Source organism: Micromonospora sp. FIMYZ51 (genome assembly GCF_038246755.1).
In the GTDB taxonomy this organism is placed as follows: domain Bacteria; phylum Actinomycetota; class Actinomycetes; order Mycobacteriales; family Micromonosporaceae; genus Micromonospora.
On sequence record NZ_CP134706.1, the window covers coordinates 2,493,498 to 2,954,870 of the forward strand.

Consider the following 461,373-nt stretch of genomic DNA (forward strand, 5'->3'; position numbering starts at 1 on the left):
GCGACCCGCCCGGCGCCCGCCCCGACCTACGCGGAGGCCGTGGCATGACAGGTTCCTTCGACAGCATCGAGCAGGCGCTGGCGGACATCGCCGCCGGCCGGCCGGTGATCGTGGTCGACGACGCGGACCGGGAGAACGAAGGCGATCTGATCTTCGCCGCCGAGCTGGCCACGCCGGAGCTGCTGGCCTTCACCGTGCGGCACACCTCGGGCTTCATCTGCGTGCCGCTGCCCGAGGCCGAGTGTGACCGGCTCGACCTGCCGCCCATGCACCACACCAACCAGGACCGCCGGCAGACCGCGTACACGGTGACCGTGGACGCGCGGGAGGGGGTGAGCACCGGCATCTCCGCCGCCGACCGGGCGCACACCATCCGGCTGCTCGCCGATCCGGTCACCGGGCCGGTCGACCTGGCCCGCCCCGGGCACGTGGTGCCGCTGCGCGCCCGTTCGGGCGGGGTGCTGCGGCGGCCCGGGCACACCGAGGCGGCCGTCGACCTGACCCGGCTGGCCGGGCTGCGGCCGGCCGGCGTGCTCTGCGAGCTGGTGAACGACGACGGCACCATGATGCGGCTGCCGGACCTGGAGAAGTTCCGCGCGGAGCATTCGCTGACCCTGATCACCATCGCCGACCTGATCGCCTACCGGCGGCGTACCGAGAAGCAGGTCGAGCAGGTCGCCGACGCCCGCATGCCCACCGAGCACGGGGTGTTCCGGGCGTTGGGCTACCGCAGCGAGTTCGACTCGGCCGAGCACGTGGCGCTGGTGATGGGTGAGCTGGGCGACGGCCGCGACGTGCTGGTACGGGTGCACTCGGAGTGCCTGACCGGGGACGTCTTCGCCTCGGTGCGGTGCGACTGCGGCCCGCAGCTCAACGCGGCGCTGGAGCGGGTGGCCCGGGAGGGCCGGGGCGTGGTGCTCTACGTACGCGGGCACGAGGGGCGGGGCATCGGGCTGCTGCACAAGCTGCGCGCGTACCAGTTGCAGGACCAGGGCCGCGACACCGTCGACGCCAACCTCGACCTCGGCCTGCCGGCCGACGCGCGCGACTACGGCACCGGCGCGCAGATCCTCTACGACCTGGGGGTGCGCTCGATGCGGCTGCTGACCAACAATCCGGCCAAGCGGGCCGGGTTGGAGGGCTACGGGCTCACCATCACCGGCCGGGAGGGCCTGCCGGTACGCCCACACCCGGAGAACATGCGCTATCTGCGTACCAAGCGGGACCGGATGGGGCACCTGTTGGATCAACTGGACGAGACGACCGAGGCCCCGATGGGTCGTCCCGTCCCCGGCGACGAGATCGGAGCATAGGCGATGGCGGGTTTCGGTGAGCCGGGCACGGCCCCGGTCGACGCGGCCGGGATGACCGTGGGTGTGGTCGCGGCGCGCTGGCACGGCGAGCTGACCGACCACATGCTGGATCGGGCGGTGGCCGCCGCGCAGGCGTGCGGCGCGCGGACCGTGGTGGCCCGGGTGGCCGGTTCGGTCGAGCTGCCCGTGGTGGCGCAGGCCCTGGCCCGCCGCTGCGACGTGGTGGTCGCGCTCGGCGTGGTGATCCGTGGCGCGACCGCGCACTTCGACTACGTCTGCCGCTCGGTCACCGACGGCCTGACCCGCATCGCCCTCGACGAGGGCAAACCGGTGGCCCACGGGGTGCTCACCGTCGACACCATCGAGCAGGCGCGCGACCGTGCCGGCCTGCCCGACTCCAGCGAGGACAAGGGCTGGGCCGCCACCGTCGCCGCCCTGGACGCCGCCCTGGCCATCCGGCAGGTCGCCACCTCCGCCAACCAGCGTGTGGGCTTCGGCGCCTGACGCGGCCTCGGCTAGGACGTAGGTGGAGGGGTGGTGGTCGAGGCTGTCGCTACAGTTCTTTGATCTTGTCGAGGAAGGCGGCCCAACTGTCGCTGCGGGCGAACCAGGGCGGCGCGAGCTGCCCCAGTTCCACGATCTTCTCCGCGATGGCGGCGCTGTCTGCCTCCGTGTATGTCTGGAATGACGGCCGTGCCCCCACAGGGGTGACCGGCTTCTTGAGTTCTTCCTTGGCGTTGCGAATCTTGCCGATGTCGCGTCCGGCGAACTGGTCCGGCCTACGCCAAGTCGGCCGGACTGCTGCGACGGCATCAGGGAACAGGAACCACCATGTCTCCATCTCCCAGGCCGGCACGACGGCGAGCACTGGCCACCGTAGCGATCGGTAGCTGTTCTCGATCTTTGTGATCAGGGCCTCGTGCGCCGGTTCCACCTCGTCGGCGTCCTCGTGCATGAGTACCGCGCGGATGCGGGTCGTCACGTCAACGGCGCGCAGAAGGGCACCAACTTTGGTCGCTTGAGTCGGTAGCCGCTGTGGCGGTATGTTGCGGACCAACGCCATGGGCTTGCGGAGCGGTTTCAACGCTCCACGAGGGATGTCTGGACGCAGCGCGGCAACCAGCGTCTGGATAGCTTTCCGGTCATTGTCGTCTTCGCCGAGGATCACCACGATTGGGCGTTGCTCTCCGCGTCTGCCCGTCATTCCGGGCAACCTCCAAGGGCACCGGAGAACCAGAGTTCGCCCAGCCCGAGTTCGCCGTGAAGCTCCCGCTCCATTGCCTTGACGGTCGCTGGGGCGATAGCGGGTATCCGGGACGCTGCGTCTTCACCTCGTTCGCACACGATGAGTTCGTCAGGCGTGAGTCGGTTCACCAGGGCGGGGGAATGGGTGGCGATGAGAAATTGGGTGCGGCCAGACGCCTCCCGCAACAGCTCGACGAGCCGGTCGAGAATGTGCGGATGCAGGCCATGGTCGATCTCTTCGATGCAGGTCAACCGGGGTGGAGACGGATCGTAGAGGAGCGCGAGGAGCGCGAGCGCGCGGATCGAGCCGTACGACGCCTCCTGCAACGTGGTCGCCCCGACCAAGCCCTGTTCGACAAGCGTCAGTACAGTGCCCTCGCCGGCCCCGCCGATTGCGGTGAACTCCAGACGTTCCAGACCGGGGATGAACCGGCGCGCGTCGCGCTGTAACGCGTCGAACCGGTCGGCGTGCGAGTGGGCGAGTGGGCGAGGAACGCGAGAAACGCGGCGAGGTTGCTGCCGTCATTGCGCAGGCGTTCGCTTGTCGGCTCGTGCGAGGGCCGGCGTGCGGCGGGCACGTCTACGTCGAATACCCGGAAGCTGGCGAAAAGGTTCGCCAGCGCTTCGACCTGCTCGCCCCCGTCCTCGGGGCTCAGCTTCGGCAGGGTCGACAGGCCGAGGGAGCCTTCCCGCAAGCTTGCGGTGTCCTGCCCGCCCTCTGGCTTGTGGAAGGTGATCTGTCCGCCCTTGACGGTGATCCGACGGCCCGGGCCGGCGGTCCTCTTGAAGGCGAAGCTCTCCGCCCGACTCAGGAAATACCGCTCCTTCTCACTGCGCCCTGAACTCATCCTGCGTGAGGAGAACTCCAAGGTGTAGGTGTCGGTGGCACTTGGCGAGCTGTTCCTCGTCACGGCGGCCTCGACCTCGATGCTGACCGGCGTCCTGGCGCCCTTGGTCCCCCGGAACGCCACCCGGTCGAAGCCTGCGCGACGATCGAGCGCCGGGGCGAGGTCATCGCGGGTGGCGTCACCCAGAAACGCGATCACGTCGAGAAAGTTGGATTTGCCCGCGCCGTTGGGGCCGACGAGAACGTTCACGGCATTGAGATGCACCTCGACATCGCGCAGACTCCGGTAGTTGAGAACCTTCAACCGGAGCAGATACGGGGGACGTCGGACAGCCACGGCCGAAGCGTACCTGGTTGATCAGCCTCGGGAAGTGCGGCGCGCGACCCCCGGAAGCATCCTCAGCCTCGGGTTCCGCATCGGCCTGCCTTGATCTGGTTCTGGCTCGGCAGCCGCCGGTCAGAGGCGGCCGGCTTCGAGGAGGCGGGATAGGAATTGGCGGGTGCGGGGGTGGGTGGGGGTGCTGAAGAGGTGGGCTGGGGGAGCGGATTCGATTACCTGGCCGGCGTCCAGGAAGTAGATCTGGTCGGCGACGTCGCGGGCGAAGCTCATCTCGTGGGTGGCCAGGAGCATCGTCATGCCGTCGTCCTTGAGGTCGCGGATCATGGTGAGGACCTCGCCGACCAGTTCCGGGTCCAGCGCCGAGGTGACCTCGTCGAGCAGCAGCAGGCGGGGGGAGTTCGCCAGCGCCCGGACGATCGCCACCCGCTGCTGCTGGCCGCCGGAGAGCCGGTCCGGGTAGGCGTCCGCCTTCGCGGCCAACCCGACCCGGTCGAGCAGTTCCCGGGCCTGCGCCTCGGCCTCGGCCTTGGCGCGTCGGTGCACCCGGCGCGGGGCGAGGGTGATGTTGTCCAGCACGCTCAGATGCGGGAAGAGGTTGTACGACTGGAAGACCATCCCGATCCGGCGGCGTACCGTGTCGGGGTCGACGCCGGGCGCGGAGATCTCCTCGCCGTCCAGCTCGATCGTCCCGTCGTGCAGTTCCTCAAGCAGGTTGACGCAACGCAGCAGGGTCGACTTGCCGGAGCCGGAGGCCCCGATCAGCGCCACCACCTGGTGTTCGGCCACGGTCAGGTCGAGTGAGTCGAGGACGACCTGACCGCCGAACTGCTTGCGCAGCCCGCGACAACGCAGCACCGCGTCCATGATCAGCCTCCGGACTGGCGTCGGGCCGCCCGCAGCGTCACCCGGTCGGTGACCGCGATCAGCGGGATGGCGAGCAGGACGAAGAGCACCCCGGCCACGATGTACGGCGTGTAGTTGAACGTCTGTGCGGTGGCGATCTGCGCCGCCCGGACCGCGTCGATCGGCCCGGCCAGGGCCACCAGGCCGACGTCCTTCTGCAACGCCACGATGTCGTTGAGCAGCGGCGGGGCCACCCGGCGGACGGCCTGCGGCAGCACCACGTGCCGCATGGTCTGCCGGTAGGTCAGCCCCAGCGACCGGGCCGCCGCGAGCTGGCTGGGGTGTACCGCCTCGATACCGGCGCGGAACACCTCGGCGAGGTAGCCGCTGTAGGTGAGCACCAGCGCCGCCCCGCCCAGCACCAGCACCGAGGGCATGCCCTGTAACCGCAGGCCGGGGGCGCCGAGGGTGAGCACGTAGAGCACGATGATCAGCGGCAGACCCCGGAAGACGTACGTGTAGCTGGTGGCCAGGGCCCGGATCGGGAAGAAGACCGGCCCGCGCAGCGTACGCAGGATCGCGATCAGCAGGCCGAGCAGCAGTGCGGCGATGGCGCAGCAGACCAGCAACCGGACGTTGAGCCAGAGCCCGGTCAGCACCTGGGGCAGCGCCTCCCGGGCGATCTGCGGGTCGAGGAAGGTCTGGCGTACCCGCTGCCAGCCCGGCGCCCCGGTCACCGCGATCGCCAGCAGCGTGCCGAGCGCCGCCGTGGAGGCGGCGGCGACCAGCACGCTCAGCACGCTCTGCCGGCGACGGTACGCGTCCCTCGCCCGCTGGGCGGGCGAGGGATCGTGGTGCAGGGTCGTGCTCACGTGAGTTCAGGGGCTCCGGCGGTCTGGGTGAGCCACTGCTGCTCCAGCTGCTTGAACGTCCCGTCCGCGAAGAGCTGCCCCACCGCCCCGCTGACGCAGCCGGTGAGCGGCGAGTCCTTGTCCAGCAGCAGGCCGAACGCCTCCGGCGCGCCCACCTGGGGCAGCTGCCCGACGATCACCGCGTCGTCGATCTCGGCGGAGGTGATGTAGAAGGCGGTGGGCAGGTCCACCACCAGACCGTCGAGCTGGCCGTTTTGCAGGGCCTTCTTGGCGTCGTCGTTGCTGTTGTAGACCTGCGCCTTGACCGTCGGCTTGATCAGGTTGGTGATCGCCTGGTAGCTGGTCGTGCCGACCTGGGCACCGAGTTTGGCGTTCTTCAGGTCGGCAAGCGTGGTCTTGCCGGCGATCTTGGAGGACTTCAGCGCGATGACCGTCTGCCGCACCAGGTAGTACGGCGCGGAGAAGTCGACCGCCTGCTTGCGCTCCTCGGTGATGGAGAACTGGTTGATGTCGAAGTCGAACTCCTTCGGTCCGGGCGCGATGGCGGCGTCGAACCTGACCCGGGTCCAGACGACCTCGTCGCGGGTGTAGCCGAGCTTCTCGGCCACCGCGTAGGCGACCGCGGACTCGAAGCCCTTGCCGTTGTCGGGTTTGTCGTCGACGAACCACGGCTGGTACGCCGGCTCGTCGGTGGCGATGGTGAGCTTGCCCGGTGTCCGGGTGGGCAGGCTCTCCTTGGCGCAGACCGACACGGTGGGCATCGGCGCGGGGGTGGCCTGCGGGGCGCAGGCGGCGACGGCGAGCAGGACCGTCCCGGCGGTGGCGAGGGTGCGGATTCGTGAGGTGCTGACCATGGCGGACAGCGTACGGCCAGCATCGGCGGACGTCGAAGAGGTGTCCCACCATGTCAGTAGGGAATGCCGGTCCCGGCCACCGGTCACCGCCGGACCCGGTGCGTGCCGCGACCGAGGGCGACTGCGAGAATGCGTCTCCGTGAAGACGTTCGAGGAGTTGTTCGCCGAGCTGCAGGCCAAGGCCGCCGCCGGCACCCCCGGCTCGGGCACGGTCGCCGCGCTGGAGAAGGGGGTGCACTTCATCGGCAAGAAGGTGGTCGAGGAGGCTGCCGAGTCGTGGATGGCCGCCGAGCACGAGGGGCCCGAGCGCACCGCCGAGGAGATCTCCCAGCTGCTCTACCAGGTCCAGGTGCTGATGCTCGCAAGCGGCCTCGAGCTGAAGGACGTCTACCGACATCTCTGAGTGCCCCGCCGTCGAGCTGAGAAACCGATCGAAGGAGCACTCCGTCATGCTGCGTGTCGCCGTACCCAACAAGGGCGCCCTGGCCTCCTCGGCCGCCGAGATGCTGCGCGAGGCGGGCTACCGCCAGCGCACCGACCCGAAGGACCTGGTCTGCCGGGACGAGGCCAACGACCTCGAATTCTTCTACCTGCGGCCGAAGGACATCGCCACCTACGTCGGCTCCGGTGACCTGGACGTCGGCATCACCGGCCGGGACCTGCTGATCGACTCCGGGGCGCCGGCCGAGGAGGTGGTAGACCTAAACTTCGGCCGGGCCACCTTCCGCTTCGCCGCCCGCCCGGACGACGTCGACGACGTCCGGCAGCTGGGCGGGCACCGGATCGCCACCGCGTACCCGGGGCTGGTCGAGCGGTACCTGGCCGAGCTGGATGTCAAGGCGGAGGTGATCCGCCTCGACGGCGCGGTGGAGAACGCCATCCGGCTCGGCGTGGCCGACGTGGTCGCCGACGTGGTCGAGACCGGTGCCACCCTGCGCCAGGCCGGTCTGGTGGTCTTCGGCGAGCCGCTGCTGCGCTCGTCGGCGGTGCTGGTCCGGCGTACCGGCGCGCAGCCCCACCCGCAGGCGGAGCAGCTGCTGCGCCGGCTGCACGGGGTGCTGGTGGCCCGCCGGTACGTGATGCTCGCCTACGACGTGCCGGCCGGTCTGCTGGATCGGGCCAGCTCGCTGACCCCCGGCATCGAGTCGCCGACGGTCTCCCCGCTGCACCGCGAGGGTTGGGTGGCGGTGCAGGCGATGGTGCTCCGCGACGACGTGCACCGGATCATGGACGAGCTCTACGAGCTGGGCGCGCGGGCGATCCTGGTCACGAACATCCACGCCTGCCGGCTGTGAGGCCGCAGCCGGCGGCGGTCGCGCTCACCCTGGTCGCCCTCGGTGGTGCCGCCTCGGCGGCGCAGGCCGCGGTAAACGCCGAACTCGGGCAGCAGGTCGGTCACGCCACCCTGGGCGCGGTGGTCAACAACCTCGGCGGGACCCTGCTGGTCCTGCTCGGGCTGTTGGTGCTGCCGTCGATGCGGTCCGGGCTGGCCGCCCTGCGCCGGGCCCGGCTGCCGTGGTGGTCGTACCTGGGCGGGTTGGGTGGGGCGGCGATCGTGCTGCTCGCCGCGTACGCCGTTCCGGTGGTCGGGGTCGCGGTCTTCACCATCGCCCAGGTCGCCGGCAACGGCCTGGGCGGGTTGGCGTCGGACCGGGCGGGTCTCGCCCCGGTGGGCCGGCTGCCGCTGAGCCTGCCCCGGGTGACCGGGGCGCTGCTCGGCATCGCCGCGGTGGGCCTGGCCCAGCTCGGCCAGCCCGTCGGGGACCTGGCGGTCGGCGTGCTCCTGCTGGTGGTGGCCGGCGGGGTCGGGGTGGCGGTGCAGGCCGCGCTCAACGGCCGGATCTCCGCCGCCAGTTCGGCCGCCGCCGGGGTCGCGGTCAACTTCGCCGTCGCTACGCCTGTGGTGCTGCTCGTCGCGGCGTTGGCCGGCGCCTTCACCGGCCCGCCGGTGAGCTGGCCGACCGGTTGGCACCTGTACCTCGGCGGGGCGCTCGGCGTCGGCATCGTCGCCAGCCTGGTGGTGGGGGTACGCGCGGCAGGTGTGCTGCGTACCGGCCTTGCCCTGGTCGGCGGGCAGCTCGCCGGGGCGCTGCTGCTGGACGTGCTGCTGCCGCAGGGTCCGGGCGTCCGGCTGCCGGTGCTGTTCGGCGCGTTGCTGACGCTGCTCGCGGTGCTGGTCGCCGGCCGCCGCCCACGATCGGCCCGGTCGGGCGCCGACCCGCGTGTGGCGGCGGCGGATGCGCCGGCCGGGGATGAGAGACTGGTGCCATGAGCGAGCGGCAGGAGGCAGCGCGGCACCCCGACGGCCCGGCGGACGGCACCGACGTGGTGCGGCTGCGGCCCCGGCGCATCCGGCTGGTCTGCTGGAGCTCGGCGGTCGTGGTGGTGGTGCTGTTCAGCGTGATCGCCACCACGCTCACCGGTCCCACCGGCAACGGCTACGGCACGTTCCAGCGCGGCGACCAGTTCGCCATGATCGGGCTGGGCGTCCTGTTCGCCCTCGGTGCCCTGCTCTTCACCCGGCCCCGGGTCGAGGCGGACGCCCGGGGCATCCGGGTCCGCAACATCATCGGCTCGTACGAGCTGCCCTGGGAGGTCGTCCGGGGGGTCCGGTTCGACCGGGGCGCGCCGTGGGCCGCCCTGGAGCTGTACGACGACGACCTGCTGCCGATGGTGGCCCTCCAGGCGGCCGACAAGCAGCTCGCCGTCGACGGGGTGCGCGCCCTGCGCCGGCTGCACCAGACGCACCTGGCCACGCTCGCCGAGCGCGCCGCGCGCCGCTGACCCGCGCCCCGGTTTGGGGCGCGACTCACCGAGGGTGTAGTGTTGTCGAGTCGACCAGGCTGTCCGCATGCGCGGGCGGCCATGAAAGTGGAGCGCCTGCTCCCACCCGAGTCGCCGCCTTCGGTGGCCGGGTCCGGTCCCCGGTTCCGGGCACGTCCCGGTTCCGGATGCGCGATCATGTGATCGTGCCGACCGGTCGAGCAGGCCCTGGCATGCGCCGGGGCCTTCTGCTTTCCGGGCTGGTTCCCACCGGGGGCCGCGCGGGTCGGCCACGCATGAAGAACCGACTCGAGGAGGCCCCATCAGCGTCGAACCACGCGTGAACGAGCAGATCCGGGCACGTGAGGTCCGACTGGTCGGCCCCGAGGGTGAGCAGGTGGGCATCGTCCCACTGGAGCGCGCCCTTCAGCTGGCCGCGGACGTCGATCTGGACCTGGTCGAGGTTGCGCCGATGGCGCGCCCGCCGGTGTGCAAGCTCATGGACTTCGGCAAGTTCAAGTACGAGAGCGCACTGAAGGCGCGCGAAGCGCGGCGTAACCAGCAGCAGACCGTCATCAAGGAAATGAAGCTCCGGCCGAAGATCGATCCGCACGACTACGAGACCAAGAAGGGTCACGTGGTGCGGTTCCTGAAGGCCGGCGACAAGGTCAAGGTGACGATCATGTTCCGCGGTCGCGAACAGAGCCGTCCGGAGCTGGGTTACCGGCTCCTGCGCCGGCTCGAGTCGGAGATCACGGAACTGGGATACGTCGAGTCCGCTCCGAAGCAGGACGGCCGAAACATGATCATGGTTCTCGCTCCGCATCGGGCCGTGAAAGCCTCTGCGGTCGCCGCCACGGCGTCCCGAGGTGGACCCCGGGAGCGGACCGCGGAGGAGCAGCCCGCCACCGCGGCGGCCGGCGAGCCCGCGGCGGCCGGTGAGAGCGCAGCAGCCGGCGAGTCCGGCACGACCGCTGACACCAGCGGCCAGTAACAGGGGAGAAGACGTTCCACATGCCGAAGATGAAGAGCCACACGGGTACGGGCAAGCGGGTCCGGGTCACCGGCAAGGGCAAGCTCATGAAGGAGCAGGCCAACAAGCGCCACCTCCTGGAGAAGAAGTCCTCCACCCGCACCCGCCGGCTGACGGGCGTGGTCGAGGTCGCCAAGGCCGACGTCAAGCGCATCAAGAAGCTGCTCGGCCGCTGACGCGCGCCACCTGAGCCCAAGAAGGAGTTGAGATGGCACGCGTCAAGCGGGCTGTGAACGCCCAGAAGAAGCGCCGTACCCTGCTGGAGACCGCGAGCGGTTACCGCGGCCAGCGCTCCCGGCTGTACCGCAAGGCCAAGGAGCAGGTGCTGCACTCGATGCAGTACGCCTACCGGGACCGTCGCGACCGCAAGGGCGACTTCCGGCAGTTGTGGATCCAGCGGATCAACGCGGGTGCCCGCGCCAACGGGATGACCTACAACCGCCTGATCCAGGGCATGCGCCTGGCCGGCATCGAGGTCGACCGCAAGATCCTGGCCGACCTGGCCGTCAACGACGCCGCCGCGTTCGCGGCGATCGTCGAGCTGGCCCGGGCCGCGGTCCAGGCCGAGGGCACCGGCGGCGCGGCGGCCCAGGCCGCCTGATCCCCGCACAACGCGCCGAGGCGTCCCTCCTGAGACGGGGGACGCCTCGCGCTGTGTGGTGAGGACACCATGCCCTTCACACCGCGTACGCCCCGGGTGGTCGCCGCCCGCCGCCTGCACCGTCGGCGCGAGCGCGACGCCACCGGCCGGTTCCTGGCCGAGGGACCGCAGGCGGTCCGCGAGGCGCTGACCCGCCCGGACACCGTGGTCGAACTCTTCGGCACCCCCGAGGCCCTGGACCGGTACGCCGACCTGGCGGCAGCCGCCGCCGGTGCCGACGTACCCGTCTCCGAGGTGACCGACGAGGCGCTCGCGGCCCTCGCCGAGACCGTCGCCCCGCAGGGTCTGGTCGCCGTCTGCCGGCACCTCGACGTGCCCCTGGCCGCCGCGTTGGCCCGCGCCCCACGGCTGGTCGCCGTGCTGGCCGGGATTCGGGACCCGGGCAACGCCGGCACCGTGCTGCGCACCGCGGACGCGGCCGGCGCCGCCGTGGTGGTCTTCGCCGGGGAGGCGGTCGACCCGTACAACGGCAAGTGCGTACGCTCCTCGGCTGGCAGCCTGTTCCACGTCGACGTGGTCCGTGAGCGCGAGCCGGCGGCCGTGGTGGCCGCCGTGCGTGCCGCGGGCCTGGCCGTGCTCGCCGCCACCGGGTACGGCGAGGACGACCTCGACGACCTGGCCGACGCCGGCCGGCTCGCCACGCCCACCGCCTGGCTGTTCGGCTCGGAGGCGCACGGCCTTCCCGACAACCTGGTCAAGGCTGCGGACCACCGGGTCCGGGTGCCGTTGCACGGGCGGGCCGAGAGCCTGAACCTGGCTGCGGCTGCCGCCGTCTGCCTGTACGCTTCAGCGAGAGCGCAGCGCTGACCTGAGGTCAGGCGCAGAGCACTGAGGAGAACGGCCCCCATGGTGAACGCAGTACGGCGTTCGTTTAGCCAGCCCGCCGGTGTCGGCGGGCGGCGGGACTGACCTGCTCTCCGCACAACTCCCACCGGCGGGCTGCGGCACAGCCGCGCGTCCGTAGACTCGCTTCGCCGCCCGAGAGGGCTGGCGCCGCCGTGAGGGAGTGCCCGTACGCCATGAGCTACCGCAACGATCCGTACGACCCGAAGCAGGTCGCCCTGCTCGACCCGGCCGCCCTGGCCGAGGCCGTGACCGAGGCCGAGAAGGCGTTCGCCGCCGCCGGTGACCCCGACGCGCTTACCGCGGTGCGTCCGGCGCACCTCGGCGACCGGGCCCCGGTCGCGCTGGCCCGCCGGGAGATCGGCGCGCTGCCGCCGGCCGCCAAGGCCGACGCCGGCAAGCGGGTAAACGAGGCCCGCCGCGCCATCGAGCAGGCGTACGCCGCCCGTGCCGAGGTCCTGGAGCGCGAGCAGGCCGAGCGGGTGCTGGTGGAGGAGCGCGTCGACGTGACGCTGCCCTACGACCGGCGACCGCGCGGCGCCCGGCACCCGATCACGGTGCTGATGGAGCAGATCAGCGACCTGTTCATCGGGATGGGTTACGAGGTGGCCGAGGGGCCCGAGGTCGAACTGGAGTGGACCAACTTCGACGCGCTGAACATCCCGCCGGACCACCCGGCGCGCGGGCTGATGGACACCTTCCACATCGCGCCCGAGGAGTCGGGGCTGGTGCTGCGTACCCACACCTCGCCGGTGCAGGCACGCACCATGCTGGCCCGCAAGCCGCCGATCTACGTGGTGGTGCCGGGGCGGGTCTACCGCACCGACGAGTTGGACGCCACCCACGCGCCGGTCTTCCACCAGGTCGAAGGGCTGGTGGTGGACCGGGGCATCACGATGGCGCACCTGCGCGGCACGCTTGACCACTTCGCGCGGGCGATGTTCGGCGAGGGCGCGCGGACCCGCTTCCGGCCGCACTACTTCCCCTTCACCGAGCCGTCGGCCGAGTTCGACGTCTGGTTCCCGGAGCACCGCGACGGGCCGCGCTGGGTGGAGTGGGGCGGCTGCGGCATGGTGAACCCGCGGGTGCTGCGCGCCTGCGGCATCGACCCGGAGGTCTACTCCGGCTTCGCCTTCGGTATGGGCATCGACCGGACGGTGATGTTCCGGCACGGGGTCAGCGACATGCGCGACATGGCCGAGGGGGACGTGCGGTTCACCCGCGCGTTCGGGGCCGGGGTGTAGGGCGACGGGTACGAGTCACGGAGACGGTGGATCAAAGTCATGCGAGTTTCTCTCAGTTGGCTGCGGGAGTACGTGGACATCCCGGCCAACCTGCCCGTCAACGAGTTGGAGCGGGCCCTGGTCGACCTCGGCATCGAGGTGGAGTCCATCGTGGACCTGTCCGGTACGGTCACCGGGCAGCTGGTGGTCGGCGAGGTCCTGGAGATCGAGGAGCTGACCGGCTTCAAGAAGCCGATCCGGTTCTGCCGGGTGAACGTCGGGTCCGCAAACGGCACCGGCGCGCCGCAGGAGATCGTCTGCGGGGCGCGCAACTTCGCCCCCGGTGACCGGGTCGTGGTGATCCTGCCCGGCGGGGTGCTGCCGGGCGGCTTCGCCATCGGTGCACGCAAGACGTACGGACGCAACTCCCACGGCATGATCTGCTCGGTCAAGGAGTTGGGGCTGGGCGACGACCACTCCGGCATCCTGGTGCTGCCCGAGCACGTGGTCGCCGAGCCCGGCACCGACGCGCGTCCGGTGGTCGGGCTCGACGACATCATCGTCGAGGTGGAGATCACCCCGGACCGGGGCTACCAGATGTCGCTGCGCGGGCTGGCCCGCGAACTGGCGCACGCCTTCGGCGTCGACTACGCCGACCGGGGCCGGCTGCCCGCGACGCCCGGCACCGCCGAGCCGGCGTACCCGGTCGAGGTGCGCGACCCGGTCGGCTGCGACCGGTTCGCCGCCCGGATGGTGCGCGGCGTCGACCCGACGGCGCAGACTCCGGACTGGATGCAGCGGCGACTCACCATCGCCGGCATCCGCAGCATCTCGTTGCCCGTCGACATCACCAACTACGTGATGCTCGAACTCGGGCAGCCGATGCACGCGTTCGACGCCGACCGGATCAACGGTTCGCTTGTGGTGCGTCGGGCGGTGCCGGGGGAGAAGCTGACCACGCTCGACGGGGTGACCCGCGCGCTGGCCCCGGAGGACATGGTCATCTGCGACGCCGGCCTGCCCAACCCGCTGGCGGGTGAGGGCGACGGCACGCCGATCTCGCTCGCCGCCGTGATGGGCGGCGAGACCAGCGAGGTGCTGCCGAGCACCGTCAACGTGCTCTTCGAGGCCGCGCACTGGGACCCGGCGATGGTCGGGCGTACCGCGCGCCGACACAAGCTGTTCAGCGAGGCGGCGAAGCGCTGGGAGCGGGGCGTCGACCCGGCCCTGCCGCTGGTCGCTCTGGACCGGGCGGTCGGGCTGCTCACCGCGTACGCGGGCGGCACCGTCGGCGACGAGGTGCTGGACATCGACCACGTCGTGCCGCGTACCCCGATCGTGCTGCCGGCCGACCTGCCCAGCCGGCGGGTCGGCGTGGACTACCCGCCGGCCCGGGTGGTCGCCCTGCTGGAGCAGGTCGGCTGCACCGTGGCGCGGGGCACCGACCGGCTGACCGAGGATCCGGGCGAGGTGGCGGTGGCCGCCGGCGGTGGCGAGACGCTAAGCGTCACGCCGCCGACCTGGCGTCCCGACCTGACCGAGCCGGCCGACCTGGTCGAGGAGGTGGCCCGCCTCGACGGGTACGACCAGGTGCCGTCGCTGCTGCCGACCGCGCCGCCGGGCCGGGGCCTGACCTGGCGGCAGCGGCGCAACCGGGCGGTGTCCCGGTCGCTTGCCGAGCGGGGCTACGTCGAGGTCCTGGCCCACCCGTTCGTCTCCGCCAAGCTGGCCGACCAGTTCGGTCTGCCCGCCGACGACCCGCGCCGGCAGGCGGTGCGGCTGGCCAACCCGCTGTCCGAGGAGGAGCCGCTGCTACGCACCACGCTGCTCGGCCCGCTGCTCGGCATCGTCCGACGCAACCTCGGTCGAGGGCTGCGCGACCTGGCCCTCTACGAGATCGGCGCGGTCTTCCGGCCGCGTCCCGGCGCCGGCCGCCCGCCGGCCATGGGAGTCGACCGGCGACCCACCGACGCCGAGTTCGCCGCCGCCGACGCGGTGGTCCCGCACCAGCCCCGGCACGTCGCCGTCGTGCTGACCGGCGATGCCGAGCCGGCCGGTTGGTGGGGCGCCGGGCGGCCGGCCGGCTGGGCGGACGCCGTCGAGGCGGGCCGGGACGTCCTCGCCGCCGCCGGGGTGCCGGCCGAGCGGGTTGAGGTGCGCGCCGCAGAGTACGCCCCCTGGCATCCCGGTCGCTGCGCCGAACTGCTTGTCGACGGTGCGGTGGTCGGCCACGCCGGTGAGCTGCACCCGGCGGTGCTGGCGACGCTGGAACTGCCCCGCCGGACCAGCGCGATGGAGCTGGACCTGGACGCCCTGCCGGAGCTCACGGTGGTCCCGGCGCCCACGGTCTCCGGCTTCCCGCCGGCCCTGATCGACGTGGCACTGGTGGTGGACGACACCGTACCCGCCCAGCAGGTGCAGCAGGCCCTCACCGAGGGCGCCGGCGAACTCCTCGAATCGGTACGCCTGTTCGACGTGTACGCCTCCGAGCAGCTGGGCGCCGGCCGCAAGTCACTGGCGTACAAGTTGGCGTTCCGGGCCCCGGACCGCACCCTCACCGTCGAGGAGGCCGTCGCCGCCCGCGACGCCGCAGTGGCCCGCGCCGCCGACCGCGTCGGCGCCACCCTCCGCGGCACCTGAGATGTAAGGAAGGGGCCCTTCCTAACGCCTCGTGCATAGGAAGGGCCCCTTTCTAACACTCCTGCCACGGGTGCCGTCCGCAGAAGGAGCCGAGCTGATGGCGAAGGTCGTCGATGCCGTCATCGACACCGACAACGGTCTGTTCCTGGTCCGGGACGTCAGCGCCGACAGTCGGGAAGCGCTCGCGGCGGCCTTCCGGGCGCGTCGCATTCCCGGCAGCCGTCGCGGGCGGCTCTGCGTCGCGGTCGGTGGCATTCTCGTCGTCCGTGGTGCTCATCAACTGACCCGGCCCCGGGTACGGATCGAGGTTCTGGCCACCTCCGGGCCGGAAGAGCCACCGTGGCACTGGGAGGAGGAGGCCACGATGGAACTGGCCACCGGTCGGCTCGTGGTGGCGGCGGATCCGAGTTTCCCGCTCGATCTGCCGACGGTTGATCTGCCCGCCGGGCCGGGCCGCTACCGGGTGGCGCTCGGTCATCAGGGGCGGACCCGGTTACAGCAGGAGGCGGCTCGGGTCGAGGCGGAGACCCAGGCCGCCACCGCCGACGAGACCCACGCCGGATGGCTCAGTCTCGACGGCATCGAGGAATATCTGATCCGATTCTGGCCCGACCATCGTTGAGTGACCGACCTCGGTAACGAGGTTTGCAGGGGCTCAACGGACTCCGAATGAGGCTTGTTATTTCCATACGGTCGGCTGTATGACCTTGCATCGTGAGCATGGCTACTGCTAGCCTTCGTTGCATAGTCATGCGGAGGTGGGTATGGGAATTCAGGCTGCGGTCGCGGGTGCGAGCGGCTACGCCGGGGGCGAGTTGCTTCGTCTGCTCGCCCAGCATCCCGAGTTCGACCTGGTCACCGCCACCGCACACAGTCAGGCCGGGCAGCCGGTCGGTGCCGTCCACCCGCAGCTGACCGGGCTGGACCTGACCTTCGCCGAGACGGTGCCGGACGTGTTGGCCGACGCCGACCTGGTCTTCCTCGCCCTGCCGCACGGCGAGTCCGCAGCCCTGGCCGCACAGTTGCCCGCCGGGGTCCGGATCGTCGACCTCGGCGCGGACCACCGGCTCGTCGACGCCGACGCCTGGACCAGCTACTACGGCGGCCCGCACGCCGGCGCGTGGACCTACGGGCTACCCGAGCTGCCCGGCCAGCGGGAGCGGATCGCCGCCGCGACCCGGGTGGCCAACACCGGCTGCTACGCCGCGACGATCACGCTGGCGCTGGCCCCGCTGATCGCCGCCGGGGTGGCCCAGCCCGCCGACGTGGTGGTGGTCGCCGCCTCCGGCACCTCGGGCGCGGGCCGCGCCGCCAAGCCGCACCTGCTGGGCAGCGAGGTGATGGGCGACCTGTCGCCCTACAAGGTCGGCGCCCACCAGCACGTACCCGAGATCAAGCAGGCGACCGGCGCCACCGGCCTCTCCCTCACCCCGGTGCTCGCGCCGATGCCGCGCGGCATCCTGGCCACCGTGACCGCGCTGCCGGCCGCCGGGAACGCCGCCGGCTCCGACCCACGGGCGGTGCTGGCGCAGGCGTACGCGGACGACCCGTTCGTGCACCTGCTGCCCGAGGGACGCTGGCCGCACACCGCCGCCACCCTCGGCGGCAACTCCTGCCACCTGCAAGCCACCGTCGACGTCGACTCCGGGCGGCTGATCGTGGTCGCCGCCCTGGACAACCTCGGCAAGGGTGCTGCCGGGCAGGCGGTGCAGAACGCCAACCTGATGTTCGGCCTGCCCGAGACCACGGGCCTGTCCACCTGGGGAGTCGCCCCGTGAGCGTGAGGAACGCAGCGCAGCGGAGTCCCGCAGTCGCGAACGAAAGGCAGGCCCCGTGAGCGTGAGGAACGCAGCGCAGCGGAGTCCCGCAGTCGCGAACGAAAGGCAGGTCCCGTGAGCGTCACCACACCACGCGGGTTCCGGGCGGCCGGCGTGGCCGCCGGGCTCAAGAGCAGCGGAGGGCTCGACGTGGCCCTCGTCGTCAACGACGGCCCGGACGCCGGGGTCGCCGGGGTCTTCACCAGCAACCGGGTCAAGGCCGCACCCGTGCTCTGGAGCGAGCAGGTGGTCCGGGGTGGCCTGGTCCGGGCGGTGGTGCTCAACTCCGGTGGGGCGAACGCCTGCACCGGCCCGGCCGGCTTCCAGGACACCCACGCCACCGCCGAGCACACCGCCGCCGTACTCACCTCGACCGGTCCGGATCAGATCGGCGCGGGCGAGGTGGCGATCTGCTCCACCGGCCTGATCGGTGAACGGCTGCCGATGGACAAGCTGCTGCCGGGGGTGGACGCCGCCGGCCGGGCGCTGGCAACCGACGGTGGCGACGCCGCCGCTGAGGCGATCATGACCACGGACACCCGGCCGAAGACCACGGTCGTGTCCGGTGACGGCTGGACCGTCGGCGGCATGGCCAAGGGCGCCGGCATGCTGGCCCCGGGCATGGCCACCATGCTCTGCGTACTCACCACCGACGCGGTGGCCGGTCGGGAGACGCTCGACGCCGCGCTGCGGGCCGCCACCCGGGTCACCTTCGACCGGGTCGACTCCGACGGCTGCATGTCCACGAACGACACGGTGCTGCTGCTGGCCAGCGGTGCCTCCGGCGTCGAGCCGAGCGCGGCGGAGTTGACCGCCGCGGTCACCGCCGCCTGCCACGACCTGGCTCAGCAGTTGCTGGCCGACGCCGAGGGGGCCACCAAGGAGGTCGCCATCGAGGTGGTCGGCGCGGCAAGCGAGGACGAGGCGGTCGAGGTGGGTCGGGCGGTGGCCCGCAACAACCTGGTGAAGACCGCGCTGTTCGGCAACGACCCGAACTGGGGGCGGATCCTCGCCGCCGTCGGCACCACCGCCGCCGCCTTCGACCCGGACGAGGTGGACGTGGCGGTCAACGGGATCTGGGTCTGCCGCTGCGGTGCCGCCGCCGAGGACCGCTCGAAGGTGGACCTCACCGGGCGGGCCGTCACCATCCGGATCGACCTGCACGCCGGCCCCGCCACGGCGACGGTGTGGACAAACGATCTGTCCCACGCCTACGTGCACGAGAACTCGGCGTACTCGACATGAATCTCTCCTCCGACCTCACCCACGCCCAGGCCAAGGCCGCCACGCTTATCGAGGCGCTGCCCTGGCTGGCCCGCTTCGCCGGGGCCACCGTCGTGGTCAAGTACGGCGGCAACGCCATGGTCGATCCCGAACTGCAACGGGCCTTCGCCGCCGACATGGTGTTCCTGCGCTACGCCGGCCTCAAGCCGGTGGTGGTGCACGGTGGCGGTCCGCAGATTTCCAAGATGCTCGGTCGGCTCGGCATCGACAGCGAGTTCCGGGGCGGCCTGCGGGTGACCACGCCGGAGGCGATGGACGTGGTCCGGATGGTGCTCGTCGGTCAGGTCGGCCGGGAACTGGTCGGGCTGATCAACGCGCACGGCCCGTACGCGGTCGGCCTCTCCGGTGAGGACGCCGGACTCTTCACCGCCGTGCGCCGACCCGCGTACGTCGATGGGGAACCGGTCGACGTCGGGCAGGTCGGCGACGTCGAGTCGGTGGACGTCTCGGCGGTGGCTGACCTGATCACCGCCGGCCGGATTCCGGTGATCTCCACCGTGGCGCCGGACGTGGACGGGGTGCTGCACAACCTCAACGCCGACACCGCCGCCGCCGCGCTCGCCGTGGCCCTGCGCGCCCGCAAGCTGGTCGTCCTCACCGACGTGCCCGGCCTCTACGCCAACTGGCCGGACACGTCCAGCCTGATCAGCGAGATCAGCACCGACGACCTGGCGAAGCTGCTGCCGACGCTGGAATCGGGCATGGTGCCCAAGATGGAGGCCTGCCTGCGGGCCGTCAGCGGGGGAGTGCCCGCCGCGCACGTGGTCGACGGCCGGGTCGCCCACTCCACCCTGCTGGAAGTGTTCACCTCGGAAGGCTTCGGAACCATGGTGATCCCCTCATGACGCTGGTGAGCCGCTGGCGGCAGTCGATGATGGACAACTACGGCACACCGCCGCTCGCGCTGGTCTCCGGCTCCGGCGCCGTCGTGGTCGACGAGACCGGCCGGGAGTACGTCGACCTGCTCGGTGGCATCGCGGTGAACGCCCTCGGGCACGCCCACCCGGCCGTGGTGGCCGCGGTCTCCAAGCAGGTCGCCACCCTCGGGCACGTGTCCAACCTGTTCGTCGCCGAACCGCCGGTGGCCCTGGCGGAGCTGCTGCTGGCGCTCGCCGGTCGGCCGGGGCGGGTCTTCTTCGCCAACTCGGGCGCGGAGGCCAACGAGGCGGCGTTCAAGCTGTCCCGCCGGACCGGGCGGACCCATGTGGTCGCCACCGTCGGCGGTTTCCACGGTCGCACCATGGGTGCCCTGGCGTTGACCGGCCAGCCGACCAAGGCCGACCCGTTCCGCCCGCTGCCCGGCGAGGTCGACCACATCCCGTTCGGTGACGTGGCCGCCCTGGAGGCGGCGGTCACCGACGCCACGGCCATGGTGATCCTGGAGCCGATCCAGGGCGAGAACGGCGTGGTCGTCCCGCCGGCCGGCTATCTTGCCGCCGCGCGGCGGATCACTGCCCGGCACGGTGCGCTGCTGGTGCTCGACGAGGTGCAGACCGGGATCGGCCGTACCGGGCACTGGTTCGCCCACCAGGCCGAGGGGGTGGAACCGGATGTGGTGACCCTGGCCAAGGGGCTCGGTGGCGGGCTGCCCATCGGCGCGACCCTCGCCTTCGGTCCGGCCGCCGAGTTGCTGGCTCCCGGTTCGCACGGCAGCACCTTCGGCGGTAACCCGGTCAGCTGCGCCGCCGCCCTGGCGGTGATCTCCACGATTGCGCACGAGGGCCTGCTCGACCACGTCAAGCGGGTCGGTGAGCGGTTGCGTCGCGGGATCGAGGCGCTCGGCCACCCGCTTGTCGACGGCGTCCGGGGTGCCGGGCTGCTGCTCGGCGTGGCCCTCACCGCGCCGGTGTCGGTCGCCGCCGCCGAGGCGCTGCGTTCGGCCGGCTTCCTGGTCAATCCCGTCCAGCCGGACGTGCTCCGCCTCGCCCCGCCGCTGATCCTCACCGCCGCCCAGGCCGACGCCTTCCTCGCCGCCCTGCCCGCCGCGCTTTCGGCGGCGGATCCCGGTACGGATGCCGGGGTGCCGTCGCCCACCACGAGCCCGACCGAGAGCACGGAGGCTTCCGCATGACCCGGCACTTCCTGCGGGACGACGATCTCTCGCCGGACGAACAGGCGAGCGTGCTCGACCTGGCGGCGCGGATGAAGGCCGACCGGTACGGGCACCGACCGCTTGCCGGTCCCCGCTCGGTGGCGGTCCTCTTCGACAAGCAGAGCCTGCGGACCCGGATCTCGTTCGACGTGGGCATCGCCGAACTCGGTGGCCATCCGCTGGTGGTGGACACCCAGGTCACCCACTTCGGGCGGGGCGAGAGCCTCGGCGACGCCGGTCGGGTGCTGTCCCGCTACGTGGCCGCGATCGTGCTGCGTACCCATGGCGACGACCGGATCGCGGAGGTGGCGGCCGGGGCCACCGTGCCGGTGGTGAACGCGCTTACCGACGGTTTCCACCCCTGCCAGTTGCTGGCCGACCTGCTCACCGTGCGGGAGTGGTGCGGTGGCACCGCCGGCCGGAGCCTGGCGTACGTCGGCGACGCGGCGAACAACATGGCCCACTCGTACCTGCTGGCCGGGGCGACCGCCGGCATGCACGTGCGGATCGCCGGACCGACCGGCTTCCAGCCCGCCGCCGACGTGGTGGCCCGGGCCGAGGAGATCGCCGCCGTGACCGGCGGGTCGGTACGGGTGCTCACCGATCCGGTCGCCGCGGTCCGGGACGTCGACGTGGTCGCCACCGACACCTGGACCTCGATGGGCCAGGAGAGCGACGGGCTGGACCGGATCACCCCGTTCCTGCCGTACCAGGTCAACAAGGCGCTGCTCGGGCACGCCGCGCCGGAGGCGATCGTGCTGCACTGCCTGCCGGCGCACCGCGGCGAGGAGATCACCGACGAGATGCTCGACGGCCCGCGCAGCGCCGTGTTCGACCAGGCGGAGAATCGGTTGCACGCCCAGAAGGCGCTGCTGACGTTCCTGCTCACGCAGACGGCGTGAGCAGGAGCGCCGCCGTCGCGACCGAGGAGGTTCGGTGACCGCACCGTTGACCCGTGCTGCCCGCCACGCCCGCATCGTCGAGCTGATCCGCGACCATGAGATCCGCTCGCAGACCGAGCTGGCCGAGTTGCTCGGCGACGAGGGTGTGCAGGTCACTCAGGCCACCCTCTCCCGGGACCTGAAGGAACTCGGCGCGGTCACCGCCCGGGGCGGGGACGGTCGGGCCGTCTACGTCATCCCGGAGGACGGCCACCGCCCGCTGCGCGACGCCGAGGCGGCACCGGCGCGCCTCGTGCGGCTGCTGCGGGAGCTGCTCAACGAGGTCGACTCCAGCGGCAACATCGCGGTGCTGCGCACCCCGCCCGGTGCGGCCCAGTACCTGGCCAGCGCGTTGGACCGGGCGGGCCTGACGGAGGTCGTCGGCACCATCGCCGGCGACGACACCATCCTCGTCGTGGCGCGCGAGCCCGACGGCGGGGCGGCACTCGGCGAACGGCTCGCCCGCTGGGCCCGCCGGGACGACAACACTGAAGGGGACAACACACCTTGACGGAGCAGTTGGAGTGCGTACCGGACGCCCGGCTGGATGGGGTGCGGCCTTGACCACCAGAATTGGCGGGGTGGATGACAAGAGCCTGACCGAGAACAGCGCCCCTGCGAACCGGACGAGCCTGTGGGGTGGCCGGTTCGCCGGTGGCCCGTCGGAGGCGCTCGCGCGGCTGTCGGTGAGCGTCCAGTTCGACTGGCGACTGGCCCCGTACGACATCGCCGGTTCCCGGGCGCACGCCCGGGTGCTGGCCGGCGCCGGGCTGCTCGACCCGGAGGAACTGGGCCGCATCCTCGCCGCCCTGGACGACCTGGAGGCGGCCTGCGCCTCCGGGGCGTTCCGCCCGACGGTCGACGACGAGGACGTGCACACCGCCCTGGAACGCGGGCTGCTGGAGCGGCTCGGCAGCCTCGGCGGCAAGCTGCGTGCCGGTCGCTCCCGCAACGACCAGGTCGCCACCGATCTGCGGCTCTATCTGCGCGACCACGCCCGGGGCGTGGCCGCGCGGCTGGTGGAGCTGGCCGACGCGCTGGTGGAGCAGGCCGAGCGGCACGTGGAGACCGCCGCGCCGGGCATGACCCACCTCCAGCACGCCCAGCCGGTCACCTTCGGCCACTGGCTGCTGGCCCACGTGCAGCCGCTGCTGCGCGACCTGGAGCGGCTGCGCGACTGGGACCACCGGGCGGCGGTCAGCCCGCTCGGTGCCGGGGCGCTGGCCGGGTCGGGCCTGCCGCTGGATCCGGTGGCGGTCTCCAAGGAGTTGGGCTTCCGTACCTCCTTCGCCAACTCGATGGACGCGGTCGCCGACCGGGACTTCGTCGCCGAGTTCCTCTTCACCACCGCGATGATCGGGGTGCACCTGTCCCGCCTCGGCGAGGAGGTGGTGCTCTGGACGTCGCAGGAGTTCGGCTGGGTCGAGCTGGACGACGCCTTCGCCACCGGTTCGTCGATCATGCCGCAGAAGAAGAACGCGGACATCGCCGAGCTGGCCCGGGGCAAGTCCGGCCGGCTCGTCGGTGGGCTGGTCGCCGTGCTGACCATGCTCAAGGGCCTGCCGATGACGTACGACCGGGACATGCAGGAGGACAAGGAGCCGGCCTTCGACGCGGTCGACACCCTGGAGCTGCTGCTGCCGGCTCTGGCCGGGATGATCTCCACCATGACGGTACGGGTCGACCGGCTGGTCGCCGCCGCTCCGGTGGGCTTCTCGCTGGCTACCGAGGTGGCTGACTGGCTGGTCCGTAAGGGTGTGCCGTTCCGGGACGCGCACGAGATCACCGGCAAGCTGGTGGCGCTCTGCGCGGCCCGGGACTGCGCCCTCGACGAGGTTTCCGACGCCGACCTGGCCACCATCAGCGAACACCTCGACCCCTCCGTACGGGACGTGTTGTCGGTTCGCTCGGCTCTGGCGGCCCGGATCACTCCGGGCTCGACCGGTCCCGGTCCGGTCGCCGACCAGCTCGCCGCCGCCGCCGACCAGCTGGTGGGCTGGCGGGAGTGGGCTGCGGAGCAGGTCGTTCCGCGCTGAGCACGGTGGACGGGTGGACCGGTCGCTCGGTTCACCCGGTGACCCGGCTGGTCTCCTCGGTCCGGGCGGCCAGCCGGTCGTAGCGTTGCCGGGCGGCCTGGGCGCTGCCCAGGCCGAGACCCTGGCCGATCGCCTGCCAGGTCAGTCCGCGACTGCGGGCGAGGTTGAGCAGCCCCACCTCCATGGTGTCGATTTCGGCGCGCAGGTGCGGGAAGAGGGCGAGCGCGGCGAGCAGGTCGGCCTCGTCGACCGGTTCCTCGCCGGGCGTGGGTTCGACGGCACCGGCGGCCAGGGCCAGGAGTACGGCGATCGCCTCGTACGGGTCGGCGGCGTACGGATTGGTGTGTCGGCGGCGCTGCGTCTCGGTGGCGGCGTGTCGGTCGGTGAGCCGGTGGAGTGCGGCGTAGGTGCGGTGGGCGCGACCCGCCTCGGCGGACGCGACTGATTCGGTGGACATGACCCCAGTCCAGCACTTCAACGAAACGTTGTCAACGATATGTTGAGATGCGGTTGCTGGCCCACCGCCCGACCCGCCCGACGACGGTGGCGTACCCGATGCCGACGGCCAGCGAGGCGACCAGCGCCAGCAGCGGCAGGTCGCGCAGGTGCGGGTAGACCTGCCAGTGGGTGAGGTAGATGTAGAGCGAGCTGGCGGCCAACAGCCCGGCGATCCGGTTGACCCCCCGGAGGCTGGGCACCGTGGGCAGCCAGACCAACAGGGCGAAGCCGGCCACGATCAGCGCCTCCCGGGCCGGCTGGCCGAAGAAGCCGGGCACGATCAGCGCCGCCGCCGCGCTGACCAGCAGCCGCTGCCCGACACCATCGGCCCGGGCGGCGGCCCAACCGAGGGTGAACAGCCAGCCGGCGACCAGCGCGGCCGGCAGGTCGTAGCGGGCGTCCAGGCCGAACACGTCGTACCGGCCGAGCAGGCCGAGCGCGGTCAACCCCAACGGCAGCGCGAACGGATACCGGCGCTCCAGCCGGTCGACCCGGCGCAGGGCGAGCAGCGCCGCCAGCCCCACCAGCAGGTACACCACCGCCTCGACGAACCAGAAGTGCCACCCGCTGCCCGCCTCGTCCGGCCCGACGATGCTGTGCACCAGCAGCAGGGTGCTGGCCCGGTACTGGTCGCTCACCAGCATCACCGCGCCGATCCAGGCCATCGTCGGCAGCACGATCCGGGCCAGACCCGCGCCGATCTGCCGCAGCCGGTCGCGTCGCCCGGCGCTGGTGAGCTGGAACCGGGCGAAGTTGAATCCGGCCACCGCGAGCAGCAGATGTGCGCCGCCGGTGACGGTGAACAGCGAGATGTGCGAGCCGACGATCAGCACGATGGCCGCCGCGCGCAGCGCCACGCTGGTCTCCAGCGATCGCCGTCGGGTGCCGGGTCGCTGTGGGGTGTCGGGTCGCTGTGGGGCGCGCAGCGCCGCGATCGGCCGGGTGTGCCAGTTCGGCGGCAGGTGGCCCAGTTCCTGCTCCAGCCGCACCGACATCTCCACGTACGACAGCGAGTCGCCGCCCAGGTCGACGAAGCTCAACTCGGGGCGTACGTCGTCGCGGTCGAGCACCTGCGCGTACAGCCGGCACAGCTCGTCGGTCGAGGCGGTACCAGCCGGACCGCTGGCGGCGTGCGCCGACCTGGTCACCCCGTCGGCGGCGGACCGGGCCGGCTCGGCGGCGGCAAGTGCGCGCAGCCGGGCCAGGTCGGGCTTACCGTTGCCGAGGCGCGGCAGCTCGGCCAGGACCAGCACCCGTACGGCGCGCGGCGGCAACCCCACCGCATCGACGACCAGCCGGCGTACGCGGCGGCCGTCCGCGTCACCCGGCACCGCCACGACCAGTTCGTCGTCGGCGCCGACGCAGGTGGCGGCCACCCCGTGCCGGGACAGCAGCGCCTCGACCTGGTCCGGGTCCACCCGCAGCCCGAGGATCTTGGCGAACCGACTGCGCCGACCGACGATCTCGTACAGTCCCGTCGGGGTGCGCCGGGCCAGGTCACCGGTGTGCAGCTCGGTGACGGTGCGCCCGAGCGCCAGGTCGGCCGGGCGCTCGGCGTAGCCGAGCATGACGTTGCGGCCCGCGTACACCAGCTCACCCACCTGCGGGTCCGGGTGGTCGGGCACCGGCGCGAGCCGGAACGCGCCGCCGGGCACCGGCACGCCGATCGCCGCCGGGTGCTCGGCCGCGAGGTCCGGCGGCAGGTACGCCATCCGCGCGGTCGCCTCCGTCTGCCCGTACATCACGAAGAGGTCCCAGCCGCCGCGCCGGCCCAACTCGGCGTAGCGGCGCACCCGCTCGGGAGCGAGTCGCCCGCCGGCCTGGGTGACATACCGCAGATGGGGCAGCTCCAGCTCGGCGAAGCCGACCCGGTCCAGCAGGTCGAAGGTGTACGGCACACCGGCCAGGCTGGTGCCCCGGGCGGCCCGGAACAGCTCCCAGAAGCATTCGTCGGCGACGGATAGGTCGGTCAGCACCAGCGCCGCGCCCCGGGTCAAATGGCTGTGCACCACCGACAGTCCGTAGCAGTAGTGCAGCGGCAGCGAGGTGACCGCCCGGTCGCTGTCCCGGATGCCCAGGTACCGTGCGATCGACTCGGCGTTGGCGGTGAGATTGTCGTGGGAGAGCCGGACCAGCTTCGGCGAGCCGGTGGAGCCCGAGGTGCTCAACAGCAGCGCCAGTTCGGGATGCAGCTGGTGCGCGCTGCCAACCCGGCGTTCCTGGACCGTCCAGCCGGCGTCCGGCCCGAGCACCACGTCCGGGTCGTACGCCCGCACCAGCTCCGGCAGCGCGGGCCCGTCGGGCACCAACAGCACCGGATGCCCACCGTGCAGCGCAGCCAGGTACGCCACCAGCGCCTCGACGCTGTTCGCGCCGACCACCAGCACCAGCCGGCGTACGCTGCCGAGCCGTTCGGCTCCCTCGACGACCCGGCGGGCGAGATCGACGTAGCTGATCTCGCCGGCCGTGGTGACGACGGCGGTCCGGTCGCCGTGGCTGGCGAGGTCGCGCACGAACGGCACCGCCCGCCGGGCCGGAACCAGGGAGGGAGCGACAGTCACGCAGGAACTCTAAGGTAAGGCTGCCCTAATTCCTAGGCCGACGGCTCGGGACCACACCCGCCATCAGCAAACCCAACTCGGATGATCATCAAGTGCGGATCGGGTCAAATGCGGGCGCGGTAGCCGCTGATGGCGTCGGTGCACTTGCCGAGCAGGCAGGGCGAATCGAGAACGAGGTTTCGTGCCGTGGTGAGGCTGTCGTCCAGGGCGCGCACCACATCCGGTCGTCCTCCGGCCAGCACCGCGTTGAGTTCGTTCTGGCTCGCCCACATCGTCCGATATAGCTCGGTGAGCTGGCGTGACGCTCGGTTGAGTTGAGCCATCACGTTGTCCAGCCCGCCAATCACCTGCCCGGCAATGCTGGCCGAACTGCCCCGCGCCGGGATGCGGCCGGTGCTGCCGCTGGACCGTCTCGCCCTGGGAGACGCGCCCGCCAACGCGGCAGATCTTTTCTGGTCGCTCCGTTCGCGGAAGTGGTCGATGCCCGCGACGACGAACGCCTTCCCTTGTGACCCGACCATGCCGCCGATGATCGCTCCGCCGACGGAGGTGATGGCAGGCGATAGGGGCAACCCGTACTTGGCGCTGCCGAGGCCGACCAACGCGCCGACGCCCGCGCCGCCCAACTCGACCAGCTTCCCGAGCGCTTCCTTGGCGCTTTCATACTTGAACCGCCGCGCGAACGGCCGTTCCTTCTTCTGCTCCCTACGCCGCTTGCGTCCGTACCTCATGTCGCCACGACAGGGTCCAAGAACGCGCAGCCGGTGGTGATCATTATGGGCAGGTTCAAGGCAGTGTCCCGGGCGACCTCGCCGGGAGTCAGACCGAGCAGTTCTTCGCCCTCCTCCTGCTCCTCGGACTCATCGGCGTAGAAGACACATGCCTCCCAGATATTCGAATGCAGGAACGCGAAGGCCCACTGCGAGTAAACCTGGACCGGTACCGCGACCTTGGGTTGGCCGGCGTGGCCGATGCGGTGGAGATGGGGCTCCTCGGGAGTGGAGCCAAGGCCCTCGCCGAGGGGAAGGAGTTTGTGGCGGCGGAAGATGAGTTCGAGGTCGCCATCGGTGTCGAACTCGACCAGGAGGCCACGGGCGATCAGGCTGTCGACCAGCCGGGCGGCTTGGGGCTCCGGGTTCGGGGCGGTTTCCAGCAGCCGGATCAGGGACTCACGGTTGACTCCGAGTTTCGCGTGGCGCTCGGCGTCCACGAAGGCCGCTGCCCAGACCGCCGCCTCGGTTTCGGTCAGCTCAACCAGGTCGTCGCCGAGGTGAACTTCGTAGCATTCGGGGATCGGGTCCGGCGGGCGGACATAGCGGTAGCGCGGACCCATGGACAGACCGACCGGGACGATGACGCGTGGCATGGGAACCTCTCGGGTGTCAGAAGCCGGCGGCGTATCGCCTGGTCGTGTCGACCGCGCCCAGCGCGAGCTGTGATGCTTCGTCCAGCTTGGCCTTGACCTGTTCGATCTGGCTGATCGCCTGGCCGACGGCTGGATGGTTGGTGCCAGCGGTGACCGCCTGCAACAGCGCGAGGCTCTGCTCCAACGAGTCGTGCACCGCGCGAAGCTGGACGACGCTCTGCTGAGTCTGTTGGCCGAAGCGGTTGATGCCGGCCTTGATCTCCTCGATCGACGCCACCGCGACACTCCTCCCGTGTGGGCATCGAAACATGTCTGACCGTACCGGGTTATGTACGTTCCGTCAGCAATCGGTCGCCCATCGGTCAACGGAAGGCGCTGGCCGCGAGAAGATCTCAGTCGTGAGTGCGGCGCGATGGGCTGTTCCGTCTTGAGTGCATTCTGAAACTGAAGTTTCTGGGTGAAATTAAGCGCTCTCGACTGGTTGAGGCGCGGGGCCGCTGGCCGACTGGCGACCTGATGCACCCCTTCGCTTATTGCCGACCGCTGTTAGCTGTCGAAGATCCTCTGCTTAATACCCATCACGAAGGTGGCCCAGGACGCCGGGCTGAACGTCAGGAGCGGACCAGCGGGGTCCTTGCTGTCTCGCAGCCCGACGACACCGGGCAGGTTGTCCGCCACCTCGACGCAGTTGCCGCCGTTGTTGCTGCGGCCGGACTTCCGCCAGACGGCACCGGTCAAGTCAGACACGGGAGTGCTCCTCTGCAACTTGGTGAATAAGACTCTTGGATTTTGCTTCGCTCAGGGCCCGACTCGCCATGTCGGCCCAGATCGAGTTGTATGCGGCTGTCTCGTGAGGCTTGTCGAGGTAGATGGCTCCTGTCGCGGCTTCGAGATATGCCACGGGCGGCTCGACCTCTTGGCCGTGAGCGTCCTGCGGGAATTCCAGGAGTGAGAAGGCTCCCGACATCGCGCCCGCGTGTAGCCCGGCGGAAAAACTTAGAACTTGGACGGTCACGTTCGGTAGCTCCGCAGCCTTCGCGATCTGGTGAAGCTGCTCGACCATGAGCGTCGCGTTGCCCACCGGGCGGCGCAACACAGCCTCGTTGATAATTACGCTGAGTTGCGGAGGAGAGAAGCGCGTGAGGAGGGTTTGCCGCTCGACGCGGAGTTGGATAGCGCGTTGCTGCTCTTGATCATCGGCAGCATCAACCGCGCCGCCCGGCATCTTGAAGACCTGTTCGGCGTAGGCGCGGGTCTGGAGTAGGCCGGGTACCAGTTCGGCCTCGTACTGGCGGATGCGGGATGCCGCTGCTTCAAGACCGATGTAGAGCTGGAACCAGCGTGGCAGGCCAGCGCCGATGTAGTCGTGCCACCAGTTTTTGTTCTCCCGGGTCGTCGCGGTCAGGGCGAGCAGTAGCTCCCGGTCGTCGTCGGAGGCACCGTACAGGTCGAGCATCTGCTGTACGTCTGCCTGGCGGAAGCGAACGTGTTCGGCACCGTTCTCGATCCGATGCAGCGTGGCGCGTGCTCGATCCAGCCGCTCCGCAGCCTGTTCCATGGTGAGGCCCGCTGCCTTACGTAGGGACTCGAACTTGCGCCCGATCTGCCGCCGCAGCATCGTCGATCCCGTTACTGATTGTGACACTACCCGTCCTCCGCTGCTGGGATGGTTCGACGTCCGTCCGTTCAATTGAAACTGTCGAGTGTCTCAGAATCAATAGACACGTCACGCCTGGTAAATCCGGATAGCAAGGTCAAAATCTGTGGATCGCTATTGCAACATTGCAATAGCGCTCGTTCGGTGCTTCACTCTCCACACGGCCACTGTGGAAGTGCTGGTCAGGGGCCGTGTCTGCCCTGGTGCCGTACTGCGATGAAGGGCTGCGGTGGCAGGTGCGTGGTGGGTCCGTCGGTGCGCGGCGGGCCGATGGACCCGCCGTTTCACATCGCCCACGCTGACGAGAGCGAGGTCTGTCATGCGCATCCCTTTCCGGCGGCGAGCCGGGCGGTACGACGCCCGGCACACCAGGCAGACCGCAGAGCACACCAGGCAGACCGCCGAGCACACCGGGCACGCAGCAGGGCACAGACACGCTGCGGAGTGCACCGAGCAACGCGGCGAGAGCTACGGACTCGGCACCTGTTACCGGGCGGCGAGTTATCGGCCGTGGCAGGTGCGGGATCGGCGGTTCCGGTTGGGTCGGCGCGGCTACGACCCGGCGGAGGTGACCGAGTTTCTTGGTCGGGTGGCCGACGACCTGGAGGCGGCGTACCGGCAGGTGGCCGAGTCGCAGCGGGAGGCGGCGCGGGTCCGGGACGCGTTGCGGCGGTGGCAGTCCGAGTGGGGGCAGGCGCGGCCGGGCGGCGCGAACCAGCGCCCGACGTATTGCCGCCAACCGGTGGAGCAGCGGCCGGCGAATCAGGGGGCCTGGCGGTGAGCGAACGCTACGTGGTGCACCTGCCGGTGGAGGCGGCCGATCTGGTGGCGGCGCAGCGGCTGGCTCGGGTGTTGGCTCGCTGGGCGCGGGCGTTGCCGCAGCTCGACCCGGGGGAGATCACCGTGTCGGCCGAGGACGAGCAGGGCGTACGGCATCGGGTTTTCTGCGATCTTCTGTTGCCCGGTGGCGGGCGGTGCCTGTTGCGGGCCGACCACGACGGTGATTGTGCCCGGCGGTTGGGCGGGCGGTCATGAACACCGTGGCCTGCGCCGACTGCGGTGGGCTGGGCTTTCGGGTGCGGCGGTGCGAGTGCACCCGGGGTGGCGACCGGCTGATCGTGGCGGGCGGCGAGTACCGCGACGAGGCGTACGCGGATTGTCGGCTCTGTGCCGGCGACGGCAGCGTGGCCGAGGCGTGTCACCGGTGCGGGAGCGGTGGGCGGCGACGGGCACAGCTGGTGGTGACGGTGGTCAACCTGGACACCGGGGCGGCGGTGTCGCGCCGACTGATGCCCGGCCGGCTCGACCCGCCACCGGGCCGGGAGCGGGTCGGCCGGGCGGAAGAGCTGGTCGGCGGGCTCTGCGCGGCCGTCGGGGTACGCGGATTGCGGCCACGGTGGGGGTGGCGCTCGTTGGACGACACGCTGTACTGGCTGCCGCCGCAGTGGCGGCCGGAGCTGCCCGAGTCGCAGCGCTTGTTGCTGGAAGCCGAGGCGCTCGCCCGGCACGACTACGACCCGTGGTGGGTCTTCGTCGGGCGGAGCAGCGCGACACCGCCGCCGCCCGATCCGGCGGCCGAGCTGTCCCGGCTCTGCGCGCTGGCCGACCTGCTCCAGCTTGACCTGGTGGTGGAGGCACGCCGCCGCAACTACCACGAGGTGGTCTGGGACATCCGGTACGAGTTGCCCGGCAGCCCGGTGCCGCTGGACCCGCAGGTGCACGCGCAGGCCCGCGACCTGCCCTCGGCGGTCGCCGACACGAGCTTGCGGTCCGCGATGTGTGGGTTGGACGAGCGGGGGCGGCACGCGCCCCTCCACACCGTGCGGGCAATGCCGACTGTCGACGTACCAAAGGTCATGGATCTTGATCGGCTCGGCCGGGCGGTGCTCGCGGAGCTGGCCGGGGACGCGCCCGGCGCGCAGGCGATCTGGCGGGACGGCCGCTGGTGGCACACCGCGTTGCACCCGACCGGCAGCGTCGAGACGCTGCACGAGCGGGAGACCGGACAGATCGTCCGGTACGTTGCGGAGTCGCTGCGGCGAGCCACCGAACCACCCGACCCGGGCTGGTGGGGGGAGCCGATTCCGCACCGGCCCTGCCCGGACTGCCGGCCCGGCAGCCGGCTGCGCCGCTGCGACTGCCGGCTCGGCCGTCCCGGACCGGATCCACAGTGCCCGGACTGCTCCGGTGCCGGCCTGGCCCCCTCGGTGGGCTGCTGCCGGACCTGCCGGGACAGCGGCCGGATCCCGGCCGCGGTGGCGGTGACCGTGACCGACAGGCGTCGGGTGAGCCACGAAACCTGGCGGCCCGTCGCGGACGAGCCCGCCCCGGTGGTCGCCCAGCAGCCCAACGGCGCGCCGGTGCATCAGCTCGGACCGCACCGGCGGCTGGCCCGCCACGCCGCCGCTTTCGGGGTACGCCCGGCCGACCTGACCCGCCTCGATACGGACTGGCCGGTCGAGCAGGACCTGCTCGACGGGATCGTGACGGTTTATGAGCCCGGCGTCGACCCGGTGCGTCAGCACGTCGAGCAACTCGCCGCCCGGCTGCCCGGGGCACGGTTGTTGGTGCTCGCCGCCGCGCCGGACGCGCCACCCCTGACCGACCTGCTGCGGCTCGCCCACGCCCTCGACCTGACCGCCGTACTGACCTACTGCGATCACCGGCTCGACGCGGGCGACCCGCTGAAGATCCAGGGGGAGCGGTGGGGCATCCGGCTCGCGGCGCGGGACGCCGAGATCGGGGCGGAGCTGCCGCTGCACGCCAGCGTCGAACTGGCCGTCGCACGGTGTGTCGAGTTCCTGGACAATCACCTGCTCGCCACCGTGCCCCGGGAACCGGACCGCCCGGTGCCCGCCCCGCAGGCCGTCTCGTCCCCGCCGGTGCCGGACCCGATCGGGTTGATCCGCCGGGTCGGCCAGCACCACGCCGGAGCGCCGGTGGCGGCGTCGTTCGACCGGATCGGCTGCCGCCTCTGGCTGGCGCAGGAGGGCGGCCTCCGGCCGCTCGCGCAAGCGGCCACGCTCGGCGATGCCGTCGCCGCCCTGCGGCTGTGACCCGCCCGTCGAGCAAGAGTCAGGTCTTCCGACCGGCTGGTGCCGGATACGCCCCGTGGCCGTACCCGGCACCAGCACCAGCAGGAGAACCGGTCCGGCTACGGGCGAAGCCGGTTGGCGAAGACGTACGCCGCCAGGGCCTCGCCCGAGGCGACACCGGCATCGGCGTCGAATCGGAAGTGCACCCCGAGGTAGATCCGGCTCACCGCGTTCTCCGTGGCGGCCTGGCTGAAGCTGGTGAAGCTCCGGGTGACCCCCGAGGCGTACGGGTCATCGGTGGTGAGGGTGAAGGCCAGGTTGTCGGTGCCGAAGTAGCGTCGCATGATGCCCGCCCACGCTCCGGCGAAGGTGGCGTGCCCGGAGGCGTACGCCGGGAACGGCGGCGAGAAGCTGACCCCGGCGTGGTCCTTGGACAGCGGTCGCCAGTTGGGGTCGGCGACGGTTTCCGAACGTCCGTCCTCGTGGGCGCGCTGGATCGCGGTCTCCGGTCGCCACAGGTCGATGCTGGTCAGGAACTTTCCGTCCCGGGCCACGATGCCGGCGTCGGCGAGGGCGAGCCCCACCAGTGCGTAGAGCCGGACGTTCTCCATGATGGTCAGGCCACGCTGCACCGACAGGATCGTGGTGTGGTCCAGCAACTGCCCCGGCGGCTTGTACGTGCCGTCCAGGTCGTTGGCCCAGAAATGGGCGATCTGGGTCTGCGTGGCGGTCCGGGTGGTCGAGTTCGCCGCGCCCAGCTGCCGCACCTCGTTGAGCTGGTTGCCGTACTCCGGCTTGCTGAGCAGATCCGCGTACGAGGTGGCGGCCAGCGGCGGCGGCGGGCGGAACTGACTGCCCGAGGTCATCGTGAACGGCGTGACCAGACCCCAGTTCGGGGCCAGCGCCGGCCGGGAGTCCGTCGGCCGCCACGCGCCGGGAACGTTTTCCGACTGGTACGGCGCGTTGTTTGCGGAACCGTCGTTGCTCCGGGCGGAGATCATGGCGTCGGCCGCCTGCGCGCCGATCGAGGCACCCCGGTCGAGTTGCAGCTGGCTGGTGCCGGTCGGTAGCTGGGCGGTGGCGTGGGTCAGGTTCGCGGTGAAGCTACGGCCCGGGAACGCCGCCACCAGCGCGCTGTACGCCGCCTTGTTGATCGCCGCTTCCAGCGACGGGGCGACGCTGTCCGCCGTGACCGGCACCCGGACCAGGTACGGCTGGCTGGTCGGCACCACCGAGGTGGCCGCGTCGTAGATCGCGCCGTGCATCATCGCGCCGGCTCGGCCGAGCACGGTCGGACCGGCCGCGGTGCCGGTCGCGGCGCGATAGGCGTCGAGCAGGACGCCGTTCCAGTAGCGCACCGGATCGAACGGGGCCTCGGTCAGCTCGACAAGCGAGACGTTGTCGAGCCAGGCGGTGAAGGCGGGACCGCCGCCGAAGTGGAACATCACCTGCCCGTCGCTGGCGGCAAGCGGCGAGGTGAAGGTGAAGGAGAAGTGCTGCGGGCTGGTGGTGAGGTTGATGCTGCGACTGAACGGCGCGGTGTGCGGGGCGGCCTCCCGCTGCACGACCGCCTGGACGGCCCGTGCGGTACTGGCCGAGGCGTCGAACGCGATCCGGTAGGAGCGACCGGCCCGCAGCGTCAGGCCGCTCTGGCCGACGAGGTCCTCCCACGGCTGGGCGGTGCCGCCGCCCACCCCGACCCGGAGCCGTTGGCCGTCCACGCTCAGCTGGGTCGCGGTGTTGCTCCGCCACCACGATGCGGTGCTGCTGCTGAAGGTGCCGTTGTCGACCAACTCCGTCTCGATCAGGGAGACGTTGTCCAGGCAGACGGTCACCGCCTGCGGCCGACCGCCGAGCTGAAAGACCACCTGCCCGCTGGCGGTACCGATCGACGAGGTGAACGGGATCGAGATCCGACGCAGGCCGGCGTTGGCCTGGACGCCCTGGTCCACGGCGGCCGTCTGGGGGGCGGCTTCGAGCTGCACCCGGGCCCGGATGTTCACCGATGCGTTCGCCGAGACGTCGAAGGAGAGCGCGTACGCCTTCCCCTGGGTCAGGGTGATGCCGCTCTGGCCGACCAGGGCGTCGTACACGTTTGTCGTTCCGCCGGCCACGTTGACGCAGAGTTGCCCGGCGACGACCTGAAGACTGGTGTGCTGGCTGTTCCACCAGGACGCCGAGCCGCTGCCGAAGCTGCCGTTGCTGATCAGCTCCGCCAGCGGCGCGGCAGCTGCCGGTTGGGCGGGTGCCGCCAGGGTGCTGCCCAGCACCGTGGCGAGCACGGTGCCGGTCAGCAGGCGGGCGTACCGTCTGAGCCGGGGGCCGGCGGGTGGCGATGTGGACGAGGACGAACGGACCACTGAGGACTCCAAGCGGGAAGGAATCGGCGATTGCCGACCTCAGCCTGGTCCGCGTCAATATCATCTCGATAGCGTTGCCATGACAGAGAGTGACTACCGGCTCGGGCTCGGGGCCGCAGCGTCCTCGACGAGCGAGAGGTCGGCCAGCATGACCTGGTAGGTGTCGGGGTGACCGCCCAGCTGGAAGGTGATCTCTGCGTGCTCGGTGCTCCGGTCGGCGACGAACGAGAACCGCTGGTGGCAGCGCACCAGATCGGTGTCGAGGTCACGCATCAGCAGCGCCGGATAGTCGGGTGGCAGATTCTCCTGCACGGTGACCCGGAGTTGGGTCGGTGCGCTGGTGAGCAGGTCGAACGAGAGCGTGTAGCTTCGTCCCTCGACCAGGTGGACACCCCGGTACATCAGGATCGCGTCCCACGGATTGGCCGTGCCGCCAAGCACCCGGGCCCAGAGCCGGTCGTTCTCGGCGGAGACGTCGACGGTCGCCGCGCTCAGGTCCCAGGGGCCGGCGGTGCCGGTGCCGAAGCTGCGGTCCTGGACAAGCTCGGTGCCGGCGGGACGAGGTGGGGCCGCCGCGCACTGCGTCGGGGACGTGGTGGCGGTAGCGCTTGGCGGCGTACCGAAGCCGAGACGGTCGGTCCGGTCCCCGGACGGCGACGGCTGGCCGTCGTACAGCATCCTGGTGCCGGCCATCCCGACGGCCCCGCCGATCAGGAAGAAGACAAGCGCCGTGGTGACGAGCAGCCGCCAGCGGCCGGTCGACGCCGGCGCCGCCGTTCCCGTCGATCGGCCCGGCTCGGCCGGTTCGGCCGAGCGGCCCCGCGCCGCCGGTTCGGCCGAGCGGCCCGGCACGGCGGGTCCGGCCGAGCGGTCGGGGTCCGGTGCCGACTCGTGCACGTCGGCGGTCGGGGCGGGGGCAGCACCGTCGTCGGCGCGCTCCGCACTGGGCGTCGGGGGATCGGCAAGCGTGCGCCACGCCTGCCGCCAACGCTCGACCTCGGTCTCGATCTCGTGTTCCCGGCGACGGCGGGCCCGCAGGCAGGCCCGCACGAACGACTCGACGAACTCCAGTCGAGGCAGCCGGGGCAGTCGCTTCCCGGCGAGCACCTCGTGGGTGGTGCTGCTCGGCAGGGCCTCCAACTGCCGACCGCCCGGCCCCAACCGGGTCCCGGCCAACTCCCGCAGCACGCGCAGCGAAGGCTGCCCCGCCCAGGCGCGCAGCCGGTTGAGTTGCGTCACCAACTGCGCCGCGTCGCCGGCAACCGCCGGGTCCGGCGGTCCGTCGCCCGGCTGGCGCGATCCGGTATCCATTCCCCCCGCCGAACCCACCCGCTGCCTCCAGTCACCTGCCGACGCCGTCCCAGTCGCCACCGTCAGTACCGGCGCACTCACTTTCTCCTGTGGACCATGATCTCAGTACCGGGATGTCCGGCATCGTCCGGCAACGCCGTACGCCGATGTCTGGAATCGTCCGGCTGCCGCCGGGAGCTTGCCGGACGAACAGGCCGGCTGCTTGCCTCACCAAAGTGGATTTCCGACTTCTCGGGCCGCTGGAGATCGGGTACGGCACCCGGTTGCTCACCCTGGGCGCGGCCAGGCAACGTGCCGTGCTCGCCGTCCTGCTGCTGTCCGCCAATCGAACCGTCAGCGTGGAGTCGCTGGCCGACCGAATCTGGGGGCATGAGCGGCCCGCCAGTGCCCGCCGGACGATCCGGACCTACATCTCACGGATCAGGCAGATACTGCCCGAACCCGTGTTGCAGACCAATTCCACCGGCTACCTGCTGCGGATCCCACCTGCCGCGCTCGACCTGCACCGCTTCGAGCAGGGCACCGCCTACGCCCGGGCCCGGTTGGCCACCGATCCGGCCGCGGCGGCGACCGCCCTGCGCGCGGCGCTCGCCCTGTGGCGCGGCCCGGCCCTGGCCGATCTCGGTCCCGCCATGATCCGCGACACCGAAGGACCCCGGCTGCGGGAGCTCAGACTAGCCGCGATCGAGGACCGGATCGACGCCGAACTACGCCTCGGTCACCACGCCCGGCTCATCGGTGAGCTGCTCAGCCTGGCCGCGCACCATCCGCTGCGGGAGCGCCTGGTCGGCCAGTTGATGGTCGCGCTGGACCGGTCCGGTCAGCGGGCGGACGCGCTTGCCGTCTACCGGCGTACCCGCGATCGGCTGGTGGAGGAGTTGGGGGTGGAGCCGGGCCCCGCACTCCGGCAGGTGCACCGCCAGGTGCTGACGGACCAGGCGCACCTACGGACGGTCCTGCGCACACGTACCAGCGCTCCGGTGGTGGTGCGGGCCGGTTAGGCGCCCCGGATCACATCGCCGCGTCGGGCCGGTTAGGCGACCCGGATCACATCGCCGCGTCGGGCCGGTCGGCGTTGCGGGTCGAGGTGGCACGCGGTTACCTGGACGGATGGACCACCCCTGGCTGCACGCGCCCGCCGCCGACGTCGCCGAGACCGCACGTGGCCTGCTCGGCTGGGAACTCTCGGCCGGTGGCGTGCGGATCCGGCTCACCGAGGTCGAGGCGTACGCCGGGACCGGTGCGGACCCGGCCTCGCACGCCCACCGTGGTCCGACGCCCCGCACCCGGGTGATGTTCGGGCCGGCGGGGTACGCCTACACGTACTTCGTGTTCGGGATGCACTGGTGTCTGAACGTCGTCTGCGGCCGGGACGGGGAGGCGGCGGCGGTCCTGCTGCGCGCCGGTGAGGTGGTCGATGGGGTGGATCTGGCCCGTAAGCGGCGCGGCGAGGTGGCCGACCGGGAGCTGGCCCGGGGGCCGGCCCGGCTGGTGGTGGCGCTGGGCATCGACGCGACGGCGAACGGCACCTCGATGCTCGACGGGACCGGACCGTTGCTGCTGACGCCGCCGTCGCGCCCGGTGGCACCGTCGGCCGTCTCCGCCGGCCCGCGCGTCGGGGTGGCCGCCGCGCACGACGTGCCCTGGCGTTTCTGGATCACCGGCGACCCGACCGTCAGCCCGTACCGCCGGCACGTGCCACGACGACGCAGCTGACCCGTCCGGCAATGTCTGCGTCAGGCGTGACGGGGGACACTGGGGCGAGACGGGCTCGCGGAATAGTTGACTCGTCAAATATGTTGTCGGGGACGCCGGGTGGCACCCCGCCCCGGTCGGACGACACGAGGAGCTGTCATGCAGTTCGGAGTCTTCACCGTCGGCGACGTCACGGTCGACCCGACAAACGGTCGTGAGCCGACCGAGGCGGAGCGGATCAAGGCGATGGTGACCATCGCGCTCAAGGCCGAGGAGGTCGGTCTCGACGTCTTCGCCACCGGCGAGCACCACAATCCGCCGTTCGTGCCGTCGTCGCCCACCACGATGCTGGGCTGGATCGCCGCCCGTACCGAGCGGCTGCTGCTCTCCACCGCGACCACGCTGATCACCACAAACGACCCGGTGAAGATCGCCGAGGACTACGCGATGTTGCAGCACCTCGCCGACGGCCGGGTGGACCTGATGATGGGGCGCGGCAACACCGGCCCGGTCTATCCCTGGTTCGGCCAGGACATCCGCAACGGCATCCCGCTCGCGATCGAGAACTACGACCTGTTGCGCCGGCTCTGGCGGGAGGACGTGGTCGACTGGTCCGGCCGGTTCCGTACCCCGTTGCAGTCGTTCACCTCGACGCCGCGCCCGCTCGACGGCGTACCGCCGTTCGTCTGGCACGGCTCGATCCGCAGCCCGGAGATCGCCGAGCAGGCCGCCTACTACGGCGACGGCTTCTTCGCCAACCACATCTTCTGGCCGGCGGAGCACACCCGGCGGATGGTGGGGCTCTACCGGCAGCGCTTCGAGCACTACGGCCACGGCTCCGCCGACCAGGCCATCGTCGGCCTCGGCGGCCAGGTGTTCATGCGCAGGAACTCCCAGGACGCGGTACGCGAGTTCCGGCCGTACTTCGACAACGCGCCGGTCTACGGGCACGGCCCGTCGCTTGAGGAGTTCACCGCGCAGACCCCGCTGACGGTGGGCAGCCCGCAGCAGGTCATCGACCGGACCCTCGGCTTCCGCGACTACGTCGGCGACTACCAGCGGCAGCTGTTCCTCATCGACCACGCCGGGCTGCCGCTGAAGACGGTGCTGGAGCAGCTGGACCTTCTCGGCGAGGAGGTCGTGCCGGTGCTGCGCAAGGAGTTCGACTCGCTGCGGCCGGCGCACGTACCGCTGGCGCCGACCCACGCCTCGCTGCGGGCCGCCGCCGAGCGCGCGGCAGCCGGCGACGAGACCCTCGCCGCTACCGGCGCGGAGGCCGACAAGTGACCGCACGCACCCTCGCCGTGGTGTCGGCGGGCCTCAGCCAGCCCTCGTCGACCCGGCTGCTCGCCGACCAGCTCGCCGCGGCCACCCGCGACGAGCTGGTCGGGCGCGGCGACCCGGTCGAGCTGCGCCCGGTCGACCTGCGTGAGTACGCCCACGACATCGTCAACCATCTGCTCACCGGCTTTCCGGCGGAGCCGCTGCGGCAGGCGCTGGAACAGGTCACCGGCGCCGACGGGCTGATCGCCGTAACCCCGATCTTCAACGCCTCGTACAACGGGCTGTTCAAGTCGTTCTTCGACCTGGTCGACGCCGAGGCGTTGGCCGGCCGGCCGGTGCTGATCGGGGCCACCGGCGGCACCGCCCGGCACTCCCTCGCCCTGGAACACGCGGTCCGTCCGATGTTCAGCTACCTGCGGGCGGTGGTCACCCCGACGGCGGTCTTCGCCGCGCCCGAGGACTGGTCCGGCCCTACGGCGGAGGGCGCGTTGCGGGCCCGGATCGGTCGGGCCGGTCGGGAACTGGCCGAGGAGATCCACCGGCGGCCCGCAGCGAGCGGGCCGGTCGATCCGTTCACCCTCACCACCGACTTCGAGCAGCTGCTGCGCGGCGGCGACGGCTGATTCGTTGCTGCGGGACCGGGGGATGCCCGCTACCCCGCCGGTGACCCCGGACGCTCGCCGCCCACATCCCGCCCGCCGCCCCACATCGGGGCGGCGGGCGATTTCTCAGGCCGCGTGCCCGTACGGGTGAGCGACGAGCACCGGGCAGCGGGCGTGGTGCACAAGGGCCTGACTTACCGACCCGAGCAGCAGCCCGGTGAACCCGCCCCGCCCTCGGGACCCGGCCACCACAAGCGCGGCCGACCCGGACGCCTCGATCAGCGCCTGGTCAGGTTTGGGGGCGGTGATCAGGCGTTCGGTCACGGTCAGCTCCGGGTGACTGCCCCGCGCGGCGGCTGCCGCCGTGGCCAGCAGGTCGGTGGCCGGCGCGTCCGCACCGGCGTCCCGCTCGTCGGCGATGTGCACCAGCACCAGCTCGGCACCGCGCCGGCTGGCCTCGTCCGCGCCGTACCCGACGGCGAGTTCGGCCGACTCCGAGCCGTCCACCCCGACCAGCACCGGCCCCTCGGTCGGGATCGGCCGGTCCGGCGGCCGGACCACAAGCACCGGGCAGTGGCCGTGCGCGGCGACCTGGGTGCCGACCGAGCCGAGCAGGAGTCCGGCGAAGCCGCCGAGGCCCCGGCTGCCCACCACGACCAGCTCCGCCCGCCGGGACTCCTCGACCAGGGTGGCGCCCGGGCCGCCGGCCACCTGCCGCACCTCGACGCTCAACCCCGGCCACCTGTCGACCAGCTCGGCGGCGGCCTGTTCGAGCATCTTGCGGCCGTCCTCCGAGGGTGCCGGCAACCCCACGTCGTACGGGTTGATCGGCACCCCGTAGCCGAGCGGATGCAGGTAGCCGTGCACCAGGTGCAGCGGACGGGACCGCCACACCGCCGCCTGCGCGGCGTGCTCGGCGGCGACCAGGCTCGGCGGCGACCCGTCCACGCCCACCACGACAGCTCGGTTCATCAGCCTTCTCCAGAGGTCGGTCAGGTCGTTGTCGACCGGTTGGTCATGATCCCTTGACCGTACGCGGCTTCCGCACGATCGCCACCGGCGACTCGGCGTGGTGCAGCACCGCGTGGCTGACCGAGCCGAGCAGCAGCCCGCCCAGCGCGCCCCGCCCGCGTGCGCCGACCACCACCAGTTGCGCGGTGCGGGACTGTTCCACAAGCGCCCCGCCGGGGGAGCCGCGGACCAGCCGCTGCCGCACGGTCACCTCCGGATAGCGCTCGGACCAGCCGGCCACCGATTCGGCGAGGACGCGCTCCTCCTGCTCCCGGAAGGCGTCCAGGTCGTAGACCAGCGGCAGGATGTCGCCGGGGCCGACCGGCGTCGGATACAGCCAGGCGTGCACCGCGATCAGCTCGGTGTCCCGCCGGGACGCCTCCGCGAACGCGAACGCCACCGCCTGTTCGGAGAGTTCCGAGCCGTCGACACCGACCACCACCGGACCGCTCGCCGGCACCTCGCCCCGGATCACCAGCACCGGGCAGTCGGCGTGCGCGCTCACCTGCACGGCGGTCGAGCCGAGCAGCAGTCCGGCGAAACCGCCGAGGCCCCGGCTGCCGAGCACCACCAACTCGGCGGCGCTGGACTCCGCGAGCAGGACCGCGCTCGCCGCGCCGGGGACCACCGCACCGTCCACGGTCACCTCCGGCGCCACCTTGTGGGCCTCGGCCACCGCCTCGTTGACGTGCTGCCACGCCTGGTTGCGCAGGCCGGCGTCGGCGGGCGCGCCGGGGGCCGGGCCGAGCGGCACCCGCATCAGCGGCCAGATGAACGCGTGCACGATCCGCAGCGGGCAGCCCCGCTCCGCGGCCTCGCGCGCGGCGGCTCGGACCGCCTGCAAGGCCACCTCGGAACCGTCCGTACCCACCACGACTGGGGCTGCCATGTTGCTGGTCATCGTCTCCTCCTCGTCCGTTGTCAGCCTGACTCACCGGGCGGTGTCACGGACCCGCACCGCCGTTTCCGGGCGCCGATCTGCCGGCTCAGCCACAGCACCAGACCCGGCAGGGTGCTCACCACGGCGCAGGCGAGCAGCTCCACCGCGCTGAGCGCCTCGGTGCCGAGCAACTCCCGCAGCGGCGGCACCAGCACCCCGGCTACCTGTAGCAGGGCGGAGGCGGCCACGGCCAGCGGCAACGCCGGATTGCTCCGCCGTGCGCCCGCCGGCCGGGGGGCCCGGACCGCCAGCGCCACCCCGAGTTGGGCGAGGCCCAGCACCACGAACACCACCGACTGCCAGGGCCGGTCCCACCGTGCGGCGAGTACGCCCGCGCCGAGCGTCACCGCCGAGATCAGCGCGCCGGTGACCAGGATCTGCCGGCCGAGCCCGGCGCCCAGCACCGACTCCCGGGGCGAGCGCGGTGCCCGGCGCAGTGTCCCGGGCTCGGCCGGCTCGGCACCCAGGGCGACTCCCGGCACGCCATGGGTGAGCAGGTTGATCCAGAGGATCTGTGCCGGCAGCAGCGGCACGGGCAGCCCGAACAGCGGCCCGAGCAGCATCACCGCGATCTCGGCCAGCCCGCCGGAGAGGGCGTAGCGCAGGAACCGGCGGATGTTGTCGTAGATCCGGCGTCCCTCGCCGATCGCGGTGGTCACGGTCGACAGTTCGTCGTCGACCAGGACCAGGTCGGCCGCCTGGCGGGCCACCTCGGTGCCGCCACCCATGGCCACGCCGATGTCGGCCCGCCGCAGCGCTGGCGCGTCGTTGACCCCGTCGCCGGTCATCGCCACCACGTGCCCCCGCGACTGCAACCCGGCGATGATGTCGAGCTTCTGCTCCGGCTGGGTACGCGCGAACACCCGCGCGGCCGGGGGCGCGTCGGCGGGATCGCCGGTGTCGCCGCGTACCACCGGATCGCCCTCGCGCCAGAGGCCGAGTCGACCGGCGATCGTCGCCGCGGTGGCCGGGTGGTCGCCGGTGACAAGCATCAGCTGAACCCCGGCGTCGGCGAGGCCGTCGGCGGTGTCCGGCGCACCGGCGCGCAGTGGGTCACCGACCGCGACCAGTCCCACCGGGCGCAGTCCCTGCGGTCGGGCGGGATCGGTGGGCGGGGTGTCGACCAGGGCCACCGCCAGTGCGAGCACCCGCAGCCCGTCGGCGGCCAGCCGGTGCGCGGCGGCGCTCAGCGTGGCCAACTCGTCGGCGGTGGCGTCGAGCAGGGGTGCGGTGAGCACGCTCTCCGGGGCACCCTTGCACACCACCAGGTAGCGGCCGTCACAGGAGCGGTGCACCGTGGTCATCCGGCGCAGCTGCTGATCGAAGGGGTGTTCGGCGATCCGGGGCCAGGCCCGGCGGGTCGCCTCGGGGTCCAGGGCGCATCGGGCGGCGAAGGCCACCAGCGCCGCCTCCAACGGATCACCGACGGCGCCCCATGCCGGCCGTTCGTCGTTCGGCGGGGCCAGGGTCGCGTCGTTGCACAGCAGCCCGGCTCGGGCCAGCTGGCGCAGCTCGTCCGGCGCGGTCACCTGGACGCCGTCCCGGTGCACCGCACCGTGCGGGGCGTACCCGCTGCCGGTGATCGTGAACTGGGCGTCGTCGGCGGTGACCGCCTGCTGTACGGCCATCCGACCCTCGGTGAGCGTGCCGGTCTTGTCCGAGGCGATCACGGTGACCGAGCCGAGCGTCTCCACCGCGTGCAACCGGCGGGGGATCGCCCGGGCGGCGGCCATCCGACGCGCGCCGAGCGCCAGGGCCAGCGTGACGACCGCGGGCAGCGACTCCGGCACGGCGGCCACCACCAGGCTCACCGCGGTGACCGCCATGTCCACCACCGGCCGCCCGCCGAGCACGCCGACGGCGAAAACCAGCCCGGAGAGGAGGACGGCGACCAGGCCGAGGATCCGGCCGAGGGAGTTGAGGCGGCGTTGCAGCGGCGTGGCGGCCGGTCGGGTGGTGGCCGCCAGGGTGGCGATCCGGCCCAGCGCGCTCGCCGGCCCGGTACGCAGCACCGTGCCGGCGCCCCGACCGGTGGTCACCACCGTGCCGGCGCTGGCGTCGTCGCCGACCGCGCGGTCCACCGAGACCGACTCGCCGGTCAGCGCCGACTCGTCCAGGGTCAGCCGGTTCGCGGCGTCGAGCAGCAGGTCGGCCGGCACCACGTCACCGGCCTCCAGCCGGACGTGGTCGCCCCGGACCAGTTCGGCGGCGGGCAGCACCTCGTCCTGACCGTCACGGACCACCCGGGCGGTCGGCGCGGCGAGCTGGTCGAGCGCGGCGATGGCCCGGTCGGCGCGTACCTCCTGAACCACCCCGATCGCGGTGTTGACCGCGACGACGAGCAGGATCACCGCCGTGTCCGGGTAGTCCCGCAGCGCGGTGGTGACCACCGCGGCGGCCAGCAGCAGGGCGACCAGGGGATCGGTGAGCTGCCGCAGGATCCGGCCGGCCAGGTGCCGGCGGGGCGGTGCGGCGGCGACGTTCGGCCCGTCGACGCGCAACCGCCGCGCCGCCTCGGCCGAACTGAGCCCGACGCCCTGTCCCGCCGTCTCGACGGCCTCCGTGCGTACGTTTCCGCCCGCGAACTGGACCTGTCCGGTCACCGGCCGCTCCACCCCGTCCGCCGGGCCGCCCCTACGGCACGCCCGCTGTCATCCCAAGCCTCGCCCGGGTCGACCGCGACCGGCAGGGGCGATCCGCCCACGTGACCCGGGACCAACGGCCCTGCCGTGATCTTCACGCCCTGCGGCCCCGGCAACCGGCGGCGGCCCCGCGGCCCCGGCAACCGGCAGTGGTCCCGCAGGCCCCGGCCCCGGCAACCGGCGGCGGCCCCGCCGGTCCCGGGGGACCGGCGGGGCACTCGGTGCACCCGTCACCCGTTGACCACCAGCCGTCGGGCCCGCAGCAGTCGGGCCCACCAGGGTCGGGGTGCTTGCGGAGCCGGTGCGCGCACGCCACGGAGGCTGACCCAGCCGCCCGGTCCCATGGTCAACGTGCCGATCGCGGGTGGCCGGCGTCGGCCCAGCACCGCGACGCCGACGGTGACCAACCCGGCGGCCAGCACCGCGGCCGTCGCGACGAGCAGCCGGTCCGGGTCGGGCAGCGGCCGGTACCGGACCTCCCCGTCGCTGGCCACGAAGACGCCGATCGGGCGTCCGTCGCGGGTCACCGGCACCAGCGCGGCGGGCGGCGTGCCGGGCAGCGGCAGCACCGGGCCGACCGGAGCCGGCGGTGCCTCGGCGACCGGCTGCGCCGGCTCGGGAGCCGGCCGCGCGGCCTCGGCGGACGGCCGGGGCGGGACCAGCGGCATCGGCCCGGTGGCGTTGAAGATCGCAGTCATCTCGGAACCTCCTATCGAGCGTCGGAGCCGGCGCAGGTGGGAACCACAGCGGCCCGGCCGGCGGCCAACCGGGCGATCGGCACCCGGTACGGCGAGCAGGAGACGTAGTCCAGTCCCGCCTCGGCGAAGAACTCCACCGACTCCGGGTCGCCGCCGTGTTCGCCGCAGACACCCACGGTCAGTTCCGGACGCGCGGCCCGGCCCTCGGTCACGGCCAGCCGGATCAACCGGCCCACCCCGGCGGTGTCGACGGTTTCGAACGGTGACGCCTCGACGATGCCCCGCTTCAGGTAGTCGCCGAGGAACGAGCCCTCCCCGTCGTCCCGGGAGAACGCCCAGGTGGTCTGGGTCAGGTCGTTGGTGCCGAGGGAGAAGAACTCGGCCTGGCGGGCGATCGGGCCGGCGGTCAGCGCCGCCCGGGGCGTCTCGACCATCGTGCCGATCGGGATCGGCGGGGCACCGGCGACGGTGGCCAGCACGTCAGCCACCTCGGCCCGTACCGCGGCCAGTTCCCGCACGTCGACGACGAGCGGCACCATGATCTCCGGGCGCGGGTCGCCGCCCTCGGCCACCCGCTGCGCCGCCGCCTCCGCGACGGCCCGGACCTGCATCGCGAACAGCCCCGGCACGACCAGACCCAACCGGACCCCGCGCAGGCCCAGCATCGGGTTGCTCTCCTGCATGCGGCGGACCGCGGCCAGCAGCACCGCGTCGCGGCCCGGGTCCTGCCCCAGCGCCTGGGCCCGAGCGACCCGCTCGGCCAGTTCGGGAAGCGCGGGCAGGAACTCGTGCAGCGGCGGATCGAGCAACCGGATGGTGACCGGCAGGCCGTCCATCGCGGCGAGAATCGCGACGAAGTCCGCCCGCTGCAACGGCAGCAGTTCGGCAAGCGCGGCGGCGGTCTCGTCCGGGCCGTCGGCCAGGATCAGCCGCTCGACCAGGGACCGCCGGGCACCGAGGAACATGTGCTCGGTACGGCACAGCCCGACGCCGGCGGCACCCAGCGCCCGGGCCCGCGTCGCGTCGGCGGGGGTGTCGGCGTTGGCGCGTACGCCCAGCCGCCGCACCGCGTCGGCGTGCCGCAGCAGCCGGTCCACGGCCGAGACCAGCCGGTCGGACTCCGGTGCCAGGTCACCGGCGAGGTAGCGGGTCACCGGGGAGGGCCGTACCGGAACCTCGCCGAGGTACACCTGGCCCGTGGTGCCGTCGATGGAGATCAGGTCGCCGGCCCGGACCGTTCGTTCGCCGACCCGGAACTCGCCGCGCTCCGGGTCGACCTCCAGCGCCTCCGCCCCGCACACGCAGGTGCGCCCCATGCCCCGGGCGACCACTGCGGCGTGTGAGGTCTTGCCGCCCCGGGCGGTGAGGATCCCGGCAGCGGCGATCATGCCCGGCAGGTCGTCCGGGTTGGTCTCGCGGCGCACCAGGATCACCGGCCCGTCCGCCGCCGTGGCGGCGGCGCTGTCGAAGACGACCCGACCGGCGGCTGCCCCGGGCGAGGCGCCGACCCCGGTGGCCAGCGGCTCCGGCGTGGCGTCCGGGTCGAAGGTGGGGAACATCAATTGGGCCAGTTGCGCCCCGGTGACCCGGGTCAACGCCTCGTCCCAGCTGATCAGACCCTCGTCGGCCAGCTGCGCGGCGATCACGAACGCCGCCGCCGGGGTGCGCTTGCCGACCCGGGTCTGCAACATCCACAACCGTCCCCGCTCGATGGTGAACTCCACGTCGCACAGGTCCCGGTAGTGCCGCTCAAGCGTCGTCATGATCCCGGTGAGCCGGCGGTAGCTGGCCGGATCGATGTGGGCCAGCTCGTCCAGCCCGACCGTGTTGCGGATCCCGGCCACCACATCCTCACCCTGGGCGTCCGGCAGGTAGTCGCCGTACACACCGGGAGCGCCGGTGGCCGGGTCGCGGGTGAACGCCACGCCGGTGCCCGAATCGGGGCCCAGGTTGCCGAAGACCATCGCCATCACGTTGACCGCGGTGCCCAGGTCGTCCGGGATGTGTTCGCGGTGCCGGTAGAGCACCGCGCGCTCGGCGTTCCACGACTCGAAGACCGCCCGGATCGCCAGGTACAGCTGCTCGTGCGGCGCCTGCGGGAAGTCATGACCGACCCGGTCGGCGAAGATCTTCTTGTACGTCTCGACAAGCCCGCTCAGCTGTTCCGCCGTCGGCCCGTCCGCACCGGCGGTGGCCCGCAACGCGGTCAGCTCCCGGTCGAACTCCTCGGCCGGTACGCCGTGCACCGTGCGGCCGAACATCTGGATCAACCGCCGGTACGAGTCCCAGGCGAACCGGTCGTCGCCACTGATCCGGGCCAGACCCGTCACGGTGGCGTCGTTGAGGCCGATGTCCAGGATCGTCTCCATCATCCCCGGCATCGAGTAGCGTCCGCCCGAGCGGACGGCCAGCAGCAGCGGCTCGACCGGGTCGCCAAGCCGCCGGCCCAGCCGCACCTCGATCTCCCTCAGGTGGGCGTTTACCTCGTCGAAGAGGCCCTCTGGCACACCCTCGCCGGCCAGGTAGGCCCGGCAGGCTTCCGTGCTGACGGTGAAGCCGGGCGGCACCGGCAAGCCGAGCCTGGTCATCTCGGCCAGATTGGCGCCCTTGCCGCCGAGCAGGTCGGCCAGGTCTCGGCCGCCCTCGATGAAGTCGTACACGTACCTGGTCATGGCCCGGCCTCCAATTCGCCGTAACTGCCTCTGACCTGTTGATAACAGCGCCGGGGACCACCGGGGCAGGGCCGAAGGCCGATCCGGCAGGGGCCACAGGTCCCCCGCCGGACGCGGCTGGTGGCGAGCACCGCTTCCGGTGGGTGGGGCCGGCGCTTGCGCACCTGGCCGCGTATGGTCGGCCGGTGCCCGACGACCTGCGCCTGCGTCCGGTCGGCGAAGACGACCTGGTGGAGTTCTTCGCCCAGCAACTCGATCCGGAGGCCAACCGGATGGCGGCCTTCGGCGCACCGGATCCGACCGACCGGCGGGCGTTCGCCGCACACTGGGTGCGCATCCTGACCGATCCGCGGATCGTGGCCCGGACCGTGACCGTGGACGACGAGGTGGTCGGGCACGTGCTGGCCTTTCCGGTGGGCGACCGGACCGAGGTCGGCTACTGGATCGACCGGTCCCGGTGGTCTCGCGGGTACGCCACCCGCGCGCTCGCCGCGCTGCTGCGCGAGGTCACCCACCGGCCGCTGTACGCCCGAACGGCTACCGACAACGCCGCCTCGCTGGCGGTGCTGCGCAAGTGCGGGTTCGTGGTGCGCGACACCGATCGGGCGTACGCCCCGGCTCGTGGCCACGACGTCGACGAGTACGTCCTGGAACTGCCCGACTGACCGGTCCGCCGGCCCGGTCGGTGGCCACCCGCCTCGCCGTTGACCAGGGCGGCGACTACCCTCGCGGGGTGAACTGGCTGGAACTTGTCGGCTGGGCCGGCTCGGCGCTGCTGGTCTGGTCCCTGCTACAGACGCGCATCCTGCGGCTGCGTGCCCTGAACCTGGTCGGCTGTCTCGTGCTGATCGGCTACAACGCGGCGGTGCAGGTGTGGCCCATGGTGGGGCTCAACGTGGTGCTCGCCGTGATCAACCTCTGGTATCTGCGGCGGTTGTTCACCACCCGGCACGACGAGCAGACCTACCAGGTGGTCGAGGTGGGCCCCGACGACGCGTTCCTGGCGCACACGCTGCGGGTGCACGCCGCCGACATCGCCCGGTTCAACCCGGGCTTCCGGCCCGGCCCGGTGCCGGGTCGGTCGGCCTACCTCGTGGTCCGCGCCGACGAGGTGGTCGGCGTGGTGCTGGCCCGGGACGCGGGTGCCGGCGTCGCGCAGATCGATCTCGACTACGTCACCCCGTCGTTCCGGGACTTCACCCCGGGTGAGTTCGTCTACCGGCGCAGCAGTCTGTTCACCGACCGTGGTTTCCGCCGGGTGGTCAGCCCGCCGGGCATGATCGCCCCGTACTACCACCGTCTCGGCTTCCGCCGCGAGGGCCACTCCTACGTCCTGGATCTGCCGAGCACCCCCCTCTCGCACACCAAACCCTGACCCCTCCGGGCCGGTGGCGTAGGTGCCCGTCGGGAGATGGTTCACGGACGGGGCGAATGGGCATAGGCACCGGCACGCCGGCGGGAGCCGCTGGCGGCGCCACCGGGCGCGGTCCAGCGAGAGGGAGAACCGGGCGTGCAGAGCTACTGGAGTCAGCTGGCCCTGGTCGGAGTCCTGATCGTGGTGAACGCGATTTTCGCGGGCAGCGAACTGGCGCTGGTGTCGCTGCGCGACAGCCAGGTGCAGCGACTGGAACGTACCGGCCGGGCCGGTCGGGTGCTGGCCCGGTTGGCCCGGGACCCGAACCGCTTCCTGGCCACCATCCAGATCGGCATCACCCTGGCCGGGTTCCTGGCCTCGGCGGCTGCTGCGGTGTCCCTGGCCCGGCCGCTGGTGCCGCTGCTTGAGGGCGTGTTCGGCCGGGCCGCCGAACCGGCGGCCATCGTGCTGGTCACGCTGGCGTTGACCTTCTTCACCCTGGTCTTCGGTGAGCTGGCGCCGAAACGGATCGCGATGCAGATCCCGGAACGTTGGGCGCTGCTGGTCGCGCGCCCACTGGACCTGCTCGCCGCGTTCACCCGCCCGGCGGTCTGGGCGTTGAGCGCCACAAGTGACCTGGTGGTGCGGATGGTGGGCCTGAACCCGAAGCCCGAGCGGGACGAGATCAGCCCCGACGAGCTGCGCGACATCGTCGCCGGCCACCACGGCTTCACCAAGGAGCAGCAGACCATCATCGCCGGTGCGGTGGAGATCGCCGAACGGAAGCTGCGCGCGGTGCTGGTGCCCCGGCTCCAGGTCTTCTGCCTGGACAGCGGCACCACCGCCGAGGCCGCCCGGCTGGTGCTGGCCGCCTCCGGGCACTCCCGCGCGCCGGTGGTCCGGCACGGGGGCCTGGACGAGGCGGTCGGCGTCATCCACCTGCGGGACCTGGTCGGCGTACGCGACGACCAGCCGGTCGACGAGTACGCCCGGCCGCCGATGCTGCTGCCGGACTCGGTGCCGGTGGTGGACGCGCTGCGCCAGTTCAAGGCGGAGCGTCAGCACATGGCCCTGGTGGTGGACGAGCGCGGCGCGGTCGACGGGATCGTCACCCTGGAGGACATCCTGGAGGAGATCGTCGGCGAGATCTACGACGAGACCGACCGGGACGTACGCGAGGTGCGCACCGAGCCGGACGGTTCGCTGCTGCTGCCCGGCACCTTCCCGATGCACGACCTGCCCGACATCGGTGTCGACCTGCCGGGGCGCCCGGAGGGCGACTACACCACGGTCGCCGGGCTGGTGCTGGCCGTGCTCGGCCGGATTCCCACGCTCGGCGAGCACGTCACCGTCGACGACTGGCGGCTGGAGGTCACCCACGCCGACGACCGGGCCATCTCCGGGATCCGGCTGCGCCGTGACGCCGAGCGGGCCGAGTCGGACGAGGATCCGGAAGCGACCTCGGCTGCGGACCGGGACCCGGCGGCGGGGCAGGATCCGGCGGAGGGTCAGCCCTCGCCGGCCACGCTCTCCTGACCCGGTGCGGGTGGCTCGGGCCCGGGCAGGCCGGGCAGCGGCGGTTCCAGCCGGACCCGGTGCATCGGCACCTGGATGGTGCTGCGGCCGAGCAGTCGGGCCGCCGCGCGGATCGCCCACGGGCCGGACGGGTGCCGTTCGGAGCCGATCAGCCGCCCGCTCAACCGGCCGTACCAGTGTCGGGTGACGACCAGGTCGGTAAGCCGCAGCGGTCCGCCGGGCGCACCGCGGACGACCAGGTCCACCACCCGACCCAGCCGTCGGCCCTGGTCGTCGTACGCGGTCCGGCCCAGCAGCTCACCCGCTCGCACGGCCGGCTCCCGGGATCCGGTCGATCAGGTGGTGGCGCAGCCAGTCCTCCACCGGTGAGGTGGGTAGTTCATCGGCCCGGATCCGCAGCCACACGGCACTGTCGACCCGGGCGACCAGCGAGTACGGGATGCGCAGCGGCGCCAGCGGCCGGTCCGTGACGAACCGTTCGGCGGTAAGTACCAGCATCCGGCCGAGCCGGCCGCCGACCCGCAGCCCGAGCGCGCCCGGACCGCTGAGCAGCGTCCGCAGGTACAAGTTGCCCTCCGCGTCCCGCGCGAACTCCACGTCGTCGACCTTGCCGATCAGCCGACCGTGCCGGTCGACGAGTTGCCGGTCGAGCAACTCGCGGCTCACCTCGATCCTCACTGTCCCATCCTGGTGCCGATGGCCAGCGGTACGGCGGCGATCGACGCCGCCAGGATGATCAGCAGCAGCGCGGCGGCAAGCGTGTTGAGCCAGCGCCCGTTGACCCGGTCGCCGAGGTACGTGCGGTCGTTGGCGACCACCAGGATCGGCAGGTACGTCAGGGGCAACGCCACCGCGCTGATGATCAGCATGTACTCGGTGAGCGCCACCGGGTCGATTGTGGTGAGCAGCAGGAGCACCCCGATCAGCACGCTGACCAGCAGCACGGTGTGAAACCGGGCCGCTTCACGGGGGCTGACCCGCTTGCCCCACTGCCAGCCGAAGTACTGCGCGGCGGTGTACGCGGCGGACAGCCCGGTCTCCAGCGCGGCGCCGAAGGTGACCGCGAAGAACGCCAGCGCCGCGATGGCCAGGCCGACTCCGCCGAAGGCCAGCACGACCGGATGGGCGACCTCCTCGAGACCGGTGACGGTCAGGCCGGCGGGGCCCAGCACCACTGTCGCGGTGGCGATCAGGGAGAGTGCGAGGAACCCGCCGATCGGGAACCCGACAAGCACGCTGAACCGGGCGTCGGCCAGGTCGGCCGCGCTCCAGCGTTCCTCCACGCCGCCGGAGGAGAAGAAGAAGACCTCGTACGGACTGACCGTGGAGGCGAACAGCGCCACCGCGACGAACCAGTACGCCCCCCAGCCCTGTCCGGCCTCGTCGATGGTGACCGCGCCCCGGCCGAGCGCCGCCCAGTCGGTCGGCAGCCAGAACAGCGCCACGGCGAAGACCACAAGCGTCAGACCGGCCAGCCCGAACACCCGCTCCATCACCGGGAACCGGATGCGCCACAGCACCAACCAGACCGCCGCCCCGGCGACCGGCACCCAGATCAGGTACGGCACTCCGCTGGCCAGCCGCAGCGCCAGCGCCACCCCGCCCAGTTCGGCGCCCAGGGTGACCACGGTGACCACGTACGACGCCATCAGGTTGAGCAGTGCCACCCGGGCGCCGAGCCGCTCCCGGATCAGGTCGAACACCGCCCGGCCGGTCACCGCCGCGATTCGTCCGGCCATCTCGGCGTACGCACAGATCGCCACCACGCCGAGCAGCAGCACCCAGCTGTGCGCCATGCCGAAGCGTGCGCCGGCCTGACTGGCGGCGACCAGGTCGCCGATGTCCACGAAACCGCCGACCGCGGAGAGGATCCCGAGCGTGGCGGCGAGGAGTTTCCTCATGTCGGCGTCGCGGACTCAATCATCGACCCGACCATATCGCTATCAAAGCCGCAATATGCCGCGAAATGCGCAGCCGTGAAGACCGCTCAGAGTGTCCTGGTCAGCCGACCGGGCTGGCGTCGGCCGGGCGGTCCGGTCGGACGCCGTCGGGGTCGTGTGGCGGGCGGGGCTCGTCGACCGGTGGCCAGCCGGCGACCCAGGTGCCGCGTTGCCGCCAGAGGTTCACCCAGTTCACTCCGCGCGCACGGTCGGTGCCGAGCAGCCGTTTGCCGACGGCCCGCAGCCCGACCCCGGCGACCAGCAGGCCGACCCCGAGCCGGGACCGCGCCGGTGACCAGTGCCGGCGCAGGTACGTCACCTTGCCGCGGAGGATCTTCAGCCGCTGCCCGTCGGAACTGGACGAGGCACCGCCGACATGGATCAGGGTCGCGCCGGGGTAGAGCACCGGCCGCGCGCCCAGTGCGCCAGCGCGGGTGCAGATGTCGATGTCGTCGCTGTAGAGGAACAACTGCGGATCGAAGCCACCGAGGCGGTTGAAGAGCGCGCGTTCGATGAGCAGGAAACAGCCGGAGACGGCCGGTACCTCCCGGACCGAGCGCCGGTCGTAGCCGGGCAGGTTCTCCGGGTTGGCCCAGTGGCGGCGGCGGAACACCGTCGAAAGGCCGGTGGCGAAGGTGAACTGGCTCCACAGGCTGGGCAGTCCCAGGCAGGAGTGCCCGTCGTCGGTGCCGTCGGCGTGCAGCGTCCGGCCGGTGTAGATGCGGTGCGCTGGTCGTTGCCGGGCGAATCGCATCAGGTCGGCGACCGGTTGACCGACGGGTACGGTGTCCGGGTTGATCAGCAGGAGGTAGTCGCTGTCCCCGGCGACCGCGCCCCGGTTCACGCCCCGCCCCCAGCCCACGTTCTCGGTCAGCCGGACCAGTCGCACCTCGGGAAACTGCTCGGCGATGGCGTCCGCCGAGCCGTCCTGTGAGGCGTTCTCGACCACCACGATGTCGAAGCGGACGTCCGGGGTCCGGCTGGCCAGGAGTTCGCGCAGGCAGCGCAGGGTCAGCTCGCGGGTGTTGTACGAGACGATCACGATGCAGACGTCGGGGCGGCTCATGGTTGTTCTCCTGGCGGCGTTGCCGGCCCGGTGGGGGCGGACGGTCGGTCGGATGTCGGCGGCAGGTCTGCGGCCGGCTCGGCGCTGCGGCGGCGCAGCCGGCGCAGCGCGATCACCGCCAGGAGTTCCAGCGCGAAGGGAACGTCGTGGAGCAGGTAACGGCGGGCCAGCCGGGCCGGCTCGTTGGCCAGGCGGTGCATCCATTCGAGTCCTGATTGCTGCATCCACAGCGGAGCCCGCCGATGGATGCCGGCCACGAAGCCGATGGCCGCGCCGCAGCCGAGGAACCAGGTGCCCGGCAGCAGGCCGCGCAGCCGGGCGATCACCCTTTCCTGCTTGGGAAAGCCGAGCCCGACATAGACGACGTCCGGCGCGGTGGCCACCACGCTGGCGCAGGCGGCCTCGAACTGGTCGGGGCGGGTGTCGAAGCCGAACGGCGGGCTGAGGTGTCCGGCGATGCGCAGTCCGGGAAACCGGGAGCGCATGGCCTGCTCCGCCCGGCTGGCGGTGCCCGGCGCGCCACCGAACAGGTAGATGGATCGGTTCTGCTCGGCCATCGCGGCGGTCAGGCTCCAGATCAGATCCGCACCGGGTACGCGCGCGGGTAGCGGATTTCCGGCCAGCTGGCTGGCCCAGATCAGGGGCTTGCCATCGGCCACCACCACGTTTGCTGATGCCACATGCGCGCGGGCTTCGTGATCCCGCCGGGTGCGGCGAAGAATATCCACGTTCGGGGTGACGATTTGCCCACCCCGGCCCGCGTTGATCTCGGCGATGACGTGCCGGATCACGTCCTTCTCGTGAAGAGGATCAAAGTCAATCCCGTACAGTTTTATCCGGTTTCCGGAAACGGAACCGTTCGCATCGGATGACACGAAACAGCATCCTAGCGAGGCCAAAGCTGCGACCACGTGGCAAGCGAATGTCGTGTTTCAGTCTCTGGGTCGTATCCTGGCCCTTTGGTCGGTTGATTGTCCACGGTGCGGACTGACACTATCGGCGAGTGCGAATAGATGTCATCATGCCGGCCTTCAATGAGGCCGCGGGGATCGCCGACACGCTGCGCCAACTGTCGAATTCTTCACATTCCAGCCATGATTTGAAGATCGTCGTCGTGGCCAATGGCTGCACCGATGACACCGCGGCGGTTGCTCGTTCATTCGGCGTACACGTGTTGGAAATACCGATCCCGTCCAAGACTGCCGCGCTGAATGCCGCTGAGCAGCTGGTCGACGGTGACGTGCGGATCTACACCGATGCCGATGTCCCGCTCACGGCGGAATTGTTACACGATCTCGCCGCCGCCGTCCGGCGTCCCGGGATCGCCGCAGCGGTGCCCCGGCCGGTGCTCGACACCTCGGGAAGCGCCTGGCCGGTCCGGGCGTACTACGCGGTGAACGCCCGGCTTCCGGTATTTCGTAACCGGTTGTTCGGCCGGGGAATCATCGCGCTCTCCGCCGAGGCGCGGTCGCGTTTCGCGCGCTTTCCCGACCTCATCGCGGACGACATGTTCCTGGACGCGGTCGTCGGCGCGCACGAGAAGGTGGAAATTGCGGCTTCGGTCCCGGTGCGGGTGCCACGCCGTACCGCGGACCTGGTCCGCCGGGTGGCCCGGGCGCGAGAGGGGAACGTGGAGTTCTGGCGCTTCCTGCGGGCCGCGTCACCGGAGTACGGCGTGGCCGCCGACCCGGTGCCCGGCCCGCGTTCCTGGTCCTGGCTGCGGCAGGTGCTGCTCCGGTCGCCCGGGCTGCTGCCCGCGGCGGTCTGCTACGTCGTGATCATCCTGCTCGCCGAGGCGAAGCGGCGCGCACCGGGCTGGAGCGCACGCTCCGGTTGGGGGCGACCGGAGTCGGTACGGGTGCGCCGGTAGCCCCGAGCCGCCCTCGTGTTTTCGCCGTCAAGGGAACGATACGGGTAAGCCGGAAATTCGTTAAGTACCGCTTAATTTCGCCGGACGAACATCTCGGCGGACCACCGGTCGTCGTTAGCCGTCATAAGCAATGACGAGCAAAACGCGGGCCGCCGCTCGCATTCGGCGGGCCCCGGCTCGACCGCGGCAGCACGCCGAGGGCACGTCGGCGGCGGCAGCGCATACCTGACCGGAAAGGCGCCATATCGTGGATAGCCCAGATCCCCCCGCTGCTGCTCCACTTCGCCTCGCGTACCCGTACCTCGCTTCGCCGGCCGGCCGCGCGCGGCGCGGCCGGTTCATCACCGCGGTCGCCGCCGCCGTGATCGTCGTGCTCGGGTCGGCGCTCGGCGCCTGGGGCACCGCTGCGGCGGCCACCACCTACTCGTTCTTCGGTGACGCGGACGTCTCCGGCGTGCCTACCGATCCGGACTCCACCCCGGTCGAGGTGGGGCTGCGTTTCACCTCGACCACCGACGGCACCCTGACCGCCGTCCGGTTCCTCAAGGCGGCGGGCTCCGGCAGCACCCACCCGGTGAGCGTGTGGACCGCAGGTCAGCGGCTGGCCACGGCGACCTCGACAAGCGAGACGAGTTCCGGCTGGCAGGAGGTGCGGCTGCCGACCCCGGTCGCGATCAAGGCCGGCGAGGTCTACGTCGCCTCCTATCACACGACGCGGTACCGGGTGTCGGAGGAATACTTCACCGACAAGATCAGCTCGGGCCCGCTGATGACCACCTCCGGTGCGGGTGTCTACACGTACGGCGAGTCGGGCTTTCCCACCGAGACGTACCGGGCGAGCAACTACTGGGTGGATGTGGTCTTCGCGCCCGCGCCGGTCGCCCCGACCACGGCACCCAGCACGCCCACGGCCACGGCCACCACGCCACCACCCACGGGCACGCCCGGGCCCACGCCCACGCTCACGCCCACGGCCACTTCGCCGGTCCGCCAGGCGCTGCACCTGCCCCGGGTCGCCTGGGAGGGCGGGCCGTCCTACTACGCGGACTTCCCGGTGGCCAACGCGGCCGGCTGGACCAACCACAACTTCTTCCCGGTCGCCGTGTGGTTCGAGTCGGTGCTCACCCAGCACGATGTCGATCTCGATCGCGAGGCCGGGCTGAACACCTATGTCGTCCTGACCTCGAACTCCGACCTGTCCCTGGTCCGGCGCAACGGCATGTTCGCCATCGTCGACCCCGAGGTGCCGGGCGAGGGCGCCGAGACGACGGCATGGGACATCATCGACGAGGCCGACATGTGGGCCGGGCCCGGCACCGGCACCTGGACCGGGAACTTTCCGGGTGAGGGGCAGATCTGTCACGGTGCCCAGCTCGACTGCGGCTTCGACGTGCTGCGCCGGCTCTCCGCCAAGCTGCCCAGCGGGGACGGTCGGATGCGGTACGCGAACTTCGGCAAGGGCGTGATGTTCTGGAACACCGACAGCGAGGCCAGCCACTTCGTCAACAGCTACACGTCGCTGTTCTCCAGTGACATCTACTGGTACACCGATCCGAACGTCTGCCTGTCCGCCTCCGAGGGGCCCAGCATCGGGGTCCCCGCGAGCACCTGCCGACGCGCCGCCAACTACGGCCTGACCATGCAGCGGATGCGCCAGGTCGACGCGATGGACGGCAAACGCCAGCCGATCTGGGCCTTCGTCGAGCTGGGCCATCCGTCCCAGGAGTCGTCGGCACCGACAATCACCGGGCCGCAGATCGCCGGCGCCGTGATCAACTCTCTGATCAACGAGGCCCGGGGCATCATCTACTTCAATCACAACTTCGGCGGACCGTGCATCACCCAGCATCTGCTGCGCGACGAGTGCGGGGCGGCGGTGCGGCCGACGGTCACCGAGTTGAACAAGCGGATCAAGAGCCTGGCGCCGGTGCTCAACACCCAGTCGTACGCCTGGACCTTCAACCACCGCCTCGACACCATGCTCAAGGAGTACGCCGGTTCGTACTACATCTTCGCGATGCCGGGCCGCAGCGGAGGCACCGGTACCCAGGGGCTCACCCTGCCGGTAGGCGTCACCGGAAACCAGGCGCAGGTGCTCTTCGAGAACCGGACGGTGCCGATCAGCGGGGGCATGATTCACGACCACTTCGCCACCGAGCACTCGTACCACATCTACAAGATCACGCCGACCAGCTGATCGGCCACCGCCCGAACAGTCCGGCGCCGCCCACGGGTGGCGCCGGACTGTCGCAATTTCGAAACCAGCTGGCAGTAATTGACTGTCGTATTCCTGACTGGCTGCGGTCCTGACCTCCGCTGAGATGGACGACGCGACCAATTGCCACTCCGGGCGTCCGCTAGCTTCTTGCACCAGGGGCATGCCGATTGGACACTGGGCTGGCGATACGCATGGGTGGCGTGAGTGGGTCACGTCCGGGAAAAACGTCGGCCCTCGTACCTGGGGCTGAGAGGGACGTAGTGGACTTCTGGGACCTGACCAAACTCCTGATCCGGCGGTGGTACATCGCCGGTCCGCTGCTGTTGCTGACGGTCGCCGCCACCGCTCTCGCCGCGGTCAAGATAGAACCCAATTACGTGGCGACCAGCTATGTCCAACTCGTGCCGCCCTCGGTCACCCCGAAGGAGGACGACCGCCGCACCCCGCGACCGCGCAACCCGTGGCTCGATCTCGGCCTCGCCTCGCTGGGCAAGGCGGCCATCCTCACCGTGCAGGACCAGAAGGTGGTGGAGGCGCTCAAGGAGGCCGGATACACCGACTCCTTCACCCTCACCCTGGACCAGGCGCTGCCGATCGTCAGCTTCGAGGTCATCGCGCCCACCAGGGACCAGGCGACGGCGACCACCCAGGAACTGGTCCGGCGCTTCGGCGAGAGCGTGACCGCCCTCCAGGCCGACTACGGTGCCGCCGCCGAGCAGACGATCACCACCCTCCGGTTGACCGTCGGGGAGAACGTCACCGAGTCGACCTCGAAGGTCAAGCGGGCGCTGGTCGCCATCGCCGGGCTGGGCGTACTGCTCACCACGGCGCTTACCGTGCTGTTGGACGCCATGATTCGGCGGCGGCGGGGGCGGCACGCGGCGGCCACCGGCGCGGGCCCCGGGCACGACTCGCCGCCCGCCGACCCGCCGGTGAACCAGCGCAGCGCCTGGGCCGACCGGAACAGCGCCCAGTCCGGCGTGGACGACCGTGCCGTGGCGCTCGAACCGGTTCCCGCCGACGCGACCGTCATCGTGCCGCGTACCGAGTGGCCGCCGCCGGGCACCGGCGGCAACCACCGTTGAGCATGTCGCTCCTGCATCCGGCGGATCTCGAGCCGGCAAGCGTCGCGAGGGGCGTGTACGCCTCCCGGCGCCGCTACGCCCGGGTGGACGCCGCCGTGCTGCTCAGCCTGATGCTCTGCCTGCTCATGCTGATCCCGGCGAAACTGATCGTGCCAAACATGACCGACCTGGGGCGGCCGGCGCTCATCATCGCGGTGTTGCTGTCGGCCTGGTGGGTCCTGGTGCGGTGCAGTCCACGACTGTCCATGGTGGGGCCTCAGCCGATGCGTTGGGTGGTGCTGCTCTACCTGCTCTGGGCGATCCTGTCCTACGCGGTGGGCTTCCTGCGCGGTCTGACCACGATGGAGGCCAACAGCGCTGACCGGGCGATGCTCTACGTCGCCGCGTTCGCCGGTGTGGTGCTTGTGGTCGCCGACGGGCTGCCGAACTGGGACCGGTTACGGCTGGTCTTCCGGGTGTTCGTCTGGTGTGCCGGGTTCATGGCCGTGGTCGGGCTGTTGCAATTCGTCCTCTGGACCGATGTCACCGTTTATCTGATGGTGCCCGGGCTTGAGCCGAAAGGCTTCGTACCCGGCTTCGAGATACGGGGTTCCGGCATCCGGGTGGCCAGCACCACTCTGCACTACATCGAATTCAGTTCGGTGATGGCGATGAGCCTGCCTTTTGCCATTCATTTCGCCCGCTTCGCCCCCGAGCGAAAGGACAGGCAGCGTTTCGTGATTCTCGCCCTGCTCATCGCGGCGGCGATTCCCACGACGGTTTCCCGGACCGGTTTCCTGGCGGCGGGCCTGATGCTGCTGGTCATGGTGCCGGTCTGGAATTGGCGGATGCGGTACAACATGGCAATGATCGGGGCCGGTCTGCTGGCCGCCCTGATGTTCCTCAAGCCCGGCCTCATCAACACGGTGATCGGGCTCTTCGCCGGCGCCTCCGAGGATCCGAGCGTGACCGCCCGCACCGATCGGTACGAGATGGTGCAGAGCTACTTCGTCGAGCGACCCTGGCTCGGCCGGGGGATCGGCACCTGGGTCTGGCCGCAGTATCAGTATCTCGACAACCAGTGGTTCGCGCAGGCGCTCGCCGGTGGCCTGGTCGGCGTGGCCGTGCTCGCCGCGCTGCACCTGGCCGCGATCGCGCTGGCCATTGTCGCGCTACGGCGAGCGACCCGGGCGGAGGACCGGCATCTCTGCGCGGCGCTCATCTCGACCCAGGTCGTCGCGGTAGCCGTCGGGTTCACGTTCGACTCGTTGAGCTTCACCACCTTCGCCACGCTGCTGCCGCTCATGATCGGCGCGACCGGTGCGGTGTGGCGTTTCACCCACCCGCGACGCACCGTCCGTACCTCAACCACCCGCTGGTTCGCGGCCTGATAGCCGACAGCCGGTAGCGGAATTACCGGTTGCGAAATGGTGGGATTGGTCCGAACAGGTGGGCTGATCATCGTTTTCCCGGCGGAACGATCCGTTTGGCGGAGTGGTCCGGTAGTTTGCATCTATACCGTCACTCCCAGTTAGCTGGGCTGAAAAATGCCTGGTCGTGGCTGGGGCGACGACGGGAGAAGTGAATCATGAGTGGGGGCCTGGGGAGGCGATTCCGTCGAATTGTGGCGGTATCTGCGACATGCGCCATTGTGGCTGCCGGATCTGTGGCGATCAGTGCGGTGTCGGCGGCCGAAGAAATCGATCCGTGCAATCCGGTGTTGAATCCGATCGTCTGCGAGAACAGCAAGGAGGGCACGCCCAGCGCGATGTGGGATGTTCCCTGGGGGGACGACGAGAGCATTCAGGGCTTCGCCACGGAGATGAGCGTCAACCTGGGGGAGCGGATCGACTTCAAGATCAAAACCGATGCGACGGACTACCGCATCGACATCTACCGGCTCGGCTATTACGGCGGCGCCGGAGCGCGCCGGATCGCCGAGCTCGCCCCACTGGTGCCGCTGCCGCAGGTGCAACCCGAGTGCGTCAGCGACCCGAGCACCAATCTCGTCGACTGCGGCAACTGGGCGGTGTCGGCGTTCTGGAACGTGCCCGCCACGGCGGTGTCCGGCGTCTACGTCGCCCGGCTGACCCGGACGGACACCGGGAGAGCCAGCCACATCACCTTCGTGATCCGCGACGACGCCAGCACCTCGGATCTGTTCTTCCAAACCTCCGACACCACCTGGCAGGCATACAACTCCTACGGCGGGGCCAACCTCTACCCGGGGCCCCTCGGGCGGGCCCACAAGATCAGCTACAACCGGCCGTTCGCCACCCGACGCGACGCCAGTCGCGACTTCCTGTTCAGCAACGAGTATCCGATGCTGCGCTTCCTGGAGCGCAACGGATACGACATCAGCTACACCACCGGCGTCGACTCCGACCGCCGTGGCGCATTGATCCGCAACCACAAGGTCTTCATCTCCACCGGCCACGACGAATACTGGTCCGGCGCCCAACGCGCGAACGTCGAGGCGGCCCGCGACGCCGGAGTCAGCCTCGCCTTCTTCAGCGGCAACGACGTCTACTGGCGCACCCGCTGGGAGCCGAGCGTGGACGGCTCCGACACCCCACACCGCACCCTGGTCTGTTACAAGGAGACCTGGGCCAACGAACGGATCGAGGACACCCCGCAGGAGTGGACCGGGACCTGGCGCGATCCACGGTTCAGCACCCCGACAAACGGTGGCGGCCGTCCGGAGAACGCACTTATCGGCACCGCGTACATGGCCAACTTCACCGACCTGCCGCTTCAGGTGCCGGCCGAGCAGGGCCAGTACCGGTTCTGGCGCAACGCCGGGCTGCCCACCACCGGAACCGCCACCCTGGCCCCGCACATCGTCGGCTACGAGTCGAACGAGGACCTCGACAACGGCTTCCGGCCGCCGGGCCTGATCCGCCTCTCCACCACCGTCGGACCGACCCCGGAGTACCTCCAGGACTTCGGCTCCGAAACGGCCGCCGGCACCACCACCCACCATGCGACGCTCTACCGTGCCCCGAGCGGAGCCCTGGTCTTCTCCGCCGGCACCATTCAGTGGGCCTGGGGCCTGGACACCTACCACGACGGGGTGCGGTCGCCGGTCAGCCGGCCGATGCAGCAGGCCACCGTGAACCTGTTCGGCGACATGGGGGTGCAGCCGGACACGCTGATGACCGACCTGGCACCCGCCACCTCCTCCACCGACACCGAGGCGCCCACGGTCGCCATCACCTCGCCGGCTGCGGTCACCACGGTCACCAACGGCAGCAAGGTCACCGTCCGCGGCACCGCCGCCGACACCGGCGGCGGCCGGGTCGCGGGCGTCGAGGTCTCCACCGACGGCGGCACCACGTGGCACCCGGCCACCGGCACCACCAACTGGGAGTACGAGTTCTACACCGCCGGCATCGGTGCCCAGGTGGTCCACGTCCGCGCGATCGACGACAGCGTCAACATCGGCAGCGCGTTGGAGAGCAGGCTGTTCAATCTCAGCGGACCGAGCACGCTGTTCGGCGCCCGGGTGCCGCAGACCGCCGCTGCCGACGACTCCACCTCAGTGGAACTGGGCATCCGGTTCCGGCCACAGGTGGACGGCCTGATCACCGGCATCCGCTTCTACAAGGGACCGGGCAACACCGGTACGCACACCGGCAGTCTCTGGACCGCGGGCGGCCGGCTGCTCGCGGGGGGCACCTTCACCGGCGAGACCAGCACCGGTTGGCAGACGCTTACCTTCAGCAGGCCGGCCGAGGTGTCCGCCGGCACCACCTACGTGGCCTCGTACCACGCGCCAAACGGGCACTACGCCGCCGACGAGTACTACCTCTCCCTGGCCGACCACCTCGCCGGGCCGCTGATCGCGCCGCACTCAAGGCTCGACGAGCCCAACGGCGTCTACAAGTACGGTGCCGGCTTCCCGGAGAGCCCGTCGAGTGCCACGAACTACTACGTGGACGTGCGGTTCGTGGCAAGCGAGGACGCGCCGCCCATGGTGGTCGCGACGACTCCGGTGGACAACGCGACAGGCGTACCGCTTGACTCGACGCTGTCGGTGGTCTTCTCCAAGGCGGTCGCGCCGTCGACAATCCAGTTCACCCTCCGCGACGCGGACGGTGATCCGGTGGCGGGCGACACGTCCTACCACTCGTCCACCAGGACGGCGACCTTCACTCCCACCGAGGAGTTGCAGTCGGCGCAGCGCTACACCGCAAGCGTGACCGCCGAGGACACCCGGGGCAACGCGTCCGACCCGCCGACCGAGTGGAGCTTCACCGTCGACCTCGACCCGTCGGTGGTGCGGCTCTTCGCGGCCGACGCGGTGCCGACGAACCCGGCGGTGTCCGACGGCGGCGGTGCGGTCGAACTGGGGGTCAAGTTCACTGCGGCGGTCAGCGGTACGGTGCTCGGGCTGCGCTTCTACCAGGGACCGGGCAACACCGGTGCACATACCGGAACCCTCTGGTCGACAAGCGGCGAACCACTGCGGCAGGTCACCTTCGGGCCGAAGTCCGGTCTCGGCTGGCAGACCGCCGCGTTCGCCGACCCGTACCCGGTCAGCGCCGGTACCACGTACGTCGTGTCGTACTTCGCGCCCAACGGCAACTACGCCTACGATCCGGGCTTCTTCGACACGCCCTGGACCAACGGGCTGCTCAGCGCGCCGAGCAACGGCAACGGGGTGTTCCGGTACGGATCGCCGGGCTTCCCCACGGACTGGTACCAGAACGCCAACTACTGGGTGGATCCGCTGTTCAAGCCCGGGGAGGGGCCCACCCCGTCCGCCCCGCCCAGCCCGACACCGTCGCGTACGCCGAGTCCGACGCCGTCCGCCACGCCGAGTCCGACACCGTCCGCCACGCCGTCCGCGACGCCGTTGGTCACGTCCAGCCCGACGTCGTCGGCCCCGCCGAGTCCGACAGCCAGTCCGACGCCGTCGACCACGCCGACTCCGACGCCGTCCGGCCCGGTCAGCCCACCGACCGGAGTCAATCTCTTCACCGGCTCGGGAGCACCGCAGGTGACGAGTTGGAACGACTCGGACGCCCTGGAGGTGGGCGTCGCCTTCCGCAGCGACGTCGCCGGCAAGGTGACCGGGGTCCGTTTCTGGCAGGGCAGCGGCAACACCGGGGTGCACACCGGTTCGCTCTGGTCCGCCAGCGGTGAGCGGCTGACCTCGGCGACCTTCGTGAACGAGACCGGATCCGGTTGGCAGAGCGTACGGTTCCCGGAACCCGTGCCGATCACGGCCGGTACCACGTACGTCGTGTCGTATCACACGACGACCGGGCGCTACGCGGTGAGCCTCGCCGCGTTCCAGTCGGCGGAGCTGGTGACCGGCCCACTGCGGGTGTCGGCCAACGGTGGCCGCTACCGGTACGGCCCGAGCGCGTTTCCGAACCGGAGCTCCCAGCACAACTACTGGGTCGACGTCTTCTTCCAGGCCAACGGACCCTGACCAGCGCCCTCGGCAGCGCGGCACGGTGCCGCCGTGCTGCCGAGGGCGGCAAGCGTCGTCAGTTACGACGAGGAGGGCGGCTTCGGCGGCCGGGTCAGGCGGAGCACACCCGAGGGCGGTAGCTTCGGTAGATGTCCGCGAGGTCGGCGCGCAGACCGTCCGGGTGGTATTCCGCGCGGATCCGGTCGGCGGCGGCTTGTCCCGCCGCCACCAGCGACGCCGGATCCTCCTCGTAACGGCGCAGCGCCTGCTCGACGGCGACCGCGAAGCCCAGCAGGTCACCCTCGGCGACGGGGGAGCAGTACCGGGGATCGAAGAAGTCCCGCCCGCCCAGCCCGGTGAAGCCGACGACGTACGCGCCGCTCGCCATCGCCTCGGCCGGCGGTAGGCCGAACCCCTCGCGTTCACTGAAGCTGAGGAAGATCGCGCATCCGCGCAGCGCCTCGGCGGTCTGCGCCTCGCTCATGCCGTCGATCGGCACGAGTTCCCAATCCGCCAGGACGCCGCGGGCCCGCAGGATGTGCAGCAACTGCTCCTGCTCGATGGCGCGACGGCGGGGCATGTGGCCGATCCGGCGGGGTGCCGGGCGGGCCGGCGGATGGAACACCTGGTCGTCGACCACCACCCGGGCCAGTCGTACGTCCAGGTCGGCGAAGGCGTGGCGCAGCAGTGCGACGTTGTCCCGGGAGACCGTCAGCAGCGCCTCGATGCCCGGACAGTCCCGGTACGGTGCACCGGCCGAGGTGCCGTCGAGCGACACCTCGTCGAAGGTGCGGTACGCGTTCTGATTGAAGATCAGCTTGCGGGCGGGTGCGGGCAGCCGGCCCAGTGCCGGACCGTAGAACTCGGGCACCACCAGGAGGTCGGCGGGACCGAGCGTGACCTGCCCGGCGGCGACCACCGGCGTGTCGTTGGCGAACCAGTCGACCCGGAAGTCCGCACGGGAGTGCAGCACCGCTGCGGCGGTGCCCGACTCGTTGAGCAGGTCCACGTGGCGGTAGAGGTTACGGATGCCGCCGCTGGGCCGGTTGTCGTCCGGGCTCAGGTAGTAGACGACCCCCTCCTCGGCGCGGCCGGCGTCGTAGCGCAGCGGTGGGGGCGTACGACGTCGAAGCGCCCGGACGTGGTCGAGCCGTCGGATCCGGTCCCGTGCCATCCGCTTCGTGCGACCGATCATGATGGATGCCCGTCCCCTCCGCAGTCCGCCCGAGCGCAGGTTCCCGCCCTCAGCGTGTCCCCGTGATCGCTCTGCGCAACTATTGTGGAGTCAGGGCGGCCAGACATCCCCCGTTGGTACTGCGCGTACTGTCGGGCAGCTGACGGTGCGGAGCTCCGGCGCCACCTACGGTTACGGTGCCGGAGGCAGCTTCCCCTCTTCGTCGTGGAGCGCGAGCTGCTGGGTCGACCTGGTGGTCGCTCCGAACTGCCCGTCGGCGTGCGTCCGTGGATCCGACCGACCGGCGGCAGTCCTGCCGAACAGCGCGAAGTGGGGGATGAGGTGCGACTGCTCGTCGGCCTGCACCATCTGGAGCTAGGGGGCAGTCAGCTCAACGCCCTGGATCTCGCGGTAAGCGTCCGGGACCAGGGCCACGAGGTGGTGATCTTCGGCAACTACCAGGACGAGCCCGGGCCGGTGGCGGAGCTTGCCCGGCAGGCGGGCCTACCGGTGATCGCCGTGCGGCACCGGGCCGAGCGGCTTGGCCGCACGATGCCGTTGCGGCCGGGACTGTCCCGGGCACTGAACCGGGCCGTCCGCGAGTTTCGGGCCGATCTCGTCCACGCCTACGAGTACTCGGTCGCCCTCGACGCCTTCTACGGCCCACACCTGCGGTTCGGCACTCCCGTGGTGACCACCGTGTACGGCATGCAGGTGCCGCGCTGGATGCCGCGCTACGGCAGTCTCATCGTCGGCACCGCACAGCTGGTGGCGGAGACCGCGGCCTTCCGTCCGCCACCGGCCCTTATCGAGCCACCGGTCAAGACCGACTTCGACGACCCGGCCGTGGTCGACGGTCAGCCGTTCCGGCAACAGCACGGCATCCGACCGGAAGACATCGTGATCGGTGTGGTCAGCCGCCTCGAACCGGAGATGAAGGCCGAAGGCGTGTTACGGGCCATCCGTGCCCTGCGGCTGCTCGACGACGACCGGCTCCGTCTCGTGGTGACAGGCGGCGGCCCCGCACTGCCCGACGTGGCGGCCGAAGCGGAACGTGCGAACAGCGCGCTGGGCCGCCCCGCGGTGGTGCTCACCGGCCCGATGGACGACCCACGCCCGGCGTACGCGGCGGCGGACATCGCGCTGGGCATGGGCGGGTCGGCACTGCGGGCGATGGCCTTCGGTCGCCCGCTCGTGGTGCTCGGCATCAACGGCTTCTCCCGGACCTGTGCCCCGGAGACGATCGACTACTTCCTGCGCTGGGGCTTCTACGGCATCGGCGAGGGCGACCTGGATCCGGCTCCGCTCGCCGCGCAGATCGCTGAGCTGGCCGGTGACCCGGGGCTGCGCGTCGAGCGTGGCGGCTGGGGGCGGCGACTCGTGCTGGGCCGGTTCAGCCTCAAGGCGGCCACCCAGACCCTCCAGGAGGTCTACACCGAGGCGCTGCGGCACCGTCCCGTCCCGGGTTTCCGGCTGCGGGAGGGGCTGCGGGTGGCTGGCCACAAGGCCACGGCCGATCTGCTGCCGGCCACCGCACGCCAACGGATCCGCCAGGTGCTCGGGTGAGCGTCGAGGAACGATCCGTCCCGCCGACCGAGCAACCCGCCCTCTTCGTCAAGGCGTCGCGGGCCCTGGGCTGGAGCATGGCGAGCACCATCATCAGCCGGCTGAGCACCCTGGCGATCGGCATCGCGCTGGCCCGCATCCTCGGCCCGGACGCCTTCGGCACGTACGCCGTGGCGATGGTGGCGCTGCTCGCGGTGCTGAGCTTCAACGAGCTGGGGGTGAGCCTGGCCATCGTCCGGTGGCCGGGCCCGCCCGCCGAGATCGCGCCGACCGTGGCGACCATCTCGCTGCTGTCAAGCGTCCTGATCTATGTCGGCTGTTTCCTGGGCGCACCTGTCTTCGCGACCGCCATGGGCGACCCGGCGGCGACCCCGGTGCTGCGCCTGATCACCGTGGCGGTCGTCGTGTCCGGCCTGGTGGCGACGCCGGTGGCGATGCTGCAACGCGAGTTTCGCCAGGGCCGCAAGATGATCGCCGAGCAGGTGGCCACCTGGGTGAGCGCGCTGACCTCCATCGGCTGCGCGCTCGGCGGGCTCGGCGCGATGAGCCTGGCGATCGGGCACGTCGCGGGCGTGCTCGCCGGTGCCGTGCTCTTCGTCGCGTTCGCGCCGCAGGCCGTCCGGTTGGGATTCGACCGGGCGAAGGCCGCCAAGCTGTTGCGCTTCGGCGTGCCGTTGGCGGGCTCCAGCATCGTGGTGTTCGCCGTCGGCAACATCGACAAACTGATCGTCGGCGCCGTGCTGGGACCGGTACCCCTCGGCGTCTACGTCCTGGCGGTCAACCTGTCGAACTGGCCGGTGTCGATCTTCTCGCAACCGGTCCGCGCGGTGGCGCCTGCCGCGTTGGCCCGGCTTCAGCACGATCCGGCGGCGATGCGGACCACCTTCCTCTCCACGGCCGGGCTGCTCGCCTCGGTGACCATGCCCGTGTGTGTGCTGCTGGCCGCCACCGCCGACCCGTTGATCCGGTTCGTCTACGGCACCGCCTGGCAGTCCGCCGCCGAGGTGCTTCCGTGGCTCGGCCTGCTGGCCATCCTGCGGATCCTCTTCGAACTCGTCTACGACTACTTCGTGGTGCTGGCCAACACCCGGGCGGTCTTCACCATCCAACTGGTCTGGTTGGCGGCGCTGGTACCGGCCGTCTACGGCGGTGCCTGGTTCGGTGCCGCGGCGGGTGCCGCCGCCGCCCAGTTCGCCGTGGCCGTGCTCGTGGTACTGCCGGTCTACCTGTACGAACTGAATCGGGTGGGCGTGCCGGTGGGCGCGTTCCTGGCGCGCCTGCTCCTGCCGGTCGCCGGCACCGTGGCGGTGGCGTTGGCCGCCTGGGCGGCGACCCGTACCGTCCCGGTCGACCTGCTGGCCCTGACGTTGGCGGGTACGGCCAGCATCATCGCGATCGGCGCGCTGGTCTACCGGCTGCGCAGCGCGCTTCGTGCGCTGCGTACCGTCGAGGGGATGGACTGAGGTCGGGTCCGGCCCACCCCGGCCGGACCGGTAGCCCTTCCGGACCGGGACCCCGGCCGGACCGGCAACCCGACACGCGCCGCTCAGTCGGCGGCGTGCTGCTCACCGGCGGCGAAACGGCCGGCGAGCGCGGCCCGGCGCAGCGGCAACGGGGTACCCGACTTCGCGGAGATCATCACCGCGATGTCGTCCGGCGCGACCTGGTCGAGCAGCTCGGCGAGGCCATGCTCGTCGAGCGCGACCTCCGCGGAGTAGCCCAGGCAGAGCATGTCGTCGGTGGCGTACGAGTTGGCCGGCGCACCCAGCACCTCGTCCACGAAGACCCCGTAGAGGATCTCCTCGGAGAAGTGCAGCTGTGCTCCGATCGCGGTGGCCCACGGCTGACCGCTCACCGCCTCCACCCGCCGCAGCAACTCCCGGACGATCTGCGGATCCCACGGTGCCGGCCAGCAGATGTAGTCGGTGAAGGGTGCGGAACCCGGCGGCAGGCCGAGCAGCTTCCGGGCGACCTGGTGCCAGAGCACGTGGCGCGGCAGCCGATCGTCGATCTCGCCTGGCTTGCGGTAGAACCGGGTGATGCCGTCGCGGCGGAACCGGTCGACCCCGAACGGGCGGACGAACTCGATGTCCGAGTCGACAAGCAGCACCACGTCGGCGTCCGATTCCGCCGCCGCGGCGAGCTTGACGATCTGCTGGACGATCCAACCCCGCAGCGGCGGAACCGGCCGGCGCAGGTTCACCCAGCCGTTCACCCCGGGCAACTGCCGGAAGGTGCGGGGCAGGAACTCGGCGACGGCGTGCACCTCGGCGCCGGCCAGCTGACCGAACCGGGCCAGGTCGCGCCGGGGCACGATGATCTGCTGGGTCACCGGCCCGACGCGCTGGGCCTGGATCGAACGGTGCAGGTCCGCGCAGAGTTCGAAGTCGGGTGCGTAGCTCGGGGTGATGATGGCGAGTCGCGGCATGCCAGATCCTCAGGTCGGTGGGCCGGGGCGGCGGCCGACCCGCCGTGGCCCCGATGGTCGGATGACACTCACCGGACGACCGCCGGTGACCAGGCGTCCGGAATCAGCAGTGCGGGCGCGCCTCGGCCGTCGGCCGGGACCGACCAGACATCGCTGGAGGCGGTACCGGGTCGGCCCCGGGGCAGCCCGTAGACGACGGTGTGGTCGTCCAGCCACTCCACCTGGTCGTCAACGCTGCGGGTCTCGGCGAGCCGGGTCTGCGTACCGCTGGCCAGGTCGTAGACCGCCAGCCGCCAGCGGCCCGCCGGCAGGTCGCCGCGTTCCTTGAAGGCGAGTCTGGTGCCGTCCGGCGACAGCGACGGGCATTCCACGTCCCGCCGCAGCGCGGTGACCCGACGCGCGGCGAGGCTCCCCTCGACCAGCCAGGTCCGGCCGCCGGACGCGGCGGTGGCGTAGAACCGGTCGTCGTCGGCGAAGGTGACCCCCCACAGGTTCTTGTCCACGGCGGTGAGCACCTTGCCGTCGACGACGAGGTCGAACCGCTCGATGTCCCCGACCACCTCGCCGTCGGCCCGGGTGACCACGGTCCGGGTGGAGAACTGTCCGGGGTTGGCGTAGGAGTCGCCGTGCACGAAGGTCGTGGTGGCGATGAGCGAGCCGTCGCGGGACAGCCGGGCCCGGCTCGGCAGGCCGACCACCGGCAGCTCACGCCGGGGCGTCCAGTCCGGGCCGAGCAGATGGGCCCGGGACGTGGTGACCAGCCCTCGGTCCGCCGCGACGCAGATCGCCGTGTCCCGGGTCGCGTACACCCGGTCGCAGGACGCCGGGGTGACCGCCCGTGGTGCGGTCGGCTCCGCCAGCGGGACCATCGCCACCCGACCGTAGTCGGCGCCCAGCGCCGTGGTGCGGAAGACCACGTGCGGCCCGGCCCGCACGGCGGCCAGGTCGGCGCGGGCCGGTGCGGCGGTCGCCGCCGCACCGACCGCCGGCTGCTGCTGACGGATCCGCCAGACGTAGCCGGTCGCGCCGGCGACGGCTGTCAGCAGCACCACCGTCAACACCACAAGCCTGGTACGGGGACTCAGTCCACTCATGCCGGTGCTCCCTGGGGCCGGGCCTCGCCGGCCGGCGTCGGTGCCGGCCGGTCGACGTTCCGCAGCAGCCACCCGGCGACCGGCACCGCGACGGCCAACAGGGCGGCGAAGAGCAGCAACGCGAACTGCGGCCCGTGCAGCGTCCACGCGAGGCCGAACAGCACGGAGGCGGCGAAGCGGGCCAGCACCACGGTGGTCTGGGCGGCGGCGATGCCGCTGCCCCGCGCTTCGGCCGCCACCAGCCGACTCACCAGCGCCGCGAGCACGCCGTCGGTGGCGGCGTAGAAGGCGCCGAGCAACAGCAGGACGGCCAGGGTGAATCCGACATTCCCGCTGGGCAGCGCCGCGAGCAGGTAACCGGCGAGCAGCGCCAGATGCCCGGCGACCAGGACCCGGCCCCGGCCGACCCGGTCGGCCAACCGGCCCACGGGCACCGCCAACACCAGATAGGCGACGTTCGTGCCGACGTAGAGCAGCGGGAAGTACCGGGCGGCCAGGTCGTCACGGCTGTGCAGGGCCAGGTAGAGGAAGCCGTCGCCGATTGTCAGTACGCCGAGCAGCGTGGCGGCGAGCAGCGGTCGCCGCAGTCGTCCGCCGGTCACCTCCCGGATCACCTGCCGGGCGCCGGGCCGGTCGGCGTGGGCCGAGGTGGGCAGGTCCGGCACGTAGAGCACCAGCACCGCCAGGCCGGCGACCGCGAAGGCGAAGGAGACCACGAAGATGGAGTCGTAGCTGCCGGGCACCAGCAGCAGCAGGCCGAAGGCGACGAGCGGGCCGAGGGCCGCCCCGGCGGTGTCCAGCGCCCGATGGAGGCCGAAGGCCCGCCCGAGCGCCTCGGGTGGCGACGCGGCGGCGATCAGGGCGTCCCGGGGCGCGGTACGCAGACCCTTGCCGAGCCGGTCGGCGGTGACCACCGCGGTGATGGCCGCGAAACTCGTGGCGGGCAGCATCGCCAGCCGGCTCAGCGCGGACGCGCCGTACCCGGCCACGGCGATCCACTTGGGATGCTGACCACGGTCGCCGAGGTAACCCCCGGCGATCCGTACCACCGCGCTGACCCCCTGGTAGAGCCCGTCGAGGACGCCGTACGCGATCGGGGCCAAACCGACCATCGCGGTCAGGTACAACGGCAGGACCGATGCCACCATCTCCGACGACACGTCGGTGAGCAGGCTGACCAGGCCGAGCAGCAGCACCGTCGCGGAGACGCGACGCACCGGGCCACCGGCCCCCCGGTGACCCGCGCCGCCCGGGCGGTCCCGCAGCGTCACGTACACGGCATCTCCAACTCCAGGCCCGCCTCCTGCGCCCACGGATCGGCGTTGCCGTCGACGGTCCGCCGACCGGTCGCCGTCGACCGGACGGTGGTGGACCTCAGTCGGCCAGCGCGCTCCGCAGTGCGGCCACGACCTGCTCCTGTTGGTCCGCGGTCAACTGCGGATAGATCGGCAGGGAGAGCAGTTCCGGTGCGATCCGCTCCGCGTGCGGAAAGGCACCCTCGGCCAAGCCGAGGCCGGCGAAGGCAGGCGTGCGGTGCACCGGCACCGGATAGTGGATCGCCGCGCCGACGCCGGCCGCGTGGAGCCGGTCCAGCACCCGGTCGCGGCGGTTCGGTGTGCCGTCACCGGGAACCCGGACGCAGTAGACGTGCCAGACGTGCTCGTTGCCGGGCAGCACGGTCGGGCGGTGCACCTCGACCGACTCCAACAGGGCGTGGTAGCGGGCCGCGGCGGCCCGCCGCAGCGCGTTCCAGCGGGCCAGGCGGGCCAGCTTGGCCCGCAACACCACGGCCTGTAGACCGTCCAGCCGGCTGTTCACACCGACCACGTCGTGCACGTACCTGCGCAGACCGCCATGGCTGCCGAGCCGGCGCACCGCCGTGGCGAGGTCGGCGTCGGCGGTCACCACCGCGCCGGCGTCGCCGTACGCCCCGAGGTTCTTGCCCGGGTAGAAGCTCGTCGCGGCGATGCCCTCGGCTCCGGCGCCCCGCCCGTGCCGGGTCGCGCCCTGACACTGCGCGGCGTCCTCGACGACGGCGATGTCCCGCCCGGCCAGACCGGCCCGCAGGCGCTCGACCGGCGCGAGTTGACCGTAGAGGTGCACCGGGACGATCGCCCGGGTGGCCGGCGTGATCGCCGCGAGCGCCGCGTCGACGTCGATCAGGTACGACTGCGGGTCGCAGTCGACAAGCACCGGCCGGGCACCGGCGCGGGCGACCGCCTCGGCGGTGGCGATGAAGGTGTTCGCCGGCAGGATCACCTCGGCACCGGGCCCGACCCCCGTGGCGCGCAGCGCCAGTTCGAGCGCATCGGTGCCGTTGGCCACCCCGACACAGTGCGGTACGCCGGTGAACGCGGCGTACTCCCGTTCGAAGGCGGTGGCCTCGGCCCCGCCGATGAAGGCGGTGTCGGCGATCACCCGCTTGAAGCCGGCCTCCACCTCCTCCGCGATCTCGGCGTGCGCGGCGGCGAGATCGACGAGCGGAATTCCTGGCATGATCAGCTCCCCACGGCCTCGGGCATGGTCCTTCGTCCGGCTCCGGCCGGCGGTGTCGGCGGCTCGACGCCACGCAGCCGGCGGGCCGGGTTGCCGGCCCAGACCTCGCCGGGCGGCACGTCGCGCAGCACCACCGCACCCATCCCGACCAGCGACCCTTCGCCGACCGTCACGCCCTCCCGGATCAGCGCGCCGGCACCCAGGTACGCCCCCGGGCGCAGCACGGTACCGCCGCCGAGGCGGGCTCCGGAGGCGATGGTGACGTGGTCGGACACCACTGCGTCGTGGGTGAGCACGGCGTGCGGCATCACCGCGACGTGCCCGCCGACGGTCACGTCTGCGGTGAGCACCACACCGGCGAGCAGCACCGTGCCGGGGCCGACCGAGCAGGCCGTGCCGAGGTGCGCGCCGGGATGGACGATCGTGGCGTACCGCTCGGCCGGCAGGGCGAGCCGGTGCACCACCCGCCGCCGGACCGTGTGATCGCGGGGGTTTCCGACGCAGACCACGATCGCCGGATCGCCCAGTTCCGCCAGCCGGTCGGTCCCGCCGAGGACGGGCAGGCCGACCCGCTCGGTGCCGTGCAGTCCCGGGTCGTCGTCGAGGAAGCCGAGCAGCCGCCAGCTCGGCCGCAGGTCGTTGACGGCGCGGACCGCAGCGACGGTTTCCCGTGCGAAGCCGCCCGCGCCGACGATGACCAGGCTGCGCATCAGGTGGCCAGCTTGCGGAGTACGGCGACGACGTGGTCCTGGTCGGCCTCGGTGAGCGCGTGGTGCAGCGGCAGGATCAGCGAGTTGCGGGTCAGCCGTTCGGTCACCGGCAGCGGCCCGGCGACGACATCCGCGTACGCCGGTTCCAGGTGGGCGGCCATGATGCCGCGCCGTGCCGAGACACCGGCGGCGGCCAGCTCGGTGAGCACCTCGTCGCGGCCCACGCCGTACTCCCGGTCGATCCGTACCCAGAACGACTGGAAGTTGGTCTCGCCGTGTGCGGGGTCGCGGACCGGCACCAGGCCGCCGATCGGCGCGAGCAGTTCGTGGTACCGCGCGGCGAGGGCCCGCCGGTGCTGCACCAACTCCGGCAGCCGGCCGAGTTGGACCAGCCCGATCGCCGCCTGGATGTCGGTCATCCGGTAGTTGAAGGCGGTCTCCAGGTACGACTCCAGCACCGGCGTGGCACTGGCGTGCCGGTCGGCCGCCGACACGTTCATCCCGTGTTCGCGCAGCCGGCGCAGCCGGGCGGCGTACTCCGGATCATCGGTGGTGACCATCCCGCCCTCACCGGTGGTGAGTAGCTTGCGGGGATGGAACGACCACGCCGCGATGGTGGCGCCGGAGCCGACCGGCAGGTCGTACGCGGTCGCGCCCGCGGCGCAGGCGGCGTCCTCGATCAGCGGCACCCCCCACCGGTCGGTGGCCGACCGCAGCGCGTCGACGTCGAACGGCACCCCACCCTGGTGCACCGCGATGACCGCCCGGGTCCGCGCGGTACGCACGGCGTCCACGGTCGCCACCGTGAGATTGCCGGTGGCGAGGTCGACATCGGCGAAGACCGGGGTCGCGCCGACGTAACGCACCGCGTTGGCGGTGGCGATGAAGGAGAACGACGGCACGATCACCTCGTCGCCCGGACCGACGTCCAGCACCACCAGGGCCAGATGCAGCGCGGTCGTGCAGGAGCTGACCGCCACCCCGTGCCCGGCACCGACGGACGCGGCGAAGACCTGCTCGAAGCGGGCCACCCGCGGACCCTGGGCGACCCAGCCGGAACGGACCGCCTCGGCGGCGGCCTGTGCCTCCTCCTCCCCGAGCCGGGGAATCATGACCGGGATCCGGTGCCCGCTCACCGCTCGGCCCGCCACCAGTCGACCAGACCCTGAAGCCCCGTGTGCAGGTCGATCTCGGCGCGGAAGCCGAGCTGCCGGTCGGCGGCGGTGACGTCGGCCAACCGGCGCGACACACCGTTCACCGCACGGGCCGGCCCGAACTCGGGTGCCAGGTCGCACTTCATGACGTCGCTGAGCGCCTGCGCCAACTCCCGCAGGCTGGTCTCGGTGCCGCTGGCGATGTTGAACACGTCGTCGGTCACGTCGGCCCGCGCGGCCAGGATGTTGGCCCGGGCGATGTCGGCGACGTGGACGAAGTCCATGGTCTGCTGCCCGTCGCCGAGGATCAGCGGCGGCCGGCCCGCCTCGATCCGTTCCATCCACCGGATCAACACCTCGGTGTAGAGCCCGTGGATGTCCATCCGTGGGCCGTACACGTTGAAGTAGCGCAGCGCGACGTAGTCCAGCCCGGACATGCTGTGGAAGCTGCGCGCCATGCCCTCGTTGAACGCCTTCGCCGCGCCGTAGAAGGTGTCGTTGTGGTAGGGGTGGTGCCGCTCGGTGGTCGGGAACTCGTCGGCGAGCCCGTACACGGAGGCCGACGAGGAGAGCACCACCTTGCGTACGCCGGCCGCGCTCGCCGCCTCCAGCACGTTGAACGTGCCGTCGACAAGCACCTCGTTGGCCAGTCGGGGTTCCTCGGCGCACTGGGTGATGCGAATGGCGGCGAGGTGGAAGACCAGATCCTTGCCCCGGGTCAGTTCGTGCACCAGCGCGGCGTCCCGGATGTCGCCCTCGACGAGCCGGACGCTGTCGTGCGGCAGAGCCCGGGCGAGGTTCTCCCGACGGCCCCGGACCAGGTTGTCCAGCACGACGATCTCGGCCGCACCGCCGTCGACGAGTTCGTCCACGACGTGAGAGCCGATCGTGCCCGCCCCACCGGTTACCAACGCACGCGCTCCGGCGATCTCCACCGCGCTCATGATCTGCTCCAATCCGTACCGCCCGGTATGTCGAGCCCGGTGTGGCTTGCGGTCACGACGTCGTCCAATCGGTGATTTCGACCAACCGTCCCCGGTCGGCGAGGCTGCGGGTGGCCGCCTCCAAGGTGGCGAGCACCCGCAGGCCGGACCGCCCGTCGGTGAGCGCCGGGGTGCCGGTGCGGATGGCCCGCGCGTACTCCTCCACCATGGTCCGCAGCGCCTCCCGTTCGGGCAGCGCCGGCGCGACCATGTCTCCGGAGCGATACGACACGAGCGCTTCCCGCCGCTGCTCGTCGCCGAGTTCCTCGGTCGCGGCCACGTCCACGCCCCGATCGAAGATGGAAAGGCGTTGGCTCGGATTGAGATCGTCCCAGAGCAGCGTGCGTTTCGAGCCACCAATGATCATCGTCCGTACTTTCACCGGAGACAGCCAGTTGACGTGAATGTGCGCGATCGCCCCGGTGTTCAAATGCAACGTGAGATAGGCGACGCAGGCCCGCCCCGCTCCGATGCGGTCCGCGCCGTGTGCGGCCACGGCGACCGGAGCCACCCCGGGCGGCAGGACAAAATCGAGAACCGACAGATCGTGCGGGGCAAGGTCCCACATCACGTCGATGTCGCGCTGCACCAGCCCCAAATTGATGCGTACGGAGTCCAGATACTGAAGTTCACCCAGCTCCCCGTTGTGCAGCAGGTCGCGGATACGCAACACCGCAGGGGTGTAGCAGTAGGTGTGGTCGCACATCAGCGACAACCCTCGGCGCTCCGCCTCGGCGACCAGGGCCCGCCCCTGCTCGGCACTGGCCGCGAGGGGCTTCTCCACCAGGACGTGCTTGCCGGCCCGCAGCGCCGCCATCGCCACCGTCAGGTGGGTGTCGGCGGGCGTCGCGATGGCCACCGCCTGCACCGCCTCGTCGGCGAGCACCGTGCCCAGGTCGTCGGTGGCGCGTACGGTCGAGTAATCGCCGAGCACCCGCTCGGCCCGCCGGACGTCGAGATCGCAGAGCCAATGTTGCCGGAATTCGACGGACGTTTGAAAATTGCGAACGAGATTGGGGCCCCAGTAGCCGGCGCCGACCACGGCGACGCCGATCGGATCATCGGTAGCAGCGTGAGATTGGTTCACGGAGGTCCGTTCGCTGGCAGGACGGGACGCCTGAGCCGTCGGCGGGCTCAAGGCCGGTCAGTCCGGCAAGCTATCGAGGTCGTGATTCGACACGCCAGTGCAGTGACGGAATTCCAACAGTGGCACCGGTCGCGGCCATTCGGATCGTCCGCAATTGGCGGGTGAAACCGAATTCCCCCGCCCTGAACCCATTCACGTGGACCGCACGAGACTGCCCACCACACGTGCGCGGAGCGCCGGCTGGGCGGGGGGTCCCGAGCGTCAGTCGCTCTCCGGATAGAGGTTCTGGAGGCGGACCTGACCCCGGGCGACCAGGCGGTCCTGGTCATCGGTGATCTCCACCTGCCAGAGCTGTTGGCTGCGACCACGATGTATCGGGGTGCCGACCGCGATCAGTTCGCCCTCGCGGACCGACCGCAGGAAATCGGTCTGGTTGGCCACCCCCACCACCCGGCCGCGCTCGCCCAGCCAGAAACCTGCGCCCAGGCTCGCCGCCGTCTCCACCACCGAGCAGTAGACCCCGCCGTGCTGGATGCCGTACGGCTGGTGCAGCTCCGGACGGACCCGCCAGCGGATCGTCACCCGGTCGCCGCTGATCTCGTCCAGCTCCAGCCCGAGCAGGGCGAAGAACCCACCCGACATCTCCGGCATCTCCACGACAACCTCCCTGATCTTGGCGTCGTCAGCCTAGTGGCGGTGTGCGGCGAGGAACCCGATAGGGCGGGACCCGGTTGATGGGGGAGAATCGGTACTCGTGACCGACCGCAACCTCCCGCCGACCGGGCGAAGTTCCCTCACCGCTGACCTGCAATGGCGTGGCCTGATTCAGGACTCCACGGACGCCGAGGAGCTGTCCGCGCTGCTCGACACGCCCGGAGCCGCCTTCTATGTGGGCTTCGATCCGACCGCGCCGAGCTTGCACGTCGGTCATCTCATGCAGGTCGCCACGGCCCGTCGCCTTCAGCTCGCCGGGCACCGTCCGCTGCTGCTGGTCGGTGGTGCGACGGGACAGATCGGTGATCCGAAGGAGAGCGCGGAGCGTGCCCTCAACGCGCCGGAGGTGGTCGCCGGCTGGGTCCAACGGATCCGCGACCAGCTCGCGCCGTTCGTGTCGTACTCCGGCGACAACGCCGCCGAGCTGGTGAACAACCTGGACTGGACCGGCGAGATGTCGGTGGTCGAGTTCCTCCGGGACGTGGGCAAGCACTTCCCGGTCAACCGGATGCTGGCCCGCGAGGTGGTCCGGGCCCGGCTGGAGAGCGGCATCAGCTTCACCGAGTTCAGCTACCAGCTCCTCCAGGCCAACGACTTCTTCGAGCTGCACCGGCGGTACGGCTGCCAGCTCCAGTTCGGCGGCTCGGACCAGTGGGGCAACATCACCGCTGGCGTCGACTACGTCCGTCGGCGCGGCTTCGGCCCGGTGCAGGCGTTCACCACTCCACTGGTCACCAAGTCGGACGGCTCGAAGTTCGGCAAGACCGAGGGCGGCGCCATCTGGCTCGACCCCGAGATGACCAGCCCGTACGCGTTCTACCAGTTCTGGGTGAACGTCGACGACCGGGACGTCAGCCGTTACCTGCGCTACTTCAGCTTCCGCTCCCGCGAAGAGCTGGAGGAACTGGAGAAGGCGACCGCGGAGCGGCCGGCGGCCCGGGCCGCGCAGCGCGCCCTCGCCGAGGAACTGACCACGCTGGTGCACGGCGAACGGGAGATGGCCCAGGTCGTCGCGGCGAGCCAGGCGCTCTTCGGCCGGGGCTCGCTCGCCGAGCTGTCCCCGGTGACGCTGCGCGCGGCGCTCACCGAGGCCGGCCTGGTGCACCTCGACGAGTTGCCGGACGTGGCCGGCCTGTTGAAGGAGTCCGGGCTGGTGTCGAGCATGAAGGAGGCTCGCCGGGTCATCACCGAAGGGGGCGCGTACGTCAACAACACGCGCGTCACCGAGGTCGACGCGGTGGTGTCGACCGCCGATCTGCTGCACGGCCGGTACCTGGTGCTGCGTCGCGGCAAGCGCTCCTTCGCCGGCGTAGAGCTGCGCGGATAGCCGAACCTCGACGGTGTGACGGGCGACGCGCCCGGCGGATTTGACGATCATCCCGCCGGGCGCGTAACTTTCTCTCTGCCAGCGCGGAACGGACGAACAGGGCGAAAGCCACGGGAGGCCGGAGCGCGGGAATGACCTCCGGGTCGGCGGGCTTGACACCCCATACGACCTGGTACGGGCGGTGCCCCGGATCTGTCGCGAGGCGGATTTGGCGAGGCGGAACCGACCGGGTAAGGTTGGCCGCTGGCGGGGAGCCGGGCGCGCTCACGGGAGACCGTAAGCGGCCGGTCCGCCAGAAACCACGACGCGAACGACGTGAGTCGATCGTGGTGTGGTGCCCGGAAATGGTGTGAAGCACGGCAAAGCGCGACAGAGCGGTTTGACACGGCGGAAACCACCGGGTAACGTAATAAAAGTGCCCGGCGCGAGAGCGGTGGGTGTGGGACATGAAGCCCCGGATGGGTGCCTGCTGGTTGGTGGGTGTTCTGATGGTGTGTGGTTGTTCTTTGAGAACTCAACAGGGTGCTTGATAAGCCAGTGCCAATTTGTTTGATTCCCCGTGCTGGTCGGACCTTTTGGGGTTTGGCTGGTTTTGGGATTCCTTTGGCAACATTATGTTGTCGGGATGGATTTTCCAAGTTTTTGTTGGAGAGTTTGATCCTGGCTCAGGACGAACGCTGGCGGCGTGCTTAACACATGCAAGTCGAGCGGAAAGGCCCTTCGGGGTACTCGAGCGGCGAACGGGTGAGTAACACGTGAGCAACCTGCCCTAGGCTTTGGGATAACCCCGGGAAACCGGGGCTAATACCGGATATGACCTGCTGTCGCATGATGGTGGGTGGAAAGTTTTTCGGCTTGGGATGGGCTCGCGGCCTATCAGCTTGTTGGTGGGGTGATGGCCTACCAAGGCGACGACGGGTAGCCGGCCTGAGAGGGCGACCGGCCACACTGGGACTGAGACACGGCCCAGACTCCTACGGGAGGCAGCAGTGGGGAATATTGCACAATGGGCGGAAGCCTGATGCAGCGACGCCGCGTGAGGGATGACGGCCTTCGGGTTGTAAACCTCTTTCAGCAGGGACGAAGCGCAAGTGACGGTACCTGCAGAAGAAGCGCCGGCCAACTACGTGCCAGCAGCCGCGGTAAGACGTAGGGCGCGAGCGTTGTCCGGATTTATTGGGCGTAAAGAGCTCGTAGGCGGCTTGTCGCGTCGACTGTGAAAACCCGTGGCTCAACTGCGGGCCTGCAGTCGATACGGGCAGGCTAGAGTTCGGTAGGGAGACTGGAATTCCTGGTGTAGCGGTGAAATGCGCAGATATCAGGAGGAACACCGGTGGCGAAGGCGGGTCTCTGGGCCGATACTGACGCTGAGGAGCGAAAGCGTGGGGAGCGAACAGGATTAGATACCCTGGTAGTCCACGCTGTAAACGTTGGGCGCTAGGTGTGGGGGGCCTCTCCGGTTCTCTGTGCCGCAGCTAACGCATTAAGCGCCCCGCCTGGGGAGTACGGCCGCAAGGCTAAAACTCAAAGGAATTGACGGGGGCCCGCACAAGCGGCGGAGCATGCGGATTAATTCGATGCAACGCGAAGAACCTTACCTGGGTTTGACATCGCCGGAAATCCTGCAGAGATGTGGGGTCCTTCGGGGCCGGTGACAGGTGGTGCATGGCTGTCGTCAGCTCGTGTCGTGAGATGTTGGGTTAAGTCCCGCAACGAGCGCAACCCTTGTTCGATGTTGCCAGCGCGTTATGGCGGGGACTCATCGAAGACTGCCGGGGTCAACTCGGAGGAAGGTGGGGATGACGTCAAGTCATCATGCCCCTTATGTCCAGGGCTTCACGCATGCTACAATGGCCGGTACAATGGGCTGCGATACCGTGAGGTGGAGCGAATCCCAAAAAGCCGGTCTCAGTTCGGATCGGGGTCTGCAACTCGACCCCGTGAAGTCGGAGTCGCTAGTAATCGCAGATCAGCAACGCTGCGGTGAATACGTTCCCGGGCCTTGTACACACCGCCCGTCACGTCACGAAAGTCGGCAACACCCGAAGCCGGTGGCCCAACCCTTGTGGAGGGAGCCGTCGAAGGTGGGGCTGGCGATTGGGACGAAGTCGTAACAAGGTAGCCGTACCGGAAGGTGCGGCTGGATCACCTCCTTTCTAAGGAGCACCATCCAGCGAAGGCTGGTATGGGGCCCGCGGCCCGCGGATGTCGGGTCGGGGTGCTCGATGGCGGAGACACTGGTGAGTTTTCATCGGCAACGGCCGACTTTCTTCTAGTACGGCCATCTCTTCGGGGGTGGTGGGGAACGGGGTTGGTTGGTGCGGCTGGTGGGGATGGATGGCACCCTGTTGGGTCCTGAAGGAACAACCGTGTGGTTGTCTTTCAGAGGCTGGTGCGGACGTTGGTTCGCCGGCTGCCAGGCACAGCTTGGCCTCGCATACCGGATGCTGCCTTGTGGGGTGGTGTTGCTGGTGTGGGGTGGTGGGTTGTGGGTTGGTTGTTTGTTGAGAATTGCACAGTGGACGCGAGCATCTTTGTGGTCAAGTTGTCAAGGGCGAACGGTGGATGCCTTGGCACCAGGAGCCGATGAAGGACGTGGGAGGCCGCGATAGGCCTGGGGGAGCTGTCAACCGAGCTGTGATCCCAGGGTGTCCGAATGGGGTAACCCGGCATCAGTCATGTGATGTCACCTGCACCTGAATTCATAGGGTGTGTGGAGGGAACGCGGGGAAGTGAAACATCTCAGTACCCGTAGGAAGAGAAAACAACATGTGATTCCGTGAGTAGTGGCGAGCGAAAGCGGATTGAGGCTAAACCGGTTGCGTGTGATACCTGTCAGGGGTTGCGTGGTCGGGGTTGTGGGACCTCATGTGGTGGGCTGACAACCACCAAAGGAGTTATAAAGCCAGTTGTTAGCTGAATGGTCTGGAAAGGCTGACCGTAGACGGTGATAGTCCGGTAGGTGAAAGCAGCTGGTCTTCTGTGGGTGTTCCCGAGTAGCGGCGGACTCCTGAAATCTGCCGTGAATCTGCCAGGACCACCTGGTAAGCCTAAATACTTCCTGGTGACCGATAGCGGACGAGTACCGTGAGGGAATGGTGAAAAGTACCCCGGGAGGGGAGTGAAATAGTACCTGAAACCGTTCGCCTACAATCCGTCGGAGCCTTGAGGGGTGACGGCGTGCCTTTTGAAGAATGAGCCTGCGAGTTAGTGGCATGTGGCGAGGTTAACCTGTGTGGGGGAGCCGTAGCGAAAGCGAGTCTGAAGAGGGCGTTTGAGTCGCATGTTCTAGACCCGAAGCGGAGTGATCTAGCCATGGGCAGGCTGAAGCGTGGGTAAGACCGCGTGGAGGGCCGAACCCACCAACGTTGAAAAGTTGGGGGATGACCTGTGGTTAGGGGTGAAAGGCCAATCAAACTCCGTGATAGCTGGTTCTCCCCGAAATGCATTTAGGTGCAGCGTCGTGTGTTTCTTGCCGGAGGTAGAGCACTGGATGGTCTAGGGGGCCTACAAGCTTACCGAAATCAGCCAAACTCCGAATGCCGGTAAGTGAGAGCGCGGCAGTGAGACTGCGGGGGATAAGCTTCGTAGTCGAGAGGGAAACAGCCCAGATCACCAGCTAAGGCCCCTAAGCGTGTGCTAAGTGGAAAAGGATGTGGGGTCGCATAGACAACCAGGAGGTTGGCTTAGAAGCAGCCATCCTTTAAAGAGTGCGTAATAGCTCACTGGTCAAGTGGTTCCGCGCCGACAATGTAGCGGGGCTCAAGCACACCGCCGAAGCTGTGGCACTCACACGTGTACTTCGCATCGTCTCTTCGGGGGTGGTGTGCAGGTGTGTGGGTGGGTAGGGGAGCGTCGTGCCGGGGGTGAAGCAGCGGGGTGACCCAGTTGTGGACGCGGCACGAGTGAGAATGCAGGCATGAGTAGCGAAAGAAGGGTGAGAAACCCTTCCGCCGGATGACCAAGGGTTCCAGGGCCAGGTTATTCCGCCCTGGGTGAGTCGGGGCCTAAGGCGAGGCCGAGAGGCGTAGTCGATGGATAACGGGTTGATATTCCCGTACCCGCGAAGGAGCGTCCCTGATGAACCTCGTTGTGCTAACCATCCGAACTCGGTGCGGTTTTCGGACCAATCTGGGGGAGCGTGGGAACCTGGCGGGTAGTAGTCAAGCGATGGGGTGACACAGGAAGGTAGCTGAGCCCGGCCGGTGGTTGTGCCGGGGTAAGCGTGTAGGCCGTGCTGTAGGCAAATCCGCAGTACATGTAGGCTGAGACGTGATGCCGAGCCGATTCAGGTGAAGTCAGTGATCCTATGCTGTCGAGAAAAGCCTCTAGCGAGTTCCGAGCGGCCCGTACCCCAAACCGACACAGGTGGTCAGGTAGAGAATACCGAGGCGATCGGGTGAACTGTGGTTAAGGAACTCGGCAAATTGCCCCCGTAACTTAGGGAGAAGGGGGGCCGGAGACGTGAAGCCCCGTGCGGGTGGAGCGTTGTATGGCCGCAGAGAGCAGGGGGAAGCGACTGTTTACTAAAAACACAGGTCCATGCGAAGAAGTAATTCGATGTATATGGACTGACGCCTGCCCGGTGCTGGAACGTTAAGGGGACCTGTTAGCTCTTCGGGGCGAAGCGGAGAACTTAAGCGCCAGTAAACGGCGGTGGTAACTATAACCATCCTAAGGTAGCGAAATTCCTTGTCGGGTAAGTTCCGACCTGCACGAATGGCGTAACGACTTCCCCACTGTCTCAACCACAGGCCCGGCGAAATTGCAGTACGAGTAAAGATGCTCGTTACGCGCGGCAGGACGGAAAGACCCCGGGACCTTTACTATAGCTTGACATTGGTATCCGAATTAGCTTGTGTAGGATAGGTGGGAGCCGGTGAAGTGCATACGCCAGTATGTGTGGAGGCAATCTTGAAATACCACTCTGGTTGATTTGGGTATCTAACTTCGGGCCGTGATCCGGTTCAGGGACAGTGTCTGGTGGGTAGTTTAACTGGGGCGGTTGCCTCCTAAAGGGTAACGGAGGCGCCCAAAGGTTCCCTCAGCCTGGTTGGCAATCAGGTGTTGAGTGTAAGTGCACAAGGGAGCTTGACTGTGAGACTGACGGGTCGAGCAGGGACGAAAGTCGGGACTAGTGATCCGGCACTTGCGTGTGGAAGCGGTGTCGCTCAACGGATAAAAGGTACCCCGGGGATAACAGGCTGATCTTCCCCAAGAGTCCATATCGACGGGATGGTTTGGCACCTCGATGTCGGCTCGTCGCATCCTGGGGCTGTAGCAGGTCCCAAGGGTTGGGCTGTTCGCCCATTAAAGCGGTACGCGAGCTGGGTTTAGAACGTCGTGAGACAGTTCGGTCCCTATCCGCCGTGCGCGTAGGATACTTGAGAAGGGCTGTCCCTAGTACGAGAGGACCGGGACGGACGAACCTCTGGTGTGCCAGTTGTCCCGCCAGGGGCACGGCTGGTTAGCTACGTTCGGAAGGGATAACCGCTGAAAGCATCTAAGCGGGAAGCTCGCTTCAAGATGAGGTATCCCATCACTCCTTTGGGGTGGGTAAGGCCCCCAGCTAGACGACTGGGTTGATAGGCCGGAAATGTAAGCCAGGTAACTGGTTCAGTTGACCGGTACTAATAGGCCGAGGACTTGCTCACGAAGATTCTGCTCGCGTCCACTGTGTAACTCACGACAAACAAACAGCCCCACCAGCGTGTTGGTGTGTTGGTGTTGTTTGATATGTTGATAGGGTTACGGCGGTTATGGCGGAGGGGAAACGCCCGGTTACATTCCGAACCCGGAAGCTAAGCCTTCCAGCGCCGATGGTACTGCACTCGGGAGGGTGTGGGAGAGTAGGACACCGCCGGACACACGTCACAGTCGAGGGCCGCCCGGAATCGGGTCGGCCCTCGACTGCGTTGCGCCGTTGAAACGGCGCACTTAGGAAGGATGTACCTGTGAGTTCAGGACCTCAGGGCGGAGACCGTCCCCGGGGACACGAGGGGCGGCCCGGCGGCGACCGCGACGCCGGCTCGCGTCGAAGCGACCGTCCGTCGTACCGCGACGACCGCGATCGGGAGCGTGGCTCTCGCGACCGCGGCTACGGCGCGGAGGGCCGTTGGTCCGGCGGAAGCCGCCGCGACGACGACCGTCGTGAAGGTGGTTTCCGTGGTGGGGATCGCCGTGAAGGTGGTTTCCGTGGTGGGGATCGCCGTGAGGGCGGTTTCCGGGACGGGGAGCGCCGCGAGGGTGGTTTCCGTGGTGGGGACCGTCGCGAGGGTGGTTTCCGTGGTGGGGATCGCCGTGAGGGTGGTTTCCGGGACGGGGAGCGCCGCGAGGGTGGTTTCCGTGGTGGGGACCGTCGTGAAGGTGGTTTCCGTGGTGGGGATCGCCGTGAGGGCGGCTTCCGGGACGGGGATCGCCGCGAGGGTGGTTTCCGTGGTGGGGATCGCCGTGAGGGTGGCTTCCGGGACGGTGACCGTCGCGAGGGTGGTTTCCGTGGTGGGGATCGCCGTGAGGGTGGTTTCCAGGGCGGGGAGCGCCGCGAGGGTGGTTTCCGTGGTGGGGACCGTCGCGAGGGTGGTTTCCGTGGTGGGGACCGTCGCGAGGGTGGTTTCCGTGGTGGGGATCGCCGTGAGGGTGGCTTCCGGGACGGTGACCGTCGCGAGGGTGGTTTCCGTGGTGGGGATCGCCGTGAGGGTGGCTTCCGGGACGGTGACCGTCGCGAGGGTGGTTTCCGTGGTGGGGATCGCCGTGAGGGTGGTTTCCAGGGCGGGGAGCGCCGCGAGGGTGGTTTCCGTGGTGGGGACCGTCGCGAGGGTGGTTTCCGTGGTGGGGACCGTCGCGAGGGTGGTTTCCGTGGTGGGGATCGCCGCGAGGGTGGCTTCCAGGGCAGGGACCGCCGTGAGAGTGGCTTCCGTGGTGGAGACCGCCGTGAGGGTGGTTTCCAGGGCGGGGAGCGCCGCGAGGGTGGTTTCCGTGGCGGTGATCGCCGTGAGGGTGGTTTCCAGGGCGGGGAGCGCCGCGAGGGTGGTTTCCAGGGCGGGGAGCGCCGCGAGGGTGGTTTCCGTGGTGGGGACCGTCGCGAGGGTGGTTTCCGTGGTGGGGACCGTCGCGAGGGTGGTTTCCGTGGTGGGGATCGCCGCGAGGGTGGCTTCCAGGGCAGGGACCGCCGTGAGAGTGGCTTCCGTGGTGGAGACCGCCGTGAGGGCGGTTTCCAGGGCGGGGAGCGCCGCGAGGGTGGTTTCCGTGGCGGTGATCGCCGTGAGGGTGGTTTCCAGGGCGGGGAGCGCCGTGAGGGTGGTTTCCGTGGCGGGGACCGCCGTGAAGGTGGCTACCATCGGCGGGACGACGAGCGGGGCGGCGACCGACGCGACCGTGGTTTCCGCGACGACCAGGATCGGGAGCGCCGCTCGGGACCGAGGGACGGCCGGGCCGATGAGGCCGCAGGCGCGGCTACGCCGGCCCCCGAACTGCCCGATGAGATCGTCGCGGCAGACCTGGACAAGGATGTCCGCGCCGAACTCCTGTCGCTGGCGAAGCCGGTCGCGGACACCATCGCTCGGCATCTCGTGGCGACCGGGCAGCTGATCGACGAGGCTCCCGCCGAGGCGCTCGCACACGCACTTGCCGCGCGCCGGCTTGCCGCGCGGATCGCGGCGGTCCGAGAGGCAGTTGGACTGGCCGCGTACCACGCGGGCGAGTGGCAGACCGCGATCGCGGAGCTGCGGACGTACCACCGGATGAGCGGTGTGCAGAGCCACCTGGCGGTCATCGCGGACTCGGAGCGGGCACTGGGCCGGCCCGAGCGGGCGATCGACCTGTTCCGGGGCGCGGATCGGGAGACGTTGGACCGGGCCGTCGCGATCGAGCTGCTGATCGTCGCTGCCGGCGCGCGGGGTGATCTGGGACAGCGGGACGCGGCCGTGGCCATGCTCCAGGTTCCCGAACTCACCACCGAGGCGACCGAGCCGTGGACCGCCCGGCTGCGGTACGCGTACGCCGACGCGCTGCTGGCCGTGGGGCGGCGTACGGAGGCCCGGGAATGGTTCTCCCGCGCGGCCGAGGTGGACGCCGACGCCGAGACGGACGCGGCGGAGCGGCTGCTGGAACTCGACGGAGTGGTCATCGAGGGCGACGAGGATGACGAGGTGGTCGAGGAGTTGACCGCCGGCCCGGGTACCCCGGGTGCCGTACCGGCCCAGCCGGACGCCGACCTCTCCGGCGACGTGACGACGGCCGACGAGCCGACCGAAACCGATGCGGCGGCAACGGCGCCGACCGGCAACGACGCGGCCGAGGACGACGCGGCCGAGGACGACGCGACCGAGGACGACGCGGCAACGCTGGCCGGGAACGACGCGACCGAGGGCGACACGGCACCGGCACCGACCGGGGACGAGACGACCGGAGACGCTGCGGCACCGGCGCTGGCCCGGGACGACGTGAGCACGGACAGCGTGCGCGGCGACGACGCGATCGAGGAGAAGCGGACCGAGGGGGACCCGGCCACGACCGCGACGCCGGACATCGCGGCAGTGCCGGAGCGCCCGGAGACGGCCGACGCGCAGGAGCCGGAGGCGCGGGGCTGATGACCGACACCGGGGAACGGCTGATCGATGACTACGCCCTGGTCGTGTTCGACCTGGACGGCGTGATCTACCTGATCGATCGGCCGATCCCCGGCGCGGTCGAGGCGGTGGTGCGGCTGCACGGCGAGGGGCGGGCCGTCGCGTACGCGACGAACAACGCCTCACGCCGGGCCAGCGAGGTCGCCGACCTGCTTACCGGGATGGGCGTACCGGCGCGACCGGAAGAGGTACTGACCAGCGCCGCCGCCGCCGCGCAGCTGTTGTCCGAACGACTGCCCACCGGGGTGCCGGTGCTGGTGATCGGCGCGGAAGCGCTGCGGTCCGAGGTCCGCGCGGTCGGGCTGAACCCGGTGACCCGGGCCGAGGATTCGCCGGTCGCGGTGATCCAGGGCTATGGCCCTCAGGTCGGCTGGGCCGACCTGGCCGAGGCTGCGGTGGCGGTACGCGCGGGCGCAGCCTGGATCGCCACCAACACCGACCGGACCCTGCCCAGCGCACGTGGTCCGCTGCCGGGCAACGGTGCGTTGGTCGCCGCACTGGCCACCGCGCTCGGCCGGGAACCGGACGAGGTGGTGGGCAAACCCGCACCGGAACTGTTCGCCACCGCCGCGCGGCGGGCGGGCGACGGCCGGACCCTGGTCGTCGGTGACCGTCTGGACACCGACATCGAGGGGGCCAACCGGGCCGGCCTGGACAGCCTGCTGGTGCTCACCGGGGTCAGCGACGTGCCGGAACTACTGGCCGCCCCGTCGCACCGTCGACCCACGCACGTCGCCCGGAACCTGGCCGGACTCTTCGACCCCGCCGAGGTGGTGCGGGTGCCGGCGGCCTCAGGAGACAGCGGCGGCTGGCACGTCGTCACCGGCGCGGACGGCTGGCAGCTCTCCGGGGCGGGACGCCCGTTGGACGCGCTGGCGGCGCTCTGCGCGGTGGCGTGGTGGCACCGCCCGACGGGACTGCCGACGGCGGCGTCCCCGGCCGCGGCACAGGCGCTGGAGGCGCTCGGGCTGCCGACCTGACACCCGACCGGGTGGGCTCAGAGCAGCTTGCGGAGCTTCATCAGATCGAACGGGTTGGCCTTGATCGACACCCGCCGGTTGGCGACCGCGCGGGTGACGTCCAGGTCACCGCGGACCAGGGCGACCAGATCGTCGCTGGTGGTGCTCAGAGCGATCTTCGCTTTCGGGTCGTCGCCGTCAGCCAGATCGATCAGCCGCCCGCCGGTGAGGCGGCCGTGAAAGGCCGTCTCCAGGTCGGTGACCCGGCAGGCGAGCGTGCGGTCCAGGTCGACCCGGTCGCGGACCGTTTCCGCGTTGCGTGCCAGCCGGTCGGCCAGATCCTGCAACGCCTGCCGGCACTCGTCCACCGTGGCCACCATCGCCTCCTCGCCAACACCACGTCATCCTCCGGCACCGTACCGCACAGGGTGCTTCCGGTGGCCCGGTAGCGTGACACCTGCACCAGCCGCCGGGCGAAAGGACTCAGGCATGCAGGACGCGTGGCGCGCCTACCTCGAACTGGCCATGGGCCTGACGGAGGCGCCCCGGAAGAAGGCGCAGGACGCGGTGCGTCGAGTGATGGGCTCGACCGGAGCGACGGCCGCCCAACTTCAGATGCTCGCTGAGGAACTGCGCTCCACCGGAGCGGCCAATCGAGAGGCGTTGACCAAACTGGTGCGGTTCGAGGTCGAGCGGACCCTCGGCGCGGTCGGCCTGGCCACCGCCGAGGAGGTCGCCGAGTTGGCGCGTCGGGTACGCGAGTTGGAACGCCAACTGGAGGCCGCTGCCGGGCCCAGCCGGGCCGGTGGTGCCGGGGCCGATGTGTCGTCGGTCGGTACGCCCGCGACGGCCGCTGCCGCCCCGCCACGTCCGACCGAATCGACCGCGCCCGCAGCGGAGCCGGCGAAGAAGGCCGTGGCCAAGAAGGCGGTCGCCAAGAAGACGGTGGCGAAGAAGGCGGTGGCCAAGAAGACGGTGGCGAAAAAGACGGTGGCGAAGAAGACGCCCGGGACGGTGGTCCGTACCACGGATGACGGCGCACGCCGACCGGAACCGCCGGCATGACCGCGCCTCGACCGGGCCTGCCGGGACCGCGGCCGGGCCTGCCGGGACCGCGACCGGGCCTGCCGGGCCCGCCGCCCGGCCGGTGGTCCGCGACCGCGAACGACGACGGTGGTCATCCGGCGGTGGACGCCGCGGTGCAGGCGATGGCGAACGCCGCCGCCCTGGCTCCAGCGGACCAGATCGCTCAGTACGAGGCCGCGTACCAGACGTTGCGGGAAACGCTCGCCAGCATCGATCAGGGCTGAGGGGGCCGCCCGAACATGGCACGTCGTAATCGGTTGGACGCCGAACTCGTCCGCCGTGGCCTGGCCCGTTCCCGCGAGCAGGCCGCCGCACTGGTGCAGGCCGGTCGGGTCCAGCTGCGTGGGGTGCCGGCCCGCAAGGTCGCGGCGATGGTGGACCCCGCCGACCCGCTGCTGGTCACCGGGGCCGACCCGACCTCCGAGTACGTCTCGCGGGGCGGTCACAAGCTGGCCGGTGCGCTCGCCGCGTTCGCTCCCCGTGGGTTGACGGCGGCCGGTCGGCGCTGCCTCGATGCCGGCGCGTCCACCGGCGGCTTCACCGACGTGCTGCTGCGCGCCGGCGCGGCCGAGGTGGTCGCGGTCGATGTCGGCTACGGACAGCTGGCCTGGTCGCTGCGTACCGACGAGCGGGTGCGGGTGTTCGAGCGGACAAACGTCCGGACGCTGACGCCCGAGGTGATCGACGGTCCGGTCGAGTTGACCGTCGCCGACCTGTCGTTCATCTCGCTGCGGTTGGTGTTGCCCGCGCTGGCCGCCTGCACCCGGACCGACGGCGACCTCGCGCTGATGGTCAAGCCGCAGTTCGAGGTGGGCAAGGAGCGGGTCGGGGCGGGCGGCGTGGTGCGTGAGCCGGCGCTGCGTGCAGAGGCGGTGCTCGATGTCGCGGCGGCGGCCACCACGCTGGGACTGGGGCTGATGGACTTGGCCGCGAGTCCGCTGCCGGGGCCGAGCGGCAACGTCGAGTTCTTCGTATGGTTACGCCGGGACGCGCCGCCGGCCGACCCGGAACGGGTCCGGGCCGTGGTGGCGGCCGGACCGCAGGGCCTGACGGCGTCCGGCGAGGCCCCGGACGAGGTGACGGAGGAGGTGGCCGGGTGACCGGAACCAGCGGGCAAGGTATCGCCACGGTGCGGGCGACACTCGGGCCGGCGACGAGCACGGGTCGCCCGGGCGGTTCGGCGGGCCGGACGGCCCGCGTCGGGCAGGTCGTGCAGTGAGCCGCAGTGCGCTGCTGGTGACCCACACCGGTCGTCGCCGCAGTACCGAACACGCCCGGACGGTGGCTGCCGATCTGATCGCCGCCGGTTTCGAGGTGCGCGTGGTGGCCGAGGAGGCCGAGGATCTCGACCTGCCGGGCGTGGTGCCGGTGACCGGTCCGGAGACCGCCGAGGGCGCGGAGATCGTCATCGCGCTCGGTGGCGACGGTACCTTCCTGCGCGCCGCCGAGTTGGCCCGGCCGGCGAAGGTGCCGCTGCTCGGGATCAACCTCGGCAAGGTCGGCTTCCTCGCCGAGGCGGAGATCGACGACCTCGACGTCGCGGTGCGGGACGTGGTGGCTCGCAACTACACCGTCAACGAACGGCTCACCCTCGACGTCACCGCTCAGTTCGACGGCGGACCGACGATCGAGTCGTGGGCGCTCAACGAGATAAGCGTGGAGAAGGGGGAGCGGGCCCAGATGCTGGAGCTGCTCGTCGACGTCGACGGGCGCCCGCTGTCCCGCTACGGCTGCGACGGAGTGGTCTGCGCCACCCCCACCGGCTCCACGGCGTACGCCTTCTCCGGTGGTGGTCCGGTGGTCTGGCCCGAGGTGGAGGCGTTGCTGTTGGTGCCGATCAGCGCGCACGCGCTGTTCAGCCGGCCGCTGGTGACCTCGCCCACCTCGACCTTCTCGATCACCGTCGACCCGTTCACCACCCTCGCCGTGCTCTCCTGCGACGGGCGGCGGGTGTACGACCTGCCGCCGGGGGCCCGGGTCACCGTGCGGCGGGGCACGCTGCCGGTGCGGATCGTCCGGTTGCAGGACCGGTCGTTCACCGACCGGCTGGTGGCCAAGTTCGGCCTGCCGGTGCAGGGCTGGCGGGGCAACCGGCGCTGACGGTGACCGGTGCGCGCGGCCGACGTCGACCAGGCGTGGCGTCGTGCCGGCTGGTCAAGTGTCGGGGCGCGCGTCTACTGTCGGTTGCTGTGCTGGAGGAGCTACGCATCACCGGGCTGGGCGTCATCGAGGACACGACGTTGCCGCTTACCGGCGGCATGAACGTCATCACCGGCGAAACCGGCGCCGGTAAGACCATGGTGGTGACCGGTTTGGGCCTGCTCTTCGGTGGCCGGGCCGACGCCGGGCGGGTACGTGCGGTGCCGGGCCGGGCCGTGGTCGAGGGGCGGCTCCGGTTGACCGGCCGGGTGGCCGAGACGGTGCACGCCCGGATCACCGACGCCGGTGGCGATCCCGACGAGGACGGCGCCGTCCTGCTGAGCCGTACGGTCACCGTGGAGGGTCGCTCCCGGGCGCATCTGGGCGGCCGGGCGATGCCCGTGGCGATGCTGGCTGAGGTGGGCGAGCAGGTGGTGGCCGTGCACGGCCAGTCCGACCAGCTGCGGCTGCTGCGCCCCGCCGAGCAGCGGGCCGCACTTGACCGGTTCGCCGGTCCGGAGCACGAGAAGCTGCTCGATGCCGTCCGCGAGGCGTACACGCAGTGGCGTCGGGTGGTCGACGACCTGGCCGACCGGCGGCGCAACGCGCGGGAACGGCACCAGGAGGCGGACCTGCTGCGGTTGGGTCTCGACGAGATCACCCGGGTCGACCCGCAGCCCGGTGAGGACGACGAGCTGAAGGCGGAGGCGCAGCGGCTGGAGCACGCCGAGGGGCTGCGTACCGCGGCGCAGCTGGCGCACCAGTGCGTGGCCGGCGGCCTGGAGGCGGCCGACGACACGCCGGACGCCTCGACGCTCGTCGGCACCGCCCGGCGGACGCTCGAGGCGCAGGCCGGCACGGATCCGGCCCTCGGTGAGCTGGCGGCCCGGCTGGAGGAGGCGGCCACCCTGGTCGCGGACGTCTCGGTGGAGCTGTCGACGTATCTGGCCGGGTTGGACGCCGACCCGGCCCGGTTGCAGACGGTCTACGAGCGTCGGGCCGCGCTGCGGGCGTTGACCCGCAAGTACGCCGACGACATCGACGGAGTGATCGCCTGGGCGGATCGGGCCAAGGCTCGGCTGTCCGAGCTGGACACCTCCGACGAATTCCTCGACGAGTTGGATCGCGAGGCGTCCCGGCTGGCCGGTGAGGTGGCCGAGCTGGCCGGTCGGCTGTCGGTGTCCCGGCAGGAGGCCGCCGGACGCTTCGCCGAGCAGGTCACCGTGGAGCTGGCCGGGCTGGCCATGCCGCACGCCCGCATCGAGGTGGCGGTGCTGCCCCGGCCGGCCGGGCGGGCCGAGCCGACGTTGCCGGTCAACGGGGTGGAGGTCGGGGTCGGGCCGGACGGCGGCGACGAGGTCGAGCTGCGTCTGCTGGCCCACCCGGGCGCGCCCGCGTTGCCGTTGCAGCGGGGTGCCTCCGGTGGCGAACTGTCCCGGGTGATGCTCGCGATCGAGGTCGTCTTCGCCGGTTCCGGCGGGCCGCCGACCCTGGTCTTCGACGAGGTCGACGCGGGTGTCGGCGGTCAGGCGGCGGTGGAGATCGGCCGGCGGCTGGCCCGGCTGGCCCGCAGTCACCAGGTGTTGGTGGTGACCCACCTGCCTCAGGTCGCGGCCTTCGCCAACCGGCACCTGGTGGTGGCCAAGGACACCGGCGGCGCGGTGACCACAAGCGGGGTCCGGGTGGTGGAGGACACCGAACGGGCCCGGGAACTGGCCCGGATGTTGGCAGGTTTGCCCGATTCGGATCTGGGTATCGCTCACGCGGAGGAGTTGCTGGCCGTGGCGGCCCGGGAAAGGCGGTCCTGAGACCGCGATTGTGAGCGGAGGCACACCGGCCTTCGCCGTCATGTGTTTCCCTGGTTAGGCGGCCCTGCTCAGGCATGTCGCGACAGATTCGCCTGCCCTACATGCCAGGATGGTCACGATGCGTCTACCCACGTTGCGCCGGATCCGAAACGCGGAACCGGGACGAATCCTCGGCACCGCGCGCCTCGACCGCCGGACGAAGCGCCTGGTCGGCCGGCTCCGTCCCGGCGACATCGCGGTGATCGACCATGTCGATCTGGACCGCGTCGCGGCCGACTCCCTGGTCGCCGTCGGTGTCGGCGCGGTGCTCAACGCCAAGCCGTCGGTCTCCGGCCGGTATCCGAACCTCGGCCCGGAGGTGCTGATCTCGGCGGGCATTCCGCTCCTGGACGACCTCGGGGAGGGCGTTTTCGAGCGCATCCGCGAAGGCGACACGGTGCGGATCGAGGGCAACACGGTCTACCTGGGTGACGAGCCGGTGGGGCACGGCAGCCTCCAGGACGCCGAGAGCGTGGCCAAGGCGATGACCGACGCCCGGGAGGGCCTGTCGGTGCAGTTGGAGGCGTTCGCCGCCAACACCATGGACTACCTCAAGCAGGAGCGTGACCTGCTGCTTGACGGCGTCGGTGTGCCGACGATCGCCACCGAGATCCAGGGCCGGCACTGCCTGATCGTCGTACGGGGTTATGACTACAAGGCCGACCTGGACGTGCTGCGCCCGTACATCCGGGAGTTCAAGCCGGTGCTGATCGGTGTCGACGGTGGCGCGGACGCGTTGGTCGAGGCGGGTTACACGCCGGATATGATCATCGGTGACATGGACTCGGTCACCGACGACGTGCTGCGTTGCGGTGCCGAGGTGATCGTCCACGCCTACCCGGACGGGCGGGCACCGGGGCTGCCCCGGGTCAACGCGTTGGGGGTGCCGGCGGTGACCTTCCCCGCCGCCGCCACCAGCGAGGACCTCGCCATGTTGCTGGCGGACGAGAAGGGCGCCTCCCTCATCGTGGCGGTGGGCACCCACGCCACCCTTGTCGAGTTCCTCGACAAGGGGCGCGGCGGCATGGCGTCGACGTTCCTCACCCGGCTCAAGGTCGGCGGCAAGCTGGTCGACGCCAAGGGCGTCAGCCGGCTCTACCGGCAGGGCATCTCGGGTTCCTCCCTGTTGCTGCTGGTGCTCTCGGCGGTCGCGGCCATGGCCTCGGCGGTGGCCGTCTCCACCGTCGGTAAGGCGTACCTGGGTGTGGTCTCCGAGTGGTGGGACAATTTTGTGTTCCAGCTCGGCCAGCTCTTCTAGCTCCCGACCGATCAAGAGGCTGTAGGCGTGATCAACTTCCGGTACCACGTGGTGTCCCTGACCGCGGTCTTCCTGGCGTTGGCGATCGGCCTGGTCGTCGGCACAGCCGCCCTCAACGGTCCGGTCGCGGATTCGCTCAAGGAGACCGTCAACTCGCTGCGCAAGGACAACCAGCAGATGCGCCAGGCGGTCCAGAACATGCAGCGGGAGCTGGAACTGGAGGAGGAGTTCGCGGCCGAGATGGCCCAGGTGATGCTGCCCGGCACGCTTAGCGGCAAGCGGGTGCTGGTGATCACCACGCCGACCGGTCGGGACCACGCCGAGGGCGTGCAGGAGATGCTCCGGCTGGCCGGTGCCGACCTCACCGGCCTGGTCGATCTACAGGACAAGTTCATCAACCCGGAGAACAACAACAACCTGCTGGAGTTGGCGGTGACGGCCGCCCGGCCGACCGGCGCGCCGACCTCCGGGCTGCCCGGCAACGGTCACGGCGTGGAGACCTCAAGTGCCCTGCTGGCGACCGTGCTGCTGGACCGGCCGGCCGGTGCGGAACCGGTGACCGAGGCCGACCGGCGGGCGGTGTTGGCCGCGTACAGCAACGCCAACTACCTGACCACGGCGGATCGGGTCACCGCGCCGGCCGAGGCCGTGGTGATCGTCAGCGGGCCGCCGTACGTGGACAAGGACTCCGCCAAGAAGGACGAGGCGGTGGTCAAGATCGCCGAGCAGTTCGACGGGACCGGGGCGATCGTGGTGGCCGGCAACGGTTCTGCCGGCGGCAACCTGGTGGCCTTCGTCCGGGGCGACGCCGTACTGGCCCAGAGCATCTCGACGATCGACAACGCCAACACGGTGCAGGGCCAACTGGTCACCACGCTGGCGCTTGTGCAGCAGCTCAACGAGCGCAAGGCCGGCCAGTACGGCGTGGGCGACAACGCCGGCTCACTGGTGCCTAAACTGCCCCAGTGAGCCACCGACGCGCCTGATGCGCCAGGTGGGCGATTCTGACGATGGCGGCCGGCGGGAGGGCCACACGTGAGCGGAGTGCCGGCATGAGCATGCTCGGTCGACTGGTGGTGGCGGGGATCGGGGCGGCTGCCGCCCGGTACACGCTGCGGCAGGTGCGTACGTCACCGGCCGGACCGGGGTTGGCACGTACCAATTTCCGTGGGCGTACGGTCACCCTGGCCGCCGGGCCGGCGCTCGCGCTGGGCGCCAGCGGCGCGGCGGCCGGTGGCGCGGCGAGCGTGCCCGCCGGAGCGGCGACGTTGGTGGCCGGGCTCGGTGCGGGTGCCGTCGGGCTCTACGACGACGTGGTCGGTGCCCGCCCGGAGCAGAAGGGCGACAAGGGCTTCGCCGGGCATCTGGCCGCGCTGCGGCAGGGACGGGTCACCGCCGGCCTGGTCAAAATCGTCGGGGTGGGTGCAGCCGGTCTGGGTGCCGCGACGCTGCTGGCCGGTGATGCGCGGGTGGCCGCGCACCCGGGCCGACGGCGGCAGGGCGCGTTCGGCCGGGGCGTCGACGTGCTGCTCGGCGCGGGCGTGGTGGCCGGCACCGCGAACCTGCTCAACCTGCTGGACCTGCGGCCGGGGCGGGCGCTGAAGTCCGGCGTGCTGCTCGGCGCGCCGCTGATCGGTGGTGGGCAGGGCGGGATCGCCGCCGGTGCGGTCGGTGCGGCGGCCGGGCTGCTCCCCGCCGACCTCGACGAGGACGTGATGCTCGGCGACAGCGGCGCGAACGCGCTCGGCGCGGTGCTCGGGGTGGCGTTGGCCGCCCGGACCGGCCCGCTCGGTCGGGCCGGTCTGCTCGCGGTGCTGGCCGGACTGACCGCAGCCAGCGAGAAGATCAGCTTCACCCGGGTCATCGCGAACACACCGGGGCTGCGTGAGCTCGACGCGCTGGGCCGTCGCGCCGACTGACGTGACCAGACCGGCACCCCTCGCCGGCGCCGGCCGGCTGGCCGGAGCAGCCGCGCTCATCGCCGTGCTCACCGTGCTCAGCCGGCTGGCCGGGTTCGGGCGTACCGCCGTCTTCACCTGGGTGGTGCAGGGCAGCGACCTGGGCGCGATGTACGTGCTGGCGAACACCATCCCGAACATCATCTTCGAGATCGTCGCCGGTGGGGCGTTGGCCAGCCTGGTCGTACCGCTGCTCGCCGGTGCGGTGGCGGCCGGTGACCGGCGGGCGGTGGCGGCCACCACGGGGGCGCTGCTCACCTGGACGGTGACCCTGCTGGTGCCGCTGGCGGTGCTGGTCGCGCTGGCCGCCGAACCGGTCATCGCGTTGATCGGCGACGGCCGGTCGCCGGAGGAGTTGGCGGCGGGGGCCCGGATGCTGCGGGTGTTCGCGCCGCAGTTGCCGCTGTACGGCATCGGCATCGTGTTGACCGGCGTGCTCCAGGCGCACCGCCGGTTCGCCTGGCCGGTGATCGCGCCGCTGCTGTCCAGCCTCACGGTGATCGTCGTCTATCTGGTGTTCGTGGCGGTTGCCGGCCCGGGAGCGAGCGTGGCGCAGGCGGGCCGGGGTGCGGAGTTGATCCTGTCGGCCGGCACCACGCTCGGTGTGGTGGTGCTCTCGCTGTCGCTGCTGATCCCGCTGCGCCGGTTGCGGTTGCGGCTGCGTCCCGGGTACGCCTTCCCGGCCGATGCCCGGGCCCGGGTGGGCGGGCTGGCGGTGGCCGGTGTGGTCACGGTGACCGCCCAGCAGGTGGCGTTGGCGGTGATCCTCCGCCAGTTGGCCAGCGGACCCACCGAGGCGCCGCAGGTGTTCAACCTCGCCCAGACCTTCTACCTGCTGCCGTGGGCGGTGTTGGCGGTGCCGCTGGCCACCGCCGCGTACCCGACCCTGGCGGCGGCGGCGACCGCCGGCGACGAGCGCACCTACCGGGAGACCCTGTCGGCGACGCTGCGCGGGGTGCTGCTGTTCAGTTGCCTCGGTGCGGCGGTGCTGATCGGCGCGGCCGGTCCGATCGGTTGGTTCTTCCCGCTCAACGCCGGGGCCACCGCCGCGGCCGTGGCCGGCTTCGCTCCCGGACTGCTCGGGTACGGTCTGTTCGCGGTGCTGTCCCGGGCCCTGTACGCGCGGGGCGCGACCCGGGTGGCCAGCCTCGCCATCTGCACCGGCTGGTTGGTGGTGCCGCTGGTCCTGGTGCCACTGTCGGCGCTGTTCCCGGTGGCCGACCGGGTGCTCGCCGTGGCGCTGGCAAACTCGGTGGGGATGCTCCTGCTCGGCGGGCTGTTGCTGCTCGCCGTGCGGCGGGCAGCCGGTGCGGCGGCGGTGGCCGGTGCGGTGCGGGCCGGCAGCGCGGGGGTGCTGGCCGGTGTGGTGGCGACCCTCGCCGCGCTGACGCTGCTCGGGCTCGTCGATGGCGGGGGCGCACCCCCGACGCGGTGGGTGGCGCTGGTGCAGGGCATGCTGTCCGGAGCCGTTGTCGGTCTCGTCTTCCTCGGCGTGCTCTGGCTGGTGGACCGGCAGGACGTACGTCCACTGCTGGCCGGGCTGCGGCGGCGCCTGAGCCGGGGCCGGACGCGGGGCGGGCAGCAGGGCGGCAACCCCCCGGAGCGGGGCGACGGGAAGGAGACGGTGTCCCGGTGAGCGCGAGGAGTGAGCTTGCGAGCCCCGCAGTCGCGAGCGGAGGGTTGGCCCGGTGAGCGCGAGGAGTGAGCTTGCGAGCCCCGCAGTCGCGAGCGGGAGGTTGGCTCGGTGAGCGCGGCGAGGGTGCCTGACCGGCGGGGTGTGGTGGTGCTGCTGCTGGCCTCCAGTACGGGCGGCGTGGGGCAGCACGTGCGGGCGTTGGCCCGTGGGCTGACCGCTGCCGGGGAGTCGGTGCTGGTCTGCGGGCCGGCGGCGACCCAGGACCAGTTCGATTTCGTCGCCACCGGTGCCCGGTTCGCGCCGGTGGAGATCCCGGCCACGCCCACGCCCGCCGATGCTCGGGCGGTGCTCGTCCTGCGCCGGCTGCTCGCCGCCGAGCAGGTCGGCGTGGTGCATGCGCACGGGCTGCGCGCCGGGCTGGTCGCCGTGCTCGCCCGGACCACCGCGCCGCTCGTGGTGACCTGGCACAACGCGGTGCTCGCCGGTGGTCTGCGGGGTGGGTTGTCCCGGCTGGTGGAGCGGGTGGTGGCCCGGGGCGCCCAGGTGACCCTCGGCGCCTCCGCCGACCTGGTCGAGCGGGCTGCCGCGCTGGGTGCCCGGGACGCCCGGCTCGCGCCGGTCGCCGCTCCGGAACTGCCCGCGCCGCGTCGGCGTCGGGCCGCCGTACGGGCCGAGTTCGCCGTCGCCGCCGACCAGCCGCTGGTGCTCTCGGTGGGTCGGCTGCATCCGCAGAAGCGGTACGACGTGCTGGTGGACGCCGCCGCCCGGTGGCGGGACCGCACTCCGCCGCCAGCGGTGGTGATCGCCGGCAGCGGCCCGGCCTATCTGCCGTTGGCGGCCCGGATCAGTGCCGCCCGCGCCCCGGTCACGCTGCTCGGGCACCGCACCGACGTGGCCGATCTGCTCGCCGGGGCGGACCTGGCCGTGGTGACAAGCGACTGGGAGGCCCGCCAGTTGTTCGCCCAGGAGGCGATGCGGGCCGGCGTACCGCTGGTGGCGACCGCGGTGGGTGGCCTGCCGGAACTGGTCGGCGACGCGGTGGTGCTGGTGCCGCCGGGGGACGTCGACGCGGTCGACACGGCGGTACGGGAGCTGCTCGACGACGAACAGCGCCGGGCCGACCTGGCGCGGCGTGCTGTGGCGCGGGCGGCGACCTGGCCCACCGAGGCGGAGACCCTCGCCCAGCTGCTCGCGCTCTACACCGAGTTGGCCCGGGGGCCGGCCGCGCCGGGCGCGGACGCCTCGTCGACGGGACGCCGCTGATGCTGCGCCGCGTCGCTCCGATCCTGCTCACCCTGCTCGTGGTGGTGCTCGGCATCACAGCGTTGGCGGCCCGTCCGCAGTCGCCGCCGCCGCGACCGAGCGCCGACTTCGTGGTGCTGGTCGGAGTGGCCGGGCTGCGCTGGGACGACGTGGATCCGCAGACCACTCCGACGCTGTGGCGGATGGCCCGGGCGGGTTCGATCGGATCGCTGTCGGTGCGGTCGGTGCACCGGCCCACCTGTCCGCTGGATGGCTGGCTCACTCTCGGCGCGGGCAGCTTCGCGGCGTGGGGCGGCAGCCGCCCGGACGGGCAGTGCCCGCCCGCCGAGGTGACGGTGGAGCGGCCGGACGGCATCGGGGCGTACCTGCCGGAGCAGGACAGCGTGGTCCTGCACAACCAGGACCGGTTGCCGTGGGGCACGGTGCCGGGTGCGCTGTCGGAGTCGGTGCGCTGTTCGGTGGCGGTCGGGCCGGGGGCGGCGGTGGCCGCGGCCCGCCCGTTCGGTCGGGTGGACCGGTATGAGCCGACCCTGCCCGAGGACCCGAGCGGGCTGCTCGGCTCCTGCGTACTGAGTATCGTCGATCTTGGCACCGTGGCGGGCACGGATCCGGCGGGGCGTGCGGAGGCCGCCCGCGCGGCCGACGCGCAGCTCGCCCGGGTGCTGGCGGGACGGCCGCCGCACTCGCTGGTGATCGTGGCGGGGGTCGCCGACACCGAGCGGCCGTCGCGGCTGCACGTGGCCATCGCCGACGGTCCGGGCTGGGAGGAGGGCTGGTTGACCTCGCCCAGCACCGCCCGCCGGGGCTACCTGCAACTTGTCGACCTCGCGCCGACCGCGCTGGCCGCGTTGGGCCGTCCGATGCCGGACCGGCCGTTTCTCGGCCGGCCCGCGGAGTCGGTGGGTGGCCGCCCGGCGGACCTGCCGACCGCGATCGCCGAGCCGGCCGACGCCGACCGGGAGGCCGCCGCGCAGCAGGAGGTGGCCGGTGGGTTCTTCACCTTGCTGGCCGTCGTGCAGGTGGTGCTTGCGATGGCGGTGTTGCCGCTGTTGCGCCGTGCCCGCCGGGTCGCCGGGCCGTACGGCCCGAAGCCGGTGTCCCCGCGGGTGGTGGCAACGGTGGAGGTGCTGCTCGTCGCCGCCGCCCTGGCGATGCCGGCGGCGCTGCTCGCCGAGGCCGCGCCGTGGTGGCGGTACGCGCATCCGGCGATCTCCTTCGCCGGACTGACCGGCGTGCTGGTGGCCGCCGCGACGCTGCTGGTGCGGCTGGCGCCGGGCTACCGGGACACCCTCGGTCCGCTCGGCGCGGTGGCCGGGCTGACCATGCTGGCCATCGGCCTGGACGTGGTCACCGGTGCGCGGCTGCAACTCAACGGCGTGGTCGGCTACTCGGCGCTGGAGGGCGGCCGGTACGCCGGGCTCGGCACCGTCGGTCTCGGGGTGTTCGTCGCCGCCGCGCTGCTGAGTGCGGGTTGGCTCGCCCAGCGGGTCCGTCGCGACTGGCGGCCGGTGGTCATGGTGACCCTGGGCGGGATCGCGGTGGTGGTGGTCGGCAGCCCGTACCTCGGTGCCGACTCGATCGGGGCGATCGCGTTGACCGCAGGGGTGAGCGTCGCCGCGGCGATCAGTGCCGGCGGCTGGCTGACCATGACCCGGTTGGCCTGGGCGGCGATGGCCGGACTCGCCGTGACGGTCGGGTTCGCGCTGCTGGACCTGGGCCGGGTGCCGGCCGAGCGGGGCAGCCTGGGCCGGTTCCTGGCGGCGCTGGGCGACGGCACCGGCGGGCTGACCGTGCAGCGGTCCGGCACGTCCAACTTCGAGACGCTTGTGAACAGTCCGCTGACCGTGCTGGCCCTGGCGGGCGCCCTGCTGGTCTGGTTCGCCCTGCTGCGGCCCTGGGGTGGGTTGATGCGGCTGTTCGGCATCTACCCGGCGATCCGGGCAGCGATGGCCGGCACCGGGGTGGCGGTGGTGATCGGCGGCGTGCTGGGCGGCGCGGCGCTGGATGTCGCCGGTGCGGCGGCGGCCGTGGTGGTGCCGATGGCGGCGCTGTCGGCGCTGCGGGTGCTCGACCACGCGGCGGATCGGACCCGCCCGGGGAGCCGGGCTGGTCCGAGGGCCCGGTCACTCGCCAGGACGGCGACGCCGGGCCGGGCGATGCCCGCCGGCCCGACGCCGATGCCGCCGACACTGACACTGACCGGCCCGGGGACGCCGCCACGAGTACGGCCGTCGACGCCGGGACGCCGACCGACGACGGTGCCGAGGTGCGGTCGCCCGGGGCGGGACCGGAGCCCGGCGGCGGGCGCGGTGCGGCGATGAGTTCGTCGGCCGAGGTCGCGACCGGGTGACCGGCGACGGGGACCTCGGGTGCGCCACCGGGGTCCCGTCGGCAAGGTGTTACCGTGGAATCCCGTGGATCGCGTGATCACTTCGCTGATCGGCTCGGCGGTCTGCATGACCGCGACGGACGACACGGGAGCAGGCCTTGGCCCCTACAGCACGGACGACCAGGCACATTTTCGTCACCGGGGGCGTCGCCTCCTCGCTGGGTAAGGGGCTGACCGCCTCCAGCCTCGGCAATCTGCTGACCGCCCGAGGGCTTCGGGTGGTGATGCAGAAGCTCGACCCGTACCTCAACGTCGACCCGGGCACCATGAACCCGTTCCAGCACGGCGAGGTCTTCGTCACCGAGGACGGCGCCGAGACCGACCTGGACGTCGGCCACTACGAGCGGTTCCTGGACCGGGCGCTCTCCGGCAAGGCGAACGTCACCACCGGCCAGATCTACTCCGACGTGATCGCCAAGGAGCGGCGCGGCGAGTACCTGGGCGACACCGTCCAGGTGATCCCGCACATCACCAACGAGATCAAGTCGCGGATCCGGGCGATGGCCGACCCCGACGACGACGGCCGTACCCCGGACGTGGTGATCACCGAGGTCGGCGGCACGGTCGGTGACATCGAGTCGCTGCCGTTCCTGGAGGCGATCCGGCAGGTCCGCCACGACCTGGGCAGGGACAACTGCTTCTACCTGCACGTCTCGTTGGTGCCGTACCTGGCGCCGTCGGGAGAGCTGAAGACCAAGCCGACCCAGCACTCGGTGGCGCAGCTGCGCAGCATCGGTATCCAGCCGGACGCCATCGTCTGCCGCTCCGACCGGGACATCCCGGACAAGCTCAAGCACAAGCTGTCGCTCTACTGCGACGTGGACGCCGAGGCGGTCATCGCCGCACCGGACGCGCCAAGCATCTACGACATTCCCCGGGTGCTGCACCGGGAGGGCCTCGACGCGTACGTGGTGCGCCGGCTCGGGCTCTCCTTCCGGGACGTGGACTGGGACGGCTGGGACGACCTGCTGGAGCGGGTGCACCAGCCGCAGCGCACGGTCACCGTCGCGGTGGTCGGCAAGTACGTCGACCTGCCGGACGCGTACCTGTCGGTAAGCGAGGCGATCCGGGCGGCCGGATTCGGCAACCGGGCCCGGGTGCAGCTGCGCTGGGTGCCCAGCGACGACTGCGTCACCCCGTCGGGCGCGGCGGCGGCGCTGGCCGGTGTCGACGGCATCGTCATCCCCGGCGGCTTCGGCGTGCGGGGCATCGAGGGCAAGATCGGCACCGCCCGGTACGCCCGGGAGAACGGCATCCCGCTGCTCGGGCTCTGCCTCGGCCTACAGTGCATGACCATCGAGGTGGCCCGGCACCTGGCCGGGCTGGACGGCGCCAACTCGCTGGAGTTCGACGCCGACGCCGTGCACCCGGTCATCGCCACCATGGCCGACCAGGAGGACATCGTCGCCGGACGGGGCGATCTGGGCGGCACCATGCGGCTGGGCGCGTACCCGGCGAGGCTCGTCGAGGGCTCGATCGTCGCCGAGGCGTACGGCAGCACCGAGGTCAGCGAGCGGCACCGGCACCGGTACGAGGTGAACAACGCCTACCGCGACCAGCTGACCAAGGCCGGGCTGCGGGTTTCCGGCACCTCGCCGGACGGCCGGCTGGTCGAGTTCGTCGAGTTGGACCGCGAGCTGCACCCGTTCTTCGTGGCCACCCAGGCGCACCCGGAACTCAAGAGCCGCCCGACCCGGCCGCATCCGCTCTTCGCGGCCTTCGTGCGCGCCGCCGTGGCGTACTCGCGCGCCGACCAGCTCCCGGTCGACTTGGACGGCGACGACGACGCGACGCAACGGGCCACCCGCAACGGTGCCGCGACGAAGGCGACCTCGGCGTCGTGAGCGCGGTCGAGCACCGCTACGAGGTGCGCTCCCGTGAGCTGCGCTACCGCGGCCGGATCTTCGAGGTGGTCACCGAGCAGGTGAGCATGCCGGGCGGCGGGACCGCGGCGCGGGACATCGTCCGGCATGTCGGCGCGGTGGCGGTGGTGGCGTTTGACGACGCCGGCCAGGTGGTGCTGATCCGGCAGTACCGGCAGCCGGTCGGCCGGCGCCTCTGGGAGTTGCCGGCCGGGCTGACCGACGTCGCCGGTGAGGATCCTGCGGTGACGGCGGCCCGCGAGCTGGCCGAGGAGGTCGACCTGACCGCCGGGCGGCTGGACATGCTTGTGGACCTGCACAGCTCGCCGGGGTTCACCGACGAACTGATCCGGGTGTTCCTCGCCCGTGACCTCGGCGAGGTGCCGGCGGACCAGCGGCACGACCGGCACGACGAGGAGGCCGACCTACAGATCGTCCGGATCGACCTGGACGAGGCGGTCGGCATGGTGCTGGCCGGCGAGATCACGAACGCGCCCTGCGTGGCCGGGCTGCTTGCCGCCGCCCGCGCCCGCGACGCCGGCTGGTCGGTGCTGCGTCGGCCGGACACCCCGGCACCGGGCTGAGCCGCGGACGTGACAAGGGGGCCGGGCGGTCGACCCGCCCGGCCCCCTGGTGATCGGTGTCGTCAGTCGCGAAGCGGACGGCCCTGCCCGTCGACACCGCCCTTCACCAGGATCAGGATGCCGTCGATGAGGCCCCAGATGCTGCCGATACCGCAGGTGACCAGGGTGACGATCAGCTGGATGACACCGGTCTTGGTGTCGCCCATGTAGAACCGGCCGACGCCGAAGCCGCCCAGCAGAATTTGCAGGACGCCCGCGACGACCTTGCTCTTGTCGGAAACGCCCTGGGGGTACCCGGGCTGGTAGGGAGGAGTGGTCATGAGGCGTCACAATAGTGATCCACTCTGCCGCTGTCGGCACCGGTATGGCTGAAGTGGCACGATGATGGGCGAACACTGTCCTGACGGCTGAGGCGACGTCCGACCGTCGGCTGGCGAGCACACCTGACACATCGTCAGCGGTCACGGCCACCGGGTGTCACAGTGCAGGCTCCGGTGCCGTACGGGCGCGCCTAAACTGCCGCCCTCGGGATCGGTTGACCGTGGTGGCAAAGGGGCCGCCACGGCACCGCGCAGTCGGGGAGAGCCTTCCCCGAAGAGAGGTGTCTGCATGGTGAAGGTCGGCATCCCACGCGAGGTCAAGAACCACGAATACCGTGTGGCGATCACGCCCGCGGGCGTCAACGAGTTCACCCGTGGCGGCCACCAGGTCTTCATCGAGGCCGGCGCCGGGATCGGGTCGAGCATCACCGACGAGGAGTTCGCCGCGGCCGGCGCCAAGATCCTGGCGACCGCCGACGAGGTGTGGGACGCCGCGGAACTGGTCCTCAAGGTCAAGGAGCCGGTCGCCGAGGAGTACCCCCGGATGCGCCCGGGGCAGGTGCTCTTCACCTATCTGCACCTGGCCGCGTCCGCCGACTGCACCCAGGCGCTGCTCGACCGCAAGGTCACCGCAATCGCGTACGAGACGGTCGAACTGCCCGACCGGTCGCTGCCGCTGCTCGCCCCCATGTCCGAGGTGGCCGGTCGGCTCGCGCCGCAGGTCGGCGCCTTCTATCTGATGCGTACCGGTGGCGGCCGGGGGGTGCTGCCGGGCGGCGTGTCCGGCGTGTACGCGGCCAAGACCGTCGTCATCGGGGCGGGCGTGTCCGGCATGAACGCCGCCGCGATCGCCCTCGGCCTGCAATCCGAGGTGCTGCTGCTGGACAAGGACGTGGCCCGGCTGCGGCAGGCCGACGCCATCTACCGGGGTCACCTACAGACCGTCGTCTCCAACGCGTACGAGATCGAGCGGGCGGTGCTCGACGCGGACCTGGTCATCGGCGCGGTGCTGGTGCCCGGCGCGAAGGCCCCGAAGCTGATCACCAACGAGTTGGTGTCCCGGATGAAGCCCGGCAGTGTGCTTGTCGACATCGCCATCGACCAGGGCGGGTGCTTCGAGGACTCGCGGCCCACCACGCACGCCGACCCGGTCTACCGGGTGCACGAGTCGATCTTCTACTGCGTGGCGAACATGCCCGGCGCGGTGCCGAACACCAGCACGTACGCGCTGACAAACGTCACCCTCCCGTACGCCCTTGAGTTGGCAAACCACGGCTGGCGCGAGGCGTCCCGCCGTGACCCGGCGCTGGCCCTGGGTCTGAACACCCACGACGGACACGTCGTCTACGGCCCGGTTGCCGAGGCGCACGACCTGCCCACCCTGCCGCTGACCGAGGTGCTGGCCTGACCGGCCGGCCACCGACCGCCGGAGCGGACGGGGCCGGCGCGGGGCACCAGCCCGCGCCGGCCCTGAGCCGTGCCGTGCGCGGCTACCTGGACCACCTCACCGTCGAACGTGGACTCGCCGCGAACACGCTCGCGTCGTACCGCCGGGACCTGGCGCGTTACCTCGCCTCGCTGGCCGCCGCCGGGGTGACCGATCTGGCGGCGGTCTCGACCGGGCAGATCGAGGAACACCTGGCCAGGTTGCGAGCCGGCGACGACGGGCACCCGCCGCTGGCGGCCTCCTCCGCGGCTCGGGCCGCCAGCGCGGTACGCGGCCTGCACCGGTTCGCGCTGCGCGAGGGCCTGGCCGGTGCCGACCCGAGCCGGGACGTGCGACCACCCGTGCCGCCGCGCCGGCTGCCCCGGGCGCTGCCGGTCGACGACGTGATCCGGCTGCTGGAGACCGCCGGTGCGGTGGCGACCGCCGGGGACACCGCACCGTTGGCGCTGCGCGACCGGGCACTGCTGGAATTCCTCTACGGCACCGGGGCGCGCATCTCCGAGGCGGTCGGCGCGGCCGTGGACGACCTGGATGTGGACGACGGGGTGGCGCTGCTGCGCGGCAAGGGCGGACGAAGTCGCCTGGTGCCGGTCGGTGGGCACGCGCTGCGGGCGCTGGCCGCGTACCTGGTGCGGGCCCGGCCCGGGCTGGCCGCCGCCGGCCGGGGCACCCCGGCGGTCTTCCTCAACGCCCGGGGCGGCCCGCTGACCCGGCAGGGCGCCTGGACCATCCTGCGCCGCGCGGCGCAACACGCCGGCCTGCCCGTGGACGGTCCGCAGGCGGTGTCGCCGCACACGCTGCGGCACTCGTACGCCACGCATCTGCTCGACGGTGGGGCGGACGTCCGGGTGGTGCAGGAGTTGCTGGGCCACGCCTCGGTCACCACCACCCAGGTCTACACTCTGGTCACCGTCGACCGGCTGCGGGAGGTCTACGCCACCGCCCATCCGCGCGCCCGCGACTGAGCGGCGCTCGGGCTGGCTCGGGGGCGTTTTCGGCGCCCAGGTGGGTGGCCCGTCCTGGTCGGCTCTGGGCAGCTCCGGGCCGGTGCCGCCGGCCGACACGCCGAGCGGGTGCCGAACGGCCTGCTGGCCGGTGGCGTACAGTCGGGATCGGCGCGGCCTCGCGGCGAGATGACCGGGGTGCGCAGCGGCGCCGCAAGGACGTCGGGCGGCTCCGACGCCGGATGGTCGTCGGGAGGGGGCAACGAGGACATGGCTGGCAACGGTGACCGTGCCGAGACCTGGACGTCGGAGCTCCGCGAGCAGCAGAACTCTCTCAACGCGGACCTGGGCCCGGCCGACCCGGCCGCCTACACGATGCGCAAGCCGATCCCCGAGCCGATGCCGACCGACCGGCACGGCCCGGCCCGGATCATCGCGATGGCCAACCAGAAGGGTGGGGTCGGCAAGACCACCACGACAATCAATCTCGGTGCCGCGCTTGCCGAGTACGGCCGCAAGGTGCTGCTCGTCGACTTCGACCCGCAGGGCGCGCTCTCGGTCGGGCTGGGCGTCAACCCGCACAACCTGGACCTGTCGGTCTACAACCTGCTGATGCAGGACGACGTCACCGCCGACGACGTGCTGATCAAGACCGACGTCGCCGGGCTGCACCTGCTGCCAGCCAACATCGATCTCTCCGCCGCCGAGATCCAGTTGGTCAACGAGGTGGCCCGGGAGATGGCCCTGGCCCGGGTGCTCAAGAGCGTCCGCAAGGAGTACGACTACATCCTGATCGACTGCCAGCCGTCGCTCGGCCTGCTGGCGATCAACGCGTTGACCGTGGCGCACGGCGTGCTCATCCCGCTGGAGTGCGAGTTCTTCAGCCTGCGCGGTGTGGCGCTGCTGCTGGACACCATCGACAAGGTACGCGAACGGCTCAACTTCGACCTGGAACTCGAAGGCATCCTCGCCACCATGTACGACAGCCGCACCACCCACTGCCGCCAGGTGCTCCAGCGGGTGGTGGAGGCGTTCGGCGACAAGGTCTACCAGACGGTGATCACCAAGACGGTGAAGTTCCCCGAGTCCACCGTCGCCGGCTCGCCGATCACCACGCTCGACCCAGCCTCCTCCGGTGCCCGCAACTACCGGCAGTTGGCCCGCGAGGTGATCGCGGCGCAGGCGGAGCGGTAGGCCGGTAACCCCAGGTGGCCAGGCCGTGGACTACGGTCGTCGGCGTGAGTGCGCCGCCCCTCGACCCGACCGCCGCGGCGGAACCCGCGTCCCCGGCGGTTGACCCCGAGGTCGACCCGGTCGCGTCCGGCGCCGCCACCGCGTCCGGCGATGAGTCGGCCGACGGTGGCAAGTTCACCGTCCGGCTGGCCAACTTCACCGGCCCCTTCGACCTGCTGCTGCAACTGATCGGCAAACACAAGCTCGACGTCACCGAGGTCGCCCTGCACCAGGTGACCGACGAGTTCATCGCCTACATCCGCGCGATGGGCGACGACTGGGACCTGGACGAGGCCAGCGAATTCCTGCTCATCGCCGCCACCCTGCTCGACCTGAAGGCGGCCCGGCTGCTGCCTGCCGCCGAGGTCGAGAACGAGGAGGACCTCGCCCTGCTGGAGGCGCGGGACCTGCTGTTCGCCCGACTGTTGCAGTACAAGGCGTACAAGGAGGCGGCGGCGCACATCGCCGCGCTGGAGGAGGTCGGCGGACGCCGCTACCCGCGCGCGGTGACCCTGGAGCCCCGCTACGCCGAGGCGCTGCCGGACCTGGTGCTCGGTATCGGCCCGCAGCGACTGCTCAAGCTGGCGGTGAAGGCGATGACGCCGAAGCCGGTGCCCGAGGTCTCCATCGCCCACGTGCACATGGTCCGGGTCAGCGTCCGGGAACACGCCGGGATCATCGCCGAGCGGCTGCGCCGGGCCGGCACCGCCACCTTCTCGCTGCTCTGCGCCGACTGCGAGGCCACCCTCGAGGTGGTCGCCCGCTTCCTCGCCCTGCTTGAGCTGTACCGGCAGGGTGTGGTGGCCTTCGTCCAGGAACAGGCGCTGGAGGAGCTGACCGTACGCTGGACCGGTCCCGCCGAGGGCGGCCCGGCCCTGACCGTCGACGAGTACGCCGGCACCCCCGCCGAGTCGGGCGAGGCCACCGGTTCCGGTGAGCCCGCCGAGTCGGGCGAGGCCACCGAGTCGGGCGAGGCCACCGGAACCGGTACGGGTGGTACGGCAATGACCGAGGAGCGAACCGGATGAGCAAAGAGGACCGCCCGGAGTCCCTGGCCGACCAGGCCGCCGCCTGGATCCCCCCGTGGCAGCGCCCCGCCCCACCCGCCGAAGCCGACGACGTACATCCCGGTGCGAAGGTGCCGGTTCAGGGGCGCGCTGAGACCGACATCTCCGACGCAGCCGGCCCCCAGGCAGCCGAGGCGGACGCCGAGCCGGTCGAGCCGGTGCCTGGGCAGGCGGCCGAGCCGGTCGAGGCGGCCCCTGCGCAGGCGGCAGAGGTGGTCGAGGTGGTGCCGGTCGAGCCGGTGCCTGGGCAGGCGGCCGAGCTGGTCGAGGCGGCCCCTGCGCAGGACGTCGAGCCGATCGCGGCGGTGCGGGCGGGTGCCGCCGACGGGCCGGCTCGCAAGTCGCGGGCGGGGCGGCCTCGGCCGGTGCCGGAGCCGACGCCGGTGCTCGACGACGCGGAGCTGCGGGGCGCGCTGGAGGCGATCCTGCTGGTGGTGGACGAGCCGGTCAGCGAGCTGACCCTGGCGCAGGTGCTCGACCAGCCCGCCGAGCGGGTCGGCCCGATGCTGGACGAGATCGCCGCCGGCTACGTCGCCGCCGGGCACGGGTTCGAGCTGCGTCGCGCGGCTGGCGGCTGGCGGCTCTACACCCGGCCGGAATACGCCAGCTACGTCGAACGGTTCGTGCTTGACGGGCAGTCGGTGCGGCTCACCCAGGCCGCGTTGGAAACCCTGGCGGTGGTGGCGTACAAGCAGCCGGTGACCCGGTCGCGGATCTCCGCCATCCGGGGTGTCAACTGCGACGGGGTTATCCGTACCCTGGTCTCCCGGGGCCTGATCGAGGAGTGCGGGACCGAGACCGACAGCGGTGCGTACCTGTACCGGACGAGCATCATGTTCCTGGAGAAGCTCGGCCTGAACAGCCTCGACGACCTGCCACCACTGGCCCCGTTCCTGCCCGACGACGTAGAAGAGCTCGCCGATGCCACGCGATAACCGCACCCCCTCCCCGGACGCCCCCGCCTACACCGGCCCCGAACGCCTACAGAAGGTGCTCGCCGCCGCCGGTGTTGGCTCCCGGCGGGCCTGCGAGGATCTGATCTTCCGTCGGCGGGTGACGGTCGACGGGCGGGTCGCGCAGCTCGGCGACAAGGTCGACCCGGCCACCGCGGTCATCCACGTCGACGGCGAGCGGCTGGTCGCCGACACCCGGCTGGTGTACCTGGCGATGAACAAGCCGCGTGGCGTGGTCTCCACGATGGCCGACGAGAAGGGCCGCACCGCGCTGGCCGACTTCATCGGCAACCGGGTCGAGCAGCGGGTCTACCACGTCGGGCGGCTCGATGCGGACAGCGAGGGCCTGCTGCTGCTCACCAACGACGGCACCCTGGCGCACCGGCTGATGCACCCGTCGTACGGGGTGCCGAAAACATACCTGTGCGAGGTGGCCGGGCCGATCCCGCGTAACCTCGGCAAGCGGCTGGCCGCCGGGGTGGAACTGGAGGACGGCCCGGTGACCGTCGACGCGTTCCGGGTGGTGGACACGCTTGGGCGTACCGCCCAGGTGGAGCTGACCCTGCACGAAGGGCGCAAACACATCGTACGGCGGCTGCTGGGCGAGGTCGGTCACCCGGTGAGTCGGCTGGTGCGTACCGCCATCGGGCCGATCCGGCTCGGCGACCTGCGCGCCGGGCGCACCCGGCGGCTGACCAACGCGGAGGTCGCCGCCCTGTTCAAGGCCGTGGGTGACTGACCGCGCAGTCGCGGGTACGGCTGAGGGTAGGCTCCCTGGCGGTCCCGGCGGGGCCGCACGACCGCGGCGCCGGGCATCATGGAACAGGTGGCAACCGCTCGCGTCCGCCGATGACGGCGAATCGTGAGGTACGGGCTGAGGAGGACAACGGTGGAGGAAAACGTACCGGCTGGGCGCTGCGTGGTCGCTGTGGACGGGCCGTCCGGTTCGGGTAAGTCCACCGTCTCCCGACGGCTCGCCGCGAGCCTGGGCGCCCGGTACCTGGACACCGGCGCGATGTACCGGGCGGTCACCTGGGCGGTGCTGCGCTCCGGCGTCGACCTGACCGACGCGGTGGCGGTGGCCAAGGTCGCCGGCGAGGTCGACCTGCGCATCGGCACCGACCCGGCCGGCTACGGCGTGACCGCCGACGGGGTGAACGTCGAGGCCGAGATCCGCGGGCCCGAGGTGACCGCCGCGGTCTCCGCCGTGGCCGCCGTGCCGGCGGTACGCGCACTGCTTGTCGCCCGCCAGCAGGAGATGATCGCGAACGCCGGCCGGATCGTGGTCGAGGGCCGCGACATCGGTTCCGTGGTGGCACCGGACGCCGACCTGAAGGTCTACCTCACCGCCTCGGCGGCGGCGCGCGCCGCACGCCGCAGCGCCGAGGACGCCTCCGACGTGGCGGCCACCGCCGCCGACCTGGCCCGGCGCGACCGGCTGGACTCGACCCGCAAGGCCGACCCGCTGGCCCAGGCGGCCGACGCCGTGGTGCTGGACACCACCGAGCTGGGCATCGACGAGGTCGTGGCCCGGCTGCGTGAGCTGCTCACCGATCGAGGAGTGGCGTGAGAAAGCGAATCATCAGACCCTTCAGCGTGGCGTCCCGCGCCGTCGGCGAGCGAAGCGGAGCGACGGCGTGAGCAACGACGACGGTTGGGTGGAGCTGCACGAACCGGACCTCGACACCGAGGAGCCGACCGGCCCGCAGCCGGTGGTGGCCGTGGTGGGTCGGCCGAACGTCGGCAAATCCACCCTGGTCAACCGGATCATCGGTCGCCGTCAGGCGGTCGTGGAGGACGTACCCGGGGTGACCCGGGACCGGATCCCGTACGACGCCCAGTGGGCGGGCCGGGCGTTCACCGTGGTGGACACCGGCGGTTGGGAGCCGGACGCGAAGGACCGGGCGGCGGCGATCGCGGCGCAGGCCGAAGCGGCCGTGAGCACCGCCGACGTGGTGATCTTCGTGGTCGACGCCACGGTCGGGGCCACCGACGTCGACGAGGCCGCGGTGAAGATGCTGCGCCGCAGCGCCAAGCCGGTGATCCTGGTGGCCAACAAGGCCGACAACACAAGCGTCGAACTGGAGGCCACCGCGCTGTGGTCGCTCGGCCTCGGCGAGCCGTACCCGGTCTCGGCGCTGCACGGCCGGGGCTCCGGTGACCTGCTCGACGTGATCCTGGCCGCACTGCCCGAGGCGCCGAAGGTGGCGGAGTACCGCCCGCGCGGCCCGCGCCGGGTGGCCCTGGTGGGCCGGCCGAACGTCGGCAAGTCCAGCCTGCTGAACCGTTTCTCGGGCGAGGAACGGGCGGTGGTCGACGCGGTCGCCGGCACCACCGTCGACCCGGTGGACAGCCTGGTCTCCATCGGCGGCGAAACCTGGCACCTGGTGGACACCGCCGGCCTGCGTAAGCGGGTGGGCAAGGCCAGCGGCACCGAGTACTACGCCAGCCTGCGTACCGCCTCGGCGATCGAGGCGGCCGAGGTGGCGGTGGTGCTGCTCGACGCCAGCGAGCCGATCAGCGAGCAGGACCAGCGGATCCTGTCCATGGTCACCGAGGCGGGCCGGGCGTTGGTGATCGTCTTCAACAAGTGGGACCTGGTCGACGCGGATCGCCGGTACTACCTGGACAAGGAGATCGATCGGGAACTGCGCCGCATCCCGTGGGCGATCCGGCTCAACCTGTCGGCGAAGACCGGTCGGGCGGTGGACAAGCTCGCCGCCGCTCTGCACCGGGCGCTGGACAGTTGGGAGACCCGGGTCCCCACCGCGCAGCTGAACGCCTGGCTCACCGCCCTGGTCCAGGCCACCCCGCACCCGGTACGCGGGGGACGGGCGCCCCGGATCCTGTTCGCCACCCAGGCGGGCGTGGCGCCGCCGCGCTTCGTGCTCTTCACCACCGGCCCGCTGGACGCCGGCTACCAGCGGTTCGTCGAGCGCAAGCTGCGCGAGGAGTTCGGCTTCGAGGGCACCCCGATCGAGATTTCGGTACGCCCGCGCAAGAAGCTCGGCCCCGGCGGCCGAGGCAAGGCGCACGGCTGACCCCAGCCCTGGTCCCAGGAGCGCCCAGGTGGCCACCACCACCTGGGCGCTCACCCCTTCACGCCACCCTCATCAAACCTATCCTCCTAGGACGCCCTGGCGGAGGTGGGGTGATCGACAGCTACGGCGGAGATGCTGCGGGGTCGCCGACGGTCGACCGCGGGGGTGGGGGCTGTGCGACGGATGGGAGAAGCTGCGCTAAGCTGTACCGGCTGTCGCGGGGAAGATCCGGTGGCGGCATCGGGACGTGGCGCAGTTTGGTAGCGCACTTGACTGGGGGTCAAGGGGTCGTCGGTTCAAATCCGGCCGTCCCGACAGCACGAAAAGAGGCCGTCAACCGGGGCAAAAGCCCTGGTCAACGGCCTCTAATTCGTACTGGGGTAGTAGGGGTTTTCTGATCTAGACGGCGCGTAGCTGGGGACCACCTGGGGACCGGCGAGCCTTCAAGTGGGCGCTGAGCGCCGTTCCTGCGTCGGTGATCGATTGCCGGTCAGGGTGTAGGTACCGCTGGGTTGTGGTGAGCGACCCGTGTCCGGCGATCTTCCGTAGGACGTGCACCGGCACGCCTGCGTCTGCCATCCACGTGAGGCCGGTGTGCCGCAGGTCGTGTCGGCGTAGGTGCTCGTATCCGAGCGTGGTGACCACCTCATCCCAATGCGTCGCGTCGCGCAGCACGGCGGTACTGATCCGGCCACCGCGTGGCCCGGTGAACAGCCGGGAATCGGGCTTGGACGCGGCGTCCAGGCGGTGAGCCACGATCGGCCGTACCTCTTCGATCAGCGGCACCGTGCGTGCGCGCTTTCCCTTGGTGCCCTTGTCGATCAGACCACCGGGACCGGGCGTGGTTTGGCGGCGTACCGTCCACATCCACGTTTCTCGGTCGATGTCCTCGGCGCGGACGCCGGAAACCTCGCCGATTCGCGCGGCGGTACAGGCGGCGAAAATCACCACGTCGGCCCATCCCGTGAAGTGATTCGCGGACCGGTTGACCAGCGCATCGGCGAGAGCGGTCAGCGTTTCCCAGTTGGGCAGTGCGAGTGAGCGAGGATCGTCCAACTCGTCTTCGGCCCGCTGGTATTCGCGCTGCCACCCGGTGACCTGTGCGGGATTCCGTTGGATGATGCCGTCGCGTACGGCCTGTTCCATCACGCGGACCAGCACGGCGAGGCTGTTCTTCACGGTGGATCGGCTGTACTCATCGGCGATCCAGGAGTGGACGGCCCGGTCTACCGCGCCATTGGTGATCATCCGAACGGGGATGTGACCGAGCGTCGGCACCACCCGCTTGCGCCACCCCGCCAGGTACGGATCAAGCGTTTTGCGTTCCAAGCCGCGTAGGGCCAGCGTCATCACGCTCTCGCCGTACTCGGCGAGTCGTTTGGTAGCGGCGACCGGGTCGACGCCGCCCTGTGCGGCGCTGACCATGCCGTCGAGCCAGGCTTGCGCCTCTTCCGGCGTGGCGACCGTTGTTGATTTAGACAGCCGGCGCTTGCTGGTCGGGTCGGTCCACCGCACCCGCGCCCGGTAGGGCCGGTCGCGGCCGGGCCGGTGCTCAACATCGGCGGCCAGGCGCACGCCGATCGGTGGTTGCTGCGGCGCGGCCATCAGGCCGCCTGCGGGTAGACGCGGCGGGCGGACAGCCACCGCTCTACATCGGCCGTCGCGTACTTCACCACCCGGTCAGAGATCTGGATGAACGGCGGACCCTGCAACGGTTGGAGAGTGCGCCACCGCCGGATGGTCGACGGGTCGACGTCGAGCAGTCCGGCTAGCTCCTCGGTGGACATGAACGGCTTGGGCGAGAGGCGGATGACGTTGTCTCCTTCCTGGCGGTCGGTCGCGTCTGCGGGCTGATTCTGCGGCACGAGTCGCACGGTGAGCGCCTTTCCGGGGTGGTTGGACTCTGTGGAATAGACAGGGAGGTATCGCCGCAGAACGGCGTAGAACGGCCCGCTGAGAGCGCCGTAGACGCAAGATTTCGGGTGTGCCGGTGTTGGGCGTAGGGCGGTTGCGTCTGTGTGGCTCTCAGCGGGCCGTTTCAGGGAGCCGGTGGCCGGTGGCCGGGCCGGGGTGGTCCGGTCAGGGTCGGCGGTGGGCGACGTGTCGCCGGGGGGTATGCGTACCATCCGTACCAAGCTCGTTTTGCCTGGTCAGGTGCGGTACGGATTGGTGTGCTGGTACGGATTGATGCGTACCAGGGGCGCGGCCGGGTGGGGTTGGTGGTACGGATCGATCCGTACCAGGGGGGTAATCCGTACCGGGGATGACCTGCGGAAACGAGGTTGGTACGGATGGGACGGATGGGGCGGGGCAGTACCGGTTCCACGCGTCGGTGAAGGCTTCTCGGGTGTAGCCCTTGGCCTGCCCGACGGGGAAGCGGATGGTGGTCGACGTGATGCCGAACTCGCGGAGCAGGTCGCCGAGTCGCTTGCCGGTGAGGCCGGTTGGCCCGAAGCCTGCCCAGGGTGCTTCGTCGTCGCCGTTGAGCGCGGTGAGTAGGTCGTGTGTGGATGCGGCGGGCGGGTCGCCGAGCACGGTGAATGCGGTGCGTACGTCGGCGAGTAGTCGTACGCGGGTGGAGACGTTGCCCGCTTCGTCGGCCTCAGCGGTCAGGGTGGTGACGGCGTGCCGGGCACGGGTCGGCCAGGTGCCACCGGCGAGGTCGGCAACGGCCACCAGGGGTTCCCAGGTGTCGGCGGCCCGGTCTTCGACCGGCATGGGCGGTTCCGCGGCTTCGAGGGTGGCGAGGTTCGCGCCGAGCCACACGGTGAGGCGTTGGGCGATGGCGCGTAGGGCGGGTCCGTCGCGGCGGTGCCGGTAGGGGGCAACCGTTTCGCCGGGGGCGCGGCGGCGCATGCGGACGACGATGGCGCGGTCTTCGATGGTGTCGGGCATCGCGCCGATGCCGGCCAGTGCCGCCATGGCGAAGGTCGGGATCTTCTCCAATCGCTGGGTTCCGGCGTCCCAGCGGATCGCGGGTCGGTTGCGCTGGTGGCCGGCGTTGAGCAGGCCGCGTAGGTCTTCGTTGGCGTCGGCGTTCTTCCCGCCGAAGATGGTGTCGGCTTCGTCGACGAGCAGGGTGGGCGGGTTGTCGGTGCCGATGGCCCGGTAGACGGCGGCCGGGGACGCGTTGACGGTGATCAGCGGGTTGTGGCAGCACCCTTCCACCACATCCAACAGCCGGGACTTGCCGCAGCGCTTCTCTGGTGCGCGGATGACGAGGCGGGGTGCGTGTGCCCATGCGGGTTGGGCGTGCGTCGCGGCGATCCACAGCGCCACGGCGTCGACCGCCTCAGCGGACGGCAGGATCACGTACCGGGTCAAGGCGGCATGGAGGGCGTCCAGGATTGCGGCGCCGTCGATTGGTTCGCTGGTGGTCATGCGGCGACTCCTTCGGCTCGGAAGCCACCACGGATGGCGGCGCGGATATCGCGGTCGGTTTGCTCGGCGCGGCGGCCCGCGTCGGTGAGGGCGGCGATGGCGTCGGCGTGGTCGATGGCTCCGGCGGTGACCATCCGGGCCACGCCCCGGGCGACGCCGTAGAGGGTGGTGCGGCGCACGCCTTCGGGGGCGGCGGTGACGCGGTCGAGTAGCACGGCCAAGAGGCGGTCGGGATGGGAGATGCCCCCCGCCTCACGCACGCGCATCGGGCCGGTCACGGTCGCCACGGGCGGTGCCGGCGGCGGTAGGCAGGCCGTCAGCAGGGCGGGGGGCATCTCCCCTACCTCCGTATCCCTGCCGGTCGCCCATTGGTACGGGCGTCCGGTACGCGGATGCACCGAGGGCGGCAGCACGACGTAGCCGCCATCGGCCTTCACGTCGACTCCGGGGCCGAGTCCCTGTCCCGGTTTTCCCTGGCTGCACGGCACCCTGTGGCCGGGATGTCGGTAGTACAGGTGCCATCCACCCGACCCGGTGACCACGTACGCGGTCGGCGGGAGAAGCCCTCGGTCGATCAGGTCGGTCATGGTGGTACGGCCACCGTGGGCCGGGTCGATGTCGACCACGACGGTTCCCGACGCGGCCCCGGTGCGCAGCGCTAGCTGCCCGGACGGGACGGCGGCCACGATCGCGGCCACCCGGTCCGGGTCGGTGCTGGCGGCGTAGAAGCCATGACAGGTCAGACACGAACAGGCTTCCTGGTCGTGGGTCGGGTCCTCGTCCGCCTTCGGGCAGGCGGGGCAGTTGGCCACGGGCCGTTTGGTCCGGCCGAGCATGAACACCGGCCACCCACGACCGGCGTAGGCCAACGCGGCGGTGACCAGCCGGGCAGGGTCGGGCATGAGGAAACTCCTTTCCGGTGCGGCGGTAAACGGCCGGCGTCGCGCGGACGCCGGCCACCGGGTAGTGAGGGCGCGGAGCGCGCCGATCAGTCATGCGGCCAGCAGCGGCGAGCCGGGACGCGGCGGCCGGGTCGGGCGGTGCTGGTGGCGTTCCTGTGCGCACGCGGCACAGTCGCGCCATTGCAGGTAGACCGGCCGTCCGCTACGGGTGTCGGTGCCGTCGATCTGCTGTCCGCAGATGTGCGGGTATGGCTCGTCGTCGGTCACCGGTCGGCCGAGCGCCGCGCTCGCGGCGAGCCACCGCGCCACCGGTTCACCACCTCGGCCGGGGCCGCGCGGCGATCGCGGCGCGAGTGACGGCCTGGCGCAGGTCGCCGAGCAACCCGACCAGCTGACGCCGCGCGGCCACCTCGGCGGGAGCGAGGGCGACCCGGACGCGTACCTCGGCGTGGTCGCGGCCGGCAGCGGTACGGACGCGGACCAGCACGGCCCGCGCACGGCCGGCGTCGACCACGATTTCCTCGGAGCGGTGTTCGCTGAGGTTGCAGCGGTGGTCCCGGCCGCACCAGTCGGTGTGACCGGTGGTCCGGCGGTTCATCGGTGCGCCTCAGCGCGTAGCCGGTGGAAGACGTTGTAGACGCGCCGTCCGGTGCGCAGCCTCATGCCCCGGTCGCAGCGGCGGCAGGCACGCGGCCGGCGCAGGAAACGGGTCGTGGTTTGACCGGTGCCGGCGCACCGTTGGCAGGTCTTGAACGGGCTGACCCAGCACAAGAGGCCGTAACCGAGCGTGATCAGTACGAGAGTGGTGGCGAGGGTGATAGCGGCGATGGTTAGGGGGTCCACGGCAGCCTCCTGGGCCGGTTTTTGAGTGTGTGAGGCTGTGAGCTGCTATCTGCAAGCGGGCAGCTCATGATTCGGATGGGGTGCTAGCAGGGCTGCAATCGATAGCAGGATGTGGTGCTATCGATTGCAGCCCTGGGCGGGTCAGTCGGCGGATCGCTTCCGGTCACGCTCCGCGATCGCGGCGAGCAGTTCGGTGTGGATGATGCCGCGCTTGGTGGTCTGCTCTCCGTCGATGCGCTTGCCTACGGCGGTGACCGTGATCGCCGGGTGCGGCTTGAGCGCTGTCGTCAGTTGCGCGGACTTCCACCCGCCGTAGACGTCGGGTCGTAGCTCGGCGAGCAGACCGCACAGGGTCTCGTTCCATGCCGACTTCTCATCACCCGGCCACACGCGGGCCAGGTCGCCGAGCACGTCGGCCACCGGGGCTACCTCGCGGGTCTGCTCCTCCGGCTTCGGCAGGGTGCCGGCCGTCTGTCGCAGCGCCACCGCGCGGGCGACGATGCGGCCGGCGGCGGTGGTGTCGACGTAGAACGACCGCACCGCCGATGCCTTCGGGCCGAAGCCGCGCAGGATGCCCCACCCGGCTTCGATGACCGGCTGAAACACCGTGGCCCGGTACCCGTTCTTGTACGCCGATGTCCCAAGGATCATGTCGTTCGCCGTCTGATCCGCCACCGACAGGCAGAACCGGGAGTTGACGTTGCGGGTGATGCCGGTCGGCAAGCTGTCCTTGTCCGGGATCTGCGTGCCGATCAGGATGATCACACCCAACGCACGGCCCAACTTGATGACCTTTTCCAAGAGTTCCCCGGCGTCCTTGCCGTACTTGCTGGTCATCAGCTCTTGCAGCTCATCGAACCACGCCACCAGCGGGTGAAGCCCCGAGCCCTTGAGCGACGCCAGTTCCGGGGTGACCTTGTTCTCCGGGGCCTTGCCCAACCTCGCGTAGTGCTCGATGCGCTTGGAGCGGCGGCGGCATTCCTCATACAGCCACTCGATGAACCCGAAGCACCGGGCGAGGGTGTCGTCATCGAAGCCGTTGCCGTACTCGGCCATGACCGGTTCCAGCACGGCGAAGTCCCCGACGCCCTTGAGTTCGTAGCCGCGAATCTCGGCGCGGGGGTCGAGGGCTGCGGCCAGGATGAGATCCCGCAATGCGAACGTCTTGCCGGACCCGGGCTGACCGCCGAACAGGAAGTTGCGGAACATCAGATCCACGCTCACCGTGTCCAGGCGGGGCGTGGTGGCGAACGGGAACGGCTTGAACACGTCCACCTTCACCCCGGCGTTGAGCAGCGGCCAGGCGGGTTGCTTCATCTGCGACGCCGGTTCGTACCCGACCCACAGCGCCAGACGGCCGGTGTGACCGGGGGCCGGTTCGGGCCACACCTGATCCAGCGGCAGCCGCATCGCCGACGCGAGCTTGCCGCGTCGGGCGACCACCTCGGCGGCTTCCACCCCGTAGGGCAAATCGACTACGGCCAGGTGGCCGGGGCCGTCGCGGTGGATGTCGACCGGGAAGCTGATGGCCTTCGGGTCCTTGGCCACCGCCGAATTGATCGCGGGCATCTGCAACGAGGTCAACGCCCGGCGCACCAGATCGGCGGTCAGCTTGCGGTAGCGGGTGCCCTCGGTCACCCGGTCTGTGATCGGCCGGTCCGCCGGGCGACCCCGGGTCGCCAGCCACGGCACCACCACCGCGCCAGCCACCGCCGACCACCACGACGGCCCGGCGGCGAGCACGATGACGCCGGTTCCGGTCCCTGCGGTTCCGGCCGCGAGAACCCACCACCGCCACACGCTCTGGCGCTGCCGGCGGGCGTCGAGCTTCAACCAGGTGTCGGCGTCACCCCGCGACGCGGCGGCCTGCCGCAGGTGCCAGTTTCCTTCCTCAGCGCTGGCCCACCGCAGCGCGTGGCCGATGCTGCGGACCGCGCCGATCGGTGCCCACGCCAGGGCCTTCACCGCGTACTTCGGCAACCGCACACCGTGATACGCGACCACATACCCGGCGTCCTTGCTCTGATGCTTCACAGCGGCGCGCAGGGCACGGCCGGAACGCGCCCAATCGGCCAGGATCGGCCGGCGCTGTTGCTGCCGGGCGACCACGTCGGCGGGGATGTCGTCGGCCATGTCGACCGGTCCGCCGACCCGCTCCGGTCCCGCGTCGACCGTCTCCGCGTCGTCGTCGGTGTCGGTGTCGGTGTCGGCCGGTGGGCGGGGGCGGGGAGCACGGCGGGCGCGGGCGTCGTCCAGGTCGACCACCTCGGCATCCGGCCCGGTGGCGTCGGTCAGGTCGGCTTCGGCAGCCTGCCAGTCGAAACGGTCATCGTCGTGAGGGGTCGGGCTAGCCACGGTGAACCTCCTTGCGGATGACGGCGATGGGGGCGCACAGGCGGCCGTAGGCGTCGATCTGCCACGCCGTTGTGCGGGTCAGGCCACGGGAAGCCAGGGCGGCGGCAACGGCGGTAAATTCGCGCTCGTCGGGTCGGTTGTAGTCCTCCATGCGGGTCGGGAGGTCAACCCACTCGGTGCCCTGGGTGTAGTGGATGAGCAGCAGGTAGCCGCCGCACGCGGCGGCGGTGATCGTGGCGCGCAGCGGCGTGCCGATCAGGAACGGGCGGCGGGGTCGCCAGCGGGCTACGGCGTTCCGCAGCGCTCGCAGAGGTGACAACATCAGGTTCTCTCCAGATGGTTGAGTGCCGGATGGGAGGGCCGGCGGCACAGCGAGGTTTCCTAGGCCCGTGTGCTGTGCCGCCGGGCGGAACTAGTCGTGCGATCGAACGAGGTGCGCCAGTGCGGCACCCATGCCGAGCACCGCGACCGGCAGGCAGGCGACGGCGGTGGTGATCCACCACGGGGCCGACTCGACACCGGCGGCGACCAGCAGGTGATAGGCGACCTGGCCGAGCGCGCCGATGAGCAGTGAGGCGATGGCCGACCACTTCGCGAACCGCCGAGCGCGCTCGGGTACGCGGCCGGACAGCCACACGTAGAGGGCGTATGCGCCGTAGGTTTCGACGCCGACGGGCAGGGTGATCGCGGTGTTGATGGCGAACCCGTCCGCGATGCCGGGTAGCGGGTGCACCACGCCGAACCCGGTGAGTCCGCCGAGTCCGACCCACCCGGACCAGATCGCGACGAACGCGGGCAGCGCCAGCAGGATGACCGGCCACACCACCGCCGACCGGACCGGCGCGGCCGGGGTGGGCGTGTCCGGGTGACCGACCGTGCCGACCTCGGCGACCGGCTCGGCCGGTGGGAGCTTCACCGGGTCGGCGGGCGGCGGCGTGTGCTCGGGCACGGTTGGTAGCGGGTCCGGGTCCGGGCCGATCGGCTCGGCGTAGTCCAACCGGGGAACGGCCGGCGTGCCGTTGTCGGTCTGCGGTGCCAGCAGGGCACCCCGGACGGCCATCGCCGAGCGAAGGGTTTCGGTGCGGGTCCGCTCGGCGTGCTCGGACTTGAGCCGGGCCAACAACTCATCGGCCTTCGGCGCACCGATGCGGAATTCCCGCATCAACCGGTTACGGGACGGGAACTCCTGCCCGTCGGGCAGGGGCAGGGCGCGGGCGGCCGGCAACAGGGCGTCGACGGGTTGCGGGTAGCGGGTGCCGTTGATGGTGGGGGCAGTCATGACGGGGTGTCCTCCCGGTCAGTGGTCGAGGATGTCGGCGAGTAGGGCGCGGTGGGCGGGGAACACCTGTCCGCCGTAGACCTCGGCGAGGTGGGCGGTGACGGTGGCGTAGTCGGCGGCGGGGATCCAGGCGGCGCGGCGGGCGTCGTCGCGGCCGGTCACCGGGGGCGGGGTGTTCCACCCTCGGCCGAGGTCGATGCGTACCGGGGTGGTGACCATCCACGACTCGTCGGAGGCGCGGGGGTCGGGTACGTAGCGGGCCGGCAGCGTCCTCACCCACGGGTCGGTGGGGTCGGCGGTCAGGCCGGTTTCCTCGGCCAGTTCCCGGAAGGCGGCGGCGGTGGGGTCTTCGCCGGGGTCGACGTAGCCGCCGGGCAGTGCCCATCCGTGGCCGTCGCCGCGTTCGATCAGCAACAGCCACCGTGTGTCCTCGGCGTCGGTGGCGGTGACGATGGCGTCGGCGCACTGCTGCTCGCCCCAGTGGCCGAGTTCGTTGCGTCCGTAGCGGATGCCGGTCGGCGCGTACGGGTTGACGGGCCGCCCGTCGACCAGCGGGAACGGGATCGCCGCAGCCGCGCGGCGTGCCGTCCAGTCGATGTCGGCGGGGTTCATGGTCGGGTCGGCCCACGGTGCTCCGGCGGCGATGCCGTCGAGTACGGATGGATGGGTGTAGGTGCGGGTCATGCGGCGGCCTCCTGGGGATAGGCGCAGTCGACGCACTCGCCGAGCGAGCGCGGGATGTAGTAGGGCCTGACCACTCCGCAGACACGGCAGGTCCGGCGGGCGGTCAGGGCGGCGGCGATGGCGCGGTGTTGGGCGGGGGTGGCGGTGCGCTTCGGCCGGGCCAGGTCGACCCGGTACAGGTAGGCGGTGCGGGTGCCACCGACGCCGCGCCAAAGGATCTGCGCGGCGATGGGTTGACCAGCGGGACGTAGGCCGGCGGCGCGTAGTTGGCGGCGGGTGGCGTAGCCCGGCGGTGCGCCGCGCCACCAGAACGTGGGGATGCCGTACTTCGTCCCGTCCGGGTCGTAGTAGGCGGCGCGGATGCGGGACATCAGGCCGCGCGGTGCGGGCCGGTGGTGCGGGTGGCCAGGTCGGCGGCGGCGCGGGTCACGCGGGACTCGGCCCGGCGGAGCCGACGCCAGTCCAGGGCGGACGGACCGCCGTGGTCCTCGGCGTAGATCAGGGTGATCTGCGCGTCCAACACGTCCAGCTCGGCGGCGATCAGCGGCCACTCGGTGTCGATCGCGGCCAGGTCGGCGGCGGTCGGCTCGGCGGTGACGGCAACGAGGTGCTTCCTCACGGGGAACCTCCGGTACAGGTCGAAACAGCGGGGGAACCCTCGGAACCAAGCCGGTGACGGCCACCGATCGGCAGTTGTCACCGGCCTGGTTCCGAGGTGGTGCAGCACGCGATATCCGCTTCGCTCGCCCTGCTCGCCCGGGACCTACCGGGGTCGACCAACCAGGTGGTTCAAGGCAGGGATGCCGCTCGGCGGCCTCACGCGTGCTCATTCCTGTCGCTGTGGAGTTCTCAATGAACGGCCTGATCCGGCGTCTCATGGGCGTGCGGCAACGGCGTGCCGTCGTTCCCCGAGCCATCCGGCCGGTACAACGTGGCGTTGTATTCGTGACGCTACAGCGCCACGTTGTATTCGTGCAAGCACCTGTACCGCGTAGGCTTGTACTGATGACTGACGCTGACCTGCCCGCCGACTGGTGGACGACAGACCACGTACGGACCTACCTGGCTTCGGTAGGTGCGCCGATCAGTCGCGCAACCTGGGCTTCCTACGTTTCACGCGGGCAGGCTCCCGCGCCTGACCGGATGTTCGGCCGGTCGCCTGCCTGGCAGCCCGAGACCATTCGGAAGTGGCAGGCCGAGAGGCCGCGTAAAGGCACCACCGGCTAGGTCGGATCATCTGGTGCCTCCTGTCCTCGGCTCCCGTCTGCGGCGGCACCTTGCTCGCCTGCCAATGAGACTGCCCGCCGAGTGGCGATTCGGGCAGGTCCTACGCACGGACACGAAGGACACGAGCTATGTCCACTGAGGTCCCACGGCAGTACAAACCCAATCTCGTGCTGGTCAACCGCCGCAAGGCGGCCGGCTGGGAGTCGCGCAAGCGCGCCGCGCGAGAGCTGCACCGCGTAGGCCAACAGCGCGGCATCCGGGAGACGCCCACGGTCGAAGCCATCGAAAAGGCGATGTACCGCCACGAGACCGGGCGGGTAGCGGTCACCGATCCGATCTACCGGCAGCTCTACTGCCTGGCGTACGACGCAAAGCCACACGACCTCTTCGGCGAGCTGACCGGCGGCGCTGAGGACCGGCCGCACTTTTCGGCACGATCCCACAAGTTCGTTACGGCGTTCGTCGGCGCTGAGGGGGCGGCCCGGTTGCGAGAGAGCGCCGGCTGCGCGCTGGCCGTGGGGGAGTGGCACACCTGCTACTCGGCTCCCGTCGAGCATCCGGAAGGCGACTGCACCCTGTACGTCTGGCCGTGCGGGTCGGCAATCTTTCACCTTGTCGAGCATGTCCAGTTGTCCACGATCGCGGCGCTTGCGGCTTGGCGGGAAGTGTCGTACGGGGACAACATCAAATGGGCTATCGATTACCTCGCGCCGATCGCGCCAGCCGAGGACGAGTCTGCGGTGTATGTCCTCGGCGTTCAGTGGGTTATTGAGCCAGCATGGCCGGCTGAACTGTTGGACGCCGCGCTACGCATCATGTCGACGCCAAAGGTGTTGCTGCACCGTGGCCGTGCCATGGACGACGAACACCTGGCGCATGCCGAACTAATCGAACAATCCTTGCTGACTGAAGCGTACGACCATGTAGGCATCGAATCATTCGGCGTGCGGGGAATCTCAGTCGGCTACGCCTCGTGGTCCGGAGTCGTGTACCACCCGATCTCAGCCGAGCGTTCCTTGACGGAAGCGGAATTGATTAGCTGCGAGCTTGCAATTCAAGCCATGTGGGCATATAGCGACGCGATCGCCCGTCAGGTAGAGCAGGGGCGAGATCCACAGGTGCCGCCGGAACATGGATGGCGCTACCTTCGGGGAGTTCGCTCCCGACTCACTGTCTCCCGCCTGCGGGAGACAGGACAGCATCAGGCAATGCGCCGGGCAATCCTGCGGACGTGCGACCTAATGCCAGCCCTAGACCAAGCCATCGAAACACTTCGTGATACGGATCGAGGTTGAGCCAATGACATCGGGCAGCCCGGTACTTGTCGTGACCGACATGCAAAACGGCTTCGTACGCGAACAGTCAGCGCACATCGTTCCCGTGGTTGTCGACCTGGTTCGCCGTTGGCAGGCAGCCGGCGGCGACACGATTTTCACCCGGTACCTGAACTACCCCGGTAGCCCGTTCGAGCGTTTCTTTGGTTGGCGACGGCTTCAGTCGTCACCCGACATCGATTTCGTGCCTGAACTGCAACCGTACGTAGATCAGGGCGTAACGCTTGACAAGACAATCTACAGCCCATTCACTCCGGAGGGCGTGGCTCTATTCAAGCAACGCGGATGGGAAGAGTTCTACTTCTGCGGGATCGCTACCGAGAGCTGCGTCTTGAAGGGGGCCGTGGACGCATTCGAGCACGACTTCACGCCGTGGCTAATCGCGGACGCGTCGGCGAGCCACGCGGGCACTGAGGCCCACGAGGCGGGCCTACTGGTCGCACGGCGTTTCATCGGTCCCGGCCAGGTAATCCGGCTAGCTGAAATTTCCTCCGCGCTCATCGGCCTGTCACGGTAGTCATCGCTGTCACCGAACCCGCCTCGAACTGCGGAAACGGCTAGAACTTCGGTGACACCCGTGACAGGACGCCGACGCGGGCAACAGTGTCTCTTGAGGCAGGTAAGGCGGCTGGTGCCGCTGCGGATTTCCTCGCCGGGCACCACAAGGGTTGCCAGGTGGACGGTCTACGACTGCCCGACGAGGACATGGCTCCTACGCGCCGGGAAACTTGCGTCTGACGCGAGGCGGAAGGAATCGGCGCCACTTAGGCAGAGGTACGCGTCTCGGCGTCCTCGGGAAACGGGGCAGTGGCCACGGCTGTACGACATTCTCTGCGACTCCAGCGTCTTCCCATGAGATTTTCCCAGATTCGAATCTGGCATCCGTGAAGTCGACTTTACCGCCGCGCAATTCGGCTCGGTAAAATGATAAACCCGCTCCACGAAACTCGGCGGACTCAAAGGAGATTTCGCCATCTGTCATGTCGAGGCCATCAAGTGAAATTAGTCCGGAGGCCAACTTGGCGCCCGCGAAGCTTATGCGCCCACCGTTCATGGTCGCCCCGATCCAAATCGGCCCCCCGAACGTGAGCCATGCCCCGTTGAAATCAGCGGAGCTGAAAGAGAGTGCGCCGTCATTCTTGAATTTGGCGTCGCCGAAGCTGATCATCCCTCCCGTAAACTTGGCGAATGTCATCGTCACGTAGCCGGCGCTGAACTCGGCACTTGTGAAGCTTACGTTGCCGCCACAGAAATCGGCGCCGTGGCTGTCTCCGTCCCCGAATGAAACGTGGGCGCCGGTGAAGTGCGTTCGATCAAAGTGAGTGTGCCCTTCAATGAAGCGAGCGCCGTCAAACGATACCCGCCCTGCCGTGAAGTAAGCACCGGTGAAAGAACCACCATCGAAGACGCAATCGGTGAAGTCCAGATCGAAGCCACACCAACTTGTCGATGAGGCTGGGTCGACTAGACGCTCGGCAATCGCTCGGATAATCGCATGCCTAACTTCGCGCTCGCCCGCCGGAGCGCCTTCCGGTTCATAGGGCATGCGCAGGTATGCGCAAAGGACATTCGATATGGTTAGGCGTTGCAATTCGTCATCGTCGGCCAGCTTGGTTAAGGCGTAGACGCCGGCTAGGCGAACTGCTGCTGATTCGTGGCCAAGCAGCGATGCTGCATCCTGGTAGCGCTTCGACAGAATCTCTGCATCAGCGCGTCGGCTGGCTGACTCCTCGATTCGTTGCTTTCGGTAGGAATAAATAATTGCAAAGACGCCCGCGAACAGGCCGACGGAGGTAACCGTACTCCGAACTAGGTCGAATAGGTCTGGTCTAGGAATGTCGCCCACGCGCGGTATCCATCCCAGGTTGCCCGCTCCGGAGAGACGGGCCAGACCCAGGAAGATAAGCCATGAGGCGAGAAATGCCGCCGCGAAAGCCAGAAAGAGGCTCAGCACAAACCTGGGCATCCTAGGGGCGTGCCGGCCGCCGCCTGCGGCCTCCTGCTCGAAAATGAGTCGCTTAACCCGCCTCAAGTTGTGCAGCCTTCCTGCTCTTGCCCACCGGGCCAGCCCGACACAAGCCGACAGCGGCGGGTGGCCTAAGTAGACGCAGGGTACCGCGAGCAACCAGTCGACCCTCTCGTCTCTTCCTGGGCCTGCTGTGCCCGATGCATGCCCGCTGGGTGGCGCGACGGCGGTCAGCGGCGGTCAGTTCCTAGTACGGCAGCCGCCGTTTGAGATCTTGCTGCTGAGGTGGGGTGGACGCGTGGCGGCCACCGCGTGATCGTCTGTACGTTGTGGACATAACTTCAGATCGGGCGGTGGCCGCAGGCCACAGCGTAGACCGTGTCGGGTGGGAGCGGGTCGTGGCCGGGGTGCTCGGCTGCTTCGCGGGCCGGTTCGGGCGGGTGGAGCCGCGTCGTGCGGCGGCGGCGTTCGTGACCGGTCTGCTGTCTGACCTTGAGGTCAAGACGTGTTGGCAGTTGGCGGAGCAGGCCGGACACGGCCGGCCGGATGCGATGCAGCGGCTGTTGTACCGGGCGGTGTGGGATGCCGACGCCGTGCGTGATGACCTTCGGGCTCTGGTCGCGGGCCGGTTCGGTGACCCGGACGCGGTCCTGATCCCGGATGAGACCGGTGATCTGAAGAAGGGCATGCACACCGTCGGGGTGCAGCGGCAGTACACGGGCACGGCCGGCCGGATCGAGAATAGCCAGGTTGGGGTGTTCCTGGCCTACGCCAGCAGGCACGGGCACACCCTGATCGACCGGCGGGTGTATCTGCCGGTGTCGTGGACCGACGACCGTGACCGCTGCGCCGCGGCGGGGTGCCTGACGAGGTCGGGTTCGCGACTCGGTGCGAGCTGGCCGCCGACATGATCACCGCAGCCCTCGACGCCGGTGTCCCGGCCGGGTGGGTCGCTGCGGACGAGGCCTACGGCAACAGCAGCGCCTTCCGTGCCGTGCTGCGCGAACGCCGGCTCGGCTATGTCCTGGCGGTGTCCCGCAGTCATCTGGTGCCGCTCGACGGCGGCAAGACCCGCGTCCGGGCCGACCGGGTGGCCGCCGACCTGCCCGCCACGGCGTGGCAACGCCGATCGGCTGGTGCCGGGTCCAAGGGCCCGCGCTTCTACGACTGGGCCTGGCTCGACGACGCGTGCACCGATGCCGACCCCGACGACGACGGCCGACACAGCCTGCTGATCCGCCGCAACACGACCACCGGCGAGCTGGCCTTCTACCGCTGCTGGACCCCCAAGCCCGCGACTCTCGTGCAGCTCGTGCGGGTCGCGGGCATCCGCTGGACCGTTGAGGAGAGCTTCCAGGCCGCCAAGGGCCAGGTCGGCCTGGACCAGCACCAGGTTCGCCGCTGGGACTCCTGGCACCGGTTCACCACCCTGGCCCTGGCCGCCCTCGCTGTCCTGGCGATCTGCGCCGCCGACGCCGCCGACAACCCGACCGACACCGGACTGATCAAGCTGACGGTCAACGAAATCCGCCGGCTGATCAATGCCTGCATCATCCGCCCGATCAGCGACCTCGCCCACCGCTTGCACTGGTCAGGCTGGCGGCGACGGCACCAAGCCCGAGCCCGACGAGCCCACTACACACACCGCCTCAACCTCGAACTTCAACCATGATCCCGAACGGCGGCTGCCGTACTAGGCGTGGCGACCAGCGTGGCGGCGCAGGTCAAGCCAGGTCACTGCCGAGCGGCTTCCGCCCGTGTCCACACTTTCTAAACCGTGGTGCGGCAGCCAAGCGCGCCAGCATTCGGGGGACCAGGTGGGGACCACTCGTTATGCGCGATCGTGGGCGGCATCCCGTCGACTGCACGGCCTGATCTTGGGAATAGCGTGCGTGACGTGTGTGGACGTGTGGCGAATCGTCCTGGGGGTCAAGGGGTCGTCGGTTCGAATCCGGCCGTCCCGACAGCGAGAGGGTTTCAGCAGGTCAGAGACTTGCGGGAGCCCTCATTTTATTGCTCGGCATGGATGCCTGGTCTAGCACGCCGCTGTTGGACTCCTTGACTCGGGCAGGTTGTCATGCCACTACTGGATCTTCAAAAACTCACCGTCGGACTGTCCCGGACCTGGGCCGGGTTCCTCCGCGACTGGGACCGGTCCCTGCGGGCGGGGAACTATCCGGAGACCACCCGCTACAACTATCTGCTCGCCGCCGCGCAGCTTGGCCGCTACCTGAGGGAGCAGTCGCCGGATCCGGACGCCGTGGACGCGGCCGAGGATCCGTGTGCGGTGACGCGGGCGCATGTCGAGGCGTTCCAAGGTTGGATGATCGAGACCAGGTCCGCGTCGACGGCGGTGAACAAGCACAAGGGGCTGCAGCAGTTCTTCAAGTGGCTGCTCCTCGACGAGGAGGCCATCGACCGCTCGCCGATGCAGCGGGTGCGGCAGCCGAAGACGCCCCGCAAGCTGATCCCGGTCATGCGCGACGAGGACACCAGCAAGCTTCTCGACGCCTGCAAGGGTAAAGGCTTCGCGAACCTGCGCGACGAGGCGTTGATCCGGCTGTACTGCAACACCGGCGCACGCCTGTCCGAGGTCGGCAATCTTCTGGTCGCTGATGTGGATCTGAACACGGAGTCGGTGCGTTTCCACGGCAAGGGTGCGAAGGATCGGCGGGTGCGGTTCGGGCCGAAGACGGCCCGGGCGTTGTCGCGGTATCTGCGGGCCCGGGACAAGCACAAGGGCGCTGCCCTGCCGAACTTGTGGCTGGCTGAACGAGGCACCGCAGCGTTGAGTCCGAACGGTATCAAGATCCTGCTCAAGCGGCTGGGGGCGGCGGCCGGGGTGGCGGACGTGCACGCCCACCGGTGGCGGCACAGCTTCGCCCACGAGTGGAAACGCGCCGGCGACGACACCGGGGACCTGATGCTGCTGCTCGGCTGGACCTCGGAGGACATGCCCCGCCACTACGGCGCCAGCGCCGCAGCCGAACGGGCACAGGAGACACAGGCGCGACTGGGTATCGGCGAGCGCGTGTAGGTCGGTCGGCTGGCGCGGTCACCCACGCGGGGCCGTGGGTGACCGTGCCGTCACCGGTAGGCTGCGTCGAGTTCTCGGATGGGGGCGGCGATGACGTGGTACGCGGTCGACGAGAGCCGTGGCGAGTTGATGGCGAGTTGGGAAACCGGCTACGGGGCTGTGGCGATTCGGGTCGCGACGCTGCCGGCGGGCGCGACGTCGAGGCAGCGGCTGGCGTTGGCGGCCGAGTTGTCGCGGTTGTCCGAAGCGCTGTGGCGCTGCTACACGCATCCGGCGAGCGCCGCTGACAGCCTGGAGCTCAACAGTGAGGGGTGGCGACGAGAGCGGACCCGCAACGAGTTCGCGTCGGTGACGTCGTATATCGGCAAGCCGAACCTGCCTGACGGCGATGGCATGCTGGCGGTCGCGTACGACCCTGTCGAGGAGTACGCCCACCGGGTGGGCCGTTGCCTGCATGCTGTCGGGGACACCGGTCTCACCGCAGCTGTCATCGCCGATGTGCAGGCCGAGATCGCCGCGGTGGAAGGCGCCGAACTGGGTGATCTGTCGGGGCGTTCGATCCAGGCTGTGCAACTCACCCGGCAAGACGCCTCGCCGGTCCAGGTCGCCGCCGCCAACCAGATCCTGACCGACAGCCCGCTCGGCGCGGGCGAGCTGTTTCTCAATCTCGATCCGACCTCGGCGTGCGTGGCGGCCGCACACTGGCTGCAGGCCGCCGCCGAGGTGACCTCGGAGCTGTCCGGCACCGCCGTGACCGAGATCGTGGTGGAAGCCGACGACATCGAGGCACTACCGCACGCGACGCCGACCGCGGTGCTGGAGCTGATGGAGATCGGTCTGTCGCCCACGCAGGTGGTGACCAGCATGATCCGGGACGCCATGGCGGTGGCCGAAGGCAAAGCGCCTGACATCGATGACCTACGGGACAAAATCGAAGAAGCGGATGAGAACGTGGAACGGTACGGGGCGGATGACCCCGAGGCGCACGTCGAGTTCACGTCGATCCGGTTGACCACTCTGGACCCGCGTCGTCCCGCCCGCGACATGCTCGAAGACCTTCTTGACGGAATACGCGGCTGCTGGCTCGTCTATCAGGAATACGCCGAGCGGCCTGCCGGCCCGCAGGACGACGTGTCCGATGACGAACTGGACGACGAGATCGACACCGCGTTCCGCAACGAAGTACGTGCCCGCGCATTCGCTGACCGGCACCGGCTCAACCTGGAAGACCGCGACCGATAAACCCCGGGCCGGCGCGCGTCAGAAGGACGTGCCCGCATGCTGGAAGGTAACCCCGACAACGCTGCGGGCTATCGCCCGGCCAGCCGGTGTTCGAGTCCCCCCTCGGACACAGATTTTCCGCATCGGTGCGCATTTTGAGTGCGCATGCGCTGATACTACAGCCGGCTGGCGGAGCGGCAGCGAGCGCGCCCGGCGGGTGTAAGCTTTGGCCGCCATTCGGCTGGCCGGCGGTGGGCAACTTGGCCTGCGCTTCGGTCGCAAACGTCGAGGCTCGTATCGATCCAAGCGGTTCGGCTTGCACAGGTTCGACTCCTAGGCAGGGGACGCAGAACACCCTGCCCTGATGGCAGTGACCGCGTTGTTCGGCAGGCACACAGCGTTGGTGCTGCTTGAGCTTCCCCCGGTAGCTCGGAGGCTTTCGATCATGCTCTGATGGAGCTGAAGGGAGTCATCCGTGGCAGCACCGAAGAAGTACCCCGATGAGCTGCGTGAACGTGCGGTGCGCTTGTATCGGGAGTCGGACCCGAAGCCCGTGATCCGCCAACTGGCCCGCCAGCTCGGTGTGCACCACGAAGCGTTGCGGAACTGGATCCGCCAGGACGAGGCCGACCGGGGTCAGAGTGACGACCGGCCGACGACCTCGGAGTTGGAGGAGTTGCGTCGGCTGCGGCGGGAGAACGCCGAGTTGAAGCGGGCGAATGAGATCCTGAAGGCCGCCTCGGCTTTTTTCGCCTCGGAACTCGACCCGACCCGGCGACGGTCGTGACGCTCGTCGACGAGCTGAAAGATCGCTTCGGGGTCGAGCCCGTCCTCCGGGTCCTCGGCGTCGCCGTCTCCACCTACTACGGCTGGCTCACCCAGGCCGCCAACCCGTCACCGCGGCGACGCGAGGACGCCGAGTTGGCCGCGGAGATCGCCGAGATCCACAACGTCTCCGGCGGCACCTACGGCAGTCCGAGAGTGCACGCCATGCTGCGCCGCCAAGGCCGGCACGTCGGTCGCAAGCGGGTCGAGCGGTTGATGCGTGACGCCGGCCTGCAAGGCGCGTTCCTGCGCAAGAAGTGGCGCATCCCGTCCACCCGGTCGAACCCGAAGGCGACACCCGCTCCGGACCTGGTCAACCGGCAGTTCACCACCCCGGCGCCGAACCGGTTGTGGGTCGCCGACGCCACCCGGATCCCCTGCGGGCAGGGCGTGTTCTGGCTAGCCGCCGTGCGGGATGTGTTCTCCAACCGTATCGTGGGCTGGCGGTGTTCCGACCGCTGCGACACCGACCTGATCCTCGGCGCTCTGGAATACGGCATCTGGTCGCGCGACGTCCGCGACGGCCAACTGATCCACCACTCGGACAGGGGATCGAACTACACGTCGTTCCGCTTCGCGCAACGCCTCGCGGACAACGGGATCCTGCCCTCGATGGGGTCCGTTGGAGACAGCTATGACAACGCCCTGATGGAGAACTTCTGGTCGACGTTGAAGATCGAACTGGTCTACCGCAACTCGTGGCGGAACCGCGACGAGGCCGAGAACGCCATCTTCAGCTACATAGACGGCTGGTACAACACCCGCCGCATTCAAAAAGACCTCGCCTGGCGATCCCCAGACGAGTACGAAACCGCCTGGCACGCCCACCAGGCCCGACAGGACCAGACCGCTACCGTTCAGCCTGAGCCCACCGGCGCCAGGTAACCAACCCTCCAGCGAACCGGGGGAACCTCACGTTCTGGTTCTACTGCCAAGCCCCGTACCGGCGCATCTGCCACGCGCCGACGGGTCAGACAAGGAGTGACCTGCCGCTATGGGTAAGGCAGAAGCAGGCTTACGGGTGCTGCCCTGCCGGTGCGGATGACAGCCAGCCCGGGTGAGGCCCCGAGACCACCGCAGGCTTCTAACGGCGACCAACGCAGCTCGCGACCATCGACAAGATCCCCACGTCGAGGGATTGGCTGGGCCAGCAATCCCTCACGCAGCGTCACCGACTTGGATCGCCATCAAGCCGAGGGGGCGGTCGTCGTGCGTAGGTCGAGATCGGCGAGGTGTGTACTTGCAGCTGTACCTACCTCGGTACTCGGACCTGTACGCCGACAGCACGTCGCGCATTTACTGCGGGCGGGGGAGTGTGTCGATTTCGACACACTCCCGATGGGCCATGTTCCAGCCCGACGGCGGCGTAGGGTCCGGCCGGAGGTGCTGATGAGTTTCCGGCTGGCGGCGTACGCCGTATGCATCGAGGACGGGCGGGTTCTACTCGCCCGCTGCGTTTCGCCGACCGGCGACACTAACTGGACCCTTCCAGGGGGCAAGGTGGAACACGCGGAGGATCCGTTCGATGCGGTGATCCGCGAGTTCGCCGAGGAGACCGGTTGCGATGGGTTGGTGGAACGGTTGCTGGGCGTGGACTCGAGGGTGGTTCCCGCCGCCGAGGCGCGACTGGGGATCGAGCGCCAAAATGTAGGCATTTTCTACAAAGTCCGCATCACCGGTGGCGCACTGCGCCCCGAGCCGAACGGTGCAACCGCCGAGGTGGTCTGGACCTCGATACCGAATGTGTCCCGTCTGCGCCGATCGTCGCTGGTCGACGTCGGGCTGACACTCGCGCGGACCCTCCCACCGACCGGCCACGTCGTTCCCGTCCCGATCGGTGGTCTGCTTGAGCATTGAAACCGCCGCAAGTGCATCTGCGTGGTCCTCGTACCTGGCCGGCAATCGGCGACCGCCCTTGCTGCTCCTTCTTGCCCGTGGCCCGCGTAATTGGCAGGCGGCGTTGATCTTCACTGGTCATACTGGTGCCCATGAAGCTTGCTGAGGCTCTTGCGCTGCGCGCGGATGCGGCGCGTCGCGCCGAACAACTCCGTGCCCGCATCGTGGCCAGCGCTCGATACCAGGAGGGCGAGACGCCTGCTGAGGACGCTGCGGCCCTCCTTGCCGAGGCGGGCGTGGTCCTCGGGGAACTGGAGTCGCTGATGCGACGAATCAATCGCACCAACGCCGCCACGCCGGTCGACGGTGGCACACTGACCGACGCGCTGGCACACCGCGACGTGCTTCGCGTGCAGCACAGCGTGGTCACCTCTGCCGCGGACGCCGCTGCCGGAGAGGGCCAGCGCGGGTTTCGGCAGTTGCGGTCGGAACTGAAGATGATCCCGGCCCTGCCGGTGGCGCAACTACGCAGCCGGGCCGACGACCTCGCCCGGCAACTTCGCGAGGTCGACACGGTGATCCAGCGGACGAACTGGGAGGTCGACCTGCTGGACTGAGAGGTTGCGGAGCAGGTAGCCGACGTGGAGGCGTGCACGAACCCGAGAGCCGGCGGGTATTCCGGTTCACTCCTGGCGCGCCGAGGGCAGGCGCAGGGGTTCGACTCCCCAGAACACATTGCAGGCCCAGCACAGCACACAGGTGACGGCGCACAGGGCACAGGGCACTACCAAGTGCAGATCCACGACGGCGAGGGTGGGACAGGGGCCTACCGCAACCCCTAGTACAGATCGTTCGCTACAACGCCCGATGTTCGCACTGATCTGCCGCAAGTCGCGCGGGGTCTGGTCGGGCGGCCGGAATCTGCCCGGTGAGGGACCAGCGTGCTGTCGAAGTTGGCCCAGGTGTGGCTCTGACGTCACGCTGCTGCGATCGGATATCCAATGGTGGCGATGTCCTCGTGCAGTCCGGCAACTGTTCCTTCCGGGTTCAATGCCTTCACAACGGCGTCAGTGAGCGGGCGGTGCGCGACGATGTGCTCGACCACCGTCCGGTCCACCTCGATCTCGTAGTAGTCCTCGGCGAACGTGACGTACTGGTCGGCGATGTCGTCGAGCAGGATTTCGAGTAGGCCAGAGCCGTCCGAGGCGTTGTCGTCGTACGGTCCGCGGAGCGCGGGGAAGGTGATGTCTTCGCCTGCGTACCAGCGGTCGTCACCGCAGAGCCGCCACAGTACGGCGGTGGCGAGGAACTGTCCCTCCTCGTCGCCGAACGCTGGTTCCTCGATCTGCGGACGGAACGCCGACGGAATGCCGTCGAGCAGTCCGGGCCACAGTTCGTGGTCCGGATCGCGGTAGGGCGTCATGGCCGACTCGTGGGCGAACACCCGGATGAACGCGCCGTGGGCGGTGAACACGACCGCCCACTCGTCGCCGCTGCCGTTGTTCATCAGTGCCGCTTCGTCGTCACCCCAGGCGAGGGTGTAGGCGTAGTAGGGCTCGCCACCGTTGACGATGCACTCCAGCACGGCAAGCGCCTTGCAGCGGTCTCGCAGTACGTCGATGGAAGGCAGCTTGGCGGCGATGTCATACACGGTCACCCGGAGAACCTATGCCGAAACAGCACCACACCCTCACGCACCTTCAGGGCGTCTCCGAAACCTCGGTGACAATGCACGCTCACGCGCTTGGCGTGCTGCGGCAAGTACGGGTCGCTGATGCCGATGACCGCTGATCGCCGATGAGCGGTACGGTTCGGGGGTGTCTGCCGGGGACGGCCGAGCGTTGATTTTTATCGACGTCGACGGTGTGCTCATTCCGCTGCGGGCCCGGCCAACCGCAGCCCCACTTCAGCGCAGGGGCCGCGCGGGTGATGGTGCCGACTGCTCCGGCAATCCTCTGCTGGATCGTCTCGAACCCGATGACGGTCGCGGGCTGCTCGCCTTGCCGGGCGTGCTGGTCTGGGCGAGTACGTGGATGGCTGAGGCGTAGGTGTCTTAGAGGAGGTCGTCCAGGCCGGCCTCGCGACCGTCTCTCACCGCCGTTGAACAGCAAGAACCCCGACCCCAAGATGCGACTTGCGACCGAGGTCAGCGCCGAGACGGCTTGCCTCGACTGCGCCTGCGATATGCCCGCTGAAGATTGGGACCGCTCTGGCTGCGGGCTCCCAGCGGCCTGTCATCGCCGCCTGAACAGGCATCCGGACCTACCGCCCGTGCGAGTGTGGCGGCCGTCGGACGGGGCGTTCGAGCCGGTCAGCTCAGGCGGGGCCGTCGAGATAGCCGACGTCGGTAGACCCCGACGCGATACCCCCAGTGCCGCAGGACCTGGGCGATCTTCGCGGCGCCGGTCGGGTTGGCGGAGTGGACGTTGATGACGCCGATGTCAAAGGGACGCTTGTCGAAGGCGGCCCGCTCCAGGACCTCTACGACCGGCCAGATCGTGTCGTCCCACCGAGATCGTGGTCCAGCCACAGCTCGTCCAAACGGCGGTCCCGGTACCGATCGAGAAGTTCAACTCCGGCGGCGCTGGTACGGGCCACCTGGGCACCATCCACGAACGAACGAAGGCCATCGACCAGGACGATCGTCCGGCGGGCATCCACGCGATGATGATGCCTGACAGCATCGTGATGCGACATCCGGATTCGGCCGATGTGCGCGCATTCGGTTCCGGTGAATCGGATGCATTCGTAGCGTCGTCCGGAGGCCCTACACTGCCGATCGTGGCGTTGACGGCGTACGAGCAGGGTCTGTTGGCTGTTGAGCGGCAGGAGTACGGGACGGCCCGGGAGCTGTTGGAGCTGGCTGGCGACGACCCTGACGCGTTGTTGCTGTCAGCTCAGCTTGCCGGAGAAGGGCTCGGCGGGCCGGTGGACACGGCCAGGAAGCTGTCGCTGTACGAGCGTGCCGCCGATCTGGGCAGCGCGGAGGCCGCATACAACCTCGGAGCGATCCACGCGAACGCGCGACGGTACGCGGTCGGGTTGACCTGGTACCGCCGCGCGGCGGATCTCGGCGATTCCGCGGCCTTTCGTATGGCCGGCATCATGTACGCCACCGGGCAGGGTGTCACGGCAGACGACGTCGAAGCGGAACGGCTGCTGCTGGCGGCCGCGGTGACCGACGCAGGTCAGGTCTCGTTCGACCTCGGCACGCTGTACGCCGGTCAGCGGCATGACCCGGTCCTGGCGGCGCAGTGGTTCCTGCGCGCGGTGAAGGAGGGGGACACAGGAGCGCAGCGGCAACTGGAGTTGCTCGTGCCGCGTCTGCGTGAGCTGTCGGCGGATCAGAGCCGTGCCCGGACGATGCTCGGCGTCATTCTTGCGTTTCACCTCGACGAGCAGGTCGCCGGTGCTGAGCTGCTGGAGGCCGCCGCCGCCGACGGTGACCCGGAGGCGCAGCGCTCGCTGGCGTTTCTGCTCGACGGCGGCGCCGACGGGCTGGACGACCCGACCCGGGCGATGGCGCTGTATCGGGCGGCGGCGCAGGCCGGCGACGGTTACGCGGCCTACAACCTCGGCGTCAAGGAAAGCGATCACCACGAGGCTGTGCGGTGGCTTCGGCGGGCAGCGGAAGCCGGAGTGCATGAGGCATATCCGCATCTTGCGAACCGCCTCAGCGAGCTTGATATCGATGACGAGGCGTTGCGGTGGTACGTCCGGGGCGCCGAGATCGGGCACCCGGGTTGCATGTTCGCGGCAGCGTGCTGGTATCGCGACGGCTTCGGTGGTCCCGTCGACCTCGTCCAGGCGCTGCGTTGGTACCTCGCCATGCTCAGCGCCAGCATTGGCGACGGCATCCATGAGGCACACAAGATCGTCCCGATGATGACGGACGACCAGATCCACGAGGCCGGTCGCCTCGCTGGACGAATATCGGAGGCCGACGTCTTCGTCGCTCGCCGGCACGCGGCTTGAATGCTGCCCGACGTACGGCCCGGCCCACCAGCGATCCTCACGACCGAATGCGCGCTCATGCCGCTGTCATCGGGTGCTGACCGCGCGGCAGGCACGGTCGGTGTGTGTCGGTCGAGGTGTGCTACCCGTCACGGTGTGCCGCCGGCCGGAATCGGTTGAGGGTCGTCGAGGTTCGCGCTGACATGACGACGATCGGACTCATCGGCAGTGGCAACATCGGAAGCACTGTAGCGCGGTTGGCGGTCGCCGCCGGTCATGACGTGGTGCTGAGCAACTCCCGTGGCCCGCAGACCCTCCAGGACCTGGTGTCCGAGCTTGGATCGAAGGCGCGCGGGGCGACCCCCGCGGAGGCAGCCGCGGTCGGTGACATCGTGGTGGTGACCGTGCCGCTGCGGGCGTACCGGGACGTCCCGGCGCAGCCCCTCGCTGGCAAGGTGGTCATCGACACCAACAACTACTACCCGGAACGCGACGGCGTCTTCGACGCGATCGAGGACGGCTCCACCACCACGGGTGAGCTGATGCAGAAGCAGCTTCCGGAATCCCGCGTGGTGAAGGGTTTCAACAACATCTGGTTCGAACACCTGCGGTCCCTGGCGCGACCGGCTGGCAGTCCGGACCGGTCTGCGCTGCCGATCGCCGGTGACGACGCGGCCGCCAAGCAGGCGGTCACCGAGCTGTTCGACAGCCTGGGCTTCGACACCGTGGACGCCGGCCCGCTCGCCGAAAACTGGCGCACTCAACGGGACACCCCGGTCTATGTGACTCCCTACGGCGCTTACGGGGTGCTTCCCGGTACGCCAGCAAGCGCGCAGGTCGTACGCGAGGCGCTTGCCGCGGCGAAGCCCACCACAGCCTGAAGCCTCCTGCCCGGCTGAGACCCGCTGCCGAGGCCATCGGCAGCGGGTCTCAGCGCTCTTGATCGCTGCATTCGGTGGATGGAGGGCGACCGGGCCGCAGCGCGGGAGCATTACCGGCCAGCGGTGTCGGTCACGCTTTGCCGGCCGGTGCAGCGGCTATCTGGAGTCGCGGGCCGCGTAGCCCCTATGAGCCTCTTCCAGATGACATCGCGCGGAGCTGTTACTGACCAGCGCAAGCCGCAGCCCATCGAGCTTCGAGGCATTCTGCGGCGAGACGTCTTCTCATACCCTCGTTCCGGGCGGGGAACAGCTTTCACCATGGTGGGCGACGCCATTGACCGGTACTGGCACCCGGCGTCCAAACTGCCCGGATGACGGGGGTCCGCCCTGCGCGGGCGGGCTCACCGCGACTTACCTCGACCCTCCGGTGTCATTTGCTGGTGCAGGCGCACAGTGTCCTTTCTATGCCGCCGAGCGCTCGCCCGTCAGCGTCCGGTCGGGCCGAAGAGCAGATGGCCGCGCCGTAGAGTCGAAGCAGCGCCGTGCGCGGGGCAACAGGAAGGCGTGGCCATGGCGTGGTTGGAAGGTTCGAGTCGCTCTTCGTCGGCGACCGGGCCGTTCGATCCGTGGCTGATGCCCCGGTTGGAGATGTCATGGCGGCCCAGCCTCACCCCGATCGACAATCCGGTCGCCAAGCTCGGTGGGCTGCCGGTCTGGTTAGACGAGCTGTTCTGGCCGGTATCCGCCCAATTCGGGTCACCGATGATCTTAATCGGGCGGTTCCCGCTGCCGGGCCCGAGCCTGCGGATGAGTTACCTGTTCATGACTCGAGGCGAAGAGTCCCTGGCGGGGGACGTTTGACGCCGAGGGGTGGGGCGACGACGATTACGCACTCAACTTCGGCGGCGGTTCCGGATACGCCTTTGTCAGTGCGGACCAGCGGGAAGGCTGCTTCTTCTGGGACTGTGTCTGAACGTCCGGCTCATGCCGCGTGGGGCGCGACTCGCTGGGTTCGTGCCGTGGTCCCGTCAGTCAGCGCAGTCGGCTTACGGGATCCCGCCGCTGTCGCTGGTAGCGCTGGCTTCGTAGGCCCGACTGCGCGGAGCCGGTCCGCCAATGGTCGATCCCGGCTCACTCCCCAGTGGGAGTCGAATCTCGCGCCTGAGCAGGATGCGTTCAGTTCGGGACGCATCAAACATGTGGGTATGTCTAGTCTTTCTCGGACACTGAAGATCGTCACGACCAGCGCAGCGCTGATGGTCACGATCGCTGTCGTACCCGCATCCGTCGCCGCGCGGCCCGCCGCGCCCACCGGGCCGGTCGACAGCGGACCGTCCGCCGATGGTCCTGCCGTCGGCGGACTGGATCGCGCCGAGTTGCGCGCCGCGCTCGCCGCGGTGCCCGAGGCCGGTGTCCCAGGCGTGCTGGCCGCCGTGCGCAGCGGCCAGCGTGACTGGCGCGACGCCGCCGGCCAGGCGTATCTGACCAGACCCCGACCGATGCAGCCACAGATGCGGCACCGAATCGGCAGCATCACCAAAACGTTCGTCGCCACCACCGTGCTGCAACTGGTTGACGAGAGCCGGCTGGGCCTCGACGACCCGATCGGGCGGTGGCTGCCTGACATCGTGCCGGGTGAGCTCGGCTCCCAGGTCACCGTCCGGATGCTGCTGAACCACACCAGCGGTATCGGCAACTACACCAACGCGATGATCGACTCGTACGCGGCGATCAGCCGGATGCAGGTCACCACGTACGCTCCAGCGGAACTGGTCGCCACGGGCCTGGCAATGCCGCCCACCAACGCCCCGGGCGCCAGGTTCAACTACTCGAACACCAACTACGTCCTGGCCGGACTGTTGATTGAAGCGGTCACCGGCAACAGCGCGACGGCGGAGATCCAGCAGCGCATCCTGCGGCCACTACGGCTCACTGGGACCTCCTTCCCCGGCAACGATCCCACGATCCGTGGCCCGCACAGTGGCGCCTACTTCGCCCTGTTCGGGACTCGCGACCTCAGCAAGTTCAACATGAGTTGGGCGTGGACGGCGGGCGAGATGATCGCCACCACGGCGGACCTGAACACGTTCTTCCGGGCACTGCTGCGCGGCGACCTGCTCAGCCCGGCCGCCCTCAACGAGATGCTCGACGCAGTACCGATGCTGCCGGACATGCCCGAAGCCGGCGGCTACGGTCTCGGCATCTACTCGCTGCCCACCCCGTGTGGCGTGTTCTGGGGCCACGACGGCGCGGTGATCGGTCACCTGACGATCTCGATGCACAGCCGAGACGGTGCTCGCCAAGTATCGTCCGGGATCAACATCAGCCACTACCAGGCCGGCCTGCCCGACCCGCACCCCATCGACATCGCCTGGCATACGTTCCTACACGCCGCGATGTGCCCGGCCAACGAGATGAGTAGCCACTCAACAGAGGCCGTGCCGCAGCTGCCCAGCGTGACCCGGATGCCCGGCAACGACGCGGCGGTGGCGGTGCCCTAGGGTCTGGGTCGACGTCCGCGCGGATGCAAGTAAAAAGGGGATGTGCAGGTCGAGCCGCCCGGCGGCGTGGCGGTCGAGCCAGCCGATCATGCGCTCGGACGGTCGCGGGGTGGACTGACGACGAACCTGCGCCTTGCCGGACCGCCGCCTGGACTCCGCCTCGGCTCGACCGAGGACTTCGACCCGGGCCCTAGCAGGCGAGCAGGGGCAGAAGCCGTTGTCGATCGTGCTGACCGCCGGGCAGCGCGGGGACTGTCCCAGTGCGTCGCGGTCACTCGCCACTGATTTCGCAGGTTCACCACGTTCATCCCGGCGACCGCCACAAAACCGTATGCCGCCGAGCGGGCGCGCTGAGGAGACCGACCCCTTGAGGAAGTCTTGCCGTAGACGGTCGACGGGAGAGCCGACTCTCAACGATTGGTCGCGACGATGGCGGTGACCAACAGCAGGACGCCGATCGTGATCTGCGTGCAGAGGGCACCGAAGAAGAGCTTCGGGTGGTTGACGAACAGGCGAAGTACGCGGAATGGCCCCGGCAGCGTTCTGCCTGCTCGTAGCCGGCGTTCGGCCCACAGCCGCAGGACGAGGTTTCCGAGGGCGAACGTAAGGCACAGAACTCCGAGGACCCCGAGCGGAGCCTGCGGTGATGCGTCTGCGGAGTTGCTAAGGCCAATGGGGAGCACAAACCGACGCTCGCACGGCGTTCGAGCCTTGTAAAGATCATCAGCGTGTCACCATCGCTTGTCGACTGGACGGCGGCATCCGTCGTGACGATCCATGCGGGATTGGCTGATCGGCTCGATCTGCCAACTCCGACGGTTTTGACCCCGCCGGGCGGGTGCCTGGCGGCGCGGGTGCTCCGGGGGAGCCTCGTTCTGGACGACCGTGTAGTCGGTGCCGACAACACCGAGGTACTCGGTGGCGCCGGTGACGGGGTTGCGGCGTACGGTCATGCGTTTGTCGTCGGCGGGGATCTGCACCTCGACGCCGTCGACGAGGTCGATGCCGACGGTGCGGATGGTGCGTACGCCCCAGTCACCGAGACGGGCGGCGGCCATGATCTCTTCGGCGCGCATGGTGTCCTGGGTGACGGTGGTGATGTTTCCAGGGTTGCCACGCGGATCTCGTCCGGGGTCATGGTGTGGCGTCCGGTGAGTCGGCGCAGGGTCGCTTCGGTGATCTGTTCGACGTGGGCAGCGAAAACGGGCCGAAGATCTCGGGTACGGGAGTGTTCCTGACCTGGGCGGACGCCGGGGAGGCCCAATCCCTGCTGGCTGCAAAGGTCGCAGCCTGTTGGATCGAGACGCTTTCGGTCGCCATGTAGGTAGCTGAGCAACCAGGATCTCCTCGGATCCGCTTCAGGCCGCCGTCAGCGTTCCGCCCCGTCAGGTGGCCGCCTTCGGGCGGGCTCGGCGTGGTGTCGGGCCCGCCCGGTTCAGTTTGTCGTGTGGGTCATGATTGTTATGCGAGGCGGGCGAGTCGGAATTGCTGGTTGGTCTGCCCGTGGCAGTCGTAGAGCTGGATTTGGGCGCCGTTGTTGGTGCTCCAGGCGTCGAGGCATCGTCCGGACTGGACGCCGCTGATGGTGCCGTTGGAATTGATGTTCCATTGTTGGTTGGTCTGGTTGTGGCAGCTGTAGATCTGGACTGCGGCGCCGTTGCCGGAACCTGCGGCGTCGAGGCACATGTTGCCGTAGACCTGTAGTTGTTTGTTGGCGGTGTAGGTCCATGCCTGGTTGGTCTGCTTGTTGCAGTCGTAGAGCTGGACCCGGGTGCCGTTGTTGCGGGAGGCGTTGGGTACGTCGATGCATCGGTTGGATTGAGTGCCGATGATTTCGCTGGCGGAGCCGGGTGGTGAGGTGGGTGGCGGTGTGGTCGGGTTGTTGGTGGGGGTCGGCGTCGGCGTACCAGTCGGCGGCGGAGTGGTAGGTGAGGTCGAGCGGTCCAAGCCGAAGAACTGGATGGCGACCCGCGCCATGCCGCTCGACGGCAGGCTGTGCCCGGCGCCCTGGATGGCGTATGCCTCGACCTGGGTGCCGAAGCGGCGGCGGTTCCAGTTGGGCTGCGGGGTGTCGGTGGACGTCGGGGTCTGGCTCAGCCCGTGCACGTTGGTCCACTGCTCGACCGACTCCTGCAACAGGGAGTAGGGCACGAGGGTGTCGTTGGTGCCGTGCCACAGTTGGATCGGCGGGCGAGGGCCCGTGTAGCCGGGGTACGCCGCCCGAACCAGGTCACCCCACTGCTGGGGAGTCCGGTTCATCGTGCCGTTGGTGCAGGATCCGCCGGGCGGGTAGGCGGCAGCGTTGGCGAAACAGTTGAAGGGCACGCCCATGAAGGATGCACCCGCCTTGAACAGGTCGGGGTAGACCGCGAGCATGTGCTGGGTCATCATGCCGCCGGACGAGCTGCCGGTGGCGTAGACCCGGTTGATGTCACCACCGTGCTGCGTCCGGGCGTAGTTCACCATCGACTCGATGGAGACCGGGTCGCTGCCGCCACCACGGCGCTTGGACGCGTCCGACCAGGTGTCGAAACACTTGCCGAACCCGGCCTCCTGCATGGCACTCGGGTAGATCACGATGAACCCGTACTGGTTCGACAGCGAGGCGAATTCGCTGCCCGAGTAGAAGCCCGGCCCCGATCCGCCGCAGCCGTGCATGGCTACCACTATCGCCGGATTGGCGGGCCGGTTGTCCGGCACGTATATGTGCATCCGCATGCCGCCCGGGTTGTTGCCGAAGTTGGTCACCTCGACCAGCGACGCGGCGGACGCCGGCGCAGACAGGGCGACAAAACCCACGGTGAGGAGCAGGAAGCTGGCCACTCCAGCCAGCGCTGCCCTGGTTCGTCTCATGACACCTCCATCGAAGAATGTTTATTTGAACATTAGACACTTCGATGTCGACCGTCAATGAAACACCTAACGTCCCCGTGGCGATCGGTTCCCGTACGACGAGCGCCGCACGCACGCCGCACGCGCGCCGCACGCGCGCCGGCCGGTGGCGGTTGCCAAGCGTCCGGTGGGTTCTGCGAGCGTGGTCATCGTTTGCCGGGCAGGCTGATCGTGAGGCCAGCGGTGCCCGGCGCCGGACCCCGCCCTACGGGCCGAGGCTCGGCGCCAGGCAGTCGCCGCGGCCCGCGCGAAGGCCGACCTATACGCCGAGGCCGCGAGCGTACGCATCGGCGCGGTCCTGCACAGCGAGGACATCGACCCGGAACAGCCGGGCGCTACCCGCTACCGAAGCCACGCCGAGGCCGCCGCGACGAGCGCCCAGGACCTCGCCCCGGGCCACGTCGTCGTGTCCGCCGCCGTGGTCCTTGGGCTACGCCGTAGCCCGATGACTGACCAACCACGCCAAGACGCACGCCTCAACATCATGTTCCCGCACATGCCGCCGGTCGTGCGTGCGCCGCGCGTCAGGATTCGGTCGTTCTTCACCTCGCCGTACGCGATGTGACTATCGCTAGTCCACTGATGGGAACTTCTCGATCAGGGCGAGGAAGCGGCGTAGTGCCGGGTTCGTGTTGTCCCGGGGCCAGGCAAGTGCGACGTCCACGGTGGGTGTCGGCGCGGTGAACCGACGCAGGCGTACCCCGCGCATCCGCAGTGCGCGGGCTCGGCCGGCCGGGACGGCCGCGACCACGTCTCCCTGCGCCACCGCCCGCAGTAGCTGTTCGTCGTCTGCTTCCTGTCGCACGAGTCGGAAGCCGCCGTGGGGCCAGACTTGGGCGATTGTCCGGTCGAACATGCCGGGGCCGTTCTCCCGTGGCCACATCACGACTGGTAGGTCGACCACTTCGGTTCGGCTGATCCGACGGCGTCCGGCGGCCAGGGGATGGCCTACGGGCAGGGCGAGCAGCAGTTCCTCGGTGTCGACTGTCTGCCAGGCCAGCGCGGGCTCGTCGATCGGCGGGCGGACGAACGCCGCGTCGAGCCGGCCGGTGAGCAGGCCGGCCACGTTCGGCGCGGTCCAGGCCGTCTCCGGGACCACCTCGACGTCGGGGTGGGCGGCCCGGAACCGGGTCACCAGGTCGTCGACCCGGCCGCCGCGCGCCGAACGGGTGTAGGCCAGCCGCAGCTGGCCACCCCGCCCGCGTACCAGGTTCCGAATGCGAGCGGTTGAGGCGTCCACGTCGGCGAGTAGTCGGGCGGTTTCGTCGGCGACCCGCGCCCCTACCTGCGTCAGGGTGCAGCCCCGGCTGGTGCGGTGCACGAGTGGCACGCCGAGCTGACGCTCCAGGGCGCGGATCTGCTGGCTGAGCGCGGGTTGGGCGATGCGCAGCCGGGCGGCGGCCCGGGTGAAGTGCAGTTCCTCGGCGAGCACCGCGAAGTATCGCAGTCGGCGCAGGTCCGACCAGGCGTACGGGGCCGACGCGTCGGACATGGACCCATCATAAGCGCCACTTATCGCTGGCCTTCGAATCCGTCTTGGACAACGGTTCGCCGGTACGACGACGATTCGAGGCCAGCGACACGAGTGACGGGAGCGGACGATGACGGCAGCGGCGGACGTGGTGGTGCTCGGCGGTGGGGTCATCGGCATGACGGCGGCGGTGACTCTTCAGCAGCGAGGGGCACGGGTAACCGTGCTGTTCGCCGACGACCCGGCGGACACGGTGTCCACGGTGGCCGCTGCGGTCTGGTACCCGACCCACACGGACGAGGACCGGCGGGTGTTGGATTGGGCGCGGCAGACGTACACGGAGCTGAGCCGCCAGGCGGCCGGCGGCGTGCCGGGGGTGGTCGACCGGCCGACCCGGATGCTGCTGCGCGACCCGTACGCCGGCCCGCCCTGGTGGGCACCGGCGTGTGCAGACCTGGTGGCGGGGTCGGCGGCGCCGCCGTACACGGCACAGCTGCGGTTCACCGCGCCGACGGTGGAGATGTCGCCGTACTTGGCCTGGCTTCGGCAGCGGTTGACGGCCGGTGGCGGGCGGCTGCTGCGCCGTCGGGTGCGATGGCTCGCCGACGCGTTCGACATCGCGCCGACGGTCGTCAACGCCACCGGGTTGGCCGCCGGCCGGCTCGCCGCCGACCCGGCCGTGTACCCGGTGCGCGGGCATCTGGTGCTGGTGGCGAATCCGGGCCTGACCGTCTCGGTACGCGACGAGGACCATCCGGCCGGGATCACGTACGTGCACCCGCGCCGACACGACGTTGTCCTCGGCGGCACGTACCAGCCGGGTGTGGGGCACACCGCGCCCGACCCGGACACCGCTGCGGCGATCCGGCGCCGGTGCGTCGACCTGGTACCAGAGCTGGCCGACGCGCCAGTGCTCGGCGAAAGGATCGGACTACGGCCGGCACGCTACGGCGGCCCCCGAGTCGAGCTCGACCCGTCGAGCCAATCCGGCCGCCGGCTCGTACATGCCTACGGCCACGGCGGAGCCGGCGTCACCCTGTCGTGGGGATGCGCCGCCGAGGTAGCGGACCTCGCCCTCAACGGCCGAGCGGGCACCACTGGACCCCGTCAAGCCCTCACCCGCCCGACACCTCCGCAGTGACCCACCACCCCGCCCATGGACAAGCGAAGCAACTCGACCGAGAGAACCCTCGATCGGAGTCCCGCTCGACTGAAGATCAGCCTTGCTCGACGGTCCTGAGCCAGGCGTTCGGGACCCGTCTTTGCGCGCGAGCCCTATCAGCGGCACGCACCTCCACGACCTGACGCGGCGCGCTCATGCCGACGAGAGTCCGTCGTCCGCACATGAACGTCGGAGCGTGCACGACTCGGCACACCTTCCGGCGACCCCGAACCGGCCCCGGAATCCTGCACCGACTGACCAGGCGGCGTCTGGCTATGCACTGAAGGGCCCGCAGCGCAGGGCCGAACCAGCGACTACGGTCCGCAGACCGTCAGCGGTCCGGGAAGCGAATCTCCTGCTGCGGTGCTACGCGGCGGCCCGCTGTGCCAGCCACCTGAGGATCGCCTGGTTTGTTTCTTCCGGCTTTTCCTGCTGAATCCAATGACCGCAATCCAGACTGACTACTTCCACATTGGGCACAAATTCTTTCAGTCTTTCAGACCTCGCCACCGGGTCGCGGTCGCCGTAGATCATGAGGGTGGGCTGTCGGATGATCGTGTCCACGTCCGCCAGCAGACGCCAATTGCGGTCCAGGTTTCGGTACCAGTTCAAACTGCCCGTGAAACCTGTTGATTCGAAGGCGGAGACGAAGACGGCCAGTTCGCTGTCGCTCATGATGGGCTCACCGACTGGGGTTTCCGCTCTGGCGAGGTTGATCAACGCGCAGCCCGGCTGCGGCTCCGCGAGGGGCACGTCCTTCCGGTACATGTTCCGCAGGAACTGGAACGTGTTCTCCTCGAACACGGCGTCCGCGACGCCCGGCTGCCGGTTGAAGTGGACGAAGTAGAAGTCGCTACCGAGCACATCCTCCATGAACTCGATCCAGGGCTTATCCCCGCGCTCGAGGTACGGCAGGCTCAGGTTGATCACCTTGCTGACCCGGTTCGGGTGCAACAGGGTCAGGCCCCAGACGACGGCTGCGCCCCAGTCATGACCAACGAAGGTGGCATCTACGTATCCGTAGTGATCGAGCAGTGCGACGAGGTCACCTGACAGGTGTGCGATGTCGTAGTCGGTGACTTCGGCCGGGCGGGACGAGTTGCCGTAACCCCGCTGGTTCGGGACGATGACGTGGTAGCCCGCTGCTGCGAGGGCGGGCATCTGATGGCGCCAGGAGAAGGCGTGCTCCGGCCATCCGTGGCAGAGCACGATGGGGTTCCCCGCGTTCTGCCGGCCGGCTTCGAAGACTTCGAGTTCCACACCGTTGACCGAAATGCGGGTGGGCTCGGGAAAATCAGTTGTCATGCCGGCATCCTGCCGACCCAAACCGGTCACCTCCTGACCGGTTTCTGTGGAAGTGTTGCCGGAGTGCGAGCCGACCGGTTGATGGCCATCCTCCTTCTGCTGCAACAGCGCGAGCAGGTGACCGCAGCGGAGGTTGCCCGGGAGTTGGAGATCTCCGAGCGCACCGCCCGTCGTGACCTCGACGCCCTGGGTATGGCCGGGGTCCCGGTGTACTCCATGCAGGGCCGAGGCGGCGGCTGGCGCCTCGTGGGCGGTGCCCGCACCGACCTGTCCGGGTTGACCGCGGGTGAGGCCCGCGCCCTTTTCCTGGTCGCTGGCCCGGTCTCGGCTGCGACGCCGGCTGTTAGAGCGGCGCTGCGCAAGCTCGTCCATGCCCTGCCGGAACCCTTCCGGGTGCAGGCCGAGGCGGCAGCGTCGTCGCTCGTCACGGACCCGCAGCAATGGGGGGCGAGCCGCGTCGAGCCCCGACCGCCTCGCTTCCTCGACGCGCTCCAGGACGCGGTGATCCGCGGTGTCCAGGTCCGGCTCGGCTACGTCGACCGCGACGGCACCGAAACCGAGCGGACCGTCCATCCGCTGGGCATCGTCGCCAAAGGCCCGTCGTGGTACCTCGTCGCCAACACCGAGGCCGGTCGGCGGACCTTCCGAATCGACCGCGTCTCGTCCGCCGACCCGACCTGCGACCCCGTGCACCGGCCGGAGGACTTCGACCTTGCCGAGGGCTGGCGCGCGATCGCCGACGAGGTCGAGCGCAAACGAATGCCCCTCGAGGTCCGGGCGGTGTGCGCGCCGCACGGGATAGGCGTGCTCCGGATGGGATTCGGCGGTCGGCTCGAAGTGGGAGGCTCCACGGCCGACGGCCGCATCGAGGTCGTGATCCGCGGCAACGACGAGTACAAACTCGCTGGCGAGCTTGCCGGGCTTGTCGAGTGGATCGAGGTGACCGGCCCTCCGGGCGTGCGAGACCACCTGGCCTCGATCGGCAACGCGCTCGTCGAGCGATACGGCTGAGACCGGCAGGAACGCGGCAGGACGAGAACCGAGGTCATCGGGCTCTACGGCACCGATGAACTCCGACTGATCACTGGCACTACGACGAGATGAGCCCCATCCATGCGGCCCAGATCCACAGCCTCGGTAGCGACGAGCTGCGAGCGAGGATACGGCTCGTCATCGACGCGGTACGGAGCAGCAGCCGTGGCAGCACCCCCAGCCTAGGGTGACGTCTACGCCCGAACAGGCTGCCAGTTGCTAACTGTCGAACCACACAATCAGCCGTACGTTGTCGCCGCCATGCCGCTCGGCGAGATCACGCATGGTGTCCAGCAGTGCCCGCAACTGCGGGTCGACGCGCAGAATGTCACTGTGGGAGAGGCGCTCCACCCGCCATAGCCGATCGCCGGCGCGCCATTCGGTTCCCTCCGGGTAGGCGCTGCCCCTGAAATCGGCATGCTCGCCGGCCACCGCGCGCCAGGCATGCCCATGACCGCTGGCCTTGCCAACGAGACGCGGCCCGTCGCTTGTCAACCTGTACTCGTGAATCGCCTTCACCCACGATGGTCCGGACGATGCCCAGCGCGGAGACCTCCCACAGCTCGGGCAGCGACGAGATCAGAGGGGGCGGTGTCTTCAGCGCGCCCACTCGGGGGCAGAAGCGGATGCCCCCGGAAGAGATGCAAAGTCCGTACGGGTGCTGGCCGGTCGTCCGCCGATGGCGATGATGCCCTCGACGGGAGGCTTGCGTGGCGGTCCACCGTGGCCCGTCTGAACACCTGACGCGCTATGCCGGATCATGGGAAGGGTGGCCGGGAAAGCGTTAGGTGACCAGCACGAGCCGCCCTTCGTGAAGCATCGTGGCCTGTTGTACGCGGTCGCGTACCGGGTGCTCGGCAGCGTCAAGGAAGCCGAAGACGTAGTGCAGGAGGCTTGGCTGCGGTGGAGTCGCGTCGAACCGGCCACGGTGGTGGACGCCGAAGCCTTTCTGGTTCGGGTGACCATCCGGCTGGCGATTGATCAACTGCGCAGCGCCCGTATGCGGCGCGAGTCGTACGTCGGACCGTGGCTGCCTGAGCCCATCCTCACCCGGCCGGACATCGCCGACGATGTGGTCCTTGCCGATTCTGTTTCCACTGCCCTGCTGCTCGTCCTGGAGACGTTGTCTCCGTTGGAACGCGCGGTGTTCGTGCTGAGCGAGGCGTTCGGGTACCCGTACGCCGAGATCGCGCAGTTCGTGGGGCGTGGGGAGCCGGCGGTACGGCAACTTGCGCACCGGGCTCGGAAGGCGGTCGAGAGCCGCCGGCGCCGATATGACAGCGATCCCGTGACCCGGCAGCAGGTGACCGAGCGCTTCCTGGCCGCCTGTGCCGGTGGTGACATCACCGCTCTGATCGAGGTTCTGGCACCGAACGTGACGATGGTCAGCGACGGCGGCGGCCTCACCGGTGCACCACGCAGGCCGATCCACGGTTCGGAGATCGTGGCCCGGGCCATCGTCGTGCTCTCCCGGCAACAGCCGGTGGGCTCGATGGCCCGGGTGCTCCACCTCAACGGTGGCCCCGGTGTCGTCGTCCGCTGTGACGGAACACCGGTGCTCGCGATGACCCTGCACATGGTGGAGGGTCTGGTTCAGACCATTCACGTCGTCAGCAACCCACAGAAGCTGACAGCCATAGCGATGTGACTTAGAACACTCAGCACCGTGTCACAAATTGGGGTCAGCGCCTCGTCCGTGAGCGACTCGTAGACCGCCGCTTTCATGGATATGGGAGACGCCGATGTTCGCCATCTATCTCACGGTGACCCTGGTCGCCTCAGCCCTCAACGGTTCGGCTGCCATCGCAAACGTGATCGGCCACGAATACCCGAAGGCGGAGGCGGACCGCAATCGGATACCCCGATCGTGGGTACGGCCATTGGGAATGCTCCTGGGCGCGGGCGCGCTCGGCTTGCTGGTTGGGTTCGTCGTGCCGGTCGTGGGTACGCTCGCGGCAGCCGGTTTGGTCTTGTACTTCCTCGGCGCGCTGGGCGCACATGTGCGGGCGGGTAATTTCCGACTCGGCGCCTGGGCACTGTTCTTCGGACTCGCTCTGGCCGCACTCACCGTTAACCTCGCCTACCACTCGGACGCTTGATGCAACTGTTGGGTGGGGGTCGGCGCTGGGTGTCGTCGGGTCTTCGCGGCCAATACTCCCGGCCCCTGCGGGATGAGGTTTTCGGCGGGGCAGCACCGATCACCAGGCGCAGGGTGTGTAGTCCTTGAGGAAGCAGCCGTACAGGTCTTCGCCCTGTTCGCCGCGGACGATGGGGTCGTAGACCCGGGCCGCGCCGTCGACCAGGTCCAGCGGGGCGTGGAAGCCGGCGTCCGCCAGCCGCATCTTCGTCGGGTGCGGCCGCTCGTCAGTGATCCAGCCGGTGTCGACGCTGGTCATCAGGATGCCGTCGGCCAGCATCTCCTGGGCGCTGGTGCGGGTCAGCATGTTCAGCGCGGCCTTGGCCATGTTGGTGTGCGGGTGTCCGGGTCCCTTGTAGCCGCGGGCGAACTGGCCCTCCATTGCCGACACGTTCACCACGTACTTGCGGCGGGCGGTGGCTGCGGCCATCGCCGGTCGCAGTCGGCTGACCAGCACGAACGGCGCGGTCACGTTGCACAGCTGCACTTCGAGCAGTTCGACCGGGTTCACCTCGTGCACCCGCTGCACCCAGCTGTTGACCGGGTCGAGGTCCGGAACCAGACCGCCGGCGTCGATGGCGCTGGCGGTCGCGATCCGTTCCGGCGAGGCGGAGCCGCTGGTCAGCGCCAGCGCGGTGAGCGCGTGCGGGGTGATGGTGGGCGAGTTCGGTGGGGCGATCAGGCTGCCCGCCGGGTCGCCAGGGCCGGCCGGTTTGGCGAACGTGATCATCTCCGGCAGCGGGCCGTCCGGCAGGGCCGCCGCCTCCGCGGCGACGAGTTGCGCGTACGCCGCAGGCGTGCGGCGGACGGTCTGCGCCGCGTTGTTGATCAGGATGTCGAGAGGTCCCTGGCTGCTGACCGAGTCAGCGAGGGCGATCACCTGGGCGGGGTCGCGCAGGTCGATCCCGACGATCCGTAGGCGGTGAAGCCACTGGCCGCTGTCGGGCATCGCGGCGAATCGGCGGACCGCGTCGTGGGGAAACCGGGTGGTCACCGTGGTGTGTGCGCCGTCGCGCAGCAGCCGCAGCGCGATGTACATGCCGATTTTCGCCCGGCCGCCGGTGAGCAGCGCGCGTCGGCCGGTCAGGTCGGTGCGGGCGTTGCGGCGCTCCCGGTTCAGTGCGGCGCAGGGCGGGCAGAGCTGATGGTAGAAGGCGTCCACATCGCGGTAGCGCTGCTTGCAGATGTAGCAGCCGCGTGGTTTGTGTAGGACGCCGGCCGTGGCACCTACGGTGGGGGAGACGAGCGGGTTGCCCTGGGTCTCATCGTCGATCCGGCCCGGGGCGCCGGTGGCGGTGGCCGCGGTCACCGCGCGGTCGGCCGCCGCGATGGCATCCCGGCGTTCCTCGCGTCGCCGCTGCTTGATCATTTTGTAGAGCTTGGCGGTGGCCCGCTGCACCCGTACCACGTCGGGGTGATCGGGGGGCAGGTCCTCCAACGCCTCGAAGACGCGGAGACAGGTCTCCAGCCGGGCCGGGTCAATGCGGTATTGACCGGGTTGCGTAGTTTTGTCCGCTGTCATGCCGTCGCTGTCTCGTCCCGTTCCCTGCGCCGGAGCTATCCGGCCCACCCCAAGTCCGACCCGGAACTGTACGCACCGCACGGCCTCCGACGCATCCCGCGCCTGTTCACCAGCCCGAAGACCCGTAGAGGTCACACCTCGACCAGGCATATGTGCCCTGTCCTGGACGATTCGCGGCGCGGTAGATTATGCGCCACTCGCAGTTGCGCATCGTCCGCCGGCGGTAACGATCCGCTGGCGGGGTGTCACGGGCCGGCCGCCTGCTGTGTGGCGAGGATCGCCTCCAGCGCTTCGCGCACGTACTCCCCCGATGGGCCGGGTGCGGCCATCGTCGTGCCACTGTTCAAGGGCGCTGAAGTAGACACCGAAGATGTAGGTGCGCGCCAGGACCCGGGCCGAGGCCGGCGCGTGCCCGCGGTCGGCCAGGGCCGCGGCGATGCGGTCGACCATGGCGTCCATCGTGGCGTAGACGGCTGCCCGGATTCGTCCACCTAAAGCGGCGCGCTGCTGCTCTCCCTGCTCCGGATCATCCGGCTATCGATGAAGATGCTGCTGTGGGCCGCGATCGGGTAGCTCTCGATGAGCCGCCGACGGGACCAGGTTCCTCGGTTGTCAGACGACCCGGCGGACGGCGGGGACGCTTGACGGATCGGCGCGGCCCTCGGGTACCGGTGCCCGATCGTGGGGCGTCTCCGCCGCGATCGGGCCGATCAGGTCGAGGCCGCACTGGGCGCGCAGTTGCTCGTCCCGGTCGCCGGTTTCGGTCGCGATCCGCAGCGCGGCGGTGTGCCGGGCGAGTGCGTCGTCCGGTCGGCCGGTGGCGTGCATGACCTCGCCGAGCGCGTTGAGGACGCTGGCCTCGCCGTACCGGTGCCCGGCGGCCCGGAACAGCGTCAACGCCTGGCCGAGATGGTCAACCGCTCGCCCGTACCAGCCGAGTCGGGCCTCGGCCTGACCGAGGTTGGCCAGCGCGATCGCCTCGCCGTAGCGGTGCCCGGCGGTCCGGAACAGCGTCAACGCCTGGCCGAGATGCTCAGCCGCCGAGGCGTACCGGGCCAGCCGGGTTTCGACATCGCCCAGGTTGGCCAGCGCGATCGCCTCACCCACCGGGTCGCCGAGCGCGCCGAAGAGGGTGTACGCCTGCCGGTGGTACTGCGCAGCCGATTCGTGCCGGCCCAGGCTCTCCTCCACACTGCCCAGATTGGTAAGCGCACCCGCCTCGCCGTACCGGTCTTCGATGGCCCGGAACAGCACGAGCGCCTGCCGCTGGTGCCGGGCGGCCGACTCGTGGCGCCCCAACCGGTCGTCGACGATGCCGAGGTTGGAGAGCGTACGGGCGGTGCCGTACGAGTCCTCGGTCAGCTTGTGCAGCGTGAGGGCCTGGCGCAGGTGGTCGGTCGCGCGCTCGTACCCGCCGAGCAGCCGGTGCACCGCCCCCAGGTTGGTCAGCGCGTGGGCCTGTCCGGGCAGGTCGTCGGCGATGCGGGCGGCGTGCAGCGCCCGGGCGTGGATGGTCAGTGCGTCCGAGTGGTGTCCGCTTTCGAGGTAGCGGTACAGGGTCGCGGCCAGCCGCACGGTGTGTGCCGGCCAGCCGTGGTCGGCCGCGTAGCCACTGACCGCGACGAGGGTGGGACGCTCGGCATCCAGCCATGCGCGGGCCAGGGCCGGTTCGGCGAACGCCGGCAGTGGTGCGCCGGCCGGCACCACGATCCGGGGGCGGTGGTGTCGCTCGGCGGGATACAGCATGTCCATCGCGATTGCGGCGGTGGCCAGATAGTAGTCGAGCAGCCGGGACAGCGCCTCGGTCTGGGCCGCCTCGGACTCCTCGGCCCGGGCCAGGTCGGCGGCGTAGGCACGCAGCAGTTCGTGCATCCCGTACCGGCGCAGGCCGAGATGCTGGACCAGGTGCGCGCGGGCGAGCTGGTCGAGCAGGTCGTCGGCCCGGTCGAGCGGCGCGCCGGTGAGGGCGGCCACCGCGTACGTCTCGATCTCCGGGCCGGGATGGCGGCCGAGCAGCCGGAAGGCGCGGGCAGTGTCGGCGGCCAGGTGCTGGTATGACCAGGAGAAGACGGCACCCACCGCGGCCCGAGGGTCGCCCCCGGCGTCCAGTAGGCGTAGCCGTCGCTGCCGGTCGCCCAACTCGGCAACGAGGTCGGTAAGCGCGATCGGATTGCGGCTGGCGGCCAGTTCGGCCGCCAGCCGCAGCGCCAGCGGCAGCTGGGCGCACAGCCCGGCCAGCGCGACGGCCGCTGCGGGCTGGGCGTCCGCCCGGGGCCCGATCAGTTCGTGCAGCAGCGTCACCGCGTCGGGCAGCGGCAGCGGATCCAGCACCAGCCGGCCGGCACCGTGCAGGGCGACCAGCCCGGCCAGGCTGTCCCGGCTGGTCACCACCACCGCACACGACGGCGTTCCGGGCAGCAGCGGACGGACCTGCTCGACCGAGGCCGCGTTGTCCAGGATCAGCAACATCCGCCGACCGCTGATCTCGGTCCGGTACCGGGCGGCCCGCTCGTCCGGGTCGAGCGGGACCGCCTCGCCGGTCACCCCGAGCGCGTTGAGGAACCGGGCCAGGACGTCGCCGGCGGTCACCGGGCGCTGCGGGTCGTAACCGCGCAGGTTGACGTAGAGCTGCCCGTCGGGGAAGAGCGGACGGTCCCGGTGCGCCCAGTGCACGGCGAGCGCCGTCTTGCCGGGGTCCGTTTTCTAGCACATAGTCGATGTATGGGCATGGTTGATCCTCCTGCTGTGGTAGCCGATCTTTACCTTCGCTTGTCTGACCTGCGGGTCGAGGACTTGAACAGCGATGGTGAGAGCAAGGGGCTCGTGGAGCACGAGCGGCTGTTGGTCGAGCGTGCGGGTCGTCTGGGGTGGGCGGTGGGTGAGGTGATCGTTGAGAACGACATGGTTAACGGCAAGCCGAAACCCGCGTCGGCGTTCAAGCGTAAGAAGGTGCGGTTGGCGGACGGGACGACGGTGTTGCGGGTGATCCGGCCGGGGTTCACTCGGTTGTTGGACCGGTTGCGGCATGGCCGGTCGCAGGCGGTGTTGGCGGTGGACCTGGACCGGACGGTGCGTGATCCCCGGGACTTGGAGGATCTGATCGACGTCGTTCAGGAGACGGGGGCCAACGCGCAGTCGCTGTCGGGTTCGTTGCGGTTCACCGATGGTGGGACGGACTCGGAGATCACTCTGGCGCGGGTGATGGTGACGATGGCGAACAAGGCCAGCCGGGACACCGCGCGTCGGGTGAGCGCGGCCCGCCTGCGGCAGGCGATCAACGGGGAGTGGGGTGGGGGGCGGCGGCCGTTCGGGTTCTGCGGCGGCCCGCCGCAGGTGGGCATCGGTGACCCGGCGGAGTATGTGTGCCGGTGGCACGGTGGCCGGGACTGCCTGGCGGGGATCACCCGGGTCGAGGCCGAGGCGGATGTGATCGCGGACTGCTCAGAGCGGTTGTTGGAGGGGGCCACGTTGCGGTCCCTCGCGGCCGAGTTGCGGGAGGGGGACGTGCCGACGGTGACGGGTGCGCCGTGGTCGGCGGAGGGATTGCGGGATATCCTGCTGCGTCCGCGAAACGCGGGGTTCATGGTGTACGACGGGAAGATCCTTCAGGGTGTGACGGCGCCGTGGAAGCCGATCATCGGCCCGGAGGTGTTCTTCGCCGTGCGCGACATGTTGACCGATCCGTCGCGGCGCAGCGGGCCCGGGGCGGCTCCGCGCTGGGTGGGCACGGGCATCTACCGGTGCGGGGTGTGCACACCACCCGGCACGGTGACGGGGCGGCCGGTGACGGTGCAGGTCACCCTCGGCGGGCGGGCGCCGCGCTACAAGTGCCGCCAGCACAACCACCTGACCCGTAACCAGGCGCATGTGGACGCGGCGGTGTTCGCGCACGTGGTGTACGCGTTGACGCACCCGCGCGCGTACGAGTTGCTGACCGACCCGGCCCCGGAGGTCGACGTGGAGGGGTTGCGGGCGCAGCGGGCGGCGATCGGGCAGCGGTTGAAGCGCATCCTCGCCGACGAGTTGCGGGGGTTGGAGACGCGGGAGTACGCGCGCGAGGCCCGGCGGGAGGCCGCCGCGATGATCGCCGAGATCGACGAGCAGTTACACGCGAACGTGGGCAGCGACCCGTTGGCGCCGTTGGTGAACGCCCCGGACCCGGTGAAGGCGTGGCGGGACGCGCCCCTGGCCGACAAGCGGGTCGTGATCGACCGGCTGATGACCGTCACGATCCTGCGCACCCAGCGCAAGGGACGCGGGTTCGACCCGGCCACGTTGCACATCGAACCCAAGCATACGCTCGGCACGCTGGCCCTCGCCTAGGAGACCCCTGAATAATGTGGCGTGCCGGTCCGCCGGGTCTGATCGGGTTTGATCGATAATTGGTGGGTGCAGGGTAGATCCGGTTCCGACCGCGAGTTGTGGGACACGGCGGCGCTGGTCGGGCATCTGTGCCGCCCGGGAGTGTGTACGCGTTCCTGGCCGAGCACCGTGGCGAGGTGTTCCCCGACGGGCTGTTCGCCGACTTGTTCCCCTCCGGGCGGGGGCCGGCCCTCGGTGCCCGGCGAGGTGATCGCGTCGGTGCTGCTGCTGCAGACGCTGCAGGACCTGTCCGACACCGAAGCGATGCAGGCGTTGCGCTGTGACCTGCGCTGGAAGGTGGCCTGTGGTCTGCCCATCGACCACGAGGGCTTCCATCCCACGACGTTGACAGTGTGGCGTAACCGGCTACGCGCCTCGGACCGCCCGGAACGGATCTTCGAAGCGGTCCGAGCGGTGATCGCCAGACCGGGGTGTTGAAGGATAAGACCCGCCGGGCGTTGGACTCGGTAGTACTGGATGACGCGGTGGCCACCCAGGACACCAGCACCCAGCTGATCGCGGCGGTGCGGCGGGTCCACCGCGAGATACCCGCCGCTACGGCGGTGATCGCGCAACACTGTCACGCCCACGACTGGGACGACCCCGGCAAGCCGAGGATCGCCTGGGACGACAAGACGGCCCGCGACGCCCTAAGGTCCTCACCAGACCGTCCGCCCCGTCCGCCCCGTCCGCGACGCCGATGGCCAGACTGGCGAGGCCCAACAGCCGAGTCGTTGCCGCCGCCCACGTACGCGCCCGGATCGCCGGCAACGTGCTGCCGTCGCCCCGGCGTATGCTCAACCATGCCTGTGGCTTTCGTTGTGATCAGTTTGCTTCGACAACGAGATGATCACCAGGAGCCACGCATCCTCACGCCAGGGTCCACGCCGGACGGAGCGACGGCCTCAGCCGACCCCTAACCTTCTGTGAGCCGGTATGTGTGGCCGGACGGGTTGCATCTTCGATATGCAGCGGGGTGATCTGGCGCGTCGTGTCAGGCATCGGGCATGACAACGATCCGGTTCTCCACCGACGTCACACCCGGTGTCGACCAGGCAACTCGGGCGGCTTCTTCGCGTTCACTCCAGGATCGGACAACGCCGGCTAGGACGACCTTGTCGCCTTCGATGGTCACGCTTAGCCGTTCGCCCGGTGTGTCTACGGCACGGATGAGAGCCTCCTCGATCCTGTTGCGTGCCGCCGCTACGTCCACCTTCAACCGGGGCCGGATTGAGATCTGATTCGTGACTCCCCGTACTCCCGACAGGCGCTGCACCGCCCGCTTTGCGGAGCGCCGCTGATACTCCCACTCGACCTCTCCGCTGAGCGTCACCCAACCCTTGGTGACGGTGACGTGGATGTTCTGGCTCGGCACCAGGGCGTCCCACTCCAAGGCCCGTGTCGCTGCCGCTGCCAGATCCGCGTCGTTGCGTTCCGCTGCGGTAGGCAGACGGACTTCGAGGTCGTTGGCGACCGCCTTCACGCCCCGCACTCGATGTGCCGCCTCCTCGGCCGCCCACTTCTTTACGTATGAATCCACCCATCCCGTCAGGGTTACCACACCGTCCTTGGCGGACACACCGATCTCGTTTGGTTGGACGCGGGGGTCCCAGTGCATCTCGGCCAGCACGTCCCTTTGGAGTTGTTCGTCGGTGCGGGCCGTGGTCGTGGTGGTCATCGCGATCCTTCCAAGAGATCCGTTGGTCAGCTTCACCTTAACCCCGGGCATGCACGTGGTGGAGGCATGTCGGGGACGTCGCGCTAACGAGTGAATCGGCGCAGTTGTGAGGGACAAGAATCTGAAGACCTGCTATGAGGTCTGGGGCCTCCGCGTGCGTCACCGGGTTGCGAACCCGCCGCCCAGATTGAATCCCGTTTTCGGCCGTCGTTGACACGTCGCACCTACGATATGGGCATGTCGCCGACGAGACAGGAGCTGACACGCGCGCGGGAGACGTTTTTCCGGTCGCTGTCGTCTCGTGCGGGGCACGTGCTTCCGGGCTGGGTCGCTGGTGTGGTGTTGATCAGTGTGGAGGACGGGGGCGGTGGGGAGTTCTGGCGTGTGGCGATGCGTGACCGGAACGTTGTCGTGGGCAAGGGCAGCGAGCCGGCCGATGCCACAGTCACGTTGTCGACTGGCCTGTTCCACGACCTGATCACGGGGAATGATCAGTTGATAGCCGCGATGCTGCGTAATGAGGCGGCGGTGATGGGGAAAGTTGCACTGTTGTTGGTTTTTCGGCGGTTCTTTCCCTCCGCGCCCGGGTCGGGTGATCCGAGGGACCGGGTCGATGGCTGCCGTTGGCGGGAGCGGATGGATGAGACCGTCGCCCGGAGCCGGCCGGCGGAGCGAGCATGAAACCGCTGGTCAACATTCTTGACGGCAACACGTTTTTGGTCAGCGACCGGCAGGGGGATGTTGATCCCTCGCCTGTTTTTCCCACAGGACTGTTCTCCTATGACACCCGCTTTTTGTCTACTTGGCTGTTGACCATCGACGGCGGTCGGCTTACCGCGTTGTCGGTGGATGACCTGCAGTATTTCGAGAGCCGGTTTTTCCTGGTGCCGGGTGAGCCGACCCATTACGTGGACACCGACATCTCGGTGATCCGTCACCGCACGATCGGTGGCAGCTTCGATGAGGATCTTGCGGTGCTCAACGAGGGAAATAAGTCAGCGAATCTGGTCGTCAGGGTCGAAATGGGCGCGGACTTCGCGGACCTGTTCGAGGTCAAGAACCCAACGCGGAAGGCGGCGCCGGTCACGGTCGCCGTCCGTGATGGCATGCTGTGTTTCACCTATCGTCGGGGCAACTTCGAACGGCAAACAGTGGTGTCCAGCAGCGTGGCCGGCGATGTCGATGAGCACGGCATGACCTTCCGGATTCAGGTTCCCGCACACGCCGAGTGGCGCACCCGGCTGCATGTGGCGACGAATATTCTGGGCGCACAGCAGCGCGACTTCCGGGACAGCCTGCGCCTGCACCGTCCCCGATCCGCGGCGCAGATCTCCGAGGAGTTGGCCGGATGGCTGGACAGGACGCCACGGCTAGTCAGCGACAGCGAGACGCTCACATCGACCTACCGGCGCAGCCTGACCGATCTTGCAGCGCTGCGGTACACCTCGGTCAGCACCGCCACTCACCTGGTCGCCGCTGGTCTGCCGTGGTTCATGACCCTGTTCGGCCGCGACAGCCTGTTCACCTGTCTGCAGTCTCTGCCCTTCCTGCCACATCTCACACCGCCGATCATCACCGCGCTGGCGCTGGCCCAAGGGTCTCGCTTCGATGACTTTCGCGATGAGGAGCCTGGCAAGATTTTGCACGAACTGCGCTACGGAGAATCAGCCGGCTTCGGGGAACAACCGCATTCTCCCTACTTCGGTTCCGCCGACTCAACCATGCTGTTCGTGATTCTTCTCGACGAGTACCACCGATGGACCGGCGACGACTCGCTTCCGAAACGGTTCGAGATGGAGGCCCGGGCCGCACTCGACTGGATCGACACCTACGGCGATCTGCTCGGCACCGGATATGTGTGGTACCAGACACGCAACCCCGAGACGGGATTGCAGAACCAGTGCTGGAAGGACTCGTGGGACTCGATCTCCTATGCCGACGGCCGGCTGCCCGGCTTTCCGAGAGCCACCTGCGAGTTGCAGGGCTACGCCTACGACGCGAAGAAGCGGGGCGCCCGGCTCGCTCGACTGCTGTGGGACGACCCGACCTACGCGCATCGGCTGGAGCAGGAGGCGGCCGATCTCAAGGACCGGTTCAACCGGGACTTCTGGGTCGGCGACGGCCGGTTCTACGCCTTGGCACTGGACGCCGAGGGCGGGCAGGTGGACGCCCTGTCATCCAACATCGGGCACCTGCTTTGGAGCGGCATTGTCGACCAACGGCGCGCCGCCGACGTCGTCGGCCACCTACTCGGAGCACGGCTCTTCTCCGGCTGGGGGATCCGCTCGCTCGCCACCGGAAACGGCCGCTACAACCCGCTGGGATATCACGTGGGGACGGTGTGGCCGTTCGACAACTCGATCATCGCCTGGGGCCTCTGGCGGTACGGGTTCCGGGAGGAAGCCAGCATCATCTGCAAAGCGCTGTTCGACGCCGCGCGATACTTCGACGGCCGCCTTCCAGAAGCATTCGCTGGATACGATCGGAAGCGAACAAAGTATCCCGTAGAATACCCAACGGCGTGCAGCCCACAGGCATGGTCCGCAGGAACGCCGCTGCTCCTAATCCGGGTGATGCTCGGACTGCAACCTCACGGCAACCACCTCGTCGTCGACCCCGCGCTTCCTGACAGCATCAGACGCATCGAACTACTAGACATTCCCGGCCGGTGGGGAGTCGTGGACGCCCTCGGCCGACGACGACCGGACACCAACCACAACGAACGAGACAGCGCCTCTCGCAGTTGATTGACTGACGAATCACTCAGAGTATCCGCCAAAGGATGGTGAACGGAATGAAGTCAGCCAACGAGGTATTCCTCTTTGAACTCGCGGCCATGCAGGACATTGAACGCGAAGCGCGTTCAATTCTGGGACTCCTCATCGGCGCCCGCGTCCACAACGACACACTCAAACGCATAATCGAGGACATGGCCAGCGCCAGCAACCAACACTCCGAAAGAATCGACAGCTGCCTGCGACACCTCGGCACAGCACCCCTGCAAACCCGATCCGCACCCATTCGTGGAGTTCAGGAAGACTTCCAAAGCTTTCTCAGCGCTTTCCACAATGACGCAGTCCGCGACCTGTTCGCCCTCAACACCGCTCAACGCATCACCAAACTCGCCATCGCCGGCTACGAACACCTCACCGACTGGGCGACCATCATCGGAGCCGTCACCTGCACGCAGTGCCTCCTCAAGAACCTCGTCGAAAAGACAGAGACCTCACAACAACTGAGAAAGCTCAACCAAACCCTCAGCGAACAGCTGCTCACCACCGCGGCGCCGGCAAAATCGTGAACGGGACCGTAAACTAATGGCCCCGACGGGATGGAGGCTATCAATCCCCTGAAAACGTGGAGTCTCGGCTATGCGGCTAAAGCCCCAGAGTTCGCGCCGTTAATCGCGCGCCGTCGGCGGCCGTCGCAGGCGGAGTGCTGGCGACGCCGGTTGTAAAAGTCGGTGATCCAGGGTGGCGATCTTGAGGCGTGCCCGACTCTTATCAAAAATTAGCCTCAGCCCTTCGTTAACGGCTGTCCCAGGGCTGGGCTGGAAACGCAGAAGTGCCTTCTGATCTGGGAAAATAGGGCTTGTCGAGAGTCCTGATCATCCCGCGTTACGGAAGGCACCTGCAGAGTAAAGGTGGTACCCCAACAAACACGGGCTCTGTCGCTGATCTTGTGACGGCAAGTAGCGAGCGCCAAGATCCTCTCGGTGCAGTCCACATTGCTCAAGGTCCTCCCGCATCTGTCTGGCGTCGTCATCGAGGCGATCGAGCGATCGGGGCTCAACGAAGTTGATGGGGGTCGGCTGACGTCTCGGGTTTGTCCAGGGTGGACCCTGGCGTGAGGGTGCCCGTGGCTCCTGGTTGATCATCTTGTTGTCGAAGCAAGGTTGATCACAACAGAAGAGCCACGGGCATGGTTGAGGATACGACCCGACTGCTGGGCCTTGCCGGTCTGGCCGTCGTCGGGGTCGCGGACGGGTCGGAGGGTCCGGTGGTGGACCTGGTCACCGCGGATGAGCGGGCACGGCGGTGTCCGGAGTGCGGGACACCGGCGCGCAGATCGAAGGGCCGGCGGGTCACCCGGCCTCGTGACCTGCCGATCGGTGGGCGGCGGTCGGCGCTGCGCTGGTGCAAGCGGCGCTGGCGATGTGACGAGTCAGCCTGCGGGCGGGGGTCGTTCACCGAGGCGGTGGCGGCCGTGCCGGCCCGTAAGCGGTTGACCGCCCGGTTGCGGGCGGCGGCTGGTGCGGCGGTCGCCGACGGCGGGCGCACGGTGGTGCAGTCGGCGCGGGATCATGACCTGTCCTGGCCGGTGGTCGCCGCCGCGTTCGCGTCGCATGCGGCTGCGGTGCTGCCGCAGCAGCCACAACCCGTCGAGGTGCTGGGCATCGACGAGATCCGCCGGGGACGACCGAAGTTCATGCTCGACGAGGCCACCGGCGGGTGGGAGAGCACCGTCGACCGCTGGCACGTCGGGTTCTGCGATCTGTCGGGCGGGCAAGGGCTGCTCGGTCAGGTCGAGGGCCGCACCGCCCAGGTCGTGGTCGACTGGCTCCTGGCACGTCCGCCGGCGTGGCGTGAGCAGGTGCGCTACGTCGCGATCGACATGTGCACGATCTTCAAGTCCGCCGTCGGGCAGGTGCTGCCTCACGCCCAGCTCGTCGTCGACCACTTCCACCTCGTGCAGTTGGCCAACGCCTGCGTCACCGAGGTCCGCCGCCGGGTCACCGTGCAGGTCCGTGGTCGGCGCGGACGCAAAGGCAACCGCGAGTGGGAGCTGCGTAACCGGCTGACCCGCAACGCCGCCCGGATGCGCGCCGAGCACGTCGACGACCTGCAAGCCGAACTCGCCGCGCTACCCGCACGCATCGGCGAGCCGATCCTGGCCGCGTGGAACGCCAAAGAAGACCTACTCGACCTGCTCGCGCTGGCCCGCACCAACCCGGACCGGGAACGCGTCGCCACACTGCTGGACCGCTTCTACCGCCGCTGCGCCAACGCTGATCTGCCCGAACTCGATCGTCTGGCCACCAGCGTGCAGACCTGGTGGCCCCAGATCCTCGCGTTCATCCGCACCGGGATCACCAACGCCGGCTCCGAGGGCACCAACCGAGTGATCAAGACCGCCGCCCGTGACGCCTACGGCTTCCGCAACCCCGTCAACCAGCGACTACGCACCCGCTGCGCCACCACCCGACGAACCCGAGGACACCTCGACCCCCGCTAACTTCGTTGAGCCGCGATCGGCCGCGATGATCGTGCTGAGGGCGCGGCCGAGGGCACATGGGAGTCGTTGTCCGCAGTGCAGCACGACCTCGGTGCGTACGCATGGCACGTATCGGCGTCGGCTTGCCGACGCCGCGCTCGGTGGCTGCACCGTGGCGATCGATCTGTTGGTCCGGCGCTTCAAATGCGTGTCTCAGGTGTGTCCGGCGGTGACGTTCGTCGAGCAGGTGTCAGGTCTGACCCAGCCGCACGGACGGCGGACGCCGGTGCTGCAGCAGCAGCTGGCGCAGGTCGCGGTCTCTCTCGCGGCCCGGCCAGCGGCTCGCCTCGCTCGACGGCTGGGGCTGCCGGTCGCCAAAGACACCCTGCTGCGGCTGGTGCGTGCGTTGCCGGAGCCGCCCGTCGGTGACGTGCGCGTCGTCGGTGTCGACGACTTCGCGCTGCGCCGGCGTCACATGTACGCCACGATCATCGTGGACCTGGAAACCCGTCGTCCGGTCGAGGTACTTGAGGGACGCGAAGCCGGGCCGGTCACGGCGTGGCTGGCAGAACACCCCGACATCGACGTGGTGTGCCGCGACCGCGGCCGGGCCTATGCCGAGGCCGCCCGAGCCGGTGCCCCGCAAGCAGTGCAGGTCGCCGACCGGTGGCACCTGTGGCACAACCTGTGCCAAGCGGTGGACAAAACCGTCGCCGCGCACCACGGCTGCATCAAGGCAGCCTTCACCCCGACGCAGCCACCGGCGCAGACTCCGGCGCCGCCACTACCAGACGCGCACCTTGATGTCCGGGGCCGACCCCGCGTCCTGGCGGCTCGAACCGCCGAGCGATACCAGGCGGTGCAGGAACTCGTGGCGGCCGGCCGTTCGCTGCGAGGCATCAGCCGCGACCTTCAACTGGACTACTACGCGGTACGTCGCTACGCCCGCGCCACGAGCCTCGACGAGCTCATCGCGCCAGCAGTCCATCGCCGCTCCGTACTCGATGCGTTCAAGCCCTACATCTACGAGCGGTTCACCGAAGGCCAGCGCAACGCCGTGCAGCTGTATCGAGAAGTCCGCCAGCAGGGCTACACCGGTAGCGCCAGTACCGTCAATCTCTACGTTCACCTGCTCAAACGCGGCGTGACCGCCCCACCTGCACCGCGTCCGATCCCGGCTCCCCGCTCCGCGGCGACCCTGCTGCTCACCCATCCCGACCGGCTACCACCCGAGCAGACCGGCAACCTGCACGATGTCCAAGCGGCATGCCCGCACCTGACCGCCGCCGGCCAGCATGTGCGCGCCTTCGCCAAGATGTTGACCAACCTCACCGGCCAACAACATCTATCCGAGTGGATCGACAGCCAGCGTTCGCGCCGACGACCTGCCCCACCTGCGGCAGTTCGCCGACGGACTCCGAACCGACTACGACGCCGTCCTCGCCGGCCTCTCCACACCGTGGAGTTCCGGCCAGGTCGAAGGACAGAACACCCGGGCCAAGCTGGCCAAACGCCTCGGCTACGGCCGCGCGAACTTCGACCTGCTCCGCAAACGGATCCTGCTTCAAGCGTGAGACATCGTCACAAGATCAGCGACAGAGCCTTCGGCTGTACGTAGCTCTGCGCTCCCGGCCGTACCCCCGACAGCGACCAGCAGTGACAGCTCACGGACCAACTACTCCCATGCGGCCGGTTCCAGCGGCACACGCGACTGCCCGCCGCGTGGCGGCTACAAGTTCGGCGGTGCCGAGTAGATCCGGTCCGTGTACTGGGCCACCTTGTGTTCCCCCAGGTGTGTGGCGAGGTCCGCCTCACTGATCATCCCGACTAGGCGGCGGTTCTCTATCACCGGCAGCCGCCGGATCTGGTGCTGCTCCATCAGCCGTAGCACCTCGTCCTCGGTGGCCTGGGCGTCGACCCAGACTGGCGTGCCCTGAGCTAGTTCACGTGCCGTGGTGGTACGCGGGTCGCCCCCCTCGGCGATGCACCGGATGACGATGTCCCGATCGGTGACGATGCCGTGCAGGCGCTGGTCGTTACCGCAGATCGGCAGAGATCCGACCCGCATGTCTCGCATCTTCCGCGCGGCCACCTCCAGAGTCTCGTCCTCGCCGATGCACTCCGCGCCGCGGTGCATGATGTCTCCGGCCTTGGCCATCTCTGTCCTCCTGGTCGCCGAACTTGGAGACTGTAAATGTCGGCGGCGCCGCGTAGCGCGCACCAGCGACGGCAGTTCATCCCCGTACCCGGGCCGATCAAACGGCCGGCTGCACATCACCGAGCTGGACAAGCCGCCCATTTTGCCTGCTGCGGTTCCTTTCGTAGCTGAGTGCAGGACGGGGGCACCCCCTTCTTCTGTATGGCTGGCACTCAGCCTGCTGGTGGCCGTTGTCGACGTCGGCCGAGCAGCGCGGCCACCGTGGCGCGTTGCGCGTCGCTCAGCGGCGGCCACCGGTCCACGTTCGCCCTCACGTGGGCCATCAGCGCCTCGTCGCGCAGTACGGCCCGCAGCGCCGCCAGTTCGGGGTCGTCGGTGTCGCGGGGCGCGGCGATGGCGGCGAGGCGTGCCCGCATCAGCGCCCGCACCTCCGGCGACCCAGTGGTGGGTTGCTCGGTGGCCGGTCGCGGGTGGTCGGTGTCTGTGGGTGGGGCGGGTCGGGGTGTGATCCGGGCTGTCGCCCGGATGCGGGGCGGGTGGGTGGCCGGCGGTAACGTTTCCCGTGCGTTGGGCTGGCCGGGCGGCTGGTGGGCGGGGGTGAGGTTCCGGCCCGACGCGGGTGCGCCAGGATCCGGTGACCGGTCGCCTGGTAGGCGACGGCGTGGGTTAGGTGTCGTCGGCTGGCTCGTGGCCATCGTCCTCCACAGTCACGGTCGCTCGGTTGCGGTCGTCTGCGGTCATCGCCTTGTCCTCTCTTGTCGTGGGTAGTGGCTGGTCTGCGGGCGGCCCGCCCGCGCTCCCGTCGCTTCTCGGTGCCGGTCGGCACGGCGGGGCTACGGAACGATGTGGCCCGGCGAGGGGCCGCCAGGCGGGTATGCAGCGGCGGCGTGTGAGTGCTGGCTCATCCGCGCCGAGCAGCGTTGCGGACGACGGGACGCCGGCCGCATAGACGCGGGGCGGGCGTCCACCGAGGCTGCCGCGCTGCGCCCCCACGGGCCGGCCTGGGGGCGCGGAGGCGGGTGTACATGGCGGTCAGCGGCTGTTGGTGGTGTCGGCGAGCAGCGCCGCGATGAGGTCGGTCAGCGGGGTGACGGTGTGGCGCTGGTCGTGGGGCAGGCGCATGGTGTGGTGGCAGCCGGGGCAGTCGCCGGTGTCGATGGCGGGGATGGTGAGCGCGCAGCGGGCGCAGGCGGTGAGGTGCTCGACGTCGAAGGCGGCGGCGAGCATCGCGCGGTCGGTGCGTTGGCGTTGCCACCAGGACAGGTGGGTCCACTCGGCGGTGACCTGCTGGTCGCGCCACTGCGGGTAGGTCGGTGCCGTGGCCTCGTCACGGTGGCCTGGTGGCTGCCAGTAGCGCCACACCTGCGCCTGCGCGGCGTCGCGGGTGGGGGCGTCGCCAAGCTGGTGGTGCTCGGCGGGGGTGAGTAGGCGCCGCCCGGCGAGGTGCGCGGCGGCGGCGTACCAGGCGGGCCGGTCCTCGCCGGTGGCGGCGAGGTGTGCGAGTTGGCGGACCTGGTGCGACCACGCCTGCTGGTGTAGGCGGGTGAGAGTGGCGCGTAGGGCGGGCGTGTCGCCGCTGGAGCGGGGGGTGCGCCGCCACCACTCGGCGAGGGCGTCCAGGGTCGGGTCGGCGTCGAGGTGGGGTGTGAACGCGTCGGCCGGATCGTGGTGGGTGTCGAGCAGGTAGCTGACAAGGTCGACGGCGGCCGGGCCGAATAGCGGGAGCAGGGGCCGCGGGTTGACGCGGAGGCGCCGCAGCGTCTCGTCGCGTTGCAGGCGGTCGGACTCGGCCTCTTGCCGCCGGTAGGCCGGCCGCGCGGCGGCGGCGGTGGTGGCGCGTTCGGTGCAGATCGCGGTCAGGGTGACCTCGGCGGCTTCCGGGTCGGTCAGCGTCCAGGCGTGCTCGGTGACCGCGCGGGCCGGATCGCGGACGAGGCCGGCCGCGGCGACGACGAGCCGCCCGTGCGCGGCGATCAGGTCGAAGTCGTCGACCAGCCGCCGCCCATAGCTGGGCAGGCTTTTCTCGCCGAGGTGGCGGGCGGCGTTGCGGGTGAAGGTGACCGCCCGATGCGCGGTCGTGGTGAGCAGCAGCAGCGGCGGGCAGTACGGGAACCGGCCCCGCCACGCCTCGTCGCGGGCGTAGGCCCGGTACCGGTCCAGCTTGCCCCGAAGCTGGGTCTGCGTCATCGAGGCCAGGTCGACCTCGATGAACGCCGCCACCTCCTGCCCGTCGTCCAGGACCGCCTCGTAGACGGCGTCCGGGGTGAGCCGCTTGACGCTCGTGCCGCCCCACTGGGAGGCCGAGCCTTCCCACTCCTGCCACCCGGCCCGGTCGGTGGCCCAGCCCGTCAACGTCAGACCGGCGGAGGGGCCGTGCTCGCGCAGGGCCAGCCACACCTCGGTGATGGTGGCCGCGTGGGCGCTGAACAGCGCCGACGGGCGGCGTCCGTCCGCCGGGGAGGTCCCGGTGACCAGGCGGGCTCCGGCGGGACGCAGCCACCAGTGGTGCGGCGCGCTGCCCCGCTGGCGGCCGGGCCGGTCGTAGTCCACCAGAGCGGCCGTGCGCAACTGCTCCAGCCGGTACAGCACCGTCCGCGCCGGAGTCGCCGTGGCACGGGCGAGCTGGTCGGTGGTCATCACCCGGTGATCATTCAGCAGCAGTAACAGGTGTTCACTGGGACCGCCGGAGGCCCGCAGCCGATCAGTCGTCTCGGACGGCATCAACACACTCCCTTCCGCGCAGTTACGCGGATATCCGCTTCCCCGGGGGAGAGAGGACATAGTCAGTCGCCGGTCTCCTCACCAGGCGAAACTCGGCATCGACCCGCCTCTTCACGGACTGTCAGGTTGCGGATCGGGTCCAGACCAATCCGCAAACCTCCCAGGCCCACAGCGACCTCTGTCAGCAGAGGCACGAGGACCTGTCAGCGCCTGACCCACCCTGACCGCCGAGCTGGTCAACCCCGCCTGACAGAGCCTCGCGTCTGTCAGGCGCAGGCAGAGCAGCGGTCGGGAAAAACTCGGACGGCTGTTACGGGGCGGCGGCTCCTCGGGTGCGGTATGGTCCGCGCATGATCAGCGGATAGGCTGATTACGGACAGCCGCCCGCCACGGCGGCGGCAGCGGCGAGCTGCGCCTGCACCGCCAGCCCGGACGCCTGAGCTGTCAGGTCCGCGACTGCGGCGGCGGCATGACCAGCGATGTGCCCGCGCTGCCCAACGCCAACGTTCCCGGCCAGCGCGGCCTCTGGCTCGCCCACCACCTCACCCGCGGCCTCACGCTGGACACCAGCCCGCACGGGCTGACCGCCACGGTCAGCGTTCCCCTCGGCCCACCGGACGCGCCATGAGCGGCCCCGCCGACATCTGGCGCTGGCACAGCCAACCCCAGCCGGACCGCACCGGTCACCCTCGCCGGGGAACTCGACCTCAGCAGCGTCGAGCAGTTGAGCGACCGGCTGACCGCCACCATCGCCGCCAACCCGATCGTCGACGTCGACCTGGCCGCCGTGACCTTCATCGACTCCACCGTCATCAGCGTGCTCGTCTCCGCTCACCACGCCGCCACCCTCGCCGGCGGCGCCCTGACCCTGCTGCACCCCACCGGCCAGGTTAAGCGCGTCCTCACCGTCACCGGCATCCTGCCGCTGCTCGGCCCCGACAACTGCGAGACGCGGGCCGAGGGAGCGCATCATGAGTGATACCAGCGCCGCACCGAACGCCTGGGACACTGCCAGGCCGTTCCCCGGACCACCGCCGGGCTTTTCCGATCGCCGCGACGCCATCGACACTGCTGATGGCCGGTTCTGGGAGCTGAGCGAATCTGGCTGGGACGCGATGCTCGGCTACCTCGCCGACCCCGCCACCCTGGCCCGGTGCGTCGAGACGCGGCACCATCAGGTCGAGGTGACGGTCATCGACAGCACGGGCGAGCGCACGTTCTTCGTGCCGCGCACCGCGGACGATCAACAGATCATCGACGAGGGAGCGAACTCGTATCTGCGGGACGTGGGGCTGCCGCAGCGGCCGACCGGCTACCGCTGGTTCCAACGCCTACCCGGCGACCTCACCGTCAAAGACATCGATGAAGCGGTCTACGAGGCGAGCCGGGAGCTGCCCCGCGACCATCACCCGGCCGAAGCGGTGCCCGCCATCCGCGCGGCCATGGAGAGGCTGTACCGGCGGTGAGTTGGCGACGGGGCGACGGCTGACCCGCTGCTGTGGGCGGCGGGTCCCGGAGGCACGTCGCCCCGTCACCACACCCCGAGCGGGCGGCAGGAACCGCCACCTGCCGAGCTGGCTCCCCTCGGGACGGATGATGGGAGCGGCGGGCGCTTTTGAGGAAGCCCCCGACCCTTCGGGGTGCCCGCCGCTCCGTCGTAGGTGACTGTATCGATTCCCGCTGGTCACGCCGCTGGTGTGAAGGCAGGTCACTAGTCCGGGTGAGGAGTGGGCTGCTCACCCGCTGCCAGCTACCGGCCGACCTCCGCCAACCGAAACAGACCCTCGGCCCCGGTCACGGCCCAGATCGCCTCAGCGGCGCTGGACGCGTCGAACAGCCGGTCGAGGGTCGCCGTGCCGACGGTCACCGGCAACGGCGCGGCAGCCACGCCACGACGCACCTCGATCTCCCGCTCCACGGTCGCACACAGCACCAGGACCGCGGCAACCGGGACACCTCGCGGGGCGCGCCGGTAGCCCCCCAGGAGGACGTCCGCCTCAGGCGGCGCGGCAAGCCCGGACAGCGCACCCGCTCCGGCGGTGTGCTCGACGTGCAGCACGAACCGCACGGCCCGCCCGCCCTCGATCCACACCCCGTACGCGCTCGGCCTCACCTCCGCCACGCCGTGCTCCCGCAGCCACACGGCGGCCTCCAGCGCCCGGCGCCACCGGAACAACTCACACCGCGGATCCTTGCTGGCATGGGCGGCCAGCCCGACGAAGAACTCGTTGACCACGAACTCGCCCCGACCGGGCCGGCCCAACGCCACCGGCACCGTCCGGCCCGCCTCGCGCAGCCGCGCGGTCAACGCCTCCGCCCCCGCCGCGCTCAACTCGTAGTACGCCACGTGGCGCGGGTCGTCGTCGTGGACGAACCGCCACACCAGCCCGGCCCGCGCCAGCGCGCCCAGGTGCCGCGCGGCGGCCGGACGGCTGCCGAACAGCAACGTCGTGACCTGACCGGTGTGCAGCACCCCGTGCTCGGCCAACACCGACAGCACGGCCCAATGCCGCGGCCCCAACCCATGCAGCTGAGCATCACCGGACCGCCGGGCCGGAGGCTGAAGCGAGTTCTCCTGCGGCCCGACCGCGTACCGCCGCGCCACTTGCCCGCCACCCCCTCCCGAAGGGCCGGCCTCCGAGTATGGTCGCCGGCCCAGCGGGGCTGCCACTTCCGAAACTTCCTACGCACTCCCTAATACTGATCAGAAAGCGCTTTCCCGGCCTCCGTTGTTCGGCAGATCCACCGAACGGCTGATGCATGAAAAGAACGAAACCGACTTATCGAGCCCGCAGCTGTTGGGCCCCATCAAGAGGGCGTCCCTGACGAGCGGGCTATCGCCATCCACTGAGGCGCAGCGGTGCGCCGGCGCGCCAGGCGGCTAGGCAGGCGGCGGTGTAGGGGTAGGTGTGGGACGGCAGCATGTCCGCCGGGAACCATTCGATCTTGGCGCACTTGTGCGGTTCGTTGTTGACTGGTTCGCCGTGGCGGGCGGGGTCGTGCGGGGCGGCGAAGACGAGGCCCACCCGCCCGGCTCCGGCGCTGTTGCGGTGGTGCACGGTGGCGACCATGCGTGGCTCGTCTCGGTCCAGTCGCACGCCGATCTCCTCGGCCGCTTCCCGGACGAGCGCGCTGATCGCGTCTTCGCCGAGTTCCAGCTTGCCGCTGGGCAGGTTCCACTGGCCGTCGGCGAATCCGGTGCCGTCCCGTAGCGCGAGCAGGACGTGATCGCCGTCGGTGAGGATGAGCAGCACGTCAACGGGGTGCGTGGGTGCCAGGGTCACGGAGGTCGAGGCTATCGCCGGTGGGGTTGAGCAGGGCGTCGACTCGCCGGGCGAGGTGGGCGACTCGTTCGGCCAGGTCCAGGCCGGGCGGCACGTCGTACAGCGGCACTCCGGTCTCGGCGCACGCCGCGCGGACCGCGGTCGCGGTTTCGTCTTGGAGGTGGGCGACCTTGGCGCGCATCGGGTCGGCCGGGTCGGTGTAGGCGTCGGGCAGGAAGAACACCGCGTCGTAGGTGCGCGGTGCCCATGCCCGGCAGAACGCGGCCATCGCCTGCAGCACGGCGGCCTCGTGGCTGCCGGGCGGCGCGGCGAGCACGAGGCGGGCGTAGGCGAGGACGTTGATCGCTGTCTTGTCGCAAATCAGCAGGTCGTGGTGGCGGGCGGCGCGCAGCGTGGTCGACAGTTGCGCCCCGAACAGGTCGACTTCGGTGGCGAGGTCGAAGGCACCCTTGCCATGGATCACGGTTTCCTCGATGAACGGGCTGGTGCGGGCCGGTTCCGGGGTGCACGCGACGAGCACCCCGCGCGCCCGGTAGTGGGCTGTCAGCGCGTGGACCAGGGTGGTTTTTCCGGCGGCGTGGGTGCCTTCGATGCCGACCACGACGCAGGTGCGGATCGTCACGACGCCTGCCTTTCTGGAAGTAGGGCCCGGAAGGTGGGGTGGTCCAGCCAGCCGAGTCGCCCGGCTAGCGCGGTTGCGACCATCGTGTTGACGTTGACCGGCTTGGGCCAGGTCAGCTCCCCGGCCGCGCGGAGGCCGACCAGTGCGGTGGACAGGCTGTGGCGCAGGTTGAGCACGGTGATCCGCTCCCGTGCTTCGACGTCTCGGTTGGTGAGCCAGTCGCGGTGCAGCGCGGTCATGGACTTGCGGGCGAGTTCGGGTTGGGTCACGTCGAGGTCGAGTTCGCCGCACACGTCGACCAGCCGGCGGGAGCGGCCGAACAGCACGTGGTCGGCGTCGAAGCGGGTGTCGAGCACCTGCCGCGCCGTGTCGGTGCGCCGGTCGTGCCACGCCTGCCGTGCCGCGAGGAGCGCGGCTGGGGGGCGGGGGCCGGCGTTGGCGGCCAGCACGGCGAGGTCGCTGCACAGTTGGTGACCGGTGATCAGGTCGGCGGCCTCGGTGGCGGCGGCGATGTCGGCCGCCGCTGCCGCGACGAGGTCGCCGCGTTCGGCGTCGCCGTCGAGATAGAGGCTCGTGTAGGCCACCGGCAGGCTGCCGGTGGCGAGGAGCAGCGGAGAACCGTCGCCGGTGGGCACGGTGAGCCACACGATCGAGTAGCAGAACGCCTGGTTGCCGTTCTTGATCCGGTAGTTCTTGCTCCACTCCACGTCGATCGAGGCGACGAGCCGGGTTCCGGGCAGCCGGGCTGGCACGCCACCTGGTCCGCCGAGATCGCTGATCACATGCACAACCGGTCCTCCGCCTGTCGTGGTTGTCCTTCCGGCGCCGGATGGTGCCGGTGACCGCCGCCCGCGCGTGCGGGCGGCGGCCACCGACGTTAGCGCCGTCTACGCCTCAGCGGAGGCAGGCGGTCGCCTGTTGGTGTCGTCCGGTGCGGTTGCCGTGCTAGCGGGACGGAGCACGTCCCAGGCGGCCTGGTCGATCGCGTCGGCGACGCGAAAGAGTCCCTCCCAGCGGTAGCGGCCGGCGTGGACGGCCGCCGTGAGGCCGATGGCCAGAGCGCGTGCCAGCACAGCGCGCGCCACCGTGGCGCTGCCCGTGGGGCTGTCCGGCATCGGGACGGGAAGGCGCGGTCGCCATGTCCAGCGCCGCCGCCGCCTCGTTCGCCTCGACTGCGGTGTCGATCATCAGGGCCAGCCCGCGCCCCTTGATCGACCGGTTGGCCCACGCCTCGGCCACTCCTGCCGCGCCGCGCAGCGGCACGGTGGACAGCAGCGTCATGCGGGCCAGGTCCTGACCGAGCGCGTGTCCGGCGAGGATGACGGCGTGCCGGCGGGCGCGGGTCAAAGCCCGGTCGGTCACTGCGAGCAGGTCCGGCGTCTCGGCCACGTGATCGAGCACCGTGGCGCGGAAGCCGATCTGCAGTGTGTCGCCGCTGATGTCGTACGCCGAGCCGTGCCGGCGCACCCGCAGGTAGACCGTCGCCGCCACGACCGGCACCTCCCGCAGGCCGGATGCCCCGTCGGCCCAGTCGATGGCGAACGCGGCGAGCATGTCCCAGGGCCGGCCGAACGGGCGTTGCTCGGCCCCGAACGGGGCTTCGGGCCATTGCAGGTTGGTGTAGTCACGCACGGGCGTGTCCGCCCGTCCCGGCGGCCGTGCTGGCGTTGGCGACGGTGCGGATGCTCTTGCCGAGGTACTTGGCGAAGTGGTTGCGCTTGAACCGGTACCGCTTCCAGATCTCCGTCACCGGCTCCTCCAGGAGGTTGCCCAGCGGTTCCAACAGGTCGGGCGCGTCGTATACCGGCCACGCCGACGCCTTGCCGGTCACCTCCACCAGGATCATGTGGCCCTCGGTCTCGGGCGTCCACGTCGTCATGCGCAGCGCTGGCCGCCAGTCGTGCACCGCCCGCGCCTCGATCAGCCGGTCGAACGTCTGCCCGGCCTCGTCCAGGCTGATGAACTCGTGTTCTTCCAGGTCGAGCGCGTTACCCTTGCGCAGCGGCAGGATCAGCTTGAGCTTGCCCGCCCCGATCACGTCGGCGATCTGGTACGTGAACGGCAGCGCGTGCAGCGTGGACCGGTACACCACCGCTGACAGCGACAGCGGCAGGCCGTGCTCCAGGAACGCCCGGATGCCGGACATCACCTCGTCGTAGTCGCCCCGGACCCGGTTGGTGGTGGCGCGCGGCCCCTCCAGGCCGACGTTGACGAACGCGACCTTGCCGACCATCGACTTCGCGTACTGCAAGCCGCGCGTGGCGTTGGTCGGGATGCCGAGGATGAAGTCCTGGCTGTACATGTCCACGATCTCGCCGAAGTCCCTGCGCAGCAACGGCTCCCCGCCGGACAGGAACACCCGACCCACACCGGCCAGATTGGTGCGGATCGTGTCCAACTCCGCCAACGTCGGGTCGGGAAGCTGCAACGTCTCCGAGCAGAACGAGCAGTCGAAGTTGCACCGCTTGGTGATCTGAAGGATGACCGACAGCGGCACCGTCGCCGTCTCGGCAACCTCCTCGATGCTCGCCGCGCCGGTCACGGCGAAATGGTGCCCGGCGGTGAACGTCACCGGCCCGGCCGCCTGCGGAGGCGACGCGGGAGGGACGGTTGGCATACCCAGCATGGTCATGGTCAATGTCTCCCTTGCACGGGTGGTCGGGACCGCGCCCAACCGGACCGCAAATGGCGTGAGTCGATCGACGAGTCAGTCACATCCGTTGCCGCCACCAGACATCCCGACTCCCGGAGGGCCGCGCTCCCGGGGCACCGGGCGTCCCAGCTCCCGGCTCATCGCCGACCCAGCGCCACCTCGCGCCGCCCCGGCCAGTGCCCAGGCGCGCTCATGCATCGCATCCGGGTGTCTGCCGTGGCGGATCATCAGTGCTCCCGCTCGTACAGCAAGTCCTCGGCGTCCAACGGCGCACTACGCCCGCCGACCGCATAGCCGCCGTACTCCGGTTGCGCCCGCCCCCGGTCCTGCTCGGTCGCCGGAATGGGATCGGGTTGCCGAGCCTGACCGGCTACCGGTCCGGCAGGTGCGGGGAGAGCGCGTCCGCTGCCATACCAGCGGGGGTCTTCCCCGGCCGCCGCGATGACCGTTGCGGCGAACGCCCGCACCGCGCACGGCGTCGGTCTGCCACACCTCGCGCACGCCTCAGCCGCGATGCCGTCGTGACGCTGGTACAGCTCCACAGCTGTTGCATGGGTCAGAGTGCCGCCCAAGGTCGGAATCGATCGATGCACCGCAGGCCCCCGTTTCTCTCGTCGCGGCCGCCGTCTCGCTGGGGTGTCAGGAGGCGGGGCGTGTCCGGTCCGCTTGGTGGATCGGGGTGACGGTGGACCTGCCTCTCGTGGCTCGGCCACCGTGCGCGCGAGTTGCGGAGTCGTCAGGACTGGTGAGGAGCAGCCGGAACCGGGCCTTGGAGCCGGTGTCGACGCGCGTGAGTGCCTGATCCAGCGCCGACTGCGCCGCGGGCCTCGGCGGTGCGGGCGCCCTCCGGTGCTCCCAGCGAGAGACGGTCGCCGTGGTCACGCCGAGGTGTTCGGCGAACGCGCGGACGCTCATCCGCAGCGCCTCGCGCAACGCGCGGACCTCCCGCCCGGTCCACCGGCCGACGACCATCGGCGTGCACCCGCACTCACCCGGACACTCCGCTTCCGCAGTGGGCACGGCCGGCGGCGCCGCGTGGTGCCGGCGTTGCCGTTCGCGGGCTTGTACTTCCTGGGCATGGAAGTCCCGCACGAGCGCGTCCACCTGATCGAACGCGGCCAACAGGGCTCCGTCCGCGCCGACCGCTGCGTCGGCGCCCTGCCAGAACCGGCGGGTGGTGCTCTCCCGGCCGATCTCGACGTTGCCGATCTGGCTGCGGGAGTAGCAGATGAGCTTGGCAAGCTCGACCTGCGTCATACCCGCGATGCCACGCCAGGCGGCCAAGTGCCGGCCGAGATCCTTGCGTGCCTCGGCCACCTGACCCGGGGTGATTCCACCCGCCGCGACGAGGCGGCGCGGCTTGCCCGGTACCTGCCGGGCCGGATGGTCCGGCCGCAAGAGCCGCGTACCCGCCACCGCTACCGCACCCACCGCTCAGCCAGCGAGTACACCCGCGCACCACCCGCAACCGCTGGGAAGTCGACCACGGCCGCGGTGAGGCTCGCCGGACCGGCGCCGGACGCGTCGATCAGCACCCGCACCCCACCGGCCAGCACCGCCACCCGGCCCGCCGCGCCGTCCTGGCACACCACCGTGACCGCCGTTCCCGCCTCCGCGCTCACGCCCACCCGCACCGCCGCCCCGGCGTCCGCGTCCGCCCCGGTGAATCCGACAAGCGCCTCGGCCGCCGGCGCGGCGGGCGGCGCAATGCCCACGCACGTCATCTTCGCGCCAGGCTCGGCCGGGCCAGCCTCGCCGGACGCGTCCGGTTCGACCGTCGGCGCGTCGCTGGCGTGCCCCTGGATGATGTAGAAGCCAAGTTCGGCATCGGTGTCCCGGCCGAGCACCGCACGCAACGCGGTGCGGGTGTGCGCCGCCGGCCATCGATGCTCGCCACGTTCAAGTTTGCCGATATAGCCCGCGCTGATGTTGAACACGCGTCCGGCGTGCTCGAACAGGTAGGCGGCAACCGCCTCCGCCAACTCTTGCCGCGACATCGGCCGACCCGACCCCGATGGGGACCGCCGCGCCCGCCGCGCGTTACGCAGCAGTTCGTTCGGCCCCGGTTGATACGCCACTGTGTACATCCGTCCCTGAAATGCGTAGTTGTCGTGGCAGGCACGGGCCAGGCGAGCGGTACACGCACTCCGCAGCGGTGCGCGGACCCCTCTCCTAGCCCCGCCCGGCGCGGAGTGCGTGGGTGTGCCAGGGTGAGGCACCCGGCGGGCCTGCTGGGTGTCGCCCGCCGGGGCGTCGTGTGTTCTCTAGGCCGGGTTAGGTTGTTAGGCGACCGGCTCGCCGGTGAGGATCACCGATTGGTCGTGGTCGAGCCAGATGTGGTGGCGTCCGTCGTCGTAGGCGGTCATTCCGAAGCGGCGGATGCTAGGAAGCTGCCAGCGGTTCCAGCGCTGCCAGGCGTCCTCGATGGCGGGCCACAGGGCGCGGGGTCCGCCGTAGGTGACGGTGGCCTTGTCGGTTCCGGGCCGGTACTGCACCCACGAGCAGTCGGTCTCGGTGTGCAGGAAGATGCCCTCGCCGCCATCTGGCAGGTTCTTGCTGATCGGGCCGAGACCGGGCACGGCCAGTTGCAGCAGGAACCGCAGCTCGCGCTCGTCGAACGCGTCGGTGGGAATGTCGCTGGTGGTCTGCGTCGGCTGGGTGAAGTCGAAGCTGGTGTCCGGGTCGGTGCCGTCGCGGAGCGGGTGGTCGGCGCGGGAGCGCAGCCACATGAAGTGGCCGGGGATGTCGTGGAAGCGGCCCCGCACCGAGCTGGGCGTGGTCTTGTCGGCGACCAGGAGCGCGGACGCGAGTTCGCCTCGCACGTCGGCGACGATGCGCCCGCCGTGCACGAGCTGGCTGATCCAGGCCGGTGGGATCGTGGCGACGGCGGCGGTGGCGATGATCCGGCTGTACGGCGCGCGGACCGGCACCCCGAGCGCCCCGTCCCCTGTGGCCAGGAACGGCCGGTGGCCGAGACCAGCCAGCCGCGCTCGGGCGGTCTCCACGAGCATCGTGTCGATGTCGATGCTGGTCACGTTCGCGTCGCCGAGGCGGTGGCACAGCAGGGCGGCGTTGAAGCCGGTTCCGGTGCCGATCTCCAGCACGCGCATTCCGCTATCGACGTCGAGCAGGGTGAGCATCTGCGCCATCAGGCTCGGGCGGGTCGAGGAACTGGTCGGCCAGCAGAAGCCGCCGCCCGGGTGTTCGGCGAACTGGGTGACCAGCGACTCATCGGCGTATACCGCCGCCAACCCTTCGGGCGTGTCGGCGCTGACCCGCTCGTTGTCGTCGTCGTAAAAGTGCGGCACGAACACGTGCCGGGGCGTCGCGGCGAACGCCTCCCGCCAGCCTGGAGCCAGCACACCCCGCCGGGTCAGCTCGGCAACCAGTGCGTTCGCGTGGTCCTGCCACATGCTCATGCGCGAGGTCCCTTCACCAGCAGATCGGCCAGTGCCGCAGCGATCGGCGCACCGGTCTCATGTTCCAGCCACAGCCACTGACCTGCCGGGTTGCATTCGAGCATGACCCAGCGGCCTTCGGGGGTGATAACGAAGTCGAACGCGCCGTAGCTCAACCCCAGCCGGTCCAGGAAGCGGCGCACGCCCGTTGCGACTGATTCCGGCACGTCGATGTGCTCGTAGGTGAGCGAGTCGTAGTCGGCCCGCCAGTCCACCCGTCCGGCCTGCGAGCGCGAGCGGATCGCGACCGCGATCGGCAGCGCGCCGACCACGGTCACCCGGGCCTCGAACGCCTTCGGCAGATACTCCTGCACCAGGTGCGCGGTCGCCGCGAACGCCTCAGCGGAGATGTCGGCGGGGTCGATGATCGTGGTGTAGGGCTTGGTCGCCTGGTGGCCGTCCTCGGTGAACACCAGGGACGACAGCGGCTTGCACACGACCTGCCCGCCGACCCGCTTGGCGAACGCGGCCACATCGGCGGCCACGTTGCTCAGCAGCGTGCGCGGCACCGCCAGCCCGCACCGGGCGGCCAGCGTCAGTTGCAGCGGCTTGTACTCGGCAGCGGCGGACTTGACCGGGTCGTTGACCCACAGCGCATCCAGGCTGGCCAAAAGCCCGCCGAGGCCGTGACGGGCCTCGACGGCCGCGAACACCTCATCGGCCGGTGACATCCCGGCAGGCAGCCGAAAGCTGGTTGGCCGCCAGTAGAACACCGAGCGCACCCGCTCCAGATCGAGCGTGTCCGCGGCGGTGCTCAACATGCCGGCCCAGCCGCCCTCCGCCGTGGTCGTCGCGGACAACCGCAGCTCCATCGGAAAGTCGCCGGTGTCGAGTCGCACGACCTTGCCTCCGGCGTGGGCCAACGCAGCCGCCACAGCGTCGGCTGTCGGGTCGTCGGCGCTGGTCAGGATCAGGATCGTGTCTTTGGTGTTCACGGCCGTCGCCCCGCTTCCTAGCTGTCCGAGCCGGTGTCGGTCTGGCTGTCGCGGGACACCTTGCCGTCCGAAGACGTCTCGGTCGCCATGGAAGTCCGTGGCGAGGTGGAGGTGGTGTTGTGCTTGCCCTGTAGCGGCATCGGCACAGCCAGACTCGCCGCATACGGCCGAAGCTCGCCCGGGATGTGGGCCATCGGGTAGGCCACGCCGCCGGGCTCACCCATCGGCAACAGCGCCGGGGGCGAGAACAGCGGAGCGACCACCCTGGGCAGGGTTGGGGTTCTCATCGCGGTGGTCCTTCCTGCCGCCACGTCGGCGGCATCGAACTAGGGGTTGTGGGTTGCCCGCGCGGTACGCAGCTCCGCGCGGGCAACCATCCGGCCGCCTTGGCGAGGCGTCAACGGCCGGAAGCCTCTCGATCGGCGGGAGCGCCGAACGCGTGAAACGGTGTGCGGTCGGCGGCCTTGAAGTCACCGTTGGGGCCGATCAGTTGCAGGGGCTGCCTGCGGGGAAGTTGCCGGTCGTGGCCGAACAGCGCGACGTGCGCCGTGTTGCGCTGGCTGCACGGCTCCAACTCGCCGCAGGCAAGGCACCGGCCGCCGCGATCGGAGCGCAGATGCGCAGCGATCACGCTGTGGGCCGCTTCCACTCCATGCAAGGCGCTGCCGTTCACCGACGCCCGCACGGTCGCCGTCGCCATCAAGATCCTCCTTCGCCATGCGGTGTCTGGGTTGATGCCCACCGAGACCGGATCTCGGCGACGGTGGCCCGGCCCTCGCCGGTCAACCGCACCGTCAGGGCTCGGGTGCGAGGCACGATCTCCATCAGGTGGTCGCCGAGCAGCAGGTGCACCGTCGTGCGCACCGCCTCCACCGATACGTCGGGCAGCAGCGCGGCGAGCTGGCTGACCGTCCAGTCCCGCCCCGGCTCAGCGAGCAGCGCGTCATAGATGCGCTGACGCGGAACGCTCGCGACGGTCAACACGTTGGCGCTCAAGGCTTTCACCGCCCATCACCCCCGTCCGCTGCGAGCACCCGTTGCGCCCAGCGAGCCTGCGGGCACGGGAACCACGCGAACCTGCACGACACCTCATGGCATCCCCAGCACAGCCCATCGGGCTCCGCCCGATGCACCAGCAGGATCGACCGCGCGTCGGCGATCTCGTCGGCGTACGCCTTATCAGCTTCGATGATCACGACCATGGGCCTGTCCTCGCATCCAGAGCGTCAATCTGGCTGGCGTTCCATCCGACGTTGACCGGCACGTCGAAGGCCCACCCGTAGGTAGCGCAGGGGGTACGCGCGTGACAGTTCAAGCAGCGGCTGCATTCCGGCCACTCGATCGGGCAATGGTTCGCACTGCCTGCGTCGCCCACCGAACGTTGGCGTCGACCGCGACCGCTCCATTCCCGGTGATCTCTGTCATCTCTTGTTCCCCCCTCTCACCGTGCGGGCACCTAGCCGGACGGAGGCTCTTGTCACGCCCGGCCAGGGCGACCACATTGGTTGCCGCCGATTCACGGCGTCGATCTATGTGACCTGACGTTATGGAGCCGTCGCGCACCGGAACTACTACATCGGTAGCAGTGTCCGTATCGTGATGGTCATGGAAGGTGGTGGATATGGATATTGAGCCGAGCCTCATTCGCGGCATCGGGGCGAACATCGCTGCTCACCGACGTGCCGCCGGGGTCACGCAGCAGGAACTCGCGTCACGGATCGGCAAGTCGGTCCAATGGGTGTCGGCTGTGGAGCAGGGCCGCAGACACGCGGAGCGGCTTACCGACCTGCTTCGGATCGCGCAGGTCGTGCAGTGCACGATCGAGGATCTGATCGGCCGCTCCGTGGACAACCTCGTGCCCGGACCTCGCCCCGCGGGCGAGGCGGTAGCCGCCGTCCGAGAAGCGATCATGCGGGCAGCGGTACCCGCCGCCTTCCCCCGAGTTGCCGAGCCCGTGCAAAACATCGGCGAACGGGTAACCGCGGCGTGGACGATCTGGCACAGCTCGCCGACCGCGCACACCATCCTGGGCGGCGTGCTGCCCGGCCTGATCGTCGACGCTGTCGCCGCCTACCGCGCCGCCGAGGACCGCCGCTCGGCCGCCCGCAACCTCGCTGGCACGTACCAGGTCGCCCGGCAGTGGCTACACCACATCCCAGACGGAGACCTCGCCTGGATCGCCGCCGACCGAGCCATGAACGCCGCACGCGAAGCCGACGATCCCCACTTGATCGCGATCGGGGCGTGGGCGCTGTCGGCGTCCTATCGCCGGGCCGGGCAACAAGACGAGGCAACCCGCCTGTGCCTCGCCGCCGGCGACGAACTGAGGGCGCACATTGATCAATCTGAGCCCGATCCGCAGCTGCTCGCCGACTACGGGATGCTTCACCTAGCCGCGTCCATCAGCGCCGCCCAATCCGACGACGACGGGCGCGCGTGGGCATTCCACCGAGTCGCCGAGGAAGCCGCCCGCGCGATCGGCCGTCACTACGATCCATGGACCGCCTTCGGTCCCGCCAACGTCGACATCCATGGCCTGGCCATCAGCGCCGAACTTGGTCGGGCGGATGACGTCGTCGAGTACTCCGCGCGTCTACACATCGATGACATACCAAGTGTCGAGCGTCGGGCCGCCGCGCTGATCAACACCGCTCGCGGCTTCGTCCGCCGAGGCGAGGACGAGTCAGCAATCCTCGTTCTGCTCGACGCGGAGAAGATCTCGCAGGAGGAGGTACGGGACTCGACACTGGTGCGCGAACTCCTGCGTGAACTGATCTTCCGGGACAGGGCGAGAGCACAGACACATGTGCGCGCACTCGCCCAACGAGTTGGCCTCATCCCAGCGAAATGAAACGATGACCTCGCATCCAGCCATCGGTGCCGGACGAGCGGCCGGTCAGGAGGCCAGCGATAACCGCCGGAGTCGCCGCCGCGACGTCGCCCGCAGCGATGGGGCCGCCCGCCGACGCCCGAGCACCGGCCCGCCCATGGACGAAGGCCGCCATCGCACCGGCATCCATCGCGTCGACGCCTTGTGCCATGAGCGCGCCAGCGATCCCGGCCAGCACGTCGCCCGTTCCCGCCGTCGCCAGCCACGACGGCCCGTCATTCTGACTCGATAGCCAGCCCTCTGGACTGGCAACCAGCGTGGTCGGTCCCTTCAGCAGGACCGTCGCGTCCACCTGCTTGGCCAGCAGCGTTGCGTAGAAGGCTGGCCGAGCCTCAACCTCGCTGCGCGGGACCGGCGTGCCCAACTGCCCGAGCATCCGCGAGACCTCGCCAGCGTGCGGAGTCAGCAGTACGGTGTCCGCCTCGGCGGCTCGAACTCCACCGGACCGCTGCCTGACACACGCCGTGAGTGCCCCCGCGTCCACGACGCAGGGAAGGCCAGATGCCAGCGCTTGATCGATCGCCTCGTCCTGGTCGGTGTCCGATTCGACACCCGAGCCCAACAGCCATGCCTGAACGCGGCCCTTGCCAGGCACCGCCTCCGGCACGGCGCGAAGCACGTGATCCGTCACGTGGCGCGGGCCGATGAACCTCACGATCCCGACGCCCGCCCGCTGCGCGCCCAGCACGGCGAGCACAGCCGCGCCGGGGTAGGCGTCCGAGCCCGCCACCACGCCGAGGACGCCCCGCGTGTACTTGTGACCGGCGTGGTTCGGCACCGGCCACCGCGCCGCCACACCGGCGTCGGTCAACCGGCGCACGTACGGCCGAGCCGGCAGACCCTCGTCAATGCCGACCGGCACGTGCACGAGCCGTCCAGCGACGTGGGCCGCTGGTGGCAGGAGGAGACAAGGCTTCAACGTGCCGAAGGACACGGTCACATCGGCGGCCAGACACTCCCCATGGATCTCGCCGGTGTCCGGGTCAAGACCGCTGGGCATGTCAACTGCGACGACCGTAGCTGCGCGTGGAACCGCCGCTGCCAGTCGCTTCGACACCCCGCTCAGGCCAGGTCGACCACTGATGCCGACAATCCCATCGAGCACGAGTTCTGCTCGTTCGAGCAGGCGGCTTATCCGGTCTTCACCTGCGGGTTCCCGTGCATCTATGACTCGGCCGCCAGCACCGACGAACGCTCGGAGACCACGCTCATAGGCGTGGCCTCCGACCATTGCGGCGGTGACCTGCGCACCGCCACGCTGAAGATGAGCACCGGCAAGAAGCGCGTCGCCTCCGTTGTTACCGCTACCAACCAACATCACGACACGGCGGCCGTAGACTCCACCGCTGCTCTCCCGCAGTATCCGGGCACACACCGAGTTGAGTGCCGCAGCGGCCCTGTCCATCAAGCCGCCCTCGGGCAGGCGAGCCAGGACCGGCAGCTCAGCGGCCCGGATGTCGTCAGCGCAAAAAGCCGCCAGAACCTCGTCCACAGAACGCATTTCGCAAGGGTTCCATACAGCGAGCGAGGCTCATCAATCGGCCAAGCTTGGTGCCGCGAACGCAGGCCGATGTACCGGAGCGGCACTGATCGGACTGCCAACCGGCCTGTGGAGAACACCGGTCTGCACGTTGTAGGCCGTCATGCCAGCCGAGAGGGCCGCCGTGACTCCCACTTCGGCGTCTTCGTACACCAAGCAGCGGGCCGGATCGGCACCGAGTCGCTGTGCCACCAGTAGGAAGATGTCCGGCTCAGGTTTACCTCTGCCCTGCGGAACATCGCTCCACGTCACGACGACATCGAACAGGGCATCAAGACCCGTGGCTTCCAGCCCTGCCCATACGGTATTCGTGGACGCGTTCGAGCCGATGCCAAGCCGCTGACCGCGACGCCGCGCAGCACGAGCCACCCGCGCGATCTCCTCAGCTACTTTCAGGTCAGGAGCAGCAGCCTGCACGTAAAAGCGACACCTGCCGATGATCTCGTCAATCGGCTCGGGCAGCGGCCCGAACTCCTGCTCCCACACGATCAGCATGTCCGGCGAGGCAATCGCCTGGCGCGGCCAGTACCAATCCGGGTCGAGCTTGACCCCCGCATCACCCATCGCACGAGCGAGGGCATCGAAGCAAACGTCGCGGGAGTCGACCAGGGTGCCATCCCAGTCGAAGATCAGGGCCTCGTAGGTCTTGCCGTCTGGAACGGCAGTGCGCGCGGTCACCGAACCAACGTACCTGGCGGCACAAAGGCTTCCGCGATGATGGGCAACACGACAACGGGGGTGCCACCGGATCTCGGTGGCACCCCCGTTGTCGTTCGGTTCCTATGCGCGATTCTCCGCGTTGGCGGGCGGACCCGTTGACGGCCACTGGGGCGCCTCTCGCTATCGACGCCTCACGGCCGACGCTACGCCACCACCTCCGACAGCGGTTCCGGCTCTTGCAGACGGGGCCGGACGGACGCCGGGCCGATGGTAGTCACGTCGTGCTCTGCCTTGAGGATCTTGAGTAGGAGTGACGCGCGTGCATTGGACACGCCGTGCCCGTCGTCGCGCATGGCGTCCGCGAGGTTGTCCCGCGACAGCGACCGGCCCTTGGTGGCGAGGCTCGCGCGGGCCGCCCGCGCCGCCGGTATCAGGTGCGCCACGGCGCGGATGCCGACCGACGCCGCCGCCCGCCCGCCCGGGTCGCCGATCCCGCCCGGAGCAGGCTGGCCCGCGCCGACCCGGGTGCCCCCGTTTGTCCCGGCGGCCCGGTCGGCCGGGGCGATCGCGGACGGCACCGGGCTGCTCGTCCGCTCGCCGGGGGCGGTCCCGGACGGTGTCGTCCCGTCCCGTCCGGCCTGCTGGACGGTCCCGGGGACGTCCGGGACGCTCCCGGCCGTCCGCTGATCGTCCCGGACGATCGTCCGCTGATCGTCTTTCGTGTGGTCGATCATGGCGAACAGAAGCTTGATCGAGACCAACATGGAGACCGCCGGCCACCCGGCTAGAGCCTTGCCGATCGGGTCCGCGCCGCCTACCGCGACGTTCGCGGCGAGGCTTGCGGCGGTGCCGACGATCAGCGCGATCCACGGAATCCAGCCGGTAGGCTGCCCGGCGCGACGCTGCGCGACGAGGTAAAGGCTGGCGACGATCTCCAGGCCGTCCACGCTGATCGGGAACGCCAGCGACTTCCAGCCGAGTTGACCATGTTCAAGGGCCAACTCCCGCATGTGCGCGAAACTGATGGCACCCGCGACAAAGGCGAGCCCGCCGACGAACAACGCAGTCAGGATCAACAACAGCTTGTCCGTACGGGTCCTCATCTGATCACCTCCTTCGCTTCCTCGCCGGCCGCGGTGAGCATGGCCAGCGCCGACAGCAAGGGCCGAGCGTCTTCGACGGCCATGGCCATCTCGGCATCGCCGACCCGGATACGCAGGTACGTCGAGCACGGCCACGGCGTTACCGCCTCGGTCAGCCACGCCTCACCGGCGCGGCCGGGCAGCCACATGGCACACGTCAGGTCGAAGCGGACGAGGGCGGAACGGTGCTCGCCGCCGACGCCGGGCCGATAGCCGTTCGCTTGGCTGGCTGGGTCGGCGATGCAACGGGACCGGTCACACCACGCCGGGTGCCGGCTGGCGCGGCCGGTTGGGGTCGGTTGTGGTTGGGGTTCGGTGTTTTCGTGAATGCCGGTCATGGCGTGAAGTCCTTTGCTGGCAAGCGGTTCGGGGTCGCCCACCGGGCGCGGTGCGCCGGGGCATCGAGAGGCTTGGCGGACGCGAGGCGCGCACCATCGGCCCGGCCCGCACGGCGGGCCAGGAAGGTCAAGGGGTTGCGGGGACCTGCGCACGGTCGATGCCGCCGGGGCCGTCACGGAGTCACGGAGTGCGCGGACCGCCCGGGGCGCCGGATCGGTCACGGCGCGGCCGGGTCGGTCGCCAATGCACGGGTGTCGATCAGCCCCGGCGCCGTACGCTAGCGGTGCGCCATGAGGCCCGGGAAGTCGGTGCCGGTCCCCGCCGTGCGGGTGGACTAGGATTCGCCTATCGGACCAACCGGTTCGATTCGGGCGGAAATTTGTGGGTTAGTTTCCGGGTTCGGGCTTGCCGACCCCGGCCATACCGGAGATCACGCAGATCTGGGTCGGCGTCCGGGCGTCCGGCGCGGTGAGCACGCGGTCGAGTTCGGTCAGTTCGGCGCCCCGGCCGACGAAGCCGGGTACGTCCGCCGGTAGCTGGTTGGGCACCGGCCGGGTCGGGTGGGCGGCCCGCACGGCTACCGCCGTCGGCTCGCTTTCGCCCCGGTCGCCGGGGGCCGGCGGATCGGGCGCCGGCGGTTCGTTGTTCAGCAGGGCGCGGTGCGCGGCGGCGAGTTCGGGACCGGGATCGACGCCGAGTTCGTCGACCAGCCGCCCGCGGATCGCGTGGTACGTGGCGAAGGCCCGCGCCTGCTGGCCCGCGGCCTGGTAGGCGCGGATCAGGCGAGCCTGCACCGCCTCGTCCAGCGGATGGTCGGCTGCCGCTTCCTCCAGGACCGGCAGTACGTCGACCGGAGCGCCGGCCGCGATCATCAGGTCGGCGTACCGGCGCAGTGCGGACCGCTGTTCGCCCAGCAGCCCGATCACCTTGGGATGGCTGGCCAGCGCCGGTATGTCGGCAAGCGGTGCCCCGCGCCAGAGCCGGAGCGCCTGCTGGAGCAGGCCCGATGCGGACTGCTGTGCACCACCGTGGACCAGGTCGTTCGCGGCGGCGGTCAACTCGCGGAAACGCTGTACGTCGATGTCGGCGACGCGCAGCGCGTAGCCGTCGCCGACGGAGGGAAGCAGGACGCTGCGACTGTGCGGAGGCCGTCCGGGTTCCAGGAGCCGGCGCAGGTGCTTCACGTGGGTCTGGATGATGTTGATGGCGCTGGGCGGTGGCTGGTGCCGCCAGAGCGTGTGCACGATCTCGGCCCTCGGCAGCGGCTGCGCCCCGGCGAGGGCGAGCAGCCCGAGCACGGCGCGTCGGCCGGTGGGCCCGAGATCGATTTCGGCGTCGTCACGCCATGCGCGTACGGCGCCGAGAACCTGGAGCCGCACGGTGCCGCCACCGGCCATGTCCGTCAATATTCCACACGACCACCAGGCCATCAAGAAGCGTGGATGTGCGCCACGGCCGGTGGCCCGGTCACCGCTGCAACGGTGACCGGGCCGTTTCCGCCAGAGGCTGAGCCGGCGGGAAGGGTGTGTTACCGCCGCCGGTCAGCCGACGCCGAAGTCCCACGAGTAGTAGTAGTTGCCGTAGTAGGTGATGGCACTCCACGGGTACCAGTTGGCGTAGCAGCCGTACCTGATGATGCACTGCTCAAGGTGCCGCTGCATGACCGAGGTGGCCTGGCTCGCCGGGGTGCCGCTGACGTGCGAGTCCAGGTTCCGGACGTAGATGGTCGGGTCGGCGTAGATCATCTGGTCGTACCGGAGCAGCCAGCGGGTGACGTTTGTGCCGTCCATGCAGGCCTCGGCGCGGTGGTTCCAGACGAACAGATCGAAGCCGAGAATGGTCTCGACGGTGACGGTCACCACGACCCAGCCGCACAGCTCGCTTGCCGCGTACGGGCCGACGACCTTCGCCCCGCTGCCGTTCTCGGCCAGGTTGGGGCTGAACCTCTTGGTGACGGTCGTACGGCTCGGGTCGGCGACCACCCGGGCGAGCTCGGGATGGCGCTTGATGAGCCTGATGTCCGCCGCCGAGTGCCGGTTGGCAGCGATCTTGGCGAGAGCCGTGGCGATGGCCGGATCAGCGCTGCTGGCCGACTTGGCGGTGGCCGGAGCCCCCACCAGCGCGGTCAGCAGCGCCACCACCGCCGCCACGAGCGTGACTCTTGGTCGGTACCTGGAGAACATCGTCCGTACCTCCTCCGGTGAACGTAAGGCGGACGTTAGGCAGCGCGGCTGGACCGCAGTTGGATCGGCGATGGATCGCGGTTGGATCGCGCGCCGCCAGCACCCCGGTCCGGATCCGGATCCGGGTCCGGGTCCGCGGACTGTGGACGCGCGGGAAGGTGCAGTGAACGCAGGAAACGAGCAGGAGGACGTCGACCACGTCCGCCGCCTCCCGCAGCGGAACTGCTGGTTTCTCAGGCGTCGGCAGGTAAGGTGCGCGGATCGACCTTCGCGACGATCAGCGCGGGCGCGCTCGACGCCTTCGCCGCGGCGAGCGCCGCATCGAATGCCGATGCGGTGTCGACCGAGTAGGCCGATCCCATTCCGACTGCCGTGGCGAAGCTGACGAAGTCCCATCGGTTGAGCACGACGTACGGCAGCGGCTGTACCCCGGACTGCTCGAAGTACCGCCGGCCCAGGATGAACTGCTCGTAGCCGTACAGGCCGTTGTCGATCACGATGACGACCGGGTCGATCCGGTACCGCACCATCGTGGACAGTGCCTGCGCCATCATGTGGAAGCCACCGTCGCCGCAGACGACCAGCGGCCGGCGGGGCGACCCGAACGATGCGCCGACCGAGGCGGCGACGGAGTGCCCGATCGACGCCCACACCGACCCGCACAGAAACCCGTCGCGACCCTTGACCGGCAGCCTGGCGGCGGAGAACACCCCGAGGAAGGTGTCCGGGACGACGAGCCAGGAATCGTCAAGTGCCACGCCGATACGCTCGAAGACCTGGCGATAGGTCAACCCTCCGGTGGCCGGAGCGGGCATCGTCGGTTGCACTCCGGCGGGTGCCGGCCTGGGCGGTGCCGTCGCGGCCTGAGTGACAAGCGCCGCCACGAGCGTGCGGAGTTCCGCCTGCTGCCTGACCCCACCCCTGATCCGCACTGTGCCGTCGTAGACGGAGACGATGTGCTCCCGGCGGCTGGCCAACAGCTGCGCGTACCCGTTGGGAAAGACGCAGCCGAGCGTCAGGAGCAGGTCCGCCTGCTCCACCGCCTCGCGCGCCGGGCCCGGACGCGGCGGGTCGTACACCCCGACCCAACCCTTGCCCTGCTCGGCGAGGACCGACTTCGCCAGGAGCGCGGTGGACCACCGTACGCCGAGCTTGGTGATCAGGTCGGCCACCTGGTCGGCGAGTCCGTACCGCTGGATCTCGGCGCCGACCAGGATGAGCGGTGAGCGCGCGGCGCGGATCAGCCCGATGATCGTGCCCGCGAGGCCCTGCTCGGTGCCGGCCGGGGGATCGGTGAGTCGCAGCGGTCCGGCCGGGCTCGCGCAGGCGCGATTCCACAGGTCCTTGCTGATCTCCAGGTAGGTGGGTCGCATCCGTCTGATGGCGGTCGCGATGGCGGTGTCCACGATCGTCGGCACCTCGGCGGTCGTGGCGGCCCGTTGCGCACTTGCGGTTACCAGTTTGTAGGCGCTCAGGTCGGTGTCGGGCCGACCGATGGAGTGCGAGAAGACGACGTCGAGGTCACTGAGGCCGGCCAGGTGGGATTCGGTCGGGCCACCGTTGATGACGACGATGGGACTGCGCTCGACGTACGCACCGGCGATGGCGTTGATCAGGCTCAGCGTGCCCACGCCGTAAGCGACGGAAACCGCGGCCAGACCCCTGGTACGGGCGTAGCCGTCAGCCGCGTAACCGGCCTCGAGATCGGTCGCGGTGACCACCGCGGTCATGCCAGCGGCGGGAGCGGCGTCGAACAGCGGCGCGCAGAACGCGGACGGAACCCCGAACAGCGTGTCGACGTGCTGTTCGCGCAACCGCGTCAGGATGTAGTCGACAACGGTGCAGGCCACCATCTCGCTCCTTGCCGCCGGATCGGATCAGGACATCGCCTGGGACTGCGGGCTCACCGCGTCGACCAGCGGCGCGTTGCGCGGGTGATGGATGTGGATCTCCGGCAGCGGCTTCGGCGCGGCCCGACCGAACAGCGAGGCGACGTGCTGCACCAGCCCGCTGCACACGGCGGGTCGGGTGTCTCGTCCGCGACGCCGTACTCGGTGGTGCCGCCGATGACCACGTGGTCGCTGCGGGGGAAGAGGTAGCCGTTCTGGCTGTACAGATAGTCCAGCGCCGGCTGTGCCGGGAGCATCGCGAGCTGCCCCTTGATCGGGCAGAGGAGGTCGTCGTTCCACAGGTCGCGCGCACCGAAGCCGGTGCAGTTGACGATGATGTTCTGGGGCACCGAGGTGAGCACCTCCTCCCGGCTGCGGAACCTCTTCCAGACGAAGCGGACCCCGCGGGCGAGTAGGTCCTCTTCCAGCCGCCGCAGGAAGGTCGGCGGCTCGACCAGCAGTGTCCGGTACCGGTAGCCGGCCTGGGTGTGGTGCTCGAACGGCATCCGGGGCAGGAACTCCCGGTGCACCAACCCGGCGGCGAGTTGCATCACCACCTCGAGATTCTCGGCCGGCCGGCCGGCGTAGTTGTCCCGTTCGTACACCCCGAAGCCATTACCGATGCTCTCGCTGAAGGTGCGGTGGGCGGTCCGCAGGATCTCGGCCAGCTCCCGTTCCTTGCCGGCGTAGTTGACGATCGACACAGCCCACTGGCCGCCGGCCTTGAACGATGTCGTCTCGGCCGGCTTTCGATCTGCGTAGATGGTCACCGTGAGGCCGAGGTCGAGCAACCGGGTTGCCGCCGTCAGGCCCATCACCCCGGCGCCCAGTACGGCCGCGTCACGTGTCGAGCCCGCGGCGACGCGCGCCCGGACGATCTCCCTCACCTTGGCGGCGCATCCCCAGCTCAACGTGATGCCGGCGCCGCCATGGCCGTAGTTGTGCACCACCAGCCTGCCCGCGGCATCCTCGGCGTCCAGCCGATAGGAGCCCCGCCGGTAGGGGCGTATCCCGGCGAGGCAGGCACCCGGCGCGCTCGGGACGAAGGTGAAGTCAGGGGTCGGCAGGTTGGCACCCGTCATCACGGCCACCCCTCCCGGGCTCACACCCCGCTGATTCAGCGACGACCGTGGCACCACGATCGCTAACCTCCCCAATATAGGACAGATCGGCAGAAATGCGGGCTGACATGCCGTCACTTGCGGGCCGGCAACAGGTTCGATGCACAATGGTCAGTGCACTGATCGCGCCGGAGCGACAACCGAATGTGATCCGCCGAGACCGATGGAGGCACGTCCATGGCGTTGACCCCGGCGGCCGGCGGTTGCGGCGATCCGCCCACGTCGTCCGGGCCGAGCCGGTCTCCGCGGCAGGTGAACACCGAGGTCGAGTGGGACGGGTTCGACCCGCAGGCCTATGTCCGGCACAACTACGCGGACCTGCGTCCCGACGACCGCGAGCTGCTCCGCCGGACCCGAGACTTCTTCGCCGCAGCGAAGCTGGCCGACGCGCGCTGTGTCGACGTCGGATCGGGTGCCAACCTCTATCCGGCCCTGACGCTCCTGCCGTTCGCGCACGCCATCGACCTGTGCGAATGGTCCATGTCGAACGTGCGCTGGCTGCGTACGCAGGTCGACGGCTACGACAAACTCTGGGACCCGTACTGGCAGGTCTGCGTCGAACATCCGGCGTACGCGGCGCTGCCCGATCCGCGACGGCGTCTGGCGCAGGTCGGCCGGGTCTGCCGGACCAGCGTCTTCGACCTGCCGGCGCACACCTGGGACGCGGGCACGATGTTCTTCGTGGCCTGCTCCATCTCGGCCGATCGGGCGGAGGCCGAACACGCTGTCGCCCGGTTCCTGCGGGCGCTGTGCCCCGGCGCACCCTTCGCCGTGGCCGTCATGCTCGGGTCCGCCGGCTACCGCGTCGGCCCGCGCTCCTTCCCGGCCGTGGCGCTGCATCGTGCCGAGGTGGTGGCTGGCATCGCGGCCGGCGCGGACGACGTGACGGTCCACGAGGAGCGCCCCCGACCGCCGTTGCGCGACGGATACCTGAGCATGCTGCTGGCCACCGGCCGCACCCGCGGCTAGTGCCGGTGCGTATCATGGTCGCCGCCGAGTGGACACCCCGGCCTGCCGGGGCGGGCACCCTGCACCACGTCCTGCGGCTCGCCGACATGCGGGAGGCGGCGCGTCTCCGGTGGCACTCGACCGGCCCGTTACCATGACACTGCACATCGGTGCCGGTAATCGTGGATCATCGTGCGCACGGCAACACCAGCGGTTCCGAGTCGGCGACTACATGCAGACGGCGGTGGATCATGCGGATACAACCGCGCCAGGAGATCCTCGACATCTGGCGGGCCACGGTGCGGAGCTGTTGGGATAAGGGCGAATGGCACTGGGGCGGCCGAAGCGGTAGCAATTCCATTAGTGATGCCGAGCAACTGCTGATCCTGCTCCTTCCCGCGGCGAAGATCCCCGTGCTGTCGCTCGACGACCCCGACCGCGCCGACGACGAGGTGGTCGAGGCGCTCGGCGCCATCGGCGGTGCGATCGAGATCCCTCGCCGGCTGGTCAGCATCATGATCGATTACTTCCGGCGGTACACCGCCGAGGACGGCACGCCCATCTTCGGCGGCGGCGGCTACCTCACCCCGATCGAGGGCGGCCCGGAGCTCACCGAGGAACAACGGTCCCTGGACATCGTCGACTCGTTCGCCGTCTCCGTCACCCTCACGCTGGCGACTATCGGTTTCGTCAAGGTCTACCGCAATGCCACCCAGCGGCGAGAATTGCTCGCGCAACTGGATGAGCTGGAGGCGATGGCCGGCATTCGACTCACCGCCGCCATGGTGGGCCTGCTGCGCAGCTTCAGTACCTTCGTCTTCACCTCCACCGACAAGTACGGCCGCCAGCTGTGTGACATGGTCAACCAGGACGAGTTACCGCGCCGGGAACTCGTCGCGGCGCTGCGCGAGCAGTTGCGGGAAACCATGGCCAGCCTGCGCAGCGTGATCATCGGGTCGGGCCGAGTCACCGAAGACCTCGACAACAGCGACATGCTCTTCGAATGCGGCTGGTCGTGGGGCGTCATCGCCGGCGCCGAGGAAGTCCCCACCAGCGAGCCGATCGGCCGGCAACGCGAAGGCTCGGCCGAGAACGCCCCCTACCTCTACTTCACGGTCATCGCGATGGACGCGATCGAAGACCTGAACTCGGAACGTACTCGCCTGCTCGGTCTGCTCAACGAGGAACAACAGCGACTGTCCCGGGCCCTGCAACTACGCTGGGAGCTGACCCGGACCTACTGGGCAACGGTGGCGACCTTCGGCAACCGGCGGCGATGGCCCATCGAGGACATCCCGTGGGGCACGACCGACGGCGACCGCACCGACTACTACACCCTCCAGACAACGTCGCTTGCAGTCAAAGGACTGCTCGCCGTCGGACGCGGTGGCGACGAGGAGCTCAGCCGCATCGCCGCGGTGCTTGTGGAGCTGGCCCAGCGGGCTCGCGTCACCCGACGCGCATCGCCCGGCGAGTCAGCGCTGCTCGTACACGCCCCCGGCAAGCGGGTCACCCTCAACGACGCCAAGTCCACGGCGATCATGACGTGGGTCGTGAACGAGTTCTCCACAGTGCTGCTCCAGCGGGCGATCACCGTCGCCGGGCTGCTGAGCAACGCCCGGCAGCGCAGCGAACTGCTGGAGTTGGCCGACGAGGTGTGGGAGCATCTGCTGCTGCGCCGCATTCCCGACGGCCGGCACCGAGGGCTGTGGGACCACGTCGGCGGTGCCTTCCCCGGGCTGGCCCCCAAACCAGACGCGCCGTCCTGGTACCTCACCGAGCGGGTGGTGCACGCGCTGGTAAACGCCGGTCAACTGCTCTGGGACCGGCCCTTCCCGCGCGCCGGCCGGCTCGTCGCCTACGCGCAGGACCTGATCGACGAGGCGGAATACCTGTTCGACCGCGAGCTGATGCGCGGCACGTTCGCCGGCGAGGCGATGCAACGCAGCATGCGCAGCATCCGGGCCAGCCTGCGCCGGGCGCAACTGCTTGTGGACGAACGTCCGGGTACGGCAGCCGCCCTGGCGAACACGCTGCTGCTGCTGCTCAACGACATCACCACCGGGCAGCAGAAAGCCAGCGAGGGGATCTGATGCTGGTCTTCGTCACGTCGCACAAGGGTGGCACCGGACGCTCGGTGACCGCCGCGAACATCGCCTACCGCAGCGCCCTGTCCGGCCGCCCCACCTGCTACCTGGACTACGACTTCGGCTCGCCGACCGCTGGCATCACGTTCCAGATCCCGGACGCCGTCAACGGGGTGGAGGGCGCCGGGCCCAACGGCGGCGGCTTGCACCGCTACCTGCGCGGCGAGATCCCCTTCCCCGAACAGCTGGATGTCTGGGGTAGCTCGGAACGGGCCAGCCTGCGCCAGCGACCCATCGGCTCGGGCCCGCTGGTGCTCCTACCCGGCCAGCGCAACGGTAGCGAGTTCGGCTTCACCAACGACATCGCCAAACGCTGCGCCGAACTCTTCCTACGGCTGGAAGAGGAGTTCGACCTGACCCTCGTGGACCTCAGCGCGGGCCGCTCGTACGCCAGTCAGATCGTGCTGGCCGCCACCGCGACCCCCACGCTGCGCAAAGTGACCGCGCGCTGGTTGGTCTTCCACCGCTGGACCCCCCAGCACGTCACCGCAGCGGCAGATCTCGCCTTCGAGGCGGGCGGCATCCTCGCCATGGGCAAGGAATACGGCCACGAGCCGGAGCGGCTGCGGGAGTCGCTGCGTTTCATCCGCACGGCGGTGATCGACTCCCGTGGCCCCGAGGTCGGCCACCTCGACCTCGCGCAGCAGGCATTCCTGCGCAAGTGCGACACCGAACTGTCGGAACTGGCCCGCCGCCGCGGCGTCGGGCGCACCACGCTGCTCGGCGCGGTGCCGCTGGACCCGCTGTTGCAGTGGCGGGAACAGCTCATCTCGGACCACGACGTACAAGCCAAAATCGCGAATGTGAAGACGGTGGACGCCATCGTGGATCTGACCGAAAAGCTCTTCGACGAGACCGCATGGGAAACCGTGTGATCGACGTGGATGTCAGGTTCCAGGAGGCAGCTGCGGTGCGTCGGACCGAGAGCGTGGCGTATTCACATCTGTCGGTCGAGTTGGGGCACTTCTACGCGGAGGACTTCGGCACCGGCTGCCAGGAGCTACGGCGCCGGTTCGCGCGCATCGCCGACTGGTCACCGGCGATCCCGGCCCTGGCCCGCCAGGGACTGCCGGCAGCCCGCCAGCCCCGGATCAGCACCTGCTTCATGGTGGACGACTACTTCCACCGGTTCGGCTCACCGCGCGAGGTGATCCCGCAGGTGCAGAGCGCTGCGGCGGAACTCGGCCTGGTGTTGGACTACGTGGCCCGGGAATCCAGCTTCGCCCGCCACGGCGGCGTCGAACTCGCCCAGATGGTGGTCGACACCCTCGTGGTCGAACCACCTCGGCACACCACCGGAAGCCGGCCCCCGCTCAGCGAATCCGGATGGCTGTCCAACGGCATGCGCTCGCCCGGGTACGTGGACGCGCCGGCGATGACCCTGCCACGTCCGTGGTCCCCGCCGGTGCAGTCCGGCGATCCCCGGCACTCCATCTTCGTCGACATAGAGCTGTGGTCCGACGAACCGAAGAACCGGGTGTGGGCGTGTGCGCTGCTCGCATCGGTCTGGCAGATGACCCGGCTGGGCGTGCTGCGACACCGCGGGCAGACCCTGATGCAACCGAGCCGGCTCACCGGGGAGCTACCCGCCGACTGGGACGAGTTACCGGCGGTCGTCCAGCTCAACCCGAGCGCCGCGCCGTTCTGCGCGTACCGCACACTGACCCTGATGGACACCCAGTACCTGCCGGTCGAGTTGGCGGTACGGACCATCCTCGGTCAGGTGGCGGTACCACCGGCGGTCGCGCAACAGGTCGCCCAGCGCGCCGATGGCGAGGGTCTGCACCTGCCCAGCGAACTCGTCGACCGGCTGAGTTACGTGTTCATCGGCGGGTGAAGGTGGTCAGCGCCCGCACGGCTGGTCGACCGACATCCGGCCCGCCAGGTCACGCAGCAGCGCCAGGTTGCCCACGCTGATCTGATCCCGGATCCAGTTCACCGACGAGTTCCACTGCCGGCTGAATCCGGGCACCTGCTCCAGCCGGTCCCAGATCGGCCGCAGTCGCGGGTTGACCCGCGCGCCCGGCAACCACAGATGCAGCAGGTGCTCCAGCACGGGACGCAACCGCTCGACGTGTTCCTGCCCGGTGCCCGACCGGGTGACGACGGCCTCCATCAGGGAGGAGAGCATGGTCAGCAGCCAGTCGTGCAACGCGAGATCCTCGCAGAGCCCGGCCACGGCCGTCGGCACGTCCTGCGGGGCGAGCACCAGTTCGACCGTACGCAGGGTCGGGGAGTCCACGGTGACGACGGCCGAGACCTCCCGGCCCGGGTGTTGGCCCACCTGCGCGGTCCAGCGCAGCCGGGTACGCGCCGCACGCAGCGGCGGACGCCGATCCAGCAGGTCGGACATCTGCACTCCGTCGAGCACCCGTCCGGTGATCGCCTCCAGGTTCAGCACGTCCGCGTCGTTGCCGTGCAGGAAACCCGCGGTCAGGTCGGCGCTGTTCAGCTTGCCGACCGTCTCCAGGACGCCCGGGTTGGCCAGATAGTGCGACCAGGGCTGGCGACGCTCGCCGGCGACGACCTGGATGACCGACGACGCCTGCACGATCCGGCCCCCGGTGATGATGGCCCGGGTGACCACCGCGCCCACCCCCCGTAGCTTCCGCCGCTTGGCGCTGGGCAGCCAGCAGTCCACACCGGTGCGCACGTCGGGGGAGACCGCATAGAGCGACGGACGGCGGGAGGTCAGCACGGCCTCGCCTTCGACCAGGCTCAGCACTTCCGAACTCTGCTCCTGGGCCAGCGCCGTGCTGTGCTGGAGCAGGTTGGTGTGCACCTCACCGACCGTGATCATGGCTTCCTCCGCATCGCCGTCCGCCCGCAATCATCCTGCGGAATGCGACCCCCGCTGACTTTCCTCGCCGTGACCCGCGCCGACACCGACCCTGGTGAGGCAACGGGACCCCGCGACAACGGGAATCGACCCTCGGGTCGGCATCTACCCTGGGGGCATCATAGGCCCGACATCGACGGGAATCCCATGGCGGCGCAGCGTCACCGGCCGCACGAGCGTGACGACGGCTGATATTTTCGATAGTGCGGTCGCCAGCTACCCCTGGAGTTACCGTTTATGAAGGTCTACATTTCGGCCACCCAAAAGGACCTGCTGGAATACCGCGCTGCCGTACACGCAGTGGCACGTCGTCTGGAGATCGAGGACGTCGCCATGGAAGCGTACGGTGCCGACGTCCGACCACCGCTCGACCGCTGCCTGGCCGACGTCCGCCGCTGCGACCTTTATATCGGGCTGTTCGCCTGGCGCTACGGCTTCCGCCCGCCCGGTCAGGAATCCTCCATCACCGAACTGGAGTACCGCGAGGCACTCGCGGCCGGGAAACCCTGCCTGGTCTTCCTCCTCGCCGAGGAGACCCCCTGGCCGGTCGACCAGGTCGACCGGGGCACCGACGGGGAACGGATCGTCGACCTGCGCCGGGAACTCAAGGAACGACACCTGTGTGCCTTCTTCACAAGCGTCGACGACCTCACCGCCAAGGTCACCGCAGCGCTTGCCGACGTACGCAGCGGACGTTCCCCCGCACGCGGACCCGCCGACCCGGACACCCACCTACCCGAAGCCGTACGCAGCAACTACTACAAACAACTGGCGCTCAGATACCACACCGTCCCGGTCGACGCGGTCTCACCACGCCCCACCATCGGCTACCTCACCGTCGGGCTGCCGAAAGTGTTCGTCGAGCCCCGGGTACACGAGGAGGCCCGCCCGGAGATGCCGCTCGCCTGGTGGCGGTGGGCCGGCACCACCCCGGACGGCGACACCGGCGGACTACCCGGTGTGGTGAACCCGGAAGAGCTCGAACGACTCTGGGAGGAGTACGCGGCCAAGGATGAGCTTTCCTTGTTCGACGTGGTCTGTGACCCGGGCCGCCGGACGATCGTCCTGCTCGGCGACCCCGGCTCCGGCAAGTCGGCGGCTGCCCGGTACCTGGCACTGGCCCTCTCCGGCGCCTGCGACGAACCGCGACTCGCGGCGCTGAACCAGCACCTGCCCGTACTCATCGAACTGCGCTCCTACGCCGCGCACCGTGGCGACGGGCGCTGCGACGGCCTACTCGACTACCTCGGCCACCGCCACCAACAGGGACTTACCGGAATCGACCAGGAGGTGCTGGAGTCGTACCTACGCCAGGGCGGCCAGGCCCTCTTTCTCTTCGACGGCCTGGACGAGGTGTTCGACCCGGTCCAGCGCGAAGAGGTGGCCGCGCAGATCGCCACCTTCGCCAACGAGTATCCGGGAGTGTTGTCGGTGGTCACCTCACGGGCGGCCGGCTACCAGCGACAGACCTTCGCCAACGCCGGGTTCGACCACTTCACCCTCGAAGACCTGGATGACGAACAGATCACCCAGTTCCTCGACAACTGGTACCGCTACGTGATGCCCACCCCGGCGGTCGAGGCACGACGGCAACGACGACAGCTCCTCGACACGCTGCGCAACTCCCGAGCCATGCACGAGATCGCCGGCAACCCCCTGCTGCTGATGCTCATGACGATCGTCGGCCGCAGCCACCCCCTGCCGCGCAATCGACGCCGCCTGTACGCGCATGTCACCGACGTTCTCATCTCCGAGTGGGACGTGACCAAACAACTGCGGGAAAGTCACGGCGACGTGCCCTCGCTGGACCTCCAGGCGAAGCGTGGCCTCCTGCGCCACCTGGCATTCCGCATGCAGTTCCGGGAATCGGGACCGGCCGGCAACTACATCGACTCCGACGAACTGGCCCGTATCTTCCGTGACCACCTCGTCGCGTTCTACGGTTTCGAGAACGAGCGGGCACTCGCCATGGCCTACTCGATGATCGACAAACTGCGCCAGCGAAGCTTCATCCTGGAACGGTACGGACTTCGACTGTTCGGGTTCGTGCACCGCGCGTTCCTGGAATTCTTCTGCGCCGAGGAGATCGTGGACAGGATCGAGAACAACCCCAGTGCCTGGGACCTCGACCGGCTCCGCGCCCTCTTCCGCGAACACTGGGCCGATCCGTCCTGGCGAGAGGTGCTCCGGCTGGTCGCCGGAGCGCTACCCGCCCGGATCGCCAACGACCTGATCACCCTGCTCGCCACCGAGACCACCCAACCCTGGCCGCCGCTGAACCTGACCGCCCCGCCCTGGAACCTCGTGCTGGCCGCGCAGTGCGTGGCCGAAACCCCACAGCCCGCCGAACTGACCGCCGCGGGCAACGCCGTGCTGCGCCAGGTCGTGCTGCTTGTCGAACACGGCATCTCCGCCGACGACCCCAACCTGGCGGAGCTCACCGAACAGGAACTGCTCTCCTCGGTCCGGGCACTCGGGCCGAACTGGCCCAGCCGGCAGACCTTCCTGAACTGGTACCGCCGTCGCGGCGTGCGGACCAGCTGGCGCTCCGGCTCCGCCTTCGCCACCCGGATCGCCGCAGCGCTGTCCACCGTCGAGGAACACCTGGAGGACCTGCTGGTCCGGGAACTCCAGCAGGGCCGCGAGCGGCAAGCCCACCTCACCCTGGTCGCCGGGCTCGCCGAAGCCGCCGGCCGGCTGGACGCCACCGACGGCGACCGTCGCCGCTACCGGGACATCCTGATCGCCCAGGCCCGAGCCGAGGTCTCCACCGCCGTCCGGCAGGCCGCCGTGCGGGCTCTGATCACCCACTTCGGCGCCGATCCCGACCTCACCGACGAGTTACGCGACCTCGCCGACTCGCCCGACCCCGCGGTCCGCGCGCTTGCCGTACAGTCGCTCGGCGGTCGCGGCGAACTCACCGACGACATCCGCCACGCCCTGCTCGGCGCCACCGAGGACACCGCCACCACCGTACGCCGAGCCGCCGTCGCCGTGCTCACCGCGCGCTGCACCGACCTGCCGGACGCGCCCGGCACCCTCCAGCGACTACTTGCCACCGACCCCGATCCGGCGGTCGTGCAGGACGCGCTGGCCGCCCTGCTGACGCTGCCCGAGCACGCCGAGACCGCCCGCAGCCGGGCGTTGCAGCGAATGACCGGCGACTCCCCGGACGAGGTGCGGCGCTGCCTGGTGACCAGACTGCTGCCGGGACCGGCTGGCCCGCAGGAGACCGAGCTGTTGCTGAAGTTGGCCAGCTCGGACGGCTCCGCCCGGCTACGCGCCACCGCCGTGCAGCGGCTGGCGCTCGTACCGGATCCGGACGGACGCTGCCGGGCCCGGCTGATCGACCAGCTCGAACAGGACGAGGATGCCGCCGTACGGGCTGCCGCCGTGACCGCGTTGCTCGACCGGGACAGCACCGACGACACCTGCTGGACCGTGGTGGCGCAGGCGGCTCGCGTCGACGAGGACGCCACGGTGCGTCTCGCCGCGGTACGCGCGCTGGCCGAGGCCCACTCGGACCCCCGCACCGGAGAACTGCTGCTGGACAGTGCCCGACGCGACCCGACCGCGAGCGTCCGGCTCACCGCCGTCGACCTGCTCACCGGCCGACAACTGTCCGGCCACGCCACCCGTGACCTGCTCATCAGCCGAGCCTTCGAAGAGCGGGATGCGCTCGTCCGGCTGCGGGTCACCCGCAGCCTGGCCCGGCTCGCCGACCCGCCCGACCCCGCCGTGCGGGAGTGCCTGGCCGAACAGGTCAGCCGGGATCCCGACCCGAACGTGCTGCGCGCGGCCGCCGACACGCTCGCCCGGCACGGCGAGGTCGAGGGCCTCGTGGAGACCCTGTGCCGGCGGGCCCGCCGGGACAGTTACGTCGGCATCCGGCTGGCGGCCGTGCGGACGCTCTGCCGGTACGGCAGCCCCGACGTGGTGACCGACGTGCTGCTGGAATGCGTCGAGTCGGACACCGACCCGACCGTGTTCGACGCCGCGGTCTGCTGCCTGACCGAGCGGGGGAGCGCCTCCATGGCGGTGACGCTGCGCCTGATGCGCCGCCTGGCCGACCAGGACCCGGCGATCCGCGCCCGCATCGCCGCCGCGCTCGGCGAGTACTTCGGTGCCGACCCCGAAGTCCAGGTGCTGCTCGTCGGGCTGGTCCGCGACGACCCGGCCCTGGAGGTCCGGCGCCGAGCGGTGGAACAACTCGGCGCGACCCTGGCCGGCCGGGCCGGGGTGCCGGAGCTGCTGCTGCGGCTGGTCGACGATGACGACTGGGAGATCCGCCGGACCGCGTTGCTCGCGCTGACCCGACACCACTACCGAGACACCCGGACTCGAGAGCTGCTCATCGGGCTCGTCCGCCAGGAGGACGACGGCATCGTCCGGCGGCTGGCCGGGCAGCTACTGGCCACGCTGCCCGACATCACGCCCGACGACTTCCCGTGATCGGCCCCGGTCAGGGCAGTATCCGGCAAGTGGTCACATGTCCTCGAGTTCCCGACCCTTGGTCTCCCGGACCATTCGGAGCACGAAGACCAGGGCCAGGGCGGCGCAGCCGGCGTACAACCCGTACGCGAAGGCCAGGCCGACATCGGCGAGCACCGGGAAGCTGGTGGAGACAAGCCAGTTCGCGACCCACTGGGCGGCGGCGGCCACCGCCAGGGCGGTGGCCCGGATCCGGTTGTTGAACATCTCGCCCAGCAGGACCCAGACCACCGGCCCCCAGCTCACCCCGAACGACACCACGTACAGGTTGGCCGCGACCAGCGCCACCTTGCCGATCACCGGTCCGAGCGTCACGTCGTCACCCGAGCCGGTGGCGGTGCTGAAGCACCAGGCCAGTGTCACCAGGGTGACAAGCATTCCGGTGGCGCCGGCCACCAGCAGGGGCTTGCGTCCGATCCGATCCACAAGCGCGATCGCCACGATCGTGGTGAGGATGTTGGTCACGCTGGTGATCACGGTGATCAGCAGCGCGTTCTCCTCCGTGAAACCGACCGAGCGCCACAACGTGGTGGAGTAGTAGAAGATCACGTTGATGCCGACGAACTGCTGGAAGACCGAGAGCAGCAGCCCGACCCAGACGATCGGCAACAACCCGAGGCGGGGACCGCGTAGGTCAGCGAGCCGGATCGCCTGCGTCCCCTCGCCCAACGACCGGGTGATCTCGCGGATCCGCTGGTCCACATCACCGCCGACGAACCGGCGCAGCACCTCGCGTGCTTCGGTCACCCGCTGTTTCTGCACCAGGTAACGCGGTGATTCCGGGATCCGGAGGGCGAGCACCCCGTACAGCAGCGCCGGCAGCAGCTCTACGGCGAACATCCACCGCCACGCCGTTCCGCCCCACGGCACCGACTCGCTGGCCCCACCGGCGGCGGCTGCCAGCACGTAGTTCACCAGCAACGCCACGAAGATGCCGGTGACGATGGCGAGCTGTTGCAGCGAGCCGAGCCGTCCGCGCAGGTGTGCTGGTGAGATCTCCGCGATGTACGCCGGGGCGATCACACTGGCGGCCCCGACGGCCAGACCCCCCAGGATCCGCCAGATGGTCAGGTCGATCGGCCCGACCGCGAGGGCGGATCCGATGGCGCTGGCCGCGAAGAGAACCGCCGCGATCAGCATGACCCGCAGCCGGCCGGTGCGGTTGGCGATGGGGCCGGCGAACCACGCGCCGACGGCACATCCCAGCAGGGCGGCGGAGACGACGAATCCCAGTAGCCCCGATGACATGTGGAACTCGGCCTGGATGGCGTCGACCGCACCGTTGATCACAGCGGTGTCGAAGCCGAAGAGGAACCCGCCCAACGCTGCGGCGGCGGTAACCAGAATCACCACACCGTGACCATTGCCCTGCGGCCCGGCGGTGGCGCTGCCGCCGGCTGGTGACTTGTCGTCGGCCTGCATGGGCTACCAGTGCCCCGCCGCGCGCGGTTCCACGCCTGAGTCGGCGAACCGGTCCGAACCGGTCCGAACCGGCGAGTCGGGCGGCGTGGCGGACCGAGCGGGCAGGCGGGCGGCGTGGCGGACCGGAGGAATGCGGGCGGCGTGGCGGACCGAGAGGGCAGGCGGGCGGCCTTGCCCAAATCATCTTAGTCGTTAAGATAATCGCATGGGCTCATCGACTGACTTCTCGGTGGCAATCGCCGGCGCCGGCCTCTCCGGCCTCTGCCTCGCCCAGTACCTGACGCGCGCCGGCATCGACGTGCACGTCTACGAGCGGGACCCGGGCCCCTTCGTCCGGCGGCAGGGCTACCGGATCATCCTCGACCGGTACGGGCTGACGGCGCTGCGCGAGAGCCTGCCCCGTCCGCTGTACCGCCTGGCGCTGGCCACCGGCGACGAACCGGGCGGGCGCCTGCGTTTCACCGACAACCGGCTGCGGGACGCATTCACCATCACCTTCAAGAACGAGCCGCACGCGACCCGCCAGGTCGACCGGCTGACCCTGCGGTCGATCCTGCAAACCGGGCTGACCGGGCGCATCCACTACGGCAAGGCCGCCGTCGCGGTGGACAGCGACGGCCCGGCCGGGCTGCGGCTGCGGTTCTCCGACGGCGGGGCCGCCACGGCAGGCGTCGTGGTGGCCGCGGACGGCGTCGGCTCGGCGCTGCGCACGCAGCTCATGCCGGACGCGGACCCGGCGAACACCCCGATGGCGGGCATCTACGGCCGAACGCCCCTGTGGCGCAACGGCGAGAGCATCATCCCGGACGTGCTGCGTACCAGCGGGGTCCTGGCCATCGCCGACCGGCCGGGCCGCGCCTTCTTCTTCACCTCCATGCGGTTCGGCGAGCGCCCGCGGGAGGCGTTCGCGCGTCTGGCCCCGGGCAGCTATGCGCCCACCGGCGACGACTACGTCATGTGGGGACTGCTGCTCCGGCAGGAGGAGGTGCCCATCGCCGTCCGTGGGGAGCTGCGGGCGCTGTGGCAACTGGCCGCCCGGCTGAGTGCCGACTTCCACCCGCTCATCCGGCGGCTGGTCGACACGGCCGAGCTGGACACCACGGTGCTCAACCTCTTCGCCAGCGGTCAGCGTCCGCACCGCTGGGCGGTGCCCCGGGCGACGATGATGGGCGACGCCGTGCACGTGATGCCGCCGTTCGGCGCGCACGGCGGCAACACCGCGCTCCGCGACGCCGCCCTGCTCGGCCAGAAACTGGTCGAGGCCCGGGCGAGCGGCACACCGGTGGAGGAGGCGATCGCCAGCTACCAGGACGAGATGGTGCCCTACGCCTTCCGCGCCGTCGACACCGCCGCCGGACTGATGCGCCGCCTCACCGGCAGCGCCGCTGCGCCGCACTGGGTGCTGACCCGTGTGCTACCTCGGCTGCACCGGGTCACCGTTCCGGAGGCATGATTGCGGTCATGTCCCAGGAGTCGGTCCGTGCGTCCGCGATCGCCGACCTGATGCGCGCCGGGCGGGAGACGTCGCGGTTGTCCATGATGTTCCGGTACGCCATCGCGGAGCGGCTGGGCCTCACCGTGAGCGATCTGGAGTGCCTGGACTACCTGGCAGACGTCGGATCCGCCACGGCGGGGCAGGTCGCCGAGCGGACCAACCTCACCACCGGGGCGGTGACCAGTATGCTCCGCCGGCTCCAACAGGCTGGCTACGTGACGGCCGAGCGCGATCCGGCGGACCGGCGGCGGGTGATCGTCACCCTGCGGCCGGAGCGGCTCGCCGAGCTGGCCCGACCGTACGAGCGGTTCGCCGAGCAGACCAAGCGGCTCATCGAGGGTTACCGCGTCGAGGAGGTCATGCTGCTGGTCCGGCATTTTGCCCACATGCAGGCGATGTACCTCGCCGAGTTGGACCGCCTTCGCAGCGGCGACACCGCGCCGCGCCCTACCTGAGGTGCCGTCGGGTGCGCCGCACGGCGCACATGTGGCAAGATCGATGCAGTGACGGCCTCCCTGTTCGCAGTCAGCGACCTGCACGTGTCGTACGCCGAGAACAGGCAGATCGTCGAAGGTCTGCAACCCGAGTCGGACCAGGACTGGCTCATCGTGGCCGGTGATGTCGGCGAGATCTTCGCTGACATCGAGGCGACCCTGCGGCAGTTGCGCGGCCGGTTCCACACCGTGATCTGGGCCCCGGGCAACCACGAGCTGTGGACGCACGCCTCCGACCCGATCCAACTGCGCGGTGTGGCGCGCTACGAGGCGCTGGTGCGCATGTGTCGCGACAACGGCGTGCTCACCCCGGAGGACGCGTACCCGGTGTGGCGCGGCACGGGCGGGCCGGTGACGGTGGCGCCGCTGTTCCAGCTCTACGACTACACGTTCCTCCTGCCCGGGTTGACCAAGGAGGAGTCGCTGCGGCGGGCGTACGAGGTCGGGGTGGTGTGCACCGACGAACTGCTGCTGCACCCCGACCCGTACCCGGACCGGGAGTCCTGGTGCCGGGCCCGGTTGGCGCAGACCGAGCGCCGCCTCGCCGCTGTCGACCCCACACTGCCCACGGTGCTGGTCAGCCACTGGCCGCTGGTCCGCGCGCCCACCGAGGTGATGTGGTATCCGGAGTTCGCGCAGTGGTGCGGCACGGTCGCCACCGCCGACTGGCACGTGCGCTTCCGCGCCGCCGTGGCCGTCTACGGACACCTGCACATCCCGCGCACCACTCACTACGACGGCGTGCGCTTCGAAGAGGTGTCGCTGGGCTATCCCCGGGAGTGGCGCCGGCGGGGCGGAACACCCCAGCCGATGCGGCGGATCTTCGCGCCGGCGCAGTGATCGCGCGACTGCTACCTGGTCGGGCAGGTCGCCCGGGACGATGGTGACGCTGGACCTGGCCGCCGCAGCTAGCGCGGAGCCATCCGCAGCGCGCCGTCGAGGCGGATCGTCTCGCCGTTGAGCATCGGGTTCTCGACGATGTGCGCGACAAGCGCGGCGAACTCCGCGGGGTCGCCGAGCCGGGCGGGATGCGGTACCTGCCGGCCGAGCGCCTCGATCGCCGACCGGGGCAGCGGATCGAACATCGGGGTGTGGAACAGCCCCGGCGCGACGGTGACGACGCGGATGCGCAGGGCCGCGAGGTCGCGGGCGATCGGCAGGGTCATGCCGATGACGCCGGCCTTGGACGCCGCGTACGCGGCCTGGCCGATCTGGCCGTCGAACGCCGCGACCGAGGCGGCGTTGACGATGACCCCGCGTTCCTCCCCGTCCGCGTCGGCCTGCGCGATGCGCGCTGCGGCCAGGCGGATGACGTTGAACGTGCCGATCAGGTTGACCTGCACGATCTGGGTGAAGGCGGCCAGCGGGAAGGGACCGTCCCGGCCGACGGTCTTGACGGCGTTGCCGGTGCCCGCGCAGTTCACCACGACCCGCAGCGTGCCCAGGCTTGCGGCCAACTCGATCGCGGCGGCGACGTCGTCCTCGCTTGTCACGTCGCCCTGGGCGAACGCGGCGCGCTCGCCCAGGGCTGTGGCGACCTCCTTGCCCTGCGCCGAACGGGCGAGCACGACCACGGACGCGCCCCGCTCGTGCAGCCTGCGCGCCGCCGCCAGGCCGAGGCCGGACGTGCCGCCGGTGACCAGCGCGACGCTTCCGTCGATCCGCACGTGTCGCTCCCGTTCTCTTCCGCTGCTGTTCGCCGAGGTGCTGGGGCGCGGTCCCCGACCAGGCCCGCGCCGGGGACGAGCGGGCTGACCGGCTCGACCGCGGCGCAGGCTCGATCGGTCACTTGCTGGCCGCGTACACCCAGGACAGTCCGTCCGGGGACGGGATCAGGCCGCCAGGGAACATCGGCGTCTCCTCCTCGGCGTCCTCACCGAGGATGGCCTGCATCTGAACCTTGGAACCCTCGACCATGGCGTCGCGTACGACCGACGATTGCAGCAGCGGCCCCCAGCCCTCGGCGCTGCTCTCGTCGATCTGGCTGACGGCGGCGGTGAAGTCCTCGGTGTTGCGGTGCAGCCGCTCGGCCACCGCGTCGGCGTCCGTGAGCGCGTGCTCCCCGGAGGAGACGCCGCCGACCAGGTCGACGAAGGACTCCAGCTCGGAGCGGCTGGCCCGGGTCACCTTCTTCGCCTCCCAGAAGTAGGAATCCTCGCTGCGGTGCATCTGGTAGAAGGACACCAGGAACTCGTAGAAGACGCTGTACTCCTTGCGGTAGCGCGTCTCGAACTCCTGCATCGCCGCCTTCTCGTCGACCAGCCCGGCCAGCGTGCTGTTGATCGACCGCGCGGCCAGCAGGCTGCTGTATGTGGCCAGGTGCACGCCCGAGGAGAACACCGGGTCGACGAAGCAGGCGGCGTCGCCGACGAGCACCAGGCCGGGCCGCCAGAACGTGGTCTGGTGGTAGGAGTAGTCCTTGCGGACGCGAATCTGCCCGTACTGGCCCTCGGTGACGCGGGTGGCGGGGGACAGGTAGTCGGAGATCATGGGGCACTCGTCGATAAGCGCCCGCAGCGCCTGCTCCGGGTGGCCCTGCACCTTCTCGGCCAACTCGCGGCGCACGACCGCGCCGACGCTGGTAAGCGTGTCACTGAGCGGGATGTACCAGAACCAGCCGCTGTCGAAGGCGACGCACAGGATGTTGAAGCGGTTCGGCTCCGGCAGGCGCTTACCGTTCTCGAAGTAGCCGAACAGGGCGAGGCTGCGGAAGAAGTCCGAATACTCGCGCTTGCCGCCGACGCGCTGGTGCAGCCGGCTCTTGTTGCCGGACGCGTCGACGACGAAGGTCGCCGCCACCTGGTGCTCGCGGCCCTGGTCGTCGGTGTACCGCACACCGGTGACCCGGTCGCCGTCCTCGATCAGGTCGACGACCGAGCAGCCTTCGCGCACCTGCGCGCCCTGGCGGCGGGCGTTGTCGAGCAGAATCTTGTCGAACTTGGAGCGCTCGACCTGGTAGGCCGTGGAGGTCGGGCCCGCCATCTTCGGCGAGACGGAGAACGAGAACGTCCACGGCTGCGGGCTGGCCCCCCAGCGGAACGTGCCACCGCGCTTGACCGGAAAACCGGCCTTGGCCAGCTCGTCGGCGGCACCGGACAGCCGGCAGATGCCGTGGATCGTCGATGGCAGCAGGGACTCCCCGATCTGGTACCTCGGGAAGAACTCCTTCTCCAGGACGAGCACCGAGTGGCCCTGCTTGGCCACTAGCGCGGCCAGCGTCGAGCCGGCGGGACCGCCGCCGACCACCACGACGTCGAATTCTTCGGAGTTGCCCACGCGCGTCCCTCTTGTCCTCTCGGAGATTGTCACCACGGCGCGATGGTGAAACAGCTATTCACCGAATGTCCATGGTGGACACAATGGTGCGCCGCAGCCGTGGAATTGCCTGCTGGCATGGCCGATCGACGCCATGCCGGCGTGGATCAGTGGCGTTGTCTCAAGCGCATCGCATACACCCGCAGGCGCCGGATCGGCCTTGCCTGGTCCGGCGTTTTCAGCAGGGCGAAGCGGATGCGGTTTCGGAAAGATGTCGCGACATGAACTGCGATGACATAGCCAACCCCCGTGTGACTGATTTGGCAGGCCGCGTGCATGCACGGAGGTTCTCGCCCCCGAAGACGCCACAGGCTACCGCGACTTTCAGTCGTGGTGCAAGGCGTCCGGAGCGCTGGGAAGCATCGATCATGGCCGGATTCCTGCACCTTTGAATCGGTCGGAGTCAACGAATGTAACGGCCATCGCGGGGACGGCGCTGGTCCTCTGCTGTCTGGTCGGCCGTCGGCAGCAGCTACCCGGCTGAGGTGGTGATTTTCGTCGTCAGCCAGCCCTTCCCAAGAGCTCGAAGGTCTGCAAGGCTCGGGTCTGAGCTAGACGCTCCGTCGTCATCGGACTGCCTTGCGTCAGGGTTGAGAGTCACGGTAGTCTATGGCGTCCACGGAGGGTGAGACCCTCCGTGCTGCACGCGGCACTGCCAATCAGTCACACGGGGGTTGACTATGTCATCGCAGTTCATGTCGCGACATCCAGCCGTCACCGCACTCATTCCATCTCGCTGAGGCCGTTTAGCCTCTCGGTCACGCATTGCCGCTGGTTGGCGGATGTCCACTTTGCGCTGAGCACGCACTCGACACTTGTCGACGAGGTGTGCTCGACGAATTTCTGAAGCAAATCCGTGCCGTGCCGCGCCCATTCGCGGCGGGGTAGTTCGGTGGCGTGCGAAGAATCGCCATTTCGCGATTCGACGCTGCCTATTGCCGACCGAAAATCGGGGGAATAAATGCTGACGGCCGGATCGTCGACGTTCCACGAGACCTTCACCGTCACCGCCGACAACCCGCTGCTGCGCGGCCACCTCGTGCGCGGTCGCGCCATCCTGCCTGGCGTCGGCTACGTGGACCTGGCGCTCCAGGTGCTCGCCCGGCACGGGTACCCGATGGCAGAGGTCGAGCTCCGCAACCTCACGATCCACGCGCCGCTGGTCGTCGAACCCGGCGAGCAGGTGCTCACCACCGTGGCGGGACGACCGGCGCCGGCCGGCGGGCTCCGCGTGGAGATCAGCAGCCGGCGTACGCCGGACGCAGCCGAGGTCACCCACGCCGTGACGGGCGTGCACCGGGTGCCGCGCGCGGACTTCGCCGAGCGGCTGGCGCTACCGCTCAGCCCCGCCGGCCGGCTGCTGCCGCTCGCCGACGTCTACGCCTGGTTCCGTGCGCGGGAGCTGGTCCACTCGGGCCTGATGAAGGCCGACGGCGTGGTGCACCACCGGGCCGACGATGCGGTTACCGAGCTGGAGCTGCCCGCAGCCCAGCAGGGCGGCCGGGCCGACTTCCTGTTCCACCCGGCGCTGTTCGAGGCGGGCCTGCTCGGCGGCGGCGTGGGCATCCACGTGCTCAACGAGCGGCACCAGGGCGATGAGCTGTACCTGCCGCTGGTGTTCGAGTCGTTCCGGGCGATCGCCCCGCTCGGGCAGCGCTGCTTCGTTCGGGTCCCGGCGGTCTCGGCGCGCCGGGACGAGGAGCTGTTCCGCCTCGCCGTGGAGTTCTACGACGCGGACGGTGTGAAGATCGCCGAGATCGGGCAGGTGGTGGCCAAGCGGGTGCGCGCGGAGGTCTCGCTGGACGGGCGCGAAGCGCGGGACCCGGTCCCTGCGGCGGCTACTCCGCGCCCGGCGGCCGGGTCGGCACAGGCGGCGGGCGCGGACGTGACTGCCCTGTTGCGGGAGCTGGTGGCGGCGCGCCTCGGGGTGCCCACCGCCGAGGTCGGCACGCACGTCGGCTACTACCAGCTCGGGCTGACCTCTGCCGGGCTGCTGGGCCTGGTGGCCGAGCTGGAGGACCGGCTGTCGCTGGAACTGTCACCGACCGTCGTCTTCGAGCACACCACAATCGCCGAGCTTGCGGCCTGGCTGCGCGACCGGCTCGCCCAGCCCCACCCGGCCGCGCCCGTCGTCACCACCAACGCTGCCTCGGCGGACGCGGCGGCCGCCGTACGCGCCGAGCTGAGCAGCGAGATCGCGTCGCTGCTGGACCTGCCCGTGGCCGAGGTCTCGCCGGACATCGAGTTGGTGGACCTCGGGCTCGACCTGGTCGGCCGATCCACGCTTGTGGAGCGCCTGAACGAGCGCTACGGCCTGGCGCTGACCCCGGCCGTGCTCCTCGCGCACCCGACCGTGCGCAGCCTGGCGGCGCACCTCGCCGCGCCTGCGGCGGAGCCCGTCGCGCCTGCGGCGGAGCCCGTCGCGCCCGGCGCGGAGTCGACGCCGTCCCGCCCGCACCCCATGCTGCACCGCCGCCTGCCCGACGACGGTGGCGTGGTGTTCAGCTCCGAACTGGACGGCAGTGAGCCTTACCTGCACGACCACCGGGTGCGCGGCGAGCGGGTGCTGCCCGCGGTCGCCCAGCTGGAGGCGGCGTGCGCGGCGGTGGCCGCCGCCCTCGACCCGCCGCCCGGACGGACGGTGCGGCTGCACGACGTCGTGTGGCTGCGCCCGGCGCGGGCCGGCGCGCACGGGCTGGAGCTGCGGGTGAGCGTGCGAGCAGCCGGTGCGGGTGCCGCGTTCGAGATCACCGGCCAGGGAGAACTCTGCTGCCAGGGCCGGGCGCGGCTGGTGGACGACGACGACCGCACGCTACCCGACCTCGCGGACGCCCGGGCGGGCTGCGCCGGGCCGTCGATCCCGGTGGCGCACGCCTACGACCTGTTCGCCGCCGCCGGGCTGGACCACGGCCCGGCACTGCGCGCCCTGACCGGCCTGCGTACCGGCATCGACGCGGCAGGTCATCCCCAGGTGCTGGCCGAACTGGGCCTGCCCGACGCCGCCGACCCGCCGGCCGGCTGGCTGCTGCATCCGGCCATCCTGGACGGCGCGCTGCAAGCCGTCGCGGGACTGCGGCTCGCCGCCGCGACGGGATCGGCGCGGCCCGCGCTGCCGTTCGCCGTCGCCCAGGTCGACGCGCGTGCCACCGCCCCGCCCCGGGCCCACGCCTGGGTCCGGTACCAACCGGGCAGCGGACCGGATGCGGCGCAGCCGATGCTTGACGTCACGGTCTTCGACGAGCAGGGCCGCGTCTGTGCCGACCTGGTCGGGCTGAGTGTCCGCGCCCTGCCGGACCCGCCAGCCGTGCCCGGACCCGAGCCGGTGGAGTCCGGGCAGATGGTCGAGCCCGCGCCGGCGGGGTCCGGGCAGATGGTCGAGCCCGCGCCGGCGGGGTCCGGGCTGGACATCGCCGTGATCGGGGTCAGCGGGCGCTACCCGGACGCCGCGGATCTGGACGAGTTCTGGGCGAACCTGCGCGGCGGCCGTGACTCCGTGCGCAGGGTGCCGGCCGGCCGCTGGGAGCACCCCCGGTGGGCCGACGCCGACGCGGACGGCTACTGGGGCGGCTTTCTCGACGGTATCGACCTGTTCGACCCGCTGTTCTTCCAGATCTCGCTGCGCGAGGCGGAGCACCTCGACCCGCACGAGCGCCTGTTCCTGGAGTGCGCCCACCACGTGCTGGAGGACGCCGGATACACCGCCGAGTTGCTCAACCGCACAAGCGGCCGGGTGGGCGTGTTCGCCGGGGTGATGTACCAGGACTACCAGCTCTACGGCGCCCAGGCACAGGAACGCGGCCAGGCGGTGGCGCTGTCGGGCAGCGCCTCCTCGGTGTCCAACCGGGTTTCCTACTGCTACGGCTTCACCGGGCCGAGCCTGAGCGTGGACACCATGTGCTCGTCCTCGCTGACCGCCATCCACCTGGCCTGTGAGGCGATCCGCAGCGGACAGTGCGGCGCGGCGATCGCGGGCGGCGTGAACCTGACCGCCCACCCGAACAAGTACCTGATGCTGGCCCAGCGCGGCTATCTGTCCAGCGACGGCCGCTGCCGCAGCTTCGGCGCTGGTGGTGACGGCTACGTGCCCGGCGAGGGCGTAGGCGCGGTGCTGCTCAAGCCGCTGGCCCAGGCGCTGGCGGACCGCGACCACATCCATGCCGTGATCAACGGAACAGCGGTGAACCATGGTGGCCGCACCAACGGTTACACCGTGCCCAGCCCGGTGGCGCAGAGCCGGGTCGTCGGCGAGGCTCTGGCCGCGTCCGGGGCGGATCCCCGCGCGCTGAGCTACCTGGAGGCGCACGGCACCGGCACCGCGTTGGGTGACCCGATCGAGATCGCCGGCCTGCTGCGCGCCTTCACGGACGCGGGCTGTGGCCCGGCGCACTGCGCGATCGGCTCGGTCAAGTCGAACATCGGGCACGCCGAGAGCGCGGCCGGGATCGCCGGGCTCACCAAGGTGCTGTTGCAGATGCGGCACCGTGAACTCGTCCCCAGCCTGCACGCGGACACGCTCAACCCGCACATCGACTTCACGGGGACCCCGCTGCGGGTCCAGCGCGACCTGGCCACGTGGCAGCCGCCCACCGTGCACGACGGCGGTCAGCGCCGCGCATTTCCCCGCGTTGCCGGGGTGTCCAGCTTCGGCGCGGGCGGCGCGAACGCACACGTCGTCCTCACCGAGCACATCCCGCCCGTCGCCGTGCCTCGGCCGGACGGCGGCCCCGCCGCGCTGCTGGTGCTCTCCGCGATGAGCGAGGCACAGTTGGTCGCGCAGGCCCGGCGGCTGTCGGCCCGCCTCGATCAGCTGACCGAGGCGGACCTGCCCGGCGTGGCCTGGACACTGCAAACGGGTCGCACCGTCCTGCCGGAGCGGCTGGCCTTCGCGGCGAACTCGCTCGCGCAGGTCCGCGCGCTGCTCGACGCGTTCGTCGCGCGGCCGACGTCGGCTGCGGGCTGGGTGCGGGGCACGGTGCTCCAGGAGGTCATCCAGGACGAGGTCGAGCTCGCCGCGGCTCTCGACGACTGGTCGCGCGACGGCACGGCCGCGCGGTTGCTGCGGTTGTGGGCTACCGGCACGGCGGTGCCGTGGGAGACGGTGTGGCAGGCGTACGCCGTCGGCGCGGGCGCGGCCACGTCGTTGCCTCGGCGGGTGCCGCTGCCCGGTTACCCGTTCGCCCGCGAGCGTTGCTGGATCGAGCTGGCCCCGGTGGAGGAGGCGGCTCCCGCCCGCGTCACACGGCAGTCTGACGCACACCCGGTCCCGCCGGAGGACGGGTTGGCGCTGCTGCGCCCGGTCTGGGTCGCCGACCCGCCGTCACCCGATCCTGCACTGCGCTTACCCGATCCTGCACTGCGCGTACCGGAGGGGGTTGCCGGGTACGTCGCACATCAGGTGGCGGTGGTCGGCACGCTCACGGCGGCCGACCGCGACAGCTTGCGCGCCGCGCTGCCACCGGGCACCGGCCTGCGCTTCGTCGACGTCGTCGACGGCCCGCTGGACCAGCAGTACCTCGCCGCCGCGCGTGCGGTGTTCACGCTGCTTCAGGAGGTGCTGCGACCAGGTCTGCCCGGGGTGGCACTGGTGCAGGTCGCGCTGGCCCAGCCCGCCGTCGACCCGGCACAGCGGGAACAGCTGGCCTGCCTGCGCGGGCTGACCGGCATGCTGCGCACGGCCGCGCTGGAGAACCCGGCACTGCGTACGCAGCTCGTGGACTGCCTCGACGGGGCGCCGGCCGACGTCGTCGCGGCCCGGCTGGTCGCCGAGGCGGGCGCCGACCCCGTGCCCGAGGTACGCCACCGCGACGGCCGCCGACACACCGCCGCGCTTGTGGAGGTCGGCGACGGCGAACCGGGCATGCCCTGGCGCGACGGCGGCGTGTACCTGATCAGCGGCGGCGGTGGCGCACTGGGCCGCCTCGTGGCGAGCGACATCGCCGCAGCCGTCAGGCACGCCACGATCGTCCTGGTGGGACGTTCCGCGCCGGGCGAGGAACTGCGGAGCACCCGGGCCGCGCTGCGCGCCGCGGGGCTGACCGTCGAACACCGGCGCGCCGACGTCGCCGACCGGGCCGCCGTCGGTCGGCTGCTGGCCGACGTCACCCGCGACCACGGTCCGCTTACCGGCATCGTGCACGCCGCAGGCGTCATCGACGACCGGCTGATCGTGGGCAAACCCGCGCAGGAGCTGCCGGTCGTCCTCGGGCCGAAGGTCGCCGGGCTGGTCAACCTGGACGAGCTGAGCCAGGACCAGCCGCTGGAGTTCCTCGTCTGCCTGTCCTCGATCAGCGGTGTCTTCGGCAACGTCGGACAGGCCGACTACGCCGCGGCCGGCGCGTTCCTGGACGCGTACGCGGTGCGCCGGAACCTGCTCGTCGCGGCCGGACGGCGCAGCGGCCGAACCGTGTCCGTCGGCTGGCCGCTGTGGGCCGACGGTGGCATGGGCGCGCACGAGGCAGTCGCGACCCGGCTGCGCGCTCTCGGCCTGGCCCCGCTGGACACCGCCCGCGGGCTGGCCGTGCTGCGGCGTGCGCTCACCGACCCGGGTGCGGCTGGGGACGGCAGCCTGGTCGTGCTCGCCGGCCGACCCGAGGCCGTTCGACGCATCGCCGACAGCTACCCCGCACCAGCCCCCACCCGCGCGGCGGCCCGGGACGGCACCGACGCGCGGGGCCACACCACGGACCGCCAGGACGCTGTCGCCGACCCCGACGGGGCGGCCGGGCCGGCGAGCGGCGGCCGGCCGATGGCGGAGCGAGCCCTCAGGCACCTGCGGCAGACCGTCGCCGGGATCCTCAAGCTCGCGCCGGAACGCCTGCACCCCGACGTTCAGTTGGAGCGCTACGGCATGGACTCCGTGCTCGCGGTCGCCGCGGTCACCGCGCTGGAGGAGACCTTCGGCCCGCTGCCCCGGACCCTGCTGCTCGAGCGGCCCACGCTGCAAGAACTGGCCGAGCACCTCGCCGCCGAGCATGCGGCGGCGCTGCGCGCCCTGCTCGGTGAACCCGCGCCCGCCGCGCCGCTGCCGCCTGCCGCCCCCGACGAGTCGCCCGTCGCCGCGTCCCCTGTCCCGGCCCAGCAGATCGCCACCGCACCGGAGCGCACGTTCCGGGCCGCCGAACGTAGAGGTGAGTTCATGGACGTCGCCGTCATCGGCATCGCCGGGCGTTACCCGCAGGCGCAGGACCTGGACACGTTCTGGGCCTGCCTGCGCGAGGGCCGCGACTGCGTCACCAAGCCGCCCGCCGACCGCTGGGGCGACGCGCCCGGCGATGGGGCCTGGGGCGGCTTCCTCGACGGCATCGACCGGTTCGACCGCGCGTTGTTCGGCATCGCGCCGCGCGAGGCGGCGGTGATGGACCCACAGCAGCGGCTGTTCCTGGAGACGGTCTGGGAGCTGTTCGAGGGTAGCGGCGTCACCCAGGACGTCATCGCGCGACGGTACGGCCGGCGCGTCGGCGTCTACGTCGGCGCGGCGTACCAGCTGTACCGGGCCGACGGCGACGATCCGGCGCTGGCGGCGCTCACCGCGACCGCCTCGTACAACGCCATCGCCAACCGGGTCTCGCACTTCTTCGGTCTGGAGGGGGCGAGCCTGGCCGTCGACAGCATGTGCACCTCCTCGGCGATGGCCATCCACCTGGCCTGCGCCGACCTGAACCGTGGCGAGAGCGAGCTGGCCGTGGCCGGCGGGGTCAACCTCGCGACCCACCCGGACAAGTTCCTCGCCCTGTCGCAGATGCAGCTGCTCGGCACCCACCCGGGCAGCCGCAGCTTCCGCGACGGCGACGGCTACCTGCCCGCAGAGGCCGTCGGGGCGGTCCTGCTCAAGCCGCTGGCGGCGGCCCTACGCGACGGCGACGAGGTGCACGCCGTCATCAAGGGCACCGCCTCGCTCCACAGCGGTCGCGCCGGCGGCTTCCTCGCGCCCAGCCGCCGAGCCCAGGTCACCGTGATGCGCAGGGCCCTGGAACAGGCCGGCACCGCCGCCGACTCGATCGGGTACGTGGAGTCGGCGGCAAACGGCACGGCGATGTCCGACGAGATCGAACTGAGCGCCCTGCGGGAGGTGTTCGCGGGCGTACCCGCCCCCGTGCTCGTCGGCTCCGTGAAGTCGAACATCGGGCACCCGGAGGCGGCCTCCGGCATCGCGCAGCTGACCAAGGTCGCCCTCCAACTGCGCCACGGCGAGCTGACTCCGCTCACCGACGTCGGCAAGCCCAACCCCAACGTGGACCTGCACGGCGGCCCGCTGGCGCTGTGCGAGCGGCTGACCCCGTGGGAACAGCGCACCGACGCGCAGGGGCGGCCGACCGTCCGCCGCGCCCTGATCAACTCGGTGGCGGCCGGCGGCAGCCACGTCAGCCTCGTGGTGGAAGCCCCGCCGCAGCGCCCGGTCGAGCCGCCGGAGCCGGACAACACCGGTCCGCAGTTGGTCGTGCTGTCGGCCGCCGATTCGGCGCGGCTGCGTACCGCGGTGCGCCGGCTGGACGAGTTCCTCGACCGCAACGACGCGGTCCAGCTCGCGGATGTCGCGTACACGCTGCAAGTGGGCCGCGAGGCGCTGGCCGAGCGATTCGCGGTGGTGGCCGGCGACGTCGCGGAACTGCGCGTGCGCCTCGCCCGCTACCTCGACCCGACCGGCGGTGTCGAGGCGGTGCCGGGGTACGCCGGCAGCATCACCGCCGCGCCGGCTCCGCTGCTCGGGGCGCTTGAGGGGGCCGGCGGCGAGGCGTTCCTGGCCGCCCTGGTCGCCGACGGGGACCTCGACCGACTCGCCGAGCTGTGGGTGTACGGGGTGCGCATCCCGTGGCGTGGGCTGCATCCGGGCCGCCGACGGCTGCTGCCACTGCCGGGCACCGTCTTCGACCGGGGCAGCTACTGGCTGGCGGGCATGACCCCGGCCACCCGGTCCGCTCCCGTGGCGGTCACGCCGAACGCACCGCCCGCGCCGGATGCCGTGGCGGTCACGCCGGACGCACCGCCCGCGCCGGATGCCGTGGCGGAGACCGTGCGGGAGGTCTGCGCGCAGGTGCTCGGCTTCCCGGCCGGCGAGGTCGGTCTGGATGACAGCTTCACCGCGCTTGGCGGCCACTCGCTGTTGGCGCACCGGTTCGCCGCGCTGCTGGCGGAGCGGGGCCTGCCCGGCGATCCGGCCGCGATCCTCGGGGCCCGCACCCTGGCAGCCGTCGCCGAGGCGGTGCGGCCCGTGACGACCCGCCCGGCGCCTGCCGACGGCCCGACGCGGCTCGCGGTCGTCATCGACGGGACAGACGCCCAGCCGGACGCCGGTGCCGACCGGCCGCCCGTGCCGGGCGGAATCCCCGCGGGCACCACCCGGATCACCCCCGACCTGCTCCCGCTGGTGACGCTCACCGAGCAGGAGATCGCGACGATCGTCGCCGCGGTGCCCGGCGGCGCGGCGAATGTTCAGGACGTGTACCCGCTCGCCCCGCTTCAGGAGGGCATGTACTTCCACCACCTCAAGGAGAGCGCGCACGACCCGTACGTCTCCTCCGGGCTGTTCTCCTTCGCCGACCGCGACCGGCTGGACAGCTTCGCGCGGGCACTGCAAGCGGTGATCGTCCGGCACGACGCGCTGCGCACCATCGTCCTGGCCGACGGGCTGAGCCGCCCGGTGCAGGCGGTGCTGCGGCAGGCGACGCTCGCCGTCGAGGAGATCGCGTTGCACGACGGTGATTCGGCCGCGCAGCAACTGGGTGAGCTGCTGCGCGACGCCCCGCGCATGCCGCTGGACCAGGCCCCGCTGGTGCGGCTGCGGGCCGGCCGGCATCCCGGCACGGGCGGGTGGTACGCGGCGCTGAGCCTGCACCACATCATCCACGACGCCGCCTCCCTCGGCCTGCTCCTCGACGAGATCGTCGCGTGCATGGAGGGTCGCGCCGAGGCCCTGCCGGCGCCGGTGCCCTACCGCGCTTTCATCGCCCACCCGCGCCCGGCCGAGCTCGATCCCGCCGCCTTCTTCGGGCCGATGCTTGCCGACGTCGACGAGCCCACGGTCGTCTTCGGCCTACCTGACGTGCACGGCGACGGGCAGGAGGTGCTCGAACTGCGCCGCCCGCTGGACGAGGCGCTGAGCCGGCGGGTAGCCGAGGTGGCGGCCCGGCTGCGTACCAGTCCGGCGACCCTGTTCCACGCCGGCTGGGCGCTGGCCGTCGCGTCCTGGTCCGATCGCGACGACGTCACGTTCGGCACCGTGCTGTCCGGCCGGACGCAGGGGCCCGCAGGCGTGGAGCGGATGGTCGGCAGCTTCATCAACACCCTGCCGATGCGCCTGGACCTCGCCGGACGCAGCGTACGGGAGCTGGTCGGCCGGGTGGAGGAACTGCTGCACGAACTGGTGCGCCACGAGCAGGTGGCGCTCACCGAGGCGCGGGCGCACTGCGGCCTGCCCGCCGACGCACCGCTGTTCAACGCGATCTTCAACTACCGCCGCATGCCCGCTGACGGCGCAACCGAGCGCCTGCTCGCGCGGGTGGGCGTCACGCCGCTCTCCGGCGTGGTGGAGCGCAGCAACTATCCGGTGACCGTCTCGGTCGACGACCTCGGCGACGGGTACGAGGTCGAGGCACTCGTCGACCGGGCGCAGGACGCAAACGTCGTCATCGACTGCCTGGAGGCCGCCGTGGCCGCCGTGGTGGCGGCGCTGTCGGAGCAGGACGGCGCAGCGCCGGCTCTTTCGCTGCCGGTGCTGCCGGCGGCGATGCAGCACCGCGAGGTCGCCACGTACGCCTGGGAGCCGGTGGCGATCGAGGAGGGCGTGGCCACCGCCGACGCACAGCGGATGCTGCCCGCCTGGTTCGAGGACGTGGCCCGCCAGGCACCGGAGATGGTGGCGGTGCGGTGCGCGGGCCGGGTCCTGACCTACGGCGAGCTGAACGCGCACGCCAACCGACTGGCGCGGCAGCTGCGGGAACTGGGGGTGGGCCGCGAGTCGCTGGTGGCGCTGTGCCTGCCCCGTAGCGAGTGGCTGGTGGTGAGCGCGCTGGCCGTGGTGAAGGCAGGCGGGGCGTACGTGCCGCTGGACCCGTCCGCGCCGGTGGAACGGCTGGGGCATGTGCTCGGCGACAGCGCGCCGCAGGTGCTGCTTGTGGACGGGGCGGCGCCCGCCGGGCTGGACACGGGCGCGGCGCTCGTGCTGGACGTGCCCGGCGACGCCGCGCGCCGGGGGTCGCTGAGCGCCGACGACCTGGACCCGGTGGCGGGGGCGAGCCCGTCGGATCTGGCGTACGTCATCTACACCTCCGGCTCGACCGGCAAGCCGAAGGGCGTGATGATCGAGCACCGGCACGTGGTCCGGTTCTTCCTCGCGGCGCAGGAGTGGTTCGACTACCGGCCGGGCGACGTGTGGACCCTGTTCCACTCGTTCGCCTTCGACTTCACCGTGTGGGAGATGTGGGGCGCGCTGCTGCATCGCGGCCACCTCGTGGTGGTCACCCAGGAGGTGGCCCGCAGCCCGCAGGACTTCTACCGGCTGCTCTGCGTCGAGGGCGTCACCGTGTTGGGACAGACGCCCACCGGGTTCGGCCAGCTGATCTCGGCGCAGGGCGAGGATCCGACCCCGCACCGGGTACGGACCGTGGTCCTCGGCGGCGAGGAACTGGATGCCTCGGCGCTGGGGCCGTGGTTCAAACGGCCGGTCAACGCCGGTACCCGGCTGGTGAACATGTGGGGCACCACGGAGACGACCGTGGTCACCACGTACCGGCAGGTCACCGAGCCCGACACCCGCCTCACCACCAGGCCCATCGGTGGCCCGATGCCGGGGCTGAGCGTGTACGTGCTGGACCGCCACCAGCGTCCGACGCCGACCGGTGCGGTGGGTGAGCTGGTCATCGGCGGCGAGGCGGTGGGCCGTGGCTACCTGAACCGGCCGGAGCTGACCGCGCAGCGGTTCCTCCACGACCCGTTCAGCAACGTGCCGGGTGCGCGCATGTACCGGACCGGGGACCTGGGGCGGCGACTGCCGGACGGTTCGCTGGAGTTCCTCGGGCGCAACGACGACCAGGTCAAGGTGCGCGGCTACCGGATCGAGCTGGGCGAGATCACCACCCGCCTCAATGAGCACCCGGCGGTCGCGGACGCCCGCGTGGTGGTGCGCGGGCAGGGCGACGACCGGCGTCTGGTCGGGTACCTCGTGCCGGCGGCGCGGTTGTCCGAGCCGGCCGAGCAGGCGCTGCGAACCGAGCTGGACGCGGCGCTGCGGGCCGTGCTCCCGCCGTACATGGTGCCCTCCGGCTACGTGCTGCTGGACCGGCTGCCACTTACCGGCAACGGCAAGCTCGACACCCGGGCGCTGCCCGCGCCAGCACTGCCGCAGCGGACCGAGGAGCAGGGCACGGCCCCGCGTACCGAGGCCGAACAGGTCGTTTCGGAGGTCTGGGCCGAGCTGCTGAACACCGACGCCGGTCAGCTCGGTGTGGAGAGCAACTTCTTCTCGCTGGGCGGCAACTCGCTGCTGGTCACCCGGATGATCAACATGATCAAGCGGCGGACCGGGGTGGAACTGCGGGTGCAGACCATCTTCGACGCGCGACAACTGGCCGATCTCGCCGCCGCGGTGGCACGGGACATGCCGGACACCAAGGCTGCCGTCCCGCTGAACCTCGACGCGATCAGCTCCAGCATCGACCTGATCGAGAACATGACCGACGCGGAGCTGGACGCCCTGGACACGGCAGACGCCGTCCGCGACGCCGAGCACCAGGCAGGGGGCCGACCTTGAGCACGCCGCACCAGCAGAGCAGGCAGGAGCTGGTCCGCAGGATCCAGTCCATGCCCGCCAAGCGACAGCGCGCCGTGATCGCGATGCTGCGCCAACAGGGCGTCGACCTGTCCGCGCTCGACATCATCCCGCGCCTGCCCCGGTCCGCGGAGCAGCCGCTGCCGCTGTCCTTCGCCCAGCAGCGGCTGTGGTTCCTCGCCCAGATCGAGGGGGCCAGCGCGACCTACAACGTGCCCATGGCGATGCGGCTGCACGGGCCGCTCGACCGGGACGCGCTGCGCCGCGCCCTCGCCGACCTGGTACGCCGCCACGAGGCGCTCCGCACGCGGTTCGAGGAGCGCGACGGCGTGCCGTACCAGTGCATCGACGACGGCGCGGGTTTCACCGTGCGCGAGCAGGACGTCGCCGACCCGGCCGACATCCCGCGGATCTGCCAGCGGGAGATGCTCACCCCCTTCGACCTGGCCCGCGACTGCCTGATCCGGGCGGTGCTGCTGCGTCGCAGCGACATCGAGCACGTGCTCATGGTGACGATGCACCACACCGTGGCGGACGGCTGGTCGGTCGGCGTGTTCTTCCGCGACGTCACCGCGCTCTACGAGGCCGGCCGACAGGGCCGCGAGGCGGCACTCGAACCGTTGCCGGTGCAGTACGCCGACTTCGCGCACTGGCAGCGCGCGTGGCTGGCGGGCGACGTGCAGGCACGCCAGGTGGCGTACTGGAAGGAGCAGCTCGCCGGCGTGGACGCGACGTTGACGCTGCCCGCCGACCGGCCCCGGCCGCCGGTGCGCGGCTACGACGGCACCCGGGAGTTCTTCCGTTGCCCGCCGAACCTGCTCGACCGGCTCCGGCGGATCAGCGACGAGCACGGCGTGACCCTCTACATGACCCTGCTGGCGGCGTACAGCGTCGTGCTGCACCGCTACACCCAGCAGACCGACATAGCCGTCGGCACCATCGTGGCCAACCGCAACCGGGCCGAGATCGAGGGGCTCATCGGGCTGTTCGCCAACACCCTGGTGATGCGCAACGACCTCTCCGGTGACCCGACCTTCGCCGAGCTGCTCGCCCGGGTGAAGCGGACCGTCCTGGCCGCCTTCGACCACCAGGACGTGCCGTTCGAGGCCGTGGTGGACGCCTTGCAGGTGGACCGCAGCCTGAGCCACTCACCGGTGTTCCAGACCGTGCTCGTGCTCCAGGAGGAGCAGGCACAGCCGCGACTGACCCTCGGCGGGTTCGAGGTGACCCCGGTCGACGTCGATTTCACCATCGCCAAGTTCGATCTCACCGTCGACCTGCGTGAGACGCCCGACGGCCTGGCCGGGGCGGTGGAGTACGACACCGCCCTCTACGACCCGGCGACGATCAAGCGTTTCGTGCGGCACTTCACCACGCTGCTGGCCGACATCGCCCGTACGCCGGAGAAGCGCGTCTCCCAACTCGACCTGATGGACGACGCCGAACGCGCGGACGTCACCGCCGGATGGGCGGCGTCCGTGCCGGCCGCACCGACCGGGCCCCGTCTGCACGAGTGGTTCGAGGACGTCGTGCGCCGTACGCCGGACGCGGTGGCCGTGCGGTGCGCCGACCGCGAGCTGACCTACCGGGAGCTGAACGCGCGGGCGAACCGGTTGGCGCGGTATCTGCGGGCGCAGGGCGTCGGCCGCGAGACACTTGTGGCGCTCTGCCTGCCTGCCAGCGAGTGGCTGGTGGTGTGCGCGCTCGCCGCGCTGAAGTCCGGTGGGGCGTACCTGCCGCTGGACCCGGCGGCGCCGGTGGCCCGGCTGGGGGAGGTGCTGTCCGACAGCAGACCGCGGGTGTTATTCGTCGACGGCGCGGTCCCCGAGGGGCTGGTCACCGGAAATGCCGTCGTGATCGACGTGCGGGCCCGCTGGGACTGGCTGCCCGCCGACGACCTCGTGCCGCAGCCTGGGGCCGGCCCGGCCGACCTGGCGTACGTGATCTACACGTCGGGTTCGACCGGCCGGCCGAAGGGCGTGCTTGTCGAACACCGCCAGGTCACCCGCCTGTTCACCGAGACCCGGGCGTACTTCGGGTTCGGGCCCGACGACGTGTGGACGTTGTTCCACTCGTTCGCCTTCGACTTCTCCGTCTGGGAGATGTGGGGCGCGCTGCTGCACGGCGGACGGCTGGTCGTGGTCGGGCGGGACACCGCCCGCAGCGCGCACGACTTCTACGCCCTGCTGTGCGCCGAGGGCGTCACCGTGCTCAACCAGACGCCTACCGCGTTCGGGCAGCTGATCGCCGCGCAGGGCGAGGACCCGGCCCCGCACCGGCTGCGGACCGTGGTGTTCGGCGGCGAGGCGTTGGACCCGGCGACGCTGCGACCGTGGTTCGCGCGCCCGGCAAACGCCGGCGTCGAGCTGGTCAACATGTACGGGATCACCGAGACGACCGTGCACGTCACCCACCGGGTGATCACGGAGGCCGACACCCGGCGCGGCGCCAGCCCGATCGGCGGACCGCTGCCCGACCTGGCCGTCTACCTGCTCGACCAGCACCGCCGGCCCGTGCCGACCGGTGCGGTGGGCGAGATGTACGTGGGCGGCCGGGGCGTGGCCCGCGGCTACCTGTACCGGCCCGAGCTGACCGCCGAACGGTTTCTGGACGACCCGTTCCGCGGCGAGTCGGGCGCACGCATGTACCGCACCGGAGACCTGGCCCGCCGGCTGGCAGACGGCTCGCTGGAGTTCCTCGGCCGCAACGACGACCAGGTCAAGGTGCGCGGCTACCGGATCGAGCTGGGCGAGATCATCGCCTGCCTCAACGAGCACCCCGGCGTGCGTACCTGTGCCGTCGTGGTCCGCGCCGATCGCCCCGGCAACCGTCAGCTGGTCGCATACGTCGTGCCCGTCGATGGCCAGCCGGAGCCGGAGCTACGCGCCGACCTCGACCAGTTGGCGCGCCGGACACTGCCCGAGTACATGCTGCCCAGCGCCTACCTGATGCTGCCCGATCTGCCCCTGACCACAAACGGCAAACTCGATCGCGCGGCGCTGCCCGCCCCCGGCATCGAGGACTACGCGGCCCGGGAGTCCGGCGGCCACGCCGCCCCCGCTGCGGGCACCGAACGGACCCTGGCCTCGATCTGGGCGGACCTGCTCGGCTTCGACACCGACCGGATCAGCCGGCACGACAACTTCTTCACCCTCGGCGGGCACTCGCTGCTCATCACCGTGCTCGTGGCGCGGCTGCGCGAGGTCGGCCTGCACCTGGCAGTGCGCGACGTGTTCCGCGACCCGACCCTGGCCGGCCTCGCGGCGTGCATCGACGCGGCCACCGGCCCGACCGACGGGGCCGGGCCGGTGCCGCCGAACCTCCTCCCTGCGGGGTGCGCACGGCTCACCCCGCAGCTGCTGCCCCTGGTCGGGCTGAGCCAGGAGCAACTGGACGCCGTCGCGGCCCGGGTACCCGGCGGTGCGGCAAACGTGCAGGACGTCTACCCGCTGGTTCCCTCGCAGGAGGGCATCCTCTTCCACCACCTGATGGACCCCGACAACGACCCGTACGTCATGTCGGTGGTGTTCACCGCCGCGGACGAGGCGGCGTGCACCGCGTTCACCGACGCCTTGCAGGCGGTGGTGGACCGGCACGACGTGATGCGTACCGCCGTGCTCACCGAGGGGCTGGCCGAGCCGGTGCAGGTGGTGTACCGCAACGCGACGCTGCCCGTGGAGCGCGTCGAGCTCGCTGTGCACGCGACGGCCGGCACCGACCGCGAGCAGCAGGCCCGTGCGCTGCTGGAGCGGCCCGCCGAGCTGCGTCCGGACCAGGCGCCGATGATGAAGGTCCGGGTCGCGGCGGACCCCGACTCGCCGCGCCGGTTCCTGCTTGTCAACTTCCACCACCTCATCGAGGACGCCACCTCGATGCGGCTGATCGTCGACGAGGCGGCGGCGCACATGGCCGGGCGCGCAGACCTGCTCGCCCCGCCCGCGCCGTACCGCGACTTCGTGGCGCACACCCTGCGCCAGTTGCGCACCGGCGACGCCGAGGAGTACTTCCGCCGGGTCCTCGGCGACGTCACCGAGCCGACGGTGCCGTTCGGACTCACCGACGTGCGCGGCGACGGCCGGCGTACCCGCAAGCCGCGTCGCGCCCTGTCCGCCGACCTCACCGGCCGGCTGCGGGCCGAGGCCGGGCGGCTCGGGTTGAGCCCGGCCTGGCTCTTCCATGCCGCCGCCGCCCGGGTCGTGGCCGCCGGCAGCGGGCGGGACGACGTCGTGTTCGGCACCGTCATGTCCGGGCGCATGCAGGAGGTGCCGGGCGTGGAGCGGATGCTCGGCAACTTCATCAACACCCTGCCGCTGCGGGTACGGCTGGCCGGGCGGACCGTCCGCGAGCTGGTCGACCAGGTGGCCGACGGGCTGCGCGAGCTGATCGCCCGGGAGCAGTCCTCGCTGAGCCTGGCCCAGCGGTGCAGCGGGCTGGACAGCGACACCCCGCTGTTCAGCGCCGCGATCAACTTCCGGCATTTCGAGCCTGCGGCGGACGGCGTCGCCGCACCGTCCCTGGAGGGCCAGGGCATTTCCTGGCTGGCCGTCCTGGACCGCACCAACTATCCGATGGGGATCTCGCTCGACGATCTCGGTGACGAGCTGTCGCTTACCGTCCAGATCGACGAGGGAATCGAACCGGAGCAGCTGCTGGCCTACGTGGAGACGGCGCTGGCGGGCATCGTCGACGCGCTCGCCGCCGACGACGGCCGCAGCACCCTGGCGCTTGATATCGACGTGCTGCCGGTGGCGCAGCGGGAGCGGTCGCTGGCCGTGGCCCGAGGCGCGAGCCCGCCCTACCCCGCCGACGCCGGACTCGCCGAGCTGTTCGAGGAGCAGGCGGCACGGCGACCGGGGGCGGTCGCGGTCCGCCACGGCGCGCAGCAGCTGACCTACGCGCAGCTCAACGCGCGGGCCAACCGGATCGCGCACCATCTGCGCGCCGCAGGCGTCGGCCCGGACGTCCTGGTCGGGCTGTGCGCCGACCGGTCCCCGGACCTGGTGGCCGGGCTGCTGGGCATCTTGAAGGCGGGCGGTGCGTACGTCCCGATCGACCCGGACTACCCCGAGCAGCGCATCCGCGCACTGCTCGAAGCGTCCGGAGTGCGCCTCGTACTGGGGCAGTCCCGCCTGCCGGATCCGCTGTTCGACCAGGTCGCCGAGGTGGTGCACCTGGACACCGGCGAGCGCGCCGGCGACCGGGCGCAGGTACTCGCCGGCCGGCCCGAGCACAATCCGTCCCGGACCGGGCTCACCCCGGACCATCTCGCCTACGCGATCTTCACCTCCGGCTCCACCGGGCGGCCCAAGGGCGTGCTTGTGACGCAGCGCGGCGTGGCCCGGCTGGTGCGCAACCCCGACTACTTCGCCGCCGACGAGGACACCGTGGTGCTGCACCACTCGTCCATCTCGTTCGACGCCGGCACCCAGGAGGTGCTCACTCCGCTGCTGTGCGGCGGGGTGCTGGTGCTGCACGACGGCGACGCCCGCGACCCCGGCCAGCTGCTGGACTGCGTGGCGCGTACCGGTGTCGGCACGATGCTGCTGTCGGCCGCGTTCCTGCCGGAGTTCGCCGAGGCGGCGTCCGGTCGCGAGCTGCCGCTGCGCTACCTGGCCGTGGTCGGTGACACGTTCTCGGCCCGCGACGTGCGCCGGCTCCAGCAGGATCATCCGTACCTGACCGTCGTGAACGGATACGGCCCGACCGAGAACAGCATCGCCTCCACGTACCACGAAATTCCGCGCGACCTCGCCGACGACGCCCGGGTGCCGATCGGCCGGCCGGTGCCGCACACCACCGCGTACGTGACCGACGAGCGGTTGCGGCTGGTGCCCGACGGCGTGATCGGCGAGCTCTGTCTGGGTGGTGCCGGGGTGGCCCGTGGCTACCTCGACGACCCGGAGCTGACCGCGGCGCGGTTCGTGCGCGACCCGTTCGGCGACGATCCGGCCGGGCGGCTCTACCGCAGTGGCGACCTGGTGCGCCGGCTCCCGGACGGGACGCTTGAGTTCCGTGGCCGCGTCGACGACCAGGTGAAGGTCCGCGGGTTCCGGGTCGAACCGGGCGAGATCGAGACGGTGTTGCAGGCGCACCCCGCGGTGCACAGCGCCGTGGTCGTGCCGCAGACCGCCGGGCAGTCGCGGTCGCTCAGCGCGTACGTGCGCCCCGCCGAGCAGTGGCTGGACCAGGCCGTCCAGCAGCAGTCCGGTGACCACCTCGGTCAGTGGGAGCGGTTGTTCGAGCAGCAGTACTCCCGCAGCGGCGGCGAGGACGTCCCCGACGATCTCGACCTGGCAGGCTGGGAGAGCAGCTACACCGGCGAGCCCGTCCCGGAGTCCGAAATGCGGGAGTGGATCGACGGGACCGTCGCGCGCATCCGCCGGCTGCGGCCCAAGCGCCTGTTGGAGATCGGCTGCGGTACCGGCCTGCTGCTGCTGCGCTACGCGCAGGACTGCGAGCGGGTGCACGGCGTCGACATCTCCGCCTCGGCGCTGGCCGCCGTACGCCGGGGCGTGCAACGGCGCGGCTGGTCGCACGTGACGCTGCGCGAGGGCGACGCCCGGTCCGTCGCCGAACTGGGCGAGGAGATCGGCCGGGCCGCGTTCGACCTGGTGGTGCTCAACTCCGTGGTGCAGTACTTTCCCGGCCGCCACTACCTGGACGAGGTCGTGGCGCGGATCCTGCCCCTGGTCGAGGAGGGCGGTCGCATCCTGCTGGGCGACGTCCGCAACCTGGACCTGTTCTCCGCGCACGTCTGCGCGGTGGAGCGTACCCGCGCCGGCGTGCCGACCACCGCCGGTGCGCTGGCCGCGCAGGTGCAGCGCCGCCGCCGGCAGGAGACCGAGCTGCTGGTCAGCCCCACCTACTTTGCCCGGCTGTCGGAGCGCTTCCCGGAGCTGGGCGGGGTCGACATCATGGTCAAGCGGGGCGTGGGCAGCAACGAGATGCTCGCCTACCGCTACGACGTGGTGCTGACCAAGGGTCCCGCTGCCCCGGTCGCCGATCACCCCTGGCATGACGCGGCGAACCCGGCCGAGCTGCGGGCCCTGCTCGATGCCGGCGCGCCGGACCGGTTCGGCGTCACCGGCCTGACCAACCCGCGCGTCGCCGCCGACGTGGCGGTCAGCGCCGCGCTGTCGCACTGGGCGCCGTCGCGTCAGGTGGAGCCGCCGGCCGGCGGAGTCCGCCTGTCGGCGCGGGCCCAGGAGGAGATTCGGGAGCTGGAGGCAGCGCTGCGGCACGCCGAGCAGTTGGGCTACGAGGTCGCGGCGACCTGGTCACAGGAGCGCCCGCAGGGGCTCGATCTTGTGCTGGGCCGGGGCGAGTTGCCCCGGGTCCGAGCCCGCTCGGCCTACCGCGCCTCGCGTCTGGCCAACGCGCCGCAGGTCGGTCGGCTGGGCGCGGCGCTGGTCCGCGAGTTGCGTGAGTACCTGTCGGCGCGGCTGCCCGAGCACCTGGTCCCCGGCGCGTTCGTGGTGCTTGAGGAGCTGCCGGTCACCGCGCACGGCAAGGTGGACAGGCGTGCGCTGCCCCCGCCGGACGAGGACGACACCGCCAAGGAGGTGTACGTCGCGCCGCGCACCGAAACCGAACAGACCCTGTGCCGCCTCATCGGCGGCGTACTCGGGCTCGACCGGGTCGGGTTGCAGGACAACTTCTTCAACCTGGGCGGGCACTCGCTGCTGGCCACCCGCCTCAACCTGCGGGTGAAGAAGGAGACCGGCGCGGACCTGTCGTTGCAGCTCATCCTCACCGCTGCCACGGTGGCGGAGCTGGCTGCGGCGCTGGACGAGGAACTGGGCCGGCTGCACCGGACGCCGGTCGACGCCGGCCCGCAGGAGCCGGTCGCGGATCTGGTCCCGGCCGAACCTGCGGGGGAGGGCGCGGTCGCGCCGCTGGCCACCGCCCAACAGGATCTGTGGTTCCTGCGTGCGCCCGCGCATCTGGCCACCGCGCACGCGAACGTCCAGCTGGCGTTGCGGCTGCGCGGTGACCTGGATCGGCGGGCCTGCGCCGAGGCGGTGCGGGCGGTGGTGCGGCGGCACGCGATCCTGCGCACCAGCTATCTGCCGCAGGACGGCACCGTCGTGCAGCAGATCAACGGTGCCGACGGCTTCGCGGTGCAGGTGCTCGACGTGCCGGCCGCCGACGGCGACGAGACGCTCACCGAGTGGCTGCGGGCGGAGCGGCTGCGTCCGTTCGCGCCGGAGGATCGGCACCTGCTCCGTGCTCACCTGCTGGCGCTCGCGCCGCAGGAGCACGTCCTGGTGCTGACCCGTCCCTGGGGCGTGTTCGACGGCTGGTCCACAAGCATCGTGCTGCGGGAGATCGCGGTCGCGTACGGCGAGTACCGGCAGGGCCGGGAACCGCGGTTCGCGCCGCTGCCCGTGCAGTACGCCGACTTCGCGCGTTGGCAACGCCGGCACCTCGCCGAGGCCGAGCTGGACCGCCAGCGTGCGTACTGGCACGCGCAGCTGACCGGGCTGCCCGCCTGCGTTTCGCTGCGCACCGACTACCCCCGCTGCCCGGTGAAGTCGTACCAGGGCGCGGCGGTGCAGGTGACGGTCCCGTCCGGACTGCTGGAGCGGCTACGCGAGGCCAGCGCCGAGCACGGCGTTTCGCTGTATCACACCCTGCTGGCGGCGTACGCGGTTCTGCTGGGTGGGCGCACCCGGGACCGGGAGCTGGCGATCGGCTCGCCGGTGAGCAACCGGCCCGCTGCCGAACTCGACGGCGTCGTCGGGTACTTCGTCAACGCGCTGGTGATGCGGCTGGACGTCAGCCCGCAGCGGCCGTTCACCGCGCTGCTGGCGCAGACCCGGGAGGTGATCGCGCAGGCGCAGGCGCACCGGGATCTGCCCTTCGCCGAGTTGGCCCGCACCCTCGCCCCGCAGGCCGACCCCGGCTGGTCCCCGGTGTTCCAGGTGATGTTCAACCTGGCGGCGATGGACGGCGGCGCGGAGCCGCCGCCCGACCCGGTCGGCCTGGGTGACCTGGCGGCGCAGCCGGTCGCGGTGGACCCGGGCACGGCGAAGTTCGACCTCAGCATGTCGCTGCGCGAGACCGACTCCGGGTTGGCGGGCCACCTGGAGTACAGCACCGACCTGTTCGCCAGGCGCACCGCCGACGGCCTGGCCCACGGCTACCAGCACCTGCTGGAGCGGATCGTCCAGCACCCGGACGCCGACCTGGCCACGCTGCGCGCCGGAATCGACGGTGCCACCGAAGGGGAGGACCGGTGAGTCATCTCATCGTCGCCGTCCTGGGCGATGTGGCCCTGGTCATCCTGGTGTCCTGGATGTTCGGCAGGGTGGCCCGCCGCCTGGGGCAGCCCACCGTGATCGGGCAGATCATCGCCGGCATCGCGCTGGGGCCCACCCTGCTGGGCCGCCTGCCCGGTGACCCGTCCGCGTTCCTGTTCCCGGCCGAGGCCCGGCCGTTCCTGACGGTGCTGTCGCAGATCGCGGTGGTGCTGTTCATGTTCGTGGCCGGCTACGAGATCGACTTCCGTACCTTCCGGGCCGGGCGTACCTCGATCAGCATCGCGGCGGCCGGGGTGGTGGTCCCGATGGTGCTCGCCCTGCTGGCCGTCCAGTTGGGCGGCAGGCTGTTCACCGCCGTCGACCCCGAGCACGCCGGTCATGGCTCGTTCGCGATGTTCCTGGCGGTCGCGGTGGCGATCACCGCGCTGCCGGTGCTGGCGGCCATCGTGCGTGAGCGCGGCATCGCCAACACGACCGCGGGTACGGTGTCGGTCGCGGCGGCCGGGTTCATGGACGTCACCGCGTGGGTGGTGCTGGCGGCGGTGCTCAGCGACGCCGGCCAGTCCACCCGCTGGCCCTGGCCGATCATGCTGGCGCTGCTGGCCGCGTTCACCGGGTTCCTGTTCGCGGTGGTCCGCCCGGTGCTGCGCTGGTGGCTGGCGCGCCCGGCGGCGCTGCTGGCCAATCCGGTGCCGGTCGCCGTGGTCATCGCCCTCGGCAGCGCCTGGGTCACCGAGTCGCTCGGGCTGCACGCGGTGTTCGGCGGTTTCCTCGCCGGGCTGGTCATGCCACGCCGCGAGGGCTCCCCGATCGGCGAGGTGCTGGCGCCGGTGCAGCAGACCGCGAGCCTGTTGCTGCCGCTGTTCTTCGTCACCACGGGGCTGTCCGTCGACATCGGCGTGCTGGGCGCGGACGGCTTCGCCGTGCTGGGCGTGATCATGGTGGTGGCGATCCTCGGCAAGATGGTGCCCGCGTACCTGGTGAGCCGCCTGCGTGGCCTGGACGCCCGACAGTCGTCGCTGATCGCGGTCCTGGTGAACACCCGCGGGCTCACCGAACTGATCGTGCTCGAGGTCGGCAGATCCGCGGGACTGATCGGCCCGGAACTCTATGCCGTCCTCGTCGTCATGGCGCTTGTCACCACGTTCATGACGGGTCCGCTGCTCCAGTTGGTCGACAGCCGGACCCCGACGCAGCGGCAGCCGCCCCCACCGGGGCGACCCGAGCGCACCGAAGTTCTCGCACGCCCAGCAGCGGCCGTCGCGGTCGGCGGCAACGAAGCGGAAGAGAGGTGAACGATGTCCCACGACGACACCGAATCCGAGGTCATCGATGAGGTCAACGCCATCCGGGAAAAGATCGCCGGATCGCGGGGATCCTTCCGCGACCAACACTTCCTGGACCAGCTTGCCCAGCAGATCGCGGACGCGCCGCACCTGGGCCGCCTGACGATCGCTCAGGCGTTGGTCGACGACCTGCGCGGCTACGCCGCCACGCCACGGCTCGCCGCGGTCAAGGAACACATAAACGAGGGGCGCGACCAGCGGATCTTCTCGCTGTTCGACGCGTCCTACTTCCCGTCGCTGTCACTTGACTACCTGACCTACGAGACGCTGCCGACGAACCCGCACCTGGCCACCCGCTACGCCAGCCCCACCATGCCGGTGAACATCACCTCCGGCTCGACGGGGTTCGACTCGCGCGTCGTGGTGGCGCTGTTCCCGGAGAACCACATCGACGGCATCCAGCAGGGCGATGACCTGATCTTCTACTTCATCAACAAGTTCGTCGAGCGGCACAACCGGATCACCCGCAAGATGATCGACGCGGTGATGGGCGAAGGCAGCTTCCCGCTGCTGCGCGGTGTCGACGACCGCACGGTCGAGCAGGCTTCCTCCTGGTGGGTACGCCTGCACGAGTACCACCACCGGCAGGGGGACATGCCGATCCCCGAGTACCTGCCGATCAAGAAGCTGAAGCCGCTGGCGGGCCTGGAGGAGCTGCGCGTCGACGTCTCGGCGATGCTGGTCTGCCTCGACGATCCGCACCTGCCCGCCGAGCAGGCGCGGCTGGCGTACGAGTACATCCTCGCCGAGCGGCTGCTGCGCTACGCGGTGGAGGGCATCCCGCGCCCCAACTACGACGCCGTCGCCTCGCAGCTGCTCTTCAACTACCTGTCCGGCCACGGCGGCATCGAGCTGCGCGGCGGCCTGATCCACGTCCATCCGCGGTTGCCCGCCGTGCTGGCGCAGTTCCTCGGTGAGATCGAGCGCATCGAGCAGCGGGTGCACACCAAACCGGCGGAGGAGGTGCAGCAGGACCTGTTCGCCTTCACCAACCAGTACACCGACTACGACCCGGACGCGAAGGACTACCGCCACATCCCGTTCTTCGCCGAGGTCAAGCAACGCCTGGGCGTCTGACCCGGCGTACCTCCACCTCGACGAGCCCGAGCCGGCCCGACCGGAGAGGAACTGACATGCCCGCGAGTCGTCCGAGCGAGCAGGCGATCGCCGTCGTCGGCATGTCCTGCCGCGTGCCGGGCGCCGACGACCTCGACGCCTTCTGGCGGCTGTTGCGCGACGGCGTCGACGCGATCGGCGACCTGCCGCCGGGCCGGTGGGACCTCGACGACACCGTCGAGGTCGCCGGGCTGCGCCGGGGCGGATTCCTGGCCGGGGTCGCCGACTTCGACCCCGGATTCTTCGGCATCTCGCCGCGCGAGGCCGTGGCCATGGACCCACGGCAGCGGCTGTCCCTGGAGTTGAGCTGGACCGCGCTGGAGCATGCCGGGGTGGCGCCGGCGGGACTGCGCGGCGGCTCGGCCGCGGTGTTCCTCGGTGCCGCAGGCGATGACTACGCCGCTCTCGTGCACCGGCACGGTGACGCCGCGGTGTCGCACCACTCGCTGACCGGGCTGAGTCGCGCCGTCATCGCCAACCGCGTCTCCTACCACCTCGGCCTGCGCGGACCCAGCCTCACCGTGGACGCGGCGCAGTCGTCCTCCCTGGTCGCCGTGCACCTGGCTGCGGAGAGCCTGCGGTCGGGCGCGGTTCGGCTGGCGCTTGCCGGCGGCGTACACCTGAATGTGACGCCGGACAGCACACTTGCCTTCGCCCGCGCCGGTGCGCTCTCCCCCGACGGCCGCTGTCACGTCTTCGACGCCCGCGCCAACGGCACCGTCCGGGGGGAGGGCGGCGGGGTGGTCGTGCTCAAGCGCCTGGCCGACGCCCTCGCGGACGGTGACCGGATCCACGGCGTCCTGCTCGGCAGTGCGGTAAACAACGACGGCGGCGGTGCCGGCCTCACCGTCCCCGACGGCGACGCGCAGCGCGAGCTGCTGCGCGATGCCTGCGCGCAGGCCGGGGTGGACCCGGCGCAGGTGAGCTACGTCGAGCTGCACGGCACCGGGACCAGGGCCGGGGACCCGGTTGAGGCGCAGGCGCTCGGCTCGGTGTTCGGTCTCGGCCGCCCCGAGGAGCAGCCTCTGCTGGTCGGCTCGGTGAAGACAAACATCGGGCACCTCGACGCCGCCGCCGGGGTGATCGGATTGATCAAGGTGCTTCTGTCGCTCGGCCACGGCGCCCTACCGGCGAGCCTGCACTACCGTGAGCCGAACCCGGCGATCCCGATGGACCGCCTGCGGCTGCGCGTCAACGACACGACCTCGCCGTGGCCGGACGGCCGCCGGCTGGCGGGCGTCAGCTCGTTCGGCGTGGGCGGCACGAACTGCCACGTGGTGGTCGGGGCGGCCCCGGCCGTGACCCGGCCGCACCTTGCCGGGCCCGCGAACGACGATCCGACCGCGCCGGTGCCGGTGCTGGTGTCGGGTCACACGCCGGCGGCGCTGCGGGCCCAAGCCGCGCGGCTGCGGGACTGGGTGGCCGCCGACAGCGGCCTGCGCCCGGCCGACGTCGGGTACGCGACGGTCACCACCCGTTCGGTGCTGGAGCACCGTGGCGTCGTGGTCGCCACGGAGCGCGCCGAGTTGCTGGCCGGTCTGGCCGCGCTCGCGGCGGGCGAGCCGTCGCCACACGTGGTCGAGGGTACGGCGGGCCCGGTCGGGGACGTGGTGTGGATGTTCCCCGGCCAGGGCCCGCAGTGGGCGGGGATGGCCCTGGCGTTGTGGGATTCCCTGCCGCTGTTCGCCGCGCCGATGGATGCGTGCGCCCGGCTGCTGGACGGGCTGGTCGACTGGTCGCTGCGCGAGGTGCTCGCCGACGAGGCCGCCCTGCGCCGCATGGACGTCATGCAGCCCGCGCTGTTCGCGGTGCAGGTCTGCCTGGCGCAGGTCTGGCGCGCCGTCGGCCTGCGGCCGGCGGCCGTGGTGGGCCACTCCCAGGGCGAGATGACGGCGGCCTGCGCGGCCGGCATCGTGTCCGTGGAAGACGCGCTGCGGTTCCTGGTCGAACGCAGCCGGGCCATCGTCGCGCGGCTGTCCGGCCACGGCGCGATGGCCCTGCTGGCGATGCCCGTGGCCGACGTCGACCAGACCCGGGTCGCGATCGGTGCGGTGAACGCCCCGAACGCGGTGGTGGTGTCCGGCGCGGTCGAGGCCGTCCGGGAGACGATTGCCGAACACGCGGCGCGCGGCGTGCGCACCCGCCTGGTCCCCATCGACTACGCCTCGCACTCGCCGCAGGTGGAGGTGATCCGCGACGAGGTGCTGCGCGCCGCAGCGAAGGTCACCACCCGCGACGGCGAGGCCGCCTTCTACTCCACCGTGACCGGCGGCCCGTTGCCCGCGCCCGCGCTGGACGCCGAGTACTGGTACCGCAACCTGCGGGAGCGGGTGCGGCTGGAGGAGGCCGTCCGCGCCCTGGCGGACGCCGGACACGGCGTGTTCGTCGAGGCCAGCCCGCACCCGGTGCTGACCGGGCCGGTGCGCGAGACGCTGGCCGGGGAGCGTGCCGTCGTACAGGGCACCCTGCGCCGTGGCGACGGCGGGCTGCGGCGGCTGCTGCTGTCCCTGGCGGAGCTGCACGTCCAGGGCGTCGCCGTGGACCTGCGGCCGATGTTCGATGGCACCGGCGCGCACGCCGTGCAGCTGCCCACCTACGCCTTCCAACGGCAGCCATACTGGATCTCCACCGATGCCGGTGCGCCGCGTCGCACGGCGGAACCGGCGGGGCCCGTCGGGCCACAGCCGGAGTCCGGTGCCGCCGCGCGCGACGGCGCGGCTCCCGCCGGTGCCGGGCAGTCGCCCCGGGACCTGCACGTCCTGGTACGCGCCCAAGCGGCGGCCGTGCTCGGGCACGGCGACCCGACCGCGATCACGGTCGACCGCACCTTCCAGGAGCTCGGCTTCGACTCGGTGACGTCAGTGGAGCTGAGCACGAGGCTCGGCCACGCGACAGGGCTGGAGCTGCCGGCCACCCTGCTCTACGACCACCCCACTCCCGCCGCCCTCGTCCGGCACCTCGACCGCGAGCTCACCGGGCAGGCCGAGCCGGTGCACCGGACCGATACCGGCCCCCGCGCCGACGACGACCCGATCGTGATCGTGGGCATGGCCTGTCGCTTCCCGGGCGGGGTGGCCTCGCCCGAGGACCTGTGGCGGGTGGTGCACGACGAGATCGACGCCATCGGCCCCTTCCCGGAGGACCGCGGCTGGAGCCTCGACCCGGCGGAGACCGGGCAGGTACGCAGCGGCGGCTTCCTCACCGGCGCGCTGGACTTCGACGCCGATCTCTTCCGGATCAGCCCGCGCGAGGCGCGCGCGATGGACCCGCAGCAGCGGCTCCTGCTGGAGGTTTCCTGGGAGGCGCTGGAACGGGCGGGAATCGCGCCGACGTCGCTGCGCGGCAGCCGGACCGCAGTCCACCTCGGTGTCATGCCCCAGGATTACGTCCCCCCGCTACACGAGGCGTCGGAGAGCTTCGCCGGGTACGCGCTGACCGGCGGATCGCCGAGTGTGGCGTCGGGTCGGGTGGCGTACACGCTTGGTCTGGAGGGGCCGGCGGTGACGGTGGATACGGCGTGTTCGTCGTCGTTGGTGGCGCTGCACCTGGCGGCGCAGTCGCTGCGGGCGGGTGAGTGCTCGTTGGCGCTTGCCGGCGGGGCCACGGTCATGTCGACCGCCGGGATGTTCGTGGAGTTTTCGCGGCAGGGTGGGTTGTCGGCCGATGGGCGGTGTAAGGCGTTTTCGGCGGGGGCGGATGGGACGGGTTGGGGTGAGGGTGTGGGGGTGGTGGTGTTGGAGCGGTTGTCGGATGCGGTGGCGGCGGGGCGTCGGGTGTTGGCGGTGTTGGCGGGTTCGGCGGTGAATTCGGATGGTGCGTCGAGTGGGTTGACGGCGCCGAGTGGTCCGTCGCAGCAGCGGGTGATTCGGGATGCGTTGTTCTCGGCGGGGGTGTCTGCGGTGGAGGTGGATGTGGTGGAGGCGCATGGGACGGGGACGGTGTTGGGGGATCCGATTGAGGCGCAGGCGTTGTTGGGGGTGTATGGGCGGGGGCGGTCGGAGCCGTTGTGGTTGGGGTCGTTGAAGTCGAATGTGGGGCATGCGCAGGCGGCGGCGGGTGTGGGTGGTGTGATCAAGATGGTGGAGGCGTTGCGGTGGGGGGTGTTGCCGGCGTCGTTGCATGTGGGTGAGCCGTCGGGGTTGGTGGATTGGTCGTCGGGTGGGGTGCGGTTGTTGTTGTCGCGGCGGTTGTGGCCGGTGGTGGGTCGGGTGCGGCGGGCGGGGGTGTCGGCGTTTGGGATCAGTGGGACGAACGCGCACGTGATCCTGGAGCAGGCACCGGAGGCGGACGGTGTGCCGGAGGTGGGCGGTGGGCCGGAGGTGGGCGGTGTGCCGGTGGTGGGGTCGGCGTCCGGTGGGGAGTTCGGGCCGGTGGCGGTGGTGGTGTCGGGGGCGTCTGAGGGGGCGTTGTGGGCGCAGGCGGGTCGGTTGCGGGAGTGGGTGGTGGCGGGTTCGGGTTTGCGGGTGGTGGATGTGGGTTGGTCGTCGGTGGTGTCGCGGTCGGTGTTGGGGCATCGGGGTGTGGTGGTGGCGGCTGGTCGGGATGAGTTGGTGGCGGGGTTGGGGGAGTTGTCGGTTGGGGTGGGGTCGCAGGGTGTGGTGGTGGGTGCGGATCGTGGTGTGGATGGTCGGGTGGTGTTCGTGTTTCCGGGTCAGGGTTCGCAGTGGGCGGGGATGGCGGTGGGCCTGCTGGACACCTCACCCGCCTTCGCGCAGTGCTTCGCCGAGTGCGCCACGGCCCTGACCGCGTTCGTGGACTGGGATCCGGAGGCGGTGCTGCGGCAGGCACCGGACGCGCCAGGTCTGGACCGGGTCGACGTGGTCCAGCCGGTCTCCTGGGCGGTGATGGTCTCCCTGGCGGCGCTGTGGCGGTGGTACGGCGTCGAGCCGGCGGCCGTCGTCGGGCACTCGCAGGGCGAGATCGCCGCCGCCTGCGTGGCCGGCGCGCTGTCCCTGGCCGACGCGGCGCGCGTGGTCGCGCTGCGGTCGCAGGCGATCGCGCGGAAGCTGGCCGGCGATGGCGGGATGATGTCGGTGGCGCTGCCCGCCGCGGACCTGACGCCCCGCCTGGCGGCCTGGTCGGGCCGGCTCGAGGTCGCGGCGTTGAACGGCCCGTCGGCCACCGTCGTCGCCGGGGAGCCGGCCGCCCTCGACGAACTGCTGGCCCAGTGCGAGGCCGAGCAGGTGCGGGCCCGCCGGATCCCGGTCGACTACGCCTCACACACCTCCCAGGTGGCCCGCATCGAGGACGACCTGGCCCGTGCGCTCGCGGACGTGCGTCCGGCGCCCGCACGGATGCCGTTCTTCTCCACCGTGGAGCGGAACTGGTGCAACGACGGGCAGCAGGACGCGGGCTACTGGTTCCGCAACCTGCGGCAGACCGTGCACTTCCACGCCGCCGTGGAGGCACTGGCTGAGCAGGGATACGACACGTTCCTGGAGGTCAGCTCGCACCCGGTGCTCACCATGAACGTCGAGGAGATCCTGGAGAGCCGGCCCGGGGCGCGACAGTCGCTTGTCGGCGCGACGCTGCGCCGCGACGAGGGCGGGCTGGACCGCTTCCTGGTCTCCGTGGCGCAGCTCTGGGTCGCCGGGCTCGCCGTCGACTGGACCAGGGCGTACGCCGGCACCGACGCGTCCCGCGTGGACCTGCCGACGTACGCCTTCCAGCGGCGGCGGCACTGGGTGCACCCCGGCGCGGACCGGCCGCTGCTCGGCTCGGCCGTGGAACTCGCCGACGGCGAGGGGCTCGTCTTCACCGAACGGATCTCGCTGCGGACCCGGCCCTGGCTGACCGACCACCGGGTGCTCGGCCAGGTGTTCGTGCCGGGCACCGCGCTGCTGGAGATGGCGTTGCGCGTCGGCGACGCCGTGGACGAGCTGACCCTGCACACCCCGCTGGTGCTGCCGGAACGTGGCGAGGTCGAGGTGCAGCTGTCGGCCTCCGCGCCGGACGAGTCCGGTCGGCGCGCGATCCGGATCCACAGCCGGGTGTGTGACGAGGCCGACCGCGGCTGGCAGCTGCACGCCACCGGGCAGGTCGCCCCGGGCGCACCGGCCGGTGCCGCGCTGGTGCTGCCGGAGTGGCCGCCGGCCACGGCGACACCGGTCGACCCCGTCGACTGGTACGAGGAGTTGGCCCGCCGGGGCCTGGACTACGGTCCGGCGTTCCGCAACCTGCGTGCCGTCTGGCGACACGGCGACGACCTGTTCGTCGAGGTCGCACTTACCGACGAGACCGGCCCGTTCCAGGTGCACCCGGCCCTGCTTGATGCGGTGCTCCACCCACTCGTGCAGGCGGCCGGCACCGGCCCGGTCGTGCCGTTCTCCTGGGCCGGCGTGCGACTGACCCGACCCGGGGCGGCACAGCTGCGCGTCCGGGTGAGCATGCGCGGCGAGCACCGGGCGGCGCTGCTCGCCGCCGACGCCGCCGGCGTCGAGGTGCTCTCGGTGGAGTCGCTGACCCTGCGTCCGCTGGACGCCCGCCGCACCGACCCCCGGCTGTTCCAGCTGGAGTGGCGGGAGGTCGATGGCACCGAGGTCGCGGCGGACGCACCGACCGAGGTCCTGCGGGTCGAGCCGAGCGCGGCGGAGGACCTGCCCGAGGCCGTCCACGCGACCGCAGCGGCCGTGCTGCGCGACGTGCGCAACTGGCTCGGCGGGAACGCCGACGGCCCGGGACGGCTGGTCGTCCAGACCCGACACGCCGTCGCGGTCACACCGGACGACGATGTCGACCTCGCCGCCGCCGCGATCTGGGGACTGGTACGCGCGGCGCAGACCGAACACCCCGGTCGCATCGTCCTGGTGGACCTCGACCACCACCACCCACCGGCGCTCGGGAACAACGTTTCGGTCGCGAGCGGACCGGACGGCCCGCCGACCGCCGCACCGCCGGTGTCCGGCGCGCTGAGTCGTGCCCTCGCCACCGGGGAGCCGCAACTCGCCCTGCGCCGCGGACGGCTGCTCGTTCCCCGGCTGGCCCGCGGCTCGGTTCCCGCGCCGCCACCCGAGGGGAGCATCGCCGGCCCGGACGAAACCGTGCTGATCACGGGCGGGACCGGCGGCCTCGGCGCGACCGTGGCACGGCACCTGGTGCACCGGCACGGCGTACGGAGTCTGCTGCTGCTCAGCCGCAGCGGACCGACCGCCGACGGGGTGGACAAGCTGGTGGCGGAGCTGACCGAGGCGGGAGCCCGGGTCACCGTGACCGCGTGCGACGTGACCGACCGCGCGGCCCTGGCCGCCGTCCTCGCCGCGGTTCCCGCCACCGCGCCACTGCGGGCCGTGGTGCACACCGCGGGCGTGCTGCGGGACGCCACGGTGCAGTCCCTGACCGCCGAGCAGCTGCATCCGGTACTCGCGACGAAGGTGGACGCGGCCTGGCACCTGCACGAGCTGACCGCGGAACGTGAGCTGTCGGCATTCGTGCTGTTCTCGTCGGTCTCGGCCACGATCGGGCTGGCCGGGCAGGCGAACTACGCGGCCGGCAACGCCTTCCTCGACGCGCTCGCTGCGCACCGGCACCGGCGAGGGCTGCCCGCGGTGGCGCTGGGCTGGGGGCTGTGGGAGCAGCGCACGGGCCTCACCGCGACGCTCGGCGCGGCCGACTTGCAGCGGATGCGGCGCAGCGGACTGCGACCGTTGGCGACGGACGACGCGCTGGCCCTGTTCGATCTCGTGACCGGCGCGGACCGGCCGCACCTGGTGCCCGCCTGGCTCGACCCGTCCGAGCTGCCCGGCGACGAAGCGCCGGCGCTGCTGCGTGGACTGGCCCGGCCCGGGGCCGCCCGCGCCGTCCCGGCGCGGGTGGACGCGCCTGCACTGCGAGACCGGCTACGGGTGATGGCCGAGCACGATCGGGAGCCAACGCTGCGACGTCTCGTCCAGGTCGAGATCGCGACGGTGCTGGGACGGTCCGGCCCCGGCGACGTACCGCCTGAGCGTGGCTTCACCGATCTGGGCTTCACCTCGCTTACCGCGCTGGAGCTGCGCGGACGGCTCGCCACACTCACCGGGCTCACCCTGCCCGCCACCGTGATCTTCGACCACCCGAGCACCGCCGCCATGGCCCGTTACCTGCTGGACCGTCTCGACCCGCGCCCGGCGCGAGGCGACACGCCGGACGTGCCGCCCGTGCTCGCCGAGCTGGACCGGCTGGCGGCGACAGTCACCGCCGTCGCCGACGACCGGCTGCGCCGGGACGTCACCGACCGGCTCTGGCAACTGCTCGCGACGCTGCCGCCCGCAGCCGCGGCGGAGCCGGTGTACGACCGCGAGGTCGCCGACGCGGGCGCGGACGAACTATTTGCCCTGATCGACGAAGAGCTGGGAAGGCCCTGACCATGAGCGACGGCAAGCTGCTCGACTACCTCAAGCGGGTCACCGCCGAGCTGCGCCAGACCCGCCGCAGGCTGGCGGAGCTGGAGCAGCGGGAGCAGCCGGCGAGCCGGGAGCCGCTGGCGATCGTGGGCATGGCGTGCCGGTTCCCGGGCGGGGTGACCTCGCCCGAGGAGCTGTTCCAGCTGACCCTCGACGAAGTCGACGCGGTGTCGGAGTTCCCGGTGAACCGGGGCTGGGACGTCGACGGGCTGTACCACCCCGACCCCGACCATCCCGGCACGAGCTACACCCGCCACGGCGGCTTCCTCCACGACGCGGCCGAGTTCGACGCCGACCTGTTCGGCATGTCGCCGCGCGAGGCCCTGACCACCGACCCGCAGCACCGCCTGCTGCTGCACGTGGGCTGGGAGGCGCTGGAACGCGCCGGCATCGCGCCGACGTCGCTGCGCGGCAGCCGGACCGGCGTCTTCACCGGCGTCATGTACAGCGACTACGGCACCGTGCTGGGCGAGGACACCGGTGCGTTCGAGGGGCACCTGTTCAACGGCAGCCTGCCGAGTGTGGCGTCGGGTCGGGTGGCGTACACGCTTGGTCTGGAGGGGCCGGCGGTGACGGTGGATACGGCGTGTTCGTCGTCGTTGGTGGCGCTGCACCTGGCGGCGCAGTCGCTGCGGGCGGGCGAGTGTTCGCTCGCCCTCGCCGGTGGCGTGGCAGTGATGGCCACGCCCCGCACCTTCGTGGAGTTTTCGCGGCAGGGTGGGTTGTCGGCCGATGGGCGGTGTAAGGCGTTTTCGGCGGGGGCGGATGGGACGGGTTGGGGTGAGGGTGTGGGGGTGGTGGTGTTGGAGCGGTTGTCGGATGCGGTGGCGGCGGGGCGTCGGGTGTTGGCGGTGTTGGCGGGTTCGGCGGTGAATTCGGATGGTGCGTCGAGTGGGTTGACGGCGCCGAGTGGTCCGTCGCAGCAGCGGGTGATTCGGGATGCGTTGTTCTCGGCGGGGGTGTCTGCGGTGGAGGTGGATGTGGTGGAGGCGCATGGGACGGGGACGGTGTTGGGGGATCCGATTGAGGCGCAGGCGTTGTTGGGGGTGTATGGGCGGGGGCGGTCGGAGCCGTTGTGGTTGGGGTCGTTGAAGTCGAATGTGGGGCATGCGCAGGCGGCGGCGGGTGTGGGTGGTGTGATCAAGATGGTGGAGGCGTTGCGGTGGGGGGTGTTGCCGGCGTCGTTGCATGTGGGTGAGCCGTCGGGGTTGGTGGATTGGTCGTCGGGTGGGGTGCGGTTGTTGTTGTCGCGGCGGTTGTGGCCGGTGGTGGGTCGGGTGCGGCGGGCGGGGGTGTCGGCGTTTGGGATCAGTGGGACGAACGCGCACGTGATCCTGGAGCAGGCACCGGAGGCGGACGGTGTGCCGGAGGTGGGCGGTGGGCCGGAGGTGGGCGGTGTGCCGGTGGTGGGGTCGGCGTCCGGTGGGGAGTTCGGGCCGGTGGCGGTGGTGGTGTCGGGGGCGTCTGAGGGGGCGTTGTGGGCGCAGGCGGGTCGGTTGCGGGAGTGGGTGGTGGCGGGTTCGGGTTTGCGGGTGGTGGATGTGGGTTGGTCGTCGGTGGTGTCGCGGTCGGTGTTGGGGCATCGGGGTGTGGTGGTGGCGGCTGGTCGGGATGAGTTGGTGGCGGGGTTGGGGGAGTTGTCGGTTGGGGTGGGGTCGCAGGGTGTGGTGGTGGGTGCGGATCGTGGTGTGGATGGTCGGGTGGTGTTCGTGTTTCCGGGTCAGGGTTCGCAGTGGGCGGGGATGGCGGTGGGCCTGCTGGACACCTCACCCGCCTTCGCCGCCCGGATGAACGAGTGTCAGCGCCTGCTGGACGGCCTGGTCGACTGGTCGCTGTCCGACGTGCTGACCGACGAGGCCGCGCTGGCCCGGGTGGACGTGGTGCAGCCCGCCCTCTGGGCGGTGATGGTCTCGCTGGCCGAGGCCTGGCGTGCCGTCGGTGTCGTGCCGTCCGCAGTCGTCGGGCACTCGCAGGGCGAGATCGCCGCCGCCTGCGTGGCCGGCGCGCTGTCCCTCGCCGACGGCGCGCTGATCTCGGTGCTGCGCAGCCGCTCGTTGACGGCGCTGGCTGGGCGTGGCGGGATGGTCTCGGTCGCGGCACCTGAGGACCGGGTGCGCGAGCGGATCGCGCCGTACGGCGACCGGATCTCGGTGGCGGCGGTCAGCGGACCGTCCTCGGTGGTCGTCTCCGGCGACCCGGACGCCCTCGACGACCTGGTCGCCAGGTGCGCGGCCGACGAGGTGCGGGCACGTCGGGTCCCGGTCGACTACGCCTCCCACTCCGCCCAGGTCGAAGGTCTGCGCGAGGAACTGCTGGAGTCGCTGGCCGGGGTACGACCGCAGCCCACCGAGGTCGCGTTCTACTCGACGGTGACCGCGGGCCGGCTCGACGGCGCGGAACTTGACGGCGCGTACTGGTACCACAACCTGCGCCGGCAGGTGCGGTTCGAGGAGACCGTCCGAGCCCTGTCCGCCGACGGCTACGGGGTGTTCGTGGAGGTCAGCCCGCATCCGCTGCTGACCATGGCGATCCAGGACACGGTGGACGACGCGGTGGTGGCCGAGACGCTGCGCCGCGACGAGAACGCCGCCCGGCGGTTCCTGCTCTCCATGGCGACACTGCACACTCAGGGCGTCGCCGTGGACTGGACCCGGACGTACGAGGGCACCGGCGCGCGTACGGTCGAGTTGCCGACGTACGCGTTCCAGACCGCGCCGTACTGGCTGCGTACGCCGAAGCCGCTGCTGGACGCCCCGGTGGAGCTGGTCGAGGGCGACCAGGCGGTGTTCCCGGGCCGGCTGTCGTTGCGTACGCATCCGTGGCTTGCCGACCACCGGGTGCGCGGTCAGGCGGTGGTGCCCGGCACGGCGCTGCTGGCGATGGCGCTGCGGGCCGGGCACGTCGTCGACGAGCTGACGCTGCAAGCACCCATGGTGCTTCCGGAGCAGGGCGACCTCGAAATCCAGCTGCTGGTGGGCCCGGCCGTCGACGGATACCGGCCGCTGCGGCTGCACTCCCGCGGCCCGGACGCCGACTGGCGGCTCCACGCGACCGGGGCCGTCGCCGCCGACCAGGTCCCGGCCGACGGGGACCTGGATCTCGCGGCCTGGCCGCCAGCGGGTGCCACCCGTGTCGACCTCTCCTCCTGGTACGACGACCTGGCCATCCAGGGCCTGGAGTACGGGCCCCGGTTCCGGGGCCTGCGGGCGCTGTGGCGGCGCGATGACGAGCTGTTCGCCGAGGTCTCGCTGCGCGAGCCGGAGCTCAGCGCGCTGCTGGATGCCACCCTGCACGCCTTGGATCTGAAGACCGAGCCCGCTCTGCCGTTCAGCTGGAGCGGGGTGCGGTGGACGCCGCCCGATCCGGACCTGGCGAGCGTACGCGCGACGATCACCCCGCGCGGCGACGGCGCGATCGGCCTGCGCGTCACCAACGGCACCGGTCACGCCCTGCTCACGGTGGACTCGCTGACCCTGCGCCCGCTCGACGCCCTGCTGAGCGGCTCGGGCCAGGGCGCGCTGTACGAGCTGGACTGGGTGCCCGTGCAGACCGACGCCCCACCGGCGGACAGCACGGCCGTGACCGTGCTGCACTGCCCGCTCACCGACGGCGAGCAGCCCGCCCGGATCCAGGCGGTGACCGCCGCCGTCCTCACCGACCTACAGACCTGGCTCGCCGGCGCGGGCGACGGCGACGCCCGCCTGGTGGTGGTGACGCGCGGCGCGGTGCCCGACGGCGGCGACGTCGATCCCGCCGCGGCTGCGGTCTGGGGACTTGTGCGCTCGGCCCAGACCGAGCATCCCGACCGGATCGTGCTCATCGACACCGACGACCCCGACGCTGTGGCGCAACTGCTCGCGACCGCGCTGGCCGCCGACGAACCGCAGCTGCTGGTGCGCGCCGGCCGGATCCGCGCGCCACGGCTGGTGCGAGCGCACACCTCGGGCTCGGCCCCGTTCCCGGCCGACGGCACCGTCCTGATCACGGGGGCCTCGGGGACGCTCGGCGCGCTCGTGGCCCGGCACCTGGTGGCCGCGCACGGCGTACGCGACCTCCTGCTGTTGAGCCGCCGGGGCGCGTCTGAGCTGGCCGAGGAGCTGACCGAGGCGGGCGCGCGTGCCGTGTCGGTGGCCTGCGACGTCGGCGACCGCGCCGCCCTGGCCGCGGTGCTGGCGGCGATCCCGGCGGACCGCCCGCTGCGCGCGGTCGTGCATGCGGCCGGCGTCCTCGATGACGGCGTGCTCGGCGAGCTGACTCCACAGCGTCTGGGTACGGTGCTGGCGGCCAAGGCCGACGCGGCCTGGCACCTGCATGAGCTGACCCGTGACCGGGATCTCGCCGCGTTCGTGCTGTTCTCCTCGGTCGCCGCCACGCTTGGCACGGCGGGGCAGGGCAACTACGCAGCCGCAAACGCCGTCCTCGACGCGCTGGCTCACCACCGACGTGGTCTGGGTCTGCCCGCCCTGTCATTGGGGTGGGGACTGTGGGCCGAGCCAAGTGCCCTCACCGGACGGCTCGACGAGACCGACCTGGCCCGGTTGGCCGAGGCCGGCGTGCTGCCGCTGGCCACCGGGGACGCGCTGGCGCTGCTGGACGCCGCGCTCGGCGCGGACCGGGCACACCTGCTGCCGCTGCGCCGCGACCGGGCGTCGGCCACGGCGTCACCGCTGCTGCGTGCGCCGGCCCCGGACCGGCCCCACCGCCGCAGCGCACCCGATCCGCGTCCAGCGACCGGAGGCGACGGCGGCGGGCTGCGGGACCTGCCTGCGGACGAGCGCGACCAGGTCGTCGGCGAGTTGGTGCTGCGGGAGACCGCGGCGGCGCTGGGGCGTTCCTCCACCGAGGACATCGACCCCGACCTCGGGTTCCTGCGCCTGGGCTTCACCTCGCTGGCCGCGCTCGAACTGCGCAACCGGCTCGCGGCACGCAGCCGGCTGCGGCTGCCCGCGACGATGGTGTTCGAGCACCGTACGCCGCGGGCGCTGGCCGCGTACCTGTCCGGCCGGCTCGCCGCCGAGGCGCCGTCGGTGGTGTCCGAGGCCGGCACGCCGGTCGAGGAGCCGGATGCCACCGACGACCGCATCGCGGTCATCGGAGTCGCCGGACGCTACCCGCTCGCCGGGACGGTCGGCGAGCTGTGGGACAACCTGGCCGCAGGGCGGCACTGCGTCCGCGAGGTGCCCGCCGACCGCTGGGACGCCGACGCGCACTACGACCCGGCCGGGACGCGCGCCCCGTACAGCAAGTGGGCTGGCTTCCTCGACGACGTCGACACGTTCGACTCGCTCTATTTCCGGGTCTCGCCGGCCGAGGCCGAGGCGATGGATCCGCAGGAGCGGCTGTTCCTGGAGACCGCGGCGGCGACGCTTGAGGACGCCGGCTACCGGGCTGCGGACCTGGCCGCGCCGGGGCCGGTCGGGGTGTTCGTCGGTGTGATGAACAGCGACTACGAGTGGATGAGCGGCGAGGCCGCCGCACGCGGCGTGGTGACGAACGCTCACTCGCGGCACTGGTCGATCGCAAACCGGGTGTCGTACTTCTTCGATTTCACCGGACCGAGCCTGGCCGTCGACACCGCCTGCTCGGCCTCGCTCACCGCAATCCACCTGGCCTGCCAGAGCATCCGCAGCGGCGAATGCGCGAGCGCCATCGCCGGTGGGGTCAACCTGATCCTGCACCCGAAACACCTGCGTGCGCTGACCGAGGCCGGCATGCTCTCCCGGGGCGACCGGATCAAGGCGTTCGGCGCGGACGCCGACGGCTTCGTCGACGGCGAGGGCGTGGGCGCAGTCCTGCTCAAGCCGCTGGCACGGGCCCTGGCCGACGGCGACCGGGTCCTCGGCGTCATTCGCGGCACGGCGGTCAACTCCGGCGGCAACAGCGGCGGCTACACCGTGCCCAGCTCGGCGGCGCAGAGCGACGTGATCCGGGCCGCGCTCGACCGGGGCGGGATCGCCGCGGACACGGTCGGCTACGTCGAGGCCCACGGCACGGGCACCCTGCTCGGGGACCCCATCGAGATCGCGGGGCTGGTCGCGGCGTTCGGTGGACCGATCGATCCGGCGCGGCGCGCCCAACTGCCGGCGGTGGCGATCGGCTCGGTGAAGACAAACATCGGCCACCTGGAGTCGGCGGCGGGCATCGCCGGGCTCACCAAGGTGCTGTTGCAGATGCGGCACCGCACGCTCGCGCCCTCGCTGCACGCGGCGCGGACCAACCCGGAGATCGACCTCAGCACCACCCGGTTCGCGGTGCAGCAGACGCGGGAACCCTGGCCGCGGCTGCGCGACGACGCGGGCGGTGAGCTGCCGTTGCGTGCCGTGGTCAGTTCGTTCGGGGCCGGCGGCGCCAACGCGTGTGTGGTGGTGGAGGAGCACGCCTCGCAAGACGCGCCGGTCGCGGCCGAGGATGGTGCCGAGCACCTGGTGGTGCTCTCCGCGCAGAGTGAGCAGCGGCTGCGGGCGTACGCCGCGAATCTGGCCGCCTTCCTGCGCCGGGGTGCCCCCACGGCGGCGGGCGCGGGTGACGACGTACGCACCCGCTGCCTACGGCTGGCCGCCGAGCTGGCCGGCGTCGCGCCGGAAACTCTCGACCTCACCGTCGACCTGGTGGACTGCGGCTTCGGTGTGGCCGAACGCGCGCACTACTTTGCCCTGCTCGCCGAGGAGCTGGGCAGCAAACTGCCGGTGGCGGCCACCACCGCGGAAACCCTGGACGGGGTGGTGCGTGCCCTCGCCAACATCGAGCCACCGGCGGCGCCGGCCACCGTGCGCGCCGACCTACGGCTCGCCGACATCGCGCATACGCTTCAGGTGGGCCGGGCCGTCCACGAGTTCCGCCTCGCCGTGCCCACCCGATCCGTCGCCGACGCGGCGCGGCTGCTGGCGGCGTACGCCGCCGGGGCGGCCGACGCGCGGGTCCGCACCGGCCGCGCCACCCACACCGTGGTCACGCTGCCGGCCGAGCAGGCCGACGCGCTGGGCCGGGCGCTGTCGGATCGCGATCTCGTCGCGGTCGCCGCGCACTGGGTCACCGGGGCGCACGTCGACTGGGCGCGACTCACCCCCGCCACCGCCCGCCGGATCGAGCTGCCCACGTACCCGTTCGGGCGCAAGCGCCACTGGATTCCCGCCGCGCCGTCACCGGTCGTGCCGGCCCCGGTTGCTGCCCCGGTCGTACCGGCCACGGTCGCTGCCCCGGTCGTGCCGGCCCCGGTCGCTGCCCGCGTGGTACCGACCAGGGTCACTGTTCCCGTCGTGCCGGCCACGGTTGCCACGCCGGACGTGCCGGCCGGTCTCGATCCCGCCGTGGCCCGGGTGCTGGCCGGGTTCGCAGAACTGGACGTCGTGTCGGTGTCCGGGGTGCTGCACGCCTACCGGCGGATGGGCGCGTTCCACCGCTACGGCGAGCGGCACGACAGCGACGAGCTGCGCCGCGAGCTGGGCATCCGGGACAAGTTCCAACGGCTGCACGAGGCGCTGCTGGGTCTGCTGGTCGGGGCCGGGTACCTCACCCGCGAGGGCAGTGAGGTCGTCACCACCACGACGGTGGACCTGGTGGACGCGGCAGACGACTGGGCGGAGGCGTTCGACCGGGTCGCGCAGGCGTATCCGGACGTCGCGCCGACGGCCGTGCTCAACCGCGAGTTCCTGCGGGCGTACCCGCAGCTGCTGCGCGGCGAACTGGTCGGCACCGAGGTGATGTTCCCGGGCACGTCGATGCGGCTGGTGGAGAAGCTCTACCGGGGCAACCCGCTCACCGACTTCTTCAACGACCAGGTGGCCGACGTGGTGCGCCGGTTCCTGGACAGTCGGCTGCCGCAGCTGCCGGCCGGCGCGCGGCTCGAGGTGGTGGAGCTGGGCGCGGGCACCGGCGCGACCACTGAGCCGGTGCTCGCCATGCTCGCCGCGTATCCGGGCCGCGTCGGCTACACGTTCACCGACATCTCGCCGCGCTTCCTCGAACACGGCCGGGAACGGTTCGCCACGCGGTACCCGTACGTCCGGTTCGCCCTGCTCAATCTGGAGCGCAATCCGACCGAGCAGGGCTTCGCCGACGGCACGGCCGACGTCGTGGTGGCCACAAACGTGGTGCACGCGACCCGCAACCTGCGCGCCACCCTGGGCAAGGCCCGGGCGCTGTTGCGGCCCGGCGGCCGGCTGGTACTCAACGAGCTCACCGCGATCCGGCCCTACCTGACCGTCGGCGGCGGGGTGATGGAGGGCTGGTGGGCGTTCCAGGACACCGAGCTGCGCATCCCGGCCTCGCCGCTGGTCGCCCCGGCGACCTGGCGCACGCTGCTGCGCGAGGCGGGCTTCACCGAGGTTGGCCTGCTCGGCGACGAGGCCGGCGACCTGGGCCAGCACGTCCTGGTAGCGCAGCGCGACGGCGCGCCGGGCGAGGGCGAGGCAGCCCGGCCGAGCGGCGCGCCCGCGCGGCGGCCGGCAGCACGGCCGTGGTGCCCACCCGCACCGCCGACGCCGCCGGGGAACGCCTGCGGGAGCTGCTGGAGCGGGTCCTGAAACTGGACGTGCGGATCGATCCGGAGCGTCCGCTTGCCGACTACGGCTTCGACTCGCTGAGCGGCATGAAGATCGTGGCCGCGGTCGAGGAGGCGTTCGGCGCCACCGTGCCGCTCGAGGAGTTCTTCGAACGTCCGACGTTGCGCGAGCTGACCACCCACCTGACGGCGCGCTGGCTGCCCGACGCCGCCCCGGCACCGGACCCGACCGCCACACCGCACGCGCGGGTCGCGGCCCGGGTGCTGCGTCCCCGCACCGATGCGACGCACTCCACCCACCCGCTCTCGCCCGGACAGCACGCACTGTGGGTGTTCGAGCAGATCGCGCCCGGAAACTACGCCTACAACCTGCCGGTGACGTTCTGGCTCGCGCCGGACGTCGACGTGCTCGCCCTGCGCGTCGTGTTGCAGGACCTGCTGGACCGGCACGAGGAACTGCGAGCGACGGTGCACAGCGGCGACGACGGCCCGTACGCGCGGATCGCGGCCGAGCCCGAGCTGCCGTTCCAGCAGGTGTACCTGACCTCGGCCGCCGACGACGACCTGCGCGATCGGGTTCGCGCCGACGCGCGGCGGCCGTTTGACCTGGCCCGGGGTCCGCTGCTGCGGGCCACCCTCTACACCCTCGGCGACGGCCGTCAGGCGCTGCTGCTGGCCGTGCACCACCTGGTGCTCGACGGCGTGTCCATCCCACTGCTGGTGCAGCAGGTCGAGCGCGGCTACCGCGCTGTCCGCGCCGGGGCCGAACTGCCCGCCGACCGGCCGGCCCGGACGTTCGCCGATTTCACGGCGTGGCAGCGTGAGCGGCTCGCCGGGCCGGAGGGGCAGCGGCTGCGCGCGTACTGGTTGGAGCGGCTGCACGGCCGGCAGACGACGGTGGCGCTGCCGCTGGACCGCCCGCGCCCGGCCGGGCCGCGGTTCGCGGGCGCGAGCCTGGAGGGCCGCCTCCCGGCGGCGGTGTCGGCACAGGCCCGGGCGCTGGCCCAGGCCGAACGGACGTCGCTGTCCAGTGTGCTGCTGGCCGCGTTCCTTGCGGTGCTGCACCGCTACAGCGACCAGGCAGACGTCGCCGTGGGTATGCCGACCGCTGGCCGGCCGTCCGGCTACGACGACGTGCTCGGCTACTTCATGAACATGGTCGTGCTGGCCGAGCGGGTCGACGGCCGGGAGGCGTACGCCGACCTGCTGCGCCGCGTCCATCGGACCGTGCTGGGCGCGTTGGACCACAGCGCGTACCCGCTGCTCAGTCTCGCCGAGGAGCTGCGGCGGGCGGACCCGGCGGCCCCGGCGACGCCGTTCAACGTGGCCTTCTACTTCCACAACTGGGCCCGCGACGTCAGCGCCGACGGCGTGCTGCGCGGCGCGCTCGACGGGGTGCACCAGGAGGGCGAGTTCGAGCTGACCCTCGACCTGGTCGACGAGCCCGAGGGTTGCCGGTACACGCTCAAGTACGACCCGGGCCTGTTCGACGCGGCCACGGTGCGTCGGCTCGGCGAGCACTACGGCACGCTGCTGGCCGCCGCCGTCGCCGCGCCCGGGACCGCCGTCGGTGACCTGGCGCTGCTGACCACGGCGGAGCGGGCACTGCTCGCCCCGCCCCCCGTGGTCGACTACCCGGCCGGCACGCTGGTCTGGGAGCTGGTGCGGGCGCAGGCCGAAGCCCATCCGGACGCGGTGGCGGTCAGCTGCGGCAGCACCGAGCTGACCTACGGCGAGCTGTGGGCACGGGTCGAGGTGCTGGCCGGGCGGCTGACCGCCGCAGGCGTCGGGCGGGGCCGCACCGTGGGCGTGCTGCTGCCGCGCACCGTGGACCTGCCGGTGGCGCTGCTGGCGGTGCAGGCGGCGGGTGGCGCGTACGTGCCACTGGACCCCTCGTACCCGGCGCAGCGGCTGGCGTACATGACGCAGGACGCCGGGCTGCACCTCGTCCTGACCCACTCCACGCTGCCCGGCGGGGACACCGCGCCGCCGCGGCTGCTCGTCGACCGGGCGGACGCGCTGCCCACCAGGCCGTCGCCCGGTCCCGCCGGTCCCGCAGACACCGCCTACGTCATCTACACCTCCGGCTCGACCGGCCAGCCCAAGGGCGTTGCCGTCCCGCACCGCGCGCTGACGAACTTCCTGTGCTCCATGGCGCGCGAACCCGGGTGCGGTCCGGCGGACACGCTGCTGGCCGTCACCACCGTCTGCTTTGACATCTCCGCGCTGGAGCTGTACCTGCCGCTGATCACCGGCGGTCGGGTGGAGATCGTGCCGACCGAGGTGGCTCGGGACGGGCTGCGGCTGCGCGACACCGTCGAGCGGCTGCGCCCGACGCTGATGCAGGCCACGCCCGCGACCTGGGGCATGCTGCTGGCCGGCGGTTGGTCGGGCGATCCCGCGCTGACGGTGCTGTGCGGCGGCGAGGCGCTGTCGGCGGAAACCGCGGCAGCGCTGCTGGCCGGCAACCGCGCGGTCTGGAACCTGTACGGCCCGACGGAGACCACGGTCTGGTCGGCGGCGAGCCGGCTCGTGCCCGGCGAGCGGATCACCATCGGCTCTCCGATCGCGAACACCACGCTCTACCTGCTGGACAGTGCGCGCCGGCCGGTGCCGACCATGGTCGCCGGAGAGCTGTACATCGGCGGGCACGGCGTGGCCGACGGTTACCTCAACCGCCCGGAGCTGACCGCCGAACGTTTCCTGCCCGACCCGTTCGTCGGCGGTGACGCCCGCATGTACCGCACCGGCGACCTGGCCCGCCGCCTGCCCGACGGCCGGATCGAGTACCTGGGGCGGATCGACTCGCAGGTGAAGGTACGCGGCTTCCGGGTGGAGCTGGAGGAGATCGAGGCGACGCTGCGGCGGATCGCCGGGGTGCGCCAGGCGGTGGTGGTGGCGCGCGGCCGGGACGGTGGCGACCGGACGCTGCTCGCCTGCTACGTGCTCGCCGACGGTGCCGCCGAACCGTCCCGGGAGCAGCTCGCCGCCTGGCTACCCGACCACATGGTCCCGGACACCCTGCTGCGGGTGACCACCCTGCCGCAGACTCTCAACGACAAGGTCGACCGCAGCGCGCTGGCCACCCTGCCGTTGGCCGACCTGCGCGCGGGCTTCGGCGCGACGGCGGCAGCCCGGCCGCTCGTCCCGGCCCGACCCGCGAGCCGGGTCGAGGCGCTGGTCGCCGACCTGGCCGGGATCGTCGGCCGGCTCGCGGGCGTACGCCCGGAGGACATCGGGGCGCACGCCCCGCTCGGCGACGCCGGCATGAACTCGGTGACCTTCACCGCGCTGAGCGTCGAGCTGCGCAAGGCGTACGGCATCGAGGTCTACCCGACGCTGTTCTACCGTCGCGGCACCCTGACCGCACTCGCCGAGCACCTGTGGGAGGAGTACCCGGCGGCGCTGTCGGCCCGGTTCGCAACGGTCGCGCCGCCGCCGGCCGCCGCGCCTGTCGCGCCGCAGCCCTCCGGCGGGCGGCCGGGCGGCGGGGACGTCGCCGTCATCGGCATGGCCGGGCGGTTGCCCGGCTCGGCCGACCTGGCGGAGTTCTGGGCGCACCTGCTTGCCGGCGACGATCTGGTCACGGAGGTGCCCGCGGACCGCTGGGACTGGCGGGAGCGGCCCGGCTCCCGCTCGCGCTGGGGCGGTTTCCTGTCCGGCGTCGACCGGTTCGACGCCGCGTTCTTCGGCATCTCGCCCCGGGAGGCCGAGCTGATGGACCCGCAGCAGCGACTGCTGCTGGAAGTGGTCTGGTCGGCGGTGGAGGACGCCGGCTACCGCCCGTCCGAGCTGGCCGGCCGACGTGTCGGGGTGTTCATCGGCGTCGCCAATGCCGATTACCTGGAGGCGCAGCGAGCGGCCGGACATCCCCCGCAGGGCCACACGGCCACCGGCGCGGCGCTGTCGATCATTCCGAACCGGGTGTCGTACCTGCTGGACCTGCGCGGTCCGAGTGTCGCGGTGGACACTGCCTGCTCGGGTTCGCTGATCGCGGTGCACCAGGCGCTCGCCGCGTTGCGGGACGGCAGCTGTGACCTGGCCATCGCGGGCGGCGTCAACCTGATCCTCTCGCCGACCGTGAACGACGTGCTCAGCCAGGGCGAGATGCTCAGCCCGCAGGGACGCTGCCGGGCCTTCGACAGTCGGGCCGACGGCTACGTCCGTGGCGAGGGCGTCGGCGTGGTGCTGCTGAAGCCCGGCGAGCAGGCGGCCCGCGACGGCGACGCCGTGCACGCGCTGATCAAGGGCGCCGCCGCCGGGCACGGCGGCCGGACCACCTCGCTTACCGCCCCGAATCCCGACGCCCAGGCCGATCTGCTTGTCGAGGCGTACCGCACGGCCGGCGTGCCGCCGGAGACGGTCGGCTACATCGAGGCGCACGGTACCGGCACGGCTCTCGGCGACCCGATCGAGACAACCGGGCTGAGCATCGCCTTCCGACGGCTCTACGCCGAGCAGGGAACCGGGCCGGGGCCGGGCTGCGTACTCGGCTCGGTGAAGAGCAACATCGGTCACCTGGAGGCCGCGGCGGGCATCGCCGGGCTGTTCAAGGCGGTGCTGGCCGTGCGGCACGGCACCATCCCCGCCAGCCTGCACGTACGCGAGCTGAACCCGTACCTGCAACTGGACGGCGGCCCGTTCGAGGTGGCCCGCCAGACGCGCGCCTGGCCCCGGCCACGGGACGCCGCCGGGGCCGAACTGCCGCGCCGCGCCGGGGTCAGCTCGTTCGGCTTCGGCGGGGCCAACGCACACGTGGTGCTGGAGGAGGCGCGCATGACCGAGACCCGTGGCGAGGACGACAGCGAGCAGCTGTTCGTGCTGTCCGCCCGCACCCCGCAGGCACTGCGCGACAGCGCCCGCCGGCTCGCCGACCACCTGGGCGCGCACGAGGTCGCGGCCGGTGACCTGGCGTACACCCTTCAGGTGGGCCGCGAGCCGATGGCGTACCGGCTCGCCGTGGTGGCGCGCGGCGTCGCCGGGCTACGCGCCGAGCTGACCGCGCACCTCGACGGTCGCCCGTCCCAGGTACGCACCGGGCAGGCGGGTCAGGACGCGCCGGCCAGCGCGCCGTCGCCTGACCTGGGCGCGCTGGGCCAACACTGGGTGGCCGGCGGCGAGGTCGACTGGGCGCACCTGCACCGGGGCGTCGCGCGGCGCAGGGTGCACCTGCCGACCTACCCGTTCGCCGGTGGCCGGCACTGGTTCGCCGCCGACCCGGCGGCGGCTCGGCTGCATCCGACCCTGCTGGACGCGGACGTGTCTACCCCCGACCGGCGTGCCTACGCCAAGACGCTCACCGGCCGCGAGTTCTTCCTGCGCGACCACGTCGTCGGCGGCACGATGGTGCTGCCCGGGATGGCGTACCTGGAGATGGGCCGACTGGCCGGGGAACTGGCCGGCGGCCGTCGGGTGCACGGCGTCGACGGCCTGGTCTGGGCGGCCCCGGTCCGGATGCCTGCCACCGGCGCACACCGGCTGCTGGTGGAGGTCACCGGGCACACCTTCGAGGTGCGCACCGACGGCGACGATCAGGTCACGCACGCCCGCGGCACGCTGGTCCGCGACGAGCCGCCGGGCCGTCCCGAACGGGTCGACCTGCTCGCGGTACGCGCCCGCTGCACCACCGTGCACCCCGGCGCGAGCTGCTACCAGACCTTCTCCGCGCTGGGCTTCGACTACGGCCCGGCCTTCCAGGTGCTGGAGGAGATCGCCGTGGGGGAGGGCGAGGCGCTGGCGACGCTGCGGCTGCCCGCCTCGCAAGCCGCCGATCGGGCCGGCTACGTGTTCCACCCGTCGCTGATGGACGCGGCCCTGCAAACGGCCGGCCGGCTCGCCGCCGGTGGGCAGGACCCGGCGGACCAGCCGGCATACCTGCCGTACGCGCTGGGCGCCGTGCGGATCTTCGGCGAGCTGCCGCAACGCCTGCACGCCCACGCCCGCCCCGCGGCCCGCCCGACCGCCGCCGGGACGCTGTGCTTCGATGTGGCGCTGCTTGACCCGTCCGGCGAGGTGCTGGTGACGATCGACGCGTTCACGCTGCGGGTCGCCGCCACGGCGGAGACTGCGGGGGACACGGTCGCCGCGTACGAGCCGTACTGGCAGCCCGCCCCAGCGGCCCCGCGCCCGCTGACCGGCGCGGCCATCGTCCTCGGCGCGGCTGACGAGGGCCGGGCCGTGACCGCCGCGCTGACCGCGGCGGGCCTGTCGGCGCGGCTCGTCGAACTCGACGACCGGTGCGACATCGAGGCGGCGGTCCGCGACGCGGGCAGCGGACCGGTGCAGGTGGTGCACCTGGCCCACCCGGACGCTTCACCCGCCGCCGCGCTGGAGCACGGCTTCCACACCGCAGTGACATTCCTGCAAACCTGGCAGCGCGGACCGGGCGGCGCGCTGCGCTACCTGTACGTGCACCGCGACCCGCCGGCCTCGCCCGCCCACCCGGCAATGGCGGCGTTCGCCCGCTCCGTGCGCCGGGAGCACCCCGCGCTCGACATCGGCACCCTCGCGGTGGCCGACGGCCCGCTGGCCGAGGCGGTCACCGCCGCGCTCGCCGCCGAGGGGGCAGCCGAGACCCGGGTCGGCGCGTCGGGCCGCGCCCGTCGGGCCTGGCGGCAGCTGACCCTGCCCGACGCCCGCGCGGGCGTGTTCCTGGGCGCGGGTGCGCATGTGATCACCGGTGGCGCCGGCGCGCTCGGCCTGTTGCTGGCCGAGCACATCACCGCAGTCCGGCGCGCCGCAGGCGTGACCGAGGGCGGGGTGGTGCTCGCCGCCCGCACCGCACCCGACCCGGCGACGCAGGCCCGCATCGACGCCGCCGGGGCACAGTTGATCCTCGCCGACGTCACCGACCCCGCCGCGGTACGGGCGCTGCTGACGCAGGCCCGCCACCGGCACGGCGCAATCCGCGGCGTGTTGCACGCGGCCGGCGTGCTGCGCGACGGCCTGCTGCACCGCAAGCAGCGGGCGGACGCGGAGGCCGTGCTGTCCGCCAAGGTGTTCGGCACGCTGCTGCTGGACGAGGCGACGGCGGACGACCCGCTCGACTACTTCGTGGCGTTCTCGTCGGCTGCCGCGGCGCTGGGCAACGCCGGGCAGACCGACTACGCGTTCGCCAACGCCTTCCTCGACCATTTCGCCGAGCAGCGGCATCAGCGCTGCCGGGAGGGCGTCCGGAGTGGACGAACCCTCGCTGCTGCCTGGCCGGTCTGGGCCGAGGGCGGCATGTCCGTCGATGCCGCAGGCCACGAGTACGCGGCCCGGATGGCGGGCCTGCGTCCGCTGCGTACCCGGCCGGCGCTCGACGCCCTGGAACGTGCGCTGGCCACCGCCGCGCCGCGGCTGCTGCTCGCCGCAGGTGACCCCGCGCGGCTGCTGGCCGCCCTCGACGGTGACGCGGTGCCGTCGCGGCCCGCGTCCGGCGTCACGGTACCGGCCCCCGACGTGGCCCGTGCCCAGGCCGAGGAACTGGTCCTCGGGATCATGGCGGAGGAGCTCAAACTGCCCGCTGCCGAGATCGCCGTCACCGAACCGTTCGACCACTACGGCGTCGACTCGCTGATCACCTTGAACGTCACTCGCCGGCTGGAGGAGAGCGTCGGCCCGCTGTCGAAGACGCTGCTGTTCGAGTACGTCACCGTCGGCGAGCTGGCCGACCACCTGGCGGCGGCGCACCCGGCCGCGTTCGCCACCGCCGCGCCACCGACCGCCACGCCGGTCCCGGCTGCGGTCACCGCCACCGCCGCGCCGCCGGCCGTCGGGTCGGTCCCGGCTGCGGTCACCGCCACCGCCGCGCCACCGACCGCCACGCGGGTCCCGGCTGCGGTCACCGCCGCCGCCGCGCCGCCGGCCGTCGGGGCGGCCCCGGCTGCCACCTCCGCCACCACGAGCACGGCCGGCGACATCGCGATCATCGGCGTCGCGGGCCGCTATCCGCAGGCCGACGACGTCGACGAGTTCTGGCGCAATCTGCGCGCCGGGCGGGACAGCATCGAAGAGGTGCCGGCCGACAGGTGGCGACACGAGCGGTTCTACGACGCGGACAAGTCCGCGTTCGGGCGCACCTACGGGCGGTGGGGCGGCTTCGTCCGCGACGTCGGACGCTTCGACCCGCTGTTCTTCCGGATGTCGCAGATCGAGGCCGAGCACACCGATCCGCAGGAGCGGGTGTTCCTGGAGACGGTCTGGCACCTGCTGGAGGACGCCGGCGTCGCCCCGGAGCGGATGCGCGGCTCCCGCACCGGTGTGTTCGTCGGCATGATGTACGGGCAGTACCAGCTCTACGGCGTCGGGGAGGCGCTGCGCGGCGAGGGTCTGCCGCCGCACTCCTCCTTCGCCTCGGTGGCCAACCGGGTCTCGTACTTCTTCGACTTCACCGGCCCCAGCGTGGCCGTGGACACCATGTGTTCCTCCGCGCTTGTCACCATCCACCAGGCGTGCCTGGCCATCCGGAACGGCGACTGCGACACGGCGGTGGCCGGCGGCGTCAACATCACCAGCCATCCGGCGAAGTACCTACAACTGGCCTGGCGTGGCTTCCTCTCCGAGGACGGCCGGTGCCGCAGTTTCGGCGCGGGCGGCACCGGCTATGTCCCGGCCGACGGCTCCGGCGCGGTCCTGCTCAAACGCCTTGACGCCGCATTGGCCGACGGCGACCGCATCCTCGCGGTGGTCAAGGCCTCCACCGTCAACCACGGCGGTGCGGGCCGCGGGTTCACCGTGCCCAACCCCAAGGCGCAGGGCGACCTGGTACGCGACGCGCTCGACCGCGCGGGGCTGCGCCCCGCCGACCTGGACTACATCGAGGCGCACGGCACCGGCACCGCGTTGGGCGATCCGGTCGAGATCACCGGGCTGCTGCGGGCCTTCCAGCACGACCCGTACGACCTGCCGGAACCGCTGCCGATCGGTTCGGTGAAGTCGAACATCGGGCATGCGGAGTCGGCGGCCGGCATCGCGGCCGTCACGAAGGTGCTGCTCCAACTGCGCCACGACGAGCTGGCTCCGTCGCTGCACGCCGATGAGCTCAACCCACACATCGACTTCGCGATGACGCCGCTGCGGGTGCAGCGCGAGGCCGCGCCCTGGCCGCGCCGACTCGGCCCCGACGGCGTGGCGCGCCCGCGCACCGCCGCGGTCAGCTCGTTCGGGGCGGGTGGCACCAACGCGCACCTCATCCTTCAGGAACACCTCGGCACGCCGACGCCCGCCGGCCCGGTCGGTCCGCAGCTGGCCGTGCTGTCCGCCCGCGACGGCGAGCGGCTGGCCAGGTACGCCCGCCGCGTCGCCGCGTACCTACGCGCCGAGGGCGCGGACCTGGCGCCGCACGAGGTGGCCTGGACGCTACAGACCGGACGCGAGGGCATGGCGCATCGGCTGGCGATCCGCTTCACCGACCTCGCGCAGTTGGCCGCCCGCCTGGACGAGCACGCCGCCGGGGGCACACCCGACGAGAGCTGGACCGGAATCGTCGACCCGCGCCGACCGTACCCGGCAGACGTGGCGGGGACCGAGCCCGCGGCCTACGCCGAGGCCTGGACCCGCGGCGGGATCGTCGACTGGTCCCGCCTGCACGCCGCGCGTCCGGGCCGGGTGCCGCTGCCCGGCTACCCCTTCGGCGGCGACCGGGTCTGGCTGGCCGCGGCCGACGCGGAGCTCGCCGCCCTGGACGCCGCTCCCGCCGCGCCCGGAGCATCTGCGCCGCCCGTCGCCCTCGCCGCATCTGCGCCGCCCGTCGCGCCGGCGGCACCCCGGCGCCCGTCGCGCCGGTGGCATCTGCGGCACCCCGGCGCCCGCAGCACCGGGCGTGACCGGCCGCGAGCTGCTGCTGGAGCGGTACTGGGTCCCCGCCGCGCCCGCCGACCGTCTCGCCCTGCCGGGCCGCGTCGCGGTGCTGGCCGCGCCCGGGACCGAGGAGCTGGCGGAACGGCTCGCGGCGGCGCTACCCGACGCCGAGGTGCTCGACCATGCGGCGCTCGAGGCGGACCTCACGGCTACGGGCGTCCGCTGGGACCGGTTCGACGCCGTGGTCGACCTGGCCGGCTGCGCCGGTACGCCCGCCGAGCGCCCCGCGCTGTTCAGCTGGCTGCGCTGGGTGCAGCGGGTGGTCGACCACAGCCCTGACCTGCGACTGCTGCTGATCTCCCGGGACACGCCGGCCGGCCTGGGCGGCGCGGCCCGGGTGGGCCTCTACCGGATGCTACAGAGCGAGTACCGTCACGTCGCTTCGCGGCACGTGCACACCGGCTCCGGATCGGACGAGCAGCTGTGTCGGTGGGCGGTCGACGAACTCGCCACCGGCACAGCGGCGGCCGAGGTCGCCTACCGCGACGGCGTACGCCATCTGGCGGGGCTGCGTGAGCTGGCCGCCGCCGGCTCGGGTCCGGCCCCGTTCCCGGACGGGCACGTGTTGTGGGTGACCGGCGGTACGCGCGGCCTCGGCCTGCTTACCGCGCGCCACTTCGTCGCCCGGCACGGGGTGCGCAAACTCGTCCTCACCGGACGCGAGCCGCTGCCGCCACGTACCGCGTGGGACGGACACATCGCCGCGGACACCCCGCTGGGCCGCCGGCTGCGTCCGCTGGCCGACCTGGCCGCCCAGGGCGTGGAGCTGCTGGTGCTGGCGCCGCCGCTGGACGACTCGGTGGCCCTGGCCGAGGCGCTGGCCGAGGTCCGGCGGACCCTCGGCCCGGTGGGTGGGGTGATCCACAGTGCCGGCGCGGTCGACGCCGACAATCCCGCCTTCGTCCGCAAGACGCCCGACGGCATGGCACGGGTGATCGACCCGAAGGTCTTCGGACTCGATGCCCTTGTCGCGTGCCTGCGGGACGAGCCGCTCGGGTTCTTCGTGCTGTACTCCTCCGTCGCGGCCACGGTACCCGCGCTCGCGGTCGGGCAGAGCGACTACGCCCTGGCCAACGCCTACCTGGACGCGGTCGCCGAGGCGCGCCCGTACGGCCTGCCGCTGATCAGCGTGCAGTGGCCGAGTTGGCGGGACACCGGCATGGGTGCGGTGCGCAGCGCCGCCTACCGGGCGTCCGGGCTGGACCTGCTGTCGGACGAGCAGGGGCTCGCCCTGCTCGATCGTGCCCTGGCCACGGACGCGCGGGTGGTGCTGCCCGTCGTGGTCGCGCCCGGCGTGCACTGGCGACCCGAACGGCTTACCGCCCGCCGCCTGGACGGCGACGGCGTACCGGCGGCTGGCCCGGCCGTGCCCGCGCCACCGGTCGGTCCGCAGCCGAGCAGGAACCAGGTTGTGCCCGCCGAACTGGCGCGGGCCCGGGCTGCGGCGACCTCCTGGCTGCTTGATCGGCTCGCGGCCGAGCTGCGCTTCGACCGGGCCCGGCTGACCGGTGACGTGCCGGTCCAGGACTTCGGCATCGACTCGATCCTCCTCACGCAGCTGGTGCAGGCCCTGGCCCGGCGGCTCGACACACAGCTCGACCCGTCGGCCCTGCTGGAGCACCCGACCGCGGACGAGTTCGCGGCGTACCTCGCTGCCGAGCATCCCGGCCCGCTCGTCACCGCCTTCGGCGGGCCCACCCCCGACGCCGACGCCAACGCCGACGCCAACGCCGACGCCGACGCCAACGCCGACGCCGACGCCAACGCCGACGGCGACGCCAACGCCGACGCCAACGCCGACGCCGACGCTGCGTTGGTACGGCAGGCGACGCGGCCGGACCCGGACGCCGCACCGCTGCCCCGGCCGGCGACCCGCACCGGTGCGGACCGTGCGGCGCGGACCGGTGACGAACTCGCGGTGGTCGGCCTGTCCTGCCGGTTTCCCGACGCCGGGTCGGCCGGCGAGTACTGGGAGCTGCTGCGGCAGGGCCGCAGCGCGCTGCGGCCGGTTGTCGGGCGGCACGGGCTGGCCGGCTACCACGCCGGGCTGCTGGAGCCGGAGCTCCGCTTCGACCCCGAGGCGTTCCTGCTGTCGGAGGCGGACGTCGCCGCCATGGACCCGCAGGCGCTGCTGCTGCTGGAGGAGGTCGACCGGGCCGTACGCGACGCCGGCTACCGGCCGACCGAACTCAAGGGTCGGCGGATCGGGGTGTACGTCGGCGGTCGCACCACAAGCACGCCCGAGGACACGCTGCTGGGGCAGGCGCGCAACCCGGTGATGGTCACCGGCCAGAACTACCTGGCCGCAAACCTCTCCCACTTCTTCGATTTCCGTGGCCCCAGCATCGTGGTCGACACGGCCTGCTCCTCGGCGCTGGTGGCGATGGACACCGCCGCACAGGCCCTGCGTGCCGGCAGCGTCGAAGCGGCGGTGGTCGCGGGGGTGAGCCTGCTCGTCGACGACCGGGCGCACCAGATCTTCGCCCAGCGCGGCCTGCTCAACCCCGGCCCGGAGTTCCACCTGTTCGACCGCCGGGCCGCCGGCCTGGTGCTGGGCGAGGGCGTCGGCGTCGTCGTGCTCAAGACCCTGGCCAGGGCCCAGGCCGACGGGGACCGGGTCCTCGCGGTGGTGAAGAGCCTCGCGATCAACAACGACGGGCGGACCGCGGGCCCGGCCGCGCCGAACCCGGCCGCGCAGCGGGAGGTGATGACCGAGGCGCTGGCCCGCAGCGGCCACCTCCCGCAGGATGTCGGCTGGGTGGAGGCCAACGGTTCCGGCAGTGTCGTCACCGACCTGCTCGAACTCAAGGCCGTGCAGGCGGTGTACGGCACCGATCCGGCGCGGCCGGTGGCGCTCGGCTCGGTGAAGCCGAACATCGGGCACCCGCTGGCCGCGGAGGGTATCGCCGCGTTCATCAAGGTGGTGCTGATGCTGCATCACCGGGAGCAGGTGCCGTTCCGGTCCGGGCAGCAGCCGCCGGCGCACTTCGACCTGGCCGCCTCGCCGCTGTACTTCCCCCGCGAGGCCGGGCCCTGGCCGGACCACGCGGGTGTGGCCGCGCTGAACTGTTTCGCCGACGGCGGCACGAACGCTCACGTGCTGCTCGCCATGGCACCGCAGACCCCGCACCGCACCCGGCAGCCGCTGCCGGAGGCCGCGCGCAACCGCCGGATGGTGATCCGGCGGACCGCCGAGCCCGCAGCCGTGGCCGGGGGGCTGTTCTGGGACGACTACCGATGACCGCGACGCGGCCCGTGGTGTTCCTGTTCTCCGGGCAGGGATCGCAGTACCACGGCATGGGTCGGGAGCTGTACGAGACCAACGAGGTGTTCCGCACGACGCTGCGCGGTTACGACGACGCGGTCGCCGAGGTGCTCGGTGAGTCCGTGCTGGCCCGGATCCTCGACCCGGCCCGGCCACGCCATCACCCGCTGCTGGACACCCGGATCACCCACCCGGGCATCGTCATGATCGAGCTGGCCCTGGCGGAGCTGCTGGCAGCGGAGGGCATCGTGCCCGACCACCTGCTCGGGTGCAGCCTGGGCGAGTACGCCGCAGCCGTCGTGGCGGGCACTCTCGCCCCGCTGGACTGCCTGCGCCTGCTGGCCCGCCAGGCCGAGGCGCTGCGCGCGGGCCCGCCCGGCGGCATGCTGGCCGTGCTGACCGGGATCGACGTGCTGGACCGCATACCGGCGCTGCGCGCCTGCGAAGTCGCCGCACGCAACTACCCGGCCAGCTTCGTGCTGGCCGGCCGCGCGGCGGACCTGGACCGCGCCGAGGCCGCGCTGCGGGCCGCCGACGTGCTGCACCTGCGGCTGCCGGTCGAGTACGCGTTCCACTCGCACCTGATGGATCCGGTCCTCGACCCGATGCGGGCGTCCTTCGCCGGGGTGACGCTGCTACCGCCGCGCCTGCCCTGGATCTCCTGTGTGGACGGACGCCCGGTGCGTGATCCGAATGCGGAGCATTTCACCCGCGTGGCCCGCCAGCCGATCGACTTCGAGCGGGCCATGACCGGGCTGCTCGACCACGGCGACCTGCTCTGTCTCGACCTCGGCCCGTCCGGCAGCCTGCACAACTTCGTCGGCCGGCTGCTGCCGCCGGGCAGCGGCACCCGGTCGCTGCCGCTGCTGAGCCAGTTCGAGCGGGACACCACCCTGCTCGACCGGGTCCGCGCGCAGGCGCCACGGACCACACAACGGAAGGGGCACGCTGTGAGCGGCATCCGCGCAACGAAGGTGTACGGCTTCCCCGGGCAAGGCTCGCAGCGGCGCGGCATGGGTCGAGAGCTTTTCGCCAGGTACCCCGCCGAGACCGCCATCGCCGACGAGGTGCTCGGCTACTCCATCGCGGAGCTGTGCGTGGAGAACCCGCAGCGCCGGCTCAGCCGTACCGAGTTCACCCAACCTGCCCTGTACGTGGTGGGCGCCCTGTCCTACCTGGACCGGATCGCGACCGACCCGCTGCCGCCGGACTACCTGGTCGGCCACAGCCTCGGCGAGTATGTGGCGTTGTTCGCCGCTGGCGTCTTCGACTTCGCGACCGGGCTGCGTCTGGTGCGGCGGCGCGGCGAGCTGATGTCCGCCGCCGGGGGCGGGGGCATGGCCGCGGTCGTCGGCGTGGCCGAGGCGACCGTGGCGCGTACGCTCGCCGAACCGGCGCATCAGGCCCTGGACCTGGCCAACTACAATGCGCCCGACCAGTTCGTGATCTCCGGCCCGGATGCGGCGATCGACGCGGCGTGCGCGGCCTTCGAGGCGGCCGGGGCCCGCACCGTGCGGCTCGCCGTCAGCGCGCCGCTGCATTCCCGCTACCTGCGCGATGTCGCCGAGCAGTTCGGGCACTTCCTGGACGGCTTCACTGCGCGTCCACCGTCGGTGCCCGTGCTGGCCAACATCGACGCCCAGCCCTACACCGTGGACACGGTGCGGGACCGGCTGGTCGCGCAGATCGCGGGTCCGGTCCGGTGGACCGAGACCGTCCGCACCCTGCTGCGTCACGGCGACGTCGAGTTCGTCGAACTCGGTCCCGGCCAGGTGCTTACCAAGCTGGTCAACCGCATCCGGGCAGCGGCTGATCCACTGCCGGCGACCGAGCCGTCCGGGGCCGTCCCGCCGGTGCCAAACGCGTCGGTGGCCGCCCCGCCGGAACTCACCGCCGCCGACCTCGGCGCCCGCAGCTTCCGGGAACGGTACGGCCTGCGGCTGGCCTACGTGGTCGGCTCGATGTACGCCGGTGTCTCCGGCCCCCGGCTGCTGCACGCCTCGGCCAAGGCCGGCCTGCTCAGCTTCCTGGGCGCCGCCGGGCTGGCCCCGGCGCACGTCGAGCGGCAGCTGCGCGAGCTGGAACTCGGCGGCGCGTACGGGGTGAACCTGCACCACCTGCCGGACGCGCCCCAACAGGAGGCCGCCCTGGTCGACCTGCTGCTGCGGCACGGGATCAAACTGGTGGAGGCGTCCGGGTTCCCGCTGGTCACCGAGGATCTGGTGCGATTCCGGCTGCGGGGTGGCCGGATCCTGGCGAAGGTGTCGCGTACCGATGTGGCCGCCGCCTTCCTGGCCCCGCCCCCGCCACGACTGGTCGCACGACTGGTCGCGGCAGGTGCGGTGACCTCGGCGGAGGCCGCCGCGGCGGCCTCGCGTCCGATGGCCGACGACCTGTGCGTCACGGCCGACGGCGGTTGGGTGTGCGACGACACGGACGCGCTGACGCTGCTCCCGGCGGTGATCCGGCTGCGCGACGCGGCAGCCCTGCCCGGTGCGCGGGTGCACGTCGGCTGCGCCGGCGGCATCGGCACCCCCGCCGCGGCTGCCGCAGCGTTCCTGCTCGGTGCGGATTTCGTGCTGACCGGCTCGGTGAACCAGTGCACGGTCGAGGCGGACACCAGCGACCGGGTGAAGGACCTGCTGGCCCGGGCCCGCGAGCACGACGTGGTCGCCGCGCCCTGGCTGGACCTGCTCGAACACGGGGTGCGGGCCCGCTACCTCAAACGCGGCCTGCTCTTTCCGGCCCGGGCGGGCCAGCTGTCCGACAGGTGGCGTGGGCAGGCCCCGGACGCCGCACTGGACGGGTCGACCCGCACCGAGCTTCTGGACCGCTATCTGGGTGGTGAGCAGGTCCCGGCCGCCGCCGCAGGCACCGACGGCCGGGCCGAAATCGCCGCGCTGGGTCGGGCGTACGCCGCGCGCGGCCGGCGTCTCGCGGCGACCGGCGACGAGGCGGCCACGGTCGACTACCTGGTCCACTGCGGACCGGCGATGGGCGCCTTCAACCAGATCGTGGCCGGCACCGACCTGCAACCGTGGCGGGCCCGCACGGTCGAGGCCGTCGCCGACACGCTCATGGACGGCGCGGCGGCGCACCTCACGGCCCGACTGCGGGCCCTGGCCGAGTCCCAGCGCAGCGACACCGAGTGACCCATCCCGAAGGAGACCGGCAAGCGATGACCACCGTGCCGCAGGACCCCCCGCTGTTCTTCTACCCGTTCACGCCGGAATTCATGGAGGATCCGTTCGCGCACTACGCGCAGCTGCGTCGCCATGCGCCGGTGCACGAGCACCCGGGCGGCTTCTGGATGCTCTCCCGCTACGACGACGTGTCGGCGCTGCTGCGGTCGGGGCTCTCCGTCGAGCAGCGCAAGGTCGGCCCCGGGCGCTTCCGCGACGCGTACGCCGAGGCGGGGGTGACCGATGCGCCCCGGCTGAAGGGCCTGGCCCTGCTCGACCGCGACCCACCGGACCACACCCGCCTGCGCAGGTTGGTCACCCAGGCGTTCACGCCGCGGGCGATCAACGCCCTCGAGCCGATGATTCGAGGACTTGTGAACGAGTCGCTCGACGACATCGCGGCGGCCGGCGGTGGTGACCTGGTCGAGGCACTGGCGTTCCCGCTGCCGTTCTCGGTGATCACCCGGATGCTGGGGATGCCGCCGATCGACACCGCGCACATGCGGATGCTCACCACCCTGCTCATGCGCTCGGTCGAGCTGACCACCGATCCGGAGGTGATGCGGGTCGTCGAGGCCGCCGACGCGGAGATCTTCGCGCTGGTCAGTGAGGCCGTCGCCGGCAAGCGGCAGAAGCCGGGCGACGATCTGCTCACCGCGCTCATCGCGGCCGAGGAGAGCGGCGACAAACTCACCCACGACGAGCTGGTCGCCCAGGTCACCATGCTCTACGTGGCGGGGTACGAGACAAGCGTGAACATGATCTCCGGGGGTGCCCTGGCGCTGCTGCGTAACCCGGACCAGATGGCTGTGCTGCGGGCCCGGCCCGAACTGGGCGCCAACGCGGTGGAGGAGACGCTGCGCTACGACCCGCCGGTGCACACCAGCCGGCGCGTGACGGTGGAGCCGTACCAGGTCGGCGGTTACGAGATCCCTGCCGGCTCGTTCATCCTGGCCAACCTGGCCGGCGCCAACCGCGACGAGGAGTTCTGGGGGCCGGACGCGGAACAGCTGAGGCTGGAGCGGGCGAACGCGCGCAAGCATCTCTCCTTCGGCGGCGGCATCCACCACTGCCTTGGCGCGACGCTGGCCCGGCTGGAAGGCCGGGTGGCGCTCGTCGAACTGGTGCGCCGCTTCCCCGGACTTGAGCTGTCCGGCAAGGTCGAATGGAACGGCCTGCGCAGCCTGCGTGGAGCGGCCCGACTCCCGGTGCGGGTGTGAGCAGATGAGCATGACGAACACGCAGACGGACCGGTGGCTGCGTACCTTCGGCGCACCGGTGCCCAGTGAATCGCCCGTCCGGCTGCTGTGCCTGCCGCACGCCGGTGGCAGCGCCAGCTTCTACGCGCCGCTGGCCGAGGCGCTGCGCGGACGGATGTCGGTCGCGGCACTTCAGTATCCGGGGCGGCAGGACCGATTCGGTGAGCCGTGCCCGGACTCGATCCAGGAGTTGGCCGACGCGGCTGTCGCGGCGCTCGGCGAGACGGTGCAACGGCCGTTCGCCCTGTTCGGCCACAGCATGGGCGGGGTGGTCGCGTACGAGATGGCTGCCCGGTTGCAGGCCGCCGGGCAGTCGCCGACGGCGCTGTTCGTGTCCGGCACGGCCGGCCCGCTGGCCTCGCGTGACATGGGCACCCACCTGCTGGCCGACGAGCCGTTCAGCAACGAACTGGTCCGCCTCGGGGCCACCGACCGGGAGCTGCTGACGGGGGAGATGCGCGATGTCGTACTGCCGATGATCCGGGCGGACTACCGGGCCATCGAGACGTATCGCTGCACCCGGCCGCACACGCTGGCCTGCCCGTTGACGGCGCTGGTGGGCAGGGACGATCCGTACGTCACCCGGCAGGAGGCCGCCCGCTGGCGGGTGCACACCACCGGCGGGTTCACCATGCGGGTCTTCCCTGGTGGACACTTCTACCTCCAGGAGCGGTTCGACCGGGTCGCCGCCGCGATCGGTGCGGAGATCGGGGCCAGCGCGTCGGCGGGGAGTTGACAAACGCCGGCAACCGGCGCGGCCGAGGAAGGCAATCTCGAAGAACCTTCTCCAGCCGGTGACCCCTAGTTTTGGCTTGAACGCGCTGGGTCAACGAGGAGGTCGGAAAGATGGCGGCTGCGCAGGGTTCCCGAGGCAGACTTATCGCGACACTCAACGCCCAGCACCACCGTACGGCGCTGGGTCTGTACCTCGTGCTGGTGGTGGCGCACTGGGCCGAACACCTCGTCCAGGCGTACCAGATCTGGGTGCTGGGGTGGGCGCGCCCACAGGCCCAGGGGCTGCTGGGGGCCCAGTTCCCGTGGCTGGTGACCTCGGAGTGGCTGCACTACGGGTACGCGCTGGTGATGCTCGTCGGCCTGATCCTGCTGCGACCTGGCTTCGTGGGGCGCGCCCGCCTCTGGTGGACCGTCGCCCTGGCGATCCAGTTCTGGCACCACATCGAACACCTGCTGCTGCTGCTTCAGGCACAGACCGGTCACTTCCTCTTCGGCGCCGCAGCCCCGACGAGTGTCCTTCAGGTGCTCTATCCGCGGGTGGAGCTGCATCTCTTCTACAACTCGGTGGTGTTCATCCCAATGGTGATCGCGATGTACCGGCACCTGCGGCCCAGTCCGGCCGAGGAGGCGGAGATGATTTGCCGGTGCGCTGGTGACGCAGGATCCGCGCGTCTTCAGGCGCCGGGGCGGGCGCGGCAGAGCGCATGATCCGTTGGCGGCGCCCGGCGTCCGTCATCGGCGGCACCGCGCTGGCGATCGTGCTGGTGTTCGCCGCTTCGGGCGCGCTCAGGGCCGACTCCGGCGAGGTGTCGACCGAGCCGGTCGACGGTGCAGTGCTGACGGTCGCGCCGTCGGCCGTCGTCCTCACCTTCGCGCAGCACCCCGAGGCGGCGGAGTCGCATGTGGTGGTCAGGGATGGGGCCGGTAGGTCAGTGACGACCACTGAGGAGCTGAGTGTCGCCGGCCGGACGGTCGTCCGGCCGGTGGTGATCTCGGACGCCGGGGACTACACGGCGGCGTACCACGTGCGGTTTGACGACGGTGGACAGGCCAGCGGAACGGTACGGTTCAGTGTCGGCACGGGGGTGCCACCGCGCGGTGCCGAAGCGGCTGCGGAGCGCATGGGGCAGGCCGCTGCGACGCACCAGCACGGCGTCGATCCGGTGGGCGCCACGCTGCTGGTGGTCGACGGCGCGGTGGTGCTGGTGGTCGTCCTGTTGCTGCTGCTGCGTCCGCGCCGTCGCGCAGCCGGTTCACCCGGTTCGTTGCCCGGTCAGTAGCAGGCGGGTGGTGGTACCCGGCGTGGCCGGCAGCCGCAGCAGCGCATCGAGCGCTGCCGTGCCGGGGCCGACCGGGACCGGCGCCATGCCCATCCGGCGGGCCGCGGCGACGGCGCCGGGTGTGCCATGGGCCATCCCCGCGCCGCTCCACAGGGACCATTCGGCCACCACCACCGCGGCCCGGGGCAGGTCGGCGGCGTGACGCTCGGCCGTCCGGCGCAGCAGCTCGTTGGCCAGCGCGTAGGCGCCGAGGCTGCGGTGCGGACGTTCGGCGGTGATCGAGCCGTACACCACGACCTGACGCAGCGCCGGTTGCGGCAGGGCCTCGATCACGTTGCGCAGCCCGTCCGATTTGACCCGCTGCAAGGTGTGCAGGGTGGATGGTGTCATCGCGGCCACCGGCCCGCCGCGCAACAGCCCCGCGCAGTGCACGAGCACGGTCGGCACCGCAGCGGTGACTCCGTCGAGTGCGCGGCGCAGCCGGGGGCCGTCCGTCACGTCGGCGCGGACCAGCGTGACCCCGCCGACGGCGAGGCGGGTGAGATGTCGTCGTGCCGCCGGGCCCAGTTCGCCCGGGTCGGCCGTGTCCACCAGGATCGGGTGCAGTCCGCGCCGGCAGGCCAACACGGCGGCGGCGCGCAGACCCAGACCGCCGAGCCCACCGGTGACGAGCACCGAGCCCGGATGCGACTCGACCTCCTCGGCGGGCAGCGCACACGTGCGCCACGCGGTGCTGGTGAACCGGCCGTGGTCGTCGACGTGCAGCTCCGCGTCGAGCGGGTCGCCCGCAGCCGCGGCCACCGCCGCCCGTACGGCTGCGGGGGAGCCACGGCCGGTCAGCTCCACCACGACGACGGACAACCGGGGATCCTCGACGGCCGCGGCCCGCAGGAGGCTGCCGCCGCCGGCACCCAGGTGCAGCAGCGCCAGCCGGCCGCCGTGGCTGCCGGCCCGGGTCACGGCGGTGAGCAGGCGGGCGTTGTCGGCCGGCCGGAACCGGCGGCCGAGCAGCACCGCCGTCGCGGCTGGCGCGGCGGAGTCCGACGTCGCGTGCAGGGCGGCGGCGGCCGGGTGTCCTGCCGGGCCGATCACGGTCCACCGGTACGGGCGGGTGGCGCGCGGCGCCGCCACTGGCACCTCGTGCGGTGCCCGCACCTCCAGCGCCCTCATCGGAGCACTGCGAGCAGCGTGGGAATGGCCTCGGCCTGGAAATCGACGTCCACGTCGAACTCGTTGATCATCCCTTCCAGCACCAGGAGCGACATCAGCGGGAAGACGAACTCCGGCGCTGCCGCGATGCCAGAGCGGCGTTGCAGGTCGAACAGCCGGGTGGCGAACGGCCCCAGCCGGAACTGCCCGGCGGTCCTGCGGTGGGTGCTCTCCACCAACTCGCGTACGCCGGACCGGAAGGCGGCCAGGTCACAGGAGGCGGGCACGTGTTCGGCACTGCGCAGCACCACCTCGGCGGCCTGCTCGCCGCGACCGAGCGACATGTTGAGGAAGAACTCGGCGAACAGCCGGCGCACCTGGGGGTCCAACTGGACCACGAAACCGGCGTCGAGCAGCACCACGTCGGCGTCGCTGAGGTACAGGTTGCCGGGGTGCATGTCGCAGTGCACCAGCCCGTCGACGAAGAGCATGCGGTACACACCCTGGAGGACCTGCCGGACGATCTGCCGGCGCTGCTCACGGGTCAGCTCGCCGGGCCGGAACCTGCGCAGGCCGGGTATCCACTCCATCACCAGCACGTCGTCGCGGCTCAGCTCGGGCAGCGGCGCGGGGATCCGGAACGACGACACGTCGGCCAGGTTGCGGCGCAGCGTGGCCAGTGCGACCGCCTCCTGGGCGAGGTCGAGTTGTTGCAGTACCGCGGCCGACACGTGGCGCACCATCCGGCACATCGGAACCCGGTGCAGCCCCGGCAGCCGTTGCGCCAGACGGGCTCCGGCGCCGAGCAGTTCGAAGTCGGTGCGCATCCGTGGACCGATGCCGGGTCGGCGGACCTTTACCGCGACCGGGGTGTCGTCGGGCAGCCAGGCCTGGTAGACCGATGCGATGCTGCCGCTGCCGGCGGGTTCCTCGGCGATGCGGGCGAACGGGCTGCCGCCCGGGTACGCGAGGGCCAGCGTGGTCCGCGCCGTGTGTGCCGACATCGGGGCCACCCGGTCGTGCAGTTGGCGCAACTGCTCGCGCCGCCGCTCGGAGAGCACGTCCGTGCGGGTGCTCAGCAGCTGACCACCCTTGACGAAGGTCGGGCCGAGCCGGGTGAGTAGTTCGATCAGGCCCGGCTCGCGGTGCGGTCGACGGGCCAGCCGGCGTCCGGTGGTGGCGACCAGGTGGCCGCCGGTGATGCCTGCCCAGGCGCCCGCGCGTAGCGCCATGGTGAGGCGCGACGAACGCGGGACGCGCTCCAGCGGTGGGACGGTCTGGATCATTGTCGGCACCTCCCAATCGCTATCGAAATATACAGCGCCCACCGGGAATGGAAAGGTGTGAGAAGTTGCCCGCTTTAGATTGACGTAGCGTCTGTTCCGTTGGTCCTCGTGGATCCGATGGAGGGAAGACGACATGGCGATCGACCTATGCAACAAGTCCCCCGTGTCCGCGAACGGTGAGGTCCGTTCGTGGGACCCGATGGCATCCCCACAGCCGGCGCTGCTCGAGGACCTCGGTGCTGAGCAGCGGGACGCGCTCAATTTCGCGTACCGCACCACGCTGAGCAACGTGGATCCCCGGCTCGTGGCGGGTGACCCGGCGGCCTGGGCGAGTGACTTCGGGTACGCCCTGAACCGGGTGGCGATCCGGCTCGACAACCGGACCAACGACGAGCTTCGGCACCAGGCGCTGCACCACCCCGACCCGGCGATGCGCGAGCAGGCGCTGTTCGAGTACGCCGACCGGGACCACGCGGACGCCATCGAGTTGCTCGAGCAGGCGGTTCGCCACGACACGAACCGCGAGGTCCGCTGGGACGCACTCTGGGCCATCGAGAAGCTGGGCGGTCCGGAGGCCATCGCGGTGCTGGGGAAGTTCCTCGACGACGCCGACCCGGAGATCGCCGAGTGGGCCAAGCTGTTCATCAGCGAGTTGCAGACCGGCGACCCCTCGTTCGACGGTCGCAACGCGCTCTACACCCCCGGACGCACGTTCGACGAGACGATCTACCTGTTGATCCACTGCGACCTGTACGTGCGGCTCGACGAGAGCAACACCCACTGGGGCAAGATCTCGCTGGCGCCGCAGGGGCTCGCCCGGATCTACGGCCAGGCCCACGCCTGCCCCAACGTGGCCACCCGCGAGCGCCAGTTGGTGATCGCCAAGACCATCTCCGGCCTGCACAAGGACGGCTCGCCGCACTGCGACAACTACCTGTTCCGAGGCTTCACCGACCGGACCCGCCGGGACCGCGGCAACTTCTTCTTCGAGTCGCTGGTGCCCCGGACGTTCTTCAAGTCCGGCCGGGCCGACGATCCGAGCCAGGGCACCCGCCAGGCGAACATCGGCTTCGCCCGGTACGGCACCTGGCACCTGGAGCCGAGGTTCCAGGTCCGCGAGGAGGCGGCGATCCGCTACGTGCGCGGTCGCTTCCAGGGCTGGGGACACGTCAACCTGTCCCGCATCGCCGGCCGGTCGCTGGAGGAGATTCTCACCCCCGGCAACGGCGTGCTGTCGACCCTGCACGACCCGGAGGTGGGCCCGATGACCAACGCGTTCATCCTCGGCACCTTCAAGGGCAAGCTGAACGACTGGGACGGCGACGGCCTCATCGACCTGAACTCGCGCGACGTCTACTCGACGGTCGACGGTGACATCGACTCCGACCAGGACGGAGTGGCCGACCGGCCCGGCCTGACCTGCTGCGACCACACCACCCTGATGCCCTGACGAACCTTCCCCGTCCGTTCGCCGGTGGTGACGACGCTTTATTTCTCGTTTCGAGCTGGGCGGCTCTGGCCGCGCCGATACCGCAGGAGGAAAACACCATGACGACTCCCACCACGAAGCCCTCCGTGATCTACGGTCGGCCGGTGACCACCGACGGCGTTCCGAACCGCTACGCCGGCACCCCGGTGCAGCCGTGGACCCCGCCGGTCCCGGGCATCGACAACCTCGGGATCACGTCCGTCGACACGTTCGCCGTACCCGGCGTCGGCGAGTACACCGTGCCGTTCGACGGCTACGTCCGGGTGGTTCGCTCGGAGCCCACCTCGGACGAGTGGGCGACGGCCGAGGTCTACACCAACCTCATCGAGATGAAGATGACCGGTTCGTGCGAGGAACTCGGTGAGATCACCGTGACGCTGAACCCGGACTGCCTGTCCACCGGCCAGATCCGTACCCCGTTCGACCCGTACGCCGGTGAGGGACCCGCAGCGAAGGCGTGCCGGATGGCGGTCGGGGCGATCTTCGACATGCCGAAGCTGGGCCTCAAGCTGATGAACAAGGAACCGATCATCCTGACCATCGACGACGTGCGGCAGATCCCGCCGGCCGGTTCCCCGGGCAAGGGCCAGATCTACCGCATGCTGCCGCTGCACGACACCCGGTACCCGGACAAGGAGCCGGTCGCGTACGTGACCAGCCTCAGGTTCACCATGGGCGGCTACCTCGCCAAGGACGCGATGTAGCAAGCGCACTGCGGGCCGGGACGATCCGTCGTCCCGGCCCGCACCGGCCCGGATACCCCGCTGCCGAGCACGAGATCGTCGGAGGTGTCGAGGTGGACGACGTTCAGCCGGTGGCCGCCGCCGACCCGGTCCGGGTCGACGTCGTGCTGTCGGCCACCGTGGCGCAGGTGTGGGTCGCGCTCACCGACGGGGCACGGCTGGCGGCGTGGTTCGGCACGCCGCGCGGGCCCTGGGTGCCCGGGTCGACCTGGCGTGTCGAGTTCGGCGACGGTGACTTCTTCCAGGTGACGCCGCGGCATGTGGTTCCCGACCGACGGATCGAGTTCGACTGGTCGTTTCTCGGCGTCGGTCCGGTGCAGCGGGTGGTCTGGGAGGTGACGCCGATCGCCGACCGGACCCGGGTCACGGTGCAGGACGCCGATCCCGCCCGGTCGCCGGCCGAGCTGCACCAGATGCGTGCCGGCTGGACGGACTTCCTCCAGCGGCTCTCCGGACATCTGCGTACCGGCCGGCCGACCCGGTACGACTGGCGGGAGGAGATCGACGGGGCCGTGGACATCGCGGCCGGCTGGGCGCCGCTGCACCTGGATGTGGTGTACCGGTGGCTGCCGGTCGCCAGCGACGGCTTCCGGCCGAGTTGGTTCTTCGTCATCGACGACGACGGCCCGCGCCGGTTCGAGGTGGTCAACTGGCGGCCGGATGGTGCGCGGATCGAGTTCGGGGTCCGGATCCCGGGCGCCGTGCGGACCACGGTCGCCGAGCTGTCCGTGGAAACCCTGGCCGACCGGCAACGCCTGCGGTTCAGCCATCGTGGCTGGCGCGGCCTCGGCCTGTCCGACGTGCGGGCCCGGGCGCTGCGCAGCCGGTTCGCCGCCACCTGGACCGAGGCGCTGGAGCAGGCCCGTCAGCTCGGTCGCAGCATCGTCGCGGAGCACTGATAACTCGTCGCGACCTGGCCGGCATGCAATACTCAAGCAATGGGCAGCTGCCGGATGATCGGACGCGGGTGACCATGGAGCGCAAGAAACGGAGTTACGACCAGCAGTGCGCCTTGGCGTACGCGCTGGACGTGGTGGGTGAGCGGTGGACGCTGCTCATCATTCGTGAACTCCTGCACGGACCCCGCCGTTACCGAGAGTTACTCGACGCGCTGCCTGGCATCGGCACCAACCTGCTGGCGGCCCGACTGGCCTCGCTCGTCGACGCCGGTGTGCTGGCACCCACCGAACCGCGCCGCCGCACCGGCGGATACATGCTGACCGACCTTGGGCGCTCCCTGCACGAACCAATTCTCGGGTTGTCCCGCTTCGGGATGGCCCACACGACGCTGCACGGGGCCCGTCCCGGTGCGACGGTCCGCGCCTCCTGGGCCGTGCTGGCGATCGAGGCCATGGTCGATGCTGAACGGGCGCCGGAGGTCGACGAGACCTACCAGTTCGAGGTGGACGCGGAAACGTTCCATGTGCAGGTGAGCGCCGGGCAGGTTGAGGTCCGGTCTGGTCCGGCGGTCGACCCGACGCTCACGGTACGGGCCGACGCGAACAGCTTCTTCCGGGTCGGCATGCGTCAGTTGGACCCGATCGAGGCCCTGGTCAGCGGTGCCGTGGCGGTGGAGGGCGTGCCGGCGGCCGTCACCCGCTGCCTGCGCCTGATCGGGCTGATGAACGACGTCGCCACGCCCGGACGCTCCGCCGCGCTCGGGCCAGCTACCGCCTGACCAGGGAAGACGGTGCGAGTCGGTCCGCGCAGAGGAGACCCGGATGAGTGAGACGTTCCACGGCACCCTGGTGTGCGAGCAGGTTGGCGCCTGGACGTACGTGACCGTGCCCGACGAGGTCGCCGCCCGGCTCGGCGACCGGGCCAGGGTTCCGGTGACCGGGCACGTCGAGGATGCCTCGTTCACGGGCTCGATGATGACCGGGCCGAACGGCGTGCGGTACATCGTGGTCAACAAGGCCGTCCGGGAGGCGGCCGGCGTCGCGGCGGGTGACACGGTACGGGTGACGCTCGCGCCGGACGCCGCGACCCGCACCGTCGAGGTGCCGGACGACCTCGCCGCCGCGTTGGCCGACGCCCCGGCGGCCGGTGAGTTCTTCGAGACGCTGTCGTACTCGCGTACCAAGGAGTACGTCAGCTGGATCACGGGCGCCAAGCGACCGGAGACCCGTGCCCGTCGGGTCGCCCAGGCGGTGGAACTCCTCGCGGCCGGTCGGGTGCTGAAGGGCTGACGGCAGCTTTCGACTCCGGTGCGGCGCTGCGCAAGTTGCGAGAAGCGCCCCCATCCGCAGGTCCCCTAGCATCGGCGGTACGACACGAGGCCGCGAACGGCGGCCGTGCACGGCGCATCGGGCTCATGCGGACGCGCCCCGGGGCGTCGACACCTGCGCGACGGACGAGGCGGCGATGCATGCTGCCCGTGATCCGACGCGCCCGGCTGACGGCAGCGACGACGCACACCAGGAGGCACAGTGTCTGTCGAATCGATCGAACGCAACGGGTCGCAGCCGACACCGGAAGCGCCCTGGCCGGACTTCGCCGAGTTGGAGCCACCACGCATCGTCGACGCCTTTCCGCCGCTGAACGCCGTGCAGGCACGCTCCATCGTGCAGGACCGCTGGGAGCGGTTGGTGGCCGTGACCGAGGTGCCGATGTCGATCGACCGGGTGTGGCAGGCCCTGACGACGCCCGACGAGATCCGCCACTGGCTGGCCCGGTGTCGCGGCTCGCTCACCGAGATCGACAGCGACGTGCTGCTCGACTTCGAGGACGGCGAGTTCTTCCACTGCCGGCCCGTCGTCGCCGAGGCACCGCAGAACGACCGTGCCGTGCTCAAGTACTTCTGGCGGTGGGTCGGGGTCGGACCCGCCACGCGGGTGATCTGGGAGCTGGACACGACGTCGTCCGGGGGCACGAAGATCACCGCCACCGAGGAGGCGCTGAACTCGCCGTCGGACTGGCGCAGTTGGAACGGCAACGGCTGGCCGGGCATCCTGGACCAGCTCGCCGGCTACCTGCGTACGGGCACGACCTGGCGGTGGCCGTGGCGGCGGATGGGCCCGTACGTGCAGATCGAACTGGAGGCGACGCCCTACGACGCGTGGGAACTGCTGAGCAAGACCGAGTCGCTGCGCTACTGGTTGCAGCGCCGGTTCGGCTCGTTCACCACCGGCGACAAGCTCACCCTGATCATGGGTGACGCCAGCGGTGTGGTGGAGATGACGGTGCACCGCCATGTGGAGCCGAACCAGCAGTTCCCGTCCTACCTGCCGTGGCTGGAGTTCGGACTGAAGCGGGCGTCCTGGCCGGTGGAGCTGAACGGCAAGCTCTACATCGAACCGGCAGGCGTCAACCGCAGTCTCTTCCAGATCTTCGTGGACAACTGGGAGAACCTCCCCACCGAGTTGCAGCGGGAGGAGCGGGAGATCATCTGTGGCTTCTTCCGCGACTCGATGGTCCGTGCGCAGAACCTGACCTCACCCCGGCCCACCCCCTCCCACCCGCACGGCTGGTCCTGACCCGCGCCGCCCGACAGGAGACGACTGCCATGACGCTTTCCGAGCGTGCCATGGAGGAGACCCCCGACGCCCTGATCCAACTGATGTCACCGGCCGCCGTCGAGGACCCGTACCCGATCTACGCGCGCCTGCGGGAGACGGCACCGGTCTACCCGAGCCAGTTCGGCGCGTACCTCGTCTCCCGGTACGCCGACGTGGAGTTCGTGTTGAAGCATCCGGACCTCTTCCCGGGCGCCCGCCCGGAGGCGATGGCCGAGATGTTTCCGCAGGCCGTCGAGCACGAGGCGTACGACGTGCTGGTCAGCTCGCTGGTCGGCAGCAATCCGCCGAAACACACCCGGCTGCGGCAGCTGATCGGGCGCGGCTTCACCAGCCGGCGGGTCGCCCACCTGCAAACGTCGATGGAGCTGTGGTCGGACCGGCTGCTGGCCGGCGTGACCGAGCGGCTGAACGACGGCGAGACGGTGGATCTGCACTCGACGGTGTCGGTGCCCATGCCGATGCACATGATCTCGGACCTCATCGGGATCCCGGAGCCCGACCGGGAGCGGCTGGCGGAGCAGGTGCCGGAGATGATGAACGTGGTCGATCCGGCGGCCACCCCCGACGCGGTGCGCCGCGCGGACGACGCGTTCCGCGAACTCGGCGAGTACTTCGACGTACTCATTGAGCAGCGACGTCGGGACCCCCGCGACGACCTGGTCTCCGCACTGGTGTCGGCGCGCGACGACGGCGAGGGCCGGCTCAACGACGCAGAACTGCGCAACCTGCTCTTCACGCTCTGGTCGGCCGGGTTCGAGACGACGGCGACGGCGATCGACAACGCCGTCCTGCTGCTGCTCGCCGATCCCGCGCGCGGTGCCTGGCTGGACAGCGAGGACGGCACCCGCAGGTTCGTCGAGGAGACGCTGCGCTACGAGCCGTCCGTGCAGGTGGCGCCCGGCCTGCGGTTCGCCGCCGAGCCGGTGGTGCTGGCTGACACGCCCATCCCGCAGGGCGCGCAGGTGCGGCTGTTGATCGGCGCGGCCAACCGGGATCCGGCCGCATATCCCGATCCTGACGTCTTCGACCCGAGGCGCTCCGGACCGGCGCCGCTGAGCTTCGGCGCGGGAATCCACTACTGCCTCGGCGCCGGCCTGGCCAAACTGGAGATCGGTGTGCTGCTGAACCGGCTGCACCGCACGATGCCCGGCCTGGTCCTGGCCGGGCCGCCGGTGCGGCGTCGCACGGTGCCGCTGCGCGACTTCGTCTCGGTGCCGGTAAAGCTCGCTCGATAGCGGTCCTCCGCTTGCCTGAAACGCCGATTCCACGCTGGATTATTGTGTAGCGAGTGGTAGGGTCATCGACATGGTTTATGCGATCAGGGCGCACAACCTCACCAAGAAACTAGGTAAAAAAGAGGTACTTCACGCCCTCTCCCTGGAAGCTCCGGCGGGGACGGTGGTCGGGCTGCTCGGTCCCAACGGCGCTGGTAAGACCACCACCGTCCGGATCCTGTCGACGCTGTTGCCGGCCGACTCCGGTCGAGTGGAGATCTGCGGCATCGACGCCTCCGCGCAGCCTGGCCGGATTCGCGGCCTGATCGGGCTGACCGGTCAGTTCGCCGCTGTCGACCAGGTGCTGACCGGCCGGGAGAACGTGGAGCTCGTTGCGCGCCTGTATCGCATCGGCCGCACCGAGGCGCGTCGACGCACCACCGAGGTGCTCGCCCGGTTCGGTCTGGACGAGGTCGCCGGCCGGCCGGTCAAGACCTACTCCGGGGGCATGCGGCGGCGACTCGACCTGGCGACCAGCATCCTCATGCGCCCGCAGGTGCTCTTCCTGGACGAGCCGACGACCGGCCTCGACCTGGAGTCGCGGCTCGGCCTCTGGGCCGAGATCGAGATGCTCGTCCGCGACGGCACCACCGTGCTGCTGACCACCCAGTACCTGGACGAGGCCGACCGGCTCGCCTCGTCGATCACGGTGCTGGACCACGGGCGGACGGTGGCCCAGGGCACCCCCACCGAGCTGAAGTCTCAGGTCGGTGGCGACCGGGTGGAGTTCGTGCTCGCCGACCCGGCCCAGATCGAGACGGCGGTCGCCACGCTGCGCACGGTGGGCGAGCGCGAACCGGTGGTCGACCGGTCGTTGGCGCAGGTCACCGTGCGCCTCGGCGGCGACATCGCCGCGGTGGCGGAGATGCTGCGCCGGCTGCGCGACGCCGATGTTCAGGTCGTGACGCACGTGGTGCGGCAGCCCACCCTGGACGACGTCTTCCTGGCGCTGACCGGCAGTCGGGCGGCGACCGCTGCGGAAGAGGAGCCCGCGCAGCGGAACGGACGGCGCACCGCCGGGATGGGAGCGGACAAGTGACGATCGACGAATCGCTGGCACGCCAGGACGTGCGCGGCCCGCAGGTCGGCCACGAGGCGGGCCCCCGCCGCGGCCCGGGCTGGTTCCTCAACGACGTGGCCCTGCTGACCGGGCGCAACCTCAAGCACATCCGCCGCCGGCCCGACCAGCTGATGGCCGCGATCCTTCAGCCGATGATGTTCTTCATCCTGTTCACGTACGTCTTCGGCGGCGCCATCTCGGTACCCGGCGGCGACTACAAGCAGTTCGTGCTGCCGGGCGTGTTCGGTCAGATCGTGGTCTTCGGTGGCATCGCGGGCATGTGTGTCGGCATCGCCGAGGACCTGCGCAACGGCATGATGGACCGGTTCCGCTCGCTGCCGATGAGCAGCAGCGCCGTGCTCCTCGGCCGGACCGTGGCCGAGCTGCTGCGCAACCTGGTCGCGCTGATCGTCACCGGCGCGGTGGGCTACGCGTTCGGTTTCCGCCTGCACGGCACGTTCCTGCAAACCCTGGCCGGCATCGGTGTGCTGCTGCTGTTCGGCTTCGCGCTCTGCTGGGTGCTGGCCATCGTGGGCATCACCGCCTCCAGCGCGGAAGGTGCCCAGACGACCGCGATGCCGTGGATGTTCCTGTTCGGATTTGTCAGCTCCGCCTTCGTGCCGTCCGAGTCGATGCCCGGCTGGTTGCGGCCCTTCAGCGACAACAGCCCGGTCACGTTGACCATCAACTCCGCCCGGGACTACTTCAACGGGGTGTCACCCGGTGGCGACGCCGCGGCCTCCGTGGTGTGGTCGATCGGGCTGCTGGTGGTGTTCGTGCCGATCGCCACGCTCCTGTTCCGCAAGGCATCGGCGAGAACCTGACGGCGAGGTACCGGTCGACGTCGGGCGCACACTGCGACGAGGAGGTACGGGCATGGAGGTGATCGGCGTCGGCTTCGGGCGTACCGGCACGGCCTCGCTCAAGCAGGCCCTGGACATCCTGGGTTACGGTCCGACCTACCACACCCGGGAGATCCTGAAGGACCCCGGGCGCCTGGCCGGCTGGCGGCGCGCCGTGGATGGCGAACCGGTGGACTGGAATGCCATCTTCGACGGTTACCGCTCCACGGTCGACTGGCCTGCGGCGGCGTTCTGGCGTGAACTCGTGGACCGCTATCCCGAGGCAAAAATCATTCTTACCGTACGCGATCCGGTGCAGTGGCACCGATCGTGCATGCGCACCATTTTCATGGCCTATCGGCAAGGCCGGGTGAGCCGCACGATGGTGGCCTTGATGCAGATTCCGCTGCGTCTCGCCGACCGTCGTCTTGCGGCCTTCAACCCCATTTTCGACGGCGTGTTCCGACGGCATTTCGGCGACGGGCCGATCCACGACGAGAAGTATGCCGTCGAGGTGTTCGAAAAGCACGTCCGGGACGTGATCGACACGGTCCCGGCGGAAAAACTCCTGGTTTACCGACCAGCGGAAGGATGGCCGACCTTGTGTAAATTCCTTGGGGTGGGCGTGCCCATCGTCGCCTTCCCACACGACAACGACCAACAGGCATTCCAGCAGCAGAGCCGCCTCCACGTGACCCGGGCCCTCGGCCGGGTGGTCACCGAGCCGGTGCGGCGGTTCGGCAACTGGGTTTCCCGACGCCGGGATCGGGACAAGGCGGCCGGTCAGCTTCGCTGACCGGCCGCGTCCGTCGGGCGGGCGCCCGCACAGCACCGACGGCGTCTCGGGTCGGTCCGCCCTGCCCTCGTCACGGTCATGGAGGCATCGCGGTGGACAAGGAACTCGAGGACTACGCCGACCGTGTCTGGCGCGGCGATGAGCAACTGTTCGCCTACTTCAAGGGCGAACTCCGCAAGGACGGGTTGCGCCGCATCGCCGACGGCGTGTGGATGTGGCCGGCGACCGGCAACGTGTACGTGTTCGAGACGGGTGACGGCCTGGCGCTGTTCGACACCGGTGATCGCAACACGGCACCGGGCCTGCACGCCGCGGTCCGGGCGCGGACCGCGGCACCGGTGGTGGCCGCCGTCTACTCGCACGGGCACATCGATCACGTGCTCGGCCTGTCACCCTTCGACGCGGAGGCGGCCGAGCGGGCCGATCCGGCCATCGTGGTCGTCGCGCACGAGGCGGTCTGCGATCGCTTCGCCCGATATCGGCTGACCGGTGGCTACAACGCCGTGGTCAACCAGCGGCAGTTCCGGGCACCCGGCATCACCTGGCCGACGACGTACCGCGAGCCCGATCGGACCTACCGTGACGAGATGACGCTGCGCGTCGGTGAGCTGACGATGGAGCTGCGGCACGGCCGTGGCGAGACGGACGACGCCACCATCGGCTGGATTCCGCAGCGCCGCATCCTGTGCTGCGGCGACTTCTACGCCTGGAACGCGCCAAACGCCGGCAACCCACAGAAGGTGCAGCGCTACGTCAGTGATTGGGCCACCGCACTGCGCGCGATGGCCGACCTCGGTGCCGAGGTGCTGCTCCCGGGACACGGCGTGCCGATCGTCGGTGCCGATCGCATCCGGGAGACCCTGCTCGGCTCTGCCACGGTACTGACCGTGCTGCACGACGGTGTCGTGGCGCGTATGAACGAGGGGCAGAGCCTCGATGAGATCCTGCACGCCGGCCTCGTCACCCAGGAGGTCGCCGAGCTGCTTGGACGCCCGTGGCTGCGCCCCAGCTATGACGATCCGGAGTTCATCATCCGCAACGTGTGGCGTAGGTACGGCGGTTGGTACGACGGTGATCCGTCCGCGTTGAAACCGGCGCCGCGCGCCGCCTTGGCGATCGAGTTGGCCGGGCTCGTCGGTGGCGCGCGGCGGCTGGCGGACCGAGCGGTCGAGCTGGCCGGGGCGGGGGACCTCGCCCTCGCCGGGCACCTGGTGGAGTGGGCGGCGTTGAGTTCGCCGGACGACCCTGATGTGCAGCGGATGCGTGCGCAGGTGTTCGGTGCCCTGGAAGCTGCGGCTCCGTCGCTGATGGCCCGGGGAATCTACGGGTGGGCGGTGGCGGAGTCCCAGGCCAGGGCCGACGGCTCCGATCCCTGGTCGACGATGCGCGGCGGGCGTTGGGCACCGTGACCCGCGCTTGCTGACCCGACTGCGGGGCGGTGGATACTTCACACCGCCCCGCTGTGCAGCACCGTCTGGGGTCAGCCGGCGGGCTCCTCGACGATCATGACGCCGTTGCCGTCCGGGTCCTCCATGGAGAAGAAGGCGCCCCAGGGTGCCTCGAACGGCGGCGAGGGCTCCAGGCCCTTCTCGGTCAGCTCGCCGTGCAACTCCTTGGCGTCGGTGCACGCGACGGAGATGTGCTGGGCGCCCGGGCGGAGGCCACCGACGCCCCAGGTGGCGAGGACGATGGTGGCGCCGCCGTTCGGCGCGGCGAGCTGGAGCCAGCGCAAACCTGGCTCCGGCGGCATTTCGTCGGGAGTCATCTCGTGGTCATTCGTGACCGTGAAGCCGAGCTTCTCGTAGAAATCCTTCGCCTTGTCCTGATCCGTGACCGGAATCGTGATCAGGGTGATGTGGCTGATTCCCATAAAGCCTCCCAACTGCGACACAACGGAAAATGCCCGCTCAGCATATCGGAGTTGGATCGCGCGCACACCGCGCCGCGCGTGATGGCCGATGAAACATCAGCTACTCAGTGGACGTCTGCCATTTCCCGGCGCAGCGTGTCGGCCGCGTTTCCGGTACGGATCTCGCACACCCGCACCAGCGTGTCGTACGCGACCAGGGCGCCGCGAACGGTCTCGTTGTAGAGATCCTGTGCGGCCACACCGAGATCACGCATCGGCTGCATGAACATCATGAAGAACGCGTTGAAGTCGTACCCGTTGAGGATCTCCTCGCCGAGCGGCTCCATCCGCTGGAGCAGTTGCACCCTGACCCGCAGCTTGCGCAGGCACGCGATGCGCGCCTGGGCCATGCCGGCGAATCCGCCCTCACCGAGCTGGACGAGCCGGTTCTCGTAGCACTCGTCGCGGCCCCTGGCCAGGGCGGTCGCGGCGTAGCCCTGAAGCTCCACGTACTCCGTGACCGCCCGGTCGATGCGCTCGACCGTGCCGTCGAGGGCCCGGAACGTCCGCGAGTAGGTTTTGAGCACGTTCGCCATCTGCGAGCTGACCGCCGCCCGGTCGAATGTGCCGTCGGGCCCGACCGCGCCGGCCGAGGCCTCCACGACATACCGCACCGTGTCGTCCAGGCTGGCCAGCGCGTCCATGCAGTCACGAACCGAGCGGAGCGTCTCGCCGGTCGCGACCGCGTCCGACACCAGCCCCTTGACGATGTCCGCGGTGTCGGCTGCGGCGTAGTTGGTGGGGGGACATTCGTTGTGCAGACCCAGCACGCCCACTGCATTCTCCCATCACGTGGTGATCGAGCTCTGAATCCGACCCTAGGCGCGCTTACCGGCCGGACGCTTCTCCTGTGTTGCGGGGCCACCCCCGGTGGCCGCATACCGCAAGGCGGGAGAAGTCCGGGGCCCGGTCGCTGCGGAAAGATCTTCGGCAGGACCCGTGGACACCTCACGAAAGGTGGCGCCATGGCCGGCGACCCGGCACCCGACGGAACCACCTCCACCAAGGATCTGGCCCAGGTCTTCGACCGCGCCGCACCCCGGTACGACCGCACCGGCGTGGCGTTCTTCGGGCCGATCGGCGAGCGTCTCGTACGTGGACTGAAGCTGAGCGAGGGCCAGTCCGTGCTTGATGTCGGCTGCGGGCAGGGCGCCTGCACCGTTCCGGCGGCGCGGGCCGTCGGACCGACGGGCTCGGTCGTCGGCCTCGACGTGGCACCGGCAATGGTCGACGGTGCCCGCGCCGAACTCGCCGAGGAGAAGCTGGACAACGCCTGGGTCACGGTGGGCGACGCGAGCGCACCACCGTATCCGCCGGCGAGCTTCGACGCGGTGGTCGCCGGTCTGATGGTCTTCATGCTGCCCGAGCCCGCGCAGGCGATCCGCAGGTACCGGACGTTGCTCCGTCCCCGGGGCATCCTGGCCATGAGCACGTTCGGCGTCGACGACCCGGCGTTCTTCCACGTCACCGACGCCGTTGTGCCGTTCGTCGAGGGCGGTATGCCGCCGGTGCCGGGCCGGACCGGGAATCCGCTGCGCAGCAAGGACGGCATCCGCGACCTGCTGGCCGACGCCGGCTTCAGCGAAGTGCGCATTGACGACGAGACGCTGGAGCTTGAGTTCCGGGACACCGCGCAGTGGTGGGACTGGCTGTGGCAGACGGCCGGGCGGATGGTGCTCGAACGGGTGCCGGAACAGCGGCTGGGTGACGCCCGGGCCGCCGCCGCCGCCCGGATGGAGGAGATTCGCGCCGATCGCGGCCGACTCCTCGTGCGCTGGAACGTCTGGTACACGTACGCCGTTGCGCGTTGAGACCGCGTCCTGCCGCTTACCGAAAGGAGTCGTCGTGGCCAGGTCAAGCCCACCCACCCTGTCCGGCCTGCCGGTACTGGGCAACGCCCTGTCCTTCATGCGCGATCCGGTGGCGCTGATCCGCGCCGGCCGGGCCGAGCTGGGACCGGTGTTCGCACTGAGGATGGGACCCAAACGCTCCGTCGTCGTGGTCGGTCCCGAGCAGAGCCGCGCCACGATCGCCCTGCCGGAGAGCACCCTACCGGTCACCCCCGTGTACCAGTGGGTGGTGCCCATGTTCGGTCGGGTGATGCAGGCCGCCGACCACGAGGACTACCGACGCCAACGGGCCGCGCTGGTACCGGCCCTCGCCGGTCGTCACCACGGTGACTACCTCGCCGCGATCACCGACGAGACGCGGTCCTGGCTCGGCTCGCTGGGCCACCGGGGCACCTTCGACGCGGCGGCCGACCTGGAGCGGCTGTCGATGAACATCGCGGTGCGGCTGTTTCTCGGCGCCCGCTTCCGGAATCAGCACGCGGCGCGCTTCCGGGAGTACTTCCTGGACATCGCGGCAGGCATGGAGTTCTTCCTGCCCCCGAACCTGCCGCTGCCGAGGCTTCGTCGGCGCGACCGCGCCCGCAAGGCGATGTTCGAGCTGGTGCGCCCGTATCTGGACGCGGTCCGCACGGACCCCGACCCGGACCGGCACGGTTTCCTCGCACACCTCGCCACGGCCGAGGAATCGTTCGACGACGAGACGGTCATCGGCCTCATCCTGATCCTGGTCTACGCGGCGTACGAGACGACCGCGGCACAGCTGGGCTGGTCACTGATCCTGCTGTTGCAGAACCCGAAGGCGACCGCGGAGATCGAGGTCGAGCTGGCCGCCCTGTCCGCTGACAGTCGTGAGTGGACCACCGGCGATTTGCACCGTCAGCGGCTGTTGTTCGAGGCGCTGCTGGAGGCGCAGCGACTGCGCCCGGTGACCACGATGCTCACCCGGCACACCGCCGTCCCCTACGAGGTGGGTGGGTACGAGGTCCCGGCGGGATGGCAGACCCTGTTCTGTCCGCCGGTGACCCACCGTGACCCGGACGTGTTTCCCGACCCGGACGCATTCGACCCGAGCCGGTTCGGTCCGGCTCGCGACTCGGCGGGCACCGCGGCGAGCAGCCTGCTGAACATGGGTGGTGGACTGCACGCCTGCCTCGGCGCCCGCTTCGCCGACCTGGAGATGAAAGCGGTGCTGGCGTTGCTGCTGGGCGGGTACGACCTGGAACTGGCGAACCCCGATCCGCCGCCGGCGCCCGGCCTGGGGGTGTCCCGGCCGCTGAGTCCATGCGAGATTCACTACCGGGCGCGAGGCTGATCGACCGGACCCCGCCGGACCGGGACGACCCGACGGCACCTGACCGGCGCCGGACGCGGACGACGCGACCGGTGGCGGCCGGCGTGGGTGAACCGTCCAGCTCGTCGTGGGCTCAGGCCGGCAACCGGTACCCCGGCCGGGCGCCTATCAGCAGCGGAAACGCGGTGAGTACCGGCGGGTCGGTGACGGCCGGTGGGCGCAGGGTGATGTCGTCCCGCAGTGAACCGGTGTCGCGCACCTGACCGGCGTGTACCGCGCCGGAACCGACGTAGAGACCGGCGGATCGCTCCTCGGTGAGAACGGCGCCGATCGTGGCGTCCGACCGGACACTGACGGCCAGCAGCGAAGTCAGCGCGGCGGTGCCGGCGGCTGGCTGGTCCGGCGCGGGCAGCGTGAAGGATCCCGTCGACGTGGCGACCGCGCAGGCCGACGGGGTCTGCTGCGGGATACCGACCGGGAACAGCGCGACGATCGTCGCGCCCGACGCGCCGTCCGGCCGCGGGCTCACCCGTCCGTGCAGGGTACGGCCGCTCACGTCCGGCATGCTGGTCAGCACCTCGCCGACCGGGAGGTCGGCAAGTGCGCGGGCGCAGGTGCGGAAGCGACCCGGCGACATGCCGACCAGCCGGGTGAACTGGGTGGTGAACGTGCCGAAGCTGGAATAGCCGACCGCGACGCTGATGTCGGTGGCGCTGGCGGAGGAGTGCAGCAGCAGGCGCTTGGCCTCCGCCATCCGCACCGCGGTCAGGAACCGCCCGGGCGTGACGGCGGTGAGCAGGCGGAAGACCCGGTGGAAGTGGAACGGGCTCATCAGCGAGGCGTGGGCGATGTCGTGCAGCCGGTGCGGCTCGTTGACCCGTAGCCGCATCGTGGTCACCGCGCGGGTGATGGCGGCGATATGGACCGAGGAGGTGGTGGAAGCTGCGGTGTCGGCGACAGGTGCGGGGAACGCAGGCATGGGCAACCCCCGTGTGCGCGATGTGTGGATCCGGCGGCCGGGAGGCGACTGGAGGTGGTGCGGGAGGGGGTGTCGCGGGGATGCACCGGACTCATCGATGCTATTAATTCATATAGCGACCCGCAAGTGTTGCCGGTCCCTCGGCGACAGATCGTTTCGTCTCGGCCAGTAACCATGACACGGAGCTTCCGTCCAGCCGCTGCGCCAACGCGGCTGCGGGTCCGGGGCGGTGCAGCAGCTCCAGACCCAGCGCGCGGACCAGGCGCAGCATCCGGTACCGCAGCCCCTGCTCGTCGTGCCGTACCGCGAGCAGCGACCTGTCCACCAGCCGGGCGAGCAGCGGTTGCAGCTCCCACAGGTCGTCATCGCCCAGCTCCCGGGCCACCCGTTGCGCCGATTCCGGATGGAACTCCCGACCCAGCGTGGCGACCAGGGCGAGACAGCGTTGCTCGGCGACAGTGAGCCCGTCCAGGCTGTGATTCAACGCCGCCCGCAGGGAGCGGTGGTGGGCCGGCTCGCCCCGCCGCGACGGGCTCAGCCCCCGCAGCGGGTCGCCGGCCTGTTCGACGAGATCGGCCAGGCCGGTGGTACGCAGGCAGGCCGCCGCCAGTTCGAGCGCGAGCGGAAGCCCGTCCAGGCGGCGGCACACCGTGGCCACCATCGCCGCGTTGTGCCGGTCCACCCTGAAGCAGGGCTGGGCCTGTGCCGCTCGGCGGGCGAACAGCCCCACCGCCGGGATGGCCAGCAGCTGGGCGGGTTCGATCGCCGCGTGCGCCTGGGAGGGCACCGGCAACGGGCCGATCACCCGTACCGCCTCGTAGGGCAGGCCGAGCAGCTCGCGTGAGGTGGTCACGACGCATACGCCCGGGCAGGACCGCAGCAGGCCGTCGACGAGGGCGACGCACGGTTCGAGCAGACGCTCGACGTTGTCCAGCACCAACAGCAACTGCCGGTCCGCCACGGTGTCGAACAGCCAGGACAGCTCCCGCGGATTGGCGTCCTGCGTCGGCGCGACGATGTTGCGTACGGCGCTCACCAGGTCCGTGTGGCGGTGCAGCCCGGACAGGTCGACCACCGCGACCCCGGCGGCGAACCGGTGCTGGACCGCCGCGCTGAGCGCTCTGGCCAGCGCGCTCTTGCCGACCCCGACCGGGCCGGTGAGGGTGACCAGCCGCTGTAGCGAGAGCAGCCCTTGCAGGTGTTCGAGTTCGACGTCGCGGCCCAGCAGGGGATCGACCGCCGGTCCCGGCCCCAGCCACCGGGTGCGGGCGGCGGGGGTGACGGGGGCGGGGCGGGTGACCGGGGCGGTGATGCCGTATTCGCCGATGAGCTGGTTGTACATCCGGCGCAGGTGCGCTGCCGGCTCCACGCCCAGCTCCCGACGTAGCCGGATCCGGACGGCCGCGTACTGCGACAGCGCGGCTGCGCCCTGCCCGTTCTGCCGCAGGGCCTCCAGGTGCAGCGACTGGACCGCCTCGTTCAGCGGCTCCAGCTCGGCGAGGCAGCCGGCCACCGGCAGGATGGTCGACGCATCCCGCTGGTCGAGGCCCGTCGCGACGTAGGCGGTGGCCGCGGCGATCCACTCCTGTCGCAGTAGTCCGGCGTCGTCGCGGGACGGTAGCAGGCGGTCCAGATGGGACAGCTCGGGCTTGGGCCACTGATGCATCGCCTCCCGAAGAATTTCGAACGCCCCTCGGCTGTCCCCGGCCTCGCTCCGGGCGTTGGCCCGTTCGACCAGCCGGCGGAACCGGGTGAGGTCGATGGCGTCATCCGGCGCCAGGAGCTGGTAGCCGCCGTCTGCCGAGGCGATGACGTTTGTGCGGTGTCGGCGCGGCGCATCCGGCTCCATGGCCTGCCGGAGGCGGGCGACGTACGTGTGTACCAGTCCCTGCACCCGGCCCGGCGGGCGGTCGCCCCACAGGGCGTCGGCTATCTCATCGGTGGGAACGACCTCGCCGTGCCGTAGGGCGAGCAGGGTGATGATCGCCTGTTGTTTGCGGGGACCCAGATCCACCTCCGTCGAGCCGTGAACTGCGCGAATAGCGCGGAGCACCTGGATCCTCATCGGAGTTGGGGTCTGCTTCACACGCCCCTCCGGGGTCGAAGACTCCGCACAGCTTAGGGGTGACCCATTGGAGCGTAAAGTCGCCGAACGGTCACTGTGCGAAGCTGACAGTACGTATATGGAATTCAAGTTCTGCTCAAGAGGGCGGGCGCAAACTGTGCGTTGTTGCGCAGTGATCTGAGTCGATCAAGTGGGGGATCATGACCACCTACGACTTTGCCCCCGGCCGCCCACTCAAACTGCGTGGTTGGCGGCGGCTGCTCTACCAATCCGATGAATTGGCCGATTTTGGTAACCGTGGCTTCCGGACCACACCTGTGGAACTGCGGCACCGACTCGAGACGGTCGCCCGCACATTTCTCGGCGGTTTCAATGCCGGACTCGCGACGCCGGGCACCGCCCCACCCCTCTTCACCGACCAGCCGGCACACCTGCGCGGCTTCGCCGTCGAGGGACTGGCCATGCAGGCCAGCCTGATGGACCTGCTGGTGCCGGGTCGCCGCCGGCTGCCCAGGGTCGTCGAAGCCCACGGCCCCCACCACACCCACCTGGTGCACGTCGGCGTCGGCTGGGCGCTGGCGAAGCTGCGCCGGCCCGGCTGGATCGGCCTGCACGGTCTGGACCCGTTGCTGCGCTGGCTCGCGCTCGACGGCTGGGGATTCGCCACCGGTTTCTTCGCCGACGCCCGCGGCCTCAGACAGCTCACCCTGCATCAGCGTCGCTGCTCAGACCGCTGTGCGATCCGGTACCAGGGCCTCGGCCGGAGCATGTGGTTCCGCGGCTGCGGCTCGCCCATAGCCGTCGCAGACCTGGTCGACGCGCTGCCCGCCTGGCATCACGGCGACGCCTGGAGTGGCGTCGGCCTGGCCGTCGGCTACGCCGGCGGAGCCGACGCCGACGCGCTGCGGGTGCTGCGCGAGCGCGCCGGTCGGCACTGCCCGGACCTCGGTCAGGGCGCCGCCTTCGCCGCCGCGGCGTGGCGGCGCAGCGGGGGGTCGCCGGCACCGCTCGCCGCGACCGTGCAGACCTTCGCGGGCACCGACGTCGACACCGCTGCGGATTGGACGGTCGAGGCGGAATCCGGACTGCGCGCCGGCCAGTGCGGCCCGGGGGAGTACCAGGTGTGGCGGCAACGGATCCGGGCCCGGGCCCAGCTCGCCGCAATCTGAGCGGCAACGCACCCATCGGAGGACAAACCGTGTCGCATCTCGTACGCAAGATCCTGGTGCCGTCTGTCGGCATCCTGCTGTGCGTCATCGCCGGCGTGGCGACCCGGCAGCCGCAGGCGTCCGGCGCGGAGCTCACCGCGCTGAGCGCCCGCTTCAGCTTCACTGCCCAGCCGCTGAACGCCACGGCGAGCACCCGCACCATGCGCCCGGTCCAGCCGGCGCTCGACCACATGGCCGCCTGGATCTCCGCAGTCGGCGCCTCGGTGGGGCTGGCCGACCTCGATGGTGACGGACTGCCAAACGACCGGTGCCTGGTCGACCCCCGCGACGACTCGGTCACCCTGGCGCCGCTGCCCGGCACCGGCGAACGGTACGCCCCGATCGCGCTCCTGCCCACCGGCGTCGGCTACGACGAGGCGACCACCGCGCCGATGGGCTGCCTGCCCGCCGACCTCAACGAGGACGGCGGCATCGACGTGCTCGTGTACTTCTGGGGCCGCCCCCCGCTGCTCTACCTGCGGACGGATCGGGGTGCCCCGGGTGCCGGCTCGTACCGGCCGGTCGACATTGCCGATCCCGGTGAGGTCTGGAACTCGACCACCGCCAACGTCGCCGACCTGGACGGCGACGGTCATCTCGATCTGCTGATCGGCAACTACTTCCCGGACGACGCCCGGGTCCTCGACCCGACCGCCGTCGACGACGACGCCATGCAGATGCAGGATTCGATGTCGCTTGGCCGCAACGGCGGAAACAACCGGCTGCTGCTCTACGAGAACGTCACGCGGCAGGCGGACGGCGTACCCGTGCCGACCTACCGGGACCGGTCCGACGTGTTCACGGTCAACCAGGCCCGCGCGTGGACGCTCGCCACGGGCGCCCAGGACCTGACCGGTGACGGCCTGCCGGAGTTGTACGTCGCCAACGACTTCGGCCCCGACAACCTGCTGGTCAACGAGTCGACCCCGGGACGGCCGAAGTTCCGCGAGGTCACCGGCGTACGCGATCCGCGCGCTCCCAAGTCCAAGGTGGTGGGTCACGACTCCTTCAAGGGCATGGGCGTCGCGTTCGACGACCTGAACGCCGACGGCCGACCCGACGTGCTGGTCAGCAACATCACCACCCCGTACGCCCTGCACGAGAGCAACTTCGCCTACCTCAGCACCGGGGCCGGGTTCACCGGTGACCGGGCGCCGTTCCGGGACCGCAGCGAGGAACTGGGGCTGTCCCGCAGCGGATGGGCGTGGGACATCAAATCCGGCGACTTCGACGCGGACGGAGCAGGTGAGGTGGTCCAGGCCGTCGGGTTCCTCTGGGGCGACACCCGGCGCTGGGCGGAGTTGCAGGAACTGGCGATGGCCAACGACGCGTTCCTGCGGCACCCGTGGGCGTGGCCCAAGTTCGGGCCGGGCGACGACCTGTCCGGCCACGAGCAGAACCCCTTCTACGTACGCGGCGGCGACGGCCGGTTCGTCGACATCGCCGAGCGGCTGGACTTCGCCAACAGCGGGGCCAGCCGTGGCATCGCGGTCGGGGACGTCGACCACGACGGGCGGCTGGATCTCGCAATCGCCAACCAGTGGGCGACGTCCCAGTACTTCCGCAACACTGGGCCCGTCCGGCGGCACCTCGGGCTGCGGCTCGTGATACCGGCGGTGAACGGCACCGACGCCACCCGAGCCGCGGTGGGTGCCGCCGTGGAGGTCCGCCGCTCCGACGGCACGACCCTGCGCAGCCAGCTCTACCCCGCCAACGGGCACACCGGGGTGAACGCCGACGAGCTGTACTTCGGCCTCGGCGACAGCACCTCCGCCGACGTTCGCATCACCTGGCGGGACGCCGACGGCCAGCACCAGATGCGGACCACCCTTGCCGCCGGCTGGCACACCGTCCGGCTGCGTCCCACCGCCTAGTCGAGGAGGCACCCATGACACCGAAAGACCCCCGAGTGACAGCGCTGCGCCGGTTCGCGCTGTCGATCACGGTATTCACCATCCTCGGCCATACCGTGCTGGGATTCGAGCAGTCGTGGCTCACCCCGTTGGTGGGCGTGGCCACCGCATGGGCGCTGGACCTGACGTTCGAGACCGTCGAGTCGCGGCTGCACGGCCGCGCACCCCGCTACCAGGGCTCGCTGGCGAACCTGGTCAACTTCCTGCTGCCGGCGCACATCGGCGGCCTGGCCTGCGCGATGCTGCTCTACGGCAACGAACGGCTCTGGCCCACCGTTTTCGCGGTGACCGTCGCGATGACCAGCAAGTACGTCTTCCGGGTCCGCTTCACCGCGGGCGGTGCCCCCAGGCACGTGCTCAATCCGAGCAACTTCGGCATCGCGGTGACGCTGTTGTGCTTCGGCTGGGTCGGCATCGCCCCGCCCTACCAGTTCACCGAGAACATCCAGGGTGTCTGGGACTGGGTGGTGCCCGGCGCCATTCTGGTCGCCGGCACCATGCTCAACGCCAAGCTGACCCGGCGCGGACCGCTGATCGTGGGTTGGGTGGGCGGCTTCGTCGCGCAGGCGCTGATCCGGGCGCTGGTCCTCGACCATTCGTTCGTCGCCGCCCTGCTGCCGATGACCGGAGTCGCGTTCATCCTGTTCACCAACTACATGATCACGGACCCGGGTACGACTCCGCACGCACCGCGCCGGCAGCTGGCCTTCGGTCTGTCCACCGCCGCGGTGTACGGGCTGCTGGTGTCGATGCACATCACGTTCGGCCTGTTCTTCGCGCTCAGCCTGGTCTGCGCGGCCCGCCTGCTCGTCATCGTGACCGCGCGGCGGCTGCGTGAGCGCTCCGCATCGCCATCCGCCCGACCGTCCGCGCCGACCCCCGACCCGGCTGCGGTGCCGGCCGGCGTGCACGCCTGAGGCGAGGAAGCGACATGGACGACAGCATCGTCGTGGCGGGCATGGCCTGCCGCTACCCGGACGCCGCGACACCCGGCCGGCTGTGGGACAGCGTGCTCACCCGACGGCGGTCGTTCCGCCCGATCCCGCCGGAGCGGCTGCCACTTGAGGACTACCACCGGCCGGACCGCGACGCCGTGGACCACACCTACGCCACCCGGGCCGCCGTGCTCACCGACTGGACGTTCGACCGGGCCCGGTTCCGGGTGCCCGGTGAGGTGTACCGCGCGGTCGACCTGACCCACTGGCTCGCGCTCGAAGTCGCCGCGGACGCGCTCACCGATGCCGGTTTCCCGCACGGCGCGGGACTGCCGAACGAACGGGTCGGCGTCGTGCTCGGCAACTCGATGACCGGCGAGTTCAGCCGGGCGAACGGACTGCGGCTGCGCTGGCCGTACGTCGAACGGGCGCTGGCCGAGGTGCTGGCCGGCACGCGACTGTCCGGTGTGGACCGCGCGGCGCTGCTCACCGCCGCCGAGGCCCGGTTCAAGGAGCCGTTTCCGGTGCCGGGCGAGGAGACGCTCGCCGGGGCGTTGTCCAACACCATCGCGGGGCGGATCTGCAACCACTTCGACTTCCGTGGCACCGGCTACACCGTGGACGGCGCGTGCGCCTCGTCGCTTGTCGCCGTGGCGTCGGCGGCTCGGCTGCTCACCGACGGTGACCTCGACGTCGTGCTGGCCGGTGGTGTCGACCTCAGCCTGGATCCGCTGGAACTGGTCGGCTTCGCCCGGGTGGGTGCGCTCGCCGAGGAGGACATGCGGATCTACGACGCCCGACCGACCGGCTTCCTTCCGGGCGAGGGCTGCGGGATCGTCGTGCTCTGCCGGGAGCGCTTCGCCGTCGAGCACGGGCTGCGGCCGTACGCCCGGCTCAGCGGGTGGGGCACCTCGTCCGACGGCGCGGGTGGCCTGACCCGACCGGAGGTGGCCGGACAACTGCTGGCGCTGCACCGCGCGTACCGCCGGGCCGGGATCAGCCCCGCCGAGATCGCCCTGGTCGAGGGGCACGGCACCGGCACGGCGGTGGGCGACCAGACCGAGCTGGCCGCCCTGTCGAGACTGCACGCGGAGGCCGGCCGCAGCGCTGCGGCGGTGCTCGGCAGCGTCAAGGCCAACATCGGGCACACCAAGGCGGCGGCCGGGGTCGCCGGTCTCATCAAGGCCGTGCTCGCGGTCCACCACCAGGTGATTCCTCCCACCACCGGGTGCGAGTCGCCACATCCGCTGGTGGCCGACCCGCACGCGCCGCTGCGGGTCACCACGGAACCGCTGCCCTGGCCGGGCGGCCAGCGGTACGCGTCGGTAAGCGCGATGGGCTTCGGCGGCATCAACGTCCACGTGGTCGTCGGTGGGACCGGGCCCACGATCCGCCGCACGGTGACCGAGCAGGAGCGTCAGGCGGCGGCCGAGCCCTTGTCGCACGAGGTGGTGGTGTGCGCGGCGGCGGACGCCAGCACCCTCGTCGAGCGACTCACCACCCTGGCCGACCTCGCCGACACCCTCTCCCGTGCCGACCTCACCGACCTCGCCGCGACGCTGGCCGTCAGCGAGGACGGGCAGGCCGCCGTACGCTTCGCCGCGGCGGTCGACGGACCAGCCGAGCTGGCGACGGCGGCTCGCCGCGCCGCCGCCGACCTCGCCGTCGGCCGGACGAGGCTGTTCGACCCGGCCGACGGAGTCTTCGTCGATGTCGGGCCGCCGGCCCGTCTCGGCTATCTCTTCTCCGGCCAGGCCGCGCCCGTCCGGTTCGACGCGGGCGTCCTGGGCCGGTTGCTGCCCGCGCCACCCGTCGGGTACGACGTCGACCTGGCCTCGAACGCCCCGGCGACCGGTGCCGTTGCCGACACCTCGGTCGCCCAACCGGCCATCCTGCGTGCCTCCCTGGCGGGTCTGGCCTGGCTGCGTACGCTCGGCGTGCGGGCGCACGCCGCGATCGGCCACAGCCTGGGCGAGATCACGGCGCTGAGCTGGGCGGGAGCGCTGTCCGAGCAGGATGCCGTGGCGCTGGTGCGGTGCCGTGGCGCGGCGATGAGCGGGTGCCCGAGCGCCGGCGGCATGGCCAGCATCGGCGCTCCCGTCGAGCGGGTGAGGGCACTGCTCGACGCCGGTGGCGCGGTGGTGTCCGGGGAGAACTCGGCGACTCAGACGACGGTGTCCGGACCGGCCGTCGACGTCGACCGGGTGCTGTCCGTGGCGCTTGCTGCCGGACTGCCCGCCACCCGGTTGGCCGTCTCCCACGCGTTCCACTCACCGCTCATGCGCGACGCCGTGCACCCGCTGCGGCGACAGCTGTCCGCGCTCGCCTGGGCGGGACTGCGACGTCCGGTGTGCTCCACCGTGACCGGCGACTGGCTACCCGACGACTTCGACCCGGTCGACCTGCTCACCCGGCAACTGACCGAGCCGGTTCGCTTCCGCACGGCGCTGCACGCCCTGCTGGAGCGCGTCGACCTGCTGGTCGAGGTGGGTCCGGGCGCGGTGCTTACCGGACTGGCCGCCGACACACCGGGCTGCCGGGTCGTCGCGATGGACGCGGGTGCGCAGAGCGCCCGCGGGCCGGCTGCGGTGACCGCGGCACTCTTCGCGTCCGGGGCGGCACCGGACGTGCGGGCCTGGTTCGCCCGGCGTACCACCCGCACCCTGTCGCCGCAGCGGCCACCGCAGTTCCTGGGTAACCCCTGTGAGCTGCCGCGGTCCACCGAGCCGCCGCGCCGCCGCAGCCAGCCGCCCGCGCCGGCACCGTCCACGGCGGCGGTACCCACGCCCATCGCCACCCCGGAAGCTGACCACGACCTGCTCGATACCGTGCTCGCCCGGGTCGCGGCAGCGCTCGAACTGGAACCGGCGGCACTCACCGGCAGCACCCGGCTGGTGGCCGACCTGCACCTCAGCTCGCTGCGGGTCAGCCAGATCGCCGCCGAGACGGCCACCGCACTGGGCCGGGTCGCCCCGGTCGCGCCGCCCGCGCTGGCCACCGCCACGCTCGCCGAGTTCGCCGCGATGCTGGATGGCCTCCCCGAGGCCGGCGACGCCGCGGACGAGCCGGTGGCCGGCGTCGCCTCCTGGGTACGGGCCTTCACCGATCGGCTCGTGGACGCCCCGGCGCCAGCGGTGCGCCCCGGCGCCCGACGCCGCTGGGCAATCGTCGGCGACCTCGCCGCGCACCCGCTCGCGGCCCCCCTGGAGGAGTCGTTCCCGGCAGCCGGAACCGCGCCACCCGACGGTCGGCTGCTGGTGCTACCGCCCGGTCCCGACGTGCCGGCCGCAGCCGTGGTCGATGCCCTGACCAGCACCGCCGAGGATGGCCTGCCGCTGGTCGTGGTGCACCACGGCGGCGTCGGCGCGGCCGTCGCCCGCAGCCTCGCCGTCGAACGCCCCGACCAGGACGTGCTTGTGGTCGAGACACCGGTGGACGCGGCCTGCGTGAAGGCGGCCGCCGAGGAAGCGGTCGACTGGACCGGCTTCACCGAGGTCGTCTACGGTGCCGACGGCACCCGGACCAGGCGGCTCGCCACGCCGGTCGCGCTGCCCGCCCGGCACGACGAGTCGATCCCACTCGCCGCCGGTGACGTGCTGCTGGTCAGCGGTGGAGCCAAGGGCATCGGGCTGGAGTGCGCGGTGGCGCTGGCCGAGGCCACCGGCGCGGTGGCTGTCCTGCTCGGCCGCAGCCCCGCCGACGATCCCGCCGTACGGGCTGCGCTCGACCGGATGACGGCCCTCGGTCGGGCCGCGCACTACCACCGGGTGGACGTCGCCGACCGCGACGCCGTGCACCGGACGGTGCGCGCCGTCGTCGCCGAGCACGGCCCGGTACGGGGATTTCTGCACGCCGCCGGCCACAACGAACCCCGGCGGATCGAGGAGATCACCACCGCCGGACTGCGCGCCACCCTGGCCCCGAAGTCGAGTTTCGACGACGTGCTGGCCGCCCTCGACCTCGCGGACCTGCGCTTCGCGGTCGGGTTCGGATCCGTCATCGGCCGCACCGGCCTACCCGGTCAGGCCGAGTACGCGATCGCCAACGAGTGGCTCGCCCGGCGAAGCGCGGAACTGGCCGTGGCACACCCCGGCGTCCACTGGCTGACGGTGCAGTGGTCGGCGTGGTCCGGCGTCGGCATGGGCGTGCGGCTCGGTGCCCTCGACGCGCTCGTCCGCGCCGGCACGGATCCGATAAGCGTGCCCGCCGGCACCGACATGCTGCTGCGCCTGCTCGCCCACCCCACGGCCACCGGCCCCGCCGTGCTCGTCGCCGGTCGGTTGCCGGCCAACCCGACCCTTCAGATGCGCGCGGGCGTGCGTCCGTCGTGGCGGTTCACCGAACGGTGGCTGGCGGACACCCCGGCGGTGGAGAACGTGGTCGAGTCCACCCTCTCCGTGGGCACCGATCCCTACCTGGACGATCACGTCATCGACGGGATTGCGGTGCTGCCCGCCGTGTTCGGCCTGGAGGCGATGGCACAGACGGCGGCCGCGCTGCGGCCGGCTCCGGACGTCCCGGTCCGGTTCACCGGCGTCCGCCTCGACCGGCCGATCACGGTGGGCGACCGGTCCGACATCCGGATCGCCGCGCTGGCCCACGAGGACGGGCGGGTGGAACTGGCACTGCGAGCCGACGAGACCGGATTCGCCGTGGACCACTTCCACGCCACGCTCGCCGCTGACCCGACCCCGGCCGCCGCGAGCCTGGTCGACCTGCCGGTGGGTGAACCGGTCGTGCCGGCGGCGTCGTTCTACCGGCGGCTCTACTTCCACGGACCACGCTTCCAACGGGTCCGCGGTTACCACGTGGTCAGCGCGTACGGCTGCGTGGCGAGCGTGACGGCGGACGCCGAGCCGTCCTGGTTCGGCGCATTCCACGATCCGAGGTTACGGCTCGGCGACCCGGGTGCCCGGGATGCCGTGCTGCACCTGCTCCAGGCGTGCGTACCTGACCGGCGGGTGTTGCCCGTCGCGGTCGAGGAGATCACCGTGTGGCACCGGCCGGTGGGCCGGTTGACCGTGACCGCCCGACAGCGCGCCGAGGACGGCGACCGGTTCGTGTACGACGTCGAGGTGGCCGACCGGGATGGTCGCCGGACCGAGCGCTGGACCGGGTTGGTCCTGCGGGCGGTCGGCCCGATCGAGTGGCCGGCCTGGCCGGTGGCGCTGCTGGGGCCGCAGCTGGCGCGCCGGCTGCGGGACCGTCACCCGGGCGTGGATCTGGCCGTGTCGCCTGGCCGCCGCGACGACCACGGGTCCTCGCTCCGGGCCGCGCACTGGCTTGGCGGCGGCCACCTCGACGGTGCGGCGCCGGGTGGACCGCGGCATGCGCCGGACGGGCGGATCGTCATCGGCGGCGACCGGGGTGCCTGTGCCAGCCACCTCGACGGCGACGTGCTGACCGTGGTCGCGCCCGGACCGGTCGCGGTGGACTGGGAACCGGTCGGTGAGCGGATGCCACCCCTGGACGAGCGGCACCGGGCGCTTGCCGACCGGATCGCCGCCGAACTGAACGAGGAGCCGGCCACCGCCGCGACCCGGGTATGGACCGGCGTGGAGGTCCTGCGCAAGCTGGGTCTGGGGCCGGCGGCACCGCTTGTGTTCGCCGGCTCGGCACCCGGTGGCGAGGTGCACCTCAGCAGCGGCGGCTACCCGCTCACCAGCGTCATCGTCGAGGTTGCCGACCGTACGCCGGCACGGCTCGCCGTCTGCCTGGGGACGCCGGCATGAGCTCGCGCGTCTACCGCTACCGGCACCGGGTCACCTTCGACGAGACAAACCTGGTGGGCAACGTCTACTTCGCCCACTACGCACACTGGCAGGGCCACTGCCGGGAGCACTTCCTCGCCGACCATGCGCCGGGCGTGCTGACCGGCCTGTCCACCGGGCTGGCACTGGTCACGGTGTCGCTGTCGATGGAGTTCTACGCGGAGTGCCACGCCCTGGACCTGGTCGACGTCGAGATGTCGCTTGTCGAACTCAGCGGCAACCGGATCACCATGGCGTTCGACTACCGACGGACCGGCCAGGGCGCCACGACCAGCGAACTCGTCGCGAGTGGCCGGCAGACGGTGGCGGTGATGTCCCGCGCCGACGGGCACCTGCGACCGGAGCCGGTCCCGGCGGACCTGGCCGCCGCGCTGGCGCCGTACGCATCACCCACCACCCACCGCCCGGCCGCCGCGCGACCCGCGCGGGCGGTTCGGTGACAACCGAGGAGGTCCCATGCCCATCGTCGCTCCCGACCCAGCCGTCCCGTTGGCCGTCCGGCCCGAGACCGACGAACGCCAGCCACGGTACGGTCGCCACGCGCTGGTCGCGGTCGCCGTCGGCATCCTGCTGGCCATCGCCTGGTCCTTCGAGTTCGTCGACGGCGTCATCGGTGACAACGTGGCGAACACGTTGCTCGGCCACGACGCGAAGCAGACAGCCATCGGCGGCACGGTGGCCGGACTGGCGTTCGCGTTCGTCTCCGGCCTGGCCGGCACGTTCACCGCCTGCAACATCGCGGTCTTCGGGTTGGCACCACAGGTGGCTCGCCAGTCGTCGACGCAGGGCCGCATCCGCGGGCAACTGTCCGCGCTGGGTTGGCTCACCACCGGACTGATGGTGGTGGCGGTCGGCTACGGTGCGCTCGGCGTGTGGTTCAGCGACAGCCTGCCGCAACTCTCCACCGACACGGTCGGCGACGTGCCGGTGCGCCTCATCCAGGCGTCCGTGGTGTTCGGGGTGGTCGGTCTCGCGTTCGTCTACCTGGGGTTGGCCGCGCTGGGCCTGGCACCCGATCCGTTCGCCCGGCGGCCCCGGACCCGTCTGCTGGTGATGGGCGCGCTGATCGGCGCGTTCCTGATCGGCCGCCCGTTTCCGCTGTTCCGCAAGCTGTTCGAGTACGCCGTGGCGGAGAACAACGCCGCGTACGGCGCCGCCGTCTTCGCGCTCCAGGCGATCGGCAACATCCTGATCATGGTGGTGGTCGTGGTGCTGCTCTCGGCGCTCAGCCGGGGCCGGTTGCTGCGGGTGCTCGCCGATGACCGGCGGTACGCCTGGGTGGCCGGCACGGCGCTTGTCGCCCTCGGCGTCTTCCTCGTCGTCTACTGGGACGTCCGGCTGCCCGCGATGTTCGGTTACGGCTGGTTCCCGACAGCACCCTGGAACTGAGCCGGGTAAGGCGGTTGACGCGACCCCGAGGGGAGGAGGGACATGACCGAGACCGACGACATCCAGCAGCCGGCCGACGCCGACCGACTGCGGGCGCTGCTGCGGCACCAGGCCAGCACCGTAACCGTCGTGACCGCCCCGGGCCCGCCGCTCGTCGGCTTCACCGCCACCTCCTTCACCTCGGTGTCGCTGCGGCCGCTCATCGTCTCGTTCTGCCAGAACCTGGCCTCGTCCAGCTGGCCCGTCGTCGCCCGCGCCCGCCACGTCGGGGTGCATCTGCTCCGCCCCGGGCAGCAGGAACTGGCCCGTACCTTCGCCACCAGCGGCATCGACCGGTTCGCCGCGCCCACGCGGTGGCGGACCGGACCGAAGGGGGTGCCGATCCTCGACGGCACGCTGGCCTGGCTGCTCTGCCGGGTGGTCGACCGGTTGGCTGTCGGCGACCACGCGATCGTGCTCGCCGAGCCGGAGCTGTTGTGGCACGCCGACGCGGGTACGCCACTGCTCTACCACCAGGGCCGGTACGCACACCTCGCCGAGCACGCCGGACGGCGCGTCGCTGCGTGACCGGGCCCGGCGGGTGGACGCCGGTAGCCGCCCGGGTCGCGCCGCCCGGCAGCCGACAGCGCCGCCCGGCAGCCGACAGCGGCGCCCGGCAGCCGACAGCGCCGCCGGTACCGGAAGCCACCTCGGCCGGGGGCGGGAGACGGTGGCGCGCCCGGGTACGGTTGTCGATGGTCGGCAGGCGCGGCCGTCGCCCGGGCGAAAACGATGGCCTGGGGCGACGGACCGGGGGAAGGAGCGGGTGTGGCGCGGCGCAGAGCCCTGGTGGTCCGAGGTGGCTGGGCGGGACACCGGCCGGTCGAGGCGACGGAGTTGTTCATCCCGTTCCTCGAACGCAGCGGATACGCGGTACGGGTGGAAGAGTCGACGGAGATCTACGCCGACGCCGCCGAACTGGCCGACACCGACCTCATCGTGCAGTGCATGACGATGTCGCAGATCACCGCGGAGCAGGCCGCGGGCCTGGCTGCGGCGGTCGTCGCCGGGACCGGGTTCACCGGCTGGCACGGCGGCATCGTCGACTCGTTCCGCGCCTGCGCGGAATACCTGCACCTGGTGGGTGGCCAGTTCGCCACCCACCCGGGGGTACAGCCGTGCGACCGGGTCGGCGGGGAGGAGGACAACTTCCTGCCCCACTCGATCACCATCACCGACCTCGGCCGGGAACATCCGATCACCGCCGGGATCGACGACTTCGACCTGGTCACCGAGCAGTACTGGGTGCTGCACGACGACCTGATCGAGGTGCTGGCCACCACCACCCATCCGACGCGGGCGTGGCACCCGTGGCACCGGCCGGTCACCTCGCCGGCGATCTGGACCCGAAACTGGGGTGCCGGGCGGATCGTCGTGACGACGCCGGGACACAGCCTCGACGTGCTGGAACACCCGTGCGTCCGGACCGTCATCGAGAGGGGAATGGTGTGGGCGACCCGCACGGCATCGGCATCGTAGGTCTCGGGTTCATCTCCCGCGCGTACCTGAACACGCTCGCCAACCATCCCACGGTGCGCGTCGTGGCGGTGGCCGACCTGAACGCGGCCCGGGCCCACGCTGCCGCCGCCACGATTCCCGGCGCCGAGGCGGTAAGCGTCGAGCGACTGCTTCACCACCCCGACGTGGCGACGGTGCTCAACCTCACGATCCCGGCGGCGCACGCCGAGATCTCGGGCGCGGCGATCGACGCCGGCCGCAACGTCTACGGCGAGAAGCCGCTCACCGTCACCCTCCCGGAAGGCGAGTCGATCATCGGCCGGGCGGCGTCGGCAGGCGTCCGGATCGGTTGCGCGCCGGACACCGTCCTGGGCACCGGTACGCAGACCGCCCGGGCGGCGATCGATAGTGGACTGATCGGCCGACCGCTTGCCGCATCGGCCGTCATGGTCACCCCGGGACACGAGCGCTGGCACCCCGACCCGGACTTCTACTACGCCCCGGGCGGCGGCCCACTGCTGGACATGGGGCCGTACTACATTTCGGCGCTGGTCCACCTGCTCGGGCCGGTCCGTGCGGTGATCGGGGCAGCCAGTCGGCTGCGGGAGGCCCGGGTGATCGGCTCGGGCCCCCGCCTCGGGCAGCGGATCCCGGTCGAGGTGCCGACCCACGTGACCGGCGTGCTGGAGCACACCGGCGGCGCCCTGACCACCCTCACGACCAGCTTCGACGGTGTCGCGACGACGGCCGCGCCGATCGAGGTGCAGGGGGAGGCGGGCACCCTCGCGGTACCCGATCCGAACAACTTCGACGGCGAGGTCCGCCATCTCGCGCTGGACGGCCCGGGCTGGCGCACCCTGCAACCGCAGGCCGGCTATGTCGCCGCCGCCCGGGGGATCGGCCTGATCGACCTGGTCCGGGCCGACGAGGCACGTCCGGCCCGGGCCAGCGGTGCGCTGGCGCTGCACGTGCTGGACATCATGACCGCCCTGCTCCGGTCGGCCGCCGAGGGTCGGCGGGTCGAGCTGACGACGACTGTCGAACGTCCCGCACCCGTTCCGCTCACCCCGGCGCAGGAGTGGTTGTCCGCCCTGCCGCCCGAGCCCCGAACGGCTCCGACTTCCTGAGCGCCCACCGCAGCCACGGCGTCGCCCCCGCTGCCCGCCACCGGAGCACCGCAACGGCCGGGCGTGGGCAAGCTGTCTCGTGCTTGACACATTGGCTGATTACGATGGTGTCCGGTGCTGCTCGGCGGCAGCTCGAGAGGGGAGGGACCGTGTACGCGGCCCACGAGAGGACGCCTCGCCCCAGAGCCGAGCGCACACCGGTGTCGAGCCGGCGGGAGGGGTCCGCAGCACCGGCCCACCCTGGGCGTGGTCCCGGTGCGGTGCTGGCGTTGCAGCGCACCGCCGGCAACCGTGCGGTCAGGCAACTGCTGGGTACGCCCGGCGCGGTGACGGTCCAGCGGGCGTCATTGAACATACGGCCCGACGGCACGATCAGTGGGGTCAGCCAGTTCCCTTCTCGGCCCCCCTCCAACCTGTCCAAGCAGGGCCAACACCTCACCGCGTACGTGGCGTTCGAGGACACCATCCTGTCGAATGTGCGTGACCGTACCCCTAGTGCGGCGGCGGAGCAGTTGATCTGGGTGGCGCGGCAGTTCCAGGCGCTGCCGTTCATGGAGACGGTGAATCAGTGGAACCGCCATGTGCACCAGTCCATCGAAGCCATCATCGCCACGTTGCGGGATGCGCTGGACCGGGACCCACCCGACGACAAGTTCCTGCGCTCGACGGTCGGTAGGCAGATCGACGAGCTGCTGCGGGAACGAAACCGGGTGCCGCACACGGCGATAAGCGAATCCGGCACGAAGGGGCACGGCGAGGCGGCGACGGCAGGTGGCCTGGAGGTGATGGAGACCGCCATCCGGACTCGCCGGGCCGGCGCGTACGGCGACGACGAGGCCACCCAGGCGGTCACCCAGATGTGGCAGCTGCTGGACTACGACCCGGCCGAGCCGTCGGCCGCCAGCCCGGAACTGCTGCTCATCCAACGTCGGGTGCTGACTCACGTGAGGTCCATGCGGCTGGCATACCCGCAGGTGTTCGCCTGGCTGACCGGGCTCGGTGCCGGCTACTGGCTGATGCCCTACCTCCGGGCCCACCAGGACAAGTTCAGCTCGCTGTCGAGGCTGTCCGCCCCGCGGCTGCTGGACGTCGAGACCTACGTCCACGCCAACCTCTAGTAATTAGCAGCCCGGGGCGATCAGGCGGATCTGCCCGCTCAGCGGGGCGGCAGCACCGCGATCCCCTGCATCTCGATGAGCAGGTGCGGGTGCGGCAGCTGGTGTACTGCCACGGTGGTCCGGGTCGGCCCGGTCTCGTCGAAGAACTCGGCGTACACGGCGTTGTAGCCACCGAAGTCGTTCATGTTGACCAGGTACGAGGTCACCTGCACCAGGTCGGACAGGTCCGCGCCGACCTCGCGCAGGATGTCGCGCATGTTCTCGATCACCGCGCGGGTCTGCACGGCGATGTCCAACGAGGTGGTGCCGAGGGGGTCCACCGTCGCGCCGGCGATCGTGTTGTCGGGGCGGCGGCTGCTCGTACCGGACACGAAGGCGAACCCGCCGACGACCTTGACGTGCGGGAACCGGCCGCGCGGCACGGCCTTGCCGGCGACCACCCGGGCCCCGCTCATGCCGAGGCCCGCAGCGACGCCGTGCCGAGCTGTTCGACAGTGACCCGTACCTGAGCGCCCGGCGTCAGTGGCACCGCGGCGGTTGCCGCGCCGGCCAGCAGCACCCAGCCGTCGCGCAGTTTCCCGGCGAGGCGGGCCGCCTCGGGCAGGGCGCGGCGCGGGTCACCGAGGATCGCGGCGGTCGAGCCGACCTGGGCGATCCGGCCGTCGACCTCCAGCAGCACGCCGAGGTTGTCCACGCCGTCGGGCACCGGCCGCCACGGCCCGACGACGAAGCCGGACGCGGAGGTGTTGTCGGCGATCACTTCCGGCAGGGTGAACCGGAAGTCGCGGTAGCGGGAGTCGATCAGCTCGATGGCGGGAGCGACGGCGGCGATCGCGCCGCCCTCGACGAGGAACGCCACCTCCGGCTCGACCTTGGGGTGGATGCGGTCGGCCAGGCTCACCGTGTCGCCGTCGGTCACCCGCATCGCGTCGGTGAGCCGGCCCCAGATCACCTCGTCGACGCCCATCTGGGCCATCTTCGCGCGGCTGGTCAGACCCAGCTTCAACCCGACCACCGTCTCGCCGCGCTGCTGCCGTCGCGCCACCAGGGCCTCCTGCACCAGGTACGCGGTGGCCACGTCGAGACCGACGTCGGCGCCGAAGGGCGCGAGCGCGGTGTGCGACACGGCGGCCTCGTCGAGGCGGTCGGCGAGGGTGTCGATCACTGCGGGTCCTTTCCGGCGTCCCGGACCAGGTCCAGCGCCACATCGACGATCATGTCCTCCTGTCCGCCCACCATCGCGCGGCGGCCCAACTCCAGCAGGATGGTGCGCACGTCCACGCCGTACCGTTCGGCGGCGTTCTCGGCGTGCCGCAGGAACGACGAGTAGACGCCGGCAAAGCCCAGCGACAGCGTCTCCCGGTCCACCCGCACCGGCCGGTCCTGCATCGGGCGGACCAGATCCTCGGCGGCGTCCATCAGCGCGAACACGTCACAGCCGTGCTGCCAGCCGTTCAACTCGGCCACCGCGACGAAGACCTCCAGCGGCGCGTTGCCCGCCCCGGCACCCATCCCGGCCAGCGAGGCGTCCACCCGGCGCACCCCGTGCTCGACCGCGACGAGGCTGTTGGCCACCCCGAGGGACAGGTTGTGGTGTGCGTGGATGCCGATCTCCGTGGTCGGATCGAGCACCTGCCGGTACGCGTCGACCCGCTGCGCCACGTCCGTCATGGTGAGCCGGCCACCGGAGTCGGTGATGTAGACGCAGTGCGCCCCGTACGACTCCATCAGCTTGGCCTGCTGTGCCAGGGCGACCGGATCGGCCATGTGCGACATCATCAGGAAGCCCGCGACGTCCATGCCGTTGGACCGGGCCCAGGAGATGTGCTGGGCGGCGATGTCCGCCTCGGTGCAGTGCGTCGCCACCCGGACGCTGCTGACGCCGAGATCCCGGGCGGCCTTCAGGTCGGCGATCGTGCCGATGCCCGGCAGCAGCAGCGTGGTCAGCTTCGCGCGGGTCAGCACCGACGCGGCGGCACTGATCCACTCGGCGTCGGTCGCGGCACCGTGGCCGTAGTTGACGCTGGATCCGGCGAGACCGTCGCCGTGCGCCACTTCGATCGCGGCCACCCCGGCGGCGTCCAGCGCCGCCGCGATCTCGGTGACCTGCCCGACGGTGTAGCGGTGCCCGATGGCGTGCATGCCGTCGCGCAGGGTGACGTCCTGGATGTAGAGATCGTTCACGACGAGACCATCCGTTCGGCCGTCCGCAGCGCGGCGCTGGTCATGATGTCGAGGTTGCCGGCGTATGCGGGCAGGTAGTGCCCGGCACCGGAAACCTCCAGGAACACCGAGACCTGTACGCCGGTGAAGTGTCCGCCGAGCGCCGGCACGTGCGTGTCCACGTCGGTGAACTGCACCTGCTGCTTGAGCCGGTAGCCGGGCACGTACTGCCGTACGGTGGCCACCATCGCCTCCACCGAGGCGGCGATGGCGGCCCGGTCGGCGTCCGGGTCGGGGCAGAGGCAGTAGACGGTGTCGCGCATCAACAGTGGTGGCTCCGCCGGATTCAGCACGATCACCGCCTTGCCGCGGGCCGCCCCGCCGACCACCTCGATGGCCCGGGCCGTGGTCTCGGTGAACTCGTCGATGTTGGCGCGGGTACCCGGTCCGGCCGAGCGGGAGGCGATCGAGGCGACGATCTCGCCGTACGCCACCGGGGCGACGGCGGCGACGGCGGCGACGATCGGCACCGTCGCCTGGCCGCCGCAGGTGACCATGTTGACGTTGCGCTCGCCCAGGTGGGCGTCGAGATTCACCGGCGGCACGACGTACGGGCCGATGGCGGCCGGGGTCAGGTCCACCACCTTGCTGCCGTGGGCGCGTAGCACCGCGTCGTTGTGCCGGTGCGCGCCCGCGCTGGTGGCGTCGAAGACGATCCCGACGTCGGCGAACTCCGGCATCGCGACGAGACCGTCGACACCCTGTGCGGTGGTGGCCACGCCGAGCCGCCGGGCCCGGGCCAGACCGTCGGAGTCCGGGTCGATGCCGGCCATCGCCACCATCCGCAGCGACTCCGACAGCCGCAATACTTTGATCATCAGGTCGGTGCCGATGTTGCCGGAACCGATCACCGCCACGCCGGTGCTCATGCGCCGCCTTTCGAGAAGCAGGCCCGGACACTGCCCAGGCCGGAGATGCGGGCCTCGTACGCAGCGCCCGGGGTGACCGTCACCATCGGTCCGAGCGCGCCGGACAACACCGTGTCCCCGGCGCGCAGCGGCCGACCGTTCGCGGCGAGCGTCCCCGCCAGCCAGGCGACCGCGTGCAGCGGGTTGCCCAGGCATGCCGCCCCGGCGCCGACCGAGACCGGCTCGCCGGCCTGCTCCAGCACGGCACCGCAGAGCCGCAGGTCGACGTCGTGCACCCGGCGCGGAGTGGTGCCGAGCACGTACCTGCCACTGGAGGCGTTGTCCGCCACCGTGTCCACGATGGAGATGTCCCAGCCGGCGATCCGCGAGTCGACGATCTCGATGGCCGGCAGCAGGTGATCGGTGGCCCGTACCACGTCGGCGACGGTGACCTGCTCGTCTGGCAGGTCGCGGCCGAGGACGAACGCGACCTCCGCCTCGACGCGCGGCTGCAACAGGCTGCCCCTGTCGATCTCGGCGCCGTCGGGTACGGCCATGTCGGCGAAGAGGACCCCGAAGTCGGGCTGGAACACGCCGAACGATTCCTGCACCGCCCGCGAGGTCAGGCCCACCTTCGCCCCGACCAGCCGGCGACCCTCGGCGAGCCAGGTGCTTACCTGTGCCTGCTGCACCGCGTACGCGGCGGCCACGTCGGCGGCCGGCAGCAGGTCGTCGCGCAGCGGCCGGCGGGCGATCCCGGTGGCGTACGCCTCCCGCAGCGCCGCGCCCGCACCGTCGATGTCGGCGTTCATCCGAGGTCCACGCAGACGTTCGTCAGTTCGGAGTAGAAGTGCAGCGAGTGGGTGCCGCCCTCGCGTCCCACACCGGACGCCTTCACCCCGCCGAACGGGGTACGCAGATCCCGCAGGAACCAGGTGTTCACCCAGACCAGGCCGGCGTCCAGCCGGGCCCCGGCCCGGTGCGCCCGGCCCACGTCGCGGGTCCACACGGTGGCGGCCAGACCGTACTCGCTGTCGTTGGCCAGCGCGAACGCCTCGTCCTCGTCGTCGAACGGCGCGAGGTGGCAGACCGGCCCGAAGATCTCCTCGCGCAGGGTGCGGGCCCGTTGCCCGAGTCCGGTCAGGACGGTGGGCTGCACGTACGCGCCGCCGTCGCGGGCGTCGCCGAAGACCGGTACCCCGCCGCCGGCCAGCACGGTGGCGCCCTCGGTGCGGGCCAGATCGTAGTGGCCGAGCACCTTCTCCCGGTGCTTGCCGGAGATCAGCGGCATGGTCATCGTCGCCGCCTCCGACGGCCAGCCGAAGGTCAACTCCTCGGCCCGCTTCGCCAACCGGGCCGCGAACTCGTCGAAGATCGGCCGCTGCACGTAGATCCGCTCGGTGCAGAGGCAGACCTGGCCGCCGTTTGTGAAGCTGGAGCGCACCGAGCCCTCGACGGCCGCGTCCAGGTCGGCGTCGGCGAAGACCAGCCCGGCGTTCTTGCCGCCCAGTTCGAACGACACGGCCTTCACGCCGTCGGCGGCGGCACGCATGATGGCCGAGCCGGTGGCGGACTCGCCGGTGAAGGTGATCGCGTCGACGCCGGGATGCCGGGTGAGGAACTCACCGGCGGAGCCCGGACCGAAGCCGTGTACCAGGTTGAACACCCCGTCGGGTACGCCGGCTGCGGCCATCACCTCGGCCAGCACGGTGGCCGACGAGCCAGTCTCCTCGCTGGGCTTGACCACCACCGCGTTGCCGCAGGCCAGGGCCGGGGCGACCTTCCAGGTGAGCAGCAGCAGCGGCAGGTTCCACGGCACGATGACCGCCACCACGCCGACCGGCTTGCGGACCGCGTAGTTCAGCGCCCGACCGCCGCTCGCGGTGACCGTGGTGAACGACTCCGTCGGCGTGGCCGTGATGATGTCGGCGAACGCCCGGAAGTTCGCCGCGCCGCGCGGGATGTCCAGGGTGCGGGCCTGGCTCACCGACTTGCCGGTGTCGGCGACCTCGGCGGCGACCAGGTCGTCGAAGCGGCGTTCCAACTCGTCGGCGACCCGGCGGAGCACGGCGGCCCGCTCGCCCTCGCCCATCGCACCCCACGGACCGCGCAGCGCGGCCCGGGCGGCGGCCACCGCAGCGTCCACCGTGGCCTCGTCGGCCTCGGCGACGTGCAGGATCGGCTCGCCGGTCACCGGCGACACCTTCGCGAACGAGGTGCCGCCGGTGACGAACTCACCGCCAACGTAGTTCGGTAGCAGCAGGTCGCCGCTGTGGCGGCCGTCGATCAGGCCGCTCGGCCAACGGGTGGTACGCCCGGATGTCATGGGCAGGGCCTCTCGGTGGCTATCGTTCGGATGTGGAGTCAGCGACGAGCGCGACGACGGCCGCGTCGGCTGTCGGCTCGCCGGTGGCCGCGGCGGCCGCCTCGTCGGTGGCGATCAGCACGACGGTGCCGACGCCCACGTTGAGCGGGTCGATCGCGACCAGGTCGGGTCCCTCGGCGCGGGGCCGGACCAGCACCAGCCGGCGACCCTGCAACGACGGCAGGATCTTGTCCGGCCAGACCTTGGCGACGACCTCACCGAGAATCATCAGCCGTCTCCCCGCAGGCTTGCCATCACCTCGCGGATCCGGGCGGCCTCCGGATCCTCAAGCAGCGCGGCGGTGGTCGGGTGCGGCTTGGGGTACACCTGCGAGCTGCGCAGCTCGCCGTGTTGCCGGATCGCGGCCTCGCCGGCGGCGACGGCCTGCCGGACGGCCGCCAGGGTGCCCTGCACGGCGGCGGCGAGGTAGCCGCTGGTCACCCGCTCCACGGCGATACAGCGGACGTCCGCAGTTTTGATCATGGCTTCGATCCCGGCGGACAGGGCCACCACGCCCCGGGTCTCGACGATGCCGATGGCGATGTCAGAAGGCATGCTTGTTCTCCTTACCGGGGTCAGTTGCCGACGAGGCGGGGGTCGACGGCGAGTGCCGACACCGCGTCACAGGGGCTGGCGAAGACGATGGAGCGCACCTTCCGGCTCTTGGCCTTGGCGGTCTCCTCGCCGATGTCGACGGCCTCCTCGACGGTGGCCAGGTCGCCGCGCAGCGCGACGGCGACGATGCCGCCGCCGAGGCGCACGACGCGGGTCACCTCGACCTCGGTGGCCTTCACCATCGCGTCGACCGCGTCGAAGATGGCGGTGTAGCCCTCGGCCTCGACGAAGCCGGCAGCCATGTTCCGCATGGGTTCTCCTTTTCCGATGATCAGGGCAGGTTCCAGGACAGGACGGCGCCGCCGGTGCCCCAGAGCGGTCCGTATGCGTGCAGGTGCGCCGGACCGGCGGTAGCCCCGGCACCGGCGGCGAACGCCAGGGCGCGGAACTGGCTGTCGGCCTGCGCCTGTCGGGCGAAGTCCTCGCGGATCTTCAGCACCTCGTCGACCTTGCCGGCGGTCAGCAGGTCCAGTACCCGCCGGTTCCAGCGGTCGTGCGCGGGGTCGCTGAGGTGGTCCTCGGCTGGCTCGATCCATTGCTGGATCAGGCCGGACGACATGCCGGTGACCACGACGACGGCGGCGCGTACGCCGGCTTCCCGGGCTGCGGCGGCGCCGGCCGCGCCGACGTCGGCGAGGGTGTCCGCACCGGCGTAGAGGTTGCACGACACCTGCGACCAGCGCAGCTCCCGGTCCGGGTCGAGCAGTGCCGAGGTGACGATCGTGCCGGTGTCGATCGGGAAGCCGTCGTAGCGGGTACGCCGGGCCTGCATGCCGCCCTTGTGCACCTGATCGGCCCAGCGTTCCGTGAACGACACGTCGAAGCGCAGGTCGTAGCGCAGCTCGCCGTAGTCGTAGGCGTACCAGTTCTCGTCCACGTGCTCGCCGCGCGGGTTCGGGTCGCACTGGAACTGGTGACCCAGGACGGTGAACCACTGCGTGGACAGCAGCAGCACCACGTCGGGCTTGAGCCGCCGCAGCCGATCGCCGACCTCGCGGGCGGCGTTGGCCAGGTCGGCCCAGCACGGCGCGGGTTTCTCGGCCAGCAGGTGCGGCATGCCGGGCAGCAGCGCCCCGGCCACGATGCCGGCGTCAGCCACGGTGTCCTCCTTCGGGCGTCCACTCGACGACCGCGTTGCCGGTGCCGATGATCGTTCCGTAGCCCAGCACGTCACCGGGCACCTGCGGCCAGCCCATCGCGGCAAGCAACCAGGTCAGACTGCCCGCCTTGGTCTCCGAGGCGGTCGCCTCGATGTGCTCGGTGATCAGCTCGCGCAGGGGTGCGGTCGGCCCCCGGCGGATCGCCTCCAGCAGCTTCATGTCCCAGCGGTACTGGTGGTTGTTGTACGGGTGCTCGCGCTCCATGTCCTCCGGCAGCTCCGGCTCCTCGTGCCAGTGCAGGTGCGACAGGGAGTTGGAGGCCAACAGCACGGCCCGGCGGCCGGTACGCTCGACGGCCCGGCGGGTCGCCTCGCCCAGCACCTCCATCTCCTCCAGCGACGCCTCGGAGTAGAAGTACGGGTTGTTGTTTGCCGACAGCGACACCACCGGGATGTCCCAGGCCGGGTTGACCAGGTGCAGGGCACCGATGGTGGCGTAGTCCACCCGTACCCGTGGATCACGCATCTTGCGGGTGACCAGGCCCAGGTCGCTGGCCTCGTCGGCGATGGCCTCGCCCAGCTCCACGTCGGTACGGAAGTCGTAGGAGTACCGGAACAGGTGCGGGAAGATCGGCTCGACGGAGACGCCACGCGGGTTGGGCACGCAGTTGACGTGGTGGCCGACCATCGTGATCCAGTGCGGGGCGTGCACGATCAGCACGTCCGGGCGGTGCACCTCGCGGATGCGCTTGCGCAGCCGCTCGTACGCCCACCGCAGCACCTCCCAGCCGCCTGTGGAACGCGGCTCGTTCTGCGGCGGGTTCTCCGCGTAGATCAGGTGCGGCGGGTGCGGGCTCAGCACCCCGGCGACGATGCCGGCGCGGGCCGGCGCCGCTTGCGGCGCTCGGTCGGCGGTGTCGATACGGCGGGCACCGCCCGAGCGGGCAGGTGCCACGGGCACTCGGAAGACTCTGCTCATGCCGGTCCCTCCCCGGTCGCGCCCCGGTCGGCCAGCACCCGCACGAACGTGCGCTCGTCGGGTTCGGCGCCGAGGATTTCCAGCCCGTCGTCGTCGAGGGCGAGTTGGTCGTCGGTCAGGTCGGGGTCGTGCCGGACCCAGGCCCGCAGCGGCGCGGGGTGCGGGCCGTGAACCTCCACGAGCGCACCCTCGGCCAGGCCGGCGTCGGGGCCCACGTAGGCGAGCCGCCGCCGGCCGCGCGTTCCGGCGTACGGTTGCCGGTCGTTCGTGGTGACCCGCAGCCAGCGTCGCTGTCCGCGCAGCTCCTGCCGGGCCGTCGCGGTGCCGGCGGGGTCGACCCGGCCGTCGGCGTCGAGCCGCAGGCCGTAGCGGCGTTCGGCCTCGGCGGCGTCGAGGTAGCCCTGCGCCACGTCGTCGGCGACGGCGGCGGGTTCCCGGTCGAGCGGGTCACCCCAACCGCCACCACCGGCGGACTCCATGACGAGCACGTCGCCGGCGCGCATCCCGAAGCCGGCGACCTTGCCGGGGGTCTCGAAGTCGACCCGCTCGCCGTCGGCGCGCAGCACGAACGTGACGGTGGGGGCGCCGGGGCCACCACGGTGCAGACCGTACGGCGGCACCGTGGTGCGGTCGGTCTGTACCGAGTAGGCGCCGGTGCTGGCCAGCAGCCGGGTTTCGCGTCGGCTGCCCAGCCCGCCACGGCGCGCCCCGTCGCCGCACGAGCCGAGCCGCAACTCGGAGGCGTCGACCTGGATGGGGATCTCGGTTTCCAACCGCTCGACGGACTGGATCGTGGAGATGTCGCCGAGGTCGACGGGGTTCATCGCGCTCGGACCGTCGGATTCGAGGAAGCCGCCGTTGCCACCCGCCGGGTAGTCGTAGTACAGGTAGGACCGGCCGGTGCGTTGGTCCACGCCGCCGATGAGGTTCTGGAAGGTGGTCCCGAATTGGTCGGCTGCGATGAGGTCGGGTGCCACCTGGCTCAACGTGGCCATGACCGCGGAGATGACCCGTTTGCGTACCTCGCTGTGCGCGTTGGCGGGGGCGGGGTAGGCGACATGCACGACGGTGCCGGGCTCGGTGTGCACCCGCAGCGGCCGGAAGGCGCCGTGGTTGACCAGGCCGCCGGGATCGAGCGCGCTCTTGACCGCGATGAAGACGCCGGCGACGGTCATCGCCCGCGAGGAGTTGACCACGGCGGCGACCTGGGTGGACGAGCCCCGGAAGTCGGCGTCGATCTCGTCGCCGTCGATGGTCAGTACGCAGCGCACGAGCGCGGGGTCGTACTGGCCGTCGGTGTAGAGGTCGAGGTAGTCCTCGTAGCGGTAGACGCCGTCGGGCAGTTCCCGGATGCGGTCACGCAGCCGCTGCTCGGTGCGGTCCATGTTGGCGGCCACGCTGTCGAGGAGCAGTTGCGCGCCGTAGCGGTCGACGAGTTCGCGCAGTCGCCGCTCGGCGGTGAAGCAGGCGGCGATGCAGCTCTCCAGGTCGCCGCGTCGCTCGTCGGCCATCCGCACGTTGGCGAAGAGGATGGCGTACGCGGCGGCGTTGGGGCGACCCTGCTCGATCAGTTTGATCGGCGGGATGCGCAGCCCCTCCTGGAGGATCTCGGTGGCCTGCCCGGAGACGCTGCCGGGGGTCATCCCGCCGATGTCGGCCCAGTGCATGCGTACGCAGGGGAAGAGGAACAGCTCGCCGTCGACGAAGACCGGAGTGATCAGCGTGACGTCGTTGAGGTGGCTGCCGCCCCGGTACGGATCGTTGACGATGTAGAGGTCGCCGGGGCGCATCTCGTCGGCGAAATCGGCGAAGATCTCGGCGACGGAGGCCGGCATGGCGATGACGTGTCCGGGCATGTCGCGGCCCTGGGCGACCATCTGACCCAACGGGTCGAACAACGCGCAGGAGAAGTCCTGTGCGTCGGCGATGACGGGGGAGTGCGCGGTGCGGAAGATCGTCTGGCGCATCTCGCGCACGATCGAGATCAGACCTTCGGTCACGATCTCGAGGTCGATCGGGTTCAACGTCTTGGTCATGCGACGCCTCATGGGTTCCGACTCGGGATGCCGAGTGGTTTGGCTTTGACCTCACGTGGACCACATTGTGGTCCGTGGTTTATATTATGAAACACTAGCAACCGAGAAGGTGGGAAGCAAGATGTCGCAGGTCGCAGGAGCGTCGCCAGCTGCGGAGGGGTCGAACGCCCGGGAGACGGGCACCCAGTCGCTCGACCGTGCACTCAACGTGCTGCTGGCCTTCCGTGGCGGTAGCGTCGAACGCAAGGTCAGCGACGTCAGCCGCGAACTGGGGCTGCACAAGTCGACCGCCAGTCGACTGTTCCGCGCGCTCGCCGACACCGGCTTCCTGCAACGCAACGACGAGACCGGCGCCTACCGGCTCGGCGTCACCGTCTTCGAGCTGGGCGCCCGCTTCCTCCAGGGGCTCGACATGCACGCCCTGGCCCGGCCGCTGCTGCACCAGCTCGCCCAGGACGAGGGGGAGTCGGTGAACCTCTCCATCCGCGACGAGCTGGATGCCCTGTCGATCTACATCGAGCACGGCACCCGCAACGTGCAGCTCGTCTCCCGCCTCGGTCGGCGCATCCCGCTGTGGTGCAGTGCCGCCGGCAAGGCCCTGCTGCTCGACCTCGACGACGAGCAGATCCGCGCGATGTTCGCCGACACCCAGTTCACGCCGCTGACCCGCAACACCATCACCGACCTGGACACGTTCGCCAAGCGGATGCACCAGGTCCGCGAGCAGGGGTGGGCGCTCAACGACGAAGAGAGCGAGGAAGGTCTGCGGGTCGTCGCCGCGCCGGTACGCGACCGGCTCGGCCACGTCACCGCCGCGATAAGCGTCTCCGGGCCGATCTTCCGCCTCGACGAGACCCGCATCGCCGAGCTGGCTGCCGCCGCCGTACGCACCGCGAACGAGCTGTCGCGTCAGATGGGTCATGGCGTGGGTGCGGTCTGGGGAGACTGACCGACTCAGAAGTGTTCCTGCACGGCGTCCGGGTGCACCCGCACGTGCAGCAGAGCGGGGCCGGTGACCGGCAGCACCGCGTCGAACGCGGCGTCGGCACCGGCCTCGTCCGTCACGGTCCAGGCCGGCACACCAAGCGCCCGCGCCACCGCGGCGAGGTCACGTTCGGGGAAGCGGGCCAGCGCCGGATCCACCCCACGCGGACGCAGCTTGCGTACCTCCGCGCCGTACGCCGCGTCGTCCAGGACGATAAGCAACACGGCGGCGCCCGTACGGGCCAACGTGTCCAGCTCACCGAGCCCGGTGAGCAGACTTCCGTCGCCCTCGAAGGCCACCACCGGCCGGTCCGGGCGGCCCACCGCGGCGCCCACCGCGAACGGCAGCCCGACGCCGATGCTGCCGAACTCCCACGGTGCGATCAGCGCCCGGTCCGTCGCGGGTGAATCCAACAGCAGGTTCGGCCAGCCGCCGAAGTGTCCCACCCCCACCACGGTGGTGCGGCGCTGCGGTAGCCGCCGGGCGCACACCCGCAGGAAAGCCCGCGGGTCGATCCGGTCCGCCGCCTGCACCGGGACCAGCTCGGCGAACGGGTCGGCCGCCGCCAGCTCCCGGGCCAGCTCCGCCGAACGCCACTGCGGGCGCGAGAGCACCGGTAGCGCCGCCGTGACCGCGGTCGCCACCACCGCCGCGTCGCCCACCACCGGCACGTCGACCGGCCAGCGGGCGCCCAGCGCCGCCGGGTCGGTGTCGACGCACACCACCTTGGCCTGGGCGAACAGCCGGCCGTGGTCGGCGGTCCACCGGTTCAGCCCGGCACCGAACGCCAGCACCAGATCCGCCTCGCCCAGCACCCGCCGGGTCAGCGGCCGGGCCAGACCACCCGCCACCCCCAGGCAGTACGGTTGATCGGCGAACAGGCCCGCACCCATCAGCGTGGTGGACAGCACCGCCCCACTGCGATCGGCAAGTTCCCGTACCGCCGCCGCGGCTGCCTCCGCACCCCGGCCGGCCAGCACCACCGGCCGCGCTGCCGCCTGGAGCAGCTCGGCGAGCATCGCCACGTCATCCGGGTGCGCCGTGGGCGGGCCGGGCGGGCGGGCAGCGACCACTGCGGCCGGTGGCGGCAGCTCCGGCGCGACGTCCTCGTCCTGAAGGTCCATCGGCACGTTCAACACCACCGGCCCACCCGTCGAGCGGGCCAGCCGGAATGCCGTGGCGACATCACGGGCCACGCCTGCGGCGCCGACCACCGGCACCATCTGGCCCGCCGTGGCCAGTGCGAACGGCTGCTGCGGGAAGTTCTGCACGTGCCCGGGATCACCGGGTGGGGTGTCGCCCGCGACCAGCACCAACGGGGTACGCGCCTGCCGGGCGATGGTCAACGCGGCACCGGCCACGGCCAACCCCGGCCCCTGGGTCACCGTGGCCACCGGGCAACGGCCGGTCGCGCGGGCGTACCCGTCGGCCATCATCACGGCGGCGTTCTCGTTGCGGGCCGCGACGAACCGCACGCCGTGCCGGGCCACCAGGTCGCTGACGAGGAACATGTTGGCGTCGCCGAGCAGGCCGAACACCGTGTCGACGCCGTGCGCGACAAGGGTGTCCGCCAGCAGCTGGTAAACCTTCACGATTTCCGGCCCTTCGGGTACGGGCCCGCCGGCCGCAACGCGACGCTCAGCGCACCCAGGTAGGAGTCGTGGGCGGTGGCCTCGAACCGGGGCCCGGCCAGGCGTGCCGCCCGCTTCGTCATGGACCGGCCCACCGGCGAGACCGCCAGCAGCCGCTCGACAATCGAGTCACACGCCGCGCCCAGCTCGTCCGCCGGCACCGCCGCCGTGACCAGGTCCAGCCGCACCATCTCGGCCGGGTCGATCCGATCGCCCAGCAGCAGCCAGCGCTTCGCCCGGTCCGCGCCCGCCAGGTCGGCCAGGATCGCCATGCCGCTCCAGGTCAGCGGGATGCCGAAGGTGACCTCAGGAAAGGTGAAGAAGCAGCGGTCCGCCGCCACCCGCAGGTCAGCGGCGAGCCCGAGCACCGCGCCGGAGCCGATCGCCGGGCCGTTGAACGCGGTCACCGTGGTCTGCTCCATCCGGTACCAACGCTCCACCAACTCGGCGGTACGGCGCTGCACGTGCATGGTGGTGGCCGCGTCCAGAGTGGCCAGCTCGTCCAGGTCGGTGCCGGCGCAGAACGCCGACCCGGCACCGGTGAGCACCAGCACCTCCACCTCGGGATCGCGGCCCACCTCGTGCAGCACGTCCTCGAACCGGGCCAGCATCGCCAGGTCGAAGCTGTTGCGTCGGTGCGGGCGGTTCAGCGTGATCCGGGCCAGCCGGCCGACCCGCTCCAGCAGCACGGACGAGGCGGCGGACGATTCGATGGTCATGGCGACTCCGAGGTGAGCAGGGCGCGGTCCACCAGGGCGGCGGCGTGCCCGACGTAGGACAGGGGATCCAGCAGTTCGGCGACGTCCTCACCGGACAGGGCGGCGGCGACCTGCGGGTCGGCGCGCAGCACGTCGGCGAACGGGCGGCCCTGCTCCAGGCTGTCGCGCACCACCCGCATCACCAGATGGTGCGCCTGCTCGCGGCCCAACGGGCCGGCCAGCCGCAGCATCACCGCCTCCGACAACACCAGCCCGCCGGTGAGGTCGAGGTTGGCGCGCATCCGGTCCGGATCCACCCCCAGGTCACCGAAGACCTCCACCAGACGTTCCAGGACGCCGCCGATGAGGATGAAACACTCCGGCAACAGCTTCCACAGCGTCATGCCGACGCCCATGTCCCGGTCGTCCTGCGCGACCATCGTCTGGAGGGCCAGCGGCACCTGCGCCCGCAGCGTGCCAGCCGCCGCGATCACCGCCTCGCAGCGGATCGGGTTGCGCTTGTGCGGCATGGTGCTGCTGCCCACCTGGGTCGCGCGCTGCGGCTCGTGGGCCTCACCAACCTCGGTGCGACCCAGGAAGTAGACCTCCCGGGCCAGCTTCTCGCCGCTTGCCGCCACCAGGCCGAGCACCATCAGACACTCGGCGAACCGGTCCGAGGTGGCGTGCCACGGGGTGTCCGCCACCGCAAGCCCCAACTCCTCGGCGACGGCCCGCTCCAGCGCGAACGCCTGCGGCCCGTACCCGGCCATCGTGCCGGCCGCCCCACCCATGCTGGTCACCAACAGCCGGGCGCGCATCTCCCGCAGCCGGGCGCGGTGGCGTTGCAGCTCGCTCTGCCACACCGCCAGGCGCAGCCCGAAGGTCGTCGGTAGCGCCTGCTGGCCGTGCGTACGTGCCGGCATCGGGGTGCTGCGGTGGCGCAGTGCCAGCCGGCGCAGCAGCCGTACCAGCTCGTCGAGCTGGCGTCCGACGATGTCCAGGCCGGCCCGAGCCCGCAGCACGAAGCCGGTGTCCATCACGTCCTGGGTGGTGGCGCCCAGGTGCACGTAGCGTCCCGCGTCACCCGGGCAGGCCGCGGTCAGGGCGCGCACCAACGGCACCAGCGGATGCACGGTGTCCTCGGCGTCGGTGACCAGGGCTGCGGTGTCCAGTTTCTCCAGCCGGGCCGTCGCCGAGATCGCCTCCGCCGCCGCCTGCGGGATGATCCCGAGCGACGCCTGCCCACGGGCCAGCGCGGCCTCCACGTCCAACCAGGACTGCATCAGCTGCCGGTCGTTGAACACCCCGCGCATCTCGGCGTTGCCGAAGAAGCTGGTGACGGTAAGCGAATCGAGGAAACACGACCCCAGCTGCATCAGTTATCCCCCTCGAAGAGCGTCAACGCGGCCCGCCGGTCGACCTTGCCGGACGGCAGCAGCGGCAGCTCGGCGACCGCGCGTACCCGGGTGGGCAGCTTGTGTCGGGCCAGTCGCCCGGCGATTGCGGCGACCACGCCGTCGGTGTCGAGTCGGGTGCCGGGCGCGGCGACCAGGAGGGCACCGACCTCCTCACCCCAGCGCGGCGACGGCACGCCGAGCACGCACGCCTGACCGACGGCGTCGTGTTCGAGCAGCGCGGCCTCCACCTCGGCCGGACTGACGTTCTCGCCGCCGCGGATGATGAGTTCCTTGACCCGGCCGGTGAGCGTGAACACCCGCTCGGCGCTGAGTGCGCCGAGGTCGCCGGTGCGGAGCCAGCCGTCGGCGGTCAGGGCGGCGGCGCTGGCGGCAGGGTCGTCCAGGTAACCGGAGGTCACCGACTCGCCGCGCACCAGCAGCTCTCCCGCCTCGCCGGGCGGTACGGGTTGCCGGGTGCCGGGCCGCACCACGGCCGCGTCGAGGCCGGGCACGATCCGGCCGACGGTCAGACCGGCCGGGGCGCAGCTGCCGTCACCCGGGTCGACGCTGATCGTGGGACCCGCCTCGGTCTGGCCGTAGACGACGGCCGCGCGCTCCAGGCCCAGTACGCGTACGGTGCGCTCGCGCAGCGCGGGCGGGCAGGGCGCGCCGCCGAGGAAGCCGACCCGCAGCGAGGAGACGTCCCAGCGGCCCGGCTCGGCCTCGACCCGGTCGGCGATCATCGTGGCCATCGTCGGGACGGCCTGCAACACGGTGCAGCGCTGCCGCTCGATCAGGTCCAGCACGGTCTCGGAACGGAACCGGCGGGTCGACACCCAGCGTGCCCCGGTGACCAGCGCCAGCACCGCGCCGCTGCTCAGCCCGGCGGCGTGTGCCAGCGGCAGCGGCGAGGCGAGCACGTCGCTCGGCCGCAGCCCGGCGGCCCGGGCCGTCCACTGCGCGTTGCGTACCAGGTTGCGGGCGGTGAGCGTCACCATCTTGGCCGGGCCGGTCGAGCCCGAGGTGAACTGGATGTTGAGCACGGCGTCGACGGCACCGGCCGGTGGCGGCGGCCGGTCCGTCCAGCCGGGCAACGCCGCCAGCGCGCCCCGGCCGCCGTCGGCACCGAGCGGGTGGATGCCGTCCGGCGCGTACCGCGAACCGGCGAGCGCGGCGGTCGCCTCCGCTGTCGCGTTCCGGTCGCGGATCCGGTCGGCCACGAACAACCGGCGGGGTCGGGCCCGGGCCACCGCCTCGGCCAGTTCCGCCCCGGTGAGGCCGGGATGCAGCGTGACCAGGGCCGCGCCGCGCCAGGCCGCCGCCGCGAGCAACGTCAGCCAGGCGAGGCTGTTCTCCGACCACACCGAGATCCGGTCACCGGGGCCGATTCCCTGGGCCGCCAGCACGGCCGCGCCCCGGCCCGCCAGCTCGGCGAACTCGGCGTACGTGACCGGGCGGTCCAGCTCCGCGAAGGCGTACAGCGGCCGGTCCGGGTCCCGGTCCGCGCCGTCGAGCAGGACGGCGTCGAGGGCGAGTGGCGCCATGGTCAGTCCCGGGTGAGCAGCAGGTTGCCGTGTTCGTCGGCCGCGCCGCTCCAGCCGGCCCCGACGACGGTGGTGCTGCCGTTCTCGCGTACCACGGCCGGACCGGTCACCCGGACCGTGGGCCCGAGGTCGGCCCGTCGCCACACGGCGGCGTCCACCCAGCCGTCCGGCCCGTACAGCCGGGTCCGGCCCGGCCGGGCCGCGTCGCCGGCCGGTGCGGCGAAGCGCACCACCGGGCTCGGCCCGAACGCGGTCAACCGGCAGTTGACGATTTCCGCCGGGTGGTCGGTGCGCACGTAGGCGTACCGCTCGGCGTACGCGTCGTGGAAGGCCGCGACCAGGTCCTCGGCCCTGGCGGGCAGTTCGTCCACCGCGACGGCCAGGTGGTGGCTCTGGCCGCGGAAGCGCATGCCCACCGTCAGCGCGAACGAGACCTGGTCCGCCTCGACGCCGTCCTCCGCCTTGAGCTGCGCCCGGGCGGCGTCCTGCAACTCGGCGACGACCGCCTGCGCCGCGGCCAGCCCGGATTCGTCGGCCGCCGCCAGGACGGTACGCACGTAGTCGTGCCGGGCGCGGGCCGTGACGAACCCCAGCGCGGAGAAGTTGCCCGGCACCGGCGGCACCAGCACCCGGCTGATGCCCAGCTCGTCGGCGAGCGCCGTGGCGTGCATCGGCCCGGCTCCGCCGAACGGCATCAGCACGAAGTCGCGCGGGTCGTGTCCGCGTGCGACGGAGATCTCCTTGATCGCGCTGGTCATCTTGGTGGTGGCCAGCCGCAGGATGCCGTGCGCCAACTCCATCTCGGCCAATCCGAGTTGCTCGGCGAGGGCAATCGTGGCCGCCTGCGCCGGCGCCGGGTCCAGCCGTACCTCGCCGCCCAGACTCTCCTGCGGGTCGAGGTGCCCGACCAGCAGGTGGGCGTCGGTGGTGGTCGGCTCGGTGCCGCCGCGACCGTAGCAGGCCGGGCCGGGCGTGGAGCCCGCGCTGCGGGGCCCGATCCGCAGCTCGCCGCCGAGATCGCGCCAGGCGATGGAACCGCCGCCCGCGCCGATCGTGTTGATCTCGACCTGGAACGTGCGGTTCGGATACCCGGCGATTGTCCCGTCGCTTGTCATCAGCGGCGCGCCGCCCTTGATCAGGCAGACGTCGGTGCTGGTGCCGCCGATGTCACAGGTGATCACGTTCGAGTATCCGGCCAGGCCGGCGACGTAGACGGCAGCCGCGACACCGCCGGCCGGGCCGGAGAGCGCCAGGTTGATCGGCAGGCGACTCGCCTCGTCGGTGGAGACGACGCCGCCGCTGCTGGTCATGATGGACAGCGGATGCAGGTAGCCGGCACCGGCCAGGGCGGCGCCGAGCCCGCGCAGGTAGTCGGCGACCGTGCCCCGCACGCTTGCGTTGAGCACCGTGGTGGCGAACCGCTCGTACTCGCCCTGCTCCGGCACGACGTCCGAGGAGATCGTGCAGACCAGGTTCGGGTAGCGCTCGGCGAGCCGCTGCGCCACGGCCCGCTCGTGAGCGGGGTTGCGGTACGAGTGCAGCAGGCAGACCGCGACGGCTGTCGGCCCGGCGGCGGCGACCCGCGCCAGCACCTCGTCGAGATGGTCGGTGTCGAGCGCTTCGATGACCGAGCCGTCGGCGGAGATCCGCTCCCGTAGCGTGTGCCGCAGTGCGCGGGGTACCAGCGAGGGGCGGGCCGCCTCCTTGACGCTGTAGAGCTGCGGCCGGTGCCCGAGGCCCATCTCCAGCACGTCCCGGAAGCCGGCGGTGGTGACCACGCTGACCTGGTCACCGGAGCCCTCCAGCAGGGCGTTCGTCACCCGGGTGGTGCCGTGCACGAAGCGGTCCACCGTATCCAGGCAGACGCCGAGCTTGGCCAGCCCTTCGAAGATCGCAGCCGCCGGATCGTGCGGGGTCGACAGGGTCTTTGCCTCGGCGAGCCGTGCGGTGGTCGGCTCGTAGACGATCACGTCGGTGAACGTGCCGCCGATGTCGACGCCGATGCAGAGCATGCGGGAGTGCCTTTCGTGGAAGGGGAGACCGACCGTCAGCCGGGGTGCCGTGGTGGCGTCAGAAGGTGACGCCGTAGCGGCGCAGGGTGGTCCGCGTGACGGTCCGCAAGATCCAGTCGAAGAGGTAGCCGAGCAGGCCGAGGGCGAGGATGCCGACGAAGACCCACTCGGTCTTGGCGTAGTTGCGCGCGGTCCAGATCAGCGAGCCCAGTCCGCTCTGCGCCGCGACGATCTCCGCCGAGACGATCGTCAGGAACGAGTTGCCCATGGCGAGTCGGGCGCCGGTGACGACGTGCGGCACCGTGGAGGGCAGCACCACCGACACCAGGCTGCGCAGCGGCGAGGCGCCCAGGGCACGGGCGGCCCGCAGTCGCAGCTCGTCGACGGCCAGCACCCCGGCAAGGGTGTTGAGCGCGACGATGAAGACGGTGGTGTAGAAGATCAGCGCGACCTTGGACGCCTCACCCGGACCGAGCCAGATGATCGCCAGCGTGACGAAGGCGATCGGTGGCACGAACCGGAAGAACTGGATGTACGGATCGAGCATCAGCCGCAGCCACGGGATGCAGCCCATGAGCAGCCCCACCGGCACCCCGATCACGACACCGAGCACCCAACCGGTCAGGATGCGGGTCGACGAGGCGGTGATCGAGTCCCACAGTGTGCCGTCGCGGACCAGGTCGACGGCGCCGTGCCAGGTAAGCATCGGCGAGGGCAGGAAGAAGGCGGTGTAGTTGCGGCTGACCAGGTCCCAGATGGCGATGCCGAGCGCCACGGAGAGCACCGACAGCCCGATCCGGGTCAGTCGGGGCCGGGCAGTCCGCCGCCGCGCCGGGCGGCGCGGCGCGACGGAGGTCGGTGCCGGTTCCGCGCGTACGTCGATGGTCATCGTCCCGCCCCTTCCTGGTCGCCGGCGGGCCGGCCGTCGTGCCCGTCGTCGAGCCCCTGGGCCCGCAGGGTCCGGGCCACCTCCTCGCCGATGTCCTCGCGCAGCTGCCGGAACAGGGCGGCGCTTGCCGAGTCGGTGAGGTCGCGCGGTCGGGGCAGGTCACACGAGTAGACGTTCTTGATGGCGGCGGCGGGACCGGCCGTCATGGTGACGATCCGGTCGCTGAGCAGGATCGCCTCGCCGATGTCGTGGGTGACGAACAGGATGGTGGCCCCGGTGTCGCGCCAGATCCGGTCCAACTCGACCTGCATGACCAGCCGGGTCTGTGCGTCCAGGGCCCCGAACGGCTCGTCCATCAGGACGACGGAGGGCTCGTTGGCGAGCACCCGGGCCAGCTGTGCCCGCTGCCGCATTCCGCCGGAGAGCTGGCTGGGGAACCGGTCCGCGCTGTGGCTGAGCCCGACCATCGCCAGGTACCGGTCCTCCACGGCGGTGCGTTGCGCCTTCGGCATGCGCCGCATCCGAGGGCCGAAGGTGACGTTCTGCCGGACGGTCAACCAGGGGAACAGCGCCTCGGCGCTCTGGAACACCACGCCACGCGACACGTCCGGGCCGGTGACCGGGGCGTTGCCGCAGGTGACCTCGCCGCCGGCCGGGGTGACGAACCCGGCGACCGCGTTGAGCAGCGTGGACTTGCCGCAACCGCTCGGCCCGAGCAGGCAGACGAACTCGCCCGCCGCGATGTCGAGCGTTGCCCCGCGCACCGCGTCGAAGTCGCCGAAGCGGATGTCGACGTCACGCAAAGAGACGGGGGCCCCGCCCCGGCCGGTCGAGGACGACCGGCCGGTCGGAGCTGCCGTACGGGTGCCGTCGGAGGTCACACCAGGCCCCTGATCATCACCGTCGCAGGGTCGGCCGCCTTCTCCACGATCTTGCTGTCCTGCTGGAACTTGGCGATCTCGCGGTAGCGCTCCAGGTCCTCGTCGGTGAAGTCGCGGACCTTGCACTCCACGCCCTCCAGCAGGGTCGCGGCCTCCGCGGCCGGAACCTTGATCGCCTTTTCGGTGACCGTGCCGGCCTTGGCGGGATCGGCGGTGAGCTGCTCGCACGCCTTGCCGATGGTCTCGACCACCTTCATGGCGGCGTCCTTGTTCGCCTCGTACCAGGCGCCGTCGACGCCGATCACGAGGTTGTAGACGTAGCCGATGTCGCCGCTGGTGAGCAGGATCTTGCCGCCGTTGGCCACACCGCGCGACGGCCACGGCTCCCACATGATGTAGCCGTCGACATCGCCGCGTTGCAGCAGCGCCGGCATCTCGGCCGGAGAGGCGTTGACGAACTCGACGGAGTCACGGCTGATGCCCTTGGCCGCGAGGACCTTGTTGGTGGCGAACTCGTTGACGGTGCCGGGTACGACGCCGTACTTCTTGATGTCGGCGACGTCCGCGATGCCGGCGCGGGCGACGAGCTTGATGAAGCTGGGGGACTGGGAGAAGACGGCCAGCCCCTTGATGTCGCCGCGGGTGGCCCGGTTGAGTAGGCTGGACTCGGTGCTGGCGGTGAACTGACCCTGCTTGGCCAGGATCGCGTCGAGGCCGCCGGTGCCCTCCTGGAACTGGGTCACCGTCACGTTGACCCCCGCCGAGGCGAACAGATTGTCCTGGTCGGCGAGGTAGATCGGCGAGTAGGCCGGGTCGACCCCTACCCCGAACGTGACGTTGGCGGACGGCGCGGCGGCGGAGCCACCGGAGCTGTCGGCCGTTTGGTTCTCCGCGCATGCGGCCCCGGCGACCGTAATCAGCAGAGCCGCGGCCGCTACCCGCAACGTGCGCATCTTCATGGCTACCTCAGTCCTTCGACTGGCTCATATAGTGGTCCGTGTTGCTTAATGTGGGACGGTACTGTGCTGCCAACCACAGCGTCAAGAGGTTCCCACCGCGCTGACCAGGACTTTGGTAGCGCCGACTCCGGAATGAGGTCCCATGGTCCTGGCTGCCGGCACCGAAGCCCCGGGCGATCGCCCCCGCCCCGCGTCGCTGCGCGGCTGGCGGAGCACCGTCGAGCGGCACTGGGACAGCAGGGACTCGCTGCTGTACGCCCTCGGCGTCGGTGCCGGACAGCACGACCCCACCGCCGAGCTGCGCTTCACCACCGAGAACTCCGCCGGCCACCCACCGGCGGTGCTGCCGACCTTCGCGGCCCTGCTCGCCGCCGACCCGCCCCCGCTCGGCGACCCGGCGACCGTGCGCCATGCCGAACAGTCCCTACGGCTGCACCGCGAACTGCCCGTCGCGGGCGCGGCGCGGACCACCGCCGCCGTCAGCGCCGTACACGACCAGGGCAGCGGTGCCCTGATCCGCGTGGTCTCCCGGATCCGCGACGAGCACGGTCGCCCGCTGGCCACCGCCACGGCGAGCTTCTTCGTCGTCGGTGCCGGCGGCTTCGGCGGCGATCGGGCACCCGCCTCGGCCTGGGCGGCCCCGGCCACCGCGCCCGACCACGAGATCCACTACGCGGTGCCCCGCGATCAGGCCCTGCTCTACCGGCTCAGCGGCGACCGCAGCCCCCTGCACAGCGACCCCACGGTCGCCGAACGCGCCGGGCTGCCGCAGCCGGTGCTGCACGGGCTCTGCACGTACGGGTACGCGGGACGAGCCCTGCTGCACACGGTCGCCGGATCGGACCCGGCCCGGCTGCGCCGCGTCGACGCGCGCTTCACCGCACCCGTGTATCCCGGCAATCCCCTGACGATCCGCATCTGGCGGCGTCGCCACGGCGCCGTCTTCCAGGCCGTGGACGGCACCGGTCGGGTCGTGTTGGACCGGGGCGCAGCCTGGGTGCGGTAGCGGACGGCGGCACCGGCCCGGCGCATGCCTGCCGGCCGGTACCGCCACCAGACGTTCCCGCCCGGAAGGGTCCGCCGGGCCCCGGTCAGCGCTGCGCTGGCTCGGCCCGGGGCGCGCGAGAGGTCATCCGCGCCGCAAGGCCGGCTCGGTGTCGGCGAGAAAGGCCGACAGCGTACGCGCCGGCCGGCCGGTGACGTGTGCGATGGTGTCGGTCACCTCGGCGAAACCGCCGGCGCGTACGCGTTCGAACGTCAGCACGGAGAGGTCCCGTTCGAAGCCTTCGGTGCCGGCCACCGCCTCGTCGATCGTGACGTCCCGGTGGACCACCCGACGGCCGGCCGCGGCGGAGAGCAGCTCTGCGGTACGCGGCAACGACAGGGCCTGCGGGCCGGCGATCTGGTACAGCGGTGCGCCGGTCTTGCCGCGGACCCCGGTCACCAGTACCCGCCTCGCGCCGGTTCCGGTCGAGTTCGTGCCCTGCATCCTGCACCTCATTTGCTTTAGTGGCTGAAGCTTCTGTGGCCACCTAAGCACCGATACCTGAGTCTGGTGGATCGCGTGGCCGACCCGGTCGACCGGCGGGTGAAGCGGGTGTCGGTCACCTCCGGCGGGTCGTGGTGTGCGCCGCGCCGTCCAGCGGGCCTTCGACTTCCCCTCCGCGCGACTCGGCCGGCTGACCGGGGCCGAGCGCCACCAGCTCGCCGACCTGCTGGCCAAGATGCTGGCGGCCACCCCGGGCGGCAACACCGACCGCTGACCCACCGGGTCGCCGGTCGAGGCCGCGATACCGCGAAGTGCCGTGGGGCCAGCCGGGCGGCCGGGTCGAGGTCAGCCGGTGGCCAGGCTGAGGTCAGGCGGTGCGGCGTGCGGCCCAGACGGTGCGCTTGGTGCGCACCGTGAGGTCGCTGCGGCGCAGGATGCTGTGCGGGCTGTCGGTGTCGAGCAGCCGGTCGAGCGCGGCAAGGTCCTCGGCGGCGAGGGCGTCGGCGACGCTGTGCCGGATGCGGTGCAGGCTGGCCAGCGCGTAGGCGCCGACGACCCGGTCGCCCGCCGCCTCGATGTGCACGGTCAGCAGCCGCTCGCCCTCGACGGTGAACCCGGCGGCGGTGAGCATCGGCCCCCAGTCGACACCCCGATGGGGTAGGTGCTCGGCGTGCCGGTGGTCGCTGACGGCGTGGCAGCGCTCTTCCAGGCCGGGCCGGTCGTCCGGGGCGGTCGCGGGGAGGAATCGCGGGAAGCCGGCCAGTTCCACGACCGCGCACAGGCCGCCCACGGGCAGCAGGTCGTGCACCGTGCGCAGGACCCGCTCGGGGTGGGCCAGGTGGTGCATCGAAGCGGACGCCCACACCAGATCCGGGGTGCCGAGGTCGGGCCAGTCGGGCTGGTCGAGGTTGGCCTGCACGGTCCGCACCCGTTCCGCCTCGCCCCGGGCGTACGCCTTTTCCCGCAGGCGCTCCAGGTGCCCGGCCGAGGAGTCCACCGCGATGACGTGCGCCTCGGGGAAGCGGTCCAGCAGGGCGAAGGTGCCCGCTCCGGTGCCGCTGCCCAGATCCACGATCCGTTCCGGGGGCGGATCCAGGGGCAGCCATGCCGTGATCTCGTTGAGGTGCGCGGCGAGGACTTCCGCGTCCAGGTCGAGGATTTCCGCCTGCCCGGCGTCGTGGCTGTCGCCGTGGTGGTGGGGTGCGTGGGTCATGCCGCGACGTTAGAACGATCATTCGACCGCGACCCAATCGCTTTCCGATTAGGCAACGCGATGGGCGACAGAGCTGCCTGACGCGCAAGAACGATCTTCGCGCGGTGTGCCCCGGCGGGTACGGGCGGCGGCGGCACGCCTTGCCATCACGGTGGCAGGTTCTCGCGCTCGCGCTGTTGGTGTCCCCGGCGGGCGTCCCGATCGAAGATGCCGAGGATCTCGCAGGGGCGGCCGTCGGCGCCGATGGCGTGCGGCAGCATGGTGGGGAACTCGGCGGCCTGGTTGGTCTCGAGCCGGAAGCGGCGATGGCCCAGCAGCAGAATCGCGGTGCCGGAGAGGACCACCAGCCATTCGCGCCCCGGGTGGGCGCGCATGCGCGCGGGGTTGTCCGGTGGCGGCTCGGTCATGCGCTGACGGACGACGGACATGCCCGGTTCGGCCTTGATCGGCCAGCGCATCAGCCCGTGCGCGCCATCGATCATCGGGCTGGTGACGATGTCGTCGGAGGCGGTCTCCACGAGCTGATCCAGGGTGGTGTCCAGGGCCCGCGCGAGGGTGACCAGCTGGTCCAGGGCGAGTCGGCGCTGGCCGTTCTCGATGCGGCTGAGCGAGGACTGGCTGAGCCGGGCACGGGTGGCCAGTTCGTCCAGGGACCAGCCCTGGGCGACCCGCAGCGCCCGGATCCGTTTGCGTACGAGGCTGTCCAGGTCGCCGTCATCTTGCGTCATAAGCAATATGTTATGCCCTTGATGCAACACGCGGTTAGCGTCCTGGGGCGTTGTCGCGACGCGGCAACCGGGCCCGCGTTCGGGCAGGCGAGGCATCAGAGAACAGTGCTCTCGCGTGCGAGCCGTGTTCGCCTGCGAGAGCACTGTTCGTCAAACGCGCGCCATGAATCGTCCGCCGAGCAGGCAGGCTGTCTTCCTAGGACGCTTTAGGAATGGTGGAGTAGGTCAGTCACCGCAGCCGAGGGCCCTGCTGGCGGCTGCCGCCGTGGTCAGCTCAACCTGAACGTCACGTCATCGACGTCGAAGGCGGTGACGCCGTTGCCGGCCGTCTCGCTGGCGAGGAAGCTGACCGTCGCCGTGCGCTCGGTCGCCGCCGTGCCGGTCGACATGCTGTACTGCCGCCACTGCGACCCGCCGTCGAAGGCCAGCGAGAACCTTGTCTTCGGCGGTATCCCGGTGACCGCCAGCCCGACGTTCAGGTAATCGCCGCGGCTGATCTCCGTGGTCAGGGTCCGGACCCAGAAGCGGACCGTCAGGTCGCAGTCGGCCGGCACCGTCACGGTGGTACGCAGCAGATCGGTGCGCGTCACGTCCAGCCCGGCGAAGGTGGCGTACGCGCGGCCCCGGTGTGCGGGCCGGGCCGCGTCGCCGAGCACGACCATGCGGGGGCCGGCGGTCCAGTCCGTGGTGCCACGCTCGAACCCGGGGTTCGCATGGATCTGTCCGGCGCAGGGCGCGTCGGTCGCCGGCCGAGGGTCGGGTGCGCTGCCGACGGTCAGGAGCAGCAGGGTCAGGGCCGAGACGGTGGTGGCGAATGCCTTCATCGATCCTCCCGTAGAAGTATTTAAATAGGACGATTTAAATTGACGATGCGGGACGGTCCGCGGCGCGTCAAGCTTGTTCCCAGCGTCGACTCATCAAGGAGGTCGACAAGGCCAGGGCCGCCGCTATTCATGCCTCGCAGGTGCGATCGGCAGGCGAAACCGAAAGACGTCATTCGTCCACGAATGCCGATCACGGCCAACTTGCCGGCCTGGCAGTTTCCGCATGGCTCAGCCCTCCTGCGTGACGAGCTGACGGCGCCCGAGCAGCGCCAACTGTTCGGCGATCCGCTCGGCACCCGGCTGTGGCATGTCGTGCACGATCCGGCTGCTCGTCACAGAAAATCACCTCGGATCGCATCGCCAGCGCCCGTGCGATCGCCACCCGCTGCTGCTGTCCACCGGACAACTCGGCCGGACGGTGGTGCAACCGATCGGCGAGCCCGACCCGATCGACCACCTGACCGAGCCACGCGAAATGCCCGGAGGTGAGCCGGTCCAGGCCGGCCGCGGTCTGCAACAGCGTGCTCTTGCCGGAGCCGGACGGGCCCATCATCGCCGTGCACGTGCCGCGGTGGACTCCACGTCGACGCCGGCGAGAGCGGTGACCGCCTATGGCCCGGTGCCGTAGGTGCGGGTGAGCTGTCCAACGCGGACCGCTGCATCGGCGGATTGTCCAACCCAGACGGACATAGGTGTCGCCTCTCCGTGAATGTCAGCACGTTGAGTGCACGGAAAAGCTATTGACGATATGGCCGACGAGCGATCTAGCGTACCGGCCACCCGTGGTACAGCAGGCTGTACCAAAGCTAACTGCGGTGCTGGGTGTCTTTCAGGTATCGCAGAACCGCTGTCACCCGCCGGTCGGCGCGGTCGTCGGGGGCGAGACCGAGCTTGGCGAAGATGTTGCGAATGTGCTTGTGCACAGCCCCGTCGGTGACGAAGAGCCGCTCGGCGATCGCCGTGTTGCCGAGACCCTCGGCCATCAGCGCGAGCACCTCGCGTTCGCGTACGCTGAGCAGGTTGAGCGTACTGTCGGGGCGGCTGCGGGCGAACAGTTGGCCGACCACCTCCGGGTCGATCGCCGTGCCGCCCTCGGCAACGCGGTGGAGCGCGCTGAGGAACTCCTCGACCCGACCGACCCGTTCCTTGAGCAGATAGCCGAGCCGTACCGCACCGCCGGCCAGCAGATCGGTGGCGAACGCCTGCTCGACGTAGGCCGAGAGGACCAGCACCGCGAGGTCGGGATGACGCCGTCTGGCCTCGACGGCGGCCACGATGCCCTCATCGGTGTGGGTGGGCGGCATCCGAACGTCGACGATCGCCACGTCCGGCCGGTGGATGTCCACAGCGGACAAAAAGGTGGCCGGTGAGTCGGTGGTGGCGACCACGTCGAGCGATTCGGCTCGCAGCAGCAGCGCCAGGCCCTCCCGCAGCAGAGCGTCGTCCTCAGCGATCACGATCCGCACGCCAACTCCACCAGTATCGTCGTCGGCCCACCGGGTGGGCTGGTCAGGGTGAACCGGCCGTCATGCGCCTCGACCCGGCGACGGATGCCGCGGATCCCCGAGCCGCGGCCCTCGTCGGCACCGCCGCGACCGTCGTCGGTGACCGACAGGTGCAGCCGGTCGGCGCTGCGCCGGACGCTGACGGTCGCGGTGCGGGCGCCGCTGTGCCGGGCGACGTTGGTAAGCGCCTCCGCCACCACGAAGTATGCCGTCGCCTCGACCGACGCGGCACATCTGCCCGGTACGTCGACCTGCACCGTGCACGGCACCCCGCAACCGGCGGCCAGACCGTGCAACGCACCGGCGAGCCCACGGTCGTCGAGCACCGGCGGCAGGATGCCGCGTACCACCGTGCGCAGTTCCGCAAGCGCGGACTCCGCAGCGTCCTGCGCCCGGTCGAGCACCTCCGCCGCTCGTGCCGGATCCCGCGCCAGCGCCCGCCGCGCGGCACCGAGCAGCACGGTCACCGCGACCAGCCGGTTCTGCGCGCCGTCGTGCAGGGAACGCTCGATGCGGCGCAACTCGACCGCGTGCGCGTCAAGCGCAGCCGCCCGGGTGGCGGTCAGTTCGGCGATCCGCAGGGACGTGTCGACGTCGGGTGGCGGTGCCAGCAACCGTCGTCCCGGCAGTGCCTGGAGCCGGGCCATTCTCGGGCCGAACGCCACGGCCAGGGCGAGCCAACCGACGCCCATCAGCGCGATCACGAGCGCGTCGGGTAGGCCGTCGATCCGCCAACTGACGAAGCCCGGGCCACCCGCCTCCGGTGGCAACAGCCAGAAGTACAACGGGAACAACAGGTTCTGCACGGCGGACAGCGGCAGGGACAGCCCGACCGTACCGAGGACGAGCCCCAAGGTGCCGTGGGTGGCCACGAACGCGCACTCGCGCCGGACCCACGGGTCGCGCAGCGCACTGCGCAGATCAGCGGGGACCGGGGGCGGCATGGTCAGCTCGAACCCCCACCGCGACAGCCGGGCCCGTTCCCGGTCGGCGGCCGACCGCACCGCCTTCAGCGCCGACGGAACCACCGCCAGGCCGATGCCGACCAGGCAGCCGAGCATCACCCCGACCGACAGCAGGAACGTCGCCAGCGCCAGGATCGACGTACCGAGGCCACCGACGAGGTGTTCAAGGGCGTCGACGGAGATCCGTACGCGGTCTCGAAGGTACTGCCGCACCGGGGGACTGCGATCCGATCCCGCCGGTCCGGCCACAGCGGAATTCCGAACCGAGCCCCCACCAGCCCCGCTGCCCGGCATGCGCACCTCCCGGCAGAGACGATAGGCGACGGCGGGCGGCTGCGGTCCACGGCGGCGCGAAAGGTACAGCCTGCTGTACCTGGATCGGCTCGCTGGCTGGATCGTCGGCCACCGGCCGGACGCATAGCGTTGCGGTCGTCACCAACCACACCCTGAGGGAGCAGTCATGGCCGACCGAGATCACACCGTCCCTGCTGAGAGCGCCGGTACGCCGGGCAGCGCGAACCGGGCCAGCCTGTTCCGCCCGCTGGTGTGGCTGCTACTGATCATCAGCGCTGTCACCAACGCCACCCTGTCGCTCGTCGGCGCGAACGTGTTCGTCGGCGCCGGCTTCGGGGTCGCCACGCTGGCCTGCGCGACCGTGCTCGTGGTGCATCACTACCGTCATCGCGGCGACGGGGTGCCGGGCGGTCGCGGGGCGGCGGCGTAGCGGGCGGGTACGGCGGTCACCCCGTGGTGACCGATGGTCCAGCGGCGGGTACGGCCGCCGCTCCGCCTGGTCCAGGTCGGGTACCGGCCGTGGTGTCACCGACTGGTCCAGGTCGGGTACCGGCCGTGGTGTCACCGACTGCCGGACGGGGTGCCGAGCGCGGCGAGCAGGTTCTCCACCGCCGCCTCCGAAGCCCGTCGGACGCTCTCGGTGGTGGCCGCCCCCAGGTGCGGCGTGGCCACCACCCGGGGGTGGCGCAGCAGGTCCGACGGCTCCGGCGGCTCCCGGTCGAAAGCGTCCACCGAGTAGAGCGCGAACCGGCCGGCGGTCAACTCCGCAAGCAGGGCCGTCTCGTCGACAAGCGTCGACCGCGCGGTGTTCAGCAGCACGGCGTCGTCGCGGAGCAGGGCGAGTTCGGCCCGGCCGAGCAGCGGTCCCGCCGGGCTCGGTGGCACGTGCAGCGACACCACCTCGCTGACGCGCAGCAGCTCCGCCAGCGGGAGCAGCGGCACGCCGTGACCGTCGGCGACGAACGGGTCGTGCGCCACCACCCGCATGCCCAGGCCCCGGGCCAGGTCCGCCAGGCGGCGCCCGATCGCACCGAAGCCGACCACGCCGAGGGTCCGGCCGGCCGCCTCCCGGCCGGCGTGGCGTCGCCACTGCCCGGCGCGCAGCGCGTCGGCGGCCTCGGGTAGGCCGCGCAACCCCATCAGGGCCAGGGCCAGGGCGAGTTCGGCCACCCCCTGGGCGTTTGCTCCCCGGGCGGTGAGCACCCTGATCCCGGCGGCCTCGGCGGCGGCGATGTCGATGGCGTCACTGCCCGCGCCGTTGCGGCTGATGGCCCGCAGGGCGTCGGCGTGCGCCAGCACGTCGGCACCGATCGGTTCCACCCCGGCGATCCATCCGACCACGCCCGGCAGCGCGCAGGTGAGTTCCTCGGTGGTCGGCTGCCGGCCGGGGGCGGGGGTGACCACGGTGTAGCCGGCCGCCCGGAGTTGGCGAAGCGCCGGTGCGTCGGCCACCGACATCGAGCGGGGCGTGACGAGCACTCGGGGCGAGGTCACGACAGCGCCGCCGTGGTCTGCGGGCCGAGCAGCCGCAGCAGCCGCTCGACCTCGGCGGCCATCGCGTCCCGGGCCGGTGCGACGTAGGCGCGGGCGTCCAGCAGTTGCGGGTCGGCGTCGAGCCGGTCGCGGATCTCGCGGGTGAAGACCTTGTTCAGGTGGGTGGCGATGTTGATCTTCGTCATGCCTCGGGTGACCACGGTACGCAGCGTGGCGTCGTCCACTCCGGAGGAGCCGTGCAGCACCAGCGGCACCGGAACCGCCTCGGCGAGGGCGGCGACCAAATCCAGGTCGATGACCGCGTCGCGGGAGGCCATCGCGTGCGCGGTGCCGACCGCCACGGCCAGCGAGTCCACCCCGGTGTCGGCGCAGAACTGGCGGGCCTGGGCGGGGTCGGTGCGTACCCCCGGGGCGTGCACCCCGTTCTTGCCACCGATCTCGCCCAGCTCGGCCTCGACGGCGACCCCGTGCGCGTGGCAGTAGGACACCACCTGCTGGGTCGTTGCCCGGTTCTCGTCGTCGGGCAGCCGGGAGCCGTCGAACATCACCGAGGTGAAGCCGAGGTCGACCGCCTGATGCACCAGGTCGACGCTTTCGGCGTGGTCGAGGTGCAGGACCACCGGCACGGTCGCCGACTCGGCCAGGGCGAGCGAGGCGAGTGCCAGCGGACGCAGCCCGCCGTGGTAGCGGACCGCGTTCTCGCTGATCTGCACCACAAGCGGCGCGCCGGCCGCCTCGGCGCCCGCCACCAGAGCCTCGGTGTGCTCCAGCAGGGTGGTGTTGAAGGCCCCGACGCCGTGCCGTGCGTGACGTGCGGCAGCGAGAATGGGTCGTGGATCGGCGAGGGGCATGGTGTACGTCTCCCTAGGGTGTTCGGTGCTGGTTGTGGTAACTGGTCGGGTCGATCGCGGCGTGCGCCCGGGTGGCCGCGCGGGCGGCGTCGAAGCGGGCCCGGGGCAGGGCGTACGCCTCGGCCAGCTCGGCTCGGGGCAGTACCCGCAGCGCCGAGCGCCGAGCGGTGTGCAGGGGTGCGCTGTCCGGCCAGGCGCCGACGCCCAACAGCGCCAGGGTGGCGGCGCCGAGAGCGGCACCGTGCTGCGCGTCGTCCGGGCGATGCACCGGCCGGCCGATCAGATCGGCCAGGACCTGCAACAGCAGCCCGGCCCGGGCCCCGCCGCCGGTGGCGCTGATCGGCGTACCGGTGGGTGCCGGGGCGAGCAACGCGGCGGCGGCGTCGGCCAGGCTGAAGCCGATCCCCTCGACAAGCGCGCGGGCCAGGTCGGCGGGGGTGTGCCCGAGGTCGAGCCCGAGGAACGCCCCGCGTACCGCCGGTCCGCCCTCCGCGACGGTGCCGCCGGCCAGGGTGGGTACGCAGGTCAGCCCGTTCGCGCCGACCGGTGCACCGGCAGCGGCGTCGAGCAACCCGTCGAGGTCGCCGTCGCGGCCGAGCAGGGTGGCCAGCCAGCTCAGGCTGCTGCCACCGCCGAAGGTGGACAGTGCCGAGACATAGAGGTCGGGCAGCACGTGGTCGAAGACGAACGGCCGGGTGACCGGGTCGAGCACCGGCTCGGTGCCGGCCACGGTCACCCAGTTCGAGGAACCGAGTGAGAGGTACGCCCCACCGGCGCGGTCCAGCCCGGCCCCGAGAGCCATACAGGAGTTGTCCACCCCACCGGCGACCACCGGTACGCCGGCCGGCAGCCCGGTGCGGGCTGCCGCCTCGGGCGTGACCCGCCCGATCACCGTGGTGGCCGGGACGACCTCCGGCCACCAGCCGGCCGGCAGGTCGAGTGCGGTAAGTACCTCGGGCAGCATCCGACGGTGGTGCAGGTCGTAGGCGCCGCTGCCGGAGGCGTAGCTGGCGTCGGTGACCTGAGCGCCGGTCAGCCGGGCGTTGATCCAGTCTTTGCTGCCCAGCACCCGGGTCGTCCGGGCGGCGATCTCGGGCTGCGCGGTACGCAGCCAGGCGGCCTTGAACACGGTGTACATGCCGCGGGGAAAACCGTTGCCGGTGCGGGTGTACCAGTGCGTCTCGTCGGCGGTGGCGAAGTGGTCGGCGGCGGCCTGTTCGCCGCGGGTGTCCGACCAGATCGGCACCGCGGCCAGCAGCGGCTCGCCGGCTGCGTCCACCGGCACCATGGCCAGGCTGTGCCCGGAGAGCCCGACCGCGACCACCCGATGCCGGCCGGCGTCGTCGGCCAGCAACTCGCGGGTGGAGGCGACGACCGCAGCCCACCAGTCGGCCGGACGCTGCTCGTGGCGACCCGGTGCCGGATAGGACGTCGGGTACGCGGTGAAGGCCGTCCGCACCACCTGGGCGTGCAGGTCGACCAGGGCGGCCTTGCAGCCGCCGGTGCCGAGGTCGAAAGCGAGCGCCACGTCGGTCATGACCGCCCCCGCCGGTTCGGGTCGAGGAGTTCGTGGTGCACCCCGGAGCGCATCCGCGACAGTCGGGTCTTCATGGTCCGGATGTCGGCCAGCGCCGACTCGCCCCGGTGCAGCAGCACCATGGTGGCCAGGGCGTCGATGACGACGAGTTGGGCCAACCGGGAGATGGTGGGGGTGTAGACGTCGGTGTTGTCCAGCGACTCCACCACAAGCGCGATGCTGCTCAGCTCGGCAAGCGGCGACGGGCCGCCGGTGATCCCGACGACGGTGGCGCCCCGTTCCCGGGCCACCCGCACGGTGTCCAGGATGGAGACGGTGCGGCCGGTGTTGGAGATGGCCACCAGCACCGTCGACGGGGTGCTCACCGACGCGGCGAGGAACTGTTGGTGGGTGTCGATCGGCGCCGAGCAGGCGGCCCCGAAGATCGGAAACTTCTGTTCGGCGTCCATCGCCACGATGCCGGAGGCGCCCAGGCCGATGAAGACGATCCGGTCGGCGGCGGCCAGCGCCTCCGCCGCCGCCTCCAGCGCGGCCAGGTCCAGGTGGCGTCGGACGTGGTCCAGCGAGGTGATCGAGTAGTCGAAGATCTTGCTGACCGTGGTGGCGGTGTCGTCCCGCGCCTCGATCACCGACTGGGTCGCCGGGATGCCGAGGGCGACGCTCTGCGCGAGCGCGATGCGGAAGTCGTGGAAGCCGTCACAGCCGATCGCGTTGGCGAACCGGACGATTGTGGGCTGGCTGACGCCGACCGTCTCGGCGAGTTCGGCCAGGGTCATCCGGACCACCGCGCGCGGGTCGGCAAGCACCACGTCGGCGACCTTCCGCTCGGAGCGGCGCAGGTTCTCCAGGTTGCTGCTGATCCGGGCCAGGACGGGTCCGTCGCTCATCGCCCACCTGCCCGCTCGTCGGTGCCGGCCAGGTCGAGGTCGCCGCCGTGCTCGGGTACGCGCACGGTCACCCCGCGCGCAGCGGCGGAAAGGTGGTCAAAGGTGCTCGGATCAACAGTGTTGAAGGCAAACATGCCCCAATGATGTGGGACGAGGGTGCGGATCCCGGTACGGGCACAGAGGTCGACGGCCTCGGCGAAGGTGAAGTTGCCGGGCACCCCGTTGGCCAGCCGGTAGGCGTCGCGGCCGTTGACCGGCAGCAGCGCCACGTCGATGTCGAGACCGCGCAGCCGGTCGACCTGACCGGGCCAGGGCGCGCAGTCGCCGGAGTGGTAGACCCGTACCCCGCCGGCCTCGATGACGTAGCCGAGGAAGTGATCGGCGCCGTCGGCGTCGTGCTGGCGCTGTTCGTGCGCTGCCGGCACGGCGGTGATCGTGAACGGGCCGTACCGGACCTGCTCGCCGTCGGCGAGCCCGTCGAGGCGGGACGGGGTCGCGCCGCTGCGGCGGGCGGCCTCGGCCAGCACCGGTCGGGGGCAGGCCAGTCGGAGCCGGGGCTGAGCGGCCAGCAGCGGGGTGAGGGTGTCCGGATCCATGTGGTCGGTGTGTGCGTGCGAGCAGAGCACCCCGGCCAGTGCCGGCAGCCCGGCCACCTCGACCGGGGCCGGACGCAACCGCAGGTGCGGGAAGACGGTGCCGGCGTACTTGACGGCCAGCGAGTCCGACAGGTACGGGTCGACGAGCAGGTGGGCGTCGGCGTCGGCCGCGGCCGGTGGGTCGTCGGGACCTGGCGTTCGGCCGGCCAGGGTGAGCCAGAAGCCGGCCTGACCCAGCCAGCGTGCCCGCAGGGTCATCGCACCCTCCGCGCCGCGTCGTCGAGCCGGTCGAAACCGGGCCCGGTGGTCGGCAGGCCCAGGTCGAACACCGCGTCGATGGCCCGGGTCCAGCCGTGCACGAAGTAGTGCCAACCGTCCCTGACGGTCAGCGCGTCGGTCTCGGCGCGGGCGCGTGCCTGGCGCAGGAAGTCCAGCTCGCCGCGGTAGTTGAACTCCCAGGCGTAGCCGCCGTGCGGGAAGCGGGCCGCGTCGCTCAGCGGCGAGCCGGGCCGGTCCTTGCCCATCCCGGTGGCGTTGACCACCAGGGCGCCCGGGGCCAGTTCGGCCAGGATCGCGTCGTGCACCTCGCCGGGGGCTAGGCGACGGGTCTGCCAGGTGATCGCCGGGTTGCCGGTGCCGACGCCGTCGGCGAGGGCGGCCAACCGGTCGGCGGCGATGTCGGTGACCACCACCCGGGCGGGTGCGGCGGCGCCGGCCCGGTGGGCGAAGTAGTCGCAGAGGGCCAACGCCGCCCCGCCGGCCCCCATCACCAGCACGTCGCGGCCGGCCAGGTCGGCGACGATCGCCTCCAGCGCGAGTCGGCTGGTGACGGTGTCCAGGGCCAGCCCGTCGATGCTGCCGTCCCGGGCCACCAGGGCACTTACCTCACGCAGCCGGGCGGCGTCGTCGTTGACCGTGCGTAGCAGGTCCTGGCAGGAGGTGTAGAGGTCGATCTTGTGGGTGGTGACCAACGCGCCTCGGGACAGCTCGTCGTCGCGCAGGTGCGCGACGACCCGCCGGTAGGTCTCCGGGTCGGCGCCGACCGGCACGTCGATGCCGACCAGGTCGACGTCGTCCAGGCCGAGCAGGGGACGCCAGGCGTCGAACACCCGGTGTACGGCCGAGGATCCGGTGCTGACCCCGATGAAGTACATGGTGGGTCGGCGCGCCGGGCGCAGCGTCTGCGGGGTCAGGGGATCGCTCACTGTCCGGCCCTCCCGGCCTCGCCGACCAGCCGTACGGCGTGCGCGGTGTTGATGCCGAACCGGGTGGCCCCGGCCGCGCGTAGCGCCTGGATCTGGGCCAGCGACCGGATGCCCCCGGACGCCTTGATCTCCCGGCCCGGACCGGCGACCTCGCGCAGTACCTGCACGTGCGCCTCGGTGGTGGCCACGCCCTGCCAGCCGGTGCCGGTCTTGAGTGACTCCGCCCCGGCGGCGATGGCGGCACCGGCGGCGGCCCGGAGCTGGTCGCCGTCGAGCAGCCCGACCTCCAGGATGACCTTCACCGGCACCCGCCCGTCGACCGCTTCGAGCACGGCGGCCACGTCCCGGGTGGCTTCGGTCAGCTCGCCGGAGCGGAGCAGGCCGATGTTCATCACCACGTCCATCTCCTGTACTCCGGCGTCGAGCAGCCAACGCGCCTCGGTCACCTTGACCGGGGTGGCCGTGCCACCGGAGGGGAAACCGACCGGGGAGCCGGCGTTGGTGGTCGATCCGGTCAACAGCTCGCGCAGCAGGGGCAGCCAGGAGGGGAGCACGTGGGCGGCGATGAAGTCGCCGGCCAGCGCGTGCCGGGCCAGCTCGTGCACGTCGGCCCGGCCGTGCTGGGCCTGTACGGCGCTGATGTCGACCATCCGGGCCAGCGCATGCCCGGTCAGCTCAGCGCGGGACATAGTCCTCGTTCTCCGTCAACCGCCAGCCGTCGCCGTCGGCGACCGCCCGGTGCCGCATCCCGCCCGCACGGGCGATGATGTCGTAGTCCTGCCCCGCGTCGGCCGGGTAGCAGAAGAGGGTGACCAGGTCGGTGTCACCGACGTTGACGCTGCGGTGGATGTGCACCGGCGGCACGTACGCGACGGTGCCCGGCCGCAGCTCGGTCACCACGGTCTGCCCGTCCAGCGTCTCCATCAGCATCAGCCCGTGCCCGGACAGGCAGTGGTAGATCTCGGTGCGGTCGTGCTGGGCGTGGATGTGGCCCCGGGTCATGTGGAACTCCGCGCCGACTCGACCGGGGGAGAGCGTCGAGATGCCGGTGATCAGGTCACCTGCTGCGGTCGAGGGGCGGAACTCGTCGACGTGGTAGATCACCCGGTCGGCCTCGGTGGCCAGCCGGGCGGCGAATGCCGCTTCGTCGGCGAAGAGACCGCCGAGGTCGGCCAGACGCTTCTCGTAGCGGCCGGTGCGGCCGGTCAGACCCGCGGGGGTGATGACCAGGCCCGGGCCTGGCAGCGGTTTCGTCACCGTGTCCTCCTCGCCGGAGGCGCCAGCCCGAAGTGGCGCGCCTTCCGGATTGCTTTGTAGCAAAGCTACAAGCTCTTGTCATCTCCTCGCAACGGGGGTGTCTACGGGATGTAGTAAACCTCCCATCCGAGCAGTAAGTGCCCACTATCTCCGGCGGCACCTACCGGGAATAAGGATTAAATGCCCTAAAACGGAGTAGCTCAGCTACCTATCAAGGGTCGCTCACGGGAATCCGTTGGAAACTTCCCGTTGACATTGTGCGGCCCGGATGTAGTGTTGCTCCCCAAAGCTGGGTGTGCTGATCACCAGAACGCACAGCGGATGTGGGAATCCACCGCGCTCGCCGGAAGGAGGCGTCGCATGGACCTTGCTAACCGACGCCTTGAGATCGCGGAACTGGTGCGCGCCACCGGTCGGGTCGACGCTGCCGCGCTGTCCGCGCGCTTCGCGGTCAACGCCGAAACCATCCGGCGTGACCTGCGGGCGCTGGAGAGCGCCGGTGAGCTGCGCCGGATCCACGGCGGCGCGGTCGCGCACGGCACCCTCGCCGTCGAGGACCGGGTCTCCGGCCGGCTCTCCCAGCGCCGCCCGGAGAAGCGGGCCATCGCCCGAGCGGCGCTGGCCGAGATCCCGCCGTTCGGTGCCGTCTTCATCGAGGCCGGCTCCACCACCGGTCACCTTGCCGGCCTGATCCCGGACCGGGGAGACCTGCTGATCGTCACGAACGCCCTGCAGATCGCCCTCGAACTCACCGACCGATCACGCTCCACCGTGATGACCATCGGCGGCCGGGTCCGCCCGGCCAGCTACGCCGAGGTCGACGCCTGGGCGCTGGCCCGCCTCGCCGACCTGCGCTTCGACGTCGCCTTCGTCGGCACCAACGCCATCGACCCCGGCTGGGGGCTCTCCACGCCGGACCCGGCCGAGGCGGCAGTCAAAGCGGCGGTGCTCGCCTCCGCGCAGAAGGCGGTGCTGATGGTCGATCACACCAAATTCGGCCTCCGGGCCGCCTGCCGATACGGCGCGGTCGACGACGTCGACCTCGTCGTCACCGACTCCGGCGTCGACGACGCAAGCCTGGCTGAACTGCGTACCCGTGGGGTCGCCGTCCGCCTCGCCGAGCCGCCCGCCGCCGACACCCGCACCACCCCCCGCTCCACCCCTCAGGAGGAACTGTGAAACACCGGACCCGTAGCAGAATGCTCGGCCGTAGCGTCGCTGCCCTGCTCGCTGTCACCCTCGCCACCGCGGCCTGCGGCGGTGGCGGTGACGACGCCGCCAGCGGCGAGCCGACCGACCCGATCGAGGGCCGCCCGGTCCCGACCGACCAGGCACCGGACGAGGAGGTCCGGATCGCGATGATCGGTTTCGCCAACAACCCGTACTGGGTCTCGGTCAAGAGCGGCGCCGACTACGCCAACCGGGTGCTTGCCGACCGCAAGGGCAAGGTCGACTGGATCGTCGCCGGCGACAACATCGACGTGCAGACCGTCTCCAGCGCCATCCGCGCTGCCGACGCGCAGGGCTACGACGGCGTGGGCTTCTTCATCGCCGGCGAGGGCAACTGCACCGACGTCAAGGCCCTGTCGGACAAGGGCATCCAGATGGGTGCCTACAACACGCTCTTCGAGTGCGTGGAGAGCTCCGGCGGCACCGTCGTCTACGCCCAGGAGCAGTACAAGGCCGGACAGCTCGCCGCCCAGGAAATGATCAAGGCGGCTGACGGCAAGGCCGGCAAGGTCGGCATCATCGTCAGCCAGTTCACCGCGCCCGGCTCCGAGCAGCGCCGGCAGGGCTTCGTCGACGGCCTCCAGGGCTCCTCGCTGACCCCGGTCAACCAGGGTGTCGAGGCCCGCGACTCCGCGTCGAACACCTTCGCCGCCGCGCAGAACTACCTCCAGTCCAACCCTGACCTGGTCGGCATCTACGCCACCGCCGGTGGTCCGTTCGGTGCGGCCCAGGCCGTCGCCGCAGCCAACAAGCAGGACACCGTCAAGGTCATCGGCTTCGACATCACCACGGAGAACATCGAGGCCATCAAGAACGGCTCGATGTACGGCGTGATCGGCCAGGACGCCTTCGGGCAGGGCTACAACGTGGCGATCCAGCTCTACAACGCCGCGGTGACCGGCGACAAGCCGAGCCCGGTGCTCCAGGAGGCCACCGCGCCGTTCGTGACCAACGAGAACCTCGCCGAGCACGACCCGGCGGGACTGCCCGTCGGTGCCCCCGGCGCCTCCTGATCGGGATTCCCTCATGACATCCACGTCCCCCGTGGGCGACGTCCGGTCGGCGGCCCTGGTGGCCGCCGGCCTGACGAAGTCCTTCGGTCCGGTCCGGGCACTACGCGACGTGTCGCTGGAGTTCCCGGCCGGCCAGGTGACCGGACTGCTCGGCGAGAACGGCGCCGGGAAGTCCACCCTGATCCGGCTCTGTAGCGGGCAGATGCAACCGGACAGCGGTCGACTCCTCCTCGACGGCCGGGAAGTCTCCTTCGGCTCGCCGTTGGAGGCGATCGGCGCCGGTGTCGTGGTGGTGAACCAGGAACCGCTGTTGATCGGCGAGCTGACCGTCGCCGACAACCTGTTCCTCTACGACCTCGGTGAGCGGCCCGCCTACCGCATCGCCCAGCGGGGACGCAACGTGCAGCGGGCCCGGGAACTGCTGGCCCGGCTCGGGATGGCCGACTACCTGCCCGACCCGTCGACCATCTGCCGGGACCTCTCGGCCGCCTCCCGGCAGATGGTCGACATCGTCCGGGCGCTGTCCCGGCAGCCGAAGGTGCTCTTCCTGGACGAGCCGAACTCCAGCCTCACCCATGAGGAGTCCGAGCGGCTGTTCGCGGTGATGGGTCGGCTGCGCGACGAGGGCGTGGCGGTGGTGCTGATCAGCCACCGACTCGCCGAGGTCTACTCGATCGTCGACAACGTGGTCGTGCTCCGCGACGGCACCTTCGTCGCGGCCGGCCCGCCCGCCGAGATCGACCAGCAGCGGGCGGTGGCCCTGATGGCCGGCGAACGCAAGAGCAAGGTCGTTTCCGAGGTGGTCGCCGACCGTGCCCCGGCACCCCGGCAGGCCGAGGTCGCCCTCGAACTGACCGGCCTGACCGGTGAGGGCTTCACCGACATCGGCTTCGCCGTCCGCAAGGGCGAGATCGTCGGGATGGCCGGGCTGGTGGGCGCGGGGCGTACCGAGATCGCCGAGGCGGTGATCGGGCTGCGTTCGATCAGCCGGGGCCAGATCACCCTCGGCGGTCGCCGGGTGTACATCGGCAACCCGGGCCGGGCCCAGCGCCTCGGCGTCGCCTACGTTGCCGAGGAACGACGCACCGAGGTCTTCCACGCCCAGGACGTCGGCTACAACCTCACCGTCCGGATCATGTCCAGCCTGGGTCGCCTCGGCTGGGTCTCCGCCCGCCGGGCCGGTGCCCGGGCCCGTGAACTGGCCCAGCGCTTCGGGGTCAAGGCCGCCTCCACCGAAGCGCCGATCACCTCCCTGTCCGGCGGCAACCAGCAGAAGGTGCTGCTGGCCCGGGCGCTGGCCGCCCGGCCCAGAGTCCTGATCCTCGACGAGCCGACCCGGGGCGTCGACGTCGGCACCAAGGCCGAGATCTACGCCACCCTCCGGGCCCTGGCGCACGACGAGGGCCTCGCCGTCTGGTTCATCTCCTCCGAGTTGGAGGAGGTCGTCGAGCTGGCCGACCGGGTCGTCGTGATCCGCAACGGTCGGTTGACCCTGGACGCCCCGAACACCGCCGGACCCACCCCTATCGTCGCCGCCGCCATGGGCGCTACCGAAGGAACAACAACATGATGGCCACAGTCGCACAGCGGCCGGAGCGCTCCTGGAAGGACGGCGCTCTGTCCCTGGTCAAACGGCAGGAAACCGGGCTGCTCGGCGTCATCATCGTGCTCGCCCTGCTGGTCAGCCTCGCCAACGAGAACTTCCTGCGCAAGGACAACCTCTACAACGTCCTGCAGACCGTCGTCGTGGTCGGCATCATCGCCGTCGGCCAGACCTTCGTACTCATCTCCAAGGAGATCGACCTCTCGGTCGGCTCGGTGCTGGCGCTCTCCGCGGTCAGCGCCGGCACGGCCTACGGCAACGGGGTCAACCCGTGGCTGGCGATGGTCATCGGCATCGGTGTGGGCGCGCTCTGCGGTTTCGCGGTCGGCAGCGTCGTCGTTCTCGGCCGGGTGAGTTCGTTCATCGTCACCCTCGGCATGCTCTCCATCGCACGAGGGCTCACCCAACTGCTCACCGGCGGGCTACCCCAGTCCATGCCGAGCGAGCTGTCCTTCATCGGGCAGGGCCGGGTCTTCGGCGGCATCCCGGTCAGCGTGATCATCTTCATGGTGCTTGTCGTGCTCGGTCAGCTCCTGCTCACCCGTACCGTCTTCGGCCTGCGGGTCACCGCGATCGGCGACAACGACGCCGCCGCGCGTACCGGCGGCATCCCGGTGGGCCGCACCCGGATCCTCACCTTCGTCCTGATCGGCACCCTGGCCGGCGTCGCCGGCATCGTCTTCGCCACCCAGGTCGGCGTGGCCGAGGCCCAGGCCGGCATGGGCTACGAACTGGACGTCATCGCCGCAGCGGTGATCGGCGGGGCCAGCCTCTCCGGTGGCCGGGGCTCGATCATCGGTGCCTTCCTCGGCGCCTGCCTGCTCGGCGTGCTGCGCAACGCGTTCATCCTGCTCGCCCTCTCGCCCTTCCTCCAGCAGCTCAGCATCGGTCTGGTCATCGTGCTGGCCGCCCTGTTCGACCAGTGGCGACAGGGCAACCTGCGGCACCTGAGCCCGGCCCGGCTGCGCCAGCGCCTCGTCGCCCGGCAGAAGGCCTGACCACCGGCCGCACCCCGCCCGGTATCCCACCTCATCGCCCCGTAAGGACCCACACCGTGAAACCACAGCCCTTCCGCCAGTACGACAAGCGTGTCGTCCGGGCCTTCGTCGAGGCCCGCCGGACGCACACCGCCACCGAGCCGCGCCTGAAGTTCGGCTGGAGCAACTGGGGCTTCGGCACCGAGGAACTGGCCGCGTCGGCGGCCCGACTGGAGCGCCACGGCGTGCGCTACATCGAGCTGCACGGCAACCTCTACTCGCCCGACCTCGGCTACCGCCCCGAGGAGACCCTTCGGGTGCTCGGCGACCACGGCATCACCGTCTCCGGCGTGTGCGGCATGGTGACCCCGGACCAGGAGTTCGCCCACAACCTGCCGCACGTACGGGCCAGGGCGATCGAGTACTTCCGCCGCCAGGCGCAGTTCACCCAGGCGGTCGGCGGCAGCTACCTGCTCTTCGGCGCCGCCTCGGTGGGTCGCCCCGGCGCGGTGGACTCCTTCGAGACGGCTCGTTCGGCCCAGACCATGCGGCTTGTCGCCGACGACTTCGCCGCCGCCGGGATCCGGGGCGCGGTGGAGCCGATCCGGCCCGAGGAGACAAGCATCGTGCACACCTTCGCCGAAGCGCTGCACCTGCTCGACCTGGTCGACCATCCGGCGATCGCGCACATCAACGGCGACCTCTACCACATGCTCAGCGGTGAACTGCACATCGGCGCCACCATCCTGGAGCACGGCCACCGGATGCTCAACCTGCACATGGCCGACACCAACCGGCGGGCCCTCGGGCACGGACTGCTCGACCTCGACGTGGTGATCATGGCCCTGTACGCCATCGGCTACCAGCGCGGCGACAACTACTGCTCGGCCGAGCCGCTCGGTGCCGGCGGCAACCCGTACGCGGCGATGAACCTGCCGCCGGAGCCGGAACGCCTCGACGAGCTGGTCGGCGTCACCGCCCGCACCTTCCGGGAACGGGAGGAAGAGGTGCTGGCCGCCAGCGACGAGGAGCTGTACGCGCTCTACCAGATCGACTCCGAGTAGCCCATGTCGTTCACCCTGCACGTGGTCTGCCCCAACCCGGCGCTGGACCGGCTCCAGGTGGTGGAGCACTTCCACCCCTTCGAGGTCAACCGGGTGATGGCGGTGCGTACCCTGCCCGGCGGGAAGGGCATGATCGTCGCTCGGGGTGCCCGCCGGCTCGGTGCCACGGTCACCGCGCACGGCTTCGTCGGCGGCGCCAGCGGCGAGGTGATCCGGCGGGGCTGCGCCGACCTCGGCGTCCGGGATCGACATGTCGAGATCACCGGCGAGACCCGGGTGACCCCGGTGGTGATCGAAAACAGCACCGGCCGTTCGACCGTGCTCAACGAACGCGGTCCGGAGGTCACCACGCCCGACACCGAGCAGCTGCTGGCCGGCCTGGCAACCGTCGTCGAGCCCGGTGACGTGGTGGTCAGCACCGGCAGCCTTCCGCCGGGCAGCGGTGCCGACCTGCACGCCCGGATCGCCCGGACGGCGCTGGCCAAGGGCGCGACGGTCCTGGTCGACGCGCACGGCGAGGCCCTGGCCCGGGTCCTGGCCGACCTGCGGGCCGAGCCAGCGACCGGGCGGTTCGTGGTCAAACCCAACGCCGACGAACTCGCCGGGGTGCTGGGGCATCCGCTGCCGGACCGCGCCGCCACCGGCGACGCGGTCCGGGCGCTGCACGCCGACACCGGCGCCACCCTGGTGGTGACCCTCGGCACCGACGGGGCGGTCTTTTTCGACGGCACGGTCGAGCTGGTGGCCGACACCCCGACGGTGGAGACGGTGAACGCCACCGGCTCCGGGGATTCGTTCCTAGCCGGCCTGGCGGTCGCCCTGGGCAGCGGCGAGCAGCCCGCCGCCGCGCTGACCCTGGCCGCCGCGATGGGTGCGGCGAACGCCGCCTCCCTCACCCCCGACATCGACCCTGAGCTGGTCACCCGGCTGCGGGAAGTGGTCACGGTCGAGCGGGTCGGTTCGGGGCCGGTGATGCCCCGGTGAGCCAGTTCATCGGCGTCGACATCGGCACCACCCGGACCAAGGTCGGCTGCTACGACACCGACACGGGCCGGCTGGTCGCCCTGCGGCACACCCCGACACCGACCGAGGCCGACCCGTGGGGTGGGCGACGGGACGCCGGGCAGGTCACCGGCACGGTCGACGCGCTGCTGCGCCAACTCCTGGCCGATCCCGCGGTGCGTCCCGCCGCGCTGGCGGGGGTGTCGGTCGGTTCGGTGGGCGAGGAGGTCGTACTCCTCTCCGGGGCCGGCCGGGTCACCGCGCCGGTGCTGGTGTGGCACGCCCGGCACGGCCGGTTGGCGCAGCAGACGGATCCGCTGGTCGGCCCGTGGGCGGGCATCGACGACACCTTCTCCGTCTGCAAGCTCCGCTGGTTGGCCCGGCACCTGCCGGAGACGGTCGCCGCCGCGCGGACCTTCACCTCGCTCGCCGACCATGTGGCCCGGGACCTGCTCGCGGACCCCGCCGCACCGGTCTTCCTCAACATCTCGCACGCATCCCGGACCGGGTTGCTGGACCTGCGGGCCGGCACCCTGCACGCCGGTGCCCTGCCTGAGTTGGGGCTGCCCGGCCTGGCCGCACCCGAGCTGGTCAGCAGCGCGACCGTGGTGGGGCGGACCTCGGGCGCCGGGGTGCTCCCCGCCGGGATCGCGGTGGTCACCGGCGGACACGACCACATGTGCGGCGCGTTCGGCAGCGGTGTGCGCCGCACCGGTGACGTCTACGTCTCGGCCGGCACCTCCGAGGCTCAGCTGCTGCTCCTGGAGCAGCTGCCGGAGAGCCTGGCCCCCGGTGTGGACGCGGGCGTGTTCGTCGCCGGTGGGCTGCGCTTCGTGCACCGGGCCACACCGTCGGGCCGGTACTACCGGGCCTGGCGGAACCTGCTCTACGCGGACGTCGACGACGCGACCATGTGGGACGAACTGGCCGGCGTCGCCGACGAGACCGGCCCGGCGGTGATCGACGCGGATCACCAGCGGGCCCAGCTCGCCGCGCTGCCCATGGAGATCACCCGGGCGCACGCCATGGCCAGTCTGCTCAAGGGCCTCGCGGTGGAGGCCGAGAAGACCACCGCCCGGTTGGGTCAGCTTGCCGGCACCGCGATCGCCGACGTCACCATCGGCGGCGTCGCTGCGGCCTGGCCGGCCTGGCGCCGGCTGCGGCAGGAGGCCACCAACCGTCGGCTGCGCTTCGTCGCCGAGCCGGAGCCGACCGTCCTCGGGGTGGCCGTCCTCGCGCAGCTCGGCACCACCGGCACCGCCGACCTGCCAGCCCACCTGATCACCGCCGACAACGAGGGGACGCTCGCAGATGAGCATCGCTGACCTGCTCGGCCGGCACCGGATCGTGCCGGTCGTGGTACTCGACGACGCCGCCCACGCCGAACCGCTCGCCGACGCGCTCGCCGGTGCCGGCCTGCCGGTCGCCGAGGTGACCTTCCGTACGCCGGCGGCGGCCGAGGCGATCGCCCGGATGGCCTCCCATGGCGCAGTGACGGTCGGCGCCGGCACGGTGACCACGGTCGCTCAGGTCGACGCGGCGGTCCGGGCCGGGGCCCGGTTCGTGGTCTCACCCGGATTCAGCGCGGCGGTGCTCCGCCGCTGCGCCGAGCACGGCGTCTTCGCCCTGCCCGGTGCGGTCACCGCCAGCGAGGTGATGGCCGCCCTGGACGAGGGCGTCAGGGTGGTGAAGTTCTTCCCCGCCGCCACCTCCGGTGGCCCCGCGGCGATCTCCGCGCTCGCCGCACCGTTCGGCCAGGTCCGGTTCGTGCCCACCGGGGGCATCGACGCGGCGTCGGCCGGCGACTACCTCGCCCTGCCGTCGGTGCTGGCCGTCGGGGGAAGCTGGATGGTTCCCCGGACCGCCGTCGCAGCCGGGGACTTCGCCCGGATCGCCGAGCTGACCGCCGCCACCGTGGCCGCCGTCGCCCGGCACTGACAATCCGACCCGGGGGAAGCCGCTTCGGCACCACGTCGGCGTTCCTGCGCTCACCCGACGTCACTGCTCGGCTGCCGGGACCGAGGGGTCGATCGGCGGGTCGACGGTCACCGCTGAGGCGGGCTGATTCCCGTCAAGGCAAGACGAACCAGCCGTTCCGCCTCGGCCGGGTTGGCTGATTCCGCGGTCAGTGCGATCGCGTTGACGAGGGTCACCAGGTCGGCCATCGCGACGTCGGAGCGGACGGAACCCTCGTCGGCGGCCCGGCGCCGAAGCGGTTCGCCCGCCGCCACCAGCATCGCGCAGCAGGACTCGTTCTCCTGCGGTGCCTTGAGCAGCGAGGTGACCAGGCCGCGGGTCGTGCTGCTGTACACCGCCAGCTCGCACAACCAGGTCGTCAGCGCCTGGCGGGCGTCCGGCCCGGCCAACAGCTCTCCGGCGCGGGCGCACAGTGCTTCGACCCGATCGTGAAAGACCGCCTCCATCAGCGCCCATCGGGACGGGAAGTGCCGGTGCAGGGTCGCCGAGCCCACGCCAGCGGCGCGGGCGATCTCCTCCAGCGAGGCGTACGCGCCGTCGCGGGCGACCGCCTCGCTGGCCGCCTTGACTATCAGGGTCCGGTTGCGTTGTGCGTCAGCTCTCATCGTCAGCCAGTTGGATAAATGGGGTGTCCCCCCATATCGTAGCCGGCAGAAAGTGGGGGACCACCCCACTTGTTCGAGGAGGAAACATGGCCGTCCTTGTCATCGGCGCTACCGGCAAGCAGGGCGGGGCGACCGCCCGGGCGCTGCTCAACCGGGGTGTCGGGGTACGCGCCCTGGTCCGCGACACCGGCACCGACGCCGCGCTGGCGCTGCGGGAGCGGGGAGCCGAACTGGTCCGGGGCGACCTGGACGACCCCGCCTCACTGCTCGCCGCAGCCACCGGAATGGACGGTGTCTTCTCCGTTCCGTTCCCCGACCTCGCCGACCTCGCGGGCGACGCCGAGCTACGCCGGGGCCGCAACGTCATCGAGGCCGTCCGCAAGGCCGGGGTGCCCCACCTGGTGCACAGCAGCGTCTCCGGTGCCGGCGACTTCCACCGCAACCAGCCCGGGTGGGCCGAGGGGCGCTGGGACCGACACTACTGGGAGAGCAAGGCCGGCATCGACGAACTGGTCCGCACCGCCGGCTTCGCGCACTGGACCATCCTCAAGCCCGCGACCTTCATGGAGAACCTGCTCGGCTGGTCCTACCTGTTCGGCGACTGGTCCAGCGGCACCTTCGTCACCGGCTTCGCGAAGGACACCCGGATCGCCTGGATCGCGGTCGACGACATCGGCGAAGCCGCCGCGACCGCCCTCACCAACCCGGGCAGACTCGACGGCATGGACGTGGAACTCGCCGGCGACCTGCGCACGATGACCGAAGTCGCCGCGATCCTCAGCGAGGTCACCGGCCGGACCATCACCGCTCCGATCCTCACTCTGCCGGAGGCGGTCGAACGCGGTGCGCCGCCGTTCATGGTCAACGCCGTCGAGCAGCTCAACGAGAATGGTTCCCCGGCGCGTCCAGAGATCCCCCATGCACTCGGCCTGCCCACCACCGACTTCCGCACCTGGGCCCGGCGAACGTTCGCCTGAGCCGCCAGCCGCCAGCCGCCAGCCGCTAGCCGCCACAGTTGCCCGGGCCGGCCGACCTGCGCCGGTCCGGGCAGGCCACCGGGTGGATGCTGGCCGCTGAGCCGCGCGGCACCGCCGCCACCACCCCGATCCGGTACGCGCGACCAGTCCATTTCGGATGCCGGTCAACCTCCGGCGCACCGGACCGGCCACCCGCGCGGGCACCTTTGTCGACTCCCGGCCAGGGGCCTCACCGGTCGCGCGTCTTGCGGTACGGTGACTTCGCTTTGCTGGCAGAGGCAATCGCCTACGCGATGTTCGATGTGACGGGGTCTGGGGACGGATGGAAGACGGCAGACGGAACGCACGCCTGTCCTTGGCCAGTCTCGATGTCCTCGGTCGCGACGAAGAGCTGAAGGCACAGGCCGAACAGGCGCTCCGCCGGGCGGAGACCGGTCGGCAGCCCGGCACCCATTCCGGCCAGGACCCCACGGGATCCGTCGTCGTGCTCGTCGACGGCGACGGTCGGGTTGAGCAGGTGACCGTCGCGCGAGAATGGCGCGCCCGGCTGGGGGTCAGTGGTGTCGCGGATGCCCTCTTCGCCGCGTACACGACGGCGGTGCAGGCGGTGGTCGAGGCGGCGGCGCTGGAGCAGTTGCGGTCCGCCTCCGGCGATCGCACGCACGTCGCACCGCAACCGGGCGGCGCGGGCGACGGTGACCTCGACGACGAGCTGTGGCTGCGCCAGACCTGGCAGGTGTTGCACCAGCTCGATGCCGACCTGGAACGGTTGGCCCGCCCGTTGCCGGTGGCGGCCGAGCAGGAAGTCACGAGCCCGTCCGGGTGCCTGACGCTTCGCCATCGTGGCGGCACCGTGACCGCCATCGTCGGCGACGTTCGTCGGATCGGCCAGCTCGATGCCGGTCAGCTCCGGCACGAAGCACATTCGCTGTTGCGGACGTACGCTCTGGTCCGTTCCCAGAATCGATCCTGAGGTGGTTGGCATGGAGGAAGTCACCGTCATCACCGAGGCCGTACGCGACGAAGGCGGCAAGTGGTTGAGATTGTCCGACCGGGTTGAGGCGGTCAAGACGGTGGCGGATCAGCTGCACCTCGACGCATCGGCGTTCTTCATCGGGGATGCGAACGTAGCCCTCCATTCTGCGGCGTACCGGGACTTCCACTCGTTCATGGTCGGCATCCTCGGTGGCGCGGTGACCGAGTTCGAGCAGATCGGTGCGGCGCTTCGGCAGATCGCCGACGAGTACGACCGCGCCGACGCGGTGATCTCCCTTGACCTCAACCAGATCTACACGGCCTGAGCGCGGAGGACGCGAGCACGTGCAACCAGGAATCAACCAACTCGAGTACGGCGAGCCGTTCAACAAGGCTTTCGACCAGATCCGCTCGGGCATCGACACCACTGTCGACACGTTCAACCAGCTGGTGGAGAAGGTGAACGGCTGGAAGTGGCTGCTGGGGCCGGCCGCACTGTGGTGGATCAAGAACAACCTGGACGACGTCCGGGGCGCGTTGAACAACGTTCTGGACCGGGTCGACCAGGCCCTGGAGCACCAACTTCCGGTGCTCTCGCTGATCAATATCAGTTTTCGCTGGGTCACCGATGTGAAGACCCCCGTCTCGGCGTTGTCGTTCGTGACCACCGAGCCGGACAACGAGAACCTCGCCAAGTGGAGCGGGGACGCGGCGAGCGCCTACCACGCCAAGGCGGGAAAGCAGCGAGCGGCGGTCGACGAGACCGTGGTCAAATCGGAGTTCATCAGCCAGTGGCTGTTCAAGATCGCCAAGGCGAACGTCGACTACGCGGTCGAACTGGCCAAGATCGTCACCGGGGTCACCGGCAAACTCGTACAGGCCGCCGCTGAGGCGACCACGGTGATCGACCTGCCCTGGGCCATCTCCACCCTCGCCAAGTCCATTGGCGACCTCGTCACCGCCGGGCTCAACACGCTGCTCACCATCGGACAGCGGTTCGTCGACGCGCTGGGCAACGTGCGGGACATCGCCACCCAGGTCGGGGACCACTCGAAACTGCCCGAAGGACAGTGGCCGCACGCCGTGCGGGGGTGAGGCGTCCGGCGCTCGCGCGGGGGTGAGTCGTCCGGCGGCCCAGCCGCCTCGTTGGCCGGCCGCCGCTTCTGCCGGGCAGGCGGGAAGTCCGTGGTTCAGGCCGTGGGCACCGCCGCCTGGGTCGCGGTGAGGATCTCCAGGGACATCGCGGCCAGCTTCGCCGTCGGCAGGTACGATTCGCCACCGACGGCGAGCCACACCTTCACCACCAGGTTGTCGGTGCGCGCATGCACCATGTACTCGGCGTACTTGAATCCCGGCGTGGACCGCTTGGTGAACGCCTCCGCCTCGTCACCCACACCGGCCACCGGGCCGGCCGGTGTCATGCCGGTCGCCTGCTGCGTGCCCTGGTAGAGCTGGCGGGCTTCGTCGACGGTGACGGGCGTCGACGCCTCGACCCGCAGGTTCGCCTGGTGGCCCGTCTCGGTGCGCATCTCGAACAGGCACGCCGCTGCGGGCCGTCCGGCCGGCGGCTTCGGGTCGGTCCGCGTCACCGTCAACGCCAGGTCCGCCAGAACCGCCAGGTCCGTACGCGCACACAGGTCCAACTCGGCGGCGGTGTAGGAACGGCCGACGGGGGAGGGGCTGGTGGTGCCCGGGACACCTGTCGACGTCTCAGCCGCAGTGGTGGGGGCGGCCAGGGGCGGGTCCGCGTCGCAGCCGCCGAGGGCGAGAAGAACGACTACCGCTGCGACCAGACCGCGACCATGCAACGAGTCAGGCACGACGTCGAAGGTACCCGCTTCCGGCGTCCGGGACCGTCCCGGCAACCGGGCTAAGGTGCCGGTGTGGCCAGCCGCGAGACACCCGAGCAGATCATGCGCACCCGTACGGTGACCGCCGAGGCGATCCTCGGCAACCGCGCGGATCTGCGCGGCTACCCCTATCGACTGCTCTGCGTAGTGGTCCAGCGCGGGATCGGCGGTGACCAGGTCACGCAGGCCGTTGCGGCTGCGGAGGTGCTGGAGGCGTACGGCTGGGAACTCGTCACCGTCTCCGAGTTCGCCAGCAGCAGGATCGTCTACGCCATCCTCCGCCGGCGATGACACCCGGCCCCGGACTCCTCCGCTCGGCGTAGCAGAGGCGGGAGACCGCCCGCAGTGCGCGGGCCGCCGCGTTCCAGAACCGCTCCGTCGGTGCGGTCGCGACACGTTAGCGCAGGTGAGGAGTCCGCCTCGGGCTTGAGTCGGAGTCGCACCTCAGGGCCGCACGCCCGGCCGAGAGGCAACAAATTCGATCACTGCGGGCCATTGACCCGGCAGACCCTCGACCCTAGTGTGTGCGCATGACAAACGCGGATCGCGAGGAGCAAACGCCGGCCGCCTTGGTGCGGCCGCCACGCCGGCTGTTGCAGTCCACGCTTCGCTGTCTCGACGTGCTCGACGCGCTGGCAGCGACCGACAAGCCGGTCGCGATCTCCGACCTCGCGCGTCGGCTGAACGTCCGGCGGGGCACGCTTCACCAGCAGTTGCGGACCCTGGTGTACGCGGGCTGGGCTCGGCAGACCCCGGATGCCCGCTACTACCTGTCGCTGCGCGCGGTCCACATCGGCAAGGTCGCGCTGGAGCAGGCTGGCCTTGCGGACCGGCTGTTGCCCCTGCTTGAGGAGTTGGCATTCCGCACCGGTGAGGCGCCGGCCATCGCGGTCCTGGACGTGGACAACGTCCTCATCGTGCAGCGCGTCGAGTCCCAGCAACTGGTTCGTGCGGACATCAAGGTGGGCACCCGCATGCCGTTGGTGGGATCAGCGGCCGGGATGGTCCTGCTGGCCTACGCCTCGCCGGACAAGCTCGCGCAGCTCGCCGAGCGCGGTGTGCGGATCCCGCCCGCCGATGTCCTGGCCGAGATCCGTGACCGTGGCTTCGCCGTCCAGCGTGACGGCTTCACCTCGGGACTGTCGGCAGCGGCGGTTCCGATCAACATGGGCGACGACGAGGAACTGCTCACCCTGTCCATGGCCGCACCCACCGAGCGCTTTGACGAAAAGCGCACCGTCGACCTGTTGCTCGACGCCGTCAAACGCTTCTACGCCGCCTGATTCGTCCAGCCTGCTCTCCGCGCCACCACACCCCTCTGGAGAGGTCGCCATGTCACGTCGACTCGCCATACTCGGAGGAGGCCGAATGATCGGACCTCCGCTCCTGGCCGCCGCAATCGAACGCGGCTGGAAAATTGCGCTGCTCAATCGCAACTCGCCTCCGCCGCCGTCGTTGCGTCACGCGATCGAACATGTTCAGGGCGACCGTTCCGACGAGGCCGTCGTCGGTCAACTCGCGGCGTTCGCTCCCGATGTCGTCATCGACCTGTCCTGCTACGAGCCCGAACACGTGGAGCTGTCGCTGGCGATGCTGGCTCCCGTTACCGACAGATACCTGCTGATGAGTAGCGGTGCCGTGTACGCACCCAGCGACCTGCTGCCCTGGAACGAGTCGTCGCCGGTCGGGCCCAACGAACTGTGGGGCAGCTACGGCGCGAAGAAACTCCAGAATGAGCGGATCGCCGCCGGCTTCGCGGCCACCACGACCGTGGTGGCGCTGCGGGCGCCGTACCTGGTCGGGCAGCCCGACTTCATGGGGCGGCTACAGTTCGTGGCCGACCGCATCGCGCACGACGGCATCGTCTACGTCACGGACAGCGGCAACGCTCCCGTCCACCTGGTGGCGCCTTCCGACGTGGCCGGCGCGCTGTTGCATCTGGCCGAGGCCGAGCCCGATTCGCCGGCACCCTCGGGGCTTTTCGCCTACAACATCGCCAACCGTCAGGCCGTCACGCTCGCTGGCCTCGTCCGGCTGCTGGCGGCGGCGATGGAACGTCCTGCACCGTCGGTGGTTCCCGTCCCACTGTCCACAGTCGGTCTTTCCGATCGACCGTTCTCCTGGACCGACATGGTCTTTCCCTTCGCGGACGAGCCGTTCCTGCTCGACGATGCCAAATTGCGCGCCAGTGGGTTCACCCCTGGCTATGACCTCGTCCGTCTCCTGTCCGACTTCGCCGACCGATACCAGGCCGCCGGTGGCCCGTTCGCACCCACCCGGTTCCCCGCTGAAAACGCCATCCGTCAACTGCCCAGCCACGCCTGAGGAGGCCGACCAGCAATGCTCAACGAATACTACATCTTCGATGCCGTCTGCCACGTCTACAACCTGGCCGATGACAATCTTTCCGACCACCGGACCGCCCACCTGGGGCGTAAGTCGATCACCGGTCTCGGTGACACCTGGCGGGCGCCGCAGAACCGCGACCTCTACCAGGATGGCTACGTCCGGAGTTTCACCACCGCCGACATGCACGAGATGATTTTCGAGCAGTCCGACACCGACATGGTGATGGCACAGGCGGTGCCGATCTTCGACTGGTTCCGCGACGGTTTCGCCCCGATCCAGGCCCAGTACGACTTCGCGGCCGCCTACCCGGACAAGGTGCTGTTCTGCGGTGGCGTCGACCCGGTCTACCACGGCGTCGACGGGGCGGTTCAGGAGATCCGCCGCCAGGCGAGTGAGATGGGCGCGCGTTCGTTCAAGTTCTACAACGCCCACCCCGGGGGCAAGAGCTGGCGCTGTGACGACAAGGAGATCGCGTACCCGATGTACGAGGCGATCCTCGACTCGGGGGTCAACGTCATCCAGTTCCACAAGGGTGTGCCGTTCGGGCCGATCTTCATCGAGGACTTCAAGCCGAACGATCTCCAGGGCGTCGCCTTCGACTTCCCGGACCTCAACATCGTCATCCACCACCTCGCCGAGCCGTACGTCGACGAGTGCATCTCGATCGCGGCCCGGTTCCCGAACGTCTACCTGGCGCTGTCCGGCACCGCCGGCAACTACCTGGTCGCTCCGCGCAAGTTCCAGCAGCAACTGGGCCAGCTGTTGCAGGAATGCGGCTCGGAGAAGCTGCTCTGGGGCTCGGAGGCCGCGCTCTACGGTCCGCCGCAGCCGTACCTCGACGCGCTGCTCGACCTCCAGATCCCGGAGGACCTCCAGGACGGCTGGGGCTACCCGGCCCTGACCGACGAGGACCGACACAACATTCTGGGCCGCAACTTCGCCCGACTGATGGGCGTCGACCTCGCCACCGCCCCGCGCAACGAGATCCACCGGCCATGAGCGACGCGCCAGCGGTCCGCGAGACATCGGAATCGAAGCTGCGCAGCACCGTCCTGGCACAGCTCGACTCGAAGATTCGGCCGCTGCTGCGACTGCACGGCGGTGACTGCGAGCTGGTCGGGATCGACGGTGGAACCGTACAGATTCGTTTCCTGATGGCATGCAGCGCGTGCAAGCTGCGGTCTCTGACGCTGTTGGCAGCGGTACGGCCACGGTTGCTCGCCATCGACGGCGTCACCGACATCAAGGCGATCGGGGTCGGTGTCTCCGCAGCCGCCACTCGGCGTGCCGACGCTGCCCTGCTGGGCCGGTCCCCGCGCGCACTTCACGTACTCGACCAATAGCCTTGAAGGAGACCCCTCAGATGAAGAAACCGTTTCGGCAATTGGTAGCTGTGTTCGGTGCGGTGTCGTTGCTCGCGGTGACCGCATGCAGCCGGGACACGGTCGACAGCCCCGGCGCCTCCGATGGCGCCAAAGAGATCGTCATTGGTCAGGTCAGCGGCTCGGCCGCCAACCCGGCCGTACAGGTCATGAACGACGCGATGACAGCCCGGGCCGAGGAGGCCGGCGTCAAGCTCCTGGTGGAGACCTCCGAGAACGTCGAGGAGCAGATCACCAAGGCGGAGGCGATGATCGCGCAGGGTGTGACCTACCTCGGGCTGCACCCCTGGGACGGCGCCGCCGTCACCCCGCTGATCAGGAGCGCGAGCCAACGAGGCGTCAAGGTCGTCATCCTGATCGACGGCGTCCCCGGAGTGGTGGAGGACGGCACCGCGCTGACCTTCATCTCCGGCAACGAACTCGCCGCCGCAGAGGAGATCGGCAAGGCTGTCGCGCAGCGGTACCCCGGCCCGACCGCAGGCGCGATCATCACCGGCACTCCGGGCAACCTGTCCGCGGACAACCGGACCAACGGCTTCAAGAACGGCATCAAGGATTCCCAGATCACCGTGGCGGCAGAGGCCACCGCGAACTGGGCCCGGGACCAGGCGCTGCGGGTGGCCGGCGACATGCTCACCGCCAACCCCGAGCTGCGCTTCATCTTCGCCAACAACGACGAGATGGCCTTCGGTGCCCGTGCGGCGATCATGGAGGCGGGCAAGAGTGACACCGTCGCCACGATCGGGTGGAACGGCACCTGCGCCGGCCTCGCCGCGTTGCTGAAGGGTGAATTCCTGTACGAGGCCGTGTTGCCCTTCGACGAGTTCGGCGCGGGTCTGATCGATGCGGCAGTCGACGACGCCGCCGGGCGGCCGGTCGAGAAATCGATCACGCCAGAGGTACCCATCCTCGACACCGAGCAGGCCAAGGCGATTCTCGACGGCAGCGCGCCCGGCTCGGACGCGTTGAAGGCCGCCCTCAAGGCGGCCAGCGAGAACGCGTGTAACTAGAGGTCGACGCGGCTGCTCGGCCCGCTGGGCAGCCGCGTCCGCCGCAGCCCTCGGCGTCCGTCCGGCCCTCGGCGCCGCAATTTGGCTAGGGACTAACAGGAGTACGCGATGAGTGTTCTACGCGCCGAAAACGTATCCAAGTCATTCTCGGGCGTGCAGGTGCTGCACGAGGTAAACCTGTCACTCGAGGCCGGTAAGGTGGTCGGACTGGTCGGTGAGAACGGCGCCGGAAAGAGCACTCTCATCAAGATCCTGTCCGGCCTCTACCGGCCGGACTCCGGTCGGTTGCTGCTGGACGGCGAGCCGATAGCAGACCACTGGAGCCACTCCGCCGCCCGCGCCGCCGGCATCTCCGTCATCCACCAGGAGTTGCTGCTGGTGCCGGAGCTCTCCGTTGCCGCGAACATCATGCTCGGCGATCCCGCACTGACGCCCCGTCGGGCCGGGCGGCTGCTGGGCGTCCGTGACGACCGCGCAAGCGAGCGGCGTGCCGAGGAACTGCTGGCCCAGATCGGCATCACCAACCTTGACGTCCGCCGGCCCGTCCGCGGCCTGCGGCCCAGCGACGCGCAGATGGTGCTGATCGCCCGCTCACTGCGCAACCGCGGCAAGGTGCTCATCCTGGACGAGCCGACCGCCGCGCTCGCCCCGGACGAGCGGACCGAGCTGTTCGCGCTGATCCGCCGGCTGCTGGCCGCCGGGACCGGCATCCTGCTGGTCTCGCACCACCTCAAGGAGGTCGAGGACCTCTCCGACGAGGTGACCGTGCTGCGTAACGGACGGGTGGTCGAGACCCTGTCGGGCGATGAGATCACCGTTCCCCGGATGGTGCACGCCATGCTCGACCGTGCCCTCGACGACCAGTTTCCCGAGGTGGAGCATCAGCCGAGCGACGAGGTTGTGCTCCAGGTCGACGGATTGACCCGGGAGCCCGTGCTCCGCGGCGTCGCCCTGACCGCGCGGCGCGGCGAGATCCTCGGCATCACCGGCCTGCTGGGTGCGGGGAAGACCGAGTTCGCTCGGGCCCTCGTCGGCCTCGACCCGGCCGACGGAGTGGTTCGAGTCGAGGGCAAGGACCTGGTCAAGCGTTCGCCGGGAGGTGCCATCCGCGACGGCGTTCTGCTGGTACCGGAGGAGCGCAAGGCGCAGGCCGTCTTCGCCGACCTGTCCGTCTACCGCAACGGCGTGGTGTCCAGGGTGGCCAAGGGTGCCCGCGCCCTCGGACCGAACGTGCTCTTTCCCGGCAGCGCGCCGCTGCGGAAGACCTTCCGCCGGCTGGTCGACACGCTCGGGGTGCGGTTCGCGACCGATCAGCAGCCGCTCAGCGGGCTCTCCGGTGGCAACCAGCAGAAGCTGGTCATCGGCCGTGCGCTGGCGTGTGACCCACGGGTGCTGATCCTTGACGAACCGACCCGGGGCGTGGACGTCGGAAGCAAGCGCGACATCTACAAGATCATTGCCGAGCAGGCGGCTGCCGGGCTCGCGGTGCTGCTGATCTCGTCGGACACGCGCGAGGTGCTCGGCCTCGCGCACCGGATTTTGGTGTTCCGAGACGGGGCCGTGGCCGCTGAGGTACTTCCCGATTCCGTGACCAATGAGGAGCTCACAGTGCTGCTCAGCCCCCATGCCTCGGTGGAGACCGAGGCTCGTTCCGCCTGAGGAGTGGACAGAGATGACCGCTATGATCAAGACCCCTGATCTGAGGCGCGCGGACGCCAGCGGCACGCGGACCGGCTCCCTGCTGCGGCGGCACGCGGAGACGCTTCGGCTACTGATACCGGTGGCCGCGCTCTGGGTCGTACTGTCGATCCTGACGCCGACGTTCCTCACCGCGCTCAACGTCACAAACATTCTGGTGAACGCGGTTCCCCTGGCGCTGGCCGCCGCCGGCCTCACCCTGGTGATCATTGCCGGTGATCTGGACCTGAGCGTCGGCTCGACCATTGCCCTGGTCAGCACCGCCTCGGCGACCCTCATGGTCACCTTCCACATTCCGTGGCCGCTGGCGCTGCTGGCCGGACTTGTGCTGGGGGCCGCGGTAGGTGCCTTCAACGGCCTGGTCTCCACCCGGCTGAACGTACCGTCCTTCATCTGCACGCTCGCGATGATGAGCGCCGTCCGCGGTCTGGCCCTGGTGATCAGTGACGGACGGGCCGTCACCGGTCTCCCCACGGGAGTGACCGACCTCGCCGCGACGCGGTTCATCGGCATACCCCTCGTGCTCTGGGTGCCGATCATCGTCATTCCGGCGCTGGGGCTGTTCCTGTCGCGCACCAGCGCCGGACTCAACATCTACGCGGTCGGCGGCAACCGCGAGGCCGCGCGGATCGCCGGCGTGCCGGTCCGGCGTACCCGCCTGCTCGTCCTCACCATCAGCGGCCTGATGGCCGGCTTCGCCGGGATCGTCAGCACCGCCCGGCTGGGGGTCGGCTCGCCGATCGTCGCGGAGGACCTCATCCTGGACGCCATCGCGGCCGTGGTCATCGGCGGCACGAGTCTGTTCGGCGGCATCGGTCGGATGGGCGGCACCGTCCTCGGCGTGCTCCTCATCGCGACCATCCGCAATGGGCTCGTCCTGATGAACGTCTCCGCGTTCTACCAGCGGATCGCCATCGGCGTGGTGATCCTGCTCGCGGCCATCGTCGACGGCCTCGGACGCAAGAATGACGACTAGCTCCGCCGACCCGCGAAGACGGCGGCTGTGCACCGGCCGCCTCGGCGCCCGCGACAACAGCATCACCCTTGACGCGGATGTACGGGTGCATCGGCGCGACGGCACCGCCCTGTCCGCCGACGTGTACCGCCCCAGCGGCCCGGGCAGACACCCGGTGCTGGTGATGCGTACGCCGTACGACAAGCGCGTGGCACAGTCCTACTGGTACGCCCCGCCGACCTGGTACGCCGCCCAGGGCTTCGCGGTCGTCGTCGAGGACGTGCGCGGCCGGCACCGCTCCGACGGGGAGTTCGTCCCGCTGGACAACGAGCGCGACGACGGGGTCGATCTGGTGCGCTGGGTGGTGGACCAGCCGTGGTCCGACGGATGGGTGGGGATGTATGGCTACTCCTACGGCGGGTTGCTCCAACTGCTGACGGCCGGCGCCGACGGGGAGGTGCCGATCGCGGCAGTCGTTCCCGCGCTGGCGCCACCGGGGCTCGGCGAGGGCTGCCTCCGAACGGGGGGCGTTGCAGCCGCCTCGTTCACCACGACCTGGGCCGTGCAACTCGACGCGCTGCGGATCAGCCGGGCCCTGCGTGAACCGTCGGCCGACCGGTTGACGGCACAGTCACTGCGCTGGTTGGTGCAGAACGTGCCCCTCGATCGGCTGCTCGACGGCGCCACCTCGGCATCCGCCGCCGGCTGGTTGCGCGAGTGGCTGACCGTCGGCTCGGACTCGGAGTACTGGCGACGGCCGTCGCACCGGGTCGCGTACGGCAACATCAAGGCGCCGGTACTGCACGTCGGCGGCCTCTACGACACCTTCCGGACCGGCACCTTCGGCCACTACACGAGCCTGGCCGAAGCGCGTCCGGACCACTCGGCGAACCGGTTGTTCGTCGGGCCGTGGACGCACCACCCGCTCCGCGCATCTGCCCCCGGTCTGTCCGCCGGCACGCCGCCAAGCATCGACGACGTACAGCTCGAATTCTTCCGGACCGTGCGGGAAGGTGGCGTGCCCGCCCGGCCGGCCGTCTCGGTCACGATCCTCAACAGCGGCGACACCTGGACGGCCCAGTCCTGGCCGCCCGCCGACGGCGTGCGACACCGGTGGCACCTGAGCAGCGGCGGCCGGGCCAACACCGCGACCGGCGACGGCATCCTGACCGAAGACCCGCCGCCGCCCGCACCCCCCGACCACCTCGTCTACGACCACGGCGATCCGGTTCCCGCAGCCGGCGGCGACGACTGCGGCGACCCGCTGCTCGCGGGCATGGGCGCGGCTGACCAGTGCGCTCCGGAACGCCGCAACGACGTACTCGTCTACACCTCGCGACCGGCCGCGGCGGAGCGCACATTCGTCGGCGAGGCGAACGTGGAGTTCTTCGCGGTGACCGACACCCGGCACAGCCAATGGCTGGTTCGGCTGTGTCTGGTGAACCAGGCCGGCCGCAGCGTCAACCTGGTCGAGCAGGTGACGCGGCACCGGGGCGAGCGGCCTGGTGAGCCGACCCGCGTCGCCATCGCGTTGGGACCGGCCGGGTTCCGGATCCATCCCGGTGAACGGCTGCGGCTGCACGTGACGCAGGGGGCAAGCCCCCGCTGGTCTCCCTTACGCGACCGGGACGGCCGCCCCGCCGTCACCCGGTCGCTCGTGCTGCACGACCCGGATCATCCGTCCGCGCTCGAACTGACTCGCGTGCCCTGAGGGCCACGCGCACCCACCCCATCGGACCACCGTCACCCAAGGAGGAAGAGCCGTGCCCGACTCGGCCGTACGTCACAGCAGTGGAACCTACCGCTACCTGCCCGCCATCGACCCCTATTCCTCGGGAGTGGCCGCCGAGCCCGGCTACGAGATCGTCGGGTGGCGCTTCGACACCCCCACACCCGTCGCTGATGCCTTCGTCCGGCTCGACCAGGAACTGGCGGCGGAGAACCTGCCAGCGGGCGCGCTGGCCGGGCTCGCCCTGCGGTCACCGGAGGCGTTCAGTTTCAACGGGTTCAACGAGTTCAACGTGCTCTACCGGCGGCTGCTCACCGAACGGCAGCTGCTGGAGGACGACGTCAACCCGCTCGCGCGGACAAACGTGGTGCCAGTGGCGGATGGTCCGGCCGAACCGGTCGTGCTCGCGGCGTACATCGTCCGCAAGAGCTCGGACGGCGGTGGCCGCGACTACGTCGTTGCCGGCAGCGGTGAGGTCGACGGACCGCTCGACCCCGAGTGCATCGTGGCGCGCGGCGACCTGAGCGCCGAGGGCCTGGCGCGCAAGGTGGCCTATGTCGTCGGTGAGATGCGGTCCAGGCTGGCCGCCCTCGGGCACCAGCCGGCAACGCCCAGCCTCGTGAACGTCTACACCGCGCACGAGATCCCGGGCCTGGCCAGGCAGTTGTCGGAGGGGCTGCCGGCGGTCCACCAGGCCGGCTATGTGCATTGGCTGACCCGGCCGCCGCTGGTCGAGGTCGAATTCGAGATGGACCTCAACCGGCTCAGTGGGTGGCGTGTGCTGTCCGCAGGTGCGTGACGGAGAGGAGCGGCAAACACATGGGTAACCGACTTGCGGGCAAGACCGCAATGGTCATCGGCGGCAGCTCCGGGATCGGCCGGGCCGTCGCCCAGGGCTTCGCGCAGCAGGGGGCCACGGTCGCCGTGGCCGACCTGCACGAGGAGCCGAGGGAGGGCGGCAGCCCCACGGCGGCGCTCATCGCGGAGCAGGGTGGTGCCGCATCGTTCGTTGCCTGCGACCTGATGGACGAGGACCGCACCGCCCGCGCCTTCGCGCAGGCCCTGGAGTTCCTGGGAAGTCTCGACATCATGTTTGTCTCCGCCGGGACCGTCGAGCCCTGCGGCGACACGAGGACGGTGTCGCTGGAGCACTTCGACCGGCATATGCGGCTCAATGTCCGGGGCACCTTCCTCGCCGTGCAGCATGCGCTGCGCGCGATGGTTCCCCAGCGCAACGGCAGCATCATCACCGTGGCGTCGAACTTCGGTCAGGTCGGCGTGGCCGAGATGGCGACGTACTGCGCGAGCAAGGCGGCGGTGATCGGGATGGTGCGGTCGGTGGCCGTCGAGGTCGGCAAACACAACGTCCGGGTCAACGCGCTGTGTCCGGGCGCGACCAAGACGCAGATCAACGTCGGGTACCGCGCCGACGATGCCACGCAGCGACTTTGGCAGCAGGAGACCCCGCTGCGCATGGCTGACGGCGAGTACGTCGCGGAGACCACCGACATGGCAGCCGCCGCGACGTACATGGCCAGCGACGAGTCCCGGTTCATGACGGGTAGCTGCCTGACGGTCGACGGGGGCTGGATCGCGCATTGAGTGCGCAGCCGTCTCCTGGCACATCGCTCCGGACCGGCGGGGGCGTGCGGCAACAGCTGTCCGCACCCGCCGCCCGGGCGATGGCTGCCTCCGCCGTGGCCACCGCGTTGGTCACGATGCCGGTCTTCCTCTTCGCCTCCCTCTCCGTGCCGATCCGAGCCGAGCTCGGCTTCGACGAGGTGCTGCACGGCGCGGCCGTGTCGTCGTTCTTCGGCGTTTCGGCCGCCGCCTCACCCAGCGGGGGATGGTTGGCGGATCGGCTCGGAGCCGGCGCGGCGGTGGCGACCGGTACCACGCTCACGGTGCTCGCCACGGCCGTGTTGGCCCTCGCGGCGGTGCGGCCATGGCATCTCGTGGTGCTGCTCGCCGCCGCCGGAGTGGCCAACGCGATCGCTCAGCCCGGCGCAAACGCGCTGCTGGCCCAGGCCGTTGCCACCCAACGACAGGGACTCGCGTTCGGCGTGAATCAGGTGTCCGCGCCGCTCGCCGCGCTCCTGGCTGGCGTGGCGATACCGACGGTGGCCGTCACCGTCGGGTGGCGCTGGGCGTTCACCGCACCGTTGGTGCTGGGGGTGGCGCTGCTGGCGATCTGGCCGCACCGTGGCGTACCGCCAGCCCGCACCGTCGCCACGGGGCTGAGCCTGCGGACCGCCCTCCGGCAGCGTGACCTGCTGCTGCTCACCGCGGCATCGGCCCTGGCCTCCGGCGGGGTCAATGCAATGATCGCGTTCTTCGTGACGGCCGCGGTCGACACCGGCCTGGCTCCGTCGGCCGCCGGATGGATCTTCGTAGTCGGCAGCGCCGCCGGCATCGCGACGCGCGTCGTCTACGGCTGGCGAGCGGATCGGCTGCCGAACCGAAACTACCTGCGCCGGGTATCGATGCTCATGATCGTCGGTGCGGTGGGGATAGCGGCCCTCGTCCCCGGGCAGCAGCTTCTGCTACCGGCCGCCGCCGTCGTCGCGTTCGGCGCCGGATGGGGTTGGAATGGCCTGTTCAACTACTCGGTGGTCAGCCGCTACCGGTCCAGCCCGGCAATCGCCCTCGGGGTGGCGACAAGTGGCGTCTTCATCGGCGGTGCGCTCGGCTCGTTGACCTTCGGCGCTCTGGCCGGACATTACGGCTTCGCGCTCGCCTGGGGGGTGGCCGCCGCCTGTCTGGTCACCGCCGGCCTGTTGATCCGGGTCGTCGCTCCGCCGCACGCCGACCCTGCCGGTGAACGCGCCGGATGACCAGGCAGGCAGCCGGCCGAGCAGGTCGGGTTCTCCGAATCCCGGCAACCACAACCGATGTCCAGTCCCGTTGGAAGGAAGAATGCCATGAAGATCATTCGTGTGGGCGAGCCCGGTCTGGAGCGTCCGGTCGTCGTCGACGACGCGGGCACCAGCTTCGACCTGACCACGCTCACCGCCGACATCGACGGCGCGTTCCTGGCCGCCGACGGCATCGCCACGATCCGACGCGCGCTGGCGGAGGGGCGGTTGCCCACCGTCGACGTCAGCGGCCTGAGGCAGGGCGCGCCGGTGGTTCGCCCACACGCCGTGTGGTGCATCGGAATGAACTACGCGGCGCACGCCGCCGAGTCGGGCGCCGAACCACCCACCGTCCCGGTGCTGTTCTTCAAGACCCCGAACACAGTCGTCGGACCGTACGACGACGTCCTGATCCCGCGCGGTGCCGAGAAGACCGACTGGGAGGTCGAGCTTGCCGTCGTGATCGGACGGCGGGCGCGCTACCTCGACTCGCCGGCCGACGCCGCCCGGCACATCGCCGGCTACACGATCTCCAACGACGTCTCCGAGCGGGCCTTCCAGCTGGAGAGTTCCGGCGGCCAGTGGTCGAAGGGCAAGTGCGCGGAGACCTTCAACCCGCTCGGTCCGGCGCTGGTGCCCGCCGACGAGTTGGACGCCGGAAACCTGCGGCTGTGGTCGCGGGTCAACGGCGAACCGCGGCAGGACTCCAGCACTGCCGACTTGATCTTTTCGGTCGACTATCTCGTCTGGCACCTGTCCCAGGTGGCGGTCCTGGAACCGGGCGACATCATCAACACCGGCACGCCGCAGGGTGTGGCGCTGTCCAAGCGCTTCCCGTACCTGCGTCCGGGTGATGTGGTGGAGCTGGGCATCGACGGCATCGGCAGCCAGCGCCAACGACTCCGGCCGGCCTGACCCGTCCCGAGCTTCCCGGACTTCCCCTGCCACCGAGGAGAATGGGCATGACCCTCGCCGAACCGACCCTGGCGGCACTGCGCGCACTCGGCGGTGACGTCCGCACCCGCGCGGTCGACCTGGCAGCGCTCGCCCACGATGCTTCGCACTACCTGCTGCGCCCCCAGGCGGTGGTGACCGCCCGGGACACCACCCACGTCGCCGATCTGCTGCGGGTGGCGGCCGGGCACGCGCTGTCGGTGGCGTTCCGTTCCGCCGGCACGAGCCTGTCCGGCCAGGCCGGAACCGACGGGCTTCTGGTGGACACGCGACGCCACTTTCGCCGGATCGAGGTGTTGGCCGACGGGGCCCGGGTACGCGCTCAGCCCGGTGCCACCGTACGGGCGGTGAACGCGCACCTGGCACCGCACGGGACCCGGATCGGTCCGGATCCGGCGAGCGAGGCGGCGTGCACGATCGGCGGTGTGGTCGCCAACAACTCCTCGGGCATGGCCTGCGGCACCCAGTTCAACGCGTACCGCACCGTCGCGGCGATGACGTTCGTCCTCCCGTCGGGCACCACCGTGGACACCGCAGCGGGCGATGCGGACGAGCAGCTGCGGGCGGGTGAGCCGGCACTGTATGCCGGGTTGGCCGCGTTGCGCGAGCGGGTCCGTGCTGATCCGACCTCGGTCGCCCGCATCCGCCAGCAGTTCGCCATGAAGAACACCATGGGGTACGCGCTCAACGCGTTCCTCGACTTCGACCGGCCGGTGGATATCCTCAGCCACCTGCTCATCGGTTCGGAGGGCACGCTCGGCTTCGTCGGCGAGGTGACCTTCCAGACCGTGCCGGTCCGCCCGTACGCGGCGACAGCTCTGCTGGTCTTCGACTCGATCGATCGGGCCACGGACGCGCTGCCCGCCCTGCTCGCGGCCGGAGCACACACCATCGAACTGCTCGACGCCGCCTCGCTCCGGGTGGTCCAGCACGACCGGCACGCCGGCCCGGAGCTGGCCGGACTGGCGGTGGCGAACCACACCGCGTTGCTTGTCGAACTCCAGGCGATGACCGCCGCCGAGCTCGACCACGAGCTGAGCCTGGCCCTGCCCACGCTCGACGCCCTGCCCCTGGCCACCGCTGCCACCTTCACCACCGACCCGCGCGCCCGCGCCGCCCTGTGGCAGCTGCGCAAGGGCCTCTACACCGCGGTCGCCGGTGCCCGGCCGGTCGGGACCACCGCACTGTTGGAGGACATCGTCGTCCCGCTCGACGTGCTCACCGCCGTGACGCGGCGGCTGACCGGGCTGTTCGCCACCCACGGGTACGACGGCGCGGTCATCTTCGGTCATGCCAAGGACGGCAACCTGCACTTCATGATCAATCCGCGCTTCGACGACCCCGACGAGGTGCGGCGCTACGACGCCTTCACGGAGGATCTGGTTGACCTCGTGCTCGGTGCTGGCGGGTCGTTGAAGGCCGAGCACGGGACGGGCCGGATCATGGCTCCGTACGTACGGCGTCAGTTCGGTGACGAGTTGTACGCGGTGATGCGCGAGGTCAAACGGCTCTGCGATCCGGCAGGCGTGCTGAACCCGGGCGTGGTGCTCTCCGACGATCCACGCATCCACCTCGCCCACCTGAAGACCACCCCGCCGGTGGATCCACTGCTCGACACGTGCGTCGAGTGTGGCTACTGCGAGCCGGTCTGCCCCTCCCGGGACGTCACCACCACCCCACGGCAGCGCATCGTGCTGCTGCGGGAGATAGCCCAGGCAGAGACCGAAGGCGACACCGCCCGCGCCCAGGAACTGCGGCACGACTTCGGGTACGAGGCCGTGGACACCTGCGCCGCCGACTCGATGTGTCTGGTTGCCTGCCCCGTCGCCATCGACACCGGTGCCGCCATGAAGGGCCTACGGGCCCGCCGCCTCGGCCCGGCCGCACAGCGCGGTGGCGCCGCCGTGGCCCGGCACTGGGCCGGCGCCGTGAGCGGCCTGAGGGGCGCGCTGCGCACCGCCGGTGCGCTACCGGACGGGCTGCTGTCGGTGGGGACCCGCACCGCGCGCCGGGTGCTGCCGACCGAATGGACCCCACACCTCGACGGTGACCTGCCCGGCCCCGGCCCCCGACGTTCCGCACCGGCCCGTCCGGCCGACGCGGTGGCCGTCTTCTTTCCGGCGTGTGTCGACTCGATCTTCGGCCCGGCCGACGGCGACGGCGTTTCCGCCGCCTTTTCGGCACTGTGCGAGCGGGCCGGGGTGCCGGTGGCCGTGCCCGCAGGCATCGCGGGCCTGTGCTGCGGGACGCCGTGGCGATCCAAGGGCCTCACCCGGGGATACGAGGAGATGGCAAGCCGTACGCTCACCGCGCTCTGGGACGCATCGGCTGGTGGCCGCCGGCCGGTGGTCTGCGCAGCCGCCTCCTGCGCGCACGGGCTGCACGAGATCGGCGACGCGCTCGACGGCGACGACCTGACCCGCTTCCGAGCACTGACCGTGCTCGACGCGGTCAGCTTCGTCCGCGCGCAGGTGCTGCCCCAGCTGACCGTGCGGCGACGGCTCGGCGCGGTGGTGGTGCACCCGACCTGTGCCAGCGAGCACCTCGACTCAACGGCCGACCTCCGTGCCGTGGCCGCCGCGTGTGCCGAGCAGGTCGTCGTCCCGAAGACCTGGGGCTGCTGCGGCTTCGCGGGGGACCGGGGGCTGCTGCATCCCGAACTTGCCGCCGGGGCCACCGCCGCGCAGGCGGCCGAGATCGCCGAGCGGCGGTACGACGCGTACGTCTCCAACAACCGCACCTGCGAGTTGGGCATGAGCCGGGCGACCGGCCGGACGTACCGGCACGTCCTTGAATTGCTTGAGGACGTGACCAGGTGAAGTCGCGCCGCGGCACGGAGCAGCGGCTCATCGGAAAGTGCGTCGGCTAGGGGCGCTTGTCGTAACTGTAGAAGCCGCGACCGCTCTTCTTGCCGAGAAAGCCGCTGTCGACCATGCGGGCCAGCAGCGGCGGCACGGCGTAACTGTGCTCCTTGGTCTCGATGTAGAGCGCGTCGGCGACCGCAGCGACGGTGTCCAGGCCGATCAGGTCGACAAGCGCCAGCGGACCCATCGGGTGGGCGCAACCGCGCGTCATCGCGGTGTCGATGTCGGCCGCGGTGGCGACACCGGACTCCAGCATCCGCACGGCGGAGAGCAGATACGGGATCAGCAACGCGTTCACCACGAAACCCGGCCGGTCCGGCGAGCGGATGACCTGTTTGCCGAGCGTACCGCCGACGAAAGCCTCCGCCGCGAGATACGCCTTCTCGTCGGTGCGTAACGACCCGATCAGCTCGACCAGTGGAAGCACCTGCACCGGGTTGAAGAAGTGGATACCTATCACCCGGTCGGCACGCGCAGTGGCCCGGCCGAGCCTGGCGATGGGTATGGAGGAGGTGTTGGAGGCAAGGATGGCCTCCGGGCTTTCCACCACCTTGTCCAGGGCGGCGAAGACGTCGAGCTTCTTCTGCTCGTTCTCGGGCACACTCTCGAGCACGAACTGACGGTCGGCCAGGTCCCCGAGGTCCGTGGTGAACCGGAGCCGGGTGAGCGCGAGGTCTCGCGCCTGCGCCGACAGCTTGCCCTTCTCCACCTGCCGGGCAAGGGAGCCGAAGAGGCGCCGCTGGCTGCGGGCGACCGAGTCCGCTGTGGGCGCGGCGACGACGACGTCCAGGCCGTTGACGATGCAGAGCTCGGCGAAGCCGGCGCCCATCGTGCCGCCGCCCACCACGCCGATGCGGGTGAAGTCGCTCATCACGCACCGTCCCCGACGGTCCCGGCCCAGCGGAGCAGGCAGGTGCCCACCGACATGCCGCCGCCGAATCCGGCCAGGAGCACCAGGTCACCGTCGCGGATCGCGCCCGAGCGGTTGGCGCTGTCGAGCGCCACCGGCACCGACGCGCTGCCGATGTTGCCGTACCACTCCAGCGTGCGATGGGTCTGGGCACCGGCGAGGCGGCACCGCTCGACCAGTTCCTGGAGCAGCACACCGTTCGCCTGGTGCGGAACGAAATGGCCCACCTCGCTGAGTTCGGTGCCGTTGCGCGCCAGCAACGCCGCCAACATCGGTGGCACGTGTTCCATGACGAAATCACGTACGTCGCGGCCGTTCATCTTGAAGAAGTGGCCACCGTTCGCGACCGTGTCGTACGAGGTCGGCTGCCGGCTGCCGCCGGCCTCCACCCGGATCAGCCCGGCGGCGTCGCCACGGCTGGCGAGGTCGATGTCGATGATCCCGCGGCCGGTGGGCACCGCGCCCAGCACCGCAGCGCCGGCGCCGTCGCCGAGCAGCACGGCGGTGGTGCGATCGTCGAAGTCGAGGATCCGTGAGTAGACGTCCGCGCCGATGACCAGCGCACGCGTGCCCGGGCGCAAGGCCATGAGGCCCTGCGCCAACGCCATGGCGTAGACGAAACCGGCGCAGACGACGTTCACGTCGAAGCAGGCCGCGCGGAACGCGCCCAGTTTCGCCTGCACCAGGCAGGCCGTCGGCGGCTGTGGGGAGTCGCCCGTCGAGGTGGAGACGATGATGTAGTCGATTTCTCCGGGTTGCAGATCGGCCGCCGCGAGCGCCTGCACGGCAGCGTGGCAGGCGAGATCCGAGGTCGCCTCCTCCGGGGCGGCATACCTGCGGCCACGGATCAAGGTCTTCCGCTCGATCCATTCGACCGTCGCGTTCGCCACACGTTCGGCGATCTCGTCGTTGGTGATCTCCGCCTTGGGCAGGTACGAACCCGTACCCAGGATTCCGATCGCCGCCTGTCCTGTCGTCATGTCAGCCCACCGGCACGCTCTCGAAGGACCGGAGCGGATTCAGCCGCTCCGCACCGATTTTTGCTCTCAGCTCGTGGTCGGTGACCCCGAGCCCTGGCGCAGGGGCCAGGCACAACATGCCGACCTTGCCGACGTGCTGGTTGGTCTGCACGAGGCGCGCGGCCTCACCGACCTCCGCGAGCGGATAGAGCGTCGACAGCGTCGGCATGATCTGTCCCAGGCCGAACAGTCGGTTGCACTCCCACTGCTCCTGGAGATTCGCCACGTGGCTGCCGATGACGCGTTTCAGCTTCATCCACAGGTAGCGATTGTCGAACTGATGGTGGTAGCCGGTGCTGGAGCCGCAGGTGACCACGGTGCCGCCGCGGCGTACCACGAAGACGGACACGCCGAAGGTGGCCCGTCCGACATGCTCGAACACGACGTGCGGGTCCTCACCGGTCTCCCGGCGTACGATCGCGCCGAGCCGCTTGCCGACCTCGATGACCTGGTCAGGGCCGATGTCGTGACCGTCGAGGCCGATCTCCTCGCGGTTGATCACCACGTCACAGCCCAGCTTGCGGAGCATCCGCTGCTTGCTCTCGGAGCCGACAACCCCGACCGGGATACCGCCGCCGTTCTTGACGAACTGGACGGCGTACGCACCGAGCCCGCCGGTCGCGCCCCAGACGAGAACGACGTCGCCCTGCTTGATCCGGGCACCCCGGTCGCTTACCAGCATCCGGTACGCAGTGCCTGCGCACAGGGTGTTCGCGGCGGCCTCCTCCCAGGTGAGGTGAGCCGGCTTCGGGATCAGCTGGCTGGCCCGGACCACGGCATAGTCGGCCAGCCCGCCGAAGTTCGTCTCGAACCCCCACGCCAGCTGCGACTCACCGAGCATCCCGTCGGCATGCGTGGCCGCTTCCTGATCGTCGACATAGGCCGGGCTCACCACCACGTGGTCACCGACGCGCCATCGCCGTACCCCGTGCCCGATCCGCACCACCACGCCCGCGCCGTCCGAGCCCACCACGTGCTGGGGGAGGTCATGCCGAGCCGCCCAGCCACCCTGCTTGGCGTACCGCTTGAGGAACCGGAACGTCGGAATGGGTTCGAACATCGCCGACCACACCGTGTTGTAGTTGATGGAACTGGCCATCATGGCCACCAGTACCTCGTCCGGCGCCAGCTCCGGCATCGGGACCGCCCCCACGTGCAGCGACTTGCGTACGTCCTTGTCCGCCGTGCCGCGGAACATGTCGACATCCTGGGCGCGGATGTGGGCACCCAAATACGTGGACGGGAGAGGCGTGCGCTCGAGTTCCTCGGGTGAGGCCCCGGAACGAACCGCGTCAGACAGCGAACTCATGGACACGCACACTCCCCGGTTACCAGGTGACGAAAATTTGGTGGATCTCCGGCAGCGGGCCCGGTTGCGGCGGACCCAGCTCGGCCGCGGGTACCGTGAGCCGTAGGCCGGGCAGCCGCCGGAACAGCGTCGAGTAGGCCACCTCCAGCTCCACCCGGGCGAGGTTGGCACCCAGACACTGGTGGATGCCGTGACCGAAGGCCAGGTGGTGCCGAGCCGAGCGGTGCAGATCGAGGGTGTCCGGATCCGGATACATGTCTTCGTCGCGGTTGGCCGCCGCGTTGGGCACGATGACGCCATCGCCCCGACGGATCAGGGTGCCACCGATCTCGACATCTTCGACGGCGACGCGGACGAGCAGGTCCAGCACGCTGAAGTAGCGCAACAACTCCTCCACCGCCCCGGACAGCCGCTCCGGCTCGGTCTTGATGATCTCGAGTTGGTCGGGTCGCTCCAGCAGTGCGGCAACGCCGATGTTGAGCATCGCCACCGTCGGGCCCTGCCCTGCCGCGAAGATGACGAAGGCCAGGTTCGCCAACTCGTCGCGGGTGATCTCGCCCGAGGCGACATGCCTGGCGATCATCCGGCTGAGTACGTTGTCCGCCGGCTCATGCTCCAGTTCGTCGATCACCTGCAAGAAGTACTTGTGCGTCGCCTGCATGTGGCTGGCGAGGTTCGCCTGCGCGAACGCGATGGGCGTCTCCCTCGGCCCGGGCGGCACGAAGTTCGTGGCGACGAACTCCTGCATGGCGCTGCTGGAGAAGCCGAGGAGGCGGCAGATGACCCGGTCGACGAGCGGCCCGGAGAAGGCCGCGACCATGTCCACCGGCTGCTGTCTGGTGAGCATGTCGTCGATCAACTCGTCCGCGATCCGTTGGATCTCCGGACGCAGCGCGTTCATCCGCCGCATGGTGAACTCGCCGATCACCGCCTTGCGTAACCGGGTGTGCAGCGGCGGGTCCATGGTGGCCAGGGTCGGCAGCGCCCGCGCCGCCTCCAGAAGCTCGGTGTAGAGCGGAAAGCCCGGTCGGGTCATGTCCGAGCTGAACCGGGTGTCCGAGAGCACCGCGACGGCCTGGTCGTGCCGGGTGATGACCCACACCTTGTCGCCGTTGTAGAGGCTCCGGCGTGCCGGGGCCCCGGTCGATCTCATGCTCGCGTACTCGGCGGGCGGCTGGAAAGGACACTTGCGCGGCCCGGGAAAGTGAGCTTCCTCCATGGTCACCATTTCGGTCACGGATACGGTTCCTTTCCGCAAGGCAGCCCAGATCGTTCCGGCCCGGATCATTGGCGGCCCGGATCCACGATGCGGCGACTGTTCGCGGTCGCCTATCCACGCCCTGCACTCAACCGAATGCGAGAATGAAGCTACCGATGCATCGCCCCCTGTCGCTACCCCTTAGCGCACCTAATTGTCAGGTCACAGGGGTGCCCGGTGCGGTGGCCGGCGACATACGGTGCAGCTCGCCACGCGGTCGCCGCAGCGGCACAGCCGAGGTTAGGGGTTGGCGAAGTCCCGACTGATCAGTACGGTTACGCCGTAGCAACAATGCCGAATTGTGCGATTCAAAAACGGCGATGTCAATCAAGACAAAGGTGAGGTGAGGGAGCCTATGAGTGTGGACGGCACGTGGCAGCTGGCGATCGACAGTCCGATAGGGCAACAGCCTGCCGTCGTCGAACTCAAGACCGACAACGGCGCGGTCACGGGGAGCATGAAGAACTCGCTGACCGGTGTGGTTACCGACATCAACGAGGGCACCGTGGTCGGCAACAAGATTGATTTTGCGGTTTCGGTAACCCAACCGTTCCCGCTGTCGATGAAGGTCTCGGCCACGTATGAGGGCAACTCCATGAGCGGCGAAGCGACGCTTCAGCCCTACGGCACATTCAAGCTCACCGGGGAACGCTCTGACGGACCCGACGCCTGAGCGGGGACCTCGCTTTTCCCGCTAGCTTGATCTTTAACCTGGGGTCGGCTTGTATCGACCCTGGCTGATCATGGCCGCAGCCCTTGGTTGATCATTCTTCTTGTCTAGGGAAGAAGATCAGGGCCAAGGGCTGCGGGATGATCAGTGTGCATGACACCGGGCGCTACCGGCGGCGAAGGCGGCACGCCGCAAGCGGGTTCAGGGCCGGTTCGTGCTCGGGCCGATGGTGCGGAGCGAACTCTCCTGCGACCCCAGCTTCGGCTCAGAAACTCTCCTGCGACCTCCAGCTTCGGCTCACCAGCGCAACCGCCGACGAATCGCAGCTGCTGAGCCCGGTTCAGCGGGCCATCGCGGTCGTGAGCACCCTCGAGATGGCGTCGATCGTGGCCGGGAGCTGGGACTCCAGGTAGAAGTGGCCGCCCGGGAAGATCTCCAGATCGAATGTGCTCGTGGTGTGCTCGCGCCAGGCTCGGGCCTCGTCGAGGCTGGTGCGCGGGTCGGCGTCGCCCACGAAGGCGGTGATCGGGCACGCCACCGAGGCGTTCGGTGCACACCGATACGTCTCGATCGCTCGGTAGTCGCCGCGGATCGCCGGCAGGATCATTTGCAGCAGCTCCTCGTCGCGGAGCAGCATCGAATCCGTGCCGCCGAGCCTGCGCATCTCCGCAACCAGCGCGCGGTCGTCCTGTTGGTGCACCCTGTCGTTCTTGTGCACCGACGGGGCGCGGCGACCGGAGACCAGCAGATGCTTGGCCGTCCGGCCGGCGTCGTCGAGGCGGCGCGCCAGCTCGAAGCCGACGGTGGCACCCATGCTGTGGCCGAAGAGGAAGATCGGCGCGTCGGGCAGCGGCTGGAGCGCCTCGAAGAGACGGTCGGCCAGCTCGCCGATGGAGTCGATGCCCGGCTCCGCCCGGCGGTCCTGGCGGCCGGGGTACTGCACGGCGAGCACGTCGACCGTCGAGGAAAGCTCCTTCGCGGCCGGGAAGAAGTAGCTCGCCGATCCGCCCGCATGCGGCAGGCAGAGCAGGACGGGCGCATCGACGGGCGCCGGGTGGTAACGCCGGATCCACAGACTGCCGTCGTCGTGACGGGTCATGCACCTCTCCAATCGGGTGTCGCTGAAACAGTTATCGAGAGTAGTGCGGCGGAGTTGGCGACGTAATATGTTGCGATCTGTATTTTCACCTTCTGGCGGATCGTGCGGTGGCCGGCCGTTCCTGGTTGGCGGTCCGTTGGCGGTCCCGGATTTGTGGCGCGACATTTCCGGCCGGTGGTCGCAGTAACCGTGGAAGTTACACTAGCTCTCCGCCGGCAACGCGGTCCACCCCTAACCCGACCTCCCCTACCTGGAACGCAGTCCGGCAAGGGCCCCTAACCCTATTGTCGCCACCTTGCCGGGCCTGGACCGCGCTCGTAGATTACAACCCAGGGCTGGACGATCTCGTGTGCCGCCAACTATTACAGTGGAGTTCGTATATGGCCAGTGAGGAATTGATCCGACCCGCCGAGGACGTCCTACCGCGGCCGGATGCGCCGGAGCGAATGCGGGATCTGGATTTCATGCTAGGTGAGTTTCGCGTCGAGTACACCAACCTCACGACGAATCCGCCGACGACCGGCACTGCGGAGTGGAGTGCTCAGGCGACGCACCGCGGCCACTTCGTCGAGATGTTGCAGAATCTGCCGGCGCACGACATCACCAGCCATTGGACCTTCGGCTTCAACCAGCGGGACAACCAGTTCTTCAGCCTGTACCGGGACGACTGGGGAAACTACGCCCAGGTCACCTCCCCAGGTTGGGAGGACGGGCACCTGCGCTTCACGGGCGAATGCTTCGGGTTCGGGATGTACATCGTCACGCAGGAAGACTTCGAGATCGTTGACGAGAACCATTACGTCAAGCGCAGCTTCGTGCGTAATGGTGAGGCGTGGCTCCCGGGCGACGTCATCAATTGTTACCGCATCTGACTCCTGTAGCGCCCACGCCGGTCACGCCATCCCTTCCCGGAGCAAGTGATCGAATGTTGCGGATGGTCCACGACCGCATTCCTCGGGAACAGAGGGAACGACATGCCGGGTGAGCTGGAACAACCTCTTGGTGCCGGGGCGCGGACCACCGACGAGATCGCGATCGTCGGTATTTCGTGCCGTTTGCCGGGCGCGGCCGGCCCGCGCGAGTTCACCGAACTCCTGCGTACGGGGACGGATGCGATCAGAGAGATCCCTGCCGACCGGCTGAGTGATCTCGGCGTGGGTGCCTCGCCCTCGCTCTCGGGCGGCTTCATCGACGGCGTGGACCAGTTCGACCCCGCATTCTTCGGCATCTCGCCGCGCGAGGCCGCCGAAATGGATCCCCAGCAGCGGCTCGCGCTCGAACTCGGCTGGGAGGCGTTCGAGGACGCCCGGATCGTGCCCGGTGGCCGCGCGGGCGTCTTCGTCGGCGCCATGGCCGATGACTACGCCGCGCTCGCGCACGCCCGAGGCGCCCTCGGCATCACGCCGCACACAGTCACCGGTCTGCACCGCGGCATGATCGCCAACCGAATCTCGTACGCCCTGCGGCTACGTGGCCCCAGCCTGACGGTCGACTGTGGCCAGTCCTCGTCGCTGGTCGCCGTCCACCTGGCCGCGGAGAGCATGCGGCGCGGCGAGTGTCGACTCGCACTCGCCGGCGGCGTCAACCTCAACCTCTCGCCCGACACCTTCCTCGCGCTCACCAAGTTCGGCGCGCTCTCGCCGGAGGGGCGCTGCTACACCTTTGACGCGCGGGCCGACGGATACGTCCGGGGCGAGGGCGGCGCGATCGTACTCCTGAAGTTCCTCGCCGACGCGATCGCCGACGGCAGCCGTATCTACTGCGTGCTCAAGGGCAGCGCGGTGAACAACGACGGCGGAGGGCCGGGCCTGACCGCACCCGACCGGGACGCGCAAGCGGAGGTGCTCCGCCTGGCCTACCGGAACGCCGGGATCGACCCTGCCCGCGTCGGTTACGTGGAGTTGCACGGCACCGGAACCGTGATCGGGGACCGGACCGAGGCGGCTGCGCTCGGCCAGGTGCTCGGTGCCGCCCGGTCCGCGGATGATCCGTTGGCCGTCGGATCCGTGAAGACGAACATCGGGCACCTTGAGGGCGCCGCCGGCATCGCCGGCCTCGTCAAGGCGGCGCTCTGCGTCCGCAACCGCGAGCTGGTGCCGAGTCTGAACTTCGAGGCGCCGAGCCCGGGTGTGCCGCTTGCGGAACTCAACCTCCGGATGCAACGGGAGTACCGCCGCATCGAGGCCGACGGCCGCCCGTTCGTTGCCGGTGTCAGTTCGTTCGGCATGGGCGGCACGAACTGCCATGTCGTGTTGGCCGAAGCTCCGGAGATCCCCACCACCAGCCACGATGCGGTGGAACTGCCGGTGGTGCCGTGGGTGGTGTCGGGTCATTCGGTGGGGGGTTTGCGGGGTCAGGCGGGTCGGTTGGTGGGGTTTGTGGGTTCGGGGTTGGGTGGTGTGTCGGTGGGGGATGTGGGTTTGTCGTTGGTGTCGTCGCGTGCGGGGTTGTCGCATCGGGCGGTGGTGGTGGGTGATTCGGTTGAGGCTTTGCGTGCGGGTTTGGTGGGTGTGGCGGGAGGTGTGGGTGGTGTGGGTGTGGTGGAGGGTGTGGTGGGTGGGGTGGGGCGTACGGCTTTTGTGTTTCCGGGTCAGGGTGGTCAGTGGGTGGGGATGGGGCGGGAGTTGTGGGAGTCGTGTGGGGTGTTTGGGGAGTGGATGGGGTGTGTGAGCGGGCGTTGGCGCCGTTTGTGGGGTGGTCGTTGCGGGAGGTGGTGTTTTCGGGGATGAGGAGTTGTGGTCGCGGGTGGATGTGGTGCAGCCGGTGTCGTGGGCGGTGATGGTGTCGTTGGCGGGGGTGTGGCGGTCGTTGGGTGTGGTGCCGGATGTGGTGGTGGGGCATTCGCAGGGGAGATTGCGGCGGCGGTGGTGGCGGGTGGGTTGTCGGTGGGTGAGGGTGCGCGGGTGGTGGCGTTGCGGTCGCGGGTGATTGGTGAGGTGTTGTCGGGTGGTGGGGGGATGGTGTGGGTGGGTGTGGGGGTGGGTGTGGTGGAGGGGTTGTTGGTGGAGGGGTTGTGGGTGGCGGCGGTGAATGGTCCGTCGTCGGTGGTGGTGTCGGGTGGGGTGGGGTTGTTGGAGGGTTTTGTGGTGCGGTGTGAGGGGTTGGGGGTGCGGGTGCGGTGGGTGCCGGTGGATTATGCGTCGCATTCGGGTGGGGTGGGTGTGGTGGAGGGTGAGGTGTTGCGGGTGTTGGAGGGGTTGTCGCCGGTGTCGGGTGGTGGGGTGGTGTTTGTGTCGTCGGTGGTGGGTCAGGTGGTGGATATGGGGGTGTTGGATGGTGGTTATTGGTTTGCGAATTTGCGGGAGCGGGTGCGTTTTCAGGAGGCGGTGGAGGTGGCGTTGGGGTTGGGGTGTGGGGTGTTTGTGGAGGTGGGTGGGCATCCGGTGTTGGGGGTGGGGGTGTCGGAGACGGCGGAGGTGTTGGGGGTTGATGTGGTGGTGTTGGGGTCGTTGCGGCGGGGTGAGGGTGGGTGGGGTCGGTTTGTGCGGTCGGTGGCGGAGGGGTGGGTTCGTGGTGTGGAGGTGGATTGGTCGGGGGTGTTTCCTGGGGCGCGGTTGGTGGATTTACCCACCTACGCCTTCCAACGCAGACGGTGCTGGTTGGCGCCCGTTGACGGTGCCTGCACGTCCGACTCAATTCCCGAGCTTCCCGCGTCGCCCTCGGTTCCGGTGGCGGACGACGAATCCTCCTTCGTGGATGACACCGATCGACCGGCCTTCGGGTATGGCAGCGACGGGCATCACTCGGTGCTCACGATGCTCCGCGCCGAATCGGCCACCGTCCTCGGTTACGAAAGCGTGGACGACGTACGGGCGGACCAGACGTTCAAAGAACTCGGGTTCGACTCGGCGCTGTTGCTCGACCTCCGCAACCGGCTGAACGTCGTCACCGGGTTGCGGCTGCCGACGGCCTTCCTCTTCGACCATCCGACACCCGCGACCGCCGCCGGCCGGGTGGAAAGGCTGCTTCGGGGCGAGTCGGACGAGGACGCCGCCGAGGGGCCGGACACCGGCGCCGACGACCCGGTGGTGATCGTCGGCATGGCCTGCCGTTTCCCGGGCGGCGTGCGCTCGCCGGAGGACCTGTGGCGGCTCGTCGAGGAGGAGCGCGAGGGCATCGGCGAACTCCCGGCAGATCGCGGCTGGGATCTCACCCGGCTGAGCGCCGCGCCCCAGAAGGGCGCGTTCCTGTATGACGCGGGTGAGTTCGATGCGGAGTTTTTTGGGATCAGTCCGCGTGAGGCGTTGGGGATGGATCCGCAGCAGCGTTTGTTGTTGGAGACGTCGTGGGAGGCGTTCGAGCGGGCCGGCATCGATCCGTCCACTTTGCGCGGCAGCCGTACCGGGGTGTTCATCGGCGCGATGGCCCAGGACTACGGAACGCCGCTGCATGAGTCGTCGGATGAGGTTCAGGGTTATTTGTTGACTGGGAAGTCGTCGAGTGTGGCGTCGGGTCGGGTTGCGTATGTGTTGGGTTTGGAGGGTCCGGCGGTGACGGTGGATACGGCGTGTTCGTCGTCGTTGGTGGCGTTGCATTTGGCGGTGGGGTCGGTTCGTGGTGGTGAGTGTTCGTTGGCGGTGGCTGGTGGGGTGACGGTGATGGCGTCGCCGGGGATTTTTATGGAGTTTTCGCGGCAGGGTGGGTTGGCGGCTGATGGTCGGTGTAAGTCGTTTGCGGGGGCGGCTGATGGGACTGGTTGGGGTGAGGGTGTTGGTGTGGTGGTGGTGGAGCGGTTGTCGGAGGCGGTTCGTCGTGGGCATCGGGTGTTGGCGGTGGTGCGGGGGTCGGCGGTTAATCAGGATGGTGCGTCGAATGGTTTGACGGCGCCGAGTGGTCGTTCTCAGCAGCGGGTGATTCGGCAGGCGTTGGCGGTTGCTGGGTTGGGTTCTGCTGATGTTGATGTGGTGGAGGCGCATGGTACGGGGACGCGGTTGGGGGATCCGATTGAGGCGGAGGCGTTGTTGGCGACGTATGGGCAGGGTCGGGGTGGGGTGCCGTTGTGGTTGGGGTCGTTGAAGTCGAATATTGGTCATTCGCAGGCGGCGGCGGGTGTTGCTGGTGTGATCAAGATGGTGATGGCGATGTGGGCGGGGGTGTTGCCGCGGACGTTGCATGTGGATGAGCCGACGCCGGTGGTGGATTGGTCGTCGGGGGATGTTCGGTTGTTGACCGAGGCGCGGCAGTGGTCGGTGGATGGTCGTCCACGTCGGGCGGGGGTGTCGTCGTTCGGTATCAGTGGGACGAACGCGCATGTGATTGTGGAGCAGCCGCCGGTTGTTGAGTCGGTTGCCGAGTCCCCCGCGCCGGTTCCTGGGCTGGTTTCCGGGTCCGGGTCGGAGTTTGTGGTGCCGTGGGTGGTGTCGGGTCATTCGGTGGGCGGGTTGGCTGGTCAGGCTGAGCGGTTGGCGGGTTTGGGTGAGGTGGATGCGGTGAGTGTGGGTCGGGCTTTGGTGTCGTCGCGTGCGGCGTTGTCGCATCGGGCGGTGGTGGTGGGTGATTCGGTTGAGGCTTTGCGTGCGGGTTTGGTTGATGTGGCGGGTGGTGGGGTGGGGTCGGGGTTTGTTTCTGGTGTGGTGGGTGGGGTGGGGCGTACGGCTTTTGTGTTTCCGGGTCAGGGTGGTCAGTGGGTGGGGATGGGGCGGGAGTTGTGGGAGTCGTGTGGGGTGTTTGGGGAGTGGATGGGGGTGTGTGAGCGGGCGTTGGCGCCGTTTGTGGGGTGGTCGTTGCGGGAGGTGGTGTTTTCGGGGGATGAGGAGTTGTGGTCGCGGGTGGATGTGGTGCAGCCGGTGTCGTGGGCGGTGATGGTGTCGTTGGCGGGGGTGTGGCGGTCGTTGGGTGTGGTGCCGGATGTGGTGGTGGGGCATTCGCAGGGGAGATTGCGGCGGCGGTGGTGGCGGGTGGGTTGTCGGTGGGTGAGGGTGCGCGGGTGGTGGCGTTGCGGTCGCGGGTGATTGGTGAGGTGTTGTCGGGTGGTGGGGGATGGTGTGGGTGGGTGTGGGGGTGGGTGTGGTGGAGGGGTTGTTGGTGGAGGGGTTGTGGGTGGCGGCGGTGAATGGTCCGTCGTCGGTGGTGGTGTCGGGTGGGGTGGGGTTGTTGGAGGGTTTTGTGGTGCGGTGTGAGGGGTTGGGGGTGCGGGTGCGGTGGGTGCCGGTGGATTATGCGTCGCATTCGGGTGGGGTGGGTGTGGTGGAGGGTGAGGTGTTGCGGGTGTTGGAGGGGTTGTCGCCGGTGTCGGGTGGTGGGGTGGTGTTTGTGTCGTCGGTGGTGGGTCAGGTGGTGGATATGGGGGTGTTGGATGGTGGTTATTGGTTTGCGAATTTGCGGGAGCGGGTGCGTTTTCAGGAGGCGGTGGAGGTGGCGTTGGGGTTGGGGTGTGGGGTGTTTGTGGAGGTGGGTGGGCACCCGGTCCTGGTGCCGGCAATAGAGGAAATCGTCGACGCCAATGGCCGCGACGCGGTCGCCCTCGGCACGCTACGCCGACACGAAGGCGGCCCACGACAAATGGTCACCGCGCTCGCCCAGGCTTACGTGAATGGCGTCGAGGTCGATTGGGCACGCCTGTTTCCGACACGCGACGCGCCGCCGGTGGACCTGCCGACCTATGCGTTCCAGCGCCAGCGCTACTGGCTGAATCCGCCGGCCCGGTCGGGCCGGGGCGACCGCGACGACAGCGAGTTCTGGAACCTGGTCGAGCAGGGCGAGCTGGCGCCACTGACCGACCTGCTGAGGATCGGCGACGAGACCGGGCAAACCTCGCTGGGCACCCTGCTGCCCGCGCTGTCGTCGTGGAGCCGGCGCGAACGGTCGAAGCGCGTGGCCGACACGTGGCGGTACCGGGTGGCATGGAGTCAGGTACCGGATGGCGAGCCGGCACCACCAGTCTCGGGCACCTGGTTGGTCGTGACCTCCGAGGAGGCCGCGCCCGAGTGGGCAGCGGCCCTGGTCGAGGCGCTGACCGCGGCTGGCGCCGAGGTCGTCCACCTCAGCGTCGCTGCCGACGACCGCCAGGAACTCGTGCGGTGTCTGGCCGACCTGCAAGCGGTCGCGGGAGTGCTGTCGCTGCTCGCCCTCGACGAGACGCCAGCGGCGGATCTCCCGACCATTCCCGCTGGCCTGGCCAGAACGGTGTTGCTGGCGCAGGCGCTCGGCGACGCCGACATCAGCGGCCGGTTGTGGTGTGTGACCCAGGAGGCGGTGGCGTCCGGGCCGGACGACCACGTCGCTGGGCTCGCGCAGTCCACGGTGTGGGGTCTCGGCCGGGTGGTCGGCCTCGAACATCCGGAGCGCTGGGGCGGCCTGATCGACCTGCCGGCGGTGGTGGACGAGGACGCGGTCCGCCGGCTGCTCGGCGTGCTCGCTGCCGACGACGAGGACCAGGTGGCAGTCCGCCCGGCAGGGGTGCTGGCACGCCGGCTGGTCCGTGCTTCGCTCGGCGACGGCGTACCGGCCAGGTCGTGGAAGCCTTCCGGAACGGTGCTGGTGACCGGCGGCACCGGTGCGGTGGGCAGTCATGTCGCGCGCTGGCTGGTGGATGCGGGTGCCGCGCACCTGGTGCTGGTCAGCCGCCGTGGTCCCGACTCCCCGGGCGGGCCAGAACTGGTGCGGGAGCTGACCGAACGCGGGGCCCGGGTCACCACGGCCGCTTGCGACGTCGCCGACGTCGACGCCCTCCGGGACCTGCTGGCCTCGCTGCCCGAAGACCCCCCGCTCACCGCCGTCGTCCACGCGGCTGGCGTCCTCGACGACGCGCTCCTCACCTCGGCCACGGCGGACCAGTTCGAGGCGGTGCTACGGCCGAAGGTCGACGCGGCGCGCAACCTGCACGAGCTCACCGTGAGTCACAATCTGGAGGCATTCGTCCTCTTCTCGTCGATCATGGGCGTGTGGGGCAACGCGGGGCAGGCAGCGTATGCGGCCGCCAACGCATTCCTCGACGCGCTCGCGGAGCAGCGACGCGCTCAGGGACTACCGGCCACCGCGGTGGCGTGGGGCCACTGGGCCGGTGGCGGCATGGTCGGTGCCGGCGAGGCGGACAGGCTGCGCCGCCAAGGGCTGGCAGCGATGGATCCCTCGTCCGCCTGCTCCGCACTTGAGGCCGCGCTCGCGCACGGCGACACTGCGGTGACCGTCGCCGACGTCGACTGGGGCCGATTCCTGCCGGAGTTCACGTCGGTCCGGCCCAGCCGCCTCTTCGACGAGTTGTCCGAGGCTGTTCCCCGCACCTCCGATGCGCACGACTCGTTGGCGCGGCGGCTTTCCGGGCTGTCGCCCGCTGAGCAGGATCGCGAGCTGCTGGAACTGGTCCGTGCGCACACCGCCGTGGTGCTGGGCCATGCGCGGCCGGCCGACGTGCTCACCACGCGGACCTTCAAGGACGCAGGACTCGACTCGCTTACCGCGGTCGAGTTGCGCAACCGGCTCAATGTGGCCACCGGCCTGCGCCTACCGGTCGGGCTGGTCTTCGAGCACCCGACGCCCAGCGCCGTGGCGGAGCGGCTGCGCGACGAACTGCTCGGCTCCGCCGCCGGCCCGGCGACCGAAGCGCCCGGCCCGGCACCGGACGACGACCCGGTGGTGATCGTCGGCATGGCCTGCCGTTTCCCGGGCGGTGTGCGCTCGCCGGAGGACCTGTGGCACCTGGTCGAGCAGGAGCTCGACGTCGTCTCCGATCTGCCGGACAACCGGGGCTGGGACGTCGAATCGCTGTACGACCCGCGTCCCGGGCAGCCGGGCAAGTCCTACACCCGCCAGGGCGGATTCCTGTATGACGCGGGTGAGTTCGATGCGGAGTTTTTTGGGATCAGTCCGCGTGAGGCGTTGGGGATGGATCCGCAGCAGCGTTTGTTGTTGGAGACGTCGTGGGAGGCGTTCGAGCGGGCCGGCATCGATCCGTCCGCTCTGCGGGGAAGCGACACCGGGGTGTTCATCGGTGCGGCTTATCAGGACTATGCGTCCCGACTGCATGAGTCGTCGGATGAGGTTCAGGGTTATTTGTTGACTGGGAAGTCGTCGAGTGTGGCGTCGGGTCGGGTTGCGTATGTGTTGGGTTTGGAGGGTCCGGCGGTGACGGTGGATACGGCGTGTTCGTCGTCGTTGGTGGCGTTGCATTTGGCGGTGGGGTCGGTTCGTGGTGGTGAGTGTTCGTTGGCGGTGGCTGGTGGGGTGACGGTGATGGCGTCGCCGGGGATTTTTATGGAGTTTTCGCGGCAGGGTGGGTTGGCGGCTGATGGTCGGTGTAAGTCGTTTGCGGGGGCGGCTGATGGGACTGGTTGGGGTGAGGGTGTTGGTGTGGTGGTGGTGGAGCGGTTGTCGGAGGCGGTTCGTCGTGGGCATCGGGTGTTGGCGGTGGTGCGGGGGTCGGCGGTTAATCAGGATGGTGCGTCGAATGGTTTGACGGCGCCGAGTGGTCGTTCTCAGCAGCGGGTGATTCGGCAGGCGTTGGCGGTTGCTGGGTTGGGTTCTGCTGATGTTGATGTGGTGGAGGCGCATGGTACGGGGACGCGGTTGGGGGATCCGATTGAGGCGGAGGCGTTGTTGGCGACGTATGGGCAGGGTCGGGGTGGGGTGCCGTTGTGGTTGGGGTCGTTGAAGTCGAATATTGGTCATTCGCAGGCGGCGGCGGGTGTTGCTGGTGTGATCAAGATGGTGATGGCGATGTGGGCGGGGGTGTTGCCGCGGACGTTGCATGTGGATGAGCCGACGCCGGTGGTGGATTGGTCGTCGGGGGATGTTCGGTTGTTGACCGAGGCGCGGCAGTGGTCGGTGGATGGTCGTCCACGTCGGGCGGGAGTCTCGGCCTTCGGCGTCAGCGGCACCAACGTTCACGTGATTGTCGAGCAGGGGCCATCCGAGCCCCCCGAGCCGGCTCCGGAAATCGTTGCGGGCCCGGTTCTCGTCAATCGGGACGTGTCGAGCACGGTGCCGTGGGTGGTGTCGGCGCGGAGTGTGCGGGGGTTGGCTGGTCAGGCTGAGCGGTTGGCGGGTCTGGGTGAGGTGGATGCGGTGAGTGTGGGTCGGGCTTTGGTGTCGTCGCGTGCGGCGTTGTCGCATCGGGCGGTGGTGGTGGGTGATTCGGTTGAGGCTTTGCGTGCGGGTTTGGTTGAAGTGGCGGGTGGTGGGGTGGGGTCGGGGTTCGTTTCTGGTGTGGTGGGTGGGGTGGGGCGTACGGCTTTTGTGTTTCCGGGTCAGGGTGGTCAGTGGGTGGGGATGGGGCGGGAGTTGTGGGAGTCGTGTGGGGTGTTTGGGGAGTGGATGGGGTGTGTGAGCGGGCGTTGGCGCCGTTTGTGGGGTGGTCGTTGCGGGAGGTGGTGTTTTCGGGGGATGAGGAGTTGTGGTCGCGGGTGGATGTGGTGCAGCCGGTGTCGTGGGCGGTGATGGTGTCGTTGGCGGGGGTGTGGCGGTCGTTGGGTGTGGTGCCGGATGTGGTGGTGGGGCATTCGCAGGGGAGATTGCGGCGGCGGTGGTGGCGGGTGGGTTGTCGGTGGGTGAGGGTGCGCGGGTGGTGGCGTTGCGGTCGCGGGTGATTGGTGAGGTGTTGTCGGGTGGTGGGGGATGGTGTGGGTGGGTGTGGGGGTGGGTGTGGTGGAGGGGTTGTTGGTGGAGGGGTTGTGGGTGGCGGCGGTGAATGGTCCGTCGTCGGTGGTGGTGTCGGGTGGGGTGGGGTTGTTGGAGGGTTTTGTGGTGCGGTGTGAGGGGTTGGGGGTGCGGGTGCGGTGGGTGCCGGTGGATTATGCGTCGCATTCGGGTGGGGTGGGTGTGGTGGAGGGTGAGGTGTTGCGGGTGTTGGAGGGGTTGTCGCCGGTGTCGGGTGGTGGGGTGGTGTTTGTGTCGTCGGTGGTGGGTCAGGTGGTGGATATGGGGGTGTTGGATGGTGGTTATTGGTTTGCGAATTTGCGGGAGCGGGTGCGTTTTCAGGAGGCGGTGGAGGTGGCGTTGGGGTTGGGGTGTGGGGTGTTTGTGGAGGTGGGTGGGCATCCGGTGTTGGGGGTGGGGGTGTCGGAGACGGCGGAGGTGTTGGGGGTTGATGTGGTGGTGTTGGGGTCGTTGCGGCGGGGTGAGGGTGGGTGGGGTCGGTTTGTGCGGTCGGTGGCGGAGGGGTGGGTTCGTGGTGTGGAGGTGGACTGGTCGGCGATGTTCGCCGGCGCCGCGACCAGCCGGGTCGACCTGCCGACCTACGCCTTCGACCGGCGGTGGTACTGGCTGAATACGTCGGGACTGAACGCCCCGGCCACCGCCGACACCATCGACGGGGAGTTCTGGGACCTCGTCGAGCGGGAAGACCTCGAGTCCCTGGCCAGTACCGAGATCGAGCGGACGTCGTTGAGCGCCGCCCTGCCCGTACTGACATCCTGGCGGCGCAAGCGCCGCGAGCGCGACACCGTCGACGGCTGGCGATACCGGGTGACCTGGCGGCTGCTCGCGGAGGACGACGCCGCCGCGCTCTCGGGCACGTGGCTCGTGGTCGTCCCCGCCAACGGCGCGGGCGGAAGCTGGGCCGAGGCGGCGACGACGGCCATCACCCGGCACGGCGCCAGCGCCGTGCGACTCACGTCGTCCGGTGCCGACCGGCACGAGATGGCGCGACGTCTCAGGGATGTGCCGCCGGTGGCGGGCGTGCTGTCGCTGCTCGCCCTCGACGAGACGCCAGCGGCGGATCTCCCCGCCATCCCCACCGGCCTGGCGGCGACGGTTTCGCTGATCCAGGCGCTCGGTGACGTCGGGGTGAGTGCGCCACTGTGGTGCCTCACTGAGGAAGCCGTGGCAGCAGTGCCGGGCGAGACCGTTGCGGGCGCGAGGCAATCGCTGGTGTGGGGCGTCGGCCGGGTGGCGGCCCTGGAACATCCGGAGCGCTGGGGCGGCCTGATCGACGTCTCGGGCGAGCCGGTGGAGGCGACGGCGGGCCAACTGGCCAAGGTGTTGGCGATCGGCACCGAGGACCAGACGGCGCTGCGTCCGTCCGGAATCCTGGTGCGTCGCCTGGTCCGCGCCGCCGACCAGGGCCCTGCCGGGCGGTCCTGGCGGCCCTCGGGCACGGTTCTGGTCACCGGTGGCACGGGCGCGATCGCCGGGCACGTAGCCCGGTGGCTCGCCCGCGCCGGCGCCGAGCACCTGTTACTGGTGAGTCGGCGCGGTCCTGCGGCACCCGGCGCGCCGGAGTTGGAGCGGGAACTGACCGAAGCGGGTGTCCGGGTCACCACGGCCGCCTGCGACATCACCGCGCCGGGTGTGCTCGACGACCTGCTGTCCAGCCTTGCGCCGGAGCATCCGTTGACCACCGTCGTGCACCTGGCCGGCCACACTCAGCTCACTAGCTTGGACGAACTTGAGCTGGGCGAGCTAGCCGCTACGGTCGGGGCCAAGGTGACCGGTGCGATCGAGCTCGACAAGATCGTTGACCGGTACCGTCCCGGCGCGGTCGTCTTCTTCTCCTCGGTCGCCGGGGTCTGGGGAAGCGGCATCCACGCCGCCTACGCCGCCGGCAACGCCTTCCTCGACTCGCTTGCCGCGCAGCGACGGGCGCGCGGCGTTCCCGCCACCGCGGTGGCGTGGGGCGTCTGGGGTGGGGCGAACCCTGGCGACGGCGCGAGCGTGCCCGAGGGAGTCGACGTCGACCGCCTGCAACGCCAGGGGCTGCCCCTGATCGATCCGGAGCTGGCGTGTGGCGCCCTGCAACGCGCGCTCGACCACGACGAGACTTTCCTCGCCGTCGCCGACGTCGACTGGTCGCGCTTCCTTCCGGTCTTCACCTCCACGCGGCCCAGCCCGTTCTTCAGCGAGCTGGTCGAGGCCCGACCCGACGCCGGCACCGAAGACGCCGACCCGACCGAGCCCGAGGCGAACCGCTGGGCCGCCCTACCACCCGCGGACCGGGAACGTGCCCTGGAGGACCTGGTCCGGGCCCATGTCGCCGCCGTTCTCGCCCACCGCACACCGGAGGCGATCACGCCGGATCGCGCGTTCAAGGAACTCGGCTTCGACTCGCTGACCGCCGTGGAACTGCGCAACCGGCTCAACGCGGCGACCGGCCTACGGCTACCGGCCACGCTGGTCTTCGACTATCCGACACTGGCTGCGCTTACCGGCCACCTGCGCGGCGAACTGCTGCCCGAGGCCAACCACGCGGCGCAGCCCCTGCTGGCACAGCTGGACGCCATCGAGGCGGGCATCGCCGAGCTGACGGCCGGCAGCGAAGTGCGCGATCAGCTGCTCAGCAGACTGCGCGAGATCGTCGCGAGCGGCGACGACCGGCCCGCCCACCAGGCCGGCACGAATCCGGCCGTGGAACTCGGTGCGGCGACCGACGACGAAATGTTCAGTTTCATCAGCAAGGAGTTTGGAATCTCACGACCCGGTGAGCGACCCTGACGTACTGCGGGAAGAGGCTGCCCGATGTCCAACGAGGAGACCCTGCGGTACTTCCTCAAGCAGGTCACCGCCGAGCTACAGGAAACCCGGCGGCTCCTGCACGAGCACCAGAGCCGTCAGTTCGAGCCGATCGCGATCGTCGGCATGGATTGCCGGTACCCGGGAGGCGCGGACTCTCCCGAGCGGATGTGGGCACTGCTCACCGAGGGACGCGACGCGGTGTCCGACCTTCCGGTCAACCGTGGCTGGGACCTGCCCGCGCTGATCGACGCCGACACCGGACGGCCCGGTACCTCGACCGCGCGGCAGGGCGGCTTCCTGCACGACGCCGACCTCTTCGACGCGGGCCTGTTCGGCATCAGCCCGCGCGAGGCGCTGGCCATGGACCCGCAGCAGCGGCTGCTGCTGGAAGGCGCCTGGAAGACGATCGAGCAGGCGGGCATCGACCCGGTGTCGTTACGGGGTACGCAGACCGGCGTCTACGTGGGTGTCACCAACCAGGACTACGGGCCGCGCCCGTACCAGGGATCCGAAGGTACGGCGGGACACCTGCTGATCGGGAACACCACGAGCGTGGCGTCCGGCCGGATCGCGTACGTCCTCGGGCTGGAGGGCCCCGCCGTCACCATCGACACCGCCTGCTCCTCCTCGCTGGTCGCCCTGCACACCGCGGCTCAGGCACTGCGCCAGGGCGAATGTGATCTCGCGCTGGCGGGCGGGGCGACGATCATGTCGTCCCCGAACATGCTTGTCGAGTTCAGCCGCCAGGGAGGTCTGGCCGGCGACGGCAGATGCAAGGCATTCGCCGCCACCGCCGACGGGATGGGCCCCGGCGAGGGTGTCGGCCTGCTCCTGCTGGAGCGGCTCTCCGACGCGCAACGCCGCGGCCACCGGGTGCTCGCGATGCTACGCGGCTCGGCCGTGAACTCCGACGGTGCGTCCAACGGCCTGACCGCGCCGAACGGACCCGCGCAGCAGCGGGTGATCCGGCAGGCGTTGACGAACGCGAAGCTTGAGGCGTCCGACGTGGATGTCGTCGAGGCGCACGGCACCGGCACGGCGTTGGGCGATCCCATCGAAGCACAGGCGTTGCTGGCGACGTACGGGAGACAGCGCGCGGAGCACCAGCCGCTCTGGCTGGGCTCGGTGAAGTCGAACATCGGCCACGCCCAGGCTGCGGCCGGGGTCGCTGGCGTGATCAAGATGATCCTGGCGATGCGCGCCGGCCTGCTGCCCCGGACGTTGCACGTCGACGAGCCGTCGCCCGAGGTGGACTGGTCCTCGGGGGCGGTGCGGCTGCTGACCGAGCCACGGCAGTGGCCGGTCACCGGCAGACCACGCCGGGCGGGTGTCTCCTCGTTCGGCATCAGCGGCACCAACGCCCATGTCATCGTCGAGCAGGCGCCCGAGGTCGAGGCCGACGGGCCGGGACCGGACGACGTCCGGCCGCTACCGGTGTGGCCCTGTGTCGTCTCGGCCCGGACCGCGGACGGCCTCGCCGCGCAGGCCGCACGGATCGCCGCGGACCTGGCCGAGCGTCCCGATGTTGCGGTGGCCGACGTCGGTTCGGCGCTGGCGACCGGCCGGGCCGTCCTGGAGCACCGCGTCGTGGTGCTGGCCGGCGAGCGGGAGGAACTGCGCGCCGGGTTGTCCGCCGTGGCCGAACGCCGCAGGCACCCGTCCGTCCGGCGTGGCGTGGCAACCGCCGGCCGGCTCGCCCTGCTCTTCACCGGTCAGGGCGCCCAGCGCGCGGGCATGGGTCGTCAGCTCTACGAGCTGTTTCCCGACTACGCTGACGCGTTCGACGCGGCCTGCGCCGAGCTGGACAAGCACCTCGACCGTGCGCTCAAGGATGTCGTCTTCGCCGCCGAGGGATCATCCGACACGTCGCTCATCGGGCAGACCGGTTACACCCAGCCGGCCCTGTTCGCCCAGGAGCTGGCCCTGTTCCGCCTGGTCGAATCCTGGGGCGTACGTCCGGACTTCCTCATCGGACACTCCATCGGCGAGCTGACGGCTGCCCACGTCGCCGGGGTGTGGACGCTTGCGGACGCCTGCCGGATCGTGGCGGCGCGTGGCCGGCTGATGCAGCAGCTGCCGACGGGCGGCGCCATGGTGGCGCTGCGCACCGGTGCGACAAGAGCCGAAGAGTTGCTGGCCGGAGTCGCGGGCCCGGTCGGTCTGGCAGCCGTCAACGGCCCCCGCTCGGTGGTGGTCTCCGGCTCCGACGCCGCCGTCGAGGAAATCTGCAAGCGGTGTGCGGCGGAGAACGTGAAGACCACCCGCCTGGTCGTCTCGCACGCGTTCCACTCCGCGCTGATGGAACCCATGCTCCAGGAGTTCGCCGCGGTGCTCGCGGACGTGTCGTTCTCGGCGCCGCGACTGCCGGTGGTCTCGAACGAGACCGGTCACCTCGCCGACGAGCACATCCGTACCCCCGAGTACTGGGTGCGGCAGGTGCGCGAGCCGGTGCGCTTCGCCGCCGGGGTCGCCACGTTGCGCGGCGCGGGTGTGACCAGATACCTGGAAATCGGGCCCGCCCCGGTACTTTCGGCGCTGGTCGGCGAGTGCCTCGACGACGACCGCGACCGGGTCACCGTCGCAGCCGCACTGCGCGACGACGAGGCCGAGGTCAACACGCTCCTGCTCGCGGTGGCGCGGATCTTCGCCGCCGGTGCGCCGGTCGACTGGCGGTCGGTGTACCGGTGGAGCGGTGCCCGAGAGGTGCAGTTGCCGACGTACGCCTTCCAGCGCGAGCGTTACTGGTTGGCCGCGGACGACGGACGGCAGGACTCGCTGCCGCCGGGTCTGGGCCACAGCGACCACCCCATGCTGCGTACGTGGATCGCCGCGGCCACGGGCGGTGACGTGCTCTGCACCGGGCGCCTCGCCCTGGGCACGCACCCGTGGCTCGCCGACCACGTCGTCCTGGGCAACGTCGTGGTGCCGGGCACGGCCTTCGTCGAGATGGCGTGCTGGGTCGGTGACCGTACGGGCTGCCCGGTGGTGCACGAGCTGAACCTGTACGCCCCGCTGCTGATCGACGGCGAAGCGGCCACCGTCCTACAGGTTCTTCTCGGGCCGGCCGACGACTCCGGCACTCGCCGGATCAGGTTCTACGCCCGCCCGGAGACCTCCGGCGAGGGCGCCTGGACGTGCCACGCGGAAGGAACACTCGGACCCGAGCGGGAAGCCGACGGCAGCGCCGCCAGGTTCGGCTCCTGGCCGCCCGAGCCGGCGGAGCCGGTGGACCTCGACGGCTTCTACGCCGACCTTGCGGACGCCGGCCTGCGTTACGGGCCGGCGTTCCAGGGCCTACGACGCGCCTGGCGCAGCGCCGACGAGATCTTCGCCGAGGTGGCCATTCCCGGCGCGGCGGCCCGCGAGGCCGCGCGATTCGGTGCCCACCCCGCGCTGCTTGATGCGGCCCTGCACGCGCTCGGGCCGCTCGCCTCGGCCGACGACCAGCCAGGCACCGCCTATCTGCCCTTCTCGTGGCGCGGAGTACAGCTGTACGGGACGGCCCCGCAGCAGCTGCGCGTCATGCTCCGGCGCAGCGGGAGCGAGGTGCGGGTGCTGGCGGTCGCACCCGACGGCAGCCCGGTGGCGCGCATCGACGCGCTCGCGCTGCGACCGGTCTCGGCGGGTCAGCTTCGGCCTGCCGCCGCGACGACCGATGATGCCCTGTTCCGCACCGACTGGGTACGGCTTGCCGACGACGCCGTCGGGCCCGACGCCCGGTACGCCTGCATCGGAGACGTTCCCGGCGGTGCGGCGCTCGGTGCGCGGTACGCCGATGTGCCGGCGCTGGCAGACGTCGCCGTGCCCGACGTGGTGCTGGCCGCCGCTCCGGCCGGTGCCGGCAGCGACGACGTCGCCGCCGCGACGCACGAGGCGGTCACCTGGGCGCTGCGGCTGTTGCAGCAGTGGCTGGGTGACGATCGCTTCGCGACCAGCCGGCTCGCGGTGCTCACCCGCAACGCCGGTGCGGTCACTGCCGGCGACCAGGTCGACCCGGCGCACGCCGCCGTGCACGGTCTCGTCCGCTCGGCGCAGTCGGAGAATCCGGGCCGGATCGTCCTGGTCGATCTCGGTGGCGGCGAGCCGCCGAGCGGCGTACTCGTCGACGCGGTGCACCGAGACGAGCCCGAGGTGGCGGTCCGCGACGGCCGCCTCTTCGCCCGCCGACTGGTCCGGGAGGAGCACACCGATCTGGCGTTGCCGGTCTCGTCGTCGTGGCAGCTGGGCAGCACCGGGCGGGGGACCCTGGCCAATCTGGCGCTGCTGCCGGTGACCGATGCGCAGCAGCCGCTCCGGCCGGGGCAACTGCGCATCGCGATGCGCGCGGCCGGCATGAACTTCCGGGACACGCTTATCGCGCTCGACATGTACCCGGGCGATGCGGACATGGGCATCGAGGGCGCGGGCGTGGTCGTCGAGGTGGCACCGGACGTCACCGACTTCGCCGTCGGTGACCGCGTGATGGGCATCATCCCGAACTCCTTCGGTCCGACCGCGGTCGCCGATCACCTGATGGTCGTCGGCCTGCCGCCGGGCTGGACGTTCGTGCAGGGCGCCTCGGCCACCGTCGCCTTCCTCACCGCGTACTACGGTCTGGTGGAGCGGGCCGGGCTCGGCGCGGGGCAGCGGGTGCTCGTGCACGCGGCGGCGGGCGGTGTCGGCACCGCCGCCGTCCAACTCGCCCGCTACCTCGGCGCAGAGGTCTTCGGTACGGCCAGCCCGCCGAAGTGGACGACCCTGCGGGGCAACGGACTCGACGACGCGCACATCGCGTCGTCGCGGACGCTGGAGTTCCGGGACACCATCCTCGCCGCCACCGGGGGCGGCGGCGTCGACGTGGTGCTGAACTCGCTCGCCGGTGAGTACATCGACGCGTCGCTGGACCTGCTTCCCGGTGGCGGCCACTTCATCGAGATCGGCAAGGCCGATGTGCGCGACGCCGACGAGGTGGCGCAGGCCCGACCGGGCGTACGCTATGCGGCCTTCGACCTCGCTGACCCGCCACCGGAGCGGGTGAGCGAGATGCTCCGCATTCTCGTCGGGCTCTTCGCCGACGGGTCGCTGACCCCACCTCCGGTGACCGTCTGGGACATTCGGCAGGCGCCGCGCGCCTTCCGCGCGTTGAGCCAGGCCCAGTTGACGGGTAAGGCGGTCCTCACGATCGGGCCGGCGTTCGAGGCCGACGACACGGTCCTCATCACCGGCGGCACCGGTGACCTCGGTCGCCTGTTCACCCGGCACCTCGCCGCCGAACACGGGCTGCGCCGCCTCGTGCTGGCCAGCCGCAGCGGCGAACGCTCCGCCGAGCTGGAACAGCTGACGCTGGAGCTGGCCGGCCTGGGTGTCGAGGTGCGCGTGGCCGCCTGCGACGTCGCGAACCGGCAGGCGCTCGCGGCGCTGCTGCGGGACATCTCGGCACGCGGGCGGCTCGCCGGCGTCGTGCACGCGGCGGGTGTCGTCGACGACGGCGTCATCGGCTCGTTGGACGAGGAGCGGCTGGCCGGGGTGCTCCGACCGAAGGTGGACGGTGCCTGGCACCTGCACCAGCTGACCGAGGGTCTCGACCTCGCGCTGTTCGCGCTCTTCTCCTCGGCCGCCGCCACGCTCGGCAGCCCGGGCCAGGGCAGCTACGCGGCCGCCAACGCGTTCCTCGACGGGCTCGCCGAGTTCCGCAGCGCGCACGGCCTGGCCGCCGTCTCGTTGGGCTGGGGCAGTTGGCAGCAGACCAACGGCCTGACCGCACGGCTGACCGACCACGACCGCGCCCGTGCCGCACGCGCCGGCGTGGTCCCGCTCAGCCCGGCGCAGGGCCTTGCGCTCTTCGACACCGCGTCGCGGACCGGCCGGGCCGCACCGATCGCGGCCCGCCTCGACCTGGCGGCGCTGCGGGCCCGATACGTCGACGAGCCGGTGCCGGCGCTGATGCGGACCCTGATCCGCAGCCGGCGTCCGGCCGCCGGCCAGCCGGGCCGAAACGGCTCGGAGATGCCCGACCGGCTCGCTGCGCTGGCCCCCGAGGAGCGTACGGAGCTGGTGCTCGACATGGTGCGGACGCAGACCGCAATCGTGCTGGGCCACACCTCCGCCGCCGCGATCGAGCCCGATCGGGCATTCAAGGATCTGGGCTTCGACTCACTGACCGCAGTGGAGCTGCGCAACTGCCTCCAGGACGAGGTCTCGCTGCCGTTGTCGGCGACCGTCGTCTTCGACCATCCGACGCCGATGGCGCTCACCGCGTACCTGGTGCGCCTCGCCGTGCCCGACGAACTGACGCCCGCACAGCTGGTGCTGCGCGACCTCGACCGGCTCGAAGCGACCGCCGAGACGATCGACCCCGACGACGACCGGCACGGCGAGATCACCAAGCGGCTGCGCCGGATGCTGCGTGCTCTCGACGGAAAGGGCCGGGCCGCGCCCGAGGGCGGCGTCGACGATGCCCTCACCGCCGCCAGCGCCGACGAGGTGCTCGCCTTCATCGACAGCGAGTTCGGCGACCTGCCATGACACAGCTACGGAGTTGATCGCAGTGGTGAATGACGAGAAGCTCGTCGACTACCTCAAGCGGGTCACCGCCGACCTGCACCGGGCTCGTCAGCGGCTGCACCAGCTCGAGTCGGCGGAGTCCGAGCCGGTCGCGATCGTGGCCATGGCCTGTCGCTATCCGGGCGGCGCAGCCACCCCCGAGGAGCTGTGGCAGCTCGTCCGCGCGGGCCGCGACGCCATCGGGGCGTTCCCCACCGACCGGGGCTGGCACGTCGACCGGCTACGCGGATTCCGGCGCGAGGGCGGCTTCCTCTACGACGCCGCCCGGTTCGATGCCGCGTTCTTCGGTATCTCGCCCCGCGAGGCGCTGGCCATGGATCCGCAGCAGCGGCTGCTGCTGGAGACGGCCTGGGAGGCGATCGAGCGGGCCAGGCTCGATCCGGCCGCGCTGCGCGGCACCGACAGCGGGGTCTTCGTCGGCCTGGCCGACCAGCGCTACGGCCCGCGCGACGACGAGGCGCTCCAGGAGGTGGAGGGCCACCTCATCACCGGCACCACCAGTAGCGTCGCCTCCGGCCGCCTGGCCTACCTGCTCGGGTTGGAGGGGCCTGCCCTCTCGGTCGACACGGCCTGTTCGTCGTCGCTTGTCGCGCTCCATCTCGGCGTACGATCGCTGCGCGCGGGTGAATGCTCGCTGGCGCTGGTCGGCGGCGCGGCCGTGATGGCGGTGCCGGACGTCTTCACCGAGATGGCGAACCAGGGCGGCATGGCCGGCGACGGCCGATGCAAGGCCTTCGGTGCGGCTGCCGACGGCACCGGTTGGGGTGAGGGCGTCGGCATGCTGCTGCTGCGCCGCCTCGCTGACGCCCGGCGCGACGGCAACCCGGTGCTCGCGGTGATCCGCGGCACCGCGATCAACTCCGACGGGGCCTCGAACGGCCTGACCGCCCCGAACGGGCCGGCGCAGGAACGCGTGATCCGGCAGGCCATCAAGGACGCCGGGCTCAGCGCCGGCCAGATCGACGCGGTCGAGGCGCACGGCACCGGCACGAAGCTCGGCGACCCGATCGAGGCGCAGGCGCTCATCGCCACCTACGGTGCACAGCGTGCCGCCGATCAGCCGCTCTGGCTCGGCTCGATCAAGTCGAACATCGGCCACACGCAGGCGGCGGCCGGCATCGCCGGCATCATCAAGATGGTCCACGCCATGCGCGAGGGCGTCCTGCCGCGCACCCTCTTCGCCGAGGAGCCCACGCCCCGGGTCGACTGGTCGGCGGGGACCGTGCGGCTGCTGACCGAGGAGCGGCAGTGGCCGCGTACCGGCCGGCCACGGCGGTCGGCCGTCTCGTCGTTCGGCATCAGTGGCACCAACGCCCACGTGATCCTCGAATCCGCCGACGAGCCGGCCACCGCGCCGGCCACCGCGCCGGCCACCGCGCCGGCCACTGCGCCGGCCACTGCGCCGGCCACCGCGCCGGCCACCGAACCGGCCACCGCGTCAGCCACTGCGCCGGCCACCGGGCCGGCCACCGCGTCGGCCACCGCGTCGGCCACCGCGTCGGCCACCGCGTCGGCCACCGGGCCGGCCACCGCGTCGGCCACCGCGTCGGCCACCGGGCCGGCGACCGGGCCGGAGACCGCGTCGGCCACCGCGTCGGCCACCGGGCCGGAGCGACCGGCGGGTCCGACGGCGCGCAACGAGCCGCCGGCCGGTCCGGTCGCGTGGTTGCTGTCGGCCTGGGCGAACCGGCGCTGCGCGCCCGGGCCAGGCAGCTTCGGCCGTTCGCGACCGGCGACGGCCCGGCGCTCTCGGAGGTCGCCGCCGCCCTGGCGGCCCGCACGCCGTTGCGCGACCGCGCCGTCGTCATCGGCGACGCGGCGAGCCTCGACGCCGGCCTGGCCGCCCTGGCGCGCGGCGCCGAGCACCCCGGCGTGGTCACCGGCACCGCCACCACCGGCAAACTGGCGTTCCTCTTCACCGGCCAGGGCGGGCAACGGGTCGGCATGGGCCGCGAGCTGTACCAGACCTACCCGGTCTACGCCGAGGCGTTCGACGAGGTGTGCGCCCGCGTCGACCCGCTCCTGGATCACCCGCTACCCGACGTCGTCTTCGGCGGACGATCCGGCGCGGACGGGCCGCTGGTCGACCAGATCAGCTACACCTACCCTGCGGTGTTCGCGCTGGAGGTCGCCCTCTTCCGCCTCTTCGAGCACTGGGGCGTACGGCCCGACTTCGTGCTGGGCCACTCGACCGGGGAACTGAGTGCGGCACACGCCGCCGGCATCGTCTCGCTTGACGACGCCTGCCTGCTGGTCGCGAGCCGAGGGCGGCTCATGCACGCGACCCCGCCGGGCGGGGCGATGATCGCCGTCGAGATCGCCGAGACAGAGCTGCCGGCGATCTTCGCCGAGGCGGGCGTCAACGGCCGGGTCAACGTCGGCGTCGTCAACGGACCCACGTCGGTGGTCATCTCCGGCGACGAGGAACCCGCGCTGCGGGTGGCGGAGCTCTGCGCGGCGCGCGGGCACCGCACCCGGTCGCTGCGGATCAGCCGCGCCTCGCACTCGGTGCGGATGGAGCCGATGCTGGACGCGTACCGCGAGGTGGTCGAGCGGGTGACCTTCCACCCCCCGGCGATCCCGCTGGTGAGCAACCTGACCGGCGAGGCGTTGACGGCCGAGGAGGTCGCCTCGGTCGACTACTGGGTGCAGCACGTACGCCAAACCGTGCGCTTCCACGACGACATGCGTTATCTGGCCGCCCAGGGTGTCACGGCGACCGTGGAACTCGGCCCCGACGGTGGGGTCACCGCCATGGTGCAGGACTACTACCGTGACCTGGTGCCGGCCGCGTCGCTCGGCGTCGCACTCCAGAAGAACCGCCCCGAGGCGCTCAGCGCCCTCACGGCTGCGGCCGAACTGCACGTACGTGCCGTGCCGGTGGACTGGCAGGCCGTCCTCGGCGGCCCGACCGACGTCCAGGTCGACCTGCCCACCTATCCGTTCCAGCGCGAACGGTTCTGGCTTCCCGCAAACCCGACGGCCGGACGGGCCGGTGGCGCGGCAGCCGATGCGGCCCCCACCGACCGGTGGCGTTACCAGATCGCCTGGGCACCGCTTGCCGACCTCACCCCGCAGCGGTCACCCGGCCACTGGCTGGTGATCGTGCCGGACGATACGGAAGATCCCACCGTCTCTGCCGTGCTGCGCGCCCTCGACCGGCACGGCGACACCACCGTGCTGCTGCCTGTGCCTGTGGGGCAGCTGCTCGACCGCGTCGAGGTGGCGCAACGCCTGCCGGCTGGTACGCCGCCGACCGGGGTGCTGTCGCTGCTGGCGCTCGCCGAACCGCCGGAGCCCCTGGCCGCGACGGTGGCCCTGCTGCAAGGTCTGGGCGACGCTGGCGTCCAGGCACCACTGTGGATCGTCACCCGGGAGGCGGTGACCGCGGACCGTACGGAGTCGCCCGACCCGGGCGCGGCGTCGCTGCTGTGGGGACTGGGCCGGGTTGCCGCCGGGCAGTTCCCCAGCCGGTGGGGCGGCCTGGTCGACGTGCCGGTCGAGGTCGACGAGCGGGTGGCCACGCTGCTCGCCGCCGCGATCGGCAACGCGGCCGGCGAGGACGAGCTGGCGATCCGGGGTGCCGGCATCTTCGCGCGCCGCCTCGCCCACCGTGCCGAACCGGCACCGGACGCCCCGCCGTGGACCGGCACGGGCACCACGCTTGTCACCGGCGACCTCGGTGGGATCACGCCCGAACTGGTGCGGTGGCTGGCTGCCGACGGCGCACGCCACGTGCTGCTGGCGCCGGGCGAAGATCTTGAACTCGACGGCGACTTCGAGGTGGCACGCTGGGACGCCACGGATCCCGACTCGCTGCGCGCCGTCCTCGCCGCGGTGCCGCCGCAGCGCCCGGTCACCGCGATCCTGCACATCGACGGCAACGTACCCGAGCCGAACGGCCCGACCCGTCTCGACCAGGCGGCACCGGCCGAACTCGGGTCCGCCGCGCGGGCCCGCATCGGCCTCGTCACCATGCTCGCCGACGCCGCGCTCACCCCGGACCTGGAGCGGCTCGTGCTCTTTTCGTCGCTGGCCGGCGTGTGGGGCGGCAGCGACGACATCCTGCACACCATCGCCCACGGCTACCTGGAGTCACTCGCCGGACGTGACCGGGCCGACGCGGTCGAGGTGAGCTGCATCGCCTGGAGCCACTGGTCCTCCGCCGACACCGGCGAGCCGACGTCGGCCGGTGCCGGCGACCTCGGACTGCGGCCGGTTCCGATCGTGCCCGCGCTCGCCTCGGCGGGACACCTGCTCGCCCACGGCGGGGCGTCGCTGCTGGCCGACATCGACTGGACCCGGTTCGGCCCGGCCTTCACCAGCCTGCGCGCCCGTCCGCTGATCGGCGACCTGGCGCAGGTCCGGTCGGCGCTCGCCGAGCAGCAGCGGCGGCAGCCGGCGCCAGCCGACGCCCGCGACGACCTTGTCTCGGGCGACGCCGCCGAGATCGACCACCGCCTGCTGGAACTCGCCCGGACCGGCACCGCAGTCGTGCTGGGACACCAGTCGGCCGACGCCATCCCCGCCGACCGGCCGTTCCAGGAGCTCGGACTGGATTCGCTGACGGCCGTACGGCTGCGCGACCGGCTGGCCGCCGGCACCGGTCTCCGGCTGCCGGCGACCCTGCTCTTCGACTACCCGACGGCGGAGGCGGTCGCGGCGTACCTGCGCACGCAGTTGCTCGGCGAGCGGGATACTGCCGTCGTGCCGGCGGCCAGGTCGTCCGCCGGGACGGACGACCCGGTCGTCATCGTCGGCATGGCGTGCCGGTACCCCGGCGGTATCGACGGTCCGGAGGAACTGTGGGACTTCGTCGTCGAAGGCCGCGACGGAGTCGCCCCCTTCCCCACCGACCGTGGCTGGGACTTCTCCGCGCTGCGTGCGGTCGACCTCGGCCCGCAAGGACGGCCGCTCGCGCTGGAAGGTGGCTTCCTGCCCGACGCCGCGAGCTTCGACGCCGCCTTCTTCGGCATCTCGCCGCGTGAGGCACTCTCGATGGACCCGCAGCAGCGCATCCTGCTGGAGGCGGCCTGGGAGGTGCTCGAACGGGCCGGTATCAACCCACGATCGTTGCGGGGCAGCCGCACCGGGGTCTTCGCCGGTGTCGCGGGCTCCGACTACGGCCGGGTGGTCGACGGTGTCCCCGAGGCCGACGGGTACGGCATGGTCGGCACCGCGGCGAGCGTGGCCTCCGGCCGGATCGCCTACTCGCTGGGCCTGGAGGGTCCCGCCGTGACCGTCGACACGGCCTGCTCGTCGTCGCTGGTCGCGCTGCACCTGGCGGCCCAGGCGCTGCGCAACGACGACTGTGACCTGGCGCTCGTCTCCGGCGTGTCGGTCATGTCCAGCCCCAGCGCCTTCGTCGACTTCGCCCAGCAGGGCGGCCTCGCCGCCGACGGTCGCTGCAAGGCTTTCGCCGCCGGGGCCGACGGCACGAACTGGGCCGAGGGCGTCGGCATCCTGCTGGTCGAGCGGCAGTCCGACGCCCGGCGCCACGGCCACGAGATCCTCGCCGTGCTCCGCGGCTCGGCGACCAACCAGGATGGCGCCTCCAACGGCCTCACCGCGCCGAACGGTCCGTCGCAGCAGCGGGTCATCCGGCAGGCGCTCGCCAACGCCGGTCTCGCCGCCGCCGAGGTGGACGTCGTGGAGGCGCACGGCACCGGAACCGCGCTCGGTGACCCGATCGAGGCGCAGGCGGTGCTGGCGACCTACGGGCAGGACCGCCCGGCCGAGCATCCGCTCTGGCTCGGCTCGTTCAAGTCGAACATCGGCCATTCCGGCGCCGCCGCCGGGGTGGGCGGTGTCATCAAGATGGTGCAGGCACTGCGTCACGGGCTGCTGCCGCGCACGCTGCACGTGGACGAGCCGACGCCGCGGGTGGACTGGTCGGCCGGCGCGGTGCGGCTGCTCACCGAGAACCGGCCATGGCCGCGGACGCAGACCCCGCGCCGGGCCGGGGTGTCCGCCTTCGGGGTCAGCGGGACCAACGCCCACGTCGTGATCGAGCAGGCACCGCAGGCCGATCGGGCACCTGCCGCTGAGCCGCCGGACGGCCTGGTCCGGCCGTGGATCGTCTGCGGACGTAGCCGGCAGGCGCTGCGCGAGCAGGCGGCGCGGCTGGCCGACTGGGCGGTCGGCGACGCGGCCGGCTCCGCCGCCGACGTCGGTCAGGCGCTGCTCGCGTCGCGCGCCGTCTTCGAGCACCGGGCCGTCGTGCTCGGCCATGACCGCGACGAACTCGCGGCCGGCCTGCGGGCGGTGGCGCAGGGACAACCGTTGTCCTCGGCGCTGACCGGGGAGGCCGGCCTCGCCGGACCCGGACCGGTCTGGGTGTTCCCCGGACAGGGCGGGCAGTGGGCGGGCATGGCGGCCGAACTGCTGGACACCTCGCCGGTCTTCGCCGCGCGCTGGGCGCAGTGCGAGCAGGCCCTGGCGCCGTACGTGGATTGGTCACTTACCGACGTCGCCCGCGACCCCGAGGGGGCCGAACTCGACCGGGTGGACGTGGTCCAGCCGGTGCTGTTCGCGATGATGGTCTCGCTCGCCGAACTCTGGCGGTCGTACGGCGTGCGGCCGGCCGCCGTGGTGGGCCACTCGCAGGGCGAGATCGCTGCGGCCTGCGTGGCCGGCGCGCTGTCGCTCGATGATGCCGCGCGGGTGGTGGCGTTGCGGGCGAAGGCCATCACCGTGCTGGCCGGCAGCGGCGGCATGGTCTCGCTCGCCGCCGCCCGGTCCGACGTCGAGCAGTGGCTCGAACGGTGGGACGGGGCCGTCGCCGTGGCGGCCGTGAACGGACCCTCCTCGGTCGTCGTCTCCGGCGGCCGGCCGGAACTGGAAGAGGTGATCGTCGAGGCCGAGGGGCGGGGCGTCCGGGCCCGCCGGATCGACGTGGACTACGCGTCGCACTCGCCCCAGGTGGAGCGGATCCGCGAGGAGATCCTGCGGGCGCTCGAACCGGTGCGGCCCGAGGCGAGCCGGGTGCCGTTCTTCTCGACGGTCTCCGCCGACCGGATCGACACGGCGGCCCTCGACGCCGACTACTGGTATCGCAACCTGCGGGAGCCGGTACGCCTCGAACCAGCGGTCACGCGCCTCGTCGAACAGGGTCATCGGGTCTTCGTCGAGGTGAGCCCGCACCCCGTGCTGCGGGTACCGATCGCCGAGACGGTCGAGCACCTCGACGTCGAGCCGGTGTACGCGGGCACCCTCCACCGCGGTGCGGGTGGCCTGGCGCGGATGCTCACGTCGGTCGCCGAACTCTTCGTCAACGGCGTCGACGTCGACTGGACGGCCGCCTTCGCGGGGCACCGCCCGACGCGGGTGCAACTGCCCACGTACGCCTTCCAGCGCCGCCGCTACTGGCCGCAGCGCGCGGCAGCGGCGGCGACCGGCGGCGACCCGGCGGACGATCGCTTCTGGCGCGCGGTCGAGGAGCAGGATCTCGACGGGGTGGCGCGCACGCTCGGTCTCTCCGGCGAGGAGCGGGTACCGGACGTGCTGTCCGCGCTCTCGGCCTGGCGTCGCGACCGGCGGGAGCGCGCCACCCTCGACTCGTGGCGCCACTACATCGACTGGCGGCGCCGGCCCGAGTCGCGCCCCGTCGCGCCGGCCGGCACCTGGCTGCTGGTGGTGCCGACGGAGCTGGCGCAGGACGAACTCGTGGCCGCTCTCCTCGACGCCCTGCCCGAGTGGGCCGGCGACGCGGTGACGCTCACCGTCGACGAGTCGGACATCGCCGAGGAGGGCCCGACCCTCAGTTCGGCGGGCCTCACCGCCCGGATCCGTGCGGCGGTGGACGGCATCGAGCCGGCCGGCGTGCTCTCGCTCACCGGCCTACCAACCGCCGCGCACCCGCGCCAACCGGGTACGCCGCTGGCGCTGGCGCTCACCCTCGTGCTGCTTCAGGCACTCGGCGAGGCAGACGTGGCGGCCCCGATGTGGTGCCTCACGCGCGGCGCGGTCGGCACCCCCGACGACGCCGGACCGGTCAACCCGGGACAGGCGGCCGTCTGGGCGGTCGGCCGGGTCGCCGCCCTGGAGCACCCCAGGCGCTGGGGCGGCCTGGTCGACCTGCCCGGGACGATCGACGCCCGGACCGCAGAGCGGCTGGTCGGGGTGCTGCTGAGCGACGACGGCGAGGACCAGGTGGCGCTGCGCCCCTCGGGTGTCTTCGGCCGCCGGCTCGTCCGTGCCACCGGCCCGCGCGGCGCGGGCGACGGTTGGCGGCCACGCGGAACCGTGCTGATCACCGGTGGTACCGGTGGCCTCGGTGGCCACGTCACCCGCTGGCTGGCCCGCGCGGGCGCGGAACACCTGGTGTTGCTGAGCCGCCGTGGCGAGGCGGCACCGGGCGCCGCCGAGCGGGTCGCCGAGCTGACCGAGCTGGGCGTACGGGTGAGCGTGTTCGCCTGCGACCTGGCGGACCGGGCCAGCGTCGAGGCGGTGGTCGCGCAGGTGCAACGCGGCGGGGAGCGAATCCGGGCGGTCATGCACGCGGCCGGCGACGGGGTGCTCGGACCGCTGGCGCAGACCAGCTTCGCCGACCTCGACGTCACCCTGGCGGCCAAGGTGGGTGGCATCGAGAACGTCGAGGCGGTCCTCGACCCGGAACAGCTCGACGCGGTGGTCTACTTCTCCTCCATCAGCGGCGTGTGGGGCGCCGGCGACCACGGTGTGTACGCCGCAGCCAACGCCGTACTCGACGCCCGCGCCCAGTGGCGCCGTGCGGCAGGTGTACCCACCCTGTCGGTGGCCTGGCCGCCGTGGGACGGCCCCGGCATGGCCGAGGACCCGATCCACGACACCCTGCCGCGGCGCGGGCTGAGCCTGGTCGACCCGCAGCTCGCCATCGCCGGGCTCGACCGGCTCCTCGCGGAGAACGAGACCTTCGTGATCCTCGCCGCCGTCAACTGGCCCCGGTTCGTTTCGCTCTTCGAGTCGGAGCGGCCCAGTCGCCTGCTCGACGAACTGCCCGAGGCGCGGGCGGAGCGTACGGCGCCGGCCGAGGACGAGCCGGCCGAATCCGCGCTGGCCACGCGGCTGGCCGCGCTTAACGACGCGGACCGCCTGCGTACCCTGCGCGACGTGGCGGCCGAACAGGTCGCCGCGGTCCTCGGCCACCAGGACACCGGCGCCGTCGACGGTGCACGCGCCTTCAAGGACCTCGGCTTCGACTCGCTCACCGCGGTCGAGCTGCGCAACCGGCTGAACACCGTGACCGGGCTGCGGTTGCCCGCCACGCTCGTCTTCGACCACCCCAACCTGACCGCCCTCGCCGGTTTCCTGGCGGGCCAGCTGGCCGCCGACCACGTGCCGGCGGCCACACCGGCGACCGTGATCCGCGTCGATCAGGATGAGCCCGTTGCGATCGTCGCGATGGCATGCCGCTATCCCGGCGGCGTCACCTCGCCGGAGGAGCTGTGGCGGGCGGTGAGCGAGGAGGCCGACCTTGTCACGCCGTTCCCCACCGACCGGGGCTGGCCGTTGGACCGGCTCATCGACCACGACCCGGACCGCGCCGACTCCAGCTACGTCGACCACGGAGGCTTCCTGGCCGACGCCGGCCACTTCGACGCCGAGTTCTTCGGCATCTCGCCCCGCGAGGCGCAGGCGATGGACCCGCACCAGCGGCTGCTGCTGGAGTCGTCCTGGGAGGCGCTTGAGCGGGCCGGCATCGCGCCGAGGTCGCTGCGCGGCAGCCGTACCGGCGTGTATGTCGGGGTGACCGACCAGGCGTACGGTACCCGGCTGCGCAACGCCGGTGGCGCCCTGGAGGGCTACCTGGTCACCGCCCCGCCGGCGGTCGTCTCGGGGCGGGTCGCCTACGCGCTGGGCCTGGAGGGGCCGGCGATGTCGGTCGACACGGCCTGTTCGTCGTCACTCGTGGCGGTGCACCTGGCGGCACAGGCGCTGCGCAACGGCGAGTGTGATCTCGCGCTGGCCAGCGGTGTCACGGTGATGGCCGACCCGACCACCTTCATCGCGTTCAGCCGCCAGCGTGGGCTGGCCCGGGACGGCCGCTGCAAGTCCTTCGCCGCCGCCGCCGACGGGTTCGCGCTTGCCGAGGGCGTCGGTGTCCTGCTCGTGGAGCGGCTCTCCGACGCCCGAGCCAACGGGCACCCCGTCCTGGCGGTGATCCGAGGCTCGGCGGTGAACTCCGACGGTGCCTCGAACGGCCTGACCGCCCCGAACGGACCCTCCCAGCAGCGGGTGATTCGGCAGGCGCTGGTGAACGCGGGCGTCGTTGCGGCCGAGGTGGATGTCGTGGAGGCGCACGGCACCGGCACGACGTTGGGCGATCCGATCGAGGCGCAGGCGTTGCTGGCGACCTACGGGCAGGACCGACCGGCGGATCGACCGTTGTGGCTCGGTTCCGTCAAGTCGAACATCGGGCACGCCCAGGCTGCGGCGGGTGTGGCGGGCATGATCAAGATGGTGATGGCGATGCGTGCGGGGGTGTTGCCGAAGACGCTGCACGTGGACGAGCCGACGCCGCAGGTGGACTGGTCGTCGGGCGCGGTGGAACTGCTGACCGAGGCGCGGGACTGGCCGAGCAACGGCCACCCGCGGCGGGCTGGCGTCTCCGCATTCGGCATCAGCGGCACCAACGCGCACGTCATCGTCGAGCAGGCACCGACCGACCAGCCGACCGTGGACGAGGAACCGCAGCCGCACGTCGAACGGCCGGCGGCTGTGGTGGTCTCCGGCCACGATGCGGCGGGACTGTGCGCCCAGGCGGCGCGGCTGGACGCCTGGCTCGCCGAGCGTCCGCAGGTACGCCCGCTGGACGTGGCCTGGTCCTCGATCGTCACCCGCGGCGTGCTGGACCGCTCCGCGGTGATCGTGGCGAACGACCGCGAGACGCTGCGGCGACGGCTTGCCGCCCTCGCCTCGGATGCCGACGCGACCGGCGTCGTCCGCCGTGGACCCGACGACGGACGCCTGGGCTTTCTCTTCTCCGGTCAGGGTTCGCAGCGACTGGGGATGGGCCGGGAGCTGTACTCGACCTTTCCCGTGTTCGCGCGCTCCTTCGACGAGGTGTGCGGCGAGTTCGACGCGGTGTTCGGCCGCCCGCTCAAGGAAGTGATCTGGGGGGACGACGGGGCCGACCTCCAACGCACCGAGTACGCCCAGCCGGCGCTCTTCGCCGTGGAGGTGGCGCTCTTGCGGCTGCTCGAATCGTGGGGGATCGGGCCCGACTTCGTCCTGGGTCACTCCGTGGGTGAACTGGTGGCGGCGTACGTGGCGGGCGTCTGGTCGCTCGCCGACGCCTGCCGGGTGGTCGCGGCGCGGGGGCACCTCATGCAGCAACTGCCGCCGGGCGGAGTGATGGTCGCGGTCGAAGTCTCCGAGGCAGAGGTCACCGAGTTGCTTGTGGACGGTGTCTCGGTGGCTGCGGTCAACGCCCCGTCGTCGGTGGTGCTCTCCGGTGTCGAGCGCGCGGTCTCGGAGGTGGTGGCGAAGGTCGAGCAACTCGGCCGCCGCAGCCGTCGCCTGGCGGTGTCGCACGCCTTCCACTCGGCCCTGATGGAGCCGATGCTCGCCGACTTCGCGCAGCTGCTGTCCCAGGTCGAGTTCCACCCACCGGCGCTGACCGTGGTGTCCAACCTGACCGGTCGGGTGGCCGGCGAAGAGCTGTGCACGCCGGACTACTGGGTACGCCAGGTGCGGGCAGCCGTACGATTCGCCGACTGCGTGACCACTGCGGTCGGGCGCGGCGCGGCGACCCTGGTGGAGCTGGGGCCCGGCGGCGTGCTTGCCGGGATGGCGACGGACTGCGTCGGCGACGCCGACGTGGCGGTCCTGGCGGCGGCGCGGCGCGACCGCGACGAGGCGGCGTCGGTGCTGGCGGCAGTCGCCGCGATGCACGCCCGGGGCGTGCCCGTCGAGTGGACGCAGGTCTTCGCCGGCACCGGTGCGCGTCGCGTCGACCTGCCCACCTACGCCTTCCAGCACCGGCACTACTGGCTGCCCGCGACACCGGCCACGGCTGACCTGTCGGCCGCCGGGATCGCCGGCACCGGCCATCCGCTGCTCACCGCCGGCGTGGACCTGCCGGAGCTGAACGGCCGCCTCTTCACCGGTCGGATCACCGCCGAGCAGGCGGCCCTGGCCGGCACCCTGCCGGAGCTGGTCCTCTGGGCCGGTGAGGCGACCGGCTGCGGCCAGGTGCGGGAACTCGAGATACGGCTACCGCTCGCCGCGCCGCCGGACACTGACCTTGAGGTACAGGTGGTGATCGGTGCCCCGGACGATGCCGGTAACCGCCCCTGCACCGTGCACTCCCGCCGCACCGGTTCCCCGGACGCGCCGTGGACCACAAACGCCGCCGGCACCGTGGCGGCGGCCGGCCCCGCAGCAGCCACCGAGCCAGGGCCCTGGCCGCCCACCGGCGCGGCGGAGCTCGGCGGGTACGGCGACGCCGTGCTGGCGGTGTGGCGGGTCGGCGACGACGTCGTGGCCGAGCTTGCCCTCGCCGCCGACCAGGAGCCCGAAGCCGACCGTTTCGCCCTGCATCCGGCGCTCGTCGATGGCGTGGCCTTGCTGGCCTGCGTGGCCGAGGGGCAGCCGGGCCGCGTTCCCGTTGCCTGGCGCGGCGTTTCCCGCCACGCCGCCGGGGCGACCGCCGTCCGGGCACGGCTTTCGGTGCCGCGACCGGGTGAGGTCGCCGTGGAGCTGAGCGATCCCTCCGGGGCCGCGGTCGCGTCGGCCTGGCTGAGCCTGGGGCCGGCGCCGGCCGCGCCGCTGGCCGGGCAGGCCGCGGTCGACAGCGACTCGCTCTACGAACTCACCTGGGTTCCCGCGCCCGAGCCGGCGACCACGGCTGATCCAATCGACGCGGCCGACCTGGTGGAGCTGGTCGATGCGTTCGCCGATGACGCACCCGCGCCCCGGCTGGTCATCGTCCCGGTCGGGTCGGCCCCGGGCGATCTGGTCGACGCCGTTCACGAGACCGTGCGGCAGACGCTCGCGACGGTCCAGCAGTTGCTCGCCGACGAGCGCCTCACCGAATCGCGGCTGGTCTTCGTCACCAGGGACGCGGTCGCGGCCGGCGAGCCGCAGCGCGTCGAGCCGGCCCAGGCCGCCGCGCGCGGCCTGCTGCTCTCGGCGCAGCTGGAACACCCCAACCGGTTCGTCCTGGTCGACATCGATGATCGGAACACCAGCGCGCAGCGGCTGGCCGCCGCGGTCACGATCTCGCTCGCGGCGGGGGAGCCGCAGGTGGCGGTACGCGCCGCGCGGGTGCTGCTACCGCGGCTGACCCGGGTGGCGGCGGCACAGCGGCCCACCGAGGCGCCGCTGGACGGTGCCGGCACAATCGTCGTGACCGGCGCCACCGGCGGCATCGGTCGCCATGTGACCCGGCACCTCGCCACCGCGCATGATGCCCGCCACCTGCTGCTGGTCAGCCGGCGCGGCGCGCAGGCGGCGGGCGCGACACAGCTGCGCGAGGAGTTGGCGGCCGGGGGCGTGGCGGTCACCTTCGCCGCCTGCGACCTGGCCGACCGCGACGCGCTCGCCGCCGTGCTGGCCGGTGTGCCGGCCGACCGTCCGGTGACGGCGGTGGTGCACGTGGCCGGCGTGACCGACGACGGCGTCGTCACCGCATTGACCCCGCCGCGGCTCGAATCGGTGCTGCGCGCCAAGGTGGACGCCGCGGTGCACCTGCACGAGCTGGCCGGTACGCAGGGTGCGCGGCTGGTGCTCTTCTCCTCGGCGGTGGGCACGTTGGGTGGCCCGGGACAGGCCAACTACGCCGCGGCGAACGCCTTCCTGGAGGCGTACGCCCGGCAGCTGCGGGCCGCCGGTCGCGCCGCCACCGCCATCGCCTGGGGACTCTGGGACACGGCGGCCGGCATGGCGGCCACCCTCAGCGAGGTGGATCTGCGGCGCACCGCGCAGGCGGGTGTGCTGCCGCTGAGCGCCGAGGAGGGCCTGGCGCTGCTCGACGCGGCCTGGTCGGGCGGCGCTGCGGCGCTTGTCGCGATGCGGCTCGACGCGGCGGTGCTGCGCGCCAACGCCGCTGCGGGAACGCTGCCGGCGGCGCTGCGCGGCCTCGTCCCTCGGCAGCTGCGCCGTGCCGTCGGCGGGCAGCCGGCGGCGGAGTCGTTCGCGCGCCAGTTCGCCGCCACGCCCGAGCCGGAGCGGGCCCGCACGCTGCTCCGGCTGGTGGGCGAGCGAGTAGCGGCGGTTCTCGACCTGCCCTCGCCCGAGGCACTCGACCCCAACCGCTCCTTCCGGGACATCGGGTTCGACTCGCTGACCGCCGTCGAGCTGCGCAACAGCCTCGTGGCCGCGACCGGGGTACAGCTCTCCGCAGCTGTCGTCTTCGACCACCCGACACTCACCGCGCTCGCCGGCCACATCGAGGGTCTGCTGCTGCGCGACGTCGCGACGGTACGACTGCCGCTGATGGCCCAGCTCGACCAGTTGGAGGCCGCGCTGGGCGAGTTGGCGCCGGGCGACGGTCTGCGCTCGCAGGCCGCCACCCGGCTGCGCAGCCTGGTGCTCGCCTGCGAGACGACCGGTGAGACCACCGGTGACGACGTGGCCAGCAAGCTCGACTCCGCGACCGACGACGAGATCTTCGAGTTCATCCGAACCGAGTTCGGACGGGACTGACAGCACCACGGCACCGGGACTGGCAGCACCCACGGCACCCGCCCCGCGCAGCCGCGGCACCACAGACAACCGGGAGTGACTGCGATGGACAACGAGAAGCAGCTTCGCGACTACCTCAAGTGGGTGGCGGCCGACCTGCACCGGACCCGCCAGCGGCTCGCGGAGCTGGAGGCGGCCAGGAGCGAGCCCATCGCCATCGTGGGCATGGCCTGCCGATACCCGGGGCAGGCGAACTCGCCGGAAGATCTCTGGCGGCTGGTCGCCGAGGAACGCGACGCCATCGGCGGGTTCCCCGACAACCGTGGCTGGGATCTGGACGCGCTCTACGACCCGGACCCCGACAAGCCGGGAACCTGCTATGTGCGCGAGGGTGGTTTCCTGCCCGACGTCGCCGACTTCGACGCGGCCTTCTTCGGCATCTCGCCCCGCGAGGCGCAGGCGATGGACCCGCAGCAGCGGCTGCTGTTGGAGACGTCGTGGGAGGCGCTCGAGCGGGCCGGCATCGACGCCGCCTCGCTTGGCGGCAGCCGCACCGGCGTCTACGTCGGACTGTCCCAACTGGACTATGCCACGCTGGTCGCCGAATCAGCGGAGGGCGTCGACGGGTACGCGGCCACGGGCCTGGCCAACAGCGTCCTGTCCGGCCGGCTCTCCTATGTCCTCGGCCTGGAGGGACCGGCCCTGACGGTCGACACGGCGTGCTCGTCGTCGCTTGTGGCGCTGCATCTGGCGGTTCAGGCGCTGCGCAACGGCGAATGCGACCTGGCGCTGGCGGGTGGTGCCACCGTCATGGCCACCCCGGCCGTGCTCGTCGCGGTCTCGCGGCAACGTGCGCTTTCCTCCACCGGCCGGTGCCGGGCCTTCGACGCGTCGGCCGACGGCACCGGCTGGGGCGAGGGTGCGGGCATCCTGCTCGTCGAGCGGTTGGCAGATGCACGCCGCAAGGGACATCCGGTGCTGGCGGTGATCCGGGGCACGGCGGTGAATCAGGACGGTGCCTCCAACGGCCTGACCGCGCCGAACGGACCCGCGCAGCAGCGGGCGATCCGTCAGGCGCTCGGCGACGCGCGGCTCTCGGCCGCCGACGTCCAGCTGGTCGAGGCGCACGGCACGGGAACCAGCCTCGGCGACCCGATCGAGGCGGACGCGTTGATCGCCACGTACGGCCAGGCCCGCACGGCACAGCGGCCGGTGTGGCTCGGGTCGTTGAAGTCGAACATCGGCCACACCCAGGCCGCGGCCGGCGTCGGCGGCGTGATCAAGATGGTGATGGCGATGCGCCACGGGCTCATGCCCAGGTCGCTGCACGTCAGTACGCCGACGCCGCACGTGGACTGGTCGGCCGGCACGGTCCGCCTGCTCACCGAGGCCCAGCCGTGGCCCGAGGTGGAACTGCGCCGGGCGGCCGTCTCGTCGTTCGGGGTGAGCGGCACCAACGCCCACGTCATCCTCGAGCAGGCACCCACCGAGGCGACGGAGCAGGCCGGGCCCGCCGAGCCGGCCGGTTCGCCCGAGGCAGCGGGCCGGGCCGGGACTGCCGAGGCGGCCGAGCAGGCCGCGCCGCTGCCGCTGCCGGTGCTGCCGCTGCTGCTGTCGGCCAAGAGCGAAGCGGCGCTACGGGCCCAGGCCGGCCGGCTCGCCACCTGGCTCCAGGAGCAGCCCGAGGCGCCGCTCGCCGACGTGGCCGCCACGCTTGCCACGCGCCGGTCGGCGCTTGAGCACCGGGCCGTGGTGCTGGGTGCGGACCGGGCGGAACTGGTGCCGAGGTTGCAGGGTCTGGCGGCCGACGAACCGGTAGCCGCTCCGGTCACCGGTGGTGGTGTGGTGTTTGTGTTTGGTGGTCAGGGTTCGCAGTGGGTGGGGATGGGTGGGGTGTTGTGGGAGTCGTCTGAGGTGTTTCGGGTGGCGGTGCGGGAGTGTGCGGTGGAGTTTGGGCGGTGGGTGGATTGGTCGGTGGTGGATGTGGTGCGGGGTGTGGGTGGGGTGGGTTTGGATCGGATTGATGTGGTGCAGCCGGTGTTGTTTTCGGTGATGGTGGGGGTGGCGGCGGTGTGGCGGTCGGTGGGGGTGGAGCCGGTGGGGGTGGTGGGGCATTCGCAGGGTGAGGTGGCGGCGGCGTTTGTGGCGGGGTGTGTGAGTTTGGCGGATGCGGTGCGGGTGGTGGTGGTGCGGTCGCGGGCGTGGTTGGGGTTGGCGGGGTTGGGGGCGATGGCGTCGGTGTCGTTGTCGCGGTCGGTGTTGGAGGGGCGGTTGGTGGGGTGGTCGGGGTTGTCGGTGGCGGCGGTGAATTCGCCGGTGGGGTGCACGGTGGCGGGTGAGGTGGGGTTGGTGCGGGAGTTTGTGGCGGGGTGTGTGGGTGATGGTGTGCGGGCTCGGGTGGTGGAGGGGCGAATGGTGCGGGTCATACGGGGGTGGTGGAGGTGGTGCGGGAGGAGTTGTTGGTGGGGTTGGGGTCGGTGTGTGGGCGGGTGGGGTCGGTGGCGTTTTTTCGTCGGTGACGGGGGTGTGGTGTCTGGGGTGGAGTTGGGGGCGGGGTATTGGTGGCGCAATGTGCGGGAGCCGGTGTTGTTTGAGGGTGCGGTGCGGGCGGCGTTGGGTGCGGGTGGGCGGGTGTTTGTGGAGGTGAGTCCGCATCCGGTGTTGGTGGGGTCGGTGCAGGAGGTGGTGGATGATGTGGGTGTTGATGCGGTGGTGGTGGGGTCGTTGCGGCGGGGTGAGGGTGGTTGGGGTCGGTTGGTGGAGTCGTTGGGGCGGGTGTGGGTGGGTGGTGTGGGTGTGGGTTGGGGTGGGTTGTTGGGTGTGGGTGGTCAGGTGGGTTTGCCGACGTATCCGTTCCAACGCCAGCGCTACTGGGCAACGGCCCGACCGCACCGGGGCGACGTGGGCTCCGTCGGCCTCGGCACGGTGGACCATCCGCTGCTCGGCGCGCTGGTGCCGATGGCGGACGACGACGGCGTGGTGCTTACCGGCCGGATCTCCCTGCGCAGTCATCCCTGGCTGGTCGACCACGCGGTCTCCGATGCAGCGGTCTTTCCCGGTACCGGCTTCGTCGAGTTGGCGGTGCTCGCCGGTGACCGGGCCGGCTGCGGGCGCATCGAGGAGCTCACTCTGCACGCGCCGTTGGTGGTTCCGGCGACCGGCGCCGTCGTGCTCCAGACCCGGGTCGGCGAGGCCGACGAGTCGGGCATCCGCGAGCTGACCATCTTCTCCCGGATCGAGGACGGCGTCGCCGGCTGGACGCGGCACGCCACCGGTGCACTGTCGGCGCGGAGCCTTCCGCCGGCGCTGGAACCGTCGGCCGAATGGCCGCCGGCCGGTGCCGAGCCGATCGACGTCGACGACGCGTACGCGCGGATGACCGCCGCCGGCTACCAGTACGGACCCGACTTCCGTGGGCTGGCAGCGCTGTGGCGCGGCGACAACGAGGTCTTCGCCGAGGTGCGGCTGCCCGACCGGCAGCAGGCCGAAGCGGGCCGTTACGAGCTGCATCCGGCCCTCTTCGACGCCGCCCTGCACTCGCTCTTCGCCCTCGGCGAAGGCACCGACGGCGTACGGTTGCCGTTCTCCTGGTCCGGCGTTGAGCTGCACGCCAGCGGTGCCACCCGGCTGCGGGTGCGGGCCGCGCTGCTGGCCGAGGAAACCGTACGTCTGGTCCTCGCCGACGACGACGGTGAGCTGGTCGCCTCGGTCGACTCCCTGGTCGTGCGTCCGCTGCGGGGCGGCGTCACGGCGTCCGGTCGCAACGACGCGCTGTTTCAGGTCCAGTGGCGGGCCGGCATCCTCGGCGCGGCACCGCCGCGCTGCGCCGTGCTCGGCACCGAAACCGGCGAGCTGGCCGCCGCGCTACCGGACGCGACCGTCGTCGACCAGCTCGCCGACCTCGCGGAGACCCCCGAGGTGCTGCTCTATCAGGTACCGGCCGAGCGCTCCGGTGCCGCGTGGTCGCCGGTGCTCGCCACGCTGGCCTTCCTCCAGGACTGGCTCGCCGAGCCGAGGCAGCCCGGCACCCGCCTGGTCGTGGTGACCCGTGGTGCGGTCGCCGCGCAGCCCGGCGACGATGTGACCGACCTCGGCGGCGCGGGCGTCTGGGGCCTGCTGCGCTCGGCGCAGAACGAGCACCCGGGCCGCTTCGGGTTGGTCGACCTGGACGGCCGGGACGAGTCGCTTGCGGTACTCGGTCAGGTCCTCGCCACCGGGGAGGACCAGGTCGCCGTCCGCTCCGGCACGGCCTGGCTGCCCCAGCTCAGCCGGTACGACAGCGCCGCGCTGCTTACGCCGCCGCAGACCGAGACCTGGCGGCTGGAAAGCGTGCGTCCCGGCACGATCGAGGGCCTGGAACTGGTTGCGTACCCGGAGGCGCTCGATCCGCTGGCACCGGGCGAGGTCCGGGTGGCGGTTCGCGCGATCGGCATGAACTTCAAGGACGTGGTCGTCGCCCTGGGCCTTGTTCCGGGGCTCACCGGACTGGGCGGTGAGATCTCCGGCGTCGTCACCGAGGTCGGTGCCGAGGTGACCGACCTGCGCGCCGGTGACCGGATCATGGGCATCTGCCCCGAGGTCTTCGGCCCGGTGGCGATCGCCGACGCGCGGCTGCTCGTACCGCTGCCCGAGGGCTGGACGTTCGAACAGGGGGCCGCCGCGCCGGTCGCGTTCCTCACCGCGTACTACGGTCTGGTCGACCTGGGTGGCCTGCGCGCGGGCGAATCGGTCCTGGTGCACGCCGCCGCCGGGGGCGTGGGCACGGCCGCCGTGCAGCTCGCGCGCCACCTCGGCGCCGAGGTCTTCGGTACGGCCAGCACCGGCAAGTGGCCCGCCCTGCGCGCGAACGGCCTGACCGACGAGCACATCGCGAACTCGCGCACGGTGGAGTTCGAGCAGCGCTTCCTGGCCGCGACCGGCGGTGCCGGCGTGGACGTCGTGCTCGACTGCCTGGCGGGCGAGTTCGTCGACGCCGGCCTGCGGTTGCTGCCTCGCGGCGGCCGTTTTCTGGAGATGGGTAAGACCGACAAGCGCGATCCCGAGGAGGTCGCGCGCCAGTACCCGGGCGTCGCGTACCGGGTGTACGACCTGATCGAGGCCGGTGCCGACCGCATCCACGAGATGCTGCTGACCCTCGCCGACCTGTTCCGGCGGGGCGTGCTGCGACCTCCGCCGGCCACCACCTGGGACATCCGGCGGGCCCGAGAGGCGTTCCGGGCGCTCAGCCAGGCCCGGCTGATCGGCAAGGCGGTGTTGACCGTGCCGCGCGAGCCCTGGTCCGCCGCAGGCACCGTCCTGATCACCGGCGGCACCGGCATGCTCGGCGGCCTGCTGGCCCGCCGGCTGGTCACCCGGCACGGCGTGCCGAGCCTGGTGCTGACCAGCCGCCGCGGCGCGGACGCGCCAGGGGTGCGGGAGTTGGTCGACGAGCTCACCGGGGCTGGGGCGCGGGTGACGGTCGCCGCCTGCGACGTGGCCGACCGGGCGGCGCTCGCCCGGGTCATCGAGGACATTCCGGCCGAGTATCCGTTGACCGGCGTCGTACACACCGCGGCGCTGCTCGACGACGGCCTGATCGAGTCCCTCACCCCCGAGCAGACCGAGCGGGTGCTGCGGCCGAAGGTCGACGGCGCGCTCAACCTGCACGAGCTGACCAGCCACCTCGACCTGTCGGCCTTCCTGCTCTTCTCGTCCCTCGCCGGCACGCTCGGCGGCCCGGGGCAGGGCAACTACGCCGCCGCCAACGCGATGCTCGACGGCCTCGCCCAGCACCGGCAGGCGCGCGGGCTGGCCGCCACCTCGCTCGCGTGGGGCTTCTGGGAACAGCGCAGCGAGCAGTCGGCCCGCATCGACGAGCGGGACATGCAGCGCTACAGCCGTGGCGGGGTGCTGCCGCTGGGCACGGAGGAGGGACTGGCACTGCTTGACGTCGCGAGCCAGGCCGCCGCCGCGACCCTGGTGCCGGCCAAGCTCGACCCGGCGGCGCTCGCCCGCGGCGGGGCCCGGGTGCCGGCGATAATGCGGGCGCTCGTGCCGGCACCCACCCGGCGCAGCGTGCGCGGCGGCGCGCCGGCCGAGGATGGCTCGCTCGCGCAGCGGCTCGCCGGCCGTACCGAGATCGAACGCCACCGGGCGCTGCTGCAACTGGTACGCGGCAATGCCGCGACCGTGCTCGGGCACGCTGACCCGGATGCCGTGCCGGTCGGGCAGCCCTTCCGCGAACTCGGCTTCGACTCGCTCACCGCGGTCGAGTTCCGCAACCGGTTGGCGCAGGCCAGCGGCATGCGGCTGCCCGCCACCCTGGTCTTCGACCACCCGACCCCGGAGGACCTCTGCCGCTTTCTCTACCAGGAGTTGTTCGGCGGGTCCGGCCCCGCGTCGCCGGCACCGGCGACTGTCACGCCGACCGCCGCCGAGGCCGACGACCAGCTGGCGATCGTCGGCATGGCGTGCCGGTTCCCCGGCGGCGTCGGCTCGCCCGAGGAACTCTGGGAACTCGTCATGGGGGAGCGGGACGCGGTCACCGGGTTCCCACCCGATCGCGGCTGGGCAGAGGCTGCTGACACTCCGCCGCGCCAGGGCGGCTTCCTCACCGGCGTAGCGGACTTCGACGCCGCATTCTTCGGTATCGCCCCACGCGAGGCGCTGACCATGGATCCCCAGCAGCGCCTGCTGCTCGAGGTCGCCTGGGAGGCGCTCGAACGGGCCGGTATCGACCCGACCTCGCTGCGCGGCAGCCGGACGGGCGTCTTCGTCGGCTCGGCCGCCTCCGGGTACACGTCGCTCTTTCCGCGCGGCTCGGAGAGCCTGGCCGGGTACGGCGTCACCGGCACGGCGACCAGCGTCGTGTCCGGCCGTGTCTCCTACGTGCTCGGTCTGGTGGGCCCCTCGGTCACCGTCGACACGGCCTGCTCGTCGTCGCTTGTCGCGCTGCACACGGCGGTGCACGCGCTGCGTGCCGGCGACTGCGACCTCGCCCTCGCGGGCGGCGTGGCGATCATGACCAGCCCGTTCCTCTTCGACGACTTCGAGCGGCAGGGCGGTCTCGCCGCCGACGGACGGTGCAAGGCGTTCGGCGCGGACGCCGACGGTACGGGCTGGGCCGAGGGCGTCGGGCTGCTTCTCGTCGAGCGTCTGGCGGACGCCCGGCGCAAGGGACATGAGGTGCTGGCCGTGCTGCGCGCATCGGCGATCAACTCCGATGGTGCCTCCAACGGGCTCACCGCGCCGAGCGGCCCCTCGCAGCAGCGGGTGATCACGCAGGCGCTCGCCGCCGCGGGCCTGTCGACCGCCGACGTGGACACGATCGAGGCGCACGGTACGGGCACCGTGCTCGGTGACCCGATCGAGGCGCAGGCGATCATCGCGACGTACGGGCAGGGCCGCCCTGCCGACGAGCCGATCTGGCTCGGCTCGCTCAAGTCGAACATCGGGCACGCGCAGGCCGCAGCCGGCGTCGGCGGCCTCATCAAGATGGTGCTCGCCCTGCGTAACGGAGTGCTGCCGCGGACGCTGCACGCGGACGAGCCGACCTCGCACGTCGACTGGACCGCCGGTGCCGTACGGCTGCTCGACCGGGCCCGCCCGTGGCCGGAGACCGGCCGGCCGCGCCGGGCCGCGGTGTCCTCCTTCGGCGTCAGCGGCACGAACGCCCACGTCATCCTCGAACAGGCACCGGCAGCGCCGGAGCCGGCAGTGGAAGCCGGCATCGGTACGCCGACAGCGGAAGCCGGCACCGGCACACCGGCGGTGGTGCCGTGGCTGCTCTCCGGACACGACGAGGCCGCGCTGCGGGCACAGGCCGTCCGGCTGCGGGAGCACCTGAGCCGACACCCCGAGCTGAGCATCCGCGACGTGGCCTACTCGACGGCCACCGGGCGGGCGGCGTTGGAGCAGCGTGCCGCGCTGGTCGTGCACGACCGCGACGAGGCACTCGCCGGGCTCGCCGCGTTCGGCTCCGGCGAGGTACCCCGGCACCTGGTCACCGGTACGGCGGTAAGCGGCACCCTCGGCGTGCTCTTCTCCGGCCAGGGTGCCCAGCGCCCCGGCATGGGCCACGAGCTTTACCAGGCATTTCCCGTCTTCGCGCAGGCATTCGACGCGACCTGCCGGCACCTTGACGAGCACGGCGAGTGGCGGCTGCGGGAGGTGGCCTTCGCGGCGGCCGGCACCGACGCGGCGCGGGCGCTGGACCAGACCCGACTCACCCAGCCCGCGCTCTTCGCCTACGAGGTCGCGCTCTACCGGCTGCTCGAGTCGTGGGGCGTACGCGCGGACTACCTGTTGGGCCACTCCCTCGGCGAGATCAGCGCCGCACACGTGGCCGGTGTGCTCTCCCTCGCCGACGCCTGCACGCTGGTCACCGCCCGCGCCCGGCTGATGCAGGAACTGCCCGACGGCGGCGCGATGCTGGCGGTCGCCGGTGCCGAGGCCGAGGTCGCGGCGGCCCTGGGCGAGGTGCTCGGCGAGCAGGCCGGGTCGGTCGGGATCGCGGCGGTGAACGGGCCGCAGGCGTTGGTCGTCTCCGGCCCGGCCGAGTCGCTGCGGCGGATGGCCGAGCACTTCACCGCCGCCGGCCGCCGGACCCGCTGGCTCAAGGTCAGCCATGCCTTCCACTCACCGCTGATGGAGCCGATGCTCGACGAGTTCGCGCGGGTGGTCGACGCGCTCTCGCTGGCCCCGCCCCGGATCCCGATCGTCTCCAACGTGACCGGCGCACTCCTTTCCGCCGACGAGGTTTGCGATCCGGCGTACTGGGTGCGGCACGTACGCCAGCCGGTGCGCTTCGCGGACGGCGTGGCGACCCTCACCGGGGAGGGCGTCAGCACGCTCCTCGAAGTGGGACCCGACCGCGTCCTCACCGCCCTGGCGCAGGACTGCGTCGACGCCCGCGACACCGCGTCCGGCGGCGCCACTGCCCGCCCGGCCTGCATCTGCACCTCCCGGGCGAAGCAGCCCGAGGTCGAGACCCTGGTCGGCGCGGTCGCGCAGGCACACGTGCACGGCGTGGCCATCGACTGGCCGGCCTGGTACGCCGGCAGCGGGGCACGTCGCGTTCCGCTGCCCACCTACCCGTTCCAGCGGTCGCGGTACTGGCCGGACGCATCGGTGGTCGGGCGGGCGGCGGCGCTACCGGCCGGACTGGGGGCGACCGGGCATCCGCTGCTCAGCGGCTGGGTGGCCTCGGCCTCCGGCAGCGAGGTGCTCTTCACCGGTGAGCTGTCCCAGGCCGGCCACCCCTGGCTGGCCCACCACGCCGTGGCCGACACCGTCCTCTTCCCCGGCACCGGCTTCGTGGAACTGGCGCTCTGGGCCGGTGGCCACCTCGGCTACCTGGCGCTCGACGAACTGGCGATCCAGAGCCCGTTGATGATCCCCGAGCGGGGCACCGTGCAGGTGCAGGTCGTCGTCGGAGCCGACGACGAGGGTCGTCGTCCGGTCACGGTCTTCTCCCGGACGGATGCCGCCGCGGACTGGTCCCGCAACGCCGAGGGACAGCTCACCGCAGAACCGGAGTCGCCACCCGCCGAGGACGTTCTGCCGCGCCCGTGGCCGCCGGTGGACGCCGAGCCGGTCGACCTCGACGGCTTCTACGAGGGCCTGGCCGAGTCCGGCTTCGACTACGGGCCGACCTTCCGGGGCCTGACGGCGGCGTGGCGGCGCGGCGACGAGGTCCTCGCGGAGGTGGCACTGCCCGACGAGACAATCGGCGAGGCGGCCGGGTACGCCATGCATCCGGCCCTGCTCGACGCCGCGCTGCACGCCCTGGCGTTCCGGACGTCCGAGACCTGGACGGGCGGGCCTCGGCTGCCGTTCCTGTGGCGACGGGTCACCCTCAGCCAGCGCGGCAGGGCCAACCTGCGGGTGCGCATCACCGATGCCGGATCGGACGCGGTGGCGATCACGATCGCCGACGACGCCGGGCAGCCGGTCGCCGCGGTCGACGCGTTGGTCGTCCGGGAGGCGTCGACCGCGCACCTGCGCCGGGCGGGTGGCCAGCCGGGCTCCCTCTACCGACTGGAATGGACGCCGTCGCCGGTGACCGGTAGCGGCGAGATCATCTCGCGGCGCTGGGCCGTGATCGGCGCGGACGACTCCGGGTACGGCGAATTGCCGCCGCAGCGGTACCCCGACCTGGCCGCGCTGCGCGCGGAGGTCGGTGCCACCGGCGTGGCGCCCGAGGTCGTCGTGTTGCCACTGACGTGTACCACAGGTGAGGACGCCGAAGCCGTGCACGCCGCCGTGCACCATGCCCTCGGCCTGGTTCGCGAATGGATCGACGACAAGCGCCTCACCGACGCGCGGCTGGTGCTCTGCGGCAGTGGCGCGGTGCAGGTGCGCGAGGACGAGGGCATCGGCGATCTCGCCGCCGCGACGGCCTGGGGCGTGGGCAGCTCCGCCCAGCTGGAGAATCCCGACCGGATCGTGCTCGTGGACCTCGACGACCCGGCCCCGGCCGGCGACGCCGTGCACCGCGCGCTCGCGCTCGCCGAAGCGGCGGCGGAGCCACAGATCGCGGTCCGGGACGGCAAACTGTTCGTACCCCGGTTGGTGGCGCTGCCCCGACGGCCGGCTGCCGCCGGGTGGCCGTCGGCCGGCACGGTGCTGGTGACCGGGGCGAGCGGCATGCTCGGCGGTCTCGTCGCCCGCCACCTGGTCGGCACCCACGGGGTACGGCGTCTGCTGCTCGCCAGCCGGCGCGGCGCGCAGGCACCCGGCGCGCGGGAGTTGCAGCGCGAACTGACCGAGGCCGGCGCCGAGGTGCGGCTCGCCGCGTGCGATGTCGCGGACCGCGCCGCGCTCGCCGCCCTGCTGGCCGAGATCCCCGAGGAACATCCGCTGACGGCGGTCGTGCACACGGCGGGCGTGGTGGAGGACGGGTTGATCGGGTCGCTCACCGCCGAGGGTGTCGACCGGGTGCTACGCGCCAAGGTGGACGCCGCGACGAACCTGCACGAGCTGACCGCCGGCTCCGACCTGGCGGCATTCGTCATGTATTCGTCGCTCTCCGGCACGACCGGCGGCGCCGGGCAGGCGAACTACGCCGCCGCGAACGCCTTCCTCGACGCGCTCAGCCGACGTCGGCGGGCTGGCGGGCTGCCGGCGGTGTCGATCGGCTGGGGTCCCTGGGCGGAGAGCGGCGGCATGGCCGCGCAGCTCGCGGGCTCGGACCTCAAGCGGATCGCGCGCTCGGGCCTGCTCCCGCTCGACCCGGCGCAGGGACTCGACCTGCTCGACGCGGCCGCAGGCGCCGGCGAGGCAGCGGTGGTGGCGTTCCGGTTCGACCCGGCGGCGGGCCGCGACGACCAGGCGGGGAACCTGCCGGGCGTGCTGCGCCACCTCGCCGAAGGCGGGCGACGGCGCCCGGCGCGGGCCAGCGCCACCACGGGTGGCCCGCTGCGCGACCGGCTGCGCAGGATGGCCGAGCCGGAGCGCGAGGCCGCGTTGGTGGACCTCGTACGTGCCGAGGCCGCCACCGCCGCCGGACTGCCCTCCACCCGGGCGGTGCCGGCGGGGAAGGCGTTCAAGAACCTCGGCTTCGATTCGCTGATGGCCGTGGACCTACGCAACCGGCTGAGCACGCTCACCGGGGTACGGCTGCCCGCGACGCTGGTGTTCGACTATCCGACGCCGCTGGCCCTCGCCGAACACCTGGGTACGCACTTCGAACCCGAGCCGGTCGGGCCCGCCCTACCGGCGCTGAAGGCGCTGCACAGCCTGGAGAACGCGGTACAGGCCGGACCACCCGCCAACGGCGAACGTGGCGCGATGGTGGCCCGGCTGAGGATCCTGTTGGCCAAACTCGAAGACGGTGACGCGGACGCCGGTGACGCGGAGTCCGACGATCGTGATCTCGCCTCGGCCAGCGCCGAAGAACTCGTCAGCCTGATCGGCGACGAGTTCGGCATTCACTGACGGCAATTCACTCGACTTTACCGGCCAGGCCGTGGCGGCCCGGCCGGTAAAGCGCCTGCGGCGCGCGACGCGCTAGGGGTCACCGCTCGGATAGGGGGACCTGCTCTGGGGGTTACCTGAGCACCCGACCGGCATAGCCTGCATTTGTGGGTCGCTCCGGCTACGTGTCCGGCCACGCGGCGACTCCACTGTGGACGACTAGCGATCATCTGGGCTCACGACTGGTCCGCACGGCGTGCGGAGATACGACCGGCCGACTGCACCACGACCTCCCGGTGAAGCGGAAAGGGAGAGCTGACAAATGGGTTCCTCGGTCGCAGAGGTGGTAGATGCGCTTCGCGCCTCGCTTCTGGAAAACGAACGCCTCCGGCAACAGAATCAACGGCTCAGCAGCGCCGCCACGGAACCACTGGCGATCGTGGGCATCGGCTGCCGCTACCCCGGGGGCGTACGCAACTGCGACGACCTGTGGCGGCTGGTCGCCGAGGGCCGCGACGCGATGTCGGAGTTCCCCACCGACCGGGGCTGGGAGAGCTTCCAGGTGCCGACCGCCCGGCAGGGCGGTTTCCTCTACGAGGCCGGCGACTTCGACCCGGCCTTCTTCAAGATCTCGCCACGCGAGGCGCTGACGATGGACCCGCAGCAGCGGTTGCTGCTGGAGACGTCGTGGGAGTCGCTCGAACACGCCGGCATCGACCCGTTGTCGCTGCGCGGCAGCCGTACCGGCGTCTTCATCGGCGGCTCCGCCCAGGAGTACGGCACCCTGCTGATGAACTCCGCAGATCCGTCGTCGGCGGCAGGCTACGCGCTTACCGGACTGCCCGGCGCGGTGCTCTCCGGCCGGGTGTCGTACGTGCTGGGTCTTGAGGGGCCGGCGGTCACGGTCGACACGGCGTGCTCGTCGTCGCTGGTGGCCCTGCACCTGGCCAGCCAGGCGCTGCGTACCGGCGAGTGTGACCTGGCCCTGGCCGGCGGTGTGCTGGTGCTGGGCACCCCGGCCATCTTCGCCGAGTTCGCGACCCAGGGCGGCTCGGCCGCCGACGGCCGGTGCAAGTCCTTCGCGGCCTCGGCCGACGGCACCGGATACGGCGAGGGCGTCGGCGTGGTCGTGCTGGAGCGCCTCTCGGACGCGCGCCGTAACGGTCACGAGGTGCTGGCGCTGGTCCGTGGCTCGGCGGTGAACCAGGACGGCGCCTCCAACGGTCTGACCGCCCCGAACGGACCCTCCCAGCAGCGGGTGATCCGGTCGGCGTTGACGAATGCCGGCGTCGCCGCCTCCGACGTGGACGTCGTGGAGGCGCACGGCACCGGCACCACGCTGGGCGACCCGATCGAGGCGCAGGCACTGCTCGACACGTACGGTCAGGAGCGTCCCGCCGGCCAGCCGCTCTGGCTGGGCTCGGTCAAGTCGAACTTCGGTCACACCCAGACCGCCGCCGGCATCGCCGGGGTGATCAAGATGGTGATGGCGCTGCGGGCCGGCGTACTGCCGAAGACCCTGCACGCCGAGGAGCCCACGCCGCATGTGGACTGGTCGTCGGGTGCGGTCGAACTGCTGACGCAGGCGCGGCGGTGGCCGGATCACGACCGCCCTCGGCGGGCGGGGGTGTCCTCGTTCGGCATCAGCGGCACCAACGCCCACGTCATCCTGGAGCAGGGGCCCGCCGACGAGCCGACCACCACCGACGCGCCGGGTCTGCCGGTGGTGCCCTGGGTGGTTTCGGGGCGGGGCGAGGCGGCCCTGGCCGAGCAGGCCGCCCGGCTGGCCGGGTACCTGGCGGACCGGACGGATGCCGCACCGGCCGACGTGGGTCTGTCGCTGGCACTGGGCCGTGCGGGCCTGGAGACCCGCGCGGTGGTGGTCGGGTCGAGCCTGCCGGAACTGCTGGCTGGTCTGCGGCAGGTCGGGGCCGGTACCAGCGTGGTCGCGGGCCGGTTGGGGGTCCTCTTCTCCGGGCAGGGGTCGCAGCGGCTCGGCATGGCCCGCGAACTGTATGCGGCGTACCCGACCTTCGCACGCGCCTTCGACGAGGTGTGCGGGGAGTTCGACCTCCCGCTCAAGGACGTGATGTGGGGCGAGGACGCCGCGCTGCTGGACCGCACCCAGTACGCCCAGCCGGCCCTGTTCGCGGTGGAGGTGGCCCTGTTCCGGCTGGTCGAGTCGTGGGGCCTGCGGCCCGACGTGCTGATCGGTCACTCGGTGGGCGAGTTGGCGGCGGCGTATGTGGCGGGCGTGTGGTCGCTGGCCGACGCCTGCCGGGTGGTGGCGGCCCGTGGCCGGTTGATGCAGCGGTTGCCGGCCGGCGGGGTGATGTGGTCGGTGGAGGTGTCGGAGGCGGAGATTCGGCAGCTGCTCGTCGACGGTGTGTCGGTGGCGGCGGTGAACGGCCCGTCGTCCGTGGTGATCTCCGGCGCGACGGAGCCGGTCGCCAGGGTGGTGGCGGCGTGTGAGGGCCGCCGCTGCAAGCAGCTCGCGGTGTCGCATGCGTTCCACTCGGTGCTGATGGAACCGATGCTTGCGGAGTTCGAGCAGCTGCTCACGAAGGTGGAGTTCCGCCGTCCGGCGCTGCCGGTGGTGTCGAACGTGTCGGGTCGGGTCGCCGCCGAGGAACTGATGACGCCGGGCTACTGGGTGAGCCAGGTGCGCGCCGCCGTACGGTTCGCCGACTGTGTGGCGACGGCCGTGGGCCGGGGCGTGTCCTCGCTTGTCGAGATCGGCCCTGGTGGGCTGGCGGGCCTGGCGGGCGCGTCGGTGGGCGACGCCGACGTGGCGGTGGTGGCGACCCTGCGCCGCGACCGCGGTGAGGCCGAGTCCGTGGTGTCCGCGATCGGCGCGTTGTGGGCTCGCGGCATCCCGGTCGACTGGGCGGCGTTCTTCGCCGGCTCAGGTGCCCGGCGGGTCAGGCTGCCGACGTACGCCTTCCAGCACACCCGCTACTGGGTGGAGGCCACATTCGACAAGGCGCCGGGCGAGCGCGTGCTCGACGGCGAGTTCTGGAGCGCGGTCGAGCGCGGCGACGCGGACGGCCTGCAAACCATTGTCGGCGCACCGGGTGCCTGGGACGAGGTGGTGCCGGCGCTGGCGCGTTGGCGACGGTCCCGCGTCGAACGCGGCCTGGTCGACTCCTGGCGCTACCGGCTGGTCAACCGCTCCGTCAGCGTCGGCTTCGGCGCCACGTTGTCGGGTACCTGGCTGGTGCTGCTGCCCGTCGCCGACCCCGTCGCGCACGCGGACGACGTGGTGGCGGCCCTGCGGGGTGCCGGCGCGGACGTGGTGACGCTTACCGTGGCGGATCGGGCGGCCCTCGCCGGGGCCGGTGAGGTGACGGGCGTGCTCTCGGTGGCGTCCGACGACCTGATGGCGTCGGTGGCGGTGGTGCAGGCCCTCGCGGAGGGCGGCGTGACCGCGCCGCTCTGGTTGCTGACCCGTGGTGCGGTCGGCCCGGACTCGGTCGTTGCGGAGCAGGCGCAGGTCTGGGCGCTCGGCCAGGTCGTCGGCCTGGAACGTCCCGGCACCTGGGGTGGCCTGATCGACCTGCCGGAGACCTGGGACGAGCGGATCGCCGCCGGTCTCGTCGGCGCGCTCGCCGATGGTGGCGGCGAGGACCAACTGGTGCTGCGCGCGTCGGGTGTCTTCGCGCGTCGGCTGGTGCGGGCCCCCTTGACCGGTACCGGTCGAGGGTGGTCGCCGCGCGGCACGGTGCTGGTGACCGGTGGCACCGGCGGTATCGGTGCCCAGGTGGCTCGTTGGTTGGTGGGCCTGGGCGCGGAGCATGTGGTGTTGACCAGCCGTCGGGGTCTGGCGGCCGAGGGCGCGCAACAGCTCAGGACGGAACTGGAAGCCAGCGGCGCGCGGGTGACCGTCGCGACCTGCGACGTGGCCGATCGCGACGCGCTGGCGCGGGTGCTGGCCGACGTGCCCACGCTCACGGCGGTCTTCCACGTGGCGGGCGTGGCGACCTTCGGTGACGTGCTCGGCCTCGACGAGGCGCAACTGGCCGAGGCCGCGCACGGCAAGGTGGCCGGTGCCCGGAACCTCGACGAGCTGACCGGTGACCTGGACGCCTTTGTGCTCTTCTCCTCGGGCGCGGCGGTCTGGGGCAGCGCCGGCAATGCCGCCTACGCGGCGGCCAACGCCTACCTCGACGCGCTGGCGCAGCGGCGCCGGGAACGCGGACTGACCGCGACCTCGGTGTCGTGGGGCAGTTGGGGCGGCGGCGGCATGGCCGAGGGCTTCTCGCCCGAGGAGATGTCCCGGCGCGGGCTGCGGCTGATGGAGCCCCGGCTCGCGCTCGACGTGCTGCACCAGGCGATCGACCACGACGAGACGCTGCTGACCGTCGTCGACATGGACTGGGAGAAGTTCACTCCCAGCTACACCATGGCCCGTCGTCGACCCCTCATCGAGGACATCCCCGAGGTCGCCCGGACGTTGAACGACACCACCGCAAGCGAGCGCGGCGACGATTCGGCCGCTGCCGCGCTGCGGCAGCGACTGGCGGGCCTGGCCGAACATTCGCAGCAGGCCGCCCTCCAGGACCTCGTGCGAACCGAGGCGGCATCGGTCCTCGGCCATGTTCGGGCCGACGAGATCGGCGGCCGGCTCTTCCAGGAACTCGGCTTCGACTCGCTTACCGCGATGGAGCTGCGCAACCGGCTGGCCGCCGCGACCGGCCTGCGGCTGCCCACCAGCATCGTCTTCGACTATCCGACGCCGGTGGCGCTCGCCGAGCTGCTGCGTACGGAACTCTTCGGCAGCGCCGCCGAGCCGGTCGCGGCGACCCTCGCCGTCCGCGAGGCCGCCGACGATCCGCTGGTCATCGTCGGCATGGCCTGCCGCTTTCCGGGCGGGGTCGGCTCGCCGGAGGAACTGTGGCAGCTGGTCTTCGAGGGGCGCGACGAGATCTCCGACTTCCCCGCCGACCGGGGTTGGGAGTCCTGGCAGGTGCCCGGCATCCGCCAGGGGGCCTTCATGTCCGGCGCGGGCGACTTCGACGCGGCTTTCTTCGGTATCTCGCCGCGGGAGGCCCTGGCGATGGATCCGCAGCAGCGGTTGTTGCTGGAATGTTCGTGGGAGGCGTTGGAACGGACTGGGGTGGATCCGCTGTCACTGCGCGGCAGCCGCACCGGCGTGTTCGTCGGCGGCGCCCCCCAAGAGTACGGAGCCCTGCTTGTCAATTCCGCCGAGGCGGCGAGTGGTTATGCGTTGACCGGTGCTTCCGGCAGTGTGATGTCGGGTCGGGTGGCGTACGTGTTGGGGCTTGAGGGTCCGGCGGTGACGGTGGACACGGCGTGTTCGTCGTCGTTGGTGGCGTTGCATCTGGCGGGTCAGGCGTTGCGTAACGGTGAGTGTGATCTTGCCCTGGCCGGCGGCGTGACGGTCATGTTCACGCCGAGCGGCTTCATGGAGTTCGACCGGCAGGGCGGGCTGGCCAGTGACGGCCGCTGCAAGTCCTTCTCGGCCGACGCCGACGGCACCGGCTGGTCGGAGGGGATCGGCCTGGTGGTGGTGGAGCGGCTCTCGGATGCCCGGCGCAACGGCCATCAGGTGCTGGCGGTGGTACGCGGCTCGGCGGTGAATTCCGATGGTGCGTCGAATGGGTTGACGGCGCCGAATGGTCCGTCGCAGCAGCGGGTGATTCGGCAGGCGTTGGCGGTGGCGGGGGTTTCTGCGGGTGAGGTGGATGTGGTGGAGGCGCATGGTACGGGGACGACGTTGGGTGATCCGATTGAGGCGCAGGCGTTGTTGGCGACGTATGGGCGGGAGCGTCCGGCCGACCGGCCGCTGTGGCTGGGCTCCATCAAGTCGAACATCGCGCACACCCAGTACGCGGCAGGTGTCGCGGGGCTGATCAAGATGGTGATGGCGATGCGGCACGGCCTCATGCCGCGCACGCTGCACGTCGAGGAACCGACGCCCGAGGTGGACTGGTCGACCGGTTGCGTCCGGCTGTTGACCGAGGCGCGCGAGTGGCCCGTCGGTGACAAGCCACGACTCGCCGGCATCTCCTCCTTCGGCATCAGCGGGACGAATGTCCACGTGATCATCGAGGAGCCGCCGGCTGAACTGGAGCCCGAGTTGGGGTCGGGTGGGGTGTTGCCGGTGTTGCCGGTGGTGCCGTGGGTGGTGTCGGGTCGTGGGGTGGGTGCGTTGCGGGATCAGGTGGATCGGCTTGTGGGGTTTGTGGGTGGTGGTTCTGGTGTGGGGGTGGTGGATGTGGGTGTGTCGTTGGCGGTGGGTCGGGCGGGGTTGGAGTCGCGGGCGGTGGTGGTGGGTGGGGATGTGGGGGAGTTGGTGGGGGTTTGGGGCGGGTGGAGTTGGGTGGGGTGGTGGGTGATGGTCGGGTGGGGTTTTGTTTTCGGGTCAGGGTTCTCAGCGGTTGGGTATGGGGCGTGAGTTGTATTCGTTGTTTCCGGTTTTTGCAAGGGTTTTTGATGAGGTGTGTGGTGAGTTTGATGTGTTGTTGGGGCGGTCGTTGAAGGAGGTGGTGTGGGGTGGTGATGTGGGGTTGTTGGAGCGTACGGAGTTTGCGCAGCCGGCGTTGTTTGCGGTGGAGGTGGCGTTGTTTCGGTTGGTGGAGTCGTGGGGTGTTCGGCCGGATGTGTTGGTGGGGCATTCGGTGGGGGAGTTGGTGGCGGCGTGTGTGGCGGGTGTGTGGTCGTTGGGGGATGCGTGTCGGGTGGTGGCGGCTCGGGGTCGGTTGATGCAGGGGTTGCCGGTGGGTGGGGGATGTGGTCGGTGGAGGTGTCGGAGGAGGAGATTGGGGGTTGCTTGTGGAGGGTGTGTCGGTGGCGGCGGTGAATGGTCCGTCGTCGGTGGTGATTTCGGGGGCGGTGGAGTTGGTGGAGCGGGTGGTGGCGGCGTGTGGGGGGCGGCGGTGTCGGCGGTTGGCGGTGTCGCATGGGTTTCATTCGGTGTTGATGGAGCCGATGCTTGCTGATTTTGAGCGGGTTTTGGTGGGGGTGGAGTTTTGTCGTCCGGTGTTGCCGGTGGTGTCGAATGTTTTTGGTCGGGTGGTGGGGGAGGAGTTGTTGTCGCCGGGTTATTGGGTGCGGCAGGTGCGGGAGGCGGTGCGGTTTGGTGATTGTGTGGATGTGGTGGTGGGTGGGGGTGTGGTGACGTTGTTGGAGGTGGGTCCGGGTGGGTTGGCGGGTTTGGTGGATCGGGTGGGGGTGGTGGTGTTGTCTGGTTTGCGTCGTGGTCGTGGTGAGTGTGAGTCGTTGGTGGGGGCGTTGGGTGGTTTGTGGGTGCGTGGGGTGTCGGTTGATTGGGGGGCGTTTTTTGCGGGTCGTGGTGGGCGGTGGGTGTCGTTGCCGACGTATGCGTTTCAGCATCGCCGCTACTGGATCGAGGCCACCATCGACAAGGCGGCCGGCGAGGGCGTGCTCGACGGCGAGTTCTGGACTGCGGTCGAGCGCGGCGACGCGGACGGTCTACAGGCGATGGTCGGCGCACCGGGTGCCTGGCCGGAGTTGCTGCCGGCACTGGCCCGCTGGCGTCGCTCCCGCGTCGAACGCGGGCTGGTCGACTCCTGGCGGTACCGGTTGGTCACCCGGCCCGTTCCGGTCGATGCCGACGCCAGGCTCGCCGGGACCTGGCTCACCCTGCTGCCCGCCGACGGCACACGGGTAGACGAGATCGTGGCGACTGTTCGTGGCGCCGGGGCCGACGTCGAAGCCGTGGTGGTGCAGCCCGGCACGGATCGTGCGGCGCTGGCCCAGCAGTTGGCCGAGGTCGGCGAGGTCACCGGGGTGCTGTCCGTCGCCGCCGGTGATCTCATGGCGACGGTGGTGGTGATGCAGGCCCTGGCGGATGCCGGGGTGACCGCACCGCTGTGGGTCCTGACCCGTGGCGCGACGGCCCCGGGCACGGTCGTCCCGGAACAGGCACAGGTCTGGGCGCTCAGCCAGGTCTTCGGGCTGGAGCGCCCGGCGACCTGGGGCGGCCTGATCGACCTGCCGCAGGAGTGGGACGAGCGGATCGCCGCAGGCATGGTCGGCGCTTTGGCCGCGCACAAGGGCGAGGACCAGCTCGTGGTCCGCCGGTCCGGGATCTCCGCCCGCCGGCTGGTACGCGCGCCGCTGGGCGCCACGGAAGGTCGTGGCTGGGCACCTCGCGGTACCGCCCTGGTCACCGGTGGTACCGGCGGCATCGGCGCACACGTGGCCCGCTGGCTCGCCGACCTCGGTGCCGAGAGCCTGGTGCTGACCAGCCGTCGCGGTCTTGCCGCCGAGGGTGCCCAGCAACTCAAGGACGAGCTCGAAGCGGCAGGTACCCGGGTCTGGGTGCGGGCGTGCGACGTGACCGACCGGGAGGCGCTCGCCGAACTACTGGCCGACGTCCCCGACCTCACCGCGGTATTCCACGCCGCTGGCGTGGCCAGCTACAGCGAGGTGCTGCACCTGGACGAGGCCCAGCTCGCCGCGGCGGCGGCCGGCAAGGTCGACGGTGCCCGGAACCTCGACGAGCTCACCGGAGACCTGGACGCCTTCGTCATGTTCTCCTCCGGCGCGGCGGTCTGGGGCAGCGGCGGCCACGGCGCGTACGCGGCGGCCAACGCGTACCTTGACGCACTGGCCCAGCAACGCCGTGCGCGCGGCCGGACCGCGACCTCGGTGTCCTGGGGCGGTTGGGCATCCGGCGGCATGCTCGACGACAACGAGGGTGCCGGGGACCAGCTGACCCGGCTCGGCCTGCGGCTGATGGAGCCGCGTCTCGCGCTCCAGGTGCTGCACCAGGCGATCGACCACGACGAGACGCTGCTGACCGTCGTCGACATGGACTGGGCACGCTTCGCGCCCAGCTACACCATGGCCCGCCGCCGCGCTCTCATCGAGGACATCCCCGAGGTCGCCCGGGTACTCGGCGAAGACGAGGATTCGGCGCTCCACGAGGCGGCGACCGACGAACTGCGTCAGCGCCTGGCCGACCGGTCGGCGGCGGAGCGGCACGCGGAGCTGCTCAGCCTGGTGCGCGGTGCGGCGGCCGAGGTGCTCGGGCACTCCTCAGTGGAGGAGATCGCGCCGACCAGGCCGTTCCAGGACTTCGGTTTCGACTCGCTCACCGCGATGGAGCTGCGTAACCGGCTCACCGCCGCGACCGGCCTGCGGCTGCCTGCCAGTGTCGTCTTCGACTACCCCAACCCGGAGAACCTGGCGGCGTACCTGCTCACCGAGCTTTTCGGCGCCGAAGCCGGCACCGACTCGCCGGTCGTGGCGGTCCGCGACGCGGCCGACGATCCACTCGTGATCGTCGGCATGGCCTGCCGCTACCCGGGCGGCGTGGTCACGCCCGAGGAACTGTGGCGCCTGGTCTCCGACGGCCGCGACGGCATCTCGGACGTGCCGACCGACCGTGGCTGGCAGGAGCAGGGCGTCGGCGGCGGGATGCAGGGTGGCTTCGTCTACTCGGCAGGCGACTTCGACCCCGGCTTCTTCGGTATCTCGCCCCGCGAGGCCCAGTCGATGGATCCACAGCAGCGGTTGTTGCTGGAATGTTCGTGGGAGGCGTTGGAGCGGGCCGGGGTGGATCCGCTGTCACTGCGCGGCAGCCGCACCGGCGTGTTCGTCGGCGGCACCTCCCAGGAGTACGGCTCGGTGCTCGCCGCCGCGCCGGAGGCCGCCGAAGGGTTCGCGCTGACCGGCTCCTCCGGCAGTGTGATGTCGGGTCGGGTGGCGTACGTGTTGGGCCTCGAAGGGCCGGCGGTGACGCTCGACACCGCCTGTTCGTCGTCGTTGGTGGCGTTGCATCTGGCGGGTCAGGCGTTGCGTAACGGTGAGTGTGATCTTGCTCTGGCCGGCGGTGTCACGGTGCTGGCGACCCCGGGAGTGTTCGCGGAGTTTGATCGGCAGGGTGGGTTGGCTCGTGATGGGCGGTGTAAGGCGTTTGCGGCGGCGGCGGATGGTACGGGTTGGGGTGAGGGTGTGGGTGTGGTGGTGGTGGAGCGGTTGTCGGATGCGCGGCGTAATGGTCATCAGGTGTGGGCGGTGGTGCGTGGGTCGGCGGTGAATTCGGATGGTGCGTCGAATGGGTTGACGGCGCCGAATGGTCCGTCGCAGCAGCGGGTGATTCGGCAGGCGTTGGCGGTGGCGGGGGTTTCTGCGGGTGAGGTGGATGTGGTGGAGGCGCATGGTACGGGGACGACGTTGGGTGATCCGATTGAGGCGCAGGCGTTGTTGGCGACGTATGGGCGGGGGCGTCCGGAGGGTCGGCCGCTGTGGTTGGGGTCGGTGAAGTCGAATATTGGTCATACGCAGGCGGCGGCGGGTGTGGCGGGGTTGATCAAGATGGTGTTGGCGATGCGGGCGGGGGTGTTGCCGAGGACGTTGCATGTGGATGAGCCGACGCCGCAGGTGGATTGGTCGTCGGGGGCGGTGGAGTTGTTGACGGAGGCGCGTCAGTGGCGGGTGGATGGTCGTCCGCGTCGGGCGGGTATTTCGTCGTTCGGGATCAGTGGCACCAATGCTCACGTGATCATCGAGGAGCCGCCGGCTGAACCGGAGCCCGACGACGAGAGCCGGTACGCCGACCCCACGGTGGTCGCGCCCTTGACCGGCGAGATCCCCGTACCGTGGCTGCTCTCGGGCGCCGACCGGGCCGGTCTGCGCGCCCAGGCGGAGCAGATCGCCGCGTTCGTCGACCGCCACCCGGAGCTACCGATTGCCGACGTGGGCCGGTCCCTCGCGTCGCGCTCCCGCCTGGCACACCGCGCGGTGGTCCTCGGCACCGACCGGCCGAGCCTGCACGACGGCCTGCGCAACCTCGCCATCACCGGTACCACAATGGCCGACCCCCGGGTGGCGTTCGTGTTTCCGGGTCAGGGTGCGCAGTGGGTGGGGATGGCGGTGTCGTTGTGGGAGTCGTCGTCGGTTTTCGGTGGGTCGATGGTGGCGTGTGAGCAGGCGTTGACGCCGTTTGTGGAGTGGTCGTTGCGGGAGGTGGTGTTTTCGGGGGATGAGCAGTTGTGGGAGCGGGTGGATGTGGTGCAGCCGGTGTTGTGGGCGGTGATGGTGTCGTTGGCGCAGTTGTGGCGTTCGTGTGGTGTGGTGCCGTCGGTGGTGGTGGGTCATTCGCAGGGTGAGATTGCGGCGGCGGTGGTGGCGGGTGGTTTGAGCCTGGCGGATGGGGCCCGCGTCGTGGCGCTGCGCTCGCGGGTGATCGGTGAGGTGTTGTCGGGTGCCGGCGGCATGGTGTCGGTGGCGCTTCCGGCGGATGAGGCGTCTCGTCTGGTGGCGGAGTTCGAGGGTGTCGGGGTGGCCGCGGTCAACGGCCCGGCTGCGGTGGTCGTCTCGGGTGCGGTGGCCGGGCTTGACGCGCTGCTGGCCCGCTGTGAGCGGGACGGGGTGCGTGCGCGGCGGGTCCCGGTGGACTACGCCTCGCACTCGGATCAGGTCGACGCGCTTGAGGAACAGCTGCTGGCGGCGCTGGCGGAGGTGACGCCGGGGCCGTCGCGGCTGCCGATGATCTCCTCGGTCACCGGCGAGCTGATCGACACGTCGACCATGGACGCCCGGTACTGGTTCACGAACCTGCGCGAGACCGTCCGCTTCGAGCCGGCCGTACGCGCGATGCTGGCATCCGGCTACCGGATCTTCGTTGAGGTGAGTCCGCACCCGGTGTTGGTTCCCGCCGTGCAGGAGTCGATTGACGCCACCCAGCTGGATGCGGTCGCGCTCGGCACGTTGCGCCGCGACGACGGCGGTCCGGGCCGGTTCCTGGCCTCGCTCGCCGAGGCATATGTGCGCGGGGCGACCGTCGACTGGTCGTTGTTCTTCGACGGTGCCCGCCGGGTGGACCTGCCGACATATGCATTCCAACGTCGACGGTTCTGGCTGCGGGGGCAGACGTCGGGGGCGGCCGGCGGGTCGCTCGACGGTGAGTTCTGGACCGCGGTGGAGCGCGGCGACGCCGATGGCCTGGAGACCGTGGTGGGCGCGGCGGGCCCCTGGGGCGAGGTGGTGCCGGCGCTGGCGCGGTGGCGGCGGTCCCGCGTCGAACGCGACCTCGTCGACTCCTGGCGCTACCGGCTGGTCAGCCGACCGGTCACGATGGGCGCCCGAAGCGCCCTGACCGGAACCTGGCTCGTGCTGCTGCCCGCCGAAGCCCGTGGCGTGCGCACCGGCGACGTGCTGGCGACGCTTCGCGCTGCTGGTGCAGATCCGCAAGTGTTTGTGGTGTCGGACCGGGGCACCCTGGCCGGCGAACTGGCGCAGGTGGGCGAGGTCGCCGGGGTGCTCACGCTGGCGACCGGCGACCTGATGGCGTCGGTGGTGGCGGTGCAGGCGCTTGCGGACGCGGACGTCACGGCACCGATGTGGCTGATCACCGAGGGCGCGGTGCCGCCCGGTGTGGTGGTACCGGAGCAGGCGCAGGTGTGGGCGTTCGGCCAGGTGGTGGGTCTGGAGCGGCCCAACACCTGGGGTGGCTTGGTCGATCTGCCGCCGACCTGGGACGACCAGGTGGGTGCCGCTCTGGTGAGCGTGCTGGCCGGCGGTGGCGACGGCGAGGATCAGCTGGTGCTGCGGCCATCGGGTGTGTTCGCGCGTCGCTTGGTGCGTGCTCGGCTCGACGGTGGCGGTCGGGGTTGGTCACCGCGCGGCACGATCCTGGTCACCGGTGGCACCGGTGGTGTCGGGGCGCATGTGGCGCGGTGGCTGGTGAGCTTGGGCGCGCCGGAGCTGGTCCTGACGAGCCGGCGGGGGTTGGCGGCGGAGGGTGCCCGGCAGCTCGTAGCGGAGCTGGAGGCCGCCGGGGCGCGGGTGACGGTCGCGGCCTGTGATGTGGCTGACCGGGACGCCCTGGCGCGGTTGTTGGCGCAGATTCCAGACCTGTCGGCGGTCTTCCACGCGGCTGGTACGACGGCGTTCCGCCAGGTGGTGGAGAGCACGGCGGAGGACTTTGCGGAGGTGCTGGCGGGCAAGGTGGCCGGTGCGCGCAATCTTGATGAGCTGGTCGGTGCGGTGGATGCCTTCGTGATGTTCTCCTCGGGGGCGGCGGTGTGGGGTAGTGCGGGTAACGGTGCCTATGCGGCGGCGAACGCGTTTCTCGACGGCCTGGCGCAGCAGCGTCGTGCGCGTGGTCTGACGGCGACGTCGGTGTCCTGGGGTGGTTGGCAGGACACCGGGATGGCCGGTGACCAGACCGGGCAGCTGTTGAGTCGGCTCGGTGTGCGGTTGATGCCACCGAGGCTCGCGCTTGCGGCCCTGTTCCAGGCGATCGACCATGATGAGACGCTGCTGACGGTTGTGGATATGGATTGGGAGCGTTTTGCTCCGGGTTACACAATGGCCCGCCGTCGAGCTCTGATCGAGGACATTCCCGAGGCCGCCCAGGCGATCAGTGGTGACCTCGCCGGGCAGACCCTCGACGAGACGGCCAGCGCCGAACTACGCCAGCGGCTGGTCGACGTCGATCCCGGCGGGCAGCACGCCATCCTGCTCGACCTCGTACGGGCCGAGGCGGCCACGGTGCTGGCGCACGACGACGCGCTCGCAATCGACGAACATCGCCCGTTCCAGGATCTGGGCTTCACCTCGCTGACCGCGGTGGAGTTCCGCAACCGGCTGCGGGCCGCGACCGGCCTGCGGCTGCCCGCCACCCTCGTCTTCGACCACCCCAGCCCCGGCGCCCTCGCTGTCGAGCTGCGTACGCAACTGCTCGGCGCCGGCTCCGCCGAGCTGGCGAACGCCGTCGACATCGGGCACGAGCTGGCCCGCATCGACCGCGCCATCCCGCTGGTCGACCTGGACACCCACGCCCGGGACGAGATCGTCGACCGGCTCCGCGAACTCATCAGCAAGCTCGGCGGCACCGCATCGATGGCCGACCTGAATTCCGCCTCCGACGACGAGATCTTCGACTTCATCGACCGCGACCTCGGTGTGTCCTGAACGCACCGCTGCGGTTCTGATCACTTGTATTGAAGTGAGGTAACCGATGGCAGAGGAAAAGCTCCGTACCTATCTGCGGCGGGTCACCGTGGAGCTGCAGCAGACCCGGCAGCAGCTACAGGACGTCCAGGACCGGGTACGAGAGCCCATCGCCATCGTCGGCATGGCCTGCCGGCTGCCCGGCGGATCGGACTCGCCCGAGCAGCTCTGGCAGCTCGTGGCGGGTGGCGTCGACGCGGTCGGGGCCTTCCCCACCGATCGCGGCTGGGACCTGGACTCGCTTTTCGACGCCGATCCGGACCAGCCGGGAAAGACGTACACGATGGAGGGTGCCTTCCTCGACGGTGCCGGCGACTTCGACGCCGGGCTCTTCGGTATCTCGCCCCGCGAGGCCGAGGCGATGGACCCACAGCAGCGCCTGCTGCTCGAGTGCTCCTGGGAGGCGCTTGAGCGCGCCGGCATCGCGCCCACCGCACTCAAGGGCAGCCGTACGGGCGTGTTCATCGGTGGCTGCGCGGTCGAGCACGCCGCGCTGCTGATGAGCTCACCGAGCAACCAGGGCTACGCGGCGACGGGCGGCTCGGGCAGTGTCCTCTCCGGCCGCGTCTCCTACGTGCTGGGTCTCGAAGGACCAGCGGTCACGGTCGACACCGCCTGCTCCTCCTCGCTTGTCGCGATCCACAACGCGATGCAGTCCCTGCGCCAGGGTGACTCCGCCCTGGCCATTGCCGGCGGCGTCGGAGTCCTCGCCACCCCCTCCGGCTTCGTCACCTTCGCGCGCCAACGTGGCCTGGCCGCCGACGGCCGCTGCAAGTCGTTCGCGGCCGCCGCGGACGGCATCGGCTGGGGCGAAGGCGCCGCCGTCATCGTCATGGAGCGGCTCTCCGACGCGCGCCGCAACGGGCACCCGGTGCTGGCCGTGATTCGGGGCAGCGCCATCAACCAGGACGGGGCCTCCAACGGGCTGAGCGCACCGAACGGCCCGTCGCAGCGACGGGTGATCCGGCAGGCCCTCGCCAACGCCGGGCTGCTCGCCTCCGAGGTCGACGTGGTGGAGGCGCACGGCACGGGCACGACGTTGGGCGACCCGATCGAGGCGCAGGCGTTGCTGGCGACCTACGGCCAGGAACGCGCCGGCGGCGAACCGCTCTGGCTCGGCTCGCTGAAGTCGAACATCGGCCACACCCAGTACCCGGCGGGTGCCGCAAGCGTGATCAAAATGGTGATGGCGATGCGCGCGGGCGTGTTGCCGAAGACGCTGCACGTGGACGAGCCGACGCCGCAGGTGGACTGGTCGTCGGGCGCGGTGGCGCTGCTGACCGAGGCGCGGGACTGGCCGGTGAACGGCCATCCGCGCCGCGCCGCGGTGTCCTCGTTCGGCATCAGCGGCACAAACGTGCACCTGATCCTCGAAGAGCCACCCGCCGAAGAGGGCGGGGAGGCGCCGCAAGGCCCCTCAGCCGCGCCGGTCTCGTCCCCGCTGCGACCCTGGCCGGTATCCGGCCGGAACGCCGCCGCGCTGCGCGGCCAGGCGAGTCGCCTCGCCACGTACGCCGAGCACACGCCCGACGTGTCGCCCGGCGACGTGGGGTACTCACTGGCGGTGACGCGGGCGGCCCTGGAACACCGGGCCGTGGTGATCGGCGAGCGACTGCCCGACTTCGTCGCCGGCCTCGCCGCCCTCGCGCAGGACACTCCCGCCGGTGCGGTGGTACGCGGTGTGGCGGACCTGGACGGCCGGGTGGCGTTCGTGTTTCCGGGTCAGGGTGCGCAGTGGGTGGGGATGGCGGTGTCGTTGTGGGAGTCGTCGTCGGTTTTCGGTGGGTCGATGGTGGCGTGTGAGCAGGCGTTGGCGCCGTTTGTGGAGTGGTCGTTGCGGGAGGTGGTGTTTTCGGGGGATGAGCAGTTGTGGGAGCGGGTGGATGTGGTGCAGCCGGTGTTGTGGGCGGTGATGGTGTCGTTGGCGCAGTTGTGGCGTTCGTGTGGTGTGGTGCCGTCGGTGGTGGTGGGTCATTCGCAGGGTGAGATTGCGGCGGCGGTGGTGGCGGGTGGTTTGAGCCTGGCGGATGGGGCCCGCGTCGTGGCGCTGCGCTCGCGCATGGTGCGGGAGCGGCTCGCGGGTGCCGGCGGCATGGTGTCGGTGGCGCTTCCGGCGACCGACGTGTCTCGCCTGGTGGCGGAGTTCGAGGGTGTCGGGGTGGCCGCGGTCAACGGCCCGGCTGCGGTGGTCGTCTCGGGCGCGAACGCGGCACTTGACGCGCTGCTGGCGCACTGCGAGCGCACCGGAGTGCGGGCCCGCCGGGTGGCCGTGGACTACGCGTCCCACTCGGATCAGGTCGCCGTGCTGGAGGCTCCGCTGCTGGCGGCGCTGGCGGAGGTGACGCCGGGGCCGTCGCGGCTGCCGATGATCTCCTCGGTCACCGGCGAGCTGATCGACACGTCGACCATGGACGCCCGGTACTGGTTCACGAACCTGCGCGAGACGGTCCGCTTCGACGATGCCGTCGGCGCGCTCGTCGACCAGGGCATCGGTGCCTTCATCGAGGTGAGCCCGCATCCGGTACTGACGCCCGCGGTGCAGGAGCGGATCGAGGAGTCCGGCCGGCCCGGCGTGGTGGTGGGCTCGCTGCGCCGCGACGACGGCGGCGTCGGTCGCTTCCTGACGTCGCTGGCCGAGGCGTACGTGCGGGGTGTCGCGGTCGACTGGCCCGTGCTCTTCGCCGGCGCCCGCCGGGTGGACCTGCCGACGTACGCGTTCCAGCGCCGGCGCTACTGGCTGAAGGTCGAGGACGCCCCCACGACCTCCGGCGGACCGGTCGACGGCGAGTTCTGGCAGGTGGTCGAGCGCGGCGACGTCTCCGGCCTGGAGACGATGGTCGGTGCCCCGGGCCCGTGGGACGAAGTGCTGCCGGCACTGTCCAACTGGCGGCGATCCCGCACGGAGCGCCAGCTGGTCGACTCCTGGCGCTACCGGGTGGTCAGCCGATCGGTCCCGGTGGCCGCACCGGGCGCGCTGACCGGAACCTGGCTCGTACTGCTCACCGCCGAGGATGGTGCGTTCACCGATGAGCTCGTAGCCCTCTTGTGCGCCGCGGGCGCCCAGGTGCGGGTGGTGACGGTGTCGGATCGGGTCGGCCTGGCTGATGAGTTGAGGGAGGTCGGTGACGTCGGCGGTGTGTTGGTGGTGGGGTTCGGTGGCGTGTTGAGGTCGGTGGCGGCGGTGCAGGGCCTGGCGGATGCCGGTGTGGCGGCGCCGCTGTGGATGGTGACCCGGGGTGCGGTGCAGCCGGGTGTGGTGCTGGCCGAGCAGGCGCAGGTGTGGGCGTTGGGCCAGGTGGTGGGCTTGGAGCGGCCAGCCGGTTGGGGTGGTCTGGTGGATCTGCCACCGGCGTGGGATGACGGGGTGGGTGCTGGGCTGGTCAGTGTGTTGTCGGGTGGCGGTGGTGGTGAGGATCAGTTGGTGCTGCGCGGCTCCGGCGTCTTCGCGCGTCGTCTGGTGCGGGCTCCGCTGGCCGGTGTGGGCCGGGGTTGGGCACCTCGTGGTGCGGTCCTGGTGACCGGTGGCACCGGCGGCATCGGAGCGCATGTGGCCCGATGGCTGGTGGGGTTGGGCGCGGAGCATGTGGTGCTGACGAGCCGGCGTGGGTTGGCTGCCGAAGGTGCGCGGGAGTTGCGGGAGGAGTTGGCGGGCCAAGGCGCCCGGGTGACCATTGCCGCCTGCGACGTGGCTGACCGGGACGCATTGGCGGAGCTGTTGGCGCAGCTTCCGGATCTGTCGGCGGTCTTCCACGCGGCTGGTACCACGGTGTTCCGGGAAGTGGTGGAGACCACGGCGGCGGACTTTGCCGGGGTGTTGGCGGGAAAGGTCGCCGGTGCGCGCAATCTGGATGAGTTGACCGGAGAACTGGACGCCTTTGTGCTGTTCTCCTCGGGCGCGGCGGTCTGGGGTAGTGCCGGTAGTGGTGCGTACGCGGCGGCGAACGCGTTTCTCGACGGCCTGGCGCAGCAGCGTCGTGCGCGTGGTCTGACGGCGACGTCGGTGTCCTGGGGTGGTTGGCAGGACACCGGGATGGCCGGTGACCGGGCTGGTGAGTTGTTGACCCGGCTGGGTGTGCGGTTGATGGCGCCCCGGCTTGCGCTTCAGGCTCTGTTCGAGGCGATCGATCACGATGAGACGTTGTTGACGGTTGCGGACATGGATTGGGAGCGTTTCGCTCCGGGTTACACAATGGCCCGCCGTCGAGCTCTGATCGAGAGCATTCCCGAGGCCGCCCAGGCGATCAGTGGTGACCTGTCCGGGCAGACCCTCGACGAGACGGCAAGCGTCGAACTACGCCAACGGCTCGCCGCGCTGAACGACGGGCAGCGAACCACGCAGCTGCTCAAACTCGTACGCGCCGAGGCGGCAGCGGTGCTGGCCCACGACGACGTCGACGAGATCGGCGCCTCCCGCCCCTTCCAGGACCTCGGGTTCACCTCGCTTACCGCGATGGAGCTGCGTAACCGGCTGCGGACCGCGACCGGCCTGCGGCTGCCCGCCACCCTCGTCTTCGACCACCCGACCCCGGCCGCCGTGGCCGACCTGCTCCGCGTGGAGCTCTTCGGCGGCACCGACGCGGCCACCGCAACGCCGGCGGCGCGCGAGGTCGCCGATGATCCGCTGGTGATCGTCGGCATGGCCTGTCGCTTCCCCGGCGGCGTGGCCTCGCCCGAGGACCTGTGGCGGGTGGTCGCCGAGGAACGCGACGAGATGACGGAGCTGCCGACCGACCGCGGTTGGCAGGCGCAGGGCATGCGGGCCCTGCTGCCGGACGGGTCGGCCACGACTCAGCAGGGCGCTTTCCTCGATACCGCGGGCGACTTCGACGCGGCTTTCTTCGGTATCTCGCCGCGGGAGGCCCTGGCGATGGATCCGCAGCAGCGGTTGTTGCTGGAGTGTTCGTGGGAGGCGTTGGAGCGGGCCGGGGTGGATCCGCTGTCGCTGCGCGGCAGCCGCACCGGCGTGTTCGTCGGCGGCACCCCGCAGGAGTACACCACCGTGCTGATGAACTCCTCGGAAGCGACCGGCGGTTATGCGTTGACCGGTGCTTCCGGCAGTGTGATGTCGGGTCGGGTGGCGTACGTGTTGGGGCTTGAGGGTCCGGCGGTGACGGTGGACACGGCGTGTTCGTCGTCGTTGGTGGCGTTGCATCTGGCGGGTCAGGCGTTGCGTAACGGTGAGTGTGATCTTGCCCTGGCCGGCGGTGTGGCGGTGATGGTGACGCCCGGCGCGTTCGCGGAGTTCGATCGGCAGGGTGGGTTGGCTCGTGATGGGCGGTGTAAGGCGTTTGCGGCGGCGGCGGATGGTACGGGTTGGGGTGAGGGTGTGGGTGTGGTGGTGGTGGAGCGGTTGTCGGATGCGCGGCGTAATGGTCATCAGGTGTGGGCGGTGGTGCGTGGGTCGGCGGTGAATTCGGATGGTGCGTCGAATGGGTTGACGGCGCCGAATGGTCCGTCGCAGCAGCGGGTGATTCGGCAGGCGTTGGCGGTGGCGGGGGTTTCTGCGGGTGAGGTGGATGTGGTGGAGGCGCATGGTACGGGGACGACGTTGGGTGATCCGATTGAGGCGCAGGCGTTGTTGGCGACGTATGGGCGGGGGCGTCCGGAGGGTCGGCCGCTGTGGTTGGGGTCGGTGAAGTCGAATATTGGTCATACGCAGGCGGCGGCGGGTGTGGCGGGGTTGATCAAGATGGTGTTGGCGATGCGGGCGGGGGTGTTGCCGAGGACGTTGCATGTGGATGAGCCGACGCCGCAGGTGGATTGGTCGTCGGGGGCGGTGGAGTTGTTGACGGAGGCGCGTCAGTGGCGGGTGGATGGTCGTCCGCGTCGGGCGGGTATTTCGTCGTTCGGGATCAGTGGCACCAATGCTCACGTGATCATCGAGGAGCCGCCGGCTGAACTGGAGCCCGAGTTGGGGTCGGGTGGGGTGTTGCCGGTGTTGCCGGTGGTGCCGTGGGTGGTGTCGGGTCGTGGGGTGGGTGCGTTGCGGGATCAGGTGGATCGGCTTGTGGGGTTTGTGGGTGGTGGTTCTGGTGTGGGGGTGGTGGATGTGGGTGTGTCGTTGGCGGTGGGTCGGGCGGGGTTGGAGTCGCGGGCGGTGGTGGTGGGTGGGGATGTGGGGGAGTTGGTGGGGGTTTGGGGCGGGTGGAGTTGGGTGGGGTGGTGGGTGATGGTCGGGTGGGGTTTTTGTTTTCGGGTCAGGGTTCTCAGCGGTTGGGTATGGGGCGTGAGTTGTATTCGTTGTTTCCGGTTTTTGCAAGGGTTTTTGATGAGGTGTGTGGTGAGTTTGATGTGTTGTTGGGGCGGTCGTTGAAGGAGGTGGTGTGGGGTGGTGATGTGGGGTTGTTGGAGCGTACGGAGTTTGCGCAGCCGGCGTTGTTTGCGGTGGAGGTGGCGTTGTTTCGGTTGGTGGAGTCGTGGGGTGTTCGGCCGGATGTGTTGGTGGGGCATTCGGTGGGGGAGTTGGTGGCGGCGTGTGTGGCGGGTGTGTGGTCGTTGGGGGATGCGTGTCGGGTGGTGGCGGCTCGGGGTCGGTTGATGCAGGGGTTGCCGGTGGGTGGGGGATGTGGTCGGTGGAGGTGTCGGAGGAGGAGATTGGGGGTTGCTTGTGGAGGGTGTGTCGGTGGCGGCGGTGAATGGTCCGTCGTCGGTGGTGATTTCGGGGGCGGTGGAGTTGGTGGAGCGGGTGGTGGCGGCGTGTGGGGGGCGGCGGTGTCGGCGGTTGGCGGTGTCGCATGGGTTTCATTCGGTGTTGATGGAGCCGATGCTTGCTGATTTTGAGCGGGTTTTGGTGGGGGTGGAGTTTTGTCGTCCGGTGTTGCCGGTGGTGTCGAATGTTTTTGGTCGGGTGGTGGGGGAGGAGTTGTTGTCGCCGGGTTATTGGGTGCGGCAGGTGCGGGAGGCGGTGCGGTTTGGTGATTGTGTGGATGTGGTGGTGGGTGGGGGTGTGGTGACGTTGTTGGAGGTGGGTCCGGGTGGGTTGGCGGGTTTGGTGGATCGGGTGGGGGTGGTGGTGTTGTCTGGTTTGCGTCGTGGTCGTGGTGAGTGTGAGTCGTTGGTGGGGGCGTTGGGTGGTTTGTGGGTGCGTGGGGTGTCGGTTGATTGGGGGGCGTTTTTTGCGGGTCGTGGTGGGCGGTGGGTGTCGTTGCCGACGTATGCGTTTCAGCATCGCCGCTACTGGATCGAAGCCACGACCGGCGGTGACCCCGCCGCGGTCGGCCTGATCGCGGCAGAGCATCCGCTGATCGGCGCGCTCGTTGCGCTGCCCGAGTCCAACGGCCTTGTCGCCACCGCCAGGCTCTCCCGCGCCACGTGCCCCTGGCTCGCCGAGCACGCGCTCAACGGCACGGCGCTGCTACCCGGTACCGCCTTCGTCGAGCTTGCTCTGCACGCCGGAGACCAGGTCGGTTGCGACGTCATCGAGGAGCTCACGCTCGAGGCGCCACTGCTGCTGCCCGGCCACGACGCGGTTGCCGTGCAGGTCTCGATCGGGGCCGCCGACGACAGCGGCCGTCGAACGGTGACCGTGTACGCGCGGCCGGAGCAGGCGGGCAGCGAGGCGGCCTGGACCCGGCACGCGAGCGGGATGCTCGCCGCCGAGGGCGCCCGGCCGCCCCAGGACGAGACAACCGAGTGGCCGCCCGTCGGGGCACGACCCGTACCCGTCGAGGACTTCTACGACCGGCTCGCCGAGGGCGGGTTCGAGTACGGGCCGACATTCCAGGGCCTGCACGCCGTGTGGCAGCGCGACGGCGAACTCTTCGCCGACGTCCGCCTGCCCGACGAGGCCGCGCCGGAAGCTGCCGGTTTCGCGCTGCACCCGGCGCTGCTCGACGCGGCGCTACAGCCGTTGGCGATGGGCATCCTCGGCGCCGACGACCCGACCCGCGAACCAACGACAGCGGGCCTCCCCTTCGCCTGGACGAACGTACGGCTCCACACCACCGGATCGACACAACTACGGGTGCACCTCACGCCGGTCAACCGTGCTGACGCCGCCATCCGGATCACCGACGGTACGGGCAGCCCGGTCGCGTCGATCGAGTCGTTGACGCTGCGTACGCCCGCCCCGGAGCAACTGGCCGCTGCGGCCGTCGCGGCCGAGGCGGACGAGAACCCGCTCTACCGGCTGGCCTGGACGGCACCGGCGAAAACCACGGGGGAGACCGTCACGCAGTGGTCTCAGCTGGGACTCGATCGTCTGGAGATCCGCCCGCGTCTGGTCGCCGCCGGTATCGCCGGCACGCCCTACCTCGACTGGCCGTCACTGATCGAGACGCTGCACGCCGGTTCGCCGCCGCCACCGGTGGTCGTGATGTTCTGCGTCTCCGATGCCGAGGAGGACACCGTCACGGCCACCCACGAGATGACCCGACAGGTGCTCCAGGTCGTGCAGCACTGGCTCGACGAGGCCCGGCTCGCCGACTCACGGTTGGTGCTGCTCACCCGCGGCGCCGTCTCGACCGGACCCGACGACCCGATCCGGGATCTGCCCGGCGCGGCGGTCTGGGGTCTGGTCCGCTCAGCCCAGTCCGAGAGCACCTCGCGGATCGTCCTAATCGACGTGGACGACGACGAGGCGTCGTACCAGTTGCTTCCGTCCGTCCTCGGCAGCGACGAGCCGCAGGTCGCGGTGCGCGCGGGAGCAGTCACCGTGCCCCGGCTGACCCGCCTCGACGCGCCCGAGGCCGGTGCGCGACCGCCGGCCTTCGACCCGTCCGGCACGGTCCTGGTGACCGGCGCGACAGGCGGGCTCGGTGCCCTGGTGACCCGCCACTTGGTCGTCGCCAATGGTGCCCGCCACCTGCTGCTGGCCAGCCGCCGTGGCGCCGACGCACCCGGCGCTGCCGGCCTCCTCGCCGAGCTCACCGAACTGGGCGCGCAGGTGAACTTCACGGCCTGCGACGTGGCCGACCGCGAGTCCGTACGGAACCTGCTCACCGCGATCCCTGCGGAGCGGCCGCTGACCGCGGTCGTGCACCTGGCGGGCGTCCTGGACGACGGCGTCCTCGCGTCGCTGACCCCGGCGCGTCTCGACGCGGTGCTGGCGGCGAAGGCCGACGCGGCGTGGCACCTCCACGAACTCACTGCGGAACTGGAGCTGTCGGCGTTCATCCTCTTCTCCTCGGCCGCCGGGGTGCTGGGCAGCCAGGGCCAGGCGAACTACGCCGCCGCAAACGCCTTCCTCGACGCCCTGGCCGGGTACCGCAGGGACCGGGGCCTGCCGGCACTCTCGCTCGCCTGGGGCTGGTGGGCCCAGCAGGGCGGCATGGCCGATGGCCTGGGCGACAACCAGCGGTCCCGGATGGCCCGCGGTGGACTGCTTCCGTTCACGGCCGAGCGGGGCCTCGCGGCCCTCGACGCCGCCCGCCTGGTGCCCGGTCCGGCCGCGCTGGTGCCGATCCGGCTCAACGTCGGTACGTCGCCAGCTCCGGCCGGCTTCACCGTGCCGGCCGTGCTGCGGGGCCTGGTCCGCCCCGCGGTCCGCCGGGCGGCCGGGCACTCCGGCCGGGTGGCGGAGGCCGCGTTGCGGGAGCGCCTCGCGGGCCTGGACCAGCAGGGCCGTGAGGCCATCCTGCTGGACCTGGTACGCACCGAGACCGCGCAGATCCTCGGCCACACCGACGCGGAACTCATCGAGCCGGATCGCGCCTTCGGTGAGCTGGGTTTCGACTCGCTGACCTCGATGGAGCTACGCAACCGGCTCAACACCGGCACGGGACTGCGGTTGGCCAGCACCGCCGTCTTCGATCACCCCACTCCGGCCGCGCTCGCCGGAGAACTTGCGGCGCAGCTCTCCACCGTGGCCGCTGCCGTGCCGGCGGCGCCGGCCGGGGAGCCGGCGGGCGAGACCTCGGAGGCGGCGGCCAACGCGGCCGTCATCAACGGCATCGAGGCGCTCTACCGTCGCTCCATCGAGCTGGGTCGGCTCGACATCGGCCACCACGTGCTGCGCGCCACCGTCGAACTGCGGTCCAGCTTCGCCACGGCCGACGAGGTGAAGAAGGGGCCCGAACTGGTACGGCTCACCGCCGGCTCCGAGCACCCGAGGCTCATCTGCTTCCCGTCCCAGTCGGTCTGGGCGAGCAATCAGGAGCTGATGAACCTGGCACTGCCGCTGCGCGGCATCCGTGACGTGTGGTCGCTGATGACACCCGGCTTCGTGGCCGGCGAGCAGGTCGCGGAGAGCATCGAGGCGCTTGCCGACTACTGCGCACAGCGGATCGTGCAGTCCGGCGACGCACCGTTCGTGCTCGTCGGTCGCTCCTCCGGCGGCCGGGTCGCGCACGAGGTCGCGGTGCGGCTGGAGCAGATGGACGTCCAGCCGTTGGGCCTCGTGCTGGTCGACAGCTACGTCTCCGGCGGTGGCCAGGTCGACTACATCCTGCCGGTGATGGAGAGCCGGGCCCTTGAGTTGGAGAAGGACTTCGGTCGGATGACCGGCACGCGGTTGACCGCGATGTCGGCCTACTTCGCGCTCTTCGAGGAGTGGGAGCCGGTCGAGATCAAGACGCCGACCCTGCTGGTACGGGCCTCGGAGTGCTTCGGCGTCGAACCCGACCAGGTGCCACCGGCGGAGGAGTGGCAGGCCAGTTGGCCACTGCCGCACGACGCAATCGATGTGCCCGGCAACCACTACAGCATGCTTGAGGAGTACGGATCGGTGACCGCCGCGGCGATTCACGACTGGCTCGTCCAGCACGGGTAGGGCCGCGATTCTTGATCTCGCTTAGCGTACGGCGGAATAGGGGAGTCAAGGGATAGGGGCCCACAGCCCAATGCTGGGGTTACGGCCCAACACGGCACGCCGATACCTTTCACGCAGACGCGCACCGTCGTAACCACCTAGGCGTGGAGGTTTGATTTCCGATGGCAGAAACCGGAACGGTGTCGGACTCCATCTCGCCGGAGCCGCTAACATCGCTGCTCGAGTGGTGCGAGGAAAAGCGCAATACCGAGCCGGTCAGCCCAGCGGAACTGCCGGGCACCTGGAACGTCTTCTCGTACGCCGACGTGGCGGCGGCCCTGACGGATCACGCGACATACTCCAGCGACTTTCGGCATCTCATCCCTTCGGACCCTGATCTGGAACTGCTCAGCAAGGGCATGTTCATCGCCCTGGATCCGCCCGAGCAGCGACGCCTGCGGACCCTTGCGAGCAAGGCGTTCACGCCTCGGCTGATCGCCGGTCTCGAGCCCCGGATCACCGCTGTCACGGCGGATCTGCTGGACGCGGTAAAGGGTAAAGACCGGTTCGACATGGTGGCGGATCTGGGCTACCCGCTGCCGGTGACGGTGATCGCCGAAATGCTCGGTCTGCCGGCCGATACGCGGGGTCAGTTCCTGCACTGGACGGAGACGATTCTCAACAACAACACCAAGGAGCGGTCGCTGCCCACCGAGGAGGAGACGGCGGAGTTCAAGCTCCTGGCGCGGGAGATGAACGCCTTCCTGCTCGACCAGATCGGACAGCGTCGTGCCCGGCCGGGTGAGGATCTGCTCACCAAGCTGGTCCAGGCGAGCGAGGACGGGGAGCGGCTCGATGACGCGGAGATCGTCGGATTCATTGCGCTGATGCTGGTCGCCGGTCACGTGACGACGACGGCTCTGCTCGGCAATACGGTGCTGTGTCTGGACCGCAACCCGCACCTGTGGGCCGAGCTGCGCGCCGATCGGGCGCTGGTGCCTGCGGCGATCGAGGAAGCCATGCGCATGCGGCCACCGACCGTGCGGGTGCCGCGCATCACCACCCGTGAGGTCGAGCTGGGTGGAACGGTCCTGCCGGCCGGGTCCGTGCTGACCCTGTGGTTCGTGTCGGCCAACCGGGACGCCGAGCAGTTCGCTGAGCCGGACGTGTTCGATGTGCACCGCAACCCCAACCGGCACGTCAGCTTCGGCCACGGCATCCATCACTGCCTCGGGGCCCCGCTGAGCCGGCTGGAATCCAGGATCGCGCTCAACATGATCCTGGACCGGTACCGCGAGGTGACCGTCGACTGGGCGGGAACCGACTTCTACCACCCCATGAGCCTGATCGGGCCGAAGAAGCTTCCGCTGGACGTAGCCGCATAGCACCCACACCCGCGCTGAGTGTGAGGAGAATCCGTGTTCGTTCAAGCTTCGAAGGCCGACGGGCTGCTGCGGACCGAGGACTCGCGGTCGGTGTGCCGGTTCACCGAGTCTTCCCTGGCCACCGCCCAACCAGCGTTGTCACCGGGGTTGCGCAGCTGGCTGGCCGGCCGTCGCCGGGCGGTGACCCACCAGGTGGAGAAGATTCCGCTCGCGGAGCTTCATGGTTGGCGGTTCGAGGAGGCCACCGGCAACCTGGTGCACCAGAGTGGCCGGTTCTTCGCCTTCGAGGGCCTGCACGTTCAGACCGATCGAGGGCCCGTGCCGCAGTGGTGGCAGCCGATCATCAACCAGCCGGAGATCGGGATCCTCGGCATTCTGGCCAAGGAGATCGACGGTGTCCTGCACTTCCTCATGCAGGCAAAGGCCGAGCCAGGCAATATCAACGGCCTACAGATCTCGCCTACGGTCCAGGCCACCCGCAGCAACTACAGTCGGGTGCACCGCGGCAGCCCGACCAAGTACCTGGAGTATTTCGTCGAGCGCGCCGCCAGCCGGGTTCTCGTGGACGTCCTGCAATCCGAGCAGGGCTCCTGGTTCCTCGGCAAGCGGAACCGCAACATGATCGTCGAGACCACCGATGACGTGCCCCCCGACGACGACTTCTACTGGTGCTCGTTGAGCGAGATCAAGGAGCTGCTCCGGTTCGACAACATGGTGAACATGGATGCGCGGACCGTCCTGTCCTGCATCCCGTTTGCCGGATCGCAGCCGATGAGCGCCCCGCGGGCCACCGGCGGGGACCACTTCTCGGCCGCGCTCGTCCGGTCGCTGTCGGCGGTACCCGGCTCGCTGAACTCCGCCACGGACGTGCTGAGCTGGTTCACCGAGGCGAAGACCCGGCACGGACTCACGGCCCGCCGGGTGCCGCTGCGGGGCCTGCCTCAGTGGCATCGTTCCGAGCACGAGATCGCCCACGAGAGCGGAAGGCACTTTCGGGTCGTCGCCGTCGACGTGACGGCGGACAACCGCGAGGTGGCCCGGTGGCGGCAACCGATGCTCGCGCCGTGCGGGCGGGGCGTGGTGGCGATCATCGCCAAGATCATCGACGGGGTTCTGCACTTCCTCGTCCAGGCGCGGATCCAGCACGGCCACCTCGACACCGTCGAGATCGGGCCGACGGTCCAGTGCATCCCGGACAGCTATACGGCATTCCCGCCCCAGCACCGGCCGACCTACCTGGACTACGTCCTGGGATCGACCGGTTCCAGCCGGATCCGATACGACCAGGTGCACTCCGAGGAGGGCGGGCGTTTCTACCACGCGGAGAACCGGTACATGGTCGTCGAGGCCGGCGACGACTTTCCGGTCCAGGTGCCGTCCCAGTTCTGCTGGGTGACGCTGCATCAGCTCATCCGGCTGCTGCGGCACAGTCACTACCTCAACGTGGAGGCACGCAGCGTGGTCAGCTGCGTGAACACCCTGTGGTGAGCGGCGGGCCGGCCGGGCGGCGGATCGGCCTGGGCGTGCTCGGCTGTGCCGACATCGCCTGGCGTCGGGTCCTGCCGGCGGTCGTCGCCGAACCCCGGCTGCGGCTGGTCGGAGTGGCGAGCCGAACCGCCGACCGGGCGCACGCCTTCGCCCACCGATTCGGCGGGGACGCGGTCGAGGGCTACGACCGCCTCCTCGACCGCGCTGACGTCGATGCCGTCTACATCCCGCTGCCGACGGCGCTGCATGGGCCGTGGGTGATGCGTGCCCTCGCGGCCGGCAAGCATGTCCTCGTCGAGAAGCCCTTCGCGGTCACCCGGGTGGAGGCAGAGCGGATGCTCGATCTCGCCCGGACCTCGGGGCTGCGGGTGATGGAGAACTTCATGTTCATCTATCACGGGCAGCATGCCGCCGTACGCCAACTCGTCGACGAGGGCGAAATCGGCGAGGTACGGACCTTCAGCGGGGCGTTCGGCTTCCCGCCGCTGCCCGACACGGACGTGCGATACCGGGCGGAACTTGGCGGCGGTGCCCTGCTGGACGTCGGCGTGTACCCGATCCGAGCGGCCCAGATGTTCCTCGGTCAGGGGTTGCGCCCGCGCGGCGCCGTGCTGCGCGTCGATCCACGCCACGGGGTGGACGTGCAGGGAAACGTACTCCTCCAGTCGCCGGACGGCGCTACCGCGGAGTTGTCCTTCGGCTTCGACCACTACTACCGATGCGACTACTCGCTCTGGGGCAGCAGAGGCCGGATCATCCTGGAGCGCGCATACACGCCGCCTGCCACCCGGCAACCCCTGCTCAGGCTGGAACAGCAAGACCGCGTGCAGGAGCTGCGCCTACCCCCGCAGGACCAGATCGCCACCGTGCTTGGCGAGTTCGCGGCTGCCGTACTTGACGACGCCGAGCCGCGGGAGACCCCCGCCGACATCCTCCGGCAGGCGACCTTGCTGGATCAGATCCGGGCCTGCGCCGAGGTGGACCGGTGACCGCACCGCTCGCGCTCGTGGTGGGCGGCTCCGGTTTCCTCGGGAAGCACATCTGTGCCGCGTTCACCGGTCACGGCTGGCAGGTGATCAGCGTCAGTCGCCGAGCCAGGGCCGTGCCGGGATGTACCTCGGTGGGGGTCCGCCCGCACGGTGCGTACGCGCAGTTCCAGGAGCTGATCGACGAGACCTCTCCGCAGGTCGTCGTCAACGCCGCCGGCGCGGTATGGCAACCCACCGAGAACGACCTCCAACTCGCCAACGTGGAATGCGCAGATGCCGTCACCCGTGCGGTGGCCGGCGGCCGGAAGCCCACCCGGCTCATCCACCTCGGCTCGTCGCTCGAGTACGCGCCACGGCCCCGGGGGCAACCGACACCCGAGTCGACCCCGACCACGCCGACAAGCGCGTACGGAAGGTCCAAGTTGGCCGGCTCCCGGCTGGTGCTCGCGGCGGCGCGCGGTCCGGGCATCGACGCGGTCGTCCTGCGGGTCTTCAACGCGATAGGGCCCGGGCAGCCGGCGTCGAGCATGCTGGGGCGGGCCGTGGCCGAACTCAAGCGGGCGCAGGCGCATGGCGTCCGGGCGCGGCTGGAGCTCACCCACCAGGAGCGCGACTTTGTCGACGTCCGTGACGTCGCCGAGGCAGTACGCCTGAGCGCGGTGGCCCGCGCGCCGGTGCTGCCTCCGGTGGTGAACATCGGCCGTGGCGAGGCCGCCACCACCGCGACGCTGCTCGGAGCACTTGTCAAGATCAGTGGCGTGCCGGCCGACGTCCGCATGGGCGGGTACCCGGATGGGCCGAGAGGCAATGCCCTCAGCTGGCAGCGGGCGGACATCAACCTCGCGGGCCGGGCGCTCGGGTGGCGTCCCCGCACGGCGTTGCCGACGACGCTGCACGACCTGTGGTGTTCGGCCCCCGGCCATCCGCACGATGACAGCGAGCCAACCGGAGAGCGGGCGAGTCAATGAACAGCGAACTCAAGGAAAGCATCCTCAAAAACGCCCGGTTGTACCACGCCGAGCGCGAAGCCGACGCCGCGTTCGTGCCCGGCGTCACCCCCATCCTGAGTTCAGGCGCGGTGCTCAGCGAGGACGATCGCGCCGCGCTGGTGGAGGCGGCGCTGGACCTGCGCATCGCCTCGGGGGTCTACGCCAACCGGTTCGAGCGGGCTTTCGCCAACTACTTCAAGCTGCGCAAGGCACGGCTCACCAACTCCGGCTCGTCGGCCAATCTGGTGGCCCTGTCGGCCCTCACCTCCCCACGGCTGCGTGATCGTCGCCTGCACCCGGGTGACGAGGTGATCACCGTCGCCGCCGGTTTTCCCACCACGGTCAATCCGATCGTGCAGAACGGTCTGGTCCCGGTCTTCGTCGACGTGGACCTGCGCACGTACAACACCACCGCGGACCGGGTGGCCGCCGCGATCGGTCCGCGGACCAAGGCGATCGCGATCGCCCACGCGCTGGGCAATCCGTTCGAGGTCGCCGAGGTCGCTGCGCTGGCGCGGGAGCACGGGCTGTGGTTCCTGGAGGACAACTGCGACGCCGTCGGCTCCTTCTACCAGGGACGGCTCACCGGCACGTTCGGCGACCTGAGCACGGTCAGCTTCTACCCGGCGCACCACCTGACCATGGGCGAAGGCGGGTGCGTGCTGACCAACAGCGTCGAACTGGCGAACGTGGTCGAGTCCTACCGCGACTGGGGACGGGACTGCTGGTGCGAGCCGGGGGAGGACGACCGGTGCCGGAAACGGTTCAACTGGGAGCTGGGCTCGCTGCCGCTCGGTTATGACCACAAGTACGTCTTCTCCCACGTCGGCTACAACCTGAAATCCACCGACCTCCAGGCCGCACTGGGCCTCAGCCAACTCGCCCGGATCGACGAGTTCGGTGCGGCCCGGCGCCGGAACTGGCAGCGACTGCGGGCAGCCCTGGACTCGACGCCGGGCCTGATCCTGCCCGAGCCGACGCCGGACAGCGACCCGAGCTGGTTCGGATTTGTGATCACGATCCGGCCGGATGCCCCGTTCACCCGCCGGGACCTCCAGCTTCACCTGGAACAACGGCGCATCGGCACCCGCCTGCTGTTCAGCGGAAACCTCACTCGGCACCCCGCGTACGAATCGGTGAACTACCGGATCAGCGGGGACCTTACCAACAGCGACACGATCACCGATCGTACGTTCTGGATTGGGGTGTATCCCGGAATCACCGAGGAAATGATCGATTACATGAGTCGGTCCATCGACGAGTTTGTCCGGTCCGCCAAGTGAATCCCTACGGAGGGAGAATGGTCTCGCCATGCGCGTCCTGATTGCCACCCATTCCGACAGATCGCATTTCTACAGCATGATTCCGTTGGCCTGGGCCCTGCGTACCGCCGGTCACGAGGTGCGGGTGGCCTCCCAGCCGGCGTTGACCGATGACATCACGCAGGCCGGCCTCACCGCCGTGCCGCTGGGCACGGACCACACCCTGCACGAACAGCTGCGGCAGATGAGCAAGGAGGACTGGTCGGGCGGCTTCTCCCATGGCGACGCGGCGGAGCCGCCGGCCACCTGGGAGGCGCAGGGAATGCTGTACCGCGCCTTCGTCGAGTTCTACATGAAGGGCGTCAACAACGACTCCTTCCTCGACGGACTGATCGCCTTCGCTGGTCACTTCAAGCCGGACCTGGTGATCTGGGAACCGTTCACGTTCGCCGGTCCGGTTGCCGCCCGCGTCGTCGGTGCCGCGCATGCTCGGCTGCTCTGGAGCCCCGACCTGTTCAGCGGGATGCGCGAGACCTTCCTGCGCCTGCGGGACGAACAACCCGCCGATCAGCGGGTGGACCCGTTGGCGGCGTGGCTGGGGCCGGTGCTGGCCCGGCACGGTCTCGAGTTCACCGAGGACACCGCGGTGGGGCAGTGGACCATCGACCCCACCCCGGAGAGCAGCCGGCCGCCCCTGGGGCACCGGATCGTGCCGGTGCAGTATGTGCCCTACAACGGCCCTGCGGTGGTGCCGGAGTGGCTCCACGCGCCGGCCGCCAAGCCCCGGGTCTGCCTGACCGGCGGCCTGACGCTGCGGGAGCAGATCGGGCGGGACCCGTTCTCGGTGGCACAGCTGGAGATGTTCGCCGACCTCGACATCGAGCTGGTGGCGACCCTGAAAGCGGACGCGGACGGCGCGCCGCCGGCGATCCCGGCGAACACTCGGCTGGTCGACTACGTGCCGATGCACGCATTGCTGCCCACCTGCGCGGCCATCGTGCACTACGGCGGTGGCGGGACCTGGAGCACCGCGGTCCGCGCCGGCGTGCCGCAACTACTGATCGCACGCAGCTGGGACGTCGTCTACAAGGCCAAACACCTGAAGGAGTACGGCGCCGGGCTGTTCGTCGACAGCGAGTCGCAACTGCGGGACGCGTTGGTGCGGTTGCTGGCGGAGCCGTCGTTCCAGGAATCGGCGAGCCGACTGCGGGACGAGGTGCTGAGCGATCCCACGCCCAACGAGCTCGTGCCGATCCTCGAGAAGCTGACCGCCGAACACCGGTAGCACCCGCCGCGCACGGAAATGGCTCCCGACGGGTCGGGAGCCATTTCGTCGTCGCCGCCTCAGAAGCTCGTGACGGCCTCGCCGGTTTCGGTGTCGACGATGCTGATCGCCTCGACCGGGCAGGATTCGGCCGCGTCGAGCAGCGTGTCGTCCGGTGCCACCTCGGACCGCAACGGGTGGGACCGCCCGTCGCTGCCCAGGGCGAAGTGCTCGGGCGCGCTTCCCACGCAGCAACCGGCGCCGGCACAGGTCTGAGCCACGTTGACCCGCCACGTCGTCATGGCGCTCACCACGTGATCGGCATGGACTCAAGCCCTCGGATCATCGACGAGGACTTGCGCCTGAGTTCGGATTCGGGCACGGCGAGCCGCACATCGGGCATCCGGCGGAACAGCGCGCTGAGCGTCTCCTGTAGCTCGACGCGGGCGAGTTGAGCACCCAGGCAGTGATGTATGCCGGCGCCGAAGCCGACCTGGGGGTTGTCGGCGCGGTCGAGGTTGAGCTGGTCCGGGTTGTCGAAGACGGCCGGGTCCCGGTTGGCGGCGGCGAGCGAGGGGATGACGATCGCACCGGCGGGGATGGTGACGCCGTTCACCTCGACCTCGGCCGTGGTGATCCGGGGCAGTCCGTCCCCGGTCGCGGTGATCGGGACGAAGCGCAGCAGTTCCTCGACCGCACGGGGAATCCCGTCCGGGTTCGCCCGCAACCGCGCGAACTCCTCGGGGAACCGCAGCAGCGTGAGCAGGAACATGTTGATCTGGTTAGCGGTCGTCTCGTGCCCAGCGCTGAGCAACCCGATGCCCAGCGCGATCAACTCTCGTTCCGAGAGCTTGTCCTCGTCATCCTTGGCCCGGATCAGTGCGCTCAGCAGATCATCTGCGGGGTTGTTGCGCTTGTCGACGATCAGCCGGCCGAGGTACGCGATGAGCGCGACCGCCGCCTCCTCCTTCTCCTTTGCTCGCGTCCAGTCACCGAGCAGGCCGTTGGACCATTTGTGGAACTCCCCCTGATCTGCGGCCGGCACGCCGAGCAGATCGCAGATCACCCGGACCGGCAGCGGCAGGGAGAAATTCTGCACCAGGTCGACGGGGCGGGGCAGCGACTCCATCCTGTCCAACAGCTCCGCGACCATTCGAGCGACCCGTGGACGCATTTCCTCGACCCGCCGCGCGGTGAATTCGCGGGAAACGAGCTTGCGCAGGCGGGTGTGCTGCGGAGGATCCGTCCCGATCAACGACTCGTTCGTGAGCTTCCCCAGCTCGGATTCGGACAGGGCCATCATGGCGGCGGCCACCCGACTGCTGAACCGCGGGTCGACCAGCACCTTGCGGACGTCGGCGTAACGGGTCACCAGCCAGGCGCTCGTGCCGTCGGGCAACGTGACTTCGGCGACCGACCGTTCTTCGCGGATGCGGCTGAGCTCCGGGGAAAGCTCGTAGACAGACGGGGGCTCCGGGAACGGAAACGGGATTGGTGAAAGGGTCTCGGCCATGAGCAACAACTCCGCCCGGTTGAGGATTGGCGACATGCCGAAGCATAGATAATTTCGAATAATACTGACGTTGGGCCCCTATTCTCGACCCCTAATTCGACACTAGATCTGTTCTTTCTTCGCCAGGGCGAGTTCGATCAGGGCCGCGGCGTCCATCGATTTGATCTCGTCGCTGCGGTCGTCGGAGGTGGGTGTCCCCGAGGCGCCGTCATCGGATTCGGTGCCGGTCAGGTCGAGCAGCGCGTCAAGCAGATTGGCCGCGCGCAGCCGGGCCAGGGGGATGCTGAGCAACGCCGCCCGGACCTGTGCCTCCTGCGGCTCGTGCTGCGCCGGTGGCGGGCCCTCGCCGTCGGGGCAGAGCTTCGCCAGGAGCAGCTCGGTCACGGCGCCGAGGCTGGGATAGTCGAAGACGAGCGTGACCGGCATCCGCAGCCCCGTCACGGCGTTGACCCGGTTGCGCAGCTCGACGGCGGTGAGCGAGTCGAAGCCGAGCTCGCGGAAGGGACGATCGGCCTCCAACTGGTCGGGTGAGGCGTGCCCGAGCACCGCGGCTACCTGGCCGCGTACGAGCGAGAGCAGCATGTCGTAGCGGTCGGCCCGGTTCATGCCCGCGAGTCGCTGCTTGAGTGCTCCGGCATCCTGGGCACCGGTCTGCGCGGCCCGCCGGGTCGCCGACCTGACCAGGCGCTGTAGCACCGGCGGCGGCGTGGCCTGGCTGCTCTGCGTGGTCAGGGCGGCACGGTTGAGGCGCATCGGAAAGAGCACCGCCTGCTTCGAGCGCCAGCCGACGTCGAACAGGGCGAGACCCTCGTCGACGGGCAGTGGGGCGACCCAGCGCAGCGAGGTCTGTGCCAGGTTCGCCTCGTTGAGCTGGCCGGCCATGCCGCTGCGGGCGGCCCAGAGGCCCCACGCCAGGGAGCTGGCGGGCAGCCCCTGACTGCGACGATACTGTGCCAGGGCGTCCAGGAAGGTGTTGGCACCGGCGTAGTTGCCCTGCCCGGTACCGCCCAGCGTGCCCGCCACCGAGGAGAAGAGTACGAACGCCGAGAGGTCGAGGTCCTTGGTGAGCCGGTGCAGGTGCAACGCCGCGTCCACCTTGGGCCGGAAGACCCGGTCAAGCTTCTCCGGGGTCAGCGACGCCAGCAACCCGTTGTCGACAGTTCCCGCGCAGTGCACGACCGCGGTCAGCGGATGCTCGGGGTCGATCGTGGCGAGCAACGCCGCCAGTGCCGCGCCGTCGGAGACGTCGCAGGCGGCGATGCGTGCGTTCCCGCCGAGGTCGTTCAGTTCGCGTTGGAACTCACCGGCGTCCTCGGCCTCGGGGCCGCGTCGGCTCACCAGCAGGAGCCGGCGCAGACCGTGCTTGCGGAGCAGGTGCGTGGCCACCATGCGTCCCAGGCCACCGGTCGCTCCGGTGATCAGCACGGTGCCCTCGGGATCCGCGGCGGCCAGGTCCGCCCCGGGCGCGTCGTCGCCGGGAGCCACGTCGGACACCCAGGTGAGGCGGGGGACCAGCGCCGCACCGGCGCGCAGCGCCAACTCACGCTCGCCGGTGGCGACGGCGGCCGACAGCGCCGCCCAGGACTCGTCGAGGTCGTCGAGGTCCAACAGGATGATCCGGTCCGGGTTCTCCGACTGGATCGAGCGGACCAGCCCCCACACGGCGGCTGCGGCCAGGCCGCAGACGGGTTCGTCGTCGCGGGTGGCCACCGCGTTGCGGGTCGCCACGACGAGGGGACGGTCGGTGAGACCTTCGTCCAGGGTGTCGCCGAGCCACGCGGTGGCCGCGTCGATGAGCTCGATGGCGGCGGTACGAGCCGCAGCGGCCACGGTCGCGGGGTCGTCCAGCTCGCCCGCCACCGTGGTCAGGTCGAGGACGACCGGGCCGGACAACTCGGCTGCGGCGAGGGCGCCGAGGTCACCGGGACTGATCACCGTCGGCGCGCCCACCCCGTGCTCGGCCGGCAGGGGCAGCGGCTGCCACTCCAGACCCAGCAACGAGCCGGGGGCGGCAGTGCCGCCCGCCGCGACCTCGTCGGCCGTGAAGGGACGCAGGTGCAGTGATTCGACCGAGATGACCGGAGCGCCCCCGGCATCAGCGGCCGTCAGCGAGATGGCGTTCGGGCCGGCGGGCGCGAGGCGGACCCGCAGCACCGACGCGGCGACCGCGTCGACGCAGACGCCGTTCCAGGCGAACGGCCGCCACAGGGTGCCGGGGGCCGAGGGAAGCAGGTGGCCCACGCCGATGGCCTGTATCGCAGCGTCGAGCAGTGCCGGGTGCAGCGCGTACTCGCTTGCCTGGTCCTGAAGGGCGGCAGGCAGCCGGACCTCGGCGTACACCTCGTCGCCGCGCTGCCAGGCGGCCTGTAGGCCGTGGAACGCCGGGCCGTAGTCGATCGCGGTCCCGGCCATCCGCTCGTAGATGTCGCCCACCTCGACCGGCGTGGCGCCCACTGGCGGCCACGCGCTGAGATCGGCCGGCTCCTGCTGCCGGGCGGAGTTGCTCAGCACGCCGTCACCGTGGCGCGTCCACGGCAGGTGGGACGGGTCGCTGGTGCTGCTCTCCGGCCGCGAGTGCAGGTGGAAGGCGCGCCGTCCCGACTCGTCGGGGGCGTCGACGGTCAGCTGCACCCGCACCGCGCCGGTCTCCGGCAGCAGCAGCGGAGTCTCCATCGTCAGCTCGTCGATGCGGTCACCGCCGACCCGGTCACCGGCGAGCACCGCCAACTCGACGAAGGCGGACCCGGGCAGGGGACAGGATCCCATGACCCGGTGATCGGCCAGCCAGGGATGACTGTGCAGGGAGAGCCGGCCGGTAAGCACCACGCCGTCGTCGTCCGCCATCGGTACCGCCGCACCCACGAAGGGGTGGTTGACCACATCGAGACCGACCGTGGAGACATCGCCAGCCAGCTGATGCGGTGGCAGCCAGTAGCGCTGGCGTTGGAACGGATACGTCGGCAAACCCACCTGACCACCCACACCCAACAACCCACCCCAACCCACACCCACACCACCCACCCACACCCGCCCCAACGACTCCACCAACCGACCCCAACCACCCTCACCCCGCCGCAACGACCCCACCACCACCGCATCAACACCCACATCATCCACCACCTCCTGCACCGACCCCACCAACACCGGATGCGGACTCACCTCCACAAACACCCGCCCACCCGCACCCAACGCCGCCCGCACCGCACCCTCAAACAACACCGGCTCCCGCACATTGCGCCACCAATACCCCGCCCCCAACTCCACCCCAGACACCACACCCCCGTCACCGACGAAAAAACGCCACCGACCCCACCCGCCCACACACCGACCCCAACCCCACCAACAACTCCTCCCGCACCACCTCCACCACCCCCGTATGACCCGCACCATTCGCCCCTCCACCACCCGAGCCCGCACACCATCACCCACACACCCCGCCACAAACTCCCGCACCAACCCCACCTCACCCGCCACCGTGCACCCCACCGGCGAATTCACCGCCGCCACCGACAACCCCGACCACCCCACCAACCGCCCCTCCAACACCGACCGCGACAACGACACCGACGCCATCGCCCCCAACCCCGCCAACCCCAACCACGCCCGCGACCGCACCACCACCACCCGCACCGCATCCGCCAAACTCACACACCCCGCCACAAACGCCGCCGCCACCTCACCCTGCGAATGCCCCACCACCCCCACCGGCTCCACCCCCACCGACCGCCACACCGCCGCCACCCCCACCATCACCGAAAACAACACCGGCTGCACCACATCAATCCGATCCAAACCCACCCCACCCACACCCCGCACCACATCCACCACCGACCAATCCACCCACCGCCCAAACTCCACCGCACACTCCCGCACCGCCACCCGAAACACCTCAGACGACTCCCACAACACCCCACCCATCCCCACCCACTGCGAACCCTGACCACCAAACACAAACACCACACCACCACTACCCGCGAGCGCACCGGCGGCCCTACCGTCGGCCAGGTCCCGCAAGCCGTCGAGCATCTCCGCGCGATCGGCGGCCGTCACCACGGCCCGATACTCCAACGGCGAACGCTCAGCGAGCGCTCGTCCGACGTCGAGCAGGGAATGCTCCTCGTGTGCCGCGGCGAACGTGTGCAGCTGAGCCGCGACCGCACGAAGTCCGGCCGCACTGCGCGCCGACAGGATCCACGGCGTCACCGGCAGGGCGGGGACGGCATCGGCACCGGGGACCTCGTCGGTGGCCCAGACCGGCGCCTCCTCGAGGATGACGTGTGCGTTGGTGCCACTGGCGCCGAACGACGAAACGCCGGCCCGACGTGGCCGGCCGTCGGCCGGCCAGTCGCGGCCCTCGCGCAGCAGTTCGACGGACCCGGCGGTCCAGTCCA

At 70.9% G+C, this 461,373-nt stretch carries 321 protein-coding genes, 1 tRNA gene, 3 rRNA genes and 11 pseudogenes (2 of these 336 running past the window's edge); 194 read left to right on the forward strand and 142 right to left on the reverse strand.

The window, feature by feature from the left end:
• The 3 genes in view from pnuC to ribH are tightly spaced (at most 3 nt apart) and all read left to right on the forward strand, a layout consistent with a single transcriptional unit that may run on beyond the window.
• Window positions 1-48 carry the final stretch of a nicotinamide riboside transporter PnuC gene (gene pnuC, locus QQG74_RS12130; protein WP_341720385.1) on the forward strand. The gene continues 645 nt to the left of window position 1, outside the view, so the window shows 48 of its 693 coding nt (coding positions 646-693); its start codon lies off the left edge, out of view; it ends in the stop codon at window positions 46-48.
• Window positions 45-1,313 (forward strand): bifunctional 3,4-dihydroxy-2-butanone-4-phosphate synthase/GTP cyclohydrolase II, encoded by a 1,269-nt coding sequence (locus tag QQG74_RS12135; RefSeq protein WP_341720386.1) that lies wholly within the window; start codon window positions 45-47, stop codon window positions 1,311-1,313. The genes pnuC and QQG74_RS12135 overlap by 4 nt, the downstream gene beginning before the upstream one ends.
• Window positions 1,314-1,316: 3 nt before the next feature.
• Window positions 1,317-1,817, forward strand: a complete 501-nt coding sequence (ribH, locus tag QQG74_RS12140; RefSeq protein ID WP_341720387.1) for a 6,7-dimethyl-8-ribityllumazine synthase — start codon at window positions 1,317-1,319, stop codon at window positions 1,815-1,817.
• A gap of 49 nt (window positions 1,818-1,866) precedes the next feature.
• Here ribH and QQG74_RS12145 read toward each other — a convergent pair whose 3' ends face one another.
• The 6 genes from QQG74_RS12145 to QQG74_RS12170 all read right to left on the reverse strand — a co-directional run bounded on the left by QQG74_RS12145 (window position 1,867) and on the right by QQG74_RS12170 (window position 6,314).
• A complete protein-coding gene (locus tag QQG74_RS12145) occupies window positions 1,867-2,484 on the reverse strand; it encodes a hypothetical protein (RefSeq protein WP_341720388.1) in 618 nt (205 codons plus the stop codon).
• 29 nt (window positions 2,485-2,513) lie between these two features.
• Window positions 2,514-2,984: an AAA family ATPase gene (locus QQG74_RS12150; RefSeq protein ID WP_341721217.1), complete on the reverse strand. Its 471-nt coding sequence runs from the start codon at window positions 2,982-2,984 to the stop codon at window positions 2,514-2,516.
• Entirely contained in the window at window positions 2,921-3,742 is an 822-nt protein-coding gene (locus tag QQG74_RS12155; protein WP_341720389.1) for an AAA family ATPase, read from the reverse strand. Before QQG74_RS12155 ends, QQG74_RS12150 begins: the two co-directional genes overlap by 64 nt.
• Before the next feature lie 120 nt (window positions 3,743-3,862).
• Complete coding sequence (locus QQG74_RS12160) at window positions 3,863-4,609, reverse strand: amino acid ABC transporter ATP-binding protein (RefSeq protein WP_341720390.1); 747 nt, start codon at window positions 4,607-4,609, stop codon at window positions 3,863-3,865.
• A 2-nt stretch (window positions 4,610-4,611) separates the two neighbouring features.
• Window positions 4,612-5,460: an amino acid ABC transporter permease gene (locus QQG74_RS12165; RefSeq protein ID WP_341720391.1), complete on the reverse strand. Its 849-nt coding sequence runs from the start codon at window positions 5,458-5,460 to the stop codon at window positions 4,612-4,614.
• Window positions 5,457-6,314, reverse strand: coding sequence for a transporter substrate-binding domain-containing protein (locus tag QQG74_RS12170; protein WP_341720392.1), 858 nt, complete (start codon window positions 6,312-6,314; stop codon window positions 5,457-5,459). The genes QQG74_RS12165 and QQG74_RS12170 overlap by 4 nt, the downstream gene beginning before the upstream one ends.
• Window positions 6,315-6,435: 121 nt before the next feature.
• On the opposite strand from QQG74_RS12170, the gene QQG74_RS12175 reads away from it, so the two are divergent.
• The 18 genes from QQG74_RS12175 (at window position 6,436) to argH (ending at window position 23,647) form a co-directional block, all read left to right on the forward strand.
• Complete coding sequence (locus QQG74_RS12175) at window positions 6,436-6,717, forward strand: phosphoribosyl-ATP diphosphatase (RefSeq protein ID WP_341721218.1); 282 nt, start codon at window positions 6,436-6,438, stop codon at window positions 6,715-6,717.
• 46 nt (window positions 6,718-6,763) lie between these two features.
• Complete coding sequence (gene hisG / locus QQG74_RS12180; protein ID WP_341720393.1) at window positions 6,764-7,609, forward strand: ATP phosphoribosyltransferase; 846 nt, start codon at window positions 6,764-6,766, stop codon at window positions 7,607-7,609.
• Entirely contained in the window at window positions 7,606-8,586 is a 981-nt protein-coding gene (locus tag QQG74_RS12185; RefSeq protein ID WP_341720394.1) for a DMT family transporter, read from the forward strand. The genes hisG and QQG74_RS12185 overlap by 4 nt, the downstream gene beginning before the upstream one ends.
• Complete coding sequence (locus QQG74_RS12190; RefSeq protein ID WP_341720395.1) at window positions 8,583-9,098, forward strand: PH domain-containing protein; 516 nt, start codon at window positions 8,583-8,585, stop codon at window positions 9,096-9,098. Before QQG74_RS12185 ends, QQG74_RS12190 begins: the two co-directional genes overlap by 4 nt.
• Window positions 9,099-9,417: 319 nt before the next feature.
• A complete protein-coding gene (gene infC, locus QQG74_RS12195) occupies window positions 9,418-10,071 on the forward strand; it encodes a translation initiation factor IF-3 (RefSeq protein WP_341720396.1) in 654 nt (217 codons plus the stop codon).
• 20 nt (window positions 10,072-10,091) lie between these two features.
• On the forward strand, window positions 10,092-10,286 hold the full coding sequence (gene rpmI, locus QQG74_RS12200) for a 50S ribosomal protein L35 (RefSeq protein ID WP_341720397.1): 195 nt from the start codon (window positions 10,092-10,094) through the stop codon (window positions 10,284-10,286).
• 32 nt (window positions 10,287-10,318) lie between these two features.
• Entirely contained in the window at window positions 10,319-10,711 is a 393-nt protein-coding gene (rplT, locus tag QQG74_RS12205) for a 50S ribosomal protein L20 (RefSeq protein ID WP_341720398.1), read from the forward strand.
• A 69-nt stretch (window positions 10,712-10,780) separates the two neighbouring features.
• Window positions 10,781-11,578 (forward strand): RNA methyltransferase, encoded by a 798-nt coding sequence (locus tag QQG74_RS12210; protein ID WP_341720399.1) that lies wholly within the window; start codon window positions 10,781-10,783, stop codon window positions 11,576-11,578.
• Between the two features lie 212 nt (window positions 11,579-11,790).
• Complete coding sequence (gene pheS / locus QQG74_RS12215; protein WP_341720400.1) at window positions 11,791-12,858, forward strand: phenylalanine--tRNA ligase subunit alpha; 1,068 nt, start codon at window positions 11,791-11,793, stop codon at window positions 12,856-12,858.
• A 39-nt stretch (window positions 12,859-12,897) separates the two neighbouring features.
• The gene (gene pheT, locus QQG74_RS12220) at window positions 12,898-15,477 is read left to right on the forward strand and encodes a phenylalanine--tRNA ligase subunit beta (RefSeq protein ID WP_341720401.1); all 2,580 of its coding nucleotides are present in this window, start codon (window positions 12,898-12,900) and stop codon (window positions 15,475-15,477) included.
• Window positions 15,478-15,574: 97 nt separating this feature from the next.
• A complete protein-coding gene (locus QQG74_RS12225; RefSeq protein WP_341720402.1) occupies window positions 15,575-16,099 on the forward strand; it encodes a hypothetical protein in 525 nt (174 codons plus the stop codon).
• A 142-nt stretch (window positions 16,100-16,241) separates the two neighbouring features.
• Window positions 16,242-17,255 carry an N-acetyl-gamma-glutamyl-phosphate reductase gene (argC, locus tag QQG74_RS12230; RefSeq protein ID WP_341720403.1) on the forward strand — a complete coding sequence of 338 codons (1,014 nt, stop codon included), beginning with the start codon at window positions 16,242-16,244 and terminating at the stop codon, window positions 17,253-17,255.
• Between the two features lie 114 nt (window positions 17,256-17,369).
• The gene (argJ, locus tag QQG74_RS12235; protein ID WP_341720404.1) at window positions 17,370-18,539 is read left to right on the forward strand and encodes a bifunctional glutamate N-acetyltransferase/amino-acid acetyltransferase ArgJ; all 1,170 of its coding nucleotides are present in this window, start codon (window positions 17,370-17,372) and stop codon (window positions 18,537-18,539) included.
• Window positions 18,536-19,423 (forward strand): acetylglutamate kinase, encoded by an 888-nt coding sequence (argB, locus tag QQG74_RS12240; RefSeq protein WP_341720405.1) that lies wholly within the window; start codon window positions 18,536-18,538, stop codon window positions 19,421-19,423. Before argJ ends, argB begins: the two co-directional genes overlap by 4 nt.
• Complete coding sequence (locus QQG74_RS12245; RefSeq protein ID WP_341720406.1) at window positions 19,420-20,649, forward strand: acetylornithine transaminase; 1,230 nt, start codon at window positions 19,420-19,422, stop codon at window positions 20,647-20,649. Before argB ends, QQG74_RS12245 begins: the two co-directional genes overlap by 4 nt.
• Window positions 20,646-21,572, forward strand: a complete 927-nt coding sequence (argF, locus tag QQG74_RS12250; protein WP_341720407.1) for an ornithine carbamoyltransferase — start codon at window positions 20,646-20,648, stop codon at window positions 21,570-21,572. The genes QQG74_RS12245 and argF overlap by 4 nt, the downstream gene beginning before the upstream one ends.
• A 34-nt stretch (window positions 21,573-21,606) precedes the next feature.
• A complete protein-coding gene (locus tag QQG74_RS12255; RefSeq protein WP_341720408.1) occupies window positions 21,607-22,122 on the forward strand; it encodes an arginine repressor in 516 nt (171 codons plus the stop codon).
• Window positions 22,123-22,183: 61 nt separating this feature from the next.
• Window positions 22,184-23,647 carry an argininosuccinate lyase gene (argH, locus tag QQG74_RS12260; RefSeq protein ID WP_341721219.1) on the forward strand — a complete coding sequence of 488 codons (1,464 nt, stop codon included), beginning with the start codon at window positions 22,184-22,186 and terminating at the stop codon, window positions 23,645-23,647.
• Between the two features lie 31 nt (window positions 23,648-23,678).
• On the opposite strand, the gene QQG74_RS12265 is transcribed toward argH, so the two are convergent.
• The 7 genes from QQG74_RS12265 to QQG74_RS12295 form a co-directional block, all read right to left on the reverse strand.
• On the reverse strand, window positions 23,679-24,104 hold the full coding sequence (locus QQG74_RS12265) for a DNA-binding protein (protein ID WP_341720409.1): 426 nt from the start codon (window positions 24,102-24,104) through the stop codon (window positions 23,679-23,681).
• A gap of 31 nt (window positions 24,105-24,135) precedes the next feature.
• Window positions 24,136-26,706, reverse strand: a complete 2,571-nt coding sequence (locus QQG74_RS12270; protein ID WP_341720410.1) for an AMP-binding protein — start codon at window positions 26,704-26,706, stop codon at window positions 24,136-24,138.
• Between the two features lie 104 nt (window positions 26,707-26,810).
• Window positions 26,811-27,437, reverse strand: a complete 627-nt coding sequence (locus tag QQG74_RS12275; protein ID WP_341720411.1) for a hypothetical protein — start codon at window positions 27,435-27,437, stop codon at window positions 26,811-26,813.
• A complete protein-coding gene (locus QQG74_RS12280) occupies window positions 27,434-28,072 on the reverse strand; it encodes a hypothetical protein (protein WP_341720412.1) in 639 nt (212 codons plus the stop codon). Before QQG74_RS12280 ends, QQG74_RS12275 begins: the two co-directional genes overlap by 4 nt.
• Window positions 28,073-28,088: 16 nt before the next feature.
• On the reverse strand, window positions 28,089-28,349 hold the full coding sequence (locus QQG74_RS12285; RefSeq protein ID WP_341720413.1) for a hypothetical protein: 261 nt from the start codon (window positions 28,347-28,349) through the stop codon (window positions 28,089-28,091).
• Between the two features lie 269 nt (window positions 28,350-28,618).
• A complete protein-coding gene (locus QQG74_RS12290; RefSeq protein ID WP_341720414.1) occupies window positions 28,619-28,819 on the reverse strand; it encodes a DUF397 domain-containing protein in 201 nt (66 codons plus the stop codon).
• Window positions 28,812-29,690, reverse strand: a complete 879-nt coding sequence (locus QQG74_RS12295) for a helix-turn-helix transcriptional regulator (RefSeq protein WP_341720415.1) — start codon at window positions 29,688-29,690, stop codon at window positions 28,812-28,814. The genes QQG74_RS12290 and QQG74_RS12295 overlap by 8 nt, the downstream gene beginning before the upstream one ends.
• 520 nt (window positions 29,691-30,210) lie before the next feature.
• On the opposite strand from QQG74_RS12295, the pseudogene QQG74_RS12300 reads away from it, so the two are divergent.
• The 3 genes and pseudogenes from QQG74_RS12300 to QQG74_RS12310 all read left to right on the forward strand — a co-directional run.
• Window positions 30,211-30,510 (forward strand): annotated as a pseudogene (locus QQG74_RS12300) (DivIVA domain-containing protein); the annotation flags it as partial.
• Window positions 30,507-30,764, forward strand: coding sequence for a hypothetical protein (locus tag QQG74_RS12305; protein WP_341720416.1), 258 nt, complete (start codon window positions 30,507-30,509; stop codon window positions 30,762-30,764). The pseudogene QQG74_RS12300 and the gene QQG74_RS12305, both read left to right, overlap by 4 nt.
• Window positions 30,761-32,785 carry a hypothetical protein gene (locus QQG74_RS12310; protein ID WP_341720417.1) on the forward strand — a complete coding sequence of 675 codons (2,025 nt, stop codon included), beginning with the start codon at window positions 30,761-30,763 and terminating at the stop codon, window positions 32,783-32,785. Before QQG74_RS12305 ends, QQG74_RS12310 begins: the two co-directional genes overlap by 4 nt.
• 98 nt (window positions 32,786-32,883) lie before the next feature.
• Here the strand turns inward: QQG74_RS12310 and QQG74_RS12315 are convergent, their stop codons facing one another.
• Both QQG74_RS12315 and QQG74_RS12320 read right to left on the reverse strand, forming a co-directional pair.
• Window positions 32,884-35,124 carry a carbohydrate binding domain-containing protein gene (locus QQG74_RS12315; RefSeq protein ID WP_341720418.1) on the reverse strand — a complete coding sequence of 747 codons (2,241 nt, stop codon included), beginning with the start codon at window positions 35,122-35,124 and terminating at the stop codon, window positions 32,884-32,886.
• A gap of 93 nt (window positions 35,125-35,217) precedes the next feature.
• Complete coding sequence (locus QQG74_RS12320; protein WP_341720419.1) at window positions 35,218-36,435, reverse strand: carbohydrate binding domain-containing protein; 1,218 nt, start codon at window positions 36,433-36,435, stop codon at window positions 35,218-35,220.
• Between the two features lie 215 nt (window positions 36,436-36,650).
• On the opposite strand from QQG74_RS12320, the gene QQG74_RS12325 reads away from it, so the two are divergent.
• The 4 genes from QQG74_RS12325 to QQG74_RS12340 all read left to right on the forward strand — a co-directional run bounded on the left by QQG74_RS12325 (window position 36,651) and on the right by QQG74_RS12340 (window position 40,037).
• Window positions 36,651-37,436, forward strand: coding sequence for an AfsR/SARP family transcriptional regulator (locus QQG74_RS12325; RefSeq protein ID WP_341720420.1), 786 nt, complete (start codon window positions 36,651-36,653; stop codon window positions 37,434-37,436).
• A 109-nt stretch (window positions 37,437-37,545) separates the two neighbouring features.
• Window positions 37,546-38,151, forward strand: coding sequence for a DNA-3-methyladenine glycosylase (locus tag QQG74_RS12330; RefSeq protein WP_341720421.1), 606 nt, complete (start codon window positions 37,546-37,548; stop codon window positions 38,149-38,151).
• A gap of 138 nt (window positions 38,152-38,289) precedes the next feature.
• Window positions 38,290-39,417, forward strand: coding sequence for an LLM class flavin-dependent oxidoreductase (locus tag QQG74_RS12335; RefSeq protein ID WP_341720422.1), 1,128 nt, complete (start codon window positions 38,290-38,292; stop codon window positions 39,415-39,417).
• Complete coding sequence (locus tag QQG74_RS12340) at window positions 39,414-40,037, forward strand: FMN reductase (protein ID WP_341720423.1); 624 nt, start codon at window positions 39,414-39,416, stop codon at window positions 40,035-40,037. Before QQG74_RS12335 ends, QQG74_RS12340 begins: the two co-directional genes overlap by 4 nt.
• Before the next feature lie 105 nt (window positions 40,038-40,142).
• Here QQG74_RS12340 and QQG74_RS12345 read toward each other — a convergent pair whose 3' ends face one another.
• The 5 genes from QQG74_RS12345 to ppdK all read right to left on the reverse strand — a co-directional run bounded on the left by QQG74_RS12345 (window position 40,143) and on the right by ppdK (window position 47,979).
• A complete protein-coding gene (locus QQG74_RS12345) occupies window positions 40,143-40,988 on the reverse strand; it encodes a universal stress protein (RefSeq protein ID WP_341720424.1) in 846 nt (281 codons plus the stop codon).
• A 43-nt stretch (window positions 40,989-41,031) separates the two neighbouring features.
• Entirely contained in the window at window positions 41,032-41,928 is an 897-nt protein-coding gene (locus tag QQG74_RS12350) for a universal stress protein (RefSeq protein WP_341720425.1), read from the reverse strand.
• A gap of 20 nt (window positions 41,929-41,948) precedes the next feature.
• Window positions 41,949-44,570 (reverse strand): cation-transporting P-type ATPase, encoded by a 2,622-nt coding sequence (locus tag QQG74_RS12355; protein ID WP_341720426.1) that lies wholly within the window; start codon window positions 44,568-44,570, stop codon window positions 41,949-41,951.
• A 269-nt stretch (window positions 44,571-44,839) separates the two neighbouring features.
• Complete coding sequence (locus QQG74_RS12360) at window positions 44,840-45,307, reverse strand: hypothetical protein (protein WP_341720427.1); 468 nt, start codon at window positions 45,305-45,307, stop codon at window positions 44,840-44,842.
• A gap of 11 nt (window positions 45,308-45,318) precedes the next feature.
• On the reverse strand, window positions 45,319-47,979 hold the full coding sequence (gene ppdK, locus QQG74_RS12365) for a pyruvate, phosphate dikinase (protein WP_341720428.1): 2,661 nt from the start codon (window positions 47,977-47,979) through the stop codon (window positions 45,319-45,321).
• A gap of 185 nt (window positions 47,980-48,164) precedes the next feature.
• Between ppdK and QQG74_RS12370 the strand changes: the two genes are divergently transcribed.
• The 3 genes from QQG74_RS12370 (at window position 48,165) to QQG74_RS12380 (ending at window position 50,869) form a co-directional block, all read left to right on the forward strand.
• Entirely contained in the window at window positions 48,165-48,644 is a 480-nt protein-coding gene (locus tag QQG74_RS12370) for a GNAT family N-acetyltransferase (RefSeq protein WP_341720429.1), read from the forward strand.
• 68 nt (window positions 48,645-48,712) lie between these two features.
• A complete protein-coding gene (locus QQG74_RS12375; RefSeq protein WP_341720430.1) occupies window positions 48,713-49,354 on the forward strand; it encodes a hypothetical protein in 642 nt (213 codons plus the stop codon).
• A gap of 135 nt (window positions 49,355-49,489) precedes the next feature.
• Complete coding sequence (locus QQG74_RS12380; RefSeq protein WP_341720431.1) at window positions 49,490-50,869, forward strand: hemolysin family protein; 1,380 nt, start codon at window positions 49,490-49,492, stop codon at window positions 50,867-50,869.
• On the opposite strand, the gene QQG74_RS12385 is transcribed toward QQG74_RS12380, so the two are convergent.
• From QQG74_RS12385 to QQG74_RS12405, 5 genes are all read right to left on the reverse strand, one after another.
• Window positions 50,842-51,180 (reverse strand): PRC-barrel domain-containing protein, encoded by a 339-nt coding sequence (locus tag QQG74_RS12385; RefSeq protein ID WP_341720432.1) that lies wholly within the window; start codon window positions 51,178-51,180, stop codon window positions 50,842-50,844. The genes QQG74_RS12380 and QQG74_RS12385 overlap by 28 nt on opposite strands.
• Window positions 51,167-51,547, reverse strand: a complete 381-nt coding sequence (locus tag QQG74_RS12390) for a hypothetical protein (protein WP_341720433.1) — start codon at window positions 51,545-51,547, stop codon at window positions 51,167-51,169. The genes QQG74_RS12385 and QQG74_RS12390 overlap by 14 nt, the downstream gene beginning before the upstream one ends.
• Window positions 51,544-52,770, reverse strand: a complete 1,227-nt coding sequence (locus tag QQG74_RS12395) for a divalent metal cation transporter (RefSeq protein ID WP_341720434.1) — start codon at window positions 52,768-52,770, stop codon at window positions 51,544-51,546. The genes QQG74_RS12390 and QQG74_RS12395 overlap by 4 nt, the downstream gene beginning before the upstream one ends.
• A 100-nt stretch (window positions 52,771-52,870) precedes the next feature.
• Window positions 52,871-53,875 (reverse strand): glycosyltransferase family 2 protein, encoded by a 1,005-nt coding sequence (locus tag QQG74_RS12400; RefSeq protein ID WP_341720435.1) that lies wholly within the window; start codon window positions 53,873-53,875, stop codon window positions 52,871-52,873.
• Entirely contained in the window at window positions 53,872-54,666 is a 795-nt protein-coding gene (locus QQG74_RS12405; protein WP_341720436.1) for a WecB/TagA/CpsF family glycosyltransferase, read from the reverse strand. Before QQG74_RS12405 ends, QQG74_RS12400 begins: the two co-directional genes overlap by 4 nt.
• 230 nt (window positions 54,667-54,896) lie before the next feature.
• On the opposite strand from QQG74_RS12405, the gene QQG74_RS12410 reads away from it, so the two are divergent.
• From QQG74_RS12410 to QQG74_RS12430, 5 genes are all read left to right on the forward strand, one after another.
• Entirely contained in the window at window positions 54,897-55,745 is an 849-nt protein-coding gene (locus tag QQG74_RS12410) for a glycosyltransferase (protein ID WP_341720437.1), read from the forward strand.
• Window positions 55,746-55,992: 247 nt separating this feature from the next.
• The gene (locus tag QQG74_RS12415) at window positions 55,993-57,942 is read left to right on the forward strand and encodes a DUF4082 domain-containing protein (protein WP_341720438.1); all 1,950 of its coding nucleotides are present in this window, start codon (window positions 55,993-55,995) and stop codon (window positions 57,940-57,942) included.
• Window positions 57,943-58,223: 281 nt separating this feature from the next.
• Window positions 58,224-59,048: a hypothetical protein gene (locus QQG74_RS12420; protein ID WP_341720439.1), complete on the forward strand. Its 825-nt coding sequence runs from the start codon at window positions 58,224-58,226 to the stop codon at window positions 59,046-59,048.
• Window positions 59,049-59,050: 2 nt separating this feature from the next.
• The gene (locus tag QQG74_RS12425; RefSeq protein ID WP_341720440.1) at window positions 59,051-60,418 is read left to right on the forward strand and encodes an O-antigen ligase family protein; all 1,368 of its coding nucleotides are present in this window, start codon (window positions 59,051-59,053) and stop codon (window positions 60,416-60,418) included.
• 275 nt (window positions 60,419-60,693) lie between these two features.
• Window positions 60,694-64,467 (forward strand): DUF4082 domain-containing protein, encoded by a 3,774-nt coding sequence (locus QQG74_RS12430; protein WP_341720441.1) that lies wholly within the window; start codon window positions 60,694-60,696, stop codon window positions 64,465-64,467.
• A 94-nt stretch (window positions 64,468-64,561) separates the two neighbouring features.
• On the opposite strand, the gene QQG74_RS12435 is transcribed toward QQG74_RS12430, so the two are convergent.
• Window positions 64,562-65,644, reverse strand: coding sequence for a glycosyltransferase (locus tag QQG74_RS12435; RefSeq protein ID WP_341720442.1), 1,083 nt, complete (start codon window positions 65,642-65,644; stop codon window positions 64,562-64,564).
• A 204-nt stretch (window positions 65,645-65,848) separates the two neighbouring features.
• Here QQG74_RS12435 and QQG74_RS12440 point away from each other — a divergent pair, with 204 nt between their 5' ends.
• Both QQG74_RS12440 and QQG74_RS12445 read left to right on the forward strand, forming a co-directional pair.
• Complete coding sequence (locus QQG74_RS12440) at window positions 65,849-67,189, forward strand: glycosyltransferase family 4 protein (RefSeq protein WP_341720443.1); 1,341 nt, start codon at window positions 65,849-65,851, stop codon at window positions 67,187-67,189.
• Window positions 67,186-68,652, forward strand: a complete 1,467-nt coding sequence (locus tag QQG74_RS12445; protein WP_341720444.1) for a lipopolysaccharide biosynthesis protein — start codon at window positions 67,186-67,188, stop codon at window positions 68,650-68,652. Before QQG74_RS12440 ends, QQG74_RS12445 begins: the two co-directional genes overlap by 4 nt.
• An 83-nt stretch (window positions 68,653-68,735) precedes the next feature.
• Here QQG74_RS12445 and QQG74_RS12450 read toward each other — a convergent pair whose 3' ends face one another.
• The 9 genes from QQG74_RS12450 to QQG74_RS12490 form a co-directional block, all read right to left on the reverse strand.
• Entirely contained in the window at window positions 68,736-69,617 is an 882-nt protein-coding gene (locus tag QQG74_RS12450) for a DUF6492 family protein (RefSeq protein ID WP_341720445.1), read from the reverse strand.
• A 68-nt stretch (window positions 69,618-69,685) separates the two neighbouring features.
• Window positions 69,686-70,711 carry a hypothetical protein gene (locus tag QQG74_RS12455; RefSeq protein WP_341720446.1) on the reverse strand — a complete coding sequence of 342 codons (1,026 nt, stop codon included), beginning with the start codon at window positions 70,709-70,711 and terminating at the stop codon, window positions 69,686-69,688.
• Window positions 70,708-71,988 (reverse strand): MFS transporter, encoded by a 1,281-nt coding sequence (locus QQG74_RS12460; RefSeq protein WP_341720447.1) that lies wholly within the window; start codon window positions 71,986-71,988, stop codon window positions 70,708-70,710. Before QQG74_RS12460 ends, QQG74_RS12455 begins: the two co-directional genes overlap by 4 nt.
• 97 nt (window positions 71,989-72,085) lie before the next feature.
• Window positions 72,086-73,207 (reverse strand): DegT/DnrJ/EryC1/StrS family aminotransferase, encoded by a 1,122-nt coding sequence (locus tag QQG74_RS12465; protein ID WP_341720448.1) that lies wholly within the window; start codon window positions 73,205-73,207, stop codon window positions 72,086-72,088.
• Window positions 73,208-73,209: 2 nt separating this feature from the next.
• Window positions 73,210-73,917, reverse strand: a complete 708-nt coding sequence (locus QQG74_RS12470; protein ID WP_341720449.1) for an acetyltransferase — start codon at window positions 73,915-73,917, stop codon at window positions 73,210-73,212.
• Window positions 73,917-75,029 carry a DegT/DnrJ/EryC1/StrS family aminotransferase gene (locus QQG74_RS12475; protein ID WP_341720450.1) on the reverse strand — a complete coding sequence of 371 codons (1,113 nt, stop codon included), beginning with the start codon at window positions 75,027-75,029 and terminating at the stop codon, window positions 73,917-73,919. The genes QQG74_RS12470 and QQG74_RS12475 overlap by 1 nt, the downstream gene beginning before the upstream one ends.
• Before the next feature lie 20 nt (window positions 75,030-75,049).
• Entirely contained in the window at window positions 75,050-76,015 is a 966-nt protein-coding gene (locus tag QQG74_RS12480) for an NAD-dependent epimerase/dehydratase family protein (RefSeq protein WP_341720451.1), read from the reverse strand.
• Between the two features lie 52 nt (window positions 76,016-76,067).
• Window positions 76,068-77,141: a Gfo/Idh/MocA family oxidoreductase gene (locus tag QQG74_RS12485; RefSeq protein ID WP_341720452.1), complete on the reverse strand. Its 1,074-nt coding sequence runs from the start codon at window positions 77,139-77,141 to the stop codon at window positions 76,068-76,070.
• Window positions 77,142-77,402: 261 nt separating this feature from the next.
• Window positions 77,403-77,798: a PaaI family thioesterase gene (locus QQG74_RS12490; RefSeq protein WP_341720453.1), complete on the reverse strand. Its 396-nt coding sequence runs from the start codon at window positions 77,796-77,798 to the stop codon at window positions 77,403-77,405.
• A 97-nt stretch (window positions 77,799-77,895) separates the two neighbouring features.
• Here QQG74_RS12490 and tyrS point away from each other — a divergent pair, with 97 nt between their 5' ends.
• From tyrS to rrf, 4 genes are all read left to right on the forward strand, one after another.
• Window positions 77,896-79,182: a tyrosine--tRNA ligase gene (gene tyrS / locus QQG74_RS12495; protein WP_341720454.1), complete on the forward strand. Its 1,287-nt coding sequence runs from the start codon at window positions 77,896-77,898 to the stop codon at window positions 79,180-79,182.
• 642 nt (window positions 79,183-79,824) lie between these two features.
• Window positions 79,825-81,338 (forward strand): 16S ribosomal RNA (locus QQG74_RS12500).
• Between the two features lie 382 nt (window positions 81,339-81,720).
• Window positions 81,721-84,836 (forward strand): 23S ribosomal RNA (locus QQG74_RS12505).
• Between the two features lie 95 nt (window positions 84,837-84,931).
• Window positions 84,932-85,048 (forward strand): 5S ribosomal RNA (rrf, locus tag QQG74_RS12510).
• The 16S, 23S and 5S rRNA genes sit together here, the layout of an rRNA operon.
• A gap of 94 nt (window positions 85,049-85,142) precedes the next feature.
• On the opposite strand, the gene QQG74_RS12515 is transcribed toward rrf, so the two are convergent.
• Window positions 85,143-86,747: a hypothetical protein gene (locus QQG74_RS12515; RefSeq protein ID WP_341721483.1), complete on the reverse strand. Its 1,605-nt coding sequence runs from the start codon at window positions 86,745-86,747 to the stop codon at window positions 85,143-85,145.
• On the opposite strand from QQG74_RS12515, the gene QQG74_RS12520 reads away from it, so the two are divergent.
• Both QQG74_RS12520 and QQG74_RS12525 read left to right on the forward strand, forming a co-directional pair.
• Window positions 86,736-87,770, forward strand: coding sequence for a Replicase polyprotein 1ab (locus tag QQG74_RS12520; protein WP_341721220.1), 1,035 nt, complete (start codon window positions 86,736-86,738; stop codon window positions 87,768-87,770). The genes QQG74_RS12515 and QQG74_RS12520 overlap by 12 nt on opposite strands.
• On the forward strand, window positions 87,770-88,789 hold the full coding sequence (locus QQG74_RS12525; RefSeq protein WP_341720455.1) for an HAD-IIA family hydrolase: 1,020 nt from the start codon (window positions 87,770-87,772) through the stop codon (window positions 88,787-88,789). Before QQG74_RS12520 ends, QQG74_RS12525 begins: the two co-directional genes overlap by 1 nt.
• A gap of 17 nt (window positions 88,790-88,806) precedes the next feature.
• On the opposite strand, the gene QQG74_RS12530 is transcribed toward QQG74_RS12525, so the two are convergent.
• Window positions 88,807-89,145, reverse strand: a complete 339-nt coding sequence (locus QQG74_RS12530) for an SCP2 sterol-binding domain-containing protein (RefSeq protein ID WP_341721221.1) — start codon at window positions 89,143-89,145, stop codon at window positions 88,807-88,809.
• A gap of 112 nt (window positions 89,146-89,257) precedes the next feature.
• On the opposite strand from QQG74_RS12530, the gene QQG74_RS12535 reads away from it, so the two are divergent.
• The 13 genes from QQG74_RS12535 (at window position 89,258) to QQG74_RS12595 (ending at window position 104,790) form a co-directional block, all read left to right on the forward strand.
• The gene (locus tag QQG74_RS12535; protein ID WP_341720456.1) at window positions 89,258-89,833 is read left to right on the forward strand and encodes a hypothetical protein; all 576 of its coding nucleotides are present in this window, start codon (window positions 89,258-89,260) and stop codon (window positions 89,831-89,833) included.
• Window positions 89,830-90,078 carry a hypothetical protein gene (locus tag QQG74_RS12540; protein WP_341720457.1) on the forward strand — a complete coding sequence of 83 codons (249 nt, stop codon included), beginning with the start codon at window positions 89,830-89,832 and terminating at the stop codon, window positions 90,076-90,078. The genes QQG74_RS12535 and QQG74_RS12540 overlap by 4 nt, the downstream gene beginning before the upstream one ends.
• Before the next feature lie 15 nt (window positions 90,079-90,093).
• Window positions 90,094-90,954 carry a TlyA family RNA methyltransferase gene (locus QQG74_RS12545; RefSeq protein WP_341720458.1) on the forward strand — a complete coding sequence of 287 codons (861 nt, stop codon included), beginning with the start codon at window positions 90,094-90,096 and terminating at the stop codon, window positions 90,952-90,954.
• A 115-nt stretch (window positions 90,955-91,069) separates the two neighbouring features.
• Complete coding sequence (locus QQG74_RS12550) at window positions 91,070-91,954, forward strand: NAD kinase (protein WP_341720459.1); 885 nt, start codon at window positions 91,070-91,072, stop codon at window positions 91,952-91,954.
• A gap of 89 nt (window positions 91,955-92,043) precedes the next feature.
• Entirely contained in the window at window positions 92,044-93,801 is a 1,758-nt protein-coding gene (gene recN / locus QQG74_RS12555) for a DNA repair protein RecN (protein WP_341720460.1), read from the forward strand.
• A gap of 118 nt (window positions 93,802-93,919) precedes the next feature.
• Window positions 93,920-95,098, forward strand: a complete 1,179-nt coding sequence (gene steA / locus QQG74_RS12560) for a putative cytokinetic ring protein SteA (protein ID WP_341720461.1) — start codon at window positions 93,920-93,922, stop codon at window positions 95,096-95,098.
• A gap of 27 nt (window positions 95,099-95,125) precedes the next feature.
• Window positions 95,126-96,067, forward strand: a complete 942-nt coding sequence (locus QQG74_RS12565; RefSeq protein WP_341720462.1) for a copper transporter — start codon at window positions 95,126-95,128, stop codon at window positions 96,065-96,067.
• Window positions 96,068-96,150: 83 nt separating this feature from the next.
• The gene (locus QQG74_RS12570; protein ID WP_341720463.1) at window positions 96,151-97,017 is read left to right on the forward strand and encodes a hypothetical protein; all 867 of its coding nucleotides are present in this window, start codon (window positions 96,151-96,153) and stop codon (window positions 97,015-97,017) included.
• 1 nt (window position 97,018) lies between these two features.
• Complete coding sequence (locus QQG74_RS12575) at window positions 97,019-98,692, forward strand: lipid II flippase MurJ (RefSeq protein ID WP_341721222.1); 1,674 nt, start codon at window positions 97,019-97,021, stop codon at window positions 98,690-98,692.
• Window positions 98,693-98,800: 108 nt separating this feature from the next.
• Window positions 98,801-99,955 carry a glycosyltransferase family 4 protein gene (locus QQG74_RS12580; protein ID WP_341720464.1) on the forward strand — a complete coding sequence of 385 codons (1,155 nt, stop codon included), beginning with the start codon at window positions 98,801-98,803 and terminating at the stop codon, window positions 99,953-99,955.
• Window positions 99,955-102,276, forward strand: a complete 2,322-nt coding sequence (locus tag QQG74_RS12585) for a hypothetical protein (protein ID WP_341720465.1) — start codon at window positions 99,955-99,957, stop codon at window positions 102,274-102,276. The genes QQG74_RS12580 and QQG74_RS12585 overlap by 1 nt, the downstream gene beginning before the upstream one ends.
• A 166-nt stretch (window positions 102,277-102,442) precedes the next feature.
• The gene (locus tag QQG74_RS12590; RefSeq protein WP_341720466.1) at window positions 102,443-104,188 is read left to right on the forward strand and encodes a CTP synthase; all 1,746 of its coding nucleotides are present in this window, start codon (window positions 102,443-102,445) and stop codon (window positions 104,186-104,188) included.
• Window positions 104,185-104,790 carry an NUDIX hydrolase gene (locus QQG74_RS12595; protein ID WP_341720467.1) on the forward strand — a complete coding sequence of 202 codons (606 nt, stop codon included), beginning with the start codon at window positions 104,185-104,187 and terminating at the stop codon, window positions 104,788-104,790. The genes QQG74_RS12590 and QQG74_RS12595 overlap by 4 nt, the downstream gene beginning before the upstream one ends.
• A 62-nt stretch (window positions 104,791-104,852) precedes the next feature.
• Here the strand turns inward: QQG74_RS12595 and QQG74_RS12600 are convergent, their stop codons facing one another.
• Entirely contained in the window at window positions 104,853-105,110 is a 258-nt protein-coding gene (locus QQG74_RS12600; RefSeq protein ID WP_341720468.1) for a TM2 domain-containing protein, read from the reverse strand.
• Between the two features lie 292 nt (window positions 105,111-105,402).
• On the opposite strand from QQG74_RS12600, the gene ald reads away from it, so the two are divergent.
• The 9 genes from ald to QQG74_RS12645 all read left to right on the forward strand — a co-directional run bounded on the left by ald (window position 105,403) and on the right by QQG74_RS12645 (window position 114,110).
• Complete coding sequence (ald, locus tag QQG74_RS12605; RefSeq protein ID WP_341721223.1) at window positions 105,403-106,518, forward strand: alanine dehydrogenase; 1,116 nt, start codon at window positions 105,403-105,405, stop codon at window positions 106,516-106,518.
• A complete protein-coding gene (locus tag QQG74_RS12610; RefSeq protein ID WP_341721224.1) occupies window positions 106,515-107,522 on the forward strand; it encodes a site-specific tyrosine recombinase XerD in 1,008 nt (335 codons plus the stop codon). The genes ald and QQG74_RS12610 overlap by 4 nt, the downstream gene beginning before the upstream one ends.
• Window positions 107,523-107,771: 249 nt before the next feature.
• Window positions 107,772-108,695 carry a ParA family protein gene (locus QQG74_RS12615; protein ID WP_341720469.1) on the forward strand — a complete coding sequence of 308 codons (924 nt, stop codon included), beginning with the start codon at window positions 107,772-107,774 and terminating at the stop codon, window positions 108,693-108,695.
• 44 nt (window positions 108,696-108,739) lie between these two features.
• Window positions 108,740-109,762, forward strand: a complete 1,023-nt coding sequence (locus tag QQG74_RS12620) for a ScpA family protein (RefSeq protein ID WP_341720470.1) — start codon at window positions 108,740-108,742, stop codon at window positions 109,760-109,762.
• On the forward strand, window positions 109,759-110,736 hold the full coding sequence (gene scpB / locus QQG74_RS12625) for an SMC-Scp complex subunit ScpB (RefSeq protein WP_341720471.1): 978 nt from the start codon (window positions 109,759-109,761) through the stop codon (window positions 110,734-110,736). The genes QQG74_RS12620 and scpB overlap by 4 nt, the downstream gene beginning before the upstream one ends.
• On the forward strand, window positions 110,723-111,493 hold the full coding sequence (locus tag QQG74_RS12630; protein ID WP_341720472.1) for a pseudouridine synthase: 771 nt from the start codon (window positions 110,723-110,725) through the stop codon (window positions 111,491-111,493). Before scpB ends, QQG74_RS12630 begins: the two co-directional genes overlap by 14 nt.
• Before the next feature lie 150 nt (window positions 111,494-111,643).
• Window positions 111,644-112,324 carry a (d)CMP kinase gene (gene cmk / locus QQG74_RS12635; protein ID WP_341720473.1) on the forward strand — a complete coding sequence of 227 codons (681 nt, stop codon included), beginning with the start codon at window positions 111,644-111,646 and terminating at the stop codon, window positions 112,322-112,324.
• Between the two features lie 67 nt (window positions 112,325-112,391).
• Window positions 112,392-113,795, forward strand: coding sequence for a ribosome biogenesis GTPase Der (gene der, locus QQG74_RS12640; protein ID WP_341720474.1), 1,404 nt, complete (start codon window positions 112,392-112,394; stop codon window positions 113,793-113,795).
• A gap of 241 nt (window positions 113,796-114,036) precedes the next feature.
• A tRNA-Pro gene (locus tag QQG74_RS12645) sits at window positions 114,037-114,110 on the forward strand.
• 84 nt (window positions 114,111-114,194) lie between these two features.
• Here QQG74_RS12645 and QQG74_RS12650 read toward each other — a convergent pair.
• From QQG74_RS12650 to QQG74_RS12710, 13 genes are all read right to left on the reverse strand, one after another.
• Complete coding sequence (locus tag QQG74_RS12650) at window positions 114,195-115,400, reverse strand: site-specific integrase (protein WP_341720475.1); 1,206 nt, start codon at window positions 115,398-115,400, stop codon at window positions 114,195-114,197.
• Complete coding sequence (locus tag QQG74_RS12655) at window positions 115,400-115,582, reverse strand: helix-turn-helix domain-containing protein (protein WP_341721225.1); 183 nt, start codon at window positions 115,580-115,582, stop codon at window positions 115,400-115,402. Before QQG74_RS12655 ends, QQG74_RS12650 begins: the two co-directional genes overlap by 1 nt.
• Window positions 115,583-115,874: 292 nt before the next feature.
• Window positions 115,875-117,176, reverse strand: coding sequence for a DUF3631 domain-containing protein (locus tag QQG74_RS12660; RefSeq protein ID WP_341720476.1), 1,302 nt, complete (start codon window positions 117,174-117,176; stop codon window positions 115,875-115,877).
• Window positions 117,173-118,078, reverse strand: a complete 906-nt coding sequence (locus tag QQG74_RS12665) for a bifunctional DNA primase/polymerase (RefSeq protein WP_341720477.1) — start codon at window positions 118,076-118,078, stop codon at window positions 117,173-117,175. Before QQG74_RS12665 ends, QQG74_RS12660 begins: the two co-directional genes overlap by 4 nt.
• 90 nt (window positions 118,079-118,168) lie before the next feature.
• The gene (locus tag QQG74_RS12670; protein ID WP_341720478.1) at window positions 118,169-118,387 is read right to left on the reverse strand and encodes a hypothetical protein; all 219 of its coding nucleotides are present in this window, start codon (window positions 118,385-118,387) and stop codon (window positions 118,169-118,171) included.
• A gap of 4 nt (window positions 118,388-118,391) precedes the next feature.
• Complete coding sequence (locus QQG74_RS12675; protein WP_341720479.1) at window positions 118,392-118,676, reverse strand: hypothetical protein; 285 nt, start codon at window positions 118,674-118,676, stop codon at window positions 118,392-118,394.
• Window positions 118,673-118,921 (reverse strand): hypothetical protein, encoded by a 249-nt coding sequence (locus QQG74_RS12680; RefSeq protein ID WP_341720480.1) that lies wholly within the window; start codon window positions 118,919-118,921, stop codon window positions 118,673-118,675. The genes QQG74_RS12675 and QQG74_RS12680 overlap by 4 nt, the downstream gene beginning before the upstream one ends.
• A gap of 141 nt (window positions 118,922-119,062) precedes the next feature.
• Window positions 119,063-121,276 carry a cell division protein FtsK gene (locus tag QQG74_RS12685; RefSeq protein WP_341720481.1) on the reverse strand — a complete coding sequence of 738 codons (2,214 nt, stop codon included), beginning with the start codon at window positions 121,274-121,276 and terminating at the stop codon, window positions 119,063-119,065.
• Window positions 121,269-121,598, reverse strand: coding sequence for a hypothetical protein (locus tag QQG74_RS12690; RefSeq protein ID WP_341720482.1), 330 nt, complete (start codon window positions 121,596-121,598; stop codon window positions 121,269-121,271). Before QQG74_RS12690 ends, QQG74_RS12685 begins: the two co-directional genes overlap by 8 nt.
• Before the next feature lie 90 nt (window positions 121,599-121,688).
• Complete coding sequence (locus tag QQG74_RS12695) at window positions 121,689-122,555, reverse strand: ABC transporter permease (RefSeq protein ID WP_341720483.1); 867 nt, start codon at window positions 122,553-122,555, stop codon at window positions 121,689-121,691.
• A gap of 18 nt (window positions 122,556-122,573) precedes the next feature.
• Complete coding sequence (locus tag QQG74_RS12700; protein WP_341720484.1) at window positions 122,574-123,239, reverse strand: NUDIX domain-containing protein; 666 nt, start codon at window positions 123,237-123,239, stop codon at window positions 122,574-122,576.
• Window positions 123,236-123,610, reverse strand: coding sequence for an RRQRL motif-containing zinc-binding protein (locus QQG74_RS12705; RefSeq protein WP_341720485.1), 375 nt, complete (start codon window positions 123,608-123,610; stop codon window positions 123,236-123,238). Before QQG74_RS12705 ends, QQG74_RS12700 begins: the two co-directional genes overlap by 4 nt.
• On the reverse strand, window positions 123,610-123,858 hold the full coding sequence (locus QQG74_RS12710) for a DUF6284 family protein (RefSeq protein ID WP_341720486.1): 249 nt from the start codon (window positions 123,856-123,858) through the stop codon (window positions 123,610-123,612). The genes QQG74_RS12705 and QQG74_RS12710 overlap by 1 nt, the downstream gene beginning before the upstream one ends.
• Before the next feature lie 736 nt (window positions 123,859-124,594).
• Here QQG74_RS12710 and QQG74_RS12715 point away from each other — a divergent pair.
• A complete protein-coding gene (locus tag QQG74_RS12715; RefSeq protein WP_341720487.1) occupies window positions 124,595-125,761 on the forward strand; it encodes a hypothetical protein in 1,167 nt (388 codons plus the stop codon).
• A 4-nt stretch (window positions 125,762-125,765) separates the two neighbouring features.
• On the forward strand, window positions 125,766-126,317 hold the full coding sequence (locus QQG74_RS12720; RefSeq protein ID WP_341720488.1) for a cysteine hydrolase: 552 nt from the start codon (window positions 125,766-125,768) through the stop codon (window positions 126,315-126,317).
• A 195-nt stretch (window positions 126,318-126,512) separates the two neighbouring features.
• On the opposite strand, the gene QQG74_RS12725 is transcribed toward QQG74_RS12720, so the two are convergent.
• Window positions 126,513-127,754, reverse strand: coding sequence for a hypothetical protein (locus QQG74_RS12725; RefSeq protein WP_341720489.1), 1,242 nt, complete (start codon window positions 127,752-127,754; stop codon window positions 126,513-126,515).
• Window positions 127,755-128,164: 410 nt separating this feature from the next.
• Here QQG74_RS12725 and QQG74_RS12730 point away from each other — a divergent pair.
• From QQG74_RS12730 to QQG74_RS12760, 7 genes and pseudogenes are all read left to right on the forward strand, one after another.
• Window positions 128,165-129,438, forward strand: a pseudogene (locus tag QQG74_RS12730) (IS701 family transposase).
• Window positions 129,439-129,843: 405 nt separating this feature from the next.
• Window positions 129,844-130,803: a tyrosine-type recombinase/integrase gene (locus QQG74_RS12735; protein WP_341720490.1), complete on the forward strand. Its 960-nt coding sequence runs from the start codon at window positions 129,844-129,846 to the stop codon at window positions 130,801-130,803.
• 78 nt (window positions 130,804-130,881) lie between these two features.
• The gene (locus QQG74_RS12740; RefSeq protein ID WP_341720491.1) at window positions 130,882-132,045 is read left to right on the forward strand and encodes a hypothetical protein; all 1,164 of its coding nucleotides are present in this window, start codon (window positions 130,882-130,884) and stop codon (window positions 132,043-132,045) included.
• A gap of 454 nt (window positions 132,046-132,499) precedes the next feature.
• The gene (locus QQG74_RS12745; protein ID WP_341720492.1) at window positions 132,500-132,811 is read left to right on the forward strand and encodes a transposase; all 312 of its coding nucleotides are present in this window, start codon (window positions 132,500-132,502) and stop codon (window positions 132,809-132,811) included.
• Entirely contained in the window at window positions 132,808-133,734 is a 927-nt protein-coding gene (locus QQG74_RS12750; RefSeq protein WP_341720493.1) for an IS3 family transposase, read from the forward strand. Before QQG74_RS12745 ends, QQG74_RS12750 begins: the two co-directional genes overlap by 4 nt.
• Before the next feature lie 504 nt (window positions 133,735-134,238).
• Window positions 134,239-134,706: an NUDIX domain-containing protein gene (locus QQG74_RS12755; protein WP_341720494.1), complete on the forward strand. Its 468-nt coding sequence runs from the start codon at window positions 134,239-134,241 to the stop codon at window positions 134,704-134,706.
• A gap of 131 nt (window positions 134,707-134,837) precedes the next feature.
• The gene (locus tag QQG74_RS12760) at window positions 134,838-135,302 is read left to right on the forward strand and encodes a DIP1984 family protein (RefSeq protein ID WP_341720495.1); all 465 of its coding nucleotides are present in this window, start codon (window positions 134,838-134,840) and stop codon (window positions 135,300-135,302) included.
• A 359-nt stretch (window positions 135,303-135,661) separates the two neighbouring features.
• Here QQG74_RS12760 and QQG74_RS12765 read toward each other — a convergent pair whose 3' ends face one another.
• Window positions 135,662-136,342 carry a hypothetical protein gene (locus QQG74_RS12765; RefSeq protein WP_341720496.1) on the reverse strand — a complete coding sequence of 227 codons (681 nt, stop codon included), beginning with the start codon at window positions 136,340-136,342 and terminating at the stop codon, window positions 135,662-135,664.
• A gap of 659 nt (window positions 136,343-137,001) precedes the next feature.
• Window positions 137,002-137,298, reverse strand: a pseudogene (locus tag QQG74_RS12770) (cyclic-phosphate processing receiver domain-containing protein).
• Here QQG74_RS12770 and QQG74_RS12775 point away from each other — a divergent pair.
• From QQG74_RS12775 to QQG74_RS12795, 5 genes and pseudogenes are all read left to right on the forward strand, one after another.
• Window positions 137,203-138,660, forward strand: a complete 1,458-nt coding sequence (locus QQG74_RS12775; protein WP_341720497.1) for a tetratricopeptide repeat protein — start codon at window positions 137,203-137,205, stop codon at window positions 138,658-138,660. The pseudogene QQG74_RS12770 and the gene QQG74_RS12775 sit on opposite strands and share 96 nt — an antisense overlap.
• Window positions 138,661-138,815: 155 nt before the next feature.
• Window positions 138,816-139,520 carry an NADPH-dependent F420 reductase gene (locus QQG74_RS12780; RefSeq protein ID WP_341720498.1) on the forward strand — a complete coding sequence of 235 codons (705 nt, stop codon included), beginning with the start codon at window positions 138,816-138,818 and terminating at the stop codon, window positions 139,518-139,520.
• Between the two features lie 570 nt (window positions 139,521-140,090).
• A complete protein-coding gene (locus QQG74_RS12785) occupies window positions 140,091-140,381 on the forward strand; it encodes a hypothetical protein (protein ID WP_341720499.1) in 291 nt (96 codons plus the stop codon).
• A gap of 515 nt (window positions 140,382-140,896) precedes the next feature.
• A complete protein-coding gene (locus QQG74_RS12790) occupies window positions 140,897-142,021 on the forward strand; it encodes a serine hydrolase domain-containing protein (protein WP_341721226.1) in 1,125 nt (374 codons plus the stop codon).
• A gap of 36 nt (window positions 142,022-142,057) precedes the next feature.
• A pseudogene (locus tag QQG74_RS12795) lies at window positions 142,058-142,259 on the forward strand (hypothetical protein); the annotation flags it as partial.
• A 493-nt stretch (window positions 142,260-142,752) separates the two neighbouring features.
• Here the strand turns inward: QQG74_RS12795 and QQG74_RS12800 are convergent.
• A complete protein-coding gene (locus QQG74_RS12800; protein WP_341720500.1) occupies window positions 142,753-143,097 on the reverse strand; it encodes a hypothetical protein in 345 nt (114 codons plus the stop codon).
• Window positions 143,098-143,162: 65 nt separating this feature from the next.
• Here QQG74_RS12800 and QQG74_RS12805 point away from each other — a divergent pair, with 65 nt between their 5' ends.
• Window positions 143,163-143,345 (forward strand): hypothetical protein, encoded by a 183-nt coding sequence (locus tag QQG74_RS12805; protein WP_341720501.1) that lies wholly within the window; start codon window positions 143,163-143,165, stop codon window positions 143,343-143,345.
• A gap of 137 nt (window positions 143,346-143,482) precedes the next feature.
• Here QQG74_RS12805 and QQG74_RS12810 read toward each other — a convergent pair whose 3' ends face one another.
• Window positions 143,483-144,874, reverse strand: a complete 1,392-nt coding sequence (locus QQG74_RS12810) for a PHB depolymerase family esterase (protein ID WP_341720502.1) — start codon at window positions 144,872-144,874, stop codon at window positions 143,483-143,485.
• A gap of 610 nt (window positions 144,875-145,484) precedes the next feature.
• Window positions 145,485-146,405, reverse strand: a complete 921-nt coding sequence (locus tag QQG74_RS12815; protein ID WP_341720503.1) for a LysR family transcriptional regulator — start codon at window positions 146,403-146,405, stop codon at window positions 145,485-145,487.
• A 109-nt stretch (window positions 146,406-146,514) separates the two neighbouring features.
• On the opposite strand from QQG74_RS12815, the gene QQG74_RS12820 reads away from it, so the two are divergent.
• A complete protein-coding gene (locus tag QQG74_RS12820) occupies window positions 146,515-147,525 on the forward strand; it encodes an FAD-dependent oxidoreductase (RefSeq protein WP_341720504.1) in 1,011 nt (336 codons plus the stop codon).
• A 387-nt stretch (window positions 147,526-147,912) separates the two neighbouring features.
• Here the strand turns inward: QQG74_RS12820 and QQG74_RS12825 are convergent, their stop codons facing one another.
• The gene (locus tag QQG74_RS12825) at window positions 147,913-148,956 is read right to left on the reverse strand and encodes an alpha/beta hydrolase (RefSeq protein ID WP_341720505.1); all 1,044 of its coding nucleotides are present in this window, start codon (window positions 148,954-148,956) and stop codon (window positions 147,913-147,915) included.
• Between QQG74_RS12825 and QQG74_RS12830 the strand changes: the two genes are divergently transcribed.
• Window positions 148,933-149,862 (forward strand): WYL domain-containing protein, encoded by a 930-nt coding sequence (locus tag QQG74_RS12830; protein ID WP_341720506.1) that lies wholly within the window; start codon window positions 148,933-148,935, stop codon window positions 149,860-149,862. The two genes, QQG74_RS12825 and QQG74_RS12830, sit on opposite strands and share 24 nt — an antisense overlap.
• Window positions 149,863-150,102: 240 nt before the next feature.
• On the opposite strand, the gene QQG74_RS12835 is transcribed toward QQG74_RS12830, so the two are convergent.
• Window positions 150,103-150,402 (reverse strand): hypothetical protein, encoded by a 300-nt coding sequence (locus tag QQG74_RS12835; RefSeq protein ID WP_341720507.1) that lies wholly within the window; start codon window positions 150,400-150,402, stop codon window positions 150,103-150,105.
• A gap of 241 nt (window positions 150,403-150,643) precedes the next feature.
• Here QQG74_RS12835 and QQG74_RS12840 point away from each other — a divergent pair, with 241 nt between their 5' ends.
• Together QQG74_RS12840 and QQG74_RS12845 are read left to right on the forward strand one after the other, a co-directional pair.
• Window positions 150,644-151,531, forward strand: a complete 888-nt coding sequence (locus QQG74_RS12840) for an RNA polymerase sigma-70 factor (protein WP_341720508.1) — start codon at window positions 150,644-150,646, stop codon at window positions 151,529-151,531.
• Window positions 151,532-151,625: 94 nt separating this feature from the next.
• Window positions 151,626-151,982, forward strand: a complete 357-nt coding sequence (locus QQG74_RS12845) for a DoxX family protein (RefSeq protein WP_341720509.1) — start codon at window positions 151,626-151,628, stop codon at window positions 151,980-151,982.
• Between the two features lie 99 nt (window positions 151,983-152,081).
• On the opposite strand, the gene QQG74_RS12850 is transcribed toward QQG74_RS12845, so the two are convergent.
• Both QQG74_RS12850 and QQG74_RS12855 read right to left on the reverse strand, forming a co-directional pair.
• A complete protein-coding gene (locus QQG74_RS12850) occupies window positions 152,082-153,542 on the reverse strand; it encodes an SDR family NAD(P)-dependent oxidoreductase (RefSeq protein ID WP_341720510.1) in 1,461 nt (486 codons plus the stop codon).
• A gap of 612 nt (window positions 153,543-154,154) precedes the next feature.
• The gene (locus QQG74_RS12855; protein WP_341720511.1) at window positions 154,155-156,215 is read right to left on the reverse strand and encodes a tetratricopeptide repeat protein; all 2,061 of its coding nucleotides are present in this window, start codon (window positions 156,213-156,215) and stop codon (window positions 154,155-154,157) included.
• Between the two features lie 120 nt (window positions 156,216-156,335).
• Here QQG74_RS12855 and QQG74_RS12860 point away from each other — a divergent pair, with 120 nt between their 5' ends.
• Complete coding sequence (locus QQG74_RS12860) at window positions 156,336-157,865, forward strand: recombinase family protein (protein ID WP_341720512.1); 1,530 nt, start codon at window positions 156,336-156,338, stop codon at window positions 157,863-157,865.
• A 66-nt stretch (window positions 157,866-157,931) separates the two neighbouring features.
• A pseudogene (locus QQG74_RS12865) lies at window positions 157,932-158,557 on the forward strand (transposase); the annotation flags it as partial.
• A gap of 341 nt (window positions 158,558-158,898) precedes the next feature.
• Here the strand turns inward: QQG74_RS12865 and QQG74_RS12870 are convergent.
• A complete protein-coding gene (locus QQG74_RS12870) occupies window positions 158,899-159,582 on the reverse strand; it encodes a BON domain-containing protein (RefSeq protein WP_104113980.1) in 684 nt (227 codons plus the stop codon).
• Between the two features lie 237 nt (window positions 159,583-159,819).
• Between QQG74_RS12870 and QQG74_RS12875 the strand changes: the two genes are divergently transcribed.
• From QQG74_RS12875 to QQG74_RS12900, 6 genes and pseudogenes are all read left to right on the forward strand, one after another.
• Window positions 159,820-160,263: an SCP2 sterol-binding domain-containing protein gene (locus tag QQG74_RS12875; RefSeq protein WP_341720513.1), complete on the forward strand. Its 444-nt coding sequence runs from the start codon at window positions 159,820-159,822 to the stop codon at window positions 160,261-160,263.
• The gene (locus QQG74_RS12880; RefSeq protein WP_341720514.1) at window positions 160,260-162,329 is read left to right on the forward strand and encodes a glycogen debranching N-terminal domain-containing protein; all 2,070 of its coding nucleotides are present in this window, start codon (window positions 160,260-160,262) and stop codon (window positions 162,327-162,329) included. Before QQG74_RS12875 ends, QQG74_RS12880 begins: the two co-directional genes overlap by 4 nt.
• Before the next feature lie 35 nt (window positions 162,330-162,364).
• Window positions 162,365-162,883, forward strand: coding sequence for a DUF892 family protein (locus QQG74_RS12885; protein ID WP_341720515.1), 519 nt, complete (start codon window positions 162,365-162,367; stop codon window positions 162,881-162,883).
• A 620-nt stretch (window positions 162,884-163,503) separates the two neighbouring features.
• Entirely contained in the window at window positions 163,504-164,817 is a 1,314-nt protein-coding gene (locus QQG74_RS12890; protein ID WP_341720516.1) for an ISL3 family transposase, read from the forward strand.
• Between the two features lie 25 nt (window positions 164,818-164,842).
• A pseudogene (locus QQG74_RS12895) lies at window positions 164,843-166,162 on the forward strand (ISL3 family transposase); the annotation flags it as partial.
• A gap of 28 nt (window positions 166,163-166,190) precedes the next feature.
• Window positions 166,191-166,370 (forward strand): annotated as a pseudogene (locus tag QQG74_RS12900) (transposase); the annotation flags it as partial.
• Window positions 166,371-166,525: 155 nt separating this feature from the next.
• Here QQG74_RS12900 and QQG74_RS12905 read toward each other — a convergent pair.
• The 3 genes from QQG74_RS12905 to QQG74_RS12915 form a co-directional block, all read right to left on the reverse strand.
• Window positions 166,526-166,954, reverse strand: a complete 429-nt coding sequence (locus QQG74_RS12905; RefSeq protein ID WP_104113986.1) for a CBS domain-containing protein — start codon at window positions 166,952-166,954, stop codon at window positions 166,526-166,528.
• 212 nt (window positions 166,955-167,166) lie between these two features.
• Complete coding sequence (locus tag QQG74_RS12910; protein ID WP_146074847.1) at window positions 167,167-167,370, reverse strand: hypothetical protein; 204 nt, start codon at window positions 167,368-167,370, stop codon at window positions 167,167-167,169.
• Between the two features lie 616 nt (window positions 167,371-167,986).
• Complete coding sequence (locus QQG74_RS12915) at window positions 167,987-169,675, reverse strand: replication-relaxation family protein (RefSeq protein ID WP_275937808.1); 1,689 nt, start codon at window positions 169,673-169,675, stop codon at window positions 167,987-167,989.
• A gap of 469 nt (window positions 169,676-170,144) precedes the next feature.
• Between QQG74_RS12915 and QQG74_RS12920 the strand changes: the two genes are divergently transcribed.
• From QQG74_RS12920 to QQG74_RS12930, 3 genes are all read left to right on the forward strand, one after another.
• Window positions 170,145-170,303: a hypothetical protein gene (locus QQG74_RS12920; protein WP_167435607.1), complete on the forward strand. Its 159-nt coding sequence runs from the start codon at window positions 170,145-170,147 to the stop codon at window positions 170,301-170,303.
• Between the two features lie 96 nt (window positions 170,304-170,399).
• Window positions 170,400-170,654, forward strand: a complete 255-nt coding sequence (locus QQG74_RS12925; RefSeq protein ID WP_341720517.1) for an STAS domain-containing protein — start codon at window positions 170,400-170,402, stop codon at window positions 170,652-170,654.
• Window positions 170,647-171,141, forward strand: coding sequence for a DUF5956 family protein (locus QQG74_RS12930; protein ID WP_341720518.1), 495 nt, complete (start codon window positions 170,647-170,649; stop codon window positions 171,139-171,141). Before QQG74_RS12925 ends, QQG74_RS12930 begins: the two co-directional genes overlap by 8 nt.
• Window positions 171,142-171,425: 284 nt before the next feature.
• Here the strand turns inward: QQG74_RS12930 and QQG74_RS12935 are convergent, their stop codons facing one another.
• The 14 genes from QQG74_RS12935 to QQG74_RS13000 form a co-directional block, all read right to left on the reverse strand.
• Complete coding sequence (locus QQG74_RS12935) at window positions 171,426-172,175, reverse strand: replication-relaxation family protein (RefSeq protein ID WP_341720519.1); 750 nt, start codon at window positions 172,173-172,175, stop codon at window positions 171,426-171,428.
• A 334-nt stretch (window positions 172,176-172,509) separates the two neighbouring features.
• Complete coding sequence (locus QQG74_RS12940) at window positions 172,510-172,959, reverse strand: NUDIX domain-containing protein (protein ID WP_208635297.1); 450 nt, start codon at window positions 172,957-172,959, stop codon at window positions 172,510-172,512.
• Window positions 172,931-173,581 carry an ATP-binding protein gene (locus QQG74_RS12945; protein ID WP_341720520.1) on the reverse strand — a complete coding sequence of 217 codons (651 nt, stop codon included), beginning with the start codon at window positions 173,579-173,581 and terminating at the stop codon, window positions 172,931-172,933. Before QQG74_RS12945 ends, QQG74_RS12940 begins: the two co-directional genes overlap by 29 nt.
• Window positions 173,578-174,369 (reverse strand): hypothetical protein, encoded by a 792-nt coding sequence (locus tag QQG74_RS12950; RefSeq protein ID WP_341720521.1) that lies wholly within the window; start codon window positions 174,367-174,369, stop codon window positions 173,578-173,580. The genes QQG74_RS12945 and QQG74_RS12950 overlap by 4 nt, the downstream gene beginning before the upstream one ends.
• 157 nt (window positions 174,370-174,526) lie before the next feature.
• Window positions 174,527-175,213, reverse strand: coding sequence for a hypothetical protein (locus QQG74_RS12955; protein WP_341720522.1), 687 nt, complete (start codon window positions 175,211-175,213; stop codon window positions 174,527-174,529).
• Window positions 175,206-176,198, reverse strand: coding sequence for a radical SAM protein (locus QQG74_RS12960; protein ID WP_208635296.1), 993 nt, complete (start codon window positions 176,196-176,198; stop codon window positions 175,206-175,208). Before QQG74_RS12960 ends, QQG74_RS12955 begins: the two co-directional genes overlap by 8 nt.
• A 675-nt stretch (window positions 176,199-176,873) precedes the next feature.
• On the reverse strand, window positions 176,874-177,650 hold the full coding sequence (locus tag QQG74_RS12965) for a helix-turn-helix domain-containing protein (protein ID WP_341720523.1): 777 nt from the start codon (window positions 177,648-177,650) through the stop codon (window positions 176,874-176,876).
• 2 nt (window positions 177,651-177,652) lie between these two features.
• Window positions 177,653-178,231, reverse strand: a complete 579-nt coding sequence (locus tag QQG74_RS12970; protein ID WP_341720524.1) for a hypothetical protein — start codon at window positions 178,229-178,231, stop codon at window positions 177,653-177,655.
• Between the two features lie 285 nt (window positions 178,232-178,516).
• Window positions 178,517-179,653 (reverse strand): methyltransferase domain-containing protein, encoded by a 1,137-nt coding sequence (locus QQG74_RS12975; protein WP_341720525.1) that lies wholly within the window; start codon window positions 179,651-179,653, stop codon window positions 178,517-178,519.
• Window positions 179,650-180,627, reverse strand: coding sequence for an ATP-grasp ribosomal peptide maturase (gene tgmB, locus QQG74_RS12980; protein WP_244206225.1), 978 nt, complete (start codon window positions 180,625-180,627; stop codon window positions 179,650-179,652). The genes QQG74_RS12975 and tgmB overlap by 4 nt, the downstream gene beginning before the upstream one ends.
• Before the next feature lie 17 nt (window positions 180,628-180,644).
• Complete coding sequence (locus QQG74_RS12985; protein ID WP_104114868.1) at window positions 180,645-180,914, reverse strand: hypothetical protein; 270 nt, start codon at window positions 180,912-180,914, stop codon at window positions 180,645-180,647.
• A gap of 110 nt (window positions 180,915-181,024) precedes the next feature.
• Window positions 181,025-181,327: a hypothetical protein gene (locus QQG74_RS12990; RefSeq protein WP_341720526.1), complete on the reverse strand. Its 303-nt coding sequence runs from the start codon at window positions 181,325-181,327 to the stop codon at window positions 181,025-181,027.
• The gene (locus tag QQG74_RS12995; protein WP_341720527.1) at window positions 181,327-181,632 is read right to left on the reverse strand and encodes a hypothetical protein; all 306 of its coding nucleotides are present in this window, start codon (window positions 181,630-181,632) and stop codon (window positions 181,327-181,329) included. The genes QQG74_RS12990 and QQG74_RS12995 overlap by 1 nt, the downstream gene beginning before the upstream one ends.
• Window positions 181,629-181,829: a hypothetical protein gene (locus QQG74_RS13000; RefSeq protein ID WP_341720528.1), complete on the reverse strand. Its 201-nt coding sequence runs from the start codon at window positions 181,827-181,829 to the stop codon at window positions 181,629-181,631. Before QQG74_RS13000 ends, QQG74_RS12995 begins: the two co-directional genes overlap by 4 nt.
• 419 nt (window positions 181,830-182,248) lie before the next feature.
• Here QQG74_RS13000 and QQG74_RS13005 point away from each other — a divergent pair, with 419 nt between their 5' ends.
• On the forward strand, window positions 182,249-183,478 hold the full coding sequence (locus QQG74_RS13005; protein ID WP_341720529.1) for a helix-turn-helix transcriptional regulator: 1,230 nt from the start codon (window positions 182,249-182,251) through the stop codon (window positions 183,476-183,478).
• On the opposite strand, the gene QQG74_RS13010 is transcribed toward QQG74_RS13005, so the two are convergent.
• From QQG74_RS13010 to QQG74_RS13045, 8 genes are all read right to left on the reverse strand, one after another.
• Entirely contained in the window at window positions 183,462-185,018 is a 1,557-nt protein-coding gene (locus QQG74_RS13010; RefSeq protein WP_104114864.1) for an NAD(P)H-hydrate dehydratase, read from the reverse strand. The two genes, QQG74_RS13005 and QQG74_RS13010, sit on opposite strands and share 17 nt — an antisense overlap.
• 33 nt (window positions 185,019-185,051) lie before the next feature.
• Window positions 185,052-185,735, reverse strand: a complete 684-nt coding sequence (locus QQG74_RS13015) for an HAD family phosphatase (protein ID WP_104114863.1) — start codon at window positions 185,733-185,735, stop codon at window positions 185,052-185,054.
• A 185-nt stretch (window positions 185,736-185,920) separates the two neighbouring features.
• Window positions 185,921-186,820 (reverse strand): DUF2637 domain-containing protein, encoded by a 900-nt coding sequence (locus QQG74_RS13020; protein ID WP_104114862.1) that lies wholly within the window; start codon window positions 186,818-186,820, stop codon window positions 185,921-185,923.
• Window positions 186,817-187,197 carry a hypothetical protein gene (locus QQG74_RS13025; protein WP_341720530.1) on the reverse strand — a complete coding sequence of 127 codons (381 nt, stop codon included), beginning with the start codon at window positions 187,195-187,197 and terminating at the stop codon, window positions 186,817-186,819. The genes QQG74_RS13020 and QQG74_RS13025 overlap by 4 nt, the downstream gene beginning before the upstream one ends.
• 387 nt (window positions 187,198-187,584) lie before the next feature.
• On the reverse strand, window positions 187,585-188,595 hold the full coding sequence (locus QQG74_RS13030) for an AfsR/SARP family transcriptional regulator (RefSeq protein WP_341721227.1): 1,011 nt from the start codon (window positions 188,593-188,595) through the stop codon (window positions 187,585-187,587).
• Window positions 188,596-188,739: 144 nt separating this feature from the next.
• Window positions 188,740-189,348 (reverse strand): hypothetical protein, encoded by a 609-nt coding sequence (locus QQG74_RS13035; protein WP_341720531.1) that lies wholly within the window; start codon window positions 189,346-189,348, stop codon window positions 188,740-188,742.
• Between the two features lie 266 nt (window positions 189,349-189,614).
• Complete coding sequence (locus tag QQG74_RS13040; protein ID WP_341720532.1) at window positions 189,615-191,234, reverse strand: thiamine pyrophosphate-binding protein; 1,620 nt, start codon at window positions 191,232-191,234, stop codon at window positions 189,615-189,617.
• Between the two features lie 50 nt (window positions 191,235-191,284).
• Window positions 191,285-192,499: an FAD-dependent oxidoreductase gene (locus QQG74_RS13045; RefSeq protein ID WP_341720534.1), complete on the reverse strand. Its 1,215-nt coding sequence runs from the start codon at window positions 192,497-192,499 to the stop codon at window positions 191,285-191,287.
• Between the two features lie 69 nt (window positions 192,500-192,568).
• Here QQG74_RS13045 and QQG74_RS13050 point away from each other — a divergent pair, with 69 nt between their 5' ends.
• The 4 genes from QQG74_RS13050 (at window position 192,569) to QQG74_RS13065 (ending at window position 197,323) form a co-directional block, all read left to right on the forward strand.
• Window positions 192,569-193,360, forward strand: coding sequence for an SCO2525 family SAM-dependent methyltransferase (locus QQG74_RS13050; RefSeq protein ID WP_341720535.1), 792 nt, complete (start codon window positions 192,569-192,571; stop codon window positions 193,358-193,360).
• Window positions 193,361-193,590: 230 nt separating this feature from the next.
• Window positions 193,591-195,432: an SCO2524 family protein gene (locus QQG74_RS13055; RefSeq protein WP_341720536.1), complete on the forward strand. Its 1,842-nt coding sequence runs from the start codon at window positions 193,591-193,593 to the stop codon at window positions 195,430-195,432.
• Window positions 195,432-196,361, forward strand: a complete 930-nt coding sequence (locus tag QQG74_RS13060; RefSeq protein WP_341720537.1) for an SCO2523 family variant P-loop protein — start codon at window positions 195,432-195,434, stop codon at window positions 196,359-196,361. The genes QQG74_RS13055 and QQG74_RS13060 overlap by 1 nt, the downstream gene beginning before the upstream one ends.
• The gene (locus QQG74_RS13065) at window positions 196,346-197,323 is read left to right on the forward strand and encodes an SCO2522 family protein (RefSeq protein WP_341720538.1); all 978 of its coding nucleotides are present in this window, start codon (window positions 196,346-196,348) and stop codon (window positions 197,321-197,323) included. Before QQG74_RS13060 ends, QQG74_RS13065 begins: the two co-directional genes overlap by 16 nt.
• Window positions 197,324-197,329: 6 nt before the next feature.
• Here QQG74_RS13065 and QQG74_RS13070 read toward each other — a convergent pair whose 3' ends face one another.
• Entirely contained in the window at window positions 197,330-198,286 is a 957-nt protein-coding gene (locus QQG74_RS13070; RefSeq protein ID WP_341720539.1) for an SCO2521 family protein, read from the reverse strand.
• Window positions 198,287-198,562: 276 nt separating this feature from the next.
• Between QQG74_RS13070 and QQG74_RS13075 the strand changes: the two genes are divergently transcribed.
• The gene (locus QQG74_RS13075; protein ID WP_341720540.1) at window positions 198,563-202,777 is read left to right on the forward strand and encodes a HEAT repeat domain-containing protein; all 4,215 of its coding nucleotides are present in this window, start codon (window positions 198,563-198,565) and stop codon (window positions 202,775-202,777) included.
• Between the two features lie 33 nt (window positions 202,778-202,810).
• Here QQG74_RS13075 and QQG74_RS13080 read toward each other — a convergent pair whose 3' ends face one another.
• On the reverse strand, window positions 202,811-204,238 hold the full coding sequence (locus tag QQG74_RS13080; protein ID WP_341720541.1) for a sugar porter family MFS transporter: 1,428 nt from the start codon (window positions 204,236-204,238) through the stop codon (window positions 202,811-202,813).
• Window positions 204,239-204,443: 205 nt separating this feature from the next.
• On the opposite strand from QQG74_RS13080, the gene QQG74_RS13085 reads away from it, so the two are divergent.
• From QQG74_RS13085 to QQG74_RS13095, 3 genes are read left to right on the forward strand one after another with little or no spacing between them, the layout of a single operon-like run.
• Window positions 204,444-205,691, forward strand: coding sequence for an NAD(P)/FAD-dependent oxidoreductase (locus QQG74_RS13085; RefSeq protein ID WP_341720542.1), 1,248 nt, complete (start codon window positions 204,444-204,446; stop codon window positions 205,689-205,691).
• 8 nt (window positions 205,692-205,699) lie between these two features.
• A complete protein-coding gene (locus tag QQG74_RS13090; protein ID WP_341720543.1) occupies window positions 205,700-206,188 on the forward strand; it encodes a MarR family transcriptional regulator in 489 nt (162 codons plus the stop codon).
• A 48-nt stretch (window positions 206,189-206,236) separates the two neighbouring features.
• Window positions 206,237-207,067 carry a metallophosphoesterase gene (locus QQG74_RS13095; protein ID WP_341720544.1) on the forward strand — a complete coding sequence of 277 codons (831 nt, stop codon included), beginning with the start codon at window positions 206,237-206,239 and terminating at the stop codon, window positions 207,065-207,067.
• Window positions 207,068-207,135: 68 nt separating this feature from the next.
• Here QQG74_RS13095 and QQG74_RS13100 read toward each other — a convergent pair whose 3' ends face one another.
• Complete coding sequence (locus QQG74_RS13100) at window positions 207,136-207,894, reverse strand: SDR family NAD(P)-dependent oxidoreductase (protein ID WP_341720545.1); 759 nt, start codon at window positions 207,892-207,894, stop codon at window positions 207,136-207,138.
• 118 nt (window positions 207,895-208,012) lie between these two features.
• Window positions 208,013-209,503: an FAD-dependent oxidoreductase gene (locus QQG74_RS13105; RefSeq protein ID WP_341720546.1), complete on the reverse strand. Its 1,491-nt coding sequence runs from the start codon at window positions 209,501-209,503 to the stop codon at window positions 208,013-208,015.
• A gap of 1,000 nt (window positions 209,504-210,503) precedes the next feature.
• Here QQG74_RS13105 and QQG74_RS13110 point away from each other — a divergent pair.
• From QQG74_RS13110 to QQG74_RS13170, 13 genes are all read left to right on the forward strand, one after another.
• The gene (locus QQG74_RS13110; RefSeq protein ID WP_341720547.1) at window positions 210,504-222,287 is read left to right on the forward strand and encodes an amino acid adenylation domain-containing protein; all 11,784 of its coding nucleotides are present in this window, start codon (window positions 210,504-210,506) and stop codon (window positions 222,285-222,287) included.
• A 50-nt stretch (window positions 222,288-222,337) separates the two neighbouring features.
• On the forward strand, window positions 222,338-231,547 hold the full coding sequence (locus QQG74_RS13115; protein ID WP_341720548.1) for an amino acid adenylation domain-containing protein: 9,210 nt from the start codon (window positions 222,338-222,340) through the stop codon (window positions 231,545-231,547).
• Window positions 231,544-232,863, forward strand: coding sequence for a cation:proton antiporter (locus QQG74_RS13120; protein ID WP_341720549.1), 1,320 nt, complete (start codon window positions 231,544-231,546; stop codon window positions 232,861-232,863). Before QQG74_RS13115 ends, QQG74_RS13120 begins: the two co-directional genes overlap by 4 nt.
• Before the next feature lie 3 nt (window positions 232,864-232,866).
• A complete protein-coding gene (locus QQG74_RS13125; protein ID WP_341720550.1) occupies window positions 232,867-233,991 on the forward strand; it encodes a DUF6421 family protein in 1,125 nt (374 codons plus the stop codon).
• 56 nt (window positions 233,992-234,047) lie between these two features.
• Entirely contained in the window at window positions 234,048-242,372 is an 8,325-nt protein-coding gene (locus tag QQG74_RS13130) for a type I polyketide synthase (protein ID WP_341720551.1), read from the forward strand.
• A 2-nt stretch (window positions 242,373-242,374) separates the two neighbouring features.
• Window positions 242,375-250,933, forward strand: coding sequence for an SDR family NAD(P)-dependent oxidoreductase (locus QQG74_RS13135; protein WP_341720552.1), 8,559 nt, complete (start codon window positions 242,375-242,377; stop codon window positions 250,931-250,933).
• Window positions 250,870-261,033 carry an amino acid adenylation domain-containing protein gene (locus QQG74_RS13140; RefSeq protein ID WP_341720553.1) on the forward strand — a complete coding sequence of 3,388 codons (10,164 nt, stop codon included), beginning with the start codon at window positions 250,870-250,872 and terminating at the stop codon, window positions 261,031-261,033. Before QQG74_RS13135 ends, QQG74_RS13140 begins: the two co-directional genes overlap by 64 nt.
• Window positions 261,034-261,106: 73 nt before the next feature.
• The gene (locus QQG74_RS13145; RefSeq protein WP_341721228.1) at window positions 261,107-263,995 is read left to right on the forward strand and encodes a type I polyketide synthase; all 2,889 of its coding nucleotides are present in this window, start codon (window positions 261,107-261,109) and stop codon (window positions 263,993-263,995) included.
• Complete coding sequence (gene fabD, locus QQG74_RS13150; RefSeq protein WP_341720554.1) at window positions 263,992-267,171, forward strand: ACP S-malonyltransferase; 3,180 nt, start codon at window positions 263,992-263,994, stop codon at window positions 267,169-267,171. Before QQG74_RS13145 ends, fabD begins: the two co-directional genes overlap by 4 nt.
• Before the next feature lie 26 nt (window positions 267,172-267,197).
• A complete protein-coding gene (locus QQG74_RS13155) occupies window positions 267,198-268,421 on the forward strand; it encodes a cytochrome P450 (protein WP_341720555.1) in 1,224 nt (407 codons plus the stop codon).
• Between the two features lie 10 nt (window positions 268,422-268,431).
• Window positions 268,432-269,196: an alpha/beta fold hydrolase gene (locus tag QQG74_RS13160; protein WP_341720556.1), complete on the forward strand. Its 765-nt coding sequence runs from the start codon at window positions 268,432-268,434 to the stop codon at window positions 269,194-269,196.
• A 110-nt stretch (window positions 269,197-269,306) separates the two neighbouring features.
• Window positions 269,307-269,903, forward strand: coding sequence for a hypothetical protein (locus tag QQG74_RS13165; protein WP_341720557.1), 597 nt, complete (start codon window positions 269,307-269,309; stop codon window positions 269,901-269,903).
• A complete protein-coding gene (locus tag QQG74_RS13170; protein ID WP_341720558.1) occupies window positions 269,900-270,475 on the forward strand; it encodes a copper resistance CopC family protein in 576 nt (191 codons plus the stop codon). Before QQG74_RS13165 ends, QQG74_RS13170 begins: the two co-directional genes overlap by 4 nt.
• On the opposite strand, the gene QQG74_RS13175 is transcribed toward QQG74_RS13170, so the two are convergent.
• On the reverse strand, window positions 270,449-271,645 hold the full coding sequence (locus QQG74_RS13175) for an SDR family NAD(P)-dependent oxidoreductase (protein WP_341720559.1): 1,197 nt from the start codon (window positions 271,643-271,645) through the stop codon (window positions 270,449-270,451). The two genes, QQG74_RS13170 and QQG74_RS13175, sit on opposite strands and share 27 nt — an antisense overlap.
• Window positions 271,642-272,910 (reverse strand): AarF/UbiB family protein, encoded by a 1,269-nt coding sequence (locus QQG74_RS13180; RefSeq protein ID WP_341720560.1) that lies wholly within the window; start codon window positions 272,908-272,910, stop codon window positions 271,642-271,644. Before QQG74_RS13180 ends, QQG74_RS13175 begins: the two co-directional genes overlap by 4 nt.
• A gap of 133 nt (window positions 272,911-273,043) precedes the next feature.
• Here QQG74_RS13180 and QQG74_RS13185 point away from each other — a divergent pair, with 133 nt between their 5' ends.
• The 11 genes from QQG74_RS13185 (at window position 273,044) to QQG74_RS13235 (ending at window position 284,041) form a co-directional block, all read left to right on the forward strand.
• Complete coding sequence (locus QQG74_RS13185) at window positions 273,044-274,360, forward strand: HEAT repeat domain-containing protein (protein ID WP_341720561.1); 1,317 nt, start codon at window positions 273,044-273,046, stop codon at window positions 274,358-274,360.
• Window positions 274,361-274,458: 98 nt separating this feature from the next.
• Window positions 274,459-275,103: a DUF6073 family protein gene (locus tag QQG74_RS13190; protein WP_341720562.1), complete on the forward strand. Its 645-nt coding sequence runs from the start codon at window positions 274,459-274,461 to the stop codon at window positions 275,101-275,103.
• 92 nt (window positions 275,104-275,195) lie between these two features.
• The gene (locus tag QQG74_RS13195) at window positions 275,196-276,041 is read left to right on the forward strand and encodes an SRPBCC domain-containing protein (RefSeq protein ID WP_341720563.1); all 846 of its coding nucleotides are present in this window, start codon (window positions 275,196-275,198) and stop codon (window positions 276,039-276,041) included.
• Between the two features lie 68 nt (window positions 276,042-276,109).
• Window positions 276,110-276,820: a winged helix-turn-helix transcriptional regulator gene (locus tag QQG74_RS13200; protein WP_341720564.1), complete on the forward strand. Its 711-nt coding sequence runs from the start codon at window positions 276,110-276,112 to the stop codon at window positions 276,818-276,820.
• A gap of 43 nt (window positions 276,821-276,863) precedes the next feature.
• Window positions 276,864-277,331: a YdeI/OmpD-associated family protein gene (locus tag QQG74_RS13205; RefSeq protein ID WP_341720565.1), complete on the forward strand. Its 468-nt coding sequence runs from the start codon at window positions 276,864-276,866 to the stop codon at window positions 277,329-277,331.
• Between the two features lie 240 nt (window positions 277,332-277,571).
• Window positions 277,572-278,618, forward strand: a complete 1,047-nt coding sequence (locus QQG74_RS13210) for an SRPBCC family protein (RefSeq protein ID WP_341720566.1) — start codon at window positions 277,572-277,574, stop codon at window positions 278,616-278,618.
• Between the two features lie 29 nt (window positions 278,619-278,647).
• Window positions 278,648-279,895: a cytochrome P450 gene (locus tag QQG74_RS13215; protein WP_341720567.1), complete on the forward strand. Its 1,248-nt coding sequence runs from the start codon at window positions 278,648-278,650 to the stop codon at window positions 279,893-279,895.
• A 70-nt stretch (window positions 279,896-279,965) separates the two neighbouring features.
• Complete coding sequence (locus QQG74_RS13220; protein ID WP_341720568.1) at window positions 279,966-280,973, forward strand: ATP-binding cassette domain-containing protein; 1,008 nt, start codon at window positions 279,966-279,968, stop codon at window positions 280,971-280,973.
• Window positions 280,970-281,818: an ABC transporter permease gene (locus QQG74_RS13225; RefSeq protein WP_341720569.1), complete on the forward strand. Its 849-nt coding sequence runs from the start codon at window positions 280,970-280,972 to the stop codon at window positions 281,816-281,818. The genes QQG74_RS13220 and QQG74_RS13225 overlap by 4 nt, the downstream gene beginning before the upstream one ends.
• 52 nt (window positions 281,819-281,870) lie before the next feature.
• Window positions 281,871-282,632 (forward strand): sulfotransferase family protein, encoded by a 762-nt coding sequence (locus QQG74_RS13230; RefSeq protein WP_341720570.1) that lies wholly within the window; start codon window positions 281,871-281,873, stop codon window positions 282,630-282,632.
• 92 nt (window positions 282,633-282,724) lie between these two features.
• On the forward strand, window positions 282,725-284,041 hold the full coding sequence (locus tag QQG74_RS13235; RefSeq protein ID WP_341720571.1) for an alkyl sulfatase dimerization domain-containing protein: 1,317 nt from the start codon (window positions 282,725-282,727) through the stop codon (window positions 284,039-284,041).
• Between the two features lie 71 nt (window positions 284,042-284,112).
• Here QQG74_RS13235 and QQG74_RS13240 read toward each other — a convergent pair whose 3' ends face one another.
• Window positions 284,113-284,502, reverse strand: coding sequence for a VOC family protein (locus tag QQG74_RS13240; RefSeq protein WP_341720572.1), 390 nt, complete (start codon window positions 284,500-284,502; stop codon window positions 284,113-284,115).
• 104 nt (window positions 284,503-284,606) lie between these two features.
• The gene (locus QQG74_RS13245; RefSeq protein ID WP_341720573.1) at window positions 284,607-285,317 is read right to left on the reverse strand and encodes a hypothetical protein; all 711 of its coding nucleotides are present in this window, start codon (window positions 285,315-285,317) and stop codon (window positions 284,607-284,609) included.
• 189 nt (window positions 285,318-285,506) lie between these two features.
• Here QQG74_RS13245 and QQG74_RS13250 point away from each other — a divergent pair, with 189 nt between their 5' ends.
• Window positions 285,507-286,352, forward strand: coding sequence for a methyltransferase domain-containing protein (locus tag QQG74_RS13250; protein ID WP_341720574.1), 846 nt, complete (start codon window positions 285,507-285,509; stop codon window positions 286,350-286,352).
• A gap of 34 nt (window positions 286,353-286,386) precedes the next feature.
• Window positions 286,387-287,703: a cytochrome P450 gene (locus tag QQG74_RS13255; RefSeq protein WP_341720575.1), complete on the forward strand. Its 1,317-nt coding sequence runs from the start codon at window positions 286,387-286,389 to the stop codon at window positions 287,701-287,703.
• A 112-nt stretch (window positions 287,704-287,815) separates the two neighbouring features.
• On the opposite strand, the gene QQG74_RS13260 is transcribed toward QQG74_RS13255, so the two are convergent.
• Window positions 287,816-288,661, reverse strand: coding sequence for a helix-turn-helix transcriptional regulator (locus tag QQG74_RS13260; RefSeq protein ID WP_341720576.1), 846 nt, complete (start codon window positions 288,659-288,661; stop codon window positions 287,816-287,818).
• 103 nt (window positions 288,662-288,764) lie between these two features.
• Window positions 288,765-290,675 carry a BTAD domain-containing putative transcriptional regulator gene (locus QQG74_RS13265; RefSeq protein ID WP_341720577.1) on the reverse strand — a complete coding sequence of 637 codons (1,911 nt, stop codon included), beginning with the start codon at window positions 290,673-290,675 and terminating at the stop codon, window positions 288,765-288,767.
• 251 nt (window positions 290,676-290,926) lie between these two features.
• Between QQG74_RS13265 and QQG74_RS13270 the strand changes: the two genes are divergently transcribed.
• From QQG74_RS13270 to QQG74_RS13315, 10 genes are all read left to right on the forward strand, one after another.
• Window positions 290,927-291,895 carry a DUF1702 family protein gene (locus QQG74_RS13270; RefSeq protein ID WP_341720578.1) on the forward strand — a complete coding sequence of 323 codons (969 nt, stop codon included), beginning with the start codon at window positions 290,927-290,929 and terminating at the stop codon, window positions 291,893-291,895.
• Window positions 291,896-291,924: 29 nt separating this feature from the next.
• Window positions 291,925-293,808 carry a CRTAC1 family protein gene (locus QQG74_RS13275; protein ID WP_341720579.1) on the forward strand — a complete coding sequence of 628 codons (1,884 nt, stop codon included), beginning with the start codon at window positions 291,925-291,927 and terminating at the stop codon, window positions 293,806-293,808.
• Between the two features lie 14 nt (window positions 293,809-293,822).
• Window positions 293,823-294,764: an enediyne biosynthesis protein UnbU gene (locus QQG74_RS13280; RefSeq protein ID WP_341720580.1), complete on the forward strand. Its 942-nt coding sequence runs from the start codon at window positions 293,823-293,825 to the stop codon at window positions 294,762-294,764.
• A 14-nt stretch (window positions 294,765-294,778) separates the two neighbouring features.
• Window positions 294,779-300,514 (forward strand): SDR family NAD(P)-dependent oxidoreductase, encoded by a 5,736-nt coding sequence (locus QQG74_RS13285; protein ID WP_341720581.1) that lies wholly within the window; start codon window positions 294,779-294,781, stop codon window positions 300,512-300,514.
• On the forward strand, window positions 300,511-300,993 hold the full coding sequence (locus QQG74_RS13290) for an acyl-CoA thioesterase (RefSeq protein WP_341720582.1): 483 nt from the start codon (window positions 300,511-300,513) through the stop codon (window positions 300,991-300,993). The genes QQG74_RS13285 and QQG74_RS13290 overlap by 4 nt, the downstream gene beginning before the upstream one ends.
• A 16-nt stretch (window positions 300,994-301,009) precedes the next feature.
• Window positions 301,010-301,942 (forward strand): hypothetical protein, encoded by a 933-nt coding sequence (locus tag QQG74_RS13295; protein WP_341720583.1) that lies wholly within the window; start codon window positions 301,010-301,012, stop codon window positions 301,940-301,942.
• A gap of 42 nt (window positions 301,943-301,984) precedes the next feature.
• Entirely contained in the window at window positions 301,985-302,509 is a 525-nt protein-coding gene (locus tag QQG74_RS13300) for a flavin reductase family protein (RefSeq protein WP_341720584.1), read from the forward strand.
• A 240-nt stretch (window positions 302,510-302,749) separates the two neighbouring features.
• Window positions 302,750-303,460 carry a ThuA domain-containing protein gene (locus tag QQG74_RS13305; RefSeq protein WP_341720585.1) on the forward strand — a complete coding sequence of 237 codons (711 nt, stop codon included), beginning with the start codon at window positions 302,750-302,752 and terminating at the stop codon, window positions 303,458-303,460.
• Entirely contained in the window at window positions 303,430-304,566 is a 1,137-nt protein-coding gene (locus QQG74_RS13310; RefSeq protein ID WP_341720586.1) for a Gfo/Idh/MocA family oxidoreductase, read from the forward strand. Before QQG74_RS13305 ends, QQG74_RS13310 begins: the two co-directional genes overlap by 31 nt.
• Before the next feature lie 200 nt (window positions 304,567-304,766).
• Window positions 304,767-305,684, forward strand: a complete 918-nt coding sequence (locus tag QQG74_RS13315) for a hypothetical protein (protein WP_341720587.1) — start codon at window positions 304,767-304,769, stop codon at window positions 305,682-305,684.
• 38 nt (window positions 305,685-305,722) lie between these two features.
• On the opposite strand, the gene QQG74_RS13320 is transcribed toward QQG74_RS13315, so the two are convergent.
• From QQG74_RS13320 to QQG74_RS13375, 12 genes are read right to left on the reverse strand one after another with little or no spacing between them, the layout of a single operon-like run.
• The gene (locus QQG74_RS13320; RefSeq protein ID WP_341720588.1) at window positions 305,723-306,139 is read right to left on the reverse strand and encodes a RidA family protein; all 417 of its coding nucleotides are present in this window, start codon (window positions 306,137-306,139) and stop codon (window positions 305,723-305,725) included.
• A complete protein-coding gene (locus QQG74_RS13325) occupies window positions 306,136-306,849 on the reverse strand; it encodes a fumarylacetoacetate hydrolase family protein (RefSeq protein ID WP_341720589.1) in 714 nt (237 codons plus the stop codon). The genes QQG74_RS13320 and QQG74_RS13325 overlap by 4 nt, the downstream gene beginning before the upstream one ends.
• Window positions 306,846-307,868, reverse strand: a complete 1,023-nt coding sequence (dmpG, locus tag QQG74_RS13330; protein ID WP_341720590.1) for a 4-hydroxy-2-oxovalerate aldolase — start codon at window positions 307,866-307,868, stop codon at window positions 306,846-306,848. The genes QQG74_RS13325 and dmpG overlap by 4 nt, the downstream gene beginning before the upstream one ends.
• The gene (locus QQG74_RS13335; RefSeq protein WP_341720591.1) at window positions 307,865-308,776 is read right to left on the reverse strand and encodes an acetaldehyde dehydrogenase (acetylating); all 912 of its coding nucleotides are present in this window, start codon (window positions 308,774-308,776) and stop codon (window positions 307,865-307,867) included. The genes dmpG and QQG74_RS13335 overlap by 4 nt, the downstream gene beginning before the upstream one ends.
• Entirely contained in the window at window positions 308,773-309,567 is a 795-nt protein-coding gene (locus tag QQG74_RS13340; RefSeq protein ID WP_341720592.1) for a fumarylacetoacetate hydrolase family protein, read from the reverse strand. Before QQG74_RS13340 ends, QQG74_RS13335 begins: the two co-directional genes overlap by 4 nt.
• Entirely contained in the window at window positions 309,564-311,081 is a 1,518-nt protein-coding gene (locus tag QQG74_RS13345) for a 2-hydroxymuconic semialdehyde dehydrogenase (RefSeq protein WP_341720593.1), read from the reverse strand. The genes QQG74_RS13340 and QQG74_RS13345 overlap by 4 nt, the downstream gene beginning before the upstream one ends.
• A gap of 19 nt (window positions 311,082-311,100) precedes the next feature.
• Window positions 311,101-311,349 carry a EutN/CcmL family microcompartment protein gene (locus tag QQG74_RS13350; RefSeq protein WP_341720594.1) on the reverse strand — a complete coding sequence of 83 codons (249 nt, stop codon included), beginning with the start codon at window positions 311,347-311,349 and terminating at the stop codon, window positions 311,101-311,103.
• Window positions 311,349-311,675 carry a BMC domain-containing protein gene (locus tag QQG74_RS13355; protein WP_013733319.1) on the reverse strand — a complete coding sequence of 109 codons (327 nt, stop codon included), beginning with the start codon at window positions 311,673-311,675 and terminating at the stop codon, window positions 311,349-311,351. The genes QQG74_RS13350 and QQG74_RS13355 overlap by 1 nt, the downstream gene beginning before the upstream one ends.
• 20 nt (window positions 311,676-311,695) lie before the next feature.
• A complete protein-coding gene (locus tag QQG74_RS13360) occupies window positions 311,696-311,986 on the reverse strand; it encodes a BMC domain-containing protein (protein ID WP_013733320.1) in 291 nt (96 codons plus the stop codon).
• 20 nt (window positions 311,987-312,006) lie between these two features.
• Window positions 312,007-312,834: a 2-amino-5-chlorophenol 1,6-dioxygenase subunit alpha gene (locus QQG74_RS13365; protein ID WP_341720595.1), complete on the reverse strand. Its 828-nt coding sequence runs from the start codon at window positions 312,832-312,834 to the stop codon at window positions 312,007-312,009.
• Entirely contained in the window at window positions 312,827-313,813 is a 987-nt protein-coding gene (locus tag QQG74_RS13370) for a tRNA U-34 5-methylaminomethyl-2-thiouridine biosynthesis protein (RefSeq protein ID WP_341720596.1), read from the reverse strand. Before QQG74_RS13370 ends, QQG74_RS13365 begins: the two co-directional genes overlap by 8 nt.
• On the reverse strand, window positions 313,810-315,849 hold the full coding sequence (locus QQG74_RS13375; RefSeq protein ID WP_341720597.1) for a hydantoinase B/oxoprolinase family protein: 2,040 nt from the start codon (window positions 315,847-315,849) through the stop codon (window positions 313,810-313,812). Before QQG74_RS13375 ends, QQG74_RS13370 begins: the two co-directional genes overlap by 4 nt.
• 121 nt (window positions 315,850-315,970) lie before the next feature.
• Between QQG74_RS13375 and QQG74_RS13380 the strand changes: the two genes are divergently transcribed.
• Window positions 315,971-316,798, forward strand: coding sequence for an IclR family transcriptional regulator (locus tag QQG74_RS13380; protein ID WP_341720598.1), 828 nt, complete (start codon window positions 315,971-315,973; stop codon window positions 316,796-316,798).
• 5 nt (window positions 316,799-316,803) lie between these two features.
• Here QQG74_RS13380 and QQG74_RS13385 read toward each other — a convergent pair whose 3' ends face one another.
• The 8 genes from QQG74_RS13385 to QQG74_RS13420 all read right to left on the reverse strand — a co-directional run bounded on the left by QQG74_RS13385 (window position 316,804) and on the right by QQG74_RS13420 (window position 326,845).
• The gene (locus QQG74_RS13385) at window positions 316,804-318,426 is read right to left on the reverse strand and encodes a thiamine pyrophosphate-binding protein (protein ID WP_341720599.1); all 1,623 of its coding nucleotides are present in this window, start codon (window positions 318,424-318,426) and stop codon (window positions 316,804-316,806) included.
• Window positions 318,423-319,184, reverse strand: coding sequence for an enoyl-CoA hydratase/isomerase family protein (locus QQG74_RS13390; RefSeq protein WP_341720600.1), 762 nt, complete (start codon window positions 319,182-319,184; stop codon window positions 318,423-318,425). Before QQG74_RS13390 ends, QQG74_RS13385 begins: the two co-directional genes overlap by 4 nt.
• Entirely contained in the window at window positions 319,181-320,539 is a 1,359-nt protein-coding gene (gene purB / locus QQG74_RS13395; RefSeq protein ID WP_341720601.1) for an adenylosuccinate lyase, read from the reverse strand. Before purB ends, QQG74_RS13390 begins: the two co-directional genes overlap by 4 nt.
• Window positions 320,539-322,104, reverse strand: coding sequence for a class I adenylate-forming enzyme family protein (locus tag QQG74_RS13400; RefSeq protein WP_341720602.1), 1,566 nt, complete (start codon window positions 322,102-322,104; stop codon window positions 320,539-320,541). The genes purB and QQG74_RS13400 overlap by 1 nt, the downstream gene beginning before the upstream one ends.
• A 2-nt stretch (window positions 322,105-322,106) precedes the next feature.
• Complete coding sequence (locus tag QQG74_RS13405; protein WP_341720603.1) at window positions 322,107-324,116, reverse strand: hydantoinase/oxoprolinase family protein; 2,010 nt, start codon at window positions 324,114-324,116, stop codon at window positions 322,107-322,109.
• Between the two features lie 58 nt (window positions 324,117-324,174).
• Window positions 324,175-325,005, reverse strand: coding sequence for an ABC transporter permease (locus QQG74_RS13410; protein ID WP_341720604.1), 831 nt, complete (start codon window positions 325,003-325,005; stop codon window positions 324,175-324,177).
• Window positions 325,002-325,808 (reverse strand): ABC transporter ATP-binding protein, encoded by an 807-nt coding sequence (locus QQG74_RS13415; protein WP_341720605.1) that lies wholly within the window; start codon window positions 325,806-325,808, stop codon window positions 325,002-325,004. Before QQG74_RS13415 ends, QQG74_RS13410 begins: the two co-directional genes overlap by 4 nt.
• A gap of 74 nt (window positions 325,809-325,882) precedes the next feature.
• Entirely contained in the window at window positions 325,883-326,845 is a 963-nt protein-coding gene (locus QQG74_RS13420) for an ABC transporter substrate-binding protein (protein WP_341720606.1), read from the reverse strand.
• A gap of 142 nt (window positions 326,846-326,987) precedes the next feature.
• Between QQG74_RS13420 and QQG74_RS13425 the strand changes: the two genes are divergently transcribed.
• Complete coding sequence (locus QQG74_RS13425; RefSeq protein ID WP_341720607.1) at window positions 326,988-327,851, forward strand: MaoC/PaaZ C-terminal domain-containing protein; 864 nt, start codon at window positions 326,988-326,990, stop codon at window positions 327,849-327,851.
• A 123-nt stretch (window positions 327,852-327,974) separates the two neighbouring features.
• Here the strand turns inward: QQG74_RS13425 and QQG74_RS13430 are convergent, their stop codons facing one another.
• Window positions 327,975-328,289, reverse strand: coding sequence for a hypothetical protein (locus QQG74_RS13430; RefSeq protein ID WP_341720608.1), 315 nt, complete (start codon window positions 328,287-328,289; stop codon window positions 327,975-327,977).
• Between the two features lie 181 nt (window positions 328,290-328,470).
• On the opposite strand from QQG74_RS13430, the gene QQG74_RS13435 reads away from it, so the two are divergent.
• Entirely contained in the window at window positions 328,471-328,608 is a 138-nt protein-coding gene (locus QQG74_RS13435; protein WP_341720609.1) for a hypothetical protein, read from the forward strand.
• A 93-nt stretch (window positions 328,609-328,701) separates the two neighbouring features.
• Here QQG74_RS13435 and QQG74_RS13440 read toward each other — a convergent pair whose 3' ends face one another.
• The 6 genes and pseudogenes from QQG74_RS13440 to QQG74_RS13465 form a co-directional block, all read right to left on the reverse strand.
• Window positions 328,702-329,547, reverse strand: a complete 846-nt coding sequence (locus QQG74_RS13440) for a class I SAM-dependent methyltransferase (RefSeq protein WP_341720610.1) — start codon at window positions 329,545-329,547, stop codon at window positions 328,702-328,704.
• A 146-nt stretch (window positions 329,548-329,693) separates the two neighbouring features.
• Entirely contained in the window at window positions 329,694-330,275 is a 582-nt protein-coding gene (locus tag QQG74_RS13445) for an XRE family transcriptional regulator (RefSeq protein ID WP_341720611.1), read from the reverse strand.
• A gap of 269 nt (window positions 330,276-330,544) precedes the next feature.
• Window positions 330,545-331,099, reverse strand: coding sequence for a hypothetical protein (locus QQG74_RS13450; protein WP_341720612.1), 555 nt, complete (start codon window positions 331,097-331,099; stop codon window positions 330,545-330,547).
• A 228-nt stretch (window positions 331,100-331,327) separates the two neighbouring features.
• Window positions 331,328-331,789, reverse strand: a pseudogene (locus tag QQG74_RS13455) (ATP-binding cassette domain-containing protein).
• 116 nt (window positions 331,790-331,905) lie between these two features.
• On the reverse strand, window positions 331,906-332,565 hold the full coding sequence (locus QQG74_RS13460; protein ID WP_341720613.1) for a response regulator transcription factor: 660 nt from the start codon (window positions 332,563-332,565) through the stop codon (window positions 331,906-331,908).
• The gene (locus tag QQG74_RS13465; protein WP_341720614.1) at window positions 332,553-333,782 is read right to left on the reverse strand and encodes a sensor histidine kinase; all 1,230 of its coding nucleotides are present in this window, start codon (window positions 333,780-333,782) and stop codon (window positions 332,553-332,555) included. Before QQG74_RS13465 ends, QQG74_RS13460 begins: the two co-directional genes overlap by 13 nt.
• A gap of 247 nt (window positions 333,783-334,029) precedes the next feature.
• Here QQG74_RS13465 and QQG74_RS13470 point away from each other — a divergent pair, with 247 nt between their 5' ends.
• On the forward strand, window positions 334,030-334,293 hold the full coding sequence (locus tag QQG74_RS13470) for a hypothetical protein (protein ID WP_341720615.1): 264 nt from the start codon (window positions 334,030-334,032) through the stop codon (window positions 334,291-334,293).
• Window positions 334,294-334,424: 131 nt separating this feature from the next.
• Here the strand turns inward: QQG74_RS13470 and QQG74_RS13475 are convergent, their stop codons facing one another.
• From QQG74_RS13475 to QQG74_RS13510, 8 genes are read right to left on the reverse strand one after another with little or no spacing between them, the layout of a single operon-like run.
• Window positions 334,425-335,357, reverse strand: coding sequence for an NAD(P)-dependent oxidoreductase (locus QQG74_RS13475; RefSeq protein WP_341720616.1), 933 nt, complete (start codon window positions 335,355-335,357; stop codon window positions 334,425-334,427).
• Window positions 335,354-336,208 carry a class II fructose-bisphosphate aldolase gene (locus tag QQG74_RS13480; protein ID WP_341720617.1) on the reverse strand — a complete coding sequence of 285 codons (855 nt, stop codon included), beginning with the start codon at window positions 336,206-336,208 and terminating at the stop codon, window positions 335,354-335,356. The genes QQG74_RS13475 and QQG74_RS13480 overlap by 4 nt, the downstream gene beginning before the upstream one ends.
• A 13-nt stretch (window positions 336,209-336,221) precedes the next feature.
• Window positions 336,222-337,745: an FGGY family carbohydrate kinase gene (locus QQG74_RS13485; RefSeq protein ID WP_341720618.1), complete on the reverse strand. Its 1,524-nt coding sequence runs from the start codon at window positions 337,743-337,745 to the stop codon at window positions 336,222-336,224.
• Window positions 337,742-338,632 carry an SIS domain-containing protein gene (locus QQG74_RS13490; protein WP_341720619.1) on the reverse strand — a complete coding sequence of 297 codons (891 nt, stop codon included), beginning with the start codon at window positions 338,630-338,632 and terminating at the stop codon, window positions 337,742-337,744. The genes QQG74_RS13485 and QQG74_RS13490 overlap by 4 nt, the downstream gene beginning before the upstream one ends.
• Window positions 338,629-339,486 carry an MBL fold metallo-hydrolase gene (locus QQG74_RS13495; RefSeq protein ID WP_341720620.1) on the reverse strand — a complete coding sequence of 286 codons (858 nt, stop codon included), beginning with the start codon at window positions 339,484-339,486 and terminating at the stop codon, window positions 338,629-338,631. The genes QQG74_RS13490 and QQG74_RS13495 overlap by 4 nt, the downstream gene beginning before the upstream one ends.
• On the reverse strand, window positions 339,483-340,433 hold the full coding sequence (locus QQG74_RS13500) for a hypothetical protein (RefSeq protein ID WP_341720621.1): 951 nt from the start codon (window positions 340,431-340,433) through the stop codon (window positions 339,483-339,485). Before QQG74_RS13500 ends, QQG74_RS13495 begins: the two co-directional genes overlap by 4 nt.
• Entirely contained in the window at window positions 340,430-341,122 is a 693-nt protein-coding gene (gene deoC, locus QQG74_RS13505) for a deoxyribose-phosphate aldolase (RefSeq protein ID WP_341720622.1), read from the reverse strand. Before deoC ends, QQG74_RS13500 begins: the two co-directional genes overlap by 4 nt.
• Complete coding sequence (locus QQG74_RS13510; protein ID WP_341720623.1) at window positions 341,109-341,690, reverse strand: glucose-6-phosphate isomerase family protein; 582 nt, start codon at window positions 341,688-341,690, stop codon at window positions 341,109-341,111. Before QQG74_RS13510 ends, deoC begins: the two co-directional genes overlap by 14 nt.
• A 360-nt stretch (window positions 341,691-342,050) precedes the next feature.
• On the opposite strand from QQG74_RS13510, the gene QQG74_RS13515 reads away from it, so the two are divergent.
• From QQG74_RS13515 to eda, 8 genes are read left to right on the forward strand one after another with little or no spacing between them, the layout of a single operon-like run.
• The gene (locus QQG74_RS13515; protein ID WP_341720624.1) at window positions 342,051-342,869 is read left to right on the forward strand and encodes a DeoR/GlpR family DNA-binding transcription regulator; all 819 of its coding nucleotides are present in this window, start codon (window positions 342,051-342,053) and stop codon (window positions 342,867-342,869) included.
• The gene (locus QQG74_RS13520) at window positions 342,866-343,933 is read left to right on the forward strand and encodes a sugar ABC transporter substrate-binding protein (RefSeq protein WP_341720625.1); all 1,068 of its coding nucleotides are present in this window, start codon (window positions 342,866-342,868) and stop codon (window positions 343,931-343,933) included. The genes QQG74_RS13515 and QQG74_RS13520 overlap by 4 nt, the downstream gene beginning before the upstream one ends.
• Window positions 343,934-343,946: 13 nt before the next feature.
• Entirely contained in the window at window positions 343,947-345,503 is a 1,557-nt protein-coding gene (locus tag QQG74_RS13525) for a sugar ABC transporter ATP-binding protein (protein WP_341720626.1), read from the forward strand.
• A complete protein-coding gene (locus tag QQG74_RS13530; RefSeq protein WP_341720627.1) occupies window positions 345,500-346,534 on the forward strand; it encodes an ABC transporter permease in 1,035 nt (344 codons plus the stop codon). The genes QQG74_RS13525 and QQG74_RS13530 overlap by 4 nt, the downstream gene beginning before the upstream one ends.
• Window positions 346,535-346,590: 56 nt before the next feature.
• The gene (locus QQG74_RS13535; protein ID WP_341720628.1) at window positions 346,591-347,577 is read left to right on the forward strand and encodes a sugar phosphate isomerase/epimerase family protein; all 987 of its coding nucleotides are present in this window, start codon (window positions 346,591-346,593) and stop codon (window positions 347,575-347,577) included.
• A 3-nt stretch (window positions 347,578-347,580) separates the two neighbouring features.
• Entirely contained in the window at window positions 347,581-348,561 is a 981-nt protein-coding gene (locus QQG74_RS13540; RefSeq protein ID WP_341720629.1) for a hexose kinase, read from the forward strand.
• Window positions 348,558-349,904, forward strand: a complete 1,347-nt coding sequence (locus tag QQG74_RS13545; RefSeq protein WP_341720630.1) for an FGGY family carbohydrate kinase — start codon at window positions 348,558-348,560, stop codon at window positions 349,902-349,904. Before QQG74_RS13540 ends, QQG74_RS13545 begins: the two co-directional genes overlap by 4 nt.
• On the forward strand, window positions 349,891-350,517 hold the full coding sequence (gene eda / locus QQG74_RS13550; protein ID WP_341720631.1) for a bifunctional 4-hydroxy-2-oxoglutarate aldolase/2-dehydro-3-deoxy-phosphogluconate aldolase: 627 nt from the start codon (window positions 349,891-349,893) through the stop codon (window positions 350,515-350,517). Before QQG74_RS13545 ends, eda begins: the two co-directional genes overlap by 14 nt.
• Window positions 350,518-350,624: 107 nt before the next feature.
• Here eda and QQG74_RS13555 read toward each other — a convergent pair whose 3' ends face one another.
• Window positions 350,625-351,161: a helix-turn-helix domain-containing protein gene (locus tag QQG74_RS13555; RefSeq protein ID WP_341720632.1), complete on the reverse strand. Its 537-nt coding sequence runs from the start codon at window positions 351,159-351,161 to the stop codon at window positions 350,625-350,627.
• A gap of 86 nt (window positions 351,162-351,247) precedes the next feature.
• Here QQG74_RS13555 and QQG74_RS13560 point away from each other — a divergent pair, with 86 nt between their 5' ends.
• The 4 genes from QQG74_RS13560 (at window position 351,248) to QQG74_RS13575 (ending at window position 354,208) form a co-directional block, all read left to right on the forward strand.
• A complete protein-coding gene (locus tag QQG74_RS13560; protein ID WP_341720633.1) occupies window positions 351,248-352,138 on the forward strand; it encodes an NmrA/HSCARG family protein in 891 nt (296 codons plus the stop codon).
• Window positions 352,139-352,493: 355 nt separating this feature from the next.
• Window positions 352,494-353,111: a hypothetical protein gene (locus tag QQG74_RS13565; RefSeq protein WP_341720634.1), complete on the forward strand. Its 618-nt coding sequence runs from the start codon at window positions 352,494-352,496 to the stop codon at window positions 353,109-353,111.
• Between the two features lie 10 nt (window positions 353,112-353,121).
• Window positions 353,122-353,439 (forward strand): hypothetical protein, encoded by a 318-nt coding sequence (locus tag QQG74_RS13570; protein WP_341720635.1) that lies wholly within the window; start codon window positions 353,122-353,124, stop codon window positions 353,437-353,439.
• A gap of 19 nt (window positions 353,440-353,458) precedes the next feature.
• Entirely contained in the window at window positions 353,459-354,208 is a 750-nt protein-coding gene (locus QQG74_RS13575) for a hypothetical protein (protein WP_341720636.1), read from the forward strand.
• A gap of 95 nt (window positions 354,209-354,303) precedes the next feature.
• Here the strand turns inward: QQG74_RS13575 and QQG74_RS13580 are convergent, their stop codons facing one another.
• Window positions 354,304-354,933, reverse strand: coding sequence for a hypothetical protein (locus QQG74_RS13580; RefSeq protein WP_341720637.1), 630 nt, complete (start codon window positions 354,931-354,933; stop codon window positions 354,304-354,306).
• 63 nt (window positions 354,934-354,996) lie between these two features.
• Between QQG74_RS13580 and QQG74_RS13585 the strand changes: the two genes are divergently transcribed.
• From QQG74_RS13585 to QQG74_RS13650, 14 genes are all read left to right on the forward strand, one after another.
• A complete protein-coding gene (locus tag QQG74_RS13585; protein ID WP_341720638.1) occupies window positions 354,997-355,254 on the forward strand; it encodes a transcriptional regulator in 258 nt (85 codons plus the stop codon).
• A 239-nt stretch (window positions 355,255-355,493) separates the two neighbouring features.
• Complete coding sequence (locus QQG74_RS13590) at window positions 355,494-356,246, forward strand: IclR family transcriptional regulator (protein ID WP_341720639.1); 753 nt, start codon at window positions 355,494-355,496, stop codon at window positions 356,244-356,246.
• A gap of 49 nt (window positions 356,247-356,295) precedes the next feature.
• Window positions 356,296-357,288 carry an NAD-dependent epimerase/dehydratase family protein gene (locus QQG74_RS13595; protein ID WP_341721229.1) on the forward strand — a complete coding sequence of 331 codons (993 nt, stop codon included), beginning with the start codon at window positions 356,296-356,298 and terminating at the stop codon, window positions 357,286-357,288.
• Between the two features lie 15 nt (window positions 357,289-357,303).
• Complete coding sequence (locus QQG74_RS13600) at window positions 357,304-358,311, forward strand: amidohydrolase family protein (protein ID WP_341720640.1); 1,008 nt, start codon at window positions 357,304-357,306, stop codon at window positions 358,309-358,311.
• On the forward strand, window positions 358,308-358,655 hold the full coding sequence (locus QQG74_RS13605) for a NifU family protein (RefSeq protein ID WP_341720641.1): 348 nt from the start codon (window positions 358,308-358,310) through the stop codon (window positions 358,653-358,655). Before QQG74_RS13600 ends, QQG74_RS13605 begins: the two co-directional genes overlap by 4 nt.
• Before the next feature lie 20 nt (window positions 358,656-358,675).
• A complete protein-coding gene (locus tag QQG74_RS13610) occupies window positions 358,676-359,704 on the forward strand; it encodes a sugar ABC transporter substrate-binding protein (protein ID WP_341720642.1) in 1,029 nt (342 codons plus the stop codon).
• 108 nt (window positions 359,705-359,812) lie between these two features.
• Entirely contained in the window at window positions 359,813-361,363 is a 1,551-nt protein-coding gene (locus QQG74_RS13615) for a sugar ABC transporter ATP-binding protein (RefSeq protein ID WP_341720643.1), read from the forward strand.
• Window positions 361,364-361,376: 13 nt separating this feature from the next.
• Window positions 361,377-362,378 (forward strand): ABC transporter permease, encoded by a 1,002-nt coding sequence (locus tag QQG74_RS13620; protein ID WP_341720644.1) that lies wholly within the window; start codon window positions 361,377-361,379, stop codon window positions 362,376-362,378.
• On the forward strand, window positions 362,368-364,068 hold the full coding sequence (locus tag QQG74_RS13625) for a CocE/NonD family hydrolase (protein ID WP_341720645.1): 1,701 nt from the start codon (window positions 362,368-362,370) through the stop codon (window positions 364,066-364,068). Before QQG74_RS13620 ends, QQG74_RS13625 begins: the two co-directional genes overlap by 11 nt.
• Before the next feature lie 52 nt (window positions 364,069-364,120).
• Window positions 364,121-364,885, forward strand: a complete 765-nt coding sequence (locus tag QQG74_RS13630; protein ID WP_341720646.1) for a hypothetical protein — start codon at window positions 364,121-364,123, stop codon at window positions 364,883-364,885.
• A 20-nt stretch (window positions 364,886-364,905) separates the two neighbouring features.
• On the forward strand, window positions 364,906-365,688 hold the full coding sequence (locus QQG74_RS13635) for an SDR family oxidoreductase (RefSeq protein WP_341720647.1): 783 nt from the start codon (window positions 364,906-364,908) through the stop codon (window positions 365,686-365,688).
• A gap of 44 nt (window positions 365,689-365,732) precedes the next feature.
• On the forward strand, window positions 365,733-366,920 hold the full coding sequence (locus QQG74_RS13640; RefSeq protein ID WP_341720648.1) for an MFS transporter: 1,188 nt from the start codon (window positions 365,733-365,735) through the stop codon (window positions 366,918-366,920).
• 87 nt (window positions 366,921-367,007) lie between these two features.
• On the forward strand, window positions 367,008-367,856 hold the full coding sequence (locus QQG74_RS13645; protein ID WP_341720649.1) for a fumarylacetoacetate hydrolase family protein: 849 nt from the start codon (window positions 367,008-367,010) through the stop codon (window positions 367,854-367,856).
• A 47-nt stretch (window positions 367,857-367,903) separates the two neighbouring features.
• Entirely contained in the window at window positions 367,904-370,714 is a 2,811-nt protein-coding gene (locus tag QQG74_RS13650) for an FAD-linked oxidase C-terminal domain-containing protein (protein WP_341720650.1), read from the forward strand.
• A gap of 46 nt (window positions 370,715-370,760) precedes the next feature.
• Here QQG74_RS13650 and QQG74_RS13655 read toward each other — a convergent pair whose 3' ends face one another.
• From QQG74_RS13655 to QQG74_RS13670, 4 genes are read right to left on the reverse strand one after another with little or no spacing between them, the layout of a single operon-like run.
• The gene (locus QQG74_RS13655; protein ID WP_341720651.1) at window positions 370,761-371,630 is read right to left on the reverse strand and encodes a 3-hydroxybutyryl-CoA dehydrogenase; all 870 of its coding nucleotides are present in this window, start codon (window positions 371,628-371,630) and stop codon (window positions 370,761-370,763) included.
• Window positions 371,630-372,649: a ketoacyl-ACP synthase III gene (locus QQG74_RS13660; protein WP_341720652.1), complete on the reverse strand. Its 1,020-nt coding sequence runs from the start codon at window positions 372,647-372,649 to the stop codon at window positions 371,630-371,632. The genes QQG74_RS13655 and QQG74_RS13660 overlap by 1 nt, the downstream gene beginning before the upstream one ends.
• A gap of 1 nt (window position 372,650) precedes the next feature.
• On the reverse strand, window positions 372,651-373,997 hold the full coding sequence (gene ccrA, locus QQG74_RS13665; protein ID WP_341720653.1) for a crotonyl-CoA carboxylase/reductase: 1,347 nt from the start codon (window positions 373,995-373,997) through the stop codon (window positions 372,651-372,653).
• A 19-nt stretch (window positions 373,998-374,016) separates the two neighbouring features.
• Window positions 374,017-375,150: a cytochrome P450 gene (locus tag QQG74_RS13670; protein ID WP_341720654.1), complete on the reverse strand. Its 1,134-nt coding sequence runs from the start codon at window positions 375,148-375,150 to the stop codon at window positions 374,017-374,019.
• A 466-nt stretch (window positions 375,151-375,616) separates the two neighbouring features.
• Here QQG74_RS13670 and QQG74_RS13675 point away from each other — a divergent pair, with 466 nt between their 5' ends.
• Window positions 375,617-375,928, forward strand: a complete 312-nt coding sequence (locus QQG74_RS13675) for a hypothetical protein (protein WP_341720655.1) — start codon at window positions 375,617-375,619, stop codon at window positions 375,926-375,928.
• Window positions 375,929-376,265: 337 nt separating this feature from the next.
• Here QQG74_RS13675 and QQG74_RS13680 read toward each other — a convergent pair whose 3' ends face one another.
• Window positions 376,266-377,024 (reverse strand): alpha/beta fold hydrolase, encoded by a 759-nt coding sequence (locus QQG74_RS13680; protein WP_341720656.1) that lies wholly within the window; start codon window positions 377,022-377,024, stop codon window positions 376,266-376,268.
• 380 nt (window positions 377,025-377,404) lie between these two features.
• On the opposite strand from QQG74_RS13680, the gene QQG74_RS13685 reads away from it, so the two are divergent.
• From QQG74_RS13685 to QQG74_RS13790, 22 genes and pseudogenes are all read left to right on the forward strand, one after another.
• Entirely contained in the window at window positions 377,405-377,896 is a 492-nt protein-coding gene (locus QQG74_RS13685) for a hypothetical protein (RefSeq protein WP_341720657.1), read from the forward strand.
• Between the two features lie 102 nt (window positions 377,897-377,998).
• A complete protein-coding gene (locus tag QQG74_RS13690) occupies window positions 377,999-379,753 on the forward strand; it encodes a beta-ketoacyl synthase N-terminal-like domain-containing protein (RefSeq protein WP_341720658.1) in 1,755 nt (584 codons plus the stop codon).
• Window positions 379,754-379,802: 49 nt separating this feature from the next.
• Window positions 379,803-380,914 (forward strand): annotated as a pseudogene (locus QQG74_RS13695) (acyltransferase domain-containing protein); the annotation flags it as partial.
• Window positions 380,915-381,064: 150 nt separating this feature from the next.
• A complete protein-coding gene (locus QQG74_RS13700; protein ID WP_341721230.1) occupies window positions 381,065-382,975 on the forward strand; it encodes a type I polyketide synthase in 1,911 nt (636 codons plus the stop codon).
• Window positions 382,976-383,003: 28 nt separating this feature from the next.
• Window positions 383,004-387,398 carry an SDR family NAD(P)-dependent oxidoreductase gene (locus QQG74_RS13705; protein WP_341720659.1) on the forward strand — a complete coding sequence of 1,465 codons (4,395 nt, stop codon included), beginning with the start codon at window positions 383,004-383,006 and terminating at the stop codon, window positions 387,396-387,398.
• Entirely contained in the window at window positions 387,332-387,547 is a 216-nt protein-coding gene (locus QQG74_RS13710) for an acyltransferase domain-containing protein (protein WP_341720660.1), read from the forward strand. Before QQG74_RS13705 ends, QQG74_RS13710 begins: the two co-directional genes overlap by 67 nt.
• A gap of 28 nt (window positions 387,548-387,575) precedes the next feature.
• On the forward strand, window positions 387,576-390,389 hold the full coding sequence (locus QQG74_RS13715; RefSeq protein ID WP_341720661.1) for an SDR family NAD(P)-dependent oxidoreductase: 2,814 nt from the start codon (window positions 387,576-387,578) through the stop codon (window positions 390,387-390,389).
• A gap of 24 nt (window positions 390,390-390,413) precedes the next feature.
• Window positions 390,414-396,914: a type I polyketide synthase gene (locus tag QQG74_RS13720; protein ID WP_341720662.1), complete on the forward strand. Its 6,501-nt coding sequence runs from the start codon at window positions 390,414-390,416 to the stop codon at window positions 396,912-396,914.
• Between the two features lie 22 nt (window positions 396,915-396,936).
• Window positions 396,937-398,283 (forward strand): annotated as a pseudogene (locus tag QQG74_RS13725) (beta-ketoacyl synthase N-terminal-like domain-containing protein); the annotation flags it as partial.
• A 332-nt stretch (window positions 398,284-398,615) separates the two neighbouring features.
• Complete coding sequence (locus QQG74_RS13730) at window positions 398,616-411,581, forward strand: type I polyketide synthase (RefSeq protein WP_341720663.1); 12,966 nt, start codon at window positions 398,616-398,618, stop codon at window positions 411,579-411,581.
• Window positions 411,582-411,665: 84 nt separating this feature from the next.
• Window positions 411,666-423,476, forward strand: a complete 11,811-nt coding sequence (locus QQG74_RS13735; protein WP_341720664.1) for an SDR family NAD(P)-dependent oxidoreductase — start codon at window positions 411,666-411,668, stop codon at window positions 423,474-423,476.
• A 301-nt stretch (window positions 423,477-423,777) separates the two neighbouring features.
• Window positions 423,778-429,873: a type I polyketide synthase gene (locus QQG74_RS13740; RefSeq protein WP_341720665.1), complete on the forward strand. Its 6,096-nt coding sequence runs from the start codon at window positions 423,778-423,780 to the stop codon at window positions 429,871-429,873.
• Window positions 429,863-430,147 (forward strand): annotated as a pseudogene (locus tag QQG74_RS13745) (acyltransferase domain-containing protein); the annotation flags it as partial. The gene QQG74_RS13740 and the pseudogene QQG74_RS13745, both read left to right, overlap by 11 nt.
• Window positions 430,148-430,199: 52 nt before the next feature.
• The gene (locus QQG74_RS13750) at window positions 430,200-437,366 is read left to right on the forward strand and encodes a type I polyketide synthase (protein ID WP_341720666.1); all 7,167 of its coding nucleotides are present in this window, start codon (window positions 430,200-430,202) and stop codon (window positions 437,364-437,366) included.
• Window positions 437,367-437,412: 46 nt separating this feature from the next.
• A complete protein-coding gene (locus QQG74_RS13755; RefSeq protein WP_341720667.1) occupies window positions 437,413-443,718 on the forward strand; it encodes a type I polyketide synthase in 6,306 nt (2,101 codons plus the stop codon).
• A 243-nt stretch (window positions 443,719-443,961) separates the two neighbouring features.
• On the forward strand, window positions 443,962-448,113 hold the full coding sequence (locus tag QQG74_RS13760; RefSeq protein ID WP_341720668.1) for an SDR family NAD(P)-dependent oxidoreductase: 4,152 nt from the start codon (window positions 443,962-443,964) through the stop codon (window positions 448,111-448,113).
• A 161-nt stretch (window positions 448,114-448,274) separates the two neighbouring features.
• Window positions 448,275-449,477, forward strand: a complete 1,203-nt coding sequence (locus QQG74_RS13765; RefSeq protein WP_341720669.1) for a cytochrome P450 — start codon at window positions 448,275-448,277, stop codon at window positions 449,475-449,477.
• Between the two features lie 33 nt (window positions 449,478-449,510).
• Window positions 449,511-450,965 carry an NDP-hexose 2,3-dehydratase family protein gene (locus QQG74_RS13770; protein WP_341720670.1) on the forward strand — a complete coding sequence of 485 codons (1,455 nt, stop codon included), beginning with the start codon at window positions 449,511-449,513 and terminating at the stop codon, window positions 450,963-450,965.
• Window positions 450,962-451,954 carry a Gfo/Idh/MocA family oxidoreductase gene (locus tag QQG74_RS13775; protein ID WP_341720671.1) on the forward strand — a complete coding sequence of 331 codons (993 nt, stop codon included), beginning with the start codon at window positions 450,962-450,964 and terminating at the stop codon, window positions 451,952-451,954. Before QQG74_RS13770 ends, QQG74_RS13775 begins: the two co-directional genes overlap by 4 nt.
• Window positions 451,951-452,922: an NAD(P)-dependent oxidoreductase gene (locus QQG74_RS13780; protein ID WP_341720672.1), complete on the forward strand. Its 972-nt coding sequence runs from the start codon at window positions 451,951-451,953 to the stop codon at window positions 452,920-452,922. Before QQG74_RS13775 ends, QQG74_RS13780 begins: the two co-directional genes overlap by 4 nt.
• Complete coding sequence (gene rfbH, locus QQG74_RS13785) at window positions 452,919-454,226, forward strand: lipopolysaccharide biosynthesis protein RfbH (RefSeq protein WP_341720673.1); 1,308 nt, start codon at window positions 452,919-452,921, stop codon at window positions 454,224-454,226. Before QQG74_RS13780 ends, rfbH begins: the two co-directional genes overlap by 4 nt.
• A gap of 28 nt (window positions 454,227-454,254) precedes the next feature.
• Window positions 454,255-455,490 carry an activator-dependent family glycosyltransferase gene (locus tag QQG74_RS13790; RefSeq protein ID WP_341720674.1) on the forward strand — a complete coding sequence of 412 codons (1,236 nt, stop codon included), beginning with the start codon at window positions 454,255-454,257 and terminating at the stop codon, window positions 455,488-455,490.
• 59 nt (window positions 455,491-455,549) lie between these two features.
• On the opposite strand, the gene QQG74_RS13795 is transcribed toward QQG74_RS13790, so the two are convergent.
• The 3 genes from QQG74_RS13795 to QQG74_RS13805 form a co-directional block, all read right to left on the reverse strand.
• Window positions 455,550-455,771, reverse strand: a complete 222-nt coding sequence (locus QQG74_RS13795; protein WP_341720675.1) for a ferredoxin — start codon at window positions 455,769-455,771, stop codon at window positions 455,550-455,552.
• Between the two features lie 5 nt (window positions 455,772-455,776).
• A complete protein-coding gene (locus QQG74_RS13800; RefSeq protein WP_341720676.1) occupies window positions 455,777-457,018 on the reverse strand; it encodes a cytochrome P450 in 1,242 nt (413 codons plus the stop codon).
• 66 nt (window positions 457,019-457,084) lie between these two features.
• Window positions 457,085-461,373: the 3' portion of a type I polyketide synthase gene (locus tag QQG74_RS13805; protein WP_341720677.1), read on the reverse strand. 1,246 nt of this gene lie beyond the right edge of the window; only the last 4,289 of its 5,535 coding nucleotides appear in the window; its start codon lies off the right edge, out of view; the stop codon is at window positions 457,085-457,087.

Coding starts and splice junctions, on each gene's coding strand:
- QQG74_RS12135 (WP_341720386.1), top strand. CDS start 45: ATGACAGGTTCCTTCGACAGCATCGAGCAGGCGCTGGCGGACATCGCC.
- ribH (WP_341720387.1), top strand. CDS start 1,317: ATGGCGGGTTTCGGTGAGCCGGGCACGGCCCCGGTCGACGCGGCCGGG.
- QQG74_RS12160 (WP_341720390.1), bottom strand. CDS start 4,609: ATGGACGCGGTGCTGCGTTGTCGCGGGCTGCGCAAGCAGTTCGGCGGT.
- QQG74_RS12170 (WP_341720392.1), bottom strand. CDS start 6,314: ATGGTCAGCACCTCACGAATCCGCACCCTCGCCACCGCCGGGACGGTC.
- hisG (WP_341720393.1), top strand. CDS start 6,764: ATGCTGCGTGTCGCCGTACCCAACAAGGGCGCCCTGGCCTCCTCGGCC.
- QQG74_RS12190 (WP_341720395.1), top strand. CDS start 8,583: ATGAGCGAGCGGCAGGAGGCAGCGCGGCACCCCGACGGCCCGGCGGAC.
- rpmI (WP_341720397.1), top strand. CDS start 10,092: ATGCCGAAGATGAAGAGCCACACGGGTACGGGCAAGCGGGTCCGGGTC.
- rplT (WP_341720398.1), top strand. CDS start 10,319: ATGGCACGCGTCAAGCGGGCTGTGAACGCCCAGAAGAAGCGCCGTACC.
- QQG74_RS12210 (WP_341720399.1), top strand. CDS start 10,781: ATGCCCTTCACACCGCGTACGCCCCGGGTGGTCGCCGCCCGCCGCCTG.
- pheS (WP_341720400.1), top strand. CDS start 11,791: ATGAGCTACCGCAACGATCCGTACGACCCGAAGCAGGTCGCCCTGCTC.
- pheT (WP_341720401.1), top strand. CDS start 12,898: ATGCGAGTTTCTCTCAGTTGGCTGCGGGAGTACGTGGACATCCCGGCC.
- QQG74_RS12225 (WP_341720402.1), top strand. CDS start 15,575: ATGGCGAAGGTCGTCGATGCCGTCATCGACACCGACAACGGTCTGTTC.
- argC (WP_341720403.1), top strand. CDS start 16,242: ATGGGAATTCAGGCTGCGGTCGCGGGTGCGAGCGGCTACGCCGGGGGC.
- argB (WP_341720405.1), top strand. CDS start 18,536: ATGAATCTCTCCTCCGACCTCACCCACGCCCAGGCCAAGGCCGCCACG.
- QQG74_RS12245 (WP_341720406.1), top strand. CDS start 19,420: ATGACGCTGGTGAGCCGCTGGCGGCAGTCGATGATGGACAACTACGGC.
- argF (WP_341720407.1), top strand. CDS start 20,646: ATGACCCGGCACTTCCTGCGGGACGACGATCTCTCGCCGGACGAACAG.
- QQG74_RS12265 (WP_341720409.1), bottom strand. CDS start 24,104: ATGTCCACCGAATCAGTCGCGTCCGCCGAGGCGGGTCGCGCCCACCGC.
- QQG74_RS12275 (WP_341720411.1), bottom strand. CDS start 27,437: ATGAGGTACGGACGCAAGCGGCGTAGGGAGCAGAAGAAGGAACGGCCG.
- QQG74_RS12280 (WP_341720412.1), bottom strand. CDS start 28,072: ATGCCACGCGTCATCGTCCCGGTCGGTCTGTCCATGGGTCCGCGCTAC.
- QQG74_RS12295 (WP_341720415.1), bottom strand. CDS start 29,690: ATGCTGCGGCGGCAGATCGGGCGCAAGTTCGAGTCCCTACGTAAGGCA.
- QQG74_RS12310 (WP_341720417.1), top strand. CDS start 30,761: ATGAACACCGTGGCCTGCGCCGACTGCGGTGGGCTGGGCTTTCGGGTG.
- QQG74_RS12320 (WP_341720419.1), bottom strand. CDS start 36,435: ATGGATACCGGATCGCGCCAGCCGGGCGACGGACCGCCGGACCCGGCG.
- QQG74_RS12330 (WP_341720421.1), top strand. CDS start 37,546: ATGGACCACCCCTGGCTGCACGCGCCCGCCGCCGACGTCGCCGAGACC.
- QQG74_RS12335 (WP_341720422.1), top strand. CDS start 38,290: ATGCAGTTCGGAGTCTTCACCGTCGGCGACGTCACGGTCGACCCGACA.
- QQG74_RS12345 (WP_341720424.1), bottom strand. CDS start 40,988: ATGAACCGAGCTGTCGTGGTGGGCGTGGACGGGTCGCCGCCGAGCCTG.
- QQG74_RS12350 (WP_341720425.1), bottom strand. CDS start 41,928: ATGACCAGCAACATGGCAGCCCCAGTCGTGGTGGGTACGGACGGTTCC.
- QQG74_RS12360 (WP_341720427.1), bottom strand. CDS start 45,307: ATGACTGCGATCTTCAACGCCACCGGGCCGATGCCGCTGGTCCCGCCC.
- ppdK (WP_341720428.1), bottom strand. CDS start 47,979: ATGACCAGGTACGTGTACGACTTCATCGAGGGCGGCCGAGACCTGGCC.
- QQG74_RS12395 (WP_341720434.1), bottom strand. CDS start 52,770: ATGAGGAAACTCCTCGCCGCCACGCTCGGGATCCTCTCCGCGGTCGGC.
- QQG74_RS12400 (WP_341720435.1), bottom strand. CDS start 53,875: ATGAGCCGCCCCGACGTCTGCATCGTGATCGTCTCGTACAACACCCGC.
- QQG74_RS12410 (WP_341720437.1), top strand. CDS start 54,897: ATGCCGGCCTTCAATGAGGCCGCGGGGATCGCCGACACGCTGCGCCAA.
- QQG74_RS12425 (WP_341720440.1), top strand. CDS start 59,051: ATGTCGCTCCTGCATCCGGCGGATCTCGAGCCGGCAAGCGTCGCGAGG.
- QQG74_RS12435 (WP_341720442.1), bottom strand. CDS start 65,644: ATGATCGGTCGCACGAAGCGGATGGCACGGGACCGGATCCGACGGCTC.
- QQG74_RS12450 (WP_341720445.1), bottom strand. CDS start 69,617: ATGCCGCGACTCGCCATCATCACCCCGAGCTACGCACCCGACTTCGAA.
- QQG74_RS12455 (WP_341720446.1), bottom strand. CDS start 70,711: ATGAGTGGACTGAGTCCCCGTACCAGGCTTGTGGTGTTGACGGTGGTG.
- QQG74_RS12465 (WP_341720448.1), bottom strand. CDS start 73,207: ATGCCAGGAATTCCGCTCGTCGATCTCGCCGCCGCGCACGCCGAGATC.
- QQG74_RS12470 (WP_341720449.1), bottom strand. CDS start 73,917: ATGCGCAGCCTGGTCATCGTCGGCGCGGGCGGCTTCGCACGGGAAACC.
- QQG74_RS12475 (WP_341720450.1), bottom strand. CDS start 75,029: ATGATTCCCCGGCTCGGGGAGGAGGAGGCACAGGCCGCCGCCGAGGCG.
- QQG74_RS12480 (WP_341720451.1), bottom strand. CDS start 76,015: ATGAGCGCGGTGGAGATCGCCGGAGCGCGTGCGTTGGTAACCGGTGGG.
- QQG74_RS12515 (WP_341721483.1), bottom strand. CDS start 86,747: ATGCCGAGCGATGGTGTCCGCGACCGGCTTCGCCAGCGACAGGAGTTC.
- QQG74_RS12525 (WP_341720455.1), top strand. CDS start 87,770: ATGACCGACACCGGGGAACGGCTGATCGATGACTACGCCCTGGTCGTG.
- QQG74_RS12535 (WP_341720456.1), top strand. CDS start 89,258: ATGCAGGACGCGTGGCGCGCCTACCTCGAACTGGCCATGGGCCTGACG.
- QQG74_RS12540 (WP_341720457.1), top strand. CDS start 89,830: ATGACCGCGCCTCGACCGGGCCTGCCGGGACCGCGGCCGGGCCTGCCG.
- QQG74_RS12545 (WP_341720458.1), top strand. CDS start 90,094: ATGGCACGTCGTAATCGGTTGGACGCCGAACTCGTCCGCCGTGGCCTG.
- steA (WP_341720461.1), top strand. CDS start 93,920: ATGCGTCTACCCACGTTGCGCCGGATCCGAAACGCGGAACCGGGACGA.
- QQG74_RS12570 (WP_341720463.1), top strand. CDS start 96,151: ATGAGCATGCTCGGTCGACTGGTGGTGGCGGGGATCGGGGCGGCTGCC.
- QQG74_RS12585 (WP_341720465.1), top strand. CDS start 99,955: ATGCTGCGCCGCGTCGCTCCGATCCTGCTCACCCTGCTCGTGGTGGTG.
- QQG74_RS12600 (WP_341720468.1), bottom strand. CDS start 105,110: ATGACCACTCCTCCCTACCAGCCCGGGTACCCCCAGGGCGTTTCCGAC.
- QQG74_RS12615 (WP_341720469.1), top strand. CDS start 107,772: ATGGCTGGCAACGGTGACCGTGCCGAGACCTGGACGTCGGAGCTCCGC.
- scpB (WP_341720471.1), top strand. CDS start 109,759: ATGAGCAAAGAGGACCGCCCGGAGTCCCTGGCCGACCAGGCCGCCGCC.
- QQG74_RS12630 (WP_341720472.1), top strand. CDS start 110,723: ATGCCACGCGATAACCGCACCCCCTCCCCGGACGCCCCCGCCTACACC.
- QQG74_RS12650 (WP_341720475.1), bottom strand. CDS start 115,400: ATGGCCGCGCCGCAGCAACCACCGATCGGCGTGCGCCTGGCCGCCGAT.
- QQG74_RS12655 (WP_341721225.1), bottom strand. CDS start 115,582: ATGTCCACCGAGGAGCTAGCCGGACTGCTCGACGTCGACCCGTCGACC.
- QQG74_RS12660 (WP_341720476.1), bottom strand. CDS start 117,176: ATGACCACCAGCGAACCAATCGACGGCGCCGCAATCCTGGACGCCCTC.
- QQG74_RS12665 (WP_341720477.1), bottom strand. CDS start 118,078: ATGCCCGACCCTGCCCGGCTGGTCACCGCCGCGTTGGCCTACGCCGGT.
- QQG74_RS12675 (WP_341720479.1), bottom strand. CDS start 118,676: ATGAACCGCCGGACCACCGGTCACACCGACTGGTGCGGCCGGGACCAC.
- QQG74_RS12690 (WP_341720482.1), bottom strand. CDS start 121,598: ATGTTGTCACCTCTGCGAGCGCTGCGGAACGCCGTAGCCCGCTGGCGA.
- QQG74_RS12695 (WP_341720483.1), bottom strand. CDS start 122,555: ATGACTGCCCCCACCATCAACGGCACCCGCTACCCGCAACCCGTCGAC.
- QQG74_RS12700 (WP_341720484.1), bottom strand. CDS start 123,239: ATGACCCGCACCTACACCCATCCATCCGTACTCGACGGCATCGCCGCC.
- QQG74_RS12705 (WP_341720485.1), bottom strand. CDS start 123,610: ATGTCCCGCATCCGCGCCGCCTACTACGACCCGGACGGGACGAAGTAC.
- QQG74_RS12715 (WP_341720487.1), top strand. CDS start 124,595: ATGTCCACTGAGGTCCCACGGCAGTACAAACCCAATCTCGTGCTGGTC.
- QQG74_RS12720 (WP_341720488.1), top strand. CDS start 125,766: ATGACATCGGGCAGCCCGGTACTTGTCGTGACCGACATGCAAAACGGC.
- QQG74_RS12735 (WP_341720490.1), top strand. CDS start 129,844: ATGCCACTACTGGATCTTCAAAAACTCACCGTCGGACTGTCCCGGACC.
- QQG74_RS12740 (WP_341720491.1), top strand. CDS start 130,882: ATGGGGGCGGCGATGACGTGGTACGCGGTCGACGAGAGCCGTGGCGAG.
- QQG74_RS12755 (WP_341720494.1), top strand. CDS start 134,239: ATGAGTTTCCGGCTGGCGGCGTACGCCGTATGCATCGAGGACGGGCGG.
- QQG74_RS12760 (WP_341720495.1), top strand. CDS start 134,838: ATGAAGCTTGCTGAGGCTCTTGCGCTGCGCGCGGATGCGGCGCGTCGC.
- QQG74_RS12785 (WP_341720499.1), top strand. CDS start 140,091: ATGGCGTGGTTGGAAGGTTCGAGTCGCTCTTCGTCGGCGACCGGGCCG.
- QQG74_RS12800 (WP_341720500.1), bottom strand. CDS start 143,097: ATGCGCGCCGAAGAGATCATGGCCGCCGCCCGTCTCGGTGACTGGGGC.
- QQG74_RS12810 (WP_341720502.1), bottom strand. CDS start 144,874: ATGAGACGAACCAGGGCAGCGCTGGCTGGAGTGGCCAGCTTCCTGCTC.
- QQG74_RS12815 (WP_341720503.1), bottom strand. CDS start 146,405: ATGTCCGACGCGTCGGCCCCGTACGCCTGGTCGGACCTGCGCCGACTG.
- QQG74_RS12820 (WP_341720504.1), top strand. CDS start 146,515: ATGACGGCAGCGGCGGACGTGGTGGTGCTCGGCGGTGGGGTCATCGGC.
- QQG74_RS12830 (WP_341720506.1), top strand. CDS start 148,933: ATGGCCATCCTCCTTCTGCTGCAACAGCGCGAGCAGGTGACCGCAGCG.
- QQG74_RS12840 (WP_341720508.1), top strand. CDS start 150,644: ATGGGAAGGGTGGCCGGGAAAGCGTTAGGTGACCAGCACGAGCCGCCC.
- QQG74_RS12845 (WP_341720509.1), top strand. CDS start 151,626: ATGTTCGCCATCTATCTCACGGTGACCCTGGTCGCCTCAGCCCTCAAC.
- QQG74_RS12850 (WP_341720510.1), bottom strand. CDS start 153,542: ATGACAGCGGACAAAACTACGCAACCCGGTCAATACCGCATTGACCCG.
- QQG74_RS12870 (WP_104113980.1), bottom strand. CDS start 159,582: ATGACCACCACGACCACGGCCCGCACCGACGAACAACTCCAAAGGGAC.
- QQG74_RS12875 (WP_341720513.1), top strand. CDS start 159,820: ATGTCGCCGACGAGACAGGAGCTGACACGCGCGCGGGAGACGTTTTTC.
- QQG74_RS12880 (WP_341720514.1), top strand. CDS start 160,260: ATGAAACCGCTGGTCAACATTCTTGACGGCAACACGTTTTTGGTCAGC.
- QQG74_RS12885 (WP_341720515.1), top strand. CDS start 162,365: ATGGTGAACGGAATGAAGTCAGCCAACGAGGTATTCCTCTTTGAACTC.
- QQG74_RS12890 (WP_341720516.1), top strand. CDS start 163,504: ATGGTTGAGGATACGACCCGACTGCTGGGCCTTGCCGGTCTGGCCGTC.
- QQG74_RS12905 (WP_104113986.1), bottom strand. CDS start 166,954: ATGGCCAAGGCCGGAGACATCATGCACCGCGGCGCGGAGTGCATCGGC.
- QQG74_RS12910 (WP_146074847.1), bottom strand. CDS start 167,370: ATGCGGGCACGCCTCGCCGCCATCGCCGCGCCCCGCGACACCGACGAC.
- QQG74_RS12915 (WP_275937808.1), bottom strand. CDS start 169,675: ATGCCGTCCGAGACGACTGATCGGCTGCGGGCCTCCGGCGGTCCCAGT.
- QQG74_RS12920 (WP_167435607.1), top strand. CDS start 170,145: ATGACCAGCGATGTGCCCGCGCTGCCCAACGCCAACGTTCCCGGCCAG.
- QQG74_RS12930 (WP_341720518.1), top strand. CDS start 170,647: ATGAGTGATACCAGCGCCGCACCGAACGCCTGGGACACTGCCAGGCCG.
- QQG74_RS12960 (WP_208635296.1), bottom strand. CDS start 176,198: ATGCCAACCGTCCCTCCCGCGTCGCCTCCGCAGGCGGCCGGGCCGGTG.
- QQG74_RS12970 (WP_341720524.1), bottom strand. CDS start 178,231: ATGTCGCGGCAAGAGTTGGCGGAGGCGGTTGCCGCCTACCTGTTCGAG.
- QQG74_RS12975 (WP_341720525.1), bottom strand. CDS start 179,653: ATGAGCATGTGGCAGGACCACGCGAACGCACTGGTTGCCGAGCTGACC.
- QQG74_RS12985 (WP_104114868.1), bottom strand. CDS start 180,914: ATGAGAACCCCAACCCTGCCCAGGGTGGTCGCTCCGCTGTTCTCGCCC.
- QQG74_RS12990 (WP_341720526.1), bottom strand. CDS start 181,327: ATGGCGACGGCGACCGTGCGGGCGTCGGTGAACGGCAGCGCCTTGCAT.
- QQG74_RS13000 (WP_341720528.1), bottom strand. CDS start 181,829: ATGGTCGTGATCATCGAAGCTGATAAGGCGTACGCCGACGAGATCGCC.
- QQG74_RS13005 (WP_341720529.1), top strand. CDS start 182,249: ATGGATATTGAGCCGAGCCTCATTCGCGGCATCGGGGCGAACATCGCT.
- QQG74_RS13010 (WP_104114864.1), bottom strand. CDS start 185,018: ATGCGTTCTGTGGACGAGGTTCTGGCGGCTTTTTGCGCTGACGACATC.
- QQG74_RS13020 (WP_104114862.1), bottom strand. CDS start 186,820: ATGAGGACCCGTACGGACAAGCTGTTGTTGATCCTGACTGCGTTGTTC.
- QQG74_RS13025 (WP_341720530.1), bottom strand. CDS start 187,197: ATGACCGGCATTCACGAAAACACCGAACCCCAACCACAACCGACCCCA.
- QQG74_RS13030 (WP_341721227.1), bottom strand. CDS start 188,595: ATGGCCGGTGGCGGCACCGTGCGGCTCCAGGTTCTCGGCGCCGTACGC.
- QQG74_RS13040 (WP_341720532.1), bottom strand. CDS start 191,234: ATGGTGGCCTGCACCGTTGTCGACTACATCCTGACGCGGTTGCGCGAA.
- QQG74_RS13050 (WP_341720535.1), top strand. CDS start 192,569: ATGGCGTTGACCCCGGCGGCCGGCGGTTGCGGCGATCCGCCCACGTCG.
- QQG74_RS13055 (WP_341720536.1), top strand. CDS start 193,591: ATGCGGATACAACCGCGCCAGGAGATCCTCGACATCTGGCGGGCCACG.
- QQG74_RS13060 (WP_341720537.1), top strand. CDS start 195,432: ATGCTGGTCTTCGTCACGTCGCACAAGGGTGGCACCGGACGCTCGGTG.
- QQG74_RS13065 (WP_341720538.1), top strand. CDS start 196,346: ATGGGAAACCGTGTGATCGACGTGGATGTCAGGTTCCAGGAGGCAGCT.
- QQG74_RS13070 (WP_341720539.1), bottom strand. CDS start 198,286: ATGATCACGGTCGGTGAGGTGCACACCAACCTGCTCCAGCACAGCACG.
- QQG74_RS13075 (WP_341720540.1), top strand. CDS start 198,563: ATGAAGGTCTACATTTCGGCCACCCAAAAGGACCTGCTGGAATACCGC.
- QQG74_RS13080 (WP_341720541.1), bottom strand. CDS start 204,238: ATGCAGGCCGACGACAAGTCACCAGCCGGCGGCAGCGCCACCGCCGGG.
- QQG74_RS13085 (WP_341720542.1), top strand. CDS start 204,444: ATGGGCTCATCGACTGACTTCTCGGTGGCAATCGCCGGCGCCGGCCTC.
- QQG74_RS13090 (WP_341720543.1), top strand. CDS start 205,700: ATGTCCCAGGAGTCGGTCCGTGCGTCCGCGATCGCCGACCTGATGCGC.
- QQG74_RS13110 (WP_341720547.1), top strand. CDS start 210,504: ATGCTGACGGCCGGATCGTCGACGTTCCACGAGACCTTCACCGTCACC.
- QQG74_RS13115 (WP_341720548.1), top strand. CDS start 222,338: ATGCCCGCCAAGCGACAGCGCGCCGTGATCGCGATGCTGCGCCAACAG.
- QQG74_RS13125 (WP_341720550.1), top strand. CDS start 232,867: ATGTCCCACGACGACACCGAATCCGAGGTCATCGATGAGGTCAACGCC.
- QQG74_RS13130 (WP_341720551.1), top strand. CDS start 234,048: ATGCCCGCGAGTCGTCCGAGCGAGCAGGCGATCGCCGTCGTCGGCATG.
- QQG74_RS13135 (WP_341720552.1), top strand. CDS start 242,375: ATGAGCGACGGCAAGCTGCTCGACTACCTCAAGCGGGTCACCGCCGAG.
- QQG74_RS13145 (WP_341721228.1), top strand. CDS start 261,107: ATGCTACAGAGCGAGTACCGTCACGTCGCTTCGCGGCACGTGCACACC.
- fabD (WP_341720554.1), top strand. CDS start 263,992: ATGACCGCGACGCGGCCCGTGGTGTTCCTGTTCTCCGGGCAGGGATCG.
- QQG74_RS13155 (WP_341720555.1), top strand. CDS start 267,198: ATGACCACCGTGCCGCAGGACCCCCCGCTGTTCTTCTACCCGTTCACG.
- QQG74_RS13160 (WP_341720556.1), top strand. CDS start 268,432: ATGACGAACACGCAGACGGACCGGTGGCTGCGTACCTTCGGCGCACCG.
- QQG74_RS13165 (WP_341720557.1), top strand. CDS start 269,307: ATGGCGGCTGCGCAGGGTTCCCGAGGCAGACTTATCGCGACACTCAAC.
- QQG74_RS13170 (WP_341720558.1), top strand. CDS start 269,900: ATGATCCGTTGGCGGCGCCCGGCGTCCGTCATCGGCGGCACCGCGCTG.
- QQG74_RS13175 (WP_341720559.1), bottom strand. CDS start 271,645: ATGAGGGCGCTGGAGGTGCGGGCACCGCACGAGGTGCCAGTGGCGGCG.
- QQG74_RS13180 (WP_341720560.1), bottom strand. CDS start 272,910: ATGATCCAGACCGTCCCACCGCTGGAGCGCGTCCCGCGTTCGTCGCGC.
- QQG74_RS13185 (WP_341720561.1), top strand. CDS start 273,044: ATGGCGATCGACCTATGCAACAAGTCCCCCGTGTCCGCGAACGGTGAG.
- QQG74_RS13190 (WP_341720562.1), top strand. CDS start 274,459: ATGACGACTCCCACCACGAAGCCCTCCGTGATCTACGGTCGGCCGGTG.
- QQG74_RS13205 (WP_341720565.1), top strand. CDS start 276,864: ATGAGTGAGACGTTCCACGGCACCCTGGTGTGCGAGCAGGTTGGCGCC.
- QQG74_RS13215 (WP_341720567.1), top strand. CDS start 278,648: ATGACGCTTTCCGAGCGTGCCATGGAGGAGACCCCCGACGCCCTGATC.
- QQG74_RS13220 (WP_341720568.1), top strand. CDS start 279,966: ATGGTTTATGCGATCAGGGCGCACAACCTCACCAAGAAACTAGGTAAA.
- QQG74_RS13230 (WP_341720570.1), top strand. CDS start 281,871: ATGGAGGTGATCGGCGTCGGCTTCGGGCGTACCGGCACGGCCTCGCTC.
- QQG74_RS13240 (WP_341720572.1), bottom strand. CDS start 284,502: ATGGGAATCAGCCACATCACCCTGATCACGATTCCGGTCACGGATCAG.
- QQG74_RS13250 (WP_341720574.1), top strand. CDS start 285,507: ATGGCCGGCGACCCGGCACCCGACGGAACCACCTCCACCAAGGATCTG.
- QQG74_RS13260 (WP_341720576.1), bottom strand. CDS start 288,661: ATGCCTGCGTTCCCCGCACCTGTCGCCGACACCGCAGCTTCCACCACC.
- QQG74_RS13270 (WP_341720578.1), top strand. CDS start 290,927: ATGACCACCTACGACTTTGCCCCCGGCCGCCCACTCAAACTGCGTGGT.
- QQG74_RS13280 (WP_341720580.1), top strand. CDS start 293,823: ATGACACCGAAAGACCCCCGAGTGACAGCGCTGCGCCGGTTCGCGCTG.
- QQG74_RS13285 (WP_341720581.1), top strand. CDS start 294,779: ATGGACGACAGCATCGTCGTGGCGGGCATGGCCTGCCGCTACCCGGAC.
- QQG74_RS13290 (WP_341720582.1), top strand. CDS start 300,511: ATGAGCTCGCGCGTCTACCGCTACCGGCACCGGGTCACCTTCGACGAG.
- QQG74_RS13295 (WP_341720583.1), top strand. CDS start 301,010: ATGCCCATCGTCGCTCCCGACCCAGCCGTCCCGTTGGCCGTCCGGCCC.
- QQG74_RS13300 (WP_341720584.1), top strand. CDS start 301,985: ATGACCGAGACCGACGACATCCAGCAGCCGGCCGACGCCGACCGACTG.
- QQG74_RS13320 (WP_341720588.1), bottom strand. CDS start 306,139: ATGAGCGGGGCCCGGGTGGTCGCCGGCAAGGCCGTGCCGCGCGGCCGG.
- QQG74_RS13335 (WP_341720591.1), bottom strand. CDS start 308,776: ATGAGCACCGGCGTGGCGGTGATCGGTTCCGGCAACATCGGCACCGAC.
- QQG74_RS13340 (WP_341720592.1), bottom strand. CDS start 309,567: ATGAACGCCGACATCGACGGTGCGGGCGCGGCGCTGCGGGAGGCGTAC.
- QQG74_RS13345 (WP_341720593.1), bottom strand. CDS start 311,081: ATGACATCCGGGCGTACCACCCGTTGGCCGAGCGGCCTGATCGACGGC.
- QQG74_RS13350 (WP_341720594.1), bottom strand. CDS start 311,349: ATGATTCTCGGTGAGGTCGTCGCCAAGGTCTGGCCGGACAAGATCCTG.
- QQG74_RS13355 (WP_013733319.1), bottom strand. CDS start 311,675: ATGCCTTCTGACATCGCCATCGGCATCGTCGAGACCCGGGGCGTGGTG.
- QQG74_RS13360 (WP_013733320.1), bottom strand. CDS start 311,986: ATGCGGAACATGGCTGCCGGCTTCGTCGAGGCCGAGGGCTACACCGCC.
- QQG74_RS13370 (WP_341720596.1), bottom strand. CDS start 313,813: ATGAGCAGAGTCTTCCGAGTGCCCGTGGCACCTGCCCGCTCGGGCGGT.
- QQG74_RS13375 (WP_341720597.1), bottom strand. CDS start 315,849: ATGACCAAGACGTTGAACCCGATCGACCTCGAGATCGTGACCGAAGGT.
- QQG74_RS13380 (WP_341720598.1), top strand. CDS start 315,971: ATGTCGCAGGTCGCAGGAGCGTCGCCAGCTGCGGAGGGGTCGAACGCC.
- QQG74_RS13390 (WP_341720600.1), bottom strand. CDS start 319,184: ATGACCATCGAATCGTCCGCCGCCTCGTCCGTGCTGCTGGAGCGGGTC.
- purB (WP_341720601.1), bottom strand. CDS start 320,539: ATGCAGCTGGGGTCGTGTTTCCTCGATTCGCTTACCGTCACCAGCTTC.
- QQG74_RS13400 (WP_341720602.1), bottom strand. CDS start 322,104: ATGGCGCCACTCGCCCTCGACGCCGTCCTGCTCGACGGCGCGGACCGG.
- QQG74_RS13405 (WP_341720603.1), bottom strand. CDS start 324,116: ATGCTCTGCATCGGCGTCGACATCGGCGGCACGTTCACCGACGTGATC.
- QQG74_RS13410 (WP_341720604.1), bottom strand. CDS start 325,005: ATGACCATCGACGTACGCGCGGAACCGGCACCGACCTCCGTCGCGCCG.
- QQG74_RS13420 (WP_341720606.1), bottom strand. CDS start 326,845: ATGAAGATGCGCACGTTGCGGGTAGCGGCCGCGGCTCTGCTGATTACG.
- QQG74_RS13425 (WP_341720607.1), top strand. CDS start 326,988: ATGGTCCTGGCTGCCGGCACCGAAGCCCCGGGCGATCGCCCCCGCCCC.
- QQG74_RS13440 (WP_341720610.1), bottom strand. CDS start 329,547: ATGACCCACGCACCCCACCACCACGGCGACAGCCACGACGCCGGGCAG.
- QQG74_RS13445 (WP_341720611.1), bottom strand. CDS start 330,275: ATGACGCAAGATGACGGCGACCTGGACAGCCTCGTACGCAAACGGATC.
- QQG74_RS13450 (WP_341720612.1), bottom strand. CDS start 331,099: ATGAAGGCATTCGCCACCACCGTCTCGGCCCTGACCCTGCTGCTCCTG.
- QQG74_RS13470 (WP_341720615.1), top strand. CDS start 334,030: ATGGCCGACCGAGATCACACCGTCCCTGCTGAGAGCGCCGGTACGCCG.
- QQG74_RS13480 (WP_341720617.1), bottom strand. CDS start 336,208: ATGCCCCTCGCCGATCCACGACCCATTCTCGCTGCCGCACGTCACGCA.
- QQG74_RS13485 (WP_341720618.1), bottom strand. CDS start 337,745: ATGACCGACGTGGCGCTCGCTTTCGACCTCGGCACCGGCGGCTGCAAG.
- QQG74_RS13490 (WP_341720619.1), bottom strand. CDS start 338,632: ATGAGCGACGGACCCGTCCTGGCCCGGATCAGCAGCAACCTGGAGAAC.
- QQG74_RS13495 (WP_341720620.1), bottom strand. CDS start 339,486: ATGACCCTGCGGGCACGCTGGCTGGGTCAGGCCGGCTTCTGGCTCACC.
- deoC (WP_341720622.1), bottom strand. CDS start 341,122: ATGTCCCGCGCTGAGCTGACCGGGCATGCGCTGGCCCGGATGGTCGAC.
- QQG74_RS13515 (WP_341720624.1), top strand. CDS start 342,051: ATGGACCTTGCTAACCGACGCCTTGAGATCGCGGAACTGGTGCGCGCC.
- QQG74_RS13525 (WP_341720626.1), top strand. CDS start 343,947: ATGACATCCACGTCCCCCGTGGGCGACGTCCGGTCGGCGGCCCTGGTG.
- QQG74_RS13530 (WP_341720627.1), top strand. CDS start 345,500: ATGATGGCCACAGTCGCACAGCGGCCGGAGCGCTCCTGGAAGGACGGC.
- QQG74_RS13540 (WP_341720629.1), top strand. CDS start 347,581: ATGTCGTTCACCCTGCACGTGGTCTGCCCCAACCCGGCGCTGGACCGG.
- eda (WP_341720631.1), top strand. CDS start 349,891: ATGAGCATCGCTGACCTGCTCGGCCGGCACCGGATCGTGCCGGTCGTG.
- QQG74_RS13555 (WP_341720632.1), bottom strand. CDS start 351,161: ATGAGAGCTGACGCACAACGCAACCGGACCCTGATAGTCAAGGCGGCC.
- QQG74_RS13560 (WP_341720633.1), top strand. CDS start 351,248: ATGGCCGTCCTTGTCATCGGCGCTACCGGCAAGCAGGGCGGGGCGACC.
- QQG74_RS13570 (WP_341720635.1), top strand. CDS start 353,122: ATGGAGGAAGTCACCGTCATCACCGAGGCCGTACGCGACGAAGGCGGC.
- QQG74_RS13590 (WP_341720639.1), top strand. CDS start 355,494: ATGACAAACGCGGATCGCGAGGAGCAAACGCCGGCCGCCTTGGTGCGG.
- QQG74_RS13595 (WP_341721229.1), top strand. CDS start 356,296: ATGTCACGTCGACTCGCCATACTCGGAGGAGGCCGAATGATCGGACCT.
- QQG74_RS13600 (WP_341720640.1), top strand. CDS start 357,304: ATGCTCAACGAATACTACATCTTCGATGCCGTCTGCCACGTCTACAAC.
- QQG74_RS13605 (WP_341720641.1), top strand. CDS start 358,308: ATGAGCGACGCGCCAGCGGTCCGCGAGACATCGGAATCGAAGCTGCGC.
- QQG74_RS13610 (WP_341720642.1), top strand. CDS start 358,676: ATGAAGAAACCGTTTCGGCAATTGGTAGCTGTGTTCGGTGCGGTGTCG.
- QQG74_RS13615 (WP_341720643.1), top strand. CDS start 359,813: ATGAGTGTTCTACGCGCCGAAAACGTATCCAAGTCATTCTCGGGCGTG.
- QQG74_RS13620 (WP_341720644.1), top strand. CDS start 361,377: ATGACCGCTATGATCAAGACCCCTGATCTGAGGCGCGCGGACGCCAGC.
- QQG74_RS13625 (WP_341720645.1), top strand. CDS start 362,368: ATGACGACTAGCTCCGCCGACCCGCGAAGACGGCGGCTGTGCACCGGC.
- QQG74_RS13635 (WP_341720647.1), top strand. CDS start 364,906: ATGGGTAACCGACTTGCGGGCAAGACCGCAATGGTCATCGGCGGCAGC.
- QQG74_RS13645 (WP_341720649.1), top strand. CDS start 367,008: ATGAAGATCATTCGTGTGGGCGAGCCCGGTCTGGAGCGTCCGGTCGTC.
- QQG74_RS13650 (WP_341720650.1), top strand. CDS start 367,904: ATGACCCTCGCCGAACCGACCCTGGCGGCACTGCGCGCACTCGGCGGT.
- QQG74_RS13655 (WP_341720651.1), bottom strand. CDS start 371,630: ATGAGCGACTTCACCCGCATCGGCGTGGTGGGCGGCGGCACGATGGGC.
- QQG74_RS13660 (WP_341720652.1), bottom strand. CDS start 372,649: ATGACGACAGGACAGGCGGCGATCGGAATCCTGGGTACGGGTTCGTAC.
- ccrA (WP_341720653.1), bottom strand. CDS start 373,997: ATGAGTTCGCTGTCTGACGCGGTTCGTTCCGGGGCCTCACCCGAGGAA.
- QQG74_RS13670 (WP_341720654.1), bottom strand. CDS start 375,150: ATGAGATCGACCGGGGCCCCGGCACGCCGGAGCCTCTACAACGGCGAC.
- QQG74_RS13680 (WP_341720656.1), bottom strand. CDS start 377,024: ATGACCCGTCACGACGACGGCAGTCTGTGGATCCGGCGTTACCACCCG.
- QQG74_RS13685 (WP_341720657.1), top strand. CDS start 377,405: ATGGCCAGTGAGGAATTGATCCGACCCGCCGAGGACGTCCTACCGCGG.
- QQG74_RS13690 (WP_341720658.1), top strand. CDS start 377,999: ATGCCGGGTGAGCTGGAACAACCTCTTGGTGCCGGGGCGCGGACCACC.
- QQG74_RS13700 (WP_341721230.1), top strand. CDS start 381,065: ATGGCCTGCCGTTTCCCGGGCGGCGTGCGCTCGCCGGAGGACCTGTGG.
- QQG74_RS13705 (WP_341720659.1), top strand. CDS start 383,004: ATGGTGTGGGTGGGTGTGGGGGTGGGTGTGGTGGAGGGGTTGTTGGTG.
- QQG74_RS13715 (WP_341720661.1), top strand. CDS start 387,576: ATGGTGTGGGTGGGTGTGGGGGTGGGTGTGGTGGAGGGGTTGTTGGTG.
- QQG74_RS13720 (WP_341720662.1), top strand. CDS start 390,414: ATGTCCAACGAGGAGACCCTGCGGTACTTCCTCAAGCAGGTCACCGCC.
- QQG74_RS13735 (WP_341720664.1), top strand. CDS start 411,666: ATGGACAACGAGAAGCAGCTTCGCGACTACCTCAAGTGGGTGGCGGCC.
- QQG74_RS13740 (WP_341720665.1), top strand. CDS start 423,778: ATGGGTTCCTCGGTCGCAGAGGTGGTAGATGCGCTTCGCGCCTCGCTT.
- QQG74_RS13755 (WP_341720667.1), top strand. CDS start 437,413: ATGGCAGAGGAAAAGCTCCGTACCTATCTGCGGCGGGTCACCGTGGAG.
- QQG74_RS13765 (WP_341720669.1), top strand. CDS start 448,275: ATGGCAGAAACCGGAACGGTGTCGGACTCCATCTCGCCGGAGCCGCTA.
- rfbH (WP_341720673.1), top strand. CDS start 452,919: ATGAACAGCGAACTCAAGGAAAGCATCCTCAAAAACGCCCGGTTGTAC.
- QQG74_RS13790 (WP_341720674.1), top strand. CDS start 454,255: ATGCGCGTCCTGATTGCCACCCATTCCGACAGATCGCATTTCTACAGC.
- QQG74_RS13795 (WP_341720675.1), bottom strand. CDS start 455,771: ATGACGACGTGGCGGGTCAACGTGGCTCAGACCTGTGCCGGCGCCGGT.
- QQG74_RS13800 (WP_341720676.1), bottom strand. CDS start 457,018: ATGTCGCCAATCCTCAACCGGGCGGAGTTGTTGCTCATGGCCGAGACC.